Annotated in this window: 372 protein-coding genes, 10 tRNA genes, 1 other RNA gene, 17 pseudogenes and 1 riboswitch (2 of these 401 only partly in view); of the genes and pseudogenes, 184 read left to right on the forward strand and 216 right to left on the reverse strand. The window is 48.7% G+C overall.

Features of this window, described 5'->3' with window-relative positions; translation table 11 throughout:
• The 9 genes from E7747_RS05555 to E7747_RS05590 form a co-directional block, all read right to left on the reverse strand.
• Positions 1–230, reverse strand: the 5' portion of a protein-coding gene (locus E7747_RS05555) for a hypothetical protein (RefSeq protein WP_136414625.1). 112 nt of this gene lie to the left of the window's left edge; only the first 230 of its 342 coding nucleotides appear in the window; its start codon is at positions 228–230; its stop codon lies off the left edge, out of view.
• A 141-nt stretch (positions 231–371) separates the two neighbouring features.
• The gene (locus tag E7747_RS05560) at positions 372–1,085 is read right to left on the reverse strand and encodes a hypothetical protein (protein ID WP_136414627.1); all 714 of its coding nucleotides are present in this window, start codon (positions 1,083–1,085) and stop codon (positions 372–374) included.
• A gap of 193 nt (positions 1,086–1,278) precedes the next feature.
• Positions 1,279–1,686: a hypothetical protein gene (locus E7747_RS05565; RefSeq protein ID WP_136414628.1), complete on the reverse strand. Its 408-nt coding sequence runs from the start codon at positions 1,684–1,686 to the stop codon at positions 1,279–1,281.
• A gap of 34 nt (positions 1,687–1,720) precedes the next feature.
• A complete protein-coding gene (locus E7747_RS05570) occupies positions 1,721–1,930 on the reverse strand; it encodes a hypothetical protein (protein ID WP_136414630.1) in 210 nt (69 codons plus the stop codon).
• 185 nt (positions 1,931–2,115) lie between these two features.
• Positions 2,116–2,403, reverse strand: coding sequence for a leucine-rich repeat protein (locus E7747_RS17455; protein ID WP_136417045.1), 288 nt, complete (start codon positions 2,401–2,403; stop codon positions 2,116–2,118).
• Between the two features lie 305 nt (positions 2,404–2,708).
• Entirely contained in the window at positions 2,709–3,494 is a 786-nt protein-coding gene (locus tag E7747_RS05580; protein WP_136414632.1) for a BACON domain-containing protein, read from the reverse strand.
• Between the two features lie 70 nt (positions 3,495–3,564).
• Positions 3,565–3,717 carry a hypothetical protein gene (locus E7747_RS16515; protein ID WP_168185243.1) on the reverse strand — a complete coding sequence of 51 codons (153 nt, stop codon included), beginning with the start codon at positions 3,715–3,717 and terminating at the stop codon, positions 3,565–3,567.
• Positions 3,663–4,085: a leucine-rich repeat domain-containing protein gene (locus E7747_RS17460; RefSeq protein ID WP_394366327.1), complete on the reverse strand. Its 423-nt coding sequence runs from the start codon at positions 4,083–4,085 to the stop codon at positions 3,663–3,665. The genes E7747_RS16515 and E7747_RS17460 overlap by 55 nt, the downstream gene beginning before the upstream one ends.
• Positions 4,086–4,366: 281 nt before the next feature.
• Positions 4,367–5,023, reverse strand: coding sequence for a BACON domain-containing carbohydrate-binding protein (locus E7747_RS05590; protein ID WP_168185244.1), 657 nt, complete (start codon positions 5,021–5,023; stop codon positions 4,367–4,369).
• 109 nt (positions 5,024–5,132) lie between these two features.
• On the opposite strand from E7747_RS05590, the gene E7747_RS05595 reads away from it, so the two are divergent.
• Positions 5,133–6,359, forward strand: a complete 1,227-nt coding sequence (locus E7747_RS05595; protein ID WP_136414637.1) for a transposase — start codon at positions 5,133–5,135, stop codon at positions 6,357–6,359.
• A 54-nt stretch (positions 6,360–6,413) separates the two neighbouring features.
• On the opposite strand, the gene E7747_RS05600 is transcribed toward E7747_RS05595, so the two are convergent.
• The 11 genes from E7747_RS05600 to E7747_RS05650 form a co-directional block, all read right to left on the reverse strand.
• Complete coding sequence (locus E7747_RS05600; RefSeq protein ID WP_136414639.1) at positions 6,414–6,818, reverse strand: hypothetical protein; 405 nt, start codon at positions 6,816–6,818, stop codon at positions 6,414–6,416.
• A gap of 248 nt (positions 6,819–7,066) precedes the next feature.
• Positions 7,067–8,713, reverse strand: coding sequence for a hypothetical protein (locus E7747_RS05605; RefSeq protein ID WP_136414641.1), 1,647 nt, complete (start codon positions 8,711–8,713; stop codon positions 7,067–7,069).
• Positions 8,714–8,820: 107 nt separating this feature from the next.
• Positions 8,821–9,453 carry an O-methyltransferase gene (locus E7747_RS05610; protein WP_136414643.1) on the reverse strand — a complete coding sequence of 211 codons (633 nt, stop codon included), beginning with the start codon at positions 9,451–9,453 and terminating at the stop codon, positions 8,821–8,823.
• Positions 9,443–9,865 (reverse strand): type II 3-dehydroquinate dehydratase, encoded by a 423-nt coding sequence (locus tag E7747_RS05615; protein ID WP_123613740.1) that lies wholly within the window; start codon positions 9,863–9,865, stop codon positions 9,443–9,445. The genes E7747_RS05610 and E7747_RS05615 overlap by 11 nt, the downstream gene beginning before the upstream one ends.
• A 43-nt stretch (positions 9,866–9,908) precedes the next feature.
• Entirely contained in the window at positions 9,909–10,181 is a 273-nt protein-coding gene (locus tag E7747_RS05620; protein WP_136414645.1) for a hypothetical protein, read from the reverse strand.
• A complete protein-coding gene (locus E7747_RS05625; protein ID WP_136414646.1) occupies positions 10,178–11,191 on the reverse strand; it encodes an NAD-dependent epimerase/dehydratase family protein in 1,014 nt (337 codons plus the stop codon). The genes E7747_RS05620 and E7747_RS05625 overlap by 4 nt, the downstream gene beginning before the upstream one ends.
• Before the next feature lie 2 nt (positions 11,192–11,193).
• Positions 11,194–12,522, reverse strand: coding sequence for a glycosyltransferase (locus tag E7747_RS05630; protein WP_136414648.1), 1,329 nt, complete (start codon positions 12,520–12,522; stop codon positions 11,194–11,196).
• On the reverse strand, positions 12,519–12,758 hold the full coding sequence (locus E7747_RS05635; RefSeq protein WP_136414650.1) for a hypothetical protein: 240 nt from the start codon (positions 12,756–12,758) through the stop codon (positions 12,519–12,521). Before E7747_RS05635 ends, E7747_RS05630 begins: the two co-directional genes overlap by 4 nt.
• The gene (locus tag E7747_RS05640; protein ID WP_136414651.1) at positions 12,704–13,906 is read right to left on the reverse strand and encodes a TIGR00341 family protein; all 1,203 of its coding nucleotides are present in this window, start codon (positions 13,904–13,906) and stop codon (positions 12,704–12,706) included. The genes E7747_RS05635 and E7747_RS05640 overlap by 55 nt, the downstream gene beginning before the upstream one ends.
• Before the next feature lie 97 nt (positions 13,907–14,003).
• Entirely contained in the window at positions 14,004–15,824 is a 1,821-nt protein-coding gene (locus E7747_RS05645) for a Na/Pi cotransporter family protein (RefSeq protein WP_136414653.1), read from the reverse strand.
• 94 nt (positions 15,825–15,918) lie between these two features.
• Positions 15,919–16,353, reverse strand: coding sequence for an HIT family protein (locus E7747_RS05650; RefSeq protein ID WP_123613734.1), 435 nt, complete (start codon positions 16,351–16,353; stop codon positions 15,919–15,921).
• Between the two features lie 323 nt (positions 16,354–16,676).
• On the opposite strand from E7747_RS05650, the gene panB reads away from it, so the two are divergent.
• The gene (gene panB / locus E7747_RS05655; RefSeq protein WP_123613733.1) at positions 16,677–17,498 is read left to right on the forward strand and encodes a 3-methyl-2-oxobutanoate hydroxymethyltransferase; all 822 of its coding nucleotides are present in this window, start codon (positions 16,677–16,679) and stop codon (positions 17,496–17,498) included.
• A gap of 97 nt (positions 17,499–17,595) precedes the next feature.
• On the opposite strand, the gene E7747_RS05660 is transcribed toward panB, so the two are convergent.
• From E7747_RS05660 to E7747_RS05680, 5 genes are all read right to left on the reverse strand, one after another.
• Entirely contained in the window at positions 17,596–18,543 is a 948-nt protein-coding gene (locus E7747_RS05660; RefSeq protein WP_394366328.1) for a hypothetical protein, read from the reverse strand.
• The gene (locus E7747_RS05665; protein ID WP_136414656.1) at positions 18,441–19,283 is read right to left on the reverse strand and encodes an endonuclease I family protein; all 843 of its coding nucleotides are present in this window, start codon (positions 19,281–19,283) and stop codon (positions 18,441–18,443) included. The genes E7747_RS05660 and E7747_RS05665 overlap by 103 nt, the downstream gene beginning before the upstream one ends.
• Positions 19,284–19,447: 164 nt before the next feature.
• Positions 19,448–20,545, reverse strand: a complete 1,098-nt coding sequence (locus E7747_RS05670) for an Mrp/NBP35 family ATP-binding protein (RefSeq protein ID WP_136414658.1) — start codon at positions 20,543–20,545, stop codon at positions 19,448–19,450.
• Positions 20,546–20,609: 64 nt separating this feature from the next.
• Positions 20,610–21,398 (reverse strand): tRNA (guanosine(46)-N7)-methyltransferase TrmB, encoded by a 789-nt coding sequence (gene trmB, locus E7747_RS05675; protein WP_136414660.1) that lies wholly within the window; start codon positions 21,396–21,398, stop codon positions 20,610–20,612.
• 13 nt (positions 21,399–21,411) lie between these two features.
• Positions 21,412–21,843, reverse strand: a complete 432-nt coding sequence (locus E7747_RS05680) for a SufE family protein (RefSeq protein ID WP_136414662.1) — start codon at positions 21,841–21,843, stop codon at positions 21,412–21,414.
• A gap of 159 nt (positions 21,844–22,002) precedes the next feature.
• On the opposite strand from E7747_RS05680, the gene purN reads away from it, so the two are divergent.
• Entirely contained in the window at positions 22,003–22,575 is a 573-nt protein-coding gene (gene purN, locus E7747_RS05685) for a phosphoribosylglycinamide formyltransferase (protein WP_136414664.1), read from the forward strand.
• A gap of 160 nt (positions 22,576–22,735) precedes the next feature.
• Positions 22,736–23,500: a YczE/YyaS/YitT family protein gene (locus E7747_RS05690; RefSeq protein ID WP_136414666.1), complete on the forward strand. Its 765-nt coding sequence runs from the start codon at positions 22,736–22,738 to the stop codon at positions 23,498–23,500.
• A gap of 174 nt (positions 23,501–23,674) precedes the next feature.
• Here E7747_RS05690 and E7747_RS16935 read toward each other — a convergent pair whose 3' ends face one another.
• Positions 23,675–24,130, reverse strand: a complete 456-nt coding sequence (locus E7747_RS16935) for a glycosylhydrolase-like jelly roll fold domain-containing protein (RefSeq protein ID WP_228449264.1) — start codon at positions 24,128–24,130, stop codon at positions 23,675–23,677.
• Positions 24,067–26,829, reverse strand: coding sequence for a glycosyl hydrolase (locus tag E7747_RS05695; protein WP_228449265.1), 2,763 nt, complete (start codon positions 26,827–26,829; stop codon positions 24,067–24,069). The genes E7747_RS16935 and E7747_RS05695 overlap by 64 nt, the downstream gene beginning before the upstream one ends.
• A gap of 283 nt (positions 26,830–27,112) precedes the next feature.
• Between E7747_RS05695 and E7747_RS05700 the strand changes: the two genes are divergently transcribed.
• From E7747_RS05700 to E7747_RS05720, 5 genes are read left to right on the forward strand one after another with little or no spacing between them, the layout of a single operon-like run.
• A complete protein-coding gene (locus E7747_RS05700; RefSeq protein ID WP_136414667.1) occupies positions 27,113–29,908 on the forward strand; it encodes a glycosyl hydrolase family 28-related protein in 2,796 nt (931 codons plus the stop codon).
• A gap of 43 nt (positions 29,909–29,951) precedes the next feature.
• A complete protein-coding gene (locus E7747_RS05705) occupies positions 29,952–30,752 on the forward strand; it encodes an alpha/beta hydrolase (RefSeq protein ID WP_136414669.1) in 801 nt (266 codons plus the stop codon).
• Between the two features lie 30 nt (positions 30,753–30,782).
• A complete protein-coding gene (locus tag E7747_RS05710) occupies positions 30,783–31,676 on the forward strand; it encodes a ComEC/Rec2 family competence protein (protein ID WP_136414671.1) in 894 nt (297 codons plus the stop codon).
• A 32-nt stretch (positions 31,677–31,708) separates the two neighbouring features.
• Positions 31,709–32,386, forward strand: coding sequence for a hypothetical protein (locus tag E7747_RS05715; protein ID WP_136414673.1), 678 nt, complete (start codon positions 31,709–31,711; stop codon positions 32,384–32,386).
• Positions 32,383–33,150, forward strand: a complete 768-nt coding sequence (locus E7747_RS05720; protein WP_136414675.1) for a sialate O-acetylesterase — start codon at positions 32,383–32,385, stop codon at positions 33,148–33,150. Before E7747_RS05715 ends, E7747_RS05720 begins: the two co-directional genes overlap by 4 nt.
• Positions 33,151–33,393: 243 nt before the next feature.
• Here the strand turns inward: E7747_RS05720 and E7747_RS05725 are convergent, their stop codons facing one another.
• The 4 genes from E7747_RS05725 to E7747_RS05740 all read right to left on the reverse strand — a co-directional run bounded on the left by E7747_RS05725 (position 33,394) and on the right by E7747_RS05740 (position 40,395).
• Entirely contained in the window at positions 33,394–34,647 is a 1,254-nt protein-coding gene (locus E7747_RS05725; protein WP_136414677.1) for an L-rhamnose isomerase, read from the reverse strand.
• 37 nt (positions 34,648–34,684) lie between these two features.
• Positions 34,685–36,166: a rhamnulokinase gene (locus E7747_RS05730; RefSeq protein WP_136414678.1), complete on the reverse strand. Its 1,482-nt coding sequence runs from the start codon at positions 36,164–36,166 to the stop codon at positions 34,685–34,687.
• 195 nt (positions 36,167–36,361) lie between these two features.
• Positions 36,362–37,006, reverse strand: coding sequence for a response regulator transcription factor (locus E7747_RS05735; RefSeq protein WP_136414680.1), 645 nt, complete (start codon positions 37,004–37,006; stop codon positions 36,362–36,364).
• A complete protein-coding gene (locus E7747_RS05740) occupies positions 37,006–40,395 on the reverse strand; it encodes a ligand-binding sensor domain-containing protein (protein WP_136414682.1) in 3,390 nt (1,129 codons plus the stop codon). Before E7747_RS05740 ends, E7747_RS05735 begins: the two co-directional genes overlap by 1 nt.
• Before the next feature lie 223 nt (positions 40,396–40,618).
• On the opposite strand from E7747_RS05740, the gene E7747_RS05745 reads away from it, so the two are divergent.
• The 15 genes from E7747_RS05745 (at position 40,619) to E7747_RS05815 (ending at position 65,579) form a co-directional block, all read left to right on the forward strand.
• A complete protein-coding gene (locus tag E7747_RS05745; protein WP_136414683.1) occupies positions 40,619–42,103 on the forward strand; it encodes an alpha-L-rhamnosidase-related protein in 1,485 nt (494 codons plus the stop codon).
• 50 nt (positions 42,104–42,153) lie between these two features.
• Positions 42,154–42,345, forward strand: a complete 192-nt coding sequence (locus tag E7747_RS16520) for an alpha-L-rhamnosidase C-terminal domain-containing protein (protein ID WP_168185246.1) — start codon at positions 42,154–42,156, stop codon at positions 42,343–42,345.
• 51 nt (positions 42,346–42,396) lie between these two features.
• Positions 42,397–44,487, forward strand: coding sequence for a hypothetical protein (locus E7747_RS05755; RefSeq protein WP_136414687.1), 2,091 nt, complete (start codon positions 42,397–42,399; stop codon positions 44,485–44,487).
• 52 nt (positions 44,488–44,539) lie between these two features.
• Positions 44,540–46,432: a glycoside hydrolase family 71/99 protein gene (locus E7747_RS05760; RefSeq protein WP_228449266.1), complete on the forward strand. Its 1,893-nt coding sequence runs from the start codon at positions 44,540–44,542 to the stop codon at positions 46,430–46,432.
• Between the two features lie 207 nt (positions 46,433–46,639).
• Positions 46,640–49,927, forward strand: coding sequence for a SusC/RagA family TonB-linked outer membrane protein (locus E7747_RS05765; RefSeq protein WP_123613716.1), 3,288 nt, complete (start codon positions 46,640–46,642; stop codon positions 49,925–49,927).
• Between the two features lie 24 nt (positions 49,928–49,951).
• Positions 49,952–51,844 (forward strand): RagB/SusD family nutrient uptake outer membrane protein, encoded by a 1,893-nt coding sequence (locus tag E7747_RS05770; protein ID WP_136414688.1) that lies wholly within the window; start codon positions 49,952–49,954, stop codon positions 51,842–51,844.
• Positions 51,845–51,936: 92 nt separating this feature from the next.
• Positions 51,937–54,675, forward strand: coding sequence for a SusC/RagA family TonB-linked outer membrane protein (locus E7747_RS05775; protein WP_168185247.1), 2,739 nt, complete (start codon positions 51,937–51,939; stop codon positions 54,673–54,675).
• Between the two features lie 15 nt (positions 54,676–54,690).
• Positions 54,691–56,562 carry a RagB/SusD family nutrient uptake outer membrane protein gene (locus E7747_RS05780; protein ID WP_136414692.1) on the forward strand — a complete coding sequence of 624 codons (1,872 nt, stop codon included), beginning with the start codon at positions 54,691–54,693 and terminating at the stop codon, positions 56,560–56,562.
• 197 nt (positions 56,563–56,759) lie between these two features.
• Positions 56,760–57,938 carry a hypothetical protein gene (locus E7747_RS05785; protein ID WP_136414694.1) on the forward strand — a complete coding sequence of 393 codons (1,179 nt, stop codon included), beginning with the start codon at positions 56,760–56,762 and terminating at the stop codon, positions 57,936–57,938.
• Positions 57,939–58,146: 208 nt separating this feature from the next.
• Entirely contained in the window at positions 58,147–60,207 is a 2,061-nt protein-coding gene (locus E7747_RS05790; RefSeq protein WP_228449267.1) for a hypothetical protein, read from the forward strand.
• A complete protein-coding gene (locus E7747_RS05795) occupies positions 60,198–60,809 on the forward strand; it encodes a hypothetical protein (RefSeq protein WP_136414698.1) in 612 nt (203 codons plus the stop codon). The genes E7747_RS05790 and E7747_RS05795 overlap by 10 nt, the downstream gene beginning before the upstream one ends.
• A 119-nt stretch (positions 60,810–60,928) precedes the next feature.
• On the forward strand, positions 60,929–62,782 hold the full coding sequence (locus E7747_RS05800; protein WP_168185248.1) for a phosphodiester glycosidase family protein: 1,854 nt from the start codon (positions 60,929–60,931) through the stop codon (positions 62,780–62,782).
• 43 nt (positions 62,783–62,825) lie between these two features.
• A complete protein-coding gene (locus E7747_RS05805; RefSeq protein ID WP_136414702.1) occupies positions 62,826–64,163 on the forward strand; it encodes a histidine acid phosphatase in 1,338 nt (445 codons plus the stop codon).
• Between the two features lie 387 nt (positions 64,164–64,550).
• The gene (locus E7747_RS05810) at positions 64,551–64,859 is read left to right on the forward strand and encodes a MerR family transcriptional regulator (protein ID WP_123611800.1); all 309 of its coding nucleotides are present in this window, start codon (positions 64,551–64,553) and stop codon (positions 64,857–64,859) included.
• A 99-nt stretch (positions 64,860–64,958) separates the two neighbouring features.
• Positions 64,959–65,579 carry a recombinase family protein gene (locus E7747_RS05815; protein WP_123475977.1) on the forward strand — a complete coding sequence of 207 codons (621 nt, stop codon included), beginning with the start codon at positions 64,959–64,961 and terminating at the stop codon, positions 65,577–65,579.
• Positions 65,580–65,604: 25 nt separating this feature from the next.
• Here E7747_RS05815 and E7747_RS05820 read toward each other — a convergent pair whose 3' ends face one another.
• The 3 genes from E7747_RS05820 to E7747_RS05830 form a co-directional block, all read right to left on the reverse strand.
• On the reverse strand, positions 65,605–66,105 hold the full coding sequence (locus E7747_RS05820; protein ID WP_136414704.1) for a hypothetical protein: 501 nt from the start codon (positions 66,103–66,105) through the stop codon (positions 65,605–65,607).
• 200 nt (positions 66,106–66,305) lie between these two features.
• Positions 66,306–66,623, reverse strand: a complete 318-nt coding sequence (locus E7747_RS05825; protein ID WP_136414705.1) for a hypothetical protein — start codon at positions 66,621–66,623, stop codon at positions 66,306–66,308.
• An 8-nt stretch (positions 66,624–66,631) separates the two neighbouring features.
• The gene (locus E7747_RS05830; protein ID WP_136414707.1) at positions 66,632–67,021 is read right to left on the reverse strand and encodes a hypothetical protein; all 390 of its coding nucleotides are present in this window, start codon (positions 67,019–67,021) and stop codon (positions 66,632–66,634) included.
• Positions 67,022–67,822: 801 nt separating this feature from the next.
• Here E7747_RS05830 and E7747_RS05835 point away from each other — a divergent pair.
• From E7747_RS05835 to E7747_RS05865, 7 genes are all read left to right on the forward strand, one after another.
• Entirely contained in the window at positions 67,823–68,959 is a 1,137-nt protein-coding gene (locus E7747_RS05835; protein WP_136414709.1) for a hypothetical protein, read from the forward strand.
• A 94-nt stretch (positions 68,960–69,053) separates the two neighbouring features.
• Positions 69,054–69,968 (forward strand): hypothetical protein, encoded by a 915-nt coding sequence (locus tag E7747_RS05840; protein WP_136414711.1) that lies wholly within the window; start codon positions 69,054–69,056, stop codon positions 69,966–69,968.
• Between the two features lie 12 nt (positions 69,969–69,980).
• Positions 69,981–70,448, forward strand: a complete 468-nt coding sequence (locus E7747_RS05845; protein ID WP_136414713.1) for a hypothetical protein — start codon at positions 69,981–69,983, stop codon at positions 70,446–70,448.
• Between the two features lie 300 nt (positions 70,449–70,748).
• Positions 70,749–72,707 carry a BspA family leucine-rich repeat surface protein gene (locus tag E7747_RS05850; protein WP_136414714.1) on the forward strand — a complete coding sequence of 653 codons (1,959 nt, stop codon included), beginning with the start codon at positions 70,749–70,751 and terminating at the stop codon, positions 72,705–72,707.
• Between the two features lie 262 nt (positions 72,708–72,969).
• The gene (locus E7747_RS05855; protein ID WP_136414716.1) at positions 72,970–73,506 is read left to right on the forward strand and encodes a BspA family leucine-rich repeat surface protein; all 537 of its coding nucleotides are present in this window, start codon (positions 72,970–72,972) and stop codon (positions 73,504–73,506) included.
• 20 nt (positions 73,507–73,526) lie between these two features.
• Positions 73,527–73,829, forward strand: a complete 303-nt coding sequence (locus E7747_RS05860; RefSeq protein ID WP_136414718.1) for a hypothetical protein — start codon at positions 73,527–73,529, stop codon at positions 73,827–73,829.
• Entirely contained in the window at positions 73,781–74,302 is a 522-nt protein-coding gene (locus tag E7747_RS05865; RefSeq protein ID WP_136414720.1) for a hypothetical protein, read from the forward strand. Before E7747_RS05860 ends, E7747_RS05865 begins: the two co-directional genes overlap by 49 nt.
• A gap of 19 nt (positions 74,303–74,321) precedes the next feature.
• Here the strand turns inward: E7747_RS05865 and tnpC (E7747_RS05870) are convergent, their stop codons facing one another.
• The 3 genes from tnpC (E7747_RS05870) to E7747_RS05880 all read right to left on the reverse strand — a co-directional run bounded on the left by tnpC (E7747_RS05870) (position 74,322) and on the right by E7747_RS05880 (position 76,761).
• On the reverse strand, positions 74,322–75,923 hold the full coding sequence (gene tnpC, locus E7747_RS05870; protein ID WP_136413423.1) for an IS66 family transposase: 1,602 nt from the start codon (positions 75,921–75,923) through the stop codon (positions 74,322–74,324).
• A 78-nt stretch (positions 75,924–76,001) separates the two neighbouring features.
• Entirely contained in the window at positions 76,002–76,358 is a 357-nt protein-coding gene (gene tnpB / locus E7747_RS05875) for an IS66 family insertion sequence element accessory protein TnpB (protein ID WP_136413421.1), read from the reverse strand.
• Positions 76,345–76,761, reverse strand: a complete 417-nt coding sequence (locus tag E7747_RS05880) for a hypothetical protein (protein ID WP_136413419.1) — start codon at positions 76,759–76,761, stop codon at positions 76,345–76,347. The genes tnpB (E7747_RS05875) and E7747_RS05880 overlap by 14 nt, the downstream gene beginning before the upstream one ends.
• A gap of 152 nt (positions 76,762–76,913) precedes the next feature.
• Between E7747_RS05880 and E7747_RS17245 the strand changes: the two genes are divergently transcribed.
• The 10 genes from E7747_RS17245 (at position 76,914) to E7747_RS05925 (ending at position 84,057) form a co-directional block, all read left to right on the forward strand.
• A complete protein-coding gene (locus E7747_RS17245) occupies positions 76,914–77,045 on the forward strand; it encodes a hypothetical protein (protein ID WP_262710066.1) in 132 nt (43 codons plus the stop codon).
• 184 nt (positions 77,046–77,229) lie between these two features.
• A complete protein-coding gene (locus E7747_RS05885; protein ID WP_123611879.1) occupies positions 77,230–77,679 on the forward strand; it encodes a hypothetical protein in 450 nt (149 codons plus the stop codon).
• Positions 77,680–77,682: 3 nt separating this feature from the next.
• Complete coding sequence (locus E7747_RS05890) at positions 77,683–78,111, forward strand: hypothetical protein (protein WP_148070742.1); 429 nt, start codon at positions 77,683–77,685, stop codon at positions 78,109–78,111.
• Positions 78,104–79,999, forward strand: a complete 1,896-nt coding sequence (locus E7747_RS05895; RefSeq protein WP_168185249.1) for a YqiA/YcfP family alpha/beta fold hydrolase — start codon at positions 78,104–78,106, stop codon at positions 79,997–79,999. Before E7747_RS05890 ends, E7747_RS05895 begins: the two co-directional genes overlap by 8 nt.
• Positions 80,000–80,003: 4 nt before the next feature.
• A complete protein-coding gene (locus E7747_RS05900) occupies positions 80,004–80,666 on the forward strand; it encodes a hypothetical protein (protein ID WP_136414723.1) in 663 nt (220 codons plus the stop codon).
• A gap of 6 nt (positions 80,667–80,672) precedes the next feature.
• Positions 80,673–81,464, forward strand: a complete 792-nt coding sequence (locus E7747_RS05905) for a DNA-processing protein DprA (RefSeq protein WP_136414725.1) — start codon at positions 80,673–80,675, stop codon at positions 81,462–81,464.
• A 1-nt stretch (position 81,465) separates the two neighbouring features.
• Complete coding sequence (locus E7747_RS05910) at positions 81,466–81,840, forward strand: hypothetical protein (RefSeq protein ID WP_136414727.1); 375 nt, start codon at positions 81,466–81,468, stop codon at positions 81,838–81,840.
• Positions 81,827–82,414 (forward strand): BspA family leucine-rich repeat surface protein, encoded by a 588-nt coding sequence (locus E7747_RS05915; protein WP_168185250.1) that lies wholly within the window; start codon positions 81,827–81,829, stop codon positions 82,412–82,414. The genes E7747_RS05910 and E7747_RS05915 overlap by 14 nt, the downstream gene beginning before the upstream one ends.
• A gap of 209 nt (positions 82,415–82,623) precedes the next feature.
• Positions 82,624–83,388: a hypothetical protein gene (locus tag E7747_RS05920; protein ID WP_136414730.1), complete on the forward strand. Its 765-nt coding sequence runs from the start codon at positions 82,624–82,626 to the stop codon at positions 83,386–83,388.
• Between the two features lie 219 nt (positions 83,389–83,607).
• Complete coding sequence (locus tag E7747_RS05925; protein WP_136414731.1) at positions 83,608–84,057, forward strand: hypothetical protein; 450 nt, start codon at positions 83,608–83,610, stop codon at positions 84,055–84,057.
• Positions 84,058–84,115: 58 nt separating this feature from the next.
• Here E7747_RS05925 and E7747_RS05930 read toward each other — a convergent pair whose 3' ends face one another.
• Both E7747_RS05930 and E7747_RS05935 read right to left on the reverse strand, forming a co-directional pair.
• Positions 84,116–85,450 (reverse strand): tyrosine-type recombinase/integrase, encoded by a 1,335-nt coding sequence (locus tag E7747_RS05930; protein WP_136414733.1) that lies wholly within the window; start codon positions 85,448–85,450, stop codon positions 84,116–84,118.
• A 215-nt stretch (positions 85,451–85,665) separates the two neighbouring features.
• Entirely contained in the window at positions 85,666–85,887 is a 222-nt protein-coding gene (locus tag E7747_RS05935) for a DUF2795 domain-containing protein (RefSeq protein WP_123613708.1), read from the reverse strand.
• Between the two features lie 235 nt (positions 85,888–86,122).
• Between E7747_RS05935 and E7747_RS05940 the strand changes: the two genes are divergently transcribed.
• Positions 86,123–88,423 (forward strand): TonB-dependent receptor, encoded by a 2,301-nt coding sequence (locus tag E7747_RS05940; RefSeq protein WP_136414735.1) that lies wholly within the window; start codon positions 86,123–86,125, stop codon positions 88,421–88,423.
• Between the two features lie 182 nt (positions 88,424–88,605).
• On the forward strand, positions 88,606–89,535 hold the full coding sequence (locus E7747_RS05945; protein ID WP_123613706.1) for a hypothetical protein: 930 nt from the start codon (positions 88,606–88,608) through the stop codon (positions 89,533–89,535).
• A gap of 84 nt (positions 89,536–89,619) precedes the next feature.
• Here E7747_RS05945 and E7747_RS05950 read toward each other — a convergent pair whose 3' ends face one another.
• From E7747_RS05950 to E7747_RS05970, 5 genes and pseudogenes are all read right to left on the reverse strand, one after another.
• Complete coding sequence (locus tag E7747_RS05950; protein ID WP_136414737.1) at positions 89,620–90,519, reverse strand: WYL domain-containing protein; 900 nt, start codon at positions 90,517–90,519, stop codon at positions 89,620–89,622.
• Positions 90,520–90,547: 28 nt separating this feature from the next.
• Positions 90,548–91,861, reverse strand: a complete 1,314-nt coding sequence (locus tag E7747_RS05955; protein ID WP_136414738.1) for a Na+/H+ antiporter NhaC family protein — start codon at positions 91,859–91,861, stop codon at positions 90,548–90,550.
• Between the two features lie 530 nt (positions 91,862–92,391).
• Positions 92,392–93,990, reverse strand: coding sequence for a YifB family Mg chelatase-like AAA ATPase (locus E7747_RS05960; protein WP_136414740.1), 1,599 nt, complete (start codon positions 93,988–93,990; stop codon positions 92,392–92,394).
• Between the two features lie 40 nt (positions 93,991–94,030).
• Positions 94,031–97,704, reverse strand: a pseudogene (gene metH / locus E7747_RS05965) (methionine synthase).
• 86 nt (positions 97,705–97,790) lie between these two features.
• Entirely contained in the window at positions 97,791–98,750 is a 960-nt protein-coding gene (locus tag E7747_RS05970) for an SGNH/GDSL hydrolase family protein (protein WP_168185251.1), read from the reverse strand.
• Positions 98,751–99,118: 368 nt separating this feature from the next.
• Between E7747_RS05970 and rplS the strand changes: the two genes are divergently transcribed.
• A complete protein-coding gene (gene rplS / locus E7747_RS05975) occupies positions 99,119–99,478 on the forward strand; it encodes a 50S ribosomal protein L19 (RefSeq protein ID WP_123613700.1) in 360 nt (119 codons plus the stop codon).
• Positions 99,479–99,630: 152 nt separating this feature from the next.
• On the opposite strand, the gene E7747_RS16525 is transcribed toward rplS, so the two are convergent.
• Complete coding sequence (locus E7747_RS16525) at positions 99,631–99,774, reverse strand: hypothetical protein (RefSeq protein WP_168185252.1); 144 nt, start codon at positions 99,772–99,774, stop codon at positions 99,631–99,633.
• A 338-nt stretch (positions 99,775–100,112) separates the two neighbouring features.
• Between E7747_RS16525 and E7747_RS05980 the strand changes: the two genes are divergently transcribed.
• The 5 genes from E7747_RS05980 (at position 100,113) to E7747_RS06000 (ending at position 104,897) form a co-directional block, all read left to right on the forward strand.
• Complete coding sequence (locus E7747_RS05980) at positions 100,113–101,030, forward strand: DUF3943 domain-containing protein (RefSeq protein WP_228449268.1); 918 nt, start codon at positions 100,113–100,115, stop codon at positions 101,028–101,030.
• A 164-nt stretch (positions 101,031–101,194) separates the two neighbouring features.
• Positions 101,195–101,740 carry a hypoxanthine phosphoribosyltransferase gene (gene hpt, locus E7747_RS05985; protein ID WP_228449269.1) on the forward strand — a complete coding sequence of 182 codons (546 nt, stop codon included), beginning with the start codon at positions 101,195–101,197 and terminating at the stop codon, positions 101,738–101,740.
• 91 nt (positions 101,741–101,831) lie between these two features.
• Positions 101,832–102,422 carry an adenylate kinase gene (locus E7747_RS05990; protein ID WP_123613697.1) on the forward strand — a complete coding sequence of 197 codons (591 nt, stop codon included), beginning with the start codon at positions 101,832–101,834 and terminating at the stop codon, positions 102,420–102,422.
• Between the two features lie 50 nt (positions 102,423–102,472).
• Positions 102,473–102,703: an exodeoxyribonuclease VII small subunit gene (xseB, locus tag E7747_RS05995; RefSeq protein WP_123613696.1), complete on the forward strand. Its 231-nt coding sequence runs from the start codon at positions 102,473–102,475 to the stop codon at positions 102,701–102,703.
• Positions 102,704–102,845: 142 nt separating this feature from the next.
• Positions 102,846–104,897 carry a M13 family metallopeptidase gene (locus E7747_RS06000; protein ID WP_228449270.1) on the forward strand — a complete coding sequence of 684 codons (2,052 nt, stop codon included), beginning with the start codon at positions 102,846–102,848 and terminating at the stop codon, positions 104,895–104,897.
• A 121-nt stretch (positions 104,898–105,018) separates the two neighbouring features.
• Here E7747_RS06000 and E7747_RS06005 read toward each other — a convergent pair whose 3' ends face one another.
• The 4 genes from E7747_RS06005 to E7747_RS06020 form a co-directional block, all read right to left on the reverse strand.
• Positions 105,019–105,993, reverse strand: coding sequence for a type I phosphomannose isomerase catalytic subunit (locus E7747_RS06005; protein ID WP_136414743.1), 975 nt, complete (start codon positions 105,991–105,993; stop codon positions 105,019–105,021).
• 80 nt (positions 105,994–106,073) lie between these two features.
• Positions 106,074–106,598: a hypothetical protein gene (locus E7747_RS06010; protein ID WP_123613694.1), complete on the reverse strand. Its 525-nt coding sequence runs from the start codon at positions 106,596–106,598 to the stop codon at positions 106,074–106,076.
• 59 nt (positions 106,599–106,657) lie between these two features.
• Positions 106,658–109,105, reverse strand: a complete 2,448-nt coding sequence (porZ, locus tag E7747_RS06015) for a type IX secretion system anionic LPS delivery protein PorZ (RefSeq protein WP_136414745.1) — start codon at positions 109,103–109,105, stop codon at positions 106,658–106,660.
• Positions 109,106–109,186: 81 nt separating this feature from the next.
• Entirely contained in the window at positions 109,187–109,768 is a 582-nt protein-coding gene (locus E7747_RS06020) for a non-canonical purine NTP diphosphatase (protein WP_123613692.1), read from the reverse strand.
• 258 nt (positions 109,769–110,026) lie between these two features.
• On the opposite strand from E7747_RS06020, the gene rsmH reads away from it, so the two are divergent.
• From rsmH to ftsZ, 12 genes and pseudogenes are all read left to right on the forward strand, one after another.
• Positions 110,027–110,941, forward strand: a complete 915-nt coding sequence (gene rsmH, locus E7747_RS06025; protein ID WP_136414747.1) for a 16S rRNA (cytosine(1402)-N(4))-methyltransferase RsmH — start codon at positions 110,027–110,029, stop codon at positions 110,939–110,941.
• A 40-nt stretch (positions 110,942–110,981) separates the two neighbouring features.
• The gene (locus E7747_RS06030) at positions 110,982–111,323 is read left to right on the forward strand and encodes an FtsL-like putative cell division protein (protein ID WP_136414748.1); all 342 of its coding nucleotides are present in this window, start codon (positions 110,982–110,984) and stop codon (positions 111,321–111,323) included.
• Positions 111,323–113,407 carry a penicillin-binding protein gene (locus E7747_RS06035; RefSeq protein WP_123613689.1) on the forward strand — a complete coding sequence of 695 codons (2,085 nt, stop codon included), beginning with the start codon at positions 111,323–111,325 and terminating at the stop codon, positions 113,405–113,407. Before E7747_RS06030 ends, E7747_RS06035 begins: the two co-directional genes overlap by 1 nt.
• Before the next feature lie 37 nt (positions 113,408–113,444).
• Entirely contained in the window at positions 113,445–114,905 is a 1,461-nt protein-coding gene (locus E7747_RS06040; protein WP_136414750.1) for a UDP-N-acetylmuramoyl-L-alanyl-D-glutamate--2,6-diaminopimelate ligase, read from the forward strand.
• Between the two features lie 59 nt (positions 114,906–114,964).
• A pseudogene (mraY, locus tag E7747_RS06045) lies at positions 114,965–116,229 on the forward strand (phospho-N-acetylmuramoyl-pentapeptide-transferase).
• A 32-nt stretch (positions 116,230–116,261) separates the two neighbouring features.
• Positions 116,262–117,608, forward strand: a complete 1,347-nt coding sequence (murD, locus tag E7747_RS06050) for a UDP-N-acetylmuramoyl-L-alanine--D-glutamate ligase (RefSeq protein ID WP_123613686.1) — start codon at positions 116,262–116,264, stop codon at positions 117,606–117,608.
• A gap of 89 nt (positions 117,609–117,697) precedes the next feature.
• Complete coding sequence (locus E7747_RS06055; protein WP_123613685.1) at positions 117,698–119,029, forward strand: FtsW/RodA/SpoVE family cell cycle protein; 1,332 nt, start codon at positions 117,698–117,700, stop codon at positions 119,027–119,029.
• Between the two features lie 91 nt (positions 119,030–119,120).
• Positions 119,121–120,251: an undecaprenyldiphospho-muramoylpentapeptide beta-N-acetylglucosaminyltransferase gene (gene murG / locus E7747_RS06060; RefSeq protein ID WP_136414752.1), complete on the forward strand. Its 1,131-nt coding sequence runs from the start codon at positions 119,121–119,123 to the stop codon at positions 120,249–120,251.
• A 57-nt stretch (positions 120,252–120,308) separates the two neighbouring features.
• A complete protein-coding gene (gene murC, locus E7747_RS06065) occupies positions 120,309–121,697 on the forward strand; it encodes a UDP-N-acetylmuramate--L-alanine ligase (protein ID WP_136414754.1) in 1,389 nt (462 codons plus the stop codon).
• A gap of 40 nt (positions 121,698–121,737) precedes the next feature.
• Positions 121,738–122,634, forward strand: a complete 897-nt coding sequence (locus E7747_RS06070; RefSeq protein ID WP_136414756.1) for a cell division protein FtsQ/DivIB — start codon at positions 121,738–121,740, stop codon at positions 122,632–122,634.
• 29 nt (positions 122,635–122,663) lie between these two features.
• Positions 122,664–124,400 (forward strand): cell division FtsA domain-containing protein, encoded by a 1,737-nt coding sequence (locus E7747_RS06075; protein ID WP_136414758.1) that lies wholly within the window; start codon positions 122,664–122,666, stop codon positions 124,398–124,400.
• A 141-nt stretch (positions 124,401–124,541) separates the two neighbouring features.
• On the forward strand, positions 124,542–125,933 hold the full coding sequence (ftsZ, locus tag E7747_RS06080; protein WP_136417052.1) for a cell division protein FtsZ: 1,392 nt from the start codon (positions 124,542–124,544) through the stop codon (positions 125,931–125,933).
• 123 nt (positions 125,934–126,056) lie between these two features.
• On the opposite strand, the pseudogene E7747_RS06085 reads toward ftsZ, so the two are convergent.
• A pseudogene (locus E7747_RS06085) lies at positions 126,057–128,035 on the reverse strand (alpha-glucuronidase).
• A gap of 197 nt (positions 128,036–128,232) precedes the next feature.
• On the opposite strand from E7747_RS06085, the gene E7747_RS06090 reads away from it, so the two are divergent.
• A complete protein-coding gene (locus E7747_RS06090; RefSeq protein WP_136414759.1) occupies positions 128,233–128,583 on the forward strand; it encodes a hypothetical protein in 351 nt (116 codons plus the stop codon).
• 54 nt (positions 128,584–128,637) lie between these two features.
• Here E7747_RS06090 and E7747_RS06095 read toward each other — a convergent pair whose 3' ends face one another.
• The 11 genes and pseudogenes from E7747_RS06095 to E7747_RS06145 all read right to left on the reverse strand — a co-directional run bounded on the left by E7747_RS06095 (position 128,638) and on the right by E7747_RS06145 (position 143,649).
• Positions 128,638–129,624, reverse strand: a complete 987-nt coding sequence (locus tag E7747_RS06095) for a glycoside hydrolase family 43 protein (protein ID WP_136417054.1) — start codon at positions 129,622–129,624, stop codon at positions 128,638–128,640.
• 42 nt (positions 129,625–129,666) lie between these two features.
• Positions 129,667–130,782, reverse strand: a complete 1,116-nt coding sequence (locus E7747_RS06100; RefSeq protein WP_136414761.1) for an endo-1,4-beta-xylanase — start codon at positions 130,780–130,782, stop codon at positions 129,667–129,669.
• A 33-nt stretch (positions 130,783–130,815) separates the two neighbouring features.
• Positions 130,816–132,228: an MFS transporter gene (locus E7747_RS06105; RefSeq protein WP_136414763.1), complete on the reverse strand. Its 1,413-nt coding sequence runs from the start codon at positions 132,226–132,228 to the stop codon at positions 130,816–130,818.
• A gap of 42 nt (positions 132,229–132,270) precedes the next feature.
• Positions 132,271–133,929 (reverse strand): sialate O-acetylesterase, encoded by a 1,659-nt coding sequence (locus tag E7747_RS06110; protein ID WP_228449271.1) that lies wholly within the window; start codon positions 133,927–133,929, stop codon positions 132,271–132,273.
• Between the two features lie 116 nt (positions 133,930–134,045).
• Positions 134,046–134,222 (reverse strand): annotated as a pseudogene (locus E7747_RS17465) (DUF5597 domain-containing protein); the annotation flags it as partial.
• Positions 134,223–134,519: 297 nt separating this feature from the next.
• Positions 134,520–136,420: pseudogene (locus tag E7747_RS06120) on the reverse strand (RecQ family ATP-dependent DNA helicase).
• A gap of 37 nt (positions 136,421–136,457) precedes the next feature.
• A complete protein-coding gene (recJ, locus tag E7747_RS06125; protein ID WP_136414765.1) occupies positions 136,458–138,179 on the reverse strand; it encodes a single-stranded-DNA-specific exonuclease RecJ in 1,722 nt (573 codons plus the stop codon).
• Between the two features lie 367 nt (positions 138,180–138,546).
• The gene (locus E7747_RS06130; protein ID WP_136414767.1) at positions 138,547–139,887 is read right to left on the reverse strand and encodes a DUF1593 domain-containing protein; all 1,341 of its coding nucleotides are present in this window, start codon (positions 139,885–139,887) and stop codon (positions 138,547–138,549) included.
• 7 nt (positions 139,888–139,894) lie between these two features.
• Complete coding sequence (locus E7747_RS06135) at positions 139,895–141,313, reverse strand: DUF1593 domain-containing protein (protein WP_136414769.1); 1,419 nt, start codon at positions 141,311–141,313, stop codon at positions 139,895–139,897.
• 142 nt (positions 141,314–141,455) lie between these two features.
• The gene (locus E7747_RS06140) at positions 141,456–142,379 is read right to left on the reverse strand and encodes a mechanosensitive ion channel family protein (protein WP_136414771.1); all 924 of its coding nucleotides are present in this window, start codon (positions 142,377–142,379) and stop codon (positions 141,456–141,458) included.
• 31 nt (positions 142,380–142,410) lie between these two features.
• Positions 142,411–143,649 (reverse strand): clostripain-related cysteine peptidase, encoded by a 1,239-nt coding sequence (locus E7747_RS06145; protein ID WP_136414773.1) that lies wholly within the window; start codon positions 143,647–143,649, stop codon positions 142,411–142,413.
• Between the two features lie 322 nt (positions 143,650–143,971).
• On the opposite strand from E7747_RS06145, the gene E7747_RS06150 reads away from it, so the two are divergent.
• Positions 143,972–146,230 (forward strand): TonB-dependent receptor, encoded by a 2,259-nt coding sequence (locus E7747_RS06150; protein WP_136414774.1) that lies wholly within the window; start codon positions 143,972–143,974, stop codon positions 146,228–146,230.
• Here E7747_RS06150 and E7747_RS06155 read toward each other — a convergent pair.
• Complete coding sequence (locus E7747_RS06155; protein WP_228449113.1) at positions 146,205–147,434, reverse strand: ISAs1 family transposase; 1,230 nt, start codon at positions 147,432–147,434, stop codon at positions 146,205–146,207. The genes E7747_RS06150 and E7747_RS06155 overlap by 26 nt on opposite strands.
• 316 nt (positions 147,435–147,750) lie before the next feature.
• Here E7747_RS06155 and E7747_RS06160 point away from each other — a divergent pair, with 316 nt between their 5' ends.
• The 3 genes from E7747_RS06160 to E7747_RS06170 are packed head-to-tail and all read left to right on the forward strand — an operon-like array spanning position 147,751 to position 149,322.
• Complete coding sequence (locus tag E7747_RS06160; RefSeq protein WP_168185253.1) at positions 147,751–148,239, forward strand: RNA polymerase sigma factor; 489 nt, start codon at positions 147,751–147,753, stop codon at positions 148,237–148,239.
• A gap of 19 nt (positions 148,240–148,258) precedes the next feature.
• The gene (locus E7747_RS06165) at positions 148,259–148,801 is read left to right on the forward strand and encodes a hypothetical protein (RefSeq protein WP_136414778.1); all 543 of its coding nucleotides are present in this window, start codon (positions 148,259–148,261) and stop codon (positions 148,799–148,801) included.
• 2 nt (positions 148,802–148,803) lie between these two features.
• Positions 148,804–149,322 carry a DUF4252 domain-containing protein gene (locus E7747_RS06170; RefSeq protein ID WP_168185254.1) on the forward strand — a complete coding sequence of 173 codons (519 nt, stop codon included), beginning with the start codon at positions 148,804–148,806 and terminating at the stop codon, positions 149,320–149,322.
• A 110-nt stretch (positions 149,323–149,432) separates the two neighbouring features.
• Here the strand turns inward: E7747_RS06170 and E7747_RS06175 are convergent, their stop codons facing one another.
• Positions 149,433–149,711, reverse strand: coding sequence for a SemiSWEET family sugar transporter (locus E7747_RS06175; protein WP_123613641.1), 279 nt, complete (start codon positions 149,709–149,711; stop codon positions 149,433–149,435).
• 217 nt (positions 149,712–149,928) lie between these two features.
• Between E7747_RS06175 and E7747_RS06180 the strand changes: the two genes are divergently transcribed.
• Entirely contained in the window at positions 149,929–151,236 is a 1,308-nt protein-coding gene (locus tag E7747_RS06180) for an Ig-like domain-containing protein (RefSeq protein ID WP_168185255.1), read from the forward strand.
• A 14-nt stretch (positions 151,237–151,250) separates the two neighbouring features.
• The gene (locus E7747_RS06185; RefSeq protein WP_136414783.1) at positions 151,251–151,931 is read left to right on the forward strand and encodes a hypothetical protein; all 681 of its coding nucleotides are present in this window, start codon (positions 151,251–151,253) and stop codon (positions 151,929–151,931) included.
• Between the two features lie 82 nt (positions 151,932–152,013).
• Here E7747_RS06185 and E7747_RS06190 read toward each other — a convergent pair whose 3' ends face one another.
• Together E7747_RS06190 and E7747_RS06195 are read right to left on the reverse strand one after the other, a co-directional pair.
• Positions 152,014–152,586, reverse strand: coding sequence for a hypothetical protein (locus E7747_RS06190; protein WP_136414785.1), 573 nt, complete (start codon positions 152,584–152,586; stop codon positions 152,014–152,016).
• A gap of 236 nt (positions 152,587–152,822) precedes the next feature.
• Complete coding sequence (locus E7747_RS06195; protein WP_136414787.1) at positions 152,823–153,191, reverse strand: hypothetical protein; 369 nt, start codon at positions 153,189–153,191, stop codon at positions 152,823–152,825.
• Positions 153,192–153,484: 293 nt separating this feature from the next.
• Here E7747_RS06195 and E7747_RS06200 point away from each other — a divergent pair, with 293 nt between their 5' ends.
• The 3 genes from E7747_RS06200 (at position 153,485) to E7747_RS06210 (ending at position 156,144) form a co-directional block, all read left to right on the forward strand.
• Positions 153,485–154,459, forward strand: coding sequence for a polyprenyl synthetase family protein (locus E7747_RS06200; protein ID WP_136414788.1), 975 nt, complete (start codon positions 153,485–153,487; stop codon positions 154,457–154,459).
• Positions 154,460–154,773: 314 nt separating this feature from the next.
• Entirely contained in the window at positions 154,774–155,241 is a 468-nt protein-coding gene (ndk, locus tag E7747_RS06205) for a nucleoside-diphosphate kinase (protein WP_123613637.1), read from the forward strand.
• Between the two features lie 75 nt (positions 155,242–155,316).
• Positions 155,317–156,144 (forward strand): M23 family metallopeptidase, encoded by an 828-nt coding sequence (locus tag E7747_RS06210; RefSeq protein ID WP_136414790.1) that lies wholly within the window; start codon positions 155,317–155,319, stop codon positions 156,142–156,144.
• 129 nt (positions 156,145–156,273) lie between these two features.
• On the opposite strand, the gene dapA is transcribed toward E7747_RS06210, so the two are convergent.
• Complete coding sequence (dapA, locus tag E7747_RS06215; protein WP_136414792.1) at positions 156,274–157,161, reverse strand: 4-hydroxy-tetrahydrodipicolinate synthase; 888 nt, start codon at positions 157,159–157,161, stop codon at positions 156,274–156,276.
• Between the two features lie 333 nt (positions 157,162–157,494).
• Between dapA and E7747_RS06220 the strand changes: the two genes are divergently transcribed.
• The 8 genes from E7747_RS06220 to hpf all read left to right on the forward strand — a co-directional run bounded on the left by E7747_RS06220 (position 157,495) and on the right by hpf (position 168,534).
• A complete protein-coding gene (locus tag E7747_RS06220; RefSeq protein ID WP_123613634.1) occupies positions 157,495–157,860 on the forward strand; it encodes a PadR family transcriptional regulator in 366 nt (121 codons plus the stop codon).
• The gene (locus E7747_RS06225; RefSeq protein WP_123613633.1) at positions 157,857–159,086 is read left to right on the forward strand and encodes a PspC domain-containing protein; all 1,230 of its coding nucleotides are present in this window, start codon (positions 157,857–157,859) and stop codon (positions 159,084–159,086) included. Before E7747_RS06220 ends, E7747_RS06225 begins: the two co-directional genes overlap by 4 nt.
• A 134-nt stretch (positions 159,087–159,220) precedes the next feature.
• Complete coding sequence (locus E7747_RS06230; protein WP_136414793.1) at positions 159,221–161,026, forward strand: helix-turn-helix domain-containing protein; 1,806 nt, start codon at positions 159,221–159,223, stop codon at positions 161,024–161,026.
• 167 nt (positions 161,027–161,193) lie between these two features.
• Positions 161,194–164,394, forward strand: coding sequence for a SusC/RagA family TonB-linked outer membrane protein (locus tag E7747_RS06235; protein ID WP_136414795.1), 3,201 nt, complete (start codon positions 161,194–161,196; stop codon positions 164,392–164,394).
• Between the two features lie 21 nt (positions 164,395–164,415).
• Positions 164,416–165,828, forward strand: coding sequence for a RagB/SusD family nutrient uptake outer membrane protein (locus tag E7747_RS06240; RefSeq protein WP_123613630.1), 1,413 nt, complete (start codon positions 164,416–164,418; stop codon positions 165,826–165,828).
• A 24-nt stretch (positions 165,829–165,852) separates the two neighbouring features.
• On the forward strand, positions 165,853–167,031 hold the full coding sequence (locus E7747_RS06245; RefSeq protein WP_136414797.1) for a TlpA disulfide reductase family protein: 1,179 nt from the start codon (positions 165,853–165,855) through the stop codon (positions 167,029–167,031).
• Between the two features lie 278 nt (positions 167,032–167,309).
• Positions 167,310–168,251 (forward strand): tyrosine-type recombinase/integrase, encoded by a 942-nt coding sequence (locus E7747_RS06250; RefSeq protein ID WP_136414799.1) that lies wholly within the window; start codon positions 167,310–167,312, stop codon positions 168,249–168,251.
• Positions 168,241–168,534 (forward strand): ribosome hibernation-promoting factor, HPF/YfiA family, encoded by a 294-nt coding sequence (gene hpf, locus E7747_RS06255; protein ID WP_123613627.1) that lies wholly within the window; start codon positions 168,241–168,243, stop codon positions 168,532–168,534. Before E7747_RS06250 ends, hpf begins: the two co-directional genes overlap by 11 nt.
• Before the next feature lie 164 nt (positions 168,535–168,698).
• On the opposite strand, the gene E7747_RS06260 is transcribed toward hpf, so the two are convergent.
• The 6 genes from E7747_RS06260 to E7747_RS06285 form a co-directional block, all read right to left on the reverse strand.
• Entirely contained in the window at positions 168,699–170,186 is a 1,488-nt protein-coding gene (locus E7747_RS06260) for a T9SS type A sorting domain-containing protein (protein WP_136414801.1), read from the reverse strand.
• 376 nt (positions 170,187–170,562) lie between these two features.
• Positions 170,563–171,108 carry a 2-amino-4-hydroxy-6-hydroxymethyldihydropteridine diphosphokinase gene (locus tag E7747_RS06265; protein ID WP_136414803.1) on the reverse strand — a complete coding sequence of 182 codons (546 nt, stop codon included), beginning with the start codon at positions 171,106–171,108 and terminating at the stop codon, positions 170,563–170,565.
• Between the two features lie 45 nt (positions 171,109–171,153).
• Positions 171,154–174,261: a translation initiation factor IF-2 gene (gene infB, locus E7747_RS06270; protein ID WP_136414805.1), complete on the reverse strand. Its 3,108-nt coding sequence runs from the start codon at positions 174,259–174,261 to the stop codon at positions 171,154–171,156.
• Positions 174,262–174,355: 94 nt separating this feature from the next.
• Positions 174,356–175,741 carry a transcription termination factor NusA gene (gene nusA / locus E7747_RS06275; RefSeq protein WP_123613624.1) on the reverse strand — a complete coding sequence of 462 codons (1,386 nt, stop codon included), beginning with the start codon at positions 175,739–175,741 and terminating at the stop codon, positions 174,356–174,358.
• A gap of 39 nt (positions 175,742–175,780) precedes the next feature.
• Positions 175,781–176,248 (reverse strand): ribosome assembly cofactor RimP, encoded by a 468-nt coding sequence (gene rimP, locus E7747_RS06280; RefSeq protein ID WP_136414806.1) that lies wholly within the window; start codon positions 176,246–176,248, stop codon positions 175,781–175,783.
• 243 nt (positions 176,249–176,491) lie between these two features.
• Positions 176,492–177,778, reverse strand: coding sequence for a M16 family metallopeptidase (locus tag E7747_RS06285; protein ID WP_136414808.1), 1,287 nt, complete (start codon positions 177,776–177,778; stop codon positions 176,492–176,494).
• Positions 177,779–178,012: 234 nt separating this feature from the next.
• On the opposite strand from E7747_RS06285, the gene E7747_RS06290 reads away from it, so the two are divergent.
• Entirely contained in the window at positions 178,013–178,186 is a 174-nt protein-coding gene (locus E7747_RS06290; protein WP_123613621.1) for a histone H1, read from the forward strand.
• A 134-nt stretch (positions 178,187–178,320) separates the two neighbouring features.
• On the opposite strand, the gene mfd is transcribed toward E7747_RS06290, so the two are convergent.
• The 3 genes from mfd to E7747_RS06305 all read right to left on the reverse strand — a co-directional run bounded on the left by mfd (position 178,321) and on the right by E7747_RS06305 (position 183,391).
• Positions 178,321–181,656 carry a transcription-repair coupling factor gene (gene mfd, locus E7747_RS06295; protein WP_136414810.1) on the reverse strand — a complete coding sequence of 1,112 codons (3,336 nt, stop codon included), beginning with the start codon at positions 181,654–181,656 and terminating at the stop codon, positions 178,321–178,323.
• Between the two features lie 86 nt (positions 181,657–181,742).
• Entirely contained in the window at positions 181,743–181,985 is a 243-nt protein-coding gene (locus tag E7747_RS06300; RefSeq protein WP_136414812.1) for a hypothetical protein, read from the reverse strand.
• On the reverse strand, positions 181,982–183,391 hold the full coding sequence (locus E7747_RS06305; RefSeq protein ID WP_136414814.1) for a S41 family peptidase: 1,410 nt from the start codon (positions 183,389–183,391) through the stop codon (positions 181,982–181,984). The genes E7747_RS06300 and E7747_RS06305 overlap by 4 nt, the downstream gene beginning before the upstream one ends.
• A 241-nt stretch (positions 183,392–183,632) precedes the next feature.
• Here E7747_RS06305 and E7747_RS06310 point away from each other — a divergent pair.
• Positions 183,633–183,709: transfer RNA gene (locus E7747_RS06310), tRNA-Asn, on the forward strand.
• Positions 183,710–183,740: 31 nt separating this feature from the next.
• Positions 183,741–183,814, forward strand: a tRNA-Asn gene (locus tag E7747_RS06315).
• Positions 183,815–184,095: 281 nt separating this feature from the next.
• Here E7747_RS06315 and E7747_RS06320 read toward each other — a convergent pair.
• The 5 genes from E7747_RS06320 to E7747_RS06340 form a co-directional block, all read right to left on the reverse strand.
• Positions 184,096–184,170: transfer RNA gene (locus tag E7747_RS06320), tRNA-Val, on the reverse strand.
• Between the two features lie 74 nt (positions 184,171–184,244).
• Positions 184,245–184,322: transfer RNA gene (locus tag E7747_RS06325), tRNA-Val, on the reverse strand.
• 115 nt (positions 184,323–184,437) lie between these two features.
• The gene (locus E7747_RS06330; RefSeq protein WP_168185256.1) at positions 184,438–185,232 is read right to left on the reverse strand and encodes a M23 family metallopeptidase; all 795 of its coding nucleotides are present in this window, start codon (positions 185,230–185,232) and stop codon (positions 184,438–184,440) included.
• 25 nt (positions 185,233–185,257) lie between these two features.
• A complete protein-coding gene (locus E7747_RS06335; RefSeq protein WP_136414817.1) occupies positions 185,258–186,376 on the reverse strand; it encodes a Wzz/FepE/Etk N-terminal domain-containing protein in 1,119 nt (372 codons plus the stop codon).
• Positions 186,377–186,406: 30 nt separating this feature from the next.
• Positions 186,407–188,806 (reverse strand): SLBB domain-containing protein, encoded by a 2,400-nt coding sequence (locus E7747_RS06340; RefSeq protein ID WP_228449274.1) that lies wholly within the window; start codon positions 188,804–188,806, stop codon positions 186,407–186,409.
• A 293-nt stretch (positions 188,807–189,099) separates the two neighbouring features.
• Between E7747_RS06340 and E7747_RS06345 the strand changes: the two genes are divergently transcribed.
• From E7747_RS06345 to E7747_RS06380, 8 genes are all read left to right on the forward strand, one after another.
• A complete protein-coding gene (locus E7747_RS06345) occupies positions 189,100–189,393 on the forward strand; it encodes a DUF3450 domain-containing protein (protein WP_123613616.1) in 294 nt (97 codons plus the stop codon).
• The gene (locus E7747_RS06350) at positions 189,393–189,722 is read left to right on the forward strand and encodes a cell division protein ZapA (RefSeq protein ID WP_123613615.1); all 330 of its coding nucleotides are present in this window, start codon (positions 189,393–189,395) and stop codon (positions 189,720–189,722) included. The genes E7747_RS06345 and E7747_RS06350 overlap by 1 nt, the downstream gene beginning before the upstream one ends.
• Before the next feature lie 188 nt (positions 189,723–189,910).
• Positions 189,911–191,452, forward strand: coding sequence for a ribonuclease Y (rny, locus tag E7747_RS06355; protein WP_123613614.1), 1,542 nt, complete (start codon positions 189,911–189,913; stop codon positions 191,450–191,452).
• A gap of 14 nt (positions 191,453–191,466) precedes the next feature.
• Positions 191,467–192,894, forward strand: a complete 1,428-nt coding sequence (locus tag E7747_RS06360) for a PSP1 domain-containing protein (protein ID WP_136414819.1) — start codon at positions 191,467–191,469, stop codon at positions 192,892–192,894.
• A complete protein-coding gene (locus E7747_RS06365; protein WP_136414821.1) occupies positions 192,894–193,370 on the forward strand; it encodes a gliding motility lipoprotein GldH in 477 nt (158 codons plus the stop codon). The genes E7747_RS06360 and E7747_RS06365 overlap by 1 nt, the downstream gene beginning before the upstream one ends.
• Positions 193,371–193,461: 91 nt before the next feature.
• Complete coding sequence (locus tag E7747_RS06370; RefSeq protein ID WP_136414823.1) at positions 193,462–193,866, forward strand: N-acetylmuramoyl-L-alanine amidase; 405 nt, start codon at positions 193,462–193,464, stop codon at positions 193,864–193,866.
• A gap of 181 nt (positions 193,867–194,047) precedes the next feature.
• Positions 194,048–194,965 (forward strand): DUF5119 domain-containing protein, encoded by a 918-nt coding sequence (locus E7747_RS06375; RefSeq protein WP_123613610.1) that lies wholly within the window; start codon positions 194,048–194,050, stop codon positions 194,963–194,965.
• Positions 194,966–195,010: 45 nt separating this feature from the next.
• Complete coding sequence (locus E7747_RS06380) at positions 195,011–195,970, forward strand: fimbrillin family protein (RefSeq protein WP_136414825.1); 960 nt, start codon at positions 195,011–195,013, stop codon at positions 195,968–195,970.
• A 261-nt stretch (positions 195,971–196,231) separates the two neighbouring features.
• Here the strand turns inward: E7747_RS06380 and E7747_RS06385 are convergent, their stop codons facing one another.
• The 24 genes and pseudogenes from E7747_RS06385 to E7747_RS06500 form a co-directional block, all read right to left on the reverse strand.
• Complete coding sequence (locus E7747_RS06385; RefSeq protein ID WP_136414827.1) at positions 196,232–197,575, reverse strand: inositol-3-phosphate synthase; 1,344 nt, start codon at positions 197,573–197,575, stop codon at positions 196,232–196,234.
• A 520-nt stretch (positions 197,576–198,095) separates the two neighbouring features.
• Positions 198,096–199,109, reverse strand: coding sequence for a 2-oxoacid:ferredoxin oxidoreductase subunit beta (locus E7747_RS06390; RefSeq protein WP_136414829.1), 1,014 nt, complete (start codon positions 199,107–199,109; stop codon positions 198,096–198,098).
• Between the two features lie 5 nt (positions 199,110–199,114).
• A complete protein-coding gene (locus E7747_RS06395; protein WP_136414831.1) occupies positions 199,115–200,962 on the reverse strand; it encodes a 2-oxoacid:acceptor oxidoreductase subunit alpha in 1,848 nt (615 codons plus the stop codon).
• A gap of 70 nt (positions 200,963–201,032) precedes the next feature.
• On the reverse strand, positions 201,033–202,271 hold the full coding sequence (locus E7747_RS06400) for an amidohydrolase family protein (RefSeq protein WP_136414833.1): 1,239 nt from the start codon (positions 202,269–202,271) through the stop codon (positions 201,033–201,035).
• On the reverse strand, positions 202,217–202,456 hold the full coding sequence (locus tag E7747_RS06405) for a hypothetical protein (RefSeq protein WP_136414835.1): 240 nt from the start codon (positions 202,454–202,456) through the stop codon (positions 202,217–202,219). Before E7747_RS06405 ends, E7747_RS06400 begins: the two co-directional genes overlap by 55 nt.
• Before the next feature lie 68 nt (positions 202,457–202,524).
• The gene (locus E7747_RS06410; RefSeq protein WP_123613604.1) at positions 202,525–203,289 is read right to left on the reverse strand and encodes a polyprenol monophosphomannose synthase; all 765 of its coding nucleotides are present in this window, start codon (positions 203,287–203,289) and stop codon (positions 202,525–202,527) included.
• A gap of 141 nt (positions 203,290–203,430) precedes the next feature.
• The gene (locus tag E7747_RS06415; protein WP_228449275.1) at positions 203,431–205,002 is read right to left on the reverse strand and encodes an ATP-binding protein; all 1,572 of its coding nucleotides are present in this window, start codon (positions 205,000–205,002) and stop codon (positions 203,431–203,433) included.
• 232 nt (positions 205,003–205,234) lie between these two features.
• Positions 205,235–205,837, reverse strand: a complete 603-nt coding sequence (locus tag E7747_RS06420; RefSeq protein WP_136414837.1) for a hypothetical protein — start codon at positions 205,835–205,837, stop codon at positions 205,235–205,237.
• Between the two features lie 29 nt (positions 205,838–205,866).
• A complete protein-coding gene (locus tag E7747_RS06425; RefSeq protein WP_136414839.1) occupies positions 205,867–206,640 on the reverse strand; it encodes a hypothetical protein in 774 nt (257 codons plus the stop codon).
• A gap of 90 nt (positions 206,641–206,730) precedes the next feature.
• Complete coding sequence (locus E7747_RS06430) at positions 206,731–208,713, reverse strand: RagB/SusD family nutrient uptake outer membrane protein (RefSeq protein WP_136414841.1); 1,983 nt, start codon at positions 208,711–208,713, stop codon at positions 206,731–206,733.
• Positions 208,631–209,359: a hypothetical protein gene (locus E7747_RS06435; RefSeq protein WP_136414843.1), complete on the reverse strand. Its 729-nt coding sequence runs from the start codon at positions 209,357–209,359 to the stop codon at positions 208,631–208,633. The genes E7747_RS06430 and E7747_RS06435 overlap by 83 nt, the downstream gene beginning before the upstream one ends.
• A complete protein-coding gene (locus E7747_RS06440) occupies positions 209,356–212,016 on the reverse strand; it encodes a SusC/RagA family TonB-linked outer membrane protein (RefSeq protein ID WP_136414845.1) in 2,661 nt (886 codons plus the stop codon). Before E7747_RS06440 ends, E7747_RS06435 begins: the two co-directional genes overlap by 4 nt.
• 266 nt (positions 212,017–212,282) lie before the next feature.
• A complete protein-coding gene (locus E7747_RS06445; protein ID WP_136414847.1) occupies positions 212,283–213,527 on the reverse strand; it encodes a sensor histidine kinase in 1,245 nt (414 codons plus the stop codon).
• Positions 213,528–213,566: 39 nt separating this feature from the next.
• The gene (locus E7747_RS06450; RefSeq protein WP_136414849.1) at positions 213,567–214,130 is read right to left on the reverse strand and encodes a response regulator transcription factor; all 564 of its coding nucleotides are present in this window, start codon (positions 214,128–214,130) and stop codon (positions 213,567–213,569) included.
• Positions 214,131–214,220: 90 nt separating this feature from the next.
• On the reverse strand, positions 214,221–214,901 hold the full coding sequence (locus E7747_RS06455) for an ABC transporter ATP-binding protein (RefSeq protein ID WP_123613599.1): 681 nt from the start codon (positions 214,899–214,901) through the stop codon (positions 214,221–214,223).
• 93 nt (positions 214,902–214,994) lie between these two features.
• On the reverse strand, positions 214,995–217,298 hold the full coding sequence (locus E7747_RS06460; RefSeq protein WP_136414851.1) for an ABC transporter permease: 2,304 nt from the start codon (positions 217,296–217,298) through the stop codon (positions 214,995–214,997).
• 183 nt (positions 217,299–217,481) lie between these two features.
• A complete protein-coding gene (gene kdsA, locus E7747_RS06465) occupies positions 217,482–218,258 on the reverse strand; it encodes a 3-deoxy-8-phosphooctulonate synthase (protein WP_136417062.1) in 777 nt (258 codons plus the stop codon).
• 79 nt (positions 218,259–218,337) lie between these two features.
• Positions 218,338–219,051 (reverse strand): 16S rRNA (uracil(1498)-N(3))-methyltransferase, encoded by a 714-nt coding sequence (locus E7747_RS06470; protein WP_136414853.1) that lies wholly within the window; start codon positions 219,049–219,051, stop codon positions 218,338–218,340.
• Positions 219,048–220,376 carry an MFS transporter gene (locus tag E7747_RS06475; RefSeq protein WP_136414855.1) on the reverse strand — a complete coding sequence of 443 codons (1,329 nt, stop codon included), beginning with the start codon at positions 220,374–220,376 and terminating at the stop codon, positions 219,048–219,050. The genes E7747_RS06470 and E7747_RS06475 overlap by 4 nt, the downstream gene beginning before the upstream one ends.
• Before the next feature lie 77 nt (positions 220,377–220,453).
• The gene (locus E7747_RS06480; protein ID WP_136414857.1) at positions 220,454–221,074 is read right to left on the reverse strand and encodes a bifunctional nuclease family protein; all 621 of its coding nucleotides are present in this window, start codon (positions 221,072–221,074) and stop codon (positions 220,454–220,456) included.
• A gap of 23 nt (positions 221,075–221,097) precedes the next feature.
• Positions 221,098–222,179: pseudogene (gene mnmA, locus E7747_RS06485) on the reverse strand (tRNA 2-thiouridine(34) synthase MnmA).
• Positions 222,180–222,205: 26 nt separating this feature from the next.
• Positions 222,206–222,715, reverse strand: a complete 510-nt coding sequence (locus E7747_RS06490) for a DoxX family protein (RefSeq protein ID WP_123613592.1) — start codon at positions 222,713–222,715, stop codon at positions 222,206–222,208.
• A gap of 22 nt (positions 222,716–222,737) precedes the next feature.
• Positions 222,738–223,625, reverse strand: a complete 888-nt coding sequence (locus E7747_RS06495; RefSeq protein ID WP_136414859.1) for a DUF5106 domain-containing protein — start codon at positions 223,623–223,625, stop codon at positions 222,738–222,740.
• 189 nt (positions 223,626–223,814) lie between these two features.
• Positions 223,815–225,038 carry a M16 family metallopeptidase gene (locus E7747_RS06500; protein ID WP_136414861.1) on the reverse strand — a complete coding sequence of 408 codons (1,224 nt, stop codon included), beginning with the start codon at positions 225,036–225,038 and terminating at the stop codon, positions 223,815–223,817.
• Between the two features lie 135 nt (positions 225,039–225,173).
• Here E7747_RS06500 and E7747_RS06505 point away from each other — a divergent pair.
• Positions 225,174–227,791, forward strand: a pseudogene (locus E7747_RS06505) (valine--tRNA ligase).
• 77 nt (positions 227,792–227,868) lie between these two features.
• Here the strand turns inward: E7747_RS06505 and E7747_RS06510 are convergent.
• From E7747_RS06510 to E7747_RS06580, 15 genes are all read right to left on the reverse strand, one after another.
• A complete protein-coding gene (locus E7747_RS06510) occupies positions 227,869–228,384 on the reverse strand; it encodes a ferritin (RefSeq protein WP_123613588.1) in 516 nt (171 codons plus the stop codon).
• A 103-nt stretch (positions 228,385–228,487) separates the two neighbouring features.
• Positions 228,488–229,783, reverse strand: coding sequence for an argininosuccinate lyase (gene argH, locus E7747_RS06515; RefSeq protein WP_168185257.1), 1,296 nt, complete (start codon positions 229,781–229,783; stop codon positions 228,488–228,490).
• A 28-nt stretch (positions 229,784–229,811) separates the two neighbouring features.
• Positions 229,812–230,879, reverse strand: coding sequence for a M20/M25/M40 family metallo-hydrolase (locus E7747_RS06520; RefSeq protein WP_136414863.1), 1,068 nt, complete (start codon positions 230,877–230,879; stop codon positions 229,812–229,814).
• A gap of 11 nt (positions 230,880–230,890) precedes the next feature.
• A complete protein-coding gene (gene argB / locus E7747_RS06525; protein WP_136414865.1) occupies positions 230,891–231,667 on the reverse strand; it encodes an acetylglutamate kinase in 777 nt (258 codons plus the stop codon).
• 16 nt (positions 231,668–231,683) lie between these two features.
• On the reverse strand, positions 231,684–232,637 hold the full coding sequence (locus tag E7747_RS06530) for a Rossmann-fold NAD(P)-binding domain-containing protein (RefSeq protein ID WP_136414867.1): 954 nt from the start codon (positions 232,635–232,637) through the stop codon (positions 231,684–231,686).
• 54 nt (positions 232,638–232,691) lie between these two features.
• Entirely contained in the window at positions 232,692–233,840 is a 1,149-nt protein-coding gene (locus E7747_RS06535) for an aspartate aminotransferase family protein (protein ID WP_123613584.1), read from the reverse strand.
• A 140-nt stretch (positions 233,841–233,980) separates the two neighbouring features.
• Positions 233,981–234,943, reverse strand: a complete 963-nt coding sequence (gene argC, locus E7747_RS06540; RefSeq protein ID WP_136414869.1) for an N-acetyl-gamma-glutamyl-phosphate reductase — start codon at positions 234,941–234,943, stop codon at positions 233,981–233,983.
• 7 nt (positions 234,944–234,950) lie between these two features.
• The gene (gene argG / locus E7747_RS06545) at positions 234,951–236,159 is read right to left on the reverse strand and encodes an argininosuccinate synthase (protein WP_123613582.1); all 1,209 of its coding nucleotides are present in this window, start codon (positions 236,157–236,159) and stop codon (positions 234,951–234,953) included.
• Between the two features lie 159 nt (positions 236,160–236,318).
• Positions 236,319–236,891, reverse strand: a complete 573-nt coding sequence (locus E7747_RS06550) for a GNAT family N-acetyltransferase (RefSeq protein WP_168185258.1) — start codon at positions 236,889–236,891, stop codon at positions 236,319–236,321.
• A gap of 214 nt (positions 236,892–237,105) precedes the next feature.
• Entirely contained in the window at positions 237,106–238,827 is a 1,722-nt protein-coding gene (locus tag E7747_RS06555; RefSeq protein ID WP_136414871.1) for a RagB/SusD family nutrient uptake outer membrane protein, read from the reverse strand.
• A 29-nt stretch (positions 238,828–238,856) separates the two neighbouring features.
• Positions 238,857–242,165, reverse strand: coding sequence for a SusC/RagA family TonB-linked outer membrane protein (locus E7747_RS06560; RefSeq protein ID WP_317130233.1), 3,309 nt, complete (start codon positions 242,163–242,165; stop codon positions 238,857–238,859).
• A 67-nt stretch (positions 242,166–242,232) separates the two neighbouring features.
• The gene (locus E7747_RS06565) at positions 242,233–243,549 is read right to left on the reverse strand and encodes a histidine-type phosphatase (protein ID WP_136414875.1); all 1,317 of its coding nucleotides are present in this window, start codon (positions 243,547–243,549) and stop codon (positions 242,233–242,235) included.
• 359 nt (positions 243,550–243,908) lie between these two features.
• On the reverse strand, positions 243,909–245,330 hold the full coding sequence (locus E7747_RS06570; protein ID WP_136414877.1) for a glycoside hydrolase family 28 protein: 1,422 nt from the start codon (positions 245,328–245,330) through the stop codon (positions 243,909–243,911).
• 15 nt (positions 245,331–245,345) lie between these two features.
• Positions 245,346–247,094: a TonB-dependent receptor gene (locus E7747_RS06575; protein ID WP_136414878.1), complete on the reverse strand. Its 1,749-nt coding sequence runs from the start codon at positions 247,092–247,094 to the stop codon at positions 245,346–245,348.
• A 51-nt stretch (positions 247,095–247,145) separates the two neighbouring features.
• Entirely contained in the window at positions 247,146–250,136 is a 2,991-nt protein-coding gene (locus tag E7747_RS06580; protein WP_168185260.1) for a tetratricopeptide repeat protein, read from the reverse strand.
• A 205-nt stretch (positions 250,137–250,341) separates the two neighbouring features.
• Between E7747_RS06580 and E7747_RS06585 the strand changes: the two genes are divergently transcribed.
• The 23 genes and pseudogenes from E7747_RS06585 to ffs all read left to right on the forward strand — a co-directional run bounded on the left by E7747_RS06585 (position 250,342) and on the right by ffs (position 273,528).
• Positions 250,342–251,640, forward strand: a complete 1,299-nt coding sequence (locus tag E7747_RS06585; protein ID WP_136417065.1) for an acetylxylan esterase — start codon at positions 250,342–250,344, stop codon at positions 251,638–251,640.
• A gap of 245 nt (positions 251,641–251,885) precedes the next feature.
• A tRNA-Thr gene (locus tag E7747_RS06590) sits at positions 251,886–251,959 on the forward strand.
• 38 nt (positions 251,960–251,997) lie between these two features.
• Positions 251,998–252,080, forward strand: a tRNA-Tyr gene (locus E7747_RS06595).
• Between the two features lie 10 nt (positions 252,081–252,090).
• Positions 252,091–252,163, forward strand: a tRNA-Gly gene (locus E7747_RS06600).
• Positions 252,164–252,175: 12 nt separating this feature from the next.
• Positions 252,176–252,247: transfer RNA gene (locus E7747_RS06605), tRNA-Thr, on the forward strand.
• A gap of 100 nt (positions 252,248–252,347) precedes the next feature.
• Entirely contained in the window at positions 252,348–253,532 is a 1,185-nt protein-coding gene (gene tuf / locus E7747_RS06610; protein WP_123613574.1) for an elongation factor Tu, read from the forward strand.
• 120 nt (positions 253,533–253,652) lie between these two features.
• Positions 253,653–253,725, forward strand: a tRNA-Trp gene (locus tag E7747_RS06615).
• 15 nt (positions 253,726–253,740) lie between these two features.
• Positions 253,741–253,941: a preprotein translocase subunit SecE gene (gene secE, locus E7747_RS06620; RefSeq protein WP_123613573.1), complete on the forward strand. Its 201-nt coding sequence runs from the start codon at positions 253,741–253,743 to the stop codon at positions 253,939–253,941.
• Between the two features lie 21 nt (positions 253,942–253,962).
• A complete protein-coding gene (gene nusG, locus E7747_RS06625) occupies positions 253,963–254,514 on the forward strand; it encodes a transcription termination/antitermination protein NusG (protein ID WP_123613572.1) in 552 nt (183 codons plus the stop codon).
• Positions 254,515–254,707: 193 nt separating this feature from the next.
• Positions 254,708–255,150 (forward strand): annotated as a pseudogene (rplK, locus tag E7747_RS06630) (50S ribosomal protein L11).
• 12 nt (positions 255,151–255,162) lie between these two features.
• Positions 255,163–255,858, forward strand: a complete 696-nt coding sequence (gene rplA, locus E7747_RS06635; RefSeq protein WP_136414882.1) for a 50S ribosomal protein L1 — start codon at positions 255,163–255,165, stop codon at positions 255,856–255,858.
• Between the two features lie 22 nt (positions 255,859–255,880).
• Entirely contained in the window at positions 255,881–256,411 is a 531-nt protein-coding gene (gene rplJ / locus E7747_RS06640) for a 50S ribosomal protein L10 (protein WP_136414884.1), read from the forward strand.
• A gap of 78 nt (positions 256,412–256,489) precedes the next feature.
• Positions 256,490–256,864, forward strand: a complete 375-nt coding sequence (rplL, locus tag E7747_RS06645) for a 50S ribosomal protein L7/L12 (RefSeq protein WP_136414886.1) — start codon at positions 256,490–256,492, stop codon at positions 256,862–256,864.
• A 301-nt stretch (positions 256,865–257,165) separates the two neighbouring features.
• Positions 257,166–260,981 carry a DNA-directed RNA polymerase subunit beta gene (gene rpoB, locus E7747_RS06650; protein WP_123613567.1) on the forward strand — a complete coding sequence of 1,272 codons (3,816 nt, stop codon included), beginning with the start codon at positions 257,166–257,168 and terminating at the stop codon, positions 260,979–260,981.
• 97 nt (positions 260,982–261,078) lie between these two features.
• Positions 261,079–265,400, forward strand: a pseudogene (gene rpoC / locus E7747_RS06655) (DNA-directed RNA polymerase subunit beta').
• A gap of 389 nt (positions 265,401–265,789) precedes the next feature.
• Positions 265,790–266,641, forward strand: coding sequence for a helix-turn-helix transcriptional regulator (locus E7747_RS06660; RefSeq protein WP_168185261.1), 852 nt, complete (start codon positions 265,790–265,792; stop codon positions 266,639–266,641).
• Positions 266,642–266,954: 313 nt separating this feature from the next.
• Positions 266,955–267,524, forward strand: coding sequence for a cation:proton antiporter (locus E7747_RS17250; protein ID WP_136414889.1), 570 nt, complete (start codon positions 266,955–266,957; stop codon positions 267,522–267,524).
• Between the two features lie 5 nt (positions 267,525–267,529).
• Positions 267,530–268,048 (forward strand): annotated as a pseudogene (locus E7747_RS17470) (cation:proton antiporter); the annotation flags it as partial.
• Positions 268,049–268,257: 209 nt separating this feature from the next.
• Positions 268,258–269,112, forward strand: a complete 855-nt coding sequence (locus E7747_RS06675; RefSeq protein WP_228449349.1) for an adenine nucleotide alpha hydrolase family protein — start codon at positions 268,258–268,260, stop codon at positions 269,110–269,112.
• Positions 269,113–269,147: 35 nt separating this feature from the next.
• The gene (locus E7747_RS06680) at positions 269,148–270,782 is read left to right on the forward strand and encodes a hypothetical protein (protein ID WP_136414894.1); all 1,635 of its coding nucleotides are present in this window, start codon (positions 269,148–269,150) and stop codon (positions 270,780–270,782) included.
• A gap of 657 nt (positions 270,783–271,439) precedes the next feature.
• Positions 271,440–272,147, forward strand: coding sequence for a thiol-activated cytolysin family protein (locus E7747_RS06685; RefSeq protein ID WP_228449276.1), 708 nt, complete (start codon positions 271,440–271,442; stop codon positions 272,145–272,147).
• Between the two features lie 124 nt (positions 272,148–272,271).
• Positions 272,272–273,243: a hypothetical protein gene (locus E7747_RS06690; protein WP_168185262.1), complete on the forward strand. Its 972-nt coding sequence runs from the start codon at positions 272,272–272,274 to the stop codon at positions 273,241–273,243.
• Positions 273,244–273,428: 185 nt separating this feature from the next.
• An RNA gene (gene ffs, locus E7747_RS06695) (signal recognition particle sRNA small type) lies at positions 273,429–273,528 on the forward strand.
• 127 nt (positions 273,529–273,655) lie between these two features.
• Here the strand turns inward: ffs and E7747_RS06700 are convergent.
• The 6 genes from E7747_RS06700 to E7747_RS06725 form a co-directional block, all read right to left on the reverse strand.
• Positions 273,656–274,687 carry a porin gene (locus E7747_RS06700; RefSeq protein WP_136414899.1) on the reverse strand — a complete coding sequence of 344 codons (1,032 nt, stop codon included), beginning with the start codon at positions 274,685–274,687 and terminating at the stop codon, positions 273,656–273,658.
• Between the two features lie 108 nt (positions 274,688–274,795).
• Positions 274,796–275,386 carry an RNA polymerase sigma factor gene (locus E7747_RS06705; protein WP_136414901.1) on the reverse strand — a complete coding sequence of 197 codons (591 nt, stop codon included), beginning with the start codon at positions 275,384–275,386 and terminating at the stop codon, positions 274,796–274,798.
• A gap of 494 nt (positions 275,387–275,880) precedes the next feature.
• Positions 275,881–278,058, reverse strand: coding sequence for a M3 family metallopeptidase (locus E7747_RS06710; RefSeq protein ID WP_228449277.1), 2,178 nt, complete (start codon positions 278,056–278,058; stop codon positions 275,881–275,883).
• 78 nt (positions 278,059–278,136) lie between these two features.
• On the reverse strand, positions 278,137–279,279 hold the full coding sequence (locus E7747_RS06715) for an endonuclease/exonuclease/phosphatase family protein (protein WP_136414903.1): 1,143 nt from the start codon (positions 279,277–279,279) through the stop codon (positions 278,137–278,139).
• Positions 279,276–280,229 carry a rhomboid family intramembrane serine protease gene (locus E7747_RS06720; protein ID WP_136414905.1) on the reverse strand — a complete coding sequence of 318 codons (954 nt, stop codon included), beginning with the start codon at positions 280,227–280,229 and terminating at the stop codon, positions 279,276–279,278. The genes E7747_RS06715 and E7747_RS06720 overlap by 4 nt, the downstream gene beginning before the upstream one ends.
• A complete protein-coding gene (locus E7747_RS06725) occupies positions 280,216–280,980 on the reverse strand; it encodes a rhomboid family intramembrane serine protease (RefSeq protein WP_136414907.1) in 765 nt (254 codons plus the stop codon). Before E7747_RS06725 ends, E7747_RS06720 begins: the two co-directional genes overlap by 14 nt.
• Positions 280,981–281,176: 196 nt before the next feature.
• Between E7747_RS06725 and E7747_RS06730 the strand changes: the two genes are divergently transcribed.
• A tRNA-Met gene (locus E7747_RS06730) sits at positions 281,177–281,248 on the forward strand.
• Between the two features lie 127 nt (positions 281,249–281,375).
• Here E7747_RS06730 and E7747_RS06735 read toward each other — a convergent pair.
• Positions 281,376–281,963, reverse strand: coding sequence for a sugar O-acetyltransferase (locus E7747_RS06735; protein ID WP_136414909.1), 588 nt, complete (start codon positions 281,961–281,963; stop codon positions 281,376–281,378).
• Positions 281,964–282,122: 159 nt separating this feature from the next.
• On the opposite strand from E7747_RS06735, the gene E7747_RS06740 reads away from it, so the two are divergent.
• The 9 genes from E7747_RS06740 (at position 282,123) to E7747_RS06780 (ending at position 291,339) form a co-directional block, all read left to right on the forward strand.
• Positions 282,123–282,611 carry a GNAT family N-acetyltransferase gene (locus tag E7747_RS06740; RefSeq protein ID WP_136414911.1) on the forward strand — a complete coding sequence of 163 codons (489 nt, stop codon included), beginning with the start codon at positions 282,123–282,125 and terminating at the stop codon, positions 282,609–282,611.
• 490 nt (positions 282,612–283,101) lie between these two features.
• Positions 283,102–283,353, forward strand: coding sequence for a hypothetical protein (locus tag E7747_RS06745; protein ID WP_136414913.1), 252 nt, complete (start codon positions 283,102–283,104; stop codon positions 283,351–283,353).
• A 19-nt stretch (positions 283,354–283,372) separates the two neighbouring features.
• Positions 283,373–284,350, forward strand: a complete 978-nt coding sequence (locus E7747_RS06750) for a PstS family phosphate ABC transporter substrate-binding protein (protein WP_136414915.1) — start codon at positions 283,373–283,375, stop codon at positions 284,348–284,350.
• A gap of 182 nt (positions 284,351–284,532) precedes the next feature.
• A complete protein-coding gene (locus E7747_RS06755; RefSeq protein ID WP_136414917.1) occupies positions 284,533–286,161 on the forward strand; it encodes a tetratricopeptide repeat protein in 1,629 nt (542 codons plus the stop codon).
• A 182-nt stretch (positions 286,162–286,343) separates the two neighbouring features.
• Complete coding sequence (locus tag E7747_RS06760) at positions 286,344–288,014, forward strand: AMP-binding protein (protein ID WP_136414919.1); 1,671 nt, start codon at positions 286,344–286,346, stop codon at positions 288,012–288,014.
• Positions 288,015–288,119: 105 nt separating this feature from the next.
• Positions 288,120–288,512, forward strand: coding sequence for an acyl-CoA thioesterase (locus E7747_RS06765; protein ID WP_123613549.1), 393 nt, complete (start codon positions 288,120–288,122; stop codon positions 288,510–288,512).
• A complete protein-coding gene (gene dprA / locus E7747_RS06770; protein ID WP_136414921.1) occupies positions 288,509–289,618 on the forward strand; it encodes a DNA-processing protein DprA in 1,110 nt (369 codons plus the stop codon). The genes E7747_RS06765 and dprA overlap by 4 nt, the downstream gene beginning before the upstream one ends.
• 85 nt (positions 289,619–289,703) lie before the next feature.
• Positions 289,704–290,579, forward strand: coding sequence for a nucleoside phosphorylase (locus E7747_RS06775; RefSeq protein ID WP_123613547.1), 876 nt, complete (start codon positions 289,704–289,706; stop codon positions 290,577–290,579).
• A 37-nt stretch (positions 290,580–290,616) separates the two neighbouring features.
• The gene (locus E7747_RS06780) at positions 290,617–291,339 is read left to right on the forward strand and encodes an AlkZ-related protein (RefSeq protein ID WP_136414923.1); all 723 of its coding nucleotides are present in this window, start codon (positions 290,617–290,619) and stop codon (positions 291,337–291,339) included.
• On the opposite strand, the gene gluQRS is transcribed toward E7747_RS06780, so the two are convergent.
• Positions 291,329–292,309 carry a tRNA glutamyl-Q(34) synthetase GluQRS gene (gluQRS, locus tag E7747_RS06785; RefSeq protein WP_136414925.1) on the reverse strand — a complete coding sequence of 327 codons (981 nt, stop codon included), beginning with the start codon at positions 292,307–292,309 and terminating at the stop codon, positions 291,329–291,331. The genes E7747_RS06780 and gluQRS overlap by 11 nt on opposite strands.
• A gap of 176 nt (positions 292,310–292,485) precedes the next feature.
• Between gluQRS and E7747_RS06790 the strand changes: the two genes are divergently transcribed.
• From E7747_RS06790 to E7747_RS06800, 3 genes are all read left to right on the forward strand, one after another.
• A complete protein-coding gene (locus E7747_RS06790) occupies positions 292,486–293,226 on the forward strand; it encodes a NigD1/NigD2 family lipoprotein (protein WP_136414927.1) in 741 nt (246 codons plus the stop codon).
• A 76-nt stretch (positions 293,227–293,302) separates the two neighbouring features.
• Positions 293,303–293,875 carry an RNA polymerase sigma factor gene (locus E7747_RS06795; protein WP_228449278.1) on the forward strand — a complete coding sequence of 191 codons (573 nt, stop codon included), beginning with the start codon at positions 293,303–293,305 and terminating at the stop codon, positions 293,873–293,875.
• Positions 293,872–295,140: a porin family protein gene (locus E7747_RS06800; RefSeq protein WP_168185263.1), complete on the forward strand. Its 1,269-nt coding sequence runs from the start codon at positions 293,872–293,874 to the stop codon at positions 295,138–295,140. The genes E7747_RS06795 and E7747_RS06800 overlap by 4 nt, the downstream gene beginning before the upstream one ends.
• A 26-nt stretch (positions 295,141–295,166) precedes the next feature.
• On the opposite strand, the gene E7747_RS06805 is transcribed toward E7747_RS06800, so the two are convergent.
• From E7747_RS06805 to E7747_RS06820, 4 genes are all read right to left on the reverse strand, one after another.
• Positions 295,167–296,165, reverse strand: coding sequence for an iron ABC transporter permease (locus tag E7747_RS06805; protein WP_123613541.1), 999 nt, complete (start codon positions 296,163–296,165; stop codon positions 295,167–295,169).
• A 69-nt stretch (positions 296,166–296,234) separates the two neighbouring features.
• The gene (locus tag E7747_RS06810) at positions 296,235–297,239 is read right to left on the reverse strand and encodes an ABC transporter substrate-binding protein (protein WP_168185264.1); all 1,005 of its coding nucleotides are present in this window, start codon (positions 297,237–297,239) and stop codon (positions 296,235–296,237) included.
• A 149-nt stretch (positions 297,240–297,388) separates the two neighbouring features.
• On the reverse strand, positions 297,389–298,444 hold the full coding sequence (locus E7747_RS06815; RefSeq protein WP_136414932.1) for a YncE family protein: 1,056 nt from the start codon (positions 298,442–298,444) through the stop codon (positions 297,389–297,391).
• 56 nt (positions 298,445–298,500) lie between these two features.
• Positions 298,501–300,516 carry a TonB-dependent receptor plug domain-containing protein gene (locus tag E7747_RS06820; RefSeq protein WP_168185265.1) on the reverse strand — a complete coding sequence of 672 codons (2,016 nt, stop codon included), beginning with the start codon at positions 300,514–300,516 and terminating at the stop codon, positions 298,501–298,503.
• Positions 300,517–300,542: 26 nt separating this feature from the next.
• Positions 300,543–300,766: riboswitch (cobalamin riboswitch) on the reverse strand.
• A gap of 167 nt (positions 300,767–300,933) precedes the next feature.
• On the opposite strand from E7747_RS06820, the gene E7747_RS06825 reads away from it, so the two are divergent.
• The 4 genes from E7747_RS06825 to E7747_RS06840 all read left to right on the forward strand — a co-directional run bounded on the left by E7747_RS06825 (position 300,934) and on the right by E7747_RS06840 (position 305,417).
• The gene (locus E7747_RS06825) at positions 300,934–301,794 is read left to right on the forward strand and encodes a DUF3737 family protein (RefSeq protein ID WP_370280942.1); all 861 of its coding nucleotides are present in this window, start codon (positions 300,934–300,936) and stop codon (positions 301,792–301,794) included.
• Between the two features lie 191 nt (positions 301,795–301,985).
• Positions 301,986–303,149 carry a MalY/PatB family protein gene (locus E7747_RS06830; RefSeq protein ID WP_123613537.1) on the forward strand — a complete coding sequence of 388 codons (1,164 nt, stop codon included), beginning with the start codon at positions 301,986–301,988 and terminating at the stop codon, positions 303,147–303,149.
• Between the two features lie 68 nt (positions 303,150–303,217).
• On the forward strand, positions 303,218–304,627 hold the full coding sequence (locus E7747_RS06835; RefSeq protein ID WP_136414936.1) for an MATE family efflux transporter: 1,410 nt from the start codon (positions 303,218–303,220) through the stop codon (positions 304,625–304,627).
• 133 nt (positions 304,628–304,760) lie between these two features.
• The gene (locus E7747_RS06840; RefSeq protein ID WP_136414938.1) at positions 304,761–305,417 is read left to right on the forward strand and encodes a hypothetical protein; all 657 of its coding nucleotides are present in this window, start codon (positions 304,761–304,763) and stop codon (positions 305,415–305,417) included.
• Positions 305,418–305,531: 114 nt separating this feature from the next.
• On the opposite strand, the gene ilvC is transcribed toward E7747_RS06840, so the two are convergent.
• The 12 genes from ilvC to E7747_RS06900 form a co-directional block, all read right to left on the reverse strand.
• Complete coding sequence (gene ilvC / locus E7747_RS06845; RefSeq protein ID WP_123613534.1) at positions 305,532–306,575, reverse strand: ketol-acid reductoisomerase; 1,044 nt, start codon at positions 306,573–306,575, stop codon at positions 305,532–305,534.
• 74 nt (positions 306,576–306,649) lie between these two features.
• The gene (locus tag E7747_RS06850) at positions 306,650–307,399 is read right to left on the reverse strand and encodes an acyl-[acyl-carrier-protein] thioesterase (protein ID WP_136414939.1); all 750 of its coding nucleotides are present in this window, start codon (positions 307,397–307,399) and stop codon (positions 306,650–306,652) included.
• Between the two features lie 21 nt (positions 307,400–307,420).
• Complete coding sequence (gene ilvN, locus E7747_RS06855; protein ID WP_136414941.1) at positions 307,421–307,969, reverse strand: acetolactate synthase small subunit; 549 nt, start codon at positions 307,967–307,969, stop codon at positions 307,421–307,423.
• 14 nt (positions 307,970–307,983) lie between these two features.
• Positions 307,984–309,708 (reverse strand): biosynthetic-type acetolactate synthase large subunit, encoded by a 1,725-nt coding sequence (gene ilvB, locus E7747_RS06860; protein WP_136414943.1) that lies wholly within the window; start codon positions 309,706–309,708, stop codon positions 307,984–307,986.
• A 65-nt stretch (positions 309,709–309,773) separates the two neighbouring features.
• Positions 309,774–311,606: a dihydroxy-acid dehydratase gene (gene ilvD / locus E7747_RS06865; protein WP_136414945.1), complete on the reverse strand. Its 1,833-nt coding sequence runs from the start codon at positions 311,604–311,606 to the stop codon at positions 309,774–309,776.
• Between the two features lie 224 nt (positions 311,607–311,830).
• Positions 311,831–314,656 carry a fimbrillin family protein gene (locus E7747_RS06870; protein WP_228449279.1) on the reverse strand — a complete coding sequence of 942 codons (2,826 nt, stop codon included), beginning with the start codon at positions 314,654–314,656 and terminating at the stop codon, positions 311,831–311,833.
• A gap of 167 nt (positions 314,657–314,823) precedes the next feature.
• Positions 314,824–316,056: a fimbrillin family protein gene (locus tag E7747_RS06875; RefSeq protein WP_136414949.1), complete on the reverse strand. Its 1,233-nt coding sequence runs from the start codon at positions 316,054–316,056 to the stop codon at positions 314,824–314,826.
• 55 nt (positions 316,057–316,111) lie between these two features.
• Complete coding sequence (locus E7747_RS06880; RefSeq protein WP_136414951.1) at positions 316,112–317,050, reverse strand: DUF5119 domain-containing protein; 939 nt, start codon at positions 317,048–317,050, stop codon at positions 316,112–316,114.
• The gene (locus E7747_RS06885) at positions 317,047–318,150 is read right to left on the reverse strand and encodes a DUF3575 domain-containing protein (protein ID WP_228449280.1); all 1,104 of its coding nucleotides are present in this window, start codon (positions 318,148–318,150) and stop codon (positions 317,047–317,049) included. The genes E7747_RS06880 and E7747_RS06885 overlap by 4 nt, the downstream gene beginning before the upstream one ends.
• Positions 318,151–318,484: 334 nt before the next feature.
• Positions 318,485–319,570, reverse strand: a complete 1,086-nt coding sequence (meaB, locus tag E7747_RS06890; protein ID WP_136414953.1) for a methylmalonyl Co-A mutase-associated GTPase MeaB — start codon at positions 319,568–319,570, stop codon at positions 318,485–318,487.
• Between the two features lie 25 nt (positions 319,571–319,595).
• Entirely contained in the window at positions 319,596–320,678 is a 1,083-nt protein-coding gene (locus E7747_RS06895) for a DUF1573 domain-containing protein (protein ID WP_136414955.1), read from the reverse strand.
• A 43-nt stretch (positions 320,679–320,721) separates the two neighbouring features.
• The gene (locus E7747_RS06900) at positions 320,722–321,102 is read right to left on the reverse strand and encodes a DUF1573 domain-containing protein (RefSeq protein ID WP_136414957.1); all 381 of its coding nucleotides are present in this window, start codon (positions 321,100–321,102) and stop codon (positions 320,722–320,724) included.
• Positions 321,103–321,330: 228 nt separating this feature from the next.
• On the opposite strand from E7747_RS06900, the gene E7747_RS06905 reads away from it, so the two are divergent.
• Complete coding sequence (locus tag E7747_RS06905) at positions 321,331–321,531, forward strand: hypothetical protein (RefSeq protein ID WP_136414959.1); 201 nt, start codon at positions 321,331–321,333, stop codon at positions 321,529–321,531.
• Between the two features lie 98 nt (positions 321,532–321,629).
• Positions 321,630–324,344, forward strand: a complete 2,715-nt coding sequence (locus E7747_RS06910; RefSeq protein WP_175578479.1) for a T9SS type A sorting domain-containing protein — start codon at positions 321,630–321,632, stop codon at positions 324,342–324,344.
• A 123-nt stretch (positions 324,345–324,467) separates the two neighbouring features.
• Here E7747_RS06910 and E7747_RS06915 read toward each other — a convergent pair whose 3' ends face one another.
• From E7747_RS06915 to porW, 10 genes are all read right to left on the reverse strand, one after another.
• Positions 324,468–326,741 (reverse strand): NADP-dependent malic enzyme, encoded by a 2,274-nt coding sequence (locus tag E7747_RS06915; protein WP_136414961.1) that lies wholly within the window; start codon positions 326,739–326,741, stop codon positions 324,468–324,470.
• 199 nt (positions 326,742–326,940) lie between these two features.
• Positions 326,941–328,644, reverse strand: coding sequence for a leucine-rich repeat domain-containing protein (locus E7747_RS06920; protein ID WP_136414963.1), 1,704 nt, complete (start codon positions 328,642–328,644; stop codon positions 326,941–326,943).
• Between the two features lie 72 nt (positions 328,645–328,716).
• On the reverse strand, positions 328,717–329,595 hold the full coding sequence (locus E7747_RS06925) for a DUF6562 domain-containing protein (protein ID WP_136414965.1): 879 nt from the start codon (positions 329,593–329,595) through the stop codon (positions 328,717–328,719).
• Between the two features lie 324 nt (positions 329,596–329,919).
• A complete protein-coding gene (locus tag E7747_RS06930) occupies positions 329,920–330,453 on the reverse strand; it encodes an SPOR domain-containing protein (protein ID WP_123613519.1) in 534 nt (177 codons plus the stop codon).
• 38 nt (positions 330,454–330,491) lie between these two features.
• Positions 330,492–331,694 carry a threonine ammonia-lyase gene (ilvA, locus tag E7747_RS06935; protein WP_123613518.1) on the reverse strand — a complete coding sequence of 401 codons (1,203 nt, stop codon included), beginning with the start codon at positions 331,692–331,694 and terminating at the stop codon, positions 330,492–330,494.
• A gap of 225 nt (positions 331,695–331,919) precedes the next feature.
• Positions 331,920–332,228, reverse strand: coding sequence for a thioredoxin (gene trxA / locus E7747_RS06940; protein WP_123613517.1), 309 nt, complete (start codon positions 332,226–332,228; stop codon positions 331,920–331,922).
• A gap of 51 nt (positions 332,229–332,279) precedes the next feature.
• Positions 332,280–333,041, reverse strand: coding sequence for a biotin--[acetyl-CoA-carboxylase] ligase (locus E7747_RS06945; RefSeq protein WP_123613516.1), 762 nt, complete (start codon positions 333,039–333,041; stop codon positions 332,280–332,282).
• The gene (gene tsaE / locus E7747_RS06950; RefSeq protein WP_123613515.1) at positions 333,038–333,484 is read right to left on the reverse strand and encodes a tRNA (adenosine(37)-N6)-threonylcarbamoyltransferase complex ATPase subunit type 1 TsaE; all 447 of its coding nucleotides are present in this window, start codon (positions 333,482–333,484) and stop codon (positions 333,038–333,040) included. Before tsaE ends, E7747_RS06945 begins: the two co-directional genes overlap by 4 nt.
• 47 nt (positions 333,485–333,531) lie before the next feature.
• Positions 333,532–335,076, reverse strand: coding sequence for a T9SS response regulator signal transducer PorX (gene porX, locus E7747_RS06955; RefSeq protein ID WP_136414967.1), 1,545 nt, complete (start codon positions 335,074–335,076; stop codon positions 333,532–333,534).
• Positions 335,077–335,116: 40 nt separating this feature from the next.
• Positions 335,117–338,386: a type IX secretion system periplasmic lipoprotein PorW/SprE gene (porW, locus tag E7747_RS06960; RefSeq protein WP_228449281.1), complete on the reverse strand. Its 3,270-nt coding sequence runs from the start codon at positions 338,384–338,386 to the stop codon at positions 335,117–335,119.
• A 371-nt stretch (positions 338,387–338,757) separates the two neighbouring features.
• Between porW and E7747_RS06965 the strand changes: the two genes are divergently transcribed.
• From E7747_RS06965 to E7747_RS06980, 4 genes are all read left to right on the forward strand, one after another.
• Complete coding sequence (locus E7747_RS06965) at positions 338,758–339,903, forward strand: phosphatidylserine decarboxylase (protein WP_123613513.1); 1,146 nt, start codon at positions 338,758–338,760, stop codon at positions 339,901–339,903.
• Positions 339,904–340,085: 182 nt separating this feature from the next.
• Complete coding sequence (gene gadC, locus E7747_RS06970) at positions 340,086–341,795, forward strand: putative glutamine/gamma-aminobutyrate antiporter GadC (protein ID WP_136414969.1); 1,710 nt, start codon at positions 340,086–340,088, stop codon at positions 341,793–341,795.
• Between the two features lie 46 nt (positions 341,796–341,841).
• Positions 341,842–343,173: an MFS transporter gene (locus E7747_RS06975; RefSeq protein ID WP_136414971.1), complete on the forward strand. Its 1,332-nt coding sequence runs from the start codon at positions 341,842–341,844 to the stop codon at positions 343,171–343,173.
• A gap of 64 nt (positions 343,174–343,237) precedes the next feature.
• Positions 343,238–344,545: a porin gene (locus tag E7747_RS06980; protein WP_136414972.1), complete on the forward strand. Its 1,308-nt coding sequence runs from the start codon at positions 343,238–343,240 to the stop codon at positions 344,543–344,545.
• Between the two features lie 92 nt (positions 344,546–344,637).
• Here the strand turns inward: E7747_RS06980 and E7747_RS06990 are convergent.
• The 8 genes and pseudogenes from E7747_RS06990 to dut form a co-directional block, all read right to left on the reverse strand.
• Positions 344,638–345,263, reverse strand: a pseudogene (locus E7747_RS06990) (DUF3256 family protein).
• 21 nt (positions 345,264–345,284) lie between these two features.
• A complete protein-coding gene (locus E7747_RS06995) occupies positions 345,285–347,003 on the reverse strand; it encodes a DEAD/DEAH box helicase (RefSeq protein WP_136414978.1) in 1,719 nt (572 codons plus the stop codon).
• Between the two features lie 68 nt (positions 347,004–347,071).
• Positions 347,072–347,455, reverse strand: coding sequence for a murein hydrolase activator EnvC family protein (locus E7747_RS07000; RefSeq protein WP_168185268.1), 384 nt, complete (start codon positions 347,453–347,455; stop codon positions 347,072–347,074).
• A complete protein-coding gene (locus tag E7747_RS07005) occupies positions 347,425–348,504 on the reverse strand; it encodes a murein hydrolase activator EnvC family protein (RefSeq protein WP_136414982.1) in 1,080 nt (359 codons plus the stop codon). Before E7747_RS07005 ends, E7747_RS07000 begins: the two co-directional genes overlap by 31 nt.
• A 47-nt stretch (positions 348,505–348,551) precedes the next feature.
• On the reverse strand, positions 348,552–349,220 hold the full coding sequence (locus tag E7747_RS07010) for a DUF4292 domain-containing protein (protein WP_136414984.1): 669 nt from the start codon (positions 349,218–349,220) through the stop codon (positions 348,552–348,554).
• Positions 349,148–349,429: a hypothetical protein gene (locus tag E7747_RS07015; protein WP_136414986.1), complete on the reverse strand. Its 282-nt coding sequence runs from the start codon at positions 349,427–349,429 to the stop codon at positions 349,148–349,150. The genes E7747_RS07010 and E7747_RS07015 overlap by 73 nt, the downstream gene beginning before the upstream one ends.
• Complete coding sequence (locus E7747_RS07020; RefSeq protein WP_136414988.1) at positions 349,426–351,168, reverse strand: tetratricopeptide repeat protein; 1,743 nt, start codon at positions 351,166–351,168, stop codon at positions 349,426–349,428. Before E7747_RS07020 ends, E7747_RS07015 begins: the two co-directional genes overlap by 4 nt.
• Before the next feature lie 23 nt (positions 351,169–351,191).
• A complete protein-coding gene (gene dut, locus E7747_RS07025; RefSeq protein ID WP_136417075.1) occupies positions 351,192–351,626 on the reverse strand; it encodes a dUTP diphosphatase in 435 nt (144 codons plus the stop codon).
• 585 nt (positions 351,627–352,211) lie between these two features.
• Here dut and E7747_RS07030 point away from each other — a divergent pair.
• From E7747_RS07030 to E7747_RS07070, 9 genes are all read left to right on the forward strand, one after another.
• Positions 352,212–353,489, forward strand: coding sequence for a peptidylprolyl isomerase (locus tag E7747_RS07030; protein WP_228449282.1), 1,278 nt, complete (start codon positions 352,212–352,214; stop codon positions 353,487–353,489).
• A 37-nt stretch (positions 353,490–353,526) separates the two neighbouring features.
• A complete protein-coding gene (locus E7747_RS07035) occupies positions 353,527–355,581 on the forward strand; it encodes an OstA-like protein (RefSeq protein WP_136414992.1) in 2,055 nt (684 codons plus the stop codon).
• Positions 355,578–357,491 carry a DNA mismatch repair endonuclease MutL gene (gene mutL, locus E7747_RS07040; protein WP_136414994.1) on the forward strand — a complete coding sequence of 638 codons (1,914 nt, stop codon included), beginning with the start codon at positions 355,578–355,580 and terminating at the stop codon, positions 357,489–357,491. Before E7747_RS07035 ends, mutL begins: the two co-directional genes overlap by 4 nt.
• Before the next feature lie 69 nt (positions 357,492–357,560).
• Entirely contained in the window at positions 357,561–357,740 is a 180-nt protein-coding gene (locus E7747_RS07045) for a hypothetical protein (RefSeq protein WP_136414996.1), read from the forward strand.
• Positions 357,737–358,747: a lipoprotein N-acyltransferase Lnb domain-containing protein gene (locus tag E7747_RS07050; RefSeq protein ID WP_168185269.1), complete on the forward strand. Its 1,011-nt coding sequence runs from the start codon at positions 357,737–357,739 to the stop codon at positions 358,745–358,747. Before E7747_RS07045 ends, E7747_RS07050 begins: the two co-directional genes overlap by 4 nt.
• Entirely contained in the window at positions 358,747–359,640 is an 894-nt protein-coding gene (locus E7747_RS07055; protein ID WP_168185270.1) for an alkaline phosphatase family protein, read from the forward strand. The genes E7747_RS07050 and E7747_RS07055 overlap by 1 nt, the downstream gene beginning before the upstream one ends.
• A gap of 26 nt (positions 359,641–359,666) precedes the next feature.
• A complete protein-coding gene (locus tag E7747_RS07060) occupies positions 359,667–360,434 on the forward strand; it encodes an alkaline phosphatase family protein (protein ID WP_136415002.1) in 768 nt (255 codons plus the stop codon).
• 74 nt (positions 360,435–360,508) lie between these two features.
• A complete protein-coding gene (gene secA / locus E7747_RS07065; RefSeq protein WP_136415004.1) occupies positions 360,509–363,943 on the forward strand; it encodes a preprotein translocase subunit SecA in 3,435 nt (1,144 codons plus the stop codon).
• Positions 363,944–364,049: 106 nt separating this feature from the next.
• Positions 364,050–364,424: an outer membrane protein assembly factor BamD gene (locus tag E7747_RS07070; RefSeq protein ID WP_136415006.1), complete on the forward strand. Its 375-nt coding sequence runs from the start codon at positions 364,050–364,052 to the stop codon at positions 364,422–364,424.
• A 166-nt stretch (positions 364,425–364,590) separates the two neighbouring features.
• Here E7747_RS07070 and porN read toward each other — a convergent pair whose 3' ends face one another.
• The 22 genes and pseudogenes from porN to dtd form a co-directional block, all read right to left on the reverse strand.
• On the reverse strand, positions 364,591–365,724 hold the full coding sequence (gene porN / locus E7747_RS07075) for a type IX secretion system ring subunit PorN/GldN (protein WP_136415008.1): 1,134 nt from the start codon (positions 365,722–365,724) through the stop codon (positions 364,591–364,593).
• A 40-nt stretch (positions 365,725–365,764) separates the two neighbouring features.
• Positions 365,765–367,329, reverse strand: a pseudogene (porM, locus tag E7747_RS07080) (type IX secretion system motor protein PorM/GldM).
• A gap of 63 nt (positions 367,330–367,392) precedes the next feature.
• Complete coding sequence (porL, locus tag E7747_RS07085; RefSeq protein WP_136415010.1) at positions 367,393–368,343, reverse strand: type IX secretion system motor protein PorL/GldL; 951 nt, start codon at positions 368,341–368,343, stop codon at positions 367,393–367,395.
• 47 nt (positions 368,344–368,390) lie between these two features.
• The gene (porK, locus tag E7747_RS07090) at positions 368,391–369,830 is read right to left on the reverse strand and encodes a T9SS ring complex lipoprotein PorK/GldK (protein WP_123613493.1); all 1,440 of its coding nucleotides are present in this window, start codon (positions 369,828–369,830) and stop codon (positions 368,391–368,393) included.
• A gap of 3 nt (positions 369,831–369,833) precedes the next feature.
• On the reverse strand, positions 369,834–370,862 hold the full coding sequence (locus E7747_RS07095) for a PorP/SprF family type IX secretion system membrane protein (protein ID WP_123613492.1): 1,029 nt from the start codon (positions 370,860–370,862) through the stop codon (positions 369,834–369,836).
• Entirely contained in the window at positions 370,859–371,194 is a 336-nt protein-coding gene (porT, locus tag E7747_RS17260; protein ID WP_168185271.1) for a type IX secretion/gliding motility protein PorT/SprT, read from the reverse strand. Before porT ends, E7747_RS07095 begins: the two co-directional genes overlap by 4 nt.
• A 14-nt stretch (positions 371,195–371,208) precedes the next feature.
• Positions 371,209–371,595 (reverse strand): outer membrane beta-barrel protein, encoded by a 387-nt coding sequence (locus E7747_RS17265; RefSeq protein WP_136415014.1) that lies wholly within the window; start codon positions 371,593–371,595, stop codon positions 371,209–371,211.
• 203 nt (positions 371,596–371,798) lie between these two features.
• Positions 371,799–373,093, reverse strand: a pseudogene (gene tyrS, locus E7747_RS07110) (tyrosine--tRNA ligase).
• A 104-nt stretch (positions 373,094–373,197) separates the two neighbouring features.
• Positions 373,198–374,393: pseudogene (locus tag E7747_RS07115) on the reverse strand (pyridoxal phosphate-dependent aminotransferase).
• A gap of 252 nt (positions 374,394–374,645) precedes the next feature.
• Complete coding sequence (rsxC, locus tag E7747_RS07120; RefSeq protein WP_136415016.1) at positions 374,646–375,989, reverse strand: electron transport complex subunit RsxC; 1,344 nt, start codon at positions 375,987–375,989, stop codon at positions 374,646–374,648.
• A gap of 11 nt (positions 375,990–376,000) precedes the next feature.
• On the reverse strand, positions 376,001–376,858 hold the full coding sequence (locus tag E7747_RS07125; RefSeq protein ID WP_370275801.1) for an RnfABCDGE type electron transport complex subunit B: 858 nt from the start codon (positions 376,856–376,858) through the stop codon (positions 376,001–376,003).
• Positions 376,859–376,875: 17 nt separating this feature from the next.
• On the reverse strand, positions 376,876–377,301 hold the full coding sequence (locus E7747_RS07130; protein WP_123613487.1) for a SoxR reducing system RseC family protein: 426 nt from the start codon (positions 377,299–377,301) through the stop codon (positions 376,876–376,878).
• Between the two features lie 170 nt (positions 377,302–377,471).
• Positions 377,472–378,227 (reverse strand): WecB/TagA/CpsF family glycosyltransferase, encoded by a 756-nt coding sequence (locus tag E7747_RS07135; RefSeq protein WP_136415018.1) that lies wholly within the window; start codon positions 378,225–378,227, stop codon positions 377,472–377,474.
• Positions 378,224–379,231: an NAD-dependent epimerase/dehydratase family protein gene (locus E7747_RS07140; protein ID WP_123613485.1), complete on the reverse strand. Its 1,008-nt coding sequence runs from the start codon at positions 379,229–379,231 to the stop codon at positions 378,224–378,226. Before E7747_RS07140 ends, E7747_RS07135 begins: the two co-directional genes overlap by 4 nt.
• Before the next feature lie 65 nt (positions 379,232–379,296).
• Positions 379,297–380,346: a glycosyltransferase family 4 protein gene (locus tag E7747_RS07145; protein ID WP_228449283.1), complete on the reverse strand. Its 1,050-nt coding sequence runs from the start codon at positions 380,344–380,346 to the stop codon at positions 379,297–379,299.
• 90 nt (positions 380,347–380,436) lie between these two features.
• Positions 380,437–382,762 (reverse strand): annotated as a pseudogene (locus E7747_RS07150) (glycoside hydrolase family 3 N-terminal domain-containing protein).
• A 52-nt stretch (positions 382,763–382,814) separates the two neighbouring features.
• On the reverse strand, positions 382,815–384,869 hold the full coding sequence (locus tag E7747_RS07155) for an HD family phosphohydrolase (protein WP_136415022.1): 2,055 nt from the start codon (positions 384,867–384,869) through the stop codon (positions 382,815–382,817).
• Entirely contained in the window at positions 384,866–385,276 is a 411-nt protein-coding gene (locus tag E7747_RS07160) for a DUF2752 domain-containing protein (RefSeq protein ID WP_136415024.1), read from the reverse strand. Before E7747_RS07160 ends, E7747_RS07155 begins: the two co-directional genes overlap by 4 nt.
• 33 nt (positions 385,277–385,309) lie before the next feature.
• The gene (locus tag E7747_RS07165) at positions 385,310–385,879 is read right to left on the reverse strand and encodes a CD225/dispanin family protein (RefSeq protein WP_136415026.1); all 570 of its coding nucleotides are present in this window, start codon (positions 385,877–385,879) and stop codon (positions 385,310–385,312) included.
• Positions 385,880–386,015: 136 nt separating this feature from the next.
• Positions 386,016–386,900 (reverse strand): deoxyribose-phosphate aldolase, encoded by an 885-nt coding sequence (deoC, locus tag E7747_RS07170; protein ID WP_136415028.1) that lies wholly within the window; start codon positions 386,898–386,900, stop codon positions 386,016–386,018.
• 91 nt (positions 386,901–386,991) lie between these two features.
• Entirely contained in the window at positions 386,992–387,351 is a 360-nt protein-coding gene (locus tag E7747_RS07175) for a nucleotide pyrophosphohydrolase (protein WP_136415030.1), read from the reverse strand.
• Between the two features lie 2 nt (positions 387,352–387,353).
• A complete protein-coding gene (gene dtd / locus E7747_RS07180) occupies positions 387,354–387,806 on the reverse strand; it encodes a D-aminoacyl-tRNA deacylase (protein ID WP_136415032.1) in 453 nt (150 codons plus the stop codon).
• A gap of 366 nt (positions 387,807–388,172) precedes the next feature.
• Here dtd and E7747_RS07185 point away from each other — a divergent pair, with 366 nt between their 5' ends.
• Together E7747_RS07185 and tpx are read left to right on the forward strand one after the other, a co-directional pair.
• A complete protein-coding gene (locus E7747_RS07185) occupies positions 388,173–389,276 on the forward strand; it encodes a hypothetical protein (RefSeq protein ID WP_136415034.1) in 1,104 nt (367 codons plus the stop codon).
• Between the two features lie 37 nt (positions 389,277–389,313).
• Entirely contained in the window at positions 389,314–389,823 is a 510-nt protein-coding gene (tpx, locus tag E7747_RS07190) for a thiol peroxidase (RefSeq protein ID WP_123613475.1), read from the forward strand.
• Between the two features lie 138 nt (positions 389,824–389,961).
• On the opposite strand, the gene E7747_RS07195 is transcribed toward tpx, so the two are convergent.
• Positions 389,962–390,810, reverse strand: a complete 849-nt coding sequence (locus E7747_RS07195) for a phospholipase A (RefSeq protein WP_228449284.1) — start codon at positions 390,808–390,810, stop codon at positions 389,962–389,964.
• A 145-nt stretch (positions 390,811–390,955) separates the two neighbouring features.
• On the opposite strand from E7747_RS07195, the gene E7747_RS07200 reads away from it, so the two are divergent.
• The gene (locus E7747_RS07200; protein ID WP_168185272.1) at positions 390,956–392,170 is read left to right on the forward strand and encodes a hypothetical protein; all 1,215 of its coding nucleotides are present in this window, start codon (positions 390,956–390,958) and stop codon (positions 392,168–392,170) included.
• Positions 392,171–392,230: 60 nt separating this feature from the next.
• A complete protein-coding gene (locus E7747_RS07205) occupies positions 392,231–393,619 on the forward strand; it encodes a hypothetical protein (RefSeq protein ID WP_136415038.1) in 1,389 nt (462 codons plus the stop codon).
• A 426-nt stretch (positions 393,620–394,045) separates the two neighbouring features.
• Here the strand turns inward: E7747_RS07205 and E7747_RS07210 are convergent, their stop codons facing one another.
• The 4 genes from E7747_RS07210 to E7747_RS07225 form a co-directional block, all read right to left on the reverse strand.
• Positions 394,046–395,509 carry a hypothetical protein gene (locus E7747_RS07210; RefSeq protein WP_136415040.1) on the reverse strand — a complete coding sequence of 488 codons (1,464 nt, stop codon included), beginning with the start codon at positions 395,507–395,509 and terminating at the stop codon, positions 394,046–394,048.
• Complete coding sequence (locus tag E7747_RS07215) at positions 395,506–396,669, reverse strand: carboxypeptidase-like regulatory domain-containing protein (protein WP_136415042.1); 1,164 nt, start codon at positions 396,667–396,669, stop codon at positions 395,506–395,508. The genes E7747_RS07210 and E7747_RS07215 overlap by 4 nt, the downstream gene beginning before the upstream one ends.
• 43 nt (positions 396,670–396,712) lie before the next feature.
• Positions 396,713–397,573: a GLPGLI family protein gene (locus E7747_RS07220; protein WP_136415044.1), complete on the reverse strand. Its 861-nt coding sequence runs from the start codon at positions 397,571–397,573 to the stop codon at positions 396,713–396,715.
• A 190-nt stretch (positions 397,574–397,763) separates the two neighbouring features.
• Positions 397,764–398,348: a GLPGLI family protein gene (locus tag E7747_RS07225; RefSeq protein WP_394366321.1), complete on the reverse strand. Its 585-nt coding sequence runs from the start codon at positions 398,346–398,348 to the stop codon at positions 397,764–397,766.
• A gap of 48 nt (positions 398,349–398,396) precedes the next feature.
• On the opposite strand from E7747_RS07225, the gene E7747_RS17475 reads away from it, so the two are divergent.
• Positions 398,397–398,552: a hypothetical protein gene (locus E7747_RS17475; RefSeq protein WP_394366322.1), complete on the forward strand. Its 156-nt coding sequence runs from the start codon at positions 398,397–398,399 to the stop codon at positions 398,550–398,552.
• A gap of 192 nt (positions 398,553–398,744) precedes the next feature.
• Here the strand turns inward: E7747_RS17475 and E7747_RS07230 are convergent, their stop codons facing one another.
• From E7747_RS07230 to E7747_RS16540, 6 genes are all read right to left on the reverse strand, one after another.
• On the reverse strand, positions 398,745–399,038 hold the full coding sequence (locus E7747_RS07230) for a hypothetical protein (protein ID WP_136415048.1): 294 nt from the start codon (positions 399,036–399,038) through the stop codon (positions 398,745–398,747).
• Positions 399,011–399,586 (reverse strand): GLPGLI family protein, encoded by a 576-nt coding sequence (locus E7747_RS07235; RefSeq protein WP_136415050.1) that lies wholly within the window; start codon positions 399,584–399,586, stop codon positions 399,011–399,013. Before E7747_RS07235 ends, E7747_RS07230 begins: the two co-directional genes overlap by 28 nt.
• A gap of 107 nt (positions 399,587–399,693) precedes the next feature.
• A complete protein-coding gene (locus tag E7747_RS07240; RefSeq protein WP_123613468.1) occupies positions 399,694–399,888 on the reverse strand; it encodes a hypothetical protein in 195 nt (64 codons plus the stop codon).
• A 76-nt stretch (positions 399,889–399,964) separates the two neighbouring features.
• Entirely contained in the window at positions 399,965–400,345 is a 381-nt protein-coding gene (locus tag E7747_RS07245) for a hypothetical protein (RefSeq protein WP_123613467.1), read from the reverse strand.
• A gap of 245 nt (positions 400,346–400,590) precedes the next feature.
• Positions 400,591–402,300: a hypothetical protein gene (locus tag E7747_RS07250; RefSeq protein WP_136415053.1), complete on the reverse strand. Its 1,710-nt coding sequence runs from the start codon at positions 402,298–402,300 to the stop codon at positions 400,591–400,593.
• A 76-nt stretch (positions 402,301–402,376) separates the two neighbouring features.
• Positions 402,377–402,577 (reverse strand): hypothetical protein, encoded by a 201-nt coding sequence (locus tag E7747_RS16540; RefSeq protein ID WP_168185273.1) that lies wholly within the window; start codon positions 402,575–402,577, stop codon positions 402,377–402,379.
• An 88-nt stretch (positions 402,578–402,665) separates the two neighbouring features.
• Between E7747_RS16540 and E7747_RS07255 the strand changes: the two are divergent.
• From E7747_RS07255 to E7747_RS07270, 4 genes and pseudogenes are all read left to right on the forward strand, one after another.
• Positions 402,666–404,560: pseudogene (locus tag E7747_RS07255) on the forward strand (toprim domain-containing protein).
• A 10-nt stretch (positions 404,561–404,570) separates the two neighbouring features.
• Positions 404,571–405,026 (forward strand): pantetheine-phosphate adenylyltransferase, encoded by a 456-nt coding sequence (coaD, locus tag E7747_RS07260; protein WP_136415055.1) that lies wholly within the window; start codon positions 404,571–404,573, stop codon positions 405,024–405,026.
• Between the two features lie 8 nt (positions 405,027–405,034).
• A complete protein-coding gene (locus E7747_RS07265) occupies positions 405,035–406,639 on the forward strand; it encodes a S41 family peptidase (RefSeq protein ID WP_136415057.1) in 1,605 nt (534 codons plus the stop codon).
• 173 nt (positions 406,640–406,812) lie between these two features.
• A pseudogene (locus E7747_RS07270) lies at positions 406,813–407,219 on the forward strand (DUF4332 domain-containing protein).
• A gap of 111 nt (positions 407,220–407,330) precedes the next feature.
• On the opposite strand, the gene E7747_RS07275 reads toward E7747_RS07270, so the two are convergent.
• The 3 genes from E7747_RS07275 to E7747_RS07285 form a co-directional block, all read right to left on the reverse strand.
• A complete protein-coding gene (locus tag E7747_RS07275; protein WP_136415059.1) occupies positions 407,331–407,867 on the reverse strand; it encodes a hypothetical protein in 537 nt (178 codons plus the stop codon).
• A 120-nt stretch (positions 407,868–407,987) separates the two neighbouring features.
• On the reverse strand, positions 407,988–411,365 hold the full coding sequence (gene porU / locus E7747_RS07280; protein ID WP_136415061.1) for a type IX secretion system sortase PorU: 3,378 nt from the start codon (positions 411,363–411,365) through the stop codon (positions 407,988–407,990).
• Between the two features lie 102 nt (positions 411,366–411,467).
• Positions 411,468–412,199, reverse strand: a complete 732-nt coding sequence (locus tag E7747_RS07285; RefSeq protein ID WP_123613461.1) for a glycoside hydrolase family 25 protein — start codon at positions 412,197–412,199, stop codon at positions 411,468–411,470.
• A gap of 77 nt (positions 412,200–412,276) precedes the next feature.
• Here E7747_RS07285 and E7747_RS07290 point away from each other — a divergent pair, with 77 nt between their 5' ends.
• Both E7747_RS07290 and E7747_RS07295 read left to right on the forward strand, forming a co-directional pair.
• Entirely contained in the window at positions 412,277–413,608 is a 1,332-nt protein-coding gene (locus tag E7747_RS07290) for a glycoside hydrolase family 28 protein (protein ID WP_136415063.1), read from the forward strand.
• 23 nt (positions 413,609–413,631) lie between these two features.
• Complete coding sequence (locus tag E7747_RS07295; RefSeq protein ID WP_168185274.1) at positions 413,632–415,008, forward strand: glycoside hydrolase family 28 protein; 1,377 nt, start codon at positions 413,632–413,634, stop codon at positions 415,006–415,008.
• A 69-nt stretch (positions 415,009–415,077) separates the two neighbouring features.
• On the opposite strand, the gene E7747_RS07300 is transcribed toward E7747_RS07295, so the two are convergent.
• From E7747_RS07300 to E7747_RS07325, 6 genes are all read right to left on the reverse strand, one after another.
• On the reverse strand, positions 415,078–416,208 hold the full coding sequence (locus tag E7747_RS07300) for a glycoside hydrolase family 88/105 protein (RefSeq protein ID WP_136415067.1): 1,131 nt from the start codon (positions 416,206–416,208) through the stop codon (positions 415,078–415,080).
• A 33-nt stretch (positions 416,209–416,241) separates the two neighbouring features.
• A complete protein-coding gene (locus E7747_RS07305) occupies positions 416,242–419,025 on the reverse strand; it encodes a glycosyl hydrolase (RefSeq protein WP_394366329.1) in 2,784 nt (927 codons plus the stop codon).
• A 66-nt stretch (positions 419,026–419,091) separates the two neighbouring features.
• Entirely contained in the window at positions 419,092–420,372 is a 1,281-nt protein-coding gene (locus tag E7747_RS07310; RefSeq protein ID WP_136415071.1) for a hypothetical protein, read from the reverse strand.
• A gap of 88 nt (positions 420,373–420,460) precedes the next feature.
• Positions 420,461–421,492 (reverse strand): glucosidase family protein, encoded by a 1,032-nt coding sequence (locus E7747_RS07315; RefSeq protein WP_136415073.1) that lies wholly within the window; start codon positions 421,490–421,492, stop codon positions 420,461–420,463.
• Complete coding sequence (locus E7747_RS07320; protein WP_168185275.1) at positions 421,441–422,235, reverse strand: DUF4450 domain-containing protein; 795 nt, start codon at positions 422,233–422,235, stop codon at positions 421,441–421,443. The genes E7747_RS07315 and E7747_RS07320 overlap by 52 nt, the downstream gene beginning before the upstream one ends.
• A 71-nt stretch (positions 422,236–422,306) precedes the next feature.
• Complete coding sequence (locus E7747_RS07325; protein ID WP_136415076.1) at positions 422,307–424,415, reverse strand: hypothetical protein; 2,109 nt, start codon at positions 424,413–424,415, stop codon at positions 422,307–422,309.
• A gap of 346 nt (positions 424,416–424,761) precedes the next feature.
• Here E7747_RS07325 and E7747_RS07330 point away from each other — a divergent pair, with 346 nt between their 5' ends.
• Positions 424,762–425,484 carry a rhamnogalacturonan acetylesterase gene (locus tag E7747_RS07330; RefSeq protein WP_394366323.1) on the forward strand — a complete coding sequence of 241 codons (723 nt, stop codon included), beginning with the start codon at positions 424,762–424,764 and terminating at the stop codon, positions 425,482–425,484.
• Entirely contained in the window at positions 425,436–425,609 is a 174-nt protein-coding gene (locus tag E7747_RS17480; RefSeq protein ID WP_394366324.1) for a hypothetical protein, read from the forward strand. Before E7747_RS07330 ends, E7747_RS17480 begins: the two co-directional genes overlap by 49 nt.
• Positions 425,610–426,059: 450 nt before the next feature.
• Here E7747_RS17480 and E7747_RS07335 read toward each other — a convergent pair whose 3' ends face one another.
• Entirely contained in the window at positions 426,060–426,770 is a 711-nt protein-coding gene (locus tag E7747_RS07335; protein ID WP_136415078.1) for a TlpA family protein disulfide reductase, read from the reverse strand.
• A gap of 9 nt (positions 426,771–426,779) precedes the next feature.
• The gene (locus E7747_RS07340) at positions 426,780–427,181 is read right to left on the reverse strand and encodes a hypothetical protein (RefSeq protein ID WP_136415080.1); all 402 of its coding nucleotides are present in this window, start codon (positions 427,179–427,181) and stop codon (positions 426,780–426,782) included.
• A 298-nt stretch (positions 427,182–427,479) separates the two neighbouring features.
• Here E7747_RS07340 and E7747_RS07345 point away from each other — a divergent pair, with 298 nt between their 5' ends.
• Genes E7747_RS07345 through E7747_RS07355 form a run of 3 tightly spaced genes read left to right on the forward strand, consistent with a single transcriptional unit; the run spans position 427,480 to position 429,562 of the window.
• On the forward strand, positions 427,480–428,319 hold the full coding sequence (locus tag E7747_RS07345; RefSeq protein ID WP_123613452.1) for an ABC transporter ATP-binding protein: 840 nt from the start codon (positions 427,480–427,482) through the stop codon (positions 428,317–428,319).
• A gap of 14 nt (positions 428,320–428,333) precedes the next feature.
• Positions 428,334–429,164 carry a hypothetical protein gene (locus E7747_RS07350; RefSeq protein WP_136415082.1) on the forward strand — a complete coding sequence of 277 codons (831 nt, stop codon included), beginning with the start codon at positions 428,334–428,336 and terminating at the stop codon, positions 429,162–429,164.
• Positions 429,165–429,181: 17 nt separating this feature from the next.
• Entirely contained in the window at positions 429,182–429,562 is a 381-nt protein-coding gene (locus tag E7747_RS07355) for a GntR family transcriptional regulator (protein ID WP_123613450.1), read from the forward strand.
• Between the two features lie 67 nt (positions 429,563–429,629).
• Here the strand turns inward: E7747_RS07355 and tnpC (E7747_RS07360) are convergent, their stop codons facing one another.
• From tnpC (E7747_RS07360) to E7747_RS07370, 3 genes are all read right to left on the reverse strand, one after another.
• Entirely contained in the window at positions 429,630–431,231 is a 1,602-nt protein-coding gene (gene tnpC, locus E7747_RS07360) for an IS66 family transposase (RefSeq protein WP_136413423.1), read from the reverse strand.
• 78 nt (positions 431,232–431,309) lie between these two features.
• Positions 431,310–431,666, reverse strand: coding sequence for an IS66 family insertion sequence element accessory protein TnpB (gene tnpB / locus E7747_RS07365; protein WP_136413421.1), 357 nt, complete (start codon positions 431,664–431,666; stop codon positions 431,310–431,312).
• Complete coding sequence (locus tag E7747_RS07370; protein WP_136413419.1) at positions 431,653–432,069, reverse strand: hypothetical protein; 417 nt, start codon at positions 432,067–432,069, stop codon at positions 431,653–431,655. The genes tnpB (E7747_RS07365) and E7747_RS07370 overlap by 14 nt, the downstream gene beginning before the upstream one ends.
• 74 nt (positions 432,070–432,143) lie before the next feature.
• Between E7747_RS07370 and E7747_RS07375 the strand changes: the two genes are divergently transcribed.
• Positions 432,144–432,965, forward strand: coding sequence for a hypothetical protein (locus E7747_RS07375; protein ID WP_136415084.1), 822 nt, complete (start codon positions 432,144–432,146; stop codon positions 432,963–432,965).
• 303 nt (positions 432,966–433,268) lie between these two features.
• Here E7747_RS07375 and E7747_RS07380 read toward each other — a convergent pair whose 3' ends face one another.
• The 5 genes from E7747_RS07380 to ruvB all read right to left on the reverse strand — a co-directional run bounded on the left by E7747_RS07380 (position 433,269) and on the right by ruvB (position 438,301).
• Complete coding sequence (locus tag E7747_RS07380; RefSeq protein WP_136415086.1) at positions 433,269–433,913, reverse strand: ribonuclease H1 domain-containing protein; 645 nt, start codon at positions 433,911–433,913, stop codon at positions 433,269–433,271.
• Between the two features lie 10 nt (positions 433,914–433,923).
• A complete protein-coding gene (locus tag E7747_RS07385; protein WP_123613447.1) occupies positions 433,924–435,105 on the reverse strand; it encodes a Rossmann-fold NAD(P)-binding domain-containing protein in 1,182 nt (393 codons plus the stop codon).
• Between the two features lie 5 nt (positions 435,106–435,110).
• The gene (locus tag E7747_RS07390; RefSeq protein ID WP_136415088.1) at positions 435,111–435,665 is read right to left on the reverse strand and encodes a shikimate kinase; all 555 of its coding nucleotides are present in this window, start codon (positions 435,663–435,665) and stop codon (positions 435,111–435,113) included.
• 97 nt (positions 435,666–435,762) lie between these two features.
• Positions 435,763–437,253: a lipopolysaccharide biosynthesis protein gene (locus E7747_RS07395; RefSeq protein ID WP_136415090.1), complete on the reverse strand. Its 1,491-nt coding sequence runs from the start codon at positions 437,251–437,253 to the stop codon at positions 435,763–435,765.
• 31 nt (positions 437,254–437,284) lie between these two features.
• Positions 437,285–438,301 carry a Holliday junction branch migration DNA helicase RuvB gene (ruvB, locus tag E7747_RS07400; protein ID WP_136415092.1) on the reverse strand — a complete coding sequence of 339 codons (1,017 nt, stop codon included), beginning with the start codon at positions 438,299–438,301 and terminating at the stop codon, positions 437,285–437,287.
• 240 nt (positions 438,302–438,541) lie between these two features.
• Here ruvB and E7747_RS07405 point away from each other — a divergent pair, with 240 nt between their 5' ends.
• The 5 genes from E7747_RS07405 to E7747_RS07425 all read left to right on the forward strand — a co-directional run bounded on the left by E7747_RS07405 (position 438,542) and on the right by E7747_RS07425 (position 445,091).
• A complete protein-coding gene (locus E7747_RS07405) occupies positions 438,542–439,783 on the forward strand; it encodes a peptidase U32 family protein (protein WP_136415094.1) in 1,242 nt (413 codons plus the stop codon).
• 277 nt (positions 439,784–440,060) lie between these two features.
• The gene (locus E7747_RS07410) at positions 440,061–441,539 is read left to right on the forward strand and encodes a TolC family protein (RefSeq protein WP_136415096.1); all 1,479 of its coding nucleotides are present in this window, start codon (positions 440,061–440,063) and stop codon (positions 441,537–441,539) included.
• Between the two features lie 49 nt (positions 441,540–441,588).
• Positions 441,589–442,608 carry an HlyD family secretion protein gene (locus E7747_RS07415; RefSeq protein WP_136415098.1) on the forward strand — a complete coding sequence of 340 codons (1,020 nt, stop codon included), beginning with the start codon at positions 441,589–441,591 and terminating at the stop codon, positions 442,606–442,608.
• A gap of 50 nt (positions 442,609–442,658) precedes the next feature.
• A complete protein-coding gene (locus E7747_RS07420) occupies positions 442,659–443,813 on the forward strand; it encodes an ABC transporter permease (RefSeq protein WP_123613441.1) in 1,155 nt (384 codons plus the stop codon).
• Positions 443,814–443,843: 30 nt separating this feature from the next.
• Positions 443,844–445,091: an ABC transporter permease gene (locus E7747_RS07425; protein WP_136415100.1), complete on the forward strand. Its 1,248-nt coding sequence runs from the start codon at positions 443,844–443,846 to the stop codon at positions 445,089–445,091.
• Here the strand turns inward: E7747_RS07425 and E7747_RS07430 are convergent.
• The gene (locus E7747_RS07430; protein WP_136415102.1) at positions 445,029–446,138 is read right to left on the reverse strand and encodes a DUF4421 domain-containing protein; all 1,110 of its coding nucleotides are present in this window, start codon (positions 446,136–446,138) and stop codon (positions 445,029–445,031) included. The two genes, E7747_RS07425 and E7747_RS07430, sit on opposite strands and share 63 nt — an antisense overlap.
• Positions 446,139–446,309: 171 nt before the next feature.
• On the opposite strand from E7747_RS07430, the gene E7747_RS07435 reads away from it, so the two are divergent.
• From E7747_RS07435 to E7747_RS07510, 16 genes are all read left to right on the forward strand, one after another.
• Entirely contained in the window at positions 446,310–446,678 is a 369-nt protein-coding gene (locus E7747_RS07435; protein ID WP_123613438.1) for a YccF domain-containing protein, read from the forward strand.
• A gap of 248 nt (positions 446,679–446,926) precedes the next feature.
• Positions 446,927–448,723, forward strand: a complete 1,797-nt coding sequence (gene rpsA, locus E7747_RS07440) for a 30S ribosomal protein S1 (protein WP_123613437.1) — start codon at positions 446,927–446,929, stop codon at positions 448,721–448,723.
• A 138-nt stretch (positions 448,724–448,861) separates the two neighbouring features.
• On the forward strand, positions 448,862–449,431 hold the full coding sequence (locus E7747_RS07445; RefSeq protein WP_136415104.1) for a hypothetical protein: 570 nt from the start codon (positions 448,862–448,864) through the stop codon (positions 449,429–449,431).
• 2,473 nt (positions 449,432–451,904) lie between these two features.
• Positions 451,905–452,093, forward strand: a complete 189-nt coding sequence (locus E7747_RS07450; RefSeq protein ID WP_228449285.1) for a hypothetical protein — start codon at positions 451,905–451,907, stop codon at positions 452,091–452,093.
• Complete coding sequence (locus E7747_RS07455) at positions 452,077–452,655, forward strand: hypothetical protein (protein ID WP_136415108.1); 579 nt, start codon at positions 452,077–452,079, stop codon at positions 452,653–452,655. Before E7747_RS07450 ends, E7747_RS07455 begins: the two co-directional genes overlap by 17 nt.
• Positions 452,656–452,683: 28 nt before the next feature.
• Positions 452,684–453,595, forward strand: a complete 912-nt coding sequence (xerD, locus tag E7747_RS07460) for a site-specific tyrosine recombinase XerD (protein WP_123613434.1) — start codon at positions 452,684–452,686, stop codon at positions 453,593–453,595.
• 348 nt (positions 453,596–453,943) lie between these two features.
• Entirely contained in the window at positions 453,944–454,414 is a 471-nt protein-coding gene (gene greA, locus E7747_RS07465) for a transcription elongation factor GreA (protein WP_123613433.1), read from the forward strand.
• A gap of 13 nt (positions 454,415–454,427) precedes the next feature.
• Positions 454,428–454,838 (forward strand): HIT family protein, encoded by a 411-nt coding sequence (locus E7747_RS07470; RefSeq protein ID WP_123613432.1) that lies wholly within the window; start codon positions 454,428–454,430, stop codon positions 454,836–454,838.
• Between the two features lie 18 nt (positions 454,839–454,856).
• Positions 454,857–455,741 carry a 1,4-dihydroxy-2-naphthoate octaprenyltransferase gene (gene menA / locus E7747_RS07475; RefSeq protein ID WP_123613431.1) on the forward strand — a complete coding sequence of 295 codons (885 nt, stop codon included), beginning with the start codon at positions 454,857–454,859 and terminating at the stop codon, positions 455,739–455,741.
• A gap of 29 nt (positions 455,742–455,770) precedes the next feature.
• Entirely contained in the window at positions 455,771–456,067 is a 297-nt protein-coding gene (locus tag E7747_RS07480) for a hypothetical protein (protein WP_123613430.1), read from the forward strand.
• A gap of 7 nt (positions 456,068–456,074) precedes the next feature.
• Positions 456,075–456,437, forward strand: a complete 363-nt coding sequence (locus E7747_RS07485) for a hypothetical protein (RefSeq protein ID WP_136415112.1) — start codon at positions 456,075–456,077, stop codon at positions 456,435–456,437.
• Positions 456,438–456,601: 164 nt separating this feature from the next.
• Complete coding sequence (locus tag E7747_RS07490; protein ID WP_123613428.1) at positions 456,602–457,339, forward strand: type III pantothenate kinase; 738 nt, start codon at positions 456,602–456,604, stop codon at positions 457,337–457,339.
• A complete protein-coding gene (locus E7747_RS07495) occupies positions 457,329–458,195 on the forward strand; it encodes a hypothetical protein (RefSeq protein WP_136415114.1) in 867 nt (288 codons plus the stop codon). Before E7747_RS07490 ends, E7747_RS07495 begins: the two co-directional genes overlap by 11 nt.
• Positions 458,099–458,575 (forward strand): porin family protein, encoded by a 477-nt coding sequence (locus E7747_RS07500; protein WP_136415116.1) that lies wholly within the window; start codon positions 458,099–458,101, stop codon positions 458,573–458,575. Before E7747_RS07495 ends, E7747_RS07500 begins: the two co-directional genes overlap by 97 nt.
• A 23-nt stretch (positions 458,576–458,598) precedes the next feature.
• On the forward strand, positions 458,599–459,300 hold the full coding sequence (gene lptC / locus E7747_RS07505; protein WP_123613649.1) for an LPS export ABC transporter periplasmic protein LptC: 702 nt from the start codon (positions 458,599–458,601) through the stop codon (positions 459,298–459,300).
• Complete coding sequence (locus tag E7747_RS07510; protein WP_136415118.1) at positions 459,297–460,586, forward strand: hemolysin family protein; 1,290 nt, start codon at positions 459,297–459,299, stop codon at positions 460,584–460,586. Before lptC ends, E7747_RS07510 begins: the two co-directional genes overlap by 4 nt.
• 104 nt (positions 460,587–460,690) lie before the next feature.
• Here E7747_RS07510 and E7747_RS07515 read toward each other — a convergent pair whose 3' ends face one another.
• A complete protein-coding gene (locus E7747_RS07515; RefSeq protein WP_168185276.1) occupies positions 460,691–461,065 on the reverse strand; it encodes a hypothetical protein in 375 nt (124 codons plus the stop codon).
• 93 nt (positions 461,066–461,158) lie between these two features.
• Positions 461,159–461,373, reverse strand: partial view of an exodeoxyribonuclease VII large subunit gene (gene xseA, locus E7747_RS07520; RefSeq protein ID WP_136415120.1) — the final stretch only. It continues 1,084 nt past the right edge of the window; the window shows 215 of its 1,299 coding nt (coding positions 1,085–1,299); the start codon falls outside the window, past its right edge — the gene reads right to left on this strand; it ends in the stop codon at positions 461,159–461,161.

Consider the following 461,373-nt stretch of genomic DNA (forward strand, 5'->3'; position numbering starts at 1 on the left):
GAACGCATTATGCGCCGGTTGCTTCCGTCGCTATACGAACCTTTAGCCCGCCAGATAAGGTTTGCGACAAGTATCGCTTTCTCGTTTGTGGCACGGCCTGTCACGGTATAATAGTCATTGTTGACCACTGCATCGATATCGCCTGCCTGAATCGCGGCCATAAGGCTTTTGCCCATCTCGCTTTTCATTTTATCTACCTCCCAGACAGGATAAGTGTTGAGATAGGCCACATCCTCGCCTCTTCTGAGTCATTGTGGCCGGTATAAGACGGTTGGGGTCATCAGACTGTTCCTCTCCGGCAATATTTTCGGCCTCTGTATCTGACGGACCTGTGAACTGTGGAAGGAAAATAACAAGCGCAATGACTGCGGCTATGGCAGCCAGTCCGCCCCAGATGAACAGATTGCGGCGTGATTTGCCTGTCGGTTTTTCAGTCGGGTCGTTGTCATCGTCTTCGTCACTTTCCGGCTCGGGAGAACGATAATCGTTGTCTGTGGTGTCTGACGACCGGCCGGCAGACTCGTCATCTTCTTCCGGTCTATGGCTGTCGGCAATGTCGCATCGATTTTGGTCGTTCGGCTTTTGCATCGGCCGATATGTTTTTCAAATATCGGAGCTTTTGTCTCCTTCTCGCCTGTATCGCTGTCGGATGATTCGAAGTTGGGTGCTACGGGTCGGCTGGTGATGCGGACATCAACGTTATAGACCTCACTGTCGTCCTGCGTGACCTGACGGTGGGCGCGGAAGCCGTGAAAATTACCCGAATGCAGACGATTGTATTCAGGGGTGTTTTTCTCGATTGAAATTTGCTGCTCGAACACCCGTCCGTCACCGAAGTCAAGACGGAGGGTCACACCTTGCTCCACAGGCTGCATCACAAGTTCAAGTTGCTCGGTTACGAGCATCTCTTCGGCCGGAGTCTTGAGCTTTAGTGGACGGTAGTTGTTGGACTGGACCACAATCTCGACCTCGCTTCCGGGCTGAAGATCCTTCTCGTAAAGCTCAATGTATGGTTCCATCGTGTTTACCGACCGCCCGTTGAGGGTGATGGTGTAGCCGTTGAGCTGTTTACCTTTGGCCGACATGACTCTCACCGGGATTCTGCGCTCGAAGCGTATGCCTGTCTGCGCGGGTGTACGGATTATTATCGTCGAGCCGTCATATTTCGTATAGGCCGAAGGTGTCCTACAATGACATTTTCTTTACAGGTGGCAAATCCTTCCTTCGCAAACGACAGTTCCAGACGGTCACCGTCATAGACCTGTGTTCTCGATGCGCTCACACCTTCCGGACACACAACGAGTAGAGCTTGCGGATGGCCACGGTTATACGGGGCATTTTCACCCCCGGTCTGAGCGATGTTGTGGCCGCCACTACTATTATGCAGCGGTAGGCGCTATAGTCGGGCTGGCAGGGGAACGAAAAGATCGATTCGAGTTCCTGCTGTGAGATATACGTACGATATGCAGCCTCGGCTAACGGTGCTGATTCGTCAGGAGTGTGATATTTCCACGCTTCGAGGCGCAGCGGCTCGGATGGAATGCCGGCTTGAGAGAGCGCATCGTCAACGGCCTCGTCTGATAGATTCTCATCCTCGATGAGTACCTTTTTAAGCTGTGAAAAAGCGTTCATTAGCTGACGGCCGGTGAGTGCGCAGCCGTTTTCGACGAGTATCGAAATCATCATGTAGCCACGTTCGGGCTGACGGTGTTGCGTGTGATCAGCGAGAAATAATGGCCGAGGGAGATGACTGGAGTATATAGCATTCGCTGGCGTTTAGGAAGCGCTTGATAGCTGCGCCGGGCTCGACCATAGTCGAATTCCAGCACGGGTCGATATCACTGCCCGAGGCAGGATAGGAATATATGGTTCGTGTTGCTCCCTGAATTTCGCCTCTGAGGGCGATGTGCAGGTAGGAGTAGTGAGACATAAACGTAGATAATTGGCTGTAGATTTAATGACAAAAGTACTAAAAATCTGTATTACAGCCAAACGCCCGGTCATATTCTTCTGCGCCGTGATTAGCTTTTCACCATGGTGCTTCCTCCCATTCGTAGCTCCATTCGCGTATTTCGGTGATTTCGCCCCAGCACGGAGCGGCTCTGTAGGCTCCTATCAGATCTTTACTGGGATCATAGGGGAGATAAAGGGTGTCGATTTTGGTAGTTGAGTCAAACTTCCATGTTGGGGCTCGTATTTGTCGACATATAGGTTTGCGACATTGAAATCATGAAAAGTCTCGTCTGCGACGCGGTTGAGATGCCACGACAGGAAGATCGATTCAATGCGACAGCCTGTCGAGAAGGGCGATGCTCCCAGCGCTTCGAGCAGCCCGAACTTCTCAATGTTGATGCTGGTAAGATTGCGGCAGCCGTTGAAGGCGTAGTCACCTATACTGATTATAGTTCCCGAATGTCTATCTGCGTCATCGGGGTAGAGGCGAAGGCTCTTGCGCCAATTGAAAGGAAACGGTCAGACATCATGCAGCCTGCCAGACCCTTTGCTCCGTCAAACATTCTGTCGGGGATGCAGTTGTCGACAGCTATGGTCACGTCGCATTCCTTCTGCAGAGGGACGTAACCTCATAAGCGCAAGGATTTTTCACCTCGCTATTGAGTTTGGTCTGGCTGAAGTCGAGCATGACCGGATGAGTGGCATCAGCGGTGTAGAGCCTTATGATGTCGAGATCATAGTCGTTGATGCCACCATTAATAGCAAGATGCTTTATCCGGCGGATATTGCGCATAGCCTCGCCATCGGGATTGCCGTATAGCCCAGCTTGAGGTTGAGGATACCCCTTCGTCGGGCATTTTGACGGTTTCTGTATCGCCAAAAAGTTTCGGTGACTGGATGAGGGTCACTCTGGCTGACTTGCTGCCGTTTTCGAGAAGCATTGATGCCAGCCTCCCGAATCCGTCGTTTTTCTCCACCGCGATCTCGATTTCATAATCGCCGTCGCCGAGGCTACGGAAGTCTGTTCTCACTGCCCATTGATAATAGTGGTTTTCGTGGTCGTAAAAGTATATATTCGGTTTCTTGAGTTCCTCGTTCGACCGGCATCTGACCGTAATCTTCCCGCCGTCGCGTCCGATATTGAAAACCGTCCTGTCGACTGTGATTCCGTCATAGGCGGCCTGTCTCACCTCAATGCCTACCGACTCCTTGCCGGCCGACACGACAACCGTCGCCGAACGCTCATTGCCCGTATTGCCCTCCGCTGTTATCGTTACTTCTCCAACGCCCGGCTTGGTCAGTTGCAGCTCGGCCTTCAGCCAGTCGGGTTCACCTACCACCGACTCCACTGTCGCCACCGGGGTGAGGTTTGGCGGGCAGGTGAATTTCAGAACCTCAGTGGTCGCATCGCAGCCTAAGTCAATACCGCTGTCGGCAAGCTCCGCCGAACTGTCTGTGAAGTTTATCAGTGTCCTTTCATCGTCATCCTTACACGCAGCGAATAGCAGGCATAAAGCGATGATTCCGAGTATTTTTCTCATATTTTTGTGTGATTATTGTGCTGCTGATGCGGTTTAATTGGCTGGTCTTTAAGTTATTTCTTCACGCGGCTCATTCATCGCCGCCCCAAGGGGTGGATTTCCAGTCTTCGGGCCATGCGAGGATAACCGGGATATTGCCCCATTGAGGATCCGCCTTGAAGACTTCGATCAGCTTCTCGTCAGGGACATAGAGGGTGTCGACCGTATTCCGGATACCCTCCACTCAGGGATTTCTGTTTTGTCGAGATATAATTTATTAGTTTTTATCACTAATGAATTGGTATTAGGGCTCCCATGTGTAATGGTCGAAGGTAGATAGATGGCTTTGACAGGCTTGCTTGTCGATAGGGCTGTCAGATTCAGCTCTTCGAGCCGGGAGGATTTATCGATATTTATTTCTTTAAGAGAGTAATTTCCCCTGAATGCATGCTCATCTATTTGGACCACGCTGGCTGGGATGTCTATGCGCGTTAAGGATGTAGAATAGAACGCCCTGCTGCCGATACCAATCGTATTTTCGGGCAATATGCACTTTACAAGTCCTTGGGCAAAATAAAACATTTGGCTTGGAATGTAGTTGTCGGCCATCATAAGGCCATCAAACTCTACTTTTGGTGGGGTGTAGCCGAATGATTCGTATGGATTTATGTAGTTTCTCAGGAAGGTCGCTTTGCTAAGGTCGAGGGTTACGGGAAATCTTTCATATTTGGTAAACAGACGCAACACATCCAGGTCAAATTCGTTTATTCCGCCCTCTATGGTCAGATGCTTTATGCGATGTATATTGTTGATGTCAGACAACTCAAAGCCGCTTTTGTCGCCTGTATAGCCAAGCGCGATAGGCAGACTTCCGCCCTTTGGATCGGTCTTGATTATCTCTGATTCATCAAACTGTTTCGGACGCTGGACGATAGTAAAACCTTGTTATCACGACCGGTAGTTATCCATAGTTTGGCTATTCGGCCATACGTTGTGTTTTCCTTATAGCTGACAGGCACTTCATAGGTATCCTCGTCCACTTCTGTGATTTCACCGAGGCTACACCATGTAGAGTTAGACTGGGCCGGGTAATTGATGGCGACTTTCGGTTTTTCAGCTGAAATGAATCTGATTTTTAACTCTCCGCCTGTATTCGGGAGAATCTGTGGCTGGGTCTGGATTGTGATATTATCGATTTTTTGAATCACAGTTATTTTCGTCATGCTTTTGCCGACTTTCAGATTGACATAACCTCTACGGTCTGAATTTTTATCGTTTCCTGATACTGCAATACGCAGAATCCATTTACCATCATCGTAATAGCATTGTGTTGAAAGCCATTCTTCATAAGTATGTGTGATTTCTTCGACTGAGACTTTCGGTTCGGATTTTCTCGGCGCATTGAAATAAAGTGTCTTGACATCATAACTTGGCCCGAATTTGATTCCCTTGTTTATAATATCATCCGGAAAATTGAAATCGACCTCCGGCTCATCTTCACAGGCTGTGAGGATGAGGGAACAAAAAATGAATATTAAAAGTTTCTTCATAACAATGATTCGGTAAAAATTACAGAAGTAGTTGAAACTTAAGTTAATATATCGAATTGTCAAATACAAATGAATCGCCAAAGCGTTCATTATAAAAACATTAGACAATATGAACGTATTGGCGATTCTCAAAGACTTCACCTTTCGGTGTAAGTCGGTATTTGAAAATACTACAACCAAGATGAGCAAAAGGTTCCTCAACTGGCTGATTTTAACAATACGCACTGTAGCGTTGATTCCGGGCAAAGTCAATTTTACCCGGCTGTCGCGCTATGGCGGTCGTACAGCCAAGACCTTTGCTTCCAATTTCAAGACATCCGTAGACTGGATGAAAGTCAACATAGGTATGGCGCAGGATTGTTTTGGGCCGGCCGATGACATGGCAGCGGCAATCGATCCGTCGTTCATTTCAAAAGCAGGCAGACTGACGTATGGCATAGGCCGTTTCTGGTCAGGGGTGGCACAACGTGTCAAACGCGGTCTGGAGATAATGGCGATCGGGGCAATAAGTCTGAGTAAACATACATGCGTGATGCTCGGTGCTGTCCAGTCACCGAACTTCAGGACTCTTGAATCCGAGAAACAAATGTCAATGCTTGACTGGTATGTGGCACTTGTCAGGTCAAAGGCGACAGAGCTGCTCTCACTGACGGATATTCTGGTTGCCGATGCCTTTTTCTCCAAATATGAGTTTGTAAATGAAGTGATTGGCATGGGATTTCGATTTGTCGGGAGATTACGTGCCAACTCATATCTGAGGTATCTGGCCATACCGGATTCCTCCGCCCCGCGAAGACGCGGCAGAAAGAAAAAGTATGGAGAGAAAGTGGATTTCTCCAACCTTGACATGTCCGTGTTCACTTCATTCATATATGAGGATTCCAAAGGAAACAAAAACCGATGTCACACGGCGGTCGTACATTCGAGGGCATTGAAACGCGACATCCGTATCGTGGTCTGTCCGGTTGAAAACGCAGGGCCTCTTCTTTACTTCTCTACAGACACCAATATGAGGTCTGAAAAGATCATCGGTTTCTACCGCACCCGCTTTCAGATTGAGTTCGGCATACGCGATGCCAAACAGTTTACAGGACTCCAGTCGCAACAGACACGCGACAAAGACCGGCTTGACTTCGCATTCAATCTTTCCTTCACTGCACTCAATGTCTGCAAAGAGGTCATAAGGAAGGATTATCCGGATCTTTCGGTAGCGCAGTTCAAACGGCTTATGTTTGAATCTTATCTCGCCTCAACAATTATTTCGACTTGCGGAAAATCTCCGCATCTCAAAATAATTCAGAAAATAAATCATCGGTTGGCTCAGTTAGCGGCTTAGCCAAGACTGAAAAACCTCAAATTTTACCGAATCATTGCATAAGATTAAGAATAATTATAGATGTAAGGATGGGTCTTTGTATTCTTTGAAATTTAAGATGCCGTGATACTTACGGCCTCGATCATCTTCACAGGTTATAGGAGTTTCGCCTATGATCGGTGGTATATCTACTTCAGGGCTTATTTTGTTAACATATCCCTCCCAAACAGGAAACATTTCATCCCCTAAGGTTATTTGGAGCGATTGAATCTCATCAGGAAGTTCAAAACCTAAATATCCGATGCCATAGATACAAGGTAAATAATACATTGCCGGTTTGTTCGGGCGATTTGAATGGTTTGAATTACGACTCAAACGAGTGATGTCTTTGGGTTTGCTTTGATGGCTATTGTCATCTCTTGCATACCCTGCCGGAAATAGTAAGGTCGCAAAAGCAATCAATAATAGCAGTTTTTTCATAATTGTGTTAATACGTTATTGTAAATTATTGTACTACAAAATTATGCTATTTATGGCTTCTAAATAGAATTTTTACCTTAGTAAATCTTGGTTTTTCATATGCGATAATATCTTGATTATTAATTGAATAGCCCTTTGGTAAACTTCGAATTTTGGTGTTTAAAAACGCACTATTGCTAAGTGGTTTAAAATCAGTGTGTTGCTTGTAAAAGTTCAAAAGAGAAGTAAAAGCGTTTAAATACAGGTTATTAACCTAATACATTTAAATACTTATCACGCTTTATAGGTTCTAATTTTTTTATTTTATCTTTTAGTCGGCGTTTTCGTTCATAAACGCTCGTTAGTTTCTCTTCCTTTAGAAATAAAGAAATAGAGTTTATTGAAAAACCTAATATGGAATATAGGAATAGATTATAGTCCGCATTTTTCAAATTTGGAAAATCGGTCTTGAAGTCAGAAATCACATTGTCGCAGTTTCTGTCGACCATCCTTTCCAGATTTTCGATTTTCTTTTTGTCGCCCGACAATTGCTCGATTAAATCAGTGACGGCTGCCGAGACGCGCTTACGAGCTGCTGTGGGATTCTCGCTTTCGTAGACCTTTTGGCAGAGTTCGTCGAGAATTGAAAACTCATCGCGCATTTTTTCTCTGATTTCTACTTTTGCTATGTCATATTCGGATTTTTTTATGGCAAGTGTCTCACGCAGACTCTGTGCGATAGCCATATTCCGCTCGATTTTATATTCGTAGGCTTTATAATATCGATTGACGATTAATGCACCGATGACGATAATGAGGGCTATTATAGTTACAAGAAGATAATTGAAAATCTGTGAAGTTTTGAGTTTCTCTTCTTTTAAATGCCTTGACATCTCATAGTAATTTGCCAGTGTGGATGATAAATCTAAACTGATACGTTCTCTGAATTGGGCATTAAGATTCTCATATTCCTTTTTCAGATAGTTAAAGGCGGAGTCTGTGTTGCCAAGGTTGTCATTGATTTCATATTTGAGCCAGTAGTTCACATCATTCTTATTATTTATATTGTTTAGAATCGCTACGGCATCCTTGTTTTTGCCAATCTTTCCTAAGGCAAATGCCAAAAAAGCTGAGTCTTTGGTGCTTAACAATCCGGTTTCAGCAGCCGATTGCATGTATGGAATAGACTTTTCAAACTTTGTCTCTGTCATTAAAGTTACGGCTATTGTTTTTTGGGCTTCGCTATATAAATAGGTGTCAGAATATTTATTTGCAGAATCCGTCAGTTGGCGACATATTTCATAAGTCTTTTCGTAATCCCTGTTATTACAATACGTATTAGCTAAATCGAGCATCGCATAGTTAATATAAGGCTGTCTGCCAGCTAATCTTAGATTTTCAAGTTCTATTTCTGAATAATGAACGCCATCACCAGTGTTGTACCGATTATTGTACACGTCTGCAATTCCGCGGGCTGACATGCCTATCCAGAATTTGTCATCGAGTTCTTTTGCGAGGTCGTGGGCTTTGAACATGGCGACAAGGCTTTCGGGATAATCTTCTTTCTCGAATTTCACACGGCCGAGAAAGTAGTTTGCAAGGAGGGCGTGGCGTGTGTCGGAACGCCCTGTGAACCAGTCGGCGGCCACCTGCATGACCGAATCGCGTGTTGCGAGGCTGCCGTGGGCCTTGTCGATGGCCTGAGTGAGTAGGACTTCGTAGAGCATACGGTCAGAGGTACGTGTGATGAGCGAGGAGTCGATGGCCAGCAGGTCGTCGAGGCGCGTGTCAGGGTGAGCGTCCATGTAGCCATCGATTTCTTTGAGCTGGCGTGCGGTTTCGGTCGAGCCGCACGCCGTCAGGAGCGTCAAGGCGGTAAGCACGAGGATTATCGAGATATGGAGCTGTTTCATCATCAGATTTCGGTAAAATATCCACAAACTAAACGTAAGCGACATGGCGTATATTACTACTGTGATGATGAAATATATTGTGTATATGGTATGTGTGGCGGCGGGATGAACTATTTCCTGCGGATGAGGGTGAGGCCGTCGCGGAGGGGGATGATTACGGTCTCAAGTTCAGGATGGGAAGCCACGTAGGTGTTGAAGCGGTCGAGGGCGACGGTCTGTGCGTCGTGGTTGGCGACGGTGTCGGTCACCTTGCCGTCCCAGAGTGTATTGTCGGCTATGATGAAGCCTCCCCGGCGCAGGCGCGGGAGCACGAGGTCGAGATATTCGACATAGCGGCGTTTGTTGGCATCAATATACACCAAGTCCCATATTTCATCAATTGTCGCTATAATCTCCTCGGCATCACCTATATGGAGAGTGATGCGGTCGCCTCCGGGTGATGTGGCGAAGAGTTCGAGCAGTTCGTCTTCCATCTCATCGTCGACTTCGATGGTGTGGAGCTGTCCGTCTTTGGCAAGACCTTCGGCAAGACATAGAGCCGAATAGCCTGTATAAGCGCCAAGCTCCAGTATCCGTTGAGGCTTTATCATGGAAGAGAGCATCGAAAGCATACGTCCCTGCAGATGACCCGAACACATGCGAGGGTAGAGATGGCGCAGATGGGTGCGGCGGTAGAGGCGCTTCAGGTGTTCGGGTTCGGCGCTTATGTGGCTGAGAATGTAATCGTCGAGATTATCGCACATGACCCATTATGAATGCTTGAGCTGCAAGGAAATAAGAGTTGAGGCCAAAACCGGTGATAGTGCCACGGCACACAGGGGCTATGAGCGATGTGTGGCGTATGGTCTCGCGCGAAGCTGTATTAGAGATATGTACTTCAATCACCGGGGTCGTTATGCCTGAAATCGCATCGGCTATTGCGAGCGATGTGTGGGTATATGCACCAGCATTCAGGATAACTCCGTCGGCATCGGTATTGTGGAGGAAGTCGATGATGTCGCCTTCGTGGTTTGACTGGAGATATTCGATTTCATCGCCGTCAATCATCTCGCGGAGTTCCTGAAGGTATGATTCGAATGTGCGTGAGCCGTAGATTTCCGGTTCGCGTGTGCCGAGAAGGTTCAGATTCGGGCCGTTGATAATAAGTAACTTCACTTTTGTCGGATGTTTAAGTCTGGTTAAGTATTATATGTTTGATTCAGATGACAATATCCATCGGATGGAGTTCGAGAGTCCACACCGCCACCGTCGACAGCCCCATCAGTATCAGCAAAATCCAGCTGATATATGACCTGCGCGGATAGGCGTTCCATGCAAGCCATGCCGACAGAACCATATAGAACGGATAGATCCATACGAAGAGTCTCACGGCTTCGTCGCCGGCAGGAAGATTGGCGAGGAGGATTGGAAATGCAAAGACCGGAAGCAGGAATATGATGATGATCACAGTCATCCATAGGGGTGTTTTCATATCATATGCTTATTTTTATTGTTTTTTAGCTCGTTACGATATGCCCTTACCGTGCGTTTTATACCTTCGGCAAGGTCTATCCGGGATTTGAAGCCGAAATCACGTTCTGCATCTGTCGTGTCGCAGTTCCAGTTGCGCTGAGCCATGATTTTATATTTGTCGGAGTTGAGAGTGACAGCCTGAAGCTTCGCTGCGCCATATTTTTCAGATACCTTGCAGGCGATTTTAAGCGCCAAGAGCGGAAGACGTACAGGAATGACGAGTTTATGCCCGAGTTCCTTGGCTACGATTTTTCGGAATTCTCCTTGAGTATATGCCCGGGGTTCAGAGATTATGTATTTGCGATGGACCGGTGCTTTTTCGAGAGCATCGAATATCGCGCAGGCGAGATCCTCCACATATATAAACGTGAGCATCTGCCGACGGAATCCGACACCGAAATCGAAATGCGCATCAATGCTTTTGATCATCATCAGATAGTCACGCTCGTGTGGACCGTAGACCCCGGTCGGGCGCAGTATGATCCAAGGGAATGATGAGGGGAGGGTCTGCAGAAGTGTCTCGGCCTTGATTTTGGAAAGCCCGTAGCGGGTGTTTGGCTGAGGTATCATAGAGCCGTTCAGCGGGCTGTAGTCTTTCTCGTCGCCCGGGCCGAGAGCTGAAAGTGACGACATGTAGATGAATCTTTTCGGAATCTGGCCGTTGGTGATAACCGCCTCGCAGAAATTACGCAGATATGTGAAGTTTATGTGATTGAAATCACTGAAATTCACACATTTTGTCGCGCCGAGGTTATATACGATATAATCCCATTGGTTTCCGGCAAGCTCGTCGCGGAGTTTGTCGGGGTCATCATAGTCAAGGGTTATGAACCGGAGCGCCGGATCGGTCAGATAACGTCGGGATGTCGATTCGCGGACCGCACACCAAGTTTCATATCCGCGTGAAAGAGCCTCACGTGCGATAAAACCTCCGATAAAACCTCCTGCTCCTACAATTAATACTTTCATCCTTAATTTAAATGAGATGTCTGATTAAGAATTCTTGAAAAAACATCGGCATATTTGCTCGCGATGATCGGGGCTGCAAAGCGGTCGGCCACAGTCTGATGGAGATATTCGCGTGAAATATCTGCTTTTAATGCCCATAATATGCCGTTTGCCACATCAATCGGGTCTTTGTAGCGGGCTATGTAACCTGTGCGCATGTGTTCCACGATGTCAGTGCGTCCGTCGATTCCGAATGTCACCGGCAGCGCGCCTCCGGCCTGACCTTCGACGAGAGTGCCTCCGAGAGTCTCGTAGAGCGATGTCGAAATCACCACTTTGGCGATGGAGTAGAGATAGCGGATGACTTTGAAGTCTCTTACCAGACCGAAATGTCTGTGAGAGAATCGCAGACGGTCGAGTGCCTGTGGTTTTTTAATATTTCCGAAGAAATATACCGCTGTCTTGTTGGCTATTTCAGGATAGTTGTCGAATATATGGTTAAGGGCATCTATCGTATAGTCAAGTCCTTTTATGGGATCGTCAATGCGTGCCGCACCGAAAAGCAGAATGTTCGGTTTGTGTGGCGGCATGAGTGAGTATAGATCCCGTGGGGGAGTGGTATAGAATTGCTCTATTGGAAATGGATTGTTGATGGTCAGAATGTCGCGTCCCTTCAGTAATGACGAATGTCGGGCGCAGTCTTCAAGCCATTTGCTGACAGTAATGTATGTCATGGGGACTTCATTATAGACCTGCAGTTTCTTTTCCCAGCATTTATGCGAGATGTCATCTTTGTGTCCTCCGCCTGAAAGAAACCGGCAATTACCACATTCATCAAGATAGCGGTCACATTCGTATGCGTGATGACACACTCCTGTCATTGTCCACATGTCATGGATGGTCCACACGATTTTTTTGCCCATATGATGTAGCTTGCGTATCCCCTTGACATTCATCAGACCCTGATTCACCCAGTTAATGCAAACGATATCGGCTTCTTTCACCCAAGGATGGTGGTGTATGTTGAGAGCGAAATCACCAGTGGATATCTTAAACAGATTTTCTTTTTTGAAACCGAGAGCCGGGAGCATCGAGAGGCGTTCCATCACGAAAGCCATGCTACGGATGAAGCGTGAATATATGTCTGAAATGGTCTCTTCTTCCGACGTTTTCGTAAAGACAACCATTCTGGCGTCGACACCGATCTGACGCAGAGCCTGCATCAGTCTGAATGTCACTATCGCAGCCCCTCCGAGGGTGTCGGAATGATTGACAAGCACTACTTTTTTCCCACGGATATTTTTAGGAAGTGTGTCTGGACTGTAGATTTCGGTATTTGGAGGCTGATTCATTTTTTTGTCTGGTGTGACGTGGTTGTCGAGAATGAGAGTTGGTTTCCTACGTTGATTAGCTGTAGTGATTTGTGTTGCAGACGGGCTTCAAGATATTTTATGAATTCCTTTTCCTTGGCCGGCGGGAGTGGAGTGTTATATTTCACAAGTACGGTGTTGATTGTGTCAAGCCGTTCGGTCGCTATATTGCTGAATATCGTATGTGTGACGGCAAGCTCCTCGACTTGCGGGAACACGACTCTGACCTCGGGGCTATGCGTCCGGCAATCGTATCGTTGATCTGGTTGATTGCGATTACGCTTTTCAGTGAATCAATTGTCATCTGCTGGGCGGATATGGAGGTCTGGGCAAGTTCATAGATGTCCTTGACGGTTGGCATCCCGTTTTTGATTTCCGACAGATTGGGTGAGTCACCTTGTATGATGTTCAGGCGTGTTCCTTCCAGACCGTAGTTTTTCAGTTGGGAACTCATGGCGAGCTGAAGGGAGTCGGAGGGGAGGATTTTTCCGATAAGAGTGACAGTTATGACTTTTTCACCATGTTCAATCACTGCTTTTCGGTTTAGAACCTGCGTGGCCGGAAAATTGAACTGCTGGGCAATGAATCTGTCGGCGTTCATTGAGAATCTCGACTGGCGGAGCATGTTGTAGGTGAGATAGAGAGAGGGCAGGAGGGTGAGGATAGAGACCGTATAGACAATATGGCGCACACGCCGTGAACGTTCGGGATTCACAGCCACTACCGGCTTGTAGTGCATTATCTTTACTCCGATAAACGTTGACAGGGCAATGAATATCGAGTTGATGAGAAACAGATATGTAGCCCCGAAGAAATAGTTCATCTGGAATGTGGCGAGACCGTAGCCTGCCGTACAAAGCGGTGGCATGAGAGCCGTTGCGATAGCTACGCCCGGAATCACGTTTCCTTTTGATTTTGAGCCTATGGCCACTATTCCTGCTCCTCCGCCGAAAAATCCGATCAGGACGTCGTAGATAGTCGGTGATGTGCGTGCGAGGAGTTCACTATGGCCCTCGCTTACGGGTGATATCAGGAAATAGATGGTCGATGTGAGCATACTGAATCCTGCGGCCATCAGCAGGTTGCGCAGACATCGTTTCAGCAGTTCGAAATCCTGTACGCCAATCCCCAGACCTATGCCGATAATCGGTCCCATAAGCGGAGATATGAGCATTGCACCGATTATGACGGCTGTTGAGTTGGTGTTGAGTCCGAGGGAGGCAATAAAAATCGCAAGCACGAGTATGAGCATGTTCGTGCCTTTGAATGATATTCCTTCGCGGATTGTCGCTTCTGCTTCTGCCTGAGGAAGCAGGTCGTCAGCCATAGAGAAATATCTTACAAGATAATTTTTAAGCGATGCCATGGCTTGCAGTATATAATGGAGAGAATTTTCGTATGATTATGAATCGTTGTAGTCATCTTGTGTGTTTGGTGTGGAACTTCGTCTGACGCTTATGTCTTCAGCCTGCGGCTTTCTGCCTGAACTGCTCCTTGACCTCGTCGACTACATTTATTATATAGTCGCCGACCTTTTCAAGCGAGCCGATAATATCCATATAGTAAATGCCGGCCTGATACTCATAGTGGTGTTCGTTGATGTTCTCGACGTTGGCCACACGGAGCTGGTTGCGGAGATTGTTGATTTCACGTTCGTGATTGTAGGACGTTATGATTTCCGTCTGGTCTGCTGTCTCGAAGTTGCGCAGGAGCAGCAGCATATTGGTCATTGCCGCCTCTACGGCTATGAACATGGTGTCGATGTTATGGGATATTTCCTCATTGAAGTCTACATGGCTTTCCTGCTTGCGGATGAGTATCTTGGCCACGCCATAGCAGCAGTCGGCTATGCTTTCGATTTCGCTGACGATGCGCAACATTGCGGCTATGCGGTGTTTGCCTTCGTTTGACAGACGGCCTTCTGAACAGCGGTTAAGATAGTTGGCAATCTCTATCTCCATTCGGTCTGAGATCTCTTCGTATTTTTCAAGACGTGAGAACTGTTTTGTAAAATCGTCTCCCTGACGTGTATGAACGATGTTCTGAGCCATAGCGATCATTCGTTGTACGCGCTGGGCATAGACGACAATCTCTTTCTCGGCCTGTGCGATGTTTAGTTCGGATGCGCTCATGAGACCGCCGGAGATAAATTTAAGCTGGAATTCTTCATCGCCCATATGTTTGGATGACACGAGCTTTTCAACCAATTTCACATAGAAGCCTGTGAGCCATATCATGATGGTCACATTGATGAGGTTGAATATCGTATGGAACATCGACAGGCCGAACGATACACTGAACTGCATCTGTGCGATTTTGGCAAGGACGGGATGCCCGGCAGGAAGACTGTTGTCAAAAATGCTGTTGTAGAGCTGCGGGTCATTGGCTTCAAGGTCATTGACAAAGCCGAATATGCTGTTGGGGTCGCCTTGTCCCAGCCATTTGGTTATGTCGACATTGAGACGGACAAAGGGGTAAAAGACGGCAAGGGTCCATATGATGCCGAACATGTTGAATAGCAGATGACCCATAGCCGTACGTTTTGCGGCAACATTTCCGCTCATTGAGGCTAACAGGGGGGTAATTGTCGTTCCTATATTGCTGCCGAGAACCACCGCACAGGCAAGATCAAATGAAATCCAGCCTTTTGTACACATAATGAGCACGATAGCGAAAGTGGCTGCCGATGACTGTATGATAGCTGTGAGCACTACGCCTACGAGCACGAACAGCAGCACTGATATGAAACCCATCGAGGCATAGCGTTCAAGGAACTGGAACATCTCAGGATTGCTCTGCAGATCAGGCACGTAGTCGCTGATAAGGTCAAGCCCCATAAACATAAGTGCGAAACCGATGAGGAATTCGCCTATCGACTTCTTACGGCTCGCGCTGGCAAAGAGCAGGGGGACGGCACATGCGATGACTGGAAGGATGAAGGCCGAGGTGTCGACTTTAAATCCGAACAGGGCTATGATCCAAGCAGTGAATGTAGTTCCGACGTTGGCACCGAAGATGACTGCCATTGACTGTGCAAGAGTCATCAGACCCGCGTTCACGAAGCTTACGACCATAACAGTCGATGCCGACGAACTCTGGATGAGGGCAGTGATGACTATACCGGTCAGCATGCCGGTGAATCGGTTTCGGGTCATGGCCGAAAGAATGTTGCGCAGACGGTCGCCGGCAGCCTTCTGTAGGCCTTCACTCATTACTTTCATTCCGTAAAGGAACATAGCTACTGATCCCAGTAAGCAAAGTAGGTCAAGGAAGCTGTAAGTCATCTTCTAATGTATGAACGTGAAAAATCGGAGAATCCGGGATTTCTCACTATGTGAAATCAGCCGGTTTCCCCGATGCAAATATACAGAGAAATTTTTAAATTTCCGTCAATGCCTCACGCATTTTTCCCACCATATCGGCATACTCCTCGTCGGACAGATAGACTTCTCCGGGATTCATGCGGAAAGTGCCGCCGTAGTCCGGTCCGTCGACATATTTGGGTGCGAGGTGGAAGTGGAGGTGAGAGAGTTTGTCGCTATAAGCGCCGTAGTTGATTTTTTCAGGGTGGAACACGCTGTCCATCGCACGGGTCACGCGGGTGACATCTTTCATGAAGGCGTTACGTTGGTCGTCAGAAAGTTCGAAAAGGTCGTTGACATGTCCGTCATAAGCGACGAGGCATCGTCCGTGATATGTCTGTTCCTTGAAGAGAAATACTCGCGAAACGTCGAGTTTGGCTATTTCAATCATAAGATTGTGAAGAGTCTCGTTATTCGTGCAGTAGAGACAGTCTTTGGGATCACTTTTCATGTTTTTGAATATTTTTGTTGGTGATTGGTTATAATGTTTGTTTTCAAGGTATTTCTTGTCGTGTCATGCAAAAGTAGGAAAATAACCAATCGTAACCAAATCTTTTTGAATGGAGTGTATGTTCATGAGGCAGTCATATACCGTAAATATTTTCAGTAGAGAAAACTTTTGTCAGGTGAAATAAACTTAATATCTTTGTCCGCGCAAAATGGGTCTGGCATGCTTTTGTCGGACTTTGTTTTATGGCTACGGCTCGCCGGCGGTTTATGATGTACGGTTGGTCGTCAATGAATCCTATTTTAGAATCATTAAAAACAACAAAAATGTCAACATACACAGTTGAAGATCCACGTAAGGTGACCACCCGTCGCCTCATTGAGATGAAAGCAAAAGGCGAGAAGATAGCTATGCTTACCGCCTATGACTATTCGATGGCTAAATTGGTCGACGAGGCCGGTATGGACGCGATACTTGTCGGTGATTCAGCCGCAAATGTGATGGCCGGCTATCCGACCACATTGCCTATGACGCTTGACCAGATGATTTATCACGCTCAATGTGTGGTCCGTGGTGTGAAGCGTGCGCTTGTGGTCTGCGACATGCCTTTCGGCACATATCAGGGCAATTCAATCGAAGCATTGAACTCAGCAATCCGCATTATGAAGGAAAGCGGTGCCGAGGCTGTAAAAATGGAAGGTGGTGCCGAGATTATAGAGTCGATTGAACGGATACTGTGTGCCGGTATACCTGTAATGGGACATCTTGGCCTTACACCTCAAAGCATCAATAAGTTCGGCTCTTACAATGTGCGTGCCCGCAATGAGGCTGAGGCACAGAAGCTGATTGAGGATGCCAAATTACTTGAACAGGTCGGCAGTTTCGCCATTGTTCTGGAGAAAATTCCGGCAGCGCTTGCCACGAAGGTGTCGGAAAGCGTCTCTATCCCGACAATAGGTATTGGCGCAGGTAACGGTTGCGACGGTCAGGTGCTTGTGATGCAGGATATGCTTGGAATCAACAAGGGATTCTCTCCGCGTTTCCTTCGCCGGTATGCCGATCTCGGTACAATTGTCGAGGATGCTGTCGGCAATTATATCAAGGATGTCAAGAGCACCGATTTTCCGAACGAGAGCGAACAGTACTGAGAAATTCTATAGAAATAAACACTACACCCGGCGCAGACAGATAAGATGTCTGATGCCGGGTGTAGTGTTTATTTTTGCTTTTTACCGTTCACCATGCTCAACGGGCAATGAGCTTGACCGGAGTCCGGTGTTCGGCAGTCACGATAAAGTAGATGCCATAGGGAAGGGTGATTTCCAGTCCGTCGGAGATTTCCGGGAGGAGCATTACGGTGCGTCCTGTTGTGTCATAGATGCGTCCTGCGGTCTGTGTCGTTCCACAGCGGAAACGGAGTGTGCTGGGATAGCTTTCAACCGATAGCGGTGCGTCCTCGCTGATTCCGTTGATGCCGGAATGGCTTATTGAAATAATGTTGGATGGCTCTGAAAGATAGCCGAGCCGACTGCTCTGCACATAATAATTCTCGTTTTCGCTACCGTTGAAATCATCGATTATAGCGTAGTTCTCATCACATTCCATTGTTTCTTCAATCATATTGCCGTTAACGAAACGCTGGCGCGTGAGCAGATAGTAGTCGACAACTTCAGGTGCTTCTGACCATGTGGCTTTGTAGGAGGTTTCGGTTATGTCAGACGCGGGATAGGCTGTCAGACGGCTAAGTGTCGGAACTTCGAGTGCTTCTCCGAGAAGATTGACCGTGGTGCTGCCCTTGAGGTTGGCGTCATAGATGGTGATTTTGGCCGAATGGCTTCCTGTCGATGTCGGGGCGTAGGTGACCTGAAGCTGATAGCCGGTGGCTGCGTTGATGAGCGATGCTGAGATTGAAGTAGTGAGCGACGGTGTCGAGGCTGCCTGATCGAGCGTGAACATGTTGCGGTCGGTTCCGCTTATACGCAGAGATACATTGCCCACGATGTTCTCACCGTTTATATATAATATAGAGGTGGTTTTCTTACCGGCGGCGACTTGTCCGAAATCAAGAGATGTGTTGTTGACGGGATTGATCAGTATCGGGTCGCCTGTCGGATATCGGATGTGCCGGGCGAGAAGCTTTCGCCAACTTTCGTTCCCCAGATATATTCGGCAAGATCCGGAAAATCTATATATGGGTTACGGTTGTTTTGATACTCATAGACAATTTCGTTTCGGTCGACTTCCTTTTGGCTGACAGGATCTTCTCTGTGCCATTTGAGCAAAAGTTCGACAGCCCATGAATTTAAAGTCGGGTATTCGTTCTGTTGGAGCATCCATGTGCTGTTCCATGTAAGATTCTGGTAACATGTCACCATATAGAAATATGCTCTTGCAAAATCTCCTTTGTATTCATCGGCCGGTTCATATACATACTGTGCGCCGCCTCCTTGTCCTGATACGGGATAACCGATTTTGCTGACCCCGTTGTCAAATTTGGGATTAGCGGCGGTTACGCCAAGGGGATAGTTGCTTTTTGCCTGATTTGCAGGACCGTCGGCAGGGTAGAGATGGTTGAGGTCAACATAGGCCGGTGTGTATTCTACACTGCCGTCGAGTTTCCACCAGCTCTTGGGGAAAGCATGTTCGCGGTTGAGGCCGGAGAACGATGGGGCGAAACGCTGTACGTTAGAGTACATATCCCACCATTGTTTCGACTCGGGATAGACATCGGTGCGTTCAAAGTAGCGGGGAAGATTGCTGTAGCTCGACACCGGAGTGTGTGGATTGATTACGTCGAAGACTGCGGTTTTCAGTGCAGCTCCTGACTTGCCTTCAAGCCGAGAGTAGTAACCGGCCGGAATCTCGGCTATCATCGCAGGAATAGCCATTGAAACGGATGCCGCCAATGAAAAGAAGCGTAGTGAAAATCTCATGTAAAAACGGTTGAAATAGTGATGAAAAAAGTCTGTCAGAATCAGACCGTGTTGTATGCTAAGCTATAAAAATGGAGGAACCAGCTGTGAGAGTGATGAATGGACGGTGTGGGGGTATGCGTATCGGAAAAAACAGGAGGAAGGAGAGGGGGCTGAAGCACTTGTCAGTGCTTCAGCTCAACTTTATGTGTTGGCGGGAGTTCTCGGTTGCGTTCGGCAACTGAGTCAATAACCTCATGGGCCAGATGGGTGAATGCCTGTGCGGTCACACCTTCAGTCAGAGCAATCGGTTTTCCTGAATCGCCACAGTCAGCTATAGACCCTACGAGGGGTATCTGGGCGAGAAGTCGTACGCCGAGTTTCTCAGCGAGTCTGACTCCACCTTCTTTTCCGAAAATATAGTAGCGTTCGTCGGGGTGTTCGGCCGGGGTGAAATAGGCCATATTTTCTACGACACCGAGTACGGGGACATTCACTTTTTCTTCACGGAACATAGCAATACCTTTACGGGCATCGGCCAGAGCTACTTCCTGCGGGGTTGTCACGACTACCACACCTGTGATCGGGAGTGTCTGAACGAGAGTGAGATGGATGTCGCTTGTTCCCGGAGGCATGTCGATGACGAAGTAGTCAAGCTCGCCCCAATCGGCATCGACTATCAGTTGTTTGAGTGCATTGGAAGCCATTGAACCGCGCCAGAGTACAGCCTTTTCCTTGTCGACTACAAAACCGATTGACAGGAGTTTCACTCCATATCGCTCGATCGGGAGTATCAGCTGGCGGCCGTCGACTTCATGGATATATAGTTGTTCGTCTTCAATACCGAACATTTTAGGCATCGATGGCCCGAAGATGTCAGCGTCAAGAAGACCTACTTTGTAGCCTTCGGCTGCGAGTGCTACAGCAAGGTTGGAGGCGACAGTCGATTTGCCTACTCCTCCTTTTCCGGATGAGACTCCGATGATGTTCTTTACGCCGGGGAGTACAGGTGCGTTCTTTGTGGCAGGTTGCTGCCGGGTGGCTACGTTGACCGTGACTTTGACTTCAGGAGAAATATAGGTATGTATGGCGGTTTCGGCTGCACGCACCATTGATTTGATAAACGGGTCGGTAGGTTTGTCGAATATGAGTGAGAAGCTCACACTGTCACCGTCAATGCGTATATCGTCTTCGACCATCTCTGCTTCGACGAGGTTTTTGCCGTTGCCCGGATAGCGGACTGTCTGGAGTGCATCTGTAATAAGCGCTGGATATAGTTGCATGAATGGAGTGGTATTATAGGAAAAGATGGGGTTGATGTATTAACAAATTTTTACGGCAGAATGTTCAATTCTCCTGATTCTTTGTTTCGTAAAATGGATCGGCTGATGACTGGAGGACTCCTCGGCCGAATGAACGGTAAGTGTCGGGTTCGATGTCGACCTGCGGTTCATCGAGTGCCACGTCTGAGCCGGGAAGTCGCCAAGCAATATATTTGCTCGGTATTCCGCGTCCCAGCCATTGCTGTTCGTAGTAGGTCCGTATAGGTGGGACTATTTCATTTACATCTGAGTTGTAGAGATCGGCTGTGGTGTGGAGCGGACGGATTGAGTTATGGTCAAGCATCGCCGTCGTGTAGGCAAAGAGGAAAGGACTATCGGTCTTGAGGTGTATCACGCCTTCCGATGCAAGAACCTGACGGTAGATGTCGAGGAAATGTGTGCCGGTAAGCCGTTTGTTGACTTTCTTCATCTGTGGATCAGGGAATGTAATCCAGATTTCGGATACCTCGCCCGGCGCGAAAAAGCGTGGGAGCAGATGGATTGATGTGCGCAGAAATGCTACGTTGGTCAGTCCGAGTTGATCAACCTCCTTTGCTCCTGTCCACATGCGAGCCCCTTTGATGTCGATGCCAATGAAGTTGCGGTCGGGATAGAGTTTGCCCATTCCGACAGCATATTCGCCTTTTCCGCATCCGAGTTCGAGGACTATAGGGTTTGAGTTGCCAAACACCTCCTTAGCCCAGTTGCCGCGTAGAGGACAGTCGCCTTTGCTTTCGAGAACCGACTGAGGATATTGATACACGCATCCGAGAGTTTCCATCTCGGCAAATTTTTTCAGTTTGTTTTTTCCCATCTGTCGGTTATTTCTACTTCATGTTTTGTTTTGCCTGAAAGGCAAGGGCGTAAAGACGCATCTGTTTTACCATAGCGAGCAAGCCGTTGGAGCGGGTAGGCGACAGGTGTTCCGAAAGACCTATGTCATCAATGAAATGGAGATCGGAATTAAGGATGTCGTCAGGAGTCTGGTTGTCAAGCACCTGAATCAGAAGCGAAATTATCCCTTTGACGATGATTGCGTCGGAATCGGCCATGTAGTGTACCTTTCCGTCGGGTGTGAGATCGGCGTTTAGCCATACACGGCTCTGGCAACCTTCGATGAGGTGGTCGGGAGTCTTGTATTTCTCGTCTATTTCAGGAAGATTGTTGCCGAGGTCGATAATCATGGCATAACGGTCCATCCAGTCATCGACTTCTGAGAACTCTTCGACAATGTCGTTCTGTATCTGGTCAATAGTCATGTTGTCAGTGTTTTTTTATAAACATATTATTTCGCAAAAGTACAAAATTCCCTTGTCATTCCATAAAAACAGAATGAGATATAACCTGTAAGATCGGATCATAATTTTTTACTTCAGAATAAAATTCATATCTTCACGCTCTCGAAATCGATAACTGACATGAAAAGGATTGCGATATTTGCATCAGGCAACGGCTCCAATGCCGAGAATATAATAAGGTATTTTCAGGAAAAGGGTTCTTCGGGTGAAGTGGCTCTTGTGGTCTGCAACAAGTCCGGGGCGAAGGTTCTTGAAAGGGCCGGAAGGCTTGGTGTGGAATCGGTCGTGATGTCAAGGGATGAAATAAATGACCGGCAGTCGATGCTGGGACTCCTTGAGTCGCATAGGATTGACGTTATTGTCCTTGCCGGTTTCCTGCTCATGGTTCCGTCGTTTCTGATTGAGCGTTATCGCGACAGGATTGTCAATATCCATCCCTCGCTTCTTCCTAAGTTCGGAGGAAAAGGAATGTATGGCCGTCATGTCCATGAGGCGGTTGTCAATTCCGGCGAAGTAGAGACGGGTATTACTATCCATTATGTCAGTGAGATGTGTGACGAAGGTCGAATGATTTTTCAGGCCCGTACATCTGTGGAGCAGTCTGACACGGCTGAGGATGTCGAAAAAAAAGTGCATGAGCTCGAACGTGAACATTTTGCCCGTGTGATAGACGAGACTTTTTTCGGGGGATAACGTATGAATGGCTGTGCTTCACATGAAATGTTGTCATGAATTGCTGGCCATCAAACGTCTACGTACTGTTTAGTACGAGCTGAATGATTGGGGGATAGGATTATTATACGTTATTTCACGGTTTTTGATTAATTTTGCAGTGAGAAATGACTGAATAATTATGAATACACTATCGCAATCGGAAACAACGGCCAAAGAAAAAATCATATCATTCATCTGGCAGCATGTGCTTCTGTTGGTATCATTGTTTATAATGACTTTTGGTGTGGCCCTCAGCGTGAGGTCTAATCTTGGAAGTAGCGTGATTTCAACGATTCCGTTTGTGATGTCGCTTGCCGGAGAGGCGGCCAAAGCTCCGGGACTTACGATCGGAGAATATACGTATGTGATGAATTTTTTTCTTGTAGGGTTGCAGATCCTGATTCTCCGCCGTCGCTTTCATCTCGTACAGCTTTTTCAGCTTATCATAGGTTTTGTATTTGGATTTTTATTGGATATAAATATGTGGCTGACATCGGCTTTTACCGGCGACGGTCTGATATGGCAGATTGTCATGCAGCTGATGGGCTGTCTTGTGTTGGCTATAGGAATATCGTTGGAAATACGGTGTGGATCGGTGACAATGCCGGGCGAGGGTATAACTGTTGCAGTTACTAAGGCCAGCGGAATTCCGTTTGCGAAAGCCAAAATCATGGTTGACATAAGCCTCGTTGCGATAGCTGTGTCGCTGGGCTATTTTTACTTCGGACAATGGCAGTGGCATGTGGTAGGCATAGGAACATTGATAGCCATGATTTTTGTCGGGGCAACAGTCAGATATCTTGACCCTCATATGGAATGGTTCAACCGTCTTCTATATTATCGCCCCGGTTTCCGCCGCTACGTATATGGCCTCGCACGCTATATCTACCGGCACTTTAATTAAACGTTAATACATATATTTATAATAAGCCCCAAGATTTAACCACGCGGTAGAGTCTTGGGGCTTGTGTGTCATAATTGATTATGGCTTCAAAGGATATAATAGAAAGTGTTTTATGTCAGGTGATGAGTCGATTTAAGGTTTGTAGAATTGGAATCATGTTTGTAGAACTAAAGGTTAGTTATAGCTTATTATACGAACCGGACCTATCAGACCTGAGGATTGAAGAGGTTCGTCAGGTTGAACCAACTCGAAATTTGTCCAAGTGACCCTTGATTCGGGTGTGAGGGCTGCATCTCCGATCAGTCGGTTGCGCCAAGTGTTGACAACCTCTATTTCAAGTGTATTTTTACCTTCTGTCAGTAATTCTGTGACATTAACGCGATAGGGGGATGTCCATGCTCCTCCGGCATATTTTCCGTTTATTTTTACTTTTGCCATGACCATGACTTTCCCAAGGTCTAAGAATGTTTGGCCTTCAGGTAGTTTTGGAAGATTAAATTCTGTTGTGTAGACAGCTTTTCCTGAATAGTTGGCAATAGACCTGTCCGGATGTGTACTCCAGTCAATCAGAGAGTCGATTGCAAGGGCTGTGACGGTCCTTGACGCTTGGCATCGAATTCTATAGTCCACGGTTTGTCTGTAAGATCCGAGATTATATCGGGGTTGGGATAATTGGTTGAGTATGTAGTTGGTGCGACGGCATCATTTCGGAATACTATAAACGCACTTTCAAGTGGCTCAAGTTCCATCGGGACAGTAATACCTCCGGATTCGTGTGTCTTAAATTGAGAGAGGTTACGTATTGAGCCGTCGGTTGCATTCCATAGCTGAGGAGTGTATCCATTGTTGACGCGGAATGTCGGATTTAACGAAATTTTGTCTTCAGTTGGATTTGCTATGAAATAGACCTCTGCATCGTCAAGACTGCGATGGATGTAGAGTGGCATCTGTTCTCCATTTTCTACGGAAAGATCGGGCTTCAGATTTAAGTCGGTAAAGATTTCAGACATTTCTGCTTTATCATTCCATACATTACCGTTTTTATACCTGCTGACTTTCTGGCCCGGAATCCACATGAGTTTTGCGATTTCATTTACAGTCCTATCGGCCTCCGGATAGTTTGCAAGACTTGGAGAACGTACAGGTGCCGGACCTACGATTGTCAAACCATTCTTTACGAAATTTTCGATACATTCAAGCATTTCAGGACGCATCGTATCCTGTGCCGGAAGCACGAGAACACTATATTCCATTCCGCTGTCGAGAATCAGACGTCCGTTCTTGACAGTAGCATGATTTTTAAGTATATCAGCGTTGATATAGTCAAACGAGTAACCTTCTGGTAAGGGAGGATTGCATTCTCCTGTCATTTTGGGAGCATCCTCTCCGATGAAGTATGCCACATCTGCTATGTAACGTCCCTGCTGTAGCATATAATTGCAGCGGCGAAGATAATCGGTAAAAAGGTCAAGTTGCTCGAACCATGTATTTTTACGATTAAATTCATTTCCGAACCATGCTGCTATGCCGGGTTCTTCAGGAGTTTCCATCTGATGGATGAAAAGATGGAGCAGCGAGGCATTTATACCTTCTGTAAAGAATCGGTCGACACGCTGTTTCATAACATTCGGATAACGGCCGAACGGGTTTCCTGCTGCGGTGCATGACTCTGACCATATTTTATTTTTACCATAAATGTGTCCGCAGGATGAAGCCGCACGGTTTTCAATGTCTCCTAATGTACCTTCGCTCCAGTATTCACCGGCTATTTCATCACTTTGACCTCCATACAGCAGGAATTCACTCGGGAATCCCCAATGGCCGTAATTCTCTAACCATGTTGTTAGTCCGTGTCTGTTTGAAATTTCCTTTAATCCACCGACATATTCATACGCGATGAGATCTGCGACAAGTCTGCGTAAATCCCAAAGGAAACGGTCTGACTCCTCATTGTTTCCAACAGGAATGCCTTGAAGGACGGGGAGATATGGTAAAGGTGAGTAACCGTATTGCTCCGTAAATTTTTCAATCAGTCCATCGGTCCAGTTTTGTCCTCCTGTTTCATAACTGTCTTCTACGACGATGCGGAATGTTTTGCGGTCCTCGGCCGGAATGCGACGCAGTATTTCTCCGATATAGGCATCGAAATGGCTTTGAAGATGCTTTTTACTCATCTTATCGACTTCAAGTCCTGTGGCCGCAGGTGTTGCCGGAGAATTGGTAACGCCTGTAGAAGCCATCGCAATGCGTGAAATTACCCAACGCCCTTCAGGCACATCCCATGTCAGCACTCCGTTATTGACATCAGATGTCAGCACGACAACTTTTTCAGGATTGATTGTCCATTCTGATGTTGTGTAGACGGGCTGATTTGCCCACATGTAGTAGTCCCACATAGGCAGCGGTTCCTGACACATTTTTGCAAGCTGTTTCTCTGCCGTTCTCTCAATTTTCGGGCATTCGGATAGGGTCACCTTGATTTCCCCGGAGCCGTTATTTCCTAATTCGAGTGTAACCTCATCTGTCCGGATTTCAGGTATGGATATGACGATTGGGGCATAAGGATTGAACCCTACTATATTCTGATCATTAAATCTGTCAATGTCGAATCGTCTCAACTCTTTCCACTCACCGTTTATTTTAGCTTTAATTGCGGCTTCTGTGCGGATTGGTCTGGAGACTTCAACAGTCAGGCTGCGTAGTGTTTCCGGTTTGTCGAGTTTGATTGACGAGGTAAGTGGCTTACCTTCTGTTTTCAAGATTGTATTTGTTTTTGAAAATGCCTCAGACTCAAAAGCGGGATAGGCTATCACGGCTTCGTCCTGACAGGCATTCTCAATAGCCGGTAGGGTTATTTTCTGTAATCCGGGGCCTTCGACTGTTGTTTCAGCCGATACTATATGTCTCATGGATTGAGCCGGTGAAATCCACGGCCCTCCTGACTGGCTCCAGCCCGGACAATTGAATATTCCGATTTCAATATCAAGTTCACCGGCGGTTTTCAACGCCTGATGAAGTGTCTTCCACCAAAGCTCGCTGTCATAGGTAGCTTTCCCATTCGGAAGACCTTCAATTCCAATCATGCCGATCTGCGCGCGCGTTATCCCGGCCTTTTTCATGGCCTGTAGGTCTTTGATTGCGCCTTCAGGCGACAAGTTGTCGTTAAGCCAGTACCAATAAGTCGCAATACGGATTGAATCGGGTGGGGTCATGAAGCTTTCCTCAATCGTGGAGATTGAAGCCGATGATGACTGGTTGGTACAGGCAGTCTGTATGATGCAACTTGTTGCTAACAGTGACAGGGAGAGAATCAGGTTATTTAGCCGCATGGTGATTTGAAAATGTGATGAGGTTTGATTTGCTTATCGTATAATGTGATATACTTTAAAAGTGGCGAGGCTTTTAATTTCTGGCAAAGATAACTGATATATGATTCGTAAGCATTTGTTATCTGTGCCATTTTTTGTCGGATATGTGCAATACGGTTGTGAGTATAGGGTGGTGACAACACATGACAACATTTTTGACACAATAGGAGAAATCTCTTGGAGGTGGAATTTTTTATATTTGCATTATGATTATTTATCATAATCCTGACATGAAGCACTTGGTATGAGAAAAAATTTTTTATACATCATTCTGTTTCTTATTCTGGAAATGGGTAACAGTTGTCTTCTGACTGGAAGCACTTTTCCTTCAGGGATAAATGTATCTAACCGATGTTCGCTGGTAGAGAAAGTCGTTTTGGCTTCTTGGGAGGACTCCATTGAAGGATTCTTATCGCTTGATGCCGGGGCTGAGTTGAATCTTAATAACTCTCTTCAATCATATTATGAAGGAGAAAGCTGCCTTGAGATAATATTTCCTGATGGAATCAGTGCTGACCTCTGGCGCACTGTCTATAAAAATTATACCGATCCGATTGACTTAAGCGAGACTCCGATGATGCAATATGGAATATTAATATCGGAAGGTCCCGGTCGTGGTTGCCATACTCGTCTTACATTGAAATCATCAGATGGAAAACAGTTTTGCGGAGAGGCTGACATAATACCCACACTTTGGCAGAGTGTTATTTTCGATATCCATGAGTGTCCCTTTCTGAATGATATAGTGTCGATAGAAATATCGGTAAACAACGATAGTCATCATCTTTGGTCGGGTGTACGATGTATGGTTGACGGATTTTCTGCCGGAAAACCGCTTGACCTTGATTTTGAAATCCCGGATTCTGAAGCGGTATTGCGGAAAATCGGTGATCCAGACATATATCGTAGCAAAGGAATTGTTTCAGTTGATTTTAAAGATGGAGATGCTATAGAAATCGAGACGGTCGGAAGCCATAACAACATGTATAGTCCGCTTCTAGAGCAGAGAAATACTGTTATGATTGCTCTTGAAAACTATAGTAGTGCAGATAGTCTGCGTCTTTATTTTGCTACGGACAATAACCGGGATATAATGCCGGGAAATTCTAAAACCGTGGCTATGGCAGGTTCTTCGGGTTTACAGCTTATAAAGTTTAATCTTTCTGATAAATCCGGGGCGAAAGGCAGACTGTCCAAGATTCGGATTGAGCCTGTGGGTGGATGTGGAACACTGAATATTGATCGCATATCATTTGAGAGGGAAGATGTGATATGTCATAATGCCGGTGAGATAACGAGTTGTAAAGCGGTTGATAATACAGTGACAATAGAGGGGTGTATTAATGGATGTTACGTTATGGAAGGGGGGATGATAGAAGTGCGTCATGCCCCGTTCTGGCAATCGGAACTGCCGTTTGACAGTCTTGAAAAGGTTGGAGAATGTCAGGCGAGAAGCAATTTTAAAATCACAGATATACCTAACTCACGTCATGATGGCAAGATGTCACATCTCAGCAGTAGATTTAAAGCGGCCTTACGACTGCCTGATGGGACTACCGTGCCTGTTGGAGAACCTTTCTTTATTGAAAATTGGAGTGATTTTATTGATAATCCTTATAGTTTTTCCATATCCGGCTCTGATTATTCAGTGAATGATTTCGGCGCAAAGGGGGACGGCATTACAAATGATAATGCGGCAATCCAAAGAGCTATTGATACAGCATTCTCTCAAGGAGGCGGAAGGGTTATTCTTAATTGTTGGCCAAATGAGAAGTCTGAACGACAGTATATAGCGACAAATCTTGAATTGCGCAGGAACGTAGAGCTTGTTATCGAATGTGGAGTGATCCTGCGGCAGTCTCCGCGTCATGCTCATTACGTGGATTATCCTCCTGAATATGGGCACGACAATGTGATTCCCGGTGTTCCGTGGACTCATTGTATGTATACTAACCGTCCTTTTATCTTGGCTAAAGATACCGAGAATGTCAAAATTACAGGAGGAGGGAAAATTCGTATGGACGATACTTATAGCGAGAATCCGGCATGGCTACACTATGCACGGACATGCAGTGACCGTATACATATAGTCCCGATAGCAGTGTGCAATACTAGACATGTTGAAATCTGCGATATAGATATAGTCAGATGCAGTAACTATCATACCATATTTTATAGGGCTGACAGTGTTTTTATCGGAAATCTGAAAATGTATGATGTTTCATGTCTTAGCGGTGACGGGCTGAGTTTCGGAAATGCCGTGACAAATGTCCGGGTTGCAAGATGTGTATTCGAATCAAATGATGACGGTATTGTCCTATGCAGCAGTTACATGGATCCACGTGGAGGAGATTGGCGTGAAAGGGTTGATTCAATTGATTCATCTGTAAGGCATATAGAAGTTCTCAGCAGTTATATCGACAGTTCGAGGGGTGGAGCAGGCAAAGCTATCGCTATTATCCCGTGGGGCTCGACTAACCCGAGGCAAGATTTTAGCGAGATAGATGATATAGAAGTGCGCGATTGCATCTTGAGAGGTGGTCATTCGATAGGGACGTGGCCTGACAATCCGTTTGACGGTAAGCCGTTCGACAATACGGAAACGGATGATTATGCACCGGTGAAAAACCTGCGCATATTTGATAATGAATATCTTTCATCTCTTGAACTCAATGGAGTCGAACCGACTACATTACTTACGGATTGCGGACTGTCAGGGGCTAATCGGATAAAGAACAATGATTTTACAGACCGGCTTGCTTACTGGTCGTATGTCGGAAATATGGATGATTCTGTCATCGGAGAAATAAAAATCATCGAAGGACTGATTTATCAGGGTATCCATCTGGATGCCGGACATTATCAGATTGAATGGAATGGGAAAGGAGAGATATTTCAAGAGGTGAAGGATATGTATGGAAACCGGATAGAAGTCTATGACAATGGTCGGTTTGTTCTTGTCGCTCCAATGACAGTTTTGATTGGAATCAGGGGGCGTGATGCTACAATCACTACAGTTTCAGTAAATAAGATAGAGTAAATATTTATAGGATATAAGTAACATAAAAGATAATTATTCAAACATGAAAACAATTCGCATTCTTTTCGCAGTAATTGCCATGATGACATCTTTTGTCATGGCTGCTCAATGGTCGCCGACTAAAGCGATATTTGACATTAACGAACCGATAATGAAGGTATTTTTGCCAAAAGATGAACTGAATACAGGCCGTGCGGTAGTAGCCTGTCCGGGTGGTTCTTATCTTGGACATGCAATCGGCCATGAGGGATGGGACTGGGCTCCGTTTTTTAACAGACATGGGATAGCTCTCATTGTGTTGCAGTATACTCTTCCCGGTGGTGACCGCTCCAAGCCCATCAATGATGCGGAAGCTGCTATGAAGCTCGTGCGTGACAGTGCGGAGAGGTGGGGTATAAATCCGTTATCGGTAGGTATAATGGGGTCTTCGGCCGGTGGCCATCTTGCATCGACCATAGCAACTCATTTTTCATCCCCTGATGTCCGTCCGGATTTCCAGATTCTGTTTTATCCTGTCATCTCGATGGATCCGGCGCGAGGCCATCAGCTTACCCATGAGAGCTTTTTCGGTGCGTCAGCCACTCCTGAGCTTATAGAAAAGTATTCAAATGAAAAACAGTGCAACGCGACCACTCCGCGCGCTATAATCCTTACATCCGATGACGACAGCGGGGTCAATTCCGCTCATAATGCGGCTTCATACTACATAGCGTTAAAAGAAGCCGGAGTTCCTGCCACCCTCCATGTCTATCCCTCCGGTGAACATGGCTGGGGCTGTTTACAGTCTTTTCAGCATCACACCCAGATGCTGAGTGATCTTTCCGATTGGTTGCATACATTCTGATATTATCAACTATACAAATAATAGACAACAATGTTAAAGAGAATCTTTTTTGCTATGATTCTGGTTCTTGGAATCAGCACGTTTATTTCAGCGAAACCAAAAACTGGTAAGAAAACTTCGGCTTTTACAATGTGGCAACTGCCGATGCAGGTCGGGAATATAGGCAATTCCTATGTGTTTCGGACTGCGGGAGGTAAAGTTATTGTATTTGACGGGGGCTGGCCTGCAGAGCAACTCTATCTTAGAGGATTCATAGCGGCTCTCGGCAATGAAGTGGAGGCTTGGTTCATATCTCATCCTCATGATGACCACATGGGAGTGCTTTGGCAGATTCTCAAGGATCGTCAAGGAATGAAAATCAATCATATATATCATTCGAGATTTTCTCCTGAATTAATCGAACTCGAAAAGCCTTACAATGAATATGCCAAAGATTTCTATTCCGTGCTCGACACAGTTTCTATTCCTGTCACGGATTTCCGCGAGGCCGGCTATGTCGGTGAGATAGACGGATTCAATTTTAAAATTCTCGGAGTCGTTAACGAAGAGTTCCATACAAACCCATTCAACAACTCCTCTATGGTGATAAAAGTCTGGGATGACAGGAAGTCTATTCTTTTTCTTGCAGATACGGGAGCGGAATCCGGCGAGAAATTATTCAATGGCCCATACAGGAATGATCTGGCATGCGATTATCTGCAAATGGCACATCATGGCCAACACGGCTGTTCGGAGGATTTCTATAAGTCGATAGATTTCCGTGCGTGTCTATGGCCAACTGCATATTGGATTTGGACCAATGATCAAGGTGGAGGATATAACACAGGAAATCTTGAAACAATGCAGACCCGTCAATGGATGGATGAGATTGGCATAAAAGAGCATCATGTTTCATGTCTGGAAGGTCTTTTTAAACTGGAATAATTTCGTAAAGGTTTGAAATTATGGCGTTAAATATGAAAAAATTAGCTACCTTGATGGCTTTTATGGCCACAAGCTGCTGTTTGTCGGCTTTGGAACTTCCTGAGCAATTAGGAGATCATGCTGTGCTTCAGCAACTTGCCGAGGTTAAACTCTGGGGTTGGGCATCCCCGGAGGCATTGGTTTCTGTAAAGCCGTCATGGAGCAGTGATAAATATGATGTCAAGGCTGACCGTCAGGGTCGATGGAGCATGCGTGTACTTACACCGGCAGGATCCTATAAATCACATTCAATAACATTTGTAGAGGGCAGTGATACTATCACTATAAATGATATTCTCATCGGTGAAGTCTGGCTTGCCGCAGGTCAGTCAAACATGGAAATGCCCATGATTGGATTTAACTCACAGCCGGTGGAAGGAGCGGGTAGGGATATAGCCCGCTCCGGCCGCTTGCGTGACCGTGTGCGCATGGCATATATAGTAAGAGGTGATAAGTATGAACCACAGGAACGTATAGGAGGAAGATGGAAAGTTGCATCTCCTGAAAATACTCCTTATTTCAGCGCTCAAGGTTTTTATTTCGCACGAGAGCTTAATGGTTTGATTGACGTTCCGATAGGGATACTTTGTGTCTCTTATGGGGGACACAGATTGAAGGCTGGCTTCCAAGAGAGACACTTGAGCGGCATGGATATGATTTTGAAGCGATGAAAGCGGAGAAAGACAGGCTTCCGGCCTATCGATACAGCACTAAATATACGTCAATGATATATCCTTTAATCGGATATACCATAAAGGGTTTTCTATGGAATCAAGGCGAATCGAATGTGAGTAATCCAGACCGCTATTGCGAATTGCTTGAAGAGATGGTTGCCCAATGGCGGAGTGACTGGGGCGATACTGATAATAGTCTTCCTTTTTACCAGACTGAGAACCCGGGTTTTGGCTGGGGAAATCCGGATGCGGTTTTTGCTGCAATGGTCAGGGAACAACAGAATATAGCTGTGAAAGTTATTCCAAACTGTGGCATAACATGTACGAATGATCTTGCATATACGTATGAAACAGATGTCATACATGGTACACGCAAACGGGAAATAGGGGAGCGCATGGCGTGGCAGGTCGCCGAACGTCAATATGGATTAAAAGGTATGCCGTGGCGTAGCCCGGAATACAGCTCAATGATAAAGTGCGATGATGGGTCGGTGCGTATCAGATTTGATAACGCCGAGTATGGCCTGACGCCAAATATCGGTAATGTCGAAGGTTTTGAAGTTGCCGACGTTGACGGAAAATTCCATAAGGCTGATGCTGTGGTCGACTGGAATACCCCGGAGGTGATTGTCAGTTGCCCGGATAAAATTTCTGACATAAAGCATGTGCGCTATTGCTTCAAAAATTTTAGTTGCGGTAATCTTAAAAATTCTTTCGGTATGCCGGCCGTGCCTTTCCGAACTGATAAATTTAAGGAATAGCTCAGATTTTCGACAACACCAGTGTTGTCGAAAAGGTTGCTGTGCCAGAATCGGTAGATATGTTTAATAAGTAAGATTGCCGGGGATGATTCGCATCATCTCCGGCAATCGCCTGTTTAGAAACTCATCTGAAAGACTGAAATTCGTTTTGGATCTGGATTGTCCTTAAATAGGCTTATCATACCCTGATGAATCTAAATTTGATTTTTTTGAAGAAAATATTAAGAATCTGATGGTTATATCTTAACGCTTTGATGTTACCTGTGCTTCATATTGCTCGATGACGGGAATGTACTTATCACAGACAGGGACTCCTGAACGAAGGCAATACATATCCCATACGGCATTCCAAGGTAATGACTTGCTTATTTCAAGCATTGCGAGACGCTGGAATCCATGACCGTTCTCTTCATAGTCGCGCAGTGACTCCACTGGTTCGAGCAAGGCGCACAACATTGATTGCTGCGCCGCACGCGCTCCTATGACGTAAGCTCCGATTCTGTTTATGGAGGCATCGAAATAGTCAAGACCGAAATGTACGCGGTCAAGAGCGTCGGCACGGACAATTTCTTTACATAGGTTGAGTGTAGGATCTTCCATTATCGTCACATGATCTGAATCCCAACGCACGCCGCGTGTCACGTGAAGCATCAGTTCAGGTATATAAAGCAACATTGAGGAAACTTTATCGGCTGCATCCTCAAGAGGATGGTAATGCCCTGTATCGATAGTGTAGATTTTCTTGTTTTCCACACAATAACCGACTATGAATTCCAAAGAACCTGTGGTGAAACTTTCAAGTCCGATACCGAAAGTCTTTGATTCGAGGCAATCCTTCATATTGTCATACTTGACTGCGAAAATCTCGTCAAGACTTTCTTTGAATATCCGGCGGTAGTTATAACGGTTGACTGTAATGTCTTTGGAGCCGTCGTGAACCCAAAGGTTAAATATGCAAGGGTCGCCTTGTGCTTTTCCGATTTCTTCTGCAATCGCACGGCATCGTCTGGTGTGTTCGATCCAGAACCGGCGTATCTTTTCGTTTGGATTTGAGAGACTGAGATTACCGCTTTTGGGATGAGAGAATGACGAGGAGTTGAAATCAAGCTTTATGCCGTTGGCAAGAGCCCAGTCAATCCATGATTGAAAATGTTCGATTGTTATTTCATCGCGGTCAACAGACTTTCCTTGGAAGTCACCATAGATTGCATGCAGATTCAGTCGGTGAGTACCCGGAATTAGTGAGAGAGCTTTAAGTATGTCTGCACGAAGTTCTTCAATGTTGCGGGCACGCCCGGGGTAGTTGCCTGTGGTCTGGATTCCACCGGAAAGAGCTCCCGCTTTTGGTTCGAAACCGACAACGTCGTCCGCTTGCCAGCAGTGGAGTGAAAGGTGAAATCCATCCATCTGTTCCAAAACTTTCTCAGTGTCAATGCCAAATTCGGCATATCGTTCGCGTGCGATTTCGTAGGCGGCGAGGATTTTTTCTGTTTCCATGATTTTTCTGTGTCTTTATGAATTTTATGTGTTGGTTTTATTTTGGCAGGTTAATGAAACGTGTATATGCCGCATCCCAAAGGGAGGTGTCGGTTGAATTGGGAATAAACTCTTTGAGCGCAACAGAGCGTCCTATGATTTCTCGCATCCGGCTAAGAGAATCTACAGCTCCCGCTGCCTTGGCCTGAAGCATTATGTTGCCTAAAGCGGTACATTCTACAGGGCCGGCCACAACAGGCATCTGTAGGACATCGGCTGTCATCTGATTAAGACGGTGATTCTGAGAACCGCCTCCGATTATATGAAGGCGTTTGATAGGGAATGAAGCAAAACATTGAAGTTTTTCCATTACCTGACGGTAACGAAGAGCAAGGCTGATAAGTATGCAGCGGGTTATTTCACCTTGTGTATTGGGGACGGGCTGCATAGTCCTGCGACAGTATTCTTTTATTGCCTCGACCATTGATACCGGATTTGCGAACTCCGGTGCATCGGGGAAGATGATGGATTGCATCGGGTCGGCTACATCGTCAGATAATGCGAACAATGTATCGAAATCAGTCGGTTTCGCTTCCTTCCTCCATTCATTCCGGCATGATTCGAGAAGCCACATGCCACAGATATTTTTCAAGAATCGAGTGGTTGATTCAACTCCTCCTTCGTTTGTGAAGTTCGCGACACAGCTGTCATCGTTGATGATCGGTTGTTGAACCTCAATACCCATCAGACTCCATGTGCCACTGCTTAGATAGGCAAAATTTTCGTCGGGGGCAGGTATGGCGGCGACAGCTGAGGCTGTATCGTGTCCTGCTACCGAGATAACCGGTATCTGTGGCATTCCCGTGCGTCGGCTGACATCCGATGTAAGACGGCCTATCACAGTGGCAGGCATGACAAGAGGTGGGAAGATGTCTGCCCTAAGGCCGAGCGCCTTTAGCAGTGCCAGCTCGATGGTCCGGGTGACCGGGTTCAGGAGCTGAGATGTTGATGCGATTGTATATTCCGTGACTTCAATACCACACAATAGATAACTTAGAGCATCCGGCAGAAACATAATGCGTTTTGCCGCGTTAAGCGAGGAATTGCCTTCCCGTTTCATGGCTGAAAGCTGAAACAGGGTATTGAAATTCATTACCTGTATTCCTGTCAGGTCATATACCTGTTCACTTGTCATTGTTTCCCTAAAGAAACGGGCAGGTTCATCGGATGTATGTGGGTCTCGATAGCTGATTGGATTTGCCAATGGTTGGCCGTCAGCTCCAAAGCATACGATATCTACTCCCCATGAGTCTATACCCACAGAAGTCGGGATTATATTATCTGCCGCGAGTTGTCGCAACGCTTTTTCAATTTCATTATATAGGTGCGGGAAGTCCCAGTAATGGTGTTTTCCCATATTGACTATATTGTGACTGAATCGCGTAAGTTCCTCAATGGAGACATGTGTGTCGGTTACAGTACCGAGTATTGTGCGTCCGCTGGTAGCTCCGAGGTCTACCGCAAGAAATTGGTGCTTCATGATGGTTTATAGTATTGATGAGGGATGTCACAAAATTAATATCACTGACAGGATTGCCGCTTCCTGTTGCGTTTCAATTATTGTGCATTTTGTTTCATCTGTCTTGTAGCCAATCAAGTTGCAACAATTAGAATGTATATTCTGACGGAGTTCTGATTTTCAGTAATGAGAATGGCACATGTCAGTGGTAAGTGTCTACTGGTCGATAGTCACGGAACATTGAGAGAAATGATTTGTGACGTAAGCACGTGGGGAAACACCGAAATGTTTCTTGAACAGTGATGAGAAATGGCTCTGATTGCCGAAGCCCGTGCGTTCGCCGACCTCTCCTACGGTATATTCGCGTGTCAGCAGAAGTTCTGCCGCACGGTTGAGGCGGTAGACACGCAATAGGTCATTCGGTGAGATTCCGGTGAGAGCTTTTACCTTCCGATAGAAATTTGTTCTTGAGAAACCGAGCTCGCGCCCTAACATATTGACATTTAAATCACAATTGTCAAGGCTGTTGTCGATATAGGCATAAAGTTTTTCAAGAAACTTTTTGTCGAGCGGAGATAATTCTTCCTGAGTCTCCTTATGAGCGCCCGGTTCGCTCATCCCGGCAGAAGCAAGAATCATTGTGGCCTGCTGTGAGCGTCTGTTATATAGATTATTGACTCGTGCTATAAGAACATCCGGGCTAAACGGTTTGCATAAATAGGCATCCGCTCCGCAATTGTATCCTTGAATCTTATGCTCGTCAAGAATCTTTGCCGTAAGGAGTATGACAGGTATATGGGATGTTGAACTATCTGATTTAATCTGACGGCATAGCTCGAAACCATCTATATCACCCGGCATCAAGACATCGCTGATTTAGGTTTTATATCGTCTGCCTCATCATTGTCTGGGTTGATTGTATCCAGAGGCTCGTCGCAACAAACTTTTTCTGAACTTTCGTCATTTGTCATGATATATGAGGCTGCATTGTCAACTCTTATATCAGGGGATATGGGTTGGAATTCCGAAAGGGAAAAAGCTGCGTCGCAAACAGGAAGTATGACAGTGAATGTCATTCCTCCTGTCGGATTTTTCATTGTGCGTATCACGCCTTTATGCTCTTTTACAAGGTGTGACACAAAATTTAGCCCTATCCCGAAGCCATCAGTCTTTTTGGGGCCATCGATTCCAAGCAGCCGTTTGAATGGCTGGAAAATCTTGGGAATGTCTTCTTCTTGCATCCCAAGTCCATTATCGACGACAGATATCTGAGCGTATGTAAAATCATTGTCATTCTCAAATTCGGCCGGATGTTTTACAATGTCGAGCATCAGTTTGACTGTGCCGTTGTCGGTTGAATATTTCACGGCATTAATGATAAGATTGCTGATGATTTTCTCGACCTTATCACTATCGTATGTAAGCTGTGTATTCTCTTCGGTTAGTCTTTCAAACTGTATGGTCACGCGGTTTTCAGTGGCATAAAATGTGTAGAGCTTCGCTAATGCTTCGAGTTGCGAGGCCAGATCGTTTTTAGCTACCTGTAAAGGCAGGGTTTCGTTGCAGACACGGCGGAACCTAAGAAGCTGATTTATAAGAGTCATCAGTCGATCAACATTACTGTCAATAAAATCGATTGATTCCTTGATCTGTTCATCGGTCATTGATTTATGGTTGGCTCGGAGATATTTTGCCGGCCCGCAAATCAGAGTGAGAGGGGTGCGGAGTTCATGAGAGATATTTGTGAAAAAGTTGATACGGTTTTCCGTCGTGCGTTTTTCTTGATTAATGCGCTCCTCGGAAAGCAGATATTTCTGCTTTATAAGTTTGAAGCGAAGATAGCTTCTGTTAATGGTAAAAACTATGCTTAATGTAAGTAACAGATAGATGGCTATAGCGGTGGTAGATAACCAAGGATTCGGGGTGACAGTTACACTGAGTAACCTGACCGGTTCTTGCCATTCGCCGCCTTTGAAACGGGCTTTGACATAAAATTCATAATCACCTGAAGAAAGGTCAGAATACGACACACGTGTGTAGTTGCCGTTATAGATGAAATCCTTGTCGCGTCCTTTGAGCATATATGTATACTCAATGTCTCCGATCCTGTCATAGCATACGGCGAAATATTCGATATTGATAGAGTTGTCTTTGTGGTTGAGTGTGATTTGTCCGACTGATGGTTCAGCACGGTTTTCAGACTCGCCACTTAGGATAGGTCTGTAGTCGGGAAGTTGCCACAGACCTCGTACAACTATTGAAATAGGGGGGGATTTTTCTAAGTGGGTTAACGGTGATATTTCTTCAATGCCGGCATTTCCGCCAAACAGAATGTTCCCTCCGGGCATCGATGCGACACATTTTTCATGAAATTGATTTCCTCCGAGACCCTCTGATTTCAGATATGAATTTATTGCCTTTCCCTTGGAATTGAATCTGTAAAGTCCGTAGCTGCTGCTGGCCCAGATGTCACCGTGAGAATCTTGCGAGAGACCCACTATGTCGAAGTTGTGGTCGCCGAGACATGATTCAAGTTTTTGTGTAGAGAAATCATAGTGGAGCAAACCATTGTGATATGTGCCTATCCAGAGTTTCTTATCCCGGTCGAGCATCAGATCGATGGCGCTGTCTATTGCCTTTCCTTCGGAACTTTCGATAGTATGTATGGCCATACGACCGATGTCAATAAGATAGATATTGTCGGTATAGGCTGCAATCAGCATGTGATTATCATCGTAGGGAATGATTTTTGTAATGTTATTGGATTGGATGAGAGGTGTTGTAATCCTTTTGACTACATTGTGGTTACGGTCTATTATAAATAGGCCGCTATTGTCTGTCCCTACCCATATCTGACCGGCCACGTCCTCGGCAATGCTGACGACGTTGACAAAAAATGGAAATTTTTTCAACATTTCAAGCTTGATGTGGCCCGAAGCGGATATGTTGGGTTTACAGACAATAAGACTGTTGTTGTAACCAATCCAGAGATGCCCGTCGGAATCCAAGGTCATTTCTTGTACGAAATCATGGGAGAAAGATTTGAGCGCAGGGGATGTCTGGCTGTTGAAATATTGTCTTGTTCCGTTTTTGCAGTCATAGAAAGCAATGCCGTTATAGCGGGTTCCAATCCAGAGATTTCCATTGCTGTCAGGTATGGTTCTGGTCACGAATTCATTGCGGAATGATTTGATTAGCTGTCTGTTGAGATTGAAAATACGGGGTCTGTCGGACATGAGCACTTCTCCTTTGTCAAATGTCGATACCCATATATTCTTATTTCGGTCATAATAGACGTTTGTAATCTCATTGGTCTGGAGTTCGTTGAAATCAATATTGTGGTATTTGTGACTGATAGAATCAGCTTTTGGATCATAGACCAGTACACCTCGGTTTCCGGTAGCAATAAGTTGCATGCCATCGTCAAGAGTCAGCATGTGGTTGACTTCGGTGTCATCACCGACAGATGTCGGCGATGTTGTATGGTCGATCGTGTTGAAGCTCAGCACACCGTTGGGAGTTCCGAGCAGCAGTCCGGTGCCAGTGCGGGCCAGAGTCCTTATGTGGCTGTTTGGATCAAATTCCAGTTTGATGGTCGGTTTAAGAGTCGAGTCTATGCCCATCATACATGTTTCATTTGAAATCCATAGCTGATTGTCAGGCCCTTTGACCGCAGTCTTGACTGACTCACCTTCTATTCTTACACGAAGGTCAATCCGTTTCGATTTTTTATCAAGTTCATACAAGCCTCCCGCTCCGTAGCATAGAAGTCTGTCTGCATACTCTATGAAGCCGTAACTGACGAAATCATGTCTGGTTCCGTCTTCAAGATTAAAACGGTGGAAAGTCTTCGTGCCTTTTTCGAGCGCGCAGACACCGGTGTTTGTCGCTACCATCATCCAGCCATCACTATCAGTGAAAAGCCCTATGATAGAGCTTGACGGGACGGTCTGGGAATCGTCCTTGTCGCCAAAAAAGATGTCATATTCATTCCCATAGCTCTTGCACAGGCCGTTTGCCGTGGCAATCCAGATATAACCGTAGGAATCCTGGCCAATGGCACGCACGCAAAGGTTTGACAATTCGGATCGTCTTGCGGGTGTATAAGCCTTAATATTGATGCTCCCGAAAAAGCCGAGGAGTAAAATAAAGATTGTAGTAAGTGTTTTCAACTGCGGGTTTCCGTTTTCATGATTATTGCAAAGATATATATTTATTTTGATTAAAGGTGAATAAAAGTGTTGCCACATGGTGACAGCGTTGTTTTCTCAATGCCTTTTGGGGGATGTTTAAACAAGTTTGATAAAATTTGGAACATATACCATTGGTTATGTGCGAATACGCAGAAAAATGACCTATGTCCGACAACTGTAAAGGGCAATGCGTCGCTAACTTTGCATACGGACATAACCATGAAGATTGTCAGAAAAATCTTCTATCTCAAACCGAGCAATCACATTATAAATTTTTTCCATGGATATTAAGAAACTATGTCTGCTCGCACTTCTGAGCGGAGTTCTACAGCCTGACACAGCCACCGGCGAAATAAAGCGCACGCCGGTACAGCCGGCCCGCATTGTATGGATGTCGGATACGACCGGTGAGTTCATAAAGAATCCTGAAATACTTATGAAAGATTTTAAGGGTCAGGTATCGGTTGCCGACAACAGTTGCACCGTAATGCGCAGCAGTGGCAATCATCAGGCAGCGTTGCTTGTCGATTTCGGTAAGGAGCTTCATGGTGCGATAAAGATTTCATCGGGCATGCGCGCTTCGTCACGACCGTTGCGTCTGCGGGTACGTTTGGGAGAATCGGTCTCTGAAGCTATGAGCGATGTCGCTCCGTATCATAACCCATATAATGCTACCAATGAGCATGCAATGCGCGACTTTGAGATTCATGTCCCTTGGCTGGGCTCGCTTGAACATGGCAACAGTGGCTTCCGTTTCGCACGTATCGACCTTCTTGATCAGGATGTCGACTATCTGTTGCGCAATGTGCAGGCTATTAGTGTGATGATTGATGACCCGGAGATTGGTTCATTCAACTGCAGTGACGAGCGTTTGAATAAAATATGGGAGACCGGTGCCTATACGGTCAAACTAAACATGCAGGATTACCTTTGGGACGGTATCAAACGCGACAGGCTCGTGTGGCTTGGAGACCTTCATCCTGAAGTGATGACTGTCAACAATGTGTGGGGCAAACACGATGTCGTGCGTAGGACGCTTGATTTTGCCAAGGCTGACACTCCGCTTCCCGGATGGATGAACGGATTCAGCTCGTACTCGATGTGGTGGCTGCTGATACATCGCGACTATTATCTCCATCATGGAGACTTGGACTATCTGAAAGAGAATCGCGATTATATATTAGGGCTTGTCAGGCAACTTGACGAGTGTGTGGATGCCAATGGAGAGGAAAAGATGACCGGAGTGCGTTTCCTTGACTGGCCGACATCAGAGAAGCCTGATGTCATTCACGACGGTCTGCAGTCACTCACGTATATGACTATGAAGGCGGCACGCCAGATTGCCGGATGGCTCGGCGATAAAGAGATGAGCGCTGTGGCAGATAAAAGTCTCGCCCGTATGGACAAATTCGAAATCAGCCGTACTGATGCAAGTCAGGCTGTGAGCCTTAGTTTGCTTGCAGGGATGTCTAAAAATCCAGATGCCGATTGCCGGAAACTCATAGAAAATGGTATAGATTCGTTTTCACCTTTCTATGGTTACTATGCTGTTGAGGCGCTTGCAGAAAACGGTTATACCGAAAAAGCTATGGAGATGATAAGTGATTACTGGGGAGCAATGATTGACCTTGGTGGTACTACATTTTGGAGGATCTCAACTATCCTGATACAAAAAATGCTGCAAGAATCGATGAAATCGTCCCGCCCGGTAAATATGATATCCACAGCGAGGGCGGTGCTTATTGCTACGTCGGTCTGCGCCTGAGTCTATGTCATGGCTGGGGTGCCGGCCCGACACCTTGGCTGCAGCGATATGTGCTTGGTGTCAAGCCTCTCGAACCCGGTTGCAGGACAATTGAGGTCAAGCCAAATCTCGGCTCTCTATCATATGCAAAAGGAACTGTGCCTACACCCTACGGACCGGTCTCAGTCGAAGCTCACAAGGACCCATCAGGCAAGACTGTGGTTGACGTCAAGGCACCCAAAGGTGTGAAGGTGGCAAGATAGAGTGGTATTATATCAGAGGAAGGAACTTAAATTGTTAAAACTTATCAGACCATGACTCACAGAGGATTCATATATAATGCTGTCGCGGCAATCGCATTGGCACTTCCTTCAACTCTTTCGGCTGACATGGATGTGATAGATCTCTATCCGGATACATGGGTGGCTATTGATGGGATTGACCGTGTGATGCCCACGTCAGAAGACTGTCCGCTCCGTACAGATAAGAAGCGTACGGTCGGCATATTCTATGTGTCATGGCATTACGATTGGTTCTATACCAATTTTAAGTCACCTTATGCTTCTGACGTTACAAATATACTTCAAGAAGATCCGAATGCACGATTGGATTATAACCACCGGCTGTGGACTCATGAATTTGCCTATCACTGGGGAGAACCTGAGCTTGGATATTTTACGAGCTGTGACCCTTATGTGATAAGGAAAGATATTTCCATGCTTACTGATGCCGGGGTCGATGTGCTGATTCTTGACTGTACGAATGGTGTCTGTTATGTCGATGAGTGGAACGCACTGCTATCAGTCATGACAGATATGAAAAAAGAAGGAAACGTAGTTCCAAAGGTGTGCTTCTGGGGATATAATAATGAAGTCGCCAAGCGATTGTATGATATTTATGAATATTATTATCTTGGCGAGCGTTACAAGGATTTGTGGTTTTATTGGGATGGCAAACCTCTTCTGCTTTACAATGAAGAGGCCGATTACCCTCAGTCAATGCGCGATTTCTTTACTTTGCGACACATGTGGTGGGGATATTACAGCACGAACGGGAAACGTTATGTCGGGACAGAAGACCATTGGAGTTTCGGTTACGACATGCACGACCCGCAAGTGAAGGCCCTTGCTCCTGCCGAACGGGCATCGCTCCATAACGGGCGGTATGAACAGATGGCTGTCACACCTGCCCAGCACGCTTCTACGATGGTCGGAAAATCATGGACGCTTGCTTCCGGCGAGCCAACGCTCAATGAATATGATCTTCCAAGGAAGAAATTTCTCAACAAGAAGTGGATTGACAATCCGGAATATTATGGCTTTTATTTCAATGAGCGATGGGATGAAGCGTTAAGCGTTGACCCCGATTTCATCTATATCAATGACTGGAATGAATGGATTGCAGGACAGTTTCCAACTCCTGATGGTGTTAATTTCATGGGCCGACAAAGTAACTATCATTTTGTCGATCAGTATAATGCCGAGTTCAACCGTACGATTCAGCCGATGAAAGGCGGTGGAACTGATAATTATTATATGCAGATGGTCGATGGCATACGTCGTTACAAGGGTGTACGCGAAGCTCCAGTTGCATCCGTAGCTGCTAATCTTGACATAAATTCAGATTTCTCACTCTGGAATAGGGTAGAGGAAACGTTTTATGACACTCCGGGCGACGTCACTCACCGAGACTATACAGGTTATGGCGGTAATAAATATCATAATACCTCAGGCCGCAATGATATATTGATTTCCAAGGTCAATGTGAATGGCGGAAAGATTTCATTTTATGTAGAGACAGCTTCGTCTCTTACACCATATACAGACCCCAACTGGATGTTGCTGTTTGTAAATACAGACTGTGATTTCAAGACGGGTTGGCATGGATTTGATTTCCTGATTAATAAGGAATTTGAGTCCGACACTATGTCGTATGTTATGAAATGGGATACTGCCTCATCTCAGTGGGTGAAAAGTGGCTTGGCTGAATTCAGGACGGAAGAGAATCGTCTTGTAATCGAAATGCCGATGTCTGCCTTGGGAATGACAGAATCAGAGAAGGGCAATTTCTATTTTAAATGGGCTGATAATCCTGAAGATATTGAAGATCCTATTTCACTATGTGTGAACGGAGACACAGCTCCTAACCGCCGTTTCTGCTATAATTACCGCTGGGATTACGCCTCTACCATGATAGAGGATTTGTGTGAGGCCAAAGATAATTTCTGCGCGACTTCGCTTGACGGAAACAGGCTGTACATAGAATCCGGTGGCAACTTTTCAGTCTCAAATGTTCTCGGATTAGTAATGGCTTCAGGTTCAGGATCACAGACCGTAACTCTTCCAAGTGCCGGTATCTATATAGTGACCTCATTGGGGAGGTCTGTCAAGGTGCTTGTTAGATGAACTACCACGGAAAGTATTTTTAGTTAAACAAGGATTATAGACAGCTATACAGATGATTTATCGCAATTTATTATTGACAATAACAATCTCGATGGTCGGTCTTTCGGCAAATGCTAAATCAGAGAGAGTTGCCACCGAGAGCAATCATTGGATGCTTACTGATGCTCTTGGTCGCAAAGCCTGCGGATATGATGTCGCAGGTGACCGTAAGGAAGACCGTTTCGTGGGCATGTTTTATTGGACATGGCATCAAGGATTTGACTCTACGGGAGGTAATGACGACACATCGATAGAAGTAAAGAATATTTCAGAAGTGCTTCGTCTGCATCCTGAAGCTATGGATGACTATAATCATCCTGCTTGGGGTGAGCCTGGCAAGCGACCCGGGGTTTTCTATTGGGATGAACCTATTTTCGGATATTATAAGACTACAGATCCGTGGGTGCTTCGCAAACATGCCGAAATGCTTGCCGATGCAGGTGTCGACTGTGTGTTTTTTGACTGTACGAATGGCGCTCATATATGGGAAAACTCATTTCGTGCGTTGCTTAAGACATGGGATAAGGCTCAGAAAGACGGGGTCAATGTTCCGAAGATAGTCTTTATGCTTCCGTTTGCCCCGACCGATGATTCCCGGAAATCGCTTATAAATCTCTATAACGGGTTATACGGAAAGGGAGAATATGAAAACCTGTGGTTCTATTGGAAAGGGAAGCCACTTATCATGGCCTATTCGGATAATCTGGCTGACACAGGAATAGAACGGAAAATACGTGAGTTCTTTACATTCCGCCCCGGTCAACCCGATTATGTCTTTGGTTCAGACCCGGCTACTCCCCAGTGGGGCTGGCTTGAGGTTTTTCCAACCCACGGATATTGTTACGATAAGGAAAAAAGACAGTTTGAACAGTGTGTGGTCGGCATTGCGCAGAACGCACGTGCTCTCAGCGGCGGACATTGCTGCGCCTTTAATTTATCTGATACCTATGGCCGGAGTTACAGCTATCTTAAAGGCTTTGACTCTCGCGAGGATGCTTACCTCTACGGATGGAATTTTCAGGAGCAGTGGAATCGTGCCATTGATTATCTGAAGCCTCAGATGGTCTTTGTGACCGGATGGAACGAATGGACATCGGGTATGTGGACGAAAGCTCACGGATGGAGTGATCCGCTGTCGTTTGTCGATCAGTTTGACCGTGACCACAGCCGAGACATAGAGCCGACCAAAGGCTGGGGCGACAAAGGAGACGTCTATTATCAGCAGCTGGTCGACAACGTACGCCGATTTAAAGGCATGGCGAAGCCTCAGACAGCATCTGCTCCCAAGACTATAGAGCTTGGCAGGGCGCATGAATGGGACGATGTGATGCCGGAGTATAAAGCCTATCGTGGCAACACATTCCATCGCGACCACAGAGGACGTTATAATAAGTATTACACAAATAGTTCCGGCCGAAATGATATTGTCGGTTCGAAGGTTGCTCACGATAGGGACTATGTCTATTTCAGAGTGGAGACAGCTGAAGCCCTTACAGCCCCGACAGATCCGCATTGGATGATGCTCCTGATTGACATCGACCGGTATAAGGCTACCGGATGGAACGGATATGATTTCATTGTCAATCGCAGGTCGCCGGAAACTGACGGGGTCTGCATTGAAAAATCAAATGGAAGTTCATGGGAATGGCAGCAGATCGGTAATGGAAAGTATGTGGTCAGCGGCAATGTTCTCGAAATCGCAATACCCAAAAAACTCCTTGGAGTAGACGATAATTTAAGTTTTGAGTTCAAGTGGAATGACAATATGCAGCATCCGGGCGACATCATGGATTTCTATGTGAATGGTGATACAGCCCCCGGAGGACGATTCAATTATATCTATGAGTCATTGCCGGAATCCATAGGGCATACAGTTTGTGCCGATAGTCATAAGGCATCATATTAAAGGTGAAATATATTGTCTGATACTCAGACAGATAATAATATTCGTTTGCGTAATATGCTTGTAGTCAAGACTGTATGTGGTCAATGGCACATATTGCAAATAAATATGATAAAAAATTGAAACAAATATAAATAAAGTTGAAACCACGAGAAAAAGCATGTAAATCACGTTGGTGTTAACTTTGCGTATCAACTTAAAAAACCAATCATGACCTACCATCAGAAACACTTCATTGCACTTTGCATGGCTACGCTACTCTGGCTGGTCTCTATACCAGTTGTATGGGGTGCAGACATCCCTGTAGTAAGCGGTACAGTTATCGATGGGGATGGTGAGCCTGTAATAGGTGCCACCATCCGCGAACAGAACACGCCGAACGCGACGTTTACAAATGTAGACGGCGAGTTTACTCTGAAACTGACATCCAAGAACCCGGTATTGGAAATTAGCTTCATCGGTTACAAGACAGTGAAGCTTCCGGTTACATCTTCTACTGTCAGAGTTACTATGGAAACTGAAGCTACCGACCTTGACGAAGTTGTAGTCGTTGCTTATGGCCAACAGAAAAAGGTCACTGTTACCGGTTCTGTCGCCGCCGTAGGCTCAGCTGAAATAAAGAAGTCATCCGAACCGAATCTTGCAGCCACTCTTTCGGGCAAGCTTCCCGGCCTCACTACAATGCAGCAGAGCGGCGCACCCGGAGAAGATGATGTGAAGATGTTCTTACGAGGAGCTGCCACTACAAACGGAACCTCTCCGCTAATCCTTGTCGATGGTATTCCTCGTACGTCGATGAGTGAGATTGATCCGAATGAGGTGCAGTCCATCAGTGTGCTCAAGGACGCATCGTCTACGGCTGTTTTCGGTGTGCGTGGAGCTAATGGCGTCATCCTTATCACCACCCGTCGAGGAGAGGAGGGTAAGATCAATGTCCACGGTCAGGTAAACTATTCGATGCAGCAATTCAACTACTGGCCTGAGGGACGTCATTCATACGACTTTGTCCGCCTCGCCAATGAAGCCGCTCTCAACGATGGCGGTGTGCCAAAATATACTGACGCGCAGGTTGCCATGTATGACTTGTGGAAAACCGGAGGCTCTTCTGATCCCGCTATCCGTTACTGGTATCCTGATACCGATTGGGGCGATGTTTATCTGAAAGACCATTCAAATATGGTTCAGGCAAATGTCAATATTTCAGGAGGCTCTAAGAAGCTTAAATATTTTGCAAGTGCCGGCTATGTATATCAGGGTGGCATGTATAAGACGGAGTCAAAAGATCAGCTCGGCTATGACCCTCAGTCGAAAATGAACCGCTACAATATCCGTACGAACCTTGATTATAATTTTAATAACTGGATTAGTGCTTCACTTGACGTGAGTTCTTCAATCAGGAAGACAAATCAGGCAGCTGCCAATATGGCCGGTGCAAATACAGCCGGTCTGCGATGGGCCGCTCTCACCTCTAAGCCTACAGTTCCCGGTCCTCTTACTATAGCCGGAAATGAAACTAATGGATTTGTGGTTTCTGAAGGTGTCCGTGACGACGGAACTTTAGCGCTTCATTATGTAAAAGGTAATCGCGTGGTTCAGGACAATGAGCTGTCTCTTGCCCAGTCGGCCTATGGTCAGCTTAATCGTTCAGGCTATAAGCTCCTTGTCGAAGCATCGGCTAACGCAATCGCGACACTTAATTTTAATCTTGACCGTGTGACAAAGGGTCTTTCAGCCCGTGGTGTCATCTCCTTCGAGACATACGCACAGCAACTCACTATGGGAAGCAAGGATTTCTCAGGTTATCGCTATGACCTTAATCCCGGTGGTTATGATCATCCGGTCTTTACAATGGAGGGCAACTCAGAAGATGACGGTCAGCTCGCTCTTTCACGTGCCGATGTCAGCAGGTGGTTCATGAATGTTCAGGCTCAGGTCAATTATAACCGGACATTCAGCAATGTCCATAATGTGACAGGTATGCTACTTTTTCAGCGGGATGAGAAAGAAAATATTCTCGGTTCGATTCCCTATAAGATGATCGGTCTGGCCGGACGTTTCACATACGCTTTTGACTCGCGTTATCTTGCTGAAGTCAATATCGGTTACAATGGATCAGAGCAGTTCGCGCCCGGACACCGTTTCGGTTTCTTCCCTGCATTCTCTCTTGGTTGGGTGGCCTCTAATGAGAAGTTCATGCAGCCATTGGCTGAGAACGGATGGCTGACCAAGTTAAAATTCCGTGCTTCGGTAGGTAAGGTCGGTAACGACGAACTCTATGCCGGTGCCGACGAAGCCGCTCGTCAGAAACAGCGTTTCCTATATCTGGATAATAATTCCAAAGTCCCATATATTTTCCATGCTCAGGATGCGATTATGATTCCGGGCTCTCTTACCAGTGCAGGCGATGGAACCGGCATTATCTATGAAAGCCTCATCGGTAATCCTGATATCCATTGGGAAACAGCATGGAAACAGAACTACGCTGTTGATTTTACTCTTTTCCGTAATCTTGACGTGACTTTCGACTGGTTTTATGAGAAACGCTCCGATATCCTGATTTCACGTAATACCATTCCACATATCGGCGGTCTTATGTCCACGCAACTTCCCCGCTCAAACTTCGGGAAAGTCAAGAATACCGGTTATGAAATCTCGGCCCGCTATAATTATTCGCTAAACCGCAATCTCGATTTCTTCCTCACAGGTAATTTTTCGTATGCAAAGAATACAGTTATTGATGCAGACGAAGTATATCTTGGTGATGACTATGCCTATCCATATCGCACCGAGGGTTTCAGCATCGGACAGCAGTTCGGTTATCTGATTGACCGCTCGGTAAATCCGGAACTTGGTCTTGACGGCACAGGTTTCTATAATTCCGATGAGCAGATAGCACAACGTGGACTTACGTATTCCGGCATACAACCCAAACGCGGAGACTTCGTTTATAAGGATCTGAATAACGACGGCATCATAGACCAGAAGGACATCGCTCCGATCGGTTATTCGAGTCTCCTTCCAAGGATATCTTATGGTCTGACTTTTGGTGGTAACGCCTATGGCTTTGATTTTTCAGTGATGCTTCAGGGCGTTGGTAAATATACCCGTTATTTTGGCAGCCAAGTAATGTATGAAGGATTTGGAACCGTGTTTTTCTCTGATATGTGTGACAATCGCTGGAGTGATGAACGGTATGCCGCCGGTGAAAAAATCACCCATCCACGCCTCTCGCTCATAGAGACCTCAAGTCACGTGGCAAATGAATACTACACGATGGATGCCTCCTATATTCGCCTTAAGAATCTTACGGTCGGTTATACTCTTCCTAAAAATTTCACAAGGAAACTCGGAATGGATAACGTGCGCGTGTATGTGAGTGCGGATAACCTGCATACATGGAATAAACTCCATACTAAGATGATCGACCCTGAACAGAATGGTTTCTCATCTTATCCGCTTATGAAGACTTATACCGCAGGTTTATCCATTGACCTTTAACTACCTACTACAACAAATATTCTCATGAAAAAGCATCTTTTTAATATATTTTTAGCTGTCTTGGCAGTTTGTAACATCGGATTGTTGCTGTCATCATGTCAGGATGATCTTGATGTGACACCGGATGGCCGTATGCCCATCGATGTGGTTTTCTCGACACCTGAGAATACCAAGGACTATTTTGCCTCGGCTTGGTCGCATATCCCTCAGAAAATGTTCATGTACTATTTCTTCGATAATTTTCTTATCGACATGGCTGATGAAGGATGGTCAACTGCAGAATATCAGCCCCTGCTTATTTCTGATATCTATGCCGGTAATTGCAACACGACCAAACATCGTTTCGAATGGGATGACACTTCGCAAGGAAAGTGGGACGGAGGTTATTGGACCCGTTATTGGTCAATGATCCGCATTCTCAACAACTGTCTCAAGCATTTTCCGGATGCTGCTTTTGAAAGTGAGTCGGAACGGGAATTATGTACTGCTGAGGCTCGTGTCCTCCGTGCGTTCTACTATCTTCAGTTGGTGAAATTTTATGGCGATTTGCCTATCATAACCGATGTCCTTAGCGTAAACTCTTCTTATGCAGGCATGGAGCGAAGCGCGGCATGGGAAGTCCTTCAACACATTGTGGCAGAATGTGAGGCGGCTCTCGAAAGTCCCAATCTTCCGTGGAGCATAACTGCGGTTCAGCAAAAAAACCGTATGACTAAAGGCATTGCATGTGCAATTATCTCTCAAGCATCGCTGTTTGCTGCAAGTCCTCTTTTCTGTAAGGACCAGAATTTGTGGCAATATGCCTATGATAAAAACAAGAAAGCTTTCGACCTCCTAATTGCGAATGGATATGAGCTCTATACTCACCTTGTTGACAACAAATCATACCATAACTGCTATCAGGAATATTTCGCATCACGCAGCTATGCCGGTTCGAAGGCCGATGACAAGGAGACAATCTGGGGAAGTCCTCTGAACTGGGGTGTGAACCATTCGACCATCAACGGTGTGCCGATTTTCGCCGTCGAGACTCATCAAGCCGGATGTATCCCCACTCAGGAACTTGTTGATGCTTATGATATGCTTGCCACAGGTGAACCAATCTATGATCTTGCGAATCCTTATGTAGATGAAAAACATTCCGATATCAACATTAATACACGGTCAGGCTATAATCCTGAAAAGCCCTATGAAGGCCGAGATCCCAGATTCTATGCGTCCGTCATATATAATGGGTCGAAGTTAAACACAGGTGTGCTGAATAAAACTGTTGAGATTTGGAATAACGAGAATACGTGGGACGGTAAGGAATGTAGTTTTCCCGGTGGTAGCGGAAACGCAAAAATTGATATAAAATCGCAGCGTTACACTCGTACCGGATACTATAATAACAAGTATCATACATATAAAGTGACTCCGGGTCAGATGAAAGATGAGGGAAACTGGAAATACTATCGTCTTGGCGAGATTTATCTGAACCTTGCTGAATGTGCGGTGGAAACAAACAAAATATCGGAAGCCATGAACTTGGTAAATGATATCCGTCATCGCGCAGGATTTGACCCGTCGGTTGATAAAGTCACTTCGGATAAGGATTATGCCCGACTCATTGTGCGCCATGAGCGTCAGGTTGAGCTGGCTTTTGAAGAACACCGTTATTTCGATTGCCGTCGCTGGGGCACAGTGAACGAAGATATAAAAGAGGAACGCTATAATACAGGCATGTGGATTCATAAGAATGGAACAAAATATGTCTATGTCCGCTTTCCGCTCGGTAAAGATCAAGGCAATGGCCTCAGTAAGTATTGTTCTGCGGCAAAATATCGCCTCGTACCTATTCCTTTGACTGAATCAAGCACTCTCGGTGCGCTCACCGGATTCGGTGCAGACTATTGGCAAAACCCCGGTTGGGAGTAATCCATACCACAAACCTAAATTATCATGATTCACAAGAAAATATAATTCCGATATTTCTGGTATCAGTATCGTTCTCGGCTTTGGCTTCTACGGTGTCTGACTCCATTCCCTATGGTCAGCAGGAACTTCAGGCTGCTTTCGGCTATCAGGATACGCGTGACAGCTATACCGGCGCACAATCATCAGTCAAGGCCGAAGAGATTGATAAATGGAAAGGCTCCTCTCTTGAAAGTGCCATCAGAGGAAAACTTTCAGGGTGGTATAATGGTGTGATAAGAGGTCAGAGTTCTCCTTTTGCCACAGATGCGCTTTTGGTGCTTGATGGCATCCCTATGCCATTTATCTCACTTGCGGATCTTGATCCCACCACTGTTGCCGAAGTCACTATCCTCAAAGATGCGGCAGCTAAAGCTCTTTACGGGCCACAAGGTGCGCAAGGAGTGGTGCTTGTGACAACTAAAAAGGGAAAGAACAATTCAATGAATGTCAGCGTCTCGGCAAATGTCGGTATCGAGAAGGCTACGCGCAATCCCGACATGCTCAACGCCTACGGTCAGGCTCTGCTCCGCAATGCAGCTCTTACAAACGACGGTCTCGTCCCTAAATTCACTGCTTCGCAGCTCAATGCTTTCAAAGACGGCACGGGGACAGACAACGACTGGCGCGATATGTATATGGATGACATGCTTTTCCAGAAATACAATGTTCAGGTCGGGGCGGGTTCTGAAAAAGTAAGGTTCTATATTAATGTGGGATTTGCTCGTGAATCCGGAAGATATAAGGCTACTTACGATGACAAATATAATCCAGCAGATTATACAAACCGTTTTACCGTGGTCTCGAATCTTGACGTGGATATCACTTCATGGATGCGCGCTTTCGCCAATACCAACATAGGTGTACGTCGGGTTAATGCTTCATATCTCGGAGGAACTGAGATTTACAAGCTTCTATACACTACCCCAAATTGGGTTGAGGATGGAGTCCTTCCTGATGGAAGTGTTATCACAAATGAGGGTTATCCAAATCCACTCCAAGGAGCAATCAACTATAGCGGTGTCAATCAGATGACACGCACAGATCTCGCCGCCAACATCGGTTTTGATCTCAAGCTCGACTTTATTACGAAAGGTCTGTCGTTCAAAGGTATCTTCGGCTACAGCTCAATCTACAACGGCATCCGTGGAGGCATCCACGATTATGGCCGTGTGGTCTACAATGACAACACTCAGTCCTATGTGCCGTGGGGAAGTAATGTCGAGACACCTCTTTCATGGGCCAAGGGTACTACCACAAACTATTATATGGACATTCAGGCCATGTTTAACTACCATCGTATCTTTGCCGAAGACCATTCGGTCGATGCTCTTGTCCACTACACCTCTGAGGACTATCGCGGTGATGCCGGGAAGTGGTACAACTACGCTTTCATCCTTCCGACTAACCGCATTCAGCTCGCAGGTGAGGCAAAATATGGCTTCAAGAACCGCTATTTCCTGCAATTTGATTTCAACTACTCAGGCTCTGAGATGATGGCTGAGGGACATCAGTTCCACTTCTCGCCGACAGTCTCCGCATCATGGGTTCCTTCGGAAGAAAGCTGGTTTAAGAATGACTATGTGACCTATTTAAAACTCCGTGCGTCATACGGTGGACTCTACTATGATTCGCTCAGAGATCAGGATTCCCGCTATTTGTATGACAATATATATCGTGCCTCTGTTGGTGGTATTTCAGGAATCTATTCAGGTTATGGCGTACTTAATATGCGTCGCGGTAACCTTGGCATCGGTTGGGAAAAATCAAAGCAACAGAATTATGGTTTCGATCTTGGCCTGAGCGATAAGTTCTATCTTAATTTTGACTACTGGCGTACCAATCAGGAAGGAATCCTACTTCAATCGGAACTCACCCCGACTCTTGGTGGAGTGACGGCTGAGAACCGTCCGTTTATTAATTCCGGCAAGGTGTTCAACAACGGTATTGACCTCGGACTTACTTACAGCACTGTGCTTCCCTGTGGTTTGGGTATCACCGCAAACGGTCAGATGGGATGGAACAAAAATCATTGGGTCAGCGCCGACGAACTTTCTTATGCAGATGCTGGCTATGCCTATCCTTACCGTAAGACCGGTTACTCTATTGGTCAGCAATGGGGCTATCTTGTTGACGGCTCAAACGGTTCAATCTTCTATAATTCACAAGAAGAGATTGATAATTCCGGTCTGCGCTACACCGGCAAGCAGCCTCGTCCCGGTGACCTTAAGTTCAAAGACCTCAATTCCGACGGAATCATTGACGAAGGAGACTATGCACCTCTCGCTGGCGTGTATGATATGCCGCGTATCGAATATGGTGCTTCTGTCCAGCTCGATTATAAAGGTTTTGACCTCTATCTTGATTTCATAGGCGAGGGTGATCGTTCAGTGCTTCTGAACAAGAGCGTTGGTGTGGCTGAATTTGTTGATGGCCTGACCACCGAAGGTGTCTACATGCCGGTTCATCAGAGCGCTTGGACTCCAGAACGTTATGCGGAAGGGAAGCATATCGGTTTCCCGGCGTTATCATCCTCGGCATCGTCAAGTCTACAGTCCAATTCGTTCTATGTGTCTAAACTCGACTATCTCCGTCTGCGTAACGCCACTATAGGCTATTCGCTTCCTGAAAAACTTATCTCGCGTATGGGAATGTCAAAACTTCGCTTCTATGTCTCAGGCCAGAATCTCCTTACATGGGACAACATGGAGTTTGAGGGTCTTGACCCTGAGGTCACACAAATATATACTAAAGTTTATCGCTCGTTTAATTTCGGCCTTAACATTAACTTCTAATTCAGACCTACACCAATGAAACACTATATCAGAACCTTCTTGCCGTTCGCCGCACTGGCTGTTGCACTGGCTTCATGTACCGAAATCAATGACTATCCGGACGGTTCTATAAAGTTCGAAGACATATTCCAAAGTGAGATTCAGACTGCCGGCTGGCTAAACAACTGCTATCTGCCAATGACCAGCGCTTCGTTTGGTTCTGCCTATGGAGCAAACAGGTCTTTCCTTGATGCTGCGACAGACAACGCACACGATGTCGATGATGTTGAGGGCGGTCCGATTTCCCAGTGGAACAACGGTCTTGCCACGATTTCGAATAATCCTCTAACTGCACTCGACAAGTGGGAAAAGTATTACGAAGGAATTGCCAACTGTAATATACTTATCCACAACATCGACAATGCCTATATCCTTGAAGAAGGTAACCGTCTCCGCTACCGGGCCGAAGCTTTTGGTTTGAGAGCCTACTATTATCTTCAGCTTGCCAAGATTTATGGAGGAGTGCCTTTGATTCTCGATCAGAAAGATGATTCCGAATATGACTACTCAAAGGTGCGGCCTGCAAGTTTCTCTGATGTCGTACGTCAGATTATTTCCGATTGCCGTGAAGTGCTTGCTTGCGATTACGTTGACTGGAGATCCGGTTCTTCCGACAGTGACCTGATGCGTATCAACAAGGCTATTGCCAGCGCTATAATGTCGGAAGCCGCTCTCTATGCGGCGTCTCCTCTCAACAACGACGGTTCGATTTCATGGGCGGATGCTTCCGAAATCTGCAAGACATCTCTTGATGACTGTGTTAGAAACGGCTATGCGCTTTTCACTACCGCTCCATCGACATCTAACAATGAGAACCTTATATCAAATTGTGCGTATGACCTTCTTTTCCAGAGAAAGCCTGATGTCAACGGTACGAATGATAAGGAAACAATACTTGGCATATCGCAGTGCAATGTATGGCAATATAACACAGCTCCTATCCTCTCAGGGCATATTCGTGCCGGATCTTGTCCGTCTCAGGAGCTGATTGATTCTTACGAAACAATTGACGGTAAACTACCCATCCTCGGCTATTCTGATACCGATCATTTACAGCCAATCATCAATCCGGAAGCGACTCTCTACGATGAGGCCGATCCCTACGCCAACCGTGATCCCAGACTAAAGTCCACTGTATACTACAATGGAGCTCATGTACATCTTCTTGATAACCGTCCTCAGCCTACCATTTATACAGGGGAAGGCTCGAAATACAATGCCTCGATGACAAATATCCTATATACTCGGACAGGATATTATCTACATAAATATTTCAATATCACATCATCGCGCACAGCCCAGATGGACGGTTACTACCGCGTCTATCGTCTTGCAGAGCTTTATCTCAACTATGCTGAGGCTGCCAACGAAGCATCTCTTGCCGAGACAGCTCCAAATGAGGCAGTTGATGCAGTCAATACCGTCCGTGTGCGTGTCGGAATGCCGCGTCTTGCCTACGGTATGACCAAGGATGAATTCCGTACTCGTGTGCGCAATGAGCGTCGCGTAGAGTTGGCTTTTGAGGATCATCGGTTCTTTGATGTCCGTCGTTGGATGCTTCTTGCTGAGACCGGTACTGTCACAGGTATGCGTCCTGTAGGCGAGACCATCACAAAACTGGCATTCAACTCAAACAATGATCTTGATTTCGACCGCGATGAGAATGGCAACTTTATTCCTGACCCTGAAAACGGAATAGAATACCGTACATGTACAGGCTATCAGCGTTACGTTGTGAATCATCGCACAGCCACTACTGAAAAATTTCTCCGTTGTCCAGTTCCCGGCAAGGAAGCGACTGCACTCCAGTCTGCAACCGGCCAAAAATTCCAGAATCCCGGGTGGTAAAAAATACTTTCCTGTGATGAATTGATCTATTTTTGATAGATGTCAAGCAGAAACAGCCTTATGCGATAGATAGGCGCTTCCCTACAGCCATTATTTTACAGAAAAGCTGTTTTGAGAACTTCTGTCAGAAAGCCTCCAGACCTTAACATCCAAATTAAATTTCTACAAAATCATCATTAACCTTAAAACCAAATCTTATGAAGCTAAAATCTTTACTATCGTTAGCTTGCTTAGCAGCTACGCTTCAGGCATCAGCCGTCTATCCAATCTATTTCCGTGATTCAGGTAATATTGTCGACAACAAAATCGTTCCGGAAAACGGAGGTCACATGGAGTATCCCATTGATGAGAACGGTCAGCCTATTTTTGATGAGGACGGAGCAATCACTGTGACAACCAATGCTTATGCAGATGGCGGTGTATGGCTTCGTACACAGAAACTCACATCTCCGTGCCCGATGGAGTATACTATTCTCGCTTTTGAGTATAAGACAAACCGTCAGATCAACAACCTTGTTGTTTTCCAGCACGAGTACAATAACATCTATATCGATCAGGCTCATGGTCCGTTACTTCTCGTTTCTGACGAGTATCAGACAGTCTATATGCCTATCGCCCGCAATGCACAGTGGGGTAGCGAAAGTGACTATGCCAAGAACTACTTCTGGATTTCTACCAACGATGCCAACAAGTCGGAAGGTTGGGCGCTCACAGTAAAAAATATTCGTCTTCTTACGATTGATGAGGCTACCGCCGAATGCAAGAATCAGGGAGCCGCAGGCGATGTCCTTGATGCGTTCACACTTCCCAATACTGATTTCTCCAAAGACTTTGACCCGGAGATGGACGGTGGAAGTGATATCTATGTACGTTCGGGCGGTAACCCCGTTCTTCAGTCCTCAAATCTGGTAAAACCACTGCCGGAAGGTTGCACCACATTCTGTTTTGACTATAAGCTGACAGGTAATTCTTTCGCTCCGAAAGTATATCTCCACAAGAAACCGGATTATTCGGAAATGACACCGGTGCCTACGTCAGAGATGCTCGAAGGTACGCCTGAGGACGAAATCTATGAAGCAGAATGGAAGACTATAAAATTTGACCTTTCGAAAGAGATTGATCAAATTGGTTTCGGTTCGGTGTTCGGAAGCAATCATTTCCTTTGGGTACAGTGCATCGATCTTCCTGAATCTTCGATGCTTTGGATTAAGAATGTCCGCTGGATTAATGCGACTCAGTCAGCTATCGAAGATGTTACAATCGAAGCTGAACGTCCTGCCGACAACCGTATCTTCAACATTATGGGCGTAGAATGCAAAGCTCCTCTTGCTCCGGGTATCTATATCCAGAATGGCAAGAAGTTTATTGTAAAATAAGTCCGTATATGAGGCTGTCGATTGAATAATAAGCCAAATCAAATCTTATCGGGTGGAAGAACAATAAGATCCCATTTTGTTTTAGGTTCTTCTACCCGATATTTTTTAAAATTCTACCTCCTAACAAACAGACCCCATGAAAATCAGATTGTTTTTAATGACCTTAGTCATTTCTTTGTCATTTGTTTCAATGGCACAGGGTTATCCTATGAAGATTTCTGAGATTCCGCTTACGTCCGGATTTTCGTCAGATTATGATCCAGAGACGGATACATGGACTCTTACATGCGAGACAAATGACGGTGGCGCTTATCTTCCTGTTATACGTCTTAATACTATCACAGAGCAAGTGCCTGACCAATATACATCACTGTGTTTCGATTATCGTTCGACCGACGATATTAATACGATTGATATGGTCATGTATAAAGTTTTCTTAGGTTCTGCTACGAGAACATACGAATTTGATCGGACAATGAAAGCTACGGATGAGTGGAAGACTTTCCGTGTTGATCTTGCTGCGCAGCGTACGGCAACCACTGTCCGTTTCCTTAATAAAGCAGGTCAATATCAGGATATACGTTTCCTTGGTCTTCCGGTAGGAGGCGCTATTCAGATTCGGAATATCCGATATGATGTAAATGAATTTCCCTTCAAAGATTTAAGTATCAGCTATGAGGGTGAGAGTCTCATTGAAGCCGAGGATTTCAATGGGGCAGCTGATACTAAGGCCGGTCATTCGTCTCGTCATAACCAGTTGCCGGAACTTAACACTTTCTATACACATCCGACAGGAAAATATTTCCCTATCTACGCTTGGGGTTCTGTCGATTTTGAAGGTGGAAAAGGAGATGAAGCTCCGGCTTTCCTCCAAAAGCAATATCAGGAGCTTTGGGATTGTGGTTTTACGATTACTCAGGGAACTGCATGGCCCGGTGTCGACAAGGCTTTCCTTTTCGACGGTCAAGAAATCAACGGCGTAAAAATTAATCTCCGTGAGGGCACAGAGCTAAGTATGATATGTAAGGCCGGTTTAAGCAACTATAGTGAAATACAATCGACTGTCAGCTCGGTCAAGAGTTCCGACCGGCTTGGCGGATGGTTCATAATGGATGAGCCTCATCGCAAGCATTTCCCACAGATGACGCAGAAAGTCAACTGGATACGTGAGTTTGATACCGAACATATCCTGTATGGAAATCTCTTGAATATCAGTACAGATATGTCTGCAATCGGTTTCACTAGTTACGATGAGTATGTCCACACCTTTATGCGTGAGGTCGGGACAGGATTTATTAGCTACGATTACTATCCGGTCCGTCAGTATGATGATACTAAAGAGATCTATATCGAACCCGATTTCTTTAATAATCTTGAGATTGTTTCGAAGCTTGCAAAGTATTACCATACATCTTTCTGGGCTTTTGCCCATTCTGTCGCATCCAACTGTGGAAAAGCAGGTGTGTCATATCCTACACCTGAAGAGAACCACATGCGTGTCCAGATTTTCGGTAATCTTGCCTATGGCGCTCAGGGTGTGCAGTATTTTACTTATAAGTGCCCTAATCCATATGATGGCTATACATATTACGACGCTCCGATTGATGTCAACAACGAGAAGACACCTGTATGGTACATGGTTCAGAATATCAATCGTGATATCCATGCTCTCACTTGGGTATTTCTTGGTGCAGAATTCCTAAGGGCAGGCCATACTAACGCCGAAACACCTGTCGGGTGTACACGTCTGACTAAGGATATGCTTCCGGACGGTATTAATTCTGTGACTTCTGACGGACAGGGCGTATGTGTCTCGCTGCTTAAAAATGGGAAGAACCTTTTCATGATGGTGCTCAACGGAGACATCCACAACGCTCAGAAAGTCACTGTCGAAAAAGAAATAGCTGTCAAGCGCGTCCTTATGGATGGCACTACCGAGGCTGAGGCTGCCGGTTCGAAGGAATATGAGCTTACGCCCGGACATTTCGTACTCTATCTCGTCAGCGAGGATGAGCCCGAGACCGAAGTGGCCGATGTCCCCTTCTACGAAACTTCTGATTACCGCGACGATGCTGATGATGTGTTCATCACTCCTGACCAGAATGCCTCTGGCGGTCACTACATATCTGCAATGGGCGATCCGCGTTGGAACGGTTACTCGGTAATTCTGCCAACTAACGGAGACCGTACTATCTCACGCGAGGAAGCAATCTCCAACTGGGTGCTGTGTTTAACTATACGATTACAGTCCCGGTTGATATGGATGTAGATATTTCAGTGAAGCATGCCGTACCTTGGAGTGAATACGGACGTGTTGCGTCCATAGGTGTGGAACCCGGATATCAGTATGCCATTGACGGGAATCCGGCTCTTAATTGGCCTAAGCAATATGCGGCATCGATGACCCTTGCAATTGACGGCAACGAGCTTACTCCTTTCAATCAGCCTTTGCGACCGTCAGTCCCAGCCGTTTTCAGTGAGGATGGAGCAGAGTTTGATGCAATCCTTGGAGATAAAGACCGTTGGATTCCGACTAAAGAAGCAGATGGCTCTGTGTCGAATGTGCTTTACTTCTGGCCTGAATCAGGTAGTGATGACGGTCTTACATCAGTCTACAACGAAACTCCTGACTATCGCGATGTGAAACTGAAGGCCGGAACATATAAGCTGACCGTTACTTCGCTTTGCTATCCTTGGCATTTCGATAATCTGCGGATCACTCCGGCCGGTGTTCAGAGTGGCATTGACATAATAGAGACTGACGGGCGTGCTGTTGATAACCGCATTTTCAATCTCTTGGGCATCGAATGCCGTGGACCTCTTGCTCCGGGTATCTATATCCGTAACGGTAAGAAATTCATAGTGAAATAAACGGTTGAAAAATCCGGGCTCTTTTATAGGCAGAAGGGCATAATGCGCTATTCAAAGCCTTTATGCTCCTCTGTCGTTTTTACAGTTTGGAAACAGTTACTTTTGAATATAGAATAGTTATGAGAATTAATAAATGTCTGTTTAGTGTCGTTGTCGGATTCTTGTTCATGTTTCCGCCATCTCTCAGGTCTGAGAATGTGACTATTGACGACAAATCCTATCAGATGGATCGTTTGATTGAGCGGCGCATTGGCCCGGGGACAACTTATCTGCGTCTTCGTTTGCCTGAGATTCCTCTCAACGTTAATATGGTTATTGCTGATATGACGAATGAGTATGTCCGTGTTGAAAACTCTGTGGCCAATGAAAGCGCCAAAGGAACTGAAAAGATTGTCTCGGCTGCCATGCGCTTGTCAGAATCCGAACATAGGGTGATTGCCGGGCAGAATGCCAACTTCTGGGCTGTAAGTTCGCAGAGTCCTGACGGTAAGCTGTTTTCATCGCAGACACGTAATGTCTCCATACGAAATGGCAAGATGGTTACCGAATGCAATATGGCTTCAGAGATGGCCTTTGGCGGTCCGCTTCAGGTGACAGGACTGATGGGCATATCGCCTGATAAGGAAATATATATAGACTATTGTCAACCTTCCATGGTGATACGTGTCAATGACGGGATTGCTCTGTATAACGTTAGCCAGTGCAATAAGGGTGTGCATCCGGATGAAATCGGGATTTATAATAGTTTTTATGGCTCAGACACGAAATTTAGCCCAATTTCGTCGGAGCTTGATGCAAATGGCTTCTATCGGTTGGCTGAAGGTGGAGATGCGACAGAAGTAATTCTGGATATTGCTGACGGTGAGGAGTGGATGGGGGGCCGCTTCATAGACTTTATCGTCAAGGAAATCCGTACTGATGCAGGATTCGGGACACTTGGCAATCATGATCTTGCCATAGTCGGACGTGGAAATGGACGGACAAAGCTTGCCAATGTCAAGGTGGGCGATAGGGTGGCACTTAAATACACCTTTCGTTTTTCTCCATCTTCCTCGTCGGTCTATCCACTTGTGGAGACAGCTATCGGCGGCAATCTGCTTATGATGCGTGATGGAGAGGTTCTCTCTCGGTGCAATGCGGCTGATTATGATAGCATGACCTATCCCCGTTCGCTATACGGTACGTCGGACGATCACAAGACTCTTTATATGATGGTTATTGACAAATCGACTGATCCTGTCTACGGTAAATCGGCAGGCCTAAGCACGGCTAAGGCTGCGCAGATTGCACGTCATTTCGGATGTGCCTACATGATGCAGTGCGACGGTGGAGGTTCGGCTGAAATGTATGTTACAGACAGAATTGTCAATAAGACAACAGAGAATACGCCTCGTGCAGTTGCCAATTGCCTCATGGTCTTTGACGATTCTCCGGCTGATTCTGAAATATCAAGAATAGAAATAGATTATCCTGAAGAGATTGTCTCGCTTCCCCTTGGAGCTACATTCGAGCCTCGGATTCTTGCCTATAACCGTTACGATTCGTTACTTGACACAATACCTGATTATACTCTTGTATGTTCTGACGGCGTTGGTGTTGTCGATGGCTGTGGATTTATAGCATCCGACACTCCGGCATTCGGTACGCTTACTGTTGTTTGCGGTGAGAAAAGTGTGACACGTCAGATCTCAGTAGGAGGTGCGTTGTCATCCATCGGAAGCATTGCTTCAGACAATACTGACAGTGTTCTGAAGCTGACACCGCGTATGGTTCTTCCCGGCAGAAATGTCGGTCTTAAATGTCCGTTTATGTCAGCTGTTGAGATATACAATATCTCGGGTCAACTTTTGTCGCGTCATTCAGTGCCGGATTTGGATAGCTTTACAATTGCCGCGCCACAAAATCCGGGTCTCTATATCGTGACGGCTGTAACCGGTAGAGGCCGTTTTTCCCAATGTCTGGTGGTAGGATAGTCTCTATATAAGTCAAGTAGTTAATATTAAATCTGATAGCTTTATGAATAGAATTTTTATCGGTGTCTTTATGGCTATAGCGGGGACATTATGTTCTCATGCTGAGATTGCTGCTGATGTAGACCGTTATCAAGCCGGAAGTCAATATTACGCATATCCTGTGACAGATGACAATGCACCTGTGTTGTCGTCATCTCCCGAAGGTTATGAACCGTTCCATATTGAGCATTACGGCCGTCATGGAAGCCGTTGGCTTACTGCGGATGAACTTTATATGAGGCCGGTCGATTATCTCCGGCAGGCAGATATGAAAGGAAAGCTAACCGAGAGAGGTCGGCTATTGCTTAAACAGCTGATTTTTGTGAGCGAGGTCGCAAAAAATAAAGCCGGGGAATTGACCCCGCTTGGCCACCGTCAGCACCGTCAGATTGCCAGACGTATGGTTAAGAATTTCCCTGAGATATATCGTGCCGGCAATTATGTGAATGCTAATTCTACGGTGGTTATCCGTTGTATCCTTTCAATGGCCAGTGAAATTGCTGAACTGAAGGCTATAGAACCGGGGCTTAACGTAAAGTGTGATGCTTCAATGGAAACTCAGAATACATTGAACTACAATCATCTTGATATTCCGGCACAGCAGCTTATAGCGACAGCGACTTCTGAATTGTCCGAGAATTTTTCTGCCCGTCCGAGAGATATTTCATCATTTACTGAATTGGTATTCAATGATGCCGCATGGGCTAAAGACTCAATTGACAGCCGTAGTGTTTTTAAGTCGGTCTTTGAAGTGGCGGTTAATGCTCAGAGTCATGATAATCTTTATGAATTATATGATTTTTTCACTCCCGGAGAGTTGCGAGACGAATGGGTTGAACGTAATGCCGAATGGTATGTTACCGCCTGCAACACTCCTTTGACTTCAGGCCGTGTACCGTATTCGCAACGTTATTTGTTGAGAAGTATAATTGAAGGAGCGGATTCGGCAATCGTTTCCAACAAGGTAGGGGCCAATCTGCGTTTCGGACATGAATCGGTTTTATTGCCTTTGATAACACTTATGGAAATAAACAATGTTGATTACTCGACAGACAATATTGATAACTTGGCTAATAACTGGAGGAATTTTGAATTTTTCCCGATGGCTTCAAATATTCAGATTGTATTCTATCGGCCCGTAATTCAGGCTCATAATAGCGGTTATCGGCTCTCAAGTAATGATGAGCAGACAGGTAGTGATATTTTAGTCAAGATACTGCTTAATGAGAAAGAAGTCCCGTTTCCGATAAAAACAACATCTTATCCTTACTATAAGTGGGATGATTTACGTTCCTATTATGATAATAAATTCAACGGGTTTAAGGATAAGTTTCAGGAATAATGAATTGCCTAAGGCTGATCTTACATCAAATTAAAGTGTTCATACATCTCGTTAAAGCCCAATAATCAAGGAGTTGAGCATCGCACCAAGCAAGCTCAACTCCTTATTATTCTATCTTCCAGTGAATTTAAAGAGTTTAATATTCTTCCTCATTAAAGAAAGAATTGATTGTTTTTATGATTGATTATCAAGTGATTGCTGATTTGTTGATAGTTTTATGACAGCGTATTATGCAGTAAAATGCGGTGAAATGCCGGTGGCGATAGTTTTCAAGTGAGAGGTTTGAGTGGGTGTATTGTCTGTTATGGTGGTTGACCGGTGAAATTTATGTAGACAATATCGGGATTTCAGTATATAACTTACAAAACCCCATCTCAATGTATGTAGATGTCAACGAATAACCCCGAACCGATCAACGACAACTTGATTACCACCCTTATAAAAGAAATAAAGAGCCTGAGGGCTGAGCTCAATGACCTCAGGAGCGGACTGGAAACTACTAAAATCCAGCTTAATCCCAAGGCTCTTTATAATAATAAGGAGATACGGTTGCTGCTTGGTGTCGATGAACGTCTTGTGAAAAAATACCGTGATAACGGACTGTTATCATATATCCGTGAAAGTGACAAGTATTGGTACTTGGGCTCGGATGTGATAGCATTTCTTAACCGGAGCCGTTATGAGGCTTTTGCCTAAGCCAGCAGAATCCAGTATTTTTTAGCTTTACGAAAAACTGACACATCGTTTTAATCTTGTAAATTCGCTTGATACGAACAGGATTAAAACGATGTGTCAATGTGTAAAGTAGTAATATTCACGCGTGTGTCAACACGCATTCAGGACAACCAACGTCAGGTCAACGACCTCAATGAGATTGCCGGGCGACGAGGCTGGAATGTCGAGAAAGTGTTCTGTGAACAGATCAGCGGAGCCACCTCAAATAAAAATAGGGGCGAACTGGTTGCTATGCTTGATTATATCTCTGTCAACCATATAGAAAAGGTAATGGTAACTGAGTTAAGCCGTCTGGGACGCGATACCGTACAGGTGCTTGAAGTAATCGAGCGATTGAATGAATCCGGAGTGTCGCTTTATATTGACAACTATAATATCGAGACTCTGACTTCTGATGGCAAAATAAACGCTATGAGTCAGTTTATGGTCACGATACTTGCCGAAGTAGCGAGAATGGAGCGTCGTACAATCAGGGAACGCATGGAGAGCGGGTATGTCAATTACATAAATGCCGGCGGTCGTGTGGGCCGAAAACCCGGCTACCACAAAACCGCCGACATAATGCAAGTGGAATATACCGAAGAGCTACGACTTTTGCGAAAGGGTATCAGTCTGCGAAATGTAAGTAAGCTGACCGGCACTTCCGTGAATACACTCCGAAAGTGTAAATCGCTACTATAGCGTATGTATCAGGACATGAAGTTTATTAATACATACGACCTTCCTCTTGTAACTTCGCATGGATTTCTTTTGCGCGTCGTTTAGCATAATTGTAGTTGCGAAGGCTCTTAAACGATTCTGAAAAGCCCGGATTGTCCTTGTAGAACTTCGGTGAGAAGGCTCTGAGATGATATAACTGCATTGCGATAGCGTTAATTATCCCGCATTTGTCTTCAAGAGTGCCACTTCCGTAGCGGAACTCATTACACAGGATCTCATGGTTGGCCCACATACAGGCGGCGACCTGTCTTTCATCATTCGCATCGAAATCTTCCGGCATACAAGGCATTTTAATGGTTGTTGGACCAAAGCAACAAACTGTCATAGCATATTCTTCCTCCTCGCAGTCTTCATCATATTCGAGGGTATAACTAATACCTTCGCAATATAACTTTTCGGAGTCCTTTACGATGTATGCCCAGTTCATGCCTGCGGCTTCCTGAGCTTGTCTCATGATGTCCAGTAAGGTGTTTTTTTCTGTTGTCATTCTGTTGATTGAATTTAAGTTTGGATTGTTATTGAGTTGTGTTGAATCAGCTTTATTGCTGAGCTCTTCCGTTTGGTTATAGGAAAAATTTGTGGAATTGTTTAATTGATTGGTCATATTTTTGATATTAGAGTTTTGAAATTTTTGTTTCAGTGGATTGGATCTCCCTCTCGAATTGTGAGAGGGAGAGACGAATGGCTTTAGAACAGAGCCTCCGGCAGTCCATATTGGCTTAGGATATATTCATAATGATCACCGTAGCCGGTTCGGAATATGTGCATCTCAGGAGAAACCTGCTCGTAGAACGGATTCAATTCCTTATCAATGTATACCCTGTACAATATACCGTTGGGACATGCAACGATGATATGAGGGTAACCACCTGTTGCCCATGAGTCGCGATACTGGTATCTTGCCTCATAATAGACATATTCGGAATTAATCAACCTGAGGTTATACATCAGCCACCCAAGATTAGGATGTCGATCAAAGATGTATTTAGTAGTGATTTTACGCATAATGACCGTCAGAATAATGGTTGGATGTTGACTGATACGACACTCTCGATTTCCTTCAGAGTCTGATAGAAGCATGAACGACCATTGTATTCAACCTCCTCTCGTAGAATCTCGACCGCTTCGTCAAGCAAGCCCTCGTTATAGCTGGGGACAAAGAAGAACTTGCCATCTTTCTCCTTTATGATTCTCATGCGCCCTTCGATGGTCAGCATATACGCGGCAATTCTTTCTTCGCCATTAGTACCCTGTGCATTCTCTTCTGTAGGGAAGAAAAACACATTCTTTTGATTGTTAAGCTCCTCGTCTTTCAGGAAGCTGTGCAGACCTTTGCCCTTTGCAAAGATTTGCTGTAGGACGGTAAACTTTAACTGTCGATGTGCTATGATTATTTGTGTCATATAAGTAAAAAATTACGATTTAATGAGTCGGCTTCGTTGCCTTTCTGCCAGTTATATTAGGGATTGAGTAGAAAGTTTAGATTTGGGGTGAAATTTTATTGTTAATTGATGTTAACAAAATTATGGATGCTGATATATTCGTATAGCATCCCTCCGCGATGATACCTGGCCAAGATGGCTTTGATTGTATTGCAGGTATTCGAGAAGAGGACTGTTTGCAGGGGTTAAGAGATATACTTTTTCATTGTGTTGAATTATGAAGTTTCTATCAATGGTAGATCAACTTGATGAAAAAGTTTATACGAAGATGGATGTGACTGTAAATTTTTTTCTCCTTATTATATTAATTATATCCTCTTTCACTCAAAAACAATATAATACTGATGACACTTTTTGTAAAGTAACAGTGCTTGTCTTCGGAGAGATTATGTCAAGAGATAATGTTAAAATCACTAATTTTTGGAGTCAAGAACGGATTTAACACTCTGATTCTCAAAACAGCTTGGTCAATCGCAAAATAATGTTTAACTTTGCAGTGTACCGTTAAGTCGGTTCATAGTCAAAACACGAAAGTGTCTTACTGATTCTCATGTGTCTGAAGTGTGGAAGCTTAGAGACCAATGCGAGGAAAAGTGGACACTCTCGCGTCGTACACTCATACGGCGTGGGAGTTTGCACTTATACCCAAGCATTGAAGGCTTCTTCCACCGCCTGGACACATTTGGGATAAGATAGCAGCTTCCACGCTTTCGTCATTTTATCTCTTTCCTCAGGGGAGCGGGAAAGGCTAAACTCAGGCAAATGACCGAGACTAATACCGATAAGTTCCTTGAGGGTTTCCGTCAGTGGTGGTTAAACAAGGGACATTCCAGACGCAGCGCCGACAGCTATTGCTCAGGCATAAGGCGTGTCAACAGGGAATTCTTCCTTCCGATAGTCAATAAAGACCTGTTTGACGGGCTTGTCGACGCTGTGGCAAAAGGGTGTGCGGAGAACTTCCTCACAGCATTGGTCGGCACCATAGGAGAGAAGAGTAGAAACACTACAGACCCGACGGAGAAAAAGCGGCTTCAAGATAATGTGAGCCACCTGAAAAAATTCATTGAATATGTTGTCGCACTTCAGGATGACACTGTTGCTGCCATAGATCATAGTGAGACAGAGCTGCTCGACGACAGCGCTCTTGATTCCGACTTCGAGTTTTTTGACCATGATACACTGGCGGGCATATTCTCTCTTCGTATCAAGACACAAGACCGCATGAGCGCGGGTAAGAATGTTTTCTTCCCCATACGTATTCTTGGGAGTCTTTTCTCAACAGCAGACCGTTACCATCTCGATATGTTTGTCCGCAAGGGTATTCTTGCATCTGACGGGAGTCCTTTGTATCTCAAGAGATGGTATGACAGTTGGGTAAAGAGCATAGTCGGACGAGTAGTATTCCATACAGCCAAGGGCGACTATAGGCTTTCTGAAATCGAAGGTCTTCGGATTATGCGGTCTACGGGCAGTGTGTGGATTGTTGACAAGGAGCATTCACGTACTATACCTTTGTTGTCAGAAGGTGAGAACGGCTTGCAGCCTATGAAAGCAAAGTCATTGAAGCAAATCCATCTCGACCATACCGAACGCATGGAGGATCTTCTCATACGTCTCGAACCGGTGCTTACTGTCATGCGTCAGATTACCGACAATATAAAAGCATCTGTGAAGGGACAGACTGTAACTGTCAAAGACAAAAGAAGAAATGAGCATAAAATTGAACTCGATTCCTTCCGTCCCGGAACGCTTACACTCGTCAGCGGATGGTATTGCGACAATGTGGACTGGGACTTCATAGCCCCGCTGCTTTCACTTGTTCGTGTCGAGCTCGACTACATAGCCGCTGCCACCCGTCTGACAGCAATGTCATCCACCGACAACCTTAAAAAACACTGAGAACTTTACCCTGTTAGCAATAACAACGCCAAATGACGTTAAATCAGGTTATTGCAAACGGAAAACATTTACATTTGCAAAAATAACAACTACCATGCTTCATTCCAAGAACTTTGCCGACTCAATAAAGGCAATCAAGCAATATGTTGAAGCCGGAGACTATTCCAGGCCTCACATAATCGCTTCAGAGATGTACTATCCAAGGTTAAACCAACTCGTAGGTGAAAATAAGCGTATCCCCGGAGGCAAGGACGAACTTCGACCCTATTCATGGGGCGCTCCATCATATGCCCAACTGCCTGAGATCATGAAATGCGACACAGAGCATTTCTTTATAATACCTATCGGACGCGGGCGTGGAGAAGAACTCAAAGAAGTGCTTTCTCTTCCCATTGCATCAAAAGCTCCGTGGTTTATCTACATCGAGGATTCACTGATTCGTGAATGGGGTAATGATGTTGACTGCGACATCAACTTCTATGACTTTGACCGAGAGGTATGGCTCAAAGCAAGTGAGGAAATCAACCCGGCTACAGGCAGACGCAAGATAGACCGGTTCTATCTCGACTTCCTGAAGCAAGCCCCGGATGAATTCATCTCTTTGTACCCACGGGAGGGATCTTTCAGTATGACCCAGAATCAACCTTCAAAGTGGGAAGCTGCGAGCCATAGCCTTATCTCTGGGATAAAGCATATGCTTGAGTCTGCAGTTCGCGCCAATGGTCATAAAGGGAAGTCAGAGGAAATAGCTCCATTGGTGGAGCCTATGTTCCACTCGCTCTTCACTGATGGAGACATTGACTGGAACAAGATGTCTGATACGCTTGAAGCACTTCCCGAAGATGTATGGAAGAAGTCAATTATCCTACCGAATTGCGTAAAGGCAATGGCTGTCGACCTCTCCCGTGTGGACCAGTTCAAGCTGCATGCGATTTATCGACTAAACTGTGTCACTCAAAATGTATATGCAGCTCTCCATGAGTTTCACGGACTGCCCGCTGCAAAGTAACCGTCGGTAATCATGATAGACCGGAACTATTCAAAGTTTTACCATCACAATGTGGCTATGGACGGATGTCCCTTTGTCGAGGTCGACAATCCGGTCATAACCATTATTGGGCTTAAAGGCACAGAGGAGGCTGTCGCCTCGGCTTGTGCTTTGGTCACCAAAGAGTGGATAAAAGATTCGTTGTCGGAAGATTGCATCGAGTGGGTGCGCCAGTATCATAGCTTGGGATATTTTACCATCGAACTGCGTACCAACAACTATATCCCTCAGGTGTATGATGGAATCAAGGCCATCGACGGACTGACATCTGTCAAGTATGTGGTATATGACACCGCCTACAGACGCATGATAGCCAACGACAAGTATATGGCTGAGACGATTAATGGCTCTCGGAAGCTGGATTATGACATCGAACTTGATGACGATGACGATTTTTTCCCGATGATTTGTGAGCTGTCATTGCCAATTGATGACTTATGACACGTTTATGGTAAAACTACGCCTGCTACTTAACCTGTTGGTGACCATATCGTTTTTGCTATCGCAATGGCTGATACCCCTGTTGGCCATTGCGATGGCAGTGACGGTGGTGCATACGCATTGCGCTGTGTGTGGTGGCTGCATTGTGGCTCTGTGCCTTCCGTCCGTGGAAAATCTTCTCCGACGAGCGTTTCCCCGACTTCATCGCTACCGTGAAGCTCGCCATCATAAAGCTGCTGTCGTGATAATACATATTCGGTACCGTAAAGTATATTAGAAGACAAAAAAACAGATTAATACATGACCGATAAGGAATTAACCGCCCGTATCGCGGAATTAAACGCACAGAGAGCTGCTCTTAAAATGGAGCGTGACAAGCTTGTCTGGGAGGAAGGCATTCCTGCCATCATTGCCAAGATGAAGAGATACGGGAAGATGTCTCTTAATCTGAGTAGTGCTGCGGAAGCTAATATTTGTCTATCCCATAATGAATTATGGCGAAATTTAAGTGATGGACATTTTGCTGTAAAACAACTGTGTCTTGATGAAAACGACAATCTAATCGTTGTCTTTAACGCTCTTTTATTGAATGAGAAATCGGCAATGAAAGATTGGGTGTTTGACCGCGAGAACATAAAGAGGTCTGTTGATGAGGAAATTTCCAATGCCGTAATAGCTCCGTTACTTTCAAAACTTCTAGATGATGCTCTCTATAGTGACGTTGTAGATATATCTTCTGTGTTTGAAGTGATGTCGGGGGCCAAAGAGATAGACCTCAGTTCGGTTGATACGTCAAAAGTGACAGATATGCATGCAATGTTCCAAGGCTGTACCAAACTGACGTCACTTGACCTTAGCCCACTTGACACGTCAAAAGTGACTGACATGCATGAAATGTTCAAAGGGTGTCACAGACTGGAAGTTCTTGACCTCAGCTCGTTTGACACATCAAAAGTAACTGACATGAACTCGATGTTTGGCAGTTGTGAGGCGTTGACATCACTTGACCTCAGCCCGTTTGATACGTCAAAAGTGACGAACATGAGTCACATGTTTGAAAATTGCCAGGCGTTGAAGAGACTTGATATCAGCTCATTTAATACGTCAGCAGTGACGGACATGAGTCACATGTTTGAAAAATGTTGGGCGTTGGGATTACTTGATCTCAGCCCGTTTGACACGTCAAAAGTGACAAACATGAGTCACATGTTTGAAAGTTGCCAGACATTGACATCACTTGACCTTAGCCCGCTTGACACATCAAAAGTAACGAACATGGGAGCAATGTTTAGTGGGTGTAGTGAGCTGACATCACTTGATCTTAGCCCGCTTGACACATCAAAAGTAACGAACATGGGAGCAATGTTTAGTGGGTGTAGTGAGCTGACATCACTTGACCTTAGCCCGCTGGATACATCAAAAGTAACAAACATGAGTAAGATGTTCTGCGGTTGTTACTCGTTGACATCACTTGACCTCAGCCCGCTTGACACATCAAAAGTAACGGACATGAGTCACATGTTTGAAAGTTGCCAGACATTGACATCACTTGACCTTAGCCCGCTTGATACATCAAAAGTAACGAACATGGGAGCAATGTTTAGTGGGTGTAGTGAGCTGACATCACTTGACCTTAGCCCGCTTGACACATCAAAAGTAACGAACATGGGAGCAATGTTTAGTGGGTGTAGTGAGCTGACATCACTTGACCTCAGCCCGCTGGACACATCAAAAGTAACGAACATGAGTCACATGTTTAAAATATGTAATGCGTTGACATCACTTGACCTCAGCCCGCTGGACACATCAAAAGTGATGGACATGAGTAAGATGTTCCGCGGTTGTTGGGCGTTGACATCACTTGACCTCAGCCCGCTGGATACATCAAAAGTAACGGATATGAGCGGAATGTTCTGCGGTTGTAGGGCGTTGACATCACTTGACCTCAGCCCGCTGGATACATCAAAAGTAGCGGATATGAGTGAAATGTTTAAAGGCTGTGACAAACTGACATCACTTGACCTCAGTTCGTTTGACACATCGGAGATAACATATATGAGTGAAATGTTTTGGCGTTGTAGCAAGTTGGAGACAATCGATATGAGCACATTTAATCTCTCTAAGGTTAAGAAAAATGAAATGTGGGGAATGTTTACGGCCTGCGATAGTCTCAAGACCGTGATAATGAAAAACTGTTCAGCAGCTACTATCAAGAAAATCAAGTCTAAGTTACCGGAAGGTGTGGAAATCATTCAATGATGCATTTAGGAGAGCGATAGTATTCAGTCAGGGAAACTAAACTACCGCTCTCTTTATTTTTTACTCTGCTCCTGAATGTCGTAGGTTGAATTGTCAAGAAATTGCGTTAAAAACAGCAGTCACATAGTGTCAAGAAACGATTTAACTATCACTGTATCCGCTTATTGGCTATCTTTGCATGTGTGTAACTGATTCACTCAGTCTGCTATCATATTATAATACTCAACATTCTCTCAAAACAATATAATACTGACGACACGAAATGGAAATTCCCGATAAAACCGACATGGGCTATATGTGTTCACATGCGAATCTTTGCGATATGGAGACGCTTGACATTAGCTCTCTCGATACTTCAGAGGTGATTAGAATGAGCTATATGTTTGGATTCTGTGAGAACCTGATCTCGATTGATCTAAGCAGGTTAGACACCTCAAAGGCGGAAAGCATGCGCGGAATGTTCATTGACTGCCATGCGCTGACGGCTCTTGATTTAAGCGCGTTCGACACCTCGAATGTCGAGGATATGAGTGAGATGTTTCTGCGTTGTAATGGGCTGACTTCGCTTGATTTGAGCAATTTCAATACATCAAAGGTAGAATCGATGTTTGGCATGTTTGCGGATTGTAGCGAACTGGTTACGCTGAATATCAGTTCGTTTGACGCGTCCAATGCTGACGTGGGCAAAATGTTCTACGGTTGCCGTAACCTCAAGACCGTAATCATGAAAAACTGTTCGGACGAGACCGTAGAGAAAATCAAGGCTGAGTTGCCCAAAGGTGTGGAGATAATACTCTAATACCACTAAACGATAAGACTATGACGAACAAGGAAATGAAGACCCGGCTTGCGGATATGGCCGGACAAATATCAACTATCGAAGAGGAACGCAGGGAGTTTGTATGGACTGAATGTGTCCCGGCAATCATATCCCGTATGAAGGAGAAGGGGAAAAGCACTCTATACCTCCGGGAAGCAGAGTACAACAAATTCTTTGAGCCGGGTGAACTCTGGGGTATTTCAAGGGTGCCTTCTATGCAGCCAAAGAACTGCGTCTTGACGACGATAAGCTTATGCTTGAATACAGCATGGTCAGCTATAGTCAATCGACCTATAATATAGACCCGTTATATTATATAGCTCCGCATTATTATAGCGATGGTAACGAGGATGGCATGGTGGCTGAAGTTGACCGCGAGATTTCCGATGCCATACTCGTAGGCATAATCGATAAATTGCTTGACGATGAGATCTATAAAATAGGGTTTCACGGACGTGTCGAGGATGATTTAATGCTGAATTATACCATTGATAGTGATGAGTTCAATATAGAAGGTTTTACTTATTTCCCTGCCAAGGATATTCGTTTTGCATGGAATATGGAACGGCTTGACAAGACTGTGACACATCTGCCATTCGACATATATGTCAATACATGTCGAGAGACCGACCATCCGCTGGCACTTTTCATACCTGACGAATACCACGACCCGTTAAGATATTTTGCAGTAGTAATTTACGATGGCGGCTCTGTCGGATTTCCTGACGATAAACGTACAACCGTCCGCGACAGCAGGTATAGCTTAAAAAAATAGCCGTCCAGGTTTTGGGCGGCTATTTTTGTGAGAGTTTCCAGCGGTCGGGAAGCAGGTCGCGGTATTTTTCGATCGGGGTGTTTGGCGGCCATGCGGCACATCGGTCGATTATGTCGCAGAAGTAGTCGAAGACGTTGACTCCGCAGCGGTGGCAGGTGATCGCAAGAGAGTGGTACAGGGCGGCGGCTTCGGCTCCGGAGTGGGAGCCGATTGTAAGTCGGCGACGGGTCAGGGATATGTAGCGGTTGATTCGCTCGACTTCGTTGTTGTCGAGTCTGTAGGTGGGTGAGGCAAAGATGCGTGGTATCTCGTCCCATTGTTTGAGTGCATGTTCGGTGGCGGCGAGCAGCGGGTCGTCGGGTGGCACGCCGATGCGGTCTTTGACTGCTGTCAGTCTCATGCGGATTTTCTCGAGCATCACCTTGGAGTATCGTTGTCTCCACTCAAGGTGCTTTCCCGCCGTCCATCCGTCTTTGCCTATGCGGTGCTGATGCTCGAAGTGGTAAAGGAGTCCGAAGAGCTTTGCTATTTCCTGCGCCTTTGGATTGTCTTTCAGATCGAGAAACTTTCGCTTGATGTGCTGCAGGCATGGCAAGCGTTTTATCCCGCTCATCCCACCGATTCCGATATGCCGGTATCCCGAGTAATAGTCGCACTGGAAGGCTCCGTTGAAGCCTTTTATGTGTTGCTCGAAGACTTCGGCCGAGCGGGAGCCGTCGTCATAGAAGAAGTACACAAGCCCGGTTGTCATGCCGACGAACACCCATATGTAGCCTTTCTTGATCTTTCTTCCCGAAGGAGTTGCCACCTGCAGCCGCACTTTCTGATAGGTCTCGTCACCGCAGATATAATTGTCCGCGACTATTGCCTGACCCAGCGCCTTGTATAGATTTTCCAGATGTACCCTTACCTTACTTACGAGCTTCTGTGCGGTGCCTTTGTCAAGGTCGAAGCCGTGGGCACGGAAGTATTCGACAGCATTTTCAAGTGGCATGCAGTGGAGATAGCGTAGCTCGGCGAGTCCGGCTATGAAGGAAGATGTATACTGCGAGTTAAGCAGCGGTGTGGCGGGTGCGGAACCTTTGTATATTTTCTCGTCCTGCACGTATTTTCTGACCTTGTAGATAATTTTTTTGAAGCGCATCGGCTCCATGACGTAGCGCACGACATCGCACTCGCCGATAAACGTCGCCGCCTCGGGATTGAAGTCCGGACTGTCAGGCTCCACTATAATGGTCTCCACCTCACACTCCGGATGCGTCTTCCTTTTGGCGCCGTTGTTGGTACGTTTCTTCTCTGGCTTCTGCTGTCGAGTTTCGGATGTGGCAGGAGTCGTCACCGGTTTCTTCTGACGCTCCGACGGCGAGCCCTGCAGACGCTGCACTGCCTGACGCGCGGCTTTCTCTTTGCTCAGTTCCGCACTTTTGCCTTTCATAGCCTCCTCCATTGAGGCCATTTGCTTGCGCAGTTCATCTACAGTCGCCACAAGCTTCTCGTTGGTCGACTGCAGCTTTTCATTGGATAAAGTAAGCGAGCTGACAGAGGCCAACGCCTCGTCGAGCCGCCCTTGAAGGAACTCGATCTGACGTTGCAGAAACTCTATCAACTCGTTCTTTTTCATGGTGTAAAGTTACAAAAAATATCTGACATTTGCAACTTTCCACGCCATTTATTTATTTGATTAACAAATTATTAAGCCTTATTTTACGGCCATTCTGAAGCGATTTTCGACCATCACCTTCACAGGCGTGAGGCCCCTCATCAGCATATAGAAATCGTCCCATTGGAGCCTGCGCACGCCGTCATCGCCCTTTTTGAGCACCTCCCGGAAACGGCCTCGCGACAGTCTTTTTGTGTACATCAAAAATCCGTCGCCATCCCATTTCAACGCCTTCATGGTCTTGCGGTCCTTTGAGAAAAACACATACACATCGCCCGATGCCGGAGAATGCCCCTTCCACGACCACACCATCTGGGCCAGACCCCGGATGCCGTAGCGCATCGATACCGGCTGCCGGCATACCCAGAGCCGCATATCCGCCTCAAGACTCCACATCACTCCTGCGTGTCATGACATCCACCAGAAGCGCCAGCCCCTCCGCGCTTATCTCTCCCAGACTCACGCCTCGGCCCCAACCGAGTTCGATGTGCACGTCACGCACGACACTGGTGGCACCGACATCCCGGCTCTCATCCGCAACCTGAATACCGGGAACCTTAACCTCCCGGAATAACGGCCCGCCACCTTCCCGCGACGAATCCGGTCTCTCCGGCAGACTGCGTTGATAATCGCTTATGCTGATTTTGCGGCGCCGAAGCCACTCATAAAGCCGCTGGACGTTGACGCCGGTACCGGCACAGAAACGGTTCAATGCGATATAGCCGTCTGTCTCGCATTGATTCTTGTAACGCGTCCATGTCTCTGAATAGACATCGGACAAAGACTTGTTATAACCCATGATTCTTTTTGTCGACAAAGATACAACTCTCTTTCGGAGTTCGTCAATATGCTATCGCGGATGGTTGTACCGATAAACTGTTAAGGTTCATGCACCATATAGAGCCGAGAGATCTTTCAAATGTGCTTAGATTTGCCAGCCATTATAAAGACATGTTGATACAACTGTCAAAGAGTGAGGGTGAGATTTCAGTTTGGAAACTTAATTCTGACGCCTTTCTGCTCAACAAGACACCGATTGACAAATCATATCTCTTAAAAGAGGAAGAGGAAGATGATGACTGATTCTTGAGAATTGTCAAGAAATTGAGTTAAAAACAGCGGTCTTGCAGTGTCAAGAAACGATTTAACTACCACTGTATCCGCTTATTGGCTATCTTTGCATGAGAAAGACTGATTCGCTCAGTCTCCTATTATATTATAATATACTCAACAATCTCTCAAAACAATATAATACTGACGACACAAAATGGAAAAATCGATTTTTATAGCTGAAGGAATGAGCACCCCGGAAGAGGTAAAGCAGGCGTTATGCGGAGAGATTCCGTCAGGACACCGACTGATTGCCCTGGACTATGAGCAGGATGTAAAGCTATTGGCGGAAGAGCCTTTGGGTTTCCTTTCCAGAATCTACTCCGGAGATTCCATTGACGATGTTGTCAGACAGTTAAGAGAGCTGGTAGTGAATTATAAGCTGTGGGGCTACAGGCGTGTGGTATTCCGTCTAGTCTGTCGACCGGACAGCGGAGTGACAGCCGGGCAACTTGACTCTTTGTCTACTCGTTTCTCTCGTCTGCCACAGGTGCTTGATGTGTGTTGCGGAATGGATGTCTGCGAGACGCAAACGGAGAATGTGCGCCTCCTGCTGCTGGCTTCAACGTCGTGCTATTATCCTTCGTTTCGGAAACATGCCTACTGACTGTTGGAACACTCCGGGGAGATACTTGCCGACCGTTCATTGTATATGGCTGCAATCGGTGACTGCTTGTTCTGCTCTTCGGCGCGCAGTCTGCCAAGGTTGGGAGGCCTTATTGAATGGTGGTCGCGACACCCCGATCTGGCTCGTGACCCCAAGGGCAACCTTTTACTCTACGTCCACAACTACGGAACTCGGAAAGCCGACATCCTGACTCCTGAAGGGAGGTGGATAATAGGTCGGGAGTTGCCTGAATTGCAATGGAGTAGAGTGCTTTGGGGGGATCTTACGCATGGAGAGTATAACTGGAACGAATCTCTCAATGAGAGTATCATGAAATACTCACAAATGAATGCTGACGGAGCCTGTACCATAGAGGAGGTAATAAGCAGGCTTGGACTTGACAACAAACAAAATGACTATGAAAATGAATGATATTGTAGAAAACATAAGCGATACACTCCCCGTGATGATGTATCTCCACGGGTTTATGTCGGGAGCCAACGGAGCCAAGCAGAGACAGTTGCAACGTCAGTTCAAGGGTCGCTACCGGGTGATTGCCCCAGAGCTGGACGCAGATCCCGACAGCTCTCTGGAGGTAATCAACCGCGCCATACGCGAGGAACACCCGGAAATAATCATAGGCACCTCGCTGGGAGGCTTCATGGCCCTTGAATGTGAGTCGGGCGATGCCGATGTGGTCATCGTCAACCCCTGTCTTTTCCCGAAGTCACAGTTAGCCCAATGGGTCGGTGAGGAGCACACATACTTCTGCAAGCGTCTCGACGGCGTTCAGACCTATACTCTGACACAGGCTACTCTCGACAAATATGAGCGTTATGACGCCGTGCAGTCGGTGTGTGACAACGCTCCGCGTGTCGCTGCTCTCTGTTCGACAGCTGACGACCTGCTTGGCGACTCGCATGTCAAAGCCCTGACAGGCTTGGTATGGGACAGCTTTTTCAAGGTAGTGGACGATTTCGGCCACCAGTGCAAGGATGCCGGGATGACACACCTCTACGACCTTCTTGAACTCGTCATCGACCGCCGTCGGAGAATGGGTGGCTCACCAAGGTCATTCAGTGATTTTGAAGAGATGGTACGCACCCGTCCGCAACCCGAAGTTCCCGGATTCTACCGTCTGACAGTGCGTTCGTATGAACCTGACCAAATGGATTTGAAGCGTGTGTATGTCAACCGGCAAACCGCGGAAGAGGCAGCCTGTGACCCGATGTCATTTCGCCTGGTAAGACGCAACGGTGATGTTGCAGTACGCATGATGCCGAGTGACCGCAATGTAAAGGTATTCAACCCTGACAGCGCGGATTATGCTACATTTCATGAGGCTGCGGAGGCAATGAACGGTCTGGTCGGAAATAAAGACATTCTTGATTTCGAGCTAAGACACTACCCCTTCGGTATAATGTCGCAGACACAGAGGTATGTGGAATCGTGGATGTATGACTTCCGGGGCTCCCTGATTCAGAAGTCAACCTGTTCACCTGTCCATAACAGACAACCGGGGATATATGGAAAATTCTTCGGTCATTTACCCGACAGTCTCCCTTACAGAAAAGGCGACATTGTAATCGTATTTGAACCGTTTCCGAATGGTAACCGTACATACGCCATGATGGGTGTGATTGCCGAAGAGCCACACACGGTCAAAAAAGGTTACGAATATTACCGTCGGGTGGTGAAGCGTCGCGAGCGTGACGGACTACCTGTGAGTGACTGGCTTGACGAAGAGAATTATCCCGGTTATGAGAATGACCGCTATCTGGTTCAGACAGGCTTTTATAATGAAAGCATGAACACTCTGTCCTATCGTCATCCGATGGAAATTTTCCCGGTGAAGTTTCCGGTGGGCTATGCTATGGTTGATCTGATGATGCAATGGCACTCTCAATATTGCGAACTGAGAAATAAAGACGAGCATCTTCATGAACGCATAGCGAGGACTCTGGAAAATGAACACCGTAATCGGGTTTATGGCATGGGGCGACGGACACAGGCATGTTTCGGTATACGTTTCCACATCGCCAAGAGACATCTGTTTGAACATATCGACGAGGTTCTTGCCGATCCGGCTCAGCGTTCCACTCCGTTACCGATAGCCTACCATCATACAGGAGAAAAGAAGGTGATGCTCGGAGCTTACCTGACATGGTGGCGTGATAACGGTTACGCCCCTGACGAGTGTGACAAAGAAGAATGGAACGCATTTCTGGAGTATAACAATACTTTCAATGTCAGTGATACAAATTTTCAGATCATTGATATAATCAACATGTACACTCAGGAAAACCCGGTATCATTATAGATGTATGACACTTCCGGATAACCTTACTCACGGTCAGTTTCTTGATCTTGCCGACCGCACTCCGTCGCTTGAAGGGGTGTGGATATACCGTCTGGAGCACACCTTCCTGAGCAACGGAGTGGTTTATCCCGAATTTGACATCTACACGAATGAATACCTCTTTCTGACGCTTGAGGATGCTGAGAGGCTCATGCGTGAGAGTCTTGTCAACCGGGAGGCGACATATCGGTTTATCATCACCCAGCTTCCTGTCGGACGTGACATCGGTGAGGAGACCGGTGCCTCATGGACTTATGGCTCGAATGGTGTACTTATTGATTCCAGAAGCACGACCACAGGAGATGACACTATCAGGTCATGCTTCTTCGGACGGCACCGGACGCGCATACTGTTCAGGAAAGGAGACATCGTGGAAGTGGTAGGGCGTGATAGCGTGCGCCTTGCGGTTGTCGCTGACGACGGACCGACCGTCGATCGGTTTTGGGAACGCTACGAAAGGTCTAAGGACGGTATGGGCTACCATGCCGATGCCAGTGATGACTGCTATTATGTGTTGGACGGACCCGGAGAGTGTTGTCATGACCATGCCGATGCCCTCTCCCTGATGAAGCCTTGCAGGTCTGTCCCAGAGGAGATCGCTGGTGTATTAAAAAGTTTTATAAAGTAGAATCATATGGAAAAACTGAATATCGACGAGGTGATGGCATTGCAGATGTCGGGCATGCCCACCTCACAAATAATAAAGACCAACCTTGCGGAGTTTGACCGTCTGTATGACGAAGACCCGCAGCTTGAGGAATATATCGCAAAAGCCAATTCGATACTCGACCGGCAGGAAAAACTGGGTATCGTCAGCATTTCGTGTCAGGATTCACGGTTTCCGGACCGCCTGCTTGCCATCGGTGCCGACTGTCCGGCGGTGATACATTGCAAAGGCAACCTGAAGCTACTTGAAGCCGAAAAAGCTGTGGCTGTAATAGGAGCGCGCTCGGCTGACAAGGAGGGGAACACGAAAGCTTATCAGCTCGGTGCGGACTATGCCCGGAAAGGGTATGTCGTGGTGAGCGGTCTCGCTCTCGGATGCGATGCTGCCGCCCACCGTGGCTGTCTTGATGTCAAGGGTGGCACGATAGCTGTCGTGGGAAACGGACTCGACATCACACATCCGCGCGAGAACAAGGTTTTGGAGGATTCAATATTGCGCAACGGCGGTCTGATGCTGTCGGAACAACCGATAGGCGTCAAGGCCAATCCCACGCGTCTGGTGGCCCGCAACCGCCTCCAGGCTGCACTCTCAGAGGCTGTGATACTGGCCCAGTGTCCGGCTCAAAGCGGCTCGCTCCACACCATGCGCTTTGCCCGCAAATATGGTAAGGAAAGTCTTGCAGCCACTTTCCGGCAGCGCACCGAGGCAAATGCCGGCAACTATGACCTTATTGAACAGAATCTTGCAAAACCGATATGATATGATTGATGTAAACGATAAATTTGCGACTCTGCTTAAAGTCGCCCTCAAAGGCTCGGATAAAGCCTTGCAGCAGGCCTACCGCCATTCGCTCAGAATGATTGCCGAGTATGACCTCGAATACGGACCTGAATCCCAGCCCCGTGAGCTTGAATTTCGTTGGGAGTGGATTGACGACTACCGTGTGCTGACCGTGCTGACCGACGGAGCGGGCATTCACAGTGATTTCTCACAGATACCGGGACTTGACGAATGTATCTGGCTGTTGTATGACGACGGTGCGGCAATAGCCGTCTCAAACGACACTGCCGGCGTCATGCTCAATCACCCCGACAAATTCGGTCTACCCTGCGATGTCAGGTTTGAGATTCAATAAACCATATCCGAACACCATCACATCAGTCAATCTCTCAGCCTGTGACACATCAGGACTGAGAGATATGTCATATATGTTTTACGGGTGTTGGGATCTGGTGACCGTTGACCTTTCTCCTCTGGATGTCTCAGGAGTTACAACCATGAAGTTCATGTTTGGGGAATGCCTCAGCCTTAAATCGCTTGACTTGTCGGTGCTCGATACATCAAATGTGAAAGATCTGTCATGGATGTTTCATGAGTGTTGCAATCTTCTACGGATAGACTTCAGGAACTTTGGCACTTTAATGGTGGAAGATATGAGCTGGATGTTCTCTTTGTGTCATAGTCTGGCCACTCTTGATCTGAGCATGTTTGACACATCAAGGGTAAAGGATATGTCCCGAATGTTCTACGAGTGTGTCAGTCTTGAAACGGTAGACCTAAGCTCTTTTGATCTTCGTAGAATCGAATCTACGGAAGAAATGTTCGCTCGCTGCGACAGGCTGCATACAGTCGTCATGAAGAACTGTTCCGACCATACGGTCGAAAGAATAAGTAAGGAGCTGCCTTCATCGGTAAAAATAATAAGATGACATGATTGTTATGTCCCCGGTTGTATCAATATAACCTAAAAGATTGAACCGCTGCGAAAAAGAGCGTGTCAGGATAACCTTTACAAGATTATTCTGACACGTTTTTATATTGACGCGGTTTCCTGTTCTAACACCGGTAGCCGGATATGTAATTTAGACTTCGAGGACTTTTTCATATATAACTTACAAAACCATCAGTCATTATAGATATGATCACAAATCCCAATTTCAAGATTGACGTATCCGTCACTGAAAAATGTTACAACTCCAAACCGACTCCTACCGACTATCGGCAAATGCGATGGAATAAGACCAAAATGAGTCTTAGTAGCTTCATTTCGATGGTCAGAATGGGTTACAGCTATTGCCATATTTACTATGGGAACCTGCGTAGGAAAAATAAATTTCTCTATACGCAAACCATAAGCATTGATGTTGACGATACCGATACAGACCTCGAAACATTCTACCGTCAATGCCAGTTGAATCCGACCTTTGCTTACGAGACATTTTCAAATGGTACTGGCGGAAAGTACAGCTATCGTCTGGTATATGTCTTCAAAGAGCGTATTAATATCCGTGCTTTCGGTGAACTGTATGAGAAAATATGCAGGATGACCAATCTTGACAAGACTAAAGACCATTGCGGTAAAGTCATCACACAGCTCATGAACGGAACTACATATGAAGCAAAGGTATTCCGCTCCAACCGGATATATTCGTCAATCACCGACCTTCCTGTCGATGCAACTGAACAGGAACAGATTGTCGCCTACCAACATTCACTTCTTCCTGTAGTACCAAACGTTTATAAACCCAGACACTCTTCAGCAATCTATCAACCTAATAATATTAATTCATCAAAATCAAATCAAAAACAATATAAATCTAATGACCCGGATTGGAAAAAACAGCTTGAAAGCATCAGTGTCCCTTTGAAGGTTCTTGCAGAGAGCAGACAGGAATTCCTATAGATTTATGGGAAGGAACACAGGCTTTTAAGGTGGTCAAAGCTGTCATATAACGAAGCCGGCTATTGTGTCATACCCGAAAATCATCTTTCACTGTTTGTACGTTATCGTAACAGGCGAGGGGAATGTACGGTCAACCGTTTCCGTGACGGGGAGAAACGTCGTAACCGATTGTTTACCGACGGATGCATCATACGCAAGATAAATCCCGGAGTAACATTCATGGATCTATTTTTCAATCTGGTTCACAGGGTGTATTTCTACTATGACAATTCCGACGGTGTGTTGTCTGATGAACTTATAGCCCGCAAGGCTTATGATGTCATGAATTATACCGAGTTCGATGCGATGGAGTTCAAGTCGCTTGACGCAGGGAAGGTCACTACTTCTCCCGGATACTGCCGTGAACACGGTGTGTCAAGACGATCATATTCCCGGAAGGCTCTTATGTATCAGAATTACGAATCCATACAGGCGTGGTATGAACCTGGGAAATCTGTTACCTCAAACCTGAAGGAAGCGCGCGACAGAGGGCTTACCGTCAGTCTGTCTACACTCCGACGCTATTGCAAGTTCAACAATATACCTGTCAATCCGGGACATTGCAATATATCGGAGTGGTATAACCCGGCTGTCTCGGTAAGACTTAACCTACAGACAGCACGGGCATAGGGCATCAAGGTGTCACAGTCGTCCTTATACAAGCACTGCAAGGACAACGGCATTCCAACTAAAGGGATGGCAACTTAATCTTGCTCAGCTCCTCACGTAGCCTTGCCGGCATAAAGTGAGCGTAGACTTTCTCGGTTATTTCAGTAGAGGAATGACCGAGAAGCTGGCTCACCATCGTCATGTCCATACCGTTGTTAAGGCTCAGGACTGCAAAGGTGTGGCGTCCGACATGGAATGTGAGACTGAATGATAGTCCCAGTTTTTCACCAATCACATTGAGAGCTTGATTGATACCACGTGTCTTTGTGTTCCTCACACGGTACAGGGCATCTGTGTCATCAAGGTTAAAGTCATCGTCAAGCAATCCGAAAACAAAGCGATTGTATCGACCTTTCCACTGTTCAAGTATTCCCATAGCCTGGTCGCTTAGGGGTATAACATTCCTGTTTTTTGTCTTGACCTGTATCTTGTTAAGAGTCCGTTTGTCGAAGTCTATGTCAGACCATTGCAGGGTGATGATGTCAATGACACGCAAACCACAGGCATATAGGGCAAACAGGAACATCTCGATATATTCCTTTCGTCTCGCTTCCTTATCTTCCGTGTAAAACTTTATAAGACACTCCAGTTCCTTTTTGGAAAGATGCTTCACGCTTGACTCATCATTCTTCTGGAGTGATACGGTCTTGATGATTCTCATCTTCTGTATGGCGGCATTGAGAGCCACCGGAATGTATCCCATGACCATTGCCTGTTGACAGCCTTTGAGTATAGGGGTCAGGGCATGGTTTATGGTATCGTCACTGTTGTCCTTGATCTCGCGTCTCCACTTTATGTGTGACTCTATAAGCTCCGTGGAAATCTCGGAGATATAAATGCTGTCGGGTGCATACGTACCGCGTTTTTCCGATTTCAGGAACTCACGGAATATTTTCATGGCGCTCAGGCCATTGCGATATACACTCTGACCGATTTTATTTCGGTCCAGTTCGTTTTTAAGGAGGTCTGACACATAACTCACAAAATCAATACCTTTGTCCTCGCGTGTTGTCGGGTGGTCGTCAAGAAGAGCCCTCATGGTCTCTACTGTCAAACGGTCGGGGTGCTTCTCACACCAAGACGCTATCTTGGAGTCAAACTCACTGACGCTTTTGGTAAGCCGGCTGTTGATATTGCGATAGTCAGGTCCGTAGCTTGCCCTGACACCGCCACGTCCCTTGTTCTCGTTAGGATTCCAGTCCTTTTCTTTGACAGAGATCCCGGTAGAGCGTCTGACTGCCACTGATTTGACAGCATATTCAATCTGGACCACCAGAGGGCGATCATTCTTGGTTTGTCTGGTCTTGTACAACCGGAAATGTCCGGTCGGGAATGGTCTTGCTGCTTTACCCATGTTGTATGTTCCGTTTCTTTTATTTTAAGCGAATTTACAACAGTTATACGACAGTTTATCCCGATTGTTTATATTCTTTTTTTGTCGGTGCGTTAATTTTACGCCAGTTTATTATGCTGTAAAAGGGGGTAAAATGCAAGAAAAAAGAGTTGGGCTATCGCGTGGTGCGAAGCTCAACTCTTTGGTATTCTTTGGGTTAATCCTTTTACGTGGGCTTAATACTCCTCCTCATTAAACAGAAAGTCTTCTTTCTGGGGGTAGTCGGGCCAGATGTCTTCGATACATTCGTAGGTGTCGCCTTCATCTTCGATTTCCTGAAGGTTTTCGATTACTTCCATCGGTGCGCCGGAACGCATGGCGTAGTCTATGAGTTCTTCCTTGGTGGCGGGCCAGGGTGCGTCTTCGAGTTTTGATGCCAATTCGAGTGTCCAATACATGGTGGTAATGTGTTAGATAAGTGTATATTGTTGATATATTTATGTTCCCACGTTTTTTGTGGGCGCAAAGGTAGTCATTTTCTATATATATACAATCGAATTCAATAGGTGATTTGTTAAATCTTCTAAACAATCGGCTATAGAAGGCTTTTTGATAAATAATTCTTACCTTTGCACTTCCTTTTTTCAGACGGCCTACAACCGGTCGCCAAGATTTAAAACCAATCTTTAACGTATGGTTAAGTTTTTACGCCACATTAATCTCCTCTTTCTGTTCGTTCTGACGAGCCCGATATTTTCTCATGCTGCTACTGACGATATGTCATCGGTGCCACGTATCAAGGAAGGGCCTGATACGCTTGCAATAGGAGAGGTGACTATTACGTCGATAAAACAGGGTCGCTCGCTGCTCAGACAACCGGTATCTGTGACCACATTGCGACAAGACGAACTTGAGCGGTTGAACGTCAGAGGGATAAAGGGCGCATCGGATATCGTTCCCAACTTTTTCATGCCGGAATATGGCTCGCGAATGACCTCCTCGATATATGTTCGCGGCATAGGGGCAAGAATCGACCAGCCTGCTATCGGGTTGAATGTCGATAATGTGCCGTATCTCAACAAGGATGCCTACGATTTCGATATGCAGGACATCCAGCGCATTGAAGTCCTGCGCGGGCCACAATCGACACTATATGGCCGAAACACGATTGCAGGACTTATAAACGTGACAACCCTTTCGCCACTACACTATCAGGGTGTACGTGCGATGGCAGAGGGAGGGACACACGATAACTATCGTCTCGGATTGTCATATTATGGTCTTCTCGGTTCTCGGCTTGGTATGTCGGTCAGTGCATACGGCTCTTTTCGCGGAGGATATTTCAGAAACAATTATGACGGCGACAAGGCTGACCGCGAGCGTCTCGGTTCTTTACGCTGGAAGACCGCATGGCGGCCGGTCGATAATCTCTTGGTCGAAAACGTCGCATCCTATGGCCATACCCGTCAGAACGGCTATCCATATTTTTTTGAAGACACGGATGAAATCAATTATAATGACACATGCTTTTATAAACGGATCACTTTTACCGATGGTCTGACGGTCAACTGGAGCACACCGTATTTTACTTTGGCTTCGATTACAGGTTTCCAGTATGTGAACGACAATCTTACGCTTGATCAGGATTTCCTTCCTGAAAGCTATTTTACCCTGACACAGAAGCAACATGACCGCAGTGTGACGCAGGATATCGTTTTGCGCGGGACAAAGGGAGGCTACAGCTGGCTTGCCGGAGTGTTCGGATTTTACAAGTATGCCAATATGAACGCGCCGGTCAACTTCGGCAAGGATGGCATTGACAATCTGATTTTAGGGAATGTAAACAATATGCTGCCTGCCGGAATGGCTCTCCGATGGGATCAGGACAATCTTTTTCTTGGTTCAGAGTTCACAATGCCCGTAAAAGGGGTGGCGGTCTATCATCAGAGCTCGTATGACTGGCGGAATTTCTCGTTTGCGCTTGGTCTGCGTCTCGACTACGAGCACACCGCCCTCAGATACCGTAGTCACAGCTCGTCGTCGTGTACGATGTATCGTGGCGAACGTCCTCTCGGATCGGTCAGTGTCGATATTGATGATTCCGACCGTCTTTCGCAGCATTTCTCCCAGCTTCTGCCCAAATTCAGTGTCACTTACAATCTTCCGCATTCAGCAATCTTTGCATCTGTCTCAAAGGGTTACAAGGCAGGAGGATTCAACACTCAGATGTTTTCCGAGTTTCTCCAGCAGCGTCTGAAGCAGGAAATGATGGGAAATATGGGCGGTGGACAGGGCGGACGTCCGCAGACGGTGGCCGAAGAGAGTTCAGACCTTGTCGCAGGGCTCGTCAACTACCATCCCGAAGTGTCGTGGAACTATGAAATCGGAGGCCATTTCAGCGTGGATCACGGACGTGTATACTCATCTTTTGCTCTTTTCATGATTGACTGCCGCGACCAGCAGCTCACAATGTTCCCTGAAGGCACGACCACAGGCCGTATAATGATTAATGCGGAGCGCACTCGCAGCACAGGCGGGGAATTCACTCTTGGCTATAGTCCGACCCCACGCTGGGCATTTAATCTTGCATACGGCTACACTCATGCCGTATTCCGCCGGTTCTCATATAACGGTAGCGAATACAAGGGCAATCATGTCCCTTACGCCCCGTCAAACACTCTCTACCTGTCAGCTACATATCGTCAGCCGATAAAATCCACACTGCTGAAAAGCATCGGATTCACGGCCGATATGTGTGGAACAGGTGAAATATACTGGGACGAAGCCAATGAATACAGACAGCCGTTTTATGCGGAAATGGGTGCTAACATCAGATTTGAACTTCCGTGCGGCAGTCTGGACATATGGGGAAAGAATCTGACTGATACCCGTTTTTCTACCTTCCGCTACGAATCGATGTCAAACAGTTTCTTTCAGCGCGGTCTCCCTGTGAGAGGAGGATTGACTTTACGCCTTGATTTCATGTCATTATAGCAATCGGTTTTTTATTCTCAATTATTTTAAGGATAAGTTAACCAAAATTTGCGGTTTTTTAACTAAACAGCTATATTTGCGCTATAATAAGCGGACATAAGTTGCGTTTATAAATAACTGTCTGTATCAGACAGTGACATGGCATCATATAACTCATAAGATAACAACCCCAAAAATAGACTATGAAGAAATACCTTCTTTCACTTGGCGTACTCATAAGCGCCGCTCTCTCACTCACCTCTTGTCTCGGTTCTGGCAGCGGCGAGCAGAAGTACACATTTTCTTACGGCCCGTCGGACTGCTTCAACCGTGTAGTAGACAATGAAACGGGTACTACCTACATTGGCCTGAACCCGATATATAACATTGTGTTTAATATGACATCAGCAACAGCAGATATCGACATATCCAATCTTCGGTTCAGTGCGGCTAATTCAGGTGTCACACTCCGTCTGCCATCCTTACCTCTCAAGCAGGATATAAAGGATGCCTTTTACACTGCGTCCGGAATGGATCTCTCACCAGTAGGCCAGACCTCTTCCTTCGTGTTTGACGTTTTTAATTTCCGTGCTTATCCTTTCCGTATGCCCCCGGTATATATTATTAATTATACCGTTAATGACCGTTATGATGTGACAGTCTATCCGACATTGCCGACCTATATAGGTTCTGTTTCAGCGACAAATCTTGCCCCGGAGGAAGGCAAAAATCCGGTGTTCAATCTCACTCCGGATAACGAGGCATACTATCAGCTTCTTATCAATCCTGAAAATATGACCGCAATGTTCCACGTGGCCAACGCAAAGTTTGCCGACGGTATGTCTCGCTATAGCTTTGCAACCAAAGGTCTGCCGGTCGAGCTTACAGCTGATGGATACCGCGTTGTGACCGAGGCCGGAAAAGAATATAATATCTATTCTCCCCAGACGGTGTCTTCAGATACAGCGACTCCGATTCCCGGATGTTCGATCAGTGACATAAGAGTCAACGCCATTCTTTCAACCGGTGCGTCAATCTCGTTTACCTGCGATCTCGGTGATATGGGCAAGTATTCTGTCAATGCCGTATTGCGCTATCTTCCCTATAATACAGAGGAAACAGATAAGCAGTAATTCTCTCGAATTCAGACGTTAAATATAAACAGCGAAGGCAGTCCATTAAGGAGAACTGCCTTCGCTGTTTATATGGCTTTTATATTATTTTAATCCATACTGGTCAAGGGCTGAATGCAGGGCTTCAGTCACCATAGCCTTAAGCTCCGGCGGAGATATCACCTTGACATCAGGGCCGAGCGAAAGGATTTCCTGCACAAAGTCAGGGGTCAGGCGCAGCCGATAGTGAAAATCGGAAAATGAATCGTGGATTTCCTCACGCTGTGAATGATGTAGAGGAAGCGCCCTCATGTATTTGGCCCGTCGTGTATTTGCGCGTATCAACACATCGTGTGGGTCAGCCTGAGTGAACACAATGCCAAATGAGTCTTTAACGAAATTTTCTGCATCGAAGTCGGGCGCGATTGTGAACTTCTCGCTTCCGATGGCCACGTCTTCCATTCGGTCAAGCGCGTATGTCTTTATTATCTTGTCGCGGATATTCAGGCCGGTGACATACCAACGCTGTTTGAATATTTTCAGGAAATAAGGCTCGATCACGACATCGCGTGTCGGATTGACACGTGTGTATGGCCGGTAAGTGAAATGGAGCTGAAGCTGTTCGCGCAAAGCCGAAATCACTTGCGACAGATATAGCCGGGCGGAGGGGACATCCTCAAGAAAAATTCGTTCAGACACATCCCTCACAGATGAAAGCACATTGCTCATCGCTGCCGAATTAAGCAGCCAGTCTGTGACACTTGCCTGATGAGAGTCACCGGAATCGATATAATATTCGTATGTGGTCGGATTGCACTCGATGTTGATGTTGAAAAGTTCCTCGATTGCGGTTCTGTAGTTATAGAAAGTTCTTCTTGGCAATGGGTTTCCGTCAGAGTAGGGCGACAGCATCCAAAGTTCGTTGAGCTTTTCGCGTGTAATCGCACCATAGCGTCTGATGGTATCGATGAGCCATATATAGCGGGCGAGCAGGTTGCGTGACATGTCGGTGGTGGTTGGATTGTGACACCCGTCAGTTGAGTCTGCGGGGGAAAAGGAATATAATGGACATTGCAATCATAGCTGCGAGTGCCCACGGATAATATAGATAAGGGAAGGGAGCGGCCGGTGAGATTCCTGCGAGAGATGTGGCAAGCAATGTCTGTGCGCCGTATGGTATGAGGCACTGGACCACGCATGAGGCGGAGTCGAGCAGCGACGCGCTTTTCCTCGGGTCAATGCCGTAGCGTTCGGCGATGTCGCGGGAAATTCCGCCGACCGTGATGATGGCTACAGTGTTGTTGGCGGTGCAAAGGTTCACAATCCCCACAAGCAGTGCGAGTATGGCTTGTGCTCCACGTCTGCCTGATATGCGTGACGTCAGCCCTTGCAGCAGAAACTGTATGCCTCCGGCAGCCTTGATGAGTCCTAACATTCCGGCGGCGAGGAGTGTGATGATGATGAGATCGCCCATCCCGTCGATGCCAGCTCCGGCAAATGAGGCCATGTCAATAAGGGAAATCCCGTTGACCATACCCATTATAATTGCCGTGAGTATGCCCAACGACAGGACTATGGTTACATTTATGCCTGCGATTGCGGTCGCCAAGACGACGATGTAGGGTAGGATAAGCATGTAGTCGCTTTCCTGTGCGAGCTGTATCGGCGGCGTGTCCTGTCCCATTATAATATAGGCAATGAGAGTGACAAGTGCGGCCGGTAGGGCTATCCATAGGTTGGCCTTGAACTTGTCGGCCATATTGCATCCCTGCGAGCGAGTGGCCGCAATGGTCGTGTCGGAAATGAATGACAGATTGTCGCCGAAGAATGCGCCACCGAGCACCACTGCTACGTAGAAAGCTGTGTTGGCTTCGACCATTTGTGCGATTTCAACTGCGAGAGGGGTCAGGGCTACGACCGTTCCGACCGATGTCCCGACTGACAGCGAGATGAAACAGGCCGCAAAAAACATCGTCGGGACTACGTATTCCGGCGGAAAGAAGCGCAGTGTGAGATTGACGGTCGCGTCAATCGCTCCGATTTCTTTTGCAATCGTTGCAAATGCCCCGGCGAGAACGAACACCCATATCATATACAGAATGTTGAAATGTCCTGCCGCACGTGAAAATGTCTCGATGCGTTCCATCAGAGGATGTCCGCGATAGATTGCCACTGCCCACATTGAAGCGACGACGAGGGCTACGGCAATAGGCATCTTATAGAAATCGTCGAGTATGACGGATACCATCACGTAAAGAAGCAGAAACACAATGACGGGCGACAGTGCAAGCCATCCGCGTCCCGGCGGGATGCGCCGGTCTGTGTTGATTGTCGGTTTTTCAATCATAGTTGAGTCGTGTGTGATATTTACGTAGTTGATAAGGCTACTATGTATTGATTGCAAAGGTAATAATAAATCTCAAAAGCCCCCAAAAGCAGATGATGATAGCTGTCGGAAACGTATCGTTCATAAATACTTTGGCAATGAACGGATTGTAAAGACATAAAAAAACGCCCCTTTTATTAAAGGAACGCGGCTGTGATTGTTTACTCGGTAGCCATTCGATGGCTTACTTTTCATTGTGGCATTTCGCTTCGTTGAGATAGAGTTCTGCTCGTGCGATGCAATAGTTTGCAGTGCGAAGTGCGTTTGCGGCTTTTTTGATTAAGTTGGTCATAATAAATAGTGAATTTAAAAAACCTGAATGTCTGTTGCTTTCTCTTAAGTAACGCTGCAAAGTTACAAAATGTTTTTAAATTATGTTGTATAACATATAAAAAAATTGAGCATATTTTCCTGCGTAGAGAGTTTTGCAGGGAAATTTGCTGGTAATCAGTGCGATATGTGCTTGCTTTTTCGCTTGAGACTCTATTGCTTCAGAATGGCATTTTATCGACGGTCCGTCCCCAGTTGCCACGGTCAAGATTACGGTAGGACAGCGCTTCTTGGATATGATGGGTAAGTATCGGGGCGCTGACAGCTTCTGCGGTGGAGAGCGAAGGGTCAAGACCATGTTCGAGGTCTGCTATTGTCCGTGCTACTTTAAGGATACGGTCATACGCCCGTGCGCTCATGTCGAGACGGGTCATCGCCTCGCGCAAGGTTTCGAGCCCTTTGCGGTCAATAGAGGCATAGTTCCGTAGCAGTCGTGACGACATCTGGGCATTGCAGTGTATGCCTCTCTCCGATGCGAACCGTAGTGCTTGGATTTCGCGTGCCCTGACCACCCTTGATTTCATGGCCTCGCTCTTTTCGCCTTCCCGGGCAGAAGAGAGTTCGTCGAACGCGACAGGATAGATTTCTATCTGGAGGTCTATGCGGTCAAGGAGCGGTCCGCTGATACGGTTAAGGTATCTCTGTACGGCTGCCTGAGAACAGATACACTCTTTTGACGGATGGTTGTAATATCCGCACGGGCATGGATTCATTGATGCGACGAGCATGAAACCGGCCGGATAGTCAATGGTATATTTTGCTCTGGAGATTGTGATGTGGCGGTCCTCCAGAGGCTGTCGCATTACTTCGAGGACCTGCCGTGAGAATTCAGGAAACTCGTCGAGAAAAAGCACCCCGTTGTGGGCAAGCGAGATCTCACCCGGGGCAGGATTAGCTCCGCCGCCCACAAGTGCGACCGGTGAGATTGTGTGATGTGGCGAACGGTAAGGCCGCGATGTCATCAGCCTTGAACCGCTCCGCAGTTTTCCTGCCACAGAGTGGATTTTGGTGGTTTCGAGGGCTTCGGATAATGTCAACGGGGGGAGGATAGTGGGGATGCGTTTTGCCATCATCGATTTTCCTGCTCCGGGAGGTCCTATCATGAGGATATTATGGCCTCCGGCACATGCAACTTCAAAAGCTCTTTTCACGTTTTCCTGTCCTTTTACTTCTGAAAAGTCGCAGTCGAATATGGCTGATGCCCGTGCGAACTCCTCTCGCGTATTGACACGGACGGGAATCGGATCGCTCTTTCCGATGACAAATTCAATGACCTCGCGGAGTGTCGACATTCCATATATATCTATATTGTTTACCACTGCGGCCTCGGTGGCATTGGCCACGGGTACAATCATTCCTTTGAAACCCATTTCACGGGCTTTGATAGCCATCGGGAGAACACCCTTTATCGGGAGTATAGACCCGTCAAGTGACAATTCGCCCATAATCATGAACGAATCAAGCGGGATGACAGGACTAAGCTGTTCGCATGCCGCAAGTATGCCGATTGCAATCGGCAGGTCGTAGGCCGCACCCTCTTTTTTAACATCGGCTGGCGACAGGTTGACAACAATCCTTCGCCGTGGCCATTTGTAGCCTGACTGGCTGACAGCCGACAGGACTCGCTGGTAACTCTCCTTGACGGCTGTATCGGCCATTCCCACAAGGGAGAACTGCACGCCTGTCTCGGCTACAACTTCGATGGTTATAACCAGTGCGTCGATACCCTGAACGGCAGCACCGTATGTCTTGATAAGCATGGAATTAGAGTGTGGTTTAGGTTTGTAATCGGGTGAGAGGTCAGTTGTGTGCGAGCAGTCTGCGCACGTCATCAATGCTCATTCCGCGCCGTCGGGCATAGTCGGCCATCTGGTCGTCGGCTATCGGGCCGAGCATAAAATAGGAGGCATCAGGATGTGCTATATACAGTCCGCAGACGGTCGCAGAGGGTTCCATTGCTCCGTTTTCGGTGAGCGTGATTCCGATTTCATCGAAGTTCAGCAACCCGGACAACACAAACGTTAGTTTCTGGTCGGGGAGAGATGGATAGCCTACGGCCGGACGTATTCCGGCATAGCGTGCTTGGAACATCTGTAATGGCGACAGTCTTTCATCTTTGGCATAGCCCCACAGCTCTCGTCTGACGATGGAGTGAAGATATTCCGACGAGGCTTCCGCAAGCCGGTGTGCGATGCTCTGGAGCAGTAAGGCTCTGTAGGAATCGCCTTCGGCTTCCGATTGACTGGACTTTTCGGAAAGGTCGACAGTCACGGCAAATGCTCCCGCATAGTCACCGGAGGGCATTATATAGTCGGCGAGAGAGTGCGTTGGGGCATTGTTTCGAGGAGTCTGCGATCGGAGTGTCGGGATGCGTGTGCTGCCTATAACGATATCGTCACCTTCTGAATGTGCTTCAGTCAGGGAGACAACGGCCTTGCAAACAGTATTGTCCTTTTCAAGCTCGCGCAGAATCTCCGTTGCATCGTCATAGAGCTTTAATATTTCTTTTCCCTTGGCCGTGTTTCCGGGACAATGTTTCTCGATCCATGCCTGACGGCATGCCGGGCAATCGTGGAGCGAGGTGACGGATGAGAAATCGCCGGGCATCTTCCACGCGTTGAAAAAGAAGCGCCAGTTGATATAGGGAATCACCTTTGCGACGGGTATTTCAATCACAGTGCGACCGTATTTGGCAGGTCTGACAGGTGTATACGGACTGAGTGTGTGACGGATTGAGCGCTGTCGGGCTTCGTCAAGCGATATTTTGGGTATGAGGCGTTCACGTTCGCGTTGACGCAGCGTTTCGTATTCCTCACGCAGCTCAGCAATGTAATTGTCGCGTGTTGCAGAGTTGAGCAGGCGTGCTGCGATGAGAGGATTCTGTGATGCGTCGGGCACATGTATGACAGGTGCAGAATAGCATGGTGCTATTTTGACGGCTGTGTGGATGCGCGATGTGGTAGCTCCTCCAACCATGACCGGGATTTTCAACCCGTTTTCTTCCATCAGTTCCACGACATGGGCCATTTCTTCGAGAGATGGTGTTATCAGGCCGGAAAGACACACGAGGTCGGGCTGTTCTTTTATGGCTGTGCCGACAATTTTTTCAGCGGACACCATGACTCCAAGGTCGATAATCTCATAATTGTTGCATGCGAGCACTATCGACACGATATTTTTGCCAATGTCGTGGACATCGCCCTTGACGGTTGCAAATATTATTTTTCCGGCTTTGCTTGTCTCGTGAGATCCTTGGCGTGCCTCGATAGCCGGTGTGAGTATGTTTACGGCGCGTTTCATAGTCCGCGCTGTCTTTACAACCTGTGGCAAAAACATCTTTCCTTCACCGAACAGATGGCCGACGTGGTTCATGCCTTCCATCAGCGGACCATCGATTATACTCACAGGATCATCGTATTTTTCGAGCGCTTCTGCAAGGTCTTCTTCGAGATATTCGTGGATGCCTTTGACGAGCGCATGTGTGAGACGCTCCCGACCGGTTGTTTCCTCCATGATTCTTCTTTCCGGCTTTCGGTCGCTGGAATCTGAGTCTGATTATCCTTGTCGCGGAGCATCTGCTGGGCGTACTCGATAAGTTCGTCGGCTGCATCTTCACGGCGGTAGAGCACAACATCTTCTAGCAGTGTGCGTAATTCCGGGTCAATATCGTTGTATGTGACAGAGGTTGAAGGATTGACAATCGCCATATCCATCCCGGCCGCTATCGCATGGTAGAGGAAAACGGCGTGCATGGCTTCACGCAGGTAATTGTTGCCACGGAACGAGAACGAGAGGTTGCTCACTCCGCCGCTCACTTTAGCTCCGGGAAGATTTGTCTTTATCCAGTTTACGGCGCGTATGAAATCAAGTCCGTAGCGGTCATGTTCCTTGATGCCGGTGGCGATAGCGAGAATGTTAGGGTCGAATATTATGTCTTCAGGGTCGAATCCGATCCGTTCGGTAAGGAGTCTGTAGGCCCTTTCGCAGACTGCTGTCTTGCGTTCGAAGGTGTCGGCCTGGCCTTCTTCGTCGAAAGCCATTACTACGGCCGCCGCACCAAGTTCCATTATGCGTCCGGCATGTGAAAGGAAGCGTTGCTCGCCTTCTTTCAGAGAGATAGAGTTGACTATTGATTTTCCTTGAACGCATTTGAGTGCCGATTCAATGACTTCCCATTTTGAGGAATCGATCATTATGGGTACCCGGGCTATATCAGGCTCGGCTGAGATGAGATTGAGAAATCCGCACATTTCCTTCCGGGCATCCATCATGCCGTCGTCCATGTTTATGTCGATAATCTGCGCTCCGTCTTCGACCTGTTTGCGGGCGATGGTAATTGCTTCGTCAAGATTACCCTCCTTGATGAGTCGCAGGAATTTGCGCGAGCCTGCGACATTGCAGCGCTCACCGACGTTGACAAAGAGCGAGTCGGGAGTGATGTCGAGAGATTCAAGTCCTGAAAGATGGAGACCTTGTATGGACTGTGGAATCCGGCGGGGAGTGTGGGCTGAGGCTTCTTTGGCCAGAGCGGCGATGTGGGCCGGAGTAGTTCCGCAGCAGCCACCGACGATATTCAGAAGATTCCTGTTGAAGTATTCCCGCATGTGCCGTAACATCGTTTCTGGTGTCTCGTCGTAGTCTCCCATCGCATTTGGAAGTCCTGCGTTCGGGTAGCAGCTGAGCGGATAGGGTGCAATTCGGGAAAGCTCGGTGATGTGGGGTAGCATGTCCGCCGCTCCTGAAGAACAGTTGATGCCCACCGATGCGATTGAGTCGCTGTGGCTGATTGATGTAAGGAATGCTTTCAATGTCTGTCCTGAGAATGTACGTCCGTCCGGGCCTGAGATGGTAACAGAGACCATGATCGGATATTTTCTGCCGGCTTCATTCATGACCTGTCTGGCGGCATCGAGACCTGCTTTTAGATTGAGGGTGTCAAATACAGTCTCGAAAAGGAGTATGTCGATTCCGCCTTTGACGAGTGCTCTTATCTGGCTGAGGTAAGCGTCAAACAAACCGTCGTAGGCGACTGCCCGCATTGCCGGATCGTTGACATCGGGACTCATGGAGGCAGTCTTGTTTGTCGGACCGATAGATCCGGCTACGAATATGGTCCGGCCTGTGGCGTTTTTGTGTTCATCGGCAAGCCGGCGCAGAAGTCTTGCAGCTTCGGTATTGATTTCCTCTACCAGTCCCTCCATGCCGTAATCGGCCATTGATATTGCATTGGCGTTGAAGGTGTCGGTGGAGACGATGTCTGCTCCGGCCTCGATATATTGACGTGCTATATCGGTGATTACATCCGGGCGAGTAAGTGTAAGCAGGTCGTTGTTTCCGCGCAGGTCACACGGCCAAGAGGCAAAGCGCCGGCCACGGAAGTCAGCCTCGCCAAGTCCGTAAGATTGTATCATTGTGCCTGTCGCACCGTCGAGTATTAAAATGCGCTCCTTGAGAAGCAAATTGAAGTCATCCACTGTGTAAAATATAATTTAATTTCGATACTTTTTGAATCTACGTTGGCTTAAAGACAGGAGCTTATGGCCGGAACCCTTTATTCTTGTTAGAGAAGTGTCTTAAGGAATGAGGTCAGTTCTTCTGCATTTTTTGCAGCCTGTGCCGCCGAAGGATGATAGTCTGCTCCATATCCGAGTTCACCTGTCTGTTCCGACATATCGAACCGATAGATATTGTCGGCGTTTGCCGCAAGCTTGTCAAGTGATGCCTTGACATCCTCAAGGGCTGTCCCATGGAGCATCGGTCCTGTAAGCAATACGATTTTGGCCTGAGGCTGGAACATGCGGAGATGTACGAGGAACTTCTTGTATGCTTCCTCGAACAGAGAAATGTCGTAGTCGTTGAGCGACGTATCGTTTGTCCCTAAATTGATACAGATTATATCGGGACGGAAGGAGGCATGATTCCAGTAGTGCGAAGGGTTATAGATGAGTGTGCGGTCATACTCGGCCGGCATCCGCTGTTCAGGTGTCCCCTCGCGAGGTCCACCATAGCTGCGGTACATACCGATTCCTGAGCGCGCCACCACGTTAAAATCGGCATTCAGCGAACGGGCTGTCAGATAGGCATAGCTGAGGGTGTGGTTCTGCGTGTCATAACTGTAGTGTGTCTTGCCGTCAGGCGCTTCGGTGCCGTAGCCGCAAGTGATGGAGTTGCCGATAAATTCTATTTTCAGTCCGGGTCGCTCCGGCGCAGGGAGCAGCTTAGGTGAAGTGCCGGAGATTGTGAATCCACGGAATTCAGGATGTTTTTCATATCCTTCGATGGCATACGTCACACGTAAAGAGTGTTTGCCCTCAGCAAGTGAGTCAGCGAGGGTTATAAGTGAATCGGAATCCGTAAAATTGATTTTGAATGGAGCGAGGGAGTCAATCTCTACCATGAATTGTCCGCTACCCGGAGAAGCCTCCATTGCAATTGACGAGCCTTCGAAGTTGAGCATGGCTGTCGTTCCGGGGTATGAGAATGTGGGAGGTAGAGAGTCGCTCCATAAAATACGTCCCATATAAAGTATCTCCGGATCTGACGGTTCGACTTTGAGCTGTTTTGAATCTGAGCAGGCGCATAGAATCAGTGCTGTGGCCGCAATTAAACTTATGTGTCGTGTTATAAAATTCAATCCCATTGGAAAATTCGTAAAATGAGAGGTTTGAGTGATATATCAGTCACAAAATTACACGATTTTCCCAATCCCGCAAAAAAAGAAGCTGATTGTTGGGCAAAAGGAAGTCAAAAGCATGATTTTTTTGTCAAACTTTTGGAATTCACCTGATTTTCGCTTACCTTTGCACCCGATTTCGCAATCTCTGGCAAGGACATGCAGCCTGCGTATATTGCGAGTAGTGTTAACATTTTTAATATACGTATAGAAAAATGGACTTAATTAAAGTTGCAGAGGAAGCATTTGCCACCGGCAAGCAGCATCCCGACTTCCAGCCCGGCGATACCATTACCGTGGCTTATCGCATCAAGGAAGGTAACAAGGAACGTATCCAGCAGTATCGCGGTGTTGTTATCCGCATCTCAGGTGACGGCGACAAGCGTCGTTTCACAGTGCGCAAGATTTCTGACAACATCGGTGTTGAACGTATCTTCCCCATCGAGTCACCCTTCATCGACTCTATTACCATCAACAAGTATGGTAAGGTACGTCGTGCCAAACTTTACTATCTCCGTGGTCTCACAGGCAAGAAAGCCCGTATCAAAGAGCGCCGCGTAGTGAAGAAGGCGTAAAGATATTGAATACCCGCCCGTCCGGGCGTCCCCCAACTCCATCGCCCGGACATAAAAAGAGCCGCATGCCCTATCATCGTGAGGTGAAAAAGCTTGTGTGGCTCTTTAACTTTGTATATGGCTGTAAGAAGAAATTCGAGTCTAAAATTTTTTCAGATCGGGGCGATAAATGCTGCTACGTCGGTATCACCAAGAAGGTCTGCAATCGTGAGCCACAGCATCAATAATATTATCAGAACAACCACCCCAATGGCAAGCCACAGTGTAGTGCCGGATTTTGTTTTTCTCTCGCTCATAATAATAGTTGTTTTAGGAATTCGTTTATGGTTGGAACTGCTATCTGTCATATTAACACATTGGATGCCGTATTTGTTGAACAGAATGCTCTTTAAGCATTTTTAGCTTATGAATTGACGATTTGGGCGGCGGTCGGATGTTATTAACATAGAACGATACAGTAATAATCAACTCACGAAACAGCCCGCGTCACGCACGCTTCAACATAATCAGACCGAAAGGTTTTCACACCTTTCTCCACGCGGGATTAATCGTCAATCGTATAATATAAACTATTTATGTTATGGGAACGAGAGAAATACACACACGATGCCTTGCAGCGTTTTTCACCTGTTGTATGGCACTCGCTTTCGCAGAGCCGACAGCAGCACAGATGATGGCTGACACGATTGAAGTCAGGCATCTATCCATTGGGATTGATGAGATAGGGCGAGAATCTCACGGCTCGGAAAATATTTACAGAAGACCGGCAGCATTTCCGCCGGTTACACCGGTAGAGGCTATCGCGGATGATGCCGGTATCCCGCTTCCGTCTGCCGATATTCCACAGCGGCACTGGAGCATCTATATGGAACCTTATTCACGGCATGGCGGTCTACATCCCGACTGGCATAGAATGTGGATTAACACAGCCGTGCTGTCGGGCGCTTTTCTCGGTACTCTGTTTGTTTTGCAATGTCTTCCTGAAGATGCCACAGCATGGAATCGAGCCGCGTATCAGAACACCACATTCTATTCTCGATGGTATAAGAATATATTTGTAAAAAATCCGGAAATAGACCATGATAATGCCATTTTCAACTATGTTCTTCATCCCTATGCCGGGGCTGCTTATTTCATGGCCGCACGGTCGTGTGGATTCAGTTTCTGGGGATCGATGCTCTATTCGGCCCTTATTTCGACAGTAGGGTGGGAGTTTGGTGTCGAGGCATGTATGGAACGACCCTCGTATCAGGATATAATCATCACACCGGTTGTCGGGAGTATTCTCGGAGAACTGTTCTATAAATGCAAGCGTCATATCGTAGAGCATGATTATACTCTGTGGGGGTCGCGGATTATGGGTAATATTGTTGTTTTTCTTGTAGATCCTGTCAACGAGGTGGTCAACTTATTCCGTGGCAGCTACGAGCGTAAATCCCATCTCGGGACTGATAACCCTTCTGTCATACGCGAACGGCCGCTTGTCACATCGACGCTCACCCCTGCCCTTGTCGGTGGCGCACCCGGTTTCACTCTTACATGTACGTTCTGATCGATCGGGTTAATGCTGTCGATGTCAGTCAGAAACTTGGAATATAATACCGTAGCGCCTCTTAATTGGGAAAATTCCATGTAAATTTACCAAGGAAGGTTGAAAAAGCCGTGGTAATATCGGGAATTTTGAGTAACTTTGCGCAAAATTTTTTGTTCGGAACCATGAAACGTAAATGCTATCAGGGGATGAATTTTCGTCCCTACATTTCAAATTCCCAGATACAAGAGCGCATAGGTGTGCTTGCCAAGTCGATATGTGACGAGTATGCCGAGCGTAATCCGCTGTTTATCTGTGTCCTTAACGGCGCAGCTCCATTTGCCGTGGATTTATTTCGTGCGTGTGAGGACATTGATGCCGAGCTGACTTTCGTAAGGCTGAAAAGCTACGATGGGATGGGGTCGACCGGCGTGGTCAAACAGGTGATGGGTCTGAGCGAGAATCTTGCAGGCCGACATATAATCCTTGTGGAAGATATAATCGACACCGGCAATACTATGGTGAAGCTTCTTGCCGACCTTGAAGCCCACAACCCTGCATCACTCCGGATTGCAACGCTTTTGTTTAAGCCGGAGGCGCTTCAACATTCCGAACTAAAGCCTGACTATGTAGGCTTTGAAATCCCAAAGAAATTCATCATCGGTTACGGTCTCGATATTGACGGCCTCGCCCGTAACCTTAATGACATATATATCCTCGATGAAGATTGAGGTCACGGTTTCGACACATAATTCAGTCAGTTGGTGTGGCTGCCCTGTGTAGAGTGGCCGGCACCCAGCTTAAATAAAATAGGATAACGGAATGTTTAATCTTGTAATTTTCGGTGCTCCCGGAAGCGGGAAAGGCACCCAAAGTCAAAAACTTATCGACCGCTACGGTCTTACTCACATTTCAACCGGCGATGTGCTTCGTTCGCAAATTGCAGCCGGAACAGAACTTGGCAAGATTGCCGACAGCTACATATCGAAAGGATGCCTGATTCCTGATGAACTCATGGTCGATATTCTGGCTCAGGAGATCGACCGTCTTCGTCCCACTTCAAACGGTTTTATTTTTGATGGATTTCCACGTACAATCCCTCAGGCCGAGGCTCTGAAAAAGATGCTTGAGCAGAGAGGCGAAGAGGTCCATTCGGTAATCGGCCTCGAAGTCGCAGACGAGGAGCTGATGGAACGTCTCATCAAGCGCGGCGAGCAGAGCGGCCGTTCCGACGACAATCCTGAAACAATCGGTAACCGCCTGAAAGTATATCATTCCACTACTTCGCCTCTGCGTGACTACTATACAAAGGAAGGCAAGTATACTCCAATTCACGGGGAGGGACATGTGGACGAAATCTTCAACAATATCGTCAATGCCATTGATGGTAGCCCCTGTGTGAAGGCTATCTGATTCTCCCTGTAATCACTGACAACTAAAATCTCATAAAAACTCAACTCTCCATGATGGATTTTAAACCTATCAGCGAGCTCACTTATGCCCAAAGCGTAAGTGAGCTCGAAAGTATTTTAAGAATGATGCAGAGCGACACCTGCGATATAGATCATCTTGCGGCCTATACCCGCCGTGCGACGGAGTTGCTGAAGGCATGCCGCACGCGTCTTACCACGACCGAAGAGGAGCTTCGCGATATTCTTGCGTCGCTTGGAAATGAAGTGGCCCGTAATTCATAAACATAAGTTTTTCTTACATGTCGGATCCTCTATGTTTAACATAAAGAGTAAATCGGAAAGTAACCGGAGGATAATAGTATTACCGAATTTTTCCTGTCATTTTTAACAGACATAAAAAATACCAAAACATATTATATTAAACATGAAACTTCTTCCTATCGCAGCTATCGCCATGACGCTTGCAGTTGCAACTACAGGATGTAAGCAGAACAAGACCGAGCATCTTGCCAGTCTTAATGTCGCTTACATGGACACGACAGTCGCTCCCGGCGCAGACTTCTACACCTATGTCAACAAAGGTTGGATGGATGCCAATCCTCTTACCGCCGAACATGCCCGCTACGGACAGTTCGACATTCTCAATGATTCATCAGAAACCCGTGTGCGCAATCTAATCCAGAATCTCGGTGCGTCAAACCCGGAGGAGGGAAGCGTTGCCTATAAGGTCTGGACTGTATACTCGCAGGCAATGGACACAGCGCGCCGCAACGCTGAGGGTGCCAAACCGATTCTTGCCGACCTTAAGAAAATCGAGGATACTCCACATGAAGGCATGGAAGATCTTTTCCTCTGGATGCACGGCAACTACGCAAGCCCGTTCTTCGGAGCCGGCCCGATGGAGGATCTGATGAACTCAACTGTATATGCCATGTATGTCTCTGGCGGTGGCATGGGTCTTGGTGACCGTGACTACTATCTGCTCAACGACGAACGCAATACTGCAGTGCGCAATGCCTACAAGAAGCTTATAGCCACTCAGATGCAGAATGCCGGATATACAGAGGCTGATGCTAACCGCATCATGTCCAATGTCATGAAGATAGAGACCGCTATCGCAGACTCAGCTATGACACGCGAGGAAAGCCGCGATATCCCCCGCATGTATAATCCACGTACTTTCGCCCAGCTTAAGGAATCATATCCGGCCATCAACTGGGACCGTTTCTTCATTGAGACAATGGAAATCGCTTCGCCTGATTCAGTGATTGTCACCGACCCGAAGAGCATGGCGCAGGCCAACAAGCTTATGAGTTCTCTCAGTGACCGCGAAATTAAGGACTACTATCTCTGGAAGTATGTGAGTCAGGCTTCGTCTAAGCTCAGTGATGATTTCACCAATGCCAATTTCGAATTCTCGAAAGTGATGAGCGGTGTTCAGGAACTCCGTCCGCTCTGGAAACGCGCGCTTGATGCGACCGAAGGTGCTCTCGGTGAGGCAGTCGGTGAACTTTATGTAGAGAAATATTTCCCCGCAAGTTCAAAGGAATATATGCTCGGACTTGTTGAAAATCTCCGTACAGCCCTCGGAAAGCATATTGCCAACCTTGACTGGATGAGTGATTCGACCAAGGCTCGCGCACAGGAGAAACTTGCCGCATTCACTGTGAAAATCGGTTATCCCGACAAGTGGAAAGACTACACTTCAATGGAAATCGATCCCAAGCTTAGCTACTATGACAACATGCACAATGTGTCGATGTGGCATCAGCGTGACATCTATTCCAAGTGGGGCAAGCCTGTTGACCGTACCGAGTGGGGCATGACTCCTCAGACTGTGAATGCCTACTACAATCCTCTTGCCAACGAAATCGTATTCCCTGCTGCCATCCTTCAGGCTCCTTTCTTTGATCCGAATGCTTCTGACGCTGAGAACTATGGCGGTATCGGTGTGGTTATCGGCCATGAGATGACCCACGGTTTTGATGATCAGGGCCGTAATTTCGATGCTAACGGCAATATGATCAACTGGTGGACAGAGGCTGATGCCAAGGCGTTCGAAGAGAAAACCAAGGGTCTTATCGCTCAGTTCGACGAGGTTGAAGTGCTTCCCGGCGTTCACGCCAACGGTCAGTATACTCTCGGTGAGAATATTGCAGATCAGGGAGGTCTTCGTGTGGCAATGACTGCATTCCTTGATGCTCAGGCCAAGAAGGGTGTTGACGTTAACTCTCAGGAGGCTCTTATCGACGGTTTCACTCCTGCACAGGTGTTCTATATGAACTATGCGAATCTCTGGGCCAACAATATCCGCGATGAAGAAATCCGCTCGCTTACCACCGGCGACGTGCATTCTCTTGGCAAGAACCGTGTAAATGTTACTCTACGCAACATCGCTCCCTTCTTTGAAGCTTTCGGCATTACAGAGGAGCAGCCGATGTTCCGTCCTGAAGCTGAACGTATCGTTATATGGTAACAGTAACTGTATCCACCGACGGGTACAGCATCAATTGAAATAAAAATAACAGATTTTCTTTTGGTCATGGACTGCAGGAAAATCTGTTATTTTTTTATTTGAGCTTTACGTTATTAACGTATCATGCTTGTATCGAAAGGAGATTGGCTTTGCCGGTTACAGTGATTGAGCGCAGGGTTGCCGGGAAGAGGAGTGTCTCACCTCGTTTGATATTCAGAGTCTGTCTGTCAGAGTCATTGTTATCGGTGGAACTGCTTATCTCTGCCTCGCCATCAAGACACATTACAATCGTGAACGATTCGCGTGTATGCGGAAGCTCGATGATTTCACTGTCTTTAGATTTGATGTTGTCTACGATGAAATAATTACAGTCAGCCAGAAGCGAGCCTTCCGGATTGGAACGGTAGTCGGGGTAGACAGTATAGTCAATCGCATCGCGGGCTTCGGCGGTGTGAAGCTGACGAGGATTGCCATCTTTGTCACGGCGGTCATAGTCGTAGATACGATAAGTGATGTCGCTTGTCTCCTGAATTTCCGCGAGAAGATTGCCTGCGCCTATGGCGTGGATACGTCCGGCCGGAAGAAAGAATGTGTCGCCGGGTGCGGAATCGTAGGCCGCGATAACATCCATGATGCTGTTGTCGGCCACGCGTCGTTCATAATCTTCGGGCGTAGTCTTTTCTTTTAGTCCGACATAGATTTTTGCACCGGGCGCGGTGTCTATGACGTGCCACATCTCGGTTTTTCCGGGACAATGATGACGTTTTTGGGCAAGGGCATCGTCAGGATGTACCTGAACAGAGAGGTCGTCGCAGGCATCAATGAGTTTGATAAGAAGAGGGAAATTCACTCCAAACTGACGGTAGATTGCCTCTCCGACAAGTTCGGCTCCGTATTCATTGATAAGTTCTGTTAGTTTTTTCCCTTTGAGCGGACCACGGTCGACAACAGAAACATGTCCGGGTACGGCTGAGATTTCCCAGCTTTCGCCTATACATGTCTGGTCGGTGGCAATTCCTTTGAACGGGGCTATACGCTCCCCTCCCCAGATCACAGATTTGAGGTAGGGTGCGAAATGCAGCACTTGAGTAAACATGTGTCAATAAAGATTTATAAAAACTATTGGAAACGTGGGGTAGGAGAGGAGATATGAGAATGCGTGTGTTGAGCTGTCAATCAGAGCATCCGCAGAGCTTCCAGCAATTCGAGTGTGTCGAGGCGTGAAAGAGAGCGGCGCTTCAGGAGTGTCGCTGCAAAGTCATGGGCCACGGACTGGACTCCGCGATGAGTGAAGACTCGGTTGAGGTAAGAGAAATTCTTGTCAAAAAGACGGTCGATCTCATCGTCGTCAAGCGAACATGCCTCATGTCCTTCCTCGCGGGCAAAGTCGTGCAGGAAATCATGAAGTTCCTGAGGAAGCTGCTGACGATCCTTGACCATGTGACGGCACATGAAATTCGACATGAGCATTCCAAGTCCGATGTTGTAGTTTTTCAACATCTGATTCCATGCAGTCTTTGCTGACACTCCGGGATTGCCTGCGAAATAGAAGTCGGGTGACATGGCGACCATATCGTTTGGGTCGCAGTCAAGGGAAATTGACGTGAGCATATCCTCGCCGTCAAAAATCATCAGACCGATGGCCATGCCTGTTGCGCCATAGCTTCGGTCGGTATCGTCGGTGTACTTCAGACTTTTCATATATGAGCAGAATATAGTATCAAAACATCCCTACGGGGTTTAGGGTTCTAATTTAAGTTCTAATTAACAACAAGGATTTTGGCAACGACATCGCCTTGTGAGTCGGTCTCGGAACTTACGGAGGCGAATACATAGTAGACTCCGCTTTTGACGCGTGCTCCGTTCATTGTGCATCCGTCCCATGTCGCCATGCCTCCCTGCGATGTGGTCTGGTAGACGAGGTGCATGCCTGAATCCATAATCTTGACAAGCGACTCATCCATAAGGCCCCGGATTGTGATAATCCCGGTATAGTCAGGGGTGACGGGATTGGGATAGGCAATCACATCGGAATAATCCGGCCGTGAAGGAGATGCGGTCGACGAATATTCGTAAAGACCGTTGAGAGTCGAGATAAAAATTGAATTAGAACTTGGATCGACATAAATGTCCGTGATGCAGTTGGTCGGGAGAGGAGAATTTGTCGTATTGAAATTCTCAATAATCTCATCGCCGTTTTCGCTTACGAGATATACGCCTGAGTCTTCGGTGGCAATCCATTTACGATTGGCGGCATCGACGGCTATGGCATATATTTTTTCAGTATCAAGCAGATAGTCGGCAAGATTAGTGCCGTCGTTTCTGGGGACTTTGAGACGGTTGATGCGGAAATCAGATGAAAAGACATTGGCAGGATTTGTTATTTCAAATATACCCTCGGTAGTACCGGCCCATACGCGTCCGCGCTGATCCTCGGTAAAACATAGGATATAGTCAGGTGAAAATGTCTTTCCGTCCTGATCTGTCAGTGATGAGATGACAAGGGCGGTGTCATCGGATGGATCTGTGATGGAACTGCCATAATATAAAGCAGAGAAACCTTGTTTAGCCTCTGCATCCGACATGAATATGGCCGGAATTTTGCTGCACTGGTGCATTACAATGTCGCGCTGCCAGATTGTGCCTCCCATGTCAAGCCCTATCCAGTCTTCCTTGGTTATAGTCGAAGGGTCTTTACGGCGTTTATCAGCCGGAAGAACAATCAGAGGTGGCCAAGTCTTGTCTTCTGTATAGACACCGACCAGCAGGTTTCCATGTTTGTCAAATTGTGCGGTGCTGGGTCTCCATGCCCAGTTTGCATTTTTGTTTATCAGAGAGTTCTCGTCAAATTTTCCGATTTGCCGTCCGTCTTTGACAACGTAGATACCTTCTATGCCGGAGCCTATATAGTGGATGGAATTGTCATCGGGATCTTCGAGCAGAAAGGTCGGTGAGAAAATATAGTCTCCTTTGTTGCGACGGCCATTGGTTGACGCAGATGATTTGAAAGTCAGACCTTCGGTGGCTTCGATGTCTGCCACGTTTCCGTCTTCAATCATGTTGCCTGAAAAAATCAGCTCAAGGAAATCACCGTTTCCGACCGCAAAATGAGCGCTCATTCCGTGGTTGGCGACCATGAAGCCACGGTTGTCGGTCAAAGGGATTATGTGTGATATATCTGAGAATGTGGTGGCATCCGTCGGACGGTATCTGTCGCGCATGACGGTCAGTGAACCGTTGTCTTCAAGCTTGTAATTGGCCAGACCGGTTGCATCTGCGGCCCAGAGAGATTTTGGTCCGTCGATGGTTGAAATTGCGTTGTTCATCAACGGCTCGGGCAGGGATATGGCTTGTGTCTGTGTCCAAGGAGCTGTGAAATGAAGGAGCTTTCCATCGGCAATGGCATAGGCCCCGTTGTCGACCGTAAAGATAGAACTTGTGTTCGTGACGGGAGTCTCTTCCAGAGAGGCGCTTCGGTTGTTGGCTGCGATTGAGAGATGATAGAGTTTCTTGTTGTTACAGTAGACTGCAAAGTGTGTGTCGCCCGACGGGTCATTGTTGCCTAAAGGAACGAAACCCTTGGGTTCTGAGAATATTTGGACAAGAAATGTGAACTTGTCAATGGTGTGATGCTGCCCGTTTTTAGGCGATGTGGTGACATAATATGTCCATTCGCGAGGATTAGTCACGAGGATTATGTTGTCGGGTGTCAGGCCGATACTTCTCACGTTGACGTTGAAAATGCCTGATTCGTCGACTTCAAAGGTACTATCGTTGTATATTACAAAACCGAAAGATGTGGCGATATATATTTTCCCGTCATCGAATTTAACATCATTGATGGTTTTGCTGTCGACATTTGCATTTTTTATGTCAGGGAGATTGATGCGCTCCCCTTCATCGGGAATGATGTCGATGTTACCGTCCTCATATGTTGCAAGAAGATATTTTCGTTCGAAATTATAGAAAATATCCTTGATGCGGCCTCCTGCAATGTCTACTTTTGGCTCGAAAACGCGGCTTTCGTCGTTGGTCTTGTCATAGGAGTGAAGAGAGCCGGATGTTGCGAGATAGACAAATTGCGGTGTCTCGATCAGACGGTCGGGAATACCGAAGACCGGATAGACTTTCCAGCTGCCTGTGGCAAGCTGGGCATTTATGGCAGCCGGCAGAAGTGCGAGTAGCAATAGGGGCAGCTTTCGTAACATTAGAGTGATTTTCAATGGTTGGAGAGGTTAAAAGGATGATTTAATCTTGGAGAGGGATGTCGCGGGAGATGACGGGACATCTCAGTCTACAGTCTGCAGATAGGCCATGAGTTTTTCTGTTGCTCTTCCACGATGGCTGATGGCATTTTTGGCATCGGCACTCATTTCGGCAAAACTCATGTCGCTTTCATCCGGCTGGAAAACCGGGTCGTATCCGAATCCGTCCGCACCGTGTGGTTCGGTGAGGATTCTGCCTTCCACCTGTCCCTCGAATGTCGTTTCGACTCCGTTAAGGATAAGAGCGATGACTGTGACAAACCGTGCGCGGCGGTCGGTGATGCCCTGAAGATTTTTCAACAGCAGTGACATGTTGGCCACGCTGTCGTGACCGGGACCGGCATATCTGGCTGAATACACACCGGGCGCACCGTCAAGGGCGTTTACCATAAGACCTGTGTCGTCGGCAAAACAATCATAGCCGTAATGCTGTTTCACATAACGGGCCTTCATGATGGCATTTCCTTCGAGTGTGTCGGCGGTTTCGGGAATATCGTCCTCACAGCCAATCTCTTTTAATGACAATATACGGAACTTTCCACCGAAGATACGGCGGATTTCCTCAAGTTTGTGGGAATTATTTGTTGCGAATACTATATCTTGCATATTAATTATAAACGTATTCAGTATTTTAATATTGCTCATAGCTTTTAATTTTATGGGAATGTCGCATCTTATGGCTGTCACAATGGCTTTAGGCAGATTTGCATTTGTAAATTTAGCCGATAGGCTTGGTGTGTCTGATTGTCAGGTGTTTAATGTGATAAGAATAAATTGTGAAAAAAAGTGTGGTTTTTATGCTGTTTAGTTTTGTAAATTTTTGTAATTTTACACCCTCTAAACTATCCCTTGCAAGTAAATCCTATGGCTGAAGAAGTTTACCATATTCCTGCGCTGCTCCCCGAAACAATTGAAGCCCTTGACATCCATCCCGGTGGCATATATGTCGATGCGACATTTGGAGGAGGCGGACATTCTCGCGCTATAATGGAACGACTCGATGCTGTAGCCGGAGGGCATCTCTATTCGTTTGATCAGGATGAGGATGCGGTGAAGCGGGCACCGGCCGACGACCGTTTTACTATGGTCTATTCCAATTTCCGTTTTATCACAAACTTCATGCGTTACTACGATGTGGACGGTGTCGACGGGATATTGGCCGACCTTGGAGTGTCGTTTCATCATTTCGATGATACCGAACGAGGGTTTTCCTTCCGATTCAACGGACCGCTTGATATGCGCATGAACCGTCAGGCACCACATTCGGCCGCTGATCTTGTCAACACTCTGCCGGAGGAGAAAATCGCCGACATTCTCTACATTTACGGCGAACTGAAGCAAAGCCGGGCAATGGCGCGTTCGATTGCCAGAGCCCGGCAGTCGTCTCCCCTGACAACGATCGGACAGCTTGTCGAGTGCGTGAAACCTCACATCGACCCGAGAAAGGAGAAAAAGGAACTTGCCCAGATTTTTCAGGCTCTCCGTATTGAAGTCAATGATGAAATGGGCGCTCTGAAAGACCTGCTGCAAGGGGCGATGGAAGTTCTGAAACCGGGTGGACGGCTTGCTGTGATTACATATCACAGTCTTGAAGACCGTCTGGTGAAGAATTTTATGAAAACCGGCGATTTTGTCGGAAAAGCCGATAAGGACTTTTTTGGCAAAATCAATGCTCCGCTCAAACCGCTCGGCAACAAACCGATAGTCCCTGATGCCGGTGAAATAGAGCGTAATCCCCGCTCACGCAGTGCAAAGCTCCGCGTAGCGCTCAAATTATAGATATCCATAACGCTAACTCTCAACTCAAAAAACATAAGAAGTGGCAACACGAACAGTCAAAGCCTCAAGGCGTCCGTCTTTACTATCCCGTATGTTCAGGGGGCAGATATTGTCGAGCGACTTTTTCGCCCGTCACTGGCTTCCGGTGGTTCTCGGCGTGGTGGTTGCGATGGTCTATATAACGACAAAGTACACCTGTCAGACCAACATGGAAAAAATCGCAGAACTTGAACGGAAACTCGAGATAGTCAACAACGAAAAGTCGAGAGAACGCAGTGCTTTCATGGGGCGCATCCGAGAGACGTCGATGCAGCAGATGGTAGATTCACTGCATCTCAATCTAAAAGTTCAGGCCCAGCCACCCTATAAGATTCCAAAATAGTGAAAAAGGACAATCGCAGTCATATTCTTATACGTTACGGTGTCATCATAGTTCTCATATTGCTCCTTTCGGCGCGTATCGTGATGAAACTATGCGACACTACCATAATTGATGCCGACAAGTGGAATCACAGAGCCAACGAGCTTCTCTCGCAGAGCAAGGTCATAGTGCCTCCGCGAGGCAACATTCTCGCTTCTGACGGTAGCGTGCTTGCCACGAATCTCAATTTTTATACAGCGCGTATAGACTATCGTGCGGAAAAGTTTAACGAGAAGCTGTTTCGCGATACTATTGACCATCTTGCGGCACGTATGGCCGAATATTTTCCAGTCCGCGATGCTGCCGGATGGAAAAAACATCTTTTGAAACCGCTTGACAAGGTGCGCGAGAAACGTCCGCGTGCCTATAAGCTCATGTCCGGCCTGTCGCACACCGATATGGAGATTATGAGGACTTTCCCGTTCTTCAGTATAAAAAATCGTAACCGCAACGGTCTGACGTTCGAGAAATATATGCGCCGTTTCAATCCCTACGGTGATATGGCTCGCCGAAGCATCGGTGGTGTAGGTGAGACAACAGAGAGCAAGGAGATACATGGAATTTCCGGGCTTGAAAAGGCCCTTGACTCGTTGCTATATGGAAAAATAGGCTACAGTAAGATGATCAATCTTACAAAAAAGATCACAGACTGGACCGATGTTCCTGCAATCCCGGGATGTGACATCGTGACTACAATCGATATCAATATGCAGGATATTGTCGAGAGCGAGCTTAACAACGTGCTTGATACCTGTGGAGCTGACTGGGGCGTGGCCGTCCTGATGGATGTGAGAAACGGAGATATAAAAGCAATCTCGAATCTCGAACGCAATCCGAGAGGCGAAGGGTATATCGAGGCACGTAACCGTGCCGTGATGGGCTACGAGCCGGGTTCGGTTGTCAAGACTCTTTCGATGATGATTGCCGTTGAGGACGGGTTGATTCCGGATCTTGACGAAGTGCTGCCGACCGGTGGGGGATGGGCCTATGCCGGTGGCCGTCCGATTACCGATGCCCATCATTCGGCATCGATAAGGGTCGGAGATGTCCTCGAACAATCGTCCAATATAGGCATGGCCCGTATCATAACAAGAAAATACAATGACAATCCCGGCGCTTTCTATTCGCGCGTGAAGTCTCTCGGTTTTCTCGAACCTATGAACACCGGTATTGCGGGTGAAGTTCCTCCGCGTTTTGACAGTATAGCCAATGACCGTGGCGGCCGTATCGCTCTGTCGCGTATGAGCTATGGCTATGCGACAGAGATTCCTCCACTCTATACTCTTGCGATTTACAATGCTATCGCCAATGACGGAGTTTTCGTCCGTCCGCGTCTCGTCAAGGAGGTGAAAGGGGCGATTGACTCGGTTATGCCGATAAGTTACATGGGCGACGGCAGGGCATGTTCGCAGCGCACTGCCGGAATCCTCAGGCAGATGCTCACCAATGTGGTGTGGGGCGATCACGGTACAGGGCGTTTCCTCCGCAACAACACAGTCAGGATTGCCGGTAAGACCGGTACATGCTACATGATTGAAAACGGTTCGTATAATCAAAACAAGAAGCGACTTGCTTTTTGCGGATTTTTCCCGGCTGATAACCCGAAGTATTCATGTGTGGTGTTGACGTGTCATCCGACCAAAAATTATTTCGGAGCTGCCACGACTTCCGGGCAGGTCCTCCGCAACATAGCTCTCAAACTCTATTCCAGAGGCATGCTTGGCAACAGTTCCGACTATCGCAGCAAGACTCCTTCGAATGAAGCACCGACTTTCTATGCCTCGGCGATGGGGCGCAAGGCTTACGACAAAGTGAAGTCCGAATTTTTGCTTCCTTCACACCGGGCACTCAAATCTCCTGTCACGACATCCAAAGGGACACTCCCCGATGTCAAAGGCTACAGTCTCCGTGAAGCGCTTGTAGCGCTTGAGACCGCCGGCTACAATATCTCGTATTCTGGATCAGGATATGTCAGGTCAATGACTCCGGCGGCAGGAACTAAAGTCCCGCGCGGTTCACGCGTAAGGCTGGTTCTTGCGAATTAAAATGAATACAATCACATTCTAACACATATATATTAAGGTGAAAAAACTTCAAGAGCTTCTCTCCCCGCTTGACATCATAAAAATCATCGGCAGTGATGATAAAAATATTACCGCTCTCACTTCGGACTCACGCAAGGTTGAGGACGGGACACTTTTCGTCGCCGTTCCCGGAGTGAGTGTCGACGGCCACAGGTTCATTCCCATGGCTGAAGAAAAGGGTGCTGTGGCAGTGGTGTGTCAGGAACTCCCGTCGGAGTTGTCAACCCACGTGACATATATAGTTGTTCCATCGTCGGCGCTTGCCCTCGGTTATCTTGCCTCGCAATGGTTTGATAATCCGTCGCGGAAACTGAAACTCGTAGGAGTGACCGGCACAAACGGAAAGACAACGACTGCTACACTTATTTATGAGATGGCACGTCTGCTCGGCCATAAGGCCGGTCTGCTGTCGACAGTGTGCAATTATGTGGATGAAAAGGCATATCCCACCGACCATACGACGCCTGATCCTTATACGCTCAACGAGATGCTCCATCTCATGGTGGAGGCCGGTTGTGAGTATGCCGCAATGGAGGTGAGTTCTCATGCGGCAGATCAGCAGCGTATAGCAGGTCTGCATTTTGTCGGAGGAGTCTTTACAAACCTCACCCGTGACCATCTGGACTATCATAAGACTTTCGAAGCTTATCTGGCTGCAAAGAAGAAGTTTTTCGACATGCTTCCGGCTGAGGCATTCGCCCTCACTAATGCAGACGATAAGGTCGGAGAAGTGATGTTGCAGAACACCCGCGCGCATCGCTATACTTACTCGCTGCGCAGCGATGCGGATTTTCGCGGACGTATCGTAGAGTCGCGTCTCGACGGGACATTGCTTTCGCTCAACGGAAACGAAGTGGAACTTCTGTTTACCGGAAAGTTCAATGCCTATAATCTTACAGCCGTCTATGGCGCTTGTGTGCTGATAGGCTGGCAGAAAGAAGATGTGTTGCGCGAAATGTCGCGTCTTGTCCCGGTAGCCGGACGTTTTCAGGCTTTCCATTCACCCAAAGGTTATACGGCTATTGTCGATTATGCCCATACACCCGATGCGGTTGTCAATGTCCTCAACGCAATACGCGAGGTCATCGGCAAGGACGGCGAAATTATCACCGTTGTTGGCGCAGGCGGTAACCGCGACAAGGGAAAGCGTCCCATTATGGCACGTGAGGCCGCCGCACGTAGCGAACGGTTGATTCTTACTTCAGACAATCCTCGCTTTGAAGAGCCCGAGGATATTCTCCATGATATGGAGGAAGGTCTCGACGAGGAGGCCCGCAAACGTACGTTGCATATAACTGACCGCCGTCAGGCTATACGTACAGCCGCTACCCTTGCCGGTAAGGGCTCGGTGATTCTAATTGCCGGAAAAGGCCATGAGGATTATCAGGAAATCAAAGGCGTGAAACATCATTTCGATGACCGCGAGGTAATAATGGAGATAATAGCTGACGAAAAGTGACGTCCTTGTTCCGAATGCTGTTGTTTTAATCAAAACGTTAAAAATCAGATTTAGAAAAAGTGCTTTACTATCTGTTTGAATTTCTGCAGGAATATAATTTCCCGGCTCTCGACTGATGAGCTACATCACCTTCCGTTCGGGTGCGGCGCTGTTGTTGTCTCTTTTCATCGCGCTTGTGTTCGGCCGTAAGATCATCGACCGTCTACAGCTTATGCAGGTTGGCGAGATTATCCGTGACCTCGGGCTGGAGGGACAGATGCAGAAGACCGGGACTCCTACAATGGGTGGTGTGATAATAATAATATCCATCCTTGTTCCTTGTCTGCTCGTGGGAGACCTCAGCAACATTTACATGCTCCTTATGATAATATCGACCATCTGGCTCGGGACTCTCGGCTTTTGCGATGATTATATTAAGGTGGCGAAACACGACAAGGAAGGCATGAAGGGAAAATTCAAGATTGTCGGTCAGGTAGGCCTCGGTCTCATCGTCGGTCTTACAATGTATTTCAGTCCTGATATAACCCAGCGCGAGGTTGTTCCGGTAGAATATACGGAGAATAATGTTGAGACAGTATATGTCGCGGATTCGCAGGATGTGAAATCAACGCAGACAACCATTCCTTTTGTCAAAGACAATAACTTTGACTATGCTTATCTTACAGAATGGATGGGGCCGTATGCACAGGCCGGCGGATGGATTGTGTTTGTCATTGTCGTCATTGTCGTTGTAGCGGCAACAAGTAACGGTGCGAATCTTACTGACGGCCTTGACGGGCTGTGTGCGGGAACTTCGGCTATTATCTGTGTGGCTCTTGCCATCATGGCCTATCTCGGAGGCAATGTCATCTACTCGACATACCTTAATATAATGTATATACCGCAATCCTCCGAACTGGTCGTATTCATGTCGGCCTTTATCGGCGCATTGATTGGTTTTCTGTGGTATAATGCTTATCCCGCGCAGGTTTTCATGGGTGATACAGGGTCGCTTACCATCGGAGGAATCATTGCCGTGTTTGCAATCCTCATCCATAAAGAATTGCTGATCCCCATCCTTTGCGCAATCTTTTTTGTTGAGGATCTCTCTGTGATGCTTCAGGTCGCATATTTCAAGTACACCAAGAAGAAATATGGTCAGGGACGTCGCATATTCAAGATGACACCGCTCCATCATCACTACCAGAAGCCGGGCAATTCGGGAATAGAGGCTCTCATCCAAGCTCCTCTAAGAGCCATTCCGGAGTCGAAGATTGTCACCCGCTTCTGGATTGTCGGCATTTTCTTGGCCGTAATTACTTTTGTAACTCTTAAAATCAGGTAAACATCCTGACCTCAACAATAAAAAATAACGAAATGGCAAAAAATCTCGTGGTACTCGGCGGAGGCGAAAGCGGCGTAGGCGCTGCTATCCTCGGCAAGGAAAAAGGAATGAACGTCTTTTTGAGCGACTATGGAACTATAGCCGACAATTATCGTCAGCAGCTCGATGAAGAAGGTATCGAGTGGGAGGACGGTCGTCATTCAATGGACCGCATTCTTGCAGCCGATGAGGTGGTCAAAAGTCCGGGTATAGCTCCTTCGGCTCCTGTCATGAAGGCTATCGCAGAGAAGGGTATTCCGGTGATTTCCGAAATCGAGTTCGCCGGACGATACACCGATGCAAAGATGGTCTGCATCACAGGCAGCAACGGCAAGACTACCACCACACTCCTCACATATCATATACTCAAGAACGCAGGTCTGAATGTTGGATTGGCCGGAAATGTCGGCCGCAGTCTTGCTCTTCAGGTCGCGCGTGACCATCATGACGTTTATGTCATCGAGCTGTCAAGCTTCCAGTTGGAAAACATGTATGCGTTCCGTGCAAATATCGCAGTGATTCTCAACATCACACCAGATCATCTTGACAGGTATGAGTACAAGATGCAGAACTACATCAACGCCAAGTTCCGCATTCTCAACAACCTTACTCCGCAGGATGCTTTCATCTATTGGCAGGATGACCCTGTGATTACCCGTCAGCTTGAACGCATACGCACGGAGGCGCAGATGTTCCCCTTCGCCGAACATCATGAACCCGGAAGCCGCGCTTGGGTCGATGATGAAGCGTCGCTTATAATTGACACGCCTGAAACATCTCTCAACATGCCGCGTGCGGAACTTTCGCTCAACGGCCTCCACAATCTTTACAACTCTATGGCTGCCGCTCTGTCGGCATGTATCCTTGATATTGACAAGGAGGAAATCCGTGAGGCTCTCGGCGACTTCGAAGGTGTGGAACACCGGCTGGAATATGTTGCGACTGTCAACGGGGTGCGCTACATCAACGACTCAAAGGCCACCAACGTCAACTCATGCTGGTATGCACTTGAATCAATGCCTGAAAATACAGTCCTCATTCTTGGAGGAAAAGACAAGGGCAACGATTACAGCGAGATTCTTCCGCTTGTCAAGGAAAAGGTCAAGGCCATTGTCTGCATGGGCAAGGACAATGCCAAGCTGCTCGATTTCTTCGGCAAGGAAGTACCTGAGATATATGATACCCATTCCATCGAGGAAGCTGTGGCAAAATGTGCGTCGGTCGCATGTCCGGGCGATACAGTGCTTCTTTCGCCCTGTTGTGCGAGCTTTGACCTCTTCAACAGCTACGAAGACCGTGGTCATAAGTTCAAGGAGCAGGTCGGAAAACTTAAGGCCTGAAGCTTCGTTCATGGCTTGAGCCTTGAAAGAAGCTCACGCAGCCCCTCATTCATTGTTCTTAATAAGTTCATCCTTAATATTTGAAATAAGTGTCAGTCGAATCTCCCTCCCTTCAGGTCGATGAGCAGCAGTCAACGGTGAAACCTAAAGCTGTCGCCAAGGCCGACAAACATATCTGGGGCATATTCATAGCCCTGTGCATCATATCTACGATAGAACTCTACAGTGCTTCCTCGCGTGAGGTCGCAAGTTCGTCGATAGGTGTGATGGGGCCTATCATACGTCATCTTGTAATGCTCGGTGGCGGCGCTCTGATTGTCTGGTTCTTGTCGAAACGTCATTACTCGGAGTTCATCCCACTCACACTCGGCTTTGCCGCTGTCAGTGTGGTCATGATGGTCTACGTGATGTTTTTCGGTGAGATTGTCAATGGTGCGCGCCGGTCGCTTACGATTTTAGGCATAGGCATCTATCCGGCCGAGATGGTCAAATTGTCGGCGGTGTTGCTTATAGCCCTCGTCATGTCGTGGAATCCGAACACACAGAAAGTGGGAGTTACCTCAAAGGCCGTTGTCTACTCCGGAATCATAGTCCTGTTTCTCAGCGGTCTGCTGATTGAACAGGGTCTTACCAACACATTGCTGCTGCTGTCTATCAGCTATTCGATGATGATTGTCGGAGGAGTGAGGCTCGTACACCTCTTGGTGCTGACTGTCGCCTATGCAGCCTGTGGCGGTGTGTTTATATTATATCTGCTTCTGAGCGAGCCGAAAGATATTCCGGCAGATGCTGACCAGAAGGTTGAAATGATTGACGGAAAGGAGAAGAAAAATCCGACCCGTCTTGACACATGGATTGCCCGCTTGCAGCGACATGGACAGGATTCTGTCCCTAAATGGGAGATTCCTGCTACCGGCAAGAACCGTCAGGAAATACTTTCATATATGGCTCAGGCCAACGGTGGCATCTATGGTGTCGGCCCGGGCAATTCGCGTGAAGCCTCACGGTTGCCGCTGGCTTTTTCCGACTATATATTTGCTATTATCGTTGAGGAGCTGGGGCTGATCGGTGGTATTGTGGTTTTGGTCCTGTATCTGTGGCTGCTCGGACGCGCCTTGGGGATAGCTTCGCATTGCAATCGCACTTACCCCGCTCTTGTGGTCATCGGAATGGCTATCATGATTGTGTTTCAGGCTCTGTTCCACATGGGCATTGTCAGCGGCTTTTTCCCGGTGTCGGGTCAGCCTTTGCCCTTGCTTTCGAAGGGCGGAACTTCGATTGCGGTCACTGCTATAGCATTCGGAATAATGCTTTCGATAAGCCGGACAGCCACACGGCAGGGCAGCAGGAAACAGGATATCCGCGATGAGATTGACGCTCTCCCCGAACAGTTTGATGCAGAAAATCAGATGCAGCTGTGAGCAATAAAGGCTTTATAAGTGTTAAATTTATAATTGAAATGTAAATTACCGCTTTTTAAAGTTTCTATTATAACATAACGAAGATACGACTATGACAGATTCAAGGAATAAAGGTGACGGAAGTCGCGCCGTGGAACGGGTATTGATTTCAGGCGGCGGGACTGGCGGCCATATTTTCCCGGCTCTTTCGATAGCGAATGCCATCAGGCGGCGCTATCCAGATGCTGACATCCTTTTTGTCGGTGCACAAGGCCGCATGGAGATGGAGCGAGTCCCGGCAGCCGGCTATCCTATCGAGGGTTTGCCTGTGGCCGGATTTGACCGCAAGCGCCTGTGGCGTAACTTCGGGGTGTTGATTAAACTGTGGAAGTCGCTTCGCAAGGCCCGCCGGATTGTCCGTGAGTTCAAGCCTGACATTGCAATCGGTGTCGGAGGCTATGCGAGCGGTCCGGTATTGAAACAGGCTCAGAAGCAGGGTATTCCTACTCTTCTGCAGGAACAGAATTCGTATGCCGGAGTGACCAACAAACTTCTCGCACGGAAGGCAAATGCAATATGCGTGGCCTACGACGGTATGGAGCGCTTCTTTCCGGCCGATGTTATAATCAAGACCGGAAATCCTGTGCGTGCCGATCTTGACGGATGTAAGCTGTCGCAGCGCGAAGCGAAAGTCAAACTTGGCTTCGATGGCGACCGTCCGTTGATTCTTTCAGTTGGCGGAAGTCTTGGCGCGCGCACCGTAAACGAGGCTATCGCGGTTTCGCTTCCGATGCTTCACGACAAAGGTATAAGTCTTCTGTGGCAGACCGGCCGATATGGCGAAAAAGAGTTTCAGTCGAAGGCCGCCGGTTATGACAATGTCAAAGCCATGACCTTTATTTCGGATATGGCTACCGCCTACCGTGCAGCCGATCTGGTCGTGTCGCGAGCCGGAGCAGGGACGATTTCAGAACTTCAGAATCTTTCAAAGGCTTGTATCCTTATCCCTTCGCCGAATGTGGCTGAGGATCATCAGCGGCATAATGCCGAGGCTCTGTCGACCAAGGGTGCGGCCGTAATGATACTTGATGCGGACGCTGTCCGTGATTTGCCATCGACTATCGCAGAACTTATCGCCGAGCCGGAAAAACGTGAGGCTCTTAGCCATGAAATATCCAAAATGGCTTTAAAAAATGCCGACGAGATGATAGTCGACAGGATAAAGGAAATTATTGGGAGATAACTATGCGGTTTTCATAGATAAAGCTCCTTGTTTATAATCATCTAAAGGGAATATGTCATGAATAAAGACTTGACCAACATACAGAATATATATTTTGTCGGTGCGGGTGGCATCGGCATGGCGGCTCTCGAACGTTATTTTCTTGCCAAAGGTAAAAATGTCGCCGGATATGACCGTACATCGACAGCCTTGACCGACGAGTTGTGCAGTGAAGGTGTCGAGATTTCATTTGACGAAAGTATCGATTCCATTCCGAATGATTTCCGCAATCCTGATACGACACTTGTGGTCTACACTCCCGCTGTGCCTGACAGTCTTCCGATTCTTGAATACTTCCGGGCTAACGGATTCGATGTGCTGAAACGTGCCGCTGTCCTCGGACTCATCACCCGTTCGTCACGCTCACTTTGTTTCGCGGGAACTCACGGCAAGACCACCACTTCATCAATGGCCGCACATATCCTTAAGAGCGGTTCGGTCGGATGCAATGCTTTCCTTGGTGGAGAACTCATCAACTATGGAACAAATTTCCTCATCAGTCCGTCGTCGGATTTCAGCGTTATTGAGGCCGACGAGTTTGACAGGTCTTTCCATCATCTTACGCCTTATGTGGCTGTGATTACAGCTACCGATCCTGATCATCTTGATATATATGGCGATGAGGCTGCCTACCTTGAAAGTTTCGCCCATTTCACCGAGCTTATCCGTCCCGGAGGGTCTCTTGTGATCCATGAGGATCTTAAATTGAAACCGAGACCGCAGGAGGGAGTCAGAGTCCTGACTTATTCGCGTGACAAGGGCGATTTCCATGCCACATATATCCGTCGTGAACCCGGCAACATCACTTTTGATATAGTAACCCCGAGAGGCACTATCCGCAACGTGAACCTCGGAGTTCCCGTCGAGGTGAATATCGAGAATGCGGTAGCGGCTGTGGCTGCGGTCTGTCTTACCAATGCGTGGGAACCCGAAGTGATCCGCGAGGCCATAAGCTCATATCGCGGAACCAAGCGCCGTTTTGAGACACATCTGAAGGAAGATAACGGTGCCGGTCATGTCATTATCGACGATTATGCGCATCATCCCGAAGAAATCAGAAAATCCATTGAGTCAGTCAAAGCACTCTATCCGGGCCGCAGACTGACAGTCGCATTCCAGCCCCATCTCTATTCCCGCACACGGGATTTTGCTGCTGAATTTGCCGATGCGCTGTCGGCCGCCGATTCGCTTGTGCTGCTCGACATTTATCCCGCACGGGAGGCTCCGATTGCCGGTGTAAGCTCTCGAATCATCTTTGACAATGTTAAATGTGAGGATAAAAGCTTAATTAGCAAAGAAAAATTGGTGGAAACGTTGAAAAATCGTAACTTTGACATCCTACTAACCCTTGGAGCCGGAGATATCAACACTTATATTCCTCAAATTATTGGCTCATTGAAAGAATAATCAAACTGTTTTTATTGTAAAAACCGTATTTTGAATAAACATGTCCGACTATATTAAGGCCATATTCTCATTGATGCTTGTCGTCTATCTCATTGTCGCACTTTCCATGACAGTGGGCGAGGCCGATACTCAGCTTTGTCGAGCCTTTGAAATATCGGTCGAGGACAGCGACGGCGGCCGCAGCTTCGTGACTGCCGGTGAGCTTGTCCGTGAACTTGACTCCCTCCCGGAGAAAGCTCCCGGAATGGCTCTTGCCAATATAAATACACAGGAGATACGCAAGCATCTGCTCGACCTTGACAAGATTGAGGATGTGGAGGTGTTGCGTATGACCGACGGAACCATACGCATCAAGGCTGTGCCGATTATACCGATTGCCCGTGTCTTTGATGCCGGAAGTTCATATTATATCAACAAGGCCGGAAAGAAGGTCGGCGCCGATGCGCGCTATCACAAGGATGTTCCCCTGATTGAAGGCCGTTTTGATTACCCTGACTCGACTTTTACATCGGAATCGTTGCTCCCTTTGCTCAGCTACATATCCAACGATTCGGTATGGAACTCCTACATTTCGATGATAAAGGTCAAGTCTCCGACCGATATCATACTTGTCCCGGTCATCCGCGAACATGTCATCAACATCGGCGCGCCCGAAGGATTCGATGATAAGTTTGAACGGCTTAAGAGATTCTACAGAGAGGTGCTTCCCCAGCAGGGCTGGGAGAAATATGACACTCTCACTTTGAAATGGAAAGGGCAGCTTGTCGCCTCCAAGCGCAGGCGTGCCACTCAGAAAGTTCCCGTCGTCCACTACGACGATGACGAGACGGTCGATATGGGAACTATGCTTGCAGGCGAAGGGGTAGCACCCGGACAGACTGTCCCCGGCGTGAAGGCTCATTCTGAAAAGCCTATCCCGGCAAGACAGAAATACTAAACATTAATCCGATAAATCATACATCCCCAATGGAAGATAAATATATAGTGGCTCTCGAAATCGGGAGTTCGAAAATAAAAGGAGCGATAGGCACGGTAGATGCATCAGGGACGTTGAGTGTGAAGACTGTCGAGGAGGAACGGCTCATTGACAGTGTCCGCTATGGCTGCATCCTCAATGTCCTTGAAACTGCAACTGCCATACGCACTGTGCTTAATCGTTTGGAGCAGCGTGAACCTCAGCGCAAAATAACGGGGGTCTACGTGGCGGTCGGAGGTCGTTCGCTCATGTCGCAGGAAATAGAGATCGAACGCAGTCTGTCGTCAGAAATGGAGATAACAAATGCATTGATCAACGATATAACGGATGAGGCTCTCAGCAACCAGCTTCATGAACGTACGATCGTCGGAGTGTCTCCGAAAGAATTTCGTGTCGACAACTTCCCTGCGCCCAGAGTGGTCGGCATGTTCGGATCCCACATATCGGCACGTCTCAATCTGATCAGCTGTCGCGACCAGCTTATGCGAAAGCTCAATATGGTGCTTGACGAGCGTCTGCATATCACTATCAATGATTTATTTGTCCGTCCTCTTGCCGAAGCAGACCTTGTGCTTTATCCGGAGGAGAAGCGACAGGGATGTATGTTTGTCGACTGCGGGGCAGATACGACAACTGTCGCCATCTACAAGAACGGTGTGCTGATGTATCTGTCGACAATTCCTATGGGATCACGTCATATAACCCGCGATATAACAGCACTCAATATTCTTGAAGAGCGTGCAGAGGATCTGAAGATTCAAGGTGGCAATGCGCTTACCAATTCCGATTCCTCTAATATGGTCCATAATGTGGCCGGAGTTGATTTCGTTCAGATAAACAACTATGTGGCCGCCCGCGCAGGAGAGATTGTGGCAAATGTCAACGAACAGATAAAATATGCCGGACTTAGTCCCGATAAGCTTCCCGGAGGCATAGTCCTTGTGGGGCGTGGGGCGAAGCTCAACGGTTTCGACCGTCGTCTTGCGAACATCACGACCATGAATGTTCGCTTCGGCTCTCCGACCAATCGAATCCGTATTCTTGACGGTCGTCTCAACGGTTCGGATCATGTCGATGTCATATCAATACTTGCAGCTGCTGCAAAAGAAAAAAATGTGTGTGAGTGTATGGAACGCATCATGCCGGAATATTCATATGCTTCCGCATCGCAGCATCAGCCCGTGCAACCTGTATCGGAACCTGCTCAGCCCTATCAACAACCGGCCTATCAGCAGCCACAGCAACCACAGCCTGCACAATATCAGCCGGCCTATCAGCCGCAACCGGTTTCGCAGCCTGCTCCGGCTCCATACCAGCAGCCTCAGCAACAGCCTTATCAGCAACCGGTCCAGCAACCTGTGCAGCAGCCGCAATATCAGCCGGTACAGCAGCCGCAACCGATACCACAGTCTGCACCATATCAGCCGGCCTATCAGCCAGCTCAACCCCAATATCAGCAGCCTCAACAACCGATACCTCAGCAACCGATGACTGGCGGTTATCCTTATCAGGCCGGACAGCAGCCTTATCAGGCACCTCAGACTCCGGATAATCCCTATCGTACGCAGGCGCGTAACATTACGGCTGCCGAAGCTCCTGCAAAACCGGCTGCCGAACAACAGCAGAGCAGGAACTGGTTTTCCAGAAAGCTGGGGGCGCTTCGTGACCGTGCGGTATCACTCATGACAGAACCTGTCGAAGATGATGATCCCGACAATGACAACTAATCAGACAACGCTTTGATATATAAATAGTTTAGAATAAATTTCATACACTGACGTCTAACCTCAAGCAGTAAAAAAATGGACGAAAACAAAAATCAGTATAATCAAGACATTTCAGACACCTCTGCCTTCAAGGGCAACACTATGGCACCTGACCTTGCATGCAATATAATGGCTATCGGTGTGGGCGGTGGCGGTAACAATGCCGTCAACCACATGTATGTACAGGGCATTAAAAGTGTCTCGTTTGTCAATATCAATACAGACCGTCAGGCTCTATGTCATTCGCAGGTTCCCCACACTCTTGAAATCGGCGACGGACTCGGCGCAGGCAACAAGCCTGAGAAGGCCCGCGATTTTGCCGAGGAGAGTGCCGAAGAGATTGCAGCCTTGTTTGACGACCAGACAAAAATGGTGTTTATCACCGCCGGTATGGGTGGTGGCACGGGGACAGGTGCCGCTCCCGTGGTCGCACGTATTGCCAAGCAGCGCGGTCTGCTTACAATCGGCATCGTGACAATCCCCTTCCTTTTCGAAGGTCAGAAAAAAATTAAGAAGGCTATTGCCGGAGCTGACGAGATGGCAAAGCATGTCGATGCCCTCCTCGTCATAAACAACGAACGGCTCGGTGAGATATACGGCGATCTTGATTTCCTGAACGCGTTCGGCAAGGCCGATGACACTCTCTCGATTGCCGCACGTTCAATCTCGGAACTTATCACTTGCAACGGGCTCATCAACCTTGACTTCAACGACGTTGACTCGACTCTCCGCGACGGAGGTGCAGCAATCATCTCGACAGGTTACGGCGAAGGCGAGGAACGTGTCACCAAGGCTATCCGCGACGCTCTCAACTCACCGCTTCTGAAAAACCGCGACATACTCGGATCGAAGAAGCTCCTGTTCAATCTATATTTCAACCCCAACGCCGAGGAGAAGTTCCTCATGAGCGAGACCCGCGAAATCACAGACTTCATCGGCTCGATCACGACCGATGTCGATGTGATCTGGGGTGTCGGATTTGATGAAAACCTCGGCAACGGTGTTAAGATGACCATCCTTGCCTCAGGATTCGATGTCACTCTCCGTGAAGAGGAAGAAGAACTCATGGCAAACGGCATGAGCGGTTTCGGATTCGGCGGCGGTAAGCCAGGCGGACGTCCCGCAACCACGACTCCTCCTCCCGCACCTGCCAAGAGCGGTATTCAGACAGCTCCCGCAGCCCCGGCAGTTGCGCCTAAGGTCAATACACCTAATCCCTCTGAGATCACCGACGAGCGTCTTGCCGAGGAATATGGTCTGACAAAAATCAAAGACCTCACCGAAGGCAAGGACCGTACGTCGACGATAATTCTCGGTCTTGACCAGCTTGACGACGATGCTATCTGTGATATACTTGAAAAGTATCCTACCTACAAGCGAGACCGCAAGATTGTCGAGAGTGTCCGCACCGGCATGTCGGAATATGTTGGCTCTCACACACCCTCACCGGTGCAGCAGGGAGGGTCGGCAGGAATGACCGTTGTCTTCGGCTGATCTGACACACTATAGATATTCATAGATATATGTAATAGCGAAGCAGGATTCCCGGCGGGAGTCCTGCTTCGCTATTACAGTGTCTGGTATGTTATCTTATATATTTGTGTGTGCGACCGGCTTTTACCTTGTTTCGTTGAGCAGCTCCGGCGATGGGGATTCGTAGTTTGAAATAGGAAGTTTGATCTTCATCAGTTCTTCGAGAGTGTGGGATGGTGCTTCGATTGAGTCGGGGACAGGCATACGGGAATATTGCCGGAAGTATTGCAGACAAGCGTCGCGCCACCATTTTGCATCGCGCAACTGCGTGTCGAGTCTGATTGCGACATCCGCATAAATTTCTGGGTCGATATATGGCCGTGCGTTTTTCCAGACATCCTGATAGGTTGCAACCTTGTCGACACCTCGCTGATAGGCGTGGCAGAGTTCATCCCAAAGGCTTCTGCCCGATTTCATGGTGTGAGTCCACGGGCGTGGTGAAACCATAGCAGGAATTCTTCGGGGCATGTGTTTATGTCGGCGAGCTGTTTTCTCATGCTCTCGGGATATTGCCCCGTGGCATTGCTGCCTGTCGGAGAGCGGTCAAAGCCAATGCCCACGGTGTCGGCTCGGTGATAATATACCGGCAGCCAGTCGGGGCGTGCGCCCTTGATATCACACCAAGGCTCAGGGCCGTAGTGGTGGCCGAAAGCGAAGAGATGGTGCAGTCCCAGAGGCATCATATAGTCGACCACGGCCTCACGGCTTGTCATAAACATATCGGAGAGAGATTGGTAGATGTCGTTTGGAGTCCGCGTTTTGTCGACAAGACTTAAAGCAAGCCATTCGTCTGCGATTCGGGATGGTGAAAGATCCGGATTCCATGCCAGCCGTCCGAACGCGTACCAGTTGGCTTGGGCGAGAGGGTTGCCTGTCCAGTTTTTGTCGTCACCGATGTTTGCGACACCTGCGACAGCTTTTAGCGATTCGGGACGGACATATTCAAAAAATTCACTCCACATCGGGGCGAGAAATGCCAGATGGTTCGCATGTCCGAGATATTCCTGTGTTACCTGAAACTCTACCATTTGGTCTGTTTCCGGCATTGCGCCGAAGAGCGGAGAGTAAGGCTCGCGTGGCTGAAAATCAATCGGACCGTTTTTAATCTGAATCACTACGTTTGACTCAAATTTGCCGTCGAGAGGCTGAAATTCAAGATAAGCCTGTTTCGCCCGGTCGGCATCGGCCGGAGAATAGACGAATGCACGCCACATGACAATCCCGCCGTAAGGTCTGAGCGCTTTGGCAAGCATGTTTGCCCCGTCGGCATGAGTGCGGTTGAAATCCATAGGGCCCGGCTGGCCTTCGGAATTGGCTTTGACAAGAAATCCTCCGAAGTCCGGGATAAGGCCGTAGATTTCCTTGGCCTTGTCTTTCCACCATTTGTTGACTCGTCTGTCAAGCGGGTCGGCGGTAGGAAGCGAGTCAAGTGCCATAGGAGAAGCGAAATTGACCGACAGATACACCTTTATTCCGTATGGACGGAATATGTCTGCGAGAGCGGCGACTTTGACCAGATAGTCGTGAGATAGAATGCGGGGTGAGGCATTGACATTGTTGAGCACGGTTCCGTTTATCCCGATTGCCGCATTTGCGCGTGCGTATTCCTCATAGCGTGGTGAGATGGTCTTCGGTAGTTCATCCCATTTCCACAGCGAGTGCCCCGCATAGCCGCGCTCTATTGTTCCGTCAAGATTGTCCCAATGGTTAAGTATGCGCAGTCCGTAGGCCGGGGAGCCGTAAAGGCAGCTGTCTTTTCCGCTTTGTGGATTGCGGAGCAGGGCGTATGCGCCATATAGTATCCCAAGGTCGTCAGAGCCTTGTATGACTATCTCATCATCTGTCCGGCTGATTGCATACCCGTTACGCGGGAGCTTCTTGGCGACTCCCTCCTTGGTAAGTCTGACAGGCTGGCCTTTCCAGTTGTCACGTAGTTCCCGTGATGCGATTGAGAGTGTCGGCGAGATAGTTTTTTGATCGACTGTCACTGAAGCTTTTCCCTCTTTTCCGTATGGAAGCCAGCTGATGTGGCTTTGGTCTGCTGTCGCTGACAGCGAGAGCATGATTAAAAGGGATAAGAAAAGTGTCCGATATTGATTCATAGACTGAAATATCTGGTTGGTAGTTGTTAGGACGGATTATATAGATTTTGCTTGCCCTTGGTCGATAATTCCAATATGTTGGTCATAATGTCTATCTGCTCAACTTTATGTTAGTCGGGAAAGTTGTATGAATATACAATCCCCAAATTCAAAAAGTCATGAAACGAATAGCAGCATTAGCCCTTTCGGCAGCAATCGCAGGTTCTACTCTTATGGTAGGACAGACAAATGTATCGTTTTGGATGGACCTTGGAGGGACTGGAGTAAGTGTCAACCATCATTCAGGCCGTCATGTACCGCCTCCACCTCCGCCACGCAGAGTGGTTCATTATGTGGACTATGGCTGGGACGGCCCGCGTGGTTATTATGATTACGGAGACCATCACCACAGCAAAAAGCTGAAGAAAAGATATAAGAAATATCGTAAGGCCCAGAAAAAATTCTACAAGGAACTCTACAAGCATCACAGACATCATGGCCGTCACCATTGGGATGACGATGATGATTGAACAGAGTAGGGACGTGGTTTTTACCGCGTCCCTACTTCCTGATTGCACGGGATATTACTCATTATAAGGGTCGCCGCCTCCGTCAATCGGGAGAATATGGCCTTCTTCATCGTAAGTAAGTTCACAGACCTTTAGGCTGCGTAACCATGATTTACCGCCGGAGGGTACACTGTCGTGATGGAAAAGATACCATTTGCCTTCATATTCGATGATGGAGTGGTGTGTTGTCCATCCGACAACGGGTGTGAGGATGACACCTTGGTAGACAAATGGTCCGTAGGGGTTGTCTCCGATGGCATAGCAGAGCAGGTGGCTGTCGCCTGTGGAATATGAGAGGTAGTATTTGCCATTGTGTTTGTGAACCCACGAGGCTTCGAAGAAGCGGTGGGGATCATCGGCTTTCAACGGATTTCCCTCAGCGTCGAGGATTACTATCGGGCGCGGTTCTTCGGCAAACTGCAACATGTCTTTTGTCAGACGTACGCAGCGGGAGGGCAACGCCGGTTCGTCACCTTCGGGAAGGCAAGCTGATTCAAGTGCCTTGTTGTCACGGTAGCGTTGCAGCTGTCCGCCCCAGATTCCGCCGAAGTAGAGATAATATTCGCCATTGTCAGGGAAAACACAGATATCTATCGAGTAAGATCCCCTTATAGGGTCGGGTTGTGGGATGAACGGCCCTTCAGGACGGTCGCTTATTGCAACGCCTATGCGGAATATGTCGTTCTTATCTTTTAGTGGAAAATATAGATAGTATTTCCCGTCCTTTTCCGCGCAGTCGCAATCCCAGAGCTGTCGGCCTGCCCACGGAATATCTGCGATATCGAGCGCTTTGCCGTGGTCTGTCACATGGTCCGTCATAGGATTGCCGTCGATTGTCAGGACGTGCATGTCTTTCATGACATACTGGTCACCATTGTCGTTCTCGATGTTTTCACATTCCCAGTCATGTGACGGATAGATATAGATTTTGCCGTTGAACACGTGGACGCTCGGATCGGCCATGTAGTCATCCGGGAACAGGTATCTTTTTTCAGGAGACAGTAGTTTCATTGTATATTGTTCTGATTGATTAATGGTTTACTATCAGTTCGCAGTGGATTCCGCGAGGCGGTTTTCCATGAATGGTTTTAGATTGTAGTCCCTGTCAAACAGCAGAGGATACTCGACACGTCCTTTCATCGGGAAATTGTTTTTCCATGACATGCCATCGTGTGTGCCCCATGCCGTTACTCTTGATATGACATCCGAGTGGCGGAGAAGTATGTCGGTCACAGAGTCCATCCGGCAGTTCCACCTTTCGGCAAGGTCAGCGGGCAGTCCGTCAGGATAGGGATTGAAGACTGTGTTGTAGACGATGCTGTCAGAAATATTGGCGCTACGGCTCACGGTCGGAAGAGCGCTCATGTCCCATTCGGTTATCATCACATTGCAGCCTGTCGAAGCATAGGCCTCGATCGACTTCTCGAATTCATTGAAGTCGGGATAATCCATTCCCATGTGGGCCTGCATGCCTATGCCGTCGATGCGGAGGCCTTTTGACTTCATGTCGTTTACAAGTTTCACGTATGCTTCACGCTTTGCCGGCACGTTCATGGCATAGTCATTGATGTAAAGTTCCGCATCCGGGTCGGCTTCGTGGGCATACTGGAATGCAAGCGGGATGAACTCTTCACCCAGAATATCATAGAAAGGTGATTTGCGGTAAGAGCCGTCTTCGACGATGGCTTCGTTGACCACGTCCCAACCCTTTATCTTGCCTTTGTAGCGGGTCATGACAGTCGTGATATGGTCGTGCATACGCTGTTTAAGCACTTCAGGCGCTACGGGATTGCCTACGGAATCGACTGCAAACCACGGGGCGAGCTGGGAATGCCATATCAGGGTATGGCCGATTATTGCCATGTTGTTGCGCTGTCCGTAATCTACGAATGCGTCGGCATCATCCCAGAAATAAGTATCCTCTGCAGGATGGATTTCCTCGCACTTCATACAGTTTTCAGCCACGATTGAATTGAAATGACGGCGCACGATTGAATCGGATTTAGGATCATTACCTTTGACATGGTTCATGTTGATGGCTGCCCCGATGAGGAAGTCATTGGCAAAATATTCTTTCATCGTCGGCTCGGCTTTCTCAGTGGCGCACGCCGAAAAGAATAGTAAGGTCGCTGTAGAGACTGGCAGGACGAATTTTCTCATAAACTGATTGTATTGATGAAATTTGGTTTGAGGTCAATTGCGTGATTCGATTTCACGGTTGATACGGTCGATCACATCGTCGTCAAGTTCATAGCGGGAGATGATGAACATTGCGAGAGCGAGAAGAATGGCGGGGATAACAGCCACAAGCCAGAGAATGCCCTGCTGTGCGAACGGTGTCTGCGTAAGAGCTTCTTTCTGGAAACCGACGAATGCGAGGACCAGGCCGGGGACTACACCACCCAAAGCCATGCCGGCCTTATAGAAAATACCGGTCAGAGCGTTTACTATGCCTGATATGCGACGGCCGTGGGTGTATTCTCCATAGGAGATGACTTCAGGCACGAGAGCCCACATATAGCCGGTGGCAACAATGACACCTGTCGATTTTATGAACTGGGCTATGTATACGAGTATCATGTATTGTTTCAGGGCTTCGATCATTGATATGGCATAGAGCATCATCATGCCGATGATTGCGACGATAAGGAATATGTAGAACATGCCTTTCTTGCCGACCATTTTCTTGATTGCGGGAATCATCGGCATGAAAATGAAAGCCGGGATTGAGCCGAGTCCCATGAATATGGACAGTTCGGCGGCAGAACCTCCGAGGTTGTACTGGATATAGTATGCGCCAGCTGCATTTCCCACGGCCATCATGGCAAATGCAGTAACAAAAAAGAATGCGAGAATGCGCAGCGGACGGTTATGGACAAATTCCATCCAAAGGTCTGTCACTTTGACATTCTCTGTTTCTTTTGAATCCATCACCACGCGTTCGCGGCACTGAGAGAAGCAGAAAATCAGCAGTCCGAGTCCGACGCAGCCATAGAGAGCCATAGTAGCGAACCATGCGCTGTCGTTCATAGACATGTCGGTCGTTTCGGTAGGGTCGAATATGCGCAATACGAATGGAATACCCATCCCGACGGCAAGACCTCCGACATTTGCCATGAACATGCGGACAGATGTCAGTTTGGTGATTTCAGCCGTGTCGCGTGTTAGTGATGCGTTTAGCGCTCCGTAGGGTACGTTGACGAGGGTGTAGCACATCGAAAGTCCTACGTATGTGATATAGGCATAGAGCAGAGAGCCGGAAAAGCCGTTCCAGAAACAGAGGATAGCAAAGCCGGTCAGAGGAATGCCTCCAAGTATCAGATAGGAGCGGTATTTTCCAAGACGGGGGTTATTTTTGTCGACAAAAGTTCCTACAATCGGATCCCAGATTACGTCGACTATACGTACAATCAAAAACATGACAGCCGCTATGGCGGGGTCAAGGCCATAGACATTGGTGTAGAAAAACAGCAGATACATGCTGATTGTCTGATATATCAGATTTTGTGCGAGATCGCCTGAGCCGAATCCTATGCACTGCAGCATGGAGAGTTTGTAGAAACCTTTGGCTTCTTGTGACTGTGACATATTGATACTTGCTTCCATGGATTAAAGAATGCTTATGGTAAGATGTGGTTGTTTTGACAGTTATTTCATGATTGCATCGGCGACGCGTCGGCCGAGTGTCTTTTTATCGAGCGGATGAATGTCGTTCCATTCGCCGAGATCGGAATTTCTGATGAGTGTTGCATTCGGAGTTTCCTCTGCGACTTCAGCCTGTACGCGACGCATTTCTGCCCAAGCCTTACGTCCGCCAGTGTCGGATGGATGTAGGAAATCGGCGAGTTCTACAATATAAAACGGCATCTCTGTATCGCCCGATGCCTTGCGCCAGTTGGAAATCATTGTTTTCAGCAACGCTCCATACTCATTGCGACGGCCTACGTTTGATTCGCCCTGATACCAGACAGTTCCTGCGACGGGGTAGTCTATTACCGGTGAAATCATTGCATTGTAGAGCACGGACGGTTTATAGCAATAGAATTCCATGCCCGGACCTTGTGGCATCTGCGCTCCGAGATGGTAGCGCCACTTGCCTTCAAGGCTTACAGATTCGTTTCCGACGATTATTTTATATGGTTTTTCAGCAACGAAATGGGGATTGCCGTTCTGGCTGATGACGCGGACGGTGACATTGTTTGTCCCCTCATGGAGAACACCTGCCGGAATGTTGTAGATGCGTGGAGGATACTGATAGCCTGTCGTGCCTACAAAAGTACCGTTGACATAGACCGAGTCGGCATCGACTATGCAACCTAAGCGGATTACGCCCGGTTTTCCTGCCATAGAGGCCGGAAGCTCGACATTCTTGCGCAGCCAGTGAGAGCCGTTGACCGGGTTAAGGCCGTCGTTGCTCCAGCGGTCTGTTCCGCGCCAAGTATTGTGAAGGTCGTCGCCGGTCACAGTTCCGTCTGTAAATGTTCCGCTGATAAGATCTGTCTGCGCCCATGACGAATCATCGAATTCGGGAGCATACCACTTGATTTCAGCATGAAGGCCGGGATCGCCTGACCACATCGCGGCATTCCAGCGTGAATAGTTCTCGCCTTCGAGACGCTTGATATTGTCGCGGTAAGAATCGTCGCTATATATGCGTTTTTCGTTGATTGCGCGCGGGAATGAAGAGAGAGCCGTTTCACTTATCCATGATTCAACCGGTGTGCCACCCCACGAGGCGTTGATTATTCCGACAGGCAAGCCTGTTTTTTCGTGAAGGGCTTTGGCGGTGAAGTAGGCGAGTGCAGAGAAATTCATTGCATCGTCATCGACAGATTTCCATGTGGTCGGACTCACGTCGTCGCGCTCGGTGGCAAAGTCGAATTCCTTTGGAACGACAAAATGCCGGATGTCTGCATTTTTGTAAGAAGCTATTTCCTCGGCAAACATATCGGTCACACGGTTGACCGGCAGCTCCATGTTGGACTGTCCGGAGCATAAAAGGACATCGCCTACGGCAACATTCGAGATGATTTTGTCGCCGACCTCGATGGTATAGGTACAGCCTGTCTTTAGCGCCGGTAGTGAGGCTGTCCAATGTCCTTCGGCGTCAGCCTTGACTGTGGTTTTGTTGCCTTTGATAACCTTCACGGTGATTTCCTCACCGGGATTGGCATATCCTCGCAGAGACAGTGGGCGGTCGCGTTGCACGACCATGCCGTCGGAATATATCCGGGGAAGTCTGACTTCGGCGTGTGCCGTCATCAGGCTAAAAACTGATATTATGCTTAAGGCGATGAATCGGGTCATGGTTTATGTTTGCAGTGATAAAGTTCGGTGGTATTATTTTTCGGAGGCGAAGATAGTTTATTTTGTTGAAATGTGGATTCTTCCGGCGTTACATATCCGTATTGATATGTAACATATCACTCATATTCGTATAATTTTACGTGGAGAATTTCAAAATCGTCGACACCGATACGGATGTGTCGCCCCTGATGGGTCTCATCGCCGTTGAGTGTGCGCACCCGCTTCCGGTTTCCATCGCTTTCGATTTCTATCTGTTCGACGGATGCGAGTCCTATGCGTTTCTCACGCCATCGGTCCGTGGATTCAGGCGTGCGGTCTTCTCCCGAAGCAAGAAATCCATCTTCGCCGAGAGTTTTTTCATATTGTCCGGAAGCATCCGAAGGTTCAAAAGCATATTCGGAATTTGCTCTAAAATGGGTATTACCGCCTTGGGATTTCTGTCAAAATATCACCTTAAATGTTGATTCAGACCGTCAGATTTATATTTTTGGCGGTAAATAGTGCGGAACTACGACAGACCTTATTGTAATGGTAACGGCAAGCTTATTGTGATGATGACATATATTATTGCCGGTCTGCCGTAAAGAGTCCTATTTTTTAGTCCTTACATGGCAGCCGTCAATTATGATTTCGCCTGTGTCGGCGAGATGACGGATTTCTGCGATTATGTTTTCACGTTTTTCTGCAATGTCACGCAAAAGCGAGGTGACTTCACAGCCCTCAGGCTGGTTTGCGCGGTAGACGATGGTTTTGCGAAGGTTTTCACGGCTGTCGGCCGTCGGTCTGTTTTTTGGCCTACGGGCACGGCAGACATCACATTTGCCACAATCCTGCGGGTCTTTTTCTCCAAAGTAGCGCAGCATCCCTTTGCCCGGCATTCTGTGGCCGAGAAGACAAACTCTTTCATTGCGTCAAGGCGCACGCGCATGCGCTCCCGTTGATGTTCGTAGACTTCAAGAGGAAGTATGACATGTTTCGGGAGTTCACGGGAAGTCGTATAATATATATAAGGTGTAGTCCGCCTCGGGATGTAGTGGATGGCGTGAAGCCGCGTGAGATAGAGGAGAGTCTGGTAGACTGTCTCGGTCGACAGCATTGTCGAGCGTGCGATGGTCAGCTCGCTTATGGGGACATAGTCGGCAAACAGGCCGGTGTAGGTGCGCAGTATACATTGAAACACCTCCTCGGCATCAGTTGTCATTTCAAGGCCATACAGTTCTTCCTTTTTCATGATAATCATGAGGCGGGAGGTTGATGTTGTCTCCTCGATGTATTCGATGTAGCCTGCGCGGCTTAACAGATGCAAGGCGCTTTGCGTCGGAATCGGTGGAAGGGAATATGTGTGGCAGAAGTTTTCGAGGCTGAATTCATAAAGCTGGCCGTAGCCGTCGCCTACAGCAACGTTGAGGAAGTTGCCCGCCAGCTCATACACATGGCTTATGAAGTCTTTCTCGGGGAAACTTTCGCTTAGTCGGCGCGAAAGTGTCGCTTTGTCGCGCGATGACGCGATCACGACTGCAAACGATTCTTTCCCGTCGCGTCCGGCACGTCCGGCTTCCTGATAATACTCTTCGAGCGACGAAGGAAGGTCGTAGTGAACCACCGTCCTGACATCAGGTTTGTCTATGCCCATTCCGAATGCGTTTGTCGCTACGATTACACGTATATGGTCATTTTTCCATGCGTTCTGGCGCAGTTCCTTGTCCTCAGGGGCAAGACCGGCATGATAGTAGTCGGCGCTTATGCCTTCCCTCGTGAGCAGCTGGGCTATTTCGCGGCATCTGCGTCGCGAGCGGACATAGACTATCGCGCAGCCCGATGTGGCGTTTAGCACACGAAGCAGCGTTTCCTCCTTGAAGTCGGCATAGCGGACGATGTATGATAGGTTTTCGCGTGTAAATGAACGAGCAAACACTCTCGGCTCTCTGAACCGGAGGCTGCGCATGATGTCGGCGGTCACCTCCGGGGTTGCCGATGCGGTCAGTGCGAGGATAGGCACATGCTCGCCTGTGATTTCGCGGAGCTTGGCAACTTTGAGATATGACGGGCGAAAATCGTAGCCCCACTGTGAGATACAGTGAGCTTCGTCGACCACTATGAGACTCACGTCCATGCTGCGGAGTTCGGCAATGAAATTGTCGTTTTGTAGACGTTCGGGGGAGACGTAGACGAGTTTGACTTTCCCAAGGCGGCATCGTGTCAGTCCGAGGTTGGCTTCGCGCCGTGTAAGGCCGGAGTGGAAGTAGACTGCTCTGATGTCGCGGTTCTTCAGATTGTCGACCTGATCCTTCATCAGTGATATCAGGGGTGTCACTACAATGGTAAGTCCCGGCAGCAGAAGCGCCGGGACTTGAAATGTGATGGACTTGCCTCCGCCAGTCGGCAGAAGTCCGAGCGTGTCATGTCCGTCGAGCACGGAATCAATGATTTCGCGTTGCATCGGCCTGAACGCATCGTAGCCCCAATATTGTTTCAGTATGCTCAGAGGCATAGGTCTGTGGCGAAGATCGGTTTTCGTGAGGACTGTTTCAGTCGAGATGTATTGCCTTGACGAAAAGCTGGATGGCAGATCCTCCTTTGTGCTTGTTTTCCTCGATAGTGTAGCAGATGCTGAACGGTTTGCCTGAATGGATATGGTCGAACAGCTGTGCGCTGTTGAACACTATTCCGTTCATTACCTTTCCGCATGTCGGGTCTACAAGGTCAAGTTTGATGTGCTCGCTGTGGCGGCCGACGAGTTTCGATGTGCCGAAATCAGTGACATTCCGTGTGCAGAAGACCGGTTTATTGTTGCCCAGGCCGAAGGGATTGAACTGTTTGAGAAGACCGAGAAACTCCGGAGTGATTTCAGAGAATGTCAGATAGGAGTCAATGTCGAGCTGCGGGGTGAGCTGGTCGGGGCGAATGTTGTCGCTGACAAACTGCTCGAAGCGCCGGGTGAATTCAGGGATATTCTCTTCCTTCAGTGACAGTCCTACTGCATATGTATGGCCTCCGAAATTCTCAAGAAGGTCGCGGACCGATTCGACAGCACGATAGACGTCAAATCCCTGTACCGAGCGCGACGAGCCTGTCGCCACGCCGTTTGAATAGGTCAGCACGACCGATGGCTTGTAATAAAGCTCTGTCAGTCGTGATGCGACAATACCGATGATTCCTTTATGCCAGTTCTTGTTATAGATGACAATTGATTTTTTGTCTGATAGCGTCTCGCTCTGTTCTTCAAGGATGGCGTTGGCTTCGTCGGTAATCTGCTTGTCAAGTTCTTTTCGGTCCTGATTATAGCGGTCGATTTCCTTTGCACGGGCATAGGCATCGGGTATGTCGCGCGACACGAGCAGGTCGACGGCCTCTTTTCCGCTCTGCATTCGGCCGGAGGCATTGATGCGCGGACCGATTTTGAAAATCACATCGCTGATGGTGATTTCGCGTGATGCAAGCCCGCAGATTCGGATGATGGCCCGCAGTCCCATGTTGGGATTGGAGTTGAGACGCTTCAGTCCGTGGTAGGCCATGATGCGGTTTTCGCCGACCATCGGAACGATGTCGGCTGCGATGGATACGGCCACAAGATCGAGCATCCCTTCCAGATCGGTGCATCCGAGTCCGTTGGAGATTGCAAACGCCTGCATGAATTTATAGCCCACGCCACATCCCGAAAGATGGGGGCATGGATAAGGACTCCCTTCGAGTTTGGGATTAAGTATGGCCACTGCCGGCGGAAGAGTCTCGTCGGGCACGTGGTGGTCGCAGATTATAAAGTCGATGCCCAGAGAGCGGGCATATTCTATCTCTTCGGTCGCCTTGATGCCGCAATCAAGGATAATGAAGAGCTTGACCCCTTGACGGGCAGCCATGTCTATGGTAGCCTTCGATATACCATATCCGTCCTCGTTGCGCGTCGGGATAAGGTAGTCTATATGGGAGTAGAAATTGCGCAGGTATTTATAGACGAGTGCGACGGCGGTTGTTCCGTCGACGTCATAATCACCATAGACAATAATCTGCTCCTTTGACCCCATGGCACGGTTAAGCCTGTGGACGGCTTTGTCCATGTCGGGCATTAGGAACGGGTCGTGCATATCCTTCAGCGACGGGTGGAAAAATTTTTCCGCCTCCTCGACAGAGGAAATGCCCCGTTGCACCAGCAGCTCGCTAATGGGCGGTACGCCGGCATAGCGCTTGGCCAGACCGGACTCCACTTCTTGTTCGTCGGATGTAAGGGGACAGTAATTCCATTTACTTGTCATTTATGTTGTTTCTTTTTTATTTCAAAAGAAGGCGGGAACGGGTCAATGGCTTATATGCCAGACCCATATAGAGGAAAAGAGGAAAAAACACTGAGGAGGTTGGATATCAGGGTAAAATTGGTAATCGGACACACCGTGCCCGTTCCGGCTTGTAAGCGTCGGAGACCGCTTTGTCTCCAACAAGGCACTATTACCCTACTATTTGCAAAAGTACGCAGAATATTTGGATAAATTGCCATAAGAAATGTTATTTATTTTGAAAACCTGTCTGCTCTATGGTAAAAGGAAAACGGATTCTTCATCATCAGTTCGAACCGATTGTCGCGATGGTGAAGAATCCGTTAATGAATAAAATCTGTATGGGGTATTATTTTACTTCTATGATAGCCCGTCGGTAGGAGCTTAGTTTAGGTGTTCCTGAATCGGAGACGGTAAGAATGATATGGATATTTTTGCCGGCGGCGTCATGCGGGATTGTAATTAAACAACTACTATTTTCTATTCCGTCAATTTTGACGTTCTTTTTGTAGCTGCTTGGTCCGTCATATTTGAACCATCGATAGGTGAGGGCATCACCATCCGGATCGGAGCTTCCGAAGGCGTCAAGCTTTAGTTTTTTACCTGCCTTGGCTTTGAGGATAAGAGGAGCTAAACTCCGTTTGCCGTTCAGTATTGCAGTCGGGTGATGATTGGCATCCTTGAATAGAGGAGTGACAGACCATATCATGCGTGCGGCAAAATCGTTGTATAGCTCTTCTTTCCATAGATTTATGGCGTTGACTCCCTCCGGAGCTGATCCATACATATAATAATCGTCGTAGATAGCTTCATCCTTCCCGCTTTTTACAATGAAGTCCATTCCTCTGATATTACGGCATTTTTCCTGGTCGAAGCGTCCTCCCCATCCTCCATAGTCAGGATGTTCCGGCGTATTTAATCCATTTGCGCAAAGGTAGAGGAATGCCGGGGAATCGCCTTCTGTCGCCCAGATTCTGTCAGGATAAATTGCACCGAAACTTCCACGGTTTTGTATGTTGTTTTTAGTCCAATTGTCATCCGGTGCCCAACCGTATATTTTGTCGTTGCGTATATATGTTATGCGGGGGAAATTTTTAGCTATCCATGCACCGGCATCATCTTGTCCGAGAACATCGTAAATACGAATTTTAGAACTGAATCTTTCAAAATCTTTTTCAGAACGTGTATTCTTTACTTTCCATATTGCCTGTGCGATTGTATTCATGCCTCCCCATGCCGTAAGCCATATCGGGCGCGGATCGTCTTTGTCAACTGCTTTTATTATCAGTTCAGAACCCGGAGAGTCTTTTCCTTCTCCGATTCCTGAAACATGAGGTTTGCTCTGTCCTCTGACTATTAGCGGATAGAGGACTTCCGGGCTTGGATAAGATTTGGAGTGTTCGCGCAAGTTTTCGTATACGTTGGCATAGGCATCCACAATCTCACGTATTTTTGAAGTATTGTCAGGAGTCTCTACCCACGAGGGGGAGCTTATGATACCTTCTAAGTCAATGCCATCTGCGCACGTTAGCAAATGGATTAGGGATTGGGTATCATCAGGATCAGCACCACCGAGGTCAGTAGTTACAATGAGCCTTGCCTTGTCGGAATTGTTGTTTGCAGTTTTGACTGTCTTTCCATTGGTGATTAACGTGACAAGGATAAGAAAAAATGTGAATATGTAGCGCATAGTCATATTATTTTACGTTTATTATCACTCTTCTATAGCTCTTGAGATTGAAATTCCCGTCATCAGTGACTTCGCAAATTATATGGATGCTTTTTCCGCTGTCGCCGGCTGGAATTAATAGTGATGCTGTGGCTGTGTGAGCATCCTTGACTACAGCTTTCCCGTCATAGTTGCTTGCCTCAGGTAGAATCCACCATTTTATCTTCAGATTATCATTGTCCGGGTCATAAGATTTTGAGGCATCCAGCCGGACACTCCTGTTTTCAGCTGATTTGATGATAACCGGGTCGAGACCTTTTTGTCCGTTGACGATGACTATTGGATTTCTGTTTCCTTTTCCCGTTGCAGCCCATTCCATTCGTGCCGCAAAGTTATTGAAGATTGATGGATAGAAATATTCTTCATACTTCCGGGATATTTTAGAAACATCTTCCGATGTGTTATTATAGCATACGGTGCTTTTGTCATTGGATAATGACTTTTTGAAATATCCGCCATAGCTTCCCTGTGCCGGGTCTTCCGGATTACTCAGTCCTACAGGCATGATGTAGAAAAAAGACGGGCTGTCTCCCTCGACGCCCCATTTATAGTGGGGATATACAGAGCCGAGGTTGCCTTTGCCTTGTATATGTGTCTCATAATCTTTCCAGTGAGACGCTCCGATATAGTTTTGAGAGAGCCATGCGCTTTCATCCCATATAAACATTAAACGCTCGCCGAAATTTTCTCTCATCCATTTGTGGGAGCTAAGCTGATGTTGCTCCCGCTGTCCCCAGTCAACATCCTGATCGGTTATTGAATAGATTCTTATTTTATCAACAAATTTTTCCAGACGTTTACTGTCACCATCGTTTTTTATCTTCCATAAGGCTTGTGCAACTGTATTCCCTCCGCCCCAGACAAGAATCCAGATTGACCGTGAATCTTTTTCCTCAGCAAGCTTTATCAATAGTTCTGATCCGGGAGAATCGTTGTCCTTTCCAAGTTTGTCGACTCCGAGAGACCGACTTCCCATCATAGTACGTTTTCTCAGGTATGTCGCGCTTGGCCAGTAGCCAATATTTTGGGTCTGTTCCTCTTTTGTGATTGACTTGAATTCGGTCTGGTCGGAACGCCGCATGAGGTTAGGCAAGTCTTTTTCGTAGGCGTCAATAACCTCATTGGCGAATTTAGCCCATTCGACCGGATAAGTTCCACCGCTGCTATTCCATCCGCCACTTGTAATTATTGCTTCTATTTCAAAAAGATCAGCATGGGAAAGAAGCCGGACTAAAGATTCCATGTCATCGGCCTCTACATCGGCCGGAGCGATATCGGTGAGGACTACGATTCTTGGTTTAGGTGTATTGTCGATAGACGGTGTTACGGCTTTAGCCGTGAATATCGAAACTGATAAAGACAGTAGGAAGGTGATAAAATTTTTCATGTTTCGGATTATTAGAAATTATGATCATAACTTGCTTTGCATCATTGCAAATATACACATGCTCCTTTATTCACAAAAACGATGTGACAAACAGGTATGGTTTTTGAGTCAAATATATACTAATTAATCCGAAGCCACTGGACTAAGCTTCTTCTTTTTCTCCTGTAATATGTATATCGAGCTGAGGGAAGGGGAAAGAGAGTGATGGATTGGAAGTGATGGCGTTGTAGAATTCCTCGTTGTGGTCGAAGAACACACCCCAGAAATCGGCGCTTCTGACCCATGCGCGGACTGTAAGTGTCACAGCGGAGTCGTCGAGTGAGGCGAGATAGACCACAGGAGCAGCCACGCTCGGCCCGTCGGCAGGTTTCTCCTGAAGGACTCGTTCATCCTTGGCGAGCAGACCGAGAAGCAGTTCGCGGGCCGCCTCGACGCTCTCGCCGTAGGCGATGCCTATTTTCCATTCGACACGGCGGTATGCTTGTGTCGAATAGTTGTTTACGCTGCCGGTCGAAAGTCCGCCGTTTGGAATGATGATTGATTTGTTGTCGGCGGTACAGATGATGGTGTTGAAGATCTCGATGCGTGTGACTGTTCCGGCAAATCCTTGAGCTTCAATGTAGTCACCGACTTTGAATGGCTTGAGAAGCAGGATTAGCACTCCTCCGGCAAAATTCTGTAAAGTTCCGCTCAATGCCATACCGATTGCGACACCGGCCGAGGCAAACAGCGCGAGGAACGAACTTGTCTCAAGTCCGAGGATGCCGATGACGGTGACAATAAGGATGAAGTATAATACAATCCTTACGAGGCTCATTATGAATGTGCTCAGCGACGGATCGACATTGCGCTTCGAGAGGATGTTGACCACAAAGTTATAGAGCTTCTTGATTATGTATTTGCCACCGTAAAAAACGAGGATGGCTATGGTCAGCGAGATAGCGAAATGTATGATGTCGTGGACAAGCGTGTCAATGAGCTGATCGAAAGACATGTTTTTAAGTACGCTTTCTTCGGCTTTGACTGAAGGAATTGAATCAGTCGGCAGAAAATCGAATTGTATCATGTTTGGTATGCAAAATGAGTTTAGATGATTATCAGTTGTTTAGGACAGGAGCTTTTGATACTACGTCATTCCACCATAAAGTGTGTGCGCAGCCGTGATAATCTCCGTGGTTTCCAAGGCGGACTATGTATGAGCCGAGACCACAGTAGCGGTCGATGCTTATGCCTGTGAATTCTCTTGATGTAGTGGCTTTGTAGACGACTGTCGCATCGAGTGCCGACCGCCATGCTTCGAGCAGGTCAGGACGGTTGGCAGTCAGAACCTCCATATAGGCTTCCATATCGTAGACGGGGTGACAGTCATTGCATCCGGGTGTGTCAAGTGTGTTTCCGAAGAATCTGAGATGCGATTTCGACAGCTCCTGCACAAACCACAGTCGTGGCGGAAAATCGGTTTGTGTGAGATATATCTCGCGTGTGGCATCGGCAAGCTTGTCGAGTGCGGAGGTGTCAATGACTGTCATCTGGCAGCTATAGTTGCCGGAACGGAGGTTGTAGTATTCAAATGTATTTGTAGCCATCGCCACTACATCAGGTTTTTCCGTGGCGAAAAAGGCCGGTAGATTCAGATGGTAGGGCATTCCTTCGCCTTCAAGTTCGGTGGGAGAGGCCACTATATAAGGAGTGTTGTGGCGGAATTCGTAGGCGATTTCTGCGGTCCCCATGAGGCAGCAGTCAAAATAGATGAAAGAGAAGTATTCGCCGTCAAGAGCCTTGCGCATGGAAGTGAGTGGCATCCACTTGTTGCGGTCAGAGCCATACGACCTTTTGACAGGAGCGGAGGCTCTGCTGTCGATGTCATAACTTCCGTGGGTCATCCATGCGGTAGCGTGTCCCCAGAATACGAGTCCATAATCGGATGCTGGTGCATATTCTTTCATGTCTGAGAGCACTTCGCGCATTCGATTGGCCTCAACCGAATAGATGTCGGGAGTGTCGGGGTATGTTTTGAGAGTGTCAAGTCCCTGTTTGGTGACTTCAATCAGCAGCGGGACATTTCCTCGGTCTGTCCCCGGGCGGTTGTGGTAGACGAGCAGTCTGCCCCCATTGAGACCACCATCCGCAGCGCCTTTCACCATCTCGTTGAGGTCTGCGCGGTTAAGCTGGTTGTATGAGCCTAAATTGTTGTCGGCCACCATATAGACGAGTACCGTTCGTTCGACAGGTTCGCCAGGCTTGGGGACGGGCGATGGTTCGTCCGTATCCTTGCACGCCGTAAATTGGCAGGCAATTATTACTGTAAGTAAAAGATTCAGAAGCTTTTCAATCATTTCGGACTGTTGTGACGATTTTTAGGTGTGTAAAGACCGTGGCTGGCATTAATAAGATTGAAAAATACTTTCGATTAATCACACAAGAGTTATTTCTTCTGAATGAGGTCGAAATGCCCTTGGAGGATACCTTGATAAATGCCAGAGACATAGTTTGCAAAGTTAGGATTTTTCTTGGCAGCTCAGTATCTATTTCATGATTTTTAACGACTGCTGAAATCATTGATAAAAAGGGATAATAAGAGATTTTCTGAAATTTTTGTCACAAATATTGCTGCTGGCTGTCAATTTGTATGTTCATCTCTATCACAATTCAACAAAAATGAAAACAGTCTTTTCAAAATTTGCCGGAAGACTCGGCTGTATAATCGCTTATGCTTCAGTTGCGATGATGGTTTTTCCATATACCTCATCGGCTGTCGCTCAGGACAAATCTGTCCCGGTCGACACTCTTGCTGAAAGCGTCGGTCTTGGCGAAGTCGTCGTGCAAGCCCCTAAGGTAATCCATAAGGCGGATATGGATGTGCTTTTCCCTTCAAAAAGTGCCATAAGCCATTCTCAGAATGCAATGGGGCTGTTGAATCATCTGATGATTCCGACTCTGAATGTAAACGAGATGGCCGGTTCGGTCAAAAGTGGGGGAGAGGATGTTGAGATACGAATAAACGGCCGTCTGGCGACCGTCGACCAGTTGCAGACAATAGATCCTTCGACGGTGAAACGCATAGAGTGGATTGATAATCCCGGTGTAAGATATGACGGGGCAAACGCAGTGCTCAATGTCGTGGTGTCTAATCCGACGGTCGGAGGTTCTTTCATGGCGCAGGGCATGCAGGCGCTTACGCAGCCGTGGGGAAACGGTTATGCCGACCTCAAGCTTAACAGTGGACGTTCGCAGTGGAGCGTAGGTTTTCAGGGGCGCTATACGAACCACGTTGATACATATCGTGAGTATGAAGAATCATTTACTTATTCCGATGGCACCTCCGTTACGCGGACCGAATCGCCGCTTTCAGGCTACGTGTCTCAGACAAATTTGCGTCCGAGGCTGGCATATAGCTATATAAATCCTGACAAGACGGTGGTCTGGGTGGAGATCTCGGCTAATAAGAGCTGGCCGATGGAGCGTTCCAACACCGGCCGCATGTCGTTGTCTAACAGTCCTGAGTCTGTCATTCTATACGAACGGGAATCAACCTCGGGCACTACTCCGCGTTTCAATGCCTATATCGAACAGTCTTTGCCGTCATCACAGACCATAGCGATTGATTTGAATACATCTGTGTTTAACGGCCGTTCGACACATGACTACGTTGAGACCGACGAGGCTACCGGCGAGATTATGACCGACACATATACGTCCATCAAGGACTGCAACAGGACTCTCAGTGCTGAACTCGACTATGTGAAGCGATGGAACAGAAGCAGACTGACCGCCGGTGTCCGCTACAGCATGGCGCGTAACCGTGCTACCCGCGAGTCAGGCTCTGTCACCCGGCAGTATCTGGACCGTACATACATGTTTGCCGAATATTTTCAACAGGTCTCAAAAGTGAGCCTGACCGGCGGCCTTGGGGCGCAATATCTCGATCAGCGCACGAGACATACGGGCAAGGGCACTTTCTGCTGGTCCTTCCGTCCGCGTTTTTCGGCGAGCTACCGTCTCGCCCGCAGCTCGCAGTTCAGGCTGAATTTTTCCACATGGCAGACCACACCGTCCCTTTCACAGACCAATGCGACTCCACAGCAGATTGACGGTTTCCAGTATCAGGTCGGAAATCCTGATCTGAAAGCCTATAATAATTATAGGGCAGCCGTTCAATATAACTTTAATTTCCCGAAGGTGACAGGCCGTTTCGAAGCACGCTGGACACGTTCGCCACACCAGATAGCCCCCTATATGGAGTGGAAAGACGACAATCTGTTGACATATTTTGAAAATAGCAGGGGATTGACAGCGTGGCGATTCAGTTTTGCTCCTCAGATTGAAATAATCCCGTCAGTCCTTACAGCGAAAGGATCGTTGAAATATTACATGGCCAAGAGTTCCGGCCGTGGCTATGTCCATAAATGCCATAATTGGAGCGGAGATGTGAGCCTTCTCGCCTATTATGGAAATTTCAGCTTCATGGCCAATTATGAAGTAAATCCGGCTACCCTTTCAGGCGAGACTATTTCAACCGGTGAAAGGACATCGACCATCGCGCTGAGCTATAAATGGAAAGGTTTCATGGCCACGGCTGGTATGCTTATGCCGTTCAATCACTACAGCATGCAGACCGAGTTGCTCAACCGCTATAATTCTAACCGGAATGTCTTGCGTAGCAAGGGTTTCGACCGCATGCCGTTCATACAGGTTGCCTATAATTTTAATTGGGGTAGGCAGAAGCGCGATGTGTCAAGAATCATTGACGGAGAAGATGATTTACACACGGCTCTTTCATTTAAGACAAAAAATAGAGACATATCTTCCCTTACCCGGTTCATTTCGAATCGGGTAATTTTATTGATGTTGTATGTCAGGGATTTATCTTTTTGTCAAAATCTTAATTTTTTCATTTTTGGCACAGGAACCGCATGAGTTTAGTAAAGCTCATTGAGACATGCCTCATGAGCTCTGCCACTCCTTTTCTTTTGTCCGACCGCTTTTTGCGAAGCCCTTTCCATATTGAAAATACCGAGAGGACTATTCTCTGGATGGTGTCAAGATTGCGGGCAGCTTTAGACGACTTACGTTTGATCCTGTCTTGCAGGAGATTGACATCCAGCCCCCAGTGCATGCTCTCTATCGACCAGTGGTCTCGCACATATGCCCCGAGAGCGGGCGTGTCGGTTGGCAGACTGCTCACATACAGCCTTTTTTCGGAGGTATGCGCGCCTGTTGACTTCCTTACCGTGTCGGCTTCATATTCTATTATCGTCATATTGCCGCCCCATTTCTCCTTGTCTGCTATGACTTCAAGCCCGTCGTAGACACGATAAGTCCGGGTCTCGATTCTGCCGTGTCCGAGTTCCGGCCCTTCGGTATATGAATAGACGGGCGTGAGCCCCTCAAGTCTGTCTTCCACGCCGTAGCGCAGGGAGCGCTGGTTGGCCTTGAGTTCTATCAGGAAGTCACCGCCTTGCTCCCTGATTCTGTCGATTATCTCCTTCTGCATGGACATGGCGTCTGCGGTTACGATCTTTCCGGATATGTCGATTTTGTCAATCAGTACCGGGACTGCCTTTATCTCGTTGCTCTTTTCCTGACATGCTTCCGTTGCCACTGTAATGCCGGCATTGAAAGAATATGCCGACACAATATCCGGATTGCGCCCGTTTTCCTGAACGGTGCCACGCTCGGCCTTACCGTCCACACAGACTATTTCCCTGTCGCGGCACGCCTTAAGCAGCTCATTGCGGAAGCCCTCGGCGAACGCCTGCATCCTGTCGGCCATGGATAAATCGTCGACACCGTTCTCCACCCGACAAAGGGTAGCCTCCGAAGGGATTCCATTCTTCAGTAGACCCATTTTACGGAGTTTTTTGAGATTGTGTCTGCCGAACGCTATTATATCAGCACGTCCGACATACCCGCAGGTCCGTCCCAGTATCATCAGAATGATGATGTCACTGAGCCGGTGACGGATGTTTCCTTTATCACACCTACGGAAATCAGGGACTGACCAGGCAAAATTCATCAGGCGTTCCAGGATACTGCCCTGTGGTATGAATTTATTTAGTACTTTTGCGGCATGATTGGGCTTACGTGCCTCAATCGAATGTTTTTGGTCAAGCGGATCCATTTTTGCGTAACTATTTGATTTTCACCTATAAAGTTACTAAAAATCTGCCGCTTGGCCAAATTTTATGAATGCTTATTTTATTAATAATCAGGGAAATAGTCACATCTATACACGCAGGATGCCCTCTATAAAATAGCACATTCATTGAGTGTGCAACGTATTCTTAAATGAAAGAGCCGTGTGATTTACAGCAATCAAAGGCTGCCGGTCGATAATAAAATCAAAAAAAATCATTAATTTTGTCACAAATCAGACGGAAGAATGTCATAAGAGTGATTGCCGTCCCCGGACTATGACGGACAGTAAGAGAACGAAAATGGACATTGTGACCTTCAAAGAGATATTTATCCCGATGAATCGTCTGCTTTACGGGCAAGCGTTGCGTATGCTTCGCGACCCCCTTGAGGCGGAAGACATGGTTCAGGATATATATGTCAGCCTTTGGGAGCGCCGGTCGGAACTTTCCGGCGTAGACAATCCTCAGGCTTATGCTGTGACAATGTTGAAGAACCGTTGTCTGAACCGTCTGAACTCACAAAGATTCACCGAGGATATTGACAGTATGCAGCTTGAAAGAGAGTCAGACATGCCATCACACCATGTCGAACTTCGTGACCGGGTCGGGGCTGTGATGAATCTCATCGGAGAGCTGCCCGACCGACAGCGTCAGGTAATCCTCATGCACGATGTCGACGGATATCCTAAAGAGGAGATTGAACGTGTCACAGGGCTGTCAGCCGACAATGTCAGGCAATTGCTTAGCCGGGCAAGGCGATTTATAAGGAATCATTTTTCCAAAGATTGAAACTGGTAACAAAAGAATAATGAACATAGACACCATATCCCGTCTCAGGGCGCTGCTTGCCGCATATTATGCCGGAGAAACGTCTGAAAGCGATGAACGCGAGCTTCACCGTTTGCTCGGCGACGCTTCGCTTCCGGATGAGTTTGAGGCAGACCGGCGCATGATATCGGCAATGTCGCTGTTTGCTCCTTCTGATGGATTTGAAAAGAGGCTATCAGATAAAATTGATCAGATGGCCACTGATGAAACCGGTCGGAGAAACCGGTCAGGCCGTTTTAATATCACACTGTTGCTTCGGGTGGCAGCTTCGCTTGTCGTCGCCGTGGGTGTCGGTGCGACGCTCTTCTTCCACCGGCCGCAGTCTGGCAGCGACCTCACTCCCGAAGAGGCTTATCTACAGACAGAATTTGCCTTGGCGGTCTTTGCCGATGCCCTCAACAAAGGCTGCGACGGAATCAGGCTGGCCGAAGGTTCTGCGGACGATGGGGTTCAGAAGGCGCTTGCCTCCATTGGTATCATTGTGGATGGAAGCGGTATAGTGGAAAACGATAAAACGATATGACAATGAAACGGATATTCATCATCATTATGCTGGCGCTTGCGGTTGCCGTAAACGCACATGCCGATACGTCTCTCTATGAGAAGTGTGAGAAGCAAAAAAGCCTCACCACTGTCTATGTGACCAGAGCTATGCTCGACATGGTTGTCAATACCCAGCCCTTGGATGAGAGGACTAAAGCCCTGTTGAGCGAGAACATAGATAATGTGCTTATCGTGACAAGCGAAGTTGACAAGGGCATTGAATTTCTGGCGAAACTAAGTAAGGATTTTACCTCTAAGAATGGTTATGAGATGCTTATGCAGATTAACGACGGGAAGGAAAATGTGAATGTCTATCAAAAAAAGATTTCCGTCGGAAATAATCAGTATGTCGTTTCTGTCCGAAGTGAAAAGGAATCCGTAATGATTGTTATGGAAGGCATGCTTAAACTTGAAGATATGGTCCGTATGACAGGTGTCATGGATAAAAACAGGGCTAAAAGCAAACTAAAAAGTGCAAAGCCCTCAAAACCTACAAAATAAGAAAACGACAAACTTAATATATTATTCTAATTAATAGACTACGAATAAGCGATGCGTGCCCGTGAGAGTACGCATCGCTTGTTTTTTACGGATGTGGACTTGTTGAAAGCCTATTTTTTCTTTTTCAATCGGTCATTATTGACTTTTATCACGAAAACGATTATAGATGATACTGTCGTAATCAGGTTTGTGATTATAAGAGGCCAGTTGTCGATCATGAATCCTTGGATAACGAAAAATATACTACCGAATCCAAGCAGAAGGAACGTAGGCATCGCTATGCCGTCGGTGTCGCGTGTGCGTATGGTATAGATGGCCTGTGGAAGATAACCGCACACCATGCAGATGGCGGCGGCGTAGCCTACGATGTTGATGATTAGAGGTGACATGATAGGGAAGGTGTTAAGTTTGAAGTATTAAGTATGAAGTTTTTAAGAGTATGGTGGGAGGTGAGGAGACATGAGTGGCCACAAAGGAGCGTTAATGATATTTTAACGTCGAATGGGTCAGTTATGTTGCCGTTTTTTCTTAATTTTGCAATTTCCCAACCATTCGATTCCGCCTATGCGTTCCGTTTCAGCTTTAAGGCTGCTTTTTATATTTGTCATGACCGTCTTTTTGGCCGCATGCGCGAGCATGGGGCGTCCTGAGGGCGGACCGCGCGACATGACTCCTCCTGTTTTCGTGCGTTCGAATCCTCGTCCCGGTCAGTTGAATGTTTCCGGCAACAAGATTATTGTCGAGTTTGATGAAAATGTCGCTCTTGACGATGCTATGAATAAAGTGGTGGTCTCTCCGGCTCAGCGTACGACTCCGGTAGTCAGTGCCAACGGTCGTCGCGTGACTGTCGAGCTTCGCGACACACTGAAGCCTGATGTGACATATACGATCGATTTTGCTGATGCCATAAAGGATCTTAACGAAAGCAATGTCCTCGACGGTTTTGCCCTTGACTTTGCCACCGGCGATTCCATTGACTCGCTGCGTATATCAGGAATGTTGTTTGAAGCCCGGACATTAGAACCGGCACAAGGGATGGTGGTAGGTGTCTATTCGAACCTTTCGGACACTGCCATAAAGACTCTCCCTCTCGAACGCATCACCAAGACAAATCAGCTCGGTCAGTTTACATTGCGCGGACTGAAAGCAGGTACTTACCGTATATATGCGCTCAACGATGTCAACAGGGATTATCATTGGGACCGTTCGGAAGATGTCGCGTTCTATGATGTGACCGTGTCACCGTCGTCAGAACCGGCTCAGTTTGCCGACACTCTGATAAATGTGGCTGGCGAGGACTCGATAGTGATGCGTGACGGAACCCGTTTCCTGCCCGACGATGTGTTGCTCACGTGGTTTAACGAGGGATATTCGTCGCAATATCTGCGTAATTACGGACGTTCTAACAAGCATATCATCGATTTTGAATTTTCAGCTAAAGCTGACACTCTTCCGATAATCAAGCTGCTCAACAGCCGGCGCGCAGGTGAGGATATTTCGCAATGGGCCGTGCTTGAAGCCAATCAGACGCTCGATACGCTCCGATATTGGATTACCGACACTGCGCTCATGGCTATGGATACGCTTATGGTCGAGGCGCGCTATCTGATGACCGATACCCTTGAACAGCTTTCAATGACGGTCGATACCCTGCGGCTTGTCGACAAGGGGGCACGAAACCGCAAGCGGCAGATGGAGAAGGAAGCACAGCAGCGTGAGAAAGAGCGGGCGAAAGAACGAAAAGAACTCGAAAAGCAGGGTGTTGACCTTGATTCGCTGGATGCGGCCGATACTATTCCCCCACGTCCCGAACCGATAAAGTTCAAAGTGACTTCGGCTGCAAATCAGGATGTCCACCGTCCTTTGTTGTTTGCATCGGAAACGCCGGTGGCGACTTTCGATTCCTCGCTGTAAAGCTGGAATATCTTGTGGATTCGACTTGGTATGCGGTCGATGCCCCGGTGATCAAACGTATTTCACCGCTAAATTCACTGAAGTTCAAGGCTGATTATAAATGGTCGCCCGGAGAGAAGTATCGCCTGACAATCGATTCGGCGGCCATATATGACATTTATGGTCTTGCGAATGATTCGATAGTCCATGAATTTACGGTCAAGAAGCTTGATGAGTATTCGTCGCTATCGTTCAACATAACAGGTCTTGACGGGCGTCCGGCCGTTGTCGAGGTGCTTGACGGGTCTGATAAGGTGGTTGCCTCGGCTCCTGTCAACGGAACAATAGGCAAGGTGGAATATCTGTCGCCCGGGACTTATTATGCCCGTTTGTTTATCGATTCTGACAGTAATGGAGTTTACACGACGGGTCTTCTTGATTCTATACAGCCTGAGGAGGTCTATTACTATCCCAAGAAAGTAAACCTGAAGAAAAACTGGGGCGTGGAGCAGTCATGGAATATCTATGAACTTCCGATTGATATGCAGAAGCCACTGGAAATCAAGAAGAACAAGCCCAAGCGCAAGCGTGGTGAGGAAGTGCCCGGCAATGATGAGGACGAAGAAGAGGATGAGTTTTTCGATGATCCATTCATGAACGCCGCTAATAGAAATCAGCTCGGGAACACGAATTTCGATGACCGTCGCAGGAGGTGACGCATCGTTTCGGATACAAAAAATCGCTCAGACAGTAATCTTTACTGTCTGAGCGATTTTTTGTATCATTCCCTATGCCGGTTTACATTCTTACTTTGCTTACTTGGTTGCCCTGATGACGGATGAAAATGCCGTTTTCAGGATTGGCGACGCGTATGCCCTGAAGATTGAAGTATTCTACCGGGGCGTTTGTGTCATTTGCCTCAATGCTTTCTATTGCGCTCTCAGCTCCGGGATAGTTCAGAGAAATAAGCTTCTGATCGGAGTTTACGACTAACTCTTTGGCGTTGTTGATTTTGGCGATGTCTTCAGCTGTGATAGGGAAAGTCATGGTAACGCTTCCGTCTGAGTTCTCAACAATAGTCGCCTCGTCGTTTGAATGAAGAGCACTCCATGAATTATCACAAATCTGAGCCCATGTTGGCATTTTTGCAAATACGACAGATAGTTTTGAGGTTCCTTCCGGGATGACTGTGAACACATTCGCACCGCAAGCACGCTCGCCGTAGCAGATTACATTCGTAGGATTGAAGGCATCCGGGATACGCTCTACTTTGGTTATGGTGCAACCGCCGTCGCCTTGCACGAAAATTGACCCGCTGGCATTTTGCAGCATTTCATCAGTGACACCTACTATAACAGAATCGGTGGCCATGTCGCTGTATCCTATTTTTGCTGTGCCCAATAGATTTGCCCAAGAGCTGTTTTTTACCAATACCTTTCCGTCTGCGCTTCCGGGTGCAGAGAAGGTGTATTTAATGGCATCGCCGGCATTGAGCTTGGCCGGATTTATAGTTGCTCCACTGTTCCAGCCCGATATGACAAGTTCACCTTCAAACAGAATGTTGGGGTCGATGTCTTCAGCGGTAATTAGGTCGACGGAGGTGACTACTATATTCTGACCCTGTATAATGGGTCCGGTGTTTTTAAGCTGACTGGCTGCCGTGGCGTTGAGGTCCCATGACGCGTCTGTGCCTGTGGGTTCTGGAATCCTGTTCCGTCAAGCTCGGGCCATCCGGTTGTATTGGTTTTGACACCGAGATTGGTGTAATTGATTGCCGGGTCGAGAGTCATGTCGACAGTGATGTTTACGACGAGTTTGCTTCCTTCGGATGCGGCGGTAAATTCCGAGGCGGGGACGCTTACATTGTCGCCCCAGCCTTTAAGCTGAGTGTTTCCTTCCCATACTTTGATTGTTGTCGCCGAAATAGTCATGGATGCGGCAATAGCCAGTGTGCTGACGAGTAGTTGTTTGATCATAAGCGTAATAATTAATGGTTGATGTTGGTAGTTAGATGGTTTGAGATTTGTAGTTTAATTTAAGGTAAGAAAGCGCACACTGCGGTTTCAATGTGCATTTTTGCAAATTTATGCAAAATAGTGTGTGTGAAATGATACTATTTTATCCTATTTCTTGCATAATCTTTCTTGGCGCATAGAACGGCTGCGGGTCTTAGGCTGATGTATAATCGGCGAAATGAATGGAATTATTTTCCTGCAAATTGCGCAAGTTTTTGCATTTCAGTGAAAATTCGTAAATTTGCACCTCAGTTATGAGCGCCATTGAAGACATAAGGCAATCCCTCAAGTCAGAACTTGAGCGGCTGGACACATTGATCAGCCGTACGCTTGATTCGTCAAATACTTTGATGAATCAGGTGATTGGCAACTATTTGGAGCATAAGGGGAAGCAATTGCGCCCGATGCTCGTAATGCTGACTGCCCGGCTTTTCGGCGGAGTAAATGACGATGCGCTTACGGCGGCTGCTTCTGTCGAGATTCTCCATAATGCTTCATTGATTCACGATGATGTTGTCGATGACTCTGGCCGTCGTCATGGACATGCGACCATTAATGCCGTGTGGGACAACCACGTCGCAGTGCTCGTCGGCGATTTTTTTGTTTCCAATGCCCTGAAACTTGCTACCGAGACAGAGGATTTGCGTGTGATACGCGCGATAGCCGATCTTGGAAAGCTCCTTTCGCTTGGCGAAATGGACCAGATTTACAATGCCCGTTACCATGAATTGAATGAGGAGGCTTATTTTAATGTGATTTCCCATAAGACAGCATCACTCTTTGTGACCTGTGTCTCTATGGGGGCATATTGTTCTGGGGTCGATGACTGGCGTCTTGATGCCATAAGGGAGTTTGCGGAGTTGTTCGGGCGCTGTTTCCAGATAAAAGACGATATTTTTGACTATTTCGATTCGCAGGTCATCGGTAAGCCTACAGGCAACGATCTGCGTGAGGGAAAAGTGACTTTGCCGCTTCTCCATGCTCTTTCCAACGGTGCATCGCCTGAAAGAGATGAGATGCTCAGCCTTTTGCGTGAGGACCGGGTTCTGTCAGATAGCGATATCCGCCGGCTGATTGCATTCACACACGAAAACGGAGGTGTGGAATATGCCTATGCCACTATGGAGCGGATGCGTGCAGAGGCTGTTGCTATTCTTGACAAGTTTAACTCGCCGTTGACTTCACAGTTTATTTCGCTGCTCGACTTTGTGATAGCCCGTGAAAAGTAGTGGAGGTGTGAGGTTGGATAAAGTATGATTTAGTATGTCTGTCAGTATGACATGTGTTAAATACTGTGATGATAAAAATACAATAATTAACGTATATTAAGCTTGTTGCAGAAGTGCAAAAACACGTTTTAATATTTTAGCGTAATTTCACATTATAGTTAAGTTATTGGATAGCTGATAGTTACTATCTGTCGTCGGGCGGTTTTACCACTATTTTACATTTTTTGACTTGGCATTGTTTTTTCAAATGCTTCAAAATGACTATCTTTGATGTGAACGAACGAAAGATGTAAAATTTCGTTAAAACCAGATAAATGGAACAGACTCTAATCATATTCAAGCCATCTTCTATCGAGCGCTCCCTTGTCGGCCGGATTCTCTCCCGCTTCGAGCAGAAAGGTCTTGTCATCACCGGCATGAAGATGATGAAACTCTCCGAAGAGCTTCTGCGCCAACACTACGCTCATCTTGTTGACCGTCCATTTTTCCCTCTGATTCTTGCCTCTATGACTGCATCGCCGGTCATAGTAATGGTGTTGAAGGGTGTCGATGCAATTTCGGTTGTGCGCGGCATGACAGGTGCGACAAACGGCCGTCAGGCAGTTCCCGGCACTATAAGAGGTGATTTTGCGATGTCAAATCAAGAAAACCTTATCCACGCCTCCTCCTCTGCCGAGGATGCTGAAGTTGAAATCAGACGTTTCTTTTCGCCTGATGAGATTTTTGACCGAACTCCGCTCCAGACTCCGTTCGTTTACTGTTCGCTGGAACTCCAACCTTGAAAATACGTCTGCAAGTATCTTAACCTTAAGCCATCATATCGCTCCTCCCACTGGAAAAAACATCAAAGTAGACCAATGAAATTTTTAAAACTCAAAACTCTTCTCGCAACTTTACTCATATCGACAGCAGCATTCACTGCAAATGCTCAGCTAAAGTTACCTGCCTTACATACAAACCAACATAATTCTCTGATAGCAAACCAGAAACCATCAATCAACCCTTTTAAGATTGAGAACAACGATTTGCTTCTGAATCAGATTAAAGAGCGAGAGGCTGCTATGAACAACGAGATTTATGCCTCGTTCTGGAACAGCGACCGTGTCAATCCTTACGGGACAGCGGTGACAATTCCCGAACACAAGGATATTGACGTTTCCGAATACACTACTCCTACCCCGGGTCACATAACATCCAACTACGGATACCGCTCGCGCTTCGGACGCATGCACTATGGTATAGACCTGAAACTTCAGGTGGGTGATACGGTCCGCGCTGCTTTTTCCGGCAAAGTCCGTCTGACAAAATATGAAGGACGCGGATATGGCTACTATGTGGTTGTCCGCCATGACAATGGTCTTGAAACCGTTTATGGTCATCTAAGCCGCTTCCTCGTTAAGCCTGACCAATATGTCAAGGCCGGAGAGCCGATTGCTCTCGGTGGTAACACAGGCCGCAGCACCGGTGCCCATCTCCATTTCGAAACCCGCTATCTTGGCATTCCTATCAATCCGGCGGCTATAATAGATTTTGAAAACGGAGTTACGCATAAAGATATTTTTGCTTTTGACAAGCGGACTTACGGTAAGTCTCAGAAATATTCTCCCACCAAACGTTCGACAAAAAAATATGCTTCCCGTAAGCGTAAATCAACCAGACGCTCGACGGCTACTGCGAAGAAATAATCCATACATAAAAGCGATATATGACAATGGCCTCCACAAATAGTGGAGGCCATTGTCATATATCGCTTTTTGACGGATCTGCGAGCGAATCCCAGAAATCTTTTTTGAAATACCGCCCTCATGTATAATTCAGAGTTTTTCTTTTTCAAGTCCGCGGCGAGTCTCGTCGGTCACGGGCACAAGCGGCAGCCTCAACACTTCTTTGTAGCGGGGGAACAGTATATGGAGCATACATTTTATACCCGAAGGATTGCCGTCTTTGAAAAGCAGTGAATAGAGTGCTGAGAATTGCTGGTGGAGCTTGGCGGCGGCTTCAGGGGTTTCATCCTCCATGCTGCGGTGAATCATATCGACGAATTGTGACGGATAGGCATTGCCGAGCACAGAAATCACACCGTCGCCGCCGATTCGGATCATGCTGTGGGCAAGAGAGTCGTCGCCCGAAATGACAAGGAAGCCCTCGGGACGGCGGGTAATCACTTCCTGTGCCTGCTGCATATTGCCGCTTGCCTCTTTTATCCCGATGATTTTGCCACGAAATTCTTTGGCGAGACGGATAATGGTGTCGGTGTTCATGTTTACGCCTGTTCTTCCCGGAATATTATAAAGAATCACCGGTATGGGTGAGGCTTTGGCGATTTCGGCGAAGTGACGGTACATTCCTTCCTGCGTCGGTTTATTGTAGTAGGGGACTACCGACAGGATCGCATCAAATTCGTCCATGCGCGGTGTTTCAGTCAGTTCCTTGACGACCGAACGGGTCGAATTTCCACCTACGCCGATCACTACCGGGCAGCGGTGGTTCACGTAGTCAAGGATGTGAAGCGCAAGTTCGTGTTTTTCATCCGCAGACAAAGTCGGGGTCTCGGCAGTTGTTCCAAGAGCCACAATGTAGTCTGCCTTGCCATCGATAAGATAGTCAAGGTGCATGTCGAGCGTATGATAGTCAATATCTCCGTTTTCCAGAAAAGGGGTTGTCAGCGCGACACCCATTCCTCGCAAATGCTCTGTTGACATAAAAAATTAATATTATTTTATAATGTGTCAGTTTTACCTAAACAATAATGACAATTCCGAGTTGAAACCGCCTAATATATTGCAAAATTACAAATTATTCTCAAACCCTGCAAGTTCCGCGTTGCCTATTGCCATGCCGCATGTTATAGGTGCCACTATCGGAGAGGGTGTCTATTCAACGGAGACATATATTTCTGTTTGGTATGTTAAAATTTGTTATTTAATAGTACCTTGTATTGCATAGTACCTTGCGAGTCTATATCTTTGCACTGTCAACGGAAATAAGTGCACGTCTCCGTTGCCGTAACCCACCAACAACTTCATCATTGAATCATGAACATAGACAATCTCAAATCACAGATGCGCAAAGGCATGCTTGAGTTCTGCGTTCTTCTTCTCCTTAAGCGCGGCGATGCCTATGCTTCCGAGATGATAGCACGGCTTAAGGACGCTCATCTCATCGTGATGGAAGGGACTCTCTATCCTCTCCTCACCCGCCTTAAGAATGACGGACTGCTTTCCTACCGCTGGGAAGAGTCGATGCAGGGACCGCCACGGAAATATTATTCCATCACTACGCTCGGACTTGATTTCCTCGGCCAGCTCCAGTCTTCGTGGGACGACATATCACGCTCTGTCAATCTTCTTCTCTCCGACCAGACAACTATCTCTAACACCTCAAACATCACAGAAGAATGAAAAAGACATTTCCCGTCAACATCAATGGTAATATATTTTATATAGACGAAGATGCTTATAAGCTGCTTCTTGATTACCTCTCTCAACTCCGCACGACTTTTACCGGCGCAGAGGGTGAGGAAATAGTCAACGATATCGAGTCGAGAATCTCCGAACATTTCGACGAACGCATCCGCCTTGGAGCAAACGTCATTGTGCTTGAAGATGTCAACCGTGTCATCGAGACTATGGGGCGTCCGGAAGAACTGTCGGATGAATCACGCCCCGAAACCGACAGCCAAGAGGAGACGACTGATAGCTGCGGCTCGCAGAACGTCCCTCCTTTCAACGGCACTCAGGCGTGTCCGCCCCCTCCGATCCACAAACGCCTTTTCCGTGACATACGCCATCGGGTGTTCGGAGGCGTAATTGCCGGACTTTCGCAGTATTTTGACTGGGACGTGACCGTAATGCGAATACTGTTCGTAGTTCTTACGCTCTGCACCTACTTCTGGCCTTGCGTGATTATCTATCTCGTGGCATGGATGGTTATCCCCGTCGCACGCACTCCGCGTGAGATTCTTGAAATGCAGGGACAGCCGGTGACTCTCGACAATATCGGACAGACGGTCATCAACAATTCAGTTCCTCCTGCCGCTCCGGTTCCTGACACGGACACATCATCATTCGCCTATTTCGTCAACACGTTCTTTTCCATAGCCGCTAAATTCATCCTTGGTTTCTTCGGACTGATAGCGGCAGTGACAGCTATCGTGTTCTGCTGTCTGATTCTTGTGGCAATCTGTGGAATCATAATTTACTGGACGAGCGGGGCGACCACCATACTTGATGGCCTTGACATCTTGGAAACCGCAGCTCCGTATATTTCTTCATGGGGAGGAATCGCAATATTCTGTGCAATCCTTCTGCCGGCTCTTGCCGTCACATGGGTAGCGTCGTGTGTGCTGTTCAAAGCAAAGACACCTTCCAAAGCCGGAATCATAACCGCTGTGATTCTCGAAATCATAATCATAGCCATAGCAGCCGTACTCATGGGGCTTGCCGACCATTATGAGGATCAGGCATTCTGCTTATTCTATTCAATGGCTCAACCAATCTCATTCTCCCTCACCTCATCAATCGACTCTTTGTCACAGGTGGCTGAAACTGCCGCATCCATCCCTTCGCTCACCCGAAATGCCGTAATCCCCTCGGCCATACTTGTCGCACCGGCTATAACCGCGTAGGCTGTATGAAGTGGGTGAAATAAGACTCAAAATAGCATTGAAGGCTGTAACTTCTTGTCGTAAAGACTAATTTTATATAAATTTGCAAGCGGACAGCAGAAACCATAAGTCCGCTTGCAAATTTTTTTATCCAAATGGCCCGACGACACACAATATATAATATATGGCTATTCGTCATATTCCTGACCTTTCTTACGGCAGCCTGCAGTACTGACGGAACGAAGATTGCCGAAGATGTCATTCCGATGTCCGATATAGACCACCTTCGGGTTGCGGGAATGACCGCACTCAACAGGGCGGATTTTGACAGTGCGATAATATGTGGCCACCGTCTGCTGGAGATTGCTGATAAAAGCAGTGGGCGTGCGGCTCAGAATGCCGACATCTATGGAAACATTATTCTCGGACAGGGTTTCCTGTTCAACGACAGTGTAGGTCACAGTTACCGCCATCTTCACGAAGCGGAACTTCTGTGTCTGAAACATGGCAATGATTCCGCACTTGCTTCCGTCTACAACGGTCTCGGCCTGTATGCCTCTAACATTGAAAAAGACTTTCCCGGAGCGTTGCGTCACTTTTTCAACGGACTCGATGCCGCCAAACGTTCGGCAAATCAACGCTTACATTCATTGCTCCTTGTAAACATAGCCTCGATCTATGCTCTGAACGATGACCCGGCCGGACTGAGATATGCGCTTGAATGTTACAGGCACGGCAAGCGTAACAAGGATAATTTTCTATGCTACACAGGTGCGATGACTGCGGCCTATTCCTATGCACTGCGCAAAACGGATACGTCGAAGGCTCTTGACTATATCCGGGAGGCTGAAATCATTCTCCATTCTGATTCTATACGCGACGGGTCGTCACTTTATTATATATACGGACTTCTGCTGCGCCAGCAGGAGCGTGATTCGGAAGCGGCCGAGTGTTTTCGTCAGTCGATTGATTTGCTCAAGGCCAATCACAATGAGGGCGATATCAGAAGTTTCATCGAGTATTCCGACATATTGTTTAAAAGAAACAGGCATACGGAGGCTGTCGCAGTCCTTGATTCCGCATTGATGATTACTGACAGCGGCCATTCCGGGATATTTCGTCAGGATGTCCTTAAGGCGCTTGCCGTCACCCACCGTCTGCTTGGAAACGATGTATTGTCACGGAAATATTTCAGCATAGCTGAAAATGAGAATAATGTCGAAGATAAAGCCGGCAAAGAACTCATCATCGAACATATCAAGAGCAAATATGACCTTGAACGTGCCGATAACGAGGTCAACCGTCAGCGTGTCGAGCTTCTTGAAAAGGAGCGTATCGTAAATTTTCTGATTGCAGCCGTAGCCGTAGCTCTCATATTGTCGGTAAGTTTTATTTATCTTTACCGGCGGAAAAGCCGTCTGTACTCTACAATTGTCAGACAGATGACGGAGACCGCGCGAGAGGAAACCAGACTGCGCGCCACCATCAGGCAGCTGGAAGATTCGATGTCATCGGCATCTGGCGATAAACCGGCAAAAGATAGTCAGCCTGATGCTCCTTCATTGAAGAAGTCGCCTATTCCTGACCATCTTGTAGCGGCTTTCGAAAGTCTTATGCTTGATCCTGCGGTTTATACCGACAATCTGATTTCAAAAGACAAAATCGCACAGATGCTGAAGACCAACCGCACATACGTGTCGCGTATTGTCAACGAGGTCTATGGGATGACTTTTCCACAGTTCATCAACAGTCTTCGTGCCAAGGAGGCCATACGCCGACTTTCAGACGCAGAATGCGACACACCTCTGAAAGCCCTGTCATCGGAACTCGGTTATAATTCAATGACTACTTTCTACACTAAGTTCAGCGAGGCCACCGGCATGACTCCCGCTGCCTTCCGTGAAAAATCCCGCTCGATAGCTGCCGGTCAGACTCCCGGTGGGGACAATGACAAATCATAACCGTTTATTGGTATAAACTTTCAGTTTGCTATAATTCATCGGGGTTTGGCTTATAAATAATTTCATAAACGGCAAAATTTCCGACATTGTAATAGCAAATTTGCCTTTGTTTCATTATTTTATGGTTAATTTGCAAATGAAAGTTTAACCAATTCATTGTCCATTTCATGAAAACCTTAACCGACTTTATCAACCGAGGTCTCATGGCGGTCATCACTCTTGTCATCACCTTCAGTGCCGGAGCGCGTACAATATCCGGCATAGTTGTCGATGAGAACGACGAACCGCTTGCCGGTGCGACCGTCAGAGAAATTCCCCTGAGTTCCGATAATTCCGTGGCAATGGTCATAACGGATCTTAACGGGCATTTTTCCCTGACCGTACCACAGACCGCCACTGAAATTGAAGCCTATTTTCTCGGCTATCTGACCAAGAAAGTCAAACTGACTTCCGCGGATTCCTACAAGATAGCGCTCCAGCCAAACGACGAAATGCTGGATGAGGTGGTGGTCACCGGCTATCAGACACTGTCAAAAGAACGCACCACCGGCTCTTTTGCGAAAATTGACCGAAAGCAGCTTGAAAACCAGCGGATCACGTCAGTGAGCGATATGCTTGAGGGACATATTGCCGGTTATACCGACGGTAAGATACGCGGAACGACCTCTATGCAGGGAATCACGACTCCACTCTATGTGGTTGACGGTTTCCCTGTCGAGCGTACTGAAGTCACCTATGCAGGCGGAGGTTTCAGCGAATCAGTGCCGGATATAAATATCGACGATATTGAAAGCATAACAGTCCTTAAGGATGCGGCTGCCACTTCGATTTATGGAGCGAGAGCCGCCAACGGTGTTATCGTCATCACAACCCGCAAAGCTCAGAAAGGGAAGGTCAATGTGATGGCGTCGGCAACCTTTTCGGTAACACCCTATAAACGTTACAACACATATACGCCTGATGCTGCCGAGGTGATTGCGGAAGCCCGCGACTGGATGTCGCAGAATCCTAACTTCAGCGGTGAAGGAGCAGTGGATTATGCGGAGAATATGTTGCGCAACAGCAGTAATCTTTCTCCCCATGTCAAGGCGATCTATCAGCGCTATGCCGGAATGATAAGTGAACAGCAGTTGAATTCAATGCTCGACAACTGGGCCTCGCAGGGATACCGTTACTATGATGAAGTCGATGACATCGAACGCCGCGATGCGACTACACAGCGCTACAGCCTTTCGATCTCGTCATCGGGGGAGCGCAACAGTTTCGTCGGGACGGTATCCTACAACCGTGACAACTACAACGCCATACATTCATACAGGGATGCGCTTGATATATCTCTGCGCAACACGATCGACATGACCCGCTGGCTATCTGTAGACCTCGGGGCTTATGTCAACTATTCCGGTTCGCAGACGCAGACATATTTCCTGTCGTCGCCCGGTTTCACTGTAGCTCCATATATGAGTTTCTATAACGAAGACGGTTCCACGATTGTCAGCCGTCAGGAGGACAGGCTTACTCAGTCGCGCTTAAATGCCATCAACAAATATGGTCTTTACAATGAGGATATTGACCCTATGGATGAACTCGGACGCTCAAATTCGACTACAAGCGACCTGCTGACACGTGTCTATGCTCGCCTGAATTTCAAGATAACCGACTGGCTGCGCTTCACGACTCAGTTCCAGTATGAGTTCGGTAATTTCCAGCGCAAGCAGATTTCGGAGCAAGAAACCTATGCGGTGCGCAGTAAAATCAACAACTTCGCCTCGTCGCCTGACGGTGTGAATGCCAAGTTCAATCTTCCCTACGGTGACATATATTCAAATGGCACCAATGACCAGCGCACGTATAATTTCAGAAATCAGCTTGATTTCAACAAGACTTTTGCCGGGGTGCATGACATAACGGCAATCGCCGGTATGGAAATGCGTCACAACAAGACCCGTTTCGAGAGCAATACTCTCTATGGCTATGACGATGATCTTAATCAATGGACAGTTGTCGACCAGTCGGCTATCCAGTCATTTTCCAATGCCATTTTCAGCCGTCCATGGATTGCCGCGACTGACTTTGCCTCAATCAATGAACTGACCAACCGTTTCATTTCATTCTATGGCAATGCCGCTTATGCGTTTGACAACAGATATATGATAAACGGCTCTATCCGAACCGACCGCACGAATCTTTATGGTACGAGCAGCAAGTATCAGGGTAAACCTATCTGGTCGACGGGTGTGGCGTGGAGAATAGATCAGGAGGAATTTTTTAATGCCGGATGGGTCAATATGCTAAAATTGCGTGCGTCATACGGCATCGGCGGCAACATAGCCAAGAACCGCTGGCCATATACAGTAGCTTATTATTCGACCAATACTCATCCGGGAGTAGGCGGTATGCAAGGTTCGATAAGTTCACGTCCTAACCCGAAACTGCGCTGGGAGAAAACCACCACAACCAATGTCGGTGTTGATTTCGCGCTTTTCACCAACCGTCTCAACGGTTCTGTCGAATACTATAATAAGAAGGGCACAGACCTCCTTGCTTCCTCCAACGGTATCTCGGTTGAAGGACAGGGTTTCTCAACCAATGTCATCAACAATGGCGAGATGACCAACCGTGGTTTTGAATTGAATGTCAACGGCGTTATTATCCAGAACCGTGACTGGTCTTGGAGTGCGCAGGGGGTGATAGGCTATAATCATTCCAAGGTAGACTATGTGAATGTCGAAGCTCCTGTCTATTTTCTGCAGCTTGATCAGCCGGAGGCATTTCCGCGTGTCGGAGTCCCGTTTACCGCTCTTTATGGATATAAGTGGGCCGGTCTGAGTGCTGACGGTCTGCCTCAGGTATACGATGCCGAAGGAAATGTTTGCAGCAGCAATACCCCGACAAATCTTGATGACATCATATATCTTGGAAGCTATACCCCGACCTATAGCGGTTCGCTTTCAACCAACCTCCGCTGGCGTGAACTTACGCTCTCCGCATTGTTCCTGTTTGAAGGCGGACATAAGCTGCGTTGTGCCGATTTCACTTACAATGACCGCTGGAAGAATCCGGGCGATGAGGCCGTCACTGATGTCCCGCGCTATGTGGCCGGTGAAAATCCGTCGCTTTATTGCAATATGGACCTCTACAACCGGTCGTCTGCCGTTATCCGTGATGCGTCCAACATCCGTTTCCGCAATATCTCTCTTACATATAATGTTCCCGGCCTGTGGTGCTCAAAATTTTATGCCAAGGATGCCCGTCTGATGTTAGGAGTGGAAAACATTGCCGTTTTTGCAAAGTCGAAAGCAGCAAAACATACTATCGGAGGCTATCAGAAACCAACCTATATGCTCTCACTTAATCTCGGTTTCTAAACATTACCAAAGAATTGAAAAATGAAAAAATATATCTCGTTAGCCCTCATTGTGCTGACTGCCGTTATCACTGTCAGCTGCGACAATTATATCGATGTGATGCCTAAGGGCATGCGTATACCTAAAACTCTTGCCGAATATGAGGCGCTGTTGCGCTATGAGTATGCGGTGAACTATCTGCCGTCGCTTCAGGACCAGTATCTGCTCAACGACCGTTTTGTCGGAGCTAATAATTGCCGTAATGTCGATGACCTTCGTACGGCACACTACATGTGGAAAGATTCGCGCGACAGAACCGAACTCAACGCCTCGGCTGAAGATGTGTTTGACAACGGCTATGGAATCATCGGCATAGCTAATACAATCATCGAGGAAGTGCCCGGTGCGACTGAGGCGACAGAGGCTCAGAAAGCAGAGGTCATGGCCTATGCATACGCCATCCGCGCATTTGTACTGTTTCAAGTGGTGAACTATTATGCCGATGCCTATACTCCTGAAAAAGCCGCCGCCACTCCAGGTATACCGTTGATTTATAGCGGCGGTCTCGGGTCTCCGTGGCATCAGGGATCTGTAAAGGAGGTCTATGATCAGATTCTTGCCGACTTCAACAAGGCTATTGAACTCGGAATCCCGGAGACGTCAATGACTGCCATCCATCCCAACCGTGCTGCCGTCGAAGGTGGGCTGGCACGTGTCTACCTTTCGATGCGTGACTATGACAAGGCTCTGTCGCATGCAGAAGCAGCTCTTAAACTGCACGGAGAACTGTTTGACTGGCTTGAGTTCTATAACAGCTACAAGGAGCGTATTGAAAATCCGGAAGACTATACGGCTATCACATCGCCGATGGCGCACACATGTGTGGAAAATCTGTGGTTCTGTTCCGGTAACGGCAATCCGAACTATCCTTGCCGCGACATGGACATTTCAATCGAGCGTGCAGCCAGATTTGAACAGGGCGATATGAAATTTCTCGTAAGATGGAAAAAATACCAGTCATCGACCGACCTTTACTATCAGGGCATTCTGAGCGGTTATTACAATCTTGCAGGTATCGCTACGCCGGAAGTATATATGATTAAGGCTGAGTGTCAGGCTCGAAATGGTGCGGTAGACGATGCGATGCAGACTCTCGACATTCTCCGTAAGTCGCGCATACATCCCGATTTCTATCAGCCCTCGTCGGCTTCGACTACCGCTGAAGCTATCGAGCTTATACGCCGTACTAAAGACAACGAGATGATGAACACCATGATTCCCTTCATCGACATGAAGCGCTATAATGCCGAAGGAACCTATGCGCGGACTCTTACGAAAGAATTCGACGGACAGCGCTATGAACTCAAGCCGGATTCTCATCTTTGGACAATGGTTTTTCCGGCCAATGCGATAAATCGTCCGGGCAATGGAGTCCTTACTCAAAACAGCAAGTAGTTAACCTAAATACACATTATAATAATGAAAAAAACGTTTATTGCCGCCGGGCTTGCGGTGTCATTGCTCACCACGGCCTGCGGAAGCTCTGAAAAAACATCGTATACCATACACGGTGAGATTGCTGGTATACCCGACAGCTCGGTTGTACTTCTTTCTTCTTTGACCCATACATCTCCCGACACGATTGCCGAGGCCGTGGTCACCGACGGTAAGTTTGAAATCACCGGTGTGGCAGAGGAGCCACGTGCGGTCACACTCTATATAAAGGATAACTACGGAAGCAAGGTCTTCATGCTTGAGAATGCAGACATAAGTATAAACGGAGTAGTGAAATCCAATGAAGTTCCCGACGGTAAACTTCGTTTCGATTTTGACGAGGTCTCTGTGTCAGGTTCTCCGATGACCGATACATATAATGAGAAAATGTCAGGCCGCCGTATGCTCGATTCGATGTTTATGGCTCATCAGGCCGCATATCGTCCCTTGATTGATAAATATTATGAAGCTCGTCAGAACGGGAACAGTTCTCTTGTCGACTCGATTAATGCGTCGGAAGAATACAATCGAATGAGGATGGCCGAAAAAAATCTGTTTGCTGCCGCAGACTCGATTTTTGACGCATCGGTCATTGCAAACAAGGATGATTTCTGGGGGCCGCTTCTCATGATTTCTCAGACCAGCTATCTGTCAGCAGGCCAGCGCGAGCTTTATGAAAGCCTTAGCGACAGTGCGAAAAACAGTTACTACGGCCGTCTTGTATACGATGAACTGTATCCCGTAGGCCGTCCGGGCGATAAGATGCCGGAATTTGATGCGGTCACTATTGACGGGACCAAGACCGGCCTTGCAGCTCTGTGTAAGGATAAAAAATATGTCATTCTTGACTTCTGGGCATCATGGTGCGGACCATGCCGGCGTGAAATTCCCAATCTGAAGGAAATATATTCGGATTTCGCCGACAAGGGATTTGACATCATAAGTGTGTCAATCGATAAGGAAGAAAAGCCGTGGATAAATGCTGTCGAAAATGAAGGTCTGAAATGGGTCAACATCCGCGACATAGACCATAGCATAGCAGATAAGTATAAGGTTTCAGCAGTTCCTACGATGTATATAGTAGATTCCGAAGGCCGTCTGGTGGCAGAAAACCTGCGCGGAGAGGAACTTGCCGCAAAAATCAAGGAACTTTTCCAAAACTAAATCACCGGGAATAGATATCCTTAGTACATGTAGTAGATGTGCATTTATCGTATTGCGCATACTCATGAGTGGATTCCTTAACGGTCATATATGACAACTTCTTTATGCAGAAAGGTCATCGCATAGCGGTGGCCTTTTTGCATAAACTTATTTTTAAATTAATGGGATTTTTGAATTTTTGTCCCATTTTTTCGCTCTGAAAGCCTCTCTCGCTTGTTTTATTCAAAAAAGTTTTCTATTTTCGCTAACGACAAAGACACCATCAAACCGAGCAAGGCATGAACCTGATTGAGCAATTTCTCGAATATCTAAGATTGGAGCTCAACTATTCGAAGCTCACCGTCGACGCTTACCGTGCCGACCTTAAAGCTTGGGCTGTCTTCGCTACTGACAATTGTCCTGACTCGCTCAGACCGATGGATGTCACAACATCTGACTTGCGACTGTGGATAGGCGCTCTGGCCTCCGGTGGCAACTCGGTGCGCACCATCCGCCGGAAGGCTTCATCGCTGCGGGCGTTTTTCCGCTATCTGATGAGCCGTCATGGCCTTGATTCCAATCCGGCTTCAGGACTCATCCTTGCAAAAATACCAAAGAACCTGCCGGTCTATATCCGTAAGGAAGACACGGAGCGCATTCTTGATGACGTTGATTCGGAAACAGACGGTGAATTCACCGCGTCGCGCAATCGTCTCATTATAGATTTGTTGTATTCGACCGGAATGCGTTGTTCCGAACTCGTAGGACTCCTTGATGTCAATACCGATACCCGCAAGGGTGAACTAAAAGTGCTCGGAAAGCGTAATAAAGAAAGAATAATACCTATCGGTCCGGAGCTCATGGAGGCTATCGATGCTTATCGGGTGCTTCGCGACAGTTCGCCGGACACGTCAATCTCTCTTCACGACCGTCAGGCCCCGCTACTTGTAAAGGCGGACGGAGCTCCGCTCTATCGCCGTCTGGTGTATAGGGTTGTAAACAGAGCTTTGACCGAGGGTAATGTTCATGCTGCAAGGCTGAGTCCTCACGTTCTGCGTCATTCGTTTGCAACCGATATGCTCAACGCCGGCGCTCCGATCAGCTCCGTCCAGCAGCTTCTTGGTCATGCCTCTCTCGCATCAACTCAGATTTACACTCACGTCACGTACAGTGAACTTAAACATAATTACCAACTCGCACACCCACGTGCACTAAAAAAAGGAGGAAAAAATGGAAACTAAAATCAATGCCATCCACTTCGACATCAGCGAGAAACTCACTTCCTTTATAAACAAGAAAATAGATAAGCTGACCCGCCGTTATCCTAATGTAATGAGCGCTGAAGTCTCTCTCCGCGTGGTAAAACCTGAAACCGCCCTCAACAAAGAAGCTATAGTCAGCCTTATGGTCCCGCAAGAACCCGATCAGGTGGCGACAAAAACAGCCGATACGTTTGAAGAGGCTATCGATCTCTGCATGGAAGCACTCGACCGCCAGCTCGAAAAAGTAAAAAATAAGAAATAATTCTTTAATCTAAAAACTCTCAATACATATAAGTTCAGAGATCAAGAAACATCCTGATATCAGGAACAGGGAATAAACCTGAATTAAGTTCATAAAAAATCAAGGGCAACCTGGTCAAACCCGACCGCGGTTGCCCTCTGTATTTCTATTGACTATGCACCTTGTTATATTTTAATTTTAAAATTTGTGGAACCAATCTTAACTATATAAATACCTTTTTGTTCTATTGGAATTTCCCGGCTATCTCCCTTATATACCAATTTCCCAAGAGTGTCATATATCGAAACAATGCCAATTCCTTCAATATAGATGGTATCTCCTTTACTCCAGACTGCAATATTATCATTAGATATTTCATCTATAGATGAGCTCAAGCTGAAATATATATTTGTAAAACGCCTCCAATCCGACAATACATATTCCTGATATTTTATCTCAGGCACATATAAAATAGCATTTTTATAAACCTTTTCACTAAAAGCATTCTCGTCAAGAAATGGAGGAGTATAGGCTGAAACATGAACTTCTGTAATTTTATTATCGGGAAAAGCCATCCCGCATATAGAATCAATCCCTGATGGAATCCTTATAGAAATTTCATCTGTCTTTTCCATTAATTCAGAATCAAATATAGGCCCTTTTAATTTTGTAACCTCATAAGACAGTTGTCCATTATAACCTATCTTCTCCGGAATCGTCAATTCACCATTATTTCCCTCTATGTAATCTATAATTCTTGCAGGCAAGGTCTCCACGGCTCGTGCCGTACGTTCCACTGCTAAACCTGTCACAGCGATCACATGTTTAAAAGTAGCCAGTTCTTCAAACTCGCGCACATCTGACAACTCAAGATATTCCTCCCACCAGTCACAGTTAGCGTGAGGATATGCTATTGTGATAGTATTGCTAAAATAAAACCTGACTTCGTTTAGGAAATCTTCCAATATTGCCTTTTCCCTTATAAGTCCTGCTGTATCATTTACTTCCATCAATTGCTGACATACGGCAGACATTTCATTAAATCTGTCGAAATACGGTATCCATTTGTCAACATTAAATATTTTTGCCTCATTTCTACACTCTGATAATATAACGTCATTCAATCCCGGAATAATATAACTTTCAATCTTATCATATAATTCAGGAAGCATTCTCAGAATCTCTTCCTGCCGGATAAAAACTGCATCAATTTCACTATGCAGATTGAAAAAAACATCCCCATACGAATCATAACAGTCCTGATTATTAAATTTATCAATTGAATCCTGTAGCTCAGTGATTGATGCAAGCAAAATACCTGCGCGATCCGCAAAATCAACTCGACTTTCAACATATATTCTGCTTTCCTCTCCCAAATTCTTGAGTTTCTGACGACATAGTTCCACAAATTTTGTATTCCATGTCTGGATACGCATATTATTAGAATCCACAGAGTCCTTTAGTGTATTAAAATGTCCTTTAAAATCAGGCAATAGCTGTGGAGAAATCAGCGTTGCGGTTGATGCTTCAGGATATAACTTAAATACGAATCCTATCGTATCATTGAAAATATAATTACTTTCGTCCAACTGGAAAGCATACTCCCTTCCGTCAGCATTATTCATACACAACACTACAATAAAAGCACATAAAAAACTTTTCACTCTTTCCATGTTCTTAGAAGTTATTTAAGGGTAATCTGTCCTCCAACCACCGGTATTAAAGATAAAAAAGCGCAGGACAATGTTCTGTTTATCATAACAGAGGCATCGCCAAACGCCCATCCAAAAATAAACAGTCCACTCCCACGCCTAATCGGATATCTATACCCATCGCGGGGAGTTGACATACGACAAGCATGAACGTTGTCCGACTGCTTAATCCTTTTGGATAAAATTTTGGCGAAATTTCTGTTATAGGATAAAGCACGAAACGCTTCACAATATAATATGAATATGCGATGGCTCTCTTGTCATCGCACTACAAAAGTATATAAAATTTTTTGTGTACCAAAAGTACGAAATAGAATTCTGTTATTAAAGTTTTAAATTATAAATAGTTGAGAATATCAGAGAGGTATTGAGAGGCGGTCTTGCCTGTAAGGGGGTGCTCCCAGGTAGGGGAGAGGTTGGCGAGGGGGATGAGGACGAAGTCGCGCATGTGCATGCGCGGGTGAGGCAGGGTTAGTTGCGGATTGTCTATAATCCAGTCATTTATGGCAATAAGGTCGATGTCAATCGCGCGGTCGATATACTGCCCTTTGGAGTCGCGGTGTGGCGACGGGTCTATGCCGGTCTGTATGCCCTGTAGAATCTTGAGCACGTCAAGGGCAAATGTCTCTCTGACATGTGTGTCTCCCGTGTGGTCGCTGTCATTTGCCATGTCGGGGATGGCTTCTTTCAGCCGGATCATCATTCCGATGTTGAGGAATGGATTTGGCGATTCGAAGCCCCAAGGAGCTGTCTCCACGATGTCGGAGCATTTTATCTCCGCATCAGGGAAGGCAGATGAAACGGCGGCCACCGCACGCTCTATCAGAGCTTCACGGTGGCCGCTGTTTGAACCGATATTTAGATGTATATCAATAGTCGTCATTGTTCAAGCCAATGAATTCAGGCTGATTGTGGATGGCAGTCTGTCTTAAAGGCTCTTCTTAACCTCGACTTCCTCGTAAGCCTCGATGAGGTCTCCTTCCTGCACGTCGTTGTAACCGGCAATCGAGAGACCGCAGTCATAGCCTGAGGTGACTTCCTTGACATCGTCCTTCATGCGCTTGAGCGAACCAAGCTCTCCTGTATAGCGAACGATACCGTCGCGGATAAGACGCACCTTGCATCCACGCTTGATGCGACCCTCGCGAACGATAGCGCCCGCGATAGTGCCGACCTTCGAGATGTGGAATGTCTGGAGCACTTCGGCTGTACCGATGACCTCCTCTTTGATTTCGGGGGCGAGCATGCCTTCCATAGCGTCCTTGACTTCCTCGATGGCCTGATAGATGACCGAGTAAAGACGGATTTCGACTCCGTCGCGTTCGGCGGCACGGCGTGCGGCCTGGGAGGGTCGTACTTGGAAACCGATGATGATGGCATCGGATGCGGCAGCGAGGGTGACATCGCTTTCGGATATAGCTCCGACTGCCTTGTGAAGCACGTTGATTTTGACTTCTTCGGTCGAAAGCTTGATAAGCGAGTCGGAAAGAGCTTCGATTGAGCCGTCCACGTCGCCCTTGACGATGATGTTAAGCTCATGGAAGTTGCCGATTGCACGGCGGCGGCCGATTTCTTCGAGTGTCGTGCGCTTGGATGTACGCAGACCGAGTTCGCGCTGGAGCTGTTCGCGCTTGGTGGCGATTTCACGGGCTTCCTGCTCTGTCTCCATCACATTGAATGTGTCGCCGGCAGTAGGCGCACCGTTGAGACCGAGAATGAGGGTCGGTTCGGCAGGCCCGGCTTCGGTGATGCGCTGGTTACGTTCGTTGAACATTGCCTTCACACGTCCGAAATGTGTACCGGCGAGGATAGTGTCGCCTACGCGGAGCGTTCCGTTCTGCACGAGCACTGTAGCCACATAGCCACGACCCTTGTCGAGCGACGATTCGATGATCGAACCTGTGGCGCGGCGGTTGGGGTTTGCCTTGAGGTCGAGGAGTTCGGCTTCAAGAAGCACTTTTTCCATAAGTTCCTCAACACCGATACCCTTCTTGGCCGAAATGTCCTGCGACTGGTATTTACCACCCCATTCTTCGACGAGATAGTTCATCTGCGCAAGCTCTTCCTTAATCTTGTCGGGGTTGGCAGCAGGCTTGTCAATCTTGTTAATAGCGAATACGATAGGTACACCGGCAGCAGAGGCATGGTTGATAGCTTCGATGGTCTGCGGCATGACATTGTCGTCGGCGGCTACGATGATGATACAGAGGTCAGTTACCTTGGCTCCTCGGGCTCGCATTGCGGTGAATGCCTCGTGACCCGGAGTGTCGAGGAATGTGATGTGACGGCCGTCGGAGAGCTTCACGTTATAAGCACCGATGTGCTGAGTGATACCTCCGGCTTCGCCTGCAATCACATTGGCGTTGCGGATATAGTCGAGAAGCGATGTCTTACCGTGGTCGACGTGACCCATGACAGTGACAATCGGGGGACGTGTAACGAGTTCATCTTCGTTATCCTCTTCCTGATGGATGGCTTCGACAACTTCAGCTGAAACATATTCAGTCTGGTAGCCGAATTCCTCAGCCACGATATTGATGGTCTCTGCGTCAAGGCGCTGGTTGATTGAAACCATTACGCCGAGATTCATACAGGTTGCGATTACGTTGTTGATTGGCACATCCATCATGACGGCGAGGTCATTGGCTGTAACGAATTCGGTGAGCTTAAGCACCTTGCTTTCTGCTGCAGCTTCGACGGCAGCCTCATGTGCGCGGTTGGCGAAAGCCTCGCGTTTTTCCTTACGCCACTTGGCACCCTTCTTCTGACCCTTGTCTTTGGATGTCAGACGGGCGAGGGTTTCGCGTACCTGCTTCTGTACGTCCTCTTCGTTGACCTCGGTGTGGACGGGACGTTTGTTGCGGTCACGGTTGCGGCCTCCGCGTTCGCCACGCTCGCGATCGTTGCCGCCACGGCTGTTGTTACCGCCTCCGTGATTGTTTCCACCACCCTTGTTATTGCCGTTACCACCTTCGCTGCCTTGATTTACGGTCTTTTCGATGTCTACTTTTCCACCGATGCGACGACGCTTTTTGCGGTCACCGCCCTGCGAGGCATTTCCGCCGGCATTCTGACCGTTTTTGTTCATGCGCTCGTTGCGACGTTCTTCCTTTGATTTCTTTTTAGGACGGGTCGACTGGTTGAGTGCGGAAAGGTCGATGTGACCAACCACTTTCGGTGCGACAACCTGAGCGTCTGACTGATAACGGAACACTTCGTCTTCCTGTTTGGCAGGAGCGACTTCCGGCTTGGGAGTTTCCTTCACAGTCTCCTTCACAGGTGCGGGTGCAGGCTTCTGCTGCACTTTCGGAGTGTCGGATTTCGGTGTCGGTTTGACTTCAGGTCTGGGTGCGCTCTTTGGAGCTGCCGGTGCTGGAGTCTCGTTTTTGGGAGTCTCTTTGACGGCAGGAGTTTCCTTGACGGCCGTTTCTGCCGGTTTGATAACTTCAGCCGGCTTTGAAGCCTCGGCCTTCGGGGCTTCGGGTTTTACTTCTGATTTAGGCATTTCAGCTTTCGGAGTTTCCACTTTAGGAGCTTCTGTCTTAGGCATTTCAGGCTTTACAGGTGCTTCAACTTTAGCTTCCGGCTTTGACACCTCTGGTTTTGATTCTTCCTTGACAGGTGTTTTAGCCGGCGCAGGTGCGGAAGTCTGTTTTGCCGGAGCTTCTGCGGCCTTAGCGGGGGCAGGGGGTGTGGGGATTGGATTATTATGTTTGTCAAGCGATATTTTGCCTACCACTTTCGGACCTTGTATTTCAGACTGTCCTTTTGCAGATGATGCCGGGGAGGCAGGTGTGTTAACCGGAGCTGAAGCAGACTTTTCCTTTTCTTTTTCCTGACGGATGCGGTCTATGCGCTCGCGCTCCTTACGGTCGGGCTGGAAAGCCTCGACAAGGATATCGTAGGCACTCTCATCCAGACGGGTGTTAGGATTCGAGGCATCAATTGAGATACCCTTCTTGTTCAACTGGTCAGCTAACGATTGTATAGTGACGTTGAACTCTTTGGCGGCTTGACTGATTTTTATTCTCGGCATATATGAGATAGGTGGTAATGTTTTAATTTGTTAAGAGGGGAGAGGAGGAGTGAGTGGCAGTCATAGCTGCCACTGTTCAGTGCGGATGTCGTATTCAGGCTTCGGGCTTCTCCTCGGCTTCAGCTGCGGTTTCCTCTTCGGAAGCTGCTTCTGCAGAGGTCTCTTCGGTGCTTGTCTCTGCTGCTGTATCAGCGGCAGCGGGCGCAGGGGTCGCAGGAGCGTCCTCGTCCTCAAACTCGGCACGGAGAATGCGGATAACGTTGTCGACTGTGTCTTCTTCGAGGTCGGCGCGGTCGATAAGTTCCTGACGCGGAGTCTTGAGCACGCTTTTGGCTGTGATGCAACCCATGTCCTTGAGAGCGTCGATGACCCAGCCGTCGATTTCATCCTTGAATTCGTCGAGATAGATGTCTTCGTCGATTTCTTCGGGGGTGTCGCGGTAAACGTCAATCACATAGCCGGTGAGCATGGATGCGAGTTTGATGTTAAGACCGCCCTTACCGATTGCGAGCGAAACTTCTTCGGGGTGAAGGAACACTTCGGCCTTCTTCTCTTCTTCGTCGAGGTGGATGTTTGAAATCTTGGCAGGACTGAGTGCGCGCTGGATGAAGAGCTGAGGATTGGATGTGTAGTTGATGACATCGATGTTCTCATTGCGAAGCTCGCGGACGATGCCATGAATACGTGAACCCTTGACACCTACACATGCGCCCACGGGATCGATGCGGTCATCGAAGCTTTCGACTGCGATTTTCGCACGTTCGCCGGGGATGCGGGCGACGGCACGGATGCTGATGAGGCCATCGACAATTTCGGGCACTTCGCGTTCGAAAAGTCGGCGGAGGAAAGCTTCGTTTGTACGCGATACGGTAATCTTGGGATTGTTGTTCTTGTTGTCAACATTGGCGATGACTGCAAGGACAGTCTCACCCTTGCGGAAAAAGTCGCCGGGGATTGATTCGCTCTTTGGCAGAAGAAGCTCATTTTTCTCGTCGTCGAGCAGAAGGGTCTCGCGCGACCATGTCTGATATACCTCACCCGACACGAGTTCGCCTTCAAGTTCCTTGAACTTGGCATAGACAGCTTCTTTCTGAAGGTCAAGAATCTTGGACTGGAGGGTCTGGCGGAGGTTGAGGATGGCGCGGCGTCCGAAGTCGGCAAAGAAGATTTCTTTGGTGTGCTCCTCGCCGATTTCAACATCGGGATCGTCATCGGCACGAGCGTCGGTCAGTGAAATCTGGAGGTTAGGGTTTGTCACCTCGCCGTCAGGCACGACTTCAAGATTCTGGAAGATCTGCACGTCGCCCTTATCGGGGTTCATGATGACATCAAGATTCTCGTCTGTGCCAAACATTTTGGCCAACACATTTCGAAACGACTCCTCCAGCACACTGATCATGGTGGTCTTGTCGATATTTTTCAGTTCCTTGAATTCGGCGAAACGCTCCACCATGTTGGGGGCTTCTTCTTTTCTTGCCATTATCTGTGGGATTATATATTTTAGTGGGAATGAATATTTTTATTTGAAATTAATCACGTAGCACACCTGCTTTGCCTCGGCGTAGGGGATGACTGTCGGCTCGGCAACCATTACGGGGCGTTTTGCTCCGGGTCCTTTGACCTTGCGGGTTATCTCGATTGTGAAATCATCGTCGGCAACTGCTGTAAGGATGCCTTTGAGCTTCTTGCCGTCACGTGTGAGCACTTCGACTTCGTTTCCGATGTTCTTTTCATATTGACCCTTGACTTTGAATGGTGCGGTCAATGACGCTGAACCGACCTCAAGACTGTAGTTTTCGTCCTGTCGGTCAAACTCTTCCTGAAGCTTGCGGTTTAGCTCTGCGCAAAAGTCGAGATCGACACCTGTCGGGCTGTCAAGTTCGATGACGATATCATTGCCAGTCGAAACGATAATGTCGACCACAAAAGCATCGGTCGCGGCTATAGCCTCGTCGACCAAGCGGCGAATTTCTGTTTTATCTATCATAATCTTAGTGTCGTCTTAGAGTTTGTGTGTAATTTTCATACCGTCATACCCGACAATATAAAAATAAATGGAGGAAGCTCGTGGCCTCCTCCGTGACTTTCTGGGTGCAAATTTAGTAAAAATTATAAATTCCTGCAAATCAAAGCCCTTAAACCAAAGGTGAATGAGGATTTATTTAGCATTTTTTAACTCTGGGTGATCCATGGAGGCATGTAAATTCATCGCAAAGTCCGTCGGTTGATTTCACTCGGGTCTATAGATCAAAGTACAGGCATGAGCGGGATCGATGACGCGACGTGCGGTAGTGGCTATCATGGCGGTGGTCACGCGGCGATAGGCAGGTACGATTTCGTTGATGTCCTCGCCGTGCATCTCGGCCATTGCCAAAGCTTGGGCGCGCTGAAGATAGCTGAGCGACGAAAATGTGAAGTCGCTTGCAAAACGGTTGATAGCCCGTTCCACTTCGTAAGGTGTGACTCCGCCGGGGCGGGCTTCGGTGAGATTGTAGGACAGCCTGTCGAGCCGTGAAGCCTGATAGCACAGTTCGGATGCTTCAGCCATAAGGCGTTCCACTGCTTTGCGGGCTGTGGCCTCTGAGGGGTCTTCGAGATGGCCTTTGAGCATGAGCATGCCGGGTTCTTCACTTCCGATAATCGATGCGTCGGCCGAGGTGAAAAGGTCGCCTCCGAGGAGAAGGCGTCTGTAGAAGCGCGATGACCTTCCTGAAGCGAGAATATCGGTGATAAGGTCACATTCGATATAGCCGGGCTGTCCATAGCCGGGCATGGGGTAGGCCACGACAACACATGTCTGGGGGACATGGCCACGGACTTCAAGCTCGCGTGGAGCATCCGGAAGCGGTTCCGGCTGGTAGGTGCGAGGCTTGATGTCACGGCGTGGAATTGAGTCAAACCATCTTTCCACTCCGCGACGTACTTGGTCGGGCGTGACGTTTCCGCTGATTGCAAGCACGGCGTTGTTGGGGGCATAATGGCTGTAGAAGAAGTCGCGCACATCGTCGCGCGTCACCTTCTCGATATGTGCCGGCTCTTTGCCTATTGTCGGGATTGAATAGGGGTGAGTGTGATAGACTAGTGAACGGAGTTTATGGAATAGGTCGCCGTATGGCCGGTTGAGGTGGGTCTGTTTGAATTCCTCGATGACTACATTGCGCTGCACTTCAAGTGATTTTTCGGAAAAGGCAAGTCCGAGCATTCGGTCACTTTCAAGCCACAGCAGGGTCTCGAAGTTTCTCGCCGGAGCGACGTCATAGAAATTGGTAAAATCATTCGAGGTCCATGCGTTGTTCATGCCTCCGGCTCGTTCGATTTCAGCGTCGAAATCGGGAATATTGACCGATCCACCGAACATAAGGTGTTCGAAAAGGTGGGCCAGTCCGGTCATTGAAGGGTCTTCATCGCGCGAACCGACATTATATAGGACATTTACAGCCACCATTGCAGTGGTGGGGTCGTAGTTGTGGATGACACGCAGACCGTTGGATAGTGTGAAGCGATTAAAGTCAATCATGATATAATTATGCTAAAAGCGGGGTCAAAGTTATGAAAAATAAGCGAAAACACTGCAAAAAGGATAAAAAGTGTGGACTCAGAGCTTGTTAACGTCGTTTTTTTAACGAAATTATTGCAAAATAACTTTTTTTGTCCGTATATTTGCAGCATGAGCAATAGGCTGTTGCTTATCACTTTGGTTAATAGCCGATATTCTCTTATAACAATAACAATTTAAACCCCAAAATCACCGATGAAAACTCTCGTTGAACAACTCACTTCAAATTTTGAAGCTTTTGCAAAAGACGCTATGGCCCAAGTGGAAAACGGCAACAAGGCAGCTGGTGCTCGCGCACGCAAGGCTTCTCTTGAAATCGAAAAGCTTCTGAAGCAATTCCGCAAAGACTCGATCGCAGCCGGAAAGTAAAGACACGAAGAAATCAGTATCAGAGTGCTGAATGTTTTCAGCACGAGATAAGGGACGCGGTGACCATGCCTGTTTTAATCAGTGCATAGTCACCGCGTTCCTTATATTATAAAGCAGCGGATCGATTCAGATTATCAGTCGATGATTTCCTGAAGTATGGCTACGGCTGATTCCACCGTGTCGACATCGGCGATAGCGAAAGAGCGTTTTCCGTTGCGTTCACGTATCTGCACGCGCCGTGGATGAGCGGTAAGATAACCGAGCATTTTGCCGAACATTTCCGACTGGTAATATGCCTTGTTGCTTTCGTCAACGAAATAGGTGTACATCTTACCTTGTTTAAGGGATACTTTTTCGATGCCGAGGCGTCGGGCGAGTCGCCGGAGACGGGGAATACGAAGAAGTTCGGCCGTGACTGCCGGAATTGTTCCGAAACGGTCGATAAGACGAGCCTTGAATGCCTGAAGATCGAGTTCACGTTCGATTCCGTCGAGTTCCTGATAGAGTGAGATGCGTTCGCTTTCGGTCGGAACGTAATCGGCCGGCAGAAGAAGCTCCATGTCGCTTTCGATTACACAGTCGGCCACGTAGTCGGTGGTCTCATCGTCGCCGAGGCGGTCGGCCTGCTCGAGATCGGAGAATTCTTCGGTGCGAAGTTCGGTGACAGCTTCCTTGAGTATTTTCTGATATGTCTCATAGCCGAGGTCGGCGATGAAGCCCGACTGCTCTGCGCCGAGAAGGTTGCCCGCTCCACGAATGTCGAGGTCCTGCATTGCGATGTGGATGCCGCTGCCAAGGTCGCTGAAGCTCTCGATGGCTTGCAGTCGTCTGCGTGCGACCGGCGAGAGCGGGATGTGGGGTGGTACGAGGAGATAACAGAAGGCTTTGCGATTGCTGCGCCCGACGCGGCCTCTAAGCTGATGAAGTTCGCTGAGTCCGAAATTCTGGGCGTTGTTTACTATGATTGTGTTTACGTTGGGCATGTCAATGCCGCTCTCGATGATTGTCGTGGCAATGAGCACGTCATAGTCGTGATTGGCGAAATCAATGATTGCCTTCTCAAGTTTTTCCGGGGGCATCTGTCCGTGAGCCACTATTGTGCGTGCGTCCGGAATGAGGCGTTTCACCTGCGCTTCAAGTTCGTAGAGCCCTTCGATACGGTTGTTGATCATGAAGACCTGACCGTTGCGCGACAGTTCGAAGTTGACGGCTTCGGCTATTATGTCGTCGCTGCCGGCGCAGACCGAGGTTATGATGGGATAGCGGTTGGCCGGAGGAGTGTTGAGCGACGTGAGGTCGCGTGCGCCCATTAGAGAGAATTGCAGAGTGCGCGGTATCGGTGTCGCACTCATGGTAAGGGTGTCGACGCTTACTTTCATCTGCTTCAGTTTTTCCTTGACGGCAACACCGAATTTCTGTTCCTCGTCCACGATCAGCAGTCCGAGATCCTTGAATTTTACTTCTTTCCCTATGAGTTTGTGTGTGCCTATGAGAATGTCTATCTTGCCGTCGGCAAGGTCCTTGACAATTTGTTTTACCTGTTTTGTGGTGCGCGCGCGTGAAATATAGTCAACACGGACCGGCAGGTCTTTGAGCCGTTCGCGGAATGTGTTGTAATGCTGATAGGCAAGCACTGTGGTTGGGACGAGTACGGCGGTCTGTTTGCCGTCAACAGCTGCCTTGAATGCTGCGCGGATGGCAATCTCTGTTTTTCCAAAACCTACATCGCCGCAAATCAGGCGGTCCATTGGTTTGTCACTTTCCATGTCAGCCTTGACTGCCTTGGTCGCCGTCAGCTGGTCGGGGGTATCTTCATAGATAAATGAGGCTTCAAGTTCCTGTTGCAGATAGCTGTCGGGGGCAAAGGCATGGCCTTTTTCCTCTTTACGTGCGGCGTAGAGCTTGATTAGGTCGCGGGCAATATCTTTTAGTTTTGATTTGGTGCGCTCCTTCATCTTGTTCCATGCCCCAGAACCGAGTTTGTTGATTTTTGGTGCGACACCCTCCTTGCCTCTGTATTTGGCCAACTTATGGAGCGCGTGGATCGAGACGAATATTATGTCGTCGTTGGCATAGACGAGTTTGATCATTTCCTGTGTCTTACCGTTGACATTCGTGCGGAGGAGACCTGCGAATTTACCGACTCCGTGGTCGACATGGACAATGAAATCGCCCGGCTCGATGGCGCTCAGTTCCTTGAGCGAGAGCGCGAGTTTTCCGGAGCGGGCTCTGTCGCTTTTGAGTGTATATTTATGGAAGCGGTCGAAGATTTGATGGTCTGTGAAGACGCATATCTTCAACGAATGGTCTGTGAAACCTTCGTGGAGCGTGGATATGACAGGGGTGAAGTCGATTTTATCGCCACGGTCATCGAATATGACTTTCAGACGCTCGATCTGTTTTTCGCTGTCACTGAGTATATAGAGTCGATATCCTTCGCTGAGGAACTTGGTGAAGCTTTCGCTTATCAGTTCGAAATTTTTGTGATAGATTACCTGAGGAGAGCATTTGAAATCAATGGCGGCTTTTGCCGAGGGGTCAGGCTGTGCTGCTGCGGTGAAGCGGAGTTGGGAGAATGTGGCGAATTTACGTTCGAAGGCTTCTCCGTCGACAACCTGTTTCATTGCATTGGCATCAGATTCGCCTGCGACGATGGCGCTTTGCGACATTTCTTCATTCCCGATTGCTTTTATGCGTTCGACGGTGAAAGCTGCATCGCGAACGACAAACAGCGTTGCGGGGTCGATATATTCAAGCAGCGATTCTCCTGACGACTGTGAGGCTACGCCTGACGTTATGGCAACCTCATCGATTTTTGACTCTGAGAGCTGCGTTTCGATGTTGAAAGTGCGTATCGAGTCTATTTCGTCGCCGAAAAAGTCAATGCGGAACGGAAGTTCGTGGCTATATCCGAAAATATCGAGGATTGAACCTCTGGCAGCGAACTGTCCGGGTTCATAGACATAATCAACTTCGATAAATCCGTTTTTACGTAGCCACTTAATGGTTTCGATGAGGTCGGCTTCGCTATCTTTGCGCAGATGGAGTGTGTGTTTGTCGATGATTTCACGACGTGCCACTTTTTCGGCTAACGCCTCGGGATAAGTGACGACATAGAGCGGTGCGCGGTCGGAATGCCATAGGTTAAGGGCTTCCGTACGCAGAATCTGGGATGGAGCATCGATTTGTCCGTATTTAATATCACGTTTGTAGCCTGACGGGAACATCAATACTCCGGATTCTCCGACAAGGCGTGTGAGATCGTGGTAGATATAGCCTGCGTCATCGAGAGAGTCTCCGACCACTACAGTTGGCATCTTGCATTTCGGGAGCGCACCGAGCATCATTGCCGGAGACGATCCCGCGAGATTGTAGACAGATATTATAGCAGCCTCGCCGCCGAGCGCCTTTTTCAGGGCATCCCGGCGGCGTGAGGTCATAAATTCATCGCTTAGTTGCTGAATAGTCATGAAATCACAGGGTATGATTTATGTGCTTGATATTGATTTCACGTATCTGCATGGATGCTTTCGCTTTCATGCGGACGGTAGCATTATCATTGCTTCTTGCCGAGAATTTCGTCGAAGCGGGGAGTAGAGAGTATTTCCACTGCAGAGTCGACGGCTTCATCGTCTCGTAGCGAATATATCACTTCGCCGCGGTTGAAATAGTAGCGGTTAAGTATTTCGCGGGCGATATACGGAGACAGATTCTTGCGGTTGAGGTCGAGATCACGTTTGAGGTCATGTTTAAGCATTGAGGCAAGAATGTCGAACTGTGCGGATGTGGAGTCGTTCATATACCCTCGACTTTTGCTATTTCGCGTAGCTGTTCGATAGCGTTCTCGCACACTTTATCGTAATTGAATTTGGCCGGATCAATGAAGTTTTTAAATTGTTCATAGATTTCGTCGGTCACTTCAAATGTTTCAGGAGAGGCTACGGTATCGTGTTCAGCAGCATACTTATTTGCAAAATCAAAGGCCCAGTTGTCGCGGACGACGTTAAATGTCATTCTGTTGACTTCGGGATATTCAATCTTGATATCCGGGGTTATGCCGCCACCGTCGCGGACTTCGCGGCCACCTGCGGTTTTAAACACGCTTGTAAGGCTGTCGGGTATACGGGCCACCGTGCCGTCCGGGTTGCGGTGTGAATAGTCGATAGCCTGTATGAGACGGCCGGAAGGAATATAATATTTCGCTACGGTCACTTTAAGAAGACCGTCGTAGGGGAGTTCGCGTGTGCTCTGTACGAGTCCTTTGCCAAATGAGCGGTTTCCGATTACCACAGCGCGGTCAAGATCCTGCAATGCGCCGGTCACAATTTCAGACGCCGATGCCGAACTGCCGTCGACAAGCACTGCCAGTGGAATCTTTGTGTCGACAGGATTTACACTCGTGCGATAAACCTTTTCGTTGAGAACGCCTTTTCCGCGAGTGGTCAAGACAGTTGTGCCTTTCGGCAGAAACATGCCGAGTATTTCAACGGCACTTTCCACGAGGCCGCCTCCATTTCCGCGAAGGTCAAGAATGAGACCTTTGGCTCCATCCTTGATTAGTTGCTCCACTCCGGCGCGTACTTCAGGATAACTTTTTTCTGAGAATGTGGTGAGACCTACGTATCCGATGCCGGGACGTATCATGCCTACGTATGGAACGGAAGGCATCTGAATCTTACCTCGTTTGAGTTCGAAATTTAGAATCGAATCTTCCACCCACGGGCGTTTCATGACAAGTTTCAGTGTAGAACCGCTCTGACCTTTGAGTTTTTCGCTCACTTTGTCAGATGTCCAGCTGCTGACAGTATCGCCGTCAATCTGTAGAAAGATGTCGCCAGGACGCAGACCGGCCTGCTGTGCCGGACTTCCTTTGTATGGTTCGACGACAACGACACCTTTGGGTGTCTGCTGGATTACAGAGCCTATGCCTCCGTATTCTCCGGTGGTCATGGTGCGGAACTGATCCTGCTCCTTGGCAGAAAAATATTCTGTATAAGGGTCAATGTCGTTCAACATCGCTGCAATAGCGGTATTGATTGACTTTTCGGCATCAATCGAATCGACATAAAAAGTCTGCAATTCCTTATAGAGGGCATTAAAAATGTCGAGGTTGCGCGATATCTCGCTTTTTTTGCTCCGCGTTGCTGCAGGAGCAATAACACTTATAGCGACGAGCAGCGCGGCAAGGAGTGTTAGCTTTTTCATAGAAATCGTATGCTGAATTGATAAAATCGTTGAAACGGAGACCAAAGTTAGTCAATAATTACAACAAATAAACTACCAAATAGTCAGATTTTTTCAAAAAAATGCAAGAAAAAATGTTTTTGGTATCATTTTTTCCTTAAAAAGGTTGCACAATAAAAAAAAACAGCGTAATTTTGCAACGCAAAAATAAGAGGAATCCTCTCAAATTGCACCGTTCAGCCTGAGGGTTGTTTGGGAGACTGCTTCAGTAGCTCAGTTGGTTAGAGCACCTGACTGTTAATCAGGGGGTCGTTGGTTCAAGCCCATCCTGAAGCGCCAAAAAAGACATATTCTTTTCAAGCAAACATTTGCTTCAGTAGCTCAGTTGGTTAGAGCACCTGACTGTTAATCAGGGGGTCGTTGGTTCAAGCCCATCCTGAAGCGCTAAGAAAAGAATTAAAAAGGATGAAGCCTATACGGTTTTCATCCTTTTCTTTTTTTGTATATGCGGCGTCGCGTGGAGCGTCGTGATAATTCTTATGTTTAGACTGGCTACGCAGTGTAGCTGAGAGCGGGTCGGCGGAGGGCCTCAAGTGTCAACCGGGAAGATTCTGCTGGCCCCGAAATCGGCTGTTCATGAAACTCCGCTGCCCCGGTGGGAGGGGTGTGGCTTGTAGGTATATAAAAAGAATAAGACTAAGAGTACTCTTAGTCTTATTCTTTAGTGGGCGCTGAGGGATTCGAACCCCCGACCCTCTGCTTGTAAGGCAGACGCTCTGAACCAGCTGAGCTAAGCGCCCCTTGAAATGATTTATGGAAGATTCAAGGGTTTCTTCCGTGATTGGTCTAAATCTAAAAGCGAGATAAGTTTCTTTGGTGGGCGCTGAGGGATTCGAACCCCCGACCCTCTGCTTGTAAGGCAGACGCTCTGAACCAGCTGAGCTAAGCGCCCTTTCTCGCTTAAAGCGTTGCAAAGTTAGGCATGATTTTTGGATTGTGCAAATTTTTCGGCGATTTTTTTCAATATTTTTTGAAAAATAGTCGAAAAATGGTGAAAAAAGACCCTTTTATTGAGCCTTAGATACAGATTCAACGGCTGCAGCCTGGTCGCGAAGTAATTTTTCTTTATTAAAAATATATGTGGCGCTATGTATTTTGCCGGCCGGAAAATTGATTATATCTTCCGGGTTGATCGGCAGAGCGCAATAACGGGTTTCGAAATGGAGATGTGGTCCTGTTGAATTTCCGCTTGATCCGCCGATAGCTATCGGGTCTCCGGCTTTAAGTGTGGTCGTGGGAACAACAGTTATGGAGTCGAGGTGCGCATATAATGTCTGCAATCCATTTGGATGGCTCATTATGATATAATAGCCATATCCACGTTTATCGTAGCCTGTAGTGGCGACATATCCCGGAAATGCGGCGCGTATGATATCTCCTTTCTTGATGCCGATATCAATGCCTCTGTGCATGCGGATGGTCTTGCGCTTTGATTTGCGTTTGCGAGGTCCGAAAACGGATGTGATAGGACCTCTTGCCGGCATGACGAATTCGCTTACGTTTATATGTACATCTCCCTCCGGAGCTTTTCCTTTGCTGAACAGAGCTCCGGCCTTATTGAAGCCTATGAATCCTGCATCAAAAAGGCTTCCCATGTAGTCGAGGGTCGTATTCAGAACTTGTGTGTCTTGCTGCCTGACAGATTCGGTCATGGCTGAGATTATTTTGTCTAAATCTGACGGCTGGAGAGGGATGGTGTCGGTAACGACGGTGTCATTCCCAAATACTACAATATCAGCGCTCGCAACCGGTGTGGCTGCGAGCGTGATAAGTAATAGTGAAGATTGAAGATTCAAGTTCACGATTATGGATGTGTGATGCGGGATATTATTGCGTGATGATTTTCTTTACCGAATTAATGGTGTCGGAGAAGAGTATCTTGGCGCAGGCCATGACTGCTCCGAGGAATACGAAGCCGATAAGAATCATAGGCTTTGACGGCTTTGAAGGTTTGATGGGGACTGTGGCCGGTTCGACTGTAGCATAAACCGGTGTCGTTTCCTGCACCTTGGCTTTGGCCATCTGAAGCTGCTGTGATGTCTGGTTGAACAGGCTGAACGCAAGGTTGGCTTCATTCGTGAGGCGTTCGCGGGTAACCTGAGCCGAATGTAGGCTGAGTCCTTGGTTGCGGTCAAGATAGTCAGCAAGACGCTGCTGAGCGTCATAGTAATCCTTGCGGGCCTCCTCGTTGAGCTGGTTGGCATATGCGAGGTCCTGACGGGCCTTTGATGTTCGATAGTCCGTGATGAATGCCTGAAGGTGGGCTGCCACAGTGTCGGCAAGCAGAGCGGAAACAAGCGGATTCTGCATGGTTACCGAAATTGTATTCACACCGGTCTCTTCATCATAAGAACACACGATGCGTTCTGCCAGCGCTTCTTTGACTTCCTGCTGATCTTTTGTGAGACGGAAGGGGTTGGTTGTCCCGTCGCCGCCTTCTTCTTCATCTTCATCGCGGAAGAATGAGACTATTCCACCGACGGCTTTGAGTGGCAATCCGAAAAGATAGCCCCACCATGTGCCGGAAGTATGGTCTTCTATATAGGAATATACTGTATAGGTGGAATCGGTCTTGCTTTCTGTCACGGGTACATCAAAAAGACCTACGAGAAATGGACCTGAAGACAGCACATCAGGGTAGAGCGGAGGCATTACGGCATCTGCTCCGGCGCTTGCGCTGTTGAGGTTGATACCAGCCATTGCTGCCAGAGATCCAAGCTTGCCTGCGCCTCCGGTATTATTTCCGCTAAGTTCGGGCGCAAGCTTTATGGTCGTTGTGTATTCTTTGGGAATGCTGAACGCTACGACAAGTCCGACAATGGCAGCAATACCGGCATACGTGAAGATCGTACGACGTGATTTCCACAATTTCGCGGCGATTTCAAGGAGATCTATTTCTTCTTCGTCGTGATCGGTGCGAACAAGCGCATCATTTTCATTGCTCATAATATGATAGGATAATGAGAGGTGGAAATTTTATTTAAACATAGTTGCGACTGCCGCGCTCATTGTACCGAGCGAACCGAGTGTCGATGCGATTGCAAGAGCCTTTGTCCAGTCGAATGCCTGTTTGTCGGGTTTTGACGGAATGATAATCTGGCATCCGGGCTCGATTGGCGTATTCTTTTTTGCTCGTGCCACCATGCCGTTCATGTATACGATGAAAGCTCTTTTCTTGTTGGCGCGGTCGCCATAGCCACCGGCGAGATTGATATAATCTTTTATCTTCAGACCCGGCTTGTAGGTTACGGTATTGGGAACCATCACGTCGCCTGAAATTTTAACTGTGCTTATCTGTCCCGGAACAAACAGGCGGTCATCGGCGCGGAGTACGATGTCATCGTCGCTACCAGGGTTGGCAAGAGCCTTTTCAAGGTCGATACCGACAGAATAATAATCCGAAACCTGAAGTTTGCCGATTGAGATAGAGTCTTCACCGGCCGAGCCTCTTGCAAGGCGCAGTGTCTCGTCGCGGGCCGCTTTTTCTTCTTCGGTCATTTTGCGCATGAGGTTTGCTCCACGCACATAAGCCTCGGGAGTGAGACCGCCGGCACGCTTTATAAAGCTGCTGATGCGTTCGTTGCGTTCCTGAAGCACATATCCGCCGGCAAATGTCACTTCGCCTGCTATTTCGATGAACTGCTGCGGAACATAGTTGGGGCTGCGGCGCACTTCAACGATGTCGTAAGGCTGGAGAACGAATTCGTTGTCGTCGCCAAGGAGAAGTCCGTCTTTAAGTGAGAATGTATATGTACGGGCGATCTGGGCGTCAGATGTAACCGACATGGGATCGACAATACGGCGTGAAACATCGACTTTGGCATAAGATGCGCCTTCGAGAAGACCGCCGGCTGTAAGAATGAGGTCTTCGATAGAGGTGTTTTCAGCATAAGGATATGTGCCGGGGTTTGCTACGCTGCCTCGGATTGAGAATCCTCCGCGGTCGAAGATTTCTCTTACGCTTGAGATGATAAGTACGTCGTTGCGCTTAAGGGTCACGTCGGGGGCTGTGCCGTTAAGAATAGCTCCGAGGTCAACGGATTCTGCAACGAGAGTCAGATCCGGAGCTTCGCGGTAAAGCATCGCGCGTGAGGTGTATGCGTCTTCGGCAAGACCGTCGGCGCTGCGGATAAGGTCGCGGATTGTAGAAATGCCTGAGCCGAGTGAGAAGAGGCCGGGGCGCATGGCCGCACCACGGAGTTCTACCTGATTGCTGTAGCGGTCAAGGATAGTTCCGACAGTTACGATGTCACCGTCGTTGAGACGGTAGCTGTCATATTCGGCTTGTGCGATGTTGTAAAGTTCTTTTTCTTTTCCTGACTGTCGTGCCACGCGTACCATTTCTGTGTAAGCGTCGCCTGAGAAGCCTCCGGCAAATTCGATCGCGTTTCCAAGAGTTTCAGACGGCTTCAACTCATAGAACATCGGGCGCTTGACATTGCCGGTCACGTTTACGAGCTGGGTATAGGGCGGAACCATGATGATGTCGCCTTCCTGCAGGCGGATGTTGCCTTTCTGATTGCCGTTGAACAGGAAGTCATAGATGTCGACATCGGCAACCTTGCGGCCGTTTCGGCGTACTTCCACGTTACGGAGTGAACCGATGTCGTTGATGCCGCCGGCATTGTAGAGCGCATGGAATACGGTTGAGAACGGAGAGAGGCGATATGTGCCCGGGGTGGATACTTCACCCATGATGTTTACCTGAATGGTTCGCATCTGACCAAGTGTCACGGCGATATCTGTCGCTTCGTTGTCGACTCCTGAATATTTCGATGAGAATGCCGAGCGGATATGGTCGTTTGCCTGATTGATTGTCATTCCGTTCAGATAGATCGGGCCAAGCTGGGCAATCATGATGCTTCCTTCAGGTGAAATAGTGCTGCGGAGGTGGTCTTCGCTGACACCCCAGATGTCAATCACGACCTCGTCGCCGGGGCCGAGGCGGTAGTCCTGCGGAGTGGCGACGTTTTCGTTCGGCTCAAAAGTGAGGTTTCTTGAATTGAACACATTGTGGCCGAAAATTTTGCTGACGCTGGCCGGCTCTACTTCGTTTGCTTCGGGATTCTGGATTACATCCTCGAATACAACGCTTGTCTCGCCGGTGGTACGCTGCGCGCGCGAGCGTCCTTCGCCGGCGGTCACAGGCTGGTCGCCGGTCTCAAGGGTGCCGGCGTCATACTTGGCTTTGAGGCGTTTCACCTGCTCGGGTGTGACACCTTTGGCAACGAGTTCGTGCCCAATCTGTTGCTCTGATTTGCCGAGGGCCATTTGTGCCTTGACATATTGAACTACTTGGTCGTCGGTCATAGCCGCCGAAGCAGACATAGCTCCGGCCAGCAGAAGCAACGTAAAAAGAAAAGGTTTGATTTTCATAAGGTTGTTGTTGTGTAAATAACCCCCATATAGCAGCATTGCGCGTCAAGGGATGCAAAATTTGGTGCAAAGGTAGTAACTTTCAGTGTATTATACAATAGTTGAGCTGTAAACTGTTTTGTGAAAATTTAACTCGCGGAGGAGATGGTGCGGCCGGTCGGTGCTATTTTGGGAAATTCGTCGAATAATTGCTTAAAATTTGTTAAACAAACTTCTCCGCGGTTAAATTTTTTCGGGTCTATGAACATGATTACTGAATAAATTATTACTTTTGTGTGAAAATTTAGACAAGCATGGCTGCAAACCTTCAGGAACGAATAAATAAAATCGAGGCCAAAGCAGCCCTGATGGTCGAACGCTACGGCCTCATGCGCGATGCTCTTGCCGACGCACATAAGCGGATTGACGAGCTTGAGGCTGTGATTGTCCGGCAGAAACGGGAACTTCAGGAGCGTGACCGCCAGATTGAATATCTGAAAGTGGCGTCCGTGCTCACTCCCGACCATCGCGATGTCGAGGCCACACGTGCCGTGCTTGCTGAATTAGTGCGCGAAATCGACAAGTGCATCAACCAGTTAAGCCTTTGATGACTGATAAGATTCTTAATATATCAATCCGTATAGCCGATCAGCCCCGCATGCAGTTGCGCATCCCCGCAAGTCAGGAAGAGCTGGTCAGACGGGCCGAAGCCAATATAAATGAACTGTGGCGGAAATGGTCTGCTATGGATGATTTCAAAGACAAGTCCTCTTCCGAGATACTTGCAATGGTGACTTTCAGGTTCGCCCAGCTTTATTTCGGTGCGATGGAAATGTCGGACAGGGTCGATAAAACCTTGTCCGGACTGGAAAAAAGCCTCGACAAGATGCTTTTTGAACTCACTCCCGACAGCGGAAACCCGGCAAGAGTGCCTTGATTCATCTGTCAGGCGAATTTTACGATTAGACGGGGTTCTCCCCCCTCACTGGAAAAACGAATTCACGCACGCTCAACACTCTTTGAGGCTGTCATCACACTGCGGGATGCCGCAGGCGCGAGAAGCCGGGTGTCTGACCGTGCTTTTTTTATTATATTATCACATACTTATTCCGTATTCCTAACCTTATGGATATATTATTCTACATTTGTGCGGCGCTCATCGGAGCGGCCATCGGAATTGCGATACTGGTTGCTGTGCAGCGTGCCACAGCCCGCTCTCGCGCCAAGACTATAATCGACGATGCCAACCGTGAAGCCGAGGTCATCATGAAAGACAAGCTTCTCGAAGCTCGTGAACAGGAGCTGAAAATCAAGACTGAAGCCGAAAAGCAGGCCAATCAGCGCCTTTCGCGTATACAGAGCGAAGAGTCCAAACTCAAACAGCGTCAGACACAGCTCAATCAGCAGCAGAGCGAGAACGCACGTGCACGCAACGAAAACGAGCAGACGCGCCAAAATCTCGAAGCCCAGATGGCGGTGGTCGAGCAGCGCAAGGAAGAGCTTGACCGTCTGCGCCGTACCGCGCAGGACACTCTTGAGCACATCTCGGGTCTTTCAAGCGAGGAAGCCAAGGAAAAACTCATCGATTCGCTTAAAGACGAGGCCAAGACAGCTGCCAGCGCCTATATAAACGACATTATGGACGAAGCCAAGATGACGGCCAACAAGGAGGCCAAGCGCATCGTAGTCCAGTCGATCCAGCGTCTTGCGACAGAGACCGCGATTGAAAACTCAGTTACAGTTTTCCATATTGACAGTGACGAGATCAAGGGTCGCATCATCGGCCGGGAGGGTCGTAACATCCGCGCTCTTGAGGCTGCGACCGGTATCGAGATTATTGTCGACGATACTCCTGAGGCCATCGTGCTCTCAGGTTTTGATCCGGTCCGCCGGGAGATTGCCCGTCTTGCGCTCCATCAGCTTGTGGCCGACGGACGCATACATCCCGCGCGTATTGAAGAAGTGGTGGCCAAGGTGCGCAAACAGATCGAGGAAGAGATTGTCGAGACTGGCAAGCGTACGGCCATCGACCTCGGTATCCACGGTCTCCACCCTGATCTTATCCGTATGGTCGGAAAGATGAAATATCGTTCAAGCTACGGCCAGAACCTCCTGCAACATTCTCGCGAGACTGCAAACCTCTGTGCCATCATGGCTTCCGAGCTTGGTCTCAACCCGAAGAAAGCACGTCGCGCAGGTCTGCTCCACGACATAGGCAAAGTGCCTGATGAAGAGCCCGAACTGCCCCACGCACTTCTCGGCATGAAACTTGCCGAAAAATATAAGGAGAAACCAGAAATCTGCAATGCCATCGGTGCTCACCACGACGAAATCGAGCAGACTTCGCTCCTTGCACCCATCGTTCAGGTCTGTGACGCCATTTCAGGCGCACGTCCCGGTGCTCGCCGTGAAATCGTCGAGGCATATATCAAGCGACTTAACGACCTTGAGCAGCTTGCCCTCTCATATCCCGGCGTGATCAAGACCTACGCCATTCAGGCCGGTCGAGAACTGCGCGTGATTGTTGGTGCAGACAAGATTGATGATGTCGAGACCGAAAAGCTGTCGAGTGAGATCGCACGTCGCATTCAGGACGAGATGACATATCCCGGACAGGTCAAAATCACCGTCATCCGCGAGACCCGCTCCGTCAGCTTTGCTAAGTAAGGAGGACTTGCGTAATGGAAGAAAAAGACCGCCGTTGTCCACGGGGAAAGCTTCATTGCTTCAACTGGCTTGAGGATATTCCCGGAGGAATGACTGATTTCGATATTGTCGAAGTGCAGTTTAAGAACACCCGCAAAGGCTTCTATCGTAATTCTACCAATCTTGACCTTGCCCCCGGCGATGTGGTGGCTGTCGAGGCGTCTCCCGGCCATGATATCGGTACGGTGACACTTACCGGCAAGCTTGTCGCCCTGCAGATGCGCAGGGTCAATGTGAAGCCCGATGCCGAAATCCGTCGCGTGTTCCGCAAGGCCAAACCTGCTGACCTTGATAAATATGAGGAGGCAAAAGCACGTGAGAACGACACGATGATTCGTGCCCGCAAAATTGCCGAATCGCTACATCTCAACATGAAAATTGGCGATGTCGAGTATCAGGGCGACGGCAACAAGGCGATATTCTATTATATAGCCGACGAGCGCGTTGACTTCCGTCAGCTCATCAAGGTTCTTGCCGATACTTTCAAGGTGAGGATAGAGATGAAGCAGATCGGTGCGCGTCAGGAAGCCGGACGCATCGGAGGTATCGGTTCTTGTGGCCGTCCTCTGTGTTGCGCGAGCTGGATGACCAATTTCGTATCGGTCGGCACGAGTGCCGCCCGATATCAGGACATCTCGCTTAACCCTCAGAAACTTGCCGGACAGTGCGCCAAACTCAAATGTTGCCTCAATTTTGAGGTGGACACCTATGTGGAAAGCGCGAAGCAGATGCCGGGACGTGAAATCCGTCTTGAGACACTTGACAATACCTACTATCATTTCAAGACCGATATTTTCAAGAAGGAAATAACCTATTCCACCGACAAGCAGATTGCCGCCAATCTCGTGACCATCGATGCCGCCCGTGCGTTTGAAGTAATCGAGATGAACCATCGTGGCGAGAAGCCTGAAAGTCTCCTTCGTGAAGGTGACGAGAAGCCCGGAGCGAAAGGCCGTCCGATAGACCTTGCCTCGCAGGACGATCTGACACGATTTGACAAGGCTAAGAAGAAAAAACGCAAGAAGAAGTCCGCGTCCGCAACCAATGCTTCCGCTCCTGAACCCTCTCAGCAGCCTAATCAGGCCAAGGCTGAGAAACCCAAGGAGCAGCGTCAGCCTAAGGAGGTTCAGCCGCCGAAATCGGAGTCTGCCAAAACTCCGGCTGCCCAGCAGGGACAGGATGCTCCCGGCGAACGCAAGCCACGTCCGAAAAACAAACCGAAAAAGCCACAGCAGCCCGACGACCGCAAACGGGATGCCGCGACAAACGACGCTTCTCAGCAGCCACGCCAGCCAAAGGAACAGCCGTCGCAGCAGCCCAAGTCTCAGCAGCAGTCTGATTCGCGCCAGCGCCCCAACCGCATCCCGAAGGCTTTTCGTGAGAATAATGACACAAAGGAATAATGCGCTCGCTACTGTTTTACATAGCATCGTCACTTGTCATCCTCTTCCTCACTGCGTGTGAGGGTGGGCGGCGTGACTACAGCCGTTGGGCGAATATCTCTCCTGAGGGCTGGATTTATGCCGATACGGTTTTGCTTCTGCCTGCCGACACTTCCCTTCATGACAATGATTCGCTTGTAAACGCTGCGCTCAAGGTTGCTTTGCGCCATAGCAACGCCTACCTTTATTCCAATATATGGCTTGAGCTTACCTACCATACCGATAATCACCGTCTTGTGCGTGACACTCTCGATATCCGCCTTGCCGATGTCTATGGCCGTTGGCTTGGAAGCGGATTCGGCGCGTCCTATCAGCGTGAGGTGACGGTGAGTCCTGCGGCAGTGGTTGATATTACCCGTCCTATCGCTTTGCGGCATATCATGCGCGTCGACACCCTTCAGGGAATCGAACAGGTCGGTATTGAAGTCGTAAGATAAAAATTCAAGGTTATATTTTGCATTATCGCACCTTTCTGCACAGGAAAGGTGCGTATTTTTGTGCCGTATAATCTGATACTTTGGAAAAATAATGAGAAAAATCACAAAAATCATAGTCCATTGCACCGCTACGCGTGCCGGTAAGGAGGTCACGGTCGCTGAAATCACGCTATGGCACAAAGCCCGTGGATTTCAGACGATAGGCTATCACTATGTTGTCGGTCTTGACGGCGAGGTTCATGCCGGAAGAGATGAATCCGAGGCAGGCGCGCATTGCTACGGCCGGAATTCATGCAGTATCGGGGTTGTTTATGTCGGCGGTCTCTCTGCGTCCGACGGTTTGCCGGCCGACACCCGTACACCGGCTCAGAAGACAGCCCTTAAATCTCTGATTGCCACTCTTAAATCCCGCTATCCGGGTGCTACTGTCCATTCCCATCGGGAATTTGCGGCCAAGGCATGTCCGTGTTTCGACGCTGCGGCTGAATATGGCTGAATATAATACTGATGGCTGCCGGAAACTTAATCGCGGTTGACATTGTTTATTAAATGTAAATAATTGTTACATTTTGATACCGCATTTCCTCCATACTGCTTATCAGGCTCTTGCTTATGCTTTTAAATCTTTACTTCCCCGTCTGTCAGGATGTGGACTTTTGTTCGTGTGCGTGCCGGCGATGGCTCTGATATTGCAGTCGTGCAGCCATTCCGCGATAATCTGTCCTGATGGCGGAGGCAGGGTGATCGACGTGAGATTCATGTGGAATGACGCCCCCGATGCAATGCCCGACGGTATGACGCTCTATTTCTTCCCGGTGAATTCCGACGGAAACATATGGCGGTTTGACATTGCCGGCCGCGACGGCGGAAAGGTGGAACTGCCTTTCGGCTCTTATCGGCTTCTCGCTTTCAACAACGATTTGCCGAGGATTGATTATTCGGAGATCTCTTCTTACGACAGCTTCACCGCCAATGCCCGCTTTGCCGGAAAGGCTTTGGTCTATGCTCCCGGTCTGCTCTATGTCGGGACTGTCGGTTTCGTCGATGTGACTGTCTGTGGGGTGGAATATACAGACCATGAAGGATGCGGCAAGAATTGTCCACGAGGGCTCGTCAGATGCTATCCGAAGCTTGAATCGACAATCTACAATGTGATTGTCCGTGACATCGACGGAATGTCGCTCGTGCGTTCTGCGTCGGCGACAATCGAAGGCATTGCCTCGGCTATGAAGCTTGCCAGCGGTGACGCGACGGGCTATGTTGTCGGAGAGTCTTTGTCGCTTTCCTCTCTTCGGCAATCTTCCGAGATGAACGGCGTTACCACCGGTTTCGGTTCTATTCCCGGAAAGAATGAATACTGGCTGATCATAACTGTCACGCGTACCGATGGGAAAACCTTTGCCAAACGTATAGATGTCTCCTCGCAAGTATTGAACAGTTCCAATCCACGGAATGTTACTATTATAGTAGACGGGCTCGATATTCCCGGCGACGATCTGCCTCCGTCATCAGATGACAATGTCGGCATAGAGGTCGGAGTCGATGGATGGCACGAAATAATTATTGACATTAACACTGATTCCGTCATTGCCTGAGGGTAGCTCTCGGTTTTGTTATATCGGATTTAAATTTTTACTTATATGAAGAATAAACATTTCTATCTCATGGCTGCTATGGGCATCTCCGTATTAGGTTTTTGCTCTTGCTCTGATAATGATGCGCCAGGCATTGACTCCTCCGTCTCAGCATCAAATGCCATCCGTTTTGCCGCTAACACGGAGCTTGCGTCCCGTGCCGGTGATATTACGACCAACACCCTGAAGGACTTCTACGTATATGCCTATACCAGGACAGATGGTGTGCCCGAGCTTTTTATGGACAATGTGACCGTTTCCAAAAGCGATAATAACACATGGACCTATTCGCCCATAAAGTATTGGCCTGCAGATCAGACTGTGGATTTCTACGCTTTTGCTCCTGCGTGGGTAGGGGAATCAGGCCCTCTAAAACCGGTCCCGTATTATAATTACCCGGGAGATGAAGATATTGTCTATGCTGTTAGCCCTGATCTTACAGGTAATACAGATGCACCCAATGCTCAAGTGGTATTTAATTTCCGACATGCATTATCAAAGGTGACGGTTAAAATGAGTTCTACGAATGAAAACTTGAAGGTTAAAGTAACAAACGTCGTACTGACTAATATAATGAGTCGTGGTAATTTTAATTTCCCAAAGGTCTCTACTTCGCAGACAATTCCATCGGAAACGACTACCCCCGGAGCTGTATCGGAAAATAGTATTGGGAAATGGACAGACCAGAATACGCGTACGGGCTATATTTTGCACATGTCTCAGGATCAAGGTGAGATTATTGAGTTGACCAGTACCCCGATTGACATTACTTTGCATGGCGATGGAATTGGCTCGCAATACATGATGCCTCAGCCTCTTGTATGGAGATCAAACGGAAGTGGAAATGATACATATATTACAGTCATGGGTCAATCTATGATGCAAAGACCGGTGACAAGCTTTGGCCTAATGAAAATACTCCTCCTGAAAATATTTCTGAGGGTAGTACAAACCGTGATGGCCTGATGAAATTCCCACTCTCGACGAGCAAGTTGACGAGCTGGATTCCCGGTTGCCACTACATTTACAATATGGTCATAAATGCCAATGATGAAATGGGTGCCATTGAATTCGGGTCTCCTACAGTTGACTCTTTCGTTGATATTGAAAGCAATTATCAATGATGTAATCTTCTAAATGATATAAAAAATAACGGACTATCGTCGCGACAGCCCGTTATTTTTTTCATTACGGTTTAGCTTTTTATTGCCAAATATGGATAGATATTTAGTCGATTTCTTCGTCAGCCTCATAGCCACCCATTTCGCGGATAGCGTTCTTCAGCATGGTGTACTGCTGGAAGAGATGGTTGACAGGAACTTCACCCTTGGTGTAGTCGTGCATCGGGCTCTTGAGGAAGAAGCTGAGGAAGCGCTGGATTCCGTGACGGCCGGCGCGTGCTGCGAGGTCGCTCAGAAGCACGAGGTCAAGACAGAGGGGAGCTGCGAGGATTGAGTCGCGGCAGAGGAAGTTGATCTTGATCTGCATGGGATAGCTCATCCATCCGAAGATATCGATGTTGTCCCAGCCTTCCTTGCTGTCGTTGCGCGGGGGATAGTAGTTGATACGTACCTTGTGGTAGTAGCCTTGGTGGCCGCCTTCTTCAGCACCGCCGCAGTTTGCGTTGTAGAGGTCGGGCTGGTCTTCGGGTACGAGGATTGATTCGAGGGTTGAAAGCTTTGAAACTTCCTTGGTGCGGAAGTTGGCGGGTTCGTCAAGCACGAGACCGTCGCGGTTGCCGAGTATGTTGGTTGAGAACCATCCGTTGAGGCCGAGGCAACGAGTGCCGATGATGGGAGCGAAACCTGACTTCACGAGAGTCTGGCCGGTCTTGAAGTCCTTGCCAGCGATAGGCATGCCGGTCTGCTCGCTGAGTTCCCACATTGCGGGGATGTCAACAGTGGTGTTGGGTGCGCCCATGATGAAGGGTGCGCCTTCCTTGAGGGCTGCGTATGCGTAGCACATCGAAGGTGCGATGTGTTCCTTGTCGTCAGCCTTCATTGCAGCTTCGAGAGCTTCGATTGTGCCGTGGATCTTTTCGTCAACCGGAACATAGACTTCGGTTGAAGCGGCCCAGAGGACAACAACACGGTCAACTCCGTTTTCTTTCTTGAAGTTGCGGATATCTTCGCGGAGCTGTTCGGCCATTTCCCAGCGGGTCTTCTCGCCCATCACGTTGTCACCGTCGAGACGCTTTGCATAGTTCTTGTCGAAAGCGGCCTTCATGGGGACGATCTTTTCGAGTTCGTCCTTCACGGGTTCGATGTCCTTTTCCTGAAGCACTTCAGCATAGATAGCGCTCTGGTAGGCGTTGGCTGGATAAACGTCCCATGCGCCGAACACGATGTCGTTGAGGTCGGCCATAGGAACGATGTCCTTATAGTGGAGATATTTTTTGTCTGCTCCCTTGCCGACACGGATCTTGTCGTATTGGGTCATTGAGCCGACAGGTTTTGCGAGACCTTTGCGGGCCATGAGGACGCCGGTCATGAAGGTGGAGGTAACTGCTCCAAGTCCTACTACGAGTACGCCAAGCTTACCGTTGGCGGGTTTTACAGTAGATTTAGTCATGATGGTTGTTTACTTACTAATTGATAGTAAATTATTAAGGTTATGTTTAATTGTTTCTGACTTTGGATGCCCGCACTGTGGTTTGTGATGAAAGCGTGCGCTGCATTTCAGCCCCAAAAAGTACAGCTATTTTTTCGAATGTGAAATAATTTTTATTTAAAAATTCCACATGATTTGTGAAAAATCATTTAATAAAGCTCTATATGGTAAATATATCATAAATATAAGCTTATATCAGTATATAAAACACAATAAACGTTAACGTGGCAGCTTCGTCCCATCTTATATCCCGACTTGTCGATAGAATTTGACAGTGAGCGCTTTGCATGTTTTTTGCGTATGACACAGAATTTATAGTCCCGTTATTCTTACATGGATGAAAAGATTATAATTTATTGGTTCATGGTATTGGTGGAAGTTGCGATAATGGTAAAAGAACGACATAGCCCGTGTAACATCTCAAAGTCACACGGGGCTGTGTTATAATTTAAGGTATTAAGAACGATTGTCAGGGAAAGACTTATTCCACAGTCCAAGTTTCGCCGGCGAGGACCATGTCGCGGAGCGAGCTGAAGTTTTTGCGGGCGCGTACTTCGGCCACCTGTTCCTCGACAGCCTGATCGTAGGCGGGCGAGTCAACGTCGCGGATCACACCGAGTGCCAGCGGGAGGTCGTGGCCGTCCATCATGGCGAGCTGCTGGTGGAGGAAGTTTGACGGAGTGTGGGCGTCGTGAACGAGCACATCGTCCATCGTATAGCCCTCTTCACCGACCTTCACGGCTTTGAGCAGGAATCCGTCGCGGACGAGACCCATTTCATTGTCCTTGCCGAAGAGCATCTTCTCGCCGTGGACGAGATGGATTGTGCGCTCGGCGCGGTGCTCCTTGTCAGTGATGAAATTGTGGATGCCGTGGTTGAAGATTACGCAGTTCTGGAGGATTTCGACAACCGATGCACCCTTGTGGCGGGCGGCTGCGACGAGCACTTCTTGTGAAATCTGAAGCTCTACGTCGATGCTGCGGGCGAAGAAGTTGCCGCGTGCGCCGAAGACGAGTTCAGCGGGGATGAAGGGGTCTTCGGTAGTGCCGTAGGGCGATGACTTCGAAACGAATCCACGGTCGCTGGTCGGTGAATACTGACCCTTGGTGAGACCATAGATTTTATTATTGAAGAGGAGCATGTTGATGTCGATGTTGCGGCGCACTGCATGGATGAAGTGGTTGCCACCGATTGCGAGACCGTCGCCGTCGCCCGAAATCTGCCATACGGTCATGTCGGGGCGCGCTACCTTGAAGCCGGTGGCTATGGCTGCCGCACGTCCGTGGATGGTGTGGAAACCGTAGGTGTTCATGTAGTAGGGGAGGCGCGAGCTACAGCCGATGCCCGAGATGACAGCTGTCATGTGGGGAGGCACACCCACGGTGGCCATAGCCTTGTGGAGTGAGTTGAGGATGGCGTGGTCGCCGCAGCCGGGACACCAGCGCACTGACTGGCTGCTCTTATAGTTGGCGGGGGTATACTGAGTCTGTTCCATGATTATTAGTCCTCCATGATTTTAGTTACACCTTTGACTACTTCGCTCACAAGGAAGGGCTGGCCTTGAATCTTGTTGATGCGTTTGATGTTGAGACCGGGGAAGCGGGCCTGAAGATAGTCGGCGAACATGCCTGTGTTGAGCTCGGCCACGATTACGGTCTTGTAGCTGCTGAGCACTTCCTCCGTATTGGCGGGAAGCGGGTTGATGTAGTTGAAGTGGGCGAAGGCCACGGGCTTGCCGGCTGCACAGAGTTCGCCGGCGGCAGTGCGGAGATGGCCGTATGTGCCGCCCCAGCCGACGAGGATGGTGTCGGCCTCTTTCGGGTCGAGGACTTCGAGTGCGGGAATGTCGTTGGCGATGCGGGCGATCTTTTCGCGACGGGCCATGACCATCTTTTCGTGGTTGACGGGGTCGGTTGAGATTGCGCCTGTGTTGTAGTCTTTTTCAAGACCGCCCACGCGGTGCATGGCGCCTTCAGTGCCGGGGATGGCCCAGTAGCGCACGAGGTCTTCGTCCTTGCGGGTGTAGGGCTGCCATGCTTCGTCGACAGCGTTGGGAGCGAGCAACGGAGGATGTATTTCGGGAAGTTCCGAAGCTTCAGGGACGCGCCATGCGCTCGATCCGTTGCCGATGAAGGCGTCGGTGAGAAGGATGACGGGAGTCATGTGTTCCACGGCTATGCGTGCGGCTTCGAAAGCCATTGTGAAGCAGTCGGTCGGAGTGGACGCCGCCACAACTGCAAGTGGCGATTCACCGTTACGGCCGTAGAGCGCCTGCATGAGGTCGGTCTGCTCGGTCTTGGTGGGGAGACCGGTCGAGGGGCCACCGCGCTGCACGTCGACGATGACCAGCGGAAGTTCGGCGATGACGGCGAGGCCGATGCCTTCACTCTTGAGGGCGAGGCCGGGGCCTGAAGTGGAGGTGACTGCGAGATGTCCGGCGAACGATGCTCCGATTGCCGAGCAGACACCTGCGATTTCATCTTCCATCTGGACGGCTTTAACGCCGAGGTCCTTACGCTTTGCGAGTTCCTGAAGGATGTCGGTCGCAGGGGTGATGGGGTAGCTGCCGAGGAAGAGGGGACGGCCGCTCTTCTCCGATGCGGCGATGAAGCCCCATGCGGTGGCGGTGTTGCCGTTGATGTCGGTGTAGACACCGGGGACGGCCTCTTCGGTCTCGATGCGGTAGGTCGAGACGGTTGCGTGTATGTTGTTGCCGTAGTTGTAGCCGGCTTCGATAACCTTTGCGTTGGCTTCGAAGATGGCGGGTTTCTTGGCGAATTTGCCTTTGAGCATGCGGAGCGCGCCTTCGAGCGGACGGTCAAAGAGCCAGCAGACGAGTCCGAGGGCAAAGATGTTGCGGCATTTGAGGATGCTCTTGTTGTCGAGTCCGGAGTCCGCGAGGGCGGCTTTGGTCATCGAGGTCACGGGCACTTCAACTACCTGAGCCTTGATGTCGAGTTCCTTGAAGGGATCGAGGGTCTCGAAAAGTGCTTTCTTGAGATCTGCTTCCTTGAATGAGTCGATGTCGACGATCACTACTCCGCCTGGCTTGAGGAAGCGGATGTTCTGTTTGAGGGCTGCGGGATTCATGGCGATAAGCACGTCGCAGAGGTCGCCCGGTGTGTGGACGTCGACTCCGACGCTTACCTGAAAGCCTGACACTCCGCTGAGCGAACCTTGGGGGGCGCGTACTTCGGCCGGATAGTCGGGGAAGGTTGACACTTTGTTTCCTAACCCTGCGGATACATTTGTGAAAATGTTGCCTGCAAGCTGCATGCCGTCGCCGGAGTCGCCGGAGAAGCGGACCACAACTTTGTCGAGGGTCTTGACATTGGTCTTGTCTAACATAATGTGTGAAATTAAAGTTACAAGGTTTTCTATATGTTGTTCATGGTTGAAAAAATCTCGGGTTGGCGGCTTAAGCCTCGGATTGGCTCCGGGCTTTTTCCACTGCGTCAAAGCGGAGCGGTTGGCCGTGGGGCGCGGCGAAGACACCGTCGCTGTAGGCCGTCGCTCCGTTGACCATTGTCAGGCGTATGTTGTGGCTCAGGCACATTCCTGCGAGTGGTGTCCATCCGCATCGTCCGGCCATATCGCTGTCGGTGATTTTGACAGGGCGGACAGACGGGTCTACGGGGTCGAGGAGCACGAGGTCGGCATAGTAGCCCTCGCGGATAAATCCGCGCCGGTCGATGCCGAGCAGCCGGGCCGGATTGTGGCTCATTAGCTCGACGATGCGTTCAGGCCCGATGGATTCGAGCCGGGGGGCGGTGTCGAGCAGTTCGAGCATGGCGCGGAGCGAGAACTGCACCATCGGCATGCCTGACGCGGCGGTCAGAGCGTCGCCCTCTTTCTGCCGGAGGAGATGCGGGGCATGGTCGGTGGCGATGGTGTCGATACATCCTCCCGGGAGGAGTTCGCGCAGGAGGGCTATGCGGTCGGAGGCTTCCTTTATGGCGGGATTGCATTTGATGCGCGCTCCGAGACGGTCGAAATCATTGCGGTCAAAAAGGAGATATTGCGGACAGGTCTCGGCTGTGACGCTGACACCTTCGGCCTTGGCCTTCTTGATCATTTCCAGCTCATCGGCGGTGGAGATGTGGCAGATGTGGAGATGTGCGCCGGTCCGGCGGGCAAGTCCGATGGCTCTGCGGGTGGCTTCGATACATGCTTCGCGCGGGCGGACGTCGGGATGGCGTTCCACCGGGATTGTGCCTCCGCATTCGTCGAGCAGACGGTCGCGCGAGGTGCGGATGATGGCTTCGTCTTCGGCATGGACTGCGATGAGAGCGGGCGATTCAGCGAAGAGCCGGGTGAGGGTCGAGTTGTCGTCGACAAGCATGTTGCCTGTCGATGAGCCGAGGAAAAGTTTCACTCCTGCCACCTGCGAGTAGTCGGCAGCGAGCAGTTCGGTTATGTTGTCGTTGGTCGCGCCGATGAAAAATCCGAAGTTTGCGGCCGAAACCTCTGACGCGCGTTTGATTTTGTCGTCAACGGCCTTGCGGCTGACTGTTGCCGGCCGCGTGTTTGGCATGTCGACGTATGATGTGACTCCTCCTGCGACTGCTGCCCGGCTTTCGGTCTCGATGTCGCCTTTTTCGGTCAGTCCCGGGTCGCGGAAGTGGACGTGGGTGTCGATGACTCCGGGCATGAGCATGCCACCCCCGCAGTCGATGACTGTGTCTGCTTTCTGTCGGAGCGCGTTGAGCGAGTCAGGGCCGTCGCCGGAAGGGTTGATTCTTCGCCGGTGCGGACTATCAGTTGGCCGTCGGTCAGGACATAGCCTCTGTAGCGTCGGCCTTCATTTACGATTTCGGCGTTGTGGAGCAGGGTGACTGACATGGGGGTATTAGTCGCTAACTGTTGGTCAGAGGTAGCAATTGTTTAAGTATTAAGGATTAAGTGTTAAGTTAAGGATTGAGGGCCTTGCGATCGTATTTGTTGAAGAGGCTTGACCATTTCAGCCTGAGGACTCCGAAGAAGCCTTCGCTGAATATTCCGGAGCTCATCTTTGATGTGCCGAGCACGCGGTTGACGAAGATGATGGGAACTTCGACTATCTTGAATCCGTATTTATAGGCGAGAAATTTCATCTCGATCTGGAATGCGTAGCCTTTGAACCGTATATGGTCGAGCGGGAGGGTTTCGAGCACTTTGCGGCGGTAGCATACGAATCCGGCTGTCGCGTCGTTGATCGGCATGCCTGTGACTATGCGGACGTAGCGCGATGCGTAAAATGACATTAGCACCCGTCCCATCGGCCAGTTGACGACGTTGACCCCTGTGACATAGCGTGAGCCTACGGCGACATCCGCGCCTTTGACGGCGCATGCCTCGTAGAGTTTCATCAGGTCATCGGGGTTGTGGGAGAAGTCGGCGTCCATCTCGAAGATGTACTCATAGCCGTGTTCGAGCGCCCATTTGAAGCCGGCGATATAGGCAGTCCCGAGTCCGAGTTTGCCTTTTCGCTGAATCATGTGCAGACGGCCGGTGTGTGTAAGTTGAAGTTCCTTGACAATATCCGCTGTGCCGTCGGGCGAATTGTCATCAATAATCAAAACGTCAAATTTTCGGGACAGTCTGAAGACTGCCTCGATGATTGCGGCAACATTTTCCCTCTCGTTATAGGTGGGTATGATGACCACACTGTCAACAGTTGTCGTGACGGACTGCATATTGTCAGACCTTATAGGTGATTTTTTCTGGTGCAAAATTAGTGAATAAACTTTGTCCTGAACAAATAAAATCAAGAAAAATTTCTTTAAACAGCTACTTAATTCCGCTCTTTGTGAAAAATCTCAGTCCTGTCGTTGATGTCAATCGTATTTTTCGACAATCCAACTGTCGATGTTGCGGAGTGTGGACGAAAAGTTGACTCCTATTTTGATGATTTCCTTTCCTTCGGAGTAAAATGGGAGTGCATAACCCATGCGGTCAATCTGTTCGATGGCCTCACGCGGGGATTTGTCCAATTTGAATTCAAAAATAAAAATCCGGGAGTCGGTCTTGACGATAAGGTCGGCTCGTCCGCGGCTGCTACGGTATTCGGTACGTGTATAATAGCCCAAGAGCGTGAACACGAGATAGAGGACATTGTGGAAATGAAGTTCCGTCTCGCGTATCTGGTCGTAGGGAAAATCGGCGAATAGACTTTGAAGACGGTGCATGAAGCTGTCGACATTTCCGTTACTGATGTCGCGTGTGAATTCGCGGATGGCGAATGTCCCGTTTCCGTTGCGGATTGATGTGTAGTAGGGAAAGAGGAAGTTGAGAAAACCGCGTTCGACTTCTTTGTTCGGAAAGCCGAGGGTATAGAGGCCGAACTGCCGGTCAAAGTCGCGGATTGTCAGGTAGCCACTCTGATACATCAACGGAATTATTCCTGCCATTGCGAGGTCGAGGCCTTTAAGTTCGTCCTGTGAGGCTTCGGCTTTGTTAAGCCGGTCGAGCGGATAGTTTTTTTTCTGTAGCAGTCTCACCAGAAACGTAGGTGTGCCCGTTTCAAACCAATAGTCTCCGATCGATTCCGATGCAAGTGCGTTGAGTAGGCTGAACGGGTTGTAGATACCTTCGCATTCTGCGGGATCTGCGAATCGGTAGCCATCGTAGTTGCGACGGAGTTCTTCGGCCATTGCTGAGACCGGGATATTTCGTTTGTCCGCGAACGAACTGATGGCGGGAGTGAAGTAGCTGACTATTTCAGACTCTGCTACGCCACAGATGGCATTGTATTCAGGAAGAAATGATATGTCGCGCAGGTTGTTGAGATCGCTGAATATGCTTACTTTGCTGAACCGGGTGACTCCTGTGAGCATGGCCAGTTTGATGTAGCCGTCCATTGATTTCATCACACCGTAGAATCCTTTCAGCATGTTGCGGAATTCCTCCTGCAGTTCCGGTGAGGTCAGAGTTTGGGTCAGGGGCGTGTCATATTCGTCGACAAGTATCACTACCTGTCGGCCGGTCTTGTCATAAACGCCTTTGATTGCATTCTTGAATCTCAGAGCTACAGTGTGACCGTCTTCCGACAACCCGTAGTTTTTCTCGATTTCCGACAAGAAATAGTTGAGCACTTTGGTCAGGGTAGGGATGTCGTTATAGTTCTCGCCTGACAAATCGAGATGAAACACCGGATATTCTTTCCATTCTTTCTCGTATGTGGCGATTTCAAGACCTTCAAAGAGTTCTTTGCACCCTTTGAAATAGGCTTCGATGGTTGACATCAGCAGGCTTTTGCCGAATCGGCGGGGACGGCTCAGAAAATAGTATTTACCGGTGTCGACAAGTCGGCGGATATAGCCTGTCTTGTCGACATATATATAGCCGTTCCGGCGTATGTCGCGGAAATTCTGTATGCCTATAGGAAATTTGTATGCCGGTGTCATCATGAAAGCAAAGATATGAAATAAATTCTTTATTTCCAATCGCGCTTTTCCGGACTATAAGAAAATCCCCCGTCGCTGCTCACGCAGTGGCGGGGGATACTCATTATTACGTCATGTAAATATTAAGAGAATTGAAGTTGTTGTTCTGATTAAACTTCGTAGGCTAATGACATTTAGTCATTGGGTACGTTTTCAAGTCCTGAGGTCGGGTTTTCATGCGACCGCAGTGCCGTTGTTATCGCTGAATGTATTTTTTGCCGTTCTTGATTACGAGACCCTTGTAGTTCTCGTCGACTTTCTGGCCAAGAACGTTGTAGATAACGTCAGACTGGGGCTGTTCGTTGATGATGATGTCAGCGATTCCGCTTGTTTCAGAGTCAGCTGTGTAACCGTAGTTGGGAGCGCTGTAGTTATTATAGCCCATAGCATACAGGTTGATGTTCGCACCTGTCTCAGAGCCGAAAATATAGTATTTGTGACCTTCAGTTAGACCGACGGTGGCCTTGCTGATAAGAGTCTTGGTGTCAGTTATGTGCGACGAGCTCGCGAGGACGTAGGCACCTACTTCTTCGTTAACTGTGGCATCCCATACATACATAGTATATTTGTTTGAACCACGGTTGGAGAACAATGTCAGTTCGCCACCTTTCTTTGCCTCTACGGTAAAGATAGCATAGGGCTGCTTGATGCCTTCTGAGAGAGCCTCAAGAGCGTATACGGGATCGGCAGAACCATAACCTGCGGCAGAACCCATCTGGAATGCTCTATCGAACAGTGTGGTGTTGATGCCTGACATGCTGACATTTGCACCGGGCTTGGCAGTGCTGGCATTGTTCATCACTACTTTCAGGTCTTCGGAGTCGGCAACTACAGTCTCGTTGGGAAGTACATAGCCATACTTATAGTCGCCCAGAGAGCCTCATAACCGGCAGCCTTGGCATCATCCAAGGAGGGAGGAAGGATAGCAGTCGAGTATTTGGTTGCGTCAAATTCAGTTACAGAATATTTTTCTGATGAGTAAGGTGTATATACTATCTCATACAGGTTGATATTCGCACCTGTCTCAGAGCCGAAAATATAGTATTTGTGACCTTCGGTTAGACCGACAGTTGCCTTGCTGATAAGGGTTTTGGTGTCAGTTATGTGCGATGAGCTTGCGAGAACGTAGGCACCTACTTCTTCATTGACTGTGGCATCCCATACATACATGGTGTATTTGTTCGAGCCACGGTTGGAGAACAATGCCAGTTCGCCGCCGACTTTAGCCTCTACGGTAAAGATAGCGTAGGGCTGCTTGATACCTTCAGAAAGAGCTTCAAGGGCATATATAGGATCGGCAGAGCCATAACCTGCGGCAGAACCCATTTGGAATGATCTGTCAAACAAAGTAGTGTTGATGCCTGACATACTGATATTCGCTCCGGGTTTTGCTGTGCTTGCGTTGTTCATAACGACTTTGATAGCATCGTTGTCAACCAGCTGAGTTTCATTGGGGAGTACATAGCCGTACTTGTAGTCACCCCAAAGAGCTTCGTAGCCTGCTGTCTGAGCATCAGCTACTGTAGGAGGGACAATAACGGTCTGTGCGGTAGCGGCGATAGCCATGGCTGACGCAGCTGAGAAGAGTAAAAATTTCTTCATAGTAATTTTTTTATTAGGAATTATAAGCTGTTATCGGAGTATAAGTCCCCGGCCGAAAGGCCGGGGCTTTTTATAGTTGTCTGGTTGGATTTAGAAACCTTTGCCGGGAGTAGTGCCGTAGCCGTTGTCACCGTACTGATTCTTATTGTCAATCTGGTTGAGGAAGTCAGCCGAGATCGGGCGGAGATAGTGCCTTTCCGGGTTGAAGAATTTGGCAGCGCGTTTGTTATATTTAGCAAGGCGGTCTTCGAAGGCATGGTGACGCTTGAGGAGTGCCCAACGGTTAAGCTCACCTGCCATTTCACGGGCATATTCATCGAAGATAACGTCTTCGGTGACTGTGCCGAGCGCGGGAGTGGTTGCTCCGGGACGTGTGGCACGTATGCGCAGGGGCTCAAGATATTTCGCTGCAGCTGCTGGATCATTGAGTTGCTGACATGCTTCTGCTGCAATCAGATAGATTTCGGCTGTACGCATAATCATCATGTCGCCATTCTTTGTATTGAGACCGCTGCCCCATGAACCGTTGTAGCACCAGTTGAACTTGATAAGCGAGGGATAGAGCTGATAAGAGTTTGTGCCGTCAAACTGCTCGGTCTTGAACTCGGTTGAGTATTCGCTGCTGCCGTAGAGGTCATCGATATTGAGAGTGAAATACTGGCTCTGAGCTTTCTCTTCGGGAGTGCGGGTCTCTTTTGACATCACGATAGCAAAACGATTGTCGTCGAGAGCCACGGGATAGTCAACAACATAGGCGTTCTTGACCTGCAAGAGTTTGTCGGGGTTACCGGAGGTCTCACCCTTAGGCCACACGCCGGAGGGGACATACTGGTTGTAGGCACCGCCCTCGACCACTTTCATATCGATGTACGGATAGATTTTCTTGCCGGTAAATTTTGTGTTGATGCCATACTTCTTGACAATGGGAGGAGTGATTGTGACGCATGTGCCGGCATACGGGCCTACCCATTGGTGGTCGGGGTCAGTCATGGAGAACATGCCGAAGGCGGTCATGAAAGTGTTTTCCCAACGGCGGTCCCAAGAGGGATCGAAGACGTCGATAGAATACTTCGAGGGTGCGAATGTATTGTTGTTTGTGCGTCCGAGGTAGTAGTTACCCTTATCGCTCCTTGTGTAGAGGTCGGTGAGCTTGTTGGGGTTACAGATGGTATATGTGAAGAGGTTATTCTTCACATAGTAGTTTTTCATGTCTGAGAGCGTGGCGTTGGCTCCTGATGCGATAAAGAGAGCCTCTTTGTTGTTTCGGTTGTTTTCCTGCGCCCAGAGGTCGTCGATATTGTCATAGAGATAGACGTTGTAGGCAGAGGAATTGGTGATAATATCCTCGGCCACTTCGCGTGCACGCTGCCAGTATGACTTGCCGTCCTCTTGGAGACCTTCGCCAGCGCCTTGTGCGTAGGCACGGGCCAGGATGCCGAGGGCGGTCTTCTTAGTGACGCGGGCATAGTTGCCGTCGACAGGAGTGTTATCGAGGGCTTCGGCTGCCTCCTTTAGATCTGTGGTGATGGATTGGTAGAAATCCTCTACTGTGCTTCGGACGGGTTTTGTGTTCACATTGCCTACCTCCTCGGTGGTGAGGGTCACGGGTCCGTAGTATGTGACAAGGAGGAGATTATAGAAAGCGCGGAGAGTCTTGGCCTCGGCCACGATTTTAGCTTTTTCTTCCTCAGTGCCACCCACTACCTTGTCGGCATTGGCTATCACAGAGTTACAGGAGGGAATCGTGGTATATGCCTGCTTGAAGAGCTTGTTGGACGCATTGGTATTGGTGGTGAGTCCGTCGTAATAAATAAGCTGCTTTGCATAGTCGCGGTTGCCGGAGGGACAGAGCCACATGTCGGTTCCGCCTTCGGCCACGCTCAGGAAGTCATAGACGCTGTAGAGCTGTGTGGCGAGCGGTGAGTAGCAGTAAGTGGCAAGACCCTTCCAAGTCTCGAATGAGTCGACGGTCTCATTGCCGGCCGAGGGGTTATACTCGTCGAGACCACATGAAGTCAGGCCGAGAGTGGAACCCGCGAGCGCCACTAATGTATATTTGAGAAAATTTTTCATTGTTGTTGCTGTGGTTGTTTTTAGAATGTGAGATTAAGACCGAAAACAAATTGCTTGGTAAGGGGTAATTGAGGCTGCCGTTCATTTCAGGATCGTAGTCCTTGAGCAGGTCGCTCTTGGCGATTACAAGCGGGTTGGTGAGTGTGGTGTAGACGCGGAGCTTGCTGATACCGGCACGTTTCATGATGTTTTCGGGCAGTGTGTAGCCGAGTGTGATGTTCTTAATCTTGAAGTATGAACCGTCGACAAACTGCAGTGCGTAGTAACCGGTATAGCTGGTGATATCGCTGCTACTGTTGAGTGCGGGGAAGTAGTGGTTCTGGTCACCGGTCGCCTCAGTCCAATAGTCAAAGTAGGTGGGGAAGTTCGATGAGGCTGAGGGATCATATGAGCCGAGCATGTCGTATTTGATTGTCTGGCCGAAACGCATATACATATATACCGATAGGTCAAAGTTCTTGTAAGTGAAAGTGTTCTTCAGACCCAAAGTCCAGTCCGGAGAGTTGTGGCCGAGTACCTGATAGTCGTTGCCGCTGATAGTGTAACGGTTATCGGCATCGTAGTGCACGAGCTTGCGCTCGATTTCACCGTTGGCACCTTCGACATCTTCCCAACGTGAGAACTGACCGGGGCCGTCATGAATCATACCGGTACATATACCTTGAGGTCACCGGGCTTGCAGCCAAATACTGCGGCGTCTTCAGCCTCTGAAGTTTTCCATGTGCCCTGTAGCTTGTAGTGATAGTATGAGTTGACAGGATAACCTTTGTAGTATACAGGGCCGCCGTCTCCGTTGGTCATGTATTCCTGATCGGGTGTCATGAGCCGGGTGATTTCCTCGTGGTTGGCAGTAAATGTACCGTTGATGGTCCATGAGAAGTCGCCGGGGCGGCGCTCGATAAACGGACGGCCTGTTACTGCGAGTTCAATACCGTGGTTGAGGGTCTCACAGATGTTGACATTTGTTTTGTATTGTGTCGAGGCATTGAACGAACCGTTGTTGACAGGCAACAGGCGGCTGTAGATTACGCCTTCGGTTTTTGTGCGGTAGTAGTCGGCTGTGAGGTCAATGCGACCGTTAAGCACGCTTGCGTCGAGACCGAAGTTCCAGCTCTTTGACTTCTCCCATGTGAGCGAGAGGTTGGCGATGTTCTCGGTGAAGTAGCTTGTATCGGCGAGTCCGCCACCGAGGATAGTCATACCCGGGATGAGTGACGAGAAGCTTGAATAGGGGTCGATAGAGGCGGTACCGGTGACACCGTAGCCGACGCGCAACTTGAGGTTGTCGAGCCAGCTGCCACGCAGTTTGCTCATGAAGGGCTCATCGGAGATGCGCCATCCGAGCGAGAAGGCAGGGAAGGTGTCCCAGCGGTTTCCATCGGCAAGGCGCGACGAGCCGTCGTGGCGTACAGACACGCTTGCGAGATATTTGCCGGCGAATGAGTAGTTTATACGACCTACGAAACCGAGACCCTTCGACATCACATATTCCGATTTGGCCAATGTGTTTGCAATGTTAGCTTTGTTTTCGCTGAGGTTGTGCCACAGATAGGAGTTTGATGAAAGATTTGTGCCCTCGCCGTATATGCCTGACATGCGGTTGTGGTTCCATGATGTAACACCTGTAAGGGTGAAGTTATGGTCACGGTTGAGGATGAAATTATAGGTGAGGATGTTCTCCCACTTATAGTTGGCGTAATTGTCCTGGTCGACGTAAGCCTTCACATGGGCGTTGGTCCCTTCTACAGTGGTGGATTGGCTGTCGGCATAGTAGTTGTATGAGCCTTCACCCTGGAAGTAGTTGTGGGTGTTGTAGTGGAGCGTCGCGTTTAGGCGGCTCTCCCATGAGAAACCCTTGAACGGGGAGACACGGATGTAGGGGTTGAGGTAGATGCGTGTCTGCTGGTAGTTGTTGCGGTAGTTGCTCTTATTGTTGAGCAGGAGGCTCGCGTCCTGGCTTCCTGCTACCGGTGTACGGTTCACGTTGCCTTCCTCGTCGTAGAGAGAACCGATCGGACTCTGTGTGAGCATTCGGTCGAGCTTGGCATAGGCCGAGTTGCGGTAGGTGTAGCTGCCCTGAAGGTTGACACCGAGGTCGAGCCAGCTGCGCACCTTGTGGTCGATGCGGATGTTGGTAGAGTAAATCTTGTTGTTGTCGTTGGAGTACTGTCCTTCCTCGTCAGAGAAGTTGAGCGAGAAGTAGGCTTTGGTCTTCTCTGTGCCGCCGCTTACCGAAACGGAGTAGTTCTGCGTCACGCCGGTCTTGAGAAGGGCGTCGGTCCAGTCAATGGAGTTGGCGCCAAGCCATGAGTCAACTGTGAGATTCGGATTGAGGTCGAGCGCGCCCTGATAGGCTAAGGCCGCACTGCCGAGGATGTCAGTCGGATCGGTCGGGCCGCCGCCGGCGGTGATTGCCTGCTTGCGCAGTTCGTAAAATCCGCGTGAGTTGTAGACCTTAGGCACTGTCGACCATCCGTTGACACCGACGTAGGCGTTGAAGTTGACTGTCGTCTTACCTTCCTTACCGCTCTTTGTGGTAACGATGATGATACCGTTTGCACCTGACGAACCGTAGATTGCAGTCGAAGATGCGTCCTTGAGCACTTCGATGCTTTCGATGTCATTCGGGTTGATGGTGTTGATGTCGCCGGGCATGCCGTCAATTATATAGGTGGGGGTGCCCGATGCGGTAAACGAACGGTTACCACGCAGCTGCACTGACGGAGTGGCACCTGCCTGACCCGACGCGCGGGTGATGTCGAGACCTGCCACCTTGCCTTGGAGAGCGTCCATGGCGTTTGAGGTTGGCGAGAGGGTGATGTCTTCGTTCTTTACCGATGCGACAGCACCTGTGAGGTCACGTTTTTTTATAGTACCGTAGCCGATTGCCACAACTTCATCGAGGACATTGGAGTCGAGTTCCATTGTGACTTCGATAGAGCTGCGTCCGTCAACTTTGACTGACTGGGGTTTGTAGCCGATGTATGAGAAATGGAGAGTTGCGCCGGGGCGGACATTGAGTGTGAACTGGCCGTCGAAATCGGTTGCCACACCGACTTTTGTTCCCTCTTCAAGTACGGAAACACCAATCATGGGTTCGCCGTTTTCGTCGAGGACCACGCCTGTAACGCGCTGTGTTGTTGCAACTTGTTGGCTTTCAACGGGCTGACCCCCCCTACTGTCAGAAGCCTGAACAGTCTGAGCTGCACCACCCATAAGGCATAAAGCAAGCGCTGTGCATGCCAGCTTCCTGTCGGTCACGGGGTTGAACCCTGACACAGGAGCCTTGGAGTTTCTTTTCATGATGCTGGTTAAATATGAGATTGAGTGTGAAAAATTATTGACGAATTATTGACTACGATTAAATACTGATAAAAGTTATTTAAGGCAATTTTGGTAAATAATGGCAAATGTAGGTAAATTTTTTCGAATCAGACAACAGTTTTGCACTAAAAAGTTAGAAAAATGTCCGAAAATGGTCATTTTGTGCCCGCATAGGGGACAAAAAGGTCAAAAAATGGTGATTTTCAGACTGCCTTATTGTCCGCAACCAAAGAATACTTATTGTTTCAGGATTGTTTTGCTGGCAGAGTCAGACAGAATCTGGTCGGGGTTGCGGCCGGGGCTGAGCTTAGCGACAGCGAGCCGCCGTTTGCCATGACGAGCCGCCGGCTTAGACTCAGTCCTATGCCTGAGCCTTGTGGCCGGGTGGTGAAAAATGGTGTGAAAATCCTCGGGGCGATGTCTGAGGGGATCGGGTGGCCGTCGTTTTCGATTTCGATGCGGATTGAGGTGTCGGCTATGGATGCGCGTATTGCGATGAGTGCCGCTCCGGCCTCGGCAGCATTTTTAATAAGGTTGACTATTACTTGCCGCAACTGGCCGCGGTCGGCAAACAGGGTCAGCGACACCGAGGGCAGGGAGACAATGAAATCGGGGTTGTGGGGGCTTACAGGAGCTATGGTGTCGGGATAAAGGTCTGTTGGGGCGCTGAATCCGGCGCGCGCGAGGCTTATGCAGTCCTCAATCAGAGGGCGGATGTCAAACAGTGATTTTTCGGGTAGAGGAAGCGATGATATGCGCCTGTAGTTACCGACGAAATCTTTCAGGCCGCGCGTCGAGCTGCTTATCACGTCGAGTCCGCGGGTCATATAGTCGTTGTCGCCTTCGTAGCGCATACGGAGGGTTTCGGCGATGGAGACTACGGGTGCGATGCCGTTCATGATTTCATGGGTGAGCACGCGGCTCATTTCCGACCATGTTTCTACGGAGGTGTCTTCGAGCTGACGGGTGATGTCGTCGAGTGTGACGATGAGCAGGCGGAGGCCGTCGTGGCGGGTGAAGGCCGAGGTCTTTACGGCGAGATTGCGGACGGTTGCGTTGAGTCCTGTGGGGAGGCCGTCAAGGAGCCGGGTCAGCTCGGACCATGAATCCGAGAGAGCCGAGAGGCGGGTTAGCGCCTGACGGCCGAGCAGACTGAGGGCAGCGGGTTTTGCGAGGATGATGTGGCCTGTCGGGGTGATGACTATCACGCCTGTAGCCACGGCGCCGGTTATCGATTCGTAGTATTTTTCGGTTTCTGAGATTCGGATTCTGAGCGCTGAAAGGCTTTGTGCTATGCGGTTGAGGGTGGCGTTGACCTCACTGTCGGAATTGGCCGGGAAGCGGAGCGATGTGTCGGCCGATTCGATTGCTTCAAGCAACATTCTGAGCTGGCGGTGTGTCCGGGTGATGTAACGGTAGGCCGTGTATGCTCCCCATGCGATGAGGAGGATAGCGGTGATGGTGAGTATGGCTGTCTGGGCTGTTGTCACTTGTCGGAGGTGGAGTATCGGCGATGGACGCTGAACGTCTTATTGTAGGTGATGGCGCTTTAGCTTATTGTAGAGAGTCTGGCGGGTGATTCCGAGCCTCTCGGCGGTTGCCGAGAGGTTGCCGCCGTTGTCGGCGAGGGCTTCAGAGATCATTCGTCGTTCCATCTGTTCGAGCGTCGTTGCGGGCGGATTGACCGGGCTGTCGTCGGATCGGTTGTGAGGTTGATTGCCAGTCTGTGTTGCGGCATGAAGGAGTGTCTGGAGGAGACGGGCATTGTTCCACGGTTTGGTCACAAAGTCGGCAGCGCCGTCTTTCAGTCCTTGGACGGCCAGCTCTATTTCTGCATAGGCGGTGAACAGGACCACAGGGGTGGTGGGGGAGAGGCGCCGGATTTCGCTCAGCCAGTACAGGCCCTCGTTGCCGTTTGTAACGGGTGAGCTGAAGTTCATGTCGAGCAATACGCATGATGGCTTCTCCTCGCGCAGCAGCTGGGGGATGCGTGAGGGGGAGGTGGTGGTGAGAACGCGGTCAAACTTTATTTCTGCCAGAAGTCTGACTGCGGCAAGCACCGAGCGGTTATCGTCGACAACGAGGAGGGTCATTTTGTTTAAGTGTTCGAAATGTTAAGTACTTTATACTAAGTATTAAGTACTAAGTATAAAGTATTGGTCGGGGATTATGTGACTGCAAATCTACTGTTTTTTCTGGATTTCGCCAACGATAGTGCCGTCGAATAGGTGGATGACACGTGAGGCGTATGCTGCGTCGCGGTCGGAGTGGGTGACCATTACGATGGTGGTGCCTTCGCGGTTTAGCCCGGAGAGCAATTCCATGATTTCACGTCCGTTTTTCGAGTCGAGATTGCCCGTAGGTTCGTCGGCAAGGATGAGGCGTGGATGTGTCACAAGGGCGCGTGCGATGGCTACACGCTGCTGCTGACCGCCCGAAAGTTGCTGCGGGAGGTGGGAGGCGCGGTGTGACATATTGACCTTTTCGAGCATTTCGCCCACGCGCTTGCGACGTTCGCTCCGGCTGAGGCCGAGATAGGTCAGCGGGAGTTCGACATTGTGGGCCACGTCGATTTCGTCGATGAGGTTGAAGCTCTGGAACACGAAGCCTATATGGCCTTTACGAATCTGCCCGCGTTCTTTTTCCTTTAGGGCTGATACTTCACGTCCGTTTAGCTTGTAGCTTCCGGATGTCGGTGAGTCAAGGAGTCCGATGATGTTGAGCAGGGTAGATTTTCCGCACCCGCTTGGGCCCATGATAGCGATAAATTCACCGGGAGCGATGTCGAGGTTGACACCGTTGAGTGCTATGGTTTCGATTTCGTCAGTGCGGAAATATTTTGAAATAGCCGTTGTTTTAATCATCTTTTTTATTGTTTAATGGTTAAGGAGCGTGGGTATAAAATGTGAATTATCGAGCGGATTTTAAAAGTCTGAAACTTCGTTACACATTATATTTTACTCTGATTTGAGCCTGTTGACAGGATTTTCGTTGGCGATGCGGTAGGTGACGGCTATGACACACCCAGTCACGAGTATGAGGACTGTCAGACCGGCAAGTATGTACCATAGGCCGATGTGCGAGGCTGTGACTGAGAAGTTGCTGAGCCAGATATGCCCGATATAGGCTGCGCAAAGCACTCCGAGAATGATGGCAGGAATGGCTATACGAGCCACATCGGCAATAATAAGGCTGACAATATCGGAGGCTTCAGCGCCATTGACTTTACGGATGGCTATCTCTTTGCTGCGCCGCTGCACTTCGTCGCGTGCAAATCCGATTAGTCCCATTAGTGAAATGAAAATCAATGCGACAGAGGCGATGAGGGCGGAGTTTCGGAACATGCGCACATCGGAGTAGATTTCGATGGCCTCTTCGGGCATTTTTACAGGTGCGAAATCATAGGCAGGAAAAGTTCCTGAGAGAAAATCGACAAGTTTTATGAAGTTCTGGTCGAATGGTTCTTTTATTTTCAGATATGAATTACCGGAGAATCCACCGTAAATAAGGCATATGGGACGAAGTTCTTCGAAAAATCCGCCTAACTGATAGTCTTTTGCTATGCCTACAAGCTTTAGTGAAACCCCGAAGCCTTTGTTGGAATACAATTGGCCTATATCTTCGGGAGTAAGGTTCATGCGCCGTCCGAATTCTTCGGTTATGACGACTTCTCCATCGCGTTCAATGCCTCTGCCGGCGACAATTCCGATTTCCATCGCATCAAGGAAGTTTTCGTCGATCCATTCGAAACGGGTGTTGAAGAGGACGTTTCCGGCATCATCATATATGTGCTGGCCGCTGTAGCCCCATAATGGATCGGAAACTGAAGCTGTCAGTTTTTCGACATATGGCAGCTGCTTGAGTGTTGATTTCAAAGCTTCCTTGTCGAGCTGATAGGGAATGTTGATTTTTGCCATGCGTTCGACGGAGAAACCCATGTCGTGGCCTGTGATTTCACTGTATTGTGCGCTGACAACAGTCATCAGTGTCCCGACGAAGGCCACACCGCCTATCTGGATGAAAAGGAGTGTGCGTTTCCACGCGCTATTGCGCTCGGTGAAACGTCGGAACACCTGAGTGACCGGTATTTTCGAAAATATCTGTCCCGGCAAGAGACCTCCGAGCAGGAAGAAGAATGTAAGTACTGAGAATGGAATCCACAACCGTGAAGTGGCGAAGATATCGTCAAGAGAAAGCGAGAGAGTATCTGAAATCAGTTTCTCAAATACGAATATCATGATGACCATAACTACGCAAGCGCTCGTAAGCACAATGAAAGTTTCGCATAGAAACATTCGCATTATAGTACCGTTTCCCGCGCCGGAGCATTTATGTATTCCGATTGCTTTTGAGCGGCGTGATAGGGCGGCTATTGTCAGAAGCGCGTAGTTAAGAGTAGTCATCAACAACAGAGAGACACCGAGAATCCACATCACAAGATTGATTCTTTTGACGGATTCATACTGCAGGTATGTCCGGCTTATCGGGTTGCACGAAACCTCGCTTCGATACGAGTCAGTGTCCGGAACGTGCGATTGATAGGTCAGATTGAGTTTGCGTCTTATCTCTTCGCCTTTTAACCCGGTGTCAGGTTTTAATCTGAAATAGATAAGCCAGTTGTCAGCTCCGGTCCATTCTTGGTAGCGTTGGTAGCTTCGCCATGTCGGTTGCGATAGAAGGGCTTTGAATGGTTCGATGGTTACATTTTTAGGCAAATCTTTGAATACGCCTTTGACTATGACGGTGGTTTCGCGGTCAAGAGAAAGGGTCTTCCCTATAGGGTTTTCCTCGCCGTAAATATTGCGGGCTGTCGATTCGCTGAGATAGATTATATCTGGTACAGCCATGTCAGCGGACGGGTTTCCGATTAACACTTCAAGTCCCATAGTCTTGAAAAACATGGAGTCGACAGCCAGTTTCGGAATGTCGATACGGCGGTCTCCGAGAAATAGAGGAGGAAAGGAGTGACGGCCGACGGCTGTTGCGGATATGACATCGTTTCCCAATGCCTCCATGACGCATTCCGCGAGTTTTCCGGGACAAGAGTTGAACGGTCCTAACTTCTCGCCGTTGATGTCGTATGACATCCATATCTGGTATAGATTGTCACGGTCGGGGAAGCAGGTATCATAATTGTAGTTGTAGTCGAGTCGTCCGAATACAAGTGTGCTCACAAGCAGCCCGACCGCAACCGAAATGATTTTGATTGTATTAGCTCCCTTCTGAGTGAGCATTGAGTGGATGACATAGTAGAGTTTCACTGAGAGAATAAATTATAATGGTGAGTGATTACTATGCAAAGTTAGCGCAGTTTTTCGCGGTGTGACTGTAAAATAAAGAGCAGCAGGGTGTTGCCTTGCCGCTCAAAATGCAAAAGTGTAAAATATTTTTACAATCTCTGTAATGGTGGAATGTTTATGTCATTCTGTTGGTCGAGGAACAACTCACAGATTGTTGACAGCCTCGCGTATCATGCACAGACGGCTCAGGAGCTGTGGCATGCGGTCGAGCGGGAGCATGTTTGCGCCGTCGCTTTTGGCTTTGGATGGTTCGGGATGGGTTTCCATGAAGAGGCCGTCGACACCGACTGCGATTCCGGCACGGGCGATAGGTTCAATAAGGTCAGGGCGTCCGCCTGTCACGCCGGCTGCCTGATTGGGCTGTTGGAGGGAGTGTGTAATGTCAAGTATGACAGGTGCTCCGAACTTCTGCATCTCGGGAATGCCGCGATAGTCAACAACGAGATCCTGATAGCCGAATGTCACACCTCGTTCGGTCAGTGCAACGTTGTCGTTTCCGGCATCGCGCACTTTTTGCAGTGCGAACTGCATGGATTCGGGTGACAGGAACTGACCTTTCTTAATGTTCACCGCGCGTCCTGTGCGCGCTGCCGCGACAAGAAGGTCGGTCTGTCGGCAGAGAAAAGCCGGAATCTGCAATATGTCGACGAATTCTGCTGCCATAGCAGCCTCGTCGGCTGCATGAATGTCTGTGACGACAGGTATGCCGAATGTTTTGCGTACTTTGGCAAGTATGCCGAGGGCTTCAATGTCGCCTATGCCTGTGAAAGAATCAAGACGCGACCGGTTTGCTTTGCGGTACGAGCCTTTGAATACGAATGGAATGCCGAGACGGTAGGTGGTTTCCACAAGCTTTTCAGCTATGTCGAGAGCCATTTTTTCCCCTTCGATAACACACGGTCCGGCAAGGAGGAAGAACATTGGCTGTGATGAGTAGTCGGTAAATGAAAACACAGTAGGAATTTTGAAATGGTAAGTGTGAATAAGTATTAAGCTGTGGTTATGATAGGAGTTTTGAATCGAGGATGTGGCATGCGGAAAGGGCATAGAGGGCTGCGGTCTCTGTGCGTAGACGGTTGTCGCCGAGTGTCACCGGGCGGAAACCGGCTGCAAGGGTGTGCTCTATTTCCGAAGGCGAGAAGTCACCCTCAGGACCGATGAGAATGAGGGTGTCAAGCCCCGGCTGATAGCTCTGCGCGAAGTCAATGCGGGGGATGGTCGGATCGCAGTAGGCCACGACCCTCTGAGCTTCAGGCATCATCTTTATGACCTCGCGCAACGGAGTCATTCCCATTATTGTCGGAAGTGTAGCCTTCAACGATTGTTTCATTGCCGATATGGCAATCTTTTCAAGCCGTTCGGTTTTGATCTCACGTCTTTCGCTGCGTTCACAGAGCAGTGGAATGATTGTGTTGACTCCAACTTCGGTCATTTTTTCGACAAGCCACTCCATGCGGTCGTTATGTTTTGTGGGTGCTACCGCTACAGCCAGATTCTGTTTCCAAGGCAGTGGCATTGGAGTGGATGAGATTATTTCGACTGCGGCGTGCTTGTGGTGGGCGTCGGCAAGACGGCAGGTGTATGCCGTACCGCGTCCGTCGATGACCTGAAGTTCGTCGCCTTCACGCATACGAAGCACTTTGACCGCGTGGCGCGAGTCGCTTTCGGGCAGTTCAAGGGTTTCCTTGATGTCAGGGGCAAAAAATTGTATCATTCGTCAATCATACCGTCTGCACCTGAGTTGACTTCGTCAATATTGGCTTTTACAGTCGAGGCCGACGGTTGTTTGTTGTCTTTAAATATGAACATGAATAGTATTGCTATCACAAGGGCGTATGCCGCGAAGATGAACCATGAAGTTTCCCAACCGGCATGCTGAGCTTCAGGGGTGGTCTGTGAGAATACGAAATAATTCACGATTCCCTGTGCGCAAAGAGTTCCGATTGTCGCTCCGATGCCGTTTGTCATTATCATGAACAGACCTTGTGCGCTGCTTCGGATGTCACTTGTCGTTTCCTGATCTACGTAAAGACCGCCGGAGACATTGAAGAAATCGAACGCTATGCCATAGACGATACATGAAATGACAAGAAGCCAAAGTCCGTCGCCTGTGTTTCCAAGACCAAAGAATCCGAAGCGGAGCACCCATGCGAACATAGACATAAGCATTACACCTTTTATTCCCAGCTTTTTCAGACAGAACGGAATCAGAAGGATACACAGAGTCTCGCTCATCTGCGACAGCGATATGAGAGCATTGGCATTGTGTGCTCCCCATGTGTCGGCATACTCGGCTATTTCAGAAAAAGAGGTGATGAAGGTGTTGCCGTAGCTGTTTGTTATCTGGAGAGATACTCCGAGAAACATACTGAACAGGAAGAATATGGCCATTCTTTTCTGCTTGAATAGTCTGAAGGCTTTGAGACCGAGGGCATCTGCAACGGAGCTTGCAGCCTCTTTCTTCGTCAGACATGACGGAAGTGTAAGCGCATAGGCTGCGAGTATGAAACTGAGCACAGCCGATGTTATGAGCTGCCATGCGTTGGTCTGGAACTGTGTGAAGTTGACAAACAGCATCGAGCAGATGAAACCGACAGTGCCGAATACACGTATCGGAGGGAAGTGTTTGATGGTGTCAAGTCCGGCCCGGTTGAGTGCGTTGAATGCCACAGAATTGCCGAGTCCTATTGTCGGCATGAAGAAGGCTACGGATATGGTGTAGAGAGTAAATAGCGGCCCGAATTCGACCTGTGACGTTGTCAGACAGTATATTCCGGCTGCAGCCATGAAACATCCCGCGAGAAGATGACAAAGACTGAGCATGCGTTGGGCCTGCACATAGCGGTCGGCGATAATGCCTATGACAGCCGGCATGAAGAGCGAAACGATACCTTGGACAGTGTAGAACCATCCGATTTGTTTTTCAAGGCCGATGGAATAAAGAAAATTGCCGAGGGAGATAAGATATGCGCCCCAGACACCGAACTCCAGAAAGTTCATCAGCGCAAGGCGGAGTTCTATGGGTCGGATTTTAATCATGTCTGTTTAGTTTTTTGTTAGAGGTTAGATTCAGGAAACCTGTGTCTTTACAGGCGTTTTATGTCGGGAATAGTTTTTCAGGGTTGGCTTTCGTCGCGTTTGCGTTTGAGTATTTCAGCCACTCGGGCTGCTTCCTCGTATTCTTCGTTGTCAATCAGCTTCTGCAGTGTCTTTTCCAGCTCTTCAATGGCATAATTTTCGAGTTTCGGCTCTCGGATGCCATCTTCGTCCATCGGCTCGAGGCCGGAATCCTCGTCTGAGTCGCCTTCCTCTTTTATTTCCATTTCAAAACCTGTCTCGTCAAGAATCTCCGGTGTGGTGAAAATCGGGGCTCCTGTACGCATGGCTATGGCAATGGCGTCACTCGTACGGGAGTCGATGGTAATGGTTCGCTCTCCGTCGGAGAATGTCATTTCCGATGAAAATATGCCGTCCTCGAATCGATATATGAATACTTCGACGAGTTTCACTCCGAAAGCATGGGCGAAACTGACAAATATGTCGTGGGTCATTGGACGGGGAGGTATTATGCTCTCCATCTTGATTGCTATGGACTGGGCTTCGGCCGCGCCGATTACCACTGGTATGCGGTAAGGTCCGCCGACTTGTGCGAGAATTAGCGCATAGGCACCTGTCTGAATCTGGCTGTATGACAGGCCCATGACTTTAAGCCTTATTCTGTCGTCGTTTTCTGCCATCGGATTGTGTTTAGGTCAAGACACTATAGTTTCATAACGTCACGGCCGGTAATGATTCCGCTTCCGTAACATAATTTAGCATCACGGTCATAGATGACACCGAACTGTCCCGGGCTATGCCTTGGACCGGGATTTCGGATTCTATGATATATTCGTCGCCTTCGACTCTGCTCAGGCGAGCCGGAAGGAAGTCGGGGGAGTGGCGGTTTTTAAAGGTGATTTCAACCTCGCGGCAGTCGTCAGGCCACGGATTGCGGGTGATCCAGTGCATCTCGTCGAGATGGAGAAGCTTTCCATACTGCTTTTCTGTGTCGTAGCCTTGCGATACGTATATCACATTGTCATGCACGTTTTTCTTGACCACATACCACGGACCTCCGCTGAGCCCCAGTCCTTTGCGCTGTCCGATTGTGTGAAACCAGAATCCCCGGTGTTCGCCGAGCTTGCGTCCGGTCTCAAGCTCGATTATCGGTCCGGGCTTCTCTCCGAGATGACGGCGTATGAAATCGTTATAGTTTATCTTTCCAAGGAAGCAGATGCCTTGGCTGTCACGTCGATAGGCGTTTGGCATTCGGGTCTCTACTGCAATTTCGCGGACCTTTGCCTTCGGAAGTGTCCCTATCGGAAATATGAGATGGCTAAGCTGTTTATATGAAATCCGGCATAGGAAGTCTGTCTGGTCCTTTACGCGGTCGACACCTGTCCCGAGCCATACGAGGCCGTCTATTTCATGGGTTGTCGCATAGTGGCCGGTTGCAGTCTTGTCGAATTCATGTCCCCAGCGCTCTTCGAAAAAGCCGAACTTTATCATTTTGTTGCACATGATGTCGGGATTGGGTGTCAGACCCTCCCGGACGGTGCGCAACGCATAATCCATAACGTTGTCCCAGTATTCCTGATGGAGTGACACAACGTCGAATGGAAGGCCGTAGTGACGCGCGATGTAGCTGCACATCTCGATGTCTTCCTCAGCCGAACAATCGCCCTCGCCGTTGTCAAGGCCGATGCGTATATAAAATAGGTGGAGGTCGTAGCCCTGTTCAAGCAGCTGGTGTACGGCGACAGCGCTGTCCACACCGCCTGATATGAGAACTGCTATTTTCATATCGGTATTATCATAATTTTTGTCATCTATACGTCTTCAAGCTCCTCTTCTTCATATTTGCCTTTCTGGCTGATGATGTAGAGCGAAATGAAATAGTCGAGCGATATCTTGCCCGGACCGGCGATGAGGAGATAGATATAAATGCCGATAAACATGATTGGAAGATAGCCCGGATCTGTGCTGTCGAGTCCATAGACAGGGAGATTCGGGAGCATATCGTGGAGTATGTAGTATTCGGCGGCGATCATGGTGCATATCGGCGGGATTACACTCAGTCGTGTAAGGAAACCGGCCATGATCAGCAGAGAGCATACAAGTTCGATAATAATCATGATTATGAGCGAACATTCCGATGACATGTGGAGGACAGTCGGGAATGAATTGCAAAGTTCGCTGTAATTGACCAGATGGCGTATGCCGAACTGGAGAAACATTACCCCGACGAATAGCCGCATGAAAAGGCGTGCAAGGTTTGAATATGTATAGCCCGATAACTTTACAAACCAGTTGACGGGCGCTGAATAATACCAGCTCATTGTTTTTACGGTTTTTAGGTTGTTATCGCTTTTTCAGCTGTCGGGCCACATCGAGCACCTGATCTATCGTGAGATGCTTGAAGCGGATGTTATGGTTACGGTCGAGAATATAGAATTCAGGTGTTCCGGCTCGCAGGTCAATCGTCATGTCGGCGTCCGGATTTGCTCCTACTGTCCAAGTCGACGGGTAAGACGCGACTGCTTCTTTCCATTCCTGTGTCGGTTCAGTGAGTGAGATTGAAACCACCTTTAATTTACCCTCAGAGATGAGCTGTGTGGTGGAGATGTCCGCGTCAAGCCTCAGTTTGGCAAGGTTGCAGTCATCGCAGTCAGGATCATTAAAGAACACTACTACTACATCAGCTGAGTCATTGTCAAGATTCCCGGCTGTGCCTTCACGGGTGGTGTAGGGGAGCGATGGCGCGGGGAAACGGGCAAGTGAGTTTTTCAATATTTTTTCCTGATGCGCGAAGCGTGCCTTTGCAGCCTTGTCGATACGCTTGTTTGAGGCCACGGCGTGAGCGAATGGGAGATAGAGTTCGTCGATCCACATCTCTGCGGTATCTCCATAAAGGAGGTTTTCAGCGCACTCAGCCATGAAAAGCTGGTCGGTCGGCTGTTTTTCGAGCTGCTTGTTAAACCTGACAACCGACGCTATCGCCGAATCGGGATTGGCGTTTTTAAGAATTGAAATGTATACGTTGAATTCCTGTGCCATTTTGGCTTTAGCCGAAAAAGCTTTTTTCAGATCACAGAAATCCCAGAAATGACGCGCGAGGTAATCACAGCGTTTCTGAAATATCCCGATAGAATCGGGGATGAGAGGATAGGGGAAATATGTGTCTGCCTTCGCTCCCGAACTGATGCCTAAAAGGAGTAGAAGACCGAATAACAGTCGTTTTAGTTTCATTATCTTCAGTTAAAGTGATTTTTATAATCACAAAGATAAATAAAATCACTCAAAAACGAAAATAAGAGCCGTTTAAAAAATTCTTGTTAATAATTGGCGACCAAGCTGCAAGCTTCCATTCATGCATCGTTTCGGCTATTCAGCCGGGACGGATGTGCTTATGGTGCTGATGCGCACTGCCATGCTGTCTTATTTCAATGTCAGTCTGGACATTTCTGTCAGATTGGCTGCCGAGGCAAGAAGACTGTCGGATGTGATGGCATTTATTGCCTCGACAGTTTCCTTTAGTGTGCGGGCCACACTGCGGTAGAGCACGCTGCGTCCCATTGATATGGCTACCTGCTCTGAATTTATAGAACCGACTGTCAGCTGCCCGATGAACTGGCGCTTGGCTGCGTCGAGTTTCCGCTGGCTGACAGGTGTCTCGACGAGCGGTATGATAACGCGGTCGATGAGCCGGATGCAGCGTTTCACATCGTCGGGGTCACAGCCGAAATAGATGGTGAGCAAACCGTTGTCGCTCATGAGCGACGTTGATGCGTCAATTGTATAGACGAGTCCGTGGCGTTCGCGCAGGGCCACGTTAAGCAGAGAGTTCATACCCGGTCCTCCGATAATGTTGGCCAGAAGTGACAGTTCAAGTCGGTTGGGGGCGAGAAGTCCGGGTATGCGGGTGCCGATGACGGTATGTGCCTGAAATGATTCCCGGCTGTCGTTTAGGTGGGAGAACGGTTGGTTGATTGGCGGAATTTCACGATTTAGCGGATTGTCGCGACGGGTGAAACCTCTGAAATGCTTTTCAGCGAGTGAAAATACCTTTTCAGGAGATGTCGGTCCTGAATAGAAAAAGACTGTCCGCCCCGGTGTGAAACGTTCTTCAAGCCATCTTCTGCATGAGGATGAGTCAAACCGGCTTAGCGACTCGCGTGTACCGAGTATGTTGTGTGACAGTGGAGAGCCTTCATATATGATGTCTTCGAAATCGTCGAAAATCGCGTCGGACGGAGTGTCGAGATAGGTGTCGATTTCCTCGCCTACCACAAGCTTTTCTTTCGCGAGTTCGGCCTCAGGAAAGGTTGCGTCGATGACCATTTCTGCAATTAGTGAAAGTGCCCGTTCAAGATGCCCGGCAGGAAATGTCGAATAGATTGCTGTCTCCTCTTTGGTGGTATAGGCGTTCAGCTCGCCTCCGACAAGCTCCATGCGGTCGCGGACGTATGAGGCACGGTGACTGCCTGTCCCTTTGAATATGGTATGCTCTACGAAATGCGCAAGTCCGTGGATTTCAGAGGTCTCGTCGCGGCTTCCGGCGTTTATTATAACTCCGCAGTGTTCAACGGGAAGCTGTGTCGTGCGCGCTACGATGCGCATGCCGTTTGAGAGGGTGTGATATTTAATTGCAGTGTCTGTCATTTCGAAATTGATATAGGCCGTTTGTCAGGCGTGCAAAATTACAAAAAATCCATGCTAACTCTCAGTGGGTTCGGCTATTTTTTGTAATTTTGCACCATTATTCTGAAAAAATAACCCTTCATATTACAAGCTTTTATGGAAGAATTAGCCACGAAGTATGATCCCCGTGCCGTGGAAGACAAATGGTATGCCTATTGGATGCAGCACCGTCTGTTTCATTCCGAACCTGATGCGCGCGAGCCATATACAATCGTAATCCCCCCTCCGAATGTGACCGGTATACTCCACATGGGTCACATGCTTAACAATACAATTCAGGACATTCTCGTACGCCGTGCCCGCCTTATGGGTAAAAATGCGCTCTGGGTGCCCGGAACTGACCATGCAGCCATTGCCACTGAAGCGAAAGTGGTCAACAAGCTTGCTCAGGACGGCATAAAGAAAAGTGACCTTTCGCGCGAAGAATTCCTCAGACATGCCTGGGAATGGAAAGAAAAGCATGGTGGCATCATCCTTGAACAGCTCAAGAAGCTCGGTGCTTCATGTGACTGGGAACGTACGGCTTTCACTATGGATGACATTCGTTCGCGCAGTGTCATCAAGGTGTTTGTCGATCTCTATCGCAAGGGGCTCATCTACCGTGGCAAGCGCATGGTTAACTGGGATCCCAAAGCCAAGACAGCCCTTTCTGACATCGAAGTGATATACAAGGAAGAGCATTCCAAACTCTACTATCTTCGCTACAGAATAGTCGGCGAAGACGGTTATGCGGTTGTAGCGACGACTCGTCCCGAGACTATAATGGGTGACACGGCAATGTGTATCAATCCTAATGACCCGAAGAACCAGCATCTGCGCGGTAAGAAAGTGATTGTGCCCTTGTCAATCGCGAAATCTCCGTGATTGAGGATGATTATGTCGAGATTGATTTCGGTACAGGCTGTCTGAAAGTCACTCCCGCCCACGACATGAATGACAACATGCTCGGCGAGAAACACGGCCTTGAGACCATCGATATTTTCAATGATGACGCTACCGTCAGCGAAGCAGCCGGAATGTATGTCGGCATGGACCGTTTCGCCGTACGCGAGCAGATTGCAAAGGATCTGGCTGAGGCCGGCCTCATCGAGAAAATAGAGGAATATGAAAATAAGGTTGGCTATTCGGAGCGTAACCCTGACACTGCGACCGAACCTCGACTGAGCGACCAGTGGTTCCTGAAGATGGAATCGCTTGCAGAACCTGCACTGAAGGCTGTCGACGAAGGCGTAATCAAATTTGTGCCTGACAAGTTCAAGACCACATACGACCGCTGGCTTACAGACATCCGTGACTGGTGTATCTCTCGTCAGCTCTGGTGGGGGCACCGCGTACCTGCATGGTATCTCCCCGACGGGTCGTTTGTCGTGGCCGAGACTGCCGATGAGGCTCTTTCGCTTGCCCGCGAGAAGGATTCGGTGCTCACGGCCGCAGATCTCCGTCAGGATGAGGACTGTCTCGACACTTGGTTCTCTTCATGGCTATGGCCGATCTCATTGTTCAACGGAGTGCTCGAACCTGACAATGAGGAAATCAAATACTATTATCCGACAGCGGATCTCGTGACAGGACCGGATATCATCTTCTTCTGGGTGGCACGAATGATTATGGCCGGATATGAGTTTTTGGGCAAGCAGCCGTTCAACAATGTATACTTCACGGGTATTGTCCGCGACGAAATCGGCCGCAAGATGTCGAAGCAGTTCGGCAATTCACCCGACCCGCTCGAACTTATCGCTGACTATGGCGCTGACGGTGTCCGCATGGGCATAATGCTTTCAGCCCCTGCCGGCAACGATATATTCTTTGACAAGAAACTCTGTGAGAACGGACGTAACTTCTGCAACAAAATCTGGAACGCTTTCCGTCTCGTCAAGGGGTGGGAGGTCGACGACAGCATCGAACAACCTGAAAGCTCTCGTAAGGCCGTTGAATGGTTTAATTCGAAACTTTCCGCTGCCGTGGCTGAAATCAACGACTCGTTTGACAAGTTCCGCATCTCGGAGGCGCTGATGACTACATATCGTCTTTTCCGCGACGAATTCTCGTCATGGTATCTCGAAATGGTTAAGCCTGACTATCAGAAGCCCATCGACCGTGCCGGCTATGAGGCTACAATCGGCTTCTTCGATTCGCTTCTGCGTCTGCTGCATCCCTACATGCCTTTCATCACAGAAGAATTGTGGCAGCATCTCGGTGACCGCCGTGAAGGTGAGTCCATCATGTATGCCTCTATGCCTGTCGCCGGAGTCATAGATGAGAAGATTCTTTCGGAAATGGAGATGGTCAAGGAAGTCATAAACGGAGTCCGCGGAGTCCGTGCGCAGCGTAACATTCCTTCGCGCGATGCTCTTCAGCTCAATGTTATAGGAGCTTCAATCCCGATGGAGGCTGTGGCTGTTAAACTCGGTAATCTTTCCGGCATAGAAACCGTGACAGAGAAAGACCCGGCAGCTGCCTCATTCCTTGTGGGTACGACAGAATTCAACATTCCGTTGCTTAATAATATGGATGTTGAGGCCGAGATTGCGAAGCTGACCAAGGAACTTGATTATCTTCGAGGATTCCGTACCTCGGTCGAAAAGAAGCTTTCAAACGAGCGCTTCGTCAATAATGCTCCGGCTGCCGTCGTTGATGGCGAACGTAAGAAGCTTGCCGACGCGACCTCAAAAATAGAGTCAATAGAGGCTACTATCGCAGCACTTAAAGGCTGACATATAAAGTCCATACATACAAAATCACCTCGCAGACAACCTGCGAGGTGATTTTGTATGTATGGACTTTATTATCCTTATTCAGCAAGGGGAGCCGGTGCGTTGTATGTGCGGCTTCCAAGCTCCTGATCAAGCATGTAGAGACCCATGCCATTGTCACCGATAAGAGAGAATTTGTCAATGAGTGTACGGCAATTGTCTTCCTCTTCAACCTGTTCGCTCACGAACCAGTTAAGACGGTCGCGTGTAGCATAGTCTTTTTCCGCTTCGGCGAGTGAATAGAGCTCATTGATGAGGGAGGTTACTTTCTTTTCATGTTCAAGTGTGGCCTTGAATGCTTCGAGAGGCGATGCCCATGTTGAGGGAACGGCATCAATCGGCTTGAGCACTACACGGCCACCGCGCTGGTTGACGTAGTTCATGAAGATTGTGGCATGAGCCTGTTCTTCCTGAAATTGAATTTTAAACCAGTTGGCTACACCGGGCATACCTTCGGCTTCGAAATGAAGAGCCATAGAGAGATAGAGATATGCGCTCCAGAACTCAGCGTTGATCTGAGCGTTGATGGCATCCTGAACTTTATTGTTTAGCATAGGAAATAATGATTTATGCGGTTAGATTTTCGATTGGCAAAAATACAGACTTTTTGTAAAAAACAAATCCTTGGAGTCAAAGTTTTTGACACAGGAGTTGTATTTATCCGGCAACCTTGTCGTAGAGCTTCTGGAATTTGAGTGCTATTTCAGCAGTACACAGGTTATTGATCGACCCTACATGTGTATGATGGACATCGCGCACGGGTTTGTATGTACCGTTCTGCACTTCCAGTCCGACTTTCTTGTACGCCTCGCGGAATGGCATTCCCGATAGGACGAGCCTGTTCACTTCCTCGACGGTAAAGAGATAGTCATAGCGCGGGTCCTCGATAATGTCGCGTTTCACACGTATGTGACGGAGCATGAAATCAGCCATGTCAAGGCATGCTGTCATCTCGGTCGTGGCTGGGAAGATGATATCCTTTAGCAATTGAAGATCTCGGTTATATCCGAGTGGAAGATTTGCGGTGAGCAGTGCGATTTCATTCTGGATTGACTGCAGACGGTTGCATTTTCCGCGCATGATTTCGAATACATCAGGATTCTTCTTGTGAGGCATTATTGACGATCCCGTGGTGAGTTCGTCGGGGAACGAGATGAAACCGAAGTTCTGACACATCCACATGCACACATCCATTGCCAGATGTCCGAGGGTCGAGGCGATGGCGCTGATTGCCATCGATGCCGCACGTTCGGTTTTGCCGCGCGACATCTGGGCTGCAACCACGTTGTAGTGAAGAGTCTCGAAGCCGAGCAGACGGGTGGTCATTTCGCGGTCGAGCGGGAACGACGAACCATATCCCGCTGCCGAACCGAGGGGGTTCTGGTTTGCGACATTATAGGCTGCGACGAGCATCTGCATGTCATCGACAAGCGATTCCGCATACGCACCGAACCATAAGCCGAATGACGATGGCATTGCCACCTGGAGGTGGGTGTAGCCCGGCATGAGCACATCTTTATACTCTTCGCTGAGCGACTGCAGACGGTCGAAGAGTCTTTTGACGGCTTCGGCAAGGTGTTTTAGCTCGTCGCGCATAAAGAGTTTGAGGTCGACCAGCACCTGATCGTTGCGTGAGCGTCCGGAATGAATTTTTTTCCCTATATCACCTAACTTGGCGGTAAGCATGAATTCGACTTGGGAGTGGACATCCTCAACTCCGGGTTCGATAGTGAACTCACCGCGCTCGATGACCTCAGCGATCTCCCCGAGAGCTTTGAGCAGCACTTCAAGTTCGTCGGCTGTCAGGAGTCCGATGCTTTCGAGCATCTTGATATGGGCCATAGAGCCTTGGACATCATAGCGTGCCAGACGGAGGTCGAGTTCGCGGTCGTTGCCGACGGTGAACTCCTCAATCATTTTATCGGGTTCGAATCCCTTGCTCCAAAGTTTCATATTATAATGTATGTGGAATGTTTTGTTTTTATAAAGATAACGATTCTATAAGGCGACGGTAGAGTGGTATCGCAGCATCTATTTCGGAAATCAGCACGAACTCATCGGCGGAATGGCTTCGCGAAGACTGGCCCGGTCCGATTTTGAGAGACGGGAAGTCGTACATGAGCGACATATCACTTGTTGTCGGTGAGACGAAGGTCTCACATCCGAGTTCTGTCGCTGCCTTGACAAGTGGATGGCTTTTGTCGATGACCGATGCCCGTACGCGTGTCGAGCGCGGTGTGAGTGTCGAGTATTCGACCGTTTCGCGCAATAGTCCAACGGTCTCTTCATTGCTGAAGGCATCGGTCGTACGGATGTCGACCACCCAATTGCATTTGTCGGGGATTGCGTTGTGTTGCCAGCCGGCATTGATCTGAGTGATGTTGACACTTATCGGCCCGAGTATTTCCGACTCTTTCGGGAAGCGGAAATCGCGCAGGTGTCCGATGTCAGACATTGCGCGGTAAATGGCATTGATTCCTTCGCCACGAGCCGCATGGCCTGTCACGCCTTGTGTCTCACAGTCAAGCACGACGAGACCGCGTTCGGCAATAGCCCCCTGCATGCCTGTCGGTTCTCCGACAATAGCACAGCTGACCGTGATGCCTTGCTCTTGGATATGAGGAAGGAAAGCCCGCATGCCGTTTTCGCCTCCGACTTCTTCCTCTGCGGTAATCGCCAGAAGCAGGTTGAACGGCAGGGAGGCTTTACGCAATTCGATGAATACTTCCGTAAGTGCCACCGCCGATGCACCGGCATCGTTGCTCCCGAGGCCGTAGAGCCTGTCACCTTCAATCGACGGTGTGAACGGGTCGCGGGTGTATGTGGCCGCAGGCTTCACTGTGTCGTGGTGGGAGTTGAGCAGAAGTGTAGGGCGTGAGCGGTCAAAGCCGTCCGACAGCGCATAGACGTTGTTTCGGAAGCGCATTGGCGAAGCGCCCCTGCATTGTAGCCGGTCGTATATAATAGCAGCCGTCCCTTCCTCTTGACGGGAAAGGGAGGGGGTCGCTATCAGTTCTGACAGAAGGCTTATTGCTTCGGGATGGTTCATCGTTACATGAGTTATTTTCTGATTACAGTACCACGGTCGGTGGTGAGAGCGTCAGAGTGCTTTATGGTGACACTGCTTACTCCGGCATCAATGGCTGCGAAGGCATTGTCAATTTTGGGAATCATGCCTTTGTTGACAATATTTCTTGCCCGCAGGTCGGAGTAGATGTCAGGAGTGATCAGGCTGATTAGCGAATCGGGTCTGTCAAGATCTTCCATCACTCCCGGTTGCTCGAAACAGAAGATAAGTTCGGCTGGAGCTACTCTTGATGCGCCGATTGCCACTGACGATGCGATTGTGTCAGCATTGCAGTTGAGCAGAGTGCCGTTGCCGTCGTGGGTAATCGCGCAGTAGACGGGTGTGATACCGGCTTCGAGTAGGGATGCGATGAGGGATGAATTGACCCCTTCAGGCTTTATGTCGCCTACAAAACCGTAGTCAATCGGTTTCGGTTTGCGACGTGTGGCTGTGATGGCGTTGCCGTCGGCACCTGTAAGACCGATGGCATTACATCCCGCAGCCTGAAGCATTGAGACTATGCGCTTGTTGACAAGACCAGCGTAGACCATAGTCACAACGTCAAGGGTTTCGCGGGTGGTGACGCGGCGTCCTTCAATCATGGTGGTGGGGATGTCGAGTCGTGCGCTCATGCGCGTGGCCTCTTTGCCACCTCCGTGAACCAGTATCTTTTTGCCGGGCAGTTTTACAAAATCGTTGACGAAACGGGCGAGTGCGTCGGGGTTATCCACGACGTTGCCCCCTATTTTTATAACCTTGATAGTTTCCATGTCGATCAGAGGGCAATCAAAGGCTTTCGAGTATGCGTTTGAGCACGACCTGTGCGGAAATCTCGCGGTTGGCGGCTTCAGGGATGACAATGCTGCGTTCCGATTCGATTACGTCGTCGGTCACAATCATGTTGCGGCGCACAGGCAGACAGTGCATGAAGAATGCGTTGTCGGTCAGAGCCATTTTTTCTGTGTCGACTGTCCAAGCGCGGTCTTTAGAGAGGATTTTGCCATAGTTGGGGTCGGCGAAGGCACTCCAGTTTTTCGCATAGACGAAATCAGCGCCTTCGAGGGCTTTGCGCTGGTCGTATTCGACACGTGCATTGCCTACGAATTCGGGTGCGAGCTCGTAGCCGTGGGGATGAGTGATGACAAATTCATAGTCGGTTGCGTTCATCCACTCGGCAAATGAATTGGGCACAGCCTGAGGAAGTGCGGAGGGATGAGGTGCCCATGTCATGACAACTTTGGGTCGCTCCTTGGTCTTGAATTCCTCGATGGTGATGAGGTCGGCGAAACTCTGGAGCGGATGACGGGTGGCTGCTTCCATGCTGAACACGGGACGGCCTGAGTATTTGATGAACTGGTTTATGACGCGCTCTTCGTAGTCCTCGGCCTTGTTTTTGAGTCCGGCAAACGCACGGACTCCGATTACGTCGCAATATGAACCCATGACCGGGATTGCTTCAAGGAGATGTTCGGCCTTGTCGCCGTCCATTATGACACCGCGTTCGGTCTCAAGCTTCCATGCACCCTGATTTACGTCGAGAACGATGACATTCATGCCAAGATTCATGGCTGCTTTCTGGGTGCTGAGACGTGTGCGAAGGCTGGAGTTGAAAAAAATCATCATCAAGGTCTTGTTTTTGCCGAGATGCTGATAGGCAAAACGGTTGGCCTTGACTTCAAGGGCCTCTTTGACTGCGAGATCAAGAGAACCGATATCTTTTACGTTGGTGAAATTACGCATATTATGATTTAGGAGAAAATTTGGTTTAAGAAGAGAATTACTGTCTGTATGTGATTATTCCTGCCCTTCTGCAAGAACTTCCTTGAAGGATTCGATGAATCGCTTGGCGTGGGAACGTGGAAGCGAGAGCGGCGGAAGAAGGCGTACGGTGTGTTCGCCCGCGCCACCTGTGAAGATGTGCTTGTCGAAAAGTAGTTTTTTGCGGAGTTGCGATGCCGAGCCCTTGATTTCGATGCCTATCATCAGTCCCCGGCCACGGACTTCGGTTATTTCGGGATTTGTGGCTGCGAGATGGTGGAGTTCCTCAAGAAGATATTCTCCGACTGCGGCTGCATTGGCAATCATGTTTTCTGTCTCCATTACATCGAGCACGGCTATTGCGGCGGCGCAGGCAAGATGGTTGCCTCCGAAGGTTGTGCCGAGCATTCCTTTGACCGGCTTGATGTGGGGAGCGATGAGGACTGCTCCCATCGGGAATCCGTTGGCTATGCCCTTGGCACAGGTGATTATGTCGGGTCGCACGCCGGTGTATTGATGGGCGAAGAAGCGGCCCGTGCGTCCGTAGCCCGACTGGATTTCGTCAAGAATCAGTAGAACCCCATATTTGCTACAGAGTTTGCGCAGTTCCTGCAAGAATTTGTCATCGACCATCCGTATTCCGGCAACTCCCTGAATACCCTCGATGATTACTGCCGCGAATTCGCCTGTCGACAGTTTGGCTTCGACTGCTTCGATGTCATTGAGAGGGGCAAACTCAACGTTGTCGGTCGAGTTGAAGGGTGCTTGAATTTTAGGATTGTCTGTGGCTGCCACTGCGCCCGATGTGCGTCCGTGGAAAGCTTTGTCGAAGGCGAGAATCTTGCTCTTGCCCGTGTGGAACGATGCAAGCTTCATCGCGTTTTCATTTGCCTCAGCTCCTGAATTGCAGAGGAAGAGGGCATAGTCATTGTAGCCGGACAGTCGGCCAAGACGGTCTGCCAGCTTCTGCTGGAGTGAATTCTGGACGGAATTAGAGTAGAATCCGAGTTTCGACACCTGTTCGGCGATTGCTGTCACATAGGTGTGGTGGGCGTGACCTATCGAAATCACTGCATGGCCTCCGTAGAGGTCAAGATATTCAGTACCGTCAGCGGTGTAGACGTGATTGCCGAGTCCGCGGACAGGTTCTATGTCATATAAGGAATATACGTCGAAGAGCTTCATTTTTAAAGTATTAAGTATAAAAAGCTACGGATTAAGTACCAAGTATCAAGTATGAAGTATTAAGTATGAAGTAGCTGATACTTAGTACTTAATTCTTAATACTTTTTCTTAATCCTTGCGATAAGCCCACAGGCTTGCTGCTAAAATGCCGATGGCTTTAGACGGAGACCCATGTCTTCGGGAAATCCGCAGATGAGATTGAAGTTCTGCACGGCCTGGCCGGATGCTCCTTTGAGCAGGTTGTCGATAGCCGAAAGTATGAGCAGTTTTCTGCCGTGTTTTTCGAGCGATATGACAGCCTTGTTGGTGTTTACTACCTGCTTTAAGTCTATGGGGCGGTCAGACACGTGGGTGAATGGCGCGTCGGCATAGAAATTTTTGTAGATGGCTGTGGCTTCATCGATGGAGAGGTCGGTGTCAATGTAGCTCATGGCGAAGATGCCACGTGGAAAGTCACCGCGAACCGGCACGAAGCTTATCTCTGCATTGAAGTCGGGTTGGAGCTGTGAGAGCGTCTGGCGGATTTCGGCGAGATGCTGGTGGCCGAATGCCTTGTAGACCGACAGATTGTCGTTGCGCCAGCTGAAGTGGGTGGTTGCGCCGGGCTTTACGCCTGCGCCGGTCGAGCCGGTGACGGCGGTCACGTGGACCTCGCTGTCAAGTTTTCCGGCGGCTGCCAGCGGAAGAAGTGCGAGCTGGAGGGCTGTTGCGAAGCATCCCGGATTGGCTACCTTGGCGGCTTTGCGGATGGTTTCGCGCTTGGCTTCGGGAAGACCGTAGATATATCCGCAGCTTTCATCGCGATAGTCTTGTGCGAGGTCTACGATTTTCAGATTTGCGGGCATCTCGTTTTCTTCCCAGAACTTCCGGCTGAATCCGTGACCCTGACACAGGAAAAGCACATCGATTGCCGATAGGTCAAAGGTCTCGGCAAACCGCAGGTCGGTGTCGCCGATAAGTCCTTCGTGGATTTCGCTTACAGGTTTTCCGGCGTTGCTCGACGAATGGACAAACACTATTTCCGCCTCCGGATGATTGATAAGGAGACGGAGGAGTTCGCCGGCTGTGTAGCCGGCGCCTCCGATGATACCTACTTTTGCCATTTCTCGCTTACTCCTTGCCGTTGCGCTTCTGCACGTTGTGGTAAATCTTCATCTGATTGCCGAGAATCTTGGTGAAGCCCTTCACGTCGTCGGCGCTCCAAGCCTTGTTGACCTCTCCGTATTCACCGAAGTCGGTCTTCATGAGGTCGAATGGAGAGTCGACACCGACGAGTGTGTAGGAGTAGGGGCGGAGTGTGACTTCGACTGTTCCGGTCACATTTGCCTGAGAGCTTTCGAGGAATGCCTCCATGTCGCGCATCACAGGTTCGAGATACTGCGACTCGTGGAGGAACATGCCGTACCATGTGCCGATCTGGTCTTTCCAGTATTGCTGCCATTTTGTCAGCGTATGCTTTTCAAGCATCTTGTGGGCGGCGATGATGAGGATCGGGCCCGCGGCCTCGAAGCCTACGCGGCCTTTGATGCCGATGATGGTGTCGCCGATGTGCATGTCGCGGCCTATGCCGTAGCGTGAGCCGAGACGTTCGACTTCGCGGATGGCATCGACCTTGTTGTCGTAGCGCTTGCCGTTGACGCTGACAATCTCGCCTTTCTCAAAGCCGATTGTCATTTTCTCCTCGCCGTGTTCTGTCACCTGACTCGGATATGCGCTTTCGGGGAGAGTCTGCTCGGAGTGGAGGGTTTCCTTTCCTCCGATGCTTGTTCCCCAGAGACCTTTGTTGATTGAATATTCCATCTTCTTGAAGTCGGCTTCGATGCCGTGTTTCTTCAGATAGTCTATTTCATATTCGCGTGTAAGGGTCATGTCGCGTGTCGGGGTGATGATTTCGATTTCAGGGGCGAGAATCTGGAACGTGAGGTCAAAGCGCACCTGATCGTTTCCGGCACCGGTCGATCCGTGAGCCACTGCGTCAGCCCCGATTTTCTTTGCATATTCGATGATGGCGATGGCTTGGAAAATACGTTCTGACGATACGGAGATGGGATAAGTTCCGTTGCGGAGCACATTGCCCGCAATCATATATTTTATGCTCTTGTCGTAATATTCACCTGTGATGTCGAGTGAGGCATGTGAGGCAGCTCCGAGGCGGAGTGCTTTTTCTTCAATAGCCTTTAACTCTTCGGGTGTGAAGCCGCCGGTGTTGGCGATGGCGGTGTGTACTTCATAGCCGAGGTCTTCGGACAGATATTTTGCTGCAAATGATGTGTCAAGACCGCCACTGAAGGCGAGAACGACTTTTTTCTTCTTTTCCATTATTACTGATGTTTTTTAGTGTAAATTCTAAAGGCCGGAGCCGGGCAAATGGTTCAGAGGACGGGGTGATTGAAACGTGAGTCGGGTGTGTCCTTCTGACTGCGTGGCTCAGACACTATTTAAGATGAAGGAGTTTTTTGATACGGTTGTGGGCCCACATCATGTAGGGGGCGCGCTTCGAGGGCGTTCAAGTTTCGCTTTAGGGTCGTAGAGCATTCCTGTGCACAAGCACATGCGTCGGTTGTTGCGCTGGAGAATGTCGTAGTTGACACAGCCCTTGCAACCGGCCCAAAATTCCTCGTCGTCAGTAAGTTCTGAAAAAGTCACCGGTTTGTAGCCCATCTGGGAATTGAGCTTCATCACCGGGAGTGATGTCGTGATACTGAACAGTTTGGCAAAGGGGAAACGCAGACGCGCAAGCTCGAATGTTTTGGCTTTAATACGTGCGGCGAGCCCCAATCGTCGGAATTCCGGGTCCACGATAAGGCCGGAAGTGGCCACATAATCACCATGTTCCCAGCTCTCAATGTAACTGAAGCCGATGAGACGGTCATCACAGAGAGCGACGACAGCCTTTCCCCCGCGGATTTTCTGGGCGATGTATTCCGGTGTGCGCCGGGCGATTCCCGTTCCGCGCTGAAGGGCTGATTCATAGATGAGGGTGACGATCTGCTCGGCATACTTCGTATGCTCCTCTTCGGCAAATATCACCTTTATCTGATCATTGTTCATCTAACTGTTTTGTATGTGTAATAAATTATGAAATTATAAAATGTCTGCAAAATTACGAAATTAATATCAAAATAATGCTAAAAGGGGTGTAATTTATGCTGGTTTAAATATTTTCTTAGGCTTAAGCTGTTAAAATAGTGCAAAAAAGTGGCTGTGCCATATTATGAGATGACACAGCCACTGTAGTGCTGAAGCCGTTATCGGCCCGGGTAGATTATTGACCTACGAGGGTTGGATCGGCCATCGTGTTATAGGTGAATTCGGCCTGAGGTATTGCTGCTCGCCAGCCGTTCATGAAGTCGGGCTGATATGTGGCAGCAACGGTAGTCGGATAGCTGCCCATGTTCTCGATATTGTTTTTGTCAAAGGCTTTGTATTCGATTACCTCGTTCCAGCGTTTGTAGTCAAACCAGTTGAAGCCTTCGCCCCAGAGCTCGAGACGGCGCTGGAGTTTCACTTCGTCAAGAAGCGCCTCTCCTGATGTGGCAGGGATTGTGTAGTTGGGGTCGCGTTTGGCCATTAGCTCTGTCAGACAGCTTACGGTTGTGCTGTAGTCACTGTTGTGGTAGGCAGCCTCTGCTTCGATGAGAAGCATTTCACCGGCACGCATGTAGGGAGGCCAGCATGAAGTATAGCCGTCAGGAAGACCTTGGAACTTGTACTGGACACCGATTGAGAGACCCTTGCTGTTGGTGAGGTAGATTCCCTTGATATCCTCGGGACGCAGTGATGCGAAACGTTTGCCGTATTCCTTTATAAAATCCCACATAGCCTTGTTCTTGCCTTTGGGGCTTGAGCCAGAGCCGGTGATCGAGATGCCGTATGTCTGATTAGAATAGTTGTTGGGATTAAAGAAGTCTTCTTCGGTGACACCATATTTGGCCGCTATTTCAGGAGCGTGCTTTACGCAGAGAGGTCCGAAGTAGAGCTGAGAGCGGACGTCAGTCTCGCTGAAGTGCTTGTAGAGCGAATACTGCATCGAACTGGAGTAGCCCCAGCTCTTGACATAATGTCCGTTGCATGCGTAGTGAGCACCGAAGCCCCAGTAATATATACCTAAAGGATCCATGGCGGGGGCCCACATCCATTCGTCGTTTTGGGTGGAGAAGCCCGACAGATAATCTTTTTCCGACATGATGGTGTAGTCCTGACGTGCGTCGTGAGCCATCTTCTGGGCAGTCTGATAGTCATCTTTCAGTAGGGCGAGACGTGCGTAGATTCCACGTGCCACATTCTCGTCGACAAAGAAGAGCTGGTTGCCGCGTTTCTTGGAAGATTTCTCGAAGTAGGCGATTGCATCGTTGAGATCCTTGTAGAGTTGGTCATACACCTCGTTGCAGGTGTTGAACTGTTTTTCGTTGGGTTCGCCTGATTTGATGCGTAAAACGATGCAATGTTTCTCTCCGTTGTTCGAGTCGATCCAGCGTGGAGCATAGACTTGCATGAGGCGGGTGTAGGCGTGGGCACGCATGGTAAGGGCGGAGGCTTTCAGCCAAAGCTCGTTGTCGTTGGTCGGATCTTCAGAAAGATTGGTCAGGATGGAATTTGCCGAGCCGATTATGGAATAGCAGTATTTATACATCCATGATGGCCACCAACCTGTCGCGTAACGGAAGTTGGCAGGCTTGATGCCTGTACGCATATAGTTTGTAGCCTCTCCCACGTTGTTGTCAGGACCGAGGGCCTCTCCGTAGATATTGGCAAAGAATGTTTCGCCTGAAGCGTTGAGGTTGCCGTTCTTCAGGTCGGTGAACTGACGCTGCATCTGGCGTACAAGACCGGTTACAGCCGCGTTGGCTCCCTCCTCGGAAGTATTCACGGTCACAGAGGAGATATTTGTTATAGGTTCCTCGCTGAGGAAGTCGTCGCCGCATGAAACTAATGCCGGTGTCATCAGTGCCACTGCCAGACCACCGATAATATATCTATTTTTCATACTTTATATCTGTTTTATTTGAGTGGGGTTTAGAAACGAGCTGTAATCTCGAAAGAATATACGCGTGATGGAACGAAGTAGTCGCCCTGACCACCACTGTTGTTGTAAGTGGGGTTCATGCCTTGCATTTTGGTGAAGAGCTTCACGTTGTCGATAGAGAGACCTGCGCTGAGACCACGGAGGCTGAGCGGTGCCACCCACTTGCGTGGAATGTCGTAGGTGATGTTGAGGTTCTTGAACGCGAGATAGCTGCTTGAGACGAGGAAGCGGTCGCTGGTCGCGTTGTTGTTGTTGGCATTGATGGTGTTGATCTGCGGACGGATACCACGGTTGATGCGGTTTGCGTCGTTTTCTCCGATGCCGGTAGCCATCTCCGGCTGCCATGTATTGCTGATTGCATCTTCATGGAGCGATTTGCCGGCGCTGGGGCTGAGCATGCCGCTGTAGACTGTATTGAGAGTCTTGCCACCGAGGCGATAGGTGAAGAGGGCGCTGAGAGAGAGACCTTTCCAGTTGAGGTTGGTGCCGAATGAACCGTAGACAGTCGGGAGCGAAGTGCCACGGAAATGCTTGGATGCGAACGAGGTGCTGGTTGTGTAGTATCTGTCGCCTATCTTGACTAAAGCGTCACCGGCTTTTGCATTTTCAAGGTTTGAGTCCCATTTGCTCTGATCGAATCTCCATACGCCTGTGCTTTTCCCATTTTCGTCTAAGTCAGTCTCGAACTGATGTGAATCCTGATTGATTTCATAGAGAGACTGTCCTGTCAGCATGTCGACGCCTGCCCATTTGTAAGTATAATATTCATAGCGGCTCTTGCCTTCGACGAGTGCACGGGGTGAGTTCCAGAGGTTGCCTGCGGGGAGTTTGGTGATTTTGTTTCTGATGAATGTTGCGTCGGCATGAGCTGACCATGTGAAATCCTTGGAGCGTATGATTTCTCCGCTGACCATGATTTCCCATCCGTTGTTTCTCATGTTGCCGATGTTCTGCCACTGTGACATTGAAGAACCTTCGCCGTCGGTGCCGTTTGACGGAGTTTGGGGAACATTGAAGAGAAGATCGGCGTTCACGCGTGAGAAGAAACCGACAGAAGCGTTGAGACGGCTGTTGAAGAAATAGCCTTCGAGGGCGAGGTCAAGAGTCTTGGTCGACTCCCAGCGGATGTTCTTGTTGCCAAGTGTGGAGGGGAATACCGAAGGATTTCCGTCGAGTGTATGGCTGTATTTTGACCACAGGTCGTAGGTCGGGTAGTAGTTGCTGGTGTAGTCGTTACCGGCAGTACCATAGGCTGCACGGAGCTTGAGATTGCTGATCCATTCAACGTCCTTAAGGAATTTCTCCTTGCTGATGATCCAGCTTGCGCCTACGCTCCAGAATGTGCCCCAACGGTTGTCCTTTGAGAACTTGCTTGATGCGTCGCGAGATATGCTTGCCTCTAAGAAGTACTGGTTGTTCCAGTTGTAGCGCGCACGGCCCATGAATGTCTCGGTGCGGTAGCGGTAGGCGTGAGCACCGGTTCCTTCGTTCTCGGTGAAGTTTGTCAGATAGTAGTTGTCGGGGAAAAGCTGGTTTTTGTTCTTGACATAGCTATAGGTGTAGTAGCGGCTGTAGCTTTCATGGTTGAGCATGGCGTCGATGTGGTGTGCGCCATAGTCGTGTGACCATGTGATGTACTGCTGGAGGTTGGTGGTCTCACGCTTGTAGAAGTATTTGGTAAGACGTCCGAAACCCTGTGCCGAGCCGATAAGAGGGCTGTTATAGCTTGTGTCTTCCTGACGGTAACGGTTCATGGTGCCACGCACGGTTACCTCGAAGTTATAAGGAAGGTAGATAGTAGCGAAAGCGTTTCCGTCAACCGAGATACGTTCGTAGTCCTCGGAGTTGGCGCGGAGGATATAAGCCTTGTTGCTGGTGAAAGCTGAATAGCCGTCCATTGTGTTCCAGATAGGATTGCCGTTTTCATCGCGGAGCACTTCGCCGGTAGCCCAGTCATGGGCATAGTATGGGAGACCGGGTGCGAGTCCTTGGTATGACATGGCGTTTGAAGTTGACGAAAGATTGTCGGAGTCAAACTGGGGCTGGTTCGATTCAATTTCAGAAGCTGTGAGACCTACACCTACTTTGAGATATTTTGTGGGACGGAACTCAGTGTTGAGGCGGGCGTTCCAGCGCTCGAAGTCGGTCTTTAGGAGGTAACCTTTTTCCTTGACATAGCCGAGTGAGGCGTAAGCACTAAACTTTTCGGTGGCTCCGGATGCACTGATGTTATATTCCTGACGGTGGCCGTTGCGTGATATGGCATCCCACCAGTCGGTGTCGTTATAGCAGGAGAGGGGGTTGAGAATGACATTTCCATTTTCGTCAAAGACTTTCTCGCCACCGTCGGTCACGCTTCCGTCAGTTCCAGTGCCGTAAAGATTGAGCACACCGGCTTCAGAGAAGAAGTTGCCGATGGTTTCCTCCATGGCTGACTCGTAGGTGTATTTATCAGGGGCTGAAGTAACCTTGCCGTTTGAGATGGCCTGTAGCATAGCCTCGTTCCAGCGGTTGTAGCCGAGACGACGATATTCGGGAAGTGCACGCTGATATATACCCTGACGGATTTTTGCTGTCACTTCGACGTTACCGGCGTTTTTGGCTTTCTTGGTGGTGATGAGGACAACACCGTTGGCACCCTTTGCTCCGTAGAGCGCGCAGGAGGCCGCGTCCTTAAGCACCGAGATGCTTTCGACATCGTTTGGGTTGATATCGTTGTACTCACCGCTCCACACGATACCGTCGACTACGTAGAGTGGAGAAGTAGTACCGTTGATTGAGTTGATGCCACGTATGAGTATTGAAGGTGATGAACCGGGTGTGCCGGTTGAACCATTGACTTGTACACCGGGTGCCATACCTTCGAGAGCTGAGGTCACGGAGGTGACGGGACGACGCTGGATGTCTTTGTCGCTTATGACGGCAACCGAGCCGGTGAGTGATTCCTTGGAAGCAGTACCATAGGCGACTACGACGACTTCGTCAAGAGCCTTGATGTCTTCCTTCATTGTGATGTTGATTACGGAGCGTTCGCCTACGGTGATGCTCTGAGTTATGTAGCCGATGTAGGAGAACTCGATGACGGAACCTTTCGAAGCCTTGATCGAGTATTTTCCGTCGATGTCAGTTGCCATGCCGGTTGATGTGCCTTTGATGAGCACAGACACTCCCGGCATTGGATCGCCGGAATCGTCGGTTACAGTACCCGTTATGTTACGGGTCTGCGCCAGTGCGCTGATTGCCCAAAGTGCGCAGACAATAAGGAGCAGAGGTCGGGCGAAGGATTTTATCCCCCCGATTTGTTAATGATAGTTAAAACTCCGTTTGTCATAATGATAATAATGATTGGGTTATGATTGTGTGGGATTATTCCTTGAATTTGGTTGAGAATCCGTCGAGCTTCGACATGTAGTAGTCGCGCAGGTCTTTCCATTTATAATATGGGCCGCTGACCGGCTTGACCGGGAGGGTGACTTCATCCTCGTTGAGCATGACTTTGACGAGGATTTCGTCGGGAGTGTATTTAGGTTTCTTTTCCGGACGGTAGAATATCATCTGGATATTGCTACCCATAGGGAAGATGTCGTAGTTGCGCCATTGCGATGCAAGTGTCTCAAGGTCGGTGAGGTCGACTGCGCTGTCGTTGAGTTCCATCAGGATTGTAAGGGGGAGTACGATTGACTCGTGTCCGAAGCGGAGGTTGGCGCTCAGCCGGGGTGAGACCATAGCGGTGTCGGCCGATTCGATGAAGTTGCGCAGGAGTACACGCTGATTGTAGGGAACACGGTTGCCGGTTAGCGATGTGTTGCCGGCGGTGATGTACCACGATGCGTTGTGGGATAGCCATTCATTCTGTAGTTCCTCGTCAGTGAAGAGGTCATATAGGTCGGGTTGGTCATCATGGCTCTGCGCATTGACTGTTATGTCGAAAACGTCCTCAAACAGTTTTTTCTCGTCAAGGCTGTCGGCCACGAATTTCGGGTCGTTGAACACCTTTGAGATGAATGCCGAGTGATCGGCTCGTTTTGCAGCGTATTCATCTGCAAAGTGGTCGGCTTTCCGGGCAAGTTTCTTTGCTACGGTGTCAGTGCTGTTGTATGCGAGGATTTTCTGAGTTGTCCGTGATGCGTCGCAGGTGACAATGAGTTCAGGGCATATTTTCTGTAGTTCCGCGATTTCGTTTGCCATTGACAGGATACAGCGGATGACGACTGTTGATTTAGCGTCGACATGTGTGCCGGGCACGAAGATTTCGGGAAAGTTTTCAGTCATCCGTCGCGCTATTTCACGATGCTGGCGATGACCGAGTGGGGTAAGTTCGCCTACACGTCCCTTTGAAGCTGTCCGGATTTCCCTGAGCTGTTGCAGTAGCTGTTGACCGCGTGGAGTCAGCTTTCCATATGCGGCTGCTTTTTCGAGGGTTTCAACCGGGAGATCGTAGGCTGCATCCTTGAGAAGCCATCGGCTTCCATGACGGCCATAGTGTTCCATGTGGAACGGTACGTAGCCTTTGGGGGCCTTGGTCAGTTCAGGAATACCGTATGCCGGACGAGGATATGCCAGATACTGGCTTCCTGCCTGGTACTTATCCGCTTTTCCTTCATAATTTTTGGAATCTGCAGTAGGTGGCGACAATAACTGCCACATTATAAGCAGGCTTCCGACAATTAAACGATACAGCATCTTCAAGGTGTTAAAGTGACAGAAATTAGAATAATGATTGATGATATGCTTCGATGTGCAAATGTATGAAAAAAATTGTAAAATGTGACAATTGTTAAGAAAAATATCGTGAAATATGAAAAATATTATTGTTTTCGTAGCATAAAGCTATAGAATATTCGTGTATTAACTAAATTTAATTAATTTAGATAGAGATTTTGCGATGATATAAAAAACGGCATCTGAAAGTATTCCATTTAATGTAGAACTTCATAATCTGTGCTGAAATTCTAAAAATGGACATCTTTCAGATGCCGTTTTTTAATGTGTCTGAAAAACTTTGGGCGGATTACAGTGAAGATTTCATTCCTATCCGCAGTTTACTGTCGCTTTTCGTCTTTGATTAATTTTACATTCGTTAGTTTTACGTCTGCTGTCGAGCTGTCGATGTCGGTGGCAGTCTTGGTATAGACGAACGTGCAGTCGGTTACGGTGATGTCGTGGACGCAGTTTTGCCCCTGAAGCCCTGAAGCCGCAATTGCTGTGGTCGCTCCTCGGCATATTACGTCAGAAATGTGTATGTCAGTGAATTCAGGGATTTTTTCCATCTTTTTCGGTGTAACGATGTCCGATTCCTTGAACCCGGCCGGCCTGTCGGCATAGTCGCACTGGAATGAGATCGCAGCTGACAGGATGTCGGTCATTATTATTCCGGATATGTATATGTCGCCGGTTTTTCCGCCGCGTCCGACACCGCTTTTGAAACGGAGACCTATGTCGGTGCCTGAGAACGTGCAGTCGCGCACGACTATGCGGTTCATTCCGCAGACATCTTCACTTCCGATGACAAATCCGCCATGGGCATGATAGACAGTATTGTCCTGGATCAGTATGTCCTCGCATCCGTTGATAAGGGCATTTTTCTTGAAATCGCTGCTTTTCATGCAGATTCCGTCATCGCCTGCGTCAACAATACAGTTGACTACCAGCGCCTGATGGCAGTCGCTGAGGTCGATTGCGTCGCCGTTCTGTGCGTTCCAAGGACACCTGACGGTTATCCCGTCGATGATAAGGTTTCGGCTGTTGAACGGATGGACATGGAACTTTGGGGCGTTCTGAAATGTCACGCCGGAGAGAAGGATGTTTTCGCAATTGTTGATGCGGAAGATATCGTTGCGCTTCTTTTCCTGTTTTTCGGGGGTATCAGCGATGTCGGCATAGCCGGATTTCAGTTCCCAAGGATACCACAGAGAGCCGTCCTGACGTTCGACTCCACCCATGTTCTTGAACCGTCGCCATTCGACGTCGCTTACTTTCATGCGTTTTACTGGACGCCATTGGGCGCCGTTTCCGTCTATCGTGCCATCGCCGGTTATGGCGATGTTCCGGACACGCTGTGCGCTGATGCAGGCGCGGACTCGGCCGGCTTTCGGATTGGGGTCGACATACAGCTCTTTGTCTGGCGAGAAGTAGATGACCGAGTTGCGTTCGAGATGAAGGCCGATGTTGCTTTTCAGTTCGAACGGCCCTGTCAGCCAGATTCCCTGAGGGAATACGATGTGACCGCCGCCATCGGCCGACAATCGGTCGATGGCAGTCTGGATGGCTTCTGTCGCGAGGGTGATTCCGTCGCCTTTTGCACCGAAGTCTCTGATGTCGACAGTCCGTGACGGAATCGAAAATTCCTCGACGGGTTTGACATCGACAGGGAGGTCTTTATAATAATCGCTGTAAACAGTGCGTGCCATTGCCGAGATGGTCAGCATCGAAAGAGCGAGGAAAAGACAGATTTGCTTTTTCATTGACAAGGTGTGTTTTTAGAATTTTAATGATGCTCCGATCATGCCGTTGATGCCCTGTGAGGTGCGCATGCCGATATAGCGGTAGCGGCGGTTCAGCAGGTTGCCTCCGCGGGCGAACACAGAGAACCGTTCGGTAAAGGTGTAGGTTGCGCCCAGCGAGAGGTCGGAGACGCAGCCAAGAGAAGCGGCTTCAGGGAGATAAATATCGAAAAGTCCGTCCGGGTTGCTCGGTACAAATCCGTAGACGCGACGTCCTGCACGGAATTCCCAGCCGAGAGTCACGGACAAGGGTTTGAAGGGCCGCACTCCAAGTTGGGCGTTAAACACGTGGCGGGCTCTGTCGCGCCATTCATAGAGTGAATGGTCGTAGTCGTTAGGCGCAGTCTCGTATGATGCGCGGACTGAGAATACGTCACGGTAGTCATAGCCGATTGCCGCACCTGCATGCCATGCTGTCAGGGTTGTGTTTTCGAATATTCCGTAGCCCGGATAACTTTCGGAGTATACCGGCATCAGCCAGTTGCTGGCCTTGGCATAGCCTCCGAAGATTTCAAGGTAAGCTCCGAAAAACGGCCCGACGCTCATGCGGGCATCAAGCGCATAGGGAATATGCGATGGCCTATAAGCCATGTATGGCGAGAGATAGGGAGAGACGTCATAAAGCTCGCTGACAGGGTTGATATATGAACCGCCCTTGAGTTTAGCCTCAAAACCGAACACTTGCGAAGGTGTCCATGCGAATGCGACTTCCGGTGCGACATGGAAGGTCTTGTCGTTGCCGGTCGAAATGTTGAGTTTTGCGCCTATTGTGGCGGAGACAGTTGAAGACTGGAGTGAATAGTAGGGAGTTATAGCAAAAATGCCTGTCGTCTCGCTGTCTGATATGGCAAGATTCTGAATCGAGCTGTACGGGTATGTCGGTCTGTCGTGTAGACCTGTACAGAGAAAATCGGCATCAATGTCGAGATTCAGGGCTGAGCTTTCGCTAAAGGGAAGCGATGCGCCTAATGTAGCGCCAAAAAGGTTCTGGCGGACGGTCTTGCGGGTCACTTTTGACTCGAAATCTTGTCGGAGAGACTCGATGTCGCTCAGGTGATAGAACCCGAAATGACGGTAGCGGATAGCGGCATCAAAATCGAGACCTGAGTTTTTTGACGAGAATGCCATGTCGGCATTGACACGGCTTGTGTTCTGGCCGAAATGGTCTGATCCGAGATATGGGACGGTGTGATGACCGAATTCATAATTGAGTCCGGCTGTAAGCGCTGCATTCTGCCTGATTTTCTGATGAAGGTCAAGACCGATAGTTGCCGAGTGGTCGTTCCATGTTGTATTGCTGTTGCCGTCGAGGTTGGTCGATGAATAAATGTCGCCGCAATACTGACTCCAGATGTTGAGATGGGATCTTTCGGAATCGATGATGCGGTAGCCTGCTGAAAAATCAGCGATGAATTTAGGCGCGCCCAGTCCAAGGCTCACATAGCCTCTGTAGGGAGAGATGCTTAACTTATCGCCAAAGGCCAGAGGGGCAAGAGTTGGAGAGGAGTCAGACAGGCGGGATGTTACGACGCGGTCACTGAATGGAAGCTGCGAATTCGAAAGAGCGGGCAGCTGAAGGCTGGGGAGGATGTTGATGCGTGAGGCATCGCGTTTTATCGGGTCGATTTTCTGGTCGACATTGATTTCTTTATGCAGACCCTGAGCAGATGCACCGGCTGAGATTATGGTCAGCCCGAGGGCGAGACATGCAAATTTTTTATTCATGATGGTTGATGATGCGTAGGGTAGGGGTGAACTAATGCTTGGGATTTAATATCAGAGGCGTGTATCGATCATCTGGAAGATGTCGGCCTCGGTGCCGGGATAGTTTGATTTGAGAGATTTAAGATATTCGTCTGCTTCGAATTTTTTGCCTTCTTTACGGAGGATGTCACTGTAGAGTATGAATCCTCTGGCAAGCCAGTATTGGTGTGGTGTGTCCGATGAAATCAATTTGTCGGCAACTTCCTCTGCTTCTTTCAGCATTCCGCGTTCAAACATGGAGTTCCCGAGATAATATGCGCTTTTTGCTCCAAAGATGTCAGAAGGATTGGCGGCAAGCTCTTTCCAGTCTTTGTAGGCTATGTCGTAGTTGCCGAGATTATTGTTGGCCATTCCTCGCATAAATCTTATCTCGTTTGTATTGGTAGAGGTGTTGGCAGCTGTGGTAGCAAGAATCTTGTCGGCGGTTGCGACCACATCGTCATCCTTACCGAGATCGGCTGCGGTCCGAAGGAGTCCAAGGCGCGCTTCGCGGAGCATATTGGCCCCTGATGCGCGTTTTTCAAGTTCCTCGTATGTGGAATATGCAATCTCTGTCTTGCCGAGCGAACTTTCGGCTGCGGCTTTTATGAGCATTGCATCTTCGGCTACACTTGCGTCAGGATGTTTCTGTAACACCTGAACGGCATAGCCCTGAGCCTCTGCGGGATTTCCTGAATTCCATGCGGCGTCTGCCAGATAGTAGAGGGCGTGTGCACGGTCCGCCCCGGCCGGGTAGTCGTTGATATAGGAATTGAGTTTGGAGGTAGACCCTGAGTTCACATAGTCGTTTTCAGCAGCCTGAAAAGCGAGTTTTTCAAGTTCCGAAGTCTCATAGCGCGGAGCGTTGGGCACGGAATTGATGAATGCAACGAACGATGATATGTCGCCGTCGGCTGCATACACCTGCTTGAGGTCGTCGGCGGCTATGCGCGCTTCCTCGCTCGTGGGAAATGATGTGATGACTTTCTTATATGTGTCAATGCCTTTTCCGCGTTCGCCGCGGTTGATATATGTTATGGCAAGCTGAAGGTATCCGTTTCGTCCCGGAGCTGTATTGGAATATTGTTCTACGAGTTTCCTGTAGGTCGCAATGGCTTTGTCTGTCGCGCCGATGGCCGACTGGCTTTCGGCTTTTTCAAGCAGGGCGGATGGGATGAGTCCCGATGACGGGAAACGGCTTATAAGCATGTCGATGTCTCCGATTTTACCTGAGTAGTCTTTGCGCAGACCTTTCATAATGGCCAGCTGGTAGAGCGCGTAATCTCCGGCCGACGGGTTCAGCTCATAGGATTTCGCATAGTTTTCAGCGGCTGTGTTGAAGTCAGAAAGATAATAGTTGCAATCGGCCATGCGGTTATAGCTGTCGGAAAGAAGATTGGCGGGCAGCCCGGTGTTGTCGGCTTTCAGGAGGGAGATGGCGTCGCGGAAGTTTGTGAGCGCGTCGGAATAACGCTCCTGATCGAAGCGGGTGTAACCAAGGTCATAGTATGCAAGCGCGCGGTTGCCGAAATCTGATTTCGGTGTCGAAGCGATGAAGTTTTTGTAGCAGGCTGCTGCTTCGTCGTAGCTGCCTCTTGAGTAGTAGCAGTCTCCGAGCCACAGGTCGCATTGCCGGGACAGTGACGGGTCTCCTGATGTCATGTTTTTGGCTTGCGTCAGATGATTGATTGCCTGTGTGATTTTTCCTGACGTGTATTCTCGTGAGCCGAGAACGAGAAGAACGCGCTGTTTAGTCTTCTGGAGTTCCGGTGATGGATTCGGCATTCTGTCGAGGGCTTCGAGGGCGTTTTCATAATCGTTGTCGCTCATGTAGCCGTTGACGATGTAGCGCTGGACATCTGCGCTATAGCGGGAATCGGGATATTCTTTCAGGAAGTTTTCAAGAAGAGCGACTGAGTTTCCGAAGGGCGTGCGACCGCCGTCCATACGTGCCACCGCGTAGTTATAGAATGCGGTTTCGCGGACTTCACGGTTGAAATCCATCCTGTAGGCATTTTCAAATGCCATGAGGGCGGAGTTGTTGTCGCCGCGTTTGAGATATGCCTGGCCGAGAAACAGGTATGCGCTCTGTCCCATTGCGGAAGTTGAATTTGCGGATTGCTGCAGTAGCTTGATAGCGGCGTCGTAATCTCCGCGACGGAATTCGTCCATGCCGAGAATGTAGAACGCCGAAGGCTCCGGTGCGCTTGCCTCGGCGCAATATTTCCACAGATAAGGGAGCGACTCTTCCTCGTTGCCGAGATTATAGAGCGATTCTCCGGCTATGCGGTTGCATTCGGGAGTGAATTGTGGAACTGTCCCGTCGGCGATCAGTTTTCGCGAGAGTTCGAGCGCACGGGTGTAGTCCTGCTGAATGAATGAAATCTGGGCTTCATAATAGGGCGCGGCGTTGCCCGGTTCGCGAGATGTGTCGACATCTCGGAAATATTGCATAGCCAACGGATAATCTTTTTCCGCGTAAGCAAGGTAGCCGAGATAGAAGCGGGCGGCGTTGCCGTATTTAGGACTGCTCTGTAGGCTACGGAACATGCTTGCCGCTGATGTATTTTCGCTAAGAAGCATGTAGGAATATGCCGAACGGTAAGTCGTCTCGTCGCAACGGTCCGGGTTGAGCGCTATCGGATTGACCATCGAGTATTCCTGTATGGCCTGTCCGTAGTTACCACGGGTAAAATAATAGTCACCTATCGACATCATGACATCGGCTCGACGCGGCGACACAGGATATTGCTCAAGAAATTGTCTGAAGAGGTCAATCGCTCTGTCTTCTCCCATGCCCTGTGATGCGAGGCCGAGGTAGTAGAGGGCCTCTTCTGACTGGGAAGAACTGGGATTAAGTTGTGAGATATGTGTCAGTTGGTCGATGCAACCGCTGAAGTTGCGGTCATCAAACATATGGATGCCTCTTTCGAGATACCCACGGGCGTCAGGCTTGTTGTACTGGGCGTGAGAAGCTCCGGCTGCCATGCAGCACAATGCAGTGAATATGAATTGTCGTTTCATAAAAAATGTTGAAATCTCCCTGTGGTGATACATGCCCGCAAAATTACGACCTTTTAATTGAAAAATGCCTTTCAGGGAGGCTGAAAACTTTGTTTTAAGAATATTTAATAGCAAGATGTCGGACAGATGGATGATAAAAAACTAATTTTGTATGAATTTGTATATATTAAATCCGCATTATCACTTAAACATTAGAAATGCCATGATGAAAAACAGAACTGCCACCTTAATTATATTAACAATACTGGTGGGCCTCGTTTCGCGGGCTGAAAATTATCCGTCGCGCAGCGATTTCCTTTGGGTCACAAATCCGGATCATCCCGACTGGCTGTATGAAGTTGGAGACAGCGCCGTGATTTCGATAGAACTTTACCGATATGGTATCCCTGTAAAAGATATGGATGTGAAATACGCATTGGGCGACGACATGTTGCCGGATGATACCGCAGGTGTGATCAGGCTGAAGGATGGAAAGGCTGAAATAAACATCGGGACTATGTCGAAGCCCGGGTTCAGGGATCTCCGTCTCGTTGCTACGGTCGACGGACATAAGTCTCTCCATCATGTAAAGGTTGGCTTTTCGCCTGAAAAACTTGTGCCGTTTGTCAAGGATCCGGCTGATTTTAAAGCTTTTTGGAAAAAAGCGTTGGAAGAAGACAGGAAATTTCCACTTACTTATAGTATAGAACCTGTCGAAAAATATACAACAGATAAGATGACATGTCAGCTTGTGAGATTACAGATCACTCCTGATGGCAAGTCGATGTATGGTTATTTGTTTATTCCGAAGGGCGGTGGCAAATATCCCGCAGTCCTGACGCCTCCGGGGGCAGGAGTGAAGACCATAAAAGATCCAATGATTCACCGCTATTACGGCGAAGGAGGAATGATACGTCTTGAAACCGAAATCCACGGTCTTCATCCAGAATTGACGGAGGCGGAATTTGCGGCTGAACGTAAGGTCAGAGGCGACTACCTTAAATTCGGGCTTGAAAATCCGGATGAATATTATATGAAAGATGTCTATCTCGGTTGCCGTCGGTTTCTTGACTTTCTGACATCTCTTCCTGAATGGGATGGAAAAAATCTTTTCACGCAAGGCGGGTCGCAAGGCGGGGCTCTGGCTATAACTACAGCTATGCTTGACGAGAGAGTCAACGGCTGTGTGGCAAATCACCCTGCCCTGAGCGATATGACCGGGTATCTTGGAGACAAGGCCGGCGGATATCCCCATCATTTCCGTAAAAATCCGGAGGATGCTACTCCTGACAAGGTACGTACTCTGGAGTATTATGATGTGGTTAATTTTGCGCGTCATCTAAAATGTCCTGTCAGGATGACTTGGGGTTACAATGATAATACTTGTCCTCCAACAACGAGCTATGAAGTATATAATGTCATAACTTCTCCTAAGGAGGCGTTGCTTACGCCTATCAACGAGCACTGGACCACAGTCCCGACCGAGCGCGGACATTATGAATGGATAAAGTCTCATTGTAAATAATCTATTTGTCCCGCCTGAGACTTTTTTCTGTCAAAGGCGGGACAAATTTATGAATTTGCTGCGGTAGAGCTTATCTATTTATAGTCAGACATTTGTACTTAAATCGGAGATGTTTGTGGAATAAAAATGAAAAATTTATTGCAAAAAAATGCGAAAATATTTGGTGGTTTAAAAAATACTCCCTAATTTTGCATCGCTTTTGAGAGCTAACGCATCTTCAAAAAGCAAGAGAACAATAACTTGTTGCCTCTTTAGCTCAGTTGGCCAGAGCACGTGATTTGTAATCTCGGGGTCGTTGGTTCGAATCCGACAAGAGGCTCAACGAAACTAACAAGAAGCCATTGGCTTGTTGTGACAGGGCGAATGCCAGAGTGGCCAAATGGGGCAGACTGTAAATCTGCTGGTTTATACCTTCGGTGGTTCGAATCCATCTTCGCCCACATTAATTATGCGGAAGTAGCTCAGTTGATAGAGCATCAGCCTTCCAAGCTGAGGGTCGCGAGTTTGAGCCTCGTCTTCCGCTCTACGACATAACGCCAATGTAGCTCAGGGGTAGAGCACTTCCTTGGTAAGGAAGAGGTCGCGGGTTCAAATCCCGCCATCGGCTCTTCGAATACCAGAAGTGACAGCCCCGGTAGTGCTTTTACGCTATCGTGGCGTCTTGTTAGAAAAGTCAATCATTAATCAAAAAAAATAATAGCAAAGTTATGGCTAAAGAGAAATTCGAAAGAACCAAACCGCATGTTAACATCGGTACAATTGGTCACGTCGACCACGGTAAGACCACTCTTACTGCCGCTATCACTACAGTGTTGGCTAAGAAGGGCCTCTCTGAAGTTAAGTCATTCGATCAGATTGACAACGCTCCTGAGGAAAAAGAACGTGGTATCACTATCAATACTGCACACGTAGAATATGAGACTGCTAACCGTCACTATGCACACGTAGACTGCCCCGGACACGCTGACTACGTTAAGAACATGGTTACCGGTGCTGCTCAGATGGACGGCGCTATCATCGTAGTTGCTGCAACTGACGGTCCTATGCCTCAGACTCGTGAGCACATCCTTCTCGCTCGCCAGGTGAACGTTCCTCGTCTTGTTGTGTTCCTTAACAAGTGTGACATGGTAGACGATGAAGAAATGTTCGATCTCGTTGAGATGGAAATGCGTGATCTTCTTTCGACTTACGAATATGACGGTGACGAAACTCCTATCATCCGCGGTTCTGCTCTTGGTGCTCTTAACGGTGAGCCCCAGTGGGAAGAAAAGGTTATGGAGCTCATGGAAGCTGTCGACAACTGGATTCCCCTGCCTCCCCGCGATATCGACAAGCCCTTCCTTATGCCTGTTGAGGACGTGTTCTCAATCACCGGTCGTGGTACAGTTGCTACCGGTCGTATCGAAACTGGTATCGTGAAGGTTGGTGACGAAGTTCAGATCATGGGTCTTGGCGCAGACATGAAGTCGGTTGTAACCGGTGTCGAAATGTTCCGCAAGCTCCTCGATCAGGGCGAAGCTGGTGACAACGTAGGTCTTCTCCTCCGTGGTATCGACAAGAAGGATATCAAGCGTGGTATGGTTATCTGCCACCCCGGAGTTGTTAAGCCCCACAGCAAGTTCAAGGCTTCTGTCTATATCCTGAAGAAAGAAGAAGGTGGTCGTCACACTCCGTTCCACAACCACTATCGTCCCCAGTTCTACATCCGTACTCTTGACGTGACTGGCGAAATCACTCTTCCCGAAGGTGTAGAAATGGTAATGCCCGGTGACCACGTAGAAATCAATGTTGAGCTCATCAACCCGGTTGCTTGCGACGCAGGTCTTCGCTTCGCTATCCGTGAAGGCGGTCGTACAGTAGGTTCTGGTCAGATCACCGAAATTCTCGAATAATACCTTTCGGTATAATTCATAAGCCATTCAAGAGCCTGATGATTCAGGCCTCTGAATAAAACCAAAACCGACCCTCGTTTCAGAGGGGAGACTCGAAGAGGCGAAGGTCGGTTTCCTTATACGGGACTAGCTCAGTTGGTAGAGCACCGGTCTCCAAAACCGGGTGTCGGGAGTTCGAGTCTCTCGTCCCGTGCTAAAAACACGACAAATGAGTAAACTTAAACTACTTACAGATATCGAGGAGTCTTATACCGAACTTCGGTATAAGACTACTTGGCCTACAAGAAGCCAACTGGTCAAGAGCGCAGTTATCGTGCTGATCGCTTCCATCATTATTGCCGCGATTATCTTCGCGATGGATCAGGTGGTCAATACCATAATGCACTTCATTTATAGCCTCGGTCAGTAATCTCTTAACAGAAGAAAATCAATGGCGGAAGAATTGAAAAAAGCCTGGTATGTGCTGCGTGCCATTTCAGGCAAGGAAGCTAAGGTCAAAGAAGTATTGGATGGAGCCATCCGTAACACCGGCCTCGGCAATTACGTCTTTCAGGTCTTGATTCCTACTGAGAAGGTAATGTCAGTCCGCAATGGCAAGAAGGTGGTAAAGGAAAAAAACCTTTATTCCGGCTATGTCTTTGTGGAATGTATCCTTACCGGCGAGGTGCTTTATGAGCTCCGAAACACTACAAATGTGATTGATTTCCTTCGCGGACGTGGCAAGAACGCGGCACCCGAAGCATTGCGCGAAAGCGAAGTGCTTAGAATGATGGGTACTGCCGATGAAATGATTGACACTCCTGATGATGGAAATGATTACATGGTGGGTGAGACCGTAAAGGTTACTTTCGGTCCGTTCAGTGGTTTCTCCGGAACTATTGAAGAGGTTAACCGTGAGAGGAAGAAGCTTAAGGTAATGGTCAAAATCTTCGGACGTAAGACTCCGTTGGAACTCGAGAACTCTCAGGTAGAGCGTGAATAATCATCGCGCGGTGTCGAGGATTTACTTCCACGACACCACGGGAGATGTCACAGTTTCCGAGCCATAAATTGAAAAAAAACAATTTAAATGACGGCTCTCCGGCTCTTGGTTACGAATGTAGTCGGGGAGACATCATGGCGAAGAAGAGATGGCATCGTTTTAACCGAATCATTAACAAAAATTTAGATTTATCATGGCTAAAGAAATTGCTGGACAGATCAAATTGCAAATCAAAGGCGGAGCAGCCAATCCTTCGCCTCCAGTTGGTCCTGCTCTTGGTTCCAAGGGTATCAACATCATGGAGTTTTGCAAGCAATTCAATGCCCGCACTCAGGACAAAGCCGGTAAGGTACTTCCGGTAGTCATCACTTATTATACCGACAAGAGCTTTGACTTTGTTGTCAAGACTCCCCGGTGGCAATCCAGCTTCTCGAAGCTACCAAGCTTAAGAGCGGTTCTGCACAGCCCAACCGTAAGAAAGTCGGTGAAGTGACCTGGGATCAGGTTAAGGCAATTGCTGAGGACAAAATGCCCGATTTGAACTGTTTCACCGTCGCATCGGCAATGCGTATGGTTGCCGGTACAGCCAGAAGCATGGGTATCACCGTTAAAGGAACATTCCCCGAAAACATCTAAACTTCAATTGACATGAGTAAACTGACAAAAAATCAAAAGATTGCCCAGGAGAAAGTTGAAGCCGGGAAGGTGTATAGTCTTGCTGAAGCCGTAAACCTCGTTAAGGAAATTACCTTTACAAAGTTCGACGCTTCGCTTGACGTGGATGTTCGACTTGGCGTTGACCCCCGTAAGGCTAACCAGATGGTGCGTGGCGTTGTGACGCTGCCCCATGGAACCGGCAAGCAGGTACGTGTACTCGTACTCTGTAACTCAGATGCTGAAGCTGCTGCTAAGGCTGCCGGTGCAGACTATGTAGGTCTGGACGAATATATCGAAAAAATCAAAGGCGGTTGGACTGACGTTGACGTCATCATCACCCAGCCCGCTATTATGGGTAAGATCGGTGCCCTCGGCCGTGTTCTCGGTCCCCGTGGCCTCATGCCTAACCCCAAGAGCGGTACTGTGACCAATGATGTTGCCAAGGCCGTTGAGGAAGTGAAGAAGGGTAAAATCGACTTCAAGGTTGACAAGAACGGTATCGTTCACTCGTCGGTAGGTAAGGTTTCTTTCGAAGCTCCTGCTGCTGCCGACAACGTTCGTGAGTTCATCAACACCCTCATCAAGCTCAAGCCCGCTGCCGCTAAGGGTACTTATATCAAGAGCATTTATCTTTCGAGCACAATGAGTCCGGGTATCAAGATTGACCCCAAGTCAATCGACGAATAACTTCTAAAGCTGACTGTACAAAATGAAAAAGGAAGATAAAATCATTGCTATTGAGAATATAGCTAAGACTCTTCAGGAGTATAGCTGCTTCTATCTCACTGAAACTGCCGGCCTCGATGCCGAAAAGACCACAGCTCTCCGTCGTGCCTGCAACAAGGCTGACATCAAGCTTATGGTCGTGAAGAACACTCTTCTTCACAAGGCTCTCGAATCGCTTGAAGGTGACTACTCTGAGCTTTACGGAGCTCTCCACGGTTCGACCTCTCTTATGCTTTCCAACACAGGCAATGCTCCTGCAAAGCTTATCAAGGAAATCAGAAAGTCTGACAAAGACGCCACCCTCCCCCGACTCAAGGCCGCTTACGTTGAAGAGACTGTCTACATGGGTGAGGATCAGCTCGACACCCTCGTGGCTATCAAGAGCAAGAACGAGCTTATCGCCGACGTTGTCGCTCTTCTCCAGTCTCCCGCCAAGAACGTTATTTCCGCACTTTCTTCTGGTGGAAACAAACTTCACGGCATCCTCGAAACACTTTCGAAGAAGGAAGCGTAAGCCTCAAATCCCACAGCCTCTCTGCTCAATCCCTTAACCAATCATCAAATTTAAAAACAACAATAAAACTATAAAATCATGGCAGATCTTAATGCTTTTGCAGAACAACTTGTTAACCTCACCGTTAAGGAAGTAAACGAACTTGCTCAGATCCTCAAGGAAACTTACGGCATCGAACCCGCTGCTGCAGCTGTTGCAGTTGCTGCCGGTCCTGCTGCTGGCGCACCCGCTGAAGAAGAGAAGACCTCTTTCGACGTAGTCCTCAAGTCTGCTGGCGCTTCTAAGCTCGCTGTCGTTAAGCTCGTTAAGGAACTCACCGGTCTTGGCCTCAAGGAAGCTAAGGAAATGGTTGACGGCGCTCCCAGCGTTATCAAGGAAGGCATTGCTAAGGCTGATGCAGAAGGCCTCAAGAAGCAGCTCGAAGAAGCTGGTGCTGAGGTTGAGCTCAAATAATATTCCTGCTCTTCAGGTACAATGGGTTAAGATTCTCCCTTATTGGGAGTTTCTTAACCTATTTGCGTTAAAAATGGACGGGTTGCTATAAAAAATCATAAATATTTATATTTATAAATAAAAAATCAGCATCGGCCGGTTTCATAAGTCGCTCATTCAAGCCTTTTTGGTTATTCTCTTATTTTTCAAGGGCTGAATATCGAACGATATTGGAGTTAATTAGTGTTAAATTGACTCTTATTGCGCACTACCATCATCAACACAACGAGTTTCTTTTTTAATGTTTAATCCAAAAGATTAGATGTCAGACATAACTTTAGCTAAACCGCGTGTAAACTTCGCGTCGGTTAAAAACCCTCTTCCTTATCCCGATTTCCTCGAGGTACAGCTAAAGTCCTTTCAGGACTTCCTCCAGCTCGACACTCCTCCGGAAAAGAGAAAAAACGAGGGCCTTTTCAAAGTGTTTGCCGAAAACTTCCCCATCGCCGACACTCGCAACAACTTTGTACTTGAGTTCCTTGACTATTACATCGACCCGCCGCGCTACTCGATTGACGAGTGTCTTGAACGTGGTCTGACCTATAGTGTGCCTCTCAAGGCTAAACTTAAACTTTACTGTACCGACCCTGACCACGAAGATTTTGCTACCGTGATCCAGGATGTATACCTCGGCCCGATTCCCTACATGACTGATAAGGGTACTTTTGTCATCAACGGAGCCGAGCGTGTTGTCGTGTCACAGCTTCACCGTTCGCCCGGTGTGTTCTTCGGTCAGAGCACCCACGCCAACGGCACCAAACTCTACAGCGCACGTATCATTCCCTTCCGTGGCAGCTGGATTGAGTTTGCGACTGACATCAACAACGTGATGTATGCCTACATCGACCGTAAGAAGAAACTCCCCGTAACAACTCTTCTTCGTGCCATCGGTCTCGAAAGCGATAAGGACATTATCGAAATCTTCGGGCTTGCAGAGGAAATCAAGGTCAACAAGACCAACCTTAAGAAAGCCGTGGGCCGTAAGCTTGCTGCCCGTGTGCTGAAGACTTGGGTCGAGGACTTCGTTGACGAAGATACCGGCGAAGTTGTTTCCATCGAGCGTAATGACGTGATTCTTGATCGCGAGACTGTGCTTGAGGAAGACAATATTCAGGAAATTCTTGACTCGGGGGTTCAGACTGTGCTTCTCCACAAGGAAGATGCCAATACCTCCGACTACTCCATCATATTCAACACGCTTCAGAAGGATACATCGAACTCCGAGAAAGAGGCTATCCAATACATCTACCGTCAGCTGCGCAACGCCGAGCCGCCGGACGATGCAAGCGCGCGCGAAGTCATCACCAACCTTTTCTTCTCTGAAAAGCGTTATGACCTCGGCGAAGTGGGCCGTTACCGTATCAATAAGAAACTCGGCCTCACAACATCGATGGACGTGAAGGTCCTAACCAAGGAGGATATCATCGCCATTATCAAATACCTCATTGAGCTTATCAACTCTAAGACCGATGTCGACGACATCGACCACCTGAGCAACCGTCGTGTGCGCACTGTAGGCGAACAGCTCTACAACCAGTTCAACGTCGGCCTCGCCCGTATGTCGCGCACCATCCGTGAGCGCATGAACGTGCGTGACAATGAGGTGTTCACTCCTATCGATCTTATCAACGCCAAGACTATTTCGAGCGTTATCAATACATTCTTCGGCACCAACGCCCTATCGCAGTTCATGGATCAGACCAACCCTCTGGCAGAGATTACCCACAAGCGCCGTATGTCGGCCCTTGGCCCCGGCGGTCTCTCGCGTGAGCGTGCAGGTTTCGAGGTGCGCGACGTACACTATACACACTACGGACGTCTTTGTCCGATTGAAACCCCTGAAGGCCCGAACATCGGTCTTATCTCTTCGCTCTGCGTCTATGCCAAGATTAATGATCTCGGCTTCATCGAGACTCCCTACCGCGAGGTTAAGGATGGTGTGGTCAACCTCAAGAACGACGAGGTTGTCTATCTCACTGCGGAAATTGAGGAAGGCAAGATCATCGCTCAGGGCAATGCTCCTGTAAAGGACGACGGCGAGTTTATCAACGACCGTGTGAAAGCACGTCTTGATGCCGACTTCCCTATCGTCGCGCCCGATCAGGTAGAACTCATGGACGTATCGCCGACACAGATCGCATCTATCGCGGCATCGCTCATCCCCTTCCTTGAACACGACGACGCTAACCGTGCGCTCATGGGATCTAACATGATGCGTCAGGCTGTGCCTCTGCTGCGCAGCGAATCGCCGATTGTCGGAACAGGTATCGAAGGCCAGCTTATACAAGACAGCCGTACCCAGATCATGGCTGAGCGCGAAGGTACAATCGAATTTGTCGACGCTACCGTCATCCGCATCCGCTATGACCGCACCGAGGACGAAGAGTTTGTTTCGTTCGAGGACAGCGTAAAGGAATACCGTCTGCCAAAGTTCCGCAAGACCAACCAGAGCACCACTATCGACCTCCGTCCTATCTGTCAGAAAGGTCAGCGGGTAAAGCGTGGCGACATCCTTACCGAAGGTTACTCGACCGAAAAGGGCGAGCTCGCACTCGGCCGTAACCTTAAGGTTGCCTTCATGCCTTGGAAGGGCTACAACTATGAGGACGCTATCGTGCTCAACGAGCGTGTTGTCCGCGAAGACATCCTCACATCCGTTCATGTCGATGAGTACACTCTCGAAGTCCGCGAAACCAAGCGCGGCATGGAGGAACTCACATCAGATATCCCCAACGTGTCTGAGGACGCAACCAAGGACCTCGACGAGCGTGGTATCATCCGCGTGGGTGCCCACATCGTCCCCGGCGACATCATGATCGGTAAGATCACTCCTAAGGGCGAAAGCGACCCTACACCTGAAGAAAAGCTTCTCCGTGCGATCTTCGGCGACAAGGCCGGCGATGTCAAGGATGCTTCTCTCAAGGCTTCTCCCTCGCTCAAAGGCGTTGTCATCGGTACACATCTCTTCCAAAAGGCTGAAAAGAAAAAGACCAAGAAGAGCGCAAGCGCAGTGCTTCCGAAGCTCGACGAGGAATATGAGGATCGTCTCAACGCACTCAAGGATCTTCTTATCCGCAAGCTCATGACTCTTACCGACGGCAAGACCTCACAGGGCGTGAAGGATTTCCTTGGCACAGACATCATCCCGAAAGGCTCGCGATTCTCAGCCGCCACTCTCCGTGAGATTGACTTCGATACGATCAACCTCTCGAAGTGGACGTCTGACAACCGCATCAACGATATGATCCGCGCAACAATCGTCAACTATCTGCGCAAATCAAAGGAAATCGATGCCGAGCTCCGTCGCAAGAAATTCGACATCTCTATCGGCGACGAACTTCCTTCAGGCATCATGAAGCTTGCCAAAGTCTACGTGGCCAAGAAGCGTAAGATTTCTGTAGGTGACAAGATGGCGGGTCGTCACGGTAACAAGGGTATCGTGTCGCGTATCGTCCGTCAGGAAGACATGCCATTCCTTGCCGACGGTACTCCTGTCGACATCGTCCTCAACCCGCTTGGTGTGCCTTCACGTATGAACCTCGGTCAGATTTTCGAAACCGTGCTCGGATGGGCAGGCCGTGAACTGGGCGAGAAGTTCGCGACCCCGATTTTCGACGGTGCAACGCTTGAAGACCTCAACGAGTGGACCGACAAGGCCGGAATCCCCCGCTACGGTAAGACCTATCTTTATGACGGAGGCACAGGCGAGCGTTTCGACCAGCCCGCTACCGTGGGTGTCATCTACATGCTTAAGCTCGGTCACATGGTTGAAGACAAGATGCACGCCCGCTCGATCGGCCCGTACTCACTCATCACTCAGCAGCCGCTTGGCGGTAAGGCGCAGTTCGGTGGACAGCGTTTCGGAGAGATGGAAGTCTGGGCGCTCGAAGCATTCGGCGCCGCCCACATCCTTCAGGAAATCATTACAGTCAAGTCCGACGATGTTACCGGTCGAAGCAAGACTTACGAAGCTATTGTCAAGGGCGACGCAATGCCGCCTGCCGGCATCCCCGAATCGCTCAATGTGCTTCTCCACGAGCTCCGTGGCCTCGGTCTGAGCATCAACCTTGAGCAGTAATACAACTCTCCTTATTGACGGCATGCCGGAGGCCATTTCCGGCCCACCGGTATGCCATCGAAAAAATTACTTAACATCGCTTTTGAATATCTAAAATATGGCTTTTAGAAAAGACAATAAACAAAAAACCGGTTTCTCGAAAATCTCGATCGGCATCGCTTCGCCCGAAGAGATTCTTGAGAAGTCAAGCGGCGAGGTGTTAAAACCCGAAACCATCAACTACCGCACCTACAAGCCTGAGCGCGACGGCCTTTTCTGCGAGCGCATTTTCGGTCCTGTAAAGGACTTCGAATGCCATTGCGGCAAGTACAAGCGCATACGTTACAAAGGCATTGTCTGTGACCGTTGTGGTGTGGAAGTGACTGAAAAGAAAGTACGTCGTGAGCGCATGGGCCACATCAAGCTCGTTGTGCCCGTCGCACATATCTGGTACTTCCGCTCGCTGCCTAACAAGATCGGTTATCTTCTCGGTCTTCCCTCAAAGAAGCTTGATGCCGTCATCTACTATGAGCGCTATGTAGTCATCAATCCCGGTGCTGCTGCCGACGGTGAGAACCCCGTACAGCGTCTCGACCTTCTCACCGAGGAGGAGTATTTCGACATCATGGACCGTCTTCCCCGCGAAAACCAGCTTCTTGACGACACTGACCCCAACAAGTTCGTTGCCAAGATGGGTGCGGAGGCTATCTATGATCTCCTTAAGGACATCAATCTCGATGACCTCTCCTATGCTCTCCGCGATCAGGCGAATGCCGAAGGTTCGCAGCAGCGCAAGACCGAGGCTCTCAAGCGTCTTCAGGTTGTCGAGTCGTTCCGTGCATCTCGCGAGCGCAACCGTCCTGAATGGATGATTCTTCAGGCCGTGCCTGTTATTCCCCCCGAACTCCGTCCCTCGTGCCGCTTGATGGCGGTCGTTTCGCCACTTCCGACCTCAACGACCTCTATCGTCGTGTGATCATCCGCAACAACCGTCTCAAACGTCTCATCGAAATCAAAGCTCCCGATGTGATTCTCCGCAACGAGAAGCGCATGCTTCAGGAAGCTGTCGATTCGCTCCTTGACAACTCCCGCAAGTCGTCGGCTGTCAAGACCGAGGCAAACCGCCCCCTCAAATCGCTCTCTGACTCGCTCAAGGGTAAGCAGGGCCGTTTCCGTCAGAACCTTCTCGGTAAGCGTGTCGACTATTCGGCTCGTTCGGTTATCGTCGTAGGTCCGGAACTTAAGATGCACGAATGCGGTATCCCCAAAAATATGGCTGCCGAGCTCTACAAGCCCTTCGTAATCCGCAAGCTCATTGAGCGTGGCATTGTAAAGACTGTCAAGTCGGCCAAGAAGATCGTCGACCGCAAAGAGCCTGTCGTTTGGGATATCCTCGAATATGTGATGAAGGGCCACCCCGTGCTCCTCAACCGAGCCCCGACTCTTCACCGTCTCGGTATTCAGGCATTCCAGCCCAAGATGATCGAAGGTAAGGCTATCCAGCTCCATCCGCTCGCATGTACGGCATTCAACGCCGACTTCGACGGTGACCAGATGGCGGTTCACCTTCCTCTTGGCAACGAAGCTGTCCTCGAAGCACAGCTTCTCATGCTCGGTTCTCACAACATCCTCAACCCTGCCAACGGTGCGCCTATCACCGTGCCTTCTCAGGACATGGTGCTTGGTCTTTACTATATCACCAAGCTCCGCAAGGGCGACAAGGGCGAAGGTCTGAAGTTCTACGGCCCTGAAGAAGCGGAAATCGCCTACAACGAAGGCCGTGTGACTCTCCACGCTCCCGTTTCGATTGTGGTTGACGATATCGACGAATTCGGCAATCCCATCAAGCACCTCGTAGAGAACACCTCTGTCGGACGTGTGCTTGTCAACCAGTACGTTCCCAAAGAGATTGGCTATGTCAATGAGATCCTTTCAAAGAAATCACTGCGTACAATCATCTCGCGCGTAATCAAATATTGCGGTATTCCCCGCTCGGCACAGTTCCTCGACGACATCAAGAACCTCGGTTACTACATGGCGTTCAAGGGCGGTCTGTCGTTCAACCTCGGCGACGTGCTTATTCCTGCCGAAAAGGAACAGTATGTCAAGGAAGGCTACGAGCAGGTGCAGGAAGTCCTCAACAACTACTCGATGGGCTTCATCACCAACAACGAACGCTACAATCAGATCATCGATATCTGGACACACGTCAACTCGCGTCTCGCCGACACTCTCATGAAGCAGATTTCGGCCGACAAGCAGGGCTTCAACCCTGTCTACATGATGCTTGACTCCGGTGCCCGTGGTTCTAAGGACCAGATTCGTCAGCTTTCAGGTATGCGTGGTCTTATGGCCAAGCCGCAGAAGAGCGGTGCCGAAGGTGGTCAGATTATCGAGAACCCGATTCTTGCGAACTTCAAGGAAGGTCTTTCGGTGCTCGAATACTTCATCTCTACCCACGGTGCCCGTAAGGGTCTTGCGGATACTGCGCTTAAGACTGCCGACGCCGGTTATCTTACCCGCCGTCTTGTCGACGTGGCCCACGACGTTATCATCAACGAAGAGGACTGCGGTACACTCCGCGGACTTGTCTGCACCGAAATCAAGAACAACGACGAGGTTGTCGCATCGCTCGGCGAGCGTATCCTCGGCCGTGTGTCTGTCCACGACATCATCGATCCCACCAACGGCGAGCTTATCGTCGCTGCCGGTGAGGAAATCAACGACGTTGCCGCCGACCGCATCAACGAGTCGCCGATTGAATCTGTTGAAATCCGCTCGGTGCTCACCTGCGAGTCCAAGAAGGGTGTCTGCGCCAAGTGTTACGGCCGCAACCTCGCCACACACCGCATGGTGCAGATGGGAGAGGCTGTCGGTGTGATTGCCGCCCAGTCTATCGGTGAGCCGGGTACTCAGCTTACGCTCCGTACATTCCACGTCGGTGGTGTGGCTTCGAACATTGCCGCCGTCAACTCGCTCACTTCGCGCTACGACGGTATCCTTGAAATCGACGAGCTCCGTACCGTACAGACCGACGAGGCTGATGCCAAGGGACGCAACGTCGACGTGGTGATCGGCCGACTCGCTGAAATGCGTATCGTCGATCCCAACACCAAGATGATGCTGACCAACGCCAACATCCCCTACGGTGCTAAACTTTTCTTCGATAACGGTGCTACCATCAAGAAGGGCGACGTAATCTGCGAATGGGACCCCTTCAACGCCGTTATCGTCAGCGAAGTCGGCGGTAAGGTCGAATATGTCAACTTCCAGGAAAACGTCACCTACCGCGTCGATTCCGACGAACAGACCGGTCTCCGCGAAAAGATCATCATCGAATCCAAGGAGCGTGGCAAAGTTCCCGAAGCCAATATCGTCGATGCTACAGGCGAGGTTGTCAAGACTTATGCGCTTCCTGTGGGCGCTCACCTCATGGTCGACGACGGCGACACTGTCAAGGCCGGTGAGATTTTCGTCAAGATTCCTCGTGCCGCCGGTTCTGCCGGTGACATCACCGGTGGTCTTCCCCGTGTGACCGAGCTTTTCGAAGCCCGTAACCCCTCTAACCCCGCCATCGTTTCTGAAATCGACGGTGAGGTCAAGTTCGGAAAGGTCAAGCGCGGCAACCGCGAGATTTCCGTCACCTCCAAGCTCGGAGAGACCAAGAAATATCTTGTGCCCCTGTCGAAGCAGATTCTTGTTCAGGAAAACGACTATGTGCGTGCCGGCACACCCCTTTCAGACGGTGCTATCACTCCGGCCGACATCCTCAACATCATGGGCCCGACAGCCGTTCAGGAATACATCGTCAACGAGGTTCAGGACGTGTACCGCATGCAGGGTGTGAAGATCAACGACAAGCACTTTGAAGTTATCGTGCGCCAGATGATGCGTAAGGTCAACATCCTTGATCCGGGTGACACCGGCTTCCTTGAGCAGCAGGTGGTCGACAAACGAGACTTCATGGACGAGAACGACCGCATCTGGGGCAAGAAGGTTGTCACCGACGCAGGCGACAGCGAGAACGTCAAGCCCGGTCAGATCATCACTGCCCGCAAGCTCCGCGACGAAAACTCATCGCTCAAGCGCCGTGACCTCCGTCCGATTGTGGTTCGTGATGCTCAGCCTGCCACTTCCGAGCAGATTCTTCAGGGTATCACCCGTGCCGCCCTCCAGACTTCGTCGTTCATGTCGGCTGCGTCCTTCCAGGAAACAACCAAGGTGCTCAACGAAGCTGCAATCAACGGCAAGGTCGACTACCTTCAGGGCATGAAGGAAAATGTCATCTGCGGTCACCTCATCCCCGCCGGTACAGGTCTCCGCTCCTACGAGCGCATCGTGGTCGGCGGAAAGGATGACATCGAAGATGCCTTCGACCTCCCTGTCATTCCCCGTCATGAAGCTCCTGAGGTCATCGACGTGGCCCATACCGAACTCTGATAAATCCGTCAGACAGCGTCTGAACTCTCAGACAAACTTCTGACACCCCAATAAACATCCAGCGCCGACCCATCCGGGCCGGCGCTGCTGTTTTATATCCACCACCGATTTCACCATACAGCCAAAAACTTGACTGTACTCGATATTTTCTATAAAAATGCCGTGATTTTCGACTGTACTCGAAAAAACTATACTTTCCAGTCTACAATGATTCGGTAAAAATTACCGAATCATTGTAGACTGGAAAGTGCTAATTAATATTTGAAGAAACTTTCTTCGCAGGTGTTTCATGAAATGAGACACCTGCGTTGTAATTTTGCGGGTGTAAACAAAAAAACGGATTGGAAATCATGTCGACTTTACCCATCATACAACGATATATTTGGCTTGTGAATACGATTGCGTGCTTTGACGGGCGGCTGACTTTCGGGGAAATCAGCCGCAAATGGGCCGAGTCGCCCATGAATGACAGGTCGCCGCTGTCGCGCTCCACGTTTTACCGCTACCGCGAGGGGATAAGGGAGTTGTTCGGTATAGCGTTGGAGTGTGACGCGGCACGCGGCAATGTCTATTATATCGCGCAGGACGATTGCGACGGACGCTTGCAGACGTGGCTGCTCGACACTCTGGGGATTGCCAACGTGGTTAGCGAGAGCCGGGCGCTGTCGGGGCGCATCCTGCCCGAACATTCCCCCTCGGGCGGTGCGAATCTTGTCACGGCTGTTGAGGCCATGCAGTCCGGACAAGTGTTGCAGATGAGTTATGCCGGTTTCAATCCCCACAATATTCCTTCGACCTTCGGCATACGTCCGTATGCCGTGAAGCAGAGTATGAACCGATGGTATCTCATCGGTGAGGGTGAGGACGGGCATATCCGTCCATACGCCTTCGACCGCATCAGAGAGCTCACGCCGACGCAGGATACGTTTGAGTTTCCATCCGGATTTGATGTCGACGGGCTGTTTGTCCACTCGGTCGGTGTTATGACTGATGAGAAGCCTGAACGAGTGGTCATAAAGGTACATGACGGGCAGGCCAATTATGTCCGCTCGCTTCCGTTACATCATTCACAGGAGGAAGTCGAGGTCGAAACCTATACGTTTGAGCTCTATGTCCGTCCGACAGTCGATTTTATCATGAAACTGCGCTCCTACGGCCCGGCCATCGAGGTTGTCTCCCCATTATGGCTCCGCAGACAGCTCGCCTCGGAAGCTGCCCTGACCCGGGAGCGCAACAGCTGAAATCGGAGGTACAAAAATTCAGAAATAACAAAAATAACAGATTATTATTCCGAATTACAGAAATATCGGATTATTATCAAGAAAGATTTCAAATGAAGATACCCGAATGAATATAATTAAAGTTTGTTATTTCTGTCATTTCTGAATTTCTGTACCTCCCAAAAGTCTGTCATTTCTTAATTTCTGTATCTCCCCGAAGAATATTATTTCCGGATTTGCCGGTTTCAAAAAGTGGCTGCTTCAGGCAGCGCAACGCTCTTTTCATGGCGGGGTATTTCGATAATTGCGGGGTTTTAGCTAATTTTGCAGTGTTATGTTGCTATCGCTCGCCATACCGGCCACAGCACCGCTGATCACTGCCCCCGTCCCGATATTCCTTACCGTGATGGCCATAATCCTTTTGACCCCGCTCGTCCTGAGCCGGTTGAGGATTCCCCACGTTATCGGTCTGATTGTGGCGGGTGTCGTCGTAGGCCCTCACGGCTTCAATCTGCTGGCACGCGACATGAGCTTCGAAGTCTTCGGTCAGGTCGGCATTCTATATCTCATGTTTCTCGCGGGTATAGAGATCGACATGTATCACCTGCGCAAAAATCTGCGCAAGGGGATGACATTCGGCCTTTTCACATTTATAATTCCGCTAATATTGGGCGCATTGGTGGCAATGGCCGCGCTGCGCATGCACTTCCTTGAGGCCACGTTGCTTGCCTCGATGTTCGCGGCCCACACACTGATAGCCTATCCGATAGTGACGCGTTTCGGCGTCACGAAGTCGCCCGCAGTGGTGATAGCGATAGCCGGTACGATTGTCACCGTGCTCGGCTCGCTGATTGTCCTTGCGGGAGTTCTCGGGTATACCGCGACGGGTCGGTGGCCTCGCTGATTCCCGTGCTGTGCTATCTGGCGCTCTACTGTGTCGGCCTGATTTATATCTATCCGCGCGTCACACGCTATTTCTTCAAGCATTACAGCGACGGGATAGCCCAGTTTATCTACGTCATGGTGATGGTGTTCGGGGCGGCCGCGCTTGCTTCGTTCATCGGGCTTGAAGGAGTGTTCGGCGCATTCTTCGCCGGTCTTGTCCTCAACCGCTTCATCCCGGCGCGCTCGCCGCTGATGGGGCGTCTGGAGTTTGTCGGCAACGCTATTTTCATACCCTATTTCCTTATCGGGGTAGGGATGCTGATTGATCTTCACGTGGTGATGGACGGCTGGACAACGCTCTACACCGCCGCCGTCATGAGCGCCGTGGCCATGCTCTCGAAGTGGATAGCCGCGTGGGTGACGCAGAAGGTCTACAGGCTCACGCCGGTCGACCGCTCGATCATGTATCAGCTCTCCAACGCACACACGGCAGTGGCGCTTGCAGTGGTGATGATCGGCTATGAAATGCACCTGTTTGACGTGACTGTGCTCAACGGGACTGTCGTGATGATCCTCGTCACCTGCACCGTTTCATCGTTCGGCACCGAGCGTGCCGCCTCGCGCCTCAAGGTTCAGTTGCTTGAACAGGCCGATGAGGATAGCGTCAAGGACGACGCGACAACCCATCCGCGTACACTTGTGGCAATCTCAAATCCGCTGACCGCCCCTCGATTGTCGACCTCGCGCTTTCGATGCGTTTCCCCGACACGTCGGTGGCCGGAGACCTCTACGCCCTTCATGTGCGCAACGACAATTCCGCCTCGTCGAAGGCCATCGGACGCAATTCGCTCGACGTGGCCGAACGTGCTGCATCGGCAGTCGAGACGAACCTCACTGCAATCGAGCGTTTCGACCTCAACTTCATCACCGGTGTGCTCAACACAATGGAGGAACGCGACATCACCGAACTTGTGCTGGGAATACACCGCCGGACCAGTATAATCGACTCCTTCCTCGGCGAGAAAATCGAGCAGCTTCTGCGCTCGACCAACCGCATGGTGGTCATGTCGCGCTGCTTCATTCCGCTGGCCACAGTCACGCGCATACTGGTGGCCGTTCCTAAGAAGGCGCAGTTTGAGACCGGTTTCCGCCGCTGGGTTCAGGCCGTCGGCAATCTCGGACGTCAGGTGGGCTGCCGTGTGGAATTCTGGTGTGAGGACTCGACCGCGCCGCTTATCCGCACCGTGATCACCCAGAGCAAACTGGGCATACGGATGTCGTTTTCGACCGTGGAGAGCTACGACGACTTTGTCATCAAGTCAAGTGAGATTAACGACGACGATCTGCTTATAGTTGTGAGCGCCCGCCGTTCGTCGGTGTCGTTTGACAGCGATATGGATGCTGTCCCCGAATATCTTCAGAAATACCTTGCAGGCAATAACCTTATCGTGATCTATCCCGGCCAGTTCGGCACGGAGCCTCCGATGACCATGGCCGAGACCATGGCGACAGACATCGTCTCGCCTCCAAATCCCGTCTTCCTTTTCGCCATGAACCAGCTCCGCCGTCTGCGCAAGATGTTGCGTAAGGCATCTGGAAGGAAGTGAACCGGCCGACGATTCTATCTCATCCGGATGTAGTTATGGAAAAATTCATTCTGTCAATCATTACGCTTCTCACGCTATTTGCCGTGGTCGGATGCTCAGGCGCTCCCGACCGCACGCTCTACGAAGCTGAGGCGGTGATGACGGAGCATCCCGACTCTGCCCTTGCGCTACTACGATCGCTCAATCTCGGTGAGATCCGTGGTAAATCATCACGCGCTCTCTACGCTCTGCTGTTCACTCAGGCGCAGTTTAAGAACTACCTCGATGTCGACAACGACTCGCTCATCACCGAGGCGGTCGATTATTACGAGGATGGTCCTGACCATTTCCGCTCCATGCTTGCCAGCTATTACTATGGTCGTGTCAGACTCAACAAAGGAGACTATGCCAATGCGATTTTCGCATTTTATAACGCCTATGAACTTGCAGATGCAGTCGGTGACAGTTTCTGGCGTGGTATGATTGCAGAGCGTATATGTGAGATATATGAGAAGACGTTCAATTACACGGAGATGATAAAGTTCGCGAAGATTGAATACACAAATTTTAAAGAGCATGGAAATCCACTCTATATCCATGACGGAATGCTTGACCTTGCATCGGCCTATCATTATGACTTAAAATATGATTCGGCCATCATTGTGTGCAGACAATTGCTTGATTCTGCCCTGATGCGTGGTGACAGGGAGCTGGAGGAGGATGCACGCCGAAACATGGCGCTGTCATATTTCGGATGGGGGAAGTATGACAGTGCGGCTGTCATCTATAAATACATATGTGAAACGGATTATACATTGCCATCTGACTCCGCCTATCTCGGACTTATTTATCTGAGAAATAATATGGTGAGTAAGGCCAAAAGTATTATTCCACAATCCACGTGTACCAATAATGTCGGGACTTGGATGAAATATAATATTCTTTTATCACTCGGCAATCGAGACAGCGCATTGACTGTTCTTCAAGATATTATGACTGAACATGAGAAAAGAGACCGAGAGCTTATAAGATATAATCTTTCCGGTGCATTGATGGACTATCATGCCTATAAACTTGCACTCGAACATGAACGGAGCCGCTTTTCAAAGGCTATGTTATGGCTTGCTGTTTTTGTGACCGTTATGATTATTATTGTGGGTGCATATTTTTCCTATCGCCATATCCGCCGACAGAGGCTTCAGATTGAAAAGAATATCATGCTCGCCGATAACCTCAGGGAGATGCTTGAGACTAAGGATGAAAATCACAACAGAATGATTCTTGACCTGCTCGGCGACCGTTTCGCAATGCTTGATGATTTCTGTCGGGTCATGTATGAAAAGGGAAACTCAGTGCAGGCAAAAAAAAATGTGTCGAAAGTTGTCGAGAGTCTCATCGGACAGTTTTCACAGGATAAGAATAAGATTTCTGAACTTGCCACTTATGTCGATGCGCACTATGAAAATATAATGTCGAAGTTCAATGCTGATTTTCCTAATCTGATGGAAAACGATTATCTGTTGTTTCTTTATTCAATCTACGGTTTTTCAACTTCCGCAATCGCTCTGTTTTTAGGATTGGACAATGTTACAGGAGTCTATGACCGTCGGAAGCGTCTGAAAAATAAAATAAAGGCATCTGATAGTGGGAATAGGCAGATTTATCTTGCAATACTGGATAAAAGGCGGTAAATCAGCGTTGTAAGTGTAATTTGAAACCCAATTGTAGCTAATTGATTGAATAATGGTTGATTAACTGCAATGACTATCTGGCGCGCCAGAATTTTTCAAGATTATGGTTTGTAATATATTGGGTATTAGTGTGTTGTAAATGCGTTGCGCCAAATGGTTTTTCAAGCTTTTTAGTGACTGATCGATGGCTTTTCTATAATTTTGCATCATTAATCAATCGTAAAAACATAGCAATATGGGACCATTCATTCACACACTTATTCTATTTTTCTCGCTCACCATCCCACTGATGCTATATGCTAATGATAGTGAGGAGTTACAGGATGAAGGACATGTCGAATACTTGAAATATGATAAAAATAAGAAAAGGAAAGAACTTCCCTCTCGTGTATTCATAGAGTGTCACTATACGGAAAAACATCTCCGTTTTGTGCTTCCCCCTTTTAATTAGGTACAACTAATCCTGTCTCAGATATATTAGTCACTGATCCTAATATCATATATGTCGGTGCTGCTTTCCCTGAAAGTGAATTCGGTGGTGGTTTTGGCAAAGAAATATTGTATGAACGTAATCCGATAGATATAGCAACAAGTTTTCCGGATTCCTATATTGGGGAGATAACCCGACCAACTGGAAGCATAGGCTATAAACTGTTTATGAAGGAAGTGCTTAGATCTCAGGAATATAAAAATTACCTTACATCGAAGGCCCGTGAGTCTATGTCTTTCTCGTGTACGGAATTTTATTCTTACTCTGACATTGAAAAAGCTTTTGCTACGAATTCGGGACTCGGAAGTATATTCTCGGCAAAAGTTAAAAGTAATTCCAAGAAGACCAATATTAAGAGTCGATTGTTAGGCCAGTTGATTTCAAAAAACTTCAGTGTAACCATGGATTTACCATCCTCCGGCTTTTTCAAAGATAGAAATAATGACTATTCTTCTGAAAATCCTGTTTTTATTCGTAGTATCTCTTATGGAAAAATAGCACTTTTAGCAATTGAGAGCGAATATTCGTTTGAAGAGGTAAAAAAGGCATTGGAAGCTGGAATTAAGTTTAAAATATTTTCAGCTGGAGGAAATTATACATCTAAAGATGTAGAAATACTACAAAAATCGACAATTACTATATATGTAATCTCTGATAATACCGAGGGTGATGCGAACCAGTATTTCTCATCATTAGATGAAATACAGAATGCATTCAAAGTTTCGTATTCTCAATATGCTCCAGGTCTACCAATAATATGCAAGGGCTGTTATACGAAGGATCATTCTGTCTTTAATATATATGTCCCCGTTCCGCGTGACCCAGGAAATACCAATGGTGGACGGCACAGCGGTGGCGGTACAGGTAGACATTAGTTAATCAATTAATAAATTATTCAGTGCATTCATCGTTAAGACGATAGATGTGCTGAATTAAAAATATCATATTATGAACTTACAAATTATACGCTTTTTACTATTATTTTTATCATGCGTATTAGTGACATCATGTGACAATAATGACAGTCCCGGCCGTCCGGGCAATGAAAAGCCGGGCGATGAGGAGACATTCAGTCCGCACTGGGACTATATTGTCGAGACTGGTATGCCGGACAGCCAGACTTTTATAGGTACACGCTATCTTGGGATAGATGATAGAAACGAAAGCATCCCCATGCCTCCGTCTGATGGCCTTTATGTGGGCTGTGTATGTAAGAGTGATTGTTTCGGAAACAGTTTTGATGATGAGGTGACAGGCGACAAAAACCAAGCAGGGATTATCGCTACATTTGGGAACGGTTGGAGTGACTATATGGCGAATGACTATATTCCCCGGTTGATAAATTATGTTGATTTTATGAAATCGACAACACGTTCGCAGGAATATGCTGACTTTATAGCTGACAAACATTCGCCGGGCGTCTATGGCTTTTGCAATCTGGAGTCGATGGACAATCTGAAGTATTTTTTCTCGGACAATATGAAGTTTGCCGAAGGAATTGCCGAGAGCATCCGTCTGCGTTCAGGCATCGAGAGCCCCGGGAGTCTGATGTTTGGCAAAGCGGTGTTTAAGGGCATGACAGTCGCTCTGGAAACACCGGGCGACGGTATTTTCAAGACTGCTCCTGCCGATGCCGGCAACCTTGTCTATATCAAAAGCCTGACTTATGGGGCATCCGCATATTTCGTCGTGGTTAGTGATAAGGAGTATGCCGATGTGATAGCCTGTTTCAATGGACTTGGTGGAAGGACGTTGCAAGAGGAATTCAGTGAGGAGGATGGAGTGCTTCGCGGATCGGAAATTTATACATTTATCATAGATGATGTGACGCAGAATGCCCGTGTTGGTACGACGGTTGACAGCCTCATAGACTTTATGGCTAATCCGTTCAAGCCTCTCGGCTACGGCTATCCTCTGTATGTCGACGGACGTTGGCTGAATGGAGATGGCGCTTACCGACCCGAAAAATAATGACGGCTGACTTCGTGGCTCGGAATATTGATGGGCGTATGGTGCTCCGGCGGTTTTTATTTAGCGCCGTCGGTGGGCGTGACACTCTGAGATAATAGGCATATAGCTAATGAAATACGTGAAGTTGCGAAATTAAACCGCCGAAAATGCTTGCGGATTCAGAAAAAAGTCGTACCTTTGCAGCCGGGTAAGTCCTACACGACCAGCTCCCCGAAAACCCCGCCAGGTCTTGATCGAAGCAACGGTATCGGGTTGTAGCGGTGCGATGTAGTCAGCTTACCCTTTTTTTGTGTAGTAATGTTCCGGCAAAAGGCCGGAAAAACATATCTGCGCAAGCGACCGATAAAGTCACTTGCGCAGATATGTTTTTTGTCTCAAGCTGAGAGATTTTGTTGGTGGCCGATGGCTGGCGTCAGAATTTAATGACCATTTCGGCGCATATCTTGTCACCGCCGCCGACAGGGACTGTGGTGTCGTGGTGGTAGAAATATTTCTCGTAATCAAGCCGGAGGTCACAGTGAATGGCTTTGTAGTTGTATGAGAGAGTTCCGCCTACGGTGATTCGGTTGCGGGCTGAGTGTGTGGTCGAGAGCTGTCCGAGGTCGTTGCGCAGACCGTTGCTGTGGGCTGTCATCCCGTCGAAGCGTCCTTGGACAGATGCGCGGTTGAAGACTCCGGCATTGACGGGGAAGGCGTAGTCGACAAAGAAATTATAGCCGTGAGCTGCCTTGTGGGCGTTGTTGACGTAATGTTTGTTGAGATATTCGCCTTCTACAGTCCAACGTCCGCTTGTCCATGTGGCCGAGGCTGTCAGAGAGTTGATGCGTACAGAGTCAGGGATTAGGGTTTCAGCTCCGGCTGCTAACTTTACGTTGCCCACCGAATAGAGGGCTTTGCCTCCGTAGGCCATTTTTTTGACCCAGATATTCTGGTCTGTGATTGTGGTCGGGTTAAACGCTCCGGCTTCAACGAGAAGCGACGAGCTTTCGGGGAGAGCGAACGTATAGGACAGCTTCGCGCCTACTCCACGCACGTTGTTCATCGTGCCTCCGATAAAGGATCGGTTGGCGAAGATGTAGTTGCCCGGGCCACGGAAACAGTCTGTGCCGAATGGTATGCGGAACTGTCCGGCCTGAAGTTTGAGCGCCGGAGTGATGGCTATGCGCCCCCAGCCGTCAAGAAACATTATTTTTCCTCTGTCGCAGAAATCAGCTTGGAAATAGTAGTCGATTTCCGGTGCGAGACGGCCGTTGACACTCAGACGGGCGTTGCGCAGCTGAAAACGGTTTTCGCCTCCCTTTGTGTCCATTTCCCAGCGCGGGCGTATGACTCCGTGGAGCTCGGGAGTAAGGTCGACCTTATTATTGTCGTCGGCCGCTACAGGCATTATGCCAAGAATGGAGAGCAGGAGGAAAGAGAGTCTGCGGAAATTAAAATGTGACATTTTAAACAGCTTCTTAATTAGGTAGAATTGATTGGATACTGTGGGCATGGAGGAGCAGGGGAAAGACAGAGCGGCATACAGGGGCAGATTGTTGGCAGGGCCGGGGGGTCAGATAGCCAGCGCGATTTTGTTGTCAGCTGCTATGCGACGCATGTTCATAATCGCATAGCGCATGCGTCCTAGGGCAGTGTTGATGCTGACGGATGTCGCTTCGGCTATTTCCTTGAACGACATGTTGCGGTAGAAGCGCATCACGAGCACTTCACGCTGGGCATCGGGGAGGGCCATGACTATACGGCGCAGGTCTTCGTCAATCTGTGTGCTGACGAGGATGTCCTCTATGTTTCCTTCACAGAGGTCTCGCCGGTTGAGTATATCGGTTCCTTCTTCGTCGGCCGACACGGCGTTCTCGATCTTTTCCTGACGGAAATAGTCGATTATGAGATTGTGGGCGATACGTGTGAGCCATCCGGAAAATTTTCCGTGTTCCATATACCGTCCCTGTTTGATCGTCATGATTGCCTTGACGAAAGTCTCCTGAAAAATGTCGTCGGCGACATCCTTGTTTTTCACAATGTGTAAGATATAGGAATATACTTTCTGCTGATGGCGCTGTAGGAGTACGTCGAAGGCTTCATTATTGTTGTTGGCATAAGCGGCAACCAGATCCCGGTCAGTAAGCTTAGTCAGTTGTTCCATTTTGTCGGTTTTGATTGGTTAGAGTAGCAGTGTGTCTATAGGCGGTTAAAATTTAGTTAAAAATAATAAAAATGTGAATTGTCGATACAATAAACTTGCGTATCCTACGCAAAAGTAGGTATTATTCGCAGGTTTTACAATATAATTGACATTATTTAACCCCATAAAATCAGATTGCTATGCAATAAGCTGGTGTGTTGTCGTCAAGTCTGATCTCTGTTCTTATATGTAGAAAAGAAATCCGGCTACTCTCACGAGTGGCCGGATTCGTAACCTATGATTCACTTATTAGTTAACGTAGGTTGTTTCTAACATAATGCAATAGTTTAGAATAAATACGTTACATGTGAATTTTAGGGTTTCGCAAATTGTTATGTATCCGATTTAATTGCTGAAACAAAGATAGGCCATTCTTTTGGAATGGCCTATCTTCGGGGATATGTTAAAAAGCATAATAGGCTTGTTTTAACATTAATTATGGATTTGGCGTGGTTTTATTTGCCGCCGGGGATATTGATGTCGCCTCCCTTTGCGGCTTCCTTGCGTGGAGCGAGTCCGCGCAGACGCAGGAGTGCATCGACTTTAGGCTCGTGTCCGCGGAAACGTTTAAACAATGTCATCGGGTCTTCGCTGCCACCCATTTCAAGGATGTTTTCCTTGAATGACTTTGCTGTTGCCGGATCGAATACGCCTTTTTCGGTGAAGAGCTCGAAGCCGTCGGTGTCAAGGACTTCTGCCCACAGATAAGTGTAGTAGCCTGAGGCATATCCGTCGCCGCCGAAAATATGTTTGAAGTAGGGTGAACGGTAGCGGTAGGCTATCTGTGAGGGCATGTCGAGTTTGGCTGCCACCTGCTTTTCGAACTTGTCGATGTCGATATTTTCGCTGTCGGATGGATTGAGCGCGCCCCATTCGAGGTCGAGAAGTGCGGCTGTCACCCGTTCGGTGATTTCAAAGCCTTGGTTGTGGGTGGATGCTGCTTCAAGTTTCTTGATGAGGGATTCGGGGATGACCTCGCCTGTCTTGTAATGGAAGGCATATTCTTTCAGAAGTTCCGGTTCGAGAGCCCAGTGTTCGGTGATCTGTGATGGAAGCTCTACGAAATCGCGGTCAACGTTTGTGCCTGCCTGACTGCGGAGCTTGGCTTTGGTCAGCATTCCGTGGAGACCGTGGCCGAATTCATGGAACATGGTCTGTACCTCATCAATCGTCAGTAGCGCCGGGGTGTCAGCTGTCGGACGGGTGAAGTTGCCGACGTTGTAGACGATGGGGCGGGCCGAAGTACCGTCGGCATCTTCAAACGCACCTCTGAATTCGCTCATCCATGCGCCCTGACGCTTGGAGGGACGGGGGAAGTAGTCTGTCATGAATACAGCGACATGGTTGTTGTCCTTGTCCTTGACCTCATAGACATTGACTTCGGGATTGTATTTGGGGGCGTCGGGGAGTTCGGTGAATGTCACCCCATAGAGTCGTTCGGCAAGGGTGAAAATGCCTTTGCGCACATTGTCGACAGAGAAATATGCACTGACCTCGTTCTCGTCAAGGGCGTATTTCTTGCGTCGTACCTTTTCGGCATAGTAATAGTAGTCCCAAGGAGCAAGCTTGAATTTTTCGCCCGATTCATCAATGTAGGCTTGCATTTCCGAGACTTCTTCGGCCACTTTGTCTTTGGTCGGACTCCAGATCTGGAGAAGAAGGTTGCGGGCGGCTTCGGGTGTCTTGGCCATAACATTGTCGGTCATATATGACGCGAAATCATTGAAGCCGAGGAGACGGGCTTTTTTTGAACGTGCCTTGACGATGTTGCCGATGACGGGACGGTTGTCGTAGGGGGCTTCGGAGGCAAGGTTCATATAGCCGTTATACATTTTTTCGCGCAGCGAACGGCTGTCGGCATATTTAAGCACCGGCAGACGGCTCGGGGCATGGAGGGTGAAAACCCACTGGCCTTGTTTGCCGCGTTTCGCAGCCTCTTCGGCAGCGGTGCTGACGATTCCGGCGGGAATGCCTTTGAGCTCAGCCGGATCGGTTACGACAAGCTCAAATTTGTTGGTCGATGCGAGAAGATTTTTATTGAACGAGAGGAAGAGCTGTGTAAGTTCGTTGTTCAGATTCTTGAGCTCTTCTTTCTTTTCGGCTGAGAGCAACGCACCGTTGCGGGTGAAACTTTTATAGGAGAGTTCAACCGCGCGTTTCTGCGGGCCGTCGAGATTCAGTTTGTCGCGGTTGTCGTAGAGATATTTGACACGCTTGAAAAGCTTGTCGTTCATCATGATTTCGTCGGAAGCGGCTGAAACCATCGGATATGCCTTCTCGGAAATGGCGAGCATGTGTTCGTTGTTGTCTGTTTCGTCGAGAGCACCGAAGACGAGCATTACCTTTTCGAGGAGCGCTCCGCTCTTTTCCATAGCAAGGATGGTGTTGTCGAATGTCGGAGTGGCCGGATTGTTGGCTATAGCCTCGATTTCGGCTTTTTTGTCGGCTATCCCTTTTTCGATTGCCGGGAGATAGTCGTCATAGGTGATTTTGTCGAAAGGTGGAATCCCGAATGGAGTCTCATAAGGCACCATGAACGGATTCTGACGAGTCTGAGCATTCATTTCTGTCGGAAAGCTAAGTGTCGCAGGGAGCAATACAGCTCCGAGAGCGGCGGTTAGAAATTTATTCATCGCAGGATATTATTAATGTGATAATCTTTTTCGTGGTATAATACATGGTAAGAGTCTGTAAGAAATCCGGCTTGGCTATTATTTCACCGGATCAAATAAGAATGTGGCCAAAAGCGGGTTATGGTCGCTTGAGGAGATGTCGCCGCGTTCGATGTCTACAGCCTTGAACGGCCCTCGGTAGAGAATCTGGTCTATACGGAAGTAGAATTTATCGCCATGATATGTTATCGTAGGGCCGAAAGCTGCGTCGGCGTATGCGTCGTGCATGTCTTTGCCTTTGATTGTGCGCACGGCATAGCAATCAGGTATGTCATTGAAGTCTCCGGCAACAATGAACGGCCCTCCGATGGAGTCAACGATATTTCGTACTGTCCGGGCTTGTAATGTCCGTATTTTGAATGCTTCGGAAAGTTTGGTCAGAAGCTGGGATTTCACCTCCTTCAGCTCCCGTTTAAGCTCTGACTTTGTAGCGGGCATCTCAAGGGCTTCTTTATAGAGAGTCTTGTCCTCCGGTGTCAGTCCGATTGATTTTAGATGGACGTTGATGAGGTGGATTTCATGACCTTGTATGTTGAGTCTGAATCCGAGCATTGCCAATTTTGCTTTAGGATGTACCTCAAGCTCGATTTTTTCAAACGGATATTTGGAAAGAAGAGCGTATTTAAGATCCAGATCAGTGTATTGATATGGATAGAGAGCAGAGAGTGAGTCAATCTGAGCCTCTTTGATTTTCCACGGGCCTTTTGTGTCAAGGACATCGTATTCCTGTAGGTTTACAATATCGGCATTTGTGGAAATAATATAATCGAGGGTCTCGTTTTTCTCCACTCCGAGATAATCTTCGCCACGGAAGTCCCAGAAATGAAGCACGTTGTATGTCAGAAACGTGAAAGAATCCTTTTTCTGTTGTTCGGTTAATGCCGGTTTCCAGAAGTGGAGCGGGGAGAATACGAGTATTGACGGAAGGGAAATGATCCATCCGGCGGCAATGACAAGGATGAGGCGTTTGTCGACCAGCAGGTTTACGACACATAGGACTATTCCGGCAAGGAGGAGGAGCGGGAGCACCATGGCAGCCATCGAGGCAATGACTCTTTCTTCTGGATTGAACGTTCCGCCGTAAGCCGAGAACACAGTGAGCATTGCCACGGCCAGATTCAGGCCGACGCCAAGCGCAAGAATTGTTGATTTTATCGGTTTGTGTGGGGTGGGAAAATTCATTTTATCTTTCGGCTTACATCGAAAAGTCTCTGTCGTTCCTGAGGCGTAAGGGCGGAATAGCCTGATTTTTTTATTTTATCGAGGATCGCGTCGAGGACTTCACGGTCATTGTCGTCGCATGTCGGATTTTTACCATAAGGGGGTGGGGTGGAGGATGCCCCATATTGTCGGCCGGATGCCTGTTTTTGGCCGGGTGTTCCGGTTTTGTGAGAGAAACTGCCCCAGATTGTCGATGCGAATCTGTTCCAGAGATTTGCCATGCGGTCAAACGCCCGGTTGAACGGCCCTGTTATGTCATGTCCTCGTTTCAGCCGTAAGGCGTATATTGCACCTGTCAGCACTCCTCCGATATGGGCTATCTCACCTCCGGCATTGCTCCCGGTCACTCCTATCAGCACAAGAGCGATAGTGGCTATGGCAATCCATTTTAGAGATATGGACCCGATGAAGAGAAGGTGCATCCTGAAGTCGGGCATTAATATGGCTGTTGCTGTGACAATAGCTATTACAGAGGCTGAAGAGCCGATCAGCATTGCATTGTGGAAAGCAAACACGGGCATGACGGCATAGCTCACAAGAAACAGCAGAGCGCCTCCAAGACCTCCAAGTATATAGAGGGCGAAAAGCTGACGTTGGGTGGCTACCATCATGAACAATGTCCCGAACCAGTAGAGCCATAACAGATTGAACAGGATGTGGAGCACGTCATATTGCGCAAACATATATGTCACTATCGTCCACGGGCGTGTGGCAAGTGTCGTAGGGTTGCTCGGCAGCTGAACGTAGCTCATAATGGTGTTTATGAAGTCAGGGCAGCCGGCAAACATGCAGACTATCGCCGCCACTCGCAGCAATATGAATATGCCGATATTGATCCAGATAATCTTCATCAGCATGGTTGAGCCGTCAAACGAACGGCGCATTTGCCTTATCGTATCAGTAACTCCCATGGAAAGTGCCTTTCTTTTTCCAATAGAGGATTATGAGAAATCCGAAAATCATGCCTCCGAGGTGAGCGAAATGCGCGATGCCGTCTGCTTTTCCGGCTGCCTCGCTCAGGCCGATGAGAATTTCCACCGCGCCCATGCCGATAACCATCCACTTTGCCTTTATCGGTACAGGGATAAAGAACATATAGAGCGGTGCGTTTGGATAAAGCATGCCGAATGCAAGCAATATGCCATAGACTGCACCTGATGCTCCGATGGTCACGAACATGTTGAGGTTTTGGGCAATAGCGGTTTTCCCGTCGGGTGTCGACATAAGGTGTCGGATATATTCGCGTGCTTCTGGAAAGTCAATGGCATTGTATTTGGCGAGCAGCCCTACCATGGTGTCCTCCCATGTAAGCGCCCATACAAGTTCCTGAACAAGAGCTGCGCCGACTCCGCATGACACATAATAGAACAGGAAGCGTGCGCTGCCAAGGGTGCGTTCGAGTGTCATGCCAAACATCCAGAGAGAGAACATATTGAAAAATATGTGTGCGAAGCTCTGGGTGGAGTGCATGAACATATATGTTATGAGCTGTGCGGGATTGAAGTCGGAGGCAAGAAAATAGTGTAGACCTCCGAAATTTTCAAGACCAGTGCCGAGACGTCCCGGCAAAACGAACATCGCCAGCCAGACTATCAGGTTTATGATAATCAAGTTTTTTGTGACAGGCGGTATCTGCGAAAAAAATGATGATCCGTTGTGCATAAGTGCAAATTTACGAAATCCGCATCGAAAAAACCTTGTGCGGACAATTAAAATTGATTCTCTCTGAACATATAACGGATGAAAGAGCAAAAAATGGGGAACTAACCATGTGATTAAATAAATTTAACACAATATTAGTGTCTGAAATTTTGTGATTAATGAAAAACTTCCTACCTTTGCACCACGAAAATGACATCGCGGGGTGGAGCAGTGGTAGCTCGTTGGGCTCATAACCCAAAGGTCACAGGTTCGAGTCCTGTCCCCGCCACTAAAAACGACATTCGAATAAATCGGGTGTCGTTTATTTTTTTATTCCTCTCACGTCCCCAAATCTATAGCTATGGGCGCAAGGTCAGGGCGGCAGGAGCGTGCTTCTTAACAGAAGTGTCGTCAGGTCATACAGGGATCACCTTGTCTGATTCATCAATCTCACGGCGGACGAGGCATGGATTTCCTGTGGCGAGTGTGAATGGCGGCAGACTCCGGGTCACGACACTTCCTGCGCCAATGACACATCCGTCGCCGATTGTGACACCGGGCAGGATGACTACGTTTGCTCCAAGCCAGACATTGTTGCCGATTGTGACAGGTAGGGCACGCATGATTCCGGTGTTTCGCTGCTCGGGCAACAGGGCATGGTTGATTGTGTAGATGCCGCAGTTTGGCCCGATAAATACGTTGTCTCCGATTGTTACCATTGCTTCGTCAAGTATGGTGAGATTGAAATTGGCTACAAAGTTCTTGCCGATTGTTATATGTTTCCCAAAATCGCAGTGAAATGGCGAATGTATGGTAAACGGTTCTTCGATTTTGCCGAACAAGGCTTTTATGATATGTGCCCGCTCCTTTTCTCTACGAGGCGACAGAGCGTTTAGCTCGAAACACCGTTCTTCGGTCTCAAGAAGCATCCGGCGAATCTCTTCGCCAAAGCCATACACCCACATTCCGGCCTGTAAATTTCCGATAGTCTCGTTGACATCCATAGAAACAAGTTTAAAAAGACTCTTAGAAATATTTTCTGCAAATATAGGCAGTATCTGATGAAAAATCATCGTGGCAGCCGGATAAATGCTCCAGCAAATTGCAGGAAATCGGTTGGAAATATATATTTTTGTGAATCTTAACTTTACAATAGTATTATTATGCTGAGTGTGCGTCCATCACGAATTGCCGATATTGAGGATATAATGGCTGTTTATAGCCATGCAAAGAATTTCATGGCCGAGTGCGGTAACGCAGGCCAATGGATCAACGGCTATCCCCGGCGCAGCCTGATCGAGTCGGATATTGAAAATGGCTACAGTCATGTGGTGATGACTGAAGACGGGTGTCTTGCCGGGGTTTTCTGCCTGATAATCGGTCCGGATCCGACATATAGTGTGATTGATGGGGCTTGGCTTGATGATTCGGCCTACGGTACGATTCATCGTATAGCGTCGTCGGGCATCGAAAAAGGAGTGGCGGATTGTTGTCTCGCTTTCTGCCTGTCAAAAATAGGCAATATAAGGATTGACACTCATACGGACAACGTGCCGATGAGGAGATGGATTTTAAAGTCTTCGTTTGTGTTTTGCGGAATCATTCATACACATGACGGTTCGCCGAGGCTCGCATTTCAGTTGAAGAAATAAATCATGACTGACGGATGTGCCTTTGACTTAATCTGTTTTTTAGAATTTTTTCAAAAAAGTCTTTTGGGGGGTTGAGTTTTTGGGATGTTGTGTGTCTTTGTTATAGTAACTATTCATCGAATCGGCAAAGTAAATGGTGTTAATAATCAGAGATTTATAAAATATATTTTTATGAGACCAACGAAAAAACATCAATTTTCTGCGATTCATGAAATTGGCGCTTTAGTAAGCATCTGAAAATCAAGAAAGGTTTTCGCTGAATAGTTACGGACTAATGGCGATGTGTTAAAGGTTTGAAATTTAGTGATGGGAAAGCCGTAAATTAAGATATTTTCATTAATTTTACACCGCTTGTTTGCAATAGCGCTGGCAATCGTGTTTAATTGTCAGATGGTGCGAACTTTAGTCATGACCAATTGTTAAATTTATAAGCGTAAGTTTTGAGTAGCTACGCATGAATTAAAAATTTAACGTTTTAAACTATACAGCTATGAGTGCTCAACGAAATTCTTCCGGAACGCCGGCCGCAATGCGCAATATCTTCGGCATCATAATGATTATCATTTATGTAGGAGTAGGTATCCTATTCTTCTGTGGCTTTTTTGATATACTCTTTCCCAGCTGGGGCTGGATGCGTTGGGTTGCCGGCGGTCTGTTTACAGCTTATGGTCTATGGCGTGCCTACAGACAGTTTAAGGGTATCGAACCCGGCTATGGCAACGACCGGGATATGATTGAATAACGGATAATACATTATTATAATGACAACAGCATTGAAAAGCATAGCCGCTGTCGCAGCGTTCGCACTTCTTGCCCTTCTTAGCGGATGTGGCAAAAAGTCGTCGTCGATGCAGCCATTGCCATTGGCCAAGGTTGCATGTGACGAATCGTTTGAAAATATCATGGAACAGGAGATAAATGTCTATGAGTACATTTATCCCAAAGAAGATGTCGTGGCTTATTATCTGCCGGAAAATGCCTGTATTGATTCCATCATGGCTATGGGCAGTGTAAAGGCGGCGGTAGTGACACGTCCGCTTACTGAAAAGGAGGTGAGCTATCTTCGCAGCCATAAAAAACTTGTCCATCAACAGCGCATTGCTGTAGATGCTCTTGCCATTATTGTAAATCCGCAGAATCCTGTCGAGATACTGTCACGAAAGGATATTGCTGAGATTTTGTCGGGTGATGTCACCCGCTGGGATCAGGTCGAGCCATGCAAGCTTGGTGAAATCTCTGTGATATTCGATCATCAGGGATCGTCGACCGTAAAATATATGCGAGACTCTATAATGGACGGACGGCCTTTCGGCCCGAATGTCTCGGCTGTGAAGACAAATCCTGAAGTGTTCAAGGCTGTAGCTGAAAACAAAAACGCTATGGGTGTCATTGGTGTCAGCTGGGTTTCGAGCGACATGAAAGGGCGAGAGCATTCTGTCGAGGAGCTTGCCAAGGCTGTCGAGAAGAGCGATACCACCATGCTTGATTTCAATCACGATGTAAAAGTGCTTAAGATCCGTGGTAATGACGTGGTTCAAGCCTACAAGCCTTATCAAGCGTATATCTTCGATGGAAGCTACCCGCTGTTCCGCTCCGTTTATATGATTTCGACCGCCCCCGGCGGGACGACTACACACCGTTTCTACAGTTTTGTCACCGGTTTTCAGGGGCAGAAACTGATTCAGATGACAGGAATTTTACCGGCCACATTGCGTCCGCGCATGGTGTCGGTTGAATGAATGCGATAAAAAATTCCCTGCATATTCTTGCATATTGGAAATAAAATGTCGTATTTTGCGTTAGATTATAATAGTAGGCTCTTGTCGGGCCTTATTTGTTGTGCCGTAGCTTCAAGATGCGGTTGACAAGGCAATAACTCATAAAAAATAATAATAAAACAAGAATATAATAAACCATAGACATGAAATTCCGTACTATCTTTTCCTTCGTGCTCGGAGGCATGGTGATGACCGCTTTCGCACAGGGTGGCTATCAGGATGGCGTAGATTACTACAATGCTGAACGTTTTGACAAGGCAAAGACTATCCTTGAAAAGACACTCAACGACCCTTCGACCAAGAAGGCTGTGTCCTATTTCTATCTCGGCTCGCTTGAACTTGACAATAATAACGTCGCAGCAGCATCTGAAAATTTCAACAAGGGTGTGCAGGCTGACCCCGCATATGGCTATAATTATGTAGGTCTCGGACAGATTGCCCTTAAAAACGGAAACAAGAAGGATGCTGAAAATTACTTCAAGCAGGCTCTTGAGGGTAACAAGAAAGATGCCTCTGTGATGGCAGCTATCGCACGCGCATATTTCAATGTGGATCCCACTCTATATGCCAAGGAGATTGAGAAGAATATCGCAAACGCCATGAAGGTGTCTAAAAACAAGGAAGCTCAGGTCTATGTGCTTCAGGGCGATATGGCCAAGGCTTCTGACATAGGTCAGGCTGCCGGTTTCTACGAACAGGCAATGGTCTATGATGAGCAGGCCGGAAATGTGAATCCCGAAGCTTACGTGAAGTATGCCAACCTTTACAACAAGGTTAATCCTGACTTCGCTATCGGCAAGCTTGTTGAGCTTAACGAGAAACTTCCGACTTCGGCTCTCGCACAGAGTGAGCTTGCTGAAAAGTATTATGACGGCAACCAGTTCACCAAAGCTGCCGAGCAGTATGGTAAGTATATAAAGAACCCTAACCACTTTCAGGGTGACGAACAGCGCTACTCAGGTCTCCTTTACTTCGGCAAGAAATATCAGGAGTCACTCGACGTTGCCAATCAGGTGCTTGCAGCCGACCCCAATAATGAGTACATGCAGCGTATGGTGATGCTCAACAAGGCCGCTCTTAAGGACTTCGCCGGAGCTGAGGAAGCTGCTCAGAAGCTTTTCTCTCATGCCAATGCCAAGTTTACAGCTACCGACTACTCTACTTATGGCGATATCCTCGGAGAGCTTGGCCGTCCGCAGGAAGCAATCGAGGCTTACGTGAAGGCTTATGAAATGAATCCGGAGAAAAACAAGCAGATGCTTGCCGAAATCTCGTCGATGTATAACGATCTTGAAAATGACCAGAAGGCTGTGGAATACATGCAGAAGTTTGTTGATGCAGGTGACGCCACTCTCAATGACTACTTCATCCTTTCAAACCGTTATAAAAATCTCGGCCTTTCTCTTCCCGAAGGTTCTCCCGAACGTGCGGAAGCTGCCAACAACGGTATCAAGAATATTGACCTTGCCATCGAGGGTGCAGCCAACAAGGGGCCGCTTTACCGTAACAAGGCTACTCTTCTTATGATTCGCGACGGAGCAGAAAACACCACTCCCGAACTTATCGATACATATAAGGCAATGATTGCCGCTTATGACGAAGATCCTGCAAACAAGGAAAAATATGCCGATGCCTACAAGATGGCATATACCCGTATGGGCTCTTACTACATGCAGCAGGGCGACAACGCGCAGGCTCGTGAATACTTCCAGAAAGTGCTCGAAATGGATCCTGAAAACGCACCCGTCAAGGAAGTCATGAAGAAGCTCTGATTCAGTCAGACGCTATCTGTATAATTTATCAAGGCCTCGCGCCCGTCCCCCATTCGGAGGGGCGCGCGCGAGGTGCTTTTTATATTCAATGATGCAAGGCCGTGGATTTTTTATAGGGCGTGTCTTAAACCCTTGTCTGAAAGCCGACGTTATAAAGTAACAAACATTTATGAGAGTCACCCATGAATAGTAAAGATAACCTTTTGCAGATCTACGCATCGAGTTTCCGGCAAAACTGGGATCTTCCGGCGCTTACCGAATTTGGCAGTGGTCAGACCATGACTTATGCCGATATGTCGCGCCGTATAGCGGCCATTCACATGCTGTTTAAGGAATGTGGCGTGAAGCGTGGAGACAAGATTGCTCTGATGGGGCGTAATTCCTTTTCGTGGGTGGTTGTCTATATGGCAACATTGACTTATGGAGCGGTGGTCGTGCCGGTGCTTCATGATTTTAATGTTCAGGACGCACAGCATATAATCAATCATTCCGACAGTGTGATACTTTTCATAAACGAAAGTATCTTTGACAACATGGAGTTTGATAAGATTCCTCAGGTGAAAGCAGTGATGTCGCTTGACCGCCGGGAGGTGCTTGCCGAACACCCTGTCACAAACCGTGCCGTTGAAAAATTTCTTGCACGTCTTCCTGAGAAGATGCGTCGGAAATATCCCCACGGGTTCACCACAGCCGACATCGATTATCCGGATATCGACGAGAGCGAGCTGGCCGAGATAAACTACACGTCGGGGACAACTGGTTTCTCAAAGGGTGTGATGCTTACTCTTGGAAATCTTGGCGGTAATGTCAGGTTCGGTGTGCGTTCGCGGTTGCACTTCCGTGGATCGCGAGCCCTCTCGTTCCTGCCTCTGGCTCATGCCTATGGTTGCGCTTTCGATATGCTTGTCCCCTTGGCGGTTGGCACTCATGTCACTATTCTTGGCAAACTTCCAACTCCGAAATTGCTTCTTAAGGCATTTGCTGAAGTGAGACCGAGCCTTGTCATCTGTGTCCCGCTGATATTGGAAAAGATTTATCGCAACAAGCTACGTCCTGTCATCGAAAAGCCGGCTGTGCGCAATGCTCTTAAGCTTCCGGGGTTGAAGACTCTTGTTTTCCGTAAAATCCGCAACCAGCTTGTCGAGGCTTTCGGCGGAGAGTTTGCGGAAGTGATTGTCGGTGGCGCTCCGCTTAACCGCGAAGTAGAGGAATTCCTCCACCGCATTAAGTTTCCGTTTACAGTCGGATATGGCATGACCGAGTGCGGCCCTCTTATCAGCTACACTCCGTGGCGGCAGTTCATACCGTCGTCTTCCGGCCGCACGCTTCCGTCAATGGAATGCAGGATTGCCGACAGTGCAGACCCCGAACGAATCCCGGGCGAGATCTGTGTGAGAGGTGAGAACGTCATGCGTGGATATTTTAAGAATCCCGAAGCGACTGAAGCGGTCATAGATGCTGAGGGCTGGCTTCATACCGGGGATATGGGTACACTTTCGGATGACAGGACAATCTTTATACGAGGACGCTACAAGACTATGATTCTCGGCGCGAACGGTCAGAATATATATCCCGAAGAGATTGAGGCTAAACTCAATAACATGCCGTATGTCTGCGAAAGTCTTGTCGTCGAGCGTGGTAAGCATCTTATTGCATTGGTCTATCCCGACTATGAGGCTATGGACCGCGACAAGATACAAAACGAAAAGCTGCCTGGGCTTATGGAACAGGTACGCTCGGATCTCAACAGGCTTGTAGCCCCCTATGAGCGGATTGACCGCATACAGCTTATCGCAAACGAATTTGAAAAGACTCCAAAGCGTTCGATCAAACGCTATCTCTATAACGCTTAGACGGCCAAGGTCGTTATCGGTGGAAAAGTGTGTCACATAGCTCCGATTGGCTTATGTGATGTGTTTTTCCTTCACGTTTCTATTAACCGATACAACACAGTAGCAATGGAATATGAATTACAAATAAAAGTTCGCGACTATGAGGTAGACTCTCAGGGAATAGTCAACAACGCCAATTATCTGCACTACCTTGAAATCACCCGACACGATTTCTGCGAACATGCAGGAACATCTTTCCGCGAAATGCAGGAAAAGGGTCTTGATCCGGTAGTGCGTAAAATAGAGATTGAATATCTCTCCTCGCTTACTCTCGGGGAGACCATGATCTCGCGTCTTTCCATGAGGCGCGAAGGTGCCCGGTTTATTTTCGTTCAGGACATCTACAATGCCGGAAACGGAGCACACGTGGTTCATGCGCTTGTGACTATAGTATGTCTTGAAAACGGCCGTCTGTCACGTGGCGAAATCCTCGCCGAAGCATTTCGCGATTATCTATGACAGATAACGCTCTGACATATCGTGTCGCCTTCTCGTCATTGCGGTCGCTGACTCCGTCTCTTGCCGGGACTATTCTCGACCGAGTGGGGTCGGAGGAAAATTTCTTTGCGTTTACCGAATCTCAGCTTTCGGCAGTAATGGGATTTTCCAACCGGCTGTTCACGTCTTCTGTTCGTGGCGAAGCATTGGAGAAGGCTCGCGATGAGGTCGAATTTATAAACGCAAATTCGATTTCGTCCATATATTTCCAATCCGGGCAATATCCCGGGCGGCTTTTGGAGTGTGACGATGCTCCACTTATGCTTTACGGGCTCGGTGATTGTGATCTTAATCATTCACGGTTCATATCTGTCGTCGGGACGCGGCATGCCACTGCCTACGGAGTGGATTTTGTCGAGCGTTTTATAAATGAACTTGCAACGCTTCTTCCCGAAAAGCCGGTGATTGTCAGCGGGCTTGCCTATGGGATAGATATATGCGCCCACAAGGCTGCTCTTAAATGCGGGCTTCCGACTGTGGGAGTCCTTGCTCATGGACTCAACACGCTTTATCCATCTCAGCATCGGTCGGTAGCGGTTGAGATGGTCAGGAATCATGGAATGCTGCTTACTGATTACCGCTCTTCAACTCCTGTCCACAAGGGTAATTTTCTTGCCCGTAACCGCATTGTGGCCGGTCTCTCGGATGCCCTTGTGGTGGTTGAGTCTGCGAGCAAGGGTGGTGCGCTTGTCACAGCTCGCCTTGCCTCTGGATATAACCGGGATGTGTTCGCGCTTCCGGGACGTATTTCAGATAGATATTCTGCCGGCTGCAATGGTCTGATTGCAAACCACATGGCTGCACTCGTCACATCAGCCTACGATTTCTGTAGTCAGATGAGGTGGCCTGTAGCCGAGGCCGATGATGCAATGCCAAGCCTTTTCCCCGAAATGTCTCCTGAGGAGGAAGCCGTCATGGCAGTGCTTACCGCGCGTGGTGAAGCGACTCTCGCTGATTTGAGCAGCCGTATAGATCTTCCTGTCGCCCGCTTGATGTCAATGCTTATCGACATGGAATTTCGCGCACTGATTATCAGCATTCCCGGCGGACGCTACCGTCTGCGTTAAGTGTGATTTTGCATAAACATTAAGAATTGCTTCAGCGTTTCTTACTTATATACAGTATTATAATCATCATAACAGTTAACCTATCATGGAAAATAAAATTATAGCTCCGTCTGAACTTATAATCAATCCTGACGGATCGGTATTTCATCTTCATCTCCGTCCCGAACAATTGACCGACCGGGTTATTCTTGTCGGTGATCCGGCGCGTGTCAACATGGTGGCTTCCTTCTTCGACACTACTGATTTTGAGGTGTCGTCGCGTGAGTTCCACACAATAGGCGGAACTTATAACGGAAAGCCTATAATGTGTCTTTCACATGGTATAGGCCCTGACAATATAGACATTGTCATCAACGAGCTTGATGCCCTTGCCAATGTCGATTTCAAGACACGTGAGGTCAAAACGGACAAACGTCGCCTGACGCTTGTCCGCATAGGCACATCCGGGGCGCTTCAGCCTGAACTCACAATCGGTACGCCGGTCATCGCTGAGAAAGCTATCGGTTTTGATGGTGTGCTCAACTACTATGCCGGCAGAGACCTTGTGGCTGATCTCGATTTTGAACACGCTTTCTGCGATGCTGTCGGATGGAATCCTCTTTGGGCTAAGCCTTATGTGGTGAATGCCGACGAAGAACTTGTCAATCAGATCGGAGGTGACGATATGGTGCGTGGCAATACCATTTCAGCAGTTGGATTCTACGGCCCTCAGGGTCGTGAGTTGCGTTTGCCGCTTGCCAATCCTGATCTTAACCGCCGGATAGAGGAATTCCGTTTTAACGGACGTAAGGTCACAAACTACGAGATGGAGTCTGCTCCGCTTCAGGGACTTGGCCGTCTGATGGGACATAGGGCAATGACAGTTTGCTCCATTATTGCAAACCGCATGAACAACAATGCCAATCCCAATTATAAAAATGCGGTCAAGGATCTTGTCGCCACAGTTCTTGAGCGTATATAATCCCTTATCACTTATATTCCAATCCACAATCTAAAAAATGCTCCGTTCTTCCGACGATCTTGAGGCAAAAGTGATTGAAATCGGCTTTCTGCCTTTTTTCCACAATTCAGTCAAAGGCTTTTCCATTCAGGAAATGGTTGATCCGAGGCTGTGGTTTTCTGACGAGGAAGGGCCTTGGGAGTGGAAAGGGCCGGTGATTCGCAACATGAATTGCGCCTACGGTAAATTGTTCAATGGCAAAGCCGGGTATGTCAGTCTTGAGTGGCTACCCGACTTTGCCAACTACCGTCGGGCTTTTCGGCCGGTTGACTCTGTGGTGTCGGATTTTCCCTCTGGAGTCACTGAGAAAATGATTCTTGAAGCGGTCCGTGCTCATGAATCTCTATTGTCAAAGGAGTTGAAAGACCTCTGTGTCCTGACTGTCAGCCGTCGACGTAAGACGTTTGACCTGATTGATGCAATCGAACCTGTTCCTGCTGTCAAACGCAATCGCAGGGGTAGTCTCGAGCCGGCTCTTACCCGTCTCCAGATGTCTACGCGGATTGTGATTGCCGATTTCGAATATTCAATTTCACGTTCAGGCGAATTATACGGATGGGGGATAGCCCGCTATACGACTCCCGAGGCGCTCTACGGTGATGATTTCCTTTCGGTCTGTGAAGGCCGGACACCGGAAGAATCATACGATAGGATTATGACTCATCTGAGATCAGTGTTTCCTGCGGTAACCGATCTGAGTCTCCGCAAGCTCATTGACTGATGTCGCCATGCACGATTGACATTGTTTTGGGTATTTTATCCCAGCTGAACAATTTTATCAATTCTTTTAGCGAGCAAGGTGAATATGACGGTATAAGATTGGCAAGAGCTGCGATATGGCCGATTATTTCATCCGGGGAATAGCATAGGCGCAGAGCTTCCATGCTCAGACTCTGGTCGCGTTTCGACAGGCGTCTCATTTCAGTGTTGCATATTAACGGAAGATGTACGTAGGCCGGAACTTTGAATTCAAGTAGATTATACAGATAAAGTTGTTGGGCGGTCGATAGGAGCAGGTCAGATCCTCTGACCACCTCTGTCACACCCATCAAGCCATCGTCGACAACTACTGCGAGTTGATAGGCCCATGCACCGTCGGCTCGTTGCAGTATGAAATCTCCGCAGTCTGTAGCGAGATTGCTGTGCTGTTTTCCGAAAACCCCATCGTTGAACTCTATTTCTTCGTTCGGGACAAAAAGTCTGGTCGCATGTCGTCGTGCTGGTTCTTGTAATGGTTCGCATGATGGAAATTCCTCCGGACGGCATGTCCCTTTATAAATGACACGGCCGTCAGACTGATGTGGTGCTTGCGTTGCCATAATGTCGGCGCGTGTGCAGAAGCATGGATATGTAAGACCTGTCGATTTAAGGCGAGTGAGATATTGATTGTAGATGTCGCCTCTGAGGCTTTGCCGGTATGGACCGTGTGGCCCTATATCATCAATGCCTCCTTCATCCCAAGTCAGACCAAGCCATTGCAGGTCATCTTCGAGTTGACGGGCATATTCATATTTCGAACGTTGAGGATCAAGGTCTTCTATACGTAGTATCCATTTTCCGCCTCTTGAGCGAATTGATAGCCATGATAATACTGCGGTGAATATATTGCCGAGGTGCATGCGCCCTGTCGGTGACGGAGCGAAGCGTCCCACCGGCGCTGCATGATTTTCTTTATTGGTTGAAACGTCCATTACCGGCTGTGATTCTTGATTTTCTATGGCAAAGGTAAGGAATAATAGAAAAATATTTACGAAAAAACGTCTTCTACGTGCAAGATTTCTGAAAAAGTGGATTTATAGAGATAGAATGACATCTGTGCAGAATATTCACCACATAAAAATCAACCAAAGAATAATCAATAGAAACAATGAATCAGTTTGTGAAAAAGGCCGTTCGGTTTTTGCCGATTGTGGCGCTTACGGCAATGTCTGTCTCTTTTCAGTCGTGTCTTGATGACGATGACAACAGCGCGCTCTATCGTCCGACGGCAGTTGTGACCGTATGCCCTGCGGCGGATGGAAAATTCAGCATGGTACTTGATGATGAGACCTCGCTTGTCGCAACCAACATGACTTCTTCTCCCTTCGGAGACAAAGAGGTGAGGGCTTTGGTTAACTACACCGAGGATTCATCCTATAACGGAGGCAAAGGTGTATATATTAACTGGATTGACAGCATACGGACAAAAGAACCTGTCATCATACATGTTGATGAAGATGGTCTGACTTATGGTTCTGATCCGATAGAAATCGTAAGAGACTGGGTGACGGTTGCCGAGGACGGTTATCTGACTCTGAGAATCCGTACTTTATGGGACGGCAGCGGCAAGCCTCACTATATAAATCTTCTTTCGGGTATGGATCCTTATAATCCTTACGAACTCGAACTTCGTCACGACGCACAGGGTGACATCAACGGTCAGTATGGCGACGCCCTTATCGCATTTAACCTTAACAATCTGCCACATTCTGACCGTGGCCCTGTAAAAATTAAGCTCCACTGGAATTCGTTCAGCGGGAAAAAATCTCTTGAATTCGACCTGACCATGCGTAACGAGACTCATGGTGACGCGCCAAAGAATCTCGTGGCCGCAAGCTTGTTGAAATAGAATGAACATCATTCTATTACACTAAATAATCTTCTTACCACGTTAAGGATACATGAGAAACTTCAGATAATAGCGATTGAAAACAGTTGACAGCGAACAGGAATTACTACGTCTCGTCAACGTCGGCGAGCCTGCGGCTTTGAGAATGGTATATTCTCGGTATATCAAAGTTCTCACAGCCGTATGCTCCCGTTATCTTATTGAAGAAGAGGATGTGAAAGATGTGCTTCAGGAGAGTTTTATTAAAATTTTTACATCTATAGGGGATTTCCGTTTTCGTGGAGAGGGTTCGCTGCAGGCATGGATGATAAGAGTGGTTGTAAACGAATCTCTCAAGTTTATCCGTAAAAACAGTCGGATTGATTTCACGACGATGACCGACGAACATGCCGATATGCCTGATGAAGAACCTGAAATAGATATTGTCCCTACCGATGTCATATATGGATTCATCCGTCAGCTTCCCGACGGTTATAGAATGATATTCAACCTGTATGTTGTTGAGGGACGGAATCATAAAGAAATCTCCGGGCTGCTCGGAATCAAGGAAAGCACATCGGCTTCACAGTTACACAGAGCCAAAGCCATCTTGGCGGAAAAAATAAGGAGTTATCAGAAAGAATGTCAAATAATCGGAAAAGAGCTATGAAAGACCTTTGGCAGAAAAAAATACAGGAGCGACTTAACGGTTTCGAAGTAGAAGAACCGGCCGGTCTTTGGGAGGCTATTGAAGAGCGTTGCAAGACTGACGCTGACTTCAAGAGTGCTATGGGTGTGACCAATAAAAAGCCTGTGATAGTTGCATTCGGACGTCGCTTGTATGCTTTAGCCGCTGTTTTGGCTTTACTATTGGGATTTGTAGGAATTCGGCTTATTTTTAACGGTTCTGAGGTCTCTTTTGCCACGGTAGAAACATGCTATGCCGATTCTGAACCACTGACAGGGGAGTCTGGCAGACTTCAATCGATTGAGCGGATGAAAAAAATCCCGGATAAGATTATTGCAGGGGCTGAGGTTGTCGGCCGGTCTCATGAAAGAGATATCGAGGTTTCTGATGTCGATGATAAGGCTGAGGAAACAATTGACACGGATGAAACGGTTGCTGAGAAAAAAGACGAGTGTGAATCTCTTGTGGTTGAGAGTAATCGCGACAGGTCTCCAAAATGCGACAGACCAGTAAAAAGAGAGCAGCCAAGAGATTTCTACAACAGCTCTGCTGTCGCTAAGAAATCTTCACATCTGACATTCGGACTGTATGCTTCCGGCGGTAACGCCGCTTCGATTGGCCGTACCTCTTCGCCACAACCCGTTTCAGATCCGGGTCTTGGGATAGACCAATACATGTGGGCTGATGATCCGATGCTTGGCATAATCCTGTTTAACCGTGGCAGCGAACTTAAAACATCGATCAAACATCGGCAGCCTGTGCGTTTCGGACTTTCGTTGCGATACGATTTCAATGACAGGCTCGGTATCGAGAGCGGTCTGACATACACGAAACTTGATTCTGACATGAGGGAGGGGAGTGAAAAGCATTATTTCTTAGGAAACCAGTCGCTGCATTATGTGGGGATTCCTGTCAGTCTGAAATACCGTTTGTTCACATGGAAATTTATCGACCTCTATGCCTCGGCGGGAGGAATGGTCGAAAAATGCGTGTCAGCATCGCAGACCAAGAATTATGTGATTGAAAATGTGATGAAATCAAGCGAGACTGACGATATTAAAGTCAAGCCTTTGCAGTGGTCTGTAAATGCGTCGGCAGGTGTGCAGTTCCGCCTTACAAAATTCATGGGAGTGTATGCTGAACCCGGTATCGCTTATTATTTTGACGACGGTTCTGAGATTAAGACAATATATAAGGAAAAGCCTGTTAATTTTAATTTGAATCTGGGTGTGCGTTTTGAGCTATAGAGTTAATAGTTATAGCATTAATATTGTCATGCTCTTTTGCGTCCGCGCAGTAAAATCCAGATTACGACCGGGGCACCGATTATAGGAGTCACGGCATTTACAGGGAGAATTGAATTGACAGGAAGTACACAGAGAAGGTTGCAGCAAAGTGTGACACCGCCGCCCATAAGGATGGTCGCCGGCATTAGTGTGCGGTGGTCGTCTGTTCGGAAGATAAGCCGGGCGATATGGGGAACGGCCAGTCCGATAAATGATACAGGACCACAGAATGCTGTAATGGCGGCTGTCAGCAGACCGGTGGCAAGCAGCAGCAGATTGCGCACTCTACTGAGGTTGACACCGAGATTGCGCGCATAGCCGTCACCGAGAAGAAGAAGATTAAGAGGTTTTACCAACAGCAAAGCAAGGACAAGTCCGGCGCATGTGATACCACCAAATAGCGGGAGCTGCGAGAGGGATACTCCGTTGAATGTGCTCATACCCCACATGACATAGCTTTGTACGCCTTCGGCTGTCGATACATAGTTCAGAAGCATGATAGCCGACGAGACAAGATAGCCGATCATGATGCCGGTTATAAGGAGCATCAGGTCGTTTTTAAGCAAAGTCGATAGCGATAGCAGTATTGCCATTATCAGCAGGCTACCGAAAAAAGCGCCTGTGACCACGGCTGCATATCCGCCGATAGTGACAGTGCCGGCCGAAATTGTCCCTCCGAGCAGGAGCATCACCAATGCCACGCCAAGACTTGCGCCCGAACTTATGCCGAGAATCGAAGGGCCTGCCAGCGGATTGCGGAACGCGGTCTGGAGCAGCAGACCGGAGACCGCAAGCCCCGCACCGGCAAGCAGTGCTGTGACGGCCATCGGCAGACGGCTGCCGAGCACTATAAATTCCGCTGTCCCTCCGTCACTTTGGCCCATAAGTATGCCTGATACTTCGCTGACCGACAGATTGACCGAACCTATGTAGAGATTCATGACAAACAGGATGAAGACAATGATGGCTGTTATGATAAATTTCATTGCGGATTGACGTAGAAGGTGGGGCTGTCAGGTGCTTTTAATTGAGATATAGGTGCGATGTGTGCTGTTCTAAGGTTTCAATGGTGTGAAATACCTGTTTCTATATTCGGGGTCTGAGATCTCAGGATGGATTATGCTTATGAAATCCTTCAGCACCCAGTGTGGATGAAACGGAGTCTGTTCGTAGTAATTTATTTTTTGAGTATTGCAGCCGTAGACCTTGCCATCCTTCAGCGGTTTGAATTGTCCGTATATCGGGCTGTCGGAAGCCAATTCGTGTAAGGTTTTGTCTGTCGCCTGTCCGTAGCGTAGAATCCATATATCGGCGTTGCCGGCTTCGTGGAGCACCTGCTCACCCGACATTCCGATGCTTCCGGCATCTCCTGCGCCGTCAAAAGGATTGCTTCCTCCGGCATCCTTTATGAATCTTCCCATTGTTGAATTGGCTGAAGGCACATACCAGCTGTTTCCATAGAGGCGGTCTATCATCACTTTCGGACGATAGCTGACGGTATCAGTGAGCGCGGTCAGACGCTTGTATTCTTTTTCGATATTATCGAACATACCGTTGGCGTGTGCTTCTGTGCCGAAAAGTATGCCGTAGAATTTCATCCATTCCGTGCGTCCGAGAGGCGACCCTTCCATATAGTCCGCACATTCCACCAGTGGGATTCCCATCTGGCCGAGTTTGCCATAGTTACCTGAATTCTCATATGGCGAGAGGAGAATGGCATCCGGATTCAGCTGTATGATGCGCTCCATGTTTGGAGTATAGCTGTTTCCGCAGTCGGCAACTTTGCCGTCGGCTATCAGCTGAAGGAGTTCAGGATTGTGGATATATTGAGCGTCGCATATTCCGCCGATGGCTTCGCGTGCGCCGAGTTCGCCAATGAGTGACTGATGGACGGTGGAGTAGACAAGAGCGTTTTTCAGAGGTACGCGGATCACAGTGCCTTCCGGTAAATCCGAAGGCCGGTCAACGCTATCTGGTATAAGCAGATAGGTATGCAGGGTTTTCGTCGTATCCCACGGATTGCGCACGGTAGCGCGGATAAAGCCGTCGAACTCATCCAATTTTAGATTGTGCGCATAGCTCAATTCAACGGATTTGTTGGCAGACTCTGAAAAAACAGAGCCATTGCCCCCTTTGCACGATGGCAGCAGGGGCAACAGCAGAGTTGCTATTAAAGACAGAAAAATAGAATGTCTCATTTGATTTATTTTCAGAATACGAAGCATCCGGCTCCGACACCTACGTTATACTGGTCGACAAAGTTGCCTGTGGCTGTGTATTCGTTGACGATACACGGTTCTCTGTAGCCGTAGGGAACAGAGTAGCTTGCAACGAAGAGGTTGTTTGTGAAGGGATTGACACCGATTGCTGACGGAGTTATGAGTTTCTCAAGGTCCAGCTGGGTTTTAGTCCCGGTCACGATGTCGTATGACCAATATGTCGGGGTCACGTAGGGATCGTTGATGGTGTAGAGGGTGTTTCCGTTGATTGCCATTAACGAAGCTTCGAAGAGAGTCTCTACGCTGTCGTCTGATTTGATACGCTTGAGTGTCGGGTTGACATCAGAGTAATTGCCTGTGCAGATGACAAACACATCGTGTCCGTTGGTGACGAGTTTGTTGGTGTTGATACCGGCGTTGATTTTAGCTTCCTCAGTGAATGTCGGGATATTGATTTTTGATACATATCCGTCGACACAATTGTTGGAGGTGTTATAACCGTCAGAAACGGCTACATAAAGATTATTGCCGACAATTCCAAGCTCTTCAGGGCATGGACCGAGTTTAAGAGTCTTGTCGATAGCGAGTGAGAGGGTGTCGATTCGTGAAACATAGCCGTCGAACATCGTGACATAGACATAACCGTCTTTTGCAGTGAGGCTGCGGGGAGAGCTTCCTTCACCGGTAGGCTGGATTGTCTTTATAGATTTCATCGTGATGGGATTGATGACCTCTATGATGTTTGACTGGGTGACTGCTACATAGAGCTTGCTGCCGTGGATGATTGCGCCTTGAGGAGTGTCGCCGAGTACACGTCCGTTGGCCTCGCGGAACACATTGTTGGTCACTGTTCCGGTTGCCATGTCAATTGAAGAGAGGCTTCCGGGGATATTGCCCGACATATTGCCGTTGTTGAGTACGAGGACTGTCTTTCCGGCATAGAAACCGGGGACGTCATCGGGGAGCACGTCGTTATCGTCGTCATTGCTACATGCTGTGAATGACAGTGCACAAAGTGCAAGAGCAAAATATTTTCCAAGATTCATAATTGTGGTTGGAATAAAAGTGATTACGGGTTTAGTTATAGTGTTGGATATCCTTTTTACAATGTAAATTTCACCGTTATACGCCAAGAACGTCCGGGCATGGGATAGCGCGCCACGACCACATACTGGCGGTTGAGGAGATTCATCAGGTCACCGCGCAGTTCGATGTCATGACCCTTTAACCCGAAGACGCGGTAAGCTGTAAGCCCTACATCGGCATAACCTCCGAGACGAGTGTCGGGATTGTTGTTGTTGGTTGCGTAGCGTCCGCTGACGGCGGTTGTGTGTACCGACAGGTTGACCCACGGATTTTCATAGCTGACAGTCACGTTGCCGGAATGGCGTGGGATGTAGGCAATCTGTTTCTTGTATTCAGTAACTTGTGAGCGTGTGCGGGGTTCAGCCCGTTGATAGCTGTAATTGCCGGTGAGGAGTATCTGTTGCTGCCGGCCGACATTGAATGTCGCCGATTCGGTCAGGTCGACACCTATCATTCGTGCTTTGTCAAGATTGACCACCGTCCAGACAAACATGTTGTAGGGGATGGCGACGATCTTATCCTTGACTTGGTTGATGTATGCGTCGGCTGTGATTTCAAGGTTAGGAAGCCATGACAGTGACGGAAGGCGGTAGGTAAGGCCGACATTAAACTGATTGGCCGTCTCGGGTCTTACGTCCGGGTTGCCGTAGTGATAGAAATAGGTTTCGTTGAAGGTCGGCATACGGAATATGTTCTTGTAGGAGAGACGGACAAAGAACATTTCATCGGAGAATGGCTGAACCGAAACGCTTGCCGATGGCGAGAGACGGCTGTAATCACGAGCGCCATCGCCGAGTTTCGCGCTATTGGTATAGATTGAGCCGAGCAGTCGTGCCGAGGCTGTCAGCAGACGGCTGCGGTAGCGCGCGGTCAGAATCTGTAGGACCGAATGGCGGCGCGGAAAGGTCTCGTTCGGAAGGTTGCTGGTGAAATTGTTGAAGAAATAGTCGGCCGAATAGTCGAGAGCCCATCTGTCGGTCGGGAGAAATAGGAGACATGCACTTGTGTATGCCTCTCGCTGCCAATAGTTCTGGTTCAGTTCTCCACCGGGATATTTTCCGTTCTCGTCGTGATAAAGAGACGATGCCCAGTTGAACTTTCCGTGGAGTTGCAGCGACCACTGTGAGGTGAAAGCGTTGCGGTATTGGAGCTGTCCGAAAAAGTTGCGGTCGCGCAGAGTCTCGTGGTTCTCGTTGCTGTAATAGATGGCCGGTCCCGGTATCTGGCGGTCGTTGTCGTAATAGTAGAGTTTCGCACTGAGATTCGATCGGCTGTCGGGATTCCAGATTGCGTTCAGTTCACCGTGGCCGCTGTTCATTCGAGAATTATTGCGGCGCTCGGTGACTGTATGCTGTCCGTTTTTGAGACGGAATGGATAGTCGTTTTCAGCATAAGTGTAGTCACCGATGAGGTTCATTGAAAACTTCTCTGAAAATGCTTTGCCGACGCGGAGGTATGGGTTTATGTAGCCGAATGATCCGTATTTAACCTGTGTCGTGAGGTCAAGCGGTTTTGTGGGATCAGGCTGTCGGAAACTTGAAATGCTGAACGATGCTGCCGATGCCGCGACGCGGGCGGGCATGAATATATCGTCGTTGTCGCCGATAACCATCGAGAGTGATTCGACATTATCGAGCGAATAGCGCGCCACATCTACCTCTCCGCTCTGGCAGTCGCTCAGGACTATACCGTCGTAGACGACCGCAGTGTGCTGTGAGCCAAGACCGCGCACCGAAACCGTTTTCAGACCACCGAGTCCACCGTAGTCACGAAGATTGACCCCGGGCAGGCGATGTATGGCATCGGAAATATCTGTGACTCCCAGCCGGTTGAACTCTTTTTCACTGAGCTTGAATGCAGGAGCGGTGCTTTTGATGGACTTTGTGATATGGGACTGGACGACTTCCACTGTGTCCAGCTCTATTGTAGAGGGTGTCTGGGCACGACAAATCTGCGGGACAAGGGTCAGAGCCGGCACTGCCACGCAAGATAAAGAGCGTATGTAGCGAATAACGAAGCTATTTGTGAACATGTCTTCTCGTCCTCGAAAGAAAAACATCATTAATAATGACATTGGCAGGTCTTCGGACTTATTCCGGGCTTGTTTTTATTCAGAATGCCTTCCCATTACCGTTATCCGGCCACAGTGGCATGGATCTGAGCCCTTTGTTAATTGGAAATTACCGCAGCGGGACTGTCCGGGATTCTCACCCGTGTTCCCTTTTAATCGGAATGATGCAGAATGTCGTGCATGTATCCGAACCAATGAGAGTGCAAAATTACACAAAAATTCAGAATCGCAAACCAAAAATTCGGATTTTATTAGATTGTATTTTTTTGTCATTGAAATTGAGTAATTTTGTGCTATTGAAATTAAGAGGCTGTTGAATAAGAATTTTTAAGTATACTTTTAAAGGAAAAGCGGCACAACATCAGTTAACTTCGGAATATGGAAAAAAGTAATATTAAAGAATTAAGAGATAAAGAATTCGGAGGTGAACGCCCGTTGTTTGCATCCCATTGTCTGCGACTTGAGAGCGTTACGTTTCATGCCGGTGAGTCGGCGCTGAAATACTGTGGCGATATTGTCGCCGTCCGCTGTACTTTTGAAGGCAAATATCCGTTCTGGCATGTGGACGGTTTTGAGGTGAAGGACTGCCTTTTCACTCCCGGTGCGCGTGCGGCTCTGTGGTATTCGCGTAATCTTGTCATGACAGACACTCTTGTCGAAGCTCCAAAAATGTTTCGTGAAATGGACAATCTGTCGCTTTCAAATGTCCGTATCCCTGACGCGCAGGAGACGTTGTGGCATTGTCGTGGCGTGAAGCTGCGCAATGTTGAGGTTGCGAATGCCGACTACCTGTTCATGCACTCGTCGGACATTGATATTGACAATTATCGTCAGCAGGGAAACTATTCGTTTCAGTATTGTAAGGATGTGGTGATACGCAATGCAGTGATTGATTCGAAGGATGCCTTTTGGAATACGGAAAATGTTACGGTCTACGATTCAGAGCTGACCGGCGAATATCTCGGCTGGCATTCCCGGAATCTGAAACTTGTGCGCTGTCGGATTTCAGGGACGCAGCCGCTCTGTTACTGTGAGAATCTCGTAATGGAAGACTGCCGTATGGGCGACGATGCCGACCTTGCTTTCGAGGACTCGTCGCTTCACGCCGTGATTAATTCCAATGTTGTCAGTGTCAAAAATCCCCGTAGCGGTTCAATCAAGGCGCTTGCGATCGGTGAGACTATCCTTGATGAAAATCTGCTTGCTCCGGGCGACTGTGAGATTGTCACGGAAATATAAATAACAAAAAGCTCGGTAACTCTTGAAAATTAACTATATTTGAAGTGCGTTTTATCACAAGGGAAAATCAAGGGACGATAGTCGATATGTCGCCAACCTGATTTTCCCGGATATAGCTACAAGAAGTATGGATGCTTCTTTCAGGGTTACTTTCTCTAAAAATACCAACTGCTAATTTTAAAGAGTTACTTATGGCTAAGGATTTTAATTTTGACAAGATTGTGCTCCGCAGGGGCTCAGGGTCATTGAAGTGGGATTCACGTCACGATGTGATACCCTTGTGGGTGGCCGATATGGACTTTCAGGCTGCTCCTTGTATACTCGAAGCTCTCAGGCGTCGTGTGGATCACGGTGTGTTCGGCTATACGTATGTTGACGAGAACTACTATGATGCGCTCATCGACTGGTTCAGTTCGCGCCACCTCTACACGTTCGACCGCAGTGACGTGATTTATATTCCCGGAGTAGTTCCTGCTCTCTCTGCCATAGTCAAGGCTCTTGCTCCGGCCGGGTCGGGTGTGATTGTCCAGACTCCTGTGTATAATTGTTTCTTCTCATCTATCCGTAACAACGGCTGCCGTGTGGTCGAGAATCCGTTGCTGCGCAAGGATTTGTCGGACAATGAATTCACCTATGTCATGGATCTTGACGGGCTTGAACGTCTTGCGTCTGATCCGGCCAATGTCCTGATGCTGCTGTGCAATCCCCATAATCCGGCCGGCCGTGCATGGACGCACGAGGAGCTTGAGGCTGTACGTGACATCTGTCAGCGCCACGGAGTGACTGTCATAAGTGACGAGATACACAACGAACTCACCATGCCGGGTTATCGCTATGTTCCTTACGGGACAGTCGACCGCAAGGCGACAGTGTGTGTCTCTCCGTCGAAATCGTTTAATATCGCAGGTTTGCAGATTGCCAATATTATCGCTCCTGATTCCGTGAAGCGGTCGCGCATAGAACAAGCTGTCAACGATAACGAAGTCTGCGATGTCAATCCCTTCGGAGTCGTGGCTCTCCGTGCTGCATATTCTTCGGAAGGCGAGGAATGGCTGGAGGCTTTGAAGGTCTATCTCCATGAAAATTATCTTTTCTTCCGTGAATATCTCGGGCGCAGACTTCCGCAGTGTCCTGTCGCGAAGCTTGAAGCGACCTATCTTCCGTGGGTGGACATCTTGCCTCTCGGTGTCGGTTCTGACGAGCTTGTCAAACGAGTCCTCGACGAAGCCCGCGTATGGCTCAATTCGGGCGTGATGTATGGTGTTGACGGCTATGTGAGATTCAACATTGCCTGTCCGCGCAACACCCTTGAGGAAGGTCTCGAACGCATCTGCGATCTTCTCGGGAAGGCTTAAAAATCAGCTATGGTGTCCGGGCTGTGTGCTTCGGACACCATCATTGTCTTATAATTTTCATTTTTTTGATGGCCGATATATCACTCATCCGTTCCGGCGCTCCTCTCGATTTCCGTCAGCAGTTGAAACTGACCGTACAGCTGTCATGGCCGGCCATGATGGCGCAGCTTTCAAGCATAATGATGCAATATATTGATGCTGCAATGGTCGGCAGGCTTGGTGCAGACGATTCGGCGGCTGTCGGACTGGTCTCTACAAGCCTATGGCTTTTCTGGGGAATATGTTCGGCCGTGACTGTCGGTTTCTCCGTGCAGGTAGCCCACCGTATAGGCGCTTCCGACCATGATGGTGCCCGGCGCGTTCTGCGCCAGTCGATAGTGGCCTGTCTTTTGTTCAGTCTTGCCGTCGTCATAGTCGGGGCGGCTATAGCATGGCCGTTGCCTCATTGGCTTGGAGGAACGGACGTAGTATGCCCTAAGGCATCGCTCTACTTCCTTGTGTTCGTACTCGCACTTCCGCTGCTGACCATGAACTATCTCGGCGGTGCGATGTTGAGGTGTGTAGGAAACATGAAAGTTCCGGGAGGTCTGAACGTTATGATGTGTGTCCTTGATATCATCTTTAATTTTTTCCTGATATTTCCATCGCGGGAGGTGGATTTCATGGGGCATGCGATACATATTCCCGGAGCGGGACTCGGTGTTCTCGGGGCGGCTCTTGGCACGGTCTCGGCCGAGATTGTGACTGCCGGACTGATGATGTGGTATCTGTGTTCGAGAGAAAAGTCAATATGTCTTGTAGGGCATCCCGGCTCGTTCCGACCCACGCGTCAGGTGCTTGCAAGAGCGCTCAAAGTGTCAGCACCGATGACTCTCGAACATGCGGTGATATGTGGAGCGCAGATTGCCGTAACGGTTATCGTCGCTCCCCTCGGAGTGATGGCTATCGCCGCTAATGCGTTTGCTGTGACAGCTGAAAGCATCTGTTATATGCCGGGCTACGGCATAGGTGATGCGGCGACCACGCTCGTCGGGCAGAGCTATGGGGCGAAACGCCTTGACGTTGCCCGGCGGTTCGGTTACATCACTGTCGGTCTCGGTATGGTGACAATGACGCTTATGGGGGTGGTCATGTATGTCTGTGCTCCTTGGGTGATGGAACTTATGACTCCTGTCGGAGAGATTCAGTCGCTCGGTGTGGAGGCACTGCGTATTGAGGCATTTGCCGAACCGATGTTTGCTGCTGCAATCGTGAGTTACGGAGTGATGATAGGTGTAGGCGACACTATCATTCCGGCTTCAATGAACTTCGGAAGCATCTGGCTTGTACGTCTGCCGATTGCCGCGTTGCTTGCACCGGCTATGGGACTTGCCGGAGTATGGCTTGCGATGTGTGTTGAGCTGTGTTTTCGCGGGGCGATATTCTTATGGAGGCTTATATCTGGCGCATGGCTGAAAAAGGGGTTGAAACCGGCTTAAACAGACAACGGTTTCGTATAATATCATTTGTTAATGATATTTAACTGTTATTATCCGCAAATAATAGATTAAAGCCCTAAATTTGTCGGCGAAACCATTTATTAATCACATTTTAAATCAAGTGCTTGACATCATGGGTCGTATTTTACTCTCTCTGATGCTTCTGATTGCCGGTTTTACCGCCTTCGGAGCAGAAAATGAATCTCAGTTGACTATTAAAACAAATGTTGACAGCGTTTCCACCGGCGAGTTGCAACAGGCAATGAGCCGTAATATCTTTGCCGAGTTTTTTGGACCGTCGTTTGGTGTCGGTCTGGGTTTTGATTCACGTTTCCGTCCCGGTTCGGTATTCGGCTATCGTGTCGGACTCTCTTTTACGTCCGGCTCATTGTCTTATGACGATGATTATAATTATTGGAGGGACATGGAATTTAAAGGTATATGTATCCCTCTTGAGGTCAATGCGATTTTAGGAAGCGGTAAAAGTAAGTTTGAGGTTGGTGTGGGTATTGTCCCTTCACTTCTGAAGCGTAATGAGTGGAAGGTCTCGGGCGAATGGATATGGGATGAGGAGACAGGTGAAGTAATTTCTTCTCCCGAGAGCTCTTTCCGTCAGGTTACACGACCCAATATACTTGGACTGATCAATATGGGATACCGTTATCAGCGTTCCACCGGTTTCTTCATGCGTATAGGTCTGACGGCATTCATCGGCGCATGGGATTGTTCGCCTATTGACGGTGTGATTCTTCTTCCAAATCTGTCTCTGGGGTATACTATCCGCTATTGATACGCTAAAGATATAAAAAAATAACAGATTTATATTTCAGCATTCGCGCCGGAGATATAAATCTGTTATTTTTTTGCTTATCTATTCCCTATTTAGGGGAGGGAATAGGAGCGATTAAGCGTTTTCGGGACGGAGTGTGCGTACTGTCGCACCTGCACGCCACATTTCGCTCTCGCGGAGAGCCTTGAGTTCTTCCTCAAGTTTCTCACGGTAGTCAGGCTGGGTGTTGGAGTCGATTGAACGCTGAGCCTCACGACCTGTTTTCACGCTCTCATAGAGGTCGTATACCACAGGCTTGATTGCATCGTGGAACGGGCCCATCCAGTCAAGTGCGCCACGCTGTGCGGTGGTAGAGCAGTTTGCATACATCCAGTCCATGCCTTTCGCTGCAAAGAGGGGCATGAGTGACTGTGTGAGTTCTTCGACAGTTTCGTTGAATGCTTCCGAGGGTGTGTGACCGTTTTCACGGAGCACTTCATACTGTGCGAGGAGAAGACCTTGGATCGCACCCATGAGCGAACCGCGTTCGCCGGTGAGGTCGCTGACTGCTTCGCGCTGGAAAGTCGTCTCGAAGAGATAGCCTGAACCGATACCGATACCGAGGGCAAGTGTGCGTTCGAGCGCACGACCGGTAGCATCCTGATAAACGGCAAAACTTGAGTTTGTGCCCTTGCCTTCCTTGAAAAGAATGCGGAGCATAGTGCCTGAACCCTTGGGGGCAACCATTATCACGTCAACGTCGGCAGGGGGGACAACGCCTGTGCGGTCGCTCCAGTTGATAGCGAAGCCGTGGCTGAAATAGAGAGCCTTGCCGGGGGTGAGATGTTCTTTGATTGTGGGCCACTGAGAGATTACAGCTGCATCGCTGAGAAGACACATGATGATAGTGCCGCGCTTGCAGGCTTCTTCGATAGAGAAAAGAGTCTCGCCGGGAACCCAGCCGTCGGCTACAGCTTTCTCGTAAGTCTTGCCTTCGCGCTGGCCTACGATTACGTTGAAACCGTTGTCGCGGAGATCGAGTCCCTGACCGGGGCCTTGGACACCATAGCCGATGACTGCGATGGTTTCGTCCTTGAGGACTTCACGTGCTTTTTCGAGGGGGAATTCTTCGCGGGTGATGACGGTTTCTTCAACACCGCCGAAATTTAATTTTGCCATAATATTTTAAGTTTAAAGTTTTTTGTTTTAAAGTTCAGAGGTGAGAGAGTCGGTGAGAAGATGGAGTGTGTAAATCAGTCTCTGGCCGTGAACCGTAGGCGGGCAAGGCAACAGGAAGTGGAGTTGACGCGGATTTCGACATCGTTCACTTCAGGACTTCCTTCATGAGATGCGGCGATTACCACAGCCTCTTCATCATAGCGGGCTTCGTGTTTGAATGCAAGTTCAAAACGCGACGGTCGCATTGTGTCGTAGTAATCGAGCGGCCACATGTCGACAATCAGGTCGATATAGCGGCGCGTGGTGACATGGCGGTTGACATCAATGTCGGAAACTGCGAAGCGATAGGTGCTTTCTCTCTCCGGAGTGTGGGAAGGGAGAAGCTTTCCTCCCTTATCTCCGGCATATCTGCGGTCACTGATGACATCGAGTCCTTCGAATATCGGAGTAAGGTCGCCGGGACGGCGTGTGGTCATATTGACTGCCATCCATGTAGAATGGGCGCGCATCACCGTGTGGCCGGTCTCTGCATCTGTCATTTCAAATCCGCGTTCTGAAAACAGCCGGCTGACACTTTCAATCCATGTCTCCATACGATATGTCCGGTTGACAGTGACAGGAGCGTCAATGTCGATGGTCAGTCGGCTGAGCACCCAAGATATTCCCTCGCGGATCATGCGGTCGAATCCGATGCCGATGATATTGGCGTGCCCTGTGGCTGTGTCAATCAGTGTCGTGACAAGACGTGAGAGTGGCATTTCGCGCTGGGCGTTTACCTCGGATGCCGTGAGATAGAATTCGTATGAATAGAGTTTTGGATTCATCTGACTTATGCGGTCTGACGGTTATTTGTCGGTCTGCTCCCTGCGTGATTCCTGTTCATGCAGGTAGTGGGTGAAATGTTCGGTCGGCGATTTGGTGATGCAGATTCGTCCTGAGCGTATAAACTGGAGTATGCCGTATTTGTTCAGCAATTCATAGAGAGCCTGAGTCTCGCTTTCATGACCTGTCTTTTCGAGTATGGTATATTCGCGTGTCAGTTCCAGAATGCGCACGTTGTGTACACGGATGATTCTTTCGAAATCCTTTTCGTCGAGCAGCTTCTGGGTCGGGACTTTGTAGAGAGCCACCTCCTGATATATGATTTCATCGTCAGTGTAGAGATAGGCGCGCAGCACGTCGATGCAACGTTCAATCTGCTTGATGACCTTCTCCATTGTCTCGCGGTCTGAGGTACATGTGAAGTTCATTTTGTGGATGCCGGGCATTGAGCTTGCGCTTGACGATACGCTCTCCAGATTAAGGCCGCGCCGAGTGAAAATTATGGAGATGCGGTTGAGAAGGCCGACCTGATTTTCGGTGAATACCGATATGGTGAACAGTTTCTTTTCCATGTATTCTTAACAGATTAGCCTTGATATTTGGTTGTTGGATTTATTAAGATGTCATCGACTGCCGCGCCGGGGACTACCATTGGGAAAACCATGTCCTCAGGGTCGATGTTGACATCAAGCAGATAAGTGCCTTCGTGGCTCATCATGCGGGCGATTGCTGCGTCGAGTTCGGCGCGGCATGCCACCCGTTCGGCATGGAAGCCGTAGGCTTCGGCTATGGTGACAAAATCAGGGTTGACCATAGGCGTGGCAGAGAAACGGTTGTTGTAGAACATCGCCTGCCACTGCCTTACGTTTCCAAGGAAATCATTGTTGAGGATTATTACCTTGACCCCGATATTGTAGGCAAGCATAGTGCCGAGTTCCTGCATGGTCATCTGGAAACCGCCGTCGCCCATGAATGCGAATACCTCTCGCTCCGGGGCTGCGATTTTCGCGCCGATTGCTGCCGGAAGGCAGAATCCCATTGTCCCGAGGCCGCCTGAGGTCAACACGCTTTTGGGAAGCGTGTATTTGAAGTAGCGGGCAGCCATCATCTGGTTCTGGCCGACATCAGTCACGAGAATGCCGCAATTGCCGGATGCTTCCGAGATTTTACGGACCACTTCTCCCATGCGCATCGCTCCGTCAGGTCCGATATCCGACGGGTCAAGCTCACGCTTCATAACCTCTTCGCGTTCGACTTCTTCAGGTCTGTCGAACGACGCAAGCCAGTCGGTATGACGGCTCTTGTTTACGAGCGGAAGTAGTGCTTTTAGAGCCTTCTTTGCGTCGGCGTGGATGGTGGTGTGGGCCTTTACATTCTTATTGAATTCAGCGCAGTCGATGTCGACGTGGATGATTTTGGCATCCGGGGCATATCCTTTGATAACACCGGTAACACGGTCGTCGAAACGGAGTCCGACAGCAAGGATGACATCGGCTTTGTTGGTATTGACGTTAGGGCCGATGTTTCCGTGCATTCCTACCATTCCTTTGTAAAGTGGATGGTCGGAAGGAACAGATGAAAGTCCGAGCAGAGTCGACACTACCGGGATATCGGCCTTTTCGGCAAGTGCGATGATATCGGCTTCGGCGTTTGAGAGCATGACTCCGTGACCGGCGATGATCATAGGACGCTCTGCGCGGTTGAGCAGTGAGGCTGCGCTGAGCATGTTGCCGGGCTGGAGTTCGGGATCCGGGTTATAGCTGCGGATATATGTGATTTTTTCGTAATTCCATTCCATTGTGCCCACCTGCGCGTCGCGTGTCACGTCGAGCACGACAGCTCCCGGACGGCCGGTCGAGGCAATGTAGAATGCGCGTGCGACAGCCCAAGGAATTTCCTCCGGGGTACGTATCTGGTAGGTCCATTTGGTGACAGGTAGAGTGATGCCTATCACGTCGGTTTCCTGAAAAGCATCTGTCCCCAGTGAGTTTGTGGCCACCTGTCCGGTAATGACCACCAACGGTGTACAGTCGATATTTGCATCGGCCACACCGGTGATGATATTTGTGGCAGCCGGGCCCGAGGTCACTGAGACCACGCCTACTTTGCCTGATACGCGGGCATAGCCCTGTGCCGCATGGACCGCTCCCTGTTCGTGGCGTGTCAGTATGTGGTGAAGCTTGTCTGAAAAATCATAAAGCTTGTCGTAAAAAGGCATTATCTGGCCTCCCGGATAGCCGAAGATGGTGTCGACACCTTCAGCCAGCAGGGCGCGGCATAATGCTTCAGAACCTTTGATTCGTTCACTCATACAGAGTCGTTGGAATAATGTGTGCGAATAAATTATTTATATGCGGATGGTAATGGAGAGTCCTGTCAGTCGTCGAGATGTCTGACTCCGCCTTTGTCAGCAGATGTGACCATCGATGCGTAGGCGCGGAGAGCCTGAGACACTTTTCGGTCACGGTCACGTGGGGTGAATGCCTTGTTGCCGAGGGCTTCCTCTTCCTTGCGTCGTGCGTCAAGCTCTTCGTCAGTCAGTCTGACGTTGATGGTTCGTGCGGGAATGTCGATTTCGATAATGTCGCCGTCCCTGACAAGTCCGATATTGCCGCCGTTGGCAGCTTCGGGCGAAATGTGGCCAATGGAGAGACCTGATGTGCCTCCCGAAAAACGGCCGTCGGTGATGAGCGCGCACTCTTTGCCAAGATGTTTGCTCTTGATATAGGAAGTGGGATAGAGCATCTCCTGCATTCCCGGGCCTCCCTTTGGGCCTTCATAGGTTATGACTACGACATCTCCGCTTTTAACCTTGTCGCGGAGAATTCCGTCGACTGCGGCCTCCTGCGAGGTGAAAACTTTAGCCGGACCGCTGAAACGGAATATGCTTTCATCGACACCTGCGGTCTTGACAACGCAGCCGTCTTGTGCGATATTCCCTTTGAGCACTGCGAGACCGCCGTCCTTCACATAGGCATGTTCCATGTCGCGGATACATCCGTTCGCGCGGTCGGAGTCGAGAGAGCTGTAGTAGCTCATCTGTTTTCCGAGTTCGGTGGTGCGCTTCATTCCCGGGGCGCTTTTCCAGAGTTCGTCAGCATGATTGTCGAAGTCTTTGCCGCCGATGGCATATCTGTCCATTGCTTCCGCAAGAGTCATGCTGTCGACGCGTTTAACGCCGGCATCGATCAGTCCTGCGTCGGAAAGAATCTTCATGATCGACAGGATTCCTCCTGCACGGTTTACGTCCTGAATATGGTAGTGGGAATTGGGAGCAACTTTACATAGCACCGGTGTGTGGCGCGATAGCGAGTCGATGTCATCCATCGTGAAATCCGCACCGGCTTCGTGGGCGACTGCCAGAAGATGGAGCACGGTGTTTGTCGATCCACCCATTGCAATGTCGAGTGTCATTGCGTTGAGCATTGCCTGACGTGTGGCTATGTTACGGGGGAGTACGCTTTCGTCACCGTCGCGGTAATAGGCATACGTGTTGCGCACAATCATTTCGGCCGCTTTTTTGAACAGCTGCAGACGGTTGATGTGGGTGGCCACGACTGTGCCGTTGCCGGGAAGAGCGAGGCCGATGGCTTCGTTGAGCGAGTTCATGGAATTGGCGGTGAACATGCCGGAGCATGAGCCGCATGTCGGACAGCCTTTCTGTTCAAGCTCTGTCACAGCTTCGTCGCTGACGGTCGAGTCGGCGGCGTCAATCATTATGTCGATGAGGTCCACGGGACGGCCGTTGACATCACCGGCTTCCATCGGGCCTCCTGAAACGAATATTGCCGGAATATTGAGGCGCATGGCTGCCATCAGCATGCCCGGGGTGACTTTGTCGCAGTTTGAAATGCAGACCATTGCGTCGGCCTTGTGGGCATTTACCATATATTCGATTGAATCGGCAATCATGTCGCGCGACGGGAGTGAGTATAACATGCCGTCGTGGCCCATTGCTATACCGTCGTCAATGGCTATGGTGTTGAATTCGGCAGCGAAACAGCCCTGTTTCTCGATTTCGGCCTTTACAACCTGTCCGACTTCATGGAGATGAGTATGTCCGGGGACAAATTGAGTGAACGAGTTGACAATTGCGATGATAGGCTTACCGAATTGTTCGTCCTTCATGCCGTTTGCGCGCCAGAGAGCACGGGCACCGGCCATTCGGCGTCCCTCTGTGCTTGCTGCGCTTTTCAAAGGAAAACTCATAATTATTGCGAACCTATGAATTTGTTAAAATTATCCGCAAAAATACGATAATATGTTGTAAAACACAAAAATTTAACGAGGTATTTTTATTTTTTGCGTGGTGGCGGGGTCGGAATAAACAGATTCCGCATACGAAATAATCGATATATAAACAATCCATACCCTGATATGTATCGAAAATATCTGAGTATGGATTGTTATTATATTTGTTGTGGTTCTATCGATTAATCAGCGATTGGCCAGACTGTGATGCCATATGAGTTATTGGAGCCTGTACACGATCCAAAATTTCGGCCTCCGCTAAGGACTCCTGTCCAACTTCCGAAGTTGGATGCACGGTTGTCAAGATAGAATATCAATGTCTGTTTGCTGCTATTGAGGTTCGAGGAACATAGATAGGTGATCATACTATATGCAGCCCATGTCGTTCCTTTGAGTTCAGACGGTATTTTATTAATGTCTGGTACATTCATGTCCCTCATACCCGTGGCATATAGCTTGACTTCATCTCCGGTGCCATCGGAATTGCTATGAAAAGTCCAGCATCTGGAATTGCTGTCCCATGTTATTTTATTATTTTCATAGCAACAATCATTCATATAATTGCCGCTGTTAGGTCTTACAAAACCTGAAAAAGCGTTTGCAGGAGCGATATGATAGCCTGCCGGAGAGGGGTCATATATTGTTTTGGTGACAGGCTGGGAGTTCTTTTCATTAGAACTCCCCGCACTCCCTCCAAAAGATGATGTAGAATTCCAAGCGTTATACATGTTTCCATCGGAATCGAGGTATGTTGTCCCTGACGGATTATGCCAGTGCTGACGGTAGTCTCCTGTACCTAAGACAAAATGGTGTGGATATCGAATGGCTTCTCCGAGGCTCATTCCGTTATCGCGTTCTGAGCGTGAGAATTTAAAGTCGGTATTATAGTCAAACACCCTTTTGTTAAGCATCGTGAATTCGCCTGTCATGCCATTTCTATAATATAAATGGTCCGGCTTGTCATATACACCGGCGACCATAGGGTCTTTTCGTCCCCATTGGTAATAAGTGTTGTCGCCGGCCAGCGATGCGATAATCCCATGTTGTGTACGGCTGATTTCTTTGCTTATAGTCCCGCATTTAAGAGCTGAGAGGTCAAACTCGAATTTTATCTTCATTTTGCGTTCGGCAGCGGCGGCATGACTGTCGCAATAGCCAAGGGTGCTTTGGGGGAATATATACGTTTTTTTATCAGCCCCGATGGTGGTTATGCGGTTTGAAGTCCAGTCATAGTCGGTCACCCATATATGCCAGCTCCAAACAATATCTCCTTTTTCATTTCGAAGTGCGATAACCGCATTTCCCTGAGCGATAGAATGCTTGCTTAGACGGAAACTAATATAGTCTCCGTTCTTGTCAAGTTCCACTTGATCGATTAGTCCCGGAGAATCAGACCATAGGACGAAGGCATCTTTCAGCGGGCCTGCCTGCTGTTTTATGTATGGGGTTGTGATTTCGTTGTTAGCATGGTCCGCATAGAATTTCATGCCGTGTTCGGCGTTGGGAGCCGAGCGGTTTATAGTATAGGCACTCTTGTTTGCTGTCCCGTTTTTCATGGAGTTGCCATAGACGGTCGAGAACTTATAGCAGCCGGGCCGGTGGATCATGTAGCAGTTGGCTGATTCTTGCTCCGAAAGGTCTTTCATTTCCGTATTGAATTTTCTGTCAGGAAATTTTGCCGCCTGTAGTTCTGTAAACAAAGGCTGTGCCGGAAGAATCAGCGACCCTGTATTAACGCGTGGCTGCAACACTTTTTTATCGGCAACAGTGATATCGTCGGATTCCCACAGGGCTTCCTGCCATGACTTGCCGTCGTCGGTCGATGCAAGAATCCTTATAGGGGCATCCACTTCTTTGGTTTCAGCTCCTTCCTGTGTCACTCTAACGTAGGATGTGAGTTTAAGATTGCGTATGATACCCGAGAAGGGGACAATCGAATCAAACTTAAACTCTGTGTTGTCGGCGATGTTTTGTGCAAATTCTACAATCGGAGTTACGACAACTCCTGTCGAGGAAACAGAATATGTGTAAAGTTTTCCGGCTTCCCATGACTTGTCTTTGCCTCCGAGCTTGGCTGTGAGCGTGCGTTTGGTATTTGTCAGTTTGTCAGTGAATTCAAGGGTGAGTTTTGCCGAGCTTGTGAGCTCTTGCGGTATCATGAAGAAAGTCAGCCCGTCGTTTTTCCCTTCGCTGTCCTTGCCTCCGGCTATGTTAAGTCCGGGTGATGAATTCAGCTTATTGTCGTCAGTGTCATAAAGCCTTAATGCTATGTCTGCGGAATATGAGGCGGCCGGCTCGCCGGAAACACTCCAGCTGCCGTTCGAGAGCGTGAGTCTGCCACTTCCGTGGATGCCTGAAATGGTTGCTTTTGTGATATCGCCCGCAAGCATTGCATCGCCGGTGCGAATCGTTATCGCGGCCAAGGCATGGCCGAACTTAAGTCCGACAGTCGGAGTCCCGCTTCCTGCAAGGTCGGTAGAGGCGGTAAGCAGGTCGGTCTGGGACGCGACATCGCCATTTACTGTGAAATCAATGGCAGGGTGTGTGCCTGATGCGGTATGGACTATTCCGTTATCGGTGGTCGCATAGGGTGCGTATGCCATGAAACGTATCCGTCCTGAACCGGGCCACGATAGTTTGTCGGATGCAGTCCATTGGTCGCCGGTGGCACTTACGGATGTATTACAGGCAAAGTTTGCTGTGAAGTCTGAAAGGTCGGCGGCCTCTGTAGTGCTGTTGTAGCAGATGGCTGAGAGGCCGAATGTCTTGGGAAAGGTTTCGGCGGTGACTGTTGTGCCTCGTGACATCCGGAGGCTCTTATCCGGCTTGTCGTTGAGTGTTTCGGATTCCGAGATAAGATACATTTGTGTCCCAAACCCGCCGTCGTCAATTTTTTTGATGGAAATGTCGGAATCTGTATTTCTTGACACAACAGTGCCTTTCACCCATGACGATTCAAATTCGACTTCAAAGGTGGGATAGGGCGCAGCATTATTATTGTCTGACATTATCCGGTCCTCACATGACGATAGCACAGCCATAAATGCCACAGTCTGTAAGGATATTTTTATGAAATGTGGTTTGAAAGGAAAATGTATCATTATTGTCATTAAAATAAAAAAGAAACGTGACATGCAGTCAAAAAGGCGACATGTCACGTTTCAATAAACATTGATTAGTTCATGTCTATATTACCATCGGTCCAGCCGTCGGTTGAGCCTCCGGCATCAACCCAATCGGAAACAGTTACAGTAAATCTGATGGGGTTATCAAGCACGGGGTCGCCTGCGTATTTTCCTTGCGCCGGAATCTTGATATATTTATACTCGCCATTTCCGTCGGGTTTTTCGTCCAGACTTCCGGTAGGAGGATAGATGCCCGCACCGCTTGTCGCACCACAGAAAGAGAGATTATAAATATAGCGTTTCCCGGCTTCCCATTTAGTATCGATTGGAACGCAGGTATATCCATATTCATATTCATCAAATTTAGTAGTGTAAGGGAAAAGCTGATGAATGTGTCGGTTATTTTCGGTATCTGATTTTATGGCATCATCACCGCCTCCTACATGTTCAGCTCCGGGATGGATGGCTTCAACACGGCAAAGGAATAATATGTATGCGCCTTCAGTGGCGTTGGTCGGATTTGATTTTCCTTCCCATGCCTTGAGTTGCTGTGGAATTAGCAATAAATTGGTCTTGTTTTCGGCATCCAATAGGGCTGTAGAAGTGTGGTCAAGTTGACGAGGTGTGGTGAATTCGATGCCGTATTGTGCTTTTTTTGAAGAGTTGGTAGACCAGATTAGATCACTTCCATCTGTTGTTGATAAGTTTTCTTTACCTGACGGATTGACAACCCAGACACCTTTGATTTTGATGTTCTTTGTCTCGTCGCCTTTCGTTCCCTCAGAGGCATTTATGATGATTTGAGACAAGGCATGACGAAATTCTAAGGATACAGAAGTTCCTTTTGACAGCTGTGCTGTAGTTTGGGCAACTATTAAATCCAGTTGTTTTGTCGGGACGGTATCGGGGCTATAATCATCAATTCTCAGCTTTTTTCCGCTGCCATCTTGGCCTATACCTTTGATGGTTGCCGGTGCTACAGCCCAGAAATTAAGAGTATTCACATCTGATGGCCAGAATATTGAATTGCTGAATGTGAAATATTCTTTACCATTTACTTTGGTAGCAGTTTGACCATCGATAAAAGGTGCGCTGTCCGTAATGTCAGAGAAAGCCCATACTTTAAAAGATTCAAGGTTCGACTTATCGAGGTTCATTGCACGGCTGATGCTGGTGTTGAAGGTGATTTCCGAACCATTGTTGACCAGCTCTACACTGTCCTCGGAACACGCAGAGGTCAACAAAAGCACTGCCACCCCGAGAAAAGATAATTTAGTGTTCATTTTGTGATGTGGTTTTAAACAGTTATACAATTATATTTATTTTGATGATTATGAATCAGCTCATGTCGACATCCAAATATACGTCCTCGGTCCAGTCGCTGACAGACGGAAACATGCCACCGCTTTCGTTCTGTTCAGGCAGTTTGATACCGTCGATTATGATTGTGATTCTCCGTTGGTCGGGTGCATCATGAATCTGCGACGTAACATTGAAGTTATAGTAGTGTTTGTCGGATGTGTATAGTGTAAATATATGTTGCTGTTCGGATGTCGGGCAATGGCCAAACAGAGTGACAGATCCTTCGATTGTCGAAGGTGCGGTCATAGACAACGCTATAGGGACGGTCACGTTTCTGCCGGTATGGTTTTTCATGGCAGGGCTGAAATTTTCAGACATTGTGGAGATTGCTCCGCTTATACCAAGCGAGGGTGTCAGATTGGTTACCCCTGTAAGTATTATTTTATACGTGACAGTCGATTCGACAGGAGTGAACTTGATGGCTTGTCCTTGGCTCATGGTGACTGATATGTTTTCCATCATGTCTGCCCATATCATATCTGGTGACGCTTTTACTGGTTCGTCTTTCACGGCGTCGAAGCGTGGAGGCTCGGGCAGGGGATTGCGGCTCATGGGTGCAAGGATATTTTCAACATCGGTCGTGAGCACGAAGTCATCGAATGTAGCGCCGCTTTCAACGATTGATTCGGTGCATCCGTTGAATACTGCTGCATTATATCCACCTGCGGGAACGCGGATGGCAGAGCCGTTCACGTCGGAAAATTCATAGCGCAATGGCTTTTCTCCGTCTATGGGAAAAAGATACAGCACCATCGTTTTTGGTGTGGCATCCGGCTGGGCGCTCCAATCGAATTTCACTTTAAGGTCGGTCCAGTGTGTGTGGTCGAAACATAGTTCACGGTGGTCGCACGATGTCTGCATGAGACCGAGGTATAGGATAAAGCTGACAGCCGCCTGACGCGATAGAAATTTCATTTGCGGTCTCCTCTCGTACTTTTTGTGTTGATATTTCCGTCACCTATAAGCCACGACAGACCTATTTCCGCTTTTGTCGGGCCGAACCAGCTCCGGTTGTGTGTTGATTGCCAGACATCGTGGGTGTCGACAAGATGTTGCTTCATGTATTTGCCCCACATGTAGCCTATGCCTATCGAGAAGTCGAGATTAAGCCTTGAGGAAATCGGGAGGCTATAGCCGTAGGAGATGCCGGCTGCATAATTGAATTTGTCGCCCATTATGCCGGTATGTGACCGCCCGGCCTGAATGTCATAGGTCAGGATTGAGGCATATGCACCGATGCGGTGGCCTGAAAACGGGTTCTCACTGCGGCCGTGTCCGAGCTGGATGCGGACTTCTATGTCACCTCCGTAAATTCTCCAGTATTTGCGTTTGTCACGGTTGCTCCACCATGCGTACATCCAGTCGGCCCAGAGTGTGTATCTGTTGTTGAGGCATATGCCGATACCGATATTCGGTATGAGTGCGGCATCATAAAGCAGATTTGTGCCGGCAATTATATGTAACGGCCCTCGGGTGGAATTTGATGATGATATAGTGGGAGGTGGCGTGTTTTCAGGTTTATTGTCTGTCTGTAAGTTCGGGCTGCTGTCGTCGCTTATTGTCGGTGGCCCGTCTGTGTGCGATATGTCATTCTTGTTTTTGTCAGGATCGCCGTCATTCACTGAGGCATTGTCATCTGAAATTTTCGATGGGAAGAATGATGCGCGGAATTCGGCATATCTGAGTTGTGGCCACGAAGATTCGGATGCCGGATTATGGATGACAGTCTTTATGCCGGTATTGGCGGGTAGTCTGAAATAGTCACATAAGGCCGAAGCTCTTTTTTTAGCAAGAGATATATTATATGTGTGATTTCCTTCGGGAGAGGCAGAGCCTATGACCTCTATGCTTAGTTCCCGCAAAGTATCGGCCTCGGATAGGAAGCGGGCTATGTTGTCGATGCTGAAACTGTTGTTAACTAAATTGCGCTCAATAGTGGATGAAGCGGTGGAAAAATGTATTTTTTCAGAGAATACCCTTTCTGAATTAGAAGACGATGATTTTGCCCCCCCCATTAAGTTGCTGGTTATTAGCAACATAACAAGAGAGAGGACTCCACGACAATTGGAAAGAATCGGAATATAATTATATAATTTGCACGAGTTTTTCATTGAAGTGTGCTAAATTATGGCTAAATCATATTATTAGATACACAAAGAATACATGGTATGGTATTGTCGCAAAATTAAATCTTTTTTCATAAATAGCCAAATATTTTCCCATTTTTTGGTTAAAAACAGGAAAATATGTGGCTATGGTACAAATTTTTATATGGCTTATGCTGCTGTCTGAACGTCAGTAGCATATCTTGGCGCGTAGTCTGACGATAATCGGGGAGACGGATTGTCTCTAACCTTTGAAATAGAGGTCGAGAATGTCGCGTGCGGCGGTGAATGACGACTGCTGGTTGTTGAGTACACTGATTTCCTTTTCTGCAAGCATGCGCTCTATTTCCGGATTGTGATAGAAATGGGCGCGGAGCTGTTCGTCGATTGTCTCATACATCCAGTAGCGGGCCTGTTCACTGCGTTTTCGCTCGAAATAGCCGTTGGCATCGACAAATTCGAAGTAGCGGTCGATCATATCCCATACTTCCGGGATGCCAAGCTCGAAGTAGCCCGAATAAGTCAGCACTTCGGGTCGCCATCCTGATGCGGTAGGCGGAAAGAGATGCAGGGCGCTGCGGAACTGGGCCTGTGCGAGCTGCGCTCGCTGGATGTTGTCGCCGTCGGCCTTGTTGATGACTATGCCGTCGGCCATTTCCATGATGCCGCGTTTGATTCCCTGAAGTTCATCGCCTGTGCCTGCAAGCTGAATCAGCAGGAAGAAATCGACCATTGAATGCACGGCGGTCTCGCTTTGCCCGACACCTACGGTCTCGACAAATATGTTGTTGAAGCCCGCAGCTTCGCATAGGACTATGGTCTCGCGTGTTTTCCGGGCCACACCTCCGAGTGATCCTGCCGACGGACTGGGGCGGATGAAGGCATCGGGGTGTACCGAAAGTTTCTCCATTCGGGTCTTGTCGCCGAGGATGCTGCCTTTGGTGCGCTCGCTCGAAGGGTCGATTGCAAGTACGGCGAGTTTGCCACCGCGTTTGAGCACATGGAGTCCGAACACATCGATCGACGTGCTTTTGCCTGCTCCGGGTACGCCGGTGATGCCTATGCGGCGGGAATTGCCTGAATGGGGAAGGCATTTTTCAATGACTTCCTGTGCGATTGCCTGATGTTCGGGTGACAGGCTCTCGACGAGTGTGACCGCACGGGCGAGTGTGGTGATGTCGCCTTTAAGGATTCCTTCAACGAGTTCTCCGGCATTGGGGAGCACACGTCTGCGGCGCGGACGCAGATATGGATTGACCACAGGGGGCTGGTTGACACCTTTGTTGACGGTGAGTCCGCCGAACTGCTCATCGTTTTCTATATGTTCCATGGGGGAGTATTAAGGTAGTGATGGGTTATTTGATTTCAGCCACGACACGAATCATCGTTGACGGATGGTCGGGGTCGTTGGCCACAATGTTTATGCGGGCATTCAGCAGATTGCTGTCGCCGAGAAGTGAGGGGGTCACTGTCACGCTGACTTTCTCGCTTTTGCCCGGTTTGATTTCTTTGTTCTTTAATTTGATGCCGACGGCATTTTCCGGACAGCTGATTTTGCGTATGATAAGAGGCTTTTTCCCCTTGTTGGTGATTGTGAACGTCTGTGTCACTGGTGAGGAGTTGCGTGATATGCGTTCAAAGTCGAGTGCTGTGACATTTGCGTCGAGTACGGGCGCGTTTTTACGTTCTTCAGCCGACATTCCCGAAAAATCTTCGTTGACAATCGCTACTGTCTCTATGGTTATCTTTTCGCCAGACGTTGCTCCGGGGCTTACAGTCATTGAGTCAGTCACAACGCCCCAGTCGTTTATTTCATCGGCGTTTATTATCGTTGAGATTACGAAACGGTCGCCGGGAGGGACGACGGTCGGTTCGACCATTACCTTTATATATCCGGGAACGTCGGTGACTGATGGCCGCATGCTGTCGGCCGAAGCATTATAGCCTTCGAGGAACTGCCCGCCTGTATGGCCTTTTAGCACCTCGCCATAGGCAATGATTTTAGACCTGAGTTTCATCGGGCCGACTGATACCGGGAAACGGGATTTCAGCGTGTTTGACGAACCGATCACTGTCCCGTGGATTGAGAGCGAAGTACGTTTGGGCTTGGCGTCGAGGTCGACGTTGACATATTTATAAAATCTGCCCGGACGTCCTTTCGGATCAAAGCCGACACGTATCACGGCTGTGTCGCCGGGTGCGATTGGCTCGCGGGAATATTCGGGACGGGTGCATCCGCAGTTGGCACGGGCGTTGATGATGGCTATAGGCTCATTGCCGGTATTGACAAGACGGAAGTCGCAATACACTGTTCCAAGTCCTTCGTCGAATGCGCCGAAATCATGTTTCTGTTCCAGCCATACGCCTTGTCCCTCGGCAGATGCGCCAATGGCACAGCAACCGGCAGCTAAAAGCGATAGGAATGCAGGCAGTTTCATAAATTATAGTTAAAACGTTTTTTGAATGGTTCGGCTTATGCCATCAGGGCACAATCACACCGTTGAATGTCAATGTTTTCCGGCCTGACTCGGCATTGGTCTTTACCTTCACGGAACGGTTGAACTCGCCGGAGCGGCCTTTGGGCTGGAATGTAATCTTGATTTCACCCTTTTTGCCGGGAGCTATCGGAGCTTTCGGAAAATCAGGTTTGGTGCATCCGCATCCGCCGTTGGTGACGGTGATGATCGTCAGCGGCTCGTCGCCGGTATTGGTGAAAGTGTAGACGGCTGAAACCTTTCCGCCATTCTCCTTGATAGTCCCGAAGTCATGAGCGGTCGTGTCGAAAGTAATCTGGGCTTTACCCTTGGCGGCTGCGCTCAGAGTGGCGAGAGCCAGCAGCATTATGGTCAGTATTTTTTTCATAATCGGAATGAAATGAGAGTGTTGTTGCCTTTTGGCGTGATGGATTGTGTCCATTTGCGAGATACAGTGCAAAAATAACGAAAATCATGGATATAACCCAAATTATAAACATTTTCAGTGGTATCAATGTTTAGATAACGAAGACTACAAACCTAAGCATTCACTTCTTTCAACTTGATTATGAGACGAAAAAATTTAACGGCTTTGTTTATCACGCTAATAATATCCGTGGTATTACCTGTAGCTTTAAGCAGTTGCGGGTCTGTACGCACGCATTGGGGTATAGAGGGGGACTATGAACTTCCGTTTGGCGATGATGACTATTATCGTCCGAAACACAAGAAGCATAAGAAACATAAAAAGCATCGTCATCATGACGATGACGCTATCATATATCACCACGACGATGAAGTGGTAGTGCCGGTCTGAGCAATCAATAGCAAATAATACGGTTGTGTCCGTTTTGACTGTTGCTTGAAAATACCTATATTTGCAGCAGGTCATCAATTTTAATAAACCAATCAACCATGAAGAAATTCCTACTATTATCATTGGTGGGTGTTGCTGCCATATCCGAGGTGCATGCCCAAAAAATTGACTTCGATAATCAGGCAAGGGACACCTACACGGCTACCGGCTACTCTCAATGGGTAGTCCCGAAAAGCAAATCAGAGACGAAGCTGTTTGAACCATGCGCTGATGACAATTGGTCGCCACTGACAATCAACTTGAGCGTAGGTGATATTACAGACATAACACTGCGTGCTAACTGGGACAAGGGTTGTGTCACATCAAGCTCGAATCTCATCGGTGATTGTGTGGCTGTCTATGGTCTTGAATCCGATGGAAATACCCCACAGCTCACTGACCGTAGTGTTACAATGATATTTACTATTAGCGGTCTTGCTGCCGGACCTCACTCTCTGCTTGCATATCATAACGTAACAGACGGAAACATTGTCAATCCGGCCAAAATATCAGTGAAGGTCAACGGTGAGACTATGTTGACTGGTGTCGAGCAATCATCGCGGGCGCAGATTCCTTCGGCTGCAGGTTTGTCCTATGTATCGTTCAATGCTGTTGAGGGCGAAAGTGTAGTGATTGAATACTCTTCAGAAGTCTCGCCGGGCGAAACATACGGAACTACAGGCGTTTTTGTCAATGCTCTGGTGTTTGATGAGCCTAATCCACGCTATACAGCTCTTGACCCATGTCCGGCAGACGAGGATATCCATGTTGATGGAGATGCTGGAAGTGTTTGCTTGTCATGGGTGATGCCGGAATCGTCGAAAAGTAACCACCTTTATGTTGGAACATCTAAAGACAATATGACTCTGGTTTCGTCCGGAATGGCCACGACATACTTACTTAACGGGGTCTATTCGATGAATACTTATTATTGGCGTGTCGACGAAGAGGATGCGCAGGGTAATATCTACAAAGGTCAGACATGGACATTCCGTCCTCGTCAGCTTGCATTCCCCGGCGCTGAAGGCTATGGACGTTATGCTACCGGCGGTCGTGGAGGTGCAGTATATCACGTGACTTCTCTCGAAGATTATGCCGAAGGCGAAAGTCCTATACCGGGTACGCTTCGCTATGGAATCAAGGAAGTGGCCGGGCCGCGCACAATTGTTTTTGACATAGCCGGTATTATCACTCTAAAAAGCCGTCTTACATGCTCTGATTCGTTTGTAACCATCGCCGGCCAGACCGCACCGGGAAAGGGCATAATGCTCCGTGGCGCACCACTTGGGGTCGGAAGCGAAAGCATCACCCGCTTCATCAGGATGCGACGAGGGTATGCCGCGACCGAAGAGGATCAGAACAAGGGGCTTGACGGACTTGGTATGGCCGGAGACAATTTCAGCATCATGGATCATTGTTCCGTAAGCTGGACTATTGATGAGGCATTTAGCTCTCGTAACTGCAAAAATGTCACTCTTCAGCGGACTCTTCTGTCAGAGGCTCTTAATGTTGCTGATCATCCAAATTACGGCACCGGAACCCGTCATGGCTATGCTGCAACAATCGGTGGTGACACTGGCTCATATCACCATAACCTCATGGCTCACAATGAGGGCCGTAACTGGAGTCTTTCGGGTGGTCTTGATGCAGGAGGTTCATACGCCGGACACCATGATATTTTCAATAATGTATGCTACAACTGGGGCGGCCGCGCCACCGACGGAGGTACTCACGAGTGTAATTTCGTCAACAACTACTACAAGATGGGGCCGGCTACTACTCAGCGGACGCTTCTAAAAGCTGAACTTGAGGGTACGGGCAAAGGTACTCAGGCATATTACGTCAGCGGTAACATCCGTGAGAACCTCAACGGCTCAAAGACAAAGGATACGCTTAACGATACCTACCGATACACTACGTCGAACGGTCAGGTTGTCGACTGGACTGTTTTTGTTAACAAACCATTCTTTGAATCATTTGCTGAAATCGAATCTGCCGAACTGGCCTACAAAATCGTGCTTTCTGATGTGGGCGCTAATATGCCGGTTATTGATAATCATGATATAAGAATAATCAACGAGACACTGACCGGAACTACGAGCACTGTTGGTTCGAAAAGTGGCAAACCCGGTCTCATTGACCGAGAGAGCGATGCCGGGGGCTATGAGGAATTTCCTGAGGAGAGCCGCAGTGCTGACTTCGATTCTGACGGTGATGGTATGCCGGATTGGTGGGAGAACGCCGCTGGCTATAATCCTTATGTCGCCGACAACAATAACGATGATGACCGAGACGGCTACACCGCACTCGAAGAGTATCTCAACTGGATTGCCGAGCCAAATATCTCAGTATCTGCAGACGAGATATTTACGCTCGATCTTAAGACTCTGTTCGCCGGTTTCCAAGACAAGGATGTGAAATACACTGTCAGTGCTCCAGCAGGATTAAGTGCAACCATAGAAGACGATCTGCTGGAAGTAGCCTCTACGGCTGACGCGAATTCACTCAGCTCCATACAGGTTACTGCCGACAATGACGACGGTATCGGTTCGATGACTCGTACCATAAACCTTTACGTGCAGGGCGGCAAGAGCTCTATTTTCGATATTTCAGCTGATATCGCAGACGATTCTCTGACTGTCTATTCGGTCTATAATCTCAGTGGCATGTTTGTTGGTAACAGCAAAGACCTTGAAGGTCTCGCACCTGGTATCTACATTATCAAAGCAATAAACGGACTCGCTGTCAAAGTGACAAAAGTCATCAAGAAATAGCTTACAGCAAATTCAGAAGATATTTTTAATAGTCTTTTATCCCAATGACAGTCATGGCATCGTCCCAAGAAAGAGACGATGCCATGACTGTCATTGGGATAAATCTAAGTCGGTGATTACATTTTACTTATGATCCATTGTGGCGGCGTCGAGGCCGGCTACGGCGATTAGGTTGATGATGTCACGGACCTCTGCGTCGATGTTGATGAAGTGGATTGGCTTTTTCAGACCCATCTGGATCGGGCCGATTGACTCACCTACACCCATCTCCAGCATTATGCGGTAGACTGCGTTGGCTGCGCTCAGATTGGGGAATACGATGGTGTTGACATCCTTTCCGTAGAGACGTGTGAAGGGGTATACCTTGTCACGCACCGGTTTGTTGAGCGCGTAGTTGACCTGCATCTCTCCGTCGACCACCATATCTGGATAATCGCGGTGGAGACGGTCGACGACATTGTGTACCATCGAAGGTTCTGCTTCCTCGTTAGAGCCGAAATTCGAATACGACACGAGTGCCATGACAGGGTCATGTGCGAAGAATTTCACGGCGTCGTTGGCAAGACGTGCGATGTCAAGGAGAGTGCTTTCGTCGGCTGCGCCATTGACCATTGTGTCAGCGAGGAAGTATGTGCCCTTTGTGGTTTCAAGCACATGCATCGATGCGAAATGGTTGAATCCGTCGCGGAGTCCGATGACTTCACGGGCAATGTCGGCGGCGGCGTTGTTGGCCGACCGTGTTCCGGCGATAAAGGCATCGGCATCGCCTGTCTCAACCATCATCATGCCGAAATAGTTGCGGTCAAACATCTTGTCGAGCGCACTTTCAAAATTTTCGCCCTTGCGCTGACGTTTAGTGGTGAGCATGGCTGCATAGCGTTCGCGGCGCGGGGCTTCGCGGTCATGGCGCAGGTTGACAATCTCAATGCCCTCGATGTTGAGTCCGAGACGGTGGGCACGCTTCTCGATCATCTCCTCGTTGCCGAGCAGGATGGGAACGCAGAGACCGTCGGCTGCCGCGATGGCTGCCGCACGGAGCATGTTGTCGGTATTTGCTTCGCCGAATACCACTCGTTTGGGGTTGGTGCGTGCGGCTTCGTTGATACGGCGGGTGAACTTGCGGTCATTGCCTTTAAGCTGACGGAGCTTTTCGTCATAGGCATCCCAGTCTGTGATGGGGCGGCGTGCGACACCGCTGTCCATAGCGCCTTTTGCAACGGCAGGAGAGACAGATGTCAGCAATCGCGGGTCAAAAGGTGTCGGGATTATGTAGTCTCGTCCAAATTTAATGTCCGAGCGGTTATAGGCTGCGCTTACAACAGGGGGGACAGGCTTCTTGGCAAGGGCTGCGATAGCGCGCACGGCATAAATCTTCATGGTCTCGTTGATTTCCGATGCGCCGCAGTCGAGAGCTCCACGGAAAATATAGGGGAAACCGAGCACGTTGTTGATCTGGTTGGGATAGTCGGAGCGTCCGGTTCCCATGATGAGGTCGGGACGGGCGGCCACGGCTGTCTCGTATGCGATTTCCGGATCTGGATTGGCCAGTGCGAATACGATAGGCTTTTCAGCCATGCTCTTGACCATTTCGGCTGTAACGACGTCTTTGACCGAAAGTCCGAGGAACACGTCGGCATCTTTCATAGCTTCGGCAAGCGTGGTGATAGGACGTGAGGTCGCAAACTGGGCTTTCTGAGGGTTGAGGTCTGTGCGGCTGGTCGAGATTACGCCCTTGCTGTCACACATGACGACATTTTCTTTCTTCACGCCAAGGGCGCAGTAAAGTTTCGTGCATGAAACGGCGGCTGCACCGGCTCCGTTGACCACGAGACGGACATCCTCGATTTTCTTGCCCTGAATTTCTATGGCGTTGAGCAATGCTGCGGCCGAGATGATTGCAGTGCCGTGCTGGTCGTCGTGCATCACGGGGATATTCATTTCAGCCTTGAGACGCTCTTCGATTTTGAAACATTCGGGAGCTTTGATATCTTCAAGATTTATGCCTCCGAATGTTGGGCCGAGAGCCTTGACAATTTCGATGAATTTGTCGGGGTCTGCCTCGTCGACTTCAATGTCGAAGCAGTCGAGTCCGGCAAATATCTTGAACAGAAGTCCCTTGCCTTCCATGACCGGCTTTCCGGCAAGAGCGCCGATATTGCCGAGACCGAGGACTGCAGTTCCGTTGGAAATCACGGCTACAAGATTGCCTTTGTCAGTGTATTTATATACGTCGTCGGGATTATCCTTAATCTCAAGACAAGGATAGGCTACTCCCGGGGAATAGGCCAGTGCGAGATCCGCCTGGGTGGCGTAGGGTTTGGTCGGGATTACTTCGATTTTACCGGGGCGCGGGTAACGGTGATAGTCAAGCGCCATTTCTTTTGTAACTTTTGCCATATCTTTTGTTGCGTATCGTCTACGGTGACAATTTTATAGAAATATATGCGCAAAGTTAACAAAAATCTACCATAGTCCCGATCATACTTACAATATTTTAACTTTAAGAATCTTAATTGAGATTTGACACAGGATTGGCGGTTTTTGTAGACAGAGCAGAGCAACGCTCTGCTCTGTCTACAAAAACACTATTAACGTGTTATTTATTTGGCGGTGTGCCTACGGCCCATTTAGGATTGGTCAGTTTCCATTTTGTGCTTGTGGAAAGTGCGTCAAGGATTGCCTGTGAGCTGACATAGATTGTCAGGTTCGGTGTCGGATACTGCGCCCCGCCAAGTATGTCGTTACCCATTGTAGCCGGAACCGCTGTGGTTCTTGTGATGTCCATAGTCTCCATTTCTGTACAAGCCTTGAATGCACAGTCAAGAATCTTAGTCAGATTTCCCAAGACTGCGTATCGCAATGATTTACAATTATCGCAGGCATTCCCTCCGACAACAGATACGGAGGATGCCAGAAGTTCTGTTATTCCACTTCTATAAAATGCCATTTCTCCTAATTCTGTCACGCTTGACGGAATTGTGACGTCAGTGAGATTTATGCAGTCGGCAAATGCGCCGTCGGATATTTTGGTCAGTCCGTCAGGCAATAAGATTTCTTTTAATCCTGAAATCGGATTCGGATTCTCTTTTCCATAAAAATCGTCCAGTTTCAGCTGTGTGCAGAATGCGAGATTAGGCAGTGCGGTTATTCCGGCATTTTCGAGGTTCAATGCCAGCTGTTTGTCACTTCCGTTGCCATCGGAAGCGAGATATGTGCGCAGGACTTTGAAATCGGCATCGTTCATCGGGCCGGAAATCTTCAATGAATTTCCAGAGCCGATGGCCTCAATTAGTTTTGCCTCAGTGAGAGTTCCTGCCGTTGTCAATGTTATCTCTGGATATACGGTGGGTTGGGGCTCATCTCCCGGTCCGGGGACAGGAGTTTCATCTCCGATTCCGGGTGTGTTATTGTCATTCCAGCCTGTATTGATTGATACGGAGAATGATTGGGACACTTTCGACAGACTCATGATGTTTCCTTCAATGATAGTTCTGTGATTGGCTTTAAATGACACATTTGAAATCGTTTGTCTGTGAGCCGTTGTTTCTCCTTTCGGAGTATATGTCAGACAAAAATCATCAACAAGCATCGAAGGGTCGTTGCCGGCTTTGTAGGAATCGTTCGGCGCGAGCATGTAGGCCGATATTATGTCGCCGCTTTGTGTCGAACTGTCAACGGTCTTTTCAAATGAAACTGTTGTGTTGTCGCTTTCAGCCTTATAACTTTGGTTGACCGCAGAGTAGATGTAGTTCTTTCTTGTGAATGTCACATTGACACGGTCACCTACATTAATCACTGAAGATTCCCGGATAACGAGTTTTGCAACGGCGTGTTGCAATGTGATTGTTGCGGTTGACTCGCTTGGCTTGAAACCTGTATTGCATTGTGCGTATGCAATCGAGGGACTGTTGTTGGCCGTATCGGAATATTTTATGGATTCAAGGCCAGCGGTTGAATCAATCTCATATCCTCCTGCGTCAGCCCAGAAAGCGACAGTGTATGTATGGCTGCGGTCAAGTTCCAGAGAAAACTCGAACAGGTTTCCGTTCGGATTTCCCGGCATCGCTTTCTGTAGAATCTCATTGTTTGTATTGTCCTTGATATACATGTATGCTCTGGATGGTGCAGCGTCGGGAATGTCCGTTCCGGCTCTTGACAGTCGTTCGGCATCTGCCGACACGCTGAATGTCATGTTGATTGGAGAACTCGCGATTGGTTCAGGCGAGAAATCATCATTCTGACTGCATGAGGTGATGATTAGCGCTACCGTACCTGTCAATAAGAATTGATTGATTTTCATGGAGGTTTTGTTTTTATGTGATTGGTTTGGAGTAAATTGTATTCAATTAAAAATGTGTAAGGAATGGGAAAATCAGAAGTGGATTATAATATCCTCACGCCAGCTGGTGTCGATATTTATGCCTCCGGCTGCGACTCCGAGTGTAAGGAAATTGCCGGTAACAGTTGTCTCATAACCTTGGCGATAAGCTATTTTCAGACCTGAAGCCCGGCTTATGATCTGACCGGACTTGTCTTTGATTTCAATGGTCAAGGTTACCGAAGAATCGCTGTCGGATGCAAAAATCATATCTCCTCCGAGCATGACTGTACTGGTTATTACAGACCCTTCTGCCGGACATGGGTGAAACGTGTAACTGATACCCGTAGCTGAGTCGTTAGGTCGATATGTCGCTACATTGAACGATGAAATGATAAAGAATTCATAGTGGACTTCAACTGTAAGTTCCTCTATCGAAGGGTATTTGTCAGGATGTAGTTCTGTCATGCGTGCGTATGCCTCGACATCAGTGGAGATTATGCGGTATCGTGCCAGAGGAGAATTAAGGTATGCTTCCTCGGTTGTTGTTCTCGCACAATTAAGCATTACGTTATTTACGGACGTACATGATGCAAATTTGGATGTAATATTTCCAGTATAGTCATCAGGCATAACGGTAACCGTATGTAAATTGTCAGTATTATAATGTAAATCCCTGTAAGGTTGATTGATGTCCGTATGGTCACACCATATCAGAAGGTCATAGACACCTTCGGCGGCATTCAGTTCAATCTGACTGCAATTGCCTTCGGCATCAGCAGTCAGTCTTGCAATGTGTCTGAATGCTTTGGCTCCATCTGTGGAGTTGTAACCCTCGATAACACAACGGGTCGCATAAATATCAAACATAACGCTTCTGCCCGACGGCTCGTAGGGAATCATCGCCGACACGGGCAGATGTAATGTCAACAAAAGCCGTGGCGGTTCATTCTCATCGGAATATATGCAACCGGACAGACCAAAAGCTGTTATCAGTAAGGCTTTGGTCAATCGTCTCAAAAGTGCATTATACCGACTGCAAGGTGTTTTTATGTCGTGACGGTCGAAGGTTGAAACGTGGTTAAATAGTTATATTTCTTAATGTAGTCTGGATATTGAGACGTGAAATCAATATCATAGCCGTTGCAAATATATACTTTTTAATTTGATTTTGTATGTAATTGTCAGTAAAAAACTTTGTCGGAGTTTCAAATTATAGATAAAACCTGCTTTTTAGCATGGAAATCCTCACAAATATCATCTTGCCAGATGTGCCGGGCGGAGGATGAACGGCAACGGGTCACGGAGCACGATTGATTTGTCGTCTTTCACTCTGACAAACGCTTTTTCAGCCTCCTCAGGAGTCGCGCATGCCTGAGTGCAGACATAGTAGAGGGGTTCACGGGTGTGGATTATAAAGGCTGAGTCATAGCCCGACGACTGAAGCCGTGCCCGCATCTGGCGTGCGTTGAACACCTGTTTGAACTGTCCGACTACAACGTTGTATCGTCCGATTGTCTCGCGCGACGCTCCACCGTCTTCGGTATATCCGATATATTCGGTGCGCATGGGCATTGTGTCGCCTGTCACGACAAGGTCGGATGTGCGGGCGCTGTTGCGGATTTTGGCGTAGATGGTTGAATCGACACCGGATGAATCACGGTTTTTTGCAACCGCCGTCTCGTATGCCTGACGGTAGTTGCTTTCGGTGGTTTTGCAACCCACTGTCATCATGGCAAGAGCCATGAGTGACAGCGGGAGGAATGCCATTGATGATATGGGCTTTCTCATAGTTTAAGAAATCAGGATATTGGTTACTGTGATATAGATTAAACAACGTGATAGCCCTTTTCGGTCAGTGCGTTGCGCAGAATTTCGATGTGGTCGTTGTTTCGGGTCTCGACTTCAACGCGAATGAGACAGCCGTTGATTGACGTGATGTGAGAATTTCGTTCGTGGGTTACAGATATTATGTTCGCGCCGTTTTCGCCAAGCACGTGGCATACGCCAGACAGCTGTCCCGGCTGGTCGGTGAGGTCGAGGGTGAGCGTGCAGTTACGGCCGCTCTTGACGAGTCCTCTGGTGATGACGCGGTTGAGAATTGTCACGTCGATGTTTCCGCCTGAAACAACACATACCGTCTTTTTGCCCTTGATGGGAACTTTGTCAAACATTGCGGCTGCGACAGAGACAGCGCCGGCACCTTCCGACACGAGTTTCTGCTGTTCGATCAGAGCGAGAATGGCGGCTGCGATTTCGTCTTCGCTGACAGTGACAATCTCGTCGACATACTTCGAGCAGAAGTCAAATGTGTTGACACCCGGCTCTTTCACTGCGATGCCGTCGGCGATTGTAGCTACCTTTTCAAGACGGACACGTTCACCGTCATTGATTGACTGGAACATCGAGGGAGCGCCTTCGGCCTGAACGCCATAGACTTTGACATCGGGTTTGAGCTGTTTAAGCGTAAAAGCTATGCCGGCAATCAGTCCGCCGCCTCCGATGGGTACGATTACGGCTTCGACATCGGGCATTTCTTCAAGTATCTCAAGGCCGATTGTGCCTTGTCCGGCAATGACTTTCAGGTCGTCGAAAGGATGGATGAAAGTGTAGTTGTGTTCCTTTTGCAGTTCGACAGCTTTTTGATAGGCATCATCGTAGACTCCGGGCACGAGGCAAACTTCAGCACCGAGACGCTTGGTGGCCTCTATTTTTGAAATCGGTGCTCCGGCTGGAAGGCAGATGAGCGATTTTATGCCGTTGCGGGTGGCTGCAAGCGCAACTCCCTGTGCATGGTTTCCGGCTGAACATGCGATTACGCCGTGGGCTTTCTCCTCGGGAGTAAGCTGTGATATTTTATAGTATGCGCCACGGAGTTTGAACGCTCCCGTGTGCTGGAGGTTTTCAGGTTTGAGATAGACTTCTGCTTCAGGATTGATTTTGGGGACACCGATGAGGCGCGGATGGCGCGCCACGTCGCGTAGCACCTGTGCCGCGCGATAGACTTCTGAAATTTCCAATGTTTCTGCCATAGTGGAGATTGAATTTTGGCTGTGAAATGATTTAGCGCAAAATTAAAAAATCCCCGCCGATTAACCAAAATAAAAATTTGGCCTGAAAAATAAGGCGATGAATGCTGTATATGCAAGAACCCGCTCCCATATCTTGGTTGACGGAAGCGGGTTCATACGTATGTGTTGTTATCGTAGCTTAAATCGTTTTATAATCACTCCGGTGGGAGGAGTTGCGTGAAGGCTCTATTTGCCGGGCTGCTCCTGAATGCGGAGTTTGTCTTCAAGGATTTCAAGCTGCTGAAGACCTGAGGCACGCCATTGCGGCTCTCCGTTTTTAAAGATGATGATAGTCGGGACACTGCGGATCTGATACTTGGCCGAGAGGTCAGGGTTGCGGTCAACATCGACTTTTACGATATTGGCTGCGTCACCCACTTTGTTCTTTAACTCGTCGAGAATCGGGCTCTGCATCTTGCAAGGTCCGCACCATGTGGCAAAGAAGTCTACAAGCGTTGGCTTGTCACTGTTGATTATTTCATTGAAATCATTCATAATTTTATAACTTTTAGTGCATGTATAACGTCATTTCAGCTCTGAATGTTTTTACAGTAAAGATTCTTTAACCACAGCACTTATTTCCTTGAATGCGTAGCTGCGATGTTCGCCGGTTCGGAGACACAGTGTGATGATGCCGTCGGAAGCGACGGAAACAATCCGGGCGTCGATTCGTTCATGACGGAGATTATCGACATACGGATAGAATGAGTCAGTGCGCCACAGTGCGTTGAAATATTTTTCACCGAGACTGTCCGCGCTGTCGTTTAGCGCGGCTTCTGTCGCGGAATCGACTTCGTGTAGAATCTCTTTGGAAAATTCAACAGTGAGTTGGCTGATGTCAAACTTTTTTCCTGCAAATTGAGCCATCGATACCGGATTTGGCGCGTCAGACAGGAATATAGTCTGATTGACATTGATCCCTATCCCGGCTATCGAATGATTGATGTTTGTAGGGGAGATGCTGTTTTCGATTAGTATACCACAGATTTTTCCGTCACCGATATAGATGTCGTTGGGCCATTTGATTCTTACGTCGTGTCCGGGAAGGTGTCGGCGCAGCACATTTACGATGGCGAGCGATACGGCCTCTGAAATGATGAACTGACGTGAGGGATGCAGACCTTCCGGCTTCAGGAGTATCGACATGGTGATATTCTCGCCGGGGGCGGCTTCCCATGAGTTTCCGCGTTGGCCGCGGCCTGCCGTCTGTGTATGTGCGCAGACGACAGTCCCGTGGGATGATGCGTGGGCTATTCCGGCAAGATAGCTGTTGGTCGAGGGACTCTCGTCGAGTTCGATCAGTCTCATACGTTGGCTACTTCTTCCTGCGAACCGATTGAGAGGCGGCGGCTGCCGTCGGGCATGACATCTATTTTAACCCATACGGTGTCATCGGGCAGTATGTCAGCTATACGGTCGGGCCATTCGATGAGGCAGAGAGCGCCTGAATCAAGATAATCTTCTATGCCGATGTCGAAAGCCTGCTCGAGATTTTCGATGCGGTAGAGGTCGAAGTGATAGATGAGTTCGGCAGTGGTGTCCGAGCGATATTCGTTTACAATCGAGAATGTCGGTGAGCCGGTCGGATCGTCTTCCACTCCGAGTGCGCGGCTGAGAGCGTTGATAAACGTCGTTTTGCCTGCTCCCATCTCGCCGTCGAAAGCGTAGACAGTGGCATCGTCCATGAGACCGAGGAATTCTTGAGCAGCTTCGGGAAGTGCTTCTGCCGAAGGTATCAGTATCTGTTTCATATCTGATGAAAAATATGTATATGTTGTTGAATTGATGAATGACAGGTTTATTTTGCAGTGAGAGTAATCAGCGGAACAAGCATTTCTTCCGGGGATATGCCTCCGTGCTGGAAAGTCCCCTCGTAATACTGCACGTAATAATTATAGTTGTTCGGATATGCAAAGAAGTCACGCCCTGTCGCGAAGATATAGGTCGACGAGACATTTGGAGCTGGTAGCCCCAGACGGCCGGGATTCTTCACTTCGTAGACCTGCTTGGGATTGTAGGCGAGATTTTTGCCAATCTTGTAACGTAGGTTGGTATTGGTGTTCTTGTCGCCCACGACCTTGACGGGATTGTCGACTCTGACAGTGCCGTGGTCTGTCGTCAGGATAATCTTGTATCCTTTGGCTGCGATGCGGCGGAATATCTCGATGGCCGACGAGTGCCGGAACCACGATTCCGACAGTGAACGGTAGGCGGCGTTGGTCGATGCGAGCTCCCTTATCATCTTTGACTCCGTGCGGGCATGTGAAAGCATGTCGATAAAGTTGAACACGATTACATTCAGGTCATTTGCCAGCAGGTTGGAGAATTCACGCAGCAGTTTCTCGCCGGCGGCTGAATCGTTGATTTTGGTATAGGAAAACTTGCAGTGGCGGCGGTAGCGTTCAAACTGAGTGGCAATCAGCGGAGATTCGTTAAGGTTTTTTCCTTCCGGCGAATCCTCGTCGACCCATAGCTCGGGAAACATTGATGCTATATCCTTAGGCATAAGTCCTGAGAATATGGCATTGCGGGCATACTGTGTCGCTGTCGGTAGAATCGAGCAGTAGAGTTCCTCGCGGAAGTTGAAACTGTCGGCAAGAAGAGGCTTTATTGCCGCCCACTGGTCGAGACGGAAGTTGTCAATGAGTACAAAAAATGCCTTCTCTCCTGCGTCAAGAAGCGGGAACACATGGGTCTTGAAGATTTCAGGTGACATGAGCGGACGTCCCTCCGCCTGTGGATTGACAATCCAGTCGGCGTAGTTGTTTCTGATAAACTTGGCAAATGCTGTGGCTGCTTCTTTCCGCTGCATGTCGAGAAGCTCGTCCATCCGGGTCTCGGTGGCCGACAGCTGCATTTCCCAATGCACGAGAAGACGGTAAAGTTCCATCCAGTCATTCACGTTGGATGCCTCGCCGATGAGCTGGGATATGCGGGTGAATTCCTGCCGGTAATCGTTCCCTGTCTGCGACGAAACAAGCTCGTCGGAGTGAAGGTTTTTCTTTATGGACAGAAGTATCTGTTTCGGATTGACAGGTTTTATGAGGTAGTCGGCGATTTTGTTGCCGACTGCCTGATCCATGATATTTTCTTCCTCGCTTTTGGTAATCATTATCACCGGAATGTGGGGCGATACGAGCTTGATGCGCTGCAATGTCTCAAGTCCCGTCAATCCGGGCATGTTTTCATCGAGGATGATGAGGTCGAAGTTCTGTTCGTCGACGAGTGCAAGAGCGTCAGCACCGCTGCAGGCGGTGACAACCTCGTAGCCCTTCCCTTTGAGGAACATTATGTGGGGTTTTAGCAGGTCGATTTCATCGTCGGCCCAAAGTATGGTGGACATATATTAAGTATTAAGTCGTGAGGATTAAGTCGTGAGGAAATCAGTCGTCTTCGTCGCCTTCACTTCCGAGCGGATAGTCGGGAAGTCTCGGTGTCTTGGGCTGAGGTTTGGGGACAGCTGTCTTTTGAGGCTGCTTTTTGGCCTTTGGTTTCGGCACAGGTGGCTGCGCCGGTCTGACTGCCGGTCGCGGAGTCACTTTTTTCAGTGTGTCGGCATCGTTTTTCAGACTGTCAGCCTTGGTTGTCGGCCGGGCAATTTGTTTGGGTGCGGTGACATTGACAGTGACGCTATCGGTATTAACACTTTCAGTTGCCGGTTTTGTTTCCAATACAGGTACCGGAATATCGAAGTCGCCGGTCTCTTCCGGCTTGTCATTCGGCATTGTCTCGGGTGTGGTTGCCGGTGTAGGCAGAGCTTCTTCACCATCGGTGTCATGGTCATCTTCTCCGCCATACATCTCTCCGGCAGAAGGATATTCTTCCGGGGGGAGGACAGACTCATGCGTCTCCCGGATGTTCTCCTCTCCGATGAAGCGGAAATAGTCGTCAAACGAACCTCCTCCTTGCAGAAGCTTCTCAAAGTTACTTTTGCTGATCTGTACAGGGCGTACTCCTTCAGGGAGCATGACCCCGTTATCCTGTGCGAGAAGAGAACGGTAATGATTCAGTTCTCCCTCATTTCTGAATCCTTTTATCAGTAGCAGGCCGAGTTGGCCGAAATTCATGACTTCAAGGTCGAAATCCCTTACCATATATGTAGTGAAGTTATGACGAGCCACATCAAACAGAAGCTGGTTTGGCGAAATGTTTTCTGTCGAGAAGAGCAAGACGAGATAGTGTGGCTCTTCCGGTTCGAGTACAAAGTCTATTTCGCCGCCTTCGGTTGATGTTGAGTCGTTCGACAGGCGTATGTCCCACAGCATACCTCGCATATTCGATCCGCCGCTACGCAGTTTTCGTCCCTGAGCGAGTCCGCGGAGATATGAGGATGCCATAGGGGTTACATCGGTGTCGGGATAACGTTCGAGAAGTTCTTTGAGTGTTGCTCCGAACTCGTCAGGTTTGTTGTCGGTGACATAGGCGAGCGCTTCAAGGAACATGAATTTCGGCATCAGGGGCGACAGGGGATATTCTTCCTTCATGCGGCTGTATGCCTCATGAACCTTGGCATTGTTGTCGGCGAGATAACTGGCATAGGCATCCTCATATAGCTGTTCCTGACGGGCGAACATGGAGCGTAGGTTTTCGATATAGTTCGGGTCGGACATCGCTTTTGCAAAATTCGATTCCGGGAAATCTCGCAGGATAAGCTGGCGGTAGCGCTCAGCCTCCACAGGGCGGTTGGCCCTGATGTTCATCAGATATTCGTTATAATAGATGTCAAGCCGGTAGATATTGTCGGGATAGCGGTTCATGAGCCGTTGCCATTCGGCATCGGCCGCATCGAAATCTTCAAGCTTGTCTTTGAGAATAAGCCCGGAGGTGTAGAGACCCTCGCGTATCACATCTTCGGCGGTTGTCTTTTCGACATCGGTCGACGGGATCTGCTTCAGATAGTATTCGGGATAGTGTGGGTCATTGGCCTTTGCAGCCTCGCTTTTCTTTTCGTCGGAGTTATTGTCGCCAGTCTCGGCGGAGTCGTCAGCATTATCGTCCTCTGTTCCGTCGTCATCGCTTTCCGAACCAAAATCGTCGAAACTGAATGACGATTTGTTTCTGCGCCGCCAGTCGTTTTCAAGTTTTCGCGACCCCCACCGTTTCTGGAAGTCCGTGCGTCCGGCATTGCGGGTTGCGGTATTGTAGAAATACCATGAATTGTCGGTGTTCAGATTGAATGAGGTCGGAGCTTTGACATTGTCCTGTTTCAGATTCGATCCGGCAGCTTGTTGTTCAGCCAGATATTCTTCACGTTGTGCTGCATCGGCTTCTTCTTTTTCCCGTTTTCTGAGGTCGGCGATGATTTTGTCGATAACAGCAAGGCGCTCGGCTTCGGGCATGGCAGCCAGCCGGAGCAGAGAGTCATTCAGATTTACATTCTGAGAGTAGACGGCAAGTTCGTCGAGCACGTCCGATCTCTTTCTGAGTGTTGCGATGTCAGGGTAGTCGTCAGGAAGCAGAGGTACAGCCTCGGCATAGCATGGCTGTGCGAGGTCATAGCGGTGTCTGTCGAAGTAGAGGCTGCCGAGTGTTATCTGCGAGAATGCTTTCTCGACTCCGCCGCGTGTCGATTTCTCTGCTGCAAGGATGTAGTTGGCTATGGCGTTGGCCGTGTCGCGTCTTGACAGATAAAGATTGCCGATGGCATAGTAGATCTGGTCGAGATATTCTTTGTTGCGGTCATAGCGCGTCATCCGTTTCAGAGCCTTGACCTCGGGGGTGATGTCAGCGCCCTGAAAGACCTCGCTTTGCTTTATGCGAGCATTGAACTTGGTGCGGTATGAGGCCGAGGTCGACTTCCCGGCTTTCTTATATGCCTGATAGGCGGCTGTCTTGTCACCTTCGGAGGAATATAGCTGTCCTAAGAGGAAATTCAGGCGAGTTTTTTGTGTTCCCTTGGCGAAGGCCAACGCCTCTTTGAGCATGGGGATTGCCTTCGCATTGTCATGGGAGCGGATATAGAAATCAGCGTATGTGAAGTAGTAAAGCTCCTTTAGCCGTGAATTTGTGAGTTCGTCAGATTTGATTCGGGTAAGTATGGTTTCGGCTTCGAACAGCCAGTCGAGTCCGCAATAACTTCTAGCCTGCCACAGTTTTGCTTCAGTTACGGTTTCCGGCAGCCATGTGAAATGTTTTACGACGTAATAGAATGTGGAAGCAGCCCCGAGGAAGTCACCGTTGAAATACTGGCTTCTGCCCATGAGCATCCATGCGTTATGGAGAAACGGATTGTACTCCTCGCGTTTAAGCCATTTTTTGTATTCCGGATCGTTCGAATGGCCCGGTTTGCGTTTGGGCCGCTTCTTGATACTGTGGAGCTGAATGGCTTTCTGGGCTTTCTCTATGGACCGTGTGAACGATCCGTTTGGCTGCGGAGCTTTTGGATTGGAATAGGCTTCGACCGGGTGCATGAACAGTTGCGAGGTGTAATCGTCCTCGTAGGCCCGTTCCATTTCCTTCAAAGTTTCTTTGAAATGCTGGTCACCGTTGAAATAGACATTATAGCGGGTGATAAAAGCCTGATAGTTGCGTGAGGCGGCAGTGTTCTTCTTGGTCGAACATGATGAGACCGACGCGACGATTGCCGCGACAGCGATTACCGTCATCACCCTGTGCAGGAGATGGCCGAAAAAGAGGTCAGACCATTTTTTCATCTTTTTCTTCAACGTAAATATAAGGGTATTATTGCCTTTTGTCTACATTATGGCAACACTCTGATTCGATTGCAGTTAAATTTAAACAGATCTATGTGAAAAATGTTAAAAAATATAAAATGGAGGGGTAATTTTGATTTCAGGTTGTTATAAAGTCAACGTCAGCGAAACGCAAGCTTCACAGGCGCTAAAATCTTGGTCGGAGGCGCATTGCTCCTGAGGTAAATCAGGATTGTGAATCATGCAGACCACAACCTACAAACCTGAATACTAAAAGATCCTGCATGACGGTCAACGGGGATTGAACAACTTCTTCGAAGCCAGAGTGTACGGTCAATAAATATATTCATAAACACTTAATTTTTATTACTATGGCAGACAAGAAGTATTCACCCGTAGTACAAGAACTCGCTGACCTCATCAAAGAAAACAATTGGGAGGACAAATTCAATCAGGCTATCGCCAAAGTCGTGTCTTACAAGATTCCCGGATTGTCGGATATAGCCACGATAGATGACTATCTTGCCTATCTTGAGGCTTATATGCACTGGGTTCCTGCTGAAAACAAAGAAGGTACACACGTCTATCAACACCTGTTCCGTTCCTTCTTCCTGTTGGATCAGGAACCTGTCAAGTCTCTGCAGACTCCATGTAAACCGGCAGACAGGCAGCCCGAACTTACTCCGCTTTCAAAATGGATGGTCGACTATTGCTACGGAATCGGCAACTGGCTTGACAGTCCCGAATCGATTACCGACGACAGCGTGAAATCCTTCTATGACTGTGCGGTCTACAACATGGACGAGTATCTTGAGCCGCGAGGAGGCTGGAAGACATTCAACCAGATGTTTGCCCGTCACGTGAAACCCGGCTACCGTCCTATCGCTGCGATTGACGACGATAAGATTATCGTCCATCCGGCCGACGCTTGTTTCGGTGGCCAGTGGGAAATCCGTCCTGACACCCATGTACGTATCAAGGGTCTTGACTGGAGCATAGACGAGCTTCTTGAAGGTAGCCCCTATAAGGATAAATTCAAAGGCGGCATGTGGTGTCACTCGTTCCTTAGCTGGACCGACTATCATCGTCAGCATGCACCGCTTTCAGGCATTGTCCGTGAGGCACGTGTCATTCAGGGAGCATGCTATGTGGATCTCGTCGCTGTTCCTGACAAGGTAAATCCTGCCACCAATCAGGTTGAGGCATGGCGTGCGACAGCTCCTGACCAGGCCGGTTATGAATTCATGCAGACCCGTGGTCTGATTGTCCTTGAGACGAAATACGGATATGTAGCCATTCTGCCTATTGCGATGCCTCAGGTTTCGTCGGTTGTCGTTACGGCTGAAGAAGGTGTCGCCCTTAAGAAAGGTGATGAGATATCCTACTTCCAGTTCGGCGGATCGGATATTGTCTACCTCTTCTCTGCCAATATGAATGTTTCTATGTCTGCCCATAAGGGAACTCACTATAAAGTCGGCACAAAAATCGGAGAAGTCTATCCGGTGGTTGAACTCTGACCGTCGTAAGACACGATTTTCTCGAATTTCAACTATGAAGTGATTTTTTGAACGTTTTCATGACCGTCTGCCGGTCATGGCACAGCGGGGGTCGGCATCACCGCCGACTCCCGCTTTTTTCAAACGCTCCGATTCATAGCTTCTCATCCTATCATTTAATAACGTATTTAATTAAGGCATATATGGCTACTTCAACTTCACCACGGTCATCCTCTGACAAACCTAAGGTGAATAAGCCATCGGCGGCTTTGATATCGACAGGAGCGATGACAGTAATGATCATCACGACTGTGGTCAGTCTCCGTGGACTTCCATCGCAGGCAGAGTTTGGCATTCAGTCAATTTTCTACTATCTGTTTGCCGCAATCGTTTTTCTGATTCCGTTTTCTCTTGTTTGTGCCGAGCTTGCTTCGACCTATACTCATTCCGGTGGCCTTTATCGTTGGGTTTCGGAAGCCTTTGGCCCTCGTTGGGGATGGACGGCAATGTATCTTGAATGGCAGACTCTTGTAATATGGTTTCCTGCTGTCCTCATGTTTGCAGCCGTGTCGCTCGCCTATATATTCTGGCCGGAATCTTTTGACGCGAAGCTGTCGGCCAATAAGATTTACACACTGATTGTTGTGCTTGCGGTCTATTGGATAACTAACTTTATCGCTTTTAGGGGCATGAAGTCCTCGAAGATTCTGAGCACGCTCGGAGGTCTTTTCGGCACCATAGTGCCCGGTGCGATTCTGATTATTCTTGGTGTCGCATATCTGTGCATGGGCAAACCTATCATGCTGACCCATGAATCTTTCTTTCCTGATTTTACAAAAATCGGCACAATCGTACTCGCTGCATCGATTTTCCTGTTCTACGGTGGTATGGAGATGAATGCCGTCCATGTGCAGAACATGAGTAATCCTGCCCGTCAGTTCCCGCGTGCGATTTTCCTTGCGGTCGCTGTCATCGTGCTCATATTTGTCTTCGCTACTCTTGCAATCGGTTTTGTCGTTCCTGCGAAGGATATAAATCTTCTCGCCTCGCTGCTGGTTGCCTACAATGACCTCTGGGCATCCATCGGAGTGCCTTGGCTTGGAAATGTGATGGCATTGCTGATCACTTTCGGTGTGATAGGTCAGGTGAGTGTCATCATTGCAGGCCCGTCGACAGGTCTTGTAGCGGTCGGTGAGAGCGGTTATCTTCCGCGTGGTCTCCAGAAGACCAATTCGCGAGGTGTCAATAAACCGATTCTTTACGTTCAGGCCATTTTTGTGAGCCTGCTTTCGCTGGTGCTCGTCGTGCTTCCATCGGTTGAATCAGCCTATCAGGTTATGTCGCAGATGGCTACTGTCATCTATCTGATACTTGTATTGATGATTTATTTTGCATTTATCAGATTGCGTCACACTCAGCCGCAGAAACATCGCGGTTTCCGTATTCCGGGTGGTAAATTCGGAGAAGTCGTAGTCGGTGGTATTGGAATTCTTGGTGCGATTGTTGCCATGATTCTTAGCTTTTTCCCGCCTTCGCAGATTAACACCGGCAGTCCGGTAGTTTATGTGCTCATAATTCTCTGTGGAGCTGTCCTGTTTTTCTGTGTTCCTCTGATTGTATTTGCCAAACGTAAGCCGTCATGGCGTAATCCGCAGGCTGATTTCTATCCTTTCGACTGGCAGATTGAGAACCGTGAGCCTTCACAGCCGTCAAAATGGAGTGCCGATTATCAGCCGACACCGGCCGACATTGCTGCTACGGATGCGAGAATTCTTGCCGAGGAAAACGGAGCGAGCCGGTCGGAGGCAGAGGCTCTTGCCGCAGAGGCAGCCAAAGCTTACAATGATTCAGCCAATCCACAGGCGGTAGCTTATGAGATTTTCAATAAAAACAAAGGCGGCACAGCGAAGTGATGTCTGACCTTCGGACCACGTCATTTCCCCTCAAACAGTCGACGTTATGAAAGTAAACACCGGAAAGGGCTCTATCTCCCTTATGACCCTGATTGCCATATGGTCAATCTCTCTGACTGTCAATCTGCCCGGGCTTGCCATCACACCTATGTTAGGCAATCTGGACAAGATATTCCCTCACACGTCTGAACTGGAGATTCAGCTCCTGACCGTGTTGCCTAACCTTTTCATAATCCCGTTTGTATTGCTTTCGGGGAAGCTGTCGCTGTCGAAAAGCAAAATTAAAATAGTAGTGGTGGCACTCGCCATCTATCTGGCGAGTGGCATCCTCTATTTCTTTGCCAAAAGCATGGTCGACCTGATTGTCATAAGCTGTCTGCTTGGCATCGGGTGCGGTTTGCTGATACCGCTTGCCGCAGGTCTTCTGGCTGATACATTTGTCGGGAAGTACCGTATGAGGCAGCTTGGAATCAAGTCCGGTCTCTCGAATATCGCTCTTGTTATTGCCACCTATATCGTCGGTTGGCTTAATCATGGCAACTGGCGGTTGCCGTTTCTCGTTTATCTGATTCCGGCGATACCTCTCGTATTGTCTGTGTTCCTGCGAGGCATTCCGAAAGCAGATCTCTATCCGGCTTCTGTAACACCGTCGCCCGACGTGAAAGCCACAGCCAAGGTCGCATCGAAGGCTTCTGTTGCCGGAGTTCCGGCAAAGGCCATACATGCCAAAGTCCCGGCCTACGTTAATGACGAAGAGAATGGAAAGCCGTGTCTTGTGAAGGATGGATTCATAATCTCACGTGTGTGGTCGCTCATTACCGTCTATTTCTTTGTCTGCTACGCGACTGTGATAGTCAGCTATTACACCCCGTTTCTCATGCAGTCCGATGGAATGAGTGACTCAGATGTCGGATCTGTAACCGCGATTTTCTTTCTTGCCGTCTTTCTCCCGGGCTTTATTCTGCCTTATGTCGTGAAGATGTTGAGACAGACCACACTGATTGCCTGCTCTATTGTCATGGCCGGCGGTATAATCCTCATGGTTGCAGGGCATAATTTCGGTGTGATGTGTGTGGCAGCTGTGCTTGTCGGATTCGGCTATGGAGTTTTCCAGCCTTTGATTTATGACAAGGCTACCCAGATAGTAACCGATCCGGCAAAATCGACTCTCGCATTGGCAATAGTGCTTGCAGCCAATTATGTCTCTGTAAGCGTCACGCCTTTCATTGTCGATGGCTTAAGGGATATTTTCGATCCTCACCATCTCAACAATGCTTTCCCGTTTATTCTGAATTCAGTCCTTCTCGGCATATTTACATTTATTGTAATCATATTTCGCAAGTCGTTCGTGTTCCGTATCGATCGTTCCTACTATTAATTTATGGAACATACATTGCGGAAACAAGGCTAAATATTAAAAGCTTCTTTACACTTAACTGATAATGAATACTTTTACACGTTTCATCGTTTTTTGTCCGGCCTTGGCTATCGTGCCTTCTGTATTCGGACAGACACATTCCCTCACTCCTGAGTATCAGGAAGTGACTATAGTTAACCCGCAGTCAGGAGTATCATCAGATACCACTGTCATCAATGTCTATAACATATTCCTTGAGAATGCGCCTAAATCATTTAAAGTTCCGGGTGCGCCTCGGTTTGCAATCGAGGGTAAGGACAGGAAGTTTTATCTTGGCATCGGTGGAACAGCCAAAGCCACTCTTTCGTATGATTGGGGTAATCCGATTGACAACGCCTACGATTTCACGACATCAGCCATACCTATGACACAACGTCCCGGAGACGGTGGTCTTGTGCAGGCAACGGCTGCGACGAGCGGTCTGTTTGTCAACTTCGTCGCAATGCCCGGTGATAAAAATCAGCTTGGAGTATATTTTAATTTCAATCTGACGGGTAATGGAAATGACTATGGCTTCAATCTCTGCTATGCCTATATAAAATATCGTGGCTTCACTGTCGGTTATGACTATAGCCTGTTCTCGGATATGGCGGCCGCTCCACCGAGCATAGATAATGAAGGCCCTTGTGGATTCACGGCCATACCTAACGGAGTCATAGACTATCGCTATAATATCAATTCAAAATGGAGTGTGGCTATAGGCGCTGAGATGCCTATGGTCTCGGCCACAACCGGCGAGAATACTTATGTAGTGAATCAGCGTGTCCCTGACATACCCGCTTATGTGCAGTATTCGTGGGGTGGTGGCGAGAGCTGGCTTCGTTTCTCAGGTATAATGCGCAATATGCTTTATCGTGATGAGCTTTCCGGCAAAAACAGGGATCAGCTTGGCTGGGGAGTGAAAATGAGCGGAAGCGCTTCAGTCTCTCCATTTATAACGGCATATTATCAGGCTGCCTATGGAAAGGGTATTACAAGTTATTTTCAAGATTTGTATGAAGGAGGACTTGACATGGTTCCCTCAGGAGACGGCTCTCTGAAAGCTGTCAAGGCTTGGGGCGGTTATCTCGGTCTTCAGTACAACATATCGCCAAAAGTATATGCGACAACTACCTACAGTCATGTGCGCAACTATGCCCGGGATTATTCCGGCGGTTCTACAGCGTGGAGCGGACAGTACAAGTATGCGCAATATGCGTTGGCAAATATAATGTGGAACATTACGCCACAGATTTCGACCGGTCTCGAATATATCTATGGCCGTCGTGTGGATATGGATGGCATGTCGCGTCACGACAACCGCATACAGACCATGCTTCAGGTTACATTCTGACAGATAACTACAGTATGATAATTGGAAACGGCTGTCAGCTCATGGAGTAGTCCTGATGCTGACAGCCGTGATGTTATCTTCCGTCTGATGGATTATTTTTTTGCCTTGAATGCTTTCCCTGTCCATTCATATGTCAGTGACGGCATGAGGTCGGACGAAATGTCGTCATAGAGAGCCTTGTCAAGAAGCTTGTCAAGATTATTTGTAAGGGTCAGAGTCGAGGTCGACGGGTCGATGCGGTAGGAGGCGAGCATGAAAGGCACCTGCATGGTCACGTCAGCCTCGTTCTTGCTTCCGCTTTCGGTCAGCCACTCTTTCCAGCCGGGTTTGGTAAAGTAGTTTTCAGTCGGCAGCGGATTCCAGTCAGTATCGTAGAATCTGATATCGGAATCCAGCCCGGGGTGGCGACAGTGCTGATCAAGGCGATAATGCGGCCCTTTGTCCCTTTCAGCTCCACCAGTTGTATGGCTGATGAATCAGTCATTTTTACAGTGATTGATTCAGGGGTCATTTCAGTGATTGCCGAGCGTCCGTCAAGCTGGTTTTGAGAGGGAGTGGCCATACCGTTTTTGAAATAGTCGACCATGTCAAGACGGGTATTCCTGTCAAGCAATGGAAATATTTTCTGCGGTGCTGAGGTAAACAGGTCGGCTGCCGACTGTGCGCTCATTGTCAGCGATGCAGCCCCGATGGCGATGGCAAGGAGATATTTTTTCATTGTCGATATGTCTGTTAATTATTACTTGTTACCCTTTTTGCCTTTGCGTTTATCTGCTATTTTGGAGTAGTCGCGGTCAGCGTCGGCGATTTCGCTGTGAATGCGTTTGCCATAGAAATCAGCACCAGTGAGCGCTCCGACTACTTTCCGGGCATCTGCCTTCTTCACATCAAAGAGCGAATAGGCCGGCAGTAGGTCTATGCGGCCTACGTCAACGCGCTTGCCGGTGACGAGCTTGTTGAGCATATCGATGAGGTTGCCTGCAAAGAAACCGTCGCGTTTGCCGACGTTGATATAGATACGTTCCATGCCGCGTTCGGCTGTACGGCGGTCTTTCTCCTTGTCGTTTTTAGGACGCTCATGTTCCCGCTCGCCTTTGTTGCGTTTGCGGTCGGCTTTCGACGGTTTAACATCAATTACATCGATTTTAGGCGCGTCTTTGTAGTAGTCGAGGAGTCGGTTGAATTCGAGAGAGATGACTCGTTTGAGCAAATCTTCCTCCGAGAGCCATTCCAGTTTGCGGGAGATTCCCGGAAGATATGCGGCGATTTCTTCTTCGTTGACTTTGACTCGCTCGATGCGGTCTGCAAGATTGTAGAGCTGCTTTTCGATAATATGTTCCGGAGTCGGGACCTCCTTATGTTCAAACGTCTTTCCGATTATACGCTCGATTTCGCGTAGCCGTCCTTTTTCGCGGGAGTGGATTATGGCGATTGATACACCTGACTTTCCGGCACGGCCTGTACGGCCTGAACGGTGGGTATAGACGGCTGTATCGTCAGGAAGTCCGTAGTTGATGACATGGGTCAGGCTGTCGACATCGAGACCTCGTGCGGCAACGTCGGTGGCAACGAGCAGCGGGACTACATGGTCGCGGAATTTTTTCATCACTATGTCGCGCTGCTGTTGCGAGAGGTCGCCGTGGAGGGCTTCGGCGTTATATCCGTCGCGTATGAGGTTGTCGGCAATTTCCTGTGTGTCGCGACGTGTGCGGCAGAAGACTATCGCATATATGTTAGGAGAGTTGTCGACAATTCGTTTAAGGGCGAGATATTTGTCACGCGCGTTCACTATATAATATAGGTGGCGTACGTTTTCAGCTCCTTCGTTGCGGCTGCCTACTACGATTTCCTCATAGTCCTTCATGTAGCGTTTGGCTATCTTGAGGATATCCGGCGGCATTGTCGCTGAAAACAGAAGCATCTTGCGTTCCTCTGGAACGTATGAAAGAATCTGTTCGAGTGATTCAAGGAATCCCATGTTTAGCATCTCGTCGGCTTCGTCGAGCACCACGGTATGTACGTCATTGAGCTTGACCACACCGCGTTTGATGAGGTCTATGAGACGTCCGGGAGTCGCTACTATGACCTGCACTCCTTTTTTCAGCATGCGTATTTGGCTTTCGATACTTGAGCCACCGTAGACCGGGAGAACTTTCACATCGGGAACATATTTTGAAAAGTCTGCGAGGTCGCTTCCGATCTGCAGACAGAGTTCGCGTGTCGGTGCGAGAATCAAGGCCTGAGGCCGGTTGATGTCGGGGTCAATGCGTTGCAGCACCGGCAGCCCGAATGCCGCCGTTTTTCCTGTGCCTGTCTGGGCAAGGGCTATTATATCGTGTGCGTCGCCGAGCAAACGGGGTATTACACGTTCCTGCACTGGCATCGGAGATTCAAATCCGAGTTCTTCAACGGCTTTGCGCAGTGGCTCGTTGACGCCGAGTTCTTCAAATGTTTTCATAATTATGTAATTATATAATTGGTGATCCGCTTCTGATATAACCAAAAAGAGAGCCTTAATGTTGATATCTACCGTACCCATTGCGATGGGTTAAGTTTCTGGCGCTCATTGCGTATTTCGAAGTGGAGTATAGTTCTGTCGCTGTCATCGGGGTCGGAGTGGATTATGCCCAAAGTGTGTCCGGCTTTCACATAGTCACCGCTTCTGACACTCACGCTTCCGAGTCCCGCATAAATTGAGATATAGCGTCCGTGACGGATCATTACGATGGAGTTGAAACCGTCCTGCTTGAATATAGCCGATACTGTTCCGGCAAATATCGAGCGAGCTGTGCTGCCGGGTGCGACTTCGATGTCGATACCTGAATTGTCGGTTTCGACGTGGCGTAGGGTCGGGTGGGGCTGACGGCCGAAAGGACGTACTATTTTATACTTTCCGTTGACCGGGAACAACAGTTTTCCCTTGTTTGATGCGAATGACCCGGACAGCGCATCGGCATCGGTCGATGCGGCTTTGTGTGTCGTCGCTTTGGCTGAAGCCACTTCTTTAGCTGACGGTGTATCGGCTTTTGTCGATTCGCCGCTATGGGATACCCCCTATTCTTTTTGCGTGCTATTGCTGCCTGTTCTTTTTTCTTTCTCTGCCGTTCGGCTTCGGCGGCTTTGCGACGCGCGGCTTCTTCCTCGCGTGCTATACGGGCCTGCTCTGCTGCGATAAGTCGGTCGAGTTCTCTGTCGAGTGCGGCTGCTTTACGTTTTTGTTCGTTGAGCGACTGACGGAGGGCTGAGTCTTCCTTGCGTAGTTTTGTCACCATTTCCTCCGACTCCATCTGCTGGCGTGATAGCGTCTGTCTTGCCTGTTCGGCTTTGCGGTATGCTACGTCCTGACTGTGGCGCAGATTTGTGAGGTGGGCACGGCGGTCGGCTATGCGGTCGATTGCTTTGTGGATATTCTCGACCTTGCGCTCTCTCCATGCCGTGAACTGGCGCAGATACCGGATGCGGCTGTAGGCTTCGGAGAAAGTCTCGGCAGAGAAAATGAATGAAAGGTCGCTCGCGGCTCCTGTGTGTGGCTGAAGTCCTTTCATCGCTTTGACGTATGCACAACGCATGCTCTCAAGCTCGCCTTCGAGAATCTTGATTGAATCAGCAGTTGCGTTTATAGCAGAACCGAGTGAGTCGATATGTTGCCGTAGGCCCGCCACCTGATTTTTGGTGGTGGCTATGTCTGCGTTGAGCGAGTTTAGTCTGTTAAGCTGTCGGTTAAGCTCTTTGGCGTTGGTCTGGAGTTTGGTTGAAGTCTCAGATATTTTACGCTCTGTTGTGCTCTTGTCTTTCTTCACAGTTTCCATTGAGCGGTGTTGGGCACTGCTGCGCTGTGTCGTACGTTGTGTGCGTGAGCGCTTTTTATGAGTCTGTGCGTCAGCCGGCGACGACGCAAGCATCAGCCCCATCATGATGATGGTCAGACAGCGGATCCAGAATCTTGAAAACTGTGGCATTAATAGTAACGGTGATGAATTTGGATGAGAGTTTGTCGGCGTAGATGTTATTTTTTCGCGTTTAGCTTCTTTATGATATCTTCAGCATGCACGCGTGCATAGCCTTTTGGCACTGTCCATGACTTGCCATAGCCTTTTCCCCAGTCTGCCTTGCGGGGATTCAGAGTGATTTCGCCCGTGAAGGTTGTCTTTGATGTTTTGGCTGAGATTGAGGTGTTTCCGGCCATAGGTCCTGTGCAGGAAGTGTCGAAGTCGGAATAGTCGGCGGTTATAGGAGACCGGGCCGGAAGATTGACAGTCAGAAGCTCGACATTGCCGGTAGGAGTGTCGATTGTAAAGTCATATTTCATGCCCAATGGGCTGTGGTCGGGAGTGATGGTCCATGTCGCACCATTGCCTGCAAGGGTGCATTGTGAAAGAGCGACATTGTTTTCTCCGAGCACGAACGGTCGTCCCAGTATCATGTCCTGCACGTTACCTACGGTTGCCGGAAATCCGCCCATAAGGTCGCGGATGCTTTCGGCAAAATAGATTCTTTCAAGTTTGTAGGCGGCATAGATGCTGTCTTCCGTGACCATGAGCGATGCAACTTCCATGCCGAGGAAGCGGAATGACATGTGTATCGAGCGGTTGCGCTCCATGCTCAATGTTCCCCGATGCTTACGTTTTTGGGGCTTCGGAGCGAGAGTGTGACGGGCATTTTCATGCTTTCCCATTCTGTATAGCTGTTTTCAAGGCTGTTGAAGAGCTCCTTCAGTTCTCCCTGCGAGAGAGATTTGGCTGAATTGAATTCATAGCCTCCTCCGCTGACAACTCCTGTGCGCGACGAATGGCAGCCGGTGGTCATAACCGACAGCACAGCTGTCAGTAAGGCCACGCAGATTGCAGACTTTACTTTATTGAGATTTGTAATTCCTGTCATCATTTGAAGAAATATGTCTTGTGTTTCACTTTTCGTTCGAGCAGCTCATTGTCAGGGGCGAGCTGTAGCGCTTCTTTCCAGAATTCGAGTGCTCCGTCGGGGTCTCCGTCCATAAAGTGGATGTCTCCGGCATGTTCAAGTATCTCTTCAGAACGTTCATCGGTCAGATCGAGAGTCTTGTCAATGATTTCGCGGGCTTTGGCGTAGTCCTTGCGTTTGAATAGAACCCAAGCGTAGGTGTCGAGCGTCGTTGGATTGTCAGGTTCGGCTTTTATTGCTGTTTCGACCATTGAAAGTGCGTTGTCAAGGTCGCGCCCCTCACATGCGAGATAGTATGCGCAGTTGTTGAGCGCAAGATAGTTCTCCGGATCATAGAGTAGGGCTTTCTGATAGGCAGTGAAAGCGCTGTCGAGCAGTTGGCGTGCATAAAGGTTATCGCCCATCGCTCCGTAGATACGCGAGATGGTCTTGGTGTCGGTCGAGTCGGTCAGTTCGAGCGCGCGTTCATATTCCTTGGGCGCTTTCTCGCGTTCTCCCTGCTGGTCATGGATTGAACCGAGCACAAGATACTGGCGTCCGTTTTCAGGATAGTAGCGGAATGAGCGTTTGATTGCGGCCTTCGCTTCGTCAAGTTTGTTTTCCTGAAGATAGAGTGAGGTCAGCATTTCCCATCCTTCCTCGTCGGCGGGGTCAAGGTCAAGTGCGCGTTCGGTTTGCTCGGCGGCTTTCGCATAGTCTTGGGTGACAATCAGATAGCGGGAATATAGCGCATGGATGTCATGCTCGTGGGGATGCTGGTCAATCAGCACATCGAAAAGTTTGCCGACACGAGGCAATTGTGTGGAGTCGTTATACATCTCCTGTATGTAGCTGCGCAGGATAGCGAGCTTTGTCTCCACATCAAGGCTTTTTTGTTGCAGGGCTTGGAACACCTCGCGGTTGAAGGCGGCGCTGTCGCCCATTGAATTGTAGAATTGAGCGCGTGAATAGTAGGCCAGTCCGCTCGACGGGTCAATTTCGCAGGCTTTGTCGTAGAAGGCTTTTGCTTTGTCGTTCTGGCCGAACATTGCATATATGTCGCCTGAAAAGACCTGAAAGTCCACGTTTTTAGGTGACGATTCACGCAGACGGTCCACTTCGCTGAGTATGGATGCGGTGTCCTGACGTGCGAAATAGAGTTGTATTTTTTTTGTTGAAATGGGTATGCTTTTACCCTCGGCCACCTCGACCGAATCATAGACGGCTATTGCTTTTGCACGGTCTGCGTCCGAGCCTCCCTGCCCGAGCGCGTTGGCGTAGCGGTATGTGATTTCGAGATGCTCCGGATAGTAGGTGTGAAGTCTTTCCCAAGTCCTGATGGCTTCGTCGCGGTTGAGCAATTGCTCGTTGATCATAGCATATCGTCCGCCATAATACAGGTCAGACGGATTCGCTTCGTTATAGTCGCGCAACAACGCCATTGATTCTTCAATCAGAGTCGAGTCGGTCTGCGACAGTCGCAGAAGAAAGAGCGACAGTTCGACTCCTATGTCCTTGTCGTCAGAGTTGAGCTCCCTTGCCCGCTGAAGCAGTGAATAGGCCGCATCGTTTTTGCCCTGCGATTTGGCCCGCAGGGCTTCGAGATAGATGTAGTCGGCTTTACGGGTATCTTCCGCCGGATTGCTGCCTGACCGGCTTTTGGCCATGACAGACAGCGCTCCGATGATGAGAATCGTAATGATGAGGATGGGAAGTTGTTTCATTGTGGCTATGTGTGATTTGGCTTTCAGTTTACACCAGTGTGGCCGAATCCGCCTTCGCCGCGTTCGGTCTCGTCGATACGGTCGACCTGTTCCCAAGTCACATGGACATATTCCTTGATGACGAGTTGGGCGATGCGTTCGCCGTCGGTGATTGTATAGGGCTGGTCTGAAAGATTGATGACTATGATTCCAATTTCTCCACGGTAGTCTGCATCGATCGTTCCGGGTGTATTCACCAGCGATATGCCGTGTTTCAGGGCCAGTCCTGAGCGTGGGCGTACCTGACATTCATAGCCCTGCGGCAACTGAATGCGTAATCCTGTTGGAATCAGTGCCCGTTGTAACGGTTGAAGTGTTACCGGTGAATCGAGCCGGGCGCGTACATCCATTCCGGCGGATGAGGGGGTCTCATAAGCGGGAAGAGGGTTGGAAGAGTCGTTGATGATTTTTACCTTGATACGTTCCATCGTGGAAGTTGAAAACGGATTGAAAAATAGTTGAAACTAATAAATGAATTCCTATTGGACGACACGGCCGTTATGCGTGTCGGAATAATCAATGTCGCACATCGAATCGTTGGCCCGATGTTTAATCCTATGAGATTTGCCAACCCCGCCTTGTGTTGCTTGAGTTATGATTCTCAACACATTTTACACGCATTAAGTGATCGGCATTATCAACAGTTACTATAATTAACAAGCGAAAGTAGCAAAATTCCCGCACATAAACGTACTTTTTTAGCTATTATTTGCAATAACTTATTTTTATGAGTTGCAAAATAGAGAAAATACAGATTGGAAATCACATAAAAATAACATTGATAATATCCGTTTGGGACTTTATACTCAATTACAATACCGATTGTGAAATTTTCTTTAAATTCTTTTGATTTTGGGGGGATTGGGAGAATTTTTGTAACTTTGGGGCTGATATTCGCAATTCTCACATTTATCATTAGTTAAGCGCGTGAAAATCAAATCAATTATATTGCTTGGCATCCTCCTTCTGTCGGGGCTGTCTATGTATCGGCCAATACTGACAACGTGGCTGAGGAAGTCGCATGGGTGGTTGGTGACCAGCCTATCTGGAAATCAGAAATCGAGGAAGCCTACCAGAACATGCGCTATGAAGGAGTCCCTGTTGCCGGAGACCCCTATTGCGTTGTCCCCGAACAGCTTGCAATAGAAAAACTGTATCTGCATCAGGCTGAGATGGACACTATCGAAATTCCTGACGCAATGGTGTTTCAGAACGTCGAGCAGATGCTCAACGGCTATATCATGAACCTTGGTTCGAAAGAGAAGGTTGAGCAATATTTCAACAAGTCGATTCCGGCTCTGCGCGAGTCGCTCCGCGAGATGGTGCGCAACCGTGGCCGTGTGCAGGAGGTGCAGCGCAATCTGACAAAGGATGTGAAAGCGACTCCGGCTGCGGTACGCAGATTTTTTGAAAAGATACCGACCGATAGTGTGCCTTGGGTTCCGCTGCAGGTAGAGACGCAGATTCTGACTGTAGCGCCGGCTGTTCCGCGTGAGGCCGTCGAGGATGTGAAAGCTCGTCTCCGCAACTTCACCGAGCAGGTGAATAAGGGTGAGAGTCAGTTCTCTACGCTCGCAATCCTCTATTCTGAAGATCCCGGAAGCGCGGCGCGTGGCGGTGAACTCGGTTTCAGCGGACGTGCGGAATTCGTGCCTGAATTTTCAGCTGTCGCATTCAACCTCAATGACCCCAAGAAGGTGTCGAAAATAGTCGAGACCCAATATGGTTTCCATATCATACAGCTTATCGAAAAACGTGGCGACCGCATAAATGTGCGCCATATCCTCCTGAAACCAAAGGTGGCGGAGAAAGATTTGACCGAGGCTGTCAACCGTATGGACTCACTCCGCTCCGACATACTTGACAAGAAATTTACTTTTGAAGACGCTGTGTTCTTCTCGCAGGACAAGACTACACGCAACAACAAGGGGCACATGGTCAATGAGAACACCGGTTCGACCCGCTTCCAGATGTCTGAACTTCCTCAGGAAGTGGCCAAGCACGTCGCCGACATGGAGCCGGGCGATATTTCCGAACCCTTTATCATGACCGACCCGAAGACGAACCATGAGATTGTGGCTATGGTGAAGCTGACTTCTCGCATCCCCGGCCACAAAGCCAACATATCGGATGATTTCCAGTTAGTCAAGTCGATGTATGAAAATTCGCGCCGTCAGGAGATTCTCGATGACTGGCTTGCCAATAAGATAAAGAATACTTATATCCGTATCGAGGACGGCTGGCGCAACTGCGACTTCAAGAATAAAGGCTGGATCAAGTGAACATTGACCTGACTTTATAATCGGTCTACGTAGCTTCATGAAGCAGTCTCCCATACTTGCATTGATGGCTGTAGCGCTGGTGTCGCTTCCGGCCATGTTTGCGCAGACTCCGAAAGACAAGTCCGCCTCGGTATCCGCGCCCAAAAGCGCTCCTGCGCAACGCAAGAGCGTCATCCGTCCGACTATCCCTGATGCCGACCGTCATGAACCGGGCAAGGTTTTCCTTGAGCGGGCTGACCGCCTGATGTATGATCAGGTCCGCGACTCTGATGTGCAGGTGCTGGTCGGCAATGTGCTGTTCCGCAAAGGCGACATGTATATGTATTGCGATAGCGCTCGATTCAACGAGGCGACATCGTCGCTTGACGCTTTCCGCAATGTCCACATGGAGCAGGGCGATACATTGTTCGTCTATGGTGATGAACTGTATTATAACGGTCAGACCGAACTTGCCGAACTTCGTGCATACGCCGGGAAAAATGTGCGCCTTATCAACAGGGATGTGTCTCTGACGACAGATGTCTTCTTCTACGATATGGCTGCAGATGTCGGCTATTATGAAACCGGCGGCACTCTGACCGACAAACAGAATACCTTGCGTTCGCTTCAGGGCTTCTACTATCCCGCGACAAAGGACGCCTTCTTCTATCTTAATGTCGATCTTACCGGCCCGCGGGAGAACGACACTCTGAAAATGTTTACCGACTCGCTGACCTATAACACTGCGACAAACATCGCCCAGCTGATGTGTCAGACGCTTATCGTAAACAAGGACGGTGAGATTAACTCTTCGTCGGGGTTCTATGACACCAAGCAGGGGCTTGCCGATCTATATGACCGTTCGCGCGTCCACACCCGTCGTGGAAATTATCTGACGGGCGACACTCTTTTCTATGACCGTGAAAAGGGCTATGGCGAAGCTTTCGGCAACATGATTCTGACCGATTCTGCCCGTCAGTCGGAACTCCGGGGCGAGTATGGTTTCTATAATGAACTCACTGACTCGGCTTTTGTAACCGGCAATGCCCTTGCGATGGAATATTCCAAGGCTGATACTCTTTATCTGCACGGAGACACGATCAAGGCATACATGCTTGAGGATTCGACGAAAGTCACCGACGTATACCGTCGTGTACGTTTCTTCCGCAACGACATTCAGGGGCTTTGCGACTCGCTCAGCTCGGTCGAGAGAGATTCCATATTATATATGTATTATCACCCGATAATCTGGAACGGTGACAATCAGATAGCCGGCAATGTGGTCTATCTCCATTTCAATGACTCCACAGCCGACTGGGCGCGACTTCCTGAATCGGGACTTGTGGCTCAGCACGTCGGTGAGGACTGTTATAATCAGCTTGCCGGAGCGGACATGACGGCATGGTTCAATGATTCTACTATCCGCCGCTTATATGTCGAGGGCAACGTGCAGCAGATAATGTTCCCGATGGAAAACGATTCGACCTACAACAAGTTTGTTTTCACCGAGAGCAGTTATATGGATGCATTTTTCAATGGCAATGACATAGAGCATCTTATCATGTGGCCGGAGACTACAGGAAAGGCTACACCTCTCTATCTTGCCAAGCGTTCGGCCTACTATCTCGAACCGTTCAGATGGTTCGGCCCGCTGCGTCCGATGTCGCCCGACGAAGTATTTGATTATCCTCCTGAAATGGCTGAGTTGAGTTCGCTTCAGCTTTTCAAGAAGGTTAGCCCTACGGCATATTCAATCCGAGGCACGATGCTTGGAAAGCCTAAACCGCAGGAACCGCAGACTCCCGTTCCTTTGAAGGCGGCATCCACAGTAGCCGGACAGCCTTCGGAAAATTCATTGCCGGTGGCTGTAGACTCTGTTTTGCAAGCAATTCCCGACTCATTGCCGGCGGCGACTGATTCACTTCGCATACAGGCTGACTCGCTTGGGGTGGAGACAGATTCAGTCTCTGTGAATCCGGCTGGGCTTTATGTGCCTGAAATCGAACCGCATGCCTATAGCTTTCCGATGGAAAATAAATCACATGGGGCTGCTCCGGGCGTGAGTCTGAATGATATAATCGGAATAAAAACTAAAGAGGAGGTTGAATCATGAGCGATATCATACGTCTTCTCCCGGATTCTGTCGCAAACCAGATAGCAGCGGGCGAAGTCATCCAGCGTCCTGCATCGGTCATAAAAGAGCTTGTCGAAAACTCTATTGATGCCGGTGCGACTTCGGTTACAATTATTCTTAAAGATGCCGGCCGGACGCTGATACAGGTAATAGACAATGGCTGTGGAATGAGCGACACTGACGCGCGTCTTGCATTCGAACGCCATGCGACATCCAAAATCCGTAAGGCTGATGACCTGTTCTCGCTTTCGACAATGGGATTCCGTGGCGAGGCTCTTGCTTCAATCGCTGCGATCGCTCAGGTCGATTTGCGCACTATGCTTAAAGGCGAGACAATCGGTACTCGTCTGGTCATCAATGGCTCTAAGGTTGAAAGTCAGGAGCCGGAGGCTTGTGCTCAGGGGAGCAACCTGATGGTCAAGAATCTGTTTTTCAACGTGCCCGCACGCCGTAAGTTCCTTAAAAAAGACTCTGTGGAACTTAGCAACATCATGCGTGAGTTCGAGCGTCTTGCGCTTGTCAATATCGGGGTTGATTTCACTCTGATCAGCAATGATGTCACTCTCCATTCGCTCAGGAGGGCTTCGCTCAAACAGCGTATCGCCGATTTGTTCGGCCGTTCGCTCGACAAACAGATTGTCCCTCTCGACACCGATACGTCTATCGTCAGGATAAACGGCTTTATCGGTTTGCCTGAGAACGCCCGTAAGCGTAATGCGTTGCAATATCTCATGGTCAACGGCCGCAATATGCGTCATCCGTATTTCCATAAGGCCATCATGCAGTGCTACGAACGTCTGATTACGGCTGACGTGCAACCCAACTATTTTATAAATCTGACTGTTGATCCCGAGACGATAGATGTCAATATCCATCCGACCAAGAGTGAGATAAAGTTTGAAAACGAACAGGCTATATGGCAGATTCTGACAGCGGCAGTCAGAGAATCGCTCGGACGATTCAATGCCGCTCCGGCGATTGATTTTGATGTCGATGAAGCACCTGAAATCCCGGTGTTTTCTCCTGACATTGACGCAGACCATGAGGTCATACTCGAGGAGGGTTATAATCCTTTCTCACAACCGGCTCATGCGACCCGCAGTTCGTCCTTGTCAGGAATGGGATCATCTGTTTCCGGCCTGGGGACATCGGAGAGCAGAAAAATATCCTCCCTCTCCGTGAACCATGCGCATACATCAGAGCGTTTTCAGGACTGGGAAAAGCTTTATGACGATTTCGTCAAGAAGCGTGACGACGGTTACGCCTCGATGGTCGAGAGTAAGGTCAATCGGTCAGAAAGCGAGCTTGAACTTGACAATGAAGCTCCTGTGAGCGCCACGCTGCAACTGAAAAACTCCTATATCCTTACCCCGTCTCGCGATGGTCTTATGATAATCGACCAGCACAGAGCGCATAAACGCATTCTCTACGACAGCTATCTGGCGAAAGTCAAGGAACGCGACATGGTGTGTCAGAACACCATGTTCCCTGAAATAGTCGAACTCTCCCCTGCACAGAATGCGGTTTTGGCCGATATCGCTCCGTCGCTTGAAGACCTTGGCTTCGCCATATCGCCGCTTGGCGACAATTCATGGAGCATCACGGGCATTCCTTCGATGCTCGGTGGTGCAAATCCACGTGATCTGCTGCTCGGCATGATAGAGAGTGTCACTGAGACAGGAGAGGAACTTGCTTCGTCACTTCAGGAAAGGATTGCGCTTTCGATGGCCCGTAGCAGCGCTATAAAGCGCGGGCAAGTGTTGAGTGCTACTGAAATGGATAAGCTTATCAGCGATTTGTTCCGTCTTTCGACTCCTGCGCGAACACCCGATGGCAAAACGGTGTTTACTATTGTGAATATCGAGGATATTTCCAAAATGTTGGGCTGAAAGTCCGCAACTTGACAGTTGAAATTGTAATTTTCATATATTCATCACAAAAACGATTCTTTTATAATCATGACAGTTCGTATCATCATAAGTCTCATACTGCTTTTGTCCGGCTCGGTTGCTATGGCAAATGGCGGTGCTGATGATATCCGGGTGTCACTGCTGACTGCACGTGCCGGAGCTGATATATATCAGCTCGAAGGGCACACGGCATTGAGAATTCAGTCGCCCGACAGGGGGACTACGTGATAAACTGGGGACTCTTTGATTTTGAAGCGCCGAACTTCGTGTATCGTTTTGTCAAAGGAGAGACAGACTATATGGCCGGAGCGGCTTCGACCGATAGATTTCTTGAAATGTATCGCCGTGAAGGCCGTGCGGTCGTGGAGCAGACATTGAATCTGACACCGGCAGAGAAGATGCGCGTCATAGAGCTTACAGACAGGAATCTGTTGCCCGCCAATCGGGTCTATCGCTATAACTACGTGCTCGATAATTGTGCGACACGCCCTCTTGCAGTGATAGAGCAGGCGATTGGTGACACACTGTCGCTCGGAGTCGCTTCTCTTCCGGCAGAAGATGTGTCTACTTTCCGCAATGCGATGAGACATTATCACGTCAACTATCCGTGGTATCAGTTCGGCATCGACCTTGCTCTCGGAAGCGGGATTGACCGCCGGATTTCGATGCGTGAAATGTCGTTTGCCCCTGAAGCGCTTGAAGACATGCTTTCACTCGCCATGCGCCCTGACGGAGTGAAACTCGTGGACAATACAGCAGTGCTTGTGGGTGCGGAAGGTGCGTCGCCTGTGCTGTCGCCTACTCCTTGGTTTCTTACTCCGATGTTCTGGTGCAATCTTGTATTGGTCGTTTCGGTTGGCGTGTCGGCAGCGCAGATTCGCAGAAAATCTCCGGGAGTTGCCGCTAAAATATTCGACACACTGTTCTATCTCGTAATGGGACTGACCGGGTGTGTGATCATCTTCCTTGTGGTCATTTCCGTCCATGAGGCAACGTCGCCCAACTGGCTGTTGCTTTGGCTCAATCCCCTGTGCTTCATCCCGGTTATAGCCGTCTGGGTAAAAAGAATGGAAAAGTTGTTGTTTTCCTATCAAATTCTTAACTTTGCATCATTGATTACCCTCCTTGTCCTGTTTTGCTGTGGAGTGCAATCACCCAATGCTGCATTCATCCCGCTTATCGTGGCTGATGGAGTGCGGGCATTGTCATGTATAATAGCCAACAGAAACGCCTGATGTCATCACGTAAAAATCATCCGATAAGTACCCGTTTGGCAAGTGTGCTTGTAGTCTCGCTTGTGTCAATCGGCATCGGCGCGTTTACGCCGGTGTTCGCCTCGCGTCCTGTTGCAGCTCCGAATGCAAAGAAGGGAGCTGAAGGCAACAACTACACACTTACTCGTCCGGCTTTGGTGGTCGGAATATTTGTCGAAGGGCTTGATGCGGACTATGTAAACCTCCTTCGCGACAACTTCACCAAAAACGGCTTCAACCGTTTCATCACTGACGGTGTGACGATTGAAGATGTCAATTACGGAACGGATCTCGATGCCACCGCCGCTACGGCCATGCTGATGACTGGCGCAGCCCCGAGTGTCAACGGAGTTCCGGCGGCAAGAGCTTGGGACACAGAGACGAAATCGGACTATCCGATATTGCTTGATCAGGCAAAAATAGGCAATTTTACCGACGAGACTTTCTCGCCGTCATCATTGCGCGTATCGACAATCAGCGATGAGGTGCGTATAGCTGACGGAGGTATCGGTCTGGTGCATTCGGTCGCTCCCGATGCTCAGATTGCCATCATTCTTGCCGGACATGCCGGAAACAGTGGTTTCTGGCTCAATGAATTCAACGGCAAATGGAGCACATCGACCTATTATCGAGATGTCCCGGCTGCGATTGCAAAACGTAACTATGGCATAACGCTTTCGTCGCGTCTCGACACCATATCTTGGACTCCGTCGCTACCTCTTGAACTCTATCCTGATCTTCCCGATTATAAGAAGCAATTTCCGTTCCGCCATAATTTCCCGGCCAAAAATCCGAACAGGTTCAGGGCTTTCAAGGCTTCCGCTCCCGAAATCATGAGGTTGCGGAGATTGGTGTCGACTATATTTCCTCGTTGAACCTTGGAGGGCGCGGGGTAACCGATATGCTCAATCTCGGATTTAATGTCAGCCCTTATCCTTATGGACGAGACACTGATACACGCGTTGAGACGATGGATGCCTATATCCGTCTTGACTCGGATATAGCAAACATCGTCCAAGCGATTGAAAAAGGTCCGGGAATGGCAAATTCAGTCATTTTCATCGCAGGCACTCCCGGTCCTTCGGGAAGCAAGCGCGAGGACGAACGCTGGAATATTCCGGCCGGACAGTTCTCACCGAAACGGGCTATGTCGCTGCTCAACATCTATCTGATTGCCATTCACGGTAATGGAGAGTATGTGAGCGGATACTACGACGGTTATTTCTTTTTAAATAGAAAACAGATTAAGGAAAATGGACTTGACGAGCGCACGATACGCCGTGAAAGTGCGGAATTCCTTACACGAATGAGCGGCGTGACCGCTGCATATACAATCGACGACATTCTCGAACGACGTGCCGGGGAAGACGCACATGCCCTCCAGCGCAATACGTCGATCGACCATGCCGGAGATGTGATGATAGTGGTCAATCCCGGATGGGAAATCGCTGATTCGTCATCCGAGAGCGTAGCTGAAACGCAGCTCCCGGTCATCAGAAATGTAGCTACGACCTCGCCGGTCTATATACTTGCGCCGACCGTAGCCCCGGCTAAGATTGAGTCGCCGGTCGATGCGCGTGTGATAGCTCCGACGGTCACAAGGATTTTAAGAATACGGTCGCCCAACGCGGCTTCCCTCCCTCCGTTGCGCTTCCAAAAGAGCAAGTAACATCAGAGTCATGATGTTGCGCGTATTATTAAAATCCAGTTATAAACAAGTTACAAAGATTACCAAATAAAATTATGTCATTTCAATCATTCCTCACAAAGATTTTCGGAAACAAGTCGACCCGAGACCTAAAGGAAATCGAACCCATCGTGAAGAAAATCGAGGCTCTTGAGCCTGAGGTCAAGCAACTCACTATAGATCAGCTCCGCGAGCGCATCGACAATGTGCGTGCGGACATCAGTCAGGCAATTTCCGCTGAAAAAGAAGAAAACGAACGCCTTCGCATTGAAGTCGAAGAGCTTCCTTTCGACCAGCGTCAGCCGGTCTGGGACAAGATCGACCGCAATGAGAAGACCATGCTTGACACTATCGAGGATAAACTTAATGAGCATCTTCCCGAAGTGTTTGCTGTCGTTCGTGAAACCGCAGCCCGTTTTGCAGCCAATGAGACTATCGTGGTAAAAGCTACACAGCTTGACCGTGAGCTTGCGGCACAGGGCCGTGATTTTGTGAGCATTGACGGAGACAATGCCATCTGGAAAAATCATTGGCTTGCCGGTGGCAATGAGATGAAGTGGGACATGATTCACTATCGTGTGCAGCTCATCGGCGGTATCGTGCTTCATCAGGGTAAGATTGCCGAGATGGCTACCGGCGAGGGTAAGACCCTCGTGGCTACGCTGCCGGTATTCCTCCGCTCGCTTTCAGGACGCGGTGTGCATGTTGTGACAGTCAACGACTACCTCTCGAAGCGTGATTCCGAGTGGATGGGACCGCTGTACATGTTCCACGGTTCGACTGTCGATTGCATTGACAAGCACCAGCCCAACACTGCTGCCCGTCGTGCGGCCTACAACTGCGACATCACTTTCGGTACGAACAACGAATTCGGTTTCGACTATCTTCGTGACAACATGGCGATGTCGCCTGCCGATATGGTGCAGCGCAAGCATTACTATGCGATTGTCGATGAGGTCGACTCAGTGCTTATCGACGATGCCCGTACACCGCTCATCATCTCAGGTCCGGTTCCCAAGGGTGACGACCAGCTGTTTGACGAATACCGTCCGAATGTTGAGAAGGTTGTTGAAGCCCAGCGCAAGCTTGTCACCAAGATTCTTGCCGAGGCCAAGACCAAAATCGCTTCAGACGATAAGGAGACAAAGAAGGAAGGGGCATTGCTGCTCTACCGTGCGTTCAAAGGTCTGCCAAAGAACGGCGCGCTCATCAAGTTCCTCTCTCAGGAGGGAATGAAGAATCTCATGCTTGAAACAGAAGCATATTACCTTCAGGACAACAAGCGTGAGATGCCAAAGGTGACCGATCCGCTGTATTTCGTTATTGATGAGAAAAACCGTAGCGTCGAGCTTACCGACAAGGGTATTGACGAGCTTACCGGCAAGACCGGCGATCCGCAGTTCTTCGTGCTTCCTGACATCGCATCTCAGCTTTCGGAAACGGAACATATCGAAAATCTTGCCGAGCGTCAGCAGCGCAAGGATGAGCTTATGCAGGATTATGCAGTGAAGGCTGAACGTGTCCACACTGTCACTCAGCTTCTCAAGGCTTACACCCTTTTTGAAAAGGATGTCGAATATGTGATTGACGAAGGCAAAATCAAGATTGTCGATGAGCAGACAGGCCGTATAATGGAAGGTCGCCGTTACAGCGACGGTCTCCATCAGGCTATCGAAGCCAAGGAACATGTTAAGGTTGAAGCTGCGACACAGACATTCGCTACGATTACTCTTCAGAATTATTTCCGTATGTATCACAAGCTTGCCGGTATGACCGGTACGGCAGAGACAGAAGCCGGAGAATTCTGGGATATATATAGGCTTGATGTGGTGACAATCCCGACCAACCGTCCGATTGCCCGCATAGACATGAACGACCGTGTCTACAAGACCAAGAAAGAAAAATATGCAGCGGTGATTGATGAGATTCAGGATCTCGTTTCGAAGGGACGTCCCGTGCTCGTCGGTACGACATCTGTTGAAATCTCGGAGCTTCTCAGCCGTATGCTTACCATGCGTCACATTCCACACAATGTCCTTAATGCCAAGCTCCATCAGAAAGAAGCGGAAATCGTGGCTCATGCAGGACGCAAGGGTATGGTGACAATCGCGACAAACATGGCCGGCCGTGGTACGGACATCAAGCTTACTCCTGAAGTCAAGGAGGCCGGCGGTCTTGCCATCATCGGTACAGAGCGTCATGAATCGCGTCGTGTCGACCGTCAGCTCCGCGGACGTTCCGGCCGTCAGGGCGACCCGGGATCTTCCGTGTTCTATGTCTCTTTCGAGGACCAGCTCATGCGTCTCTTCGCTACTGACCGCGTAATGAAGATGCTCGACACCCTCGGTCTTGAAGAAGGAGAGCGCATAGAAAGCTCGATGGTCACCAACGCAATCGGAAATGCCCAGAAGCGTGTCGAGGAAAACAACTTCGGTATACGTAAACGTCTGCTTGAATATGACGACGTTATGAACAAGCAGCGTACATATATCTATAACCGCCGTCACCATGCTCTTCTTGGCGAACGCATCGGTATCGACATCGCGAATATGATTTGGGATGTCATCGAGAATTTCGTTAATAACTACGGCCCGGCCGATTATCAGGATCTTGCTCTTGAACTTTTCCGAGTGCTCACGATTGAAGCTCCTTTCACAGAGGAAGAATACCGCAACATGTCGAAAGAGGATGCTGTCGAAAAGATCCATACAGCAGCTCAGGAGGCATTTGACCGCAAGAGCCAGCGCATCCTTGAGGTTGCTCAGCCGGTGATTGTCGACTGTGTTGAAAACCGTGGATTCAAGGGGCGTATCGCTGTCCCGATGACTGATGGCAAGCGCTTCTTCAATCTCGTTGTCGATATCGACGAGGCTTACAGAACCGGTTGCAAGTCTATAGTCAAGGAATGGCATAAAGCCGTCCTGCTCGTGACTATCGACGAACTCTGGAAGGAACATCTCCGTGAACTCGACCAGTTGCGTCAGAGCGTGCAGAATGCGTCATACGAACAGAAAGACCCGCTTGTGATTTACAAGGTTGAGTCGTTCCATCTCTTTGAGGCGATGCTCAACAATCTGAATGTAAAGACCATGTCGACTCTCATGCGCGGTCAGATCTACGTACAGCAGGCTCCTCCCCAGCCGTCTCGTCCCCAGCAGCCGGCTACTGAACCTGAAACCGTAGAAACGGCCGAAGAAAATGCAGAGGCAGCTAATAATCCCGTTAAGCAGCCTGAGCCTCAGCAGCAGGAAGCACCGAAACCTCAGCCAAAGGTGGAACGCGCGATGCCTGAGCGTCCAAACGATTATTCGAAGTATCAGACTTCGCGTGAGAATCTTCCGGGTGAGAATGCGCAGCGTGCGGCAGCTCAGGGTGCGAGTCAGCAGCAGGTGACACAACCGGTCAAATCCGGCCCGCGTATAAACCGCAATGATCCCTGCCCCTGCGGTTCAGGAAAGAAATATAAGAACTGTCATGGCAAGGGTCTGTAAAGAGAAACAATAAAATGAATACAGTTAAGGAGCGCAGAGTTTTGATTTTGCGCTCCTTATGTTTACAGAATTTATAATAGTCAATCCTTAATAAAATTATACCGGAATGAAAAAAATACTTGCTTTATTGCTTATTGTAGCATCGCTGGCTTCAGTTTCTTGTACAAAACGGGTGGAGGGTATATTGCGTGAAAATCCCGATGAAATAACGCAGCAGGAAGCTCTTAAACTTATGGATTGTTTCAACAAGGAGTTTGAGAAGGCACAGGCGTTGTATAAGGAAGGGGACAAAGCAGGCCTTGAGACTTACTTCAAGACCCCGGAATGGCAATTGGCAGAGCGTTGCCATTCAAAACTGTTGCAGGTGACACCTGAAATCGCGACAAATATCAGAGTCGCGGAAATGGAATTCAAATTTATTGAATTTGTCAATGGAGTGATACGAATGGGTATACCTCTCAGGGAATTGCCGGAAGAATAATTCCTGACTTTGTTTGCGACAGGATATAGAAATCCCGCCGGGAAAACGTCATCTGACCTTTTAATTAGCAAGCTGTGAGAAAGGTCTTTGTTTGGATATGACGGTTTTCCCGGCGGGAAAAATTTTATAGAAGGTAAATGAGAAAGGCGTAAGAAGGATAGAGAGGTTATCTCCGGCGATTGCGGACAGAGCGTACCGCACTTGACGAGGATGCCTTTGGCGCTTTGGCTTTTTTCACTTTTGCCGGTTTGGTTTTGGGCGAGGATGATTTGGTTGTTCCTCGTTTTGAGCGGGCTGAGCGTATTGTCGTTTTTGTGGAGGATGATTCGCTGACTTCTTTAGTCGCGGGTGTCTCTCCGGCAGCAGCGAGTTCGGCTTTTTCGGCTGCCTCACGACGTGCTGCAAGCTCTTCAAGTGAAGGAACCCACAGTTTGTCCTCGAAACTGTCAAGGCGCTTCTGGATGCTGTCCTGAGCGTGTGCGAGTTCGTCAGGATCCGGATGGAGCTGCATCAGTGACCGGTTCTTCAAGTTTCGTGTCTTATAGATGTCGCCTTTATACAGATTGAGCTGGAAGTAGTCATCGTAGGTACAGGTGGCAAGATTATTGTCATCATTGGTGAAAATGTTGTGGGTGGTCAGATAGGGTCTGAGGTCATCATATTTCACCCAGAACATTGGATATTTCACAGCTTCACCTCCGAAATCTCCCGCACGGTGAAGGACAGGACATACGGCCTCTATGCGTGTCCGCATGCGGTTGTTGCGTTTGTCGAATTCCCAACGTTCAATCACATAGTAGGAGAGGACTTCTGACGAAGGAACGTCTGCTTCCTCGATTATGAATTTCGGATTGCGTTCGGTAGATCCTTTTGCATCACTATAGATTATGTGGAAGCGGTCAAGGACATCACGCATGTTCACTTTATAGTTATCGGTAAACATTTCGCGACCGTCGAGGTATTCATAGCCTGTAAGCTCATTGTTTGCCATACGGCCGAGGATGATTCTGAAAAGGTTCTCCTGACCGTCGACAGGCTCATCGGGATAATAGAGAGCCGCATTTTCATCTTTCATCAGATCAATCTGCCGATATATCACGCGCATCCACTGCAGTTCCGAATCACTGACAGGCGAAGAGTCAAAATGCTGCTGCATGCGTTGTGTCACGCCGGTATTTGTTTTGGCCGTGTTGCGGTCGTCGGCCGTGCGACGGCGGACAACACTGCTCGAACTCGATTCCTGTGCGAAAACAGAAGCCGAGATAAAAATTGCTATGGCTGTAAGAAGATATTTCTTCATCAGTATTTGCTGTAGGGGTTATGCGTGGTGGAGGGAAATCTTAATTAACAATAACTTCGACCGGGCTGAGAACACGCTCGATGCCGTCAGGGCCTTTCGCACGTATGCGTGATATATAGAAGCGTTTTCCTCGCGAAAGACGTTTGAACTGGTCTTTCTGGCGTTGAGAGAAGGACGCCCCCTGTGATACTTCCGGGATGGCGTTGCCCATCTGATCGAAAAATACCGTCTCAAATCCGAGAACCTGAAAATCGATGTTGAGCATGTCGTCATCGATGGCCGCATCAATACCCGGTGCGCTCGTAAGCAGTGTTTTCGAGAGCGGACGACCGCCCTTGTAGCGTTCTTTTGCGCCATTGCTTCCCGAATAGGTTATAAAGGCCACGGGATCGGGCAGTTTTCGCACTCTGAATGTTGACGTGGCTACAGTCTGCGGACGGCCGTCGATTGTCGCAGAGACGGTGAGGGTTGCATTCTCTCCGACCTTAGCCGGACGTGCCACCCATGCGTCGCCCTTGCGTGTCAGGGAGCCGTTGGTCATGGTCGCGCTGACAGCATTCATCGGGACACCGGGCACAGAGATGCTCATCGGGTTGTCAATGCCTGCGTAAAGCACGTTCATCATCGTGGCTGAGACTGTGGCGGTAGGTTCAATGACAGTATAACTTGACGAGAAGGGATGGCGGGTGGATGTCCCGTCGCCGTGATTGACTTCAAGATATCCGTTGTAATCGAATGTGCCGGTAGATGAGGTGACAAATTCATAAAGTCCCGGTCATTGCCAAGTTTCTTGCCGGCTACGAAGATTTCGGGACGGGCTGTCGTGTCGACGGCTGCGAGAACTATGTTGGCACTGTATTTTCCACCGCGCATCACAATGCGCGACTGCGGAATCACAAACGCATTGATTTCGTTTACCCTGACATCGCCGGCATCAACCGATGCGAGCAGACTGGCCAACGCTTCACCTTCGGCATATCGAATGTCGTTTTGCAGTTTGGTCAGGAGTGTGACGGCTGCGACCACAGGCTGGTTTTCAAATTTAGCCTCCTCCCACTTCTGGGGTGTGACAGTGCCGGGACGTTTGAACGGAGCGGTGGAAAGAGCCTCGCTGATGGCTGTGCGCTTAATGGAGTCAGCGATGAAAGTCTGTATGAAACCGCGGTAGGAGTCCATTTCATTGTGAAGTATCTGGCCACCTTTTGCACCGGGAGAAAGCATGACCACGGCTGCCGCCTCAAGGTCATCGCGACGATTTATTTCCGCCGGATTACCTTCCGGTCCGTCTGCCTCGACGACGATTGCGAGTTTGAGTGAATCAACGAGCGAATACAAGGCTGCGGAACGCTTGCGGACATCGGATGCTTTTGCAAGCCACGGCGCGCCTTTCTCCGGATTCTGTGCGGTGAACGTCTCAAGCTGAGAATACACCGCGTCATTACGACGGCCGACAGTAGCGTTGGTGCGTGCAAGACCGTCCTCAACCTGTACGAAACCGTCGAGCACATCGCTTGATACGTTGAGTGCAAGCATGGCTGTGAGGACGATATACATAAGGTTTATCATCTTCTGTCGCGGGGAAAGCCTTACTACTGATTCTGCCATTTAAGCTAAGGATGATTGATACGGACTGGGGTGTGGTTAATATGGAAAAACGGAGAGTGGAGGTCAGTTGACTGAGCCTGATGATTGCGCACCGGGAATGTCGCTCATCATGGGTCTGTACATATTGACGGTCATCGCATGGAGCATCTTTTCATAGACGTTGTTGAGCTGCTGCATATAGCGGGCCATCTTTTCAGTCTCCTCGCAGTAGCGTGCGCTCTGTGAAGCGCTCTTCTCATACATGTCGCGGATGTCTTTGATGCCACGATTCACGCGGTCGATTGAGTCGAGCTGGGTCGACACGCTCTTGAGCTGAATTTCGTAGATGGTGTTGAGTCCTCCGAGATTGCGGTTGAGGTCGCCCATGCGTTCGATGTAGCCACGGGAATTCTCAGTGATAGATGCCGAGTTTTCTGTCACAGCGCGGTAGCTTTCAAGGAGAACGGCAGACACGGAATTGAGAGCTTCTGTTGTCTGTCTGAGCTGTTCCATCTGAGCGGAAATAGCAGACATCTGAGAGAGATATTCCTGTGTCGCGGTGGTGAGTTCCGCCATTTTTGAAAGTTGCTCGGCTGCGGCCGACATGCGGTGTATGCTTTCAGATAGTGAAAGACGATCTTCTTCGGAAAGATTCACTGATGAGGGGATTCCGACAGATCCGTTGACTGAGCCTGAGACTGTGGCCTGATTGCCGGCTGAGGGTGTGCTTATGGTGTTGGTACGTCCTCCGACTATGGTTTCACGTTCGGTTTCATGTCCGTCGAGTTCGGGAAATACATTTTCCCAATGATATTCTTTAGGAGGTCTGTCGAATGCAGTCAGGATAAACATGAGTACTTCCGTACCCATACCGATGCAAAGGAGTGTATTGCCTCCTGAAAGATGGAGGATTTTGAAAAGAGCACCCAGAATGACGATGGCCGCACCGATACTGTATGCGAAATTAAAGAGACGCTGGCCTCCTTCCCATGTCATGATGGTCTCTATCTTGTTTCTGAAATTATCTTTGGTCATGGCTTGTAAGATAGGTTGCTATTGAGGGGATTTTGAGGAATGTTCTGTTATTTTCTTGCTTTAGTGCCTTTGGCAAAACCGATTTGAGAGCGTACGCAACGGAATCCGATATAGGAACGCTGCTCGTTCTGGTATTCCCACATGCGGATGTCGGAACGGATATTGTGGGCGACATCTTTCCAAGAGCCTCCGCGCACGATTTTGCGCTTCATGCGGTAAGGGTCTTCCTGTGCGGCATTGTAACGGTACTCTGGGTTGAGATCGCTTGTCAGTTTGCCGACACTTTCGGTGAAAGCGGTTGAAGTCCATTCGCTGACATTTCCGGCCATGTCATACAATCCGAAGTCGTTTGGAGAATATGTCCCGACACGTGATGTTATCAGCTGTCCGTCCTGAACGAAATTACCTTCCTGTGGCTTGAAATTGGCATAGAAACACCCTTGGTCTTCAGTCAACGGCAGGTCGCCGTCCCAAGGATACATGTTCTCGCTTTTGCCGGCTCGGGCAGCATACTCCCACTCAGCCTCTGTCGGGAGACGGTATGGTTCGACATAGACACCTTCGCGACCGAGAGAACGGCGGAGGAAGTCTGTGCGCCAGTTTGCAAAGGCAGTGGCCTGCTCCCAGCTTACTCCGACCACGGGATATTCATTGTAGCCTCCATGAGAGAAATAGAGACGTACATAGGGTTCGTTGTAGGCGTTGTCGAAGTCATTGATCCATGCTGTAGTGTCGGGATAGACATTGACAATGTAGGTATTGACAAAATCAAAATCGCCGGTAAGTCCGCGGGTTATGGTCTCTCGGATGATTTCGCCTTCATCGTTGATGTAGGCGGTATCTTTTGAGATAAGCGGAGTAGCTGTGGGTACGGGTTTGTCGGTATTGTATTCGCGACGGGCCGGGTTAAGACGATGTTTGCGTTTTGCGGCCTCAGTATGGTTATAGACTTCGTAACGATAGTTGAGCTGTTCCGGGTCAAGCTCGCGCACACCTGTGATGGGATTGGTGCGGTAGAGACTCTCAATCGCACGCTGCTCGTCCTCGTTGGCATTGCGCCAAGGAATTGCTTTTGCCCAGTTGAGATGTGGTGTCACGGGATTTCCTTCACGGTCTTCTTCAATCTTGAACTCTTCGTTGCCTCCGTAGGCCGGATCGGCAAGGCGTTCACGGATGATGGAATCACGTACCCAGAAGACAAACTGTTTGTACTTTGAATTTGTGATTTCCGTTTCGTCCATCCAGAAAGCGTCGACCGACACGCCTCGCGGGTCAGCTTCGAGATTCCATAGCGAATCGGCTTTAGAGGGACCCATCTTCACAGATCCTCTCGACACGAGAACCATACCGTAGGGTGTGGGTTCTGTCCATGAAGTTCCTCCCACTCCTGTAACTTCGCCTCCCATAGAGCTACGTGGACCTGTAGCGCATGAGACGACAGCGGAGAGAAGAATCAGAGCGAAAAGTATGTGGAGTATTTTTTTCATAAGTTACATTATGCGTATGCTCTTGTGTTTGTGGCGGTTTTTCTCTGAAAAATCGAGTTTAAGGTTATAGCCTGCAACAAGCTCGTGGCTCCCTGATGAGGCTTTTGATATGTCGGAAAGATGATAGTCGTAGCTATAGCCGATGAAAAAACCTTTGATTTCAGCTCCGAGCATGACGGAGAGTGCATCGTTGTAACGGTAGCCGAGACCTGCGGTGAAAAGTTTGTTGTAGCGGACTCGTCCTGTAAGCTCGAAATCGGTATCGGTGAAATCGCTTCTGACTATGACTGACGGTATCACTTCAAATAACGTGTTTTTTACAGGAATATTGCTTCCGGCCATTAAATAAGCTGTGCGTGAGGCTGTGAACTCATATTTTTTTGACAATTCACCGGTCGTGCCGTCGTCTCCTGCACGCGAGCCGCTTTCGGTATCGCTTGTGAAACTGACTGTAGGGTTGTTGGCATGTTGTAGCGAGATGCCGGCCCAGAACTTTTTATGGACATAAAATGCACCTATGCCGAGATCAAAGGCGTTGCCGGCGACATCGCGTTGCGGGATAGCATCGTCGGCCGGATCATGATAGTCATTGTCATCGGGGATATAGACTTCCGAACCTTTGAATTTTTCGTTGAAAAGGCCTAACTGCAAGGCTACCGTCAGCTCCCCTTTAAGAATCTTGAGCTTATAGCCAATCTGAGCGTCAAGCGTGAAATTGCTGAACAGACCGTAGGATTCCTGCTGGATGACGAGACCTGTCCCGAGGCGTTTGTTGCCAAGTTTGAACGGCATGTCGGCTGCGGCGATGAAACTTTGCGGGGCATTGTCAATTCCCACCCACTGCAGGCGTGCTCCTCCACGGATGCGAAGATAGTCCGTATCGCCTACTGCTCCGGGGTTGTAATATGTCGGCAACGCCCAGTATTGAGTTAGTAAAGCGTCGCCCTGAGCCTTTAGTTCCGGCGACACAATGAACATGAACAGACCTGTAAGCAAGGTTGTGTATAGAGATATGTGCTGTCGGAATATCATTCGAAATAGAAAGTTAATACGACCATTCGTGAAACGGCCTTTTTCAGTGACTGTGTTATGATGAGTTTTTCGGGTTCTTCAGCGATGTCGGGACGGTCATGGAGGAGATTGTCGCCAAGACCGAAACAGAACTTTATCTCCGGATTGAATTTGAAATAAGGCAGATAAAAGTCGCATCCGAATCCGCATGTAAGGAAGAAATCAGATGTTTTAGTGCGAAGATAGTCGTTGTTTTGCTTAGTCACATTGAATGTAGGCATCACGCCGGCGGTTATATATGGCCGGGAGTTGCGATAACGCAGCCCCGAGAATTTGAGGTCGAAGGGCAGCACGATTAGCGCCGATTTCAGGTTTTGGCGGTGTTCAGCCCGGAGTTGTATTCGCGCATTGTGATGTCACGGTTTCCGAAATACATTCCCGGTGTGAAACGCAGGTTGAAATATGTACCAAGACGGTAATCGATAAGCCCGTTGACACAGAATCCCGGTTGGAATGCCGGTTGCTCTACAAACCATTGCTCTCCATTTTCACTTGTGAAGCCATTGTGGGTAAAAGTGAAGTCCTGAGTGTGGATGCCGACCGAGAATCCGAGATGCCAGCGACGAAGGTCGGCATAAGGGCGGTTCATCAGCTTGTCGTTTAGATTTTGACACGACAAATCTCCATGACTCCCGATAATCAGAGCCATGAGAGCGGAGAGCAGTCGAAGTGATGTGAGAAAGCGATGATTCATCACTTTTTATAACGAATCGGTAGGTTGGAATATTGTATGTAGCCGGTAGAGATGGATTAGCAATTATTGCTTCATAAAAATGCTGAGAAACAGAATTGACGGATTCCGGCATCGCTTGCAGGCGAATGATCCGGAAATCCGTCAATCTTGTTTGTTAATTCAATTACTGCCGTCTCTTAGGAACGGCGTGTGCATGAAATTTCTTATTCTGCTACGCGGAGCAGGAAGTAGTTTTTCTTGCCGCGCTGGACGAGGATGTATTTGTCGTTAAGAAGTGATTCGGCGGTTATGACAGCATTCGGGTCGGTCACTTTCTGTTTGTTGATGCTGACGCCTCCCTGCTGGATCATCTTGCGGGCTTCGCCTTTGGATGGGAATACCGCAGTCTTGGTGGCGAGAAGCTCAATGACAGGAACTCCGGTTTCGATATCGGCTTTGACGATGTTGAATGTCGGGACACCGTCGAATACGTCAAGAAGTGTCTTTTCATCAAGATTTCGGAGTGCTTCTTCGGCCTTGTTGCTGAACAGAATCGAGCTGGCTTCGACAGCGGCATTGTAATCTTCCTCGCTATGAACCATGACAGTGACCTCTTTTGCGAGACGTTTCTGCATTGGGCGCTGTCCGGGATCTTTGGCATGTTCTTCGATGAGAGCATCGATTTCCTCTTTGGTGAGGGCTGTGAAAATTTTCAGATATTTCTCGGCATCTGCGTCGCTGACATTCAGCCAGAACTGATAGAACTTATAGGGAGAGGTGTAGCGGGGATCGAGCCATACGTTTCCGCTTTCGGTCTTGCCGAATTTGCCGCCGTCTGCTTTTGTGATGAGCGGGCATGTGAGCGCGTAAGCTTCTCCTCCAAGCTTACGGCGGATGAGTTCTGTGCCGGTGGTGATGTTGCCCCACTGGTCGCTGCCACCGAGCTGGAGTTTACAGTTCTTGTCTTTGTAAAGGGTATAGAAATCGAAACCCTGCAGGAGCTGATAGGTAAATTCTGTAAAGCTGAGGCCGTCGCGTGCTTCTCCGTTAAGACGCTTCTGCACGGAGTCCTTGGCCATCATATAGTTTACGGTAATATGCTTGCCGATTTCACGGGCGAAATCAAGGAAGGTGACATCCTTGGTCCAGTCATAGTTGTTGACCATTTCGGCTTTGTTAGGAGCATCGCTTTCGAAGTCGAGGAACTTGGATAACTGCTTTTTAATTGCTTCCTGATTGTGACGGAGTGTGGCTTCGTCGAGAAGGTTGCGCTCGGCGCTCTTGCCTGAGGGGTCGCCGATCATACCTGTGGCTCCTCCTACGAGTGCGAGGGCTTATGGCCGCAACGCTGGAAGTGGCGGAGCATCATCACACCGCAGAGGTGGCCGATGTGGAGACTGTCGGCGGTCGGGTCAATGCCGAGGTAGGCAGTGGTCATGCCTTTTTTTAGCTGTTCGTCTGTTCCGGGCATGACAGTGTGGATCATGCCACGCCAAGTGAGTTCTTCAATGAAATCCATTATGCTAATAGAAGATTATTTTTTTGTTTGATAAGCCTGAAACCGCTCCTGCACTATGCGGAGGGTTTCAGGCTTGTTATGATTTAATATGATGTGTTGTGACCTTATTTCAGTGTGGCGAGGGTCTCGGCGATGCGGCGCATTGCTTCGCGCAGGTTGTCATCAGAAGTAGCATAGCTGAGACGGATATATCCTTCCATGCCGAATGCTCCTCCGTCGACTGTGGCTACATGGCCCTTTTCGAGAAGATACATGGCAATGTCGGACGAGCTTTCAAGCTTCTTTCCTTCGGGGTGCTCTTGCCGATGTAGGCACTTACCTCGGGGAAAAGATAGAACGCGCCCTGCGGACGGTTTACCTTGAGTCCGGGTATTTTTGACGCGAGGTCGACGACGAGGTCACGACGGCGCTCGAACGCTTTGTTCATCTCTGCTATGCAGTCTTGCGGGCCATTGTAGGCAGCTTCGGCTGCTTTCTGTGCGATGGATGATGCGTTCGATGTGTACTGTCCCTGAAGCTTGGTCACGGCTTTAGCGAGCCACAGGGGTGCGGCGCAGTATCCGATACGCCATCCGGTCATGGCATACGCCTTTGACACGCCGTTGATGATGATTGTGCGGTCGGCTATCTCGGGGAATGATGCGAGCGATGTGAAAGAGCCTGTGAAGTTGATATGTTCATAGATTTCATCGGCAAGCACCATGATGTCGGGGTGTTTTGCGAGGACATCGACAAGACCCTGAAGCTCTTCGCGTGAATAGATGCTGCCGGTCGGATTTGACGGAGAGCAAAGCAGAATCATGCGTGTCGCGGGTGTGATGGCCGCTTCAAGCTGCTCAGGGGTGATTTTGAAGTCCTGATTGATGTCGGCAAGAATCTCTACTGTCTTTCCTCCAGCAAGCTTCACCATTTCGACATAGCTTACCCATGCCGGCATAGGAATTATGACCTCGTCATCGGGGTTGATGCTTGCGAGGATAACGTTGCAGAGAGCCTGTTTCGCTCCGTTTGACACCACAATCTGTTCGGGAGCATAATTTACACCGTTCTCCTTTGCAAGTTTTTCAGACACGGCCTTGCGGAGCGACATGTAGCCCGGGACGGGAGTGTAGAAAGTGTAGTTTTCGTCGATGGCACGTTTTGCAGCCTCTTTGATGTGGCGGGGAGTTTCGAAATCCGGCTCTCCGACGGAGAGGTTGATTACGTCGACACCTTGAGCCTTTAGCTCATTGCTTTTCTGTGACATTGCGAGGGTGGCTGATGGAGCCAAAGCCTGCACGCGATCGGAAATGTGGGTCATATAATAATGTTATTGGGTTGATTTTTACGGATTAAGCGGGCTCTTTGAAATTTGCTGTAACTACCAAGTGACATGATTTCGGGAAAAATTTCTTTGCATTGTCAGATGCTGTCCGGAATCACGACTGATGATTAAAGCGTTTAGCCAAAACCTTAAGTATTGCATGTGTGCAAAGATAGTTATTATTTATGATAAAAAATATGCCGGATGGTGAAATCCGGCATATTTTTAACCATTATGATGCTAATTGGATTAAGCCTTTGCTGTAGCAGCTCTGGCGCGCATAGCGGCCATAACTTTGCCCTTTCCGATACGGATGAAGTCAAGGATCGGACGCGATGCCGGACAGATGTAGCTGCATGAGCCACATTCGATGCAGTTGGCGATTTTCTGCTGTTCTGCTTCATCCCAGTCCTGAAGGCGCGAAAGAGTGCTGATCAGGAAGGGTTCGAGTCCCATAGGACAAGCCTCTGTACACTTGCCGCAACGGATACAGTTTTCCATCGGACGGCGGTGTGCATAGCGGCTGTCGAGGAGTATGCCCGATGTTCCCTTGATCATCGGTGTCTGGAGGGTAGATGCTGTACGTCCCATCATCGGACCGCCAAGTATTATTTTCTCGGGTTCTTTTCCGGGAACGAGTGTGGCAAGGATTGTGCCGAGCGCCACTCGCAGGTTGCGCCCTGTCTCACCGTCATGCAGTGTGAGCACACGGTCCATGAGTGGTTCGTCAAGGACTACGGCGCGGTAGACGGCGTAGGCTGTCGCTACATTCTGCACGATAGCTCCTGTTGCAATCGGTAGTCCGCCTGACGGTACTTCCTTTCCTATCACAGCTTCGATGAGCTGCTTTTCGCCACCTTGCGGATATTTGACCTTCATCGGCATGACTTCAATGCCTGCCACTGACGATGCTGCTTCCGAAAGTGCAGCGATTGCTTCCGGCTTGTTGTTTTCAATTGCGATGACACTGCGGTTGACTCCGGCTGCACGCATGAGAAGCTCGACACCCTTGACAATTTCACGCGGATTTTCACGCATGAGCATGTCGTCGCATGAAAGACATGGTTCGCACTCGGCCGCATTGATTATGACAATCTCGGCTTTTGAGCCGGGAGGGGGTGAGAGTTTTACGTGGGCAGGAAATGTCGCACCACCGAGTCCGACGATGCCGGCATTCTTTATGATGTCGATAATCGCTTTGCCGTCGAGAGCCGCAATTTCTTCTTCAGTGCGGGCCGGTTTTTCGCGGTTGGCCATTGCTTCTGCGTCAGCAGCGCGGTCGGCTTCATCACTTTTTATATAAATGGCCTGAACGGGCATACCCTGAGGGGTGCGGGCTGTATCGATTTTTACAACAGTACCCGAAATCGGAGTGTGGATAGGGGCTGATACAAACCCTCCGGCATCTGCTACACGGTCGCCACGCTTCACCTTGTCTCCTTTTTTGACAACGGGAGTGGCGGGTGCGCCGATGTGCTGCGATACTGGGAGCACGACTTCTTCCGGCAGAGGAAGGTTTTCGATTGGCTTGCCTGCGGCAATCTTGTTTTCGGCGGGATGTACACCGCCTATTTTAAAGGTATGGAGTTTCATGTCTTCTGATTTCAGGCTGTTTCTTCAACTTTCTCTTTGGCGGGAGCTTTCTTTACAGGGAAGTTTACGGCATGGATGGCATGCGTCGGACATACATCGACACATTTGCGGCAAAGCTTACACTTCTCGTAGTCGATATATGAGAGATTGTTGGCAATCGTGATAGCTTCGTGCGTACACTCTTTAGCGCATTTCGAACAGCCGATACATGCGGCTTTGCATGCCTTCATTGCGGCGGCTCCCTTTTCTTTGTTGGAGCAGGCAACGTAGACTCTCATGCCGCGCGGTCCTTTGTAGCGGAGTTCGATGATTGAGCGTGGACATGCCTTGACGCATGCTCCGCAACCGACACACTTGTCTTCGATGACTTCGGGCAGACCGGTCTCAAGATTCATCTTCATTGCTCCGTAGGGGCACGCACTGACACAATCTCCACATCCGAGACATCCGTTGGGACAGGGAGATTCTCCTGTCCCGAGCGACGACAACACAGCGCAAGTAGGAGCGCCTTCGAAGCGTGCGAGGCGTGGACGGAGGTCGCATGTGCCGTTACACTTTATTACTGCAATTTTCGGTTTGGTTTCGGCTGCTGCCAGTCCGACGATTTCACCGATCTGTTTCATGACTGCGCTTCCTGATGCCGGGCATGTAAGGCCGTCGAGAGTGTCGGCGCAGACACATGCTGATGCGAAGTCACGGCAACCGCTGCGTCCGCAGCCGCCGCAGTTCGCGCCGGGAAGGAGTGCTTCTACTTGGTCAATTCGAGGATCTTCTTGGACATGGAAACGCTTGGCTACAACGTAGAGCACGGCTGCGCCGATGATTCCGATAAGTCCGAGAACAATGATTGAAGTTACTATAATATTCATGGTAGTAAATTAAAACGTCATATTTTTCTAATTTTCCAACTGATTTTTTGAGCAAGACTCTTTCGCTTCGCATACAGGAAGAGGTCATAGAGACCGAGGGCGATGAAACCGAGGGCGATTGACCATCCTCCGAGTGAAGGAAATCCGAGCCTTAGCCCGACAATGACACCTCCGAAGATTAGGGTGGGCAGTATGAGCGCCCACCATGTGGCCCGAAGTGTGGAGCTTGATGTGGCACTGACCTCAACACGCTCACCTACTGAGAAATCCCCGGCTAAAGGAGTGTCGATTTTCAACAGCTCCTTTTGTTCTCCACCCTTGCTGCTACACAATGCAGTGATGGCACAGCCGTCACATTTGCATTCGTCTTCGGTCAGGATGACAAGAGAGCTGCGCTCCACTTTCTGGATGATTCCACGGTGGGTTACGTCTTCTTTACTCATGATAATAGATAAAAAACACTTGAGGTATGCGAGGGGCAAAGTTAACTATTTTCTCTAAAAACAGCAAACCGTTTTGCATTATCGCCGTTTTTTAGGGCGATTCTTGTTGTAATTTTATCAGTTGGAAAGAGATTGTGGAAATTTGTAAAGGGAATCTGTAGTGATGTGGGTTATCGGCTCTGACGGGCGACTTTCCGGCGTTCTTCGCTTACGAGTTGTGGCAGGGTCTTGACGAAGTTCCAGTAGCGCGGGATGTTTTTCTGTGGCTGTTCGAGGGCGCGATGTAGCCATTCAAGGCGCAGTTTGAGCATCCATTGAGGTGCACGCTTCACTTCGCCTACTCCGGCATTGAAATTGAAAATTGCTCCATAGCCGAACATTACTCCACGTTTGAGATATGGTTTGAGTCTCGACATGAACATTTCTTGCTTCGGTGCTCCGAGACTGACCCATATAATGTCGGGGTTATCAGCATTGATCATGTCGGCTATGCCTTGATAATCGAATTCGTCGACAGCTCGGAATGGAAGGGTTTCAAAACGCATGTCTTTGATTGCCGGGTCTATTTCCGAAAGATTTTTGCGAAGTCCGGCAAGCACTTCTTCGGTATTGCCGAGGAAGAATTGGCGGAAACGCCGCATGGCTATGTATTTCAGGAATATGTCTGCCCCGATGTAGCTGTCGATTGGTTCTTTATGGATCCATGCAAGGATTTTGGCGAGCACGCTGCCGTCGCAGTTGTTGACAAGCGCTCCGTTGAGCACTTTCAGGAATTCGGGATTCTGGTTGGCTATGGTAAGGTTGTTGGCCTCTACGGAGCAGCTGTAGCCGGGGATGCCTTTTTCGATGGCATCGAAAATAGTGCGATCGAGTTTGTCACGGTCAAACTCGATGCGCACATTGAAATATTTTTTGTCTTCGTTCATTGTTTGTTGGACTTGGCAATCTCGTTTTCAACCCATTTGTATTGCTGGCGCAGTCCATCCTCAAGGCTTACGCTTGGTTCCCAACCGAGGATTTCTTTGGCTTTTGAATAATCGGCGCTGCGGGCTTTGTCGCCTTCGGGTTTGGTTGTGTCGAAAAACGGTTTGATATCTTTGCCGCTGATTTTGACAACTGTTTCAGCGATTTCTGCAATTGAAGTGCATACCGACGGGCCGATCTGGATCCATCCGTGTCCCCAGCCTTTGTCAAGTGCGCGGACAAGCGCCTCAACCACGTCATTTACGTGAAGAAACGCGCGGCCCTGTTTTCCGCTGCCCCACACGATGAATTCCTCATTCGGATAGTTGATTGCCTTACGGATGAGTGCCGGGATTACCTGACTGCGTTCGCCGAAGTCACAAGGCGAGCCATATACGTTGTGGAACTGAAGGGTACAGCATGGAATGCCGGTCTCTTTTTCAAGATAGCCTATTTCCAGTTGTCCCATAAGCTTGCTCCATCCGTATGCTGATTCGGGGAGAGCCGGGAATAGTTCGTCTTCGCGCAGTGGCACTACGTCAAGTGAGTTTTGACGGGTCAGCGGGTAGCTGCAGGCGGTGCCTACATAGATCAGACCTTTGATCCTTTCTTTGCCGGCTCTGCGAACGGAAGCGAAAAGGTTGGTGTTGATGAGGTTGTTCTGACGGAAGAGGCCTCCCTGATTGCCAAAAACGTAGTCAATACCGGCTACTATATCGGCAAGGTGGATGACATATTCATTGTCATTTACAATTTTGTCTATATCCGCATGACCGTCCGAAAGGTCTATGTTGAAAAAACGGCTGTCGATATCAATGACCGGCTTACCTGATTCGTCGTTGAGATATTCGAGCTTTCCTCGCCATAGGTTGTCGATTATGCTCACGTCGTGTCCTTCTTTCACAAGGCGTTTCACAAGGTTGCTGCCAATCATTCCGCAACCGCCTGTTACAAGTATTTTGCTCATAGCTATTGTCGTATGGATTTTTATATTCAGTTTAAAAATTTCAGATCTTCTCGTAGAATCGTCGCTTAGCGTTTGTCGGAAAGTTCTGAATAAATCTTTCCGAGGCGATGTCCTATTGTTATTATATTGAAACTCTCCTCCGCAAACTGCCGTGAGGCGCTTTCTATTCTATGTCGTAGAGCAGTGTCAGCAATCATCTTTTCAAGTTGGTCGGCAAGAGCTTTCGTATCACCCGGAGGGAACAGAAGGATATCTTCGTTGTCATGCACAATGTCGGGTAGGCCGCCGACAGGAGTTGCTATGACGGGAAGTCCGTATGCCCAAGCGTCAAGAACCGCCATGGGAAATCCCTCGGCATAACTTGGAAGGCAGAATACCGATGTCTCACGAAACAGCCTGTCTTTGTCAGAGCCGGCGATCCATCCGGGAAATTCAACTTGATTCTCGATTCCAACCTCACGCGCGATTGCCTTTCCTTTTTCAATTTCTCCGCTTCCGGCAAAGACAAGTTTCCATTGCGGGTATTTGTGTGCGATGATGGCGAAAGCTCTGATCAGGTCGTGGTAACCCTTGCGTGGGCTGACGACTCCGGCGGAAAGGATTATGTTTTTTTTCTTGACTTCTACTGAAGTGTCGGCGATTCTCGGACAAGGGTTGTGGAGCACACGCACTTTGTCGCCAAGTTCAAATGTAGAGCATACGGCGTTCTCCCACATCTTTGACAGCACTATCACGCGGTCCGCATCGTCAAAAAGTTTTTTGTAGACAGCGCTGTAAGGCCCTTCTATGGTCGAAGCCGTGTCGAAAGCATGAAAATGTACGATTGTTTTTTTGCCGGTGAGTTTTGCAAGCCGCATAAACAGTGATTTTCTTCTTGCCGACGGTGCTTCTCCGATGTGGATGTGTACGGTCTTGCACCAAGGCAGATACCAGAGGTATTTTGCCATGCCGGTCATCATATAAAGGAGTTTGACGGCTATAGACCCGTTGCGGTGAGTCGCAATCCACCGACATCCGTACTTTTTCCATTCATTTGCCATTTCGTGAGCCATGACTACGGACGAAATCCCGCCGTGTGTACGGCGGGAGGTAGCAAGCACAAGCACTTCAGGCATATTAAGCATCCTTATTCGGAATTTTCAGTGGGTTAAACGTCTTAAAAACGGTTAAGAAGATTAAAAATTGTGTGAACGCCCAAGAAATCGTCAGATATTTGGCCTGTCCCATGTATAGCTTGTGGTGCAGTGTATGGGAATGGAGAGGTTACCGGCCTGTAGAGTGAAATCACCTTCTTCGAGTGTCCATTGTCCGTGGGCGTTTACAAAGGCAAGATCTGAGGCCGGTACGGTAAATTTTACAGTGCGTGTTTCTCCCGGCATAAGTGCGAGTTTGGAGAATCCGCGCAGACGTTTGTTGTCGGGAACGACTGATGCCACAAGATCCGACGAGAAGAGCAGCACAGCTTCTTTGCCGTCGCGAGAACCTGTGTTTGTCACACTGACACTTACGGTAAGTATGTCGGACGGTGTGAACTCCGTTTTATCGACTTTAAGGTCAGAATATTCAAAAGTCGTGTAGCTTTTGCCATATCCGAAAGGCCATTGCACATTCACACGGGCATCGTAGTCATAGACACCTTCCATTTTACCGACTTCTTCGCTGACCTTATAGTCATACGTGACAAGAGAATTGATTTCACGAGGATATGTGAACGGCAGTTTGGCTGAGAAGTTTCGCTCTCCGGCCATGAGTTCGGCAAGTGCGTCGCCTCCGAAATTTCCGGGAATAATGATATCGATTATTCCTTTGGCAAGCGGTTCGATGTCAGCAAGTATTCGGGGGCGTCCTTCGTTGATGACAAGCACGATCGGTTTGCCTGTCTTGGCAAGGGCTTTGACCATGTTGCGTTGGTTGGCTGACAGATAGAGGTCTGTGAGATTGCCCGGTGTTTCGCAATAGGAGTTTTCACCGATACATGCCACTATCACATCAGAGCTGGCTGCCGCTTTGACTGCGTTCTCCATATCAGCAACGTTTTCGTCCTGATAAGAGCCTTTCTGGTTGAAAGTCACTGTCGGGACATACGTGACATTCGATTCCCCGAATTTGTTGGTCAGAGCTTCGAGTATTGTGTTGTAGTCTTTTGCGTAGTCATCTGTCAGATGTCCCTGCCACGTGTATGACCATCCGCCGTTGAGCGAACGCATCGATGTAGCTGTCGGGCCTGTCACCATAATCCGTGTGTTTTGGCTTAGCGGCAGAATGTTGTCATCGTTTTTCAGCATCACCATAGTTTCAGCAGCTGCGTCGAGAGCCGTTTTTGAAACTCTTTGGATGCGAATTTCGGATAATTCTTTAAAAGGGTGTTTGGATGGTCGAATAGTCCGAGACGGTATTTCAGACGGAGTGCCCGGGAGGCTGCATCATCGATTCTGCTCATGCTGACCTTTCCCTCTTCGACAAGTTCCCTGAGTATGTCGCAGTAGTCTACCTTATAGGGCTCCATTGCCATGTCGATGCCTGCGTTGATGGCGATGCGTATGGCATCTTTTTGTCTTTCGCTACTTTCTCGCGGGTGTAGAGATTGTTGATGTCTGCCCAGTCAGTGACGATGAGGCCGTCCCATTGCAGGTCTTCCTTCAGCCATTTTGTAAGCAGGATGGGGTCGGCATGGACAGGTGTTCCGTTAATCGACGATGAATTTACCATTATGGTAAGCGCTCCGTTTTTGATTGCTTCAAGATAGGGCGCAAAATGTTTTTCGCGCAGGTCGGATGCGGAAATATAGGCCGGTGTGCGGTCTTTGCCGGAAAACGGTACGCCATAGCCCATGAAATGTTTGACCGAGACTGCTATGTGGTTCCTGTCGATGTGGTTAGGGTCATCGCCTTGGAATCCACGCACAGCGGCCGCTCCCATCATGGCGTTGACGAGTGGATCTTCACCATAGTTTTCCCAGAATCGTGGCCAGCGGGGATCGCGTGCAAGGTCGAGTGTTGGCGAGAATGTCCACGGACAGTCGCTCGCACGCGTTTCGTAAGCCGTGATTTCGGCTGCTCTTCTGCAAAGTTCGGTGTCAAACGAGGCCGCCACATTCAGGTTTTGCGGAAACAGTGTCCCTCCGTTTGTATAGGTGGTACCGTGATTCTGGTCAAGACCGTAGATACAGGGGATGCCGATATATTTCATCGAGGCTTCCTGAATCTGTGGAATGATTACGTTCCATGATTCGGCATCAAGACAATAAGAGTATGGAGCATTCAGTATCGATCCTACCTTATATATGCCTATTACAGTGTCGACTTTCTCCTTGACAAGCCTGAATTTGCCGTCAGGTCCGTTCTCTCCGAGAATATCGAGCTGAATCTGGGTCATTTGTCCGATTTTTTCCTCAAGTGTCATCTTGGAGAGTGTTTCTTGGACTTTTTTCTCGATTGCAGGATCTGAGGGGATGACTGGCAGGGTTATAGGTGTATAGGCCATGACCGGGAAAGTCACGGTTGCAAGCGAAAGGAGAAGGTTGCGAAGCATGGTTGTGTCGGTTTGGCGGTGGAGATGATTGGTTTTGATTAAGAGTATTCTATCAGGAAGCGGATTCCGGCTTCTTTAATTCAGGATATGATATGCGGGAGTGATACATTGTTCGCAGACGCTGTGCGAACACTTCTTTTATCGTGCTTACATCACGGAATGATATCGGCGACTCGTTGTGCAGTCCTTCGGCTATCTGAGAGTCGATAATCTTGTTGACAAGTGCCGAAATAGCTTCCGGCGAGTGATCTGTCATAGAGCGTGATGCTGCTTCCACGGAGTCGGCCATCATAAGAAGGGAGGTTTCCTTCGATTGTGGATTGGGCCCGGGATAGGTGAAATTGGCCGGGTCGACTTCTTCGTCAGTATGTGCGTTGCAATAGGTGGTGTAGAAATAGCGTGCTTTACCAGCTCCGTGGTGTTCGGAGATAAAATTGCGGATGACCTTCGGAAGTTTTGCTTTTTCGGCAAGGGCAAGACCTTCGTTTACATGGCCGGTGACTATGCGTGCGCTCTGTATCGGATCAAGAGCGTCGTGCGGATTGACTCCATGCTGGTTTTCGGTATAGAATGCCGGATTTTTTATCTTGCCTATGTCGTGATACAGTGCGCCTGTGCGGACAAGCTGCACGTTTGCTCCGATTCTTGATGCGGCGGCTGATGCGAGATTGCTGACAGCCATGGAATGGTTGAATGTGCCGGGGCATTCTTCGGATAATTCTCTCAGGAGCGGATTGTTGATGTCGGAAAGTTCCACAAGGGTCACACGCGATGTGAATCCGTAGACTCTTTCGAGCAGGAACATGAGCACGTAGCTGAACGAAATGAGTATGGCATTGATAGCGAAGCAGCCGAATATCCTGCCTTCAGTCCGTGCGAGCGATCCGGCCTGCATGACTTCGATAGCCACGTATGAGAGTGTGTATGCGAGAAATATGAGAGCCGCTGTGCGTATAAGCTGGCTTCTGCGTGAGAGGTCCTTAAGAGAGTCTATGGCCACGACGCCGGCAATGAACTGCATAAAGATGAATTCAAGCGCAAACGAGGCGACTATGGAACAGATCAGAACCAGAATCACATGGCAGAAGTAGGCTGTGCGCGAGTCGAGGAATATCAACACGAGGATTGGCACTATGGTAAACGGAGTGATGTAGAATCCTGTTGAAAATCCGGCCTGCATTGCAAACGCAAAAAGAGTGAAGAGGCCGATTAGGGTTATAATAAACACCACAGTCCGATCATCCTCGAAATAGTCACGCCGGAATATGTAGAGATAGGCAAACAGCATTCCGTAGAGTATAAGCATATATAGCGTCTGTCCGGCTATTGGATAATAGTGTTGGGAGATGGCGCTGTTGCCGCGTTCGTTGGCTATTTTTTCATAGGTATGGAGGACTGTTGCCAGACGTGATGTCACGATGTCGCCTTTATCTATTATTCTTTCTCCTTGCTGGATGACTCCGACAGGGGCCATCGCTTTTTGGTAAGACTCGTTTAGCAGACGCCGTGAGGTCACGGTGTCGACAAGGATGTTTGGATGAAGGACTTGAGAGAGCTTGGTCGCCGATATAGCCTGACGGACATTTGGATCTTTGAGCACACTGTCGAGATGCTCATAGGCCCTGAAGGCTGAAAGATAGTTGGCTGTCGGAATACTGATGGCCACGTTGTCGTGAATGAAACGTACCGTAGGCAGTTTTCCTGACGATATTTTTGCATATGTATCCCGGTCTACGATTCCATTTTCATAGACTTTACGTATCTCTTTTATTATCTGGTTGCGCTGGGCCGGTGTTATGTCAAGATCTTTTGTGGCGTTAAGACGGGTTGTGTAGTCCGATATAATAGTCTTTTCGGCTGTCAGATCGCGCGTGAATACGGGCTCGAAATGCGTGTCGATGCTGTCTTTGACCTTGGCTGCGCTGAGCGAGTCAAGGTGTATGGGAATGTCGAACGGTGCTGTCAGCAGGGCATAGCTCCACGGTCGTCCTTCCTCAAAAGTATAGTGGTTTTCGGCAGAACGCGGGAGAAAATACACCGTCACTGACACAACAGCTATGAATAGCAGAATCCGGAGCGAGAGTTGGCGCGATGGCATTGATTTCATATGTCGAAGATGTTGCGGACAATGGTCCAGATAATGATGGTTGTGAGGATAAAGAGGATGAAAAACCGTGAAGAAAGGGTGCGTTGGAGTCGAGTCTGTCGAGATCCTATATGCCGCGATAATATAAGCAATCCCAGCAGTGGGATTTCAATGATAAAAAGCGCGTTATAACTGAAGGCTGCTTTCAAGTCTCCGTTAAAAATGGCGTGTATGGCCCGCTGAGAGCCGCAGCCGGGACAAGAAAGTCCTGTAAGCATCTTGAACATGCAGCGGGGATAGAGCCCTGATGACGGTTCAAAATTCAGATAGAGAACGCAGAGACCTATGGCTGCCACGCAAAGACCGGCAATCAGTAGACGGCGGTATAGGGAAAACCGGGCATTGATTTTTCTCTCGGTTGGCGACATGTGTACTGACAGATTGTTTCTTGTTCGTGTTAGTCATAAGGCAGATTCAGAACAGAGCCCGAAGATTACCGAGAACGGTGCCCATATAAGTCCGGCGACAAACGAGATGATTACCCAAAGCTGGGCTTTTGACGATGCGTCGAGAGCCGCTATATAGTCTCCACGGTAATACGCAGGCGAGACTTTTGCCGCATAGAAGATTGCGACTATTCCCGAGGGTATGCAGCAGCAGATTGTTGCCAGAATGGCCCATATAAGGTAATTGTCGGGCATAGGCGGGACAGCGTTCGGGTCATTCGGCTGTTGTCCGTAAGGATTTTGTCCATATGGCTGGCCGTAGTGGTGCTGGCTGCTGTTATATGCGCTGTAAGGATTGCTCTGTCTGGTATAGTCTTGCTGACCGGAATATGTATGGCTGTCTCCTTGGTTCTCGTTGTTTGAGGAAAGGATTGCTGCGATCTCAGGAATGGCACTCGCGGTAGTCCAGTCGCTCAGTCCTTCGTGCCATACCGGGGTCGAAGGGTTGAGTTCCGGTTTCGAGGCGACCTCTTCAAGTGTGAGCGGTCCTTCCTGCACACTGTCGATTATGATCCAGTATTTCATTTGTGGTGGTAAGGAAAATGGTGTTGTTAGCGCGGAAGAATGGATGAAAAATATTTAGAGTATGTGGATGAGGGGACGTGCGGATTCGCGTCCCCGTGTTCAATCCGTGACACAGCGGGGCTGTATCAGTGTCTGATTAGAAAAATTTTGTTTCTTCGCCGAGGATGTCTGAGAGGACTGCGTTGGCAAGTCGTGACGCTCCGAGGCGGAAATACTCGTTGGTCTCAACCCACTGGTCACCGAGGACAGTTTTCACGATTGTGTAGTATTTCAGAGCGTCTTCAGTGGTCGATACTCCTCCGGCGGCCTTGAAACCTACCATACGGCCGGTCTTCTCATAGTATTCCTTGATACATTCACACATGATATAGGTTGCTTCGATCGATGCGCCGGGATATTCTTTACCTGTAGAGGTCTTGATGAAGTCTGCTCTGGCATACATCGAAAGAATTGAGGCGTTACGGATGTTTTCGGCTGTCTTGAGTGCGCCTGTCTCAAGGATTACTTTCATGAGCGAGTCACGGCATGAGTGTTTCATTTCTGAAAGTTGGTCGCATACTTCCTCATAGTCCTTGTCGAAGAAATCTCCGAGTCCGAGCACTACGTCGATTTCGTCAGCTCCGGCTTCGACGGCCAGACCGACTTCTGCAACCTTGACCTCAATGAAGCTCTGGGCGCTCGGGAAGCAGCCTCCGACAGCGGCGATGTCGACATCGGAACAGTCGAGCACAGTGCGTACGATAGGAACGAAGTTGGGATAAACACAGATGGCTGCCACATTTGGAAGGTCGGCATGTTCGTGGGCGAAAGCGTTGACCCTCTCTGTGAAATCGGCTACCGAACGCTGTGAGTCAGTTGACTTCAGGGTGGTGAGGTCTATGGAGTTGAATATTTTTTTGAGGACTTCAGGAGTGTTGTTCTCGGCAAGGTGCTTGTCAAGGATTTCATTGACTTTTGCTGCGACTTCGGCGTCAGATGTGGTGACGCGGCTGTCGGCAAGGACTTGTTGATATTTATCCATGATGATTATTATTTAAGTTTAGGGTATTAGGTGAACTGTAATATTCTGGTTTTTACGACACAGTCTGTCTTTGACTTTGAGGCCGTAAAGGTCATTGCTTTAACTTCGGGTTTGAGGCATGGCGCAGTGTGTCGCGTGCGGTTTTCTTTTCGATGTTGCGTCGGAATGCCTCGGTCAGATCTATCCCGGTCTGGTTGGCTATAGCTGTCAGTACCCAGAGGAGGTCGGCGAGTTCGTCGGCAAGCGCGTCGGGCTTTTCTCCGTTCTTAAATGACTGGTCGCCATATATACGGGCCATTAGTCTGGCCACTTCACCGGTCTCTTCTGCGAGGATTGCCATATTGGTGAGAGGCGAGAAGTAACGTACCCCGACAGTAGTAATCCATTTGTCGACTACCGTCTGGAGCGAACGCAGCGAAATAGAATCATCGGCCGTAGGTGTGAAATCCATAGTCAATCCTTTAGTTTTGAATCTATAACAATTGTCACAGGGCCGTCGTTCACAAGTGACACCTGCATGTCAGCCCCAAACACCCCCTTTTTAACTTCTTTTCCAAGAAGCGAAGAGCATTCGTCGCAAAACATTTCGTAGAGAGGGATTGCAATGTCGTGGCCGGCAGCCCGTATATAGCTTGGCCGGTTTCCTTTGCGGGTTGATGCGCATAGCGTGAATTGGCTGACGGCAAGCAGTTCGCCATCAACATCTGCGAGAGAGCGGTTCATCACTCCGGCATTGTCGGAGAAAATACGCATTGCAACACATTTTGATGCAAGCCAACGCACATCGTCGGGGGTATCACCCTCGGCCACGCCGACAAGAACCATCAACCCTTGGCCGATAGCACTGTGAAGCTCCCCGCCTATGCTTACGGAAGCCTCAATGACACGTTGAATTACTAACTTCATAATCCGCAAATTTACGAAATAAATCGGATTATATGTCTGAAAGTGATGAAAAATGAGGACAACGGCCTCAGAATCCATGATTTTTTGAGATTGTATCCGGCATTCAGGATTTTATGACGCATATCTCAGACCTATCTTATTCATGATATGGGACCGCGGCAAGTAAATAGTCGTCCATACTCTGATTCTTTTATGTGACGAGGATTATAATTCCGATTTTTTTCGAATCCTGTGAACTGATTTGAGAAAAATAGCGTTATTAGAAATGAACGTCAACTATTGTTTATGAAAGGGAAATCAAGATTGTTAATGGTGTTAGCAGCGTTAGGTCCCTTGGGTATTTCTGCCCAAGGGATTGCTGACGTTGTGGCAGCTCTGGAAAAGACGGGTTGCTATGAGGCCAATGCAAGTTTCAATGTGTCGCTTCCGCAGAGTGACAAAGATGTTGTCTATGAGGTCAGTCTTGCTTCTGCTCCGGCACCCGCCGACAAATTGTCGCCGTGCTCCTATCTGACAGAATGGGGACTGGAGACCCCGTCTGGCACGGTGAAAGGTTTCTCGGCCTATTTCGACGGGCATCATTACCGGTATCGCAACGAGCGTCTTCAGGAATATCACATGGATTGGGATTCGATTCCTTTCATGTCGCGTGGCAATTCGGTAGGGGTGCAGGGCAATGCACAGTTTACCGACCTTTATCCATGTTATATAGCCAAGGAACTCGCCGGAATGGAAAATGATGACCGCTATATGCTCGATATTAAACCGGATGTGACATTTGACGGCAAGAAAGCTGTTGAAATCACGGCAGTGATGAAGGTCAACGATGTCACTGCAATGGAGAAACGCTTCATATTCGATGCTTCGACAATGATGCCGATGCGTATCGACACTGAAAGCAATCCCGGTCAGATAACAGAGCAGTCGATGCTCGTAAGTTATCACTATCCGGCTGAGATGCACTGTCCTGAACTCAGTGAAGAGTCTCTAATGGCGCTTTATCCTGAAGTTTTTGAGAAATACAGGGAGAATAATTTCCGTATCGAGAATCTTGCCGGGACTCAGTTCCCGACATTTTCACTCCCGACCACTACCGGCGAGCGTTACACCTATCACCGTGGCGACAGTTTCGCTGCTCCGACAGTCATTGCAATTCTCGACCCCTCGGCCGGGTTTAATGCTGAGCTGGTTGAAGGTGTGCGTGGAGCAGTAGACCGGCTACCGTCTCAGGCCGATGTAATCTGGGTGTTTAATTCGACTAATATCGATGCAATCGAGAGCGTTATCCCTTCGATTCGTCCCGGCGAGCATCTTCTGATGAACGGCAAATCGCTTGTACGCGATTGCGGAGTGGCCTCCATGCCGGTGGTAATTATGACCGACACGGCCGGAAAAGTGAAAAATGTGGTGCTCGGATTCAACAAGGAGCTTGGAAATATTGTTTTACAGACGATGGCTCTTGTCGAATAGACTATAGTTAGTAATGAAATCATAAAACTACAGAATAATGGAAACCGTATTTTTTAAAGGCCAGCCGTGTCATACTTGCGGCTCAGTACCTTCGATTGGCGAGACAGCCCCTTGTTTTCATCTCGCAGGCGCGGATCTGTCGCAGTTGCTCTGCACTGATTTTGCAGGAAAGCGCGTGGTTCTCAACATATTTCCAAGCCTTGACACGGAAGTATGTGCCCGTAGTGTGCGCCGTTTCAACGAAGAGGCTGCCAAACTTGACGATGTAGCTGTCATCTGTGTGTCTATGGATCTCCCGTTTGCAATGGGACGTTTCTGCACAATTGAGAATATCAAGAATGTTGTTTTCGGTTCTGCATTCCGTTCGCCTCTTTTCGGTCAGAAATATGGTGTGCAGCTTGTCGACGGTCCGCTTGCAGGGCTGCTTGCTCGATGTGTCCTTGTACTTGACGAGAATCGTCGTGTGATTTTCCGTGATCTTGTCGAGGAGATTACTAATGAGCCGGACTATGATGCTGCGCTAAAGGTTCTCAGAAACGAAGTATAAATTTATCGGATTATAAATTTGATTAGCCTCCCTTCCGACGGATTTGTTCTGTCGGAAGGGAGGTCTCGTTATTCTGTAGTAAAAATTATTCGAAGTTATCGGCGTGGGAATGACATGGTTTGCAATGGAATCGACAGGTTAATAATCGCTGAAGAGTTTCGGTTTGATGACAAGTCCTACACGTAGCATCGAGTGGAATTCCTTGTAGGCAAGCAGCCCTTCGCCATATCCGTTGTAGTATTGCACGAAGAGATATTGGTTGTCGCGTGGAAATATACGGTAGTTAAACTCGACGGTGGTATTGTAGTTCAGTTTCCAGCCCTTTCTTTTGACAAGGTTGACGGCCAGACCCATGCGTCCGTTGGTCGAAGTCACTGAAGTGCCGATCTGATAGATACCGCAGTAATTGAGGATATCTTTGTTTTCCGAACCGTCGATTATCGGAAGCCACACTTTACTGTGGACAAGAATATGAGGGTCAATCATAATGCTGCCGGCGAGACTTATTCTGTTCCAAGAACGTGAAGCAGCACCGTCGCGACCGTTGGACTCGTGCTCGGCGATAAGGCTTACTTTGCCTACAAAGCGTCCCTTTACGAAAAGCGGCTTGGTCAGACCGATGCCGGGGTTGAAGTTCAGGTCGGTCATGGGCATGGAATCTTCAAATATGTTCCAGAAACACTTCTGGGAATAGAATAGATAGAGATATGTCCCGAATGGTAGCGAGCTGCGTGTGAGTCGCTGCGCAATGGATATCTGAAATTTGATATTGCTGTTTTGTCGTGTTATCTTTTCACCGACGGGAACGCCGACGATAAAGTAATTGTCTTTATAAAGGCCGAAATATGGGCCGTCGTCAAATGCGCGCCGTACGCTGTCGGTGTTGATGCTGTCGTCTCCGATGCTTACAATCTGGGCATTCGCCCCTGTGCGGAACCCGACTAAGAACAATGTCATTATAAGAGTGAATCGCAGTAGCGTTTTCATCAATGTGGTCTGATTGAGAGGATAAATAGTTGTGTCCGTTGGCTGTGGTTTCAAAGAAATTTCAAACAGCTTCTGAATAAGAGTGCAAATATAGCGAAAATTTAGTAATTTTGCGGACATGCGCTATATTCATATATTAATCATCATGTTGCTGGTCTCGATGGCCTCATGTGGCAACGACGAAGAATTTGTGATTAACTGTGAAATCCGGGGGCTTGGCTCTAAGGGTGTGGAGATGTATTACACCACACGGAGCATGCAACGTTCGGGTTTTCATCCTGTCGACGGGAAAATTGTGTTGAGGGGAGTGGCGTCAGAACCGACTCTTGTCGAGGTTTTCACGACAGATGGCGAACCTCTGTTTATGTGTGTCGCACAGAATGGCGATGAACTAGAGGTGAAGATGGACCTTGAAAAGCCCGGTGTGATTAAAATCAAGGGTAATGACGCTTCGGAAAAATATGCGCGTTTTGTCACGGAGAATGATTCAGTGTTGAAGAGCGGCGATGTGGCTGCAATCAACGCTCTTGTGGCCGATGAGGTGATGGCGCATCCCGACCGCATTTCGTCGGCGATGCTTTTAGTGACGCGTTTCAATGCCAGAGGCTATGAGCTTAAGGCCGATTCGCTTGTCAATACTCTTAAACCTCAGGCACGTCCGTCGTGGGTTGTGGGGGCATATCCCGGAATGGTCGGAGAGCAGGTTTCGTCCATGGCGCGCGGAACAGTAAAACCGATCACCATCAACTGCGGGCAGCTGAATGAACGTGACACCACTCTGCGCTATTGGCCCTCGAACCAGACTTACAGCATGATTGTGGTGACGGGGACAGGTAAGGGCGACAGCGTGCGCACCATGCTCAAGGAGCTGACAGGGAAACTGCCAAAACGCAGGTTCAAGGCTCTTGAAGTCGCTGTCATGGGCGACAGCGCCATGTGGAAGCTCGCTATACGTCGCGACAGTGCGAAGTGGATGCAAGGCTGGGTGGCCGGTGGTGTGGCCGGGATCGCGGTGAGAACTTTGCAGATTCCGGGAGTGCCTTATTTTATCGTGGCTGACAGCCTTGGCAATCAGGTCTATCGCGGTTATTCGGCCACTGCAGCCGGCGATAGTGTTAAGTCACGCCTTGCGCGTTTTTTTGACAGTGGAGATTCTGATGAGGAGACTGGTACGGTTGCTGAATCAGGTGCAAAGGACGCGGTGGCAGATAAGGCTTCTGCACGTAATGCGGTTACATTGCCGGCATCGCCGAAAAAGATTATTCCGCGGCCAGATAAACAGTTGAAACGTATGGATAACGGCCAGAGCGGGGCTGCGGGTGGTGAGCACGCTATAATGAAGTCTCAGCCACAGCGGTGAGCCATGCAATAATTGCATGGTTTCTGCGTTAGGTAAAAAGCAATTACACCTTTTTACCGAATGAAAACACTCCTCCGCATAGTTTTTATTTTAACAGTTCTCTCGGCCTCAGTGGGCTGTATCGAGGACGGAATTGACACGTCGCCGTCAGCGCAGCCTGAATTTTCGGTCGATACGCTTAAGCTTGGTGTGGTTTTTACCGACGAGCCTACACCGACGAGCCGTTTCATGGTTTATAACCGCCATGACAAGATAATCAATATCAGTAATATCGCTCTCCGAGGTGGCGACGGAAGTTTCCGCATAAATGTCGACGGTTTTTCCGGCACGAGTTTTCAGAATGTTGAAATCCGCCCGAAAGATTCGATTTTTATGTTTGTGGAGGCAACTTTGCGTCCCAACGGGCTTCCTGAACTGACTGATTTCAACGATGTCATTGATTTTACCACCAACGGGGTTACACGCAGCGTGGTGCTTAATGCCTCCGGGCAAGATGTCAAGCGCATTCATGGCCTCGTGATAGATTCCGACACCGGTTTTGACGCTGTTTATCCATATCAGATCTATGATTCGCTTGTGGTCGCTTCGGGAGCGACGCTTACCATAGCCGAAGGAGCGGTGCTGCATTTCCATGATAAGGCTTTTATGCGTGTTGAAGGGACACTTGTCACCGAGGGTACTCCGCAGCGTCCTGTCAACATGGCTGGTGACCGCACCGGCAATGTCGTCGGCGATATTTCGTTCGATCTCATGGCTTCTCAATGGAAGGGGCTGACATTTGCGCCTGAAAGCAGGGGCAACAGGCTGAGTCACACGATTGTCCGCAATACCGTAGCTGGTGTCACGGCCGATTCTCTTTCGCAGGTGAGCATGTTGAACTGCCGTCTGCGCAATAGCGCGGGTTATTCGCTCACCGGGCGTTATGCAGATATACGTCTAACCGGATGCGAGGTGGCCGAGGCAGCAGAGGGTGTGATGGCGCTTATCGGCGGAAAGGCCGAGATAAGCAATTGCACTTTTGCCAACTATTATCTTTTTGCCGGGCTCGGAGGCGCGTCGGTGCAGCTCTATCACTATGATGGCGAAAGCGATGACGGATCAGGGATGCCTCTGCTTGAGGCCTCGTTCGGCAACTGTATCTTCTATGGTAACGGGACAGACCTTTCGCCCGGCGACCTTGAAGGGAGCAAGATCACAATCCACCGCTGTCTTCTGAAGAGCAATGGCAGCGACGATGCCAATTTCATCGACTGCCTATGGGGAGAAGACCCGCTTTATTATACGGTCAGAAACGACTATTATTTTGACTACCGCCTTCAGCCCGGGTCGCCTGCCATAGGAGCGGGATACTCAGCCCTCGTCCATGAAGAGGGGAGTCGGGACTTCTATGGCGTAGACCGCGGGCCGAATCCGAACCTCGGAGCATATCAGGCCGCGAAGGAGGAATGATTTCAAGTAACTGAACGGTCAATCTGATATTAACAGGTTTGGACATTTGTACGACTGCATGACGACACTCTAAGTGTCATCCTTGTCAGCTGTTGAAAGGCAGTGAATCTAAGGATGACACTTTTTTATTTTTTCTTGTCACCTTTTCGGCCTAAGATGTGTCTATAGGATGAGGCGTCTCAAAGAGAACATCGTAAAAATAAAAAATAAGAAAATATGTCATCAACATTAGTCCCTATCTTCATCTGCGTGGTGCTACCCATAGCAATATGTCACCCGTCGTTGATAATCTCATGGTTATTGCATGGGGGTAATCGGTGCTACTTCGGTTTTCGCTGCCCTTAACACTTATGAAGTTTCCATTGCACTGTTGACGAAAAAGGGCTCTGAGTGATTCTTCCGGGCATTATTGTGGAGCTATAATACTCAGAATGTATATTTCACGGATGCGAGAAATTCTATCGGGCGCAGGGAGAATGTGTAGCTGTAGATGTCGGATTCGGAAAAATAGCTGTAGGAGTACGAACGGCAGTTGGTCAGATTCTTTCCGCTAAGCTCGAAATCGAAGTGGCCGGTGTGATATTTCACCCCGCCTCCGATAAAGAAGCTTTCCTTTGATGTGTCATTGACGACAACGACATGATTCCAGTAGCCTGATGAATATATCTCAAGATTCTTTGACGGATGCACCGACAGCGATGCCTGCGCTACGATGTCGTTGACGTTGTTGCGCAGACCGATGGCGGCTATTTTCTGTATCGAGCGGGTATACCACGCATTGACCGACAGGTCGATTGCCCCGTTAAACGGTGTGCTGGTGACAGCTCCGTGAATCTTGTAGATAAGATTTCCCACACTATATGGTTTCTGCTGTCTGAGCACCTTGCGCCTCAATGAATTGATATTGCCATCTATCGTGAAGGTGGTGCGCCACGGACGCATGTTTTTCGATACCGACAGGTTTGCGTTGAGCATGTCGCTGCTGTTCCGGCGGTTTTCGACCGACGAGATCACATTGTCGGCAGTCACGTCGCTACCGCTGATGCGGTTGCTGTGGCCGAAACGATAGAGTCCGGTGAAGGTGACGAAAAATGCCGTGATAGGGTCGCGGAAAAATATATTGGCCATGGCGCTGTAGCTCTCCGTACTGTTGAGCATCCCCGACCCGAAGGTTCTCTGCCGGCGGTAGGTGACATATACCGGATTCGTGATATAGTCCTTTATTCCTCCAAGCCTTACGGTTCTGCCGAGTGTCAGGGTGCTGCTGAGTCTTGCGGTCGGTTTGAAGTTCAGCACGGTTCTCACACCGAAGTCGGTTTTTTCAATCGGATATCGCCGGTCGGTCAGCCGGTCGGAGAATCTCATTGCTGTCATCGTCACCGGCAATGTTACTTTGAGATTGAACCGTGTGCCGGGACGGTAGCGGTATTCAGGCTCGACAATAGCCTGCAGGTCATAGCCGTCAACATTGTTGTCGGAGGTGGAGTTCGCGGCTGTGAAGCCGGATTTGAATTTGTCGTAAGCCGACTCGAAACGCAGGTTTACTCCAAGGGTCGAATTGTTGCCCAGTATCCATGAATGCCCTATCTTTTCTGAAGTCGTGAACGACAGAGCTTTTCCACGCTGGGCGAGAATCGTGGATTCATCGTCGACAGCCCCTATGCGGCAGACGGGTGTGGTGACCACCGCCATGTCGGAATGGAACGAAACGATTCGCTTTCCCTTGCGGATGGTGACATCAAGGCTGTTGGAAAAATTATAGTCGTCAGTGCGCGAATCCTGAAGCACATCGCCTGAATTGACAATGGAATAATTGTTGTCGGCGAAGCGTCCGCGAAACGAAAACTTGTCGGAGATAAACGCCGTAGGTGCATTGTTTTCGAATTTCACGCTGAATTTCGCTTCCCGGGCATGCGGATTGCTCTCGATTCTCTCGTAGAAGCCGATGGCGGGTTGTCGCCGTTGCTATATGTGATTGATTCGGTGTTGACGGTCCGGTTGTCCTCGTCGGTGTAGTCGGCTGTGAAATTGAGCTTGCCGTATTGTCCGGTTTTGCTTATGGTGTTGACCGAGACCGAGGCGGAGCGGTTGTCGAAATAACGTTCGGAGGGGATTTTGGCCTCGCCGAAAGGAGTAGAGCCGTAGAGTTTGCTTGCAATCGAAGTCTTCTCCTCGCTTTCTGCAATGAGCGACTTCGTTTCGTTGGCATACGAACTCCCCCAGTTGTTGGTCTTGGCGGTGGCGAGCACCTGTGTCGCCGGGGCGATTAACATTCCGAAAGCCTCTCCGAGCCACTTTGCATTGCCGTTGTCGTCAGCCCCTGCGCCTCCTTTGACGTTGCCGACAGGTTTCAGCATGCTTTTGCGCTTCATTTTGAGATTGAGCGCTGCCTTGTTGGTGATGTCGATATTTTTCAATACCTGTTTGGGCTGATGGTTCTCAAAGACTTCGACCGAGAGAATATCGTCAGGCGAGATGTTGCGTGTGGCGATGGCGTAGCGCCCGCCCACCACGTCAAGGCCTTCGATATAGAAGCGGTTGATTCTTTCTCCGTTATATGAGATGCCGCCGTTCTCGCTGACCTCCACACCGGGGAGCTTCTTGATGACATCCTCGATGTTGCGGTCGGCCTTGGAGCGGAACGATGCCACATCATAGGTCAGAGTGTCGCCTTTGCTTTTTATAGGGGAGATTTTCACTATCACTTCCCGTAGTTCAAGAGGGGATTCGGAGAGTGTGACTTTCATCCCTTCACGCATCTGTCCCGGGGTAAAAATCTTTGTCGAGAATCCGAGCAGTGAGAAACTTACACGGCTGTCGGCGGACGGTTTGCCCGGAAGGATGAGCGTGAAATTCCCTTTGCCGTCTGTCGAACAGAATGCCAGAATCTTGTCGGCGGCATCCGAAATTGTAACCACAACTCCGGGGAGAGGTTCGCCTGACGTGTCGGCGACACGGCCGCTTACTTTCCACTGGGCTGAGGCCGGGCTGTGGAAAGTGAAAAGAATCACTATCCACAACATTCGATAGATGTGACGCGGATTTTTCAAGGCTATAATCGTTTAAAATACGAGAGGTTATGGTGCTTATGAATCAGTCTATTTCCACGGGATTGTAGAAAAGGCGACGCTTTGGTGGAACTGCCGGCGTGCCATCAGGATTTTTTGGTGCGAGAGGTGAATTCACAATGAAGGAGCTGACATCAGACCTGAAGTCATGCATCATCTTATTGAATGTCTTCCGGTCGGTAGGAATACGGAATGATCTTAATTGATAGCCGAAATCCTTATTGCTTTTACGTAATTGGATTGCCTCGAATATATGTTCTTTTTTCTCATCCTCGATTTTCAGAATAAGTCCGGGCAACCCTCCGAATTTTAGAGGACCGTTGCTTATCTGAATCTCTTCGGCGTACCATGCATCCCATGTGCGCCCTCTGAATTCGGCAGTAGCCTTCCTGCATCTGTATCCGCATATTTCATCAGTCTCGTTAGAGATTTTCCAGTCAAACGCCGGTAGTTCTTCCGTGTAGACATAATAATCTCCGAAAATACCCTCGTAATGATTCAGTTTGTTTTCATTTAAGATTTTTAGTGTCTCTGTAAGAGAACAAGAGCCTACTTTCTTATAAACTTCGTCGAATTCATCATAAGTCGGCTTGCCATTATAATCTGCAGCGAATATTGAATCAAGGCGATATTCGTTATAGTTTCCATATCTGCTTGCTTTACGTCCGATTTCCAGAATCCAATCGACAATTCTTGTCTCATCAAAAAAAGGGTCGTAATTAGAATGTTCATAGATACATTCCATAAAACTTTTATCAACAAACTGCACCTTACTAAGTTTTGCAGGCTGTGAGCCTCTGTTAGAAGACTGGCTCCGGGCTGCAATACTGCCTGCTGCAATAAGGATAAGCAGCATGATTGAGGTGATGTTGACTATTAGTTTCATGGTTCGTGGGGATAATTGTTATTATGATGTGTTGGTTCGGTTGTGAACTGTTTGTTATAATTGGTGAGATGATGTTATCTTACGTTTGCAAATATAAATAGTTTGTTTTATAATAACAAATATTCCCAACGAATTTAGTGTGACTTTCCCATTATTATAGATTGACTCTAAATTTTTTTAAGGATATGAATCACTCCAGTTCGAGAGGATTGAAAAACAGTCGCTTGTTGCCGATTGCGGGTGAACCGTCAGCTTTTTTGGGCATATTTGGCGAACCTGATAGGAAAGAGCCTGCATTTGTCCTGAATTCCTTATACATCTCGTTATATTTTTCTCTGTCGGTTTTTATAAGGAATGACCGGATGAAATAGGATATATCTGAATCATGCTTTCTCACTTGCAAAGCCTCCATTATATGCTCTTTTTTATCATCCTCTACTTTGAGAATCAATCCGGGTAAGCCACCGAATTTCCAAGGCCCGTCTGTAATGGGTATTTCTTCGGTATACCAAGCAGTCCATTTGCGCCCTCTGAATGATGTGGTCGCTTTTTTGCAATTATATTTGCATATCTCTTCCGTCTCGTCAGACAGAGACCAATTGAAGTCTGGAGTCGGTTCTTCAAATATATAGTGATCCATGAGGATATGCTCAAATGATGTAATTGTGTTTTTAGCCTTGTCCTTTATCATCTCGTCAAGCGACATTCTTCCATATCTGGCTCCTACTTTTCTAAATTCCTCGAATGGCAATCCATCCGGATAGTCCTTGGCCATTACAGAGTCCCGTTGATATCTTGCATATATGCAATAACGGCTTTTTGTATGACCGATTTCGAGAAGTTCATCTTCGATTTGCGACCGATCAAGAACCGGATCATATACATAGTGTTCATATACGCATTGGATTCTGCATCGGTCTATTGTGCGGTATTTTTCTGCTCGACTCCTTGTCTGGGCGTCGCACTCCAGATGGAATAGAGAGAAAAACAAGCAGATGAATAGTAAAAGTTTGTTGGGCGTCATAAAGCTATTGAACTCATGATTGTTAAACACCTTGATTTAGATTTGTTGTGCGATAAATTAATCTTACGATTGCTAAATCAGGAGTGTTAATTAGGTTTACCGATAAATTCATTTGGGAATTAATGAACAAGTATCATGCGTCTCCGTCTACTCCCAGTCCAGTTCAATGGGGTTGTAGAACAGCCGGGTGTTCTTTTTTATGGCTGGAGTGCCGTCTAATGCTGTCGGCATGTTGGGGGAGTTGCCGATGAAGCTGCCTGCATCCCATTTATAATCACGCATCATTTTGTTGAACTTCTGCCGGTCGGTGGTTATGATGAAGGAATGAATGAAGTTTCCAAACTCACGGCTGCTCTTACGAAGCTGCAAAGCCTCGAATACATGTTCTTTCCTGTCATCCTCGACCTTGAGAATCAACCCCGGAGACAACCGAATTTCCACGGACCGTTGTCTATCGGAATCTCTTCGGTATACCATGCAGTCCAGTTGCGTCCGCGAAATGTAGTTGTCGCCTTCTTGCATTCATGACCGCATATTTCATCTGTTCCTGCAACCAAATTCCATTCTATTTGTGGTATAGGTTCTTCATAGTAATACCAGTCCATGAATATGCTTTCATAGTTTTTGAATTTATTTTCGCTTAAATTTTTTATTTGTTCTGTCAATTTTGTGGTTTCAAACTTATTGGCTACAGCATAATATTCACCTCTTGTTGGTTTTCCATTATAGTCCGCATTAATTATCGAATCGCATTGATATGTCGGATATAAGCTGTATTTACTTCCATTTTTACCGATTTCCAGTATCCAATCAGTGCATTGAGTACTTTTTTTAATTGGATCATAGGTAGCGTGCTCATAAACACACTCCATTATGCTTGTATCAAAATTGTTGTATTCACCAAGTCGAGCAGGCTTATCAAGATCTGATTGAGCATAAACTTGAGGCAAAAATAGTATAAATAATATGATAGTAATAATTGTTCTCATGTAATTATTTTATAGTTTTGGATTTAATAAAAAGGGATATTGTGTAGTTTGGGCTCAAATTCATTATCAAATACACAATATCCCTATAATTAGAAGGTTATAATTTATTAGTTATAAAGTCCGGTACACAGAAGAATGTCCATTTCGTTATAAAAGTCCTCAGCTTCTTTTTCTGATTCAAAATAAGTTTTATCGACTGTATAGCCTTCTTTACCACAAATTTTTGATTTGTAGAGTATTGTTCCAGCAGCAGCGCTGATAAGTGACAGGGCACAGATGCATGTAATAATTGCTTTTTTCATTTTGATGATAATTAATGAATTAGAAATTAACTATTCTATTGTAGCTACTATAGATTTTGTTGACAAGTGGTGTTGGTTAAAATATCAATGAACCTTGGAATGTCTGATTGAGATTTGTTCGGCAGGTTATAGTATATTCACCAACGAAATTGGGGAGTGGTGATATCTCCGGATTCTGATGTGATACAACTGATTGCCACTCTGTCACGTCTCCATTGCTGATGGTTACTTCAAGATATTGGATGTCGTTTGGTAAAATAAACGAGATACTTTCTGAAGTATAGTGACATTCGATGTAGGTAGTAACAGACGTTCGGGGCTTGTCGTTTCGTGTAGGTGTAAGTATGATAAGGTGGGGTTTGTCTTTAATTGTCGTGGTCGGTTCTTCGGCCTTTATTCCTACGAAAGAGAATAATAGGAAGATTGTAAGAAATGAGCTTGTTGTGATTGCTTTCATTTTATGTGTGAGGTTTAGTTGTTGATGCTGGCAAATTTAGATGCTTTAGATGAAAAAGGCAAATTTTATAGCAACAAATATTTAGTCATATATGGTGCTAAATCGCAGATACACAGAATTTTAGAAAGTGACTAAAATGCACATTTTAGTCACTTTCCAAATCAGGGGATAAGATGCGGTATATTAGGCGTATATACGGAAGTTTCTAATGTAATTATTCTTAAAAAGACTAATGTTTTTTTGTATTATGACATTGCTTCAAGATATGAATCCTTATTTTCCCCATTGAATTCGCGGAACTTCTGTTTCAGTCGTTTGCGATAGTTGTAGACAGTTGTCTTTTGATTTTCTTTTTTGAGCAATAAAGATATGGTGGGAACTGAAAAACCAAGACACGAAAAAAGAAATGTCAGATAGTAATCTTCGTTAAGCTTTGGAAAATCACTTCGGAGTTTGACCATTATATTATCATGTCTGTAATTGGCATAGTTTTCAAGTTCTTTTATTCTTTGTGTATCAGCAGCAATTGAGTCAATGATGCGAGTCACACAGTCATTTACCTTTTTGCGTGCATCAGGAGTGTTTTCACGATTAAAATTTTTGCAGAGTAAATTAAGCTCTTTAAAATGAGCCTCCAGAAGTTTTAATGAAGGGTGACTCCGATTGTCGGATTGAGCATCTGTTTGTTCGATAGCCTTGGAGGTTAGCGGCAGCTCTGCAATTTCATCCTGACTTGGACTGGGCTTCGGATGTTCCTCTATGAGTTTCTTCATTTCATAGGACATGGATATATATTCATCAATCAGTGCTTTTTGTCGCATGATTCGTTTACGGCCAACCGAAATCAGAATAGCGATTATGAGTGTGGTTATGACTATTATTGTTACAGTCTGTGCCCTTGAAGCTTTAAGGTTTGCCTGATTGACGGCAGATTTATATTGATGATATTCCATGACAGAGCCTAAGAGATTTTGATGGCATACGTCTCTCAGTGCGCTGTCGGAATCTGAACTAATTCCTTTCATCATTTCAAGAGCTTTGTGTGTGGAGTCAGTTACGGTATAAAACAGGTAATTTAGGAAATGTCTTAGCGGAGTGCTGAGTTGTGGCGACGAATTCAATTGATTGACAATATCTATGGCCTGACGTGTCTTACCTGTGTAGAAACTCATGATTCCGTAGTAGGCGGAATCCGATGTGCTCGCACAAGGGGATGTGTATAGCGACTGGAAACAGTCGTATGCCTTGTCATATTTGTCGAGTGAGAAATAAGAAAGTCCGCGAAGCTCTAAGGCCTTCATTTTTAGAGAAGTGTCATTGTGGACTTTTGCCGAGTCAAGAACTTCGTCTGTTATGGTTATGGCCATGTTGTAGTCTCCGTTGCAATGATAGGCGCGAGCGACATCGTGGAGTGCATAGTTTATAAACGATGGATTTCCTGCAAGTCTGAAATTATTAAGAGCGATTTTTGCGAATTCAGATTCTTCGGTCACGCAATGGTTTTCATGATAGATGTCAGAGATTTTGCGGGCAGATACAGCAATCCAGAATTTGTCGTCAAGTTCGTTGGCCAAATCATAGCAACGGAAGAGGGTGATAAGACTTTCTGAAAAATCTTTGCAATTATAGTGGATAGTGCTCTGATAATATAATGAAAGCATTAGATGTCTTTTGTCAGAAGTCTTTTCAAAATAGCTGACGGCGGTATTGATTGTAGAGTCGGAGTTGACATCAATATAATTTTTATCGAGCGCCTGTGTGATTAGCAGAGAGTATAATGCCCGGGATTTGTCTGAGACAAGTTCCGATGGGTCGATACGGTTGAGTATCGAGAGCGCCGAATCCGGATGTTGGTCCATGATTGTTTCGGCCGTGCCGAGAGCGCAGTCGGCAGGTGTGGTCGACGAACACGACGCAAGCAGGATGAGAAGAATGCTGAAGATGAATTTATCCATCAGGAAAAGTATAGTGTAATTTATAAGATGGTTTAACGGGCTTTCTGTGGCATTGACACTTCAAAGTTAAGAAAATTCATTTTATTTTCAGTTTCACAACGTAAAAAACTGATTTAACCATCGGACGCAATTTGCTGCCGAGCTTGCTGACTGGCGAGCCATATTGCTGGCTGTAAGCACGGTGAGGCGGATTTTTGAGGATTTTTCGAAAAATCTGCTGATTTTTTCGTAATTTTGCATCAAAAGAAGAAAACCGCCTCATAGCACCGAGAATCATGATAAACAACGACGATATAGCCCCCGACAACTTAGAGTTCATAGCCGAAAGCAACGGCAGCGGCCCTGACAACGATAATAACAGCGAAATGCAGGCAGCCGCCGGTTACAGCGAGGACGACATCAAGACACTCGACTGGAAGGAGCATATCCGCCGTCGTCCCGGTATGTATATCGGCAAGCTCGGCGATGGCTCGAACTATGACGACGGCATCTATGTGCTCATCAAGGAGGTGCTCGACAATGCCATCGACGAATACATGATGGGTTTCGGCAAGCAGATTACTGTAGATGTCGCCGACGGGACTGTCACCGTGCGCGACTTCGGCCGAGGTGTCCCTCTGGGCAAGCTCGTCGATGTGTCATCGCGCATGAACACCGGCGGAAAATATGACTCAAAGGCTTTCAAGAAGTCGGTGGGTCTCAACGGTGTCGGCATCAAGGCCGTCAACGCCCTGTCGACAGAATTCTTCATCTCCAGTGTCCGCGACGGGATGGGTAAAAGCGTGTGCTACCGCTGCGGCGACATAGAGGATGAAAGTGACATAGAGCCGACCGACGAGCCTAACGGCACACTCGTCCGCTTCACTCCGACAGCTCCATATTCCGCGACTATCAGTATCGCGACGATTTTATCATTCCGCTCATAAAGAACTATACCTTCCTCAACACCGGCCTCGCCATAATCTTCAACGGCAAGCGCTACATCTCGCGCAACGGTCTGCTCGACCTGCTGAAAGACGCGATGACCACCGAGCCGCTCTATATGCCAATCCACCTAAAAGGGGAGGATATCGAGGTGGCTATAACCCATGCCAACCAGCGCGGTGAGGAATATTACTCGTTTGTCAACGGACAGCATACAACTCAGGGCGGAACACACCTTACGGCATTCAAAGAGGCGGTCTCGCGCACAATCAAGGAGTATTTCAAGAAGGATTTCGACTATTCCGACATACGCAACGGCATGATCGCGGCAGTGTCGATCAAGGTCGAGGAACCCGTGTTTGAGTCGCAGACCAAAACCAAGCTTGGCAGCCGCGACATGGGGCCTGACGGGCCTACTGTGGCGAAATTCATCGGCGATTTCATCAAGACCGAGCTTGACAACTATCTCCACCGCAACACCGATATCGCCGATATCATACTCAAGAAGGTTCAGGAAAGCGAGCGCGACCGCAAGGCGATGGCCGGAATCACCAAACTCGCCCGCGAGAAGCAGAAGAAAGCCAACCTCCACAACAAGAAGCTGCTCGACTGCCGTGTGCATCTCAACGACATACGCGGTGACGAGGAAAAGAAACTCGCATCGTCGATATTCATCACCGAGGGTGATTCGGCAGCCGGTTCGATCACCAAGATACGCGATGTGTGGACACAGGCTGTGTTCTCGCTCCGCGGAAAGCCGAAAAACTCTTATGGCGTCCCTGCCAAGATTCTCTATGAGAACGAGGAATTCAATCTCCTTCAGGCTGCACTGAACATCGAGGAAGGCATTGACGGGCTGCGCTACAACAAGGTCATCATCGCAACCGATGCCGATGTCGACGGTATGCACATCCGTCTGCTTCTGCTGACATTCTTCCTCCAGTTTTTCCCGGATATGATCAAGAAAGGACACTTGTATGTATTGCAGACACCACTGTTCCGTGTGCGTAACCACAAGACCACCAAGCGCGGTGCCCGAGGGGCATCGGGAAACGGCGACGACACGTATTACTGCTACACCGACGAGGAGCGCATAGCCGCCATCGAGAAACTCGGGGACAACGCGGAAATCACCCGGTTCAAAGGTCTCGGGGAGATTTCGCCTGAGGAATTCCGCGGATTCATCGGTCCTGACATGCGACTCGACCGCGTGACATTGCGCAAGGAGGATGCAGTGGCCGAACTGCTTGAGTTCTATATGGGAAAGAACACTATGGAGCGCCAGAACTTTATAATCGAGAATCTTGTTGTGGAAGATGACTCAGAAATCAGCTGATAAATCCGAAATGAACACTATATTGTTTCCGGGGTCGTTCGACCCGTTTACAGTCGGCCATCAATCGCTTGTCGACCGTGTGCTTCCTTTGTTTGACCGTGTAGTGATTGCTGTCGGTGTCAATTCGGGGAAGCGTTCAGGCGATTCCGCCGGAAACCGTATCGCGGAAATCGAACGTCTCTATGCCGGCGAGCCTAAGGTGAGGGTCATATCCTACGAAGGGCTGACAGTCGATGCCTGCCGCCGCGAAGGCGCACACTGGATGTTGCGCGGAGTGCGCTCGGCCATTGATTTTGAATACGAACGCAATCTCGCCGATATAAACCGCCGGATTTCGGGAGTGGAGACAATGCTGCTTTTCACCCTCCCCGAATATGCGGCGGTGTCGTCGTCGGTTGTGCGCGAGCTCTGCTCTTACGGCTACGATGTCGGTGAGTTCCTGCCGAAAAAACAAACACACTTTTAACCTAAGATATGAAGAAAATTTTAAGCGTCATGGCATTGGCCGTCATGGCCGTCACGGGATGGGCGCAGATGCAGATCCAGTTCACGCCCGAACGCAAGCTCCGTTATGCCGAACAGATTATCGAAAACTACTACGTTGACAATGTAGACACGGCCAAGGTCGTGACAGAGGCCATCGTGGCGATGTTGAAAACACTTGACCCGCATTCGACATACTCATCGCCCGAGGAGACACGCGAGCTGACCGAACCGCTCGAAGGAAACTTCTCCGGGATAGGAATCCGTTTCCAGATGGTCAACGATACGCTTTATGTGATAGAGTCGGTGGCCGGAGGTCCGTCGGAGAAGATGGGAATAGTCCCGGGCGACCGTATAATCGCATGCAACGATACGGTGATTGCCGGCGTAAAGATGAAAAATTCAGGCATCATGAAGGTGCTGCGTGGCCCGAAAGGCACTGTGGCCAATCTCAAGGTGCTCCGCAAGGGCAACAGTGAGCCGCTGGAATTCCGAGTGGTCCGCGATGCGATACCCATCTACAGTGTCGATATGTCCTACATGGTCAACGACTCGGTTGGCTACATAGCGCTCAGCCGTTTCGCCGAGAAGACAACCGAGGAGGTGAAAGACGCAATGCGTACACTCCGTAAGCAAGGCATGAAGCATCTCGTATTTGACCTTACGGACAATGGCGGCGGATATATGCGTCCTGCTACAGAACTTTCGGAAATGTTCTTAGGCAAGGGGGATATGATTGTCTACACAGAGTCTCCTAAAAACGGGGTTGCCGAATATATAGCCGAGGCCGACGGCGATTTCCGCGACGGCCGTGTAGTGGTTATGGTCAACCAGTATTCTGCATCGGCATCCGAGATTCTGTCAGGAGCGATTCAGGACAATGACAGAGGGGTGATAGTCGGACGGCGTACATTCGGTAAAGGACTCGTGCAGCGTCCGTTCCCTTTCCCTGACGGCTCAATGATGCGTCTGACCGTCTCGCGCTACCACACGCCCTCAGGCCGTTGCATTCAGAAACCGTATGTGGACGGTGACGACGAAGCCTATCAGCGAGACATGATTGAACGCTATAACGCCGGAGAGCTTACAAGCGCCGACAGTATACATCATTTCGCCGATTCGTTGAAATTCTATACTAAACGTCTCAATCGCCCTGTGTATGGCGGTGGAGGTATAATGCCTGACCGTTTTGTGGCCATCGACACGACTATGTATTCCTCCTATTACCGCGATCTCATCGCCAAGGGTGTCATCAATAATTTCTGTGTCAACTACGTCGACTCACACCGCGCCGAACTCAAGAAGCAATTCAAGACTGATAACGATTATGTGAGGGGATTCGATGTCACGCCTGAAATTATGGACTCGCTCATCGAACTTGGCAAAAAGGAGGGCGTGGAGTTCAAGGAGGATGAATACAAGCGCTCGAAACCTATGCTTGAGGCCATTGTCAAGGGGTTGATCGGTCGTGATATATTCGAGCAGTCGACCTATTCGAAAGTAGTGTCACGTTTTGACCCGATATTCACGGAAGCGATGGACATCATCAACTCCCCGGAGCGTTACAATTCCTATCTGACGGCAGGGGAGAAGTGACGCGGTTGCCTGACGGAGGTTGATGCGTATTCCCTCTTAATGAGCCATTTTAACATGGGCTAAGAGTTAGTTTGATTTATTAGTGATTGTCTTAAAACTTGTAATATACCCCGGATTGTTTTTTGAGAAAGGGTCTAAATCAAGTATAATAAGTTAAACTAAAAGTAATAGTCATGGCTTACAAGATTGAAGAAATCGAGGGAATCGGTGAGGTATTCGCCAAAAAGCTCGAATCCGCCGGAATATATACGGTCGAAGACCTTCTGGCAGAATGTGCCTCTAAACCGGGCAGAAAGAAAGTAGCATCGGAAACCGGCATAGTGAAGAGCGTATGTTGAAATGGACCAACCATGCTGACCTTTTCCGTATAAAAGGGATTGCCGGACAGTTTGCCGAACTGCTGGAGGCTTCAGGAGTGGACACTGTCAAGGAATTCCGTCACCGTGTTGCCGCAAACCTGCATCCGAAGCTCGTGGAGGTCAACGAAGCAAAGAATCTTTGCAATCGTGTCCCGTCGGTCAGCGATCTTGAGAAAATGATTGAACAGGCCAAGGAACTTGAACCGGTGGTGACATATTGAAGGCATGTTATAAACAGTTGTAAAAAATCAATGCTCATTGTACTTGATTTGTCAAGTACAATGAGCATTGATTTTTTACTCTGGCCTTAATGCAATGGCATAAGGTGAGTGTTACTGCCCAAGAATATCTTTAACCTTGTCAGCTCCCTTTTGTGCAGCGTCGGCGGTTTTTTCCTTGGCGGCGTCTATTGCATTTTTGGTAGCGTCCTTTGCTTCATTCACCTTGTCGGCTGCTGCGTCTTTTGCATCCTTGATTTTATCGGCAGCGGCATTCTTGGCATCATTTACTGCGGCCTTGGTTGAGTCTGCGAGATTTTTCGCAGCATCCTTGGCTGCTTCTAACGTAGAGTCGGCCTGAGCTTCAAGCTTGATGCCGGTCAGACCGATGGCAGCGCCTGCGTCCTTGGCCTGTACTGCAGGAGTTACTTCATTGAGGAAATCGGTTGCGGCCTGATTCTTGCCTTCCTTGACGAGCTTGTCGGCATAATCCTTGGCCTGCTGGATATAAATTTTCAGACTGTCAGGATTTGTACAGTTCTCGATTTTAGCCTTGAGTTCTGCACCTTTGTCCTCGGCTTTCTTTTCTGCGCTGCACGCTGCCATCATGACAGCGCCAACAATTGCGATGGATAGAAATAGCTTTTTCATAAATAAATATTAATAACAGATATTAATATAAAAGCTTTATCCCGTCAAATGTTCACAATCTTTTACGGGCAGTCCGCGATTTAACAGTTCTATTCCTGTTGCCATGGGTGGGATTGCCGTTTATTGAGGCGCTACGGCGAGACGTTTTGTCAAGGATGAAGATTTGCCGCCAGATGAAATTGTCGCACGGTAAAGGTAGATGCCACGCGATACTTTCGAGCCTGATGTAGTTGTGAGATTCCAAGTGACCGGTGCTGAAGCATACATGTCGGCGCGTCCGCTGGTCTCAGATGTCCACATAAGAGTGCCGTTGAAATCGAAAATCTCGATTTTTACTGTCAGCATAGCGTCCGGCCGGTTATGGTTCACATAGAAATTGGCTTCGGTTGTGGCAGGATTGGCATCGGAATATATATCAAAGATCTTGGGCGCGAGGTCAGGATTTACGAAGAAATCGATTGTTGCGGAAGTGGAATTTCCCCCCGTATCCCAGACTTTTAGGGTCGCCGTATGGTTTCCGGCGGTAAGTTCAGGAAGCTGATAAAGGATTGTCCCGGCAGGTGATCCGTCGGAATCGGGCGTGTAGCGCGATGATACATCCGTGAAGCTCTGGTCTTTGTCAATAGATATGGACATCTGATGTCCGATGCCGGCACTTGACATATTGAGCCCTGTATCGTCACTGACGCGGGCTATAAGCATGGGATTGGCATCGACGGCATCAGAGGGTTTGAACGAATCGTGATTCAGATAGAGATATTCAATCACCGGTGGAACGTCGTCGGGGAGCGCGTTCTCTTCAAGTCCGTAGGCATAGAGGTCGCGGCATACGCCCGAAGCTTCCTGTCCGTCGTCGGCCGAGGCGAACATCGAGACAGTGGCCGGACGATAATTGTCGGCAATTTCCGACGGCATCTGGATTATGATTTCAAAAATTCCGTCGGTCACCTGTGTGCGTCCGGCATAGAGGCGTTCACCTTGTTCTTCGAACGTATGTTTTTTCCCTTCGTCGTCGCCGACTTTACGGCCTAAGCTCGTGATGCTGCGCTCGGCATCGTAGAGCGACAGCGACAGCCAGCCGTTGAACCCTTCTATGCGGTTTCCGTCCGGATCGCAGATTTCTCCGCGTACGACAGTCTGCGATCGGGCGGCAATCGTCGGTTGTGAATCCTCGGAGACTTCCTGGCCGTTGATTGAAAGCAGACGTATATTATTGGCCGGAGTTGCCAGCCGGAGAGCCGGGTCGGAAAAAAGTATGTAGCGTCTTACATTGTCATCTCCTTTGCGGCTGTTTTTTGCGCGACGGAACACTTCGCCAACCGGCTGGAAGTTGCCGTCAGCTTCGCGTCTGGTGAATTCTATTCCGGATTCTTTTGAGAGCGGACCGTTGAGGGAGATGTAGACAGGGCGGGTGGCGCAGAACCCACCGATTGCTCCTCCACCGTCGGTCATGATGAGCGATTCCATGCCGGAAGTGGCGTTGCCGTCGAGTTGTCCGAAGGTGCACGTCGCACCGTAGAAAAAGAACGGGTGACGCAGATAGAGATTGTTAAGGTAGGTGGATGTGAATATGCCGTCGCCTGACAGATTGTTGATTGCTCCGTGACCGATATAGCTCCAGATTACTACTCCGTCATCGAAAAGTGACGAAACTTTTTTCTTGGCCTCTTCCGAAGTTCCGTTGCGAAGTTCATAGGCATCTATGTAGACTTTGTGATAGGTAAAACCGCGTCCTGAAGAATTGGTGCGCATGGTGTCTTCCATCGCGTCTGACTGTTCCATGTGCTGGCCCGTGTTCCCATCGTCTGCAAACATGAGTATGCGGTTTCTCCATTCGCTTTTCGGGGGATTGTTTACATATGAAATCAGACGGTCGACATAATTCTTGGCGGAGCTTACGCTACGGGCTGGTATACGTCCGACTGCGACACTGAGACGGTCGGATGCAATGCTCAGACCTGAATTGTCTTCGAGAAAAGCCAGCGGATCGTCAGAACAATATGAGCTGCTTTCACCGTCGCAGAGCTCGCTTTGCCAGATCGGCAGTGTGATGGCTGAACTTCCGGCCATCGCACTTGTCAGTCTGCGATGGTCGTGATGTGCGCCACCCATAAGGAGTACATACTTCAGTGTATGTTCCGCGCCCGAGGCATTGCCACGGTCATAGAACATCTTTAGCATGCGCCGCAAAGCATTGAGGTCAGCTACTCCGGAACCGAATTCATTATAGACCTGTTCTTCGGGTATCACAAGCACCTCAAGATTGCGTGGCGCAGCCGAGTGGAGATTTGCTATCCTACGGCTTTGTTCAAGTAGCTGTGACGGCGAAATGATAATCATGTCGGGAGTCTGTTTTGCATGCAGATCCTGATTTGCGACGTTGCCCACGAAACGAGGATTGGGAAGCCCTACCGTTGAAGACCATGCTGCATAGGTGCGTAGGCCGTTATAGTCGCTTGTCCAAGCTCCTGCCCCGTCAGATGTTGTTGTCACTGGCATTGCTATGGGTGTGTTCGGATTGGTTACGTCCCAGACTCTTGTGTCAGCTTTGATGCCTTTGAGTTTCACCGACCTGTTGGTAGCAGTGAAAATCAGTGGTCCAGATGTCGGCATTGAGATTTCGCGTGTATAGGTCAGCAATATTCTGTCAAGATTTGCAAGGCTGATCGGGGAACTTATGCTGATGCCTATGCCGAGTGCGAGAGAATTGCCGGATAAGGGGAAGCGTTTGCGTATGGTTGCGGTACGTCCCCATTCGGCTGTCGCAGGGACACGGTCTCCTGAGGCCGATGCCAGTTTCTGTCCGTTGGCTGTGAACGAGAGCTGGACGGGGGAAGAGGTGCTTTTTGCAAAAAAATCACACTGCATCCATACGCTGTCGGCAGCATTTCCCGGCAACTGGAAATTGAATGTCCGGTTGGATGTGTAGCGGAAATCCTCGCCGACAAGCTGATGGCCGCTTTCAGCCGGAGTCACAAGATCAAGTTCATGGTAGATGCGCTCGGTGAATGTAGTCGCTGCACCATCGGTCGGCGAACCACCTTCTGTGGATATCGAGCTGTCTGTATCCGGACGTGAGTCAGTCAGGAAATAATATCCTTTCGTGGAGTATGGATTGAGAGAATGAGTGAAAATATCATCACGTTCCTGTTTCCACACCCCCGGTCCTTGGGCATAGAATATGATTCCGTTTGCAGTCAGTTCGCTTTTGACGACAGGAAGGTCGTCAACATAGTTGGCACGTGAAAGCTGGTCGGAGATACGTGCTCCTCCATATCCGAAAATTCTTACCGCCGACGGGTCGCTGAATCCCCATGCTCGCAGAGTCGAAGTTGGGATGATGTGTAGGCCGCTTTCAGTCACGCTCACCTTTATCCATCGCCCTGAGGAGAGGACGGATGACTCAGCGTAGGTATCAAGAGTAAAGGCGTGTGTTGTGAAAGCGGATGCAAAAGATATTGTGAATAACGCAAAGATGTGTCGGATGAAACTTCTCATGTAGAATACCAGTGAATTTCGGCCTTCGGATTATGGAACAGAGGCCGTGATGGTGGATAATGAAGATGGTTTATCTGATTATAAACGTGTGGATGAGGTTATTTATTGCATATTGTCCGACGTGGTTTCACCCGTAGGTGACAGGAATTCCATCCACTCTGCCGCCGAACCGTAGAATGCGTTGATATCGACCGGATGGTCGATGCCGTTTACCCTGCCGTTATGAGTGCCTTGCCATAGTTTCCATTCGATCCCATGCGGCTCGTCGATAAGAGAACAGATCCAGAGCGGGTAGCCTTCAAGACGGCCTCTGACGAAACGGGCAAAGCCGTTTTTGTTCGTATATAGCATCACCCTGTGTCCGTGTGATTCAAGGTGGTCAATCATTTCTGTCAGGCGGTTGAGCACCATCGGAGTGGGTTGGCTGTTGGAATTTGTCCACTCTTCGATATCTATAATCAGTGGAAGGTCGAGTTCCCGTGACTGCAATGAATTAAGAAAATTCAGACCCTGCATGTAGCCGGGTGTGTCGAATCGGAAAAAGTGGTATGCACCTACCTTTAGACCGGCCTTGCGGGCCTCGCGCAGATTATCGATGAACCTGCGGTCCTTGAATGTTCCGCCCTCTGTCGCTTTTATGATTACAAAAGATATGCCGTCGGATGCAACCTTTCTAAAATCGATTTCTCCGTTGTGGGCGCTGATATCGATGCCTATGATTTTGAATTTGCTCCTGTCGGGATAGCTTTGAGCCGGCGCGTCTCCTCCTTTACCGCAAGCGTTGAGGATTGCGGTCAGTATCATGATAAAGACGGTGTGGAGCAAAGGCTTCATGCCACAAATTTAGCAAATATTTCGTGAAAACGTAAGGAAAAGCGTAAATTTGCCATATAAATCTAATCAAAGTAAACATGAACAGACTTATTACCCTATTTGTATCCACAGTGCTGTCAATTGCTGCCTGCGCCCAGACCGCAGCTTTCGAGATGCCGGCATTCGTAAATGAAGTAGTCAACATGAAAGCTCCGTCGTTTCCTGACTATACGGTCAGTATAGCCAAGACAGGTGCAAGGCCCGGAAAACTCTCGACCGCAGCTATCCAGAAAGCGATTGACCGGGTGTCGGCTAAAGGCGGGGGCACGGTGCTCGTTCCTGCAGGCGAATGGCTTTCAGGGCGTATCATGCTTAAGAGCAATGTCAATCTGCATATATCGGAGGGTGCTACACTTGAATTCACAGGCGATATAGCCGACTATCTGCCTCTGGTTGATTCGCGCTATGAAGGAGCGGATGTGAAGTCGCTCGGTGCGATGATATATGCAAACAACGCGGAAAATATAGCGGTTACCGGCAAAGGTCATCTTAAAGCTCCTTCGCGCGAGTGTGAGATTACGGGCAAGATGGATACAGGCTTGTCGGTGACGGCAGAAAAGAGCATTGAATCAGGCGCGGCGCGTGAGGCCACTCTCGACAAGATCTATATGCCGACATTCATAGGTCCGGTCGGATGCAAGGGGATTCTTATTGAGGATGTCACTCTCGACGGATCGATTTTCTGGAATATCGCTCCTGTCTATTGTGAGAATATAATTATACGAGGCGTTACTGTCAACAGTCACGGACATCCGCGTACCGACGGAATCGACATTGATTCAAGTGTGAATGCTCTTATTGAAAACACAACTCTCGATTGTGGCGACGATTGCTTTACATTGAAGTCCGGCCGTGGAGAGGAGGCTGTCGACCTTGGCCGTCCGACGCAGAATATCGTAATCCGTAACTGCCGCGTGAAAAGAGGTGTGGGCGGCATTACTGTCGGCACCGAGACTGCCGGGTTTATCCGAAACGTATATGCCGAGAATGTGGTGATGGAAGAGCCCCGCATGCCTCTTTATTTCAAGACTCGCCGTCCGCGTGGAGGCGGTGCGGAAAATATCTGGATCAGGAATGTGAAGGTTTCGAAGGCCAACGGTCCTGCTATCCAGATGGACATGCTCGGTAGCCCGTCATGGATGGGTGCACTGGCCGAACGTCTTCCGGCCCAGCCTGTCGGAAAAGTCACTCCGCGTTTCAGCGACATCCATGTCGACGATTTTACTGTCGGTGAATGCCGTCTGCTTATTCAGGCAAAGGGCCTGCCGGAAATGCCTGTCGAGAACATGACTGTCACCAACGTTAAATCGAAGAACAAGAACATCAGACTTCAGGATGTGGGAACTATTGAAATAACTTTCGCTGAGTGATGTGGCTTAGAAGTTCTGAAAGTATGAAATTCTCAGATATTTTTGCCGCAGGGGTGTTAGGTCTGCTGGTTATGTCCTTTGGATGTGACGAGGCCGCTGCAGCAGTCCACAGCATAACAGACTACGGCGCTGTCAGCGATACGACACAACTCAGTACGGAGGCTGTACAGCAGGCTATTGACGCATGTTCGGCTGCCGGAGGCGGGACAGTGACCGTCCCGTCGGGCAGTTATAAAATCGGAAGTATATTTCTGAAAAGCAATGTGACGTTAAATCTTGAAAATGGCTCGACTCTCTACGGCAGTACCGACATCAGTGATTATACTCCGGTCACGACTGATTATGTCTCACTCCGTACGCATACGCCAACAATTCAGCTGATTTATGCCGATAAGGCCGACAATATAGCCATTACAGGAGAGGGTACGATAGATGGCCGTGGAAAGGCTTTCCCGAAGCTATCGTGGAACGACGAGGGCATCACCCGTCCGCATCTCTTGCGCTTTATCTGTTGCAATGGGGTGAAAGTATCAGGCGTGACATTAAAAAATTCAGGGTGCTGGATGCAGCATTATCTTGCATGTGACAAGGTAAGGATTGACGGTATCACAGTCATTAACCGTAATAATTATAACAATGATGCCCTTGACCTTGACGGATGTCACGACGTTACGGTGTCAAATATGATAGCAGACTCCGACGATGATGCGATTACGCTTAAAAGCACTTCGCCACGACTCTGCGAGGACATTGTCATCAGCAACTGTGTAGTGTCAAGTCACTGCAATGCCATCAAACTGGGGACAGAGACTAACGGCGGTTTCCGTAACATCATAATCCGTGGAATTGCCGTGAAGCCTTCTTCCGACCAGTCAAGCCAGTATTTCGGTTATCCCGGTGGCATCGGTCACGGAGCTATCGTGCTTGAGATTGTCGACGGAGGAGTGATGAGCAATATCGATATAGGTGATGTAACCATCCGTGGTACTGAATCACCGATATTCATACGTCTTGCCGACCGTGCTCGCCCTTATTCTCCCGATGTGCCTGTCAACGGTGTCGGGAAAATGGAGCGGATCTGCCTTCATGACATAATGATTGACGAGGCCGGTCCGACAGGCTCTTCTATCACAGGTCTTGAAGGCCATCCTGTTTGTGATGTTGAATTGCGCAATATCCGTATCCGTCATCATGGCGGTCAGAGTGTGACTCCAGCTCCCGATGACGAGAAAAGAGCGGAATATCCCGAATCGACCATGTGGGGTATTCTTCCTGCCAAGGGTTTCTGGCTTAATCATACACGCAACATAACATTTGACAATGTCACAGTCGAGACTATAGCTCCCGACGAGCGCGAGACTTATGTCGCGACAGACTCCGAAAATCTTATAATACGATAATCTCGAATAAAAACAGACCCGGAAATTCACTGTAGTTTTCGGGTCTGTTTTTTATCGATGTTTTAAGCCTTACAGTTTGTAGACTTCCGTGCCTGCGAGGAGCACGCATCCTGTACCGTAGTCATCAAAGTCGGGCTTTGAATCGTATGCTACCGGCTGGCCGTCTTTCGGCTCTTTGCCTGTGCCCTGTACATATCCGATATAGCCGTCAGGATGGATGGCTTCGTTGACAATGGCATTCCATGCTTTGGTGACAACGGGAAGATATTTTTCACGGTCGAGGATGCCGTTGTTGATTCCCCATGCCATTCCGTAGACAAAGAGGGCTGTTCCTGTGGTTTCTTTTCCTCCGAAATTGCTTTCGTCATGCAGACTTACGTTCCAGAAACCGTCTGAGCGCTGACATTTGGCCGCAGCTTCACACATGGCTTTGAGGTCTTTGATATATACGTCGCGGTGCGGGGCGTTTTCAGGAAGTTCCTGTAGCACTTTCACGAGCGCCGCTACGACCCATCCGTTTCCACGCGACCAATAACAGTTTTTCCCGTTTGGTTCTTTGTAGGGGGGCACAAAGTCCTTGTCGCGCCACCATAGACCTTCTTTTTCATTGTACAGACCACCTGCGAGTGTGTTGCGTGACCACTCATACATTTCCCATGCCTTTTCGTTGTAGCGCTGGTCGCCTGTGAGGGCACTCATTTTGGCAAGTAGAGGCATGCCCATCTGGATAGCGTCGATCCATGTCCAGTCATCAACCTGCGGAGTGTTGATAAGCATGTTCATGCAGGCTTTTGTCTTGGTGAGCATCTGAGGTTCGGGAGTCAGTCTGTAGAGGTCTACGTAGGTCTGACCGCAGCAATAGTTATCGGCATTGCGTGTCGTCGTGTCGTCGCGTCTGATGCCCCATTTGAATCCGTCGCCCCACTTATAGGCATAATCATAATAGCGGTTGTCGGGATAAATCGAGTGGAGAGCCATCAGACCTTCGAAATAGACAGCGCGGGTCCAGATATTTGCTTCATAGACCTTCTTGCGGGAATAATAAGGAATGCCGAGCAGTGGGTCCGGATGTTTTTTGAGGTAATGATCGTTGACTTTGATAAGAGTCTCAAGAGTTTTTTTACGTGGAGGCAGCTGCTCTGCTGCGATTGAGGGGAGCGCAAGCAGTGCGGCTAACGCGAGTAGCAATAATTTTTTCATGATGATTGGTTTTGATTTATCGGAGGGATTGGTTTATTTCGAAAGGGTAAGAGGTGTCAGAGTCACCTTTGAATTAAGTCCCGAAGGTATTGCCGGCCACTCTCCGAAACTGAATTTCTTGGCATTGGTGACGGAGGCTATGTTTGCATCCTTGAATATGCGCCAGTTGACACCGCGACGTTCGTAATCGGCGATTCTGTTGGCCTGAAGATTGGTCACGTCGATCTCAAGAGTGTTGACGCCCGGGCGCAGCAGATGTCCGATTCGGAGCGTAAACGGAACGCTCCATACTTTGCCTGCCGGTTGCCCGTTGACTCTGATATCGGCGCTTTCGCGGACATCTCCGAGGTCAAGCAGCCAGTCGTCGGCTATTGAGGGATTTTCAATGACGAATTCGACAGTGTAGCGCCCTGTTCCGAGACATACGGCGGCGTCTGCGACTGGAATATTGCACCATTGGGTGAGTGTGTCAGTCGCAAATGTTCCCGGAATGGCAGGTTCGGTTTTCGGGAATGATACAGACCAGCCTTTGTCGATGGTCATGGGTTGGCCTTTTGCTTCCACGTAGGCCCATTGCGGAGCGCCGGATACGGCTGTCGGAAATGATTTTAGCAACAGAGACTCTCCGGGTTCGAGCTGAAGGCGTAACTGCGTTTCTCCGCTTGCGGATTTGCGCGTCTGTGCCAAACCTCTGCGGCCGCTCACGGGATCGAAGATTTCGACTGCGGTGGCCGGATTTGTCAATGTGACCCATCCGTCGAGAGGCCGGTTCTCCAAAAGCGAGATGAAATAGTTGTGACCTCCGCTTTCGTTGCGTCGGCGTATCATCGACAGACCGTTGTCGAGACGCATGCTTTCCGGCTTTATTCCTGTCAGCAGCAATGCGCCGGAAAAATCAGGAGCTGTGATTATGCGTCCTTTACCATATGATGTGGCAGTGGCTTTGCCGGTGATTGACGGTAGCTCGGCCGTTAGTCTTTTGAGACTGTCGCGGCGTTCCTGCATCTTGGATAGTCCCGGGACATCAGACGGCAGACAGCCTATAAACAGGACTGAAGCCCCTTCTTTTGCCAGAGTGAGCAGACGGTTGAGTGTGGCCGGCTGGATGAAGCGGGCAGGCGGTACGATTATCGCACCGTAGTTTGCCCCTCCTTTGGCTTTGATACGTCCGTCAGCACTGACCTCGATAGCATTGAGCAATTCATCCGAGATATAGTCGGCATCGTAACCGGCCTTGATGATTTCGGCAATGGCACGTTTGATGTCAGGCATGCGCTGGTGCATCTTGTGGATGTCGAACATTAGATATGGATTGCCTCCCTGTCGCTGCCATATCTCCTCGATAGGGAAATAGAGCAGGAAGTCATTGTCCGGCACACCTGCCGAGAGGAATGACTGGCAACGGGCTACATATCCGAACAATGAATCGGCATCCTGCCAGATGCTGTTGGTAGGCGACATGTTGATTGATGCGTAAAACATCCATCCGGGAAACTTTGCGCCTTTGGGTGAATAGGGTGCACCGTGGAAATAGACATGGTTCACGCCTGAGCAGAACATCTGGTCAAGCTCCGGTTTACAGCGGGAGAGAGAAGTGCGGAAATGTTCTGTCAGCCATGTGAGGGTTTCGGCTGAGGTCAGTCGTTTGCCTGTGAGATGGGCTGCCGACGAAGCGAATTTCAACACTGCAGGGTCGGCGTCGCTCGGACGCGTCGGTCCGTCCTGATTTAGTCCGGGTATAGAGAAATCCGTCTGACCGAATGACTCGCATTCCGGAATGTCGACAGCTGCATACAGGTCTATGATGTTTGCGGGAGAACCGTGGCTCTGGTTACGTATGCGTGCTCCGTTGCGGTGGGCACGTGCCATCCATACTTCGGTGAAATTATCACGGAGCATGCGTGCGAGAGTCGCACGGTAGTCTCTGACAAGCCGCGAGCGAAGATCATCGTGGTTTTTATTGTCAAGAAATTCCGGAAGATACATTTCGAGTCTATAACCGTGGTCACTATAAAACTCGTCAAGCATGTTGTCGGCCCAGTCAGAACCGTAGACTTCATACGAATCGTTGAAAAACGTGTCTGGAATGGGACAGCCGGAGCTTTTGAAGGCCCGGTCGAAACGGTCGAGATAATGATTTATTGCCGTACTGTCGTAGTGGTTTACCACTAATCCTTCCCCGCCGGGGGCTGCACGCTTTACCTTTTGGAATGTGCGTCCTGAAAACAGGGCATAGACTGTCCAGTCTCCATTGCCTTTGGGCGCTTTCCACGACAGGATTGAATCTTTCCTTAATTTGGAGGTTATGTCAAGGCGTTTGTCTCCGTTACAGGCTATGATTGCCTGAAGCGTAGCGACAGGACGCTGTTTTGCGTCTTTAGGAGCAATTCTGTCAGTAATTTTCTTTCCGGGTGCTACCGTCCATGATTCGACGACACGTTTGCGGGCGCTATAGTCGGTAGTGACCTCCGGACCGCCAAAAGGCCAGCCCGTACCGTTGTTCATGTCGATTTGAAGACCGAGACGATTGCCCTCGGCGATTGTATGGCCGAGCATTTCCATCCATTTCGGTGAAAGGTATGAGATGTCGTTGGCTTCATTTCCTTTCACTCCGTAGATTGGAGTGATTTCCACGCCTCCGAGTCCTTTTTTAGCAAACTCCTCGATATTGAATGTCAGACCTTCGGGGTCAACGGCACTTCCGAGCCACCACCAGCGCACGAACGGGCGGTTTTCTACGGTCACAGGATACCAGTCAGTCGCCTTCGTGTCGTTTTTAGCGGGAGTCGATGCTTGTGATGCCGTCACCGCCAGCATGCCGATGGCTAAAAGGCTTTGAAAACGGTTCATATACGAATTGATAGTCAGAAAGTTTTTAATCAGTTATTCTGCACGCTGGATGGTCAGTCCCATCAGGCCGATGACCACATCGCCGGAAAGAGTCTCAAGAGATAGAGATGACAGTTCTCGTGACGAATCCACGGGCATGTCAAGGACGATGCCTGCTCCGCCTTCAATGAATCTGTCGCCGACACCTTTTATGCCGAGTTCGGCGCCGAGAGTACGGCTCATGCGTCCTGTCTTCAGATGAAGACGATAGGGCGGTAACGCCCCGGGAGCTTGTGCGAAGGCATAATCGTCGTGATAGAAATCAAGTTCTATCGGTGCCCAGTTGTGGGGATTGATGAGTGGTGTGACACTTTCTGTCCCGTCTGTATATCTGACACGGAGTCTTCCGTTTTCCATACCCCATTGCATGTGGTTTGTCGAACCGGCCATGAGCAGGTAGAGATGTGATGCCCGGCCCGAAAGGCTGATTTTCGCACTGTCAGGATAGTTGTCCCAAAGTGAAGTAAATAGTATGTTGCTTCCCTCTGCAGGGAGGGCAAAAGGTATGCCACTCTCGGTTTTCAGAATGCCACTGTCTTTTGCGAGTCGTGAGCGGAGGCCGGAGTCGTCGATTTCCGCAGTAAGCTTGGGATGACACCATTCGCCTATGCCTTGCTTCGGGAGCTGGAGTGTAGTGACATTAGGACGGGGCGAAAGGTATTCGTTGCGGAATATATCTGTTACAGATGCATTATATGAAGCGGTGAGATCGATCGGTTCGCAAAGGCCGTTGCGGATGTCGTTAAATCCGTTTGCCGGAACAGCGACAGAAGGAGACAGTGCATTTACTTCAGGCATCCACCATGATAAATTTCCGGCGTTCATCTCGCGGAATGTTACAGGGCCTTCTGTATGGAGTCGTCCTGTCGGAGACGGCGTGAATGAGTCTGCCTCGATTATTTCAATTGTGAGATCGGTGGCCGTACCGCCATTGACAGTGATACGCGGAGAGCCGATTGCATCAGTTTCTGCGTCCCATGCCGTTTCACTGCCGTTGACTTTTACGCTTTTTATGCCCTTAGCCGGAATGGTTAGCTTTAACGACGAGTTTTTCCCATAGCGGTTATTGATTTTATATACCGACCGTCTGCCGTCACGCTTGAATGAATACGAGATGTCGGGCAGTGTTACCGACGCTTCATTCCACTCTGAAGGGAATCCCGAATAAGTGCGACAGCAGGATTTTTGGCCAGCAGGTCGGGGCGAACACCGAAAAGACCTTCGGTCAATGCGCGGCTCCAGACTCCTATCGGGTCTGCAAAATCTCTGTAGCATTCCCCTCGGGCGGCATCGTAGTGGCTGATCTGTCCGAAATTTAGAGGTGATGCCCCAAGATACATGTTGTCCATTGCCACGGCTTTCATCAGCTTATATGCTTCGTCGGAACGTCCTGCCTGCCAATAGGCAAGAGCTGTGTGCATGACTTCAGCGATAGCAACATTATTGATGCTCCATGAATATGGTTTCCAGTTTGTGGTGGAGATGGTGTAGAGACCGCTGTCCACCCCTTCGCCTTCGACCGGTATGTGGGGATCTCACGGTCAATGTAGCACGTAGCTGCGTAGTTTTTGAATTTATCGGCGATTTCAGAGTCGATTGCGTGATAGATTGTCCATACAGCCGGAGAAGGATGTAGACGCTGTTTGCCTCCTGCATCGCGATATTCGGCCCAATGCCCACGGTCGGACATCCACAGGTTCGAATCAATAGCTTCGGCTATCGCTTCCGCTTCGCGTCGGTATGGTTCGGGATTTTCTCCGATGGCTTCGGCTACCTGTGCTGCCAGACGGTTTGCAAACATGTTGTAGGCCGATGAATGTGTTACCGCACCGCCGCTGTAATAAAGGGCATCGCTCGCCCAGATGCAGCAATATGCGTCATAAAGATGGTCGCCGTCGGGATCAAAGTTGAGTTTTTCCCATTCAAGATGTCGTTTAATCACGGGGAATAGCGATTGCATGGCCTCTTTGTCGCCTGTGTGACGGAAATGTCGCAGCATAGCGTCAATGTATACGAGGTTCATGTCATAGTGCGACATTTCGTCCTTCTTTCTGGGGCGGCGGCAGATGTAGCCGTTGCTATACATTGGGGTGCCCCATTTTTTTTCGGCCCGTGCAAGGTTTAGCACGGAGTCCTGACGCGGGTGGGAAAGAACGGCCGGAATGTCGGTAATCTGGTTTGAAGCGTAGGTGTTGAGGTGGGTAAGCGCACGGTCATGACGGCCTACGGCATTACCGACGTAAGCACCGCGCCATCCAAGATGAGGAGTGCGCCATCCGATAGAACCATGAAGCCAAGCCTGTCCACTCCAGATTCCGTCGGCTGCTACTGCGAGCGCTCCGCCTATCGGATTGAGCCATTCGTCGGGAGTCTTGAATGTGACGCTTGAGGCCAATTGTTCACGTTCGTTTTCCGCTTTTTGAAAAGAGATTCGAGAGACGCTTTAGGCGCGTCGGACGCAGGGAAAAGTGCGAGATATACTTTTTTCCCGGGTTTGATGGAGAGTGTGCCTTCGTATGATGGGAGGTCTGTGATTTTATAACTTTTTGCAGGGATTACAAGCGTGAGGGTCGAGCGTTGTTTTTTGCCATACTCGATGTTTATTTTATCTCCTTTTACGGTATAGACATTTCCTGTGCAATATTCAGGTTTTAGGTCAAAACATGTGGGATCATCCACTCCGAGGTCACCTTCACGATAGAATTTCTTGTCAGCGACACCTCCGAAACGCACGGGGATACTGGCTGTTTTATTGGTCGTGTTTGTGATTGCCCAGAGAGCCATGTCCTCGCTTCGCATCACCTGAGCTTCGACCTTAACGCCGCCCTGTTCATAATCCATACGGCCCGGTGTGTAGCGGGCGGTACATTTCCCTTCAGGGAGGGTCAGGCATAGATTGCCACCCATTCGCGGGAGATAGATGCCGAACTCAGGAGTGTCGGAGCAATCAATACGGAATCCGCTATGTGCGCCGTAGAGAGCACGGTTGAATTTTGCCTGACCGTTGACTGTTATGGCCGAATTGCCATCGGCAACGTAGTGGCTCGGACGCATTTCGCTTCTTGCAGCCACATATCCTGTGGCTGCAAGAAGGATTGCGCTTGTAAGAATCTGTTTAAAATTGATTGTTAATTTCAAGAGTGGTGGTATTGATGAAATCGTTTTGATTCTGAGTGCATGGAACATGAGTTATGACGAATATCTCCTGATTAGGGAAGAGGCTTGATGCCTTCCCAGCGGACATCCCAAGTTCCGTCCTTGGGGAAACCGGGATTCTCTACCTCACATCCGTCCCATCCGGCACACATGAGAGCGACAGCTGTGAGCAGTCCTCCGTTGCCGGGAAGATAGCAGCGCAGACGGTCATCCTGATAATTGTGTCCGTTGGGGAGATAAGTATTGGTGCGCTTGTCCATGAGCAGGGCGTTGATCGCCTTTTCAGGATGTCCGAGACGAACCGCGTTCATGGCTGTTGTCGGGTAGTCCCAGCCCCAAGTCTTGTCCCAGTTCCAATTATCGTATACCCAGTCGAAGGTATTGTCCATGATGTCGGGTTTTACCAGCGGAGAGTGAGGCAGGATGCCGACGGCTGCGAGCACGGCCATGTGGTCTGATGTCAGGCGGATGTCGCTGTAGGTTTCGGGCGCAGTCTCTGCCGCGAGATAGAGGCTGTCTTTTGCTGCGAGCGGTGAGAGATTTGCAATGATCTCATCCCATTCAGCTACGCGTGGCTGACCCTTGCGTTCGCGCCACTTCTGAGCTGTGTTGAGCGCAAAGTGCCAGTATGACAGCTCGAAAGGAGGATTGACTGTTTCGGCTGCGCGAAGTGTTTCCTGTGCGGGGATAATGCCTTTGAGCGTGTACCGGCCGAGTGAATCCTTGTCGGCAAAGTCAGCCATGAATTCGGCAGTACCTTGTACAAGGTCGTAATAGCGGTCGACCACTGTGGAGTCATTATCGGCACGGTAGAGAAGTTCGGCGAGATAGATCAGATGGGGCTGCTGCCAGATGAGGAATGAGCCTACCTTTGAGGGGGCTTCGATGCCTGAGGGATCGGTCATCTTCATCCAGCGTAGACCTTTGAAGCCTTGGCGTTCAGCGATGCTGCGAGCCACATCGGCAGAGCTTTCATACCAAGGAAGTGTGCGGTTGAGGAGGTCTTGATGTCCCCATAGGGCGAACTGAGCCTGATGCCACCAGATCATTTCCATGTGGAATTTTCCGAACCATGAGTTGTAGGTGAGTCCGGTTTCCTGAGGAGGTGTCGAGCCTGCACATTGGATTGCAAGGAGATATTGTGAGAGTACGACACGGCGTTCGAGTTCCGATGCGCGAGGGTCTGTACAGTTGCTGAAGTCGACAACACCGCCATTCTTCCAGAAGCCGGTCCAGTAGGCTGAAGCTGCTTCGCGGGTTTCTGAAGCGGTAGGATTGGTGTTGTCTGTGGCTTCAGGCGAGAATGTGGCAGTGATTGTCCATTCGTCGGCGGTCGGGGTTATAGTCGCAGTGTTTCGTCCTGTCATTACAGGTGTCTCAGCGCCGGTCCATGCGAGATTGATATAATAAGATGTCGAATCAAGGCTGTGGCGCAGGAGTGCGTGGTTGGCGTCAGAGGCTATGATTTCTGTCACATGGAGAGAGTCTGCATTCCAGTTGCAAGCGTCGTCGCAGTGGCCTCCTGTCGGGTAGGGGAGACGGAGTGCGACAGTAAGACGTTTTTCTGATTTGATGGTGGCGGCAACCATGTCTTTTTCGGGGTGAACATAGGTGCGGACACTCACCGGCGCTCCGTCGACCTTGAAGTCGGAGCGAATTTCGCCGTTCCACATATCGAGCGTCTGGTCTATGTCCGAAATCTGTTCGGGATTGAGACCGGCAAATCCGAGTGCGCCGAGATGGAGGCGATGAGGATTTACGCGATACCAGTTGGCGGCGTCATTGTTGCGTCCTTTTTCCTTGAACTGCACTGAGTAAGGCTCCATGCGTCCGCGTCCGAAGTCATAATCTTTGAGTGTTTCCTCAAATTTAAGGTCTTTCGGGTTAGGGAAACTGTGCCATCCCCACTGACTCTGTGTACCTAAAGGCACGCCTTTGCTGTAGAGTCCGGGGAACGATTGCAGGCCGGTCACATCGACAGTCACAGCAAACTCGCCGTTGCCCACCGAGAGCGAGGCCATAGTGTCGATTGCAGTGACGTGTGGATTGTTTCGCTCTACAAGAGCCTGACGGTCAATGGCAGCAGAGGCGTTCTGGCATGCCACGAATCCCTGCAACGGAAGAGTGAGCGTTGCAGCATAAAGTAAGTTCTTGAATGTCATCGGTATTGAAGTCTATGATGGTCAGTTTAAGGCAAAATTGCAATGCAATAATGATATTTTTCGCAAAGTTAACACTTATCCCAAAAGAAATCAAATCACACGCCCGGATTGCTATCGGTCAGAGCGGATTGATATAGCATGATTAATGAATGAACATGGTTCACGGTTAAAGCGGCAATGCCGATTCATGGCCGTTTAAGGTTAAAAAAGATTAATGAAAAGACTGTGTCAGACCTAAGGTTTAATCTTAAAACAGATATTATGTCTAAATTTGCAGATGCTTGCAGCGGAATGATTGTCGTTGCGTAATATTAATCAAAAATACCTTAAACAATAATTCGCTATCATGAAATTTATTTCATCATTGCTTCTTGCATTGGCGCTGCCTGTCATGGCTTTTGCGCAAGTGCCCGCTGACACTATCACAGTTTTTATGATCGGTGACTCTACCATGGCCAACAAGCCTCTCGACAAAGAGAATCAGGAGCGTGGCTGGGGACAGATGCTGCCAATCTATCTCGAAGGTGCCATCAAGGTTGACAACCACGCAGTCAACGGTCGCAGCTCAAAGAGCTTTATTGACGAAGGTCGTTGGGAGAAAGTGCGCGAACAGATCCGTCCGGGTGATTATGTGATCATCCAGTTCGGTCACAACGATGAGAAAGCTAAAAGTCCTGACCGCTACACTGTTCCCGGCTCGACTTTCGATGCCAATCTTAAGAAGTTTGTAAACGAGACACGCGAGAAAGGCGGCACACCGATTCTGATGAATTCTATCGTGCGCCGTAATTTCCCTGCCAACGGCATTGCTGCCGCACAGACCGATGACCGTCAGAAAACTTGGAAAAAAGGTCTTGAAAATTATCCGGCCGAAGGCGATACGCTTGTGGACACTCACGGTGACTACCGCATAGCTCCTAAGAATGTAGCCGAGGAGATGGGTGTGGTGTTTGTCGACATGAACACTCTTACGCATGAACTTGTGCAGGGCTTGGAAAAGACAGCTCTAAGGATCTTTTCATGTGGATGCCTGTCGGAAAATATGAATTCGCGCCCAACGGACGCATAGACAATACACATCTTAATGTGTATGGCGGCATAGTGGTGTCGCGCCTTGCGGTCAATGCGCTTGCCGAGAAAGTGCCGGCGCTTAAGCCATACATCCGTCGCACCGTATACAATCTGAACAAGTAACAGCCGGTTGCGATACACGGTCCTATGACCCAACAAGCCCCATTCCTGCGATGGTCTGAATGCAGGATTGGGGCGTTTATATTATAGTGCTGTCCGTTCAGACCGGAGTTTCCCCTGATTAGCTAATGACAATAAAAAACCGGCGTGGAAGAGGGTTTCACAACCATCGGCCACGCCGTTTTAAACAATAGCATCAATTTCAAAAATAGATTACAGAAGCCAGCTTTTTAAGCAGATCTGATTCTGCTTGAGCATGCCTTGTATTGTCCAAGTGTTTTTTATCAAATTTCGTATAAATTATCTTCAATTTCGTATGAATTATCTATCGTAAATGAGCATTCGGAAATGTGTCATTTACATGATGCAAAATTACTACTGGATTCCTGCTCTTACCATACCTAAATTTAAGTAATTTCATTGTATTTCGGCTTGAATACTAATTAAAAACAATTATAAACCGGCATTATGGCTACTGCCGGAGGATATTAAATGCTTTATTTTCGGTAAAAATTCCGGGTCTGCACCACGTTGTATTGCCGTGATTTTACCCTCAGGGTCAATAAGGACTGTCACAGGTATGGCATTTATGCCTAAAGCCTTGACGGGATTTGCTTCTGTATGGTCTGTTGTGTCGTTGAGCAGATTGATCCAAGGCATATCACGTTGGGCTATAAACGGGCGCCATATTTCCTCCCGGTCATCTATGTTGATGGTCACGACTGTGCACCGGTCACCGCATTCTTCTGAAAATTGACGGAGGTCGGGGAAGCCTCGCAGGCATACACCACACCATGTAGCCAAGAAATCAATAAGTACCCATTTCCCGCGTAAAGATTCGAGTGAGATTCGTCGTCCTGCGGAGTCGGGGAGCGCGAAGTCTGGCATGATTTTGCCTACGGTCATATTTGCACGTGCGTTTATTACTGCTTCTGTTTTCCGGACTCTGTAACGCAGTTCGGCATACTGGTTGGCGACAATGCTGTTTTCAAGGTCTGGTGAAAGTTCGTCGAAATATTTTGCCTGAATGGAGTCGGATGCGTGGAGGAGTGCGATTACTCCGATCGGGGAGTCGAGATGGGATAAGGCAAATGTCGTCAGAAAGCTGTCGAGGGCACTGCTATTCTTAAGCCGATTGTATGATGGCTGATTGTTTTTAGCCAAGAACTCATATTACTGCCGTGAAAATGAGTCGAGACTATCGACAAACTGAGTCCCGCTATATCTTCCGTATTCCAATATTGAGTCAACGGTCAGAGTCATTTCATCGTCGATACCGAGTGTGACTGGTAGTGAGCCCGTGCGTAATGAAGCGGGATTTTTAACTGAAATGATATATGGCTGGCTTATGTTGAGACGTAGTTTCACTATTGAGTCGGTAACGTTGACCGTATCTCGAAAGAAGTGGCTCGACTGCGGATTGTCTCGGTCGGTGAGTCTGCGCTCGACGATGATTCTTTCAGGGCATTCATGCTTGAACACAACACGCAGCACTGCTGCAACGGAGACAGATGTCCCGGTAACTGTTGCAACGGTCAAGGCCATTAACAATCGAAGGTTGAGAGGGAGGTTCATGGTTAAATTTTTTGTTGATTTTTACTGAGAGATAGTCTATTTGGTTAAGATTGGTCGGAAAGATTGATGTTTAGATGGTTTGTATCGCCTTCACAAGAGGTATTACAATGCAAATATAGTGTTTTTAGTCGGAAATGTGATGTTTTTAATTGTAAAATCGTTGTTTTTGGTTGTTTACTTATGAAATGAGTGTGAAATCCGTCATGAAAACGGTGAAATAAAAATTTTTTGTCAAAAATTTGCATGGTTCAAAAATTGAGTCTACTTTTGCGGCGTACTATTATACTAATACACCAATATGCTTAAAGTCGAAAATATAACTTTCTCCTATCGCCGCAAATCGCGTCCGGTACTCGATGACTTCTCACTGGATGTCGAGGCCGGTGGTGTCTACGGTCTGCTCGGCCGTAATGGGGCGGGTAAATCAACGCTTCTGTATCTGATTGCCGGCCTCCTGACCCCCAAGTCGGGTAGCGTGCTTTTCCGCGGGTTAAATACTCGTCTGCGTCTCCCCTCTGTGTTGTCCGATATTTTTATCGTTCCCGAAGAGTTCACTCTTCCACGAATATCGCTTGGCGACTACGTAAAGGCCAACGCAAGGTTCTATCCAAACTATTCCGATGAGGATTTGCGCCGTCATCTTGACATATTCGGAATGTCGGCCGATCTCAATCTCGGTGCTTTGTCAATGGGTCAGAAAAAGAAAGCTTTCATGAGTTTCGCTCTTGCATGCAACACGTCTCTGCTCCTCATGGATGAGCCGACCAATGGATTGGATATTCCGGGCAAGAGTGCGTTCCGCCGTTTCATTGCCGGTAATATGACCGATGAACGCGCTATAATCATTTCGACACATCAGGTGAGGGATGTGGACCGTCTGCTCGACCGTGTGATTATAATGAATGATTCACAGGTGCTTCTCAACCGCCGTATTGACGAGATTACAGCCCGTCTGAAATTCTTCAACACAGACTCCCGTGAGATTATTGAGTCAGCTCTCTATGCTCAGCCTTCGTTTGAAGGTACTAATGTCGTTCTTGTCAACGACGATGACTCCGAGACCGAGCTTAACCTCGAATCGCTTTTCGAGCTCTCGCTTTTGAAGGGGGCTCTCCTTAAAGATATGTTTAACCGTTAATACTCCCGCTGGACATGAATACAAATCAGTTTTTTAGTTTCGGCCGCATGTCATTGCTGGTCAGAAAGGAACTTCAGGAGAATTGGCGACAGATCGCGCTTTTTTGGGCCGGTATTTTCGGGCTGCTTGTAATCATCAGTCTGCTTGTCGCCCGGGGAAGCCATCATAATGGAATCCAGCCTGAATGCTATTCGTCGTGGAGCATCGAAAATTTTTTAGGATGGATTACCGTTGTGTTTCTAATCTGTGGCGCTTACGTTGCAGCTTACTCGTTCAAACGCATGGCCACGTCCCCCGGCGCGCTGTCAACACTCATGACTCCTGCATCTCAGTTTGAGAAATTTGCCATAAAGTGGCTGATTGCAGTCCCGGTCTATATTCTGATTTTCTGTCTCATAGCATACGTTGCCGACTGGATTCGCGTATATAGCTCATATTGGATGTTTGACATTGAGGTGAGGCCGGTGAATGTCACTAAAATTCTTTTTCACCAGACGACTGATATAGGATTTGTCAACAGGCTTGCATTCCATTCGTTGTTTTATTTTCTTGCTGGCCAGTCATTTTTTCTGCTTGGTTCCATCGTCTGGCCCAAAAATTCAGCGCTGAGGACATTTGTGTGTATGATTGCGATCTGTTTTATCTATGTCTGGATTGGAATATGGTTTGTTTCGCTGTTAGATATATCGGATGGTGATACACATTTATATTATAGCGGGCCTGAATTCCTCAACGATGACAGGTTATTATATGTGGCAGACGCATTTGCTATTATTGTTGCAGTAATTAACTACTGGCTGACCTACAGGCGCTTCCGTGAGGCCGAAACAATCAACCGCTGGTAGGCCAAAATCGAATGCCTATGAAATTCAAAGAAAACAACAAGGCCATATATCTACAGATCGCCGATAAGATTAGCGACGATATTCTGCTCGGTACGATTCTTCCGGGCGCACGCATTCCATCGGTGCGAGAATATGCCTCGACTCTTGAAGTAAACGCCAATACAATCATGAGAAGTTATGAATATCTCGAACGTCAAGGAGTAATTTTCAACCGCCGTGGAATCGGATTCTTTATCACCGACGATGCTCCCCATGTAATATCGGAGCTACGCAAGGAGACGTTTATCGAAGGCGAAATGCCGTCGTTCTTCCATCAGCTCAATCTGCTCGGTGTTTCGCCCGATGAGCTCAAGTCAATGTTTGAACAATATTTAGCCAAGCTATTAAGCAACAATTAGAATATGAGTACAACCGTCCGCGACAGCAGGTATAGCTTAAAAAAATAGCCGTCCAGGTTTTGGGCGGCTATTTTTGTGAGAGTTTCCAGCGGTCGGGAAGCAGGTCGCGGTATTTTTCGATCGGGGTGTTTGGCGGCCATGCGGCACATCGGTCGATTATGTCGCAGAAGTAGTCGAAGACGTTGACTCCGCAGCGGTGGCAGGTGATCGCAAGAGAGTGGTACAGGGCGGCGGCTTCGGCTCCGGAGTGGGAGCCGATTGTAAGTCGGCGACGGGTCAGGGATATGTAGCGGTTGATTCGCTCGACTTCGTTGTTGTCGAGTCTGTAGGTGGGTGAGGCAAAGATGCGTGGTATCTCGTCCCATTGTTTGAGTGCATGTTCGGTGGCGGCGAGCAGCGGGTCGTCGGGTGGCACGCCGATGCGGTCTTTGACTGCTGTCAGTCTCATGCGGATTTTCTCGAGCATCACCTTGGAGTATCGTTGTCTCCACTCAAGGTGCTTTCCCGCCGTCCATCCGTCTTTGCCTATGCGGTGCTGATGCTCGAAGTGGTAAAGGAGTCCGAAGAGCTTTGCTATTTCCTGCGCCTTTGGATTGTCTTTCAGATCGAGAAACTTTCGCTTGATGTGCTGCAGGCATGGCAAGCGTTTTATCCCGCTCATCCCACCGATTCCGATATGCCGGTATCCCGAGTAATAGTCGCACTGGAAGGCTCCGTTGAAGCCTTTTATGTGTTGCTCGAAGACTTCGGCCGAGCGGGAGCCGTCGTCATAGAAGAAGTACACAAGCCCGGTTGTCATGCCGACGAACACCCATATGTAGCCTTTCTTGATCTTTCTTCCCGAAGGAGTTGCCACCTGCAGCCGCACTTTCTGATAGGTCTCGTCACCGCAGATATAATTGTCCGCGACTATTGCCTGACCCAGCGCCTTGTATAGATTTTCCAGATGTACCCTTACCTTACTTACGAGCTTCTGTGCGGTGCCTTTGTCAAGGTCGAAGCCGTGGGCACGGAAGTATTCGACAGCATTTTCAAGTGGCATGCAGTGGAGATAGCGTAGCTCGGCGAGTCCGGCTATGAAGGAAGATGTATACTGCGAGTTAAGCAGCGGTGTGGCGGGTGCGGAACCTTTGTATATTTTCTCGTCCTGCACGTATTTTCTGACCTTGTAGATAATTTTTTTGAAGCGCATCGGCTCCATGACGTAGCGCACGACATCGCACTCGCCGATAAACGTCGCCGCCTCGGGATTGAAGTCCGGACTGTCAGGCTCCACTATAATGGTCTCCACCTCACACTCCGGATGCGTCTTCCTTTTGGCGCCGTTGTTGGTACGTTTCTTCTCTGGCTTCTGCTGTCGAGTTTCGGATGTGGCAGGAGTCGTCACCGGTTTCTTCTGACGCTCCGACGGCGAGCCCTGCAGACGCTGCACTGCCTGACGCGCGGCTTTCTCTTTGCTCAGTTCCGCACTTTTGCCTTTCATAGCCTCCTCCATTGAGGCCATTTGCTTGCGCAGTTCATCTACAGTCGCCACAAGCTTCTCGTTGGTCGACTGCAGCTTTTCATTGGATAAAGTAAGCGAGCTGACAGAGGCCAACGCCTCGTCGAGCCGCCCTTGAAGGAACTCGATCTGACGTTGCAGAAACTCTATCAACTCGTTCTTTTTCATGGTGTAAAGTTACAAAAAATATCTGACATTTGCAACTTTCCACGCCATTTATTTATTTGATTAACAAATTATTAAGCCTTATTTTACGGCCATTCTGAAGCGATTTTCGACCATCACCTTCACAGGCGTGAGGCCCCTCATCAGCATATAGAAATCGTCCCATTGGAGCCTGCGCACGCCGTCATCGCCCTTTTTGAGCACCTCCCGGAAACGGCCTCGCGACAGTCTTTTTGTGTACATCAAAAATCCGTCGCCATCCCATTTCAACGCCTTCATGGTCTTGCGGTCCTTTGAGAAAAACACATACACATCGCCCGATGCCGGAGAATGCCCCTTCCACGACCACACCATCTGGGCCAGACCCCGGATGCCGTAGCGCATCGATACCGGCTGCCGGCATACCCAGAGCCGCATATCCGCCTCAAGACTCCACATCACTCCTGCGTGTCATGACATCCACCAGAAGCGCCAGCCCCTCCGCGCTTATCTCTCCCAGACTCACGCCTCGGCCCCAACCGAGTTCGATGTGCACGTCACGCACGACACTGGTGGCACCGACATCCCGGCTCTCATCCGCAACCTGAATACCGGGAACCTTAACCTCCCGGAATAACGGCCCGCCACCTTCCCGCGACGAATCCGGTCTCTCCGGCAGACTGCGTTGATAATCGCTTATGCTGATTTTGCGGCGCCGAAGCCACTCATAAAGCCGCTGGACGTTGACGCCGGTACCGGCACAGAAACGGTTCAATGCGATATAGCCGTCTGTCTCGCATTGATTCTTGTAACGCGTCCATGTCTCTGAATAGACATCGGACAAAGACTTGTTATAACCCATGATTCTTTTTGTCGACAAAGATACAACTCTCTTTCGGAGTTCGTCAATATGCTATCGCGGATGGTTGTACGAATATGAAAAAGACTACATATATATTTATCGGGCTTTTTATAGCCGGGCTTGTAGTGACAATAGGGGGAGTCTGCCTTGTGCGCTCGTTCCTTCAGCCCTACGAAGAAGTCCCTGTCGGCGAGGATGAATACTGCACGTTGCCTTTGCAGGATAGATTCTCAACGATTATAATTAATCATAATACAGAGAGAAACGTATTGCTGACAGGCGAATTGAACAACCTTGTCATCCGGGAATGTGATTCGGTCACAGAGCCGAGTTTAAAGACCTGCAAGAGTCTTCGAAATGTTTTCGTTTGTGATTTGGCCAATGACACTCTGCGTCTCACAGTCGATTTCAGCAGGCTTGCAGACTCCGATTCTGCTAAGAAGTTTGTCCGTTTTGCGCTTGACGGCAGGAATCTCGCCACCATAATTGTTCCCGAAGGTATGCTCAGGAATATAAAAGACAAGAAATCAGAAATAGAGATTGAAGATTTCAAAACCTCCTGTCTGAAGGTTGATAGCAAGGGGTTGATATTGAAATCTTGTGTAATCGACACATTGCGTTGCGGTAGTAGCCGTATGAACGAACTCTGGCTTAAAGACACGCATATTCAATATGCCTACATACGTCAGTCGTCAGGCAGGCTGGATGTCGAGGCTGCTGACGGAAGCAGAATCGGACGGATGGAGGTCAGCGGCAAGCGCGATGGCTCCGCCTGTACACTGAACATTGAGCAGGCCAATGTCGGGACAGTTCTATGGACACCTCAGGATTCAACCGCAAGGCTCAATGTACGCCTCAGCAAGCCAATGGAGCTGACACAAGTCGGCGACAAGTAAGAGCCAATAAATTACTGAAGATTGATATATCGCGGACCGGTTGCGGACCTGTGGATGAAAACATATATAAACTGCGATAAAACAACATTTTCTCCATACATAATACAGCCTGAAGAGTCAGGCATAGCAAAGGTCTGGATCGGTCCGCTTTTATCCGATAATCTTACGAACGTGGCATAAGTGACTCATTGATTAACGCAATTTTCGATAGGACACTATAATAATGAGAACCTGTCAATATTCTATAATTGAACGTTGACAGGTTCTATATCTTTCAACATTCTGATTACAGCCGATTGATGTCTATTTCCTTCCGAAGTCGGCAGGGATTTCACCCCACTGCGGAGTGTCCCATGTGAGTATTGGGTTGGTGATTTCGTGGGTCTGAATCCATGCGGTGGCGCGTTGTATCAGTTCGAACAGTTTCGCATTTTTCGCTGTCGGTTTCAGTGTGGTTTTCGGCTGGCGATTGCGCACCCACGAGCGGGCGGTACGTGAATCGGTATAAATAGGTGTATAGTATTTGCCTTGTTTGTGAAGGAGTGCGAGGCCATGAACCAGCGCGAGGTATTCGCCGATATTGTTAGTGCCCTCTTCAATAGGTCCTACATGGAAGATTCGTTCGCCGGTGCGTACCCATACACCCTGATATTCCATCGGGCCGGGATTTTTGGAGCATGCCGCATCTACCGCAAGCGAGTCGAGTTTGATTTCCGGAAACGCTTCGTAATTAACGCTTTCTTTTCTTCCTTTTGCTATTGCTTTGAGTAGTTCAAGCTGCTCTGTAGGATCTCCACGGTAGGCTTCGATCGCAGCTTCCTGTGAATCGAAACTTTTGAATTTAGCATCGGGATAGCCCTTGACCTGTAGCTGGCATTCTTCCCATGAGTCGAACACTCCGGTGGCAAAACCGTTCCACACGACATAAAATTTTCTTCTCGGTGACATCTGCGGTATGTTATGAGAGGGTGAGGTAAATGCTTATATCGACACTGCGCATCCCGATTGCGCGTGCAATCTGCGGGTTTACAATGCGTCCGAAGAATGTGAACGTAGCTTTTTGCATCCCCGGCAAGAGTTTTAGGGCGTTGCTGACACCCTCGCAGCTGACAATCGAACTCATCAGGGTTAGGAAGGTGTTGCTGAGTGCCATTGCAGCCGTACGGGCGACGGCACACCCTGCATGTGTGAAGCATACACGGTCGCGGATGGATGCGGAATTTCTTATAGCAAACACTCCGGCCAGATCGACTGACATCATTGCCGGGAAAGCCGCGCCTGTATCGGATGATAGGTCAAAGGCAAGCACACCTTGTTTCATGATTTCAGTCAGTTCACGTGTCACCGCAAAAGGTTCTCGTGTCGGTGTCACAACGACAACATCCGCACTTCGCAGTGCATTTTCAAGGGTGCGCGGATGAAGGGCCGATGTGATTATCCAAGGTCCGAGTTCCTGTTGGGCGCGGCGTAGTGAGTAAACGTCGTTGTCATACATCCTTACTGTCGCCCCGAGGCCGATTGCCGACCGGGCGGCAGCGCATGCCGCTATGCCGGAACCTATAATAAGGGTCTCGCAGGGGATTATTCCTGCCACTCCGCCAAGAAGGATTCCTTTGCCGCGTGTCGAGTCGGCAAGCAGTGATGATGCCATTGCGATTGATGCCCGGCCGTCGATTTCTGCAAGGATGTCGGCAAACGGCGTGCAGCCGCAGGAATCTTCCACAAGATCGACAGCAATCGAGATTATATGTCTGTGGAGCAGTTCGCGGATAGCGTCTTTGTGCTGGTCAGATGGTTTCAGTAGGGTCAGAAGCATAGCCCCGCGTCTCATCTTTTTGACATCGGTGGCAGTCATGGGCGCGAGATGTATCACAATGTCGCTGCGCAGAGCCTCGTCGCGCGTGACGATTTCTACTCCTGCACGCATGTAGCTGTTGTCCGTGTAGTTGATACACTGTGCCGCGTTCTCCTGCATTTTCACACGGAATCCGCGCTCGATCAGCTGTCCGGCTGCTTCAGGGGTCAGTGGAAACCGTCGTTCGCAAGGATAGTCGCATGCAGGCAGTCCGATGGTGAAACCTCGGTGCGACGTATAAGTTTCCTGTTGCTGTTCCTGAGGGGTTGGTATATCCTGAAGCATGTTTGTCAAAAGTTGGTGGATTGTGTTTTACGCGGGAGATTGAAACGACTGATGAATGCGTTGCATTTTTCCTCTATCTGGTTTTCATCTTCGAGCAGAGTGGAATCAAAAATTTCAGCTGATTTGCTGTAGTGAGGCATACGTTTTTCAAGTTGTTCTTCGATGAAAACGTCAAGCTGCTCGTCAGTGAGTGCAGCTATAAGCGGTCGTTTTTGACGTCCGCGTTTCAGGCGTTCGAACAAACGTTCGTGGGAAGTCTGGAGCAACACTGTTATGCCTCGGCTGTTCATGAGCGACATATTGTCGCCGAAACATGGAGTCCCGCCGCCACACGCCACAAGTACGTTGGATTTTTCACTGACTTCGAGGAGCATCTCTCGTTCAATTCCGCGGAATGCCGCTTCGCCTTCGTCAGCAAAGATTTCACGTATTTTTTTGCCTGCACGGGTTTCGATATAGTCATCGAGATCAATGAACTCAATGTCGCACCGCTGTGCCAGAGCTTTTCCGAGAGTTGACTTCCCACAGCCCATATATCCAATGAGAAATATTGTTTTCATCTTAACAAACAGCTTCTGATTATTCTGGTGATTGCAAATTTAATTAAAAATTCAGCTAATTTTAGGCCATTCAGACAAAAAGATTATGGCATTGTCGTTATCTCTTGTGTGGGATTAGGTCTCTGATATTGATTTTTTCAAGTTTCATTGCCATAAGGACATAGCCGATGAGGAAAGGGGTACGTATGATCATGTTGAGCCACGGACGGTGGCCGAAGGCAATAAGTTCGGAGAAAAACCACAATGTTATGGCACTGATAAAATAAAACGATAGCCGTCCGACATTGTATCTGATAGGATATTTTATCTGTCCGACAATGTAGCTTACGGCCATCATCGTTCCATAGCAGGCAAACGATGCCCATGCACATCCCATATATCCGTAGCGCGGAACGAGTATGATGTTGACCACAACCGTAATGGCAAGTCCAAGTAGAGAGAACCACATTCCCCATGCAGTCTTGTCAGTGAGCTTATACCACAGCGAGAGGTTGAAGAATATTCCGAAAAAGAATTCAGCTATCATCACTATCGGGACGACTTTAAGTCCGCTGAAGTAGCTTGCCGCTATGAAATGCCGGAGTATATCAAGATAGAACATTACAGCAAGGAATATCACCATTGCAAAGATGACAAAATATTTCATCGCGTCGCTATAGCTTTGAAGCTTGTCTTCGCCTCGTTCTTTTGAGCGGGCAAATATAAACGGCTCGTAGGCGAAGCGGAATGCCTGTGTGAACATTACCATCACGATGGCTATTTTCAGGTTGGCGCCATAGATGCCAAGTTGCGACATCGCCTCGGATTTGTCGGGAAACAGGATGGGAAACAGTATGGAATAGAGAGTCTGGTTCATCACGCCAGCGATGCCGAGTACGAGCAATGGGGCGGAATAAATCAGCATCTCACGCCATAGTTTCGGGTTGAATCTGTAAGGGAAGCCTCGAAGTTCGGGGAGGAGAAGCGCCACATTTATGACAGAAGTCATCATATTGGCAAGGAAAATGTAGCCTATTCCGAAGTCAGGGTCATAGAACCATGCTATCCAGCCGGGAGCCTGTTTCCACAGCCAAGGGCAGATAAGGATAAAGAACAGGTTGAGGCCAATGTTGAGGCCGATGTTCACGAGCCGTAGAAATGCGAAGCGCATCGGACGTTTCCTGAATCGCAGATATGAGAATGGAAGAGCCGTGAAAGCATCGCAGGCTACGGCGATAGCCATCATGACAATGTATGATTCATGTAGCGATGAGTGCATCGCGGTTGAAATCGGCTTGATGAATATCAGAACCAGCGCAAGGAAAGCAGTTGAACTGAGCCCGAGTGATATAAGGGAGGTCGAGTAGACTTCCATCGGGTCTTTATATCGCTCGTGGTTGGCAAACCGGAAAAATCCTGTCTCCATTCCGTAGGTAAGGATAATCAATGCAAGAGCCACGATTGCGTAAATATAGCTCACAATACCGTATTCCGACGACGGAAACATCTGTGTATAGAGCGGGACGAGACACCAGTTGAGAAATCGTCCGATGATGCTGCTAAGGCCATATATGGCCGTATCTTTGGCGAGTGATTTGATTCCTGCCATTATTTTGAAGAGTCTAAACGTGAAAAAGTTTTTAGAACAGGCTGCCCATAGGCGCAGGGGGATTTATTTTAAGATGAGTGTAGGCGAGCGATGTCACCTCACGCCCGCGCGGTGTACGGCGAAGGAAGCCTTCCATGATGAGGAACGGTTCGTAGACTTCCTCAATGGTATCCTGCTCTTCGCCTATAGCCGTAGCGATTGTCGACAGTCCGACCGGGCCGCCTTCAAACTTGTTGATCATTGTCAACAGAAGTTTATGGTCCATTTCATCGAGTCCGTAGCGGTCGATATTGAGGGCTTCGAGGGAGAATCGTGCGATTTCAGGCTCGATGTCGCCGTTTCCTTTCACTTGGGCGAAATCACGGACACGTCTTAGAAGCGAATTCGCTATTCGTGGTGTCCCTCGGCTTCGCAGAGCTATCTCGTGGGCGGCCTCGGCGGTACATCTCACACCCAGCAAGGCGGCCGACCGCATGATTATGCGTTCCAGAACCTCATGATTGTAATATTCCAGATGACAGTTGATGCCGAAACGTGCGCGCATCGGAGCTGTCAGCATGCCTGAACGGGTTGTGGCGCCGACAAGAGTGAACGGGGAGAGTGACAGCTGGACTGAGCGTGCTCCCGGTCCTTTATCAATCATGATGTCGATTTTATAGTCCTCCATAGCGGAGTAGAGGTATTCCTCGACTACCCGGGAAAGACGATGGATCTCGTCAATGAAAAGGACATCGTTCTCTTCGAGTGACGTGAGGATTCCGGCAAGGTCGCCGGGCTTGTCAAGCACCGGCCCGGATGTGACTTTGAAGTTTACTCCGAGTTCATTGGCGATAATTCCTGCCAGAGTGGTTTTCCCAAGTCCCGGAGGACCGAAAAGCAGCAGATGGTCGAGCGCTTCGCCTCGCATCCGCGCGGCTTGTACGAATACCTTCAGATTCTCTACCACCTTTTCCTGACCGTTGAACGAGTCGAAAAACGATGGACGGAGAGCCCTTTCAAAATCTTTGTCCGCGCTGACGCGGTCATGTATGTCGAAATCTGATTCCATTAATTCTATGGGGATAATAGGGGCACAGGCTTGTCATGTATATGCGTGCTCCTATGTGATGTCAAATTACAAAATTAGCAAATTTATCTGAAAGCAGACCTCTCGGTATGCTAAATTTTGTAACGGTCTCAAAAACTGATTTTGGAGATATATCCGATTTTGGTTACCTTTGCCGGACTGTAAATTGAAATTTTGCTGAGATGTGAAGATGACGTGTCAGCAATGAACTTATTCTTGGTAATGAACAGAAAAGATTTTGAAATCATGGCTCCTGTGGGGAGCTACGAGTCTTTGCATGCCGCAATCGAGGCCGGGACAGACGCTATATATTTCGGAGTCGAGGGGCTTAACATGCGCTCCCGCTCTTCGGTCAATTTTACCCTTGATGATTTGCGTAACATAGCGTCGATATGTGATAAGGCAGGAGTCAAGACCTATCTTACCGTGAATACTATTATATATGATGGCGAGCTTGACAAGATGCGTGCGGTCATTGACGCGGTTAAAGAGAGCGGTATATCTGCAATTATAGCGAGCGACATCGCTGCTATAACCTATGCCCGTTCAATCGGCGTGGAGATTCATATTTCAACGCAGCTTAATGTGACCAATATCGAGGCTGTAAGATTCTTTGCCCGGTTTGCCGATGTCATGGTTCTCGCGCGTGAACTGAATCTTGATCAGGTCAAGAGTATTGCCGATGCGATAGAGAGAGATGACATACGTGGCCCCAAGGGTGAGCGTGTCCGCATCGAGATGTTCTGTCACGGGGCTTTGTGCATGGCCGTTTCCGGCAAATGCTATCTCAGTCTCCATGAGATGAATTCGAGTGCAAACCGTGGTGCATGCACTCAGATATGCCGTAGGGGCTACACAGTCACAGACCGTGAGACCGGCGACCAGCTTGATATTGAAAACAAATATATCATGTCGCCAAAAGATTTGAAAACAATCCATTTCCTTAATAAGATGATTGATGCGGGAGTGAGAGTGTTTAAAATCGAAGGGCGCGCACGCGGGCCTGAATATGTGAAGATAGCTGTCCAGTCATATTCCGAGGCTATAAATGCGATATGTGATGGTGAATTCACTGATGACAAAATTGCCCGTTGGGATTCAGAACTTGAGAAGATTTTTAACCGTGGTTTCTGGGATGGATATTATCTTGGCCAGCGTCTCGGCGAGTGGTCGGCCAAATATGGTTCGTCGGCCACACGTGTGAAGCGTTATCTCGCCAAAGGTGTAAGATATTTCCCGAAACTTGGAGTCGGGGAATTCGTAATGGAAGCCGGCGAGCTGCATGTCGGTGACGAGGTTGTCATCACCGGGACAGATACCGGGGCTATAATTTTAAAAGTAGAGGAGTTGCGCCTTGAATACGATCCTGTCCCGATGGTTAAGAAAGGAGATAATTTCTCAATCAAAGTCCCGCGAAAGATACGTCCGTCAGACCGTCTGTATGTATGGGATAAGACCGAATAGAGGATTCCTGTTTGTCAGATGATTGCCCGGATTCACTCTTTTAACGGATTCCGGATTCAAGAGACGATATAACGGAATGGTTGACAGTTTAGTCGCCATTCCGTTATGTTATTTATCGTGATAGGAAAAATTGACCAAAAATTAGTCGATACGGAGTTGAAAACGTTAGATTAAAATAAACTTTTAATCTTTAAAAGAGGTTATATTTGCAAGCCCGTTTGTATGTCATAAGTACATGCGGGTTACTCGACGTTTCAACTAAGTTTCCAAATAAATCATGATAATAAGAAGATTTTTACTATCGCTGTTTGGTTTGTATGCTCTTGGCTCTTTCGCACAGACATCTGCGGTGGCAGACGGTAGTGTCGTGACACTTGAGCAATGCCGGGAGATGGCTCTTTCCAACAACAAGAATCTGAGAAAATCGGCACAGCAAATCAAGGTGGCCGGCTATGAGAAGGATCAGGCTTTTGCCGCATATCTGCCTGCTATTGACTTTGCCGGCGGATACATGTATAATCAGAAGGGCGTATCTGTCTTTGGTTCAGACCAGCTGCTGCCTGTGAAGACCTTCAATATTGAGAAGCAGGACTATGAGTTCGGTCTCGTCAAGAATCCGGTGACCGGCGAACCTGTGCTGGTCAATGGCAAGCCTATCCCGGAACAGATGGCCTATCTGCCCAAAGAGGCTTTAAGCTATGACATTCACAATGTGTTTTTCGGTGCTGTCACGCTTACACAACCTATTTTTATGGGTGGTAAGATAGTTGCTATGAATAAGATTACAGGCTATGCGGAAAATCTTGCGCGTGCGATGCACGACAATGCCGCTCAGGATGTGGTCTATGCGGTTGATGCGGCTTATTGGCAGGTTGTCTCGCTGAAAGCAAAGCATAAGCTCGCGGTGAGTTTTGTCAATCTTCTCGACACACTGAGCCGTAATGTATCGCTCATGGTCGAGCAGGGTGTCGCCACCAAGCGTGACCAGCTTACGGTGGATGTCAAGCTGAATTCCGCTCAGGTCGATTTGACAAAAGTTGAAAACGGACTGGTGCTTTCACGTATGGCGCTTGCCCAAGTGTGCGGTCTTCCGGTCCACACAATGCTCACTCTTGCCGATGAGGATGCGGAGACAATCAGTGCGACAGCCCCGATTGCCAAGTCATACAATATGCAGGATGTCTATTCCGCCCGCGAAGATCTCCGCGCTCTTGAACTCGGTGTGAAGATATATAAGGAAAAAGAGAATATAGCCCGGGCCTCGATGATGCCTAACCTTGCGCTGGTAGGGGCATACACCTTCTCCAATCCGAATATGTTCAATGGTTTCGAGAAGAAATTCTCAGGGATGTTTTCGGTCGGTGCTATGCTCACAGTGCCTATCTGGCACTGGGGAGGTAATTATAATAAGGTGCGTGCTGCTAAGGCTCAGACGGTTGCCGCTCGTCTTGAACTTGACAACGCCAAGGATATGATAGACCTTCAGGTCAATCAGGCTTCTTTCAAGGCTCAGGAGGCCGTGAAAACATTTAACATGACTGAAGCCAATCTTGAGAAGGCCGACGAAAATCTGCGTTGTGCCGAAGTCGGTTTCCGTGACGGCGTGATGACGGTCGACAATGTGATGGAAGCACAGACGGCTTGGCTTAAGGCTCATTCCGAGAATGTCGATGCACGGATAGATGTATATCTCTGTGATGTCTATCTCAACAAGGTGCTTGGACGGCTCGATGTCAGTACGCCGGCTTTCGAATAAATTCGAAAAAATAAAAAGTAACATCAACCTCATAATATTTCCTGAAATCATGTCAGATATAAAAAACAGCCCCGCTGCTACTCCCGAACAGCGCGAAAATAAGATCCTCATGGTGGCTATGGGCATAATGGTGGTAATCTGCATAGTGCTTGCGATACTCGGTTTCTGTTTCCTTAATAAGCCTAAGGACATAGTCGAAGGTCAGGCCGACGCTACATCTATCCGTATTTCCGGCAAGCTTCCCGGAAGAGTAATGAAGATTTATGTCCATGAAGGCGATCTCGTCAAGGCCGGTGACACGTTGGTGCACATCCATTCGTCGCTTGTCGATGCCAAACTTATGCAGGCGGAGGGTATGGAGACCGTTGCGCGCACTCAGAACCAGAAGGTGGATGCCGGTACACGCAAGCAGATTGTACAGGCAGCCCGCGATTTGGTCAGTCAGGCTGAGGCGGCCGTAGGCATCACCCGGAAGACCTATACGAGAATGCAGAATCTGTTCAATGAGGGAGTCGTGTCCGAACAGAAGCGTGATGAGGCCAAGGCTGCATACGATGCTGCCGTTGCCGCTCACAAGGCTGCCCAGAGCCAGCTCGACCTTGCTGTCTCCGGTGCGCAGAAAGAAGATAAGGAAAGCGCCGCCGCTATGGTCGATGTTGCAAAAGGCGGCGTGGCCGAGGTGCAGAGCCTTCTCGAAGACCAGTATCTTCTTGCTCCGTGCGACGGTCAGATTGATGCCGTTTATCCGGAGGAGAGTGAGCTCGTGTCGCTTGGTGCTCCGATAATGAGCCTTTTGAAGCTTAGCGACAAGTGGGTGACATTCAATGTACGCGAGGAATTGCTCAATGATATGCCTATGGGTGGAGAAATCGAGATTATGATTCCTGCTCTTGACCAGAAAAAGACTAAGGCCAAAATCTATTATATCCGTGATCTCGGCACTTACGCCACATGGCAGGCCACAAAGGCAACAGGGCAGTGGGACAGCAAAACCTTTGAGGTGAAAGCCCGCACGATTGACTCTATTCCGGCTCTGCGTCCGGGCATGAGTGTCGTGTATTTCAAATAGTCAATCACTGTCCGCATCCCTTCTCCTCATAATTTCTAATCAGAAGTCCCATGTTGTTACAGATTATAAAACGCGAACTACGTCGGCTCACATCAAGAAAGATTTATATCTTCATGATGTTGATTGTCCCGATATGCTTCACTTTTTTCTTCCTCAATCTTATGGGCGAAGGACTGCCGTTGAAGATACCTGTAGGAGTGGTCGATCTTGACCACACATCTCTTTCCCGTAAGGTATGCCGTTCGCTCAATGCAAGTGAACTTATTGACATCTCGGCCGATGCCGAGAGTTTCCACGATGCCATTGAGAAAGTCAGGAGTGGCGAAATATATGGTTTTTTCTATATTCCATCGGATTTTCAGAAAAAGGCCATCAGTGGAGGGACTCCGACATTGTCGTTTTATTCAAACATGGCGGTTTTCGTACCCGGTTCGCTGTCATTCAAAGGCTTCAAGACGATTGCAGTTTTGACAAGCGGCGGCATTGTCAAAACGACACTTGTCGGTATGGGTGCGGATGAGGATACTGCCGGAGCATTGCTTCAGCCTGTAGTGATTCGTAGCCATCCTTTGAATAATCCTTGGCTGAACTATGCAATCTACCTCAGTCCGTCTTTTATTCCTTGCCTTCTGGCTCTGATTGTGTTGCTTATGACGGTTTTCAGCATCTGTCAGGAAAACAAGACCGGAACATCGGTCGAATGGATGAGGTTGGCCCGTGGAAACATGGCAGTCGCTCTTGCGGGAAAACTGTTGCCGCAGACTGTGATTTTCACTTCGGTCGGGGTGGCTATGCAGGCGGTGATGTTCCGTTTCCTCGGTTTTCCGCTTAACTGCCATCCGCTCAATATGATATTTGCGATGCTGCTGCTCGTCATGGCCTGTCAGGCTTTCGCGACTTTTATTACGGAGATGCTTCCGAATCTCCGCATGGCAATGAGTATAGTCTCGCTGACGGGCATTCTGTGTTTCTCGATAGCCGGGTTTTCGTTCCCGGTCGAAAAGATGTATGGCGGAGTTGCAATCTTTTCATATCTTGTCCCGATACGCTATTATTTCCTGATTTATATAGATCAGGCGCTTAATGGCATCCCTCTCTACTATTCCCGCTTTTACTATATGGCTCTTCTCGCTTTCCTGCTACTGCCTGCACTTGGATTGCGGAGGCTTGCCAAACGACTTGAAAATCCTATTTATGTGCCATAGACACAAGACGTTAAAAGATAGATAAATAATATGGACTGGATAAAAAGTTTATTCCGTGTATGGCGTCGGGAGACACGTCTCGTGTTTACGGACATTGGCGTGCTGTTGTTTTTCTTCGGACTTCCAATCGCTTATCCGGTGGTCTATACCTTAATATATAATCCGGAAGTTGTCAAGAAGATGGACACTGTCGTCGTCGATAACTCCCGCAGCGCCGAGAGCCGTGAACTGGTGAGGGAGCTTGGTGCTACACAATCGATCAACGTTATCGGTTATGCTTCGGATATAAACGAGGCGAAACGGGCGTGGCATGAAAAGAAGTGCTACGGTGTGATTGAGATTCCGGCTGATTATGCCCGTAAGATAGGCCGTGGGGAGCAGGCTGTGGCTTCGTTTTACTGCGACATGTCTTTGTTGCTGCGTTATCGCCAATATCTGTTCTCCATAACCGATGTGCAGATGAATGAGGCTTTGCGCATCACATCTCAACGGCTTTCTCAGGGTGGCTTGATTACGAGTACGATAGAAGGTCTGCCGGTTAACTCTCAGGCAAATTTTCTTGGCGACGTTACCCAAGGGTTCGCGTCATTCGTCATGCCTGGCATTGTGGTTCTGATTCTGCAGCAGAGCATGCTTCTCGGAATAACCATGATTGCAGGTACCGCCCGTGACCGCCGTCGCCGTAACGGAGGGATAGATCCTCTCGGCTACGATGCAGGGCCTCTTGCCACTGTGCTTGGCAAATCGCTTTGTTACATGATGATTTACATCCCGCTGGCCTACTATATCCTTGAAATAATCCCCTATATGTTCGCGCTGCCTCATGTTGGGACGTTCTGGAACTTCATGCCTGTCGTGTTCGTGTTTCTCCTTGCCACTACATTCCTTGGGCAGACTTTGCAGGTTTTTGTCAGGGAGCGTGAATCAAGTCTGCTTGTCATTGTCTTCACATCCGTCGTCTTCCTGTTTCTTTCAGGACTTACATGGCCGCGCTATGCCTTCAATAAATTCTGGTATATGATTTCAGAGCTTATCCCGTCGACTCTTGGAATCGAGGCGTTGATTCGAATAAACAGCAACGGTTCGACCATTTCGCACCTCGGTCATTATTACTGGGGGCTTTGGGCGCTCACAGGATTGTATTTCGTTACTGCCCTGACGCTTCGTTATTTTGCTAAAGAACACGGCTCGCACGAGTGTCAGGCATCGCCGATGTCAGAATCGCATTCCGACAATGAGCGTCAGCGAGGAGAAAGTGCTGAAGTGGGTGAAGTTTGAATTATAGTAGAGATACCCGTGTGATCTTGCCTGCGCGGATGCGAACAGCGCTCCGTGGTTATATACACAACTGAGCGACAGCCGGTAGCTATTCGCGACCATATTGCGGATGCCGTCTGTCGCATCTTCGTATGTGCGCTTGTAGCCGAGAGCGCCCATTGCCGTCAGGTTCAGAAGCCATCGGCGTGGTTTTAGCACCCAGTTTCTTGCATAGCCGCCGAGCACTGCGATGTCGCGATAGTGGAAAGTGTATTTATTTGAGTCAAGGGGTAGGGCGGCCAGCATGTCGGGAGGAAGATTCTCAAAATTCATGCTGATATTCTGTTCGCCTCCGGTGATACCGGCTATGGCTGTTCCGGAAGTCCGCAGCTGATATTTGGAGAAGGTATAGGCGGCTGCGTGAGAATATTTGTAGTGATTAAAGAAATAGTAGGCATCGAGGTTGGTTGTGGTAATGTTGACGTCATCGAAATCATAGCGGAAGGTTTTTCCGTCGTTGTAGTCTCCGAACCGTGTGAGGATCATACCACCTTCAGACGACACCTTACTGTAGTTTATGAAAAAACGTGAGCATGTGAAGTCGAAGTTGAATGTATGGCGTTTTGTGTCGTGATCGAAAAGCTTGTCGATATTCCACATGTATCCAACGCTCACCGCCATGAAGCTGAGATAAGCACCTGCATCGGAATACAGGTTGGAGTGCATGGAGATTGATGAGTTTTTCGGAAAGAGCATTGTCTGTGTCTCAATCCAGCCATAGTTTTTTCCTTGCAGCTTCCAGTTTTTTCCTGTCCCCACAACATAGTTTTTGTCATAGGAATTGAACGTCTTGTCCCCCCAGTTGTAGACTTTAAGGGCAAAACGTGGGAAGGCCGGATAGCAGACGGATGAGTCGTTTATGTGAAAGCCGTTCTCAATCAGCTGATGAATCCAGCGAGTGGAGCTGCGCGGAAGAGAGTCGCAAGGTGTCGACTGGGCATGAAGAGTGAGACCTGATATGGAAACCAAGACAGTAGATAGTATGTATTGCACTGAATTCCTAAGCATAATATTGCTCAAACAGAGAATGTGAAGGGTATTTCCATCTGCAAAATTACGCAAAAATACTTGCAAATCTGTTTATGTATTCGTAAATTTACTATCTCTATGGATGATATGTCCAATATTCATCGATAGTTTAATTCAATATTGATAAGATTCATAACGAGTGTGTGACTGATGAATATATTTCTAAATATTATATGGTTTGTGTTTGGCGGACTTATGGTCGCTGTCGAATATGCGATTTCGAGTGTGGCAATGATGCTTACTATTATAGGTATTCCGTTTGGCCTGCAGACATTGAAGCTTGCCAAAGTGGCATTGTGGCCGTTTGGGACAGAAGTGGTGGATGACGGGTGGCCATCCGGCTGCCTTGCCGGTGTGATGAACGTCGTATGGTGGTTTGTCGGTGGAGTCCCCATAGCTCTGACTCATATGCTGTGGGGGCTGATATTCTGTGTGACCGTAGTCGGCATACCGTTTGGCATGCAGCATTTCAAACTTATGAAGCTTGCACTTTTCCCGTTCGGAACAAAGGTTAGCTGACCTGTCTTGACAGCTTAGAGGCTTGCAATCCTGTCAAGGCCCGTTCAGCAGTTTCTGGCTGGACAGTGAGTGCGCTCAGGGGATATAGACTGACGGTTTTCAAAATAGTTTTAAAAATGTTGAAAACTTACTGAAAAATCCATAGGGTAAATGCTTGTGGATTGGAATATTATTACTATCTTTGCAGCGCTTTGCGGACATCTGCCCGCAGGCATAGAATTAACCTTATTTATTAACCCCATTTTTTAATGACTGAAGAAGTAAAAAACTCCCCGATCGCTGACTTCGATTGGGAAGCGTATGCAAACGGTGAGACCAAGGGTGAAAAGACCCGCGAGGAACTTACCAAAACCTATGATGAATCGCTCAATACCGTGCGTGACAAGGACGTAATCGAAGGTACCATCATCGCGCTCAACAAGCGTGAGGCTGTGGTTAACATCGGCTACAAGAGCGACGGCATCATCCCCATGAGCGAATTCCGCTACAACCCCGACATCAAGGTGGGCGACACTGTAGAGGTCTTCATTGAAAATCAGGAAGACAAGAAAGGTCAGCTCATCCTTTCTCACCGCAAGGCCCGTGCAGCCCGTTCTTGGGACCGCATCAACGAGGCTCTCGAGAAAGACGAAGTCATCAAGGGCTACATCAAGTGCCGCACTAAGGGTGGCATGATTGTCGATGTATTCGGCATCGAAGCCTTCCTCCCCGGCTCGCAGATCGATGTGAAGCCCATCCGCGACTATGATATCTTCGTTGGCAAGACAATGGAGTTCAAGGTCGTGAAGATCAATCAAGAATTCAAGAACGTGGTTGTCAGCCACAAGGCACTCATCGAGGCCGAACTCGAACAGCAGAAGCGCGAAATCATCGCCAAGCTCGAAAAGGGTCAGGTGCTCGAAGGTTCTGTCAAGAACATCACCAGCTACGGTGTGTTCATCGACCTTGGCGGCGTAGACGGCCTCATCCACATTACAGACCTTTCTTGGGGCCGCGTAAGCCATCCCGAAGAAGTGGTTCAGCTCGACCAGAAGCTCAATGTCGTAATCCTCGACTTCGACGACGAGAAGAAGCGCATCGCCCTCGGTCTCAAGCAGCTCCAGCCCCATCCTTGGGATGCTCTCGACGCAGACCTCAAGGTTGGCGACAAGGTTAAGGGCCGCGTAGTAGTCATGGCTGACTACGGTGCATTCGTTGAAATCGCTCCCGGCGTTGAAGGTCTCATCCACGTGAGCGAAATGTCATGGAGCCAGCACCTCCGCTCAGCTCAGGACTTCCTCAAGGTTGGTGACGAAATCGAAGCTGTCATCCTCACCCTCGACCGCGAGGACCGCAAGATGTCGCTCGGTCTCAAGCAACTTAAGAACGATCCTTGGGAAAATATCGAAACCAAATATCCCGTTGGAAGCAAGCACACTGCAAAAGTGCGCAACTTCACAAACTTCGGCGTATTCGTTGAAATCGAAGAAGGCGTTGACGGTCTTATCCACATCAGCGACCTCTCTTGGACCAAGAAGGTTAAGCACCCCAGCGAATTCACTCAGATCGGTGCTGACATCGACGTTCAGGTTCTCGAAATCGACAAGGACAACCGTCGTCTCTCACTCGGCCACAAGCAGCTCGAAGAGAATCCTTGGGATGTATTTGAAACAGTATTCACCGTTGGTTCAATCCACGAAGGAACTATCATCGAGATGGTTGAAAAGGGTGCGGTCATCGCTCTCCCCTACGGTGTAGAAGGTTTCGCAACTCCCAAGCACCTCGTTAAGGAAGACGGCTCAAAGGCTCAGGTTGACGAGAAGCTCAACTTCAAGGTTATCGAATTCAACAAGGACAGCAAGCGCATCATCCTTTCACACAGCCGCATCTTTGAAGATGAGCAGAAGGGCGAACGCGCAGAAGCTCCCAAGAAGCCCGCAGGCAACCGTCGCGGTGGCAACCGTCGTCAGGAAGAGGCTCCCGCTCTCAACACTCCTCTCGAAAAGACCACTCTCGGTGACCTCTCAGCTCTCGCTGAACTCAAGCAGAAACTTGCAGGCAAGTAATATTTGCTGAAAAAGTTTTTCAGAGATACACAATCAGGCAGGAATCGCAATCACGCGATTCCTGCTTTTTTTATTCTTAGCATATTTTCATTTATGGATTAAATATGTAACTTTGCGAGGATTTAAAACAGACTGGATATGAATAAGAATATCGCTATCATATTGTTCGCTGCCGTGACTGCGTTTCTGTGTGTCGGATGCGGACGATCGAAAAGTGAACATGTAGTTGTGGATACAGAGACTGTCGAAGTTCAGCAGTCGCAGCTTGAAGAGGCTCTGACATCGGGCAATCTTAAACAGGCATCGGTGATGGCCGACAGCATGTCGCTTTTCGTTGACGATTTTACCCCTGAGCAGACCGTGCAGGTGCTGACAGCATTTGTGTCAATCCACAACGATGCGTCGAAGAAGCGCGAGACGCGCCGCGACCTCGAAACATTGCGCAAGTATGTCGATGTCTATGACATAGCGCTGAGCGTTAATCCTAAGGATACACGTGCGGCCTTCAAGAAAGCCATGAGTCGTAATCCCGGGCTTGATTTCGATTCGATAGCAAAGGCATTCAGGGAGAAACTTAACCAGTATGATTCAATGCAGGATGGTTCGCTTTCCGCGGCAAAGCCTGTTGAAACAGATACTGTCGCAAAACGCGACAGTGGTGCGTCGACAGTAAAGGACCTACCTATGGAGTTGCGTCCGGCAGAATAAGATTGATTGTTTGTCGTGTCAGGCAAAGGTCGATATAAAACACTTTAATTGATTTAGTGCAAGATTTTAACGCTCATTCATATAACGAATTCCAGATGCAGGATTTTATAAAAAAATATCGTTCGATACTCACATTTTTTGGTGGACTGGCAGTGATTGCCGTCATCGCATTTGCATTTTTCTATCCGGATGCTTCCGAAGGCAATCAGCTCCGTCAGCATGACATGCAGCAGGGCATAGCCATAGGACAGGAGGCGAAAGTCTATGCCGAACAGACAGGAGAGGTCTCCCGCTGGACCAACTCCCTATTTTCCGGCATGCCTACTTTTCAGATTTCTCCGTCCTATCCCTCAAGCAGTCTCTACAAGTGGATTAATAGTGTGATGAGTCTCGGACTGCCATCTCCGTCATCACTGATTGCCATGATGATGGTAGGATTTTTTATCCTGCTTCTTGCCATGAAAATGCGGTGGTATGTGGCGCTCATCGGTGCTATAGCCTATGGTTTTTCATCCTACTTCATAATAATAATAGGTGCAGGCCATATCTGGAAATTCGTTACTCTTGCCTATATTCCCCCGACGATAGCCGGAGTGATACTATGTTATCGTGGCCGTTATCTGAGCGGAGGTGCACTGGCAGCCCTTTTTGCGATGATGCAGATTGCTTCAAACCATGTGCAGATGACATACTACTTCCTTTTCGTTATATTCGGCATAGTAGTCGCATGTCTGATAGAAGCTGTAAAGAAAAGTCAGTTACGGCAGTGGGTTGTAGCTACGGCCGTTCTTGCCGTTGCAGGCGGACTGGCTGTCGCTGCCAATGCTCCGAGCCTCTATCTGACATACGAATATGCAAAGGAGACAATGCGTGGCCGCCACAGCGAGCTGACCTCGCCTTCGCAGGTTGGAGCAAACGCGGCTTCTGCAGGTCTTGATAAGGATTATATAACTCAATACAGCTACCAACCTTCTGAGACATTCTCTTTGGTGATTCCCAATGTCAAGGGTGGTGCTTCTGCAAAACCGGAGAAAGGGCGTATGGTAGCGATGAGTCTTTCGGATCTCCCGGATGCACAAAAAATGATTTCGGAGGGTAAGATTGATGGAATGCAGCAGCAATATCTCAGCTATATGAGCCAATATTTCGGTGATCCTGAAGGAACTAATGGCCCTGTCTATGTCGGTGCGCTGATATTCGCCTTCTTCCTTCTTGCATGTGTCATAGTCAAAGGCCCTATGAAGTGGGCGTTGCTGATTCTGACGCTATTCTCGATAGTGCTTGCGTGGGGTCGGCATGCTATGGTGTTTACTGATATCATGCTTTCTGTTGTCCCGATGTATTCCAAATTCCGTACAGTCGAAAGCATACTTGTCATAGCCGAGTTCACCATACCTCTTCTCGCGGTGATGGGATTGCAGAAACTTCTGTGCGAAAAGGATGCGTGGGAGCGCTACCGCAAGCCTGTGTTGTGGAGTTTCGGACTGACGTTAGCAATCTGCGCTTTAGGTTTCTGTGTGCCTGAAATATATGGTGGTGCAATTTCCGAAAATGACCGGGAAATCGACAATTATATAACGAGTTCTCTAATGCAACAAGGCTATGACGCGGCTACAGCCCGTCAGTTCAGCTTGCAGAATCCTGCAATTTATTCGGCTGCTGAGAGTCTTCGTCTCGGACTTGTCAGCTCCGATGCGCTCCGTAGCTTCCTCATTGTAGCGCTTGGCGGTTGCTTGCTTGTCGCCTGTCTGAGACGTAAAATTGGTACGGGTGTTACTGTGGCGATTCTCGGAGTGTTTGTGCTTGGCGATCTCTATATGGTTAACAAGCGTTATGTCAGTCATGAAAGTTTTGTTCCCAAGCAGCTTACTGTCGGCGCTCCTATAGCAAAGACTCCTGTCGACGAGGCTATACTTCAGGATACGTCGATGAACTACAGGGTGATGGATATACCACGCTTCAACAGTGCCGACCCGTCATACTACCATAAGATGATTGGCGGATATCATGCCGCTAAACTGACACGCTATCAGGACCTTATTGACAGACATCTCTCGCATTTCCAGAGGGGTGCGGAAACAGATGCGGACTGGAATGTACTCAACATGCTGAATGCCCGCTATATAGTTGGTCTGGACGGACAGGTGTTGCGTAATCCGGAAGCCTATGGCAATGCTTGGTTTGTTGAGCATGTCGACTATGTGGCTACTCCTGACGAGGAGATGGCCATGCTCTCCCGGATTGATCCGCGCGTCACGGCGGTTGCTGACAGAAAGTATGAGTCCGTCCTCGGTAAATCGGTGGCCGGCTCGCCCGCAGATACGATTGTCGAGACGACTTATGCACCAAATCGCCTGACTTACCGCGCCCACAGTGTCAACGGTGGAGTAGCGGTGTTCTCTGAAGTGTTCTTCCCGTGGGATGGACGGCGACAATTGATGGCAAGCCGGTCGAGCTTGGTCGTGTCGATTACGTGTTGCGTGCAATGCGTGTGCCTGCCGGTGATCATGAGATTGTCATGTCGTTTGATCCACCGTCGCTCCATACGACCGATACTCTTGCTACAGTTTCAATCGTGATAATCTATCTCGCGCTGTTGGCGGCAATCGTTCTAAGTGCCGGAAAGTTTATTGGCCGTAAGCCGGATGAAAAGAAGGCTTAAACATCTTATCCCCGGATTCCGGCGTATCAAAAGAGCGTGGCGAAGCCGTGGATTCGGAATCCATTCGCCTTTCGCTTTCCGGTTTGTCACGTGTGTGCTCCGGGAAAGCGGGGAATACTATGCCTATCGGGAACTAAGGCATATAGCTGGTGACCGGAAGGCATTCAGAAGGCTTGCGCTTGTGTTTCGTCTTGTATGTGAGTTCCGGCCGGCAGTGGTGTCCGTGGTTGGTGACTCTGATTTTACCGCGCACATAGACCGTACGGTAAAGTTTGCCGATTCGCGGATTAAAACATATAGCTGCTCCGAGGCAGCTGATCCCTCCTGTATGCAAAATCCCGGCTTTTGCATAATCCAGTCTGCACGCAACGTCAATGATATGGACTTTTTCGGTAGAGCGCTTCGGAGTGAATGTATGGTGGCTTTTATGGACGTATCGGGGGCAGATGCTTGCGGGTTAAGAGACCTTCTGACATCCGGCATGAGTTTTTACAATCGCCGTACAATAATCTTGGTGAGCCGCCATGATCTTCCGCGTCAGAATTTCGAGGTTAATTTCTGAGGATGCGAAAACTTTTAAAATTGTCCGAATGCGTCAGATTGCAGACATTGACAGACTATTGAAAGAATATGGGCTTTACCTGCGTATGGAAAAAGGTGTTTCCGACAATACGCGGGAAGCTTACCTTTCAGATGTTGGCCGCTTGCTCGGCTATCTTTCGGATACAGGTTGCACGTTGCGTGAAGTGACGGCCGACACGTTGCGTTTTTTCATCGGAGAGCTTCATGATCTCGGGATTGCCGAGCGGTCACAGGCGCGCATCATTTCAGGAATGCGTTCTTTTTTTAGATTCCTGAGTCTTGAAGACTACATCAACCCTGATCCTACAGAGCTGCTTGAATCGCCGAAAATCGGACTTCATCTGCCTGAGGTGTTGACCGTCGAGGAAATCAATGCCATGATTTCGGCTATTGATCCCAACAAGGCGGAAGCGCAGCGTGACCGTGCCATGATGGAAACCCTCTATGGCTGCGGGCTTCGTGTGAGCGAGCTTGTAAATGTGGAAATATCGAAAATTTATGGTGATGAAGGCTATCTCGTCGTTCGAGGAAAAGGCAATAAGGAGCGGATGGTTCCTATGTCGGAAGTGTCGGTCTATGAAATTGGCGAGTATCTTCATGACCGTGAGACATTGCCTGTGAAGCCTGACTGTTCCAACATACTTTTTCTGAATCGCCGTGGCGGAAAACTTACGCGTGAACGCATATTCCAGATAGTCAAGTCGCTCGCTGAGGCTGCCGGAATACGTAAGAATATTTCGCCCCATACCCTCCGGCATTCATTTGCGACCCATCTGCTTGAAGGAGGTGCTAATCTACGAGCAATCCAGCAGATGCTTGGCCATGAGACCATAGCCACTACGCAGATTTACATCCATCTTGACCGTTCGACTCTCAGGTCGGATATTCTGACATATCATCCCCGCAATCATCGAGGATAATCTTGAGAAGGGAAGCCGGTTGACAGGACGGTTTCTTAGCCAATTTATGTTAAATGGACGGTCGCTTGGTTGGGGGATTGGATTATTGTCTGTATCTTTGCAACGGTCAAACGATAGCGTGTGGCCATTATTACATATCGATTTATTTACTGTAATATACAGAAAGCTGTAAATCAACTGTATCCGTTAGGGTCTCGTTGCCATAAGCGTCGGGATTCCTTATTTTTTAATCGTCCCTGAGATTTTGGAATCTCTCTTCACCACCTTTCCGACGCTCTTCGGAGTTGTCGGACTGATTATGCTTGAATAATAATTAAAAATAAATATAACCAAAACGTTTATACTACCATGGCTATTACTTACATGACCAAGGAAGGTTACAAGAAAAAAATGGAAGAAATCGCGTTTCTCGAATCAGTGGAACGCCCCCGCATATCTGCCGCAATCGCTGAAGCCCGTGATAAGGGCGACCTTTCGGAGAATTCCGAATATGATGCCGCAAAGGAAGCTCAGGGTATGCTTGAAATGAAGATCGCGCAGCTCAAAGACCTCGTGGCTAACTCACGCATCATCGACGAAAGCAAGCTCAACAACGAGGAAGTGCAGATTCTCAACCGAGTTAAAATCAAGAACACAGCCAACGGCATGATGATGGAATATACTATCGTCGCTGATTCCGAAGCTGACCTTAAGGATAAGAAAATAGGTTCAAGCACTCCTATCGCGCAAGGTCTTCTTGGCCATAAGCTTGGCGAGATTGTCGAAATAAAGGTGCCGGCAGGCTTAATGAAATTTGAGATTGTTGAAATCAATTTCTAAAGCACCGTAGGTCATGTCGACAATCTTCAGTAAAATTGCAGCCGGCGAGATTCCTTCTTACCGTATTGCAGCCGACGAACGTCACTATGCTTTTCTTGACATCAATCCCGTTGCTCCGGGTCATGTGCTTGTGATTCCGCGGATTGAAGATGACTATATTTTCAATCTGTCTGACGATGATTACAGCGCTCTGACTCTTTTTGCAAAGCGTGTTGCAAAAGCTATTGAACAGGCTGTCCCTTGCAAACGCGTGGGTGTAGCTGTCATAGGTCTTGAAGTGCCTCATACTCACATTCATCTCATTCCCATCAATTCGGAGTCTGATATGGATTTCCACAACAAGACTCAGCTTCCTGCTGAAGAGATGGAGGCAATCGCAAAGGCTATTTCCTCGAAATACGACGAACTTTATCCCGGAAACTAACAACGCCATAGATAGACGATGGGCAGAAGTAAGGTTGCATGCTGGATTGAAGCGATGAGGCTTCGGACACTTCCCGTGTCACTTGCGGGTGTCATATATGCCGTAGGCCTCGGTATTGATACGCACCATTTTCGCGTTATGCCTGCTATCTTATGTCTGATATTTGCCCTTCTGGCTCAGATTGCATCAAACTTTGCCAACGAATACTATGACTTCAAGCGTGGTTTTGACCGGGTAGGTCGTGATGGCCCGCGACGAGGAGTCACTGAAGGTGACATTTCGCCGGAATCCATGAAATATGCCACATACGCAACCCTTGGCGTAGCATGCGTCACGGGTTGCGTGCTTGTGGCTGTTTTTGGCTATTGGTGGATGTTTATCATCGGTATTCTCACTGCTTTGGGTGTCATGGCCTATAGCACAGGTCCTTATCCTCTTTCTCATCATGGCCTTGGTGAGGTAGCTGTGGTGTGCTTTTTCGGCATTATCCCGGTGTGTCTGACCTATATCCTGATGGGCGGTGCATGGGGCTGGTGGTTAGGCTTTGCCTCGGTCGGTATCGGCCTTATGGGTGCGAATGTGTTGATTGTCAATAATTATCGCGACATTGAAGACGACACGGCTGTCGGGAAGCAGACCCTTGCTGTCAGACTTGGCCGTCGGTCCATGATATTCATCTATTGTTCCAACGGTATCTGCGCGTTGACATTCACTTTACCTGCATGGCTGTCGGCCGGTGGGCTTTGGTGGATCGTACCGCTGTTTTATCTTTTGGGACACATATTTCTATGTCTGCGTCTGAAACTGCTTTCCGGCCGCGCTCTCAATCCGCTGCTTGGAATGACTGCAGTCCTTATGCTTGTCTATGCGGCAGGATTCCTTTTGACAGTAATTATATCCTGATTTAAAATCTCATCCTCATTCTGTTTATTATGGCAATGAACAACTTTTACGCATGGTGTAAGCGCTATCTCTCCTTCACATTGCTTGCTGCGGTGACGGTGACTGTGCTTGTGTTGTTTGTCAATGAAAATTCCCTGCTTCGCACTGTCGAGCAGGAGCGTCGAATAACCGAACTGGAAGCGGCAATTAGTGAGTCGACCGACACCCTTGAGTATTATCGCGGGCTTAACCATTCGCTTGATACGGACAAAGAAACTATGGAGCGGATAGTACGTGAACAATATCACATGCAACATCCCGACGAAGATGTCTATATTTATGAGTAATAATAAAATGAAATCATCAGGACGGGAAACCGTCTCAACAATAATGGTGACAGTCGGACTGCTCTCAGTCATGATTGCCGCCTTTCTGCCACTGATCCATGTGGCACAGGACTGGATGCGTTATCTCTATGCTGCCGGAGCGTTGATATTGCTCATCGGCCGTTTTGTCGCTCCGAGTGTTAAGGATGCTCCATTGCGTCTGCGTCGTCTGCTGCATATGGAAATATGGACAGCGATCATCTTTATCATCGGTGCGGTATTTCTATTCCTGCCTTCAACCGGTGGTAAGGACTGGCTTGCGTTTACTTTGGCCGGAGGATTCCTGACGCTTTATACATCCATAATGATTCCGCGTCAGAAATTAAAATAAGGTTGGTTTTAATCACATCACGTCGAAAAAAGTTTCTTAACGAAAGTAAAATGCCATTGCATTTTTCATTTCTTGCAAACGTTTGTCGTCAAATAGTTAAAAATCCTCTTATTTTGAGGTGAAATTAACGCAATTTGACTAATTTTGCCCCCAAATAATCAACAATGGCCAATTATTTAACCATCGATCAGGGAAATTCCGAAGCCAAGATTACATTCTGGAATGATACAGAGCTCGTTGACTCAGTCATCGAAGCCCGTCTCACACCCTCGTCGGTTGAAAGTTTCGTGAACGGTCGCCCATTGTCGGGTGCTATATATTGTTCCGTGGTTCAGAATAACGGACCTGTCATCAATAAGCTCAGCCACCTTGCCCGCTGTGTCTACCGTCTGAGTCCCTCGACTCCGCTGCCTATCAACATTGATTATGCCACTCCAAATACGCTCGGAAGCGACCGTGTTGCGGCTGCTGTAGGGGCATGGAGCGATTTTAAGGGACGTGACATCCTTGTCATAGATGCCGGGACTGCGGTGACCTATGACTACGTGGATGCTTCCGGAACTTTCCGCGGTGGCAATATCGCTCCGGGCATTACAATGGAGCTAAAAGCCCTCAATCAGTTTACGGCCCGACTTCCTCTCATCCCTTTCCCTGAAAACATGGGTTCACTCCGCGATACAATCATAGGCCGTGATACAGCCGAGGCTATAACCTTGGGCGCGGTCTACAGTGTTGTCGCCTCAATAGGATATTATCGTAGCCGTCTCCCTAAGGATACTGTCGTTGTCCTTGGCGGAGGATGCGGCCATCATCTCGCATCTCTTTGTGACTTTGATGTTCATGTCGATGAACATCTGGCCAGCAAGGGGTTAAACAGAATTTTGCTATACAATGAAAATTAAGTCACTTCTCATCCTCGCTCTTATTGCAGTAGCGACCGCCTCGGGGCTTTCAGCTCAGAACACCACAAGTCCGTATTCGAAGTTTGGCTATGGCCTTCTCCGTGACAATGCAACCTCAGCTCAGCGTCAGATGGGTGGGGTTGGCTATGCCATGCGTTCAGGCCGTCAGGTCAACGTAATGAATCCGGCTGCCTATGCCGGAATGGACTCTCTGACATTCCTTTTCGATATGGGCACGGACGTGTCTCTTTTCTGGCGTAAGGACAACACCGGCAGCAATCATGACTGGGGTGGCGGTCTTGACTATGTGACCATGCAGTTTCCTGTCGGCAAGATTGTCGGGGTCAGTGCCGGTCTTCTGCCATACTCGTCGGTCGGCTATTCGTTCGGCTCGGAAATCACCAATGGAGTCTCAACACATCAGGGCACGGGCGGTCTTAATCAGCTTTATATAGGAGCTGGTGTAATGCCGTTGAAGAATCTTTCGGTAGGTGTCAATATCAGTTATCTGTTTGGCACGATATACAACGATGTTTATGCGAGCCAGACCGGATCGACAACCCAGTCTCTGTTTGAGCAGGTAATGGAGGTGAAGGACTATCATCTTCAGTTTGGTCTTCAGTACACCTATCGCATATCCCGCAAAAACGCACTTACACTCGGTGTGACATATTCCCCTTCCAAATCGCTTCTTGGAAAGACTTATGTGCTGAAATATCATGACACAAGCACCGGTGCCCCGATACGATTGCTCCGGGAGTGGTTAAGCTGCGTGACAAGTTCTCTCTTCCTGAAACATGGGGCGCAGGTCTTGCCTATGACTGGAACGACCGTCTGCAGGCGGAAGTCGATGTGACTTATCAGAACTGGTCGAAAGCAAAGTATCATCAGATTGAAAACTTCTCGTCCGGAAAATTTGACAATCGCTGGCGTATCGGTGCCGGTCTGAGCTATCGCCCTGATCCGCGTGGCGGATATTTCAAGCGTGTCACCTACCGTGCAGGTGGCTATTACAATCGTGACTATATCATGGTCGAAGGCAATCATGTGCGTGATTACGGTATTTCATGTGGTTTCGGTTTGCCGGCCGCCTCAGAGAAGACTGTCATTAATCTCGGTTTTGAGTATATTAATCGGCAGGCTACTCCTAATCCATTGTTGAAGGAACAATATTTCCATGTGACTCTCGGTATAAACTTCAATCAGGTCTGGTTCTTCCAGAATAAGCTGCGTTGATGCGTGGCAGTGTCATTCGGATAATGGGAAAACGTTGCTCTACACTTCGGGCCATGCGTTCACTGCCGGTTGTTGCCGTGGTGTGTCTGTTGCTTGTCTCATTCGTCGTGTCAGGTTGTAAGGACAGCGATCCGGTCGGGATGGGCAACGTGGATGCCTCAAGGACTCCGACTATGCTGACACGCGATGTCGAGACACTTATTTCAGATTCCGGTGTCACGCGCTTCCGCATTGTCACACCGATATGGTATGTCTACGATGAGGTTGATGAACCTTACTGGAGCTTTCCGGAAGGGTTGAACCTTGATAAATATGACAATTTTTTCCGTCGTGAAGCAACGGTCGAGGCTGATTCGGCAGTCTATTTCAAAAACAAGCAGCTTTGGCGGCTTGACGGAAATGTCAACATCACAAATGTGATGAACGAGAAGTTCCTGACAAATCAGCTTTACTGGGATCAGCGACAGCATAAGCTCTATTCCGATTCATTCATTCATATAGAGCGCCCTGACAAGGTGCTTGAAGGCTATGGATTTGATTCAAACGAGCAGTTGACCCGCTATACCATCAGGAAAGTATCGGGAATCTTTCCCGCAGGAGCTTTCCGTCCGGGAGGACGCGGGGCAGGTGCGACATCTGACAGTGAAGACAGCGAACCGAAGGATTCCGATGACGACAATCCGGTGCAAGATAACGACAGCATAACAAAAGCATCTACTAAATGACACTTACAGCGTGGATTATCCTTTCCGTAGTATCTCTCTGTTTTTCGGCTCTTTTTTCAGGGGTCGAGATTGCCTATATCTCGGCTGACCGTGTCAGGGTCGGACTTGATACGAACCGAGGTGGCCTGATTAACAGGATTATAGGGCGCTACTATTCCCACTCCGATTTCTTTATATCCACCATCCTTGTCGGCAACAATATCATGCTTGTCATCTACGGTATGGGCGCGGCCGCGTTACTTGAGCCGTGGATTGAAGCCAACATCTCTGATAATCAGGCTGTAATTCTTGTCTTGCAGACAATCGTTTCCACACTTGTGATTCTTTTCACAGGTGAGTTCCTTCCGAAATCCGTTTTTCGCATCAATCCGAATACTTCGTTGAAGATATCCGCTTTGCCGGTTTATTTTTTCTACATAGTGCTTTATCCCGTCTCATGGTTCACTTCTTGGCTGTCGAAAATGTTGATGAAGCTTGCCGGCATCAAGGCTGAGGACACTCGCCTCGGTGTATTGTCTATCACGGATCTCAACGATTATCTTGAAACCAAGATTGATGACCTTGAAAATCCACAGGAGGTGGAGGTTGAAAACGAAGTGAAGATTTTCCACAACGCGCTTGATTTCTCAACGACGCAGCTCCGCGACTGTATGGCTCCGCGCAATGAGCTTGTGGCGGTTGATATCGACACTACGACACGCGAGGAACTGTCGGAACTTTTTACCTCATCCGGCCGAAGCAAGATTCTGGTATATAAGGAGGATATTGACAATGTGGTGGGCTACGTGCATGTGTCTGAGCTTTTCGACCCCGGGAGGGATTGGAAAGAACACGTAAAAGAAGTCCTTTACGCGCCCGACACCCTTCTTGCAAACACAATGATGCGTCGTCTGCTTGGCGAAAAGCGGTCGATGGCAGTAGTTGTCGATGAATTTGGCGGGACTGCCGGTCTTGTGACCCTTGAAGACCTCGTGGAAGAGATATTCGGTGATATTCAGGATGAGCACGACAAGAACGGATTGACTGCGACTGAATTGTCGCCCGGAGTATTTGAGTTTTCCGGCCGCATTGAAGTCCGTACGCTCCGCGACGAGTTCCGTCTTGATATTCCGGAGGATGATGAATACCAGACTCTCGCCGGTTATATCATTCATGAGACAGGCTCTCTTCCTGCGCAGGATGAGAGGATTGAGATTGACGGAATCACATTCACTATCAAGGCCAGAAGTGCCACACGTCTCGATCTCATACGCGTAGAGACTACACAGTTTTCTGACAAGGAGTGAATCTGAATCTCTCTGACACATAAGAAATCCCCCGCCCGCAGGATGGTGGCGGATGTTTGCGGGCGGAGGACAAAAAATGTGTAAATTATGATATTAGAGAGAATCTAATCGAGTTTGTCAGCGAGATTGGATGCAGTGTCGGCAATCGAATTGAGCGCGCTTGCAGCCCCTGATTTGATTTTGTCCAGCAGAGGTGAAGCTTTCTCTTTGAGATCGTCAACCTTGTCAGAGATAGAATCCTTGGCATCCGATAGTTTGTCTGACAGTGAGTCTTTGGCATCGGCAAGTTTGTCGGCAATGCTCTCCTTGGCTGAGTCGAGATTGGCCTGAGCCTGCGCTTTGGCATCGGCGGCTTTTTCTTTGATTTCCTGTTTGTCAGCTTTAAACTGAGCCTTTGCAGCTACTTCCGCTGCCTCAGCGCTTACTTTTGCGGCTTGTGCCGAAAGTTCACCGGCACGGTCTGCGATGTTCTGTTGCATTGAGTCCATAATCGTTATTCGTTTAATTAGTGAAATATACCCTTATAACATCCCCTCGCGGTGTTGGGTTGCCGGGGTTATTATTAAATCTAATTAAAGAATGTTAGAGTTGACAGTGCCGTCGGGCAGTATGGTCTCGATTGTCATACCTGTTTTTAGTTGGGATACAGAAGTCACAGCATGACCGCTGATGCGTGTTATGGTATACCCGCGTTTTAGTGTTGCGGCAGGCGAAAGCACTTTGATTAGCTCCCCGATAGAATCGAGTCGATGTCTGCGACGTTCGATTATTGATGCGGTCGAAGAGG

The sequence above is a fragment of the Duncaniella dubosii genome (genome assembly GCF_004803915.1).
Classification (GTDB): Bacteria; Bacteroidota; Bacteroidia; order Bacteroidales; family Muribaculaceae; genus Duncaniella; species Duncaniella dubosii.

Excerpts from the sequence above, each read along its gene's own strand:
- E7747_RS05560 (WP_136414627.1), bottom strand. The coding sequence starts at position 1,085 with ATGTCGGCCAAAGGTAAACAGCTCAACGGCTACACCATCACCCTCAAC.
- E7747_RS05565 (WP_136414628.1), bottom strand. The coding sequence starts at position 1,686 with ATGATGATTTCGATACTCGTCGAAAACGGCTGCGCACTCACCGGCCGT.
- E7747_RS05570 (WP_136414630.1), bottom strand. The coding sequence starts at position 1,930 with ATGTCTCACTACTCCTACCTGCACATCGCCCTCAGAGGCGAAATTCAG.
- E7747_RS05580 (WP_136414632.1), bottom strand. The coding sequence starts at position 3,494 with ATGAGAAAAATACTCGGAATCATCGCTTTATGCCTGCTATTCGCTGCG.
- E7747_RS17460 (WP_394366327.1), bottom strand. The coding sequence starts at position 4,085 with ATGATGGCCGACAACTACATTCCAAGCCAAATGTTTTATTTTGCCCAA.
- E7747_RS05590 (WP_168185244.1), bottom strand. The coding sequence starts at position 5,023 with ATGAAGAAACTTTTAATATTCATTTTTTGTTCCCTCATCCTCACAGCC.
- E7747_RS05595 (WP_136414637.1), top strand. The coding sequence starts at position 5,133 with ATGAACGTATTGGCGATTCTCAAAGACTTCACCTTTCGGTGTAAGTCG.
- E7747_RS05600 (WP_136414639.1), bottom strand. The coding sequence starts at position 6,818 with ATGAAAAAACTGCTATTATTGATTGCTTTTGCGACCTTACTATTTCCG.
- E7747_RS05605 (WP_136414641.1), bottom strand. The coding sequence starts at position 8,713 with ATGATGAAACAGCTCCATATCTCGATAATCCTCGTGCTTACCGCCTTG.
- E7747_RS05610 (WP_136414643.1), bottom strand. The coding sequence starts at position 9,453 with ATGTGCGATAATCTCGACGATTACATTCTCAGCCACATAAGCGCCGAA.
- E7747_RS05620 (WP_136414645.1), bottom strand. The coding sequence starts at position 10,181 with ATGAAAACACCCCTATGGATGACTGTGATCATCATCATATTCCTGCTT.
- E7747_RS05625 (WP_136414646.1), bottom strand. The coding sequence starts at position 11,191 with ATGAAAGTATTAATTGTAGGAGCAGGAGGTTTTATCGGAGGTTTTATC.
- E7747_RS05630 (WP_136414648.1), bottom strand. The coding sequence starts at position 12,522 with ATGAATCAGCCTCCAAATACCGAAATCTACAGTCCAGACACACTTCCT.
- E7747_RS05640 (WP_136414651.1), bottom strand. The coding sequence starts at position 13,906 with ATGGCATCGCTTAAAAATTATCTTGTAAGATATTTCTCTATGGCTGAC.
- E7747_RS05645 (WP_136414653.1), bottom strand. The coding sequence starts at position 15,824 with ATGACTTACAGCTTCCTTGACCTACTTTGCTTACTGGGATCAGTAGCT.
- E7747_RS05650 (WP_123613734.1), bottom strand. The coding sequence starts at position 16,353 with ATGAAAAGTGATCCCAAAGACTGTCTCTACTGCACGAATAACGAGACT.
- panB (WP_123613733.1), top strand. The coding sequence starts at position 16,677 with ATGTCAACATACACAGTTGAAGATCCACGTAAGGTGACCACCCGTCGC.
- E7747_RS05665 (WP_136414656.1), bottom strand. The coding sequence starts at position 19,283 with ATGAGATTTTCACTACGCTTCTTTTCATTGGCGGCATCCGTTTCAATG.
- E7747_RS05670 (WP_136414658.1), bottom strand. The coding sequence starts at position 20,545 with ATGCAACTATATCCAGCGCTTATTACAGATGCACTCCAGACAGTCCGC.
- trmB (WP_136414660.1), bottom strand. The coding sequence starts at position 21,398 with ATGGGAAAAAACAAACTGAAAAAATTTGCCGAGATGGAAACTCTCGGA.
- E7747_RS05680 (WP_136414662.1), bottom strand. The coding sequence starts at position 21,843 with ATGACTATTGACCAGATACAGAACGACATTGTCGAAGAGTTCTCAGAA.
- purN (WP_136414664.1), top strand. The coding sequence starts at position 22,003 with ATGAAAAGGATTGCGATATTTGCATCAGGCAACGGCTCCAATGCCGAG.
- E7747_RS05690 (WP_136414666.1), top strand. The coding sequence starts at position 22,736 with ATGAATACACTATCGCAATCGGAAACAACGGCCAAAGAAAAAATCATA.
- E7747_RS05695 (WP_228449265.1), bottom strand. The coding sequence starts at position 26,829 with ATGCGGCTAAATAACCTGATTCTCTCCCTGTCACTGTTAGCAACAAGT.
- E7747_RS05700 (WP_136414667.1), top strand. The coding sequence starts at position 27,113 with ATGAGAAAAAATTTTTTATACATCATTCTGTTTCTTATTCTGGAAATG.
- E7747_RS05705 (WP_136414669.1), top strand. The coding sequence starts at position 29,952 with ATGAAAACAATTCGCATTCTTTTCGCAGTAATTGCCATGATGACATCT.
- E7747_RS05710 (WP_136414671.1), top strand. The coding sequence starts at position 30,783 with ATGTTAAAGAGAATCTTTTTTGCTATGATTCTGGTTCTTGGAATCAGC.
- E7747_RS05715 (WP_136414673.1), top strand. The coding sequence starts at position 31,709 with ATGAAAAAATTAGCTACCTTGATGGCTTTTATGGCCACAAGCTGCTGT.
- E7747_RS05720 (WP_136414675.1), top strand. The coding sequence starts at position 32,383 with ATGAAAGCGGAGAAAGACAGGCTTCCGGCCTATCGATACAGCACTAAA.
- E7747_RS05725 (WP_136414677.1), bottom strand. The coding sequence starts at position 34,647 with ATGGAAACAGAAAAAATCCTCGCCGCCTACGAAATCGCACGCGAACGA.
- E7747_RS05730 (WP_136414678.1), bottom strand. The coding sequence starts at position 36,166 with ATGAAGCACCAATTTCTTGCGGTAGACCTCGGAGCTACCAGCGGACGC.
- E7747_RS05735 (WP_136414680.1), bottom strand. The coding sequence starts at position 37,006 with ATGCCGGGTGATATAGATGGTTTCGAGCTATGCCGTCAGATTAAATCA.
- E7747_RS05740 (WP_136414682.1), bottom strand. The coding sequence starts at position 40,395 with ATGTGGCAACACTTTTATTCACCTTTAATCAAAATAAATATATATCTT.
- E7747_RS05745 (WP_136414683.1), top strand. The coding sequence starts at position 40,619 with ATGGATATTAAGAAACTATGTCTGCTCGCACTTCTGAGCGGAGTTCTA.
- E7747_RS05755 (WP_136414687.1), top strand. The coding sequence starts at position 42,397 with ATGACTCACAGAGGATTCATATATAATGCTGTCGCGGCAATCGCATTG.
- E7747_RS05760 (WP_228449266.1), top strand. The coding sequence starts at position 44,540 with ATGATTTATCGCAATTTATTATTGACAATAACAATCTCGATGGTCGGT.
- E7747_RS05765 (WP_123613716.1), top strand. The coding sequence starts at position 46,640 with ATGACCTACCATCAGAAACACTTCATTGCACTTTGCATGGCTACGCTA.
- E7747_RS05770 (WP_136414688.1), top strand. The coding sequence starts at position 49,952 with ATGAAAAAGCATCTTTTTAATATATTTTTAGCTGTCTTGGCAGTTTGT.
- E7747_RS05780 (WP_136414692.1), top strand. The coding sequence starts at position 54,691 with ATGAAACACTATATCAGAACCTTCTTGCCGTTCGCCGCACTGGCTGTT.
- E7747_RS05785 (WP_136414694.1), top strand. The coding sequence starts at position 56,760 with ATGAAGCTAAAATCTTTACTATCGTTAGCTTGCTTAGCAGCTACGCTT.
- E7747_RS05790 (WP_228449267.1), top strand. The coding sequence starts at position 58,147 with ATGAAGATTTCTGAGATTCCGCTTACGTCCGGATTTTCGTCAGATTAT.
- E7747_RS05795 (WP_136414698.1), top strand. The coding sequence starts at position 60,198 with ATGGATGTAGATATTTCAGTGAAGCATGCCGTACCTTGGAGTGAATAC.
- E7747_RS05800 (WP_168185248.1), top strand. The coding sequence starts at position 60,929 with ATGAGAATTAATAAATGTCTGTTTAGTGTCGTTGTCGGATTCTTGTTC.
- E7747_RS05805 (WP_136414702.1), top strand. The coding sequence starts at position 62,826 with ATGAATAGAATTTTTATCGGTGTCTTTATGGCTATAGCGGGGACATTA.
- E7747_RS05810 (WP_123611800.1), top strand. The coding sequence starts at position 64,551 with ATGTCAACGAATAACCCCGAACCGATCAACGACAACTTGATTACCACC.
- E7747_RS05815 (WP_123475977.1), top strand. The coding sequence starts at position 64,959 with ATGTGTAAAGTAGTAATATTCACGCGTGTGTCAACACGCATTCAGGAC.
- E7747_RS05820 (WP_136414704.1), bottom strand. The coding sequence starts at position 66,105 with ATGACAACAGAAAAAAACACCTTACTGGACATCATGAGACAAGCTCAG.
- E7747_RS05825 (WP_136414705.1), bottom strand. The coding sequence starts at position 66,623 with ATGCGTAAAATCACTACTAAATACATCTTTGATCGACATCCTAATCTT.
- E7747_RS05830 (WP_136414707.1), bottom strand. The coding sequence starts at position 67,021 with ATGACACAAATAATCATAGCACATCGACAGTTAAAGTTTACCGTCCTA.
- E7747_RS05835 (WP_136414709.1), top strand. The coding sequence starts at position 67,823 with ATGACCGAGACTAATACCGATAAGTTCCTTGAGGGTTTCCGTCAGTGG.
- E7747_RS05840 (WP_136414711.1), top strand. The coding sequence starts at position 69,054 with ATGCTTCATTCCAAGAACTTTGCCGACTCAATAAAGGCAATCAAGCAA.
- E7747_RS05845 (WP_136414713.1), top strand. The coding sequence starts at position 69,981 with ATGATAGACCGGAACTATTCAAAGTTTTACCATCACAATGTGGCTATG.
- E7747_RS05850 (WP_136414714.1), top strand. The coding sequence starts at position 70,749 with ATGACCGATAAGGAATTAACCGCCCGTATCGCGGAATTAAACGCACAG.
- E7747_RS05855 (WP_136414716.1), top strand. The coding sequence starts at position 72,970 with ATGGAAATTCCCGATAAAACCGACATGGGCTATATGTGTTCACATGCG.
- E7747_RS05860 (WP_136414718.1), top strand. The coding sequence starts at position 73,527 with ATGACGAACAAGGAAATGAAGACCCGGCTTGCGGATATGGCCGGACAA.
- E7747_RS05865 (WP_136414720.1), top strand. The coding sequence starts at position 73,781 with ATGCTTGAATACAGCATGGTCAGCTATAGTCAATCGACCTATAATATA.
- tnpC (WP_136413423.1), bottom strand. The coding sequence starts at position 75,923 with ATGAAAAAGAACGAGTTGATAGAGTTTCTGCAACGTCAGATCGAGTTC.
- tnpB (WP_136413421.1), bottom strand. The coding sequence starts at position 76,358 with ATGTGGAGTCTTGAGGCGGATATGCGGCTCTGGGTATGCCGGCAGCCG.
- E7747_RS05880 (WP_136413419.1), bottom strand. The coding sequence starts at position 76,761 with ATGGGTTATAACAAGTCTTTGTCCGATGTCTATTCAGAGACATGGACG.
- E7747_RS17245 (WP_262710066.1), top strand. The coding sequence starts at position 76,914 with ATGTTGATACAACTGTCAAAGAGTGAGGGTGAGATTTCAGTTTGGAAA.
- E7747_RS05885 (WP_123611879.1), top strand. The coding sequence starts at position 77,230 with ATGGAAAAATCGATTTTTATAGCTGAAGGAATGAGCACCCCGGAAGAG.
- E7747_RS05895 (WP_168185249.1), top strand. The coding sequence starts at position 78,104 with ATGAATGATATTGTAGAAAACATAAGCGATACACTCCCCGTGATGATG.
- E7747_RS05900 (WP_136414723.1), top strand. The coding sequence starts at position 80,004 with ATGACACTTCCGGATAACCTTACTCACGGTCAGTTTCTTGATCTTGCC.
- E7747_RS05905 (WP_136414725.1), top strand. The coding sequence starts at position 80,673 with ATGGAAAAACTGAATATCGACGAGGTGATGGCATTGCAGATGTCGGGC.
- E7747_RS05910 (WP_136414727.1), top strand. The coding sequence starts at position 81,466 with ATGATTGATGTAAACGATAAATTTGCGACTCTGCTTAAAGTCGCCCTC.
- E7747_RS05920 (WP_136414730.1), top strand. The coding sequence starts at position 82,624 with ATGATCACAAATCCCAATTTCAAGATTGACGTATCCGTCACTGAAAAA.
- E7747_RS05925 (WP_136414731.1), top strand. The coding sequence starts at position 83,608 with ATGGATCTATTTTTCAATCTGGTTCACAGGGTGTATTTCTACTATGAC.
- E7747_RS05930 (WP_136414733.1), bottom strand. The coding sequence starts at position 85,450 with ATGGGTAAAGCAGCAAGACCATTCCCGACCGGACATTTCCGGTTGTAC.
- E7747_RS05935 (WP_123613708.1), bottom strand. The coding sequence starts at position 85,887 with ATGTATTGGACACTCGAATTGGCATCAAAACTCGAAGACGCACCCTGG.
- E7747_RS05940 (WP_136414735.1), top strand. The coding sequence starts at position 86,123 with ATGGTTAAGTTTTTACGCCACATTAATCTCCTCTTTCTGTTCGTTCTG.
- E7747_RS05945 (WP_123613706.1), top strand. The coding sequence starts at position 88,606 with ATGAAGAAATACCTTCTTTCACTTGGCGTACTCATAAGCGCCGCTCTC.
- E7747_RS05950 (WP_136414737.1), bottom strand. The coding sequence starts at position 90,519 with ATGTCACGCAACCTGCTCGCCCGCTATATATGGCTCATCGATACCATC.
- E7747_RS05955 (WP_136414738.1), bottom strand. The coding sequence starts at position 91,861 with ATGATTGAAAAACCGACAATCAACACAGACCGGCGCATCCCGCCGGGA.
- E7747_RS05960 (WP_136414740.1), bottom strand. The coding sequence starts at position 93,990 with ATGCTTATCAAGACATACGGTGCTGCCGTTCAGGGTATCGACGCACTG.
- E7747_RS05970 (WP_168185251.1), bottom strand. The coding sequence starts at position 98,750 with ATGGGACGTATTTTATGGAGCGACTCTCTACCTCCCACATTCTCATAC.
- rplS (WP_123613700.1), top strand. The coding sequence starts at position 99,119 with ATGGACTTAATTAAAGTTGCAGAGGAAGCATTTGCCACCGGCAAGCAG.
- E7747_RS16525 (WP_168185252.1), bottom strand. The coding sequence starts at position 99,774 with ATGAGCGAGAGAAAAACAAAATCCGGCACTACACTGTGGCTTGCCATT.
- E7747_RS05980 (WP_228449268.1), top strand. The coding sequence starts at position 100,113 with ATGGCACTCGCTTTCGCAGAGCCGACAGCAGCACAGATGATGGCTGAC.
- hpt (WP_228449269.1), top strand. The coding sequence starts at position 101,195 with ATGAAACGTAAATGCTATCAGGGGATGAATTTTCGTCCCTACATTTCA.
- E7747_RS05990 (WP_123613697.1), top strand. The coding sequence starts at position 101,832 with ATGTTTAATCTTGTAATTTTCGGTGCTCCCGGAAGCGGGAAAGGCACC.
- xseB (WP_123613696.1), top strand. The coding sequence starts at position 102,473 with ATGATGGATTTTAAACCTATCAGCGAGCTCACTTATGCCCAAAGCGTA.
- E7747_RS06000 (WP_228449270.1), top strand. The coding sequence starts at position 102,846 with ATGAAACTTCTTCCTATCGCAGCTATCGCCATGACGCTTGCAGTTGCA.
- E7747_RS06005 (WP_136414743.1), bottom strand. The coding sequence starts at position 105,993 with ATGTTTACTCAAGTGCTGCATTTCGCACCCTACCTCAAATCTGTGATC.
- E7747_RS06010 (WP_123613694.1), bottom strand. The coding sequence starts at position 106,598 with ATGAAAAGTCTGAAGTACACCGACGATACCGACCGAAGCTATGGCGCA.
- porZ (WP_136414745.1), bottom strand. The coding sequence starts at position 109,105 with ATGTTACGAAAGCTGCCCCTATTGCTACTCGCACTTCTGCCGGCTGCC.
- E7747_RS06020 (WP_123613692.1), bottom strand. The coding sequence starts at position 109,768 with ATGCAAGATATAGTATTCGCAACAAATAATTCCCACAAACTTGAGGAA.
- rsmH (WP_136414747.1), top strand. The coding sequence starts at position 110,027 with ATGGCTGAAGAAGTTTACCATATTCCTGCGCTGCTCCCCGAAACAATT.
- murD (WP_123613686.1), top strand. The coding sequence starts at position 116,262 with ATGGCAAAAAATCTCGTGGTACTCGGCGGAGGCGAAAGCGGCGTAGGC.
- murG (WP_136414752.1), top strand. The coding sequence starts at position 119,121 with ATGACAGATTCAAGGAATAAAGGTGACGGAAGTCGCGCCGTGGAACGG.
- murC (WP_136414754.1), top strand. The coding sequence starts at position 120,309 with ATGAATAAAGACTTGACCAACATACAGAATATATATTTTGTCGGTGCG.
- E7747_RS06070 (WP_136414756.1), top strand. The coding sequence starts at position 121,738 with ATGTCCGACTATATTAAGGCCATATTCTCATTGATGCTTGTCGTCTAT.
- E7747_RS06075 (WP_136414758.1), top strand. The coding sequence starts at position 122,664 with ATGGAAGATAAATATATAGTGGCTCTCGAAATCGGGAGTTCGAAAATA.
- ftsZ (WP_136417052.1), top strand. The coding sequence starts at position 124,542 with ATGGCACCTGACCTTGCATGCAATATAATGGCTATCGGTGTGGGCGGT.
- E7747_RS06090 (WP_136414759.1), top strand. The coding sequence starts at position 128,233 with ATGAAACGAATAGCAGCATTAGCCCTTTCGGCAGCAATCGCAGGTTCT.
- E7747_RS06100 (WP_136414761.1), bottom strand. The coding sequence starts at position 130,782 with ATGAGAAAATTCGTCCTGCCAGTCTCTACAGCGACCTTACTATTCTTT.
- E7747_RS06105 (WP_136414763.1), bottom strand. The coding sequence starts at position 132,228 with ATGGAAGCAAGTATCAATATGTCACAGTCACAAGAAGCCAAAGGTTTC.
- E7747_RS06110 (WP_228449271.1), bottom strand. The coding sequence starts at position 133,929 with ATGACCCGATTCATCGCCTTAAGCATAATATCAGTTTTTAGCCTGATG.
- recJ (WP_136414765.1), bottom strand. The coding sequence starts at position 138,179 with ATGACAAGTAAATGGAATTACTGTCCCCTTACATCCGACGAACAAGAA.
- E7747_RS06130 (WP_136414767.1), bottom strand. The coding sequence starts at position 139,887 with ATGCGCTACATATTCACATTTTTTCTTATCCTTGTCACGTTAATCACC.
- E7747_RS06135 (WP_136414769.1), bottom strand. The coding sequence starts at position 141,313 with ATGAAAAATTTTATCACCTTCCTACTGTCTTTATCAGTTTCGATATTC.
- E7747_RS06140 (WP_136414771.1), bottom strand. The coding sequence starts at position 142,379 with ATGATACAATTCGATTTTCTGCCGACTGATTCAATTCCTTCAGTCAAA.
- E7747_RS06145 (WP_136414773.1), bottom strand. The coding sequence starts at position 143,649 with ATGATTGAAAAGCTTCTGAATCTTTTACTTACAGTAATAATTGCCTGC.
- E7747_RS06150 (WP_136414774.1), top strand. The coding sequence starts at position 143,972 with ATGAAAACAGTCTTTTCAAAATTTGCCGGAAGACTCGGCTGTATAATC.
- E7747_RS06155 (WP_228449113.1), bottom strand. The coding sequence starts at position 147,434 with ATGGATCCGCTTGACCAAAAACATTCGATTGAGGCACGTAAGCCCAAT.
- E7747_RS06160 (WP_168185253.1), top strand. The coding sequence starts at position 147,751 with ATGGACATTGTGACCTTCAAAGAGATATTTATCCCGATGAATCGTCTG.
- E7747_RS06165 (WP_136414778.1), top strand. The coding sequence starts at position 148,259 with ATGAACATAGACACCATATCCCGTCTCAGGGCGCTGCTTGCCGCATAT.
- E7747_RS06170 (WP_168185254.1), top strand. The coding sequence starts at position 148,804 with ATGAAACGGATATTCATCATCATTATGCTGGCGCTTGCGGTTGCCGTA.
- E7747_RS06175 (WP_123613641.1), bottom strand. The coding sequence starts at position 149,711 with ATGTCACCTCTAATCATCAACATCGTAGGCTACGCCGCCGCCATCTGC.
- E7747_RS06180 (WP_168185255.1), top strand. The coding sequence starts at position 149,929 with ATGACCGTCTTTTTGGCCGCATGCGCGAGCATGGGGCGTCCTGAGGGC.
- E7747_RS06190 (WP_136414785.1), bottom strand. The coding sequence starts at position 152,586 with ATGGCCACCGATTCTGTTATAGTAGGTGTCACTGATGAAATGCTGCAA.
- E7747_RS06195 (WP_136414787.1), bottom strand. The coding sequence starts at position 153,191 with ATGATCAAACAACTACTCGTCAGCACACTGGCTATTGCCGCATCCATG.
- E7747_RS06200 (WP_136414788.1), top strand. The coding sequence starts at position 153,485 with ATGAGCGCCATTGAAGACATAAGGCAATCCCTCAAGTCAGAACTTGAG.
- ndk (WP_123613637.1), top strand. The coding sequence starts at position 154,774 with ATGGAACAGACTCTAATCATATTCAAGCCATCTTCTATCGAGCGCTCC.
- E7747_RS06210 (WP_136414790.1), top strand. The coding sequence starts at position 155,317 with ATGAAATTTTTAAAACTCAAAACTCTTCTCGCAACTTTACTCATATCG.
- dapA (WP_136414792.1), bottom strand. The coding sequence starts at position 157,161 with ATGTCAACAGAGCATTTGCGAGGAATGGGTGTCGCGCTGACAACCCCT.
- E7747_RS06220 (WP_123613634.1), top strand. The coding sequence starts at position 157,495 with ATGAACATAGACAATCTCAAATCACAGATGCGCAAAGGCATGCTTGAG.
- E7747_RS06225 (WP_123613633.1), top strand. The coding sequence starts at position 157,857 with ATGAAAAAGACATTTCCCGTCAACATCAATGGTAATATATTTTATATA.
- E7747_RS06230 (WP_136414793.1), top strand. The coding sequence starts at position 159,221 with ATGGCCCGACGACACACAATATATAATATATGGCTATTCGTCATATTC.
- E7747_RS06235 (WP_136414795.1), top strand. The coding sequence starts at position 161,194 with ATGAAAACCTTAACCGACTTTATCAACCGAGGTCTCATGGCGGTCATC.
- E7747_RS06240 (WP_123613630.1), top strand. The coding sequence starts at position 164,416 with ATGAAAAAATATATCTCGTTAGCCCTCATTGTGCTGACTGCCGTTATC.
- E7747_RS06245 (WP_136414797.1), top strand. The coding sequence starts at position 165,853 with ATGAAAAAAACGTTTATTGCCGCCGGGCTTGCGGTGTCATTGCTCACC.
- E7747_RS06250 (WP_136414799.1), top strand. The coding sequence starts at position 167,310 with ATGAACCTGATTGAGCAATTTCTCGAATATCTAAGATTGGAGCTCAAC.
- hpf (WP_123613627.1), top strand. The coding sequence starts at position 168,241 with ATGGAAACTAAAATCAATGCCATCCACTTCGACATCAGCGAGAAACTC.
- E7747_RS06260 (WP_136414801.1), bottom strand. The coding sequence starts at position 170,186 with ATGGAAAGAGTGAAAAGTTTTTTATGTGCTTTTATTGTAGTGTTGTGT.
- E7747_RS06265 (WP_136414803.1), bottom strand. The coding sequence starts at position 171,108 with ATGACGACTATTGATATACATCTAAATATCGGTTCAAACAGCGGCCAC.
- infB (WP_136414805.1), bottom strand. The coding sequence starts at position 174,261 with ATGCCGAGAATAAAAATCAGTCAAGCCGCCAAAGAGTTCAACGTCACT.
- nusA (WP_123613624.1), bottom strand. The coding sequence starts at position 175,741 with ATGGCAAGAAAAGAAGAAGCCCCCAACATGGTGGAGCGTTTCGCCGAA.
- rimP (WP_136414806.1), bottom strand. The coding sequence starts at position 176,248 with ATGATAGATAAAACAGAAATTCGCCGCTTGGTCGACGAGGCTATAGCC.
- E7747_RS06285 (WP_136414808.1), bottom strand. The coding sequence starts at position 177,778 with ATGATTGACTTTAATCGCTTCACACTATCCAACGGTCTGCGTGTCATC.
- E7747_RS06290 (WP_123613621.1), top strand. The coding sequence starts at position 178,013 with ATGAAAACTCTCGTTGAACAACTCACTTCAAATTTTGAAGCTTTTGCA.
- mfd (WP_136414810.1), bottom strand. The coding sequence starts at position 181,656 with ATGACTATTCAGCAACTAAGCGATGAATTTATGACCTCACGCCGCCGG.
- E7747_RS06300 (WP_136414812.1), bottom strand. The coding sequence starts at position 181,985 with ATGAACGACTCCACATCCGCACAGTTCGACATTCTTGCCTCAATGCTT.
- E7747_RS06305 (WP_136414814.1), bottom strand. The coding sequence starts at position 183,391 with ATGAAAAAGCTAACACTCCTTGCCGCGCTGCTCGTCGCTATAAGTGTT.
- E7747_RS06335 (WP_136414817.1), bottom strand. The coding sequence starts at position 186,376 with ATGAGCAATGAAAATGATGCGCTTGTTCGCACCGATCACGACGAAGAA.
- E7747_RS06340 (WP_228449274.1), bottom strand. The coding sequence starts at position 188,806 with ATGAAAATCAAACCTTTTCTTTTTACGTTGCTTCTGCTGGCCGGAGCT.
- E7747_RS06345 (WP_123613616.1), top strand. The coding sequence starts at position 189,100 with ATGGCTGCAAACCTTCAGGAACGAATAAATAAAATCGAGGCCAAAGCA.
- E7747_RS06350 (WP_123613615.1), top strand. The coding sequence starts at position 189,393 with ATGACTGATAAGATTCTTAATATATCAATCCGTATAGCCGATCAGCCC.
- rny (WP_123613614.1), top strand. The coding sequence starts at position 189,911 with ATGGATATATTATTCTACATTTGTGCGGCGCTCATCGGAGCGGCCATC.
- E7747_RS06360 (WP_136414819.1), top strand. The coding sequence starts at position 191,467 with ATGGAAGAAAAAGACCGCCGTTGTCCACGGGGAAAGCTTCATTGCTTC.
- E7747_RS06365 (WP_136414821.1), top strand. The coding sequence starts at position 192,894 with ATGCGCTCGCTACTGTTTTACATAGCATCGTCACTTGTCATCCTCTTC.
- E7747_RS06370 (WP_136414823.1), top strand. The coding sequence starts at position 193,462 with ATGAGAAAAATCACAAAAATCATAGTCCATTGCACCGCTACGCGTGCC.
- E7747_RS06375 (WP_123613610.1), top strand. The coding sequence starts at position 194,048 with ATGGCTCTGATATTGCAGTCGTGCAGCCATTCCGCGATAATCTGTCCT.
- E7747_RS06380 (WP_136414825.1), top strand. The coding sequence starts at position 195,011 with ATGAAGAATAAACATTTCTATCTCATGGCTGCTATGGGCATCTCCGTA.
- E7747_RS06385 (WP_136414827.1), bottom strand. The coding sequence starts at position 197,575 with ATGACTAAATCTACTGTAAAACCCGCCAACGGTAAGCTTGGCGTACTC.
- E7747_RS06390 (WP_136414829.1), bottom strand. The coding sequence starts at position 199,109 with ATGGAACAGACTCAGTATACCCCCGCCAACTATAAGAGCAGCCAGTCA.
- E7747_RS06395 (WP_136414831.1), bottom strand. The coding sequence starts at position 200,962 with ATGTTAGACAAGACCAATGTCAAGACCCTCGACAAAGTTGTGGTCCGC.
- E7747_RS06400 (WP_136414833.1), bottom strand. The coding sequence starts at position 202,271 with ATGCTCATGCCCGGAGTCATCGACACCCACGTCCACTTCCGCGACCCG.
- E7747_RS06405 (WP_136414835.1), bottom strand. The coding sequence starts at position 202,456 with ATGTCAGTCACCCTGCTCCACAACGCCGAAATCGTAAATGAAGGCCGA.
- E7747_RS06410 (WP_123613604.1), bottom strand. The coding sequence starts at position 203,289 with ATGCAGTCCGTCACGACAACTGTTGACAGTGTGGTCATCATACCCACC.
- E7747_RS06415 (WP_228449275.1), bottom strand. The coding sequence starts at position 205,002 with ATGATGACACCGGCATACAAATTTCCTATAGGCATACAGAATTTCCGC.
- E7747_RS06420 (WP_136414837.1), bottom strand. The coding sequence starts at position 205,837 with ATGAACAATGCCAGCACTGCCAAGCCCGGTGCAAATGTCAGCATGTCA.
- E7747_RS06425 (WP_136414839.1), bottom strand. The coding sequence starts at position 206,640 with ATGAAGAAATTTTTACTCTTCTCAGCTGCGTCAGCCATGGCTATCGCC.
- E7747_RS06430 (WP_136414841.1), bottom strand. The coding sequence starts at position 208,713 with ATGAAAAATTTTCTCAAATATACATTAGTGGCGCTCGCGGGTTCCACT.
- E7747_RS06435 (WP_136414843.1), bottom strand. The coding sequence starts at position 209,359 with ATGATTCATGACGGCCCCGGTCAGTTCTCACGTTGGGAAGATGTCGAA.
- E7747_RS06440 (WP_136414845.1), bottom strand. The coding sequence starts at position 212,016 with ATGAAAAGAAACTCCAAGGCTCCTGTGTCAGGGTTCAACCCCGTGACC.
- E7747_RS06450 (WP_136414849.1), bottom strand. The coding sequence starts at position 214,130 with ATGACCCTCCTCGTTGTCGACGATAACCGCTCGGTGCTTGCCGCAGTC.
- E7747_RS06455 (WP_123613599.1), bottom strand. The coding sequence starts at position 214,901 with ATGATTAAAACAACGGCTATTTCAAAATATTTCCGCACTGACGAAATC.
- kdsA (WP_136417062.1), bottom strand. The coding sequence starts at position 218,258 with ATGTTCTTCCTCCTTGCCGGACCGTGTGTTATCGAAGGGGAAAAAATG.
- E7747_RS06470 (WP_136414853.1), bottom strand. The coding sequence starts at position 219,051 with ATGATACAATTTTTTGCCCCTGACATCAAGGAAACCCTTGAACTGCCC.
- E7747_RS06475 (WP_136414855.1), bottom strand. The coding sequence starts at position 220,376 with ATGATTAAAATCCGACCCATAGAACTCCGCCTTGCGCTGATGAACTTT.
- E7747_RS06480 (WP_136414857.1), bottom strand. The coding sequence starts at position 221,074 with ATGGCAGAAAACGACGACAGAATAAGGCTTAAAGTCATGGGCCTGTCA.
- E7747_RS06490 (WP_123613592.1), bottom strand. The coding sequence starts at position 222,715 with ATGAGCTGGTATTATTCAGCGCCCGTCAACTGGTTTGTAAAGTTATCG.
- E7747_RS06495 (WP_136414859.1), bottom strand. The coding sequence starts at position 223,625 with ATGAAACTAAAACGACTGTTATTCGGTCTTCTACTCCTTTTAGGCATC.
- E7747_RS06500 (WP_136414861.1), bottom strand. The coding sequence starts at position 225,038 with ATGACAGACACTGCAATTAAATATCACACCCTCTCAAACGGCATGCGC.
- E7747_RS06510 (WP_123613588.1), bottom strand. The coding sequence starts at position 228,384 with ATGCTAAACAATAAAGTTCAGGATGCCATCAACGCTCAGATCAACGCT.
- argH (WP_168185257.1), bottom strand. The coding sequence starts at position 229,783 with ATGAAACTTTGGAGCAAGGGATTCGAACCCGATAAAATGATTGAGGAG.
- E7747_RS06520 (WP_136414863.1), bottom strand. The coding sequence starts at position 230,879 with ATGAACCATCCCGAAGCAATAAGCCTTCTGTCAGAACTGATAGCGACC.
- argB (WP_136414865.1), bottom strand. The coding sequence starts at position 231,667 with ATGGAAACTATCAAGGTTATAAAAATAGGGGGCAACGTCGTGGATAAC.
- E7747_RS06530 (WP_136414867.1), bottom strand. The coding sequence starts at position 232,637 with ATGCGTAATTTCACCAACGTAAAAGATATCGGTTCTCTTGATCTCGCA.
- E7747_RS06535 (WP_123613584.1), bottom strand. The coding sequence starts at position 233,840 with ATGAAGCTCTTCGACGTATATTCCTTATATGACATAGAACCTGTCCGC.
- argC (WP_136414869.1), bottom strand. The coding sequence starts at position 234,943 with ATGGCAAAAGTAGGTATCATCGGAGGCGCCGGCTACACAGCCGGCGAA.
- argG (WP_123613582.1), bottom strand. The coding sequence starts at position 236,159 with ATGGAAAAGAAGAAAAAAGTCGTTCTCGCCTTCAGTGGCGGTCTTGAC.
- E7747_RS06550 (WP_168185258.1), bottom strand. The coding sequence starts at position 236,891 with ATGAACAATGATCAGATAAAGGTGATATTTGCCGAAGAGGAGCATACG.
- E7747_RS06555 (WP_136414871.1), bottom strand. The coding sequence starts at position 238,827 with ATGAAAAATAGATATATTATCGGTGGTCTGGCAGTGGCACTGATGACA.
- E7747_RS06565 (WP_136414875.1), bottom strand. The coding sequence starts at position 243,549 with ATGCTGTATCGTTTAATTGTCGGAAGCCTGCTTATAATGTGGCAGTTA.
- E7747_RS06570 (WP_136414877.1), bottom strand. The coding sequence starts at position 245,330 with ATGAAAAAGCAAATCTGTCTTTTCCTCGCTCTTTCGATGCTGACCATC.
- E7747_RS06575 (WP_136414878.1), bottom strand. The coding sequence starts at position 247,094 with ATGAATAAAAAATTTGCATGTCTCGCCCTCGGGCTGACCATAATCTCA.
- E7747_RS06580 (WP_168185260.1), bottom strand. The coding sequence starts at position 250,136 with ATGAAACGACAATTCATATTCACTGCATTGTGCTGCATGGCAGCCGGA.
- E7747_RS06585 (WP_136417065.1), top strand. The coding sequence starts at position 250,342 with ATGAAAAACAGAACTGCCACCTTAATTATATTAACAATACTGGTGGGC.
- tuf (WP_123613574.1), top strand. The coding sequence starts at position 252,348 with ATGGCTAAAGAGAAATTCGAAAGAACCAAACCGCATGTTAACATCGGT.
- secE (WP_123613573.1), top strand. The coding sequence starts at position 253,741 with ATGAGTAAACTTAAACTACTTACAGATATCGAGGAGTCTTATACCGAA.
- nusG (WP_123613572.1), top strand. The coding sequence starts at position 253,963 with ATGGCGGAAGAATTGAAAAAAGCCTGGTATGTGCTGCGTGCCATTTCA.
- rplA (WP_136414882.1), top strand. The coding sequence starts at position 255,163 with ATGAGTAAACTGACAAAAAATCAAAAGATTGCCCAGGAGAAAGTTGAA.
- rplJ (WP_136414884.1), top strand. The coding sequence starts at position 255,881 with ATGAAAAAGGAAGATAAAATCATTGCTATTGAGAATATAGCTAAGACT.
- rplL (WP_136414886.1), top strand. The coding sequence starts at position 256,490 with ATGGCAGATCTTAATGCTTTTGCAGAACAACTTGTTAACCTCACCGTT.
- rpoB (WP_123613567.1), top strand. The coding sequence starts at position 257,166 with ATGTCAGACATAACTTTAGCTAAACCGCGTGTAAACTTCGCGTCGGTT.
- E7747_RS17250 (WP_136414889.1), top strand. The coding sequence starts at position 266,955 with ATGTTGCTATCGCTCGCCATACCGGCCACAGCACCGCTGATCACTGCC.
- E7747_RS06675 (WP_228449349.1), top strand. The coding sequence starts at position 268,258 with ATGCGTTTCCCCGACACGTCGGTGGCCGGAGACCTCTACGCCCTTCAT.
- E7747_RS06680 (WP_136414894.1), top strand. The coding sequence starts at position 269,148 with ATGGAAAAATTCATTCTGTCAATCATTACGCTTCTCACGCTATTTGCC.
- E7747_RS06685 (WP_228449276.1), top strand. The coding sequence starts at position 271,440 with ATGAAGGAAGTGCTTAGATCTCAGGAATATAAAAATTACCTTACATCG.
- E7747_RS06700 (WP_136414899.1), bottom strand. The coding sequence starts at position 274,687 with ATGTCACATTTTAATTTCCGCAGACTCTCTTTCCTCCTGCTCTCCATT.
- E7747_RS06705 (WP_136414901.1), bottom strand. The coding sequence starts at position 275,386 with ATGGAACAACTGACTAAGCTTACTGACCGGGATCTGGTTGCCGCTTAT.
- E7747_RS06710 (WP_228449277.1), bottom strand. The coding sequence starts at position 278,058 with ATGAATAAATTTCTAACCGCCGCTCTCGGAGCTGTATTGCTCCCTGCG.
- E7747_RS06715 (WP_136414903.1), bottom strand. The coding sequence starts at position 279,279 with ATGAATTTTCCCACCCCACACAAACCGATAAAATCAACAATTCTTGCG.
- E7747_RS06720 (WP_136414905.1), bottom strand. The coding sequence starts at position 280,229 with ATGGGAGTTACTGATACGATAAGGCAAATGCGCCGTTCGTTTGACGGC.
- E7747_RS06725 (WP_136414907.1), bottom strand. The coding sequence starts at position 280,980 with ATGCACAACGGATCATCATTTTTTTCGCAGATACCGCCTGTCACAAAA.
- E7747_RS06735 (WP_136414909.1), bottom strand. The coding sequence starts at position 281,963 with ATGGATGTCAACGAGACTATCGGAAATTTACAGGCCGGAATGTGGGTG.
- E7747_RS06740 (WP_136414911.1), top strand. The coding sequence starts at position 282,123 with ATGCTGAGTGTGCGTCCATCACGAATTGCCGATATTGAGGATATAATG.
- E7747_RS06745 (WP_136414913.1), top strand. The coding sequence starts at position 283,102 with ATGAGTGCTCAACGAAATTCTTCCGGAACGCCGGCCGCAATGCGCAAT.
- E7747_RS06750 (WP_136414915.1), top strand. The coding sequence starts at position 283,373 with ATGACAACAGCATTGAAAAGCATAGCCGCTGTCGCAGCGTTCGCACTT.
- E7747_RS06755 (WP_136414917.1), top strand. The coding sequence starts at position 284,533 with ATGAAATTCCGTACTATCTTTTCCTTCGTGCTCGGAGGCATGGTGATG.
- E7747_RS06760 (WP_136414919.1), top strand. The coding sequence starts at position 286,344 with ATGAATAGTAAAGATAACCTTTTGCAGATCTACGCATCGAGTTTCCGG.
- E7747_RS06765 (WP_123613549.1), top strand. The coding sequence starts at position 288,120 with ATGGAATATGAATTACAAATAAAAGTTCGCGACTATGAGGTAGACTCT.
- dprA (WP_136414921.1), top strand. The coding sequence starts at position 288,509 with ATGACAGATAACGCTCTGACATATCGTGTCGCCTTCTCGTCATTGCGG.
- E7747_RS06775 (WP_123613547.1), top strand. The coding sequence starts at position 289,704 with ATGGAAAATAAAATTATAGCTCCGTCTGAACTTATAATCAATCCTGAC.
- E7747_RS06780 (WP_136414923.1), top strand. The coding sequence starts at position 290,617 with ATGCTCCGTTCTTCCGACGATCTTGAGGCAAAAGTGATTGAAATCGGC.
- gluQRS (WP_136414925.1), bottom strand. The coding sequence starts at position 292,309 with ATGGACGTTTCAACCAATAAAGAAAATCATGCAGCGCCGGTGGGACGC.
- E7747_RS06790 (WP_136414927.1), top strand. The coding sequence starts at position 292,486 with ATGAATCAGTTTGTGAAAAAGGCCGTTCGGTTTTTGCCGATTGTGGCG.
- E7747_RS06800 (WP_168185263.1), top strand. The coding sequence starts at position 293,872 with ATGAAAGACCTTTGGCAGAAAAAAATACAGGAGCGACTTAACGGTTTC.
- E7747_RS06805 (WP_123613541.1), bottom strand. The coding sequence starts at position 296,165 with ATGAAATTTATCATAACAGCCATCATTGTCTTCATCCTGTTTGTCATG.
- E7747_RS06815 (WP_136414932.1), bottom strand. The coding sequence starts at position 298,444 with ATGAATCTTGGAAAATATTTTGCTCTTGCACTTTGTGCACTGTCATTC.
- E7747_RS06820 (WP_168185265.1), bottom strand. The coding sequence starts at position 300,516 with ATGTTCACAAATAGCTTCGTTATTCGCTACATACGCTCTTTATCTTGC.
- E7747_RS06825 (WP_370280942.1), top strand. The coding sequence starts at position 300,934 with ATGGAAAAAAGTAATATTAAAGAATTAAGAGATAAAGAATTCGGAGGT.
- E7747_RS06830 (WP_123613537.1), top strand. The coding sequence starts at position 301,986 with ATGGCTAAGGATTTTAATTTTGACAAGATTGTGCTCCGCAGGGGCTCA.
- E7747_RS06835 (WP_136414936.1), top strand. The coding sequence starts at position 303,218 with ATGGCCGATATATCACTCATCCGTTCCGGCGCTCCTCTCGATTTCCGT.
- E7747_RS06840 (WP_136414938.1), top strand. The coding sequence starts at position 304,761 with ATGGGTCGTATTTTACTCTCTCTGATGCTTCTGATTGCCGGTTTTACC.
- ilvC (WP_123613534.1), bottom strand. The coding sequence starts at position 306,575 with ATGGCAAAATTAAATTTCGGCGGTGTTGAAGAAACCGTCATCACCCGC.
- E7747_RS06850 (WP_136414939.1), bottom strand. The coding sequence starts at position 307,399 with ATGAATCCAAAACTCTATTCATACGAATTCTATCTCACGGCATCCGAG.
- ilvN (WP_136414941.1), bottom strand. The coding sequence starts at position 307,969 with ATGGAAAAGAAACTGTTCACCATATCGGTATTCACCGAAAATCAGGTC.
- ilvB (WP_136414943.1), bottom strand. The coding sequence starts at position 309,708 with ATGAGTGAACGAATCAAAGGTTCTGAAGCATTATGCCGCGCCCTGCTG.
- ilvD (WP_136414945.1), bottom strand. The coding sequence starts at position 311,606 with ATGAGTTTTCCTTTGAAAAGCGCAGCAAGCACAGAGGGACGCCGAATG.
- E7747_RS06870 (WP_228449279.1), bottom strand. The coding sequence starts at position 314,656 with ATGTCAGACAATAATAATGCTGCGCCCTATCCCACCTTTGAAGTCGAA.
- E7747_RS06875 (WP_136414949.1), bottom strand. The coding sequence starts at position 316,056 with ATGAACACTAAATTATCTTTTCTCGGGGTGGCAGTGCTTTTGTTGACC.
- E7747_RS06880 (WP_136414951.1), bottom strand. The coding sequence starts at position 317,050 with ATGAAATTTCTATCGCGTCAGGCGGCTGTCAGCTTTATCCTATACCTC.
- E7747_RS06885 (WP_228449280.1), bottom strand. The coding sequence starts at position 318,150 with ATGGGGGGGGCAAAATCATCGTCTTCTAATTCAGAAAGGGTATTCTCT.
- meaB (WP_136414953.1), bottom strand. The coding sequence starts at position 319,570 with ATGGAACATATAGAAAACGATGAGCAGTTCGGCGGACTCACCGTCAAC.
- E7747_RS06895 (WP_136414955.1), bottom strand. The coding sequence starts at position 320,678 with ATGAAACTGCCTGCATTCCTATCGCTTTTAGCTGCCGGTTGCTGTGCC.
- E7747_RS06900 (WP_136414957.1), bottom strand. The coding sequence starts at position 321,102 with ATGAAAAAAATACTGACCATAATGCTGCTGGCTCTCGCCACTCTGAGC.
- E7747_RS06910 (WP_175578479.1), top strand. The coding sequence starts at position 321,630 with ATGAAGAAATTCCTACTATTATCATTGGTGGGTGTTGCTGCCATATCC.
- E7747_RS06915 (WP_136414961.1), bottom strand. The coding sequence starts at position 326,741 with ATGGCAAAAGTTACAAAAGAAATGGCGCTTGACTATCACCGTTACCCG.
- E7747_RS06920 (WP_136414963.1), bottom strand. The coding sequence starts at position 328,644 with ATGAAAATCAATCAATTCTTATTGACAGGTACGGTAGCGCTAATCATC.
- E7747_RS06930 (WP_123613519.1), bottom strand. The coding sequence starts at position 330,453 with ATGAGAAAGCCCATATCATCAATGGCATTCCTCCCGCTGTCACTCATG.
- ilvA (WP_123613518.1), bottom strand. The coding sequence starts at position 331,694 with ATGGCAGAAACATTGGAAATTTCAGAAGTCTATCGCGCGGCACAGGTG.
- trxA (WP_123613517.1), bottom strand. The coding sequence starts at position 332,228 with ATGAATGATTTCAATGAAATAATCAACAGTGACAAGCCAACGCTTGTA.
- E7747_RS06945 (WP_123613516.1), bottom strand. The coding sequence starts at position 333,041 with ATGAGACTGATCGAACTCGACGAGAGTCCCTCGACCAACAGCTATCTT.
- tsaE (WP_123613515.1), bottom strand. The coding sequence starts at position 333,484 with ATGAAACAGATACTGATACCTTCGGCAGAAGCACTTCCCGAAGCTGCT.
- porX (WP_136414967.1), bottom strand. The coding sequence starts at position 335,076 with ATGTCCACCATACTTTGGGCCGACGATGAAATCGACCTGCTAAAACCC.
- porW (WP_228449281.1), bottom strand. The coding sequence starts at position 338,386 with ATGAAAAAATGGTCTGACCTCTTTTTCGGCCATCTCCTGCACAGGGTG.
- E7747_RS06965 (WP_123613513.1), top strand. The coding sequence starts at position 338,758 with ATGGCAGACAAGAAGTATTCACCCGTAGTACAAGAACTCGCTGACCTC.
- gadC (WP_136414969.1), top strand. The coding sequence starts at position 340,086 with ATGGCTACTTCAACTTCACCACGGTCATCCTCTGACAAACCTAAGGTG.
- E7747_RS06975 (WP_136414971.1), top strand. The coding sequence starts at position 341,842 with ATGAAAGTAAACACCGGAAAGGGCTCTATCTCCCTTATGACCCTGATT.
- E7747_RS06980 (WP_136414972.1), top strand. The coding sequence starts at position 343,238 with ATGAATACTTTTACACGTTTCATCGTTTTTTGTCCGGCCTTGGCTATC.
- E7747_RS06995 (WP_136414978.1), bottom strand. The coding sequence starts at position 347,003 with ATGAAAACATTTGAAGAACTCGGCGTCAACGAGCCACTGCGCAAAGCC.
- E7747_RS07005 (WP_136414982.1), bottom strand. The coding sequence starts at position 348,504 with ATGCCACAGTTTTCAAGATTCTGGATCCGCTGTCTGACCATCATCATG.
- E7747_RS07010 (WP_136414984.1), bottom strand. The coding sequence starts at position 349,220 with ATGGGAAAGCATGAAAATGCCCGTCACACTCTCGCTCCGAAGCCCCAA.
- E7747_RS07015 (WP_136414986.1), bottom strand. The coding sequence starts at position 349,429 with ATGATGACAGGAATTACAAATCTCAATAAAGTAAAGTCTGCAATCTGC.
- E7747_RS07020 (WP_136414988.1), bottom strand. The coding sequence starts at position 351,168 with ATGAAACAACTTCCCATCCTCATCATTACGATTCTCATCATCGGAGCG.
- E7747_RS07035 (WP_136414992.1), top strand. The coding sequence starts at position 353,527 with ATGAAGCAGTCTCCCATACTTGCATTGATGGCTGTAGCGCTGGTGTCG.
- mutL (WP_136414994.1), top strand. The coding sequence starts at position 355,578 with ATGAGCGATATCATACGTCTTCTCCCGGATTCTGTCGCAAACCAGATA.
- E7747_RS07045 (WP_136414996.1), top strand. The coding sequence starts at position 357,561 with ATGACAGTTCGTATCATCATAAGTCTCATACTGCTTTTGTCCGGCTCG.
- E7747_RS07055 (WP_168185270.1), top strand. The coding sequence starts at position 358,747 with ATGTCATCACGTAAAAATCATCCGATAAGTACCCGTTTGGCAAGTGTG.
- E7747_RS07060 (WP_136415002.1), top strand. The coding sequence starts at position 359,667 with ATGCTCAATCTCGGATTTAATGTCAGCCCTTATCCTTATGGACGAGAC.
- secA (WP_136415004.1), top strand. The coding sequence starts at position 360,509 with ATGTCATTTCAATCATTCCTCACAAAGATTTTCGGAAACAAGTCGACC.
- E7747_RS07070 (WP_136415006.1), top strand. The coding sequence starts at position 364,050 with ATGAAAAAAATACTTGCTTTATTGCTTATTGTAGCATCGCTGGCTTCA.
- porN (WP_136415008.1), bottom strand. The coding sequence starts at position 365,724 with ATGAAGAAATATCTTCTTACAGCCATAGCAATTTTTATCTCGGCTTCT.
- porL (WP_136415010.1), bottom strand. The coding sequence starts at position 368,343 with ATGACCAAAGATAATTTCAGAAACAAGATAGAGACCATCATGACATGG.
- porK (WP_123613493.1), bottom strand. The coding sequence starts at position 369,830 with ATGAAAAAAATACTCCACATACTTTTCGCTCTGATTCTTCTCTCCGCT.
- E7747_RS07095 (WP_123613492.1), bottom strand. The coding sequence starts at position 370,862 with ATGATATTCCGACAGCACATATCTCTATACACAACCTTGCTTACAGGT.
- E7747_RS17265 (WP_136415014.1), bottom strand. The coding sequence starts at position 371,595 with ATGAATCATCGCTTTCTCACATCACTTCGACTGCTCTCCGCTCTCATG.
- rsxC (WP_136415016.1), bottom strand. The coding sequence starts at position 375,989 with ATGAAACTCCATACCTTTAAAATAGGCGGTGTACATCCCGCCGAAAAC.
- E7747_RS07125 (WP_370275801.1), bottom strand. The coding sequence starts at position 376,858 with ATGAATATTATAGTAACTTCAATCATTGTTCTCGGACTTATCGGAATC.
- E7747_RS07130 (WP_123613487.1), bottom strand. The coding sequence starts at position 377,301 with ATGAGTAAAGAAGACGTAACCCACCGTGGAATCATCCAGAAAGTGGAG.
- E7747_RS07135 (WP_136415018.1), bottom strand. The coding sequence starts at position 378,227 with ATGAACGAAGACAAAAAATATTTCAATGTGCGCATCGAGTTTGACCGT.
- E7747_RS07140 (WP_123613485.1), bottom strand. The coding sequence starts at position 379,231 with ATGAGCAAAATACTTGTAACAGGCGGTTGCGGAATGATTGGCAGCAAC.
- E7747_RS07145 (WP_228449283.1), bottom strand. The coding sequence starts at position 380,346 with ATGCCTGAAGTGCTTGTGCTTGCTACCTCCCGCCGTACACACGGCGGG.
- E7747_RS07155 (WP_136415022.1), bottom strand. The coding sequence starts at position 384,869 with ATGAAATCAATGCCATCGCGCCAACTCTCGCTCCGGATTCTGCTATTC.
- E7747_RS07160 (WP_136415024.1), bottom strand. The coding sequence starts at position 385,276 with ATGTCGCCAACCGAGAGAAAAATCAATGCCCGGTTTTCCCTATACCGC.
- E7747_RS07165 (WP_136415026.1), bottom strand. The coding sequence starts at position 385,879 with ATGAAATACTGGATCATAATCGACAGTGTGCAGGAAGGACCGCTCACA.
- deoC (WP_136415028.1), bottom strand. The coding sequence starts at position 386,900 with ATGGATAAATATCAACAAGTCCTTGCCGACAGCCGCGTCACCACATCT.
- E7747_RS07175 (WP_136415030.1), bottom strand. The coding sequence starts at position 387,351 with ATGGATTTCACACCTACGGCCGATGATTCTATTTCGCTGCGTTCGCTC.
- dtd (WP_136415032.1), bottom strand. The coding sequence starts at position 387,806 with ATGAAGTTAGTAATTCAACGTGTCATTGAGGCTTCCGTAAGCATAGGC.
- tpx (WP_123613475.1), top strand. The coding sequence starts at position 389,314 with ATGGAAACCGTATTTTTTAAAGGCCAGCCGTGTCATACTTGCGGCTCA.
- E7747_RS07195 (WP_228449284.1), bottom strand. The coding sequence starts at position 390,810 with ATGAAAACGCTACTGCGATTCACTCTTATAATGACATTGTTCTTAGTC.
- E7747_RS07200 (WP_168185272.1), top strand. The coding sequence starts at position 390,956 with ATGTTGCTGGTCTCGATGGCCTCATGTGGCAACGACGAAGAATTTGTG.
- E7747_RS07205 (WP_136415038.1), top strand. The coding sequence starts at position 392,231 with ATGAAAACACTCCTCCGCATAGTTTTTATTTTAACAGTTCTCTCGGCC.
- E7747_RS07220 (WP_136415044.1), bottom strand. The coding sequence starts at position 397,573 with ATGAAACTAATAGTCAACATCACCTCAATCATGCTGCTTATCCTTATT.
- E7747_RS07225 (WP_394366321.1), bottom strand. The coding sequence starts at position 398,348 with ATGGCCAAGGACTATCCGGATGGATTGCCATTCGAGGAATTTAGAAAA.
- E7747_RS17475 (WP_394366322.1), top strand. The coding sequence starts at position 398,397 with ATGACCGATTTCGAGAAGTTCATCTTCGATTTGCGACCGATCAAGAAC.
- E7747_RS07235 (WP_136415050.1), bottom strand. The coding sequence starts at position 399,586 with ATGAGAACAATTATTACTATCATATTATTTATACTATTTTTGCCTCAA.
- E7747_RS07240 (WP_123613468.1), bottom strand. The coding sequence starts at position 399,888 with ATGAAAAAAGCAATTATTACATGCATCTGTGCCCTGTCACTTATCAGC.
- E7747_RS07245 (WP_123613467.1), bottom strand. The coding sequence starts at position 400,345 with ATGAAAGCAATCACAACAAGCTCATTTCTTACAATCTTCCTATTATTC.
- E7747_RS07250 (WP_136415053.1), bottom strand. The coding sequence starts at position 402,300 with ATGGATAAATTCATCTTCAGCATTCTTCTCATCCTGCTTGCGTCGTGT.
- E7747_RS16540 (WP_168185273.1), bottom strand. The coding sequence starts at position 402,577 with ATGATTCTCGGTGCTATGAGGCGGTTTTCTTCTTTTGATGCAAAATTA.
- coaD (WP_136415055.1), top strand. The coding sequence starts at position 404,571 with ATGAACACTATATTGTTTCCGGGGTCGTTCGACCCGTTTACAGTCGGC.
- E7747_RS07265 (WP_136415057.1), top strand. The coding sequence starts at position 405,035 with ATGAAGAAAATTTTAAGCGTCATGGCATTGGCCGTCATGGCCGTCACG.
- E7747_RS07275 (WP_136415059.1), bottom strand. The coding sequence starts at position 407,867 with ATGAAAAAGCTATTTCTATCCATCGCAATTGTTGGCGCTGTCATGATG.
- porU (WP_136415061.1), bottom strand. The coding sequence starts at position 411,365 with ATGAGAAGTTTCATCCGACACATCTTTGCGTTATTCACAATATCTTTT.
- E7747_RS07285 (WP_123613461.1), bottom strand. The coding sequence starts at position 412,199 with ATGAAGCCTTTGCTCCACACCGTCTTTATCATGATACTGACCGCAATC.
- E7747_RS07290 (WP_136415063.1), top strand. The coding sequence starts at position 412,277 with ATGAACAGACTTATTACCCTATTTGTATCCACAGTGCTGTCAATTGCT.
- E7747_RS07295 (WP_168185274.1), top strand. The coding sequence starts at position 413,632 with ATGAAATTCTCAGATATTTTTGCCGCAGGGGTGTTAGGTCTGCTGGTT.
- E7747_RS07300 (WP_136415067.1), bottom strand. The coding sequence starts at position 416,208 with ATGAAAAAATTATTGCTACTCGCGTTAGCCGCACTGCTTGCGCTCCCC.
- E7747_RS07305 (WP_394366329.1), bottom strand. The coding sequence starts at position 419,025 with ATGCTGGCGGTGACGGCATCACAAGCATCGACTCCCGCTAAAAACGAC.
- E7747_RS07310 (WP_136415071.1), bottom strand. The coding sequence starts at position 420,372 with ATGCTACAGAGATTTTGCAGACCCGATAGGAGTCTGGAGCCGCGCATT.
- E7747_RS07325 (WP_136415076.1), bottom strand. The coding sequence starts at position 424,415 with ATGACATTCAAGAACTTACTTTATGCTGCAACGCTCACTCTTCCGTTG.
- E7747_RS07330 (WP_394366323.1), top strand. The coding sequence starts at position 424,762 with ATGAAATTTATTTCATCATTGCTTCTTGCATTGGCGCTGCCTGTCATG.
- E7747_RS17480 (WP_394366324.1), top strand. The coding sequence starts at position 425,436 with ATGTGGATGCCTGTCGGAAAATATGAATTCGCGCCCAACGGACGCATA.
- E7747_RS07340 (WP_136415080.1), bottom strand. The coding sequence starts at position 427,181 with ATGAACCTCCCTCTCAACCTTCGATTGTTAATGGCCTTGACCGTTGCA.
- E7747_RS07345 (WP_123613452.1), top strand. The coding sequence starts at position 427,480 with ATGCTTAAAGTCGAAAATATAACTTTCTCCTATCGCCGCAAATCGCGT.
- E7747_RS07350 (WP_136415082.1), top strand. The coding sequence starts at position 428,334 with ATGAATACAAATCAGTTTTTTAGTTTCGGCCGCATGTCATTGCTGGTC.
- E7747_RS07355 (WP_123613450.1), top strand. The coding sequence starts at position 429,182 with ATGAAATTCAAAGAAAACAACAAGGCCATATATCTACAGATCGCCGAT.
- tnpC (WP_136413423.1), bottom strand. The coding sequence starts at position 431,231 with ATGAAAAAGAACGAGTTGATAGAGTTTCTGCAACGTCAGATCGAGTTC.
- tnpB (WP_136413421.1), bottom strand. The coding sequence starts at position 431,666 with ATGTGGAGTCTTGAGGCGGATATGCGGCTCTGGGTATGCCGGCAGCCG.
- E7747_RS07370 (WP_136413419.1), bottom strand. The coding sequence starts at position 432,069 with ATGGGTTATAACAAGTCTTTGTCCGATGTCTATTCAGAGACATGGACG.
- E7747_RS07375 (WP_136415084.1), top strand. The coding sequence starts at position 432,144 with ATGAAAAAGACTACATATATATTTATCGGGCTTTTTATAGCCGGGCTT.
- E7747_RS07380 (WP_136415086.1), bottom strand. The coding sequence starts at position 433,913 with ATGTCACCGAGAAGAAAATTTTATGTCGTGTGGAACGGTTTTGCCACC.
- E7747_RS07385 (WP_123613447.1), bottom strand. The coding sequence starts at position 435,105 with ATGCTTCAGGATATACCAACCCCTCAGGAACAGCAACAGGAAACTTAT.
- E7747_RS07390 (WP_136415088.1), bottom strand. The coding sequence starts at position 435,665 with ATGAAAACAATATTTCTCATTGGATATATGGGCTGTGGGAAGTCAACT.
- E7747_RS07395 (WP_136415090.1), bottom strand. The coding sequence starts at position 437,253 with ATGGCAGGAATCAAATCACTCGCCAAAGATACGGCCATATATGGCCTT.
- ruvB (WP_136415092.1), bottom strand. The coding sequence starts at position 438,301 with ATGGAATCAGATTTCGACATACATGACCGCGTCAGCGCGGACAAAGAT.
- E7747_RS07405 (WP_136415094.1), top strand. The coding sequence starts at position 438,542 with ATGAACAGAAAAGATTTTGAAATCATGGCTCCTGTGGGGAGCTACGAG.
- E7747_RS07410 (WP_136415096.1), top strand. The coding sequence starts at position 440,061 with ATGATAATAAGAAGATTTTTACTATCGCTGTTTGGTTTGTATGCTCTT.
- E7747_RS07415 (WP_136415098.1), top strand. The coding sequence starts at position 441,589 with ATGTCAGATATAAAAAACAGCCCCGCTGCTACTCCCGAACAGCGCGAA.
- E7747_RS07420 (WP_123613441.1), top strand. The coding sequence starts at position 442,659 with ATGTTGTTACAGATTATAAAACGCGAACTACGTCGGCTCACATCAAGA.
- E7747_RS07425 (WP_136415100.1), top strand. The coding sequence starts at position 443,844 with ATGGACTGGATAAAAAGTTTATTCCGTGTATGGCGTCGGGAGACACGT.
- E7747_RS07430 (WP_136415102.1), bottom strand. The coding sequence starts at position 446,138 with ATGCTTAGGAATTCAGTGCAATACATACTATCTACTGTCTTGGTTTCC.
- E7747_RS07435 (WP_123613438.1), top strand. The coding sequence starts at position 446,310 with ATGAATATATTTCTAAATATTATATGGTTTGTGTTTGGCGGACTTATG.
- rpsA (WP_123613437.1), top strand. The coding sequence starts at position 446,927 with ATGACTGAAGAAGTAAAAAACTCCCCGATCGCTGACTTCGATTGGGAA.
- E7747_RS07445 (WP_136415104.1), top strand. The coding sequence starts at position 448,862 with ATGAATAAGAATATCGCTATCATATTGTTCGCTGCCGTGACTGCGTTT.
- E7747_RS07455 (WP_136415108.1), top strand. The coding sequence starts at position 452,077 with ATGAAAAGAAGGCTTAAACATCTTATCCCCGGATTCCGGCGTATCAAA.
- xerD (WP_123613434.1), top strand. The coding sequence starts at position 452,684 with ATGCGTCAGATTGCAGACATTGACAGACTATTGAAAGAATATGGGCTT.
- greA (WP_123613433.1), top strand. The coding sequence starts at position 453,944 with ATGGCTATTACTTACATGACCAAGGAAGGTTACAAGAAAAAAATGGAA.
- E7747_RS07470 (WP_123613432.1), top strand. The coding sequence starts at position 454,428 with ATGTCGACAATCTTCAGTAAAATTGCAGCCGGCGAGATTCCTTCTTAC.
- menA (WP_123613431.1), top strand. The coding sequence starts at position 454,857 with ATGGGCAGAAGTAAGGTTGCATGCTGGATTGAAGCGATGAGGCTTCGG.
- E7747_RS07480 (WP_123613430.1), top strand. The coding sequence starts at position 455,771 with ATGGCAATGAACAACTTTTACGCATGGTGTAAGCGCTATCTCTCCTTC.
- E7747_RS07485 (WP_136415112.1), top strand. The coding sequence starts at position 456,075 with ATGAAATCATCAGGACGGGAAACCGTCTCAACAATAATGGTGACAGTC.
- E7747_RS07490 (WP_123613428.1), top strand. The coding sequence starts at position 456,602 with ATGGCCAATTATTTAACCATCGATCAGGGAAATTCCGAAGCCAAGATT.
- E7747_RS07495 (WP_136415114.1), top strand. The coding sequence starts at position 457,329 with ATGAAAATTAAGTCACTTCTCATCCTCGCTCTTATTGCAGTAGCGACC.
- lptC (WP_123613649.1), top strand. The coding sequence starts at position 458,599 with ATGGGAAAACGTTGCTCTACACTTCGGGCCATGCGTTCACTGCCGGTT.
- E7747_RS07510 (WP_136415118.1), top strand. The coding sequence starts at position 459,297 with ATGACACTTACAGCGTGGATTATCCTTTCCGTAGTATCTCTCTGTTTT.
- E7747_RS07515 (WP_168185276.1), bottom strand. The coding sequence starts at position 461,065 with ATGCAACAGAACATCGCAGACCGTGCCGGTGAACTTTCGGCACAAGCC.